The 461,373-nt window shown below is 42.1% G+C and carries 427 protein-coding genes, 9 tRNA genes, 1 other RNA gene, 7 pseudogenes and 1 other annotated feature (2 of these 445 only partly in view); of the genes and pseudogenes, 187 read left to right on the top strand and 257 right to left on the bottom strand.

Translation table 11 applies throughout. The annotated features are described in order from the left end of the window. The 8 genes from IHE35_RS07050 to IHE35_RS07015 all read left to right on the top strand — a co-directional run. On the top strand, positions 1–394 hold the 3' portion of the coding sequence (locus IHE35_RS07050; RefSeq protein WP_242789909.1) for a molybdenum cofactor biosynthesis protein MoaE. The gene continues 179 nt to the left of window position 1, outside the view; only the last 394 of its 573 coding nucleotides appear in the window; its start codon lies off the left edge, out of view; its stop codon occupies positions 392–394. A gap of 45 nt (positions 395–439) precedes the next feature. Next, positions 440–1,363, top strand: a complete 924-nt coding sequence (gene moaCB, locus IHE35_RS07045) for a bifunctional molybdenum cofactor biosynthesis protein MoaC/MoaB (RefSeq protein ID WP_242789908.1) — start codon at positions 440–442, stop codon at positions 1,361–1,363. Beyond that, the gene (locus tag IHE35_RS07040) at positions 1,360–2,607 is read left to right on the top strand and encodes a molybdopterin molybdotransferase MoeA (RefSeq protein WP_242789907.1); all 1,248 of its coding nucleotides are present in this window, start codon (positions 1,360–1,362) and stop codon (positions 2,605–2,607) included. The genes moaCB and IHE35_RS07040 overlap by 4 nt, the downstream gene beginning before the upstream one ends. Before the next feature lie 14 nt (positions 2,608–2,621). Further along, entirely contained in the window at positions 2,622–3,374 is a 753-nt protein-coding gene (gene modA, locus IHE35_RS07035) for a molybdate ABC transporter substrate-binding protein (RefSeq protein ID WP_242789906.1), read from the top strand. 12 nt (positions 3,375–3,386) lie between these two features. Beyond that, complete coding sequence (gene modB, locus IHE35_RS07030) at positions 3,387–4,073, top strand: molybdate ABC transporter permease subunit (protein WP_242789905.1); 687 nt, start codon at positions 3,387–3,389, stop codon at positions 4,071–4,073. After that, complete coding sequence (locus IHE35_RS07025) at positions 4,073–4,720, top strand: ATP-binding cassette domain-containing protein (RefSeq protein ID WP_242789904.1); 648 nt, start codon at positions 4,073–4,075, stop codon at positions 4,718–4,720. Before modB ends, IHE35_RS07025 begins: the two co-directional genes overlap by 1 nt. Before the next feature lie 93 nt (positions 4,721–4,813). Further along, on the top strand, positions 4,814–6,016 hold the full coding sequence (locus IHE35_RS07020; RefSeq protein WP_242789972.1) for an MFS transporter: 1,203 nt from the start codon (positions 4,814–4,816) through the stop codon (positions 6,014–6,016). 319 nt (positions 6,017–6,335) lie between these two features. Continuing rightward, positions 6,336–6,491, top strand: coding sequence for a hypothetical protein (locus tag IHE35_RS07015; protein ID WP_242789903.1), 156 nt, complete (start codon positions 6,336–6,338; stop codon positions 6,489–6,491). Between the two features lie 150 nt (positions 6,492–6,641). On the opposite strand, the gene IHE35_RS07010 is transcribed toward IHE35_RS07015, so the two are convergent. Beyond that, on the bottom strand, positions 6,642–6,980 hold the full coding sequence (locus tag IHE35_RS07010) for a P-II family nitrogen regulator (protein WP_242789902.1): 339 nt from the start codon (positions 6,978–6,980) through the stop codon (positions 6,642–6,644). Between the two features lie 407 nt (positions 6,981–7,387). Between IHE35_RS07010 and IHE35_RS07005 the strand changes: the two genes are divergently transcribed. Both IHE35_RS07005 and IHE35_RS07000 read left to right on the top strand, forming a co-directional pair. After that, on the top strand, positions 7,388–8,401 hold the full coding sequence (locus IHE35_RS07005; protein ID WP_242789901.1) for a M48 family metallopeptidase: 1,014 nt from the start codon (positions 7,388–7,390) through the stop codon (positions 8,399–8,401). A gap of 90 nt (positions 8,402–8,491) precedes the next feature. Beyond that, positions 8,492–8,695, top strand: coding sequence for a hypothetical protein (locus IHE35_RS07000; RefSeq protein WP_004809384.1), 204 nt, complete (start codon positions 8,492–8,494; stop codon positions 8,693–8,695). An 8-nt stretch (positions 8,696–8,703) separates the two neighbouring features. Here IHE35_RS07000 and IHE35_RS06995 read toward each other — a convergent pair whose 3' ends face one another. Together IHE35_RS06995 and IHE35_RS06990 are read right to left on the bottom strand one after the other, a co-directional pair. Beyond that, complete coding sequence (locus tag IHE35_RS06995; protein WP_242789971.1) at positions 8,704–9,312, bottom strand: MarC family protein; 609 nt, start codon at positions 9,310–9,312, stop codon at positions 8,704–8,706. 28 nt (positions 9,313–9,340) lie between these two features. Next, positions 9,341–11,391 (bottom strand): annotated as a pseudogene (locus tag IHE35_RS06990) (choline transporter). 255 nt (positions 11,392–11,646) lie between these two features. Here IHE35_RS06990 and betI point away from each other — a divergent pair. The 10 genes and pseudogenes from betI to IHE35_RS06940 all read left to right on the top strand — a co-directional run bounded on the left by betI (position 11,647) and on the right by IHE35_RS06940 (position 23,630). After that, positions 11,647–12,252, top strand: a complete 606-nt coding sequence (betI, locus tag IHE35_RS06985; RefSeq protein ID WP_005222098.1) for a transcriptional regulator BetI — start codon at positions 11,647–11,649, stop codon at positions 12,250–12,252. Beyond that, positions 12,249–13,724 (top strand): betaine-aldehyde dehydrogenase, encoded by a 1,476-nt coding sequence (gene betB, locus IHE35_RS06980; protein ID WP_242789900.1) that lies wholly within the window; start codon positions 12,249–12,251, stop codon positions 13,722–13,724. The genes betI and betB overlap by 4 nt, the downstream gene beginning before the upstream one ends. 11 nt (positions 13,725–13,735) lie before the next feature. After that, positions 13,736–15,391: a choline dehydrogenase gene (betA, locus tag IHE35_RS06975; protein ID WP_242789899.1), complete on the top strand. Its 1,656-nt coding sequence runs from the start codon at positions 13,736–13,738 to the stop codon at positions 15,389–15,391. Between the two features lie 127 nt (positions 15,392–15,518). Next, positions 15,519–16,289 carry a hypothetical protein gene (locus tag IHE35_RS06970; RefSeq protein WP_242789898.1) on the top strand — a complete coding sequence of 257 codons (771 nt, stop codon included), beginning with the start codon at positions 15,519–15,521 and terminating at the stop codon, positions 16,287–16,289. A 365-nt stretch (positions 16,290–16,654) separates the two neighbouring features. Beyond that, positions 16,655–18,856: an OsmC domain/YcaO domain-containing protein gene (locus tag IHE35_RS06965; RefSeq protein ID WP_242789897.1), complete on the top strand. Its 2,202-nt coding sequence runs from the start codon at positions 16,655–16,657 to the stop codon at positions 18,854–18,856. A gap of 243 nt (positions 18,857–19,099) precedes the next feature. Then, positions 19,100–20,098: an acyl-CoA dehydrogenase gene (locus IHE35_RS06960; RefSeq protein ID WP_242789896.1), complete on the top strand. Its 999-nt coding sequence runs from the start codon at positions 19,100–19,102 to the stop codon at positions 20,096–20,098. Then, positions 20,086–20,882, top strand: a pseudogene (locus tag IHE35_RS06955) (PIG-L family deacetylase). Before IHE35_RS06960 ends, IHE35_RS06955 begins: the two are co-directional and overlap by 13 nt. Continuing rightward, positions 20,863–21,471: a class I SAM-dependent methyltransferase gene (locus IHE35_RS06950; protein ID WP_242789895.1), complete on the top strand. Its 609-nt coding sequence runs from the start codon at positions 20,863–20,865 to the stop codon at positions 21,469–21,471. The pseudogene IHE35_RS06955 and the gene IHE35_RS06950 overlap by 20 nt, the downstream one beginning before the upstream one ends. Then, on the top strand, positions 21,468–22,190 hold the full coding sequence (locus tag IHE35_RS06945) for a glycosyltransferase (protein ID WP_242789894.1): 723 nt from the start codon (positions 21,468–21,470) through the stop codon (positions 22,188–22,190). Before IHE35_RS06950 ends, IHE35_RS06945 begins: the two co-directional genes overlap by 4 nt. 210 nt (positions 22,191–22,400) lie before the next feature. Continuing rightward, positions 22,401–23,630 (top strand): MFS transporter, encoded by a 1,230-nt coding sequence (locus IHE35_RS06940; protein ID WP_242789893.1) that lies wholly within the window; start codon positions 22,401–22,403, stop codon positions 23,628–23,630. 30 nt (positions 23,631–23,660) lie between these two features. Here IHE35_RS06940 and IHE35_RS06935 read toward each other — a convergent pair whose 3' ends face one another. Both IHE35_RS06935 and otsB read right to left on the bottom strand, forming a co-directional pair. After that, positions 23,661–25,091, bottom strand: coding sequence for a trehalose-6-phosphate synthase (locus tag IHE35_RS06935; protein WP_242789892.1), 1,431 nt, complete (start codon positions 25,089–25,091; stop codon positions 23,661–23,663). Next, on the bottom strand, positions 25,058–25,909 hold the full coding sequence (gene otsB, locus IHE35_RS06930; RefSeq protein ID WP_242789891.1) for a trehalose-phosphatase: 852 nt from the start codon (positions 25,907–25,909) through the stop codon (positions 25,058–25,060). Before otsB ends, IHE35_RS06935 begins: the two co-directional genes overlap by 34 nt. Positions 25,910–26,396: 487 nt before the next feature. Here otsB and IHE35_RS06925 point away from each other — a divergent pair, with 487 nt between their 5' ends. Together IHE35_RS06925 and IHE35_RS06920 are read left to right on the top strand one after the other, a co-directional pair. Then, positions 26,397–27,314 (top strand): LysR substrate-binding domain-containing protein, encoded by a 918-nt coding sequence (locus IHE35_RS06925; protein ID WP_242789890.1) that lies wholly within the window; start codon positions 26,397–26,399, stop codon positions 27,312–27,314. A 238-nt stretch (positions 27,315–27,552) separates the two neighbouring features. Then, a complete protein-coding gene (locus tag IHE35_RS06920) occupies positions 27,553–28,236 on the top strand; it encodes a metallophosphoesterase (protein WP_242789889.1) in 684 nt (227 codons plus the stop codon). A gap of 76 nt (positions 28,237–28,312) precedes the next feature. Here the strand turns inward: IHE35_RS06920 and cynS are convergent, their stop codons facing one another. Beyond that, complete coding sequence (gene cynS, locus IHE35_RS06915) at positions 28,313–28,762, bottom strand: cyanase (protein ID WP_099339150.1); 450 nt, start codon at positions 28,760–28,762, stop codon at positions 28,313–28,315. A 286-nt stretch (positions 28,763–29,048) separates the two neighbouring features. Here cynS and IHE35_RS06910 point away from each other — a divergent pair, with 286 nt between their 5' ends. The 3 genes from IHE35_RS06910 (at position 29,049) to IHE35_RS06900 (ending at position 33,150) form a co-directional block, all read left to right on the top strand. Further along, positions 29,049–29,858: a formate/nitrite transporter family protein gene (locus tag IHE35_RS06910; RefSeq protein WP_242789888.1), complete on the top strand. Its 810-nt coding sequence runs from the start codon at positions 29,049–29,051 to the stop codon at positions 29,856–29,858. Between the two features lie 51 nt (positions 29,859–29,909). Next, positions 29,910–31,634, top strand: a complete 1,725-nt coding sequence (locus IHE35_RS06905; RefSeq protein ID WP_242789887.1) for a bifunctional protein-serine/threonine kinase/phosphatase — start codon at positions 29,910–29,912, stop codon at positions 31,632–31,634. 190 nt (positions 31,635–31,824) lie between these two features. Next, a complete protein-coding gene (locus IHE35_RS06900) occupies positions 31,825–33,150 on the top strand; it encodes a sorbosone dehydrogenase family protein (RefSeq protein ID WP_242789886.1) in 1,326 nt (441 codons plus the stop codon). 501 nt (positions 33,151–33,651) lie between these two features. On the opposite strand, the gene IHE35_RS06895 is transcribed toward IHE35_RS06900, so the two are convergent. Then, positions 33,652–34,350 carry a DUF1826 domain-containing protein gene (locus tag IHE35_RS06895; RefSeq protein WP_242789885.1) on the bottom strand — a complete coding sequence of 233 codons (699 nt, stop codon included), beginning with the start codon at positions 34,348–34,350 and terminating at the stop codon, positions 33,652–33,654. Between the two features lie 259 nt (positions 34,351–34,609). Here IHE35_RS06895 and IHE35_RS06890 point away from each other — a divergent pair. From IHE35_RS06890 to IHE35_RS06855, 8 genes and pseudogenes are all read left to right on the top strand, one after another. Further along, positions 34,610–35,508 (top strand): annotated as a pseudogene (locus IHE35_RS06890) (putative oxygenase MesX). 42 nt (positions 35,509–35,550) lie between these two features. Next, positions 35,551–36,594, top strand: a pseudogene (locus tag IHE35_RS06885) (methionine synthase). A 97-nt stretch (positions 36,595–36,691) separates the two neighbouring features. Further along, positions 36,692–37,186, top strand: a complete 495-nt coding sequence (locus IHE35_RS06880; RefSeq protein WP_242789884.1) for a flavin reductase — start codon at positions 36,692–36,694, stop codon at positions 37,184–37,186. Positions 37,187–37,432: 246 nt separating this feature from the next. Beyond that, positions 37,433–38,104 (top strand): annotated as a pseudogene (locus IHE35_RS06875) (DUF1345 domain-containing protein). Between the two features lie 104 nt (positions 38,105–38,208). Continuing rightward, the gene (locus IHE35_RS06870; RefSeq protein WP_242789883.1) at positions 38,209–38,910 is read left to right on the top strand and encodes a VIT family protein; all 702 of its coding nucleotides are present in this window, start codon (positions 38,209–38,211) and stop codon (positions 38,908–38,910) included. A 178-nt stretch (positions 38,911–39,088) separates the two neighbouring features. Continuing rightward, a complete protein-coding gene (locus IHE35_RS06865) occupies positions 39,089–40,774 on the top strand; it encodes a phosphoethanolamine--lipid A transferase (protein ID WP_242789882.1) in 1,686 nt (561 codons plus the stop codon). A gap of 1 nt (position 40,775) precedes the next feature. Next, complete coding sequence (locus IHE35_RS06860; RefSeq protein WP_242789881.1) at positions 40,776–41,447, top strand: response regulator transcription factor; 672 nt, start codon at positions 40,776–40,778, stop codon at positions 41,445–41,447. 5 nt (positions 41,448–41,452) lie between these two features. Then, complete coding sequence (locus IHE35_RS06855; protein WP_242789880.1) at positions 41,453–42,769, top strand: ATP-binding protein; 1,317 nt, start codon at positions 41,453–41,455, stop codon at positions 42,767–42,769. Positions 42,770–42,819: 50 nt separating this feature from the next. Here the strand turns inward: IHE35_RS06855 and IHE35_RS06850 are convergent, their stop codons facing one another. Further along, a complete protein-coding gene (locus IHE35_RS06850; RefSeq protein WP_242789879.1) occupies positions 42,820–43,506 on the bottom strand; it encodes a phosphatase PAP2 family protein in 687 nt (228 codons plus the stop codon). Positions 43,507–43,544: 38 nt separating this feature from the next. After that, entirely contained in the window at positions 43,545–43,931 is a 387-nt protein-coding gene (locus IHE35_RS06845) for a diacylglycerol kinase (RefSeq protein ID WP_242789878.1), read from the bottom strand. Between the two features lie 241 nt (positions 43,932–44,172). On the opposite strand from IHE35_RS06845, the gene IHE35_RS06840 reads away from it, so the two are divergent. Beyond that, positions 44,173–44,982: an SDR family NAD(P)-dependent oxidoreductase gene (locus IHE35_RS06840; protein WP_242789877.1), complete on the top strand. Its 810-nt coding sequence runs from the start codon at positions 44,173–44,175 to the stop codon at positions 44,980–44,982. A 319-nt stretch (positions 44,983–45,301) separates the two neighbouring features. Here IHE35_RS06840 and IHE35_RS06835 read toward each other — a convergent pair whose 3' ends face one another. The 4 genes from IHE35_RS06835 to tatA form a co-directional block, all read right to left on the bottom strand. Further along, positions 45,302–47,620: a PhoX family phosphatase gene (locus tag IHE35_RS06835; RefSeq protein ID WP_242789876.1), complete on the bottom strand. Its 2,319-nt coding sequence runs from the start codon at positions 47,618–47,620 to the stop codon at positions 45,302–45,304. 185 nt (positions 47,621–47,805) lie between these two features. Continuing rightward, positions 47,806–48,582 carry a twin-arginine translocase subunit TatC gene (gene tatC, locus IHE35_RS06830; RefSeq protein WP_242789875.1) on the bottom strand — a complete coding sequence of 259 codons (777 nt, stop codon included), beginning with the start codon at positions 48,580–48,582 and terminating at the stop codon, positions 47,806–47,808. Next, entirely contained in the window at positions 48,579–48,995 is a 417-nt protein-coding gene (gene tatB / locus IHE35_RS06825; protein ID WP_242789874.1) for a Sec-independent protein translocase protein TatB, read from the bottom strand. The genes tatC and tatB overlap by 4 nt, the downstream gene beginning before the upstream one ends. Before the next feature lie 9 nt (positions 48,996–49,004). Further along, the gene (gene tatA, locus IHE35_RS06820; RefSeq protein ID WP_242789873.1) at positions 49,005–49,223 is read right to left on the bottom strand and encodes a Sec-independent protein translocase subunit TatA; all 219 of its coding nucleotides are present in this window, start codon (positions 49,221–49,223) and stop codon (positions 49,005–49,007) included. 504 nt (positions 49,224–49,727) lie between these two features. Here tatA and IHE35_RS06815 point away from each other — a divergent pair. After that, positions 49,728–50,150 (top strand): hypothetical protein, encoded by a 423-nt coding sequence (locus IHE35_RS06815; protein WP_242789872.1) that lies wholly within the window; start codon positions 49,728–49,730, stop codon positions 50,148–50,150. A gap of 560 nt (positions 50,151–50,710) precedes the next feature. Here the strand turns inward: IHE35_RS06815 and IHE35_RS06810 are convergent. The 11 genes from IHE35_RS06810 to IHE35_RS06760 all read right to left on the bottom strand — a co-directional run bounded on the left by IHE35_RS06810 (position 50,711) and on the right by IHE35_RS06760 (position 64,313). Then, positions 50,711–51,487, bottom strand: coding sequence for an OmpA family protein (locus IHE35_RS06810; RefSeq protein WP_242789871.1), 777 nt, complete (start codon positions 51,485–51,487; stop codon positions 50,711–50,713). A gap of 1 nt (position 51,488) precedes the next feature. Beyond that, positions 51,489–52,448, bottom strand: a complete 960-nt coding sequence (gene tagF / locus IHE35_RS06805; RefSeq protein WP_242789870.1) for a type VI secretion system-associated protein TagF — start codon at positions 52,446–52,448, stop codon at positions 51,489–51,491. A 42-nt stretch (positions 52,449–52,490) separates the two neighbouring features. Then, positions 52,491–56,336 carry a type VI secretion system membrane subunit TssM gene (tssM, locus tag IHE35_RS06800; protein ID WP_242789869.1) on the bottom strand — a complete coding sequence of 1,282 codons (3,846 nt, stop codon included), beginning with the start codon at positions 56,334–56,336 and terminating at the stop codon, positions 52,491–52,493. Positions 56,337–56,381: 45 nt separating this feature from the next. Beyond that, positions 56,382–57,812, bottom strand: a complete 1,431-nt coding sequence (locus tag IHE35_RS06795) for a hypothetical protein (RefSeq protein ID WP_242789868.1) — start codon at positions 57,810–57,812, stop codon at positions 56,382–56,384. Beyond that, positions 57,809–58,801: a type VI secretion system baseplate subunit TssG gene (gene tssG / locus IHE35_RS06790; RefSeq protein WP_242789867.1), complete on the bottom strand. Its 993-nt coding sequence runs from the start codon at positions 58,799–58,801 to the stop codon at positions 57,809–57,811. The genes IHE35_RS06795 and tssG overlap by 4 nt, the downstream gene beginning before the upstream one ends. Next, entirely contained in the window at positions 58,765–60,579 is a 1,815-nt protein-coding gene (gene tssF / locus IHE35_RS06785) for a type VI secretion system baseplate subunit TssF (RefSeq protein WP_242789866.1), read from the bottom strand. Before tssF ends, tssG begins: the two co-directional genes overlap by 37 nt. A 5-nt stretch (positions 60,580–60,584) precedes the next feature. Further along, on the bottom strand, positions 60,585–61,061 hold the full coding sequence (tssE, locus tag IHE35_RS06780) for a type VI secretion system baseplate subunit TssE (protein ID WP_242789865.1): 477 nt from the start codon (positions 61,059–61,061) through the stop codon (positions 60,585–60,587). A 75-nt stretch (positions 61,062–61,136) separates the two neighbouring features. Then, the gene (locus tag IHE35_RS06775; RefSeq protein ID WP_242789864.1) at positions 61,137–61,640 is read right to left on the bottom strand and encodes a type VI secretion system tube protein Hcp; all 504 of its coding nucleotides are present in this window, start codon (positions 61,638–61,640) and stop codon (positions 61,137–61,139) included. 49 nt (positions 61,641–61,689) lie between these two features. After that, positions 61,690–63,171 carry a type VI secretion system contractile sheath large subunit gene (tssC, locus tag IHE35_RS06770; RefSeq protein ID WP_242789863.1) on the bottom strand — a complete coding sequence of 494 codons (1,482 nt, stop codon included), beginning with the start codon at positions 63,169–63,171 and terminating at the stop codon, positions 61,690–61,692. Then, positions 63,164–63,667: a type VI secretion system contractile sheath small subunit gene (gene tssB / locus IHE35_RS06765; RefSeq protein WP_242789862.1), complete on the bottom strand. Its 504-nt coding sequence runs from the start codon at positions 63,665–63,667 to the stop codon at positions 63,164–63,166. Before tssB ends, tssC begins: the two co-directional genes overlap by 8 nt. Positions 63,668–63,692: 25 nt before the next feature. After that, a complete protein-coding gene (locus IHE35_RS06760) occupies positions 63,693–64,313 on the bottom strand; it encodes a hypothetical protein (RefSeq protein ID WP_242789861.1) in 621 nt (206 codons plus the stop codon). Between the two features lie 400 nt (positions 64,314–64,713). On the opposite strand from IHE35_RS06760, the gene tssH reads away from it, so the two are divergent. Genes tssH through IHE35_RS06730 form a run of 6 tightly spaced genes read left to right on the top strand, consistent with a single transcriptional unit; the run spans position 64,714 to position 72,347 of the window. Next, positions 64,714–67,380 (top strand): type VI secretion system ATPase TssH, encoded by a 2,667-nt coding sequence (tssH, locus tag IHE35_RS06755; protein ID WP_242789860.1) that lies wholly within the window; start codon positions 64,714–64,716, stop codon positions 67,378–67,380. A 53-nt stretch (positions 67,381–67,433) separates the two neighbouring features. Continuing rightward, entirely contained in the window at positions 67,434–68,540 is a 1,107-nt protein-coding gene (gene tssA, locus IHE35_RS06750) for a type VI secretion system protein TssA (protein WP_242789859.1), read from the top strand. 6 nt (positions 68,541–68,546) lie between these two features. Next, positions 68,547–69,911: a type VI secretion system baseplate subunit TssK gene (tssK, locus tag IHE35_RS06745; protein WP_242789858.1), complete on the top strand. Its 1,365-nt coding sequence runs from the start codon at positions 68,547–68,549 to the stop codon at positions 69,909–69,911. Positions 69,912–69,916: 5 nt separating this feature from the next. Further along, complete coding sequence (gene icmH / locus IHE35_RS06740) at positions 69,917–70,726, top strand: type IVB secretion system protein IcmH/DotU (RefSeq protein WP_242789857.1); 810 nt, start codon at positions 69,917–69,919, stop codon at positions 70,724–70,726. A 14-nt stretch (positions 70,727–70,740) separates the two neighbouring features. Then, a complete protein-coding gene (locus IHE35_RS06735; protein WP_242789856.1) occupies positions 70,741–71,382 on the top strand; it encodes a hypothetical protein in 642 nt (213 codons plus the stop codon). Between the two features lie 5 nt (positions 71,383–71,387). Beyond that, complete coding sequence (locus IHE35_RS06730) at positions 71,388–72,347, top strand: M15 family metallopeptidase (protein WP_242789855.1); 960 nt, start codon at positions 71,388–71,390, stop codon at positions 72,345–72,347. A 21-nt stretch (positions 72,348–72,368) separates the two neighbouring features. Here the strand turns inward: IHE35_RS06730 and IHE35_RS06725 are convergent, their stop codons facing one another. The 38 genes from IHE35_RS06725 to IHE35_RS06540 all read right to left on the bottom strand — a co-directional run bounded on the left by IHE35_RS06725 (position 72,369) and on the right by IHE35_RS06540 (position 107,023). Continuing rightward, positions 72,369–73,139: an alpha/beta fold hydrolase gene (locus IHE35_RS06725; RefSeq protein ID WP_242789854.1), complete on the bottom strand. Its 771-nt coding sequence runs from the start codon at positions 73,137–73,139 to the stop codon at positions 72,369–72,371. 553 nt (positions 73,140–73,692) lie between these two features. Then, the gene (locus IHE35_RS06720; RefSeq protein ID WP_242789853.1) at positions 73,693–74,082 is read right to left on the bottom strand and encodes a hypothetical protein; all 390 of its coding nucleotides are present in this window, start codon (positions 74,080–74,082) and stop codon (positions 73,693–73,695) included. Beyond that, positions 74,079–74,447, bottom strand: a complete 369-nt coding sequence (locus tag IHE35_RS06715) for a hypothetical protein (RefSeq protein WP_242789852.1) — start codon at positions 74,445–74,447, stop codon at positions 74,079–74,081. Before IHE35_RS06715 ends, IHE35_RS06720 begins: the two co-directional genes overlap by 4 nt. A gap of 126 nt (positions 74,448–74,573) precedes the next feature. Next, on the bottom strand, positions 74,574–75,176 hold the full coding sequence (locus tag IHE35_RS06710) for a nitroreductase family protein (protein WP_242789851.1): 603 nt from the start codon (positions 75,174–75,176) through the stop codon (positions 74,574–74,576). 357 nt (positions 75,177–75,533) lie between these two features. Further along, positions 75,534–76,025, bottom strand: a complete 492-nt coding sequence (locus IHE35_RS06705) for a hypothetical protein (protein WP_242789850.1) — start codon at positions 76,023–76,025, stop codon at positions 75,534–75,536. A 197-nt stretch (positions 76,026–76,222) separates the two neighbouring features. Further along, positions 76,223–76,672: a hypothetical protein gene (locus tag IHE35_RS06700; protein WP_242789849.1), complete on the bottom strand. Its 450-nt coding sequence runs from the start codon at positions 76,670–76,672 to the stop codon at positions 76,223–76,225. A gap of 306 nt (positions 76,673–76,978) precedes the next feature. Beyond that, positions 76,979–78,373, bottom strand: a complete 1,395-nt coding sequence (fumC, locus tag IHE35_RS06695; protein ID WP_242789848.1) for a class II fumarate hydratase — start codon at positions 78,371–78,373, stop codon at positions 76,979–76,981. Between the two features lie 108 nt (positions 78,374–78,481). Then, complete coding sequence (locus IHE35_RS06690) at positions 78,482–79,489, bottom strand: SDR family NAD(P)-dependent oxidoreductase (protein ID WP_242789847.1); 1,008 nt, start codon at positions 79,487–79,489, stop codon at positions 78,482–78,484. Between the two features lie 374 nt (positions 79,490–79,863). Continuing rightward, the gene (locus IHE35_RS06685) at positions 79,864–80,235 is read right to left on the bottom strand and encodes a hypothetical protein (protein WP_242789846.1); all 372 of its coding nucleotides are present in this window, start codon (positions 80,233–80,235) and stop codon (positions 79,864–79,866) included. After that, on the bottom strand, positions 80,236–80,739 hold the full coding sequence (locus IHE35_RS06680) for a glycoside hydrolase family protein (protein ID WP_242789845.1): 504 nt from the start codon (positions 80,737–80,739) through the stop codon (positions 80,236–80,238). Positions 80,740–80,779: 40 nt separating this feature from the next. After that, positions 80,780–81,043 carry a holin gene (locus tag IHE35_RS06675; protein ID WP_242789844.1) on the bottom strand — a complete coding sequence of 88 codons (264 nt, stop codon included), beginning with the start codon at positions 81,041–81,043 and terminating at the stop codon, positions 80,780–80,782. A 75-nt stretch (positions 81,044–81,118) separates the two neighbouring features. Further along, positions 81,119–81,988: an ATP-grasp fold amidoligase family protein gene (locus IHE35_RS06670; protein WP_242789843.1), complete on the bottom strand. Its 870-nt coding sequence runs from the start codon at positions 81,986–81,988 to the stop codon at positions 81,119–81,121. Between the two features lie 59 nt (positions 81,989–82,047). Continuing rightward, complete coding sequence (locus tag IHE35_RS06665; protein ID WP_242789842.1) at positions 82,048–84,705, bottom strand: hypothetical protein; 2,658 nt, start codon at positions 84,703–84,705, stop codon at positions 82,048–82,050. An 8-nt stretch (positions 84,706–84,713) separates the two neighbouring features. Then, positions 84,714–86,366, bottom strand: a complete 1,653-nt coding sequence (terL, locus tag IHE35_RS06660; protein WP_242789841.1) for a phage terminase large subunit — start codon at positions 86,364–86,366, stop codon at positions 84,714–84,716. Between the two features lie 3 nt (positions 86,367–86,369). Then, positions 86,370–86,705, bottom strand: a complete 336-nt coding sequence (locus IHE35_RS06655) for a hypothetical protein (protein WP_242789840.1) — start codon at positions 86,703–86,705, stop codon at positions 86,370–86,372. 65 nt (positions 86,706–86,770) lie between these two features. Beyond that, positions 86,771–89,296, bottom strand: a complete 2,526-nt coding sequence (locus IHE35_RS06650) for a hypothetical protein (RefSeq protein WP_242789839.1) — start codon at positions 89,294–89,296, stop codon at positions 86,771–86,773. Positions 89,297–89,360: 64 nt separating this feature from the next. Beyond that, positions 89,361–92,186: a lytic transglycosylase domain-containing protein gene (locus IHE35_RS06645; RefSeq protein WP_242789838.1), complete on the bottom strand. Its 2,826-nt coding sequence runs from the start codon at positions 92,184–92,186 to the stop codon at positions 89,361–89,363. Continuing rightward, positions 92,186–94,222: a methyl-coenzyme M reductase gene (locus tag IHE35_RS06640; RefSeq protein ID WP_242789837.1), complete on the bottom strand. Its 2,037-nt coding sequence runs from the start codon at positions 94,220–94,222 to the stop codon at positions 92,186–92,188. The genes IHE35_RS06645 and IHE35_RS06640 overlap by 1 nt, the downstream gene beginning before the upstream one ends. Next, positions 94,222–94,656 carry a hypothetical protein gene (locus IHE35_RS06635; protein ID WP_242789836.1) on the bottom strand — a complete coding sequence of 145 codons (435 nt, stop codon included), beginning with the start codon at positions 94,654–94,656 and terminating at the stop codon, positions 94,222–94,224. Before IHE35_RS06635 ends, IHE35_RS06640 begins: the two co-directional genes overlap by 1 nt. Next, positions 94,656–95,138 (bottom strand): hypothetical protein, encoded by a 483-nt coding sequence (locus IHE35_RS06630; protein ID WP_064096036.1) that lies wholly within the window; start codon positions 95,136–95,138, stop codon positions 94,656–94,658. Before IHE35_RS06630 ends, IHE35_RS06635 begins: the two co-directional genes overlap by 1 nt. A gap of 2 nt (positions 95,139–95,140) precedes the next feature. Continuing rightward, a complete protein-coding gene (locus IHE35_RS06625; RefSeq protein ID WP_242789835.1) occupies positions 95,141–95,590 on the bottom strand; it encodes a GNAT family N-acetyltransferase in 450 nt (149 codons plus the stop codon). Position 95,591: 1 nt separating this feature from the next. Beyond that, positions 95,592–97,691 (bottom strand): carbohydrate-binding protein, encoded by a 2,100-nt coding sequence (locus IHE35_RS06620; RefSeq protein ID WP_242789834.1) that lies wholly within the window; start codon positions 97,689–97,691, stop codon positions 95,592–95,594. Then, entirely contained in the window at positions 97,691–98,254 is a 564-nt protein-coding gene (locus tag IHE35_RS06615) for a hypothetical protein (RefSeq protein ID WP_242789833.1), read from the bottom strand. Before IHE35_RS06615 ends, IHE35_RS06620 begins: the two co-directional genes overlap by 1 nt. Positions 98,255–98,365: 111 nt before the next feature. Then, entirely contained in the window at positions 98,366–99,268 is a 903-nt protein-coding gene (locus IHE35_RS06610) for a phage capsid protein (RefSeq protein ID WP_242789970.1), read from the bottom strand. Positions 99,269–99,284: 16 nt separating this feature from the next. Continuing rightward, complete coding sequence (locus tag IHE35_RS06605; RefSeq protein WP_242789832.1) at positions 99,285–99,950, bottom strand: hypothetical protein; 666 nt, start codon at positions 99,948–99,950, stop codon at positions 99,285–99,287. After that, positions 99,943–100,377 (bottom strand): hypothetical protein, encoded by a 435-nt coding sequence (locus IHE35_RS06600; protein ID WP_242789831.1) that lies wholly within the window; start codon positions 100,375–100,377, stop codon positions 99,943–99,945. The genes IHE35_RS06605 and IHE35_RS06600 overlap by 8 nt, the downstream gene beginning before the upstream one ends. After that, entirely contained in the window at positions 100,374–102,017 is a 1,644-nt protein-coding gene (locus IHE35_RS06595; protein ID WP_242789830.1) for a portal protein, read from the bottom strand. Before IHE35_RS06595 ends, IHE35_RS06600 begins: the two co-directional genes overlap by 4 nt. Continuing rightward, positions 102,017–102,262: a hypothetical protein gene (locus IHE35_RS06590; protein WP_242789829.1), complete on the bottom strand. Its 246-nt coding sequence runs from the start codon at positions 102,260–102,262 to the stop codon at positions 102,017–102,019. Before IHE35_RS06590 ends, IHE35_RS06595 begins: the two co-directional genes overlap by 1 nt. Positions 102,263–102,264: 2 nt before the next feature. Next, positions 102,265–102,612 (bottom strand): hypothetical protein, encoded by a 348-nt coding sequence (locus tag IHE35_RS06585; protein WP_242789828.1) that lies wholly within the window; start codon positions 102,610–102,612, stop codon positions 102,265–102,267. Positions 102,613–102,684: 72 nt separating this feature from the next. Further along, entirely contained in the window at positions 102,685–103,014 is a 330-nt protein-coding gene (locus IHE35_RS06580) for a hypothetical protein (RefSeq protein WP_242789827.1), read from the bottom strand. Positions 103,015–103,255: 241 nt separating this feature from the next. Then, complete coding sequence (locus tag IHE35_RS06575; protein WP_242789826.1) at positions 103,256–103,708, bottom strand: hypothetical protein; 453 nt, start codon at positions 103,706–103,708, stop codon at positions 103,256–103,258. A 40-nt stretch (positions 103,709–103,748) separates the two neighbouring features. Further along, positions 103,749–104,255, bottom strand: a complete 507-nt coding sequence (locus IHE35_RS06570) for a RusA family crossover junction endodeoxyribonuclease (RefSeq protein ID WP_242789969.1) — start codon at positions 104,253–104,255, stop codon at positions 103,749–103,751. A gap of 2 nt (positions 104,256–104,257) precedes the next feature. Continuing rightward, positions 104,258–104,509 (bottom strand): hypothetical protein, encoded by a 252-nt coding sequence (locus tag IHE35_RS06565; protein WP_242789825.1) that lies wholly within the window; start codon positions 104,507–104,509, stop codon positions 104,258–104,260. A 66-nt stretch (positions 104,510–104,575) separates the two neighbouring features. Continuing rightward, positions 104,576–104,956, bottom strand: coding sequence for a hypothetical protein (locus tag IHE35_RS06560; RefSeq protein WP_242789824.1), 381 nt, complete (start codon positions 104,954–104,956; stop codon positions 104,576–104,578). Continuing rightward, positions 104,953–105,558 (bottom strand): restriction endonuclease, encoded by a 606-nt coding sequence (locus IHE35_RS06555; RefSeq protein ID WP_242789823.1) that lies wholly within the window; start codon positions 105,556–105,558, stop codon positions 104,953–104,955. The genes IHE35_RS06560 and IHE35_RS06555 overlap by 4 nt, the downstream gene beginning before the upstream one ends. Then, the gene (locus tag IHE35_RS06550) at positions 105,555–106,451 is read right to left on the bottom strand and encodes a helix-turn-helix domain-containing protein (RefSeq protein ID WP_242789822.1); all 897 of its coding nucleotides are present in this window, start codon (positions 106,449–106,451) and stop codon (positions 105,555–105,557) included. The genes IHE35_RS06555 and IHE35_RS06550 overlap by 4 nt, the downstream gene beginning before the upstream one ends. A gap of 54 nt (positions 106,452–106,505) precedes the next feature. Continuing rightward, positions 106,506–106,688, bottom strand: a complete 183-nt coding sequence (locus IHE35_RS14705; RefSeq protein WP_346015089.1) for a hypothetical protein — start codon at positions 106,686–106,688, stop codon at positions 106,506–106,508. Between the two features lie 104 nt (positions 106,689–106,792). Next, positions 106,793–107,023, bottom strand: coding sequence for a helix-turn-helix transcriptional regulator (locus IHE35_RS06540; protein ID WP_180030937.1), 231 nt, complete (start codon positions 107,021–107,023; stop codon positions 106,793–106,795). A gap of 130 nt (positions 107,024–107,153) precedes the next feature. On the opposite strand from IHE35_RS06540, the gene IHE35_RS06535 reads away from it, so the two are divergent. The 11 genes from IHE35_RS06535 (at position 107,154) to IHE35_RS06485 (ending at position 113,236) form a co-directional block, all read left to right on the top strand. Beyond that, positions 107,154–107,894: a S24 family peptidase gene (locus tag IHE35_RS06535; protein WP_180030939.1), complete on the top strand. Its 741-nt coding sequence runs from the start codon at positions 107,154–107,156 to the stop codon at positions 107,892–107,894. Between the two features lie 2 nt (positions 107,895–107,896). Beyond that, positions 107,897–108,367, top strand: coding sequence for a hypothetical protein (locus IHE35_RS06530; RefSeq protein WP_180030940.1), 471 nt, complete (start codon positions 107,897–107,899; stop codon positions 108,365–108,367). A gap of 193 nt (positions 108,368–108,560) precedes the next feature. After that, positions 108,561–108,803, top strand: coding sequence for a hypothetical protein (locus tag IHE35_RS06525; protein ID WP_242789820.1), 243 nt, complete (start codon positions 108,561–108,563; stop codon positions 108,801–108,803). After that, positions 108,800–109,087 (top strand): hypothetical protein, encoded by a 288-nt coding sequence (locus tag IHE35_RS06520; RefSeq protein ID WP_242789819.1) that lies wholly within the window; start codon positions 108,800–108,802, stop codon positions 109,085–109,087. The genes IHE35_RS06525 and IHE35_RS06520 overlap by 4 nt, the downstream gene beginning before the upstream one ends. A gap of 4 nt (positions 109,088–109,091) precedes the next feature. Continuing rightward, positions 109,092–109,970, top strand: a complete 879-nt coding sequence (locus IHE35_RS06515) for a PD-(D/E)XK nuclease-like domain-containing protein (RefSeq protein ID WP_242789818.1) — start codon at positions 109,092–109,094, stop codon at positions 109,968–109,970. 23 nt (positions 109,971–109,993) lie between these two features. After that, the gene (locus IHE35_RS06510) at positions 109,994–111,601 is read left to right on the top strand and encodes a recombinase RecT (protein WP_242789817.1); all 1,608 of its coding nucleotides are present in this window, start codon (positions 109,994–109,996) and stop codon (positions 111,599–111,601) included. Positions 111,602–111,734: 133 nt separating this feature from the next. Continuing rightward, positions 111,735–111,959 (top strand): hypothetical protein, encoded by a 225-nt coding sequence (locus tag IHE35_RS06505; protein WP_242789816.1) that lies wholly within the window; start codon positions 111,735–111,737, stop codon positions 111,957–111,959. Beyond that, the gene (locus IHE35_RS06500) at positions 111,959–112,240 is read left to right on the top strand and encodes a hypothetical protein (protein WP_242789815.1); all 282 of its coding nucleotides are present in this window, start codon (positions 111,959–111,961) and stop codon (positions 112,238–112,240) included. The genes IHE35_RS06505 and IHE35_RS06500 overlap by 1 nt, the downstream gene beginning before the upstream one ends. 8 nt (positions 112,241–112,248) lie before the next feature. Further along, positions 112,249–112,605, top strand: coding sequence for a hypothetical protein (locus tag IHE35_RS06495; protein WP_242789814.1), 357 nt, complete (start codon positions 112,249–112,251; stop codon positions 112,603–112,605). Beyond that, entirely contained in the window at positions 112,598–112,957 is a 360-nt protein-coding gene (locus tag IHE35_RS06490) for a hypothetical protein (RefSeq protein WP_242789813.1), read from the top strand. The genes IHE35_RS06495 and IHE35_RS06490 overlap by 8 nt, the downstream gene beginning before the upstream one ends. Next, positions 112,958–113,236 carry a DNA-binding protein gene (locus IHE35_RS06485; RefSeq protein ID WP_242789812.1) on the top strand — a complete coding sequence of 93 codons (279 nt, stop codon included), beginning with the start codon at positions 112,958–112,960 and terminating at the stop codon, positions 113,234–113,236. Here the strand turns inward: IHE35_RS06485 and IHE35_RS06480 are convergent. Further along, positions 113,233–114,252, bottom strand: a complete 1,020-nt coding sequence (locus IHE35_RS06480) for a site-specific integrase (protein WP_242789811.1) — start codon at positions 114,250–114,252, stop codon at positions 113,233–113,235. The genes IHE35_RS06485 and IHE35_RS06480 overlap by 4 nt on opposite strands. 279 nt (positions 114,253–114,531) lie before the next feature. Here IHE35_RS06480 and tusD point away from each other — a divergent pair, with 279 nt between their 5' ends. Genes tusD through IHE35_RS06460 form a run of 4 tightly spaced genes read left to right on the top strand, consistent with a single transcriptional unit; the run spans position 114,532 to position 115,919 of the window. Then, complete coding sequence (tusD, locus tag IHE35_RS06475; RefSeq protein WP_242789810.1) at positions 114,532–114,900, top strand: sulfurtransferase complex subunit TusD; 369 nt, start codon at positions 114,532–114,534, stop codon at positions 114,898–114,900. Positions 114,901–114,944: 44 nt separating this feature from the next. Continuing rightward, positions 114,945–115,295, top strand: a complete 351-nt coding sequence (locus IHE35_RS06470) for a hypothetical protein (RefSeq protein ID WP_242789809.1) — start codon at positions 114,945–114,947, stop codon at positions 115,293–115,295. An 11-nt stretch (positions 115,296–115,306) separates the two neighbouring features. Further along, positions 115,307–115,591, top strand: a complete 285-nt coding sequence (locus tag IHE35_RS06465) for a DsrH/TusB family sulfur relay protein (protein ID WP_242789808.1) — start codon at positions 115,307–115,309, stop codon at positions 115,589–115,591. A 16-nt stretch (positions 115,592–115,607) separates the two neighbouring features. Then, positions 115,608–115,919 carry a TusE/DsrC/DsvC family sulfur relay protein gene (locus IHE35_RS06460; RefSeq protein ID WP_242789807.1) on the top strand — a complete coding sequence of 104 codons (312 nt, stop codon included), beginning with the start codon at positions 115,608–115,610 and terminating at the stop codon, positions 115,917–115,919. A 181-nt stretch (positions 115,920–116,100) separates the two neighbouring features. Here IHE35_RS06460 and IHE35_RS06455 read toward each other — a convergent pair whose 3' ends face one another. Then, positions 116,101–116,625, bottom strand: coding sequence for a hypothetical protein (locus IHE35_RS06455; protein WP_242789806.1), 525 nt, complete (start codon positions 116,623–116,625; stop codon positions 116,101–116,103). Between the two features lie 396 nt (positions 116,626–117,021). Further along, positions 117,022–117,489 carry a Cys-tRNA(Pro) deacylase gene (gene ybaK / locus IHE35_RS06450; protein ID WP_242789805.1) on the bottom strand — a complete coding sequence of 156 codons (468 nt, stop codon included), beginning with the start codon at positions 117,487–117,489 and terminating at the stop codon, positions 117,022–117,024. A gap of 869 nt (positions 117,490–118,358) precedes the next feature. On the opposite strand from ybaK, the gene aroQ reads away from it, so the two are divergent. The 3 genes from aroQ to accC are packed head-to-tail and all read left to right on the top strand — an operon-like array spanning position 118,359 to position 120,633. Beyond that, positions 118,359–118,814 carry a type II 3-dehydroquinate dehydratase gene (aroQ, locus tag IHE35_RS06445; protein ID WP_242789804.1) on the top strand — a complete coding sequence of 152 codons (456 nt, stop codon included), beginning with the start codon at positions 118,359–118,361 and terminating at the stop codon, positions 118,812–118,814. A gap of 16 nt (positions 118,815–118,830) precedes the next feature. Next, positions 118,831–119,247, top strand: a complete 417-nt coding sequence (gene accB / locus IHE35_RS06440) for an acetyl-CoA carboxylase biotin carboxyl carrier protein (RefSeq protein WP_004809213.1) — start codon at positions 118,831–118,833, stop codon at positions 119,245–119,247. A gap of 21 nt (positions 119,248–119,268) precedes the next feature. Next, complete coding sequence (gene accC / locus IHE35_RS06435; protein ID WP_242789803.1) at positions 119,269–120,633, top strand: acetyl-CoA carboxylase biotin carboxylase subunit; 1,365 nt, start codon at positions 119,269–119,271, stop codon at positions 120,631–120,633. A gap of 69 nt (positions 120,634–120,702) precedes the next feature. On the opposite strand, the gene IHE35_RS06430 is transcribed toward accC, so the two are convergent. Further along, on the bottom strand, positions 120,703–121,128 hold the full coding sequence (locus IHE35_RS06430) for a hypothetical protein (protein WP_242789968.1): 426 nt from the start codon (positions 121,126–121,128) through the stop codon (positions 120,703–120,705). 327 nt (positions 121,129–121,455) lie between these two features. Here IHE35_RS06430 and IHE35_RS06425 point away from each other — a divergent pair, with 327 nt between their 5' ends. Next, positions 121,456–122,883, top strand: a complete 1,428-nt coding sequence (locus IHE35_RS06425) for a diguanylate cyclase (protein WP_242789802.1) — start codon at positions 121,456–121,458, stop codon at positions 122,881–122,883. Between the two features lie 36 nt (positions 122,884–122,919). Beyond that, positions 122,920–124,410, top strand: coding sequence for an amidase family protein (locus IHE35_RS06420; RefSeq protein WP_242789801.1), 1,491 nt, complete (start codon positions 122,920–122,922; stop codon positions 124,408–124,410). A gap of 19 nt (positions 124,411–124,429) precedes the next feature. On the opposite strand, the gene IHE35_RS06415 is transcribed toward IHE35_RS06420, so the two are convergent. Next, complete coding sequence (locus tag IHE35_RS06415) at positions 124,430–125,596, bottom strand: MFS transporter (protein ID WP_242789800.1); 1,167 nt, start codon at positions 125,594–125,596, stop codon at positions 124,430–124,432. A gap of 708 nt (positions 125,597–126,304) precedes the next feature. After that, the gene (locus IHE35_RS06410; RefSeq protein WP_242789799.1) at positions 126,305–126,445 is read right to left on the bottom strand and encodes a hypothetical protein; all 141 of its coding nucleotides are present in this window, start codon (positions 126,443–126,445) and stop codon (positions 126,305–126,307) included. Positions 126,446–126,667: 222 nt separating this feature from the next. On the opposite strand from IHE35_RS06410, the pseudogene IHE35_RS06405 reads away from it, so the two are divergent. Both IHE35_RS06405 and IHE35_RS06400 read left to right on the top strand, forming a co-directional pair. Then, positions 126,668–127,920: pseudogene (locus IHE35_RS06405) on the top strand (IS3 family transposase). Next, positions 126,943–127,059: a sequence feature (AL1L pseudoknot), on the top strand. It overlaps the preceding pseudogene by 117 nt. 221 nt (positions 127,921–128,141) lie before the next feature. Next, the gene (locus IHE35_RS06400) at positions 128,142–128,402 is read left to right on the top strand and encodes a WYL domain-containing protein (protein WP_346015088.1); all 261 of its coding nucleotides are present in this window, start codon (positions 128,142–128,144) and stop codon (positions 128,400–128,402) included. 262 nt (positions 128,403–128,664) lie between these two features. Here IHE35_RS06400 and IHE35_RS06395 read toward each other — a convergent pair whose 3' ends face one another. The 3 genes from IHE35_RS06395 to IHE35_RS06385 all read right to left on the bottom strand — a co-directional run bounded on the left by IHE35_RS06395 (position 128,665) and on the right by IHE35_RS06385 (position 130,111). Next, the gene (locus IHE35_RS06395) at positions 128,665–128,949 is read right to left on the bottom strand and encodes a hypothetical protein (protein WP_242789797.1); all 285 of its coding nucleotides are present in this window, start codon (positions 128,947–128,949) and stop codon (positions 128,665–128,667) included. 381 nt (positions 128,950–129,330) lie between these two features. Then, positions 129,331–129,618 (bottom strand): hypothetical protein, encoded by a 288-nt coding sequence (locus tag IHE35_RS06390; RefSeq protein WP_242789796.1) that lies wholly within the window; start codon positions 129,616–129,618, stop codon positions 129,331–129,333. 262 nt (positions 129,619–129,880) lie between these two features. Continuing rightward, the gene (locus tag IHE35_RS06385) at positions 129,881–130,111 is read right to left on the bottom strand and encodes a hypothetical protein (RefSeq protein ID WP_242789795.1); all 231 of its coding nucleotides are present in this window, start codon (positions 130,109–130,111) and stop codon (positions 129,881–129,883) included. 252 nt (positions 130,112–130,363) lie between these two features. Between IHE35_RS06385 and IHE35_RS06380 the strand changes: the two genes are divergently transcribed. Continuing rightward, complete coding sequence (locus IHE35_RS06380) at positions 130,364–130,846, top strand: nicotinamide-nucleotide amidohydrolase family protein (protein ID WP_242789794.1); 483 nt, start codon at positions 130,364–130,366, stop codon at positions 130,844–130,846. Between the two features lie 38 nt (positions 130,847–130,884). Next, a complete protein-coding gene (locus IHE35_RS06375) occupies positions 130,885–131,499 on the top strand; it encodes an aminotransferase (protein WP_242789793.1) in 615 nt (204 codons plus the stop codon). Between the two features lie 96 nt (positions 131,500–131,595). Here IHE35_RS06375 and prpC read toward each other — a convergent pair whose 3' ends face one another. After that, complete coding sequence (prpC, locus tag IHE35_RS06370) at positions 131,596–132,738, bottom strand: 2-methylcitrate synthase (protein WP_242789792.1); 1,143 nt, start codon at positions 132,736–132,738, stop codon at positions 131,596–131,598. A gap of 4 nt (positions 132,739–132,742) precedes the next feature. Beyond that, positions 132,743–133,627 (bottom strand): methylisocitrate lyase, encoded by an 885-nt coding sequence (prpB, locus tag IHE35_RS06365; protein WP_004810717.1) that lies wholly within the window; start codon positions 133,625–133,627, stop codon positions 132,743–132,745. Positions 133,628–133,859: 232 nt separating this feature from the next. Here prpB and IHE35_RS06360 point away from each other — a divergent pair, with 232 nt between their 5' ends. The 3 genes from IHE35_RS06360 to IHE35_RS06350 all read left to right on the top strand — a co-directional run bounded on the left by IHE35_RS06360 (position 133,860) and on the right by IHE35_RS06350 (position 136,115). Beyond that, positions 133,860–134,513 (top strand): TetR/AcrR family transcriptional regulator, encoded by a 654-nt coding sequence (locus IHE35_RS06360; protein WP_242789791.1) that lies wholly within the window; start codon positions 133,860–133,862, stop codon positions 134,511–134,513. Positions 134,514–134,623: 110 nt separating this feature from the next. Continuing rightward, positions 134,624–135,544: an ornithine carbamoyltransferase gene (gene argF, locus IHE35_RS06355; RefSeq protein ID WP_004812788.1), complete on the top strand. Its 921-nt coding sequence runs from the start codon at positions 134,624–134,626 to the stop codon at positions 135,542–135,544. Positions 135,545–135,644: 100 nt separating this feature from the next. Next, the gene (locus IHE35_RS06350) at positions 135,645–136,115 is read left to right on the top strand and encodes a hypothetical protein (protein ID WP_242789790.1); all 471 of its coding nucleotides are present in this window, start codon (positions 135,645–135,647) and stop codon (positions 136,113–136,115) included. 34 nt (positions 136,116–136,149) lie between these two features. On the opposite strand, the gene IHE35_RS06345 is transcribed toward IHE35_RS06350, so the two are convergent. Beyond that, positions 136,150–137,796, bottom strand: coding sequence for a hypothetical protein (locus IHE35_RS06345; RefSeq protein WP_242789789.1), 1,647 nt, complete (start codon positions 137,794–137,796; stop codon positions 136,150–136,152). Between the two features lie 132 nt (positions 137,797–137,928). Here IHE35_RS06345 and IHE35_RS06340 point away from each other — a divergent pair, with 132 nt between their 5' ends. Then, entirely contained in the window at positions 137,929–138,861 is a 933-nt protein-coding gene (locus IHE35_RS06340; RefSeq protein ID WP_242786770.1) for an IS5-like element IS17 family transposase, read from the top strand. Between the two features lie 192 nt (positions 138,862–139,053). Here the strand turns inward: IHE35_RS06340 and IHE35_RS06335 are convergent, their stop codons facing one another. The 10 genes from IHE35_RS06335 to rpiA all read right to left on the bottom strand — a co-directional run bounded on the left by IHE35_RS06335 (position 139,054) and on the right by rpiA (position 149,063). Then, positions 139,054–139,407, bottom strand: a complete 354-nt coding sequence (locus IHE35_RS06335) for a YnfA family protein (RefSeq protein WP_242789788.1) — start codon at positions 139,405–139,407, stop codon at positions 139,054–139,056. A 102-nt stretch (positions 139,408–139,509) separates the two neighbouring features. Continuing rightward, positions 139,510–141,786: an ATP-dependent Clp protease ATP-binding subunit ClpA gene (gene clpA, locus IHE35_RS06330; RefSeq protein ID WP_242789787.1), complete on the bottom strand. Its 2,277-nt coding sequence runs from the start codon at positions 141,784–141,786 to the stop codon at positions 139,510–139,512. 9 nt (positions 141,787–141,795) lie between these two features. Beyond that, positions 141,796–142,209, bottom strand: coding sequence for an ATP-dependent Clp protease adapter ClpS (gene clpS / locus IHE35_RS06325; protein ID WP_242789786.1), 414 nt, complete (start codon positions 142,207–142,209; stop codon positions 141,796–141,798). 19 nt (positions 142,210–142,228) lie between these two features. Beyond that, complete coding sequence (locus tag IHE35_RS06320; RefSeq protein ID WP_242789785.1) at positions 142,229–142,978, bottom strand: DUF6776 family protein; 750 nt, start codon at positions 142,976–142,978, stop codon at positions 142,229–142,231. A gap of 75 nt (positions 142,979–143,053) precedes the next feature. Next, entirely contained in the window at positions 143,054–144,109 is a 1,056-nt protein-coding gene (argC, locus tag IHE35_RS06315) for an N-acetyl-gamma-glutamyl-phosphate reductase (RefSeq protein ID WP_242789967.1), read from the bottom strand. 134 nt (positions 144,110–144,243) lie between these two features. After that, the gene (locus IHE35_RS06310) at positions 144,244–144,612 is read right to left on the bottom strand and encodes a hypothetical protein (RefSeq protein ID WP_242789784.1); all 369 of its coding nucleotides are present in this window, start codon (positions 144,610–144,612) and stop codon (positions 144,244–144,246) included. A 127-nt stretch (positions 144,613–144,739) separates the two neighbouring features. Next, complete coding sequence (locus IHE35_RS06305) at positions 144,740–146,326, bottom strand: rhodanese-like domain-containing protein (RefSeq protein WP_242789783.1); 1,587 nt, start codon at positions 146,324–146,326, stop codon at positions 144,740–144,742. A 72-nt stretch (positions 146,327–146,398) separates the two neighbouring features. Then, the gene (locus IHE35_RS06300) at positions 146,399–147,346 is read right to left on the bottom strand and encodes an aliphatic sulfonate ABC transporter substrate-binding protein (protein WP_242789782.1); all 948 of its coding nucleotides are present in this window, start codon (positions 147,344–147,346) and stop codon (positions 146,399–146,401) included. 257 nt (positions 147,347–147,603) lie between these two features. After that, complete coding sequence (locus IHE35_RS06295; protein WP_242789966.1) at positions 147,604–148,293, bottom strand: SprT family zinc-dependent metalloprotease; 690 nt, start codon at positions 148,291–148,293, stop codon at positions 147,604–147,606. A gap of 98 nt (positions 148,294–148,391) precedes the next feature. Next, complete coding sequence (rpiA, locus tag IHE35_RS06290; protein ID WP_242789781.1) at positions 148,392–149,063, bottom strand: ribose-5-phosphate isomerase RpiA; 672 nt, start codon at positions 149,061–149,063, stop codon at positions 148,392–148,394. A gap of 104 nt (positions 149,064–149,167) precedes the next feature. Here rpiA and ilvA point away from each other — a divergent pair, with 104 nt between their 5' ends. From ilvA to IHE35_RS06275, 3 genes are all read left to right on the top strand, one after another. Next, the gene (gene ilvA, locus IHE35_RS06285) at positions 149,168–150,706 is read left to right on the top strand and encodes a threonine ammonia-lyase, biosynthetic (protein WP_242789780.1); all 1,539 of its coding nucleotides are present in this window, start codon (positions 149,168–149,170) and stop codon (positions 150,704–150,706) included. Positions 150,707–151,211: 505 nt separating this feature from the next. Further along, complete coding sequence (locus tag IHE35_RS06280; protein WP_242789779.1) at positions 151,212–151,868, top strand: TrkA family potassium uptake protein; 657 nt, start codon at positions 151,212–151,214, stop codon at positions 151,866–151,868. Continuing rightward, on the top strand, positions 151,865–153,202 hold the full coding sequence (locus IHE35_RS06275) for a TrkH family potassium uptake protein (protein WP_242789778.1): 1,338 nt from the start codon (positions 151,865–151,867) through the stop codon (positions 153,200–153,202). Before IHE35_RS06280 ends, IHE35_RS06275 begins: the two co-directional genes overlap by 4 nt. A gap of 58 nt (positions 153,203–153,260) precedes the next feature. Here IHE35_RS06275 and IHE35_RS06270 read toward each other — a convergent pair whose 3' ends face one another. From IHE35_RS06270 to IHE35_RS06260, 3 genes are all read right to left on the bottom strand, one after another. Next, positions 153,261–154,409 carry a phospholipase A gene (locus tag IHE35_RS06270; RefSeq protein ID WP_242789777.1) on the bottom strand — a complete coding sequence of 383 codons (1,149 nt, stop codon included), beginning with the start codon at positions 154,407–154,409 and terminating at the stop codon, positions 153,261–153,263. 19 nt (positions 154,410–154,428) lie between these two features. After that, the gene (locus IHE35_RS06265; RefSeq protein WP_242789776.1) at positions 154,429–157,368 is read right to left on the bottom strand and encodes an insulinase family protein; all 2,940 of its coding nucleotides are present in this window, start codon (positions 157,366–157,368) and stop codon (positions 154,429–154,431) included. Between the two features lie 165 nt (positions 157,369–157,533). Further along, complete coding sequence (locus IHE35_RS06260) at positions 157,534–157,983, bottom strand: GNAT family N-acetyltransferase (RefSeq protein ID WP_242789775.1); 450 nt, start codon at positions 157,981–157,983, stop codon at positions 157,534–157,536. Positions 157,984–158,258: 275 nt separating this feature from the next. Between IHE35_RS06260 and IHE35_RS06255 the strand changes: the two genes are divergently transcribed. The 3 genes from IHE35_RS06255 to IHE35_RS06245 are packed head-to-tail and all read left to right on the top strand — an operon-like array spanning position 158,259 to position 160,226. Then, positions 158,259–159,263, top strand: coding sequence for an adenosine kinase (locus tag IHE35_RS06255; RefSeq protein WP_242789774.1), 1,005 nt, complete (start codon positions 158,259–158,261; stop codon positions 159,261–159,263). Positions 159,264–159,277: 14 nt separating this feature from the next. Next, positions 159,278–159,586: a Rieske (2Fe-2S) protein gene (locus tag IHE35_RS06250; RefSeq protein ID WP_242789965.1), complete on the top strand. Its 309-nt coding sequence runs from the start codon at positions 159,278–159,280 to the stop codon at positions 159,584–159,586. A 19-nt stretch (positions 159,587–159,605) separates the two neighbouring features. Next, positions 159,606–160,226: an OB-fold-containig protein gene (locus IHE35_RS06245; RefSeq protein ID WP_242789773.1), complete on the top strand. Its 621-nt coding sequence runs from the start codon at positions 159,606–159,608 to the stop codon at positions 160,224–160,226. 56 nt (positions 160,227–160,282) lie between these two features. Here the strand turns inward: IHE35_RS06245 and IHE35_RS06240 are convergent, their stop codons facing one another. Both IHE35_RS06240 and IHE35_RS06235 read right to left on the bottom strand, forming a co-directional pair. Beyond that, the gene (locus tag IHE35_RS06240) at positions 160,283–160,975 is read right to left on the bottom strand and encodes a YidB family protein (protein ID WP_242789772.1); all 693 of its coding nucleotides are present in this window, start codon (positions 160,973–160,975) and stop codon (positions 160,283–160,285) included. A 102-nt stretch (positions 160,976–161,077) separates the two neighbouring features. Beyond that, complete coding sequence (locus tag IHE35_RS06235) at positions 161,078–161,548, bottom strand: DUF6231 family protein (RefSeq protein WP_242789771.1); 471 nt, start codon at positions 161,546–161,548, stop codon at positions 161,078–161,080. 34 nt (positions 161,549–161,582) lie between these two features. Here IHE35_RS06235 and IHE35_RS06230 point away from each other — a divergent pair, with 34 nt between their 5' ends. After that, positions 161,583–162,455, top strand: coding sequence for a DUF2797 domain-containing protein (locus IHE35_RS06230; RefSeq protein WP_242789770.1), 873 nt, complete (start codon positions 161,583–161,585; stop codon positions 162,453–162,455). 199 nt (positions 162,456–162,654) lie between these two features. Here the strand turns inward: IHE35_RS06230 and IHE35_RS06225 are convergent, their stop codons facing one another. From IHE35_RS06225 to IHE35_RS06215, 3 genes are all read right to left on the bottom strand, one after another. Further along, positions 162,655–164,520 (bottom strand): SurA N-terminal domain-containing protein, encoded by a 1,866-nt coding sequence (locus IHE35_RS06225; RefSeq protein WP_242789769.1) that lies wholly within the window; start codon positions 164,518–164,520, stop codon positions 162,655–162,657. Between the two features lie 131 nt (positions 164,521–164,651). Beyond that, the gene (locus IHE35_RS06220) at positions 164,652–164,924 is read right to left on the bottom strand and encodes an HU family DNA-binding protein (protein WP_004279807.1); all 273 of its coding nucleotides are present in this window, start codon (positions 164,922–164,924) and stop codon (positions 164,652–164,654) included. A gap of 157 nt (positions 164,925–165,081) precedes the next feature. Then, positions 165,082–165,561, bottom strand: a complete 480-nt coding sequence (locus IHE35_RS06215) for a phasin family protein (protein ID WP_242789768.1) — start codon at positions 165,559–165,561, stop codon at positions 165,082–165,084. 203 nt (positions 165,562–165,764) lie between these two features. On the opposite strand from IHE35_RS06215, the gene IHE35_RS06210 reads away from it, so the two are divergent. From IHE35_RS06210 to IHE35_RS06170, 9 genes are all read left to right on the top strand, one after another. Continuing rightward, positions 165,765–166,409 (top strand): hypothetical protein, encoded by a 645-nt coding sequence (locus IHE35_RS06210; RefSeq protein ID WP_242789767.1) that lies wholly within the window; start codon positions 165,765–165,767, stop codon positions 166,407–166,409. Between the two features lie 115 nt (positions 166,410–166,524). Further along, positions 166,525–166,998 carry an Rrf2 family transcriptional regulator gene (locus tag IHE35_RS06205; protein WP_242789766.1) on the top strand — a complete coding sequence of 158 codons (474 nt, stop codon included), beginning with the start codon at positions 166,525–166,527 and terminating at the stop codon, positions 166,996–166,998. Position 166,999: 1 nt separating this feature from the next. Then, positions 167,000–168,217 carry an IscS subfamily cysteine desulfurase gene (locus tag IHE35_RS06200; RefSeq protein WP_242789765.1) on the top strand — a complete coding sequence of 406 codons (1,218 nt, stop codon included), beginning with the start codon at positions 167,000–167,002 and terminating at the stop codon, positions 168,215–168,217. Between the two features lie 103 nt (positions 168,218–168,320). After that, entirely contained in the window at positions 168,321–168,707 is a 387-nt protein-coding gene (gene iscU, locus IHE35_RS06195) for a Fe-S cluster assembly scaffold IscU (RefSeq protein ID WP_004812740.1), read from the top strand. 41 nt (positions 168,708–168,748) lie between these two features. Continuing rightward, positions 168,749–169,069 carry an iron-sulfur cluster assembly protein IscA gene (iscA, locus tag IHE35_RS06190; protein ID WP_004812739.1) on the top strand — a complete coding sequence of 107 codons (321 nt, stop codon included), beginning with the start codon at positions 168,749–168,751 and terminating at the stop codon, positions 169,067–169,069. 114 nt (positions 169,070–169,183) lie between these two features. Beyond that, complete coding sequence (hscB, locus tag IHE35_RS06185; RefSeq protein WP_242789764.1) at positions 169,184–169,699, top strand: Fe-S protein assembly co-chaperone HscB; 516 nt, start codon at positions 169,184–169,186, stop codon at positions 169,697–169,699. A 40-nt stretch (positions 169,700–169,739) separates the two neighbouring features. After that, positions 169,740–171,599, top strand: a complete 1,860-nt coding sequence (gene hscA, locus IHE35_RS06180; protein ID WP_242789763.1) for a Fe-S protein assembly chaperone HscA — start codon at positions 169,740–169,742, stop codon at positions 171,597–171,599. 15 nt (positions 171,600–171,614) lie between these two features. Then, positions 171,615–171,953, top strand: coding sequence for an ISC system 2Fe-2S type ferredoxin (gene fdx, locus IHE35_RS06175; RefSeq protein WP_242789762.1), 339 nt, complete (start codon positions 171,615–171,617; stop codon positions 171,951–171,953). 228 nt (positions 171,954–172,181) lie between these two features. Further along, entirely contained in the window at positions 172,182–173,912 is a 1,731-nt protein-coding gene (locus IHE35_RS06170) for a hypothetical protein (protein WP_242789761.1), read from the top strand. A 92-nt stretch (positions 173,913–174,004) separates the two neighbouring features. Here IHE35_RS06170 and IHE35_RS06165 read toward each other — a convergent pair whose 3' ends face one another. The 5 genes from IHE35_RS06165 to aspA form a co-directional block, all read right to left on the bottom strand. Then, a complete protein-coding gene (locus IHE35_RS06165) occupies positions 174,005–175,477 on the bottom strand; it encodes an adenylate/guanylate cyclase domain-containing protein (protein WP_242789760.1) in 1,473 nt (490 codons plus the stop codon). Between the two features lie 58 nt (positions 175,478–175,535). After that, positions 175,536–175,970: an HIT family protein gene (locus IHE35_RS06160; protein ID WP_004894486.1), complete on the bottom strand. Its 435-nt coding sequence runs from the start codon at positions 175,968–175,970 to the stop codon at positions 175,536–175,538. A gap of 241 nt (positions 175,971–176,211) precedes the next feature. Then, on the bottom strand, positions 176,212–179,670 hold the full coding sequence (gene mfd, locus IHE35_RS06155; RefSeq protein ID WP_242789759.1) for a transcription-repair coupling factor: 3,459 nt from the start codon (positions 179,668–179,670) through the stop codon (positions 176,212–176,214). A gap of 122 nt (positions 179,671–179,792) precedes the next feature. After that, positions 179,793–180,152: a hypothetical protein gene (locus IHE35_RS06150; RefSeq protein WP_242789758.1), complete on the bottom strand. Its 360-nt coding sequence runs from the start codon at positions 180,150–180,152 to the stop codon at positions 179,793–179,795. Positions 180,153–180,282: 130 nt separating this feature from the next. Beyond that, positions 180,283–181,734, bottom strand: a complete 1,452-nt coding sequence (gene aspA / locus IHE35_RS06145) for an aspartate ammonia-lyase (protein ID WP_242789757.1) — start codon at positions 181,732–181,734, stop codon at positions 180,283–180,285. Positions 181,735–182,144: 410 nt separating this feature from the next. Between aspA and putP the strand changes: the two are divergent. Beyond that, positions 182,145–183,659 (top strand): annotated as a pseudogene (gene putP, locus IHE35_RS06140) (sodium/proline symporter PutP). 57 nt (positions 183,660–183,716) lie between these two features. On the opposite strand, the gene IHE35_RS06135 reads toward putP, so the two are convergent. After that, a complete protein-coding gene (locus tag IHE35_RS06135) occupies positions 183,717–184,214 on the bottom strand; it encodes an Lrp/AsnC ligand binding domain-containing protein (protein WP_242789756.1) in 498 nt (165 codons plus the stop codon). A gap of 118 nt (positions 184,215–184,332) precedes the next feature. Here IHE35_RS06135 and putA point away from each other — a divergent pair, with 118 nt between their 5' ends. The 4 genes from putA to IHE35_RS06115 all read left to right on the top strand — a co-directional run bounded on the left by putA (position 184,333) and on the right by IHE35_RS06115 (position 190,682). Beyond that, positions 184,333–188,085 (top strand): trifunctional transcriptional regulator/proline dehydrogenase/L-glutamate gamma-semialdehyde dehydrogenase, encoded by a 3,753-nt coding sequence (putA, locus tag IHE35_RS06130; protein WP_242789755.1) that lies wholly within the window; start codon positions 184,333–184,335, stop codon positions 188,083–188,085. A 178-nt stretch (positions 188,086–188,263) separates the two neighbouring features. After that, on the top strand, positions 188,264–189,352 hold the full coding sequence (trmA, locus tag IHE35_RS06125; RefSeq protein ID WP_242789754.1) for a tRNA (uridine(54)-C5)-methyltransferase TrmA: 1,089 nt from the start codon (positions 188,264–188,266) through the stop codon (positions 189,350–189,352). A gap of 242 nt (positions 189,353–189,594) precedes the next feature. Continuing rightward, positions 189,595–189,819 (top strand): hypothetical protein, encoded by a 225-nt coding sequence (locus IHE35_RS06120; RefSeq protein WP_242789753.1) that lies wholly within the window; start codon positions 189,595–189,597, stop codon positions 189,817–189,819. A 305-nt stretch (positions 189,820–190,124) separates the two neighbouring features. Further along, on the top strand, positions 190,125–190,682 hold the full coding sequence (locus IHE35_RS06115) for a lecithin retinol acyltransferase family protein (protein ID WP_242789752.1): 558 nt from the start codon (positions 190,125–190,127) through the stop codon (positions 190,680–190,682). Between the two features lie 50 nt (positions 190,683–190,732). Here the strand turns inward: IHE35_RS06115 and IHE35_RS06110 are convergent, their stop codons facing one another. Continuing rightward, on the bottom strand, positions 190,733–191,644 hold the full coding sequence (locus IHE35_RS06110) for a bestrophin family protein (protein ID WP_242789751.1): 912 nt from the start codon (positions 191,642–191,644) through the stop codon (positions 190,733–190,735). 150 nt (positions 191,645–191,794) lie between these two features. After that, entirely contained in the window at positions 191,795–193,522 is a 1,728-nt protein-coding gene (locus tag IHE35_RS06105) for a glutamine--tRNA ligase/YqeY domain fusion protein (RefSeq protein WP_242789750.1), read from the bottom strand. Between the two features lie 477 nt (positions 193,523–193,999). On the opposite strand from IHE35_RS06105, the gene IHE35_RS06100 reads away from it, so the two are divergent. Both IHE35_RS06100 and IHE35_RS06095 read left to right on the top strand, forming a co-directional pair. Further along, the gene (locus IHE35_RS06100; RefSeq protein WP_242789749.1) at positions 194,000–194,509 is read left to right on the top strand and encodes a peptidylprolyl isomerase; all 510 of its coding nucleotides are present in this window, start codon (positions 194,000–194,002) and stop codon (positions 194,507–194,509) included. 110 nt (positions 194,510–194,619) lie between these two features. Continuing rightward, complete coding sequence (locus IHE35_RS06095) at positions 194,620–195,336, top strand: UDP-2,3-diacylglucosamine diphosphatase (RefSeq protein ID WP_242789748.1); 717 nt, start codon at positions 194,620–194,622, stop codon at positions 195,334–195,336. 126 nt (positions 195,337–195,462) lie between these two features. Here IHE35_RS06095 and hpaI read toward each other — a convergent pair whose 3' ends face one another. Then, positions 195,463–196,257: a 4-hydroxy-2-oxoheptanedioate aldolase gene (gene hpaI, locus IHE35_RS06090; protein WP_242789964.1), complete on the bottom strand. Its 795-nt coding sequence runs from the start codon at positions 196,255–196,257 to the stop codon at positions 195,463–195,465. A 245-nt stretch (positions 196,258–196,502) separates the two neighbouring features. On the opposite strand from hpaI, the gene nfsB reads away from it, so the two are divergent. Further along, complete coding sequence (nfsB, locus tag IHE35_RS06085; protein ID WP_242789747.1) at positions 196,503–197,156, top strand: oxygen-insensitive NAD(P)H nitroreductase; 654 nt, start codon at positions 196,503–196,505, stop codon at positions 197,154–197,156. Positions 197,157–197,265: 109 nt separating this feature from the next. Continuing rightward, positions 197,266–197,487 (top strand): hypothetical protein, encoded by a 222-nt coding sequence (locus IHE35_RS06080; protein ID WP_242789746.1) that lies wholly within the window; start codon positions 197,266–197,268, stop codon positions 197,485–197,487. Here the strand turns inward: IHE35_RS06080 and IHE35_RS06075 are convergent. The 4 genes from IHE35_RS06075 to IHE35_RS06060 all read right to left on the bottom strand — a co-directional run bounded on the left by IHE35_RS06075 (position 197,456) and on the right by IHE35_RS06060 (position 201,185). Then, complete coding sequence (locus IHE35_RS06075; protein ID WP_242789745.1) at positions 197,456–198,310, bottom strand: DMT family transporter; 855 nt, start codon at positions 198,308–198,310, stop codon at positions 197,456–197,458. The two genes, IHE35_RS06080 and IHE35_RS06075, sit on opposite strands and share 32 nt — an antisense overlap. Before the next feature lie 91 nt (positions 198,311–198,401). Continuing rightward, positions 198,402–199,436 (bottom strand): class II fructose-bisphosphate aldolase, encoded by a 1,035-nt coding sequence (fba, locus tag IHE35_RS06070; RefSeq protein WP_242789744.1) that lies wholly within the window; start codon positions 199,434–199,436, stop codon positions 198,402–198,404. A gap of 120 nt (positions 199,437–199,556) precedes the next feature. Beyond that, the gene (locus tag IHE35_RS06065; RefSeq protein ID WP_242789743.1) at positions 199,557–199,835 is read right to left on the bottom strand and encodes a hypothetical protein; all 279 of its coding nucleotides are present in this window, start codon (positions 199,833–199,835) and stop codon (positions 199,557–199,559) included. Positions 199,836–199,997: 162 nt separating this feature from the next. After that, positions 199,998–201,185, bottom strand: a complete 1,188-nt coding sequence (locus IHE35_RS06060) for a phosphoglycerate kinase (protein ID WP_242789742.1) — start codon at positions 201,183–201,185, stop codon at positions 199,998–200,000. 140 nt (positions 201,186–201,325) lie between these two features. Here IHE35_RS06060 and IHE35_RS06055 point away from each other — a divergent pair, with 140 nt between their 5' ends. Both IHE35_RS06055 and IHE35_RS06050 read left to right on the top strand, forming a co-directional pair. Next, positions 201,326–201,709, top strand: a complete 384-nt coding sequence (locus IHE35_RS06055) for a DUF2237 domain-containing protein (protein WP_005221773.1) — start codon at positions 201,326–201,328, stop codon at positions 201,707–201,709. After that, on the top strand, positions 201,709–202,302 hold the full coding sequence (locus IHE35_RS06050) for a Maf family protein (protein ID WP_242789741.1): 594 nt from the start codon (positions 201,709–201,711) through the stop codon (positions 202,300–202,302). The genes IHE35_RS06055 and IHE35_RS06050 overlap by 1 nt, the downstream gene beginning before the upstream one ends. Before the next feature lie 59 nt (positions 202,303–202,361). Here the strand turns inward: IHE35_RS06050 and IHE35_RS06045 are convergent, their stop codons facing one another. Then, positions 202,362–203,474: a BapA prefix-like domain-containing protein gene (locus IHE35_RS06045; RefSeq protein WP_242789740.1), complete on the bottom strand. Its 1,113-nt coding sequence runs from the start codon at positions 203,472–203,474 to the stop codon at positions 202,362–202,364. A 388-nt stretch (positions 203,475–203,862) separates the two neighbouring features. Here IHE35_RS06045 and IHE35_RS06040 point away from each other — a divergent pair, with 388 nt between their 5' ends. Next, on the top strand, positions 203,863–205,032 hold the full coding sequence (locus IHE35_RS06040; RefSeq protein WP_242789739.1) for a cupin domain-containing protein: 1,170 nt from the start codon (positions 203,863–203,865) through the stop codon (positions 205,030–205,032). A 78-nt stretch (positions 205,033–205,110) separates the two neighbouring features. Here the strand turns inward: IHE35_RS06040 and IHE35_RS06035 are convergent, their stop codons facing one another. From IHE35_RS06035 to IHE35_RS06025, 3 genes are all read right to left on the bottom strand, one after another. Then, entirely contained in the window at positions 205,111–205,890 is a 780-nt protein-coding gene (locus IHE35_RS06035) for a glutathione S-transferase N-terminal domain-containing protein (protein ID WP_242789738.1), read from the bottom strand. Positions 205,891–205,991: 101 nt separating this feature from the next. After that, complete coding sequence (gene rraA, locus IHE35_RS06030; RefSeq protein ID WP_242789737.1) at positions 205,992–206,501, bottom strand: ribonuclease E activity regulator RraA; 510 nt, start codon at positions 206,499–206,501, stop codon at positions 205,992–205,994. 11 nt (positions 206,502–206,512) lie between these two features. Next, entirely contained in the window at positions 206,513–207,178 is a 666-nt protein-coding gene (locus IHE35_RS06025; protein WP_242789736.1) for a nucleoside-diphosphate sugar epimerase, read from the bottom strand. Between the two features lie 214 nt (positions 207,179–207,392). On the opposite strand from IHE35_RS06025, the gene rpsT reads away from it, so the two are divergent. Then, positions 207,393–207,662, top strand: a complete 270-nt coding sequence (rpsT, locus tag IHE35_RS06020; protein WP_004786139.1) for a 30S ribosomal protein S20 — start codon at positions 207,393–207,395, stop codon at positions 207,660–207,662. Positions 207,663–207,804: 142 nt separating this feature from the next. On the opposite strand, the gene IHE35_RS06015 is transcribed toward rpsT, so the two are convergent. Next, positions 207,805–208,737 carry an IS5 family transposase gene (locus IHE35_RS06015; RefSeq protein ID WP_242789735.1) on the bottom strand — a complete coding sequence of 311 codons (933 nt, stop codon included), beginning with the start codon at positions 208,735–208,737 and terminating at the stop codon, positions 207,805–207,807. A gap of 66 nt (positions 208,738–208,803) precedes the next feature. Here IHE35_RS06015 and IHE35_RS06010 point away from each other — a divergent pair, with 66 nt between their 5' ends. Both IHE35_RS06010 and IHE35_RS06005 read left to right on the top strand, forming a co-directional pair. After that, positions 208,804–209,433, top strand: a complete 630-nt coding sequence (locus IHE35_RS06010; protein ID WP_242789734.1) for a hypothetical protein — start codon at positions 208,804–208,806, stop codon at positions 209,431–209,433. A gap of 95 nt (positions 209,434–209,528) precedes the next feature. Next, complete coding sequence (locus tag IHE35_RS06005; protein WP_242789733.1) at positions 209,529–209,969, top strand: hypothetical protein; 441 nt, start codon at positions 209,529–209,531, stop codon at positions 209,967–209,969. Between the two features lie 59 nt (positions 209,970–210,028). Here the strand turns inward: IHE35_RS06005 and IHE35_RS06000 are convergent, their stop codons facing one another. Together IHE35_RS06000 and IHE35_RS05995 are read right to left on the bottom strand one after the other, a co-directional pair. Beyond that, positions 210,029–210,778 carry a phosphoglycerate mutase family protein gene (locus IHE35_RS06000; protein ID WP_242789732.1) on the bottom strand — a complete coding sequence of 250 codons (750 nt, stop codon included), beginning with the start codon at positions 210,776–210,778 and terminating at the stop codon, positions 210,029–210,031. A 60-nt stretch (positions 210,779–210,838) separates the two neighbouring features. Next, entirely contained in the window at positions 210,839–211,690 is an 852-nt protein-coding gene (locus IHE35_RS05995; RefSeq protein ID WP_242789731.1) for a 3'(2'),5'-bisphosphate nucleotidase CysQ, read from the bottom strand. Positions 211,691–211,702: 12 nt separating this feature from the next. On the opposite strand from IHE35_RS05995, the gene IHE35_RS05990 reads away from it, so the two are divergent. The 5 genes from IHE35_RS05990 (at position 211,703) to IHE35_RS05970 (ending at position 215,753) form a co-directional block, all read left to right on the top strand. Then, complete coding sequence (locus tag IHE35_RS05990; RefSeq protein ID WP_242789730.1) at positions 211,703–212,389, top strand: HAD-IA family hydrolase; 687 nt, start codon at positions 211,703–211,705, stop codon at positions 212,387–212,389. Beyond that, a complete protein-coding gene (locus IHE35_RS05985; protein ID WP_242789729.1) occupies positions 212,382–212,822 on the top strand; it encodes a S4 domain-containing protein in 441 nt (146 codons plus the stop codon). Before IHE35_RS05990 ends, IHE35_RS05985 begins: the two co-directional genes overlap by 8 nt. A gap of 145 nt (positions 212,823–212,967) precedes the next feature. After that, on the top strand, positions 212,968–214,008 hold the full coding sequence (gene recA, locus IHE35_RS05980; protein WP_242789728.1) for a recombinase RecA: 1,041 nt from the start codon (positions 212,968–212,970) through the stop codon (positions 214,006–214,008). Between the two features lie 76 nt (positions 214,009–214,084). Continuing rightward, positions 214,085–214,702 carry a regulatory protein RecX gene (locus IHE35_RS05975; RefSeq protein WP_242789727.1) on the top strand — a complete coding sequence of 206 codons (618 nt, stop codon included), beginning with the start codon at positions 214,085–214,087 and terminating at the stop codon, positions 214,700–214,702. Positions 214,703–214,930: 228 nt separating this feature from the next. After that, positions 214,931–215,753, top strand: a protein-coding gene (locus IHE35_RS05970) for an IS5 family transposase (RefSeq protein ID WP_242789726.1) whose coding sequence is annotated in 2 segments (ribosomal slippage) — positions 214,931–215,311 and positions 215,313–215,753 — 822 coding nt in all. Because the reading frame shifts where the segments join, the coding sequence is not laid out codon by codon here. Positions 215,754–215,828: 75 nt separating this feature from the next. Here the strand turns inward: IHE35_RS05970 and IHE35_RS14665 are convergent. Beyond that, positions 215,829–215,951: a hypothetical protein gene (locus IHE35_RS14665; protein ID WP_275975181.1), complete on the bottom strand. Its 123-nt coding sequence runs from the start codon at positions 215,949–215,951 to the stop codon at positions 215,829–215,831. Between the two features lie 478 nt (positions 215,952–216,429). Beyond that, positions 216,430–216,526, bottom strand: an RNA gene (gene ffs, locus IHE35_RS05965) — signal recognition particle sRNA small type. A gap of 293 nt (positions 216,527–216,819) precedes the next feature. On the opposite strand from ffs, the gene IHE35_RS05960 reads away from it, so the two are divergent. Beyond that, positions 216,820–217,641 carry a YbgF trimerization domain-containing protein gene (locus IHE35_RS05960; protein ID WP_242789725.1) on the top strand — a complete coding sequence of 274 codons (822 nt, stop codon included), beginning with the start codon at positions 216,820–216,822 and terminating at the stop codon, positions 217,639–217,641. Between the two features lie 56 nt (positions 217,642–217,697). On the opposite strand, the gene lpxA is transcribed toward IHE35_RS05960, so the two are convergent. The 12 genes from lpxA to rimO all read right to left on the bottom strand — a co-directional run bounded on the left by lpxA (position 217,698) and on the right by rimO (position 230,095). Continuing rightward, entirely contained in the window at positions 217,698–218,486 is a 789-nt protein-coding gene (gene lpxA, locus IHE35_RS05955) for an acyl-ACP--UDP-N-acetylglucosamine O-acyltransferase (RefSeq protein ID WP_004894416.1), read from the bottom strand. Continuing rightward, the gene (gene fabZ / locus IHE35_RS05950) at positions 218,483–218,968 is read right to left on the bottom strand and encodes a 3-hydroxyacyl-ACP dehydratase FabZ (RefSeq protein WP_026056779.1); all 486 of its coding nucleotides are present in this window, start codon (positions 218,966–218,968) and stop codon (positions 218,483–218,485) included. Before fabZ ends, lpxA begins: the two co-directional genes overlap by 4 nt. Positions 218,969–218,973: 5 nt before the next feature. Further along, complete coding sequence (gene lpxD / locus IHE35_RS05945; RefSeq protein WP_242789724.1) at positions 218,974–220,044, bottom strand: UDP-3-O-(3-hydroxymyristoyl)glucosamine N-acyltransferase; 1,071 nt, start codon at positions 220,042–220,044, stop codon at positions 218,974–218,976. A gap of 3 nt (positions 220,045–220,047) precedes the next feature. Beyond that, positions 220,048–220,548 (bottom strand): OmpH family outer membrane protein, encoded by a 501-nt coding sequence (locus IHE35_RS05940; RefSeq protein ID WP_242789723.1) that lies wholly within the window; start codon positions 220,546–220,548, stop codon positions 220,048–220,050. An 89-nt stretch (positions 220,549–220,637) separates the two neighbouring features. Next, positions 220,638–223,166, bottom strand: coding sequence for an outer membrane protein assembly factor BamA (bamA, locus tag IHE35_RS05935; protein ID WP_242789722.1), 2,529 nt, complete (start codon positions 223,164–223,166; stop codon positions 220,638–220,640). A gap of 40 nt (positions 223,167–223,206) precedes the next feature. Next, positions 223,207–224,562 carry an RIP metalloprotease RseP gene (gene rseP / locus IHE35_RS05930; protein WP_242789721.1) on the bottom strand — a complete coding sequence of 452 codons (1,356 nt, stop codon included), beginning with the start codon at positions 224,560–224,562 and terminating at the stop codon, positions 223,207–223,209. A gap of 3 nt (positions 224,563–224,565) precedes the next feature. Beyond that, a complete protein-coding gene (gene ispC / locus IHE35_RS05925) occupies positions 224,566–225,762 on the bottom strand; it encodes a 1-deoxy-D-xylulose-5-phosphate reductoisomerase (protein WP_242789720.1) in 1,197 nt (398 codons plus the stop codon). Continuing rightward, the gene (locus IHE35_RS05920) at positions 225,763–226,587 is read right to left on the bottom strand and encodes a CDP-archaeol synthase (RefSeq protein ID WP_242789719.1); all 825 of its coding nucleotides are present in this window, start codon (positions 226,585–226,587) and stop codon (positions 225,763–225,765) included. Positions 226,588–226,590: 3 nt separating this feature from the next. Beyond that, positions 226,591–227,343, bottom strand: coding sequence for a polyprenyl diphosphate synthase (gene uppS, locus IHE35_RS05915; protein WP_242789718.1), 753 nt, complete (start codon positions 227,341–227,343; stop codon positions 226,591–226,593). A gap of 7 nt (positions 227,344–227,350) precedes the next feature. After that, on the bottom strand, positions 227,351–227,905 hold the full coding sequence (frr, locus tag IHE35_RS05910) for a ribosome recycling factor (protein WP_242789717.1): 555 nt from the start codon (positions 227,903–227,905) through the stop codon (positions 227,351–227,353). Positions 227,906–227,982: 77 nt separating this feature from the next. Further along, a complete protein-coding gene (pyrH, locus tag IHE35_RS05905) occupies positions 227,983–228,711 on the bottom strand; it encodes a UMP kinase (protein ID WP_242789963.1) in 729 nt (242 codons plus the stop codon). 40 nt (positions 228,712–228,751) lie between these two features. Continuing rightward, positions 228,752–230,095 (bottom strand): 30S ribosomal protein S12 methylthiotransferase RimO, encoded by a 1,344-nt coding sequence (gene rimO, locus IHE35_RS05900; protein WP_242789716.1) that lies wholly within the window; start codon positions 230,093–230,095, stop codon positions 228,752–228,754. Positions 230,096–230,446: 351 nt separating this feature from the next. On the opposite strand from rimO, the gene glnL reads away from it, so the two are divergent. Together glnL and glnG are read left to right on the top strand one after the other, a co-directional pair. Continuing rightward, on the top strand, positions 230,447–231,556 hold the full coding sequence (gene glnL / locus IHE35_RS05895) for a nitrogen regulation protein NR(II) (RefSeq protein ID WP_242789715.1): 1,110 nt from the start codon (positions 230,447–230,449) through the stop codon (positions 231,554–231,556). Next, complete coding sequence (gene glnG, locus IHE35_RS05890; protein WP_242789714.1) at positions 231,543–233,015, top strand: nitrogen regulation protein NR(I); 1,473 nt, start codon at positions 231,543–231,545, stop codon at positions 233,013–233,015. Before glnL ends, glnG begins: the two co-directional genes overlap by 14 nt. Positions 233,016–233,057: 42 nt before the next feature. Here glnG and IHE35_RS05885 read toward each other — a convergent pair whose 3' ends face one another. The 3 genes from IHE35_RS05885 to mnmG all read right to left on the bottom strand — a co-directional run bounded on the left by IHE35_RS05885 (position 233,058) and on the right by mnmG (position 236,877). After that, positions 233,058–233,384, bottom strand: a complete 327-nt coding sequence (locus tag IHE35_RS05885; RefSeq protein ID WP_242789713.1) for a hypothetical protein — start codon at positions 233,382–233,384, stop codon at positions 233,058–233,060. A gap of 118 nt (positions 233,385–233,502) precedes the next feature. Continuing rightward, complete coding sequence (gene mhpT / locus IHE35_RS05880; protein ID WP_242789962.1) at positions 233,503–234,699, bottom strand: 3-(3-hydroxy-phenyl)propionate transporter MhpT; 1,197 nt, start codon at positions 234,697–234,699, stop codon at positions 233,503–233,505. 297 nt (positions 234,700–234,996) lie between these two features. Then, entirely contained in the window at positions 234,997–236,877 is a 1,881-nt protein-coding gene (mnmG, locus tag IHE35_RS05875; RefSeq protein ID WP_242789712.1) for a tRNA uridine-5-carboxymethylaminomethyl(34) synthesis enzyme MnmG, read from the bottom strand. A 266-nt stretch (positions 236,878–237,143) separates the two neighbouring features. Between mnmG and IHE35_RS05870 the strand changes: the two genes are divergently transcribed. The 8 genes from IHE35_RS05870 to purD all read left to right on the top strand — a co-directional run bounded on the left by IHE35_RS05870 (position 237,144) and on the right by purD (position 245,160). Further along, positions 237,144–237,488: a hypothetical protein gene (locus IHE35_RS05870; protein WP_242789711.1), complete on the top strand. Its 345-nt coding sequence runs from the start codon at positions 237,144–237,146 to the stop codon at positions 237,486–237,488. Positions 237,489–237,613: 125 nt separating this feature from the next. After that, entirely contained in the window at positions 237,614–238,504 is an 891-nt protein-coding gene (locus IHE35_RS05865; RefSeq protein ID WP_242789710.1) for a bile acid:sodium symporter family protein, read from the top strand. Between the two features lie 81 nt (positions 238,505–238,585). Further along, the gene (locus tag IHE35_RS05860; protein ID WP_242789709.1) at positions 238,586–239,473 is read left to right on the top strand and encodes a bile acid:sodium symporter family protein; all 888 of its coding nucleotides are present in this window, start codon (positions 238,586–238,588) and stop codon (positions 239,471–239,473) included. 133 nt (positions 239,474–239,606) lie between these two features. Then, positions 239,607–240,509 carry a 50S ribosomal protein L11 methyltransferase gene (gene prmA, locus IHE35_RS05855; protein ID WP_242789708.1) on the top strand — a complete coding sequence of 301 codons (903 nt, stop codon included), beginning with the start codon at positions 239,607–239,609 and terminating at the stop codon, positions 240,507–240,509. A 14-nt stretch (positions 240,510–240,523) separates the two neighbouring features. After that, entirely contained in the window at positions 240,524–241,402 is an 879-nt protein-coding gene (locus IHE35_RS05850; protein WP_242789707.1) for a DUF3426 domain-containing protein, read from the top strand. 399 nt (positions 241,403–241,801) lie between these two features. Further along, complete coding sequence (gene fis / locus IHE35_RS05845) at positions 241,802–242,071, top strand: DNA-binding transcriptional regulator Fis (RefSeq protein ID WP_001086304.1); 270 nt, start codon at positions 241,802–241,804, stop codon at positions 242,069–242,071. Positions 242,072–242,161: 90 nt separating this feature from the next. Beyond that, positions 242,162–243,736 carry a bifunctional phosphoribosylaminoimidazolecarboxamide formyltransferase/IMP cyclohydrolase gene (gene purH / locus IHE35_RS05840; RefSeq protein WP_242789706.1) on the top strand — a complete coding sequence of 525 codons (1,575 nt, stop codon included), beginning with the start codon at positions 242,162–242,164 and terminating at the stop codon, positions 243,734–243,736. A gap of 140 nt (positions 243,737–243,876) precedes the next feature. After that, positions 243,877–245,160, top strand: a complete 1,284-nt coding sequence (gene purD, locus IHE35_RS05835; protein ID WP_242789705.1) for a phosphoribosylamine--glycine ligase — start codon at positions 243,877–243,879, stop codon at positions 245,158–245,160. A 112-nt stretch (positions 245,161–245,272) separates the two neighbouring features. Here purD and IHE35_RS05830 read toward each other — a convergent pair whose 3' ends face one another. Beyond that, positions 245,273–246,427 (bottom strand): hypothetical protein, encoded by a 1,155-nt coding sequence (locus IHE35_RS05830; protein ID WP_242789704.1) that lies wholly within the window; start codon positions 246,425–246,427, stop codon positions 245,273–245,275. Between the two features lie 166 nt (positions 246,428–246,593). On the opposite strand from IHE35_RS05830, the gene IHE35_RS05825 reads away from it, so the two are divergent. The 4 genes from IHE35_RS05825 (at position 246,594) to IHE35_RS05810 (ending at position 250,406) form a co-directional block, all read left to right on the top strand. Next, entirely contained in the window at positions 246,594–247,151 is a 558-nt protein-coding gene (locus tag IHE35_RS05825) for a GNAT family N-acetyltransferase (protein ID WP_242789703.1), read from the top strand. Positions 247,152–247,739: 588 nt separating this feature from the next. Further along, positions 247,740–248,615, top strand: coding sequence for a MetQ/NlpA family ABC transporter substrate-binding protein (locus IHE35_RS05820; RefSeq protein WP_242789702.1), 876 nt, complete (start codon positions 247,740–247,742; stop codon positions 248,613–248,615). Positions 248,616–248,688: 73 nt separating this feature from the next. Beyond that, entirely contained in the window at positions 248,689–249,714 is a 1,026-nt protein-coding gene (locus IHE35_RS05815; RefSeq protein WP_242789701.1) for a methionine ABC transporter ATP-binding protein, read from the top strand. Beyond that, entirely contained in the window at positions 249,711–250,406 is a 696-nt protein-coding gene (locus IHE35_RS05810; protein ID WP_242789700.1) for a methionine ABC transporter permease, read from the top strand. Before IHE35_RS05815 ends, IHE35_RS05810 begins: the two co-directional genes overlap by 4 nt. A gap of 67 nt (positions 250,407–250,473) precedes the next feature. Here IHE35_RS05810 and IHE35_RS05805 read toward each other — a convergent pair whose 3' ends face one another. Then, complete coding sequence (locus tag IHE35_RS05805) at positions 250,474–251,037, bottom strand: hypothetical protein (RefSeq protein ID WP_242789699.1); 564 nt, start codon at positions 251,035–251,037, stop codon at positions 250,474–250,476. 191 nt (positions 251,038–251,228) lie between these two features. Between IHE35_RS05805 and dnaE the strand changes: the two genes are divergently transcribed. The 9 genes from dnaE to IHE35_RS05760 all read left to right on the top strand — a co-directional run bounded on the left by dnaE (position 251,229) and on the right by IHE35_RS05760 (position 265,035). Continuing rightward, positions 251,229–254,801 carry a DNA polymerase III subunit alpha gene (gene dnaE, locus IHE35_RS05800; protein WP_242789698.1) on the top strand — a complete coding sequence of 1,191 codons (3,573 nt, stop codon included), beginning with the start codon at positions 251,229–251,231 and terminating at the stop codon, positions 254,799–254,801. Between the two features lie 35 nt (positions 254,802–254,836). Next, the gene (locus IHE35_RS05795) at positions 254,837–255,685 is read left to right on the top strand and encodes an RNA methyltransferase (protein ID WP_242789697.1); all 849 of its coding nucleotides are present in this window, start codon (positions 254,837–254,839) and stop codon (positions 255,683–255,685) included. Beyond that, entirely contained in the window at positions 255,685–256,494 is an 810-nt protein-coding gene (gene cysE, locus IHE35_RS05790) for a serine O-acetyltransferase (RefSeq protein WP_242789696.1), read from the top strand. The genes IHE35_RS05795 and cysE overlap by 1 nt, the downstream gene beginning before the upstream one ends. A 104-nt stretch (positions 256,495–256,598) precedes the next feature. Next, entirely contained in the window at positions 256,599–257,507 is a 909-nt protein-coding gene (locus IHE35_RS05785) for a hypothetical protein (protein WP_242789695.1), read from the top strand. Between the two features lie 117 nt (positions 257,508–257,624). Next, positions 257,625–259,643: an alpha/beta hydrolase gene (locus tag IHE35_RS05780; protein WP_242789694.1), complete on the top strand. Its 2,019-nt coding sequence runs from the start codon at positions 257,625–257,627 to the stop codon at positions 259,641–259,643. 582 nt (positions 259,644–260,225) lie between these two features. Then, positions 260,226–262,859, top strand: coding sequence for a DNA mismatch repair protein MutS (mutS, locus tag IHE35_RS05775; RefSeq protein ID WP_242789693.1), 2,634 nt, complete (start codon positions 260,226–260,228; stop codon positions 262,857–262,859). A gap of 201 nt (positions 262,860–263,060) precedes the next feature. Beyond that, positions 263,061–263,384 carry a ferredoxin FdxA gene (gene fdxA / locus IHE35_RS05770; RefSeq protein WP_004812595.1) on the top strand — a complete coding sequence of 108 codons (324 nt, stop codon included), beginning with the start codon at positions 263,061–263,063 and terminating at the stop codon, positions 263,382–263,384. Positions 263,385–263,523: 139 nt separating this feature from the next. Continuing rightward, on the top strand, positions 263,524–264,237 hold the full coding sequence (locus IHE35_RS05765; protein ID WP_242789692.1) for a D-Ala-D-Ala carboxypeptidase family metallohydrolase: 714 nt from the start codon (positions 263,524–263,526) through the stop codon (positions 264,235–264,237). A 132-nt stretch (positions 264,238–264,369) separates the two neighbouring features. Then, a complete protein-coding gene (locus IHE35_RS05760) occupies positions 264,370–265,035 on the top strand; it encodes an O-methyltransferase (RefSeq protein WP_242789691.1) in 666 nt (221 codons plus the stop codon). A 201-nt stretch (positions 265,036–265,236) separates the two neighbouring features. Here the strand turns inward: IHE35_RS05760 and IHE35_RS05755 are convergent, their stop codons facing one another. From IHE35_RS05755 to IHE35_RS05690, 14 genes are all read right to left on the bottom strand, one after another. Then, the gene (locus IHE35_RS05755; RefSeq protein ID WP_242789690.1) at positions 265,237–266,079 is read right to left on the bottom strand and encodes a universal stress protein; all 843 of its coding nucleotides are present in this window, start codon (positions 266,077–266,079) and stop codon (positions 265,237–265,239) included. A gap of 187 nt (positions 266,080–266,266) precedes the next feature. Continuing rightward, positions 266,267–266,884 (bottom strand): acyltransferase, encoded by a 618-nt coding sequence (locus tag IHE35_RS05750; RefSeq protein ID WP_242789689.1) that lies wholly within the window; start codon positions 266,882–266,884, stop codon positions 266,267–266,269. After that, positions 266,877–267,476 (bottom strand): YigZ family protein, encoded by a 600-nt coding sequence (locus IHE35_RS05745; RefSeq protein ID WP_242789688.1) that lies wholly within the window; start codon positions 267,474–267,476, stop codon positions 266,877–266,879. Before IHE35_RS05745 ends, IHE35_RS05750 begins: the two co-directional genes overlap by 8 nt. Before the next feature lie 108 nt (positions 267,477–267,584). Continuing rightward, complete coding sequence (locus IHE35_RS05740) at positions 267,585–268,772, bottom strand: HlyD family efflux transporter periplasmic adaptor subunit (protein ID WP_242789687.1); 1,188 nt, start codon at positions 268,770–268,772, stop codon at positions 267,585–267,587. Further along, positions 268,769–270,907: a type I secretion system permease/ATPase gene (locus tag IHE35_RS05735; RefSeq protein WP_242789686.1), complete on the bottom strand. Its 2,139-nt coding sequence runs from the start codon at positions 270,905–270,907 to the stop codon at positions 268,769–268,771. Before IHE35_RS05735 ends, IHE35_RS05740 begins: the two co-directional genes overlap by 4 nt. Beyond that, a complete protein-coding gene (locus IHE35_RS05730) occupies positions 270,904–272,451 on the bottom strand; it encodes a TolC family outer membrane protein (RefSeq protein ID WP_242789685.1) in 1,548 nt (515 codons plus the stop codon). The genes IHE35_RS05735 and IHE35_RS05730 overlap by 4 nt, the downstream gene beginning before the upstream one ends. 138 nt (positions 272,452–272,589) lie before the next feature. Further along, a complete protein-coding gene (gene lptB, locus IHE35_RS05725; RefSeq protein ID WP_242789684.1) occupies positions 272,590–273,330 on the bottom strand; it encodes an LPS export ABC transporter ATP-binding protein in 741 nt (246 codons plus the stop codon). After that, positions 273,330–273,896 (bottom strand): lipopolysaccharide transport periplasmic protein LptA, encoded by a 567-nt coding sequence (lptA, locus tag IHE35_RS05720; RefSeq protein ID WP_242789683.1) that lies wholly within the window; start codon positions 273,894–273,896, stop codon positions 273,330–273,332. The genes lptB and lptA overlap by 1 nt, the downstream gene beginning before the upstream one ends. After that, the gene (lptC, locus tag IHE35_RS05715) at positions 273,880–274,428 is read right to left on the bottom strand and encodes an LPS export ABC transporter periplasmic protein LptC (RefSeq protein ID WP_242789682.1); all 549 of its coding nucleotides are present in this window, start codon (positions 274,426–274,428) and stop codon (positions 273,880–273,882) included. Before lptC ends, lptA begins: the two co-directional genes overlap by 17 nt. A gap of 33 nt (positions 274,429–274,461) precedes the next feature. Next, positions 274,462–275,001 carry an HAD-IIIA family hydrolase gene (locus tag IHE35_RS05710; RefSeq protein WP_242789681.1) on the bottom strand — a complete coding sequence of 180 codons (540 nt, stop codon included), beginning with the start codon at positions 274,999–275,001 and terminating at the stop codon, positions 274,462–274,464. A gap of 3 nt (positions 275,002–275,004) precedes the next feature. Then, positions 275,005–275,982, bottom strand: a complete 978-nt coding sequence (locus IHE35_RS05705) for a KpsF/GutQ family sugar-phosphate isomerase (protein WP_242789680.1) — start codon at positions 275,980–275,982, stop codon at positions 275,005–275,007. A gap of 275 nt (positions 275,983–276,257) precedes the next feature. Further along, positions 276,258–276,333, bottom strand: a tRNA-Gly gene (locus IHE35_RS05700). Positions 276,334–276,398: 65 nt separating this feature from the next. Then, a complete protein-coding gene (gene cysS, locus IHE35_RS05695) occupies positions 276,399–277,820 on the bottom strand; it encodes a cysteine--tRNA ligase (protein WP_242789679.1) in 1,422 nt (473 codons plus the stop codon). 149 nt (positions 277,821–277,969) lie between these two features. Then, a complete protein-coding gene (locus IHE35_RS05690) occupies positions 277,970–283,516 on the bottom strand; it encodes a BapA prefix-like domain-containing protein (RefSeq protein WP_242789678.1) in 5,547 nt (1,848 codons plus the stop codon). A gap of 483 nt (positions 283,517–283,999) precedes the next feature. Between IHE35_RS05690 and IHE35_RS05685 the strand changes: the two genes are divergently transcribed. The 3 genes from IHE35_RS05685 to IHE35_RS05675 all read left to right on the top strand — a co-directional run bounded on the left by IHE35_RS05685 (position 284,000) and on the right by IHE35_RS05675 (position 286,152). After that, entirely contained in the window at positions 284,000–284,869 is an 870-nt protein-coding gene (locus IHE35_RS05685) for an SDR family oxidoreductase (protein WP_242789677.1), read from the top strand. Positions 284,870–285,095: 226 nt separating this feature from the next. Then, on the top strand, positions 285,096–285,272 hold the full coding sequence (locus IHE35_RS05680) for a hypothetical protein (RefSeq protein WP_242789676.1): 177 nt from the start codon (positions 285,096–285,098) through the stop codon (positions 285,270–285,272). 202 nt (positions 285,273–285,474) lie between these two features. After that, complete coding sequence (locus tag IHE35_RS05675; protein WP_242789675.1) at positions 285,475–286,152, top strand: type 1 glutamine amidotransferase domain-containing protein; 678 nt, start codon at positions 285,475–285,477, stop codon at positions 286,150–286,152. 110 nt (positions 286,153–286,262) lie between these two features. On the opposite strand, the gene yfcF is transcribed toward IHE35_RS05675, so the two are convergent. After that, the gene (gene yfcF, locus IHE35_RS05670) at positions 286,263–286,928 is read right to left on the bottom strand and encodes a glutathione transferase (protein WP_242789674.1); all 666 of its coding nucleotides are present in this window, start codon (positions 286,926–286,928) and stop codon (positions 286,263–286,265) included. A 233-nt stretch (positions 286,929–287,161) separates the two neighbouring features. Between yfcF and IHE35_RS05665 the strand changes: the two genes are divergently transcribed. Further along, on the top strand, positions 287,162–287,878 hold the full coding sequence (locus tag IHE35_RS05665) for a glutamine amidotransferase (protein ID WP_242789673.1): 717 nt from the start codon (positions 287,162–287,164) through the stop codon (positions 287,876–287,878). Positions 287,879–288,010: 132 nt separating this feature from the next. On the opposite strand, the gene IHE35_RS05660 is transcribed toward IHE35_RS05665, so the two are convergent. Together IHE35_RS05660 and IHE35_RS05655 are read right to left on the bottom strand one after the other, a co-directional pair. After that, positions 288,011–288,598, bottom strand: coding sequence for a YceI family protein (locus IHE35_RS05660; RefSeq protein ID WP_242789672.1), 588 nt, complete (start codon positions 288,596–288,598; stop codon positions 288,011–288,013). A 126-nt stretch (positions 288,599–288,724) separates the two neighbouring features. Next, positions 288,725–289,180: a GNAT family N-acetyltransferase gene (locus IHE35_RS05655; protein WP_242789671.1), complete on the bottom strand. Its 456-nt coding sequence runs from the start codon at positions 289,178–289,180 to the stop codon at positions 288,725–288,727. 239 nt (positions 289,181–289,419) lie between these two features. Here IHE35_RS05655 and IHE35_RS05650 point away from each other — a divergent pair, with 239 nt between their 5' ends. Then, positions 289,420–290,382, top strand: coding sequence for an IS30 family transposase (locus IHE35_RS05650; protein ID WP_242789670.1), 963 nt, complete (start codon positions 289,420–289,422; stop codon positions 290,380–290,382). A 49-nt stretch (positions 290,383–290,431) separates the two neighbouring features. Here IHE35_RS05650 and IHE35_RS05645 read toward each other — a convergent pair whose 3' ends face one another. Together IHE35_RS05645 and tkt are read right to left on the bottom strand one after the other, a co-directional pair. Beyond that, positions 290,432–290,647 (bottom strand): hypothetical protein, encoded by a 216-nt coding sequence (locus IHE35_RS05645; RefSeq protein ID WP_242789669.1) that lies wholly within the window; start codon positions 290,645–290,647, stop codon positions 290,432–290,434. Between the two features lie 113 nt (positions 290,648–290,760). Next, the gene (gene tkt / locus IHE35_RS05640) at positions 290,761–292,749 is read right to left on the bottom strand and encodes a transketolase (RefSeq protein ID WP_242789668.1); all 1,989 of its coding nucleotides are present in this window, start codon (positions 292,747–292,749) and stop codon (positions 290,761–290,763) included. 866 nt (positions 292,750–293,615) lie between these two features. Here tkt and metK point away from each other — a divergent pair. The 4 genes from metK to IHE35_RS05620 all read left to right on the top strand — a co-directional run bounded on the left by metK (position 293,616) and on the right by IHE35_RS05620 (position 297,761). Further along, on the top strand, positions 293,616–294,782 hold the full coding sequence (gene metK, locus IHE35_RS05635; protein ID WP_242789667.1) for a methionine adenosyltransferase: 1,167 nt from the start codon (positions 293,616–293,618) through the stop codon (positions 294,780–294,782). 168 nt (positions 294,783–294,950) lie between these two features. Next, entirely contained in the window at positions 294,951–295,295 is a 345-nt protein-coding gene (locus tag IHE35_RS05630; protein WP_242789666.1) for a hypothetical protein, read from the top strand. A 452-nt stretch (positions 295,296–295,747) separates the two neighbouring features. Next, entirely contained in the window at positions 295,748–296,251 is a 504-nt protein-coding gene (locus tag IHE35_RS05625; RefSeq protein ID WP_242789665.1) for a hypothetical protein, read from the top strand. Positions 296,252–296,549: 298 nt separating this feature from the next. Next, on the top strand, positions 296,550–297,761 hold the full coding sequence (locus IHE35_RS05620) for a YeeE/YedE family protein (RefSeq protein ID WP_242789664.1): 1,212 nt from the start codon (positions 296,550–296,552) through the stop codon (positions 297,759–297,761). Between the two features lie 44 nt (positions 297,762–297,805). On the opposite strand, the gene IHE35_RS05615 is transcribed toward IHE35_RS05620, so the two are convergent. The 3 genes from IHE35_RS05615 to IHE35_RS05605 form a co-directional block, all read right to left on the bottom strand. Beyond that, the gene (locus IHE35_RS05615; RefSeq protein ID WP_242789663.1) at positions 297,806–298,315 is read right to left on the bottom strand and encodes a hypothetical protein; all 510 of its coding nucleotides are present in this window, start codon (positions 298,313–298,315) and stop codon (positions 297,806–297,808) included. A gap of 65 nt (positions 298,316–298,380) precedes the next feature. Beyond that, the gene (locus IHE35_RS05610) at positions 298,381–299,160 is read right to left on the bottom strand and encodes a TIGR03915 family putative DNA repair protein (protein WP_242789662.1); all 780 of its coding nucleotides are present in this window, start codon (positions 299,158–299,160) and stop codon (positions 298,381–298,383) included. Continuing rightward, positions 299,160–300,419 (bottom strand): putative DNA modification/repair radical SAM protein, encoded by a 1,260-nt coding sequence (locus tag IHE35_RS05605; protein WP_242789661.1) that lies wholly within the window; start codon positions 300,417–300,419, stop codon positions 299,160–299,162. Before IHE35_RS05605 ends, IHE35_RS05610 begins: the two co-directional genes overlap by 1 nt. Positions 300,420–300,624: 205 nt before the next feature. Here IHE35_RS05605 and IHE35_RS05600 point away from each other — a divergent pair, with 205 nt between their 5' ends. Then, positions 300,625–301,671 carry a nitronate monooxygenase gene (locus tag IHE35_RS05600; RefSeq protein ID WP_242789660.1) on the top strand — a complete coding sequence of 349 codons (1,047 nt, stop codon included), beginning with the start codon at positions 300,625–300,627 and terminating at the stop codon, positions 301,669–301,671. 66 nt (positions 301,672–301,737) lie between these two features. On the opposite strand, the gene IHE35_RS05595 is transcribed toward IHE35_RS05600, so the two are convergent. The 3 genes from IHE35_RS05595 to dusB all read right to left on the bottom strand — a co-directional run bounded on the left by IHE35_RS05595 (position 301,738) and on the right by dusB (position 304,791). Beyond that, entirely contained in the window at positions 301,738–302,409 is a 672-nt protein-coding gene (locus tag IHE35_RS05595; protein WP_242789659.1) for a hypothetical protein, read from the bottom strand. Between the two features lie 458 nt (positions 302,410–302,867). Next, on the bottom strand, positions 302,868–303,524 hold the full coding sequence (locus IHE35_RS05590; RefSeq protein ID WP_242789658.1) for a hypothetical protein: 657 nt from the start codon (positions 303,522–303,524) through the stop codon (positions 302,868–302,870). Between the two features lie 241 nt (positions 303,525–303,765). After that, complete coding sequence (gene dusB, locus IHE35_RS05585) at positions 303,766–304,791, bottom strand: tRNA dihydrouridine synthase DusB (RefSeq protein WP_242789657.1); 1,026 nt, start codon at positions 304,789–304,791, stop codon at positions 303,766–303,768. Positions 304,792–304,872: 81 nt separating this feature from the next. On the opposite strand from dusB, the gene IHE35_RS05580 reads away from it, so the two are divergent. The 3 genes from IHE35_RS05580 to IHE35_RS05570 all read left to right on the top strand — a co-directional run bounded on the left by IHE35_RS05580 (position 304,873) and on the right by IHE35_RS05570 (position 307,235). Then, entirely contained in the window at positions 304,873–306,078 is a 1,206-nt protein-coding gene (locus tag IHE35_RS05580; protein ID WP_242789961.1) for a DUF1615 family protein, read from the top strand. Next, positions 306,045–306,689 (top strand): HAD family hydrolase, encoded by a 645-nt coding sequence (locus tag IHE35_RS05575; RefSeq protein WP_242789656.1) that lies wholly within the window; start codon positions 306,045–306,047, stop codon positions 306,687–306,689. The genes IHE35_RS05580 and IHE35_RS05575 overlap by 34 nt, the downstream gene beginning before the upstream one ends. A 336-nt stretch (positions 306,690–307,025) precedes the next feature. After that, positions 307,026–307,235 carry a hypothetical protein gene (locus IHE35_RS05570; protein ID WP_242789655.1) on the top strand — a complete coding sequence of 70 codons (210 nt, stop codon included), beginning with the start codon at positions 307,026–307,028 and terminating at the stop codon, positions 307,233–307,235. Positions 307,236–307,297: 62 nt separating this feature from the next. On the opposite strand, the gene IHE35_RS05565 is transcribed toward IHE35_RS05570, so the two are convergent. Beyond that, positions 307,298–308,392 (bottom strand): acyl-CoA desaturase, encoded by a 1,095-nt coding sequence (locus IHE35_RS05565; RefSeq protein ID WP_242789654.1) that lies wholly within the window; start codon positions 308,390–308,392, stop codon positions 307,298–307,300. Between the two features lie 14 nt (positions 308,393–308,406). Then, positions 308,407–309,474: a ferredoxin reductase gene (locus IHE35_RS05560; RefSeq protein WP_242789653.1), complete on the bottom strand. Its 1,068-nt coding sequence runs from the start codon at positions 309,472–309,474 to the stop codon at positions 308,407–308,409. Positions 309,475–309,622: 148 nt separating this feature from the next. On the opposite strand from IHE35_RS05560, the gene fabR reads away from it, so the two are divergent. Next, positions 309,623–310,303: an HTH-type transcriptional repressor FabR gene (gene fabR, locus IHE35_RS05555; RefSeq protein ID WP_242789652.1), complete on the top strand. Its 681-nt coding sequence runs from the start codon at positions 309,623–309,625 to the stop codon at positions 310,301–310,303. A 59-nt stretch (positions 310,304–310,362) separates the two neighbouring features. Here the strand turns inward: fabR and IHE35_RS05550 are convergent, their stop codons facing one another. From IHE35_RS05550 to IHE35_RS05505, 10 genes are all read right to left on the bottom strand, one after another. Beyond that, positions 310,363–311,166: an alpha/beta hydrolase gene (locus tag IHE35_RS05550; RefSeq protein ID WP_242789651.1), complete on the bottom strand. Its 804-nt coding sequence runs from the start codon at positions 311,164–311,166 to the stop codon at positions 310,363–310,365. Positions 311,167–311,290: 124 nt separating this feature from the next. Next, positions 311,291–311,557, bottom strand: coding sequence for a PAAR domain-containing protein (locus IHE35_RS05545; RefSeq protein WP_242789650.1), 267 nt, complete (start codon positions 311,555–311,557; stop codon positions 311,291–311,293). 211 nt (positions 311,558–311,768) lie between these two features. Then, complete coding sequence (gene rapA, locus IHE35_RS05540) at positions 311,769–314,606, bottom strand: RNA polymerase-associated protein RapA (RefSeq protein WP_242789649.1); 2,838 nt, start codon at positions 314,604–314,606, stop codon at positions 311,769–311,771. Between the two features lie 142 nt (positions 314,607–314,748). Continuing rightward, the gene (locus IHE35_RS05535) at positions 314,749–315,393 is read right to left on the bottom strand and encodes an RluA family pseudouridine synthase (RefSeq protein ID WP_242789648.1); all 645 of its coding nucleotides are present in this window, start codon (positions 315,391–315,393) and stop codon (positions 314,749–314,751) included. A 130-nt stretch (positions 315,394–315,523) separates the two neighbouring features. Beyond that, positions 315,524–316,234, bottom strand: a complete 711-nt coding sequence (locus IHE35_RS05530; protein ID WP_242789647.1) for a phosphopantetheine-binding protein — start codon at positions 316,232–316,234, stop codon at positions 315,524–315,526. Between the two features lie 179 nt (positions 316,235–316,413). Continuing rightward, on the bottom strand, positions 316,414–316,755 hold the full coding sequence (locus tag IHE35_RS05525; RefSeq protein WP_242789646.1) for a hypothetical protein: 342 nt from the start codon (positions 316,753–316,755) through the stop codon (positions 316,414–316,416). Between the two features lie 171 nt (positions 316,756–316,926). After that, complete coding sequence (locus IHE35_RS05520) at positions 316,927–317,352, bottom strand: heme-binding protein (RefSeq protein WP_242789645.1); 426 nt, start codon at positions 317,350–317,352, stop codon at positions 316,927–316,929. A 250-nt stretch (positions 317,353–317,602) separates the two neighbouring features. Then, positions 317,603–318,904: a glutamate-1-semialdehyde 2,1-aminomutase gene (hemL, locus tag IHE35_RS05515; protein ID WP_242789644.1), complete on the bottom strand. Its 1,302-nt coding sequence runs from the start codon at positions 318,902–318,904 to the stop codon at positions 317,603–317,605. Positions 318,905–318,949: 45 nt separating this feature from the next. Further along, positions 318,950–319,570: a thiamine phosphate synthase gene (gene thiE / locus IHE35_RS05510; protein ID WP_242789960.1), complete on the bottom strand. Its 621-nt coding sequence runs from the start codon at positions 319,568–319,570 to the stop codon at positions 318,950–318,952. Positions 319,571–320,287: 717 nt separating this feature from the next. Then, a complete protein-coding gene (locus IHE35_RS05505) occupies positions 320,288–320,671 on the bottom strand; it encodes a DUF962 domain-containing protein (protein WP_242789643.1) in 384 nt (127 codons plus the stop codon). Between the two features lie 334 nt (positions 320,672–321,005). Here IHE35_RS05505 and IHE35_RS05500 point away from each other — a divergent pair, with 334 nt between their 5' ends. Further along, a complete protein-coding gene (locus tag IHE35_RS05500) occupies positions 321,006–322,463 on the top strand; it encodes a CYTH domain-containing protein (RefSeq protein WP_242789642.1) in 1,458 nt (485 codons plus the stop codon). Between the two features lie 161 nt (positions 322,464–322,624). Then, positions 322,625–324,082 (top strand): CYTH and CHAD domain-containing protein, encoded by a 1,458-nt coding sequence (locus IHE35_RS05495; protein WP_242789641.1) that lies wholly within the window; start codon positions 322,625–322,627, stop codon positions 324,080–324,082. Positions 324,083–324,250: 168 nt separating this feature from the next. Here the strand turns inward: IHE35_RS05495 and IHE35_RS05490 are convergent, their stop codons facing one another. Beyond that, on the bottom strand, positions 324,251–324,883 hold the full coding sequence (locus IHE35_RS05490) for a hypothetical protein (protein WP_242789640.1): 633 nt from the start codon (positions 324,881–324,883) through the stop codon (positions 324,251–324,253). Between the two features lie 110 nt (positions 324,884–324,993). On the opposite strand from IHE35_RS05490, the gene IHE35_RS05485 reads away from it, so the two are divergent. Both IHE35_RS05485 and IHE35_RS05480 read left to right on the top strand, forming a co-directional pair. Continuing rightward, a complete protein-coding gene (locus tag IHE35_RS05485; protein WP_242789639.1) occupies positions 324,994–325,395 on the top strand; it encodes a DUF3144 domain-containing protein in 402 nt (133 codons plus the stop codon). 122 nt (positions 325,396–325,517) lie between these two features. Further along, entirely contained in the window at positions 325,518–326,579 is a 1,062-nt protein-coding gene (locus IHE35_RS05480) for an amidohydrolase family protein (RefSeq protein ID WP_242789638.1), read from the top strand. Positions 326,580–326,910: 331 nt separating this feature from the next. Here the strand turns inward: IHE35_RS05480 and IHE35_RS05475 are convergent, their stop codons facing one another. Both IHE35_RS05475 and IHE35_RS05470 read right to left on the bottom strand, forming a co-directional pair. After that, entirely contained in the window at positions 326,911–329,697 is a 2,787-nt protein-coding gene (locus tag IHE35_RS05475; protein ID WP_242789637.1) for a pitrilysin family protein, read from the bottom strand. 128 nt (positions 329,698–329,825) lie between these two features. After that, positions 329,826–330,647, bottom strand: coding sequence for a PhzF family phenazine biosynthesis protein (locus tag IHE35_RS05470; RefSeq protein ID WP_242789636.1), 822 nt, complete (start codon positions 330,645–330,647; stop codon positions 329,826–329,828). Between the two features lie 122 nt (positions 330,648–330,769). Between IHE35_RS05470 and IHE35_RS05465 the strand changes: the two genes are divergently transcribed. Together IHE35_RS05465 and gloB are read left to right on the top strand one after the other, a co-directional pair. Continuing rightward, positions 330,770–331,354, top strand: a complete 585-nt coding sequence (locus IHE35_RS05465; protein WP_242789635.1) for a flavin reductase family protein — start codon at positions 330,770–330,772, stop codon at positions 331,352–331,354. A 119-nt stretch (positions 331,355–331,473) separates the two neighbouring features. Continuing rightward, positions 331,474–332,208, top strand: a complete 735-nt coding sequence (gene gloB / locus IHE35_RS05460) for a hydroxyacylglutathione hydrolase (RefSeq protein ID WP_242789634.1) — start codon at positions 331,474–331,476, stop codon at positions 332,206–332,208. Positions 332,209–332,217: 9 nt separating this feature from the next. Here gloB and IHE35_RS05455 read toward each other — a convergent pair whose 3' ends face one another. Beyond that, positions 332,218–332,490, bottom strand: coding sequence for a hypothetical protein (locus IHE35_RS05455; protein WP_242789633.1), 273 nt, complete (start codon positions 332,488–332,490; stop codon positions 332,218–332,220). Between the two features lie 398 nt (positions 332,491–332,888). Between IHE35_RS05455 and IHE35_RS05450 the strand changes: the two genes are divergently transcribed. Continuing rightward, positions 332,889–333,092: a hypothetical protein gene (locus IHE35_RS05450; protein WP_004812366.1), complete on the top strand. Its 204-nt coding sequence runs from the start codon at positions 332,889–332,891 to the stop codon at positions 333,090–333,092. 137 nt (positions 333,093–333,229) lie between these two features. On the opposite strand, the gene IHE35_RS05445 is transcribed toward IHE35_RS05450, so the two are convergent. From IHE35_RS05445 to IHE35_RS05405, 9 genes are all read right to left on the bottom strand, one after another. Beyond that, a tRNA-Leu gene (locus IHE35_RS05445) sits at positions 333,230–333,314 on the bottom strand. A gap of 39 nt (positions 333,315–333,353) precedes the next feature. After that, positions 333,354–333,427, bottom strand: a tRNA-Trp gene (locus tag IHE35_RS05440). A 35-nt stretch (positions 333,428–333,462) separates the two neighbouring features. Then, positions 333,463–333,547 (bottom strand) — tRNA-Leu (locus tag IHE35_RS05435). 327 nt (positions 333,548–333,874) lie between these two features. Continuing rightward, positions 333,875–333,960: transfer RNA gene (locus IHE35_RS05430), tRNA-Leu, on the bottom strand. 476 nt (positions 333,961–334,436) lie between these two features. Beyond that, a tRNA-Leu gene (locus IHE35_RS05425) sits at positions 334,437–334,521 on the bottom strand. Between the two features lie 39 nt (positions 334,522–334,560). After that, positions 334,561–334,634 (bottom strand) — tRNA-Trp (locus tag IHE35_RS05420). 35 nt (positions 334,635–334,669) lie between these two features. Then, positions 334,670–334,754, bottom strand: a tRNA-Leu gene (locus tag IHE35_RS05415). A gap of 107 nt (positions 334,755–334,861) precedes the next feature. Next, a complete protein-coding gene (locus IHE35_RS05410) occupies positions 334,862–335,665 on the bottom strand; it encodes a protein kinase (RefSeq protein WP_242789632.1) in 804 nt (267 codons plus the stop codon). Then, complete coding sequence (locus IHE35_RS05405; RefSeq protein WP_242789631.1) at positions 335,655–337,172, bottom strand: DUF3336 domain-containing protein; 1,518 nt, start codon at positions 337,170–337,172, stop codon at positions 335,655–335,657. The genes IHE35_RS05410 and IHE35_RS05405 overlap by 11 nt, the downstream gene beginning before the upstream one ends. A 190-nt stretch (positions 337,173–337,362) precedes the next feature. Here IHE35_RS05405 and IHE35_RS05400 point away from each other — a divergent pair, with 190 nt between their 5' ends. Further along, entirely contained in the window at positions 337,363–338,235 is an 873-nt protein-coding gene (locus IHE35_RS05400; RefSeq protein ID WP_242789630.1) for an ATP-binding protein, read from the top strand. 192 nt (positions 338,236–338,427) lie between these two features. Then, positions 338,428–338,673 carry an EexN family lipoprotein gene (locus tag IHE35_RS05395; protein WP_242789629.1) on the top strand — a complete coding sequence of 82 codons (246 nt, stop codon included), beginning with the start codon at positions 338,428–338,430 and terminating at the stop codon, positions 338,671–338,673. A gap of 38 nt (positions 338,674–338,711) precedes the next feature. On the opposite strand, the gene tsaD is transcribed toward IHE35_RS05395, so the two are convergent. Further along, a complete protein-coding gene (gene tsaD, locus IHE35_RS05390) occupies positions 338,712–339,728 on the bottom strand; it encodes a tRNA (adenosine(37)-N6)-threonylcarbamoyltransferase complex transferase subunit TsaD (RefSeq protein WP_242789628.1) in 1,017 nt (338 codons plus the stop codon). 146 nt (positions 339,729–339,874) lie between these two features. Here tsaD and rpsU point away from each other — a divergent pair, with 146 nt between their 5' ends. Beyond that, positions 339,875–340,090: a 30S ribosomal protein S21 gene (gene rpsU / locus IHE35_RS05385; protein WP_001136722.1), complete on the top strand. Its 216-nt coding sequence runs from the start codon at positions 339,875–339,877 to the stop codon at positions 340,088–340,090. 34 nt (positions 340,091–340,124) lie between these two features. Beyond that, positions 340,125–340,571, top strand: a complete 447-nt coding sequence (locus tag IHE35_RS05380) for a GatB/YqeY domain-containing protein (RefSeq protein ID WP_184104853.1) — start codon at positions 340,125–340,127, stop codon at positions 340,569–340,571. Positions 340,572–340,662: 91 nt separating this feature from the next. Here the strand turns inward: IHE35_RS05380 and IHE35_RS05375 are convergent, their stop codons facing one another. From IHE35_RS05375 to IHE35_RS05315, 13 genes are all read right to left on the bottom strand, one after another. Continuing rightward, entirely contained in the window at positions 340,663–341,019 is a 357-nt protein-coding gene (locus IHE35_RS05375) for a hypothetical protein (RefSeq protein ID WP_242789627.1), read from the bottom strand. A gap of 114 nt (positions 341,020–341,133) precedes the next feature. Then, entirely contained in the window at positions 341,134–342,576 is a 1,443-nt protein-coding gene (locus IHE35_RS05370; protein ID WP_242789626.1) for a M48 family metalloprotease, read from the bottom strand. Positions 342,577–342,665: 89 nt separating this feature from the next. Continuing rightward, the gene (locus tag IHE35_RS05365) at positions 342,666–343,631 is read right to left on the bottom strand and encodes a D-glycerate dehydrogenase (RefSeq protein WP_242789625.1); all 966 of its coding nucleotides are present in this window, start codon (positions 343,629–343,631) and stop codon (positions 342,666–342,668) included. 6 nt (positions 343,632–343,637) lie between these two features. Next, entirely contained in the window at positions 343,638–344,285 is a 648-nt protein-coding gene (locus tag IHE35_RS05360) for a hypothetical protein (RefSeq protein WP_242789624.1), read from the bottom strand. 188 nt (positions 344,286–344,473) lie between these two features. Continuing rightward, positions 344,474–346,363: a M48 family metalloprotease gene (locus tag IHE35_RS05355; RefSeq protein WP_242789623.1), complete on the bottom strand. Its 1,890-nt coding sequence runs from the start codon at positions 346,361–346,363 to the stop codon at positions 344,474–344,476. 88 nt (positions 346,364–346,451) lie between these two features. Further along, positions 346,452–347,987, bottom strand: coding sequence for an amidophosphoribosyltransferase (gene purF / locus IHE35_RS05350; RefSeq protein ID WP_242789622.1), 1,536 nt, complete (start codon positions 347,985–347,987; stop codon positions 346,452–346,454). Positions 347,988–348,011: 24 nt separating this feature from the next. Next, positions 348,012–348,593, bottom strand: a complete 582-nt coding sequence (locus IHE35_RS05345; RefSeq protein ID WP_242789621.1) for a CvpA family protein — start codon at positions 348,591–348,593, stop codon at positions 348,012–348,014. 5 nt (positions 348,594–348,598) lie between these two features. Further along, on the bottom strand, positions 348,599–349,600 hold the full coding sequence (locus IHE35_RS05340; RefSeq protein ID WP_242789620.1) for a quinone-dependent dihydroorotate dehydrogenase: 1,002 nt from the start codon (positions 349,598–349,600) through the stop codon (positions 348,599–348,601). 91 nt (positions 349,601–349,691) lie between these two features. Next, positions 349,692–350,171 carry a type II secretion system protein GspM gene (gspM, locus tag IHE35_RS05335; protein ID WP_242789619.1) on the bottom strand — a complete coding sequence of 160 codons (480 nt, stop codon included), beginning with the start codon at positions 350,169–350,171 and terminating at the stop codon, positions 349,692–349,694. After that, positions 350,171–351,310 (bottom strand): type II secretion system protein GspL, encoded by a 1,140-nt coding sequence (gene gspL / locus IHE35_RS05330; RefSeq protein WP_242789618.1) that lies wholly within the window; start codon positions 351,308–351,310, stop codon positions 350,171–350,173. The genes gspM and gspL overlap by 1 nt, the downstream gene beginning before the upstream one ends. A 28-nt stretch (positions 351,311–351,338) precedes the next feature. Further along, positions 351,339–351,794: a phosphoglycerate mutase family protein gene (locus tag IHE35_RS05325; RefSeq protein WP_242789617.1), complete on the bottom strand. Its 456-nt coding sequence runs from the start codon at positions 351,792–351,794 to the stop codon at positions 351,339–351,341. Between the two features lie 79 nt (positions 351,795–351,873). Then, positions 351,874–352,947, bottom strand: coding sequence for an NAD(P)H-dependent glycerol-3-phosphate dehydrogenase (locus tag IHE35_RS05320; RefSeq protein WP_242789616.1), 1,074 nt, complete (start codon positions 352,945–352,947; stop codon positions 351,874–351,876). 28 nt (positions 352,948–352,975) lie between these two features. After that, positions 352,976–353,557, bottom strand: coding sequence for a nitroreductase family protein (locus IHE35_RS05315; protein ID WP_242789615.1), 582 nt, complete (start codon positions 353,555–353,557; stop codon positions 352,976–352,978). Positions 353,558–353,815: 258 nt separating this feature from the next. Here IHE35_RS05315 and IHE35_RS05310 point away from each other — a divergent pair, with 258 nt between their 5' ends. Continuing rightward, complete coding sequence (locus tag IHE35_RS05310) at positions 353,816–354,196, top strand: hypothetical protein (protein ID WP_242789614.1); 381 nt, start codon at positions 353,816–353,818, stop codon at positions 354,194–354,196. A 61-nt stretch (positions 354,197–354,257) separates the two neighbouring features. Here IHE35_RS05310 and rhlB read toward each other — a convergent pair whose 3' ends face one another. Both rhlB and IHE35_RS05300 read right to left on the bottom strand, forming a co-directional pair. Continuing rightward, the gene (gene rhlB / locus IHE35_RS05305) at positions 354,258–355,409 is read right to left on the bottom strand and encodes an ATP-dependent RNA helicase RhlB (protein WP_242789613.1); all 1,152 of its coding nucleotides are present in this window, start codon (positions 355,407–355,409) and stop codon (positions 354,258–354,260) included. Between the two features lie 98 nt (positions 355,410–355,507). Next, positions 355,508–355,723, bottom strand: coding sequence for a cold-shock protein (locus tag IHE35_RS05300; protein WP_004280099.1), 216 nt, complete (start codon positions 355,721–355,723; stop codon positions 355,508–355,510). A 383-nt stretch (positions 355,724–356,106) separates the two neighbouring features. Here IHE35_RS05300 and IHE35_RS05295 point away from each other — a divergent pair, with 383 nt between their 5' ends. The 5 genes from IHE35_RS05295 (at position 356,107) to IHE35_RS05275 (ending at position 358,863) form a co-directional block, all read left to right on the top strand. After that, complete coding sequence (locus tag IHE35_RS05295) at positions 356,107–356,340, top strand: sulfurtransferase TusA family protein (protein WP_242789612.1); 234 nt, start codon at positions 356,107–356,109, stop codon at positions 356,338–356,340. 141 nt (positions 356,341–356,481) lie between these two features. Continuing rightward, entirely contained in the window at positions 356,482–357,351 is an 870-nt protein-coding gene (gene rpoH, locus IHE35_RS05290; RefSeq protein WP_242789611.1) for an RNA polymerase sigma factor RpoH, read from the top strand. Between the two features lie 123 nt (positions 357,352–357,474). Further along, complete coding sequence (locus IHE35_RS05285; protein ID WP_242789610.1) at positions 357,475–357,840, top strand: DUF423 domain-containing protein; 366 nt, start codon at positions 357,475–357,477, stop codon at positions 357,838–357,840. Positions 357,841–357,868: 28 nt separating this feature from the next. Next, on the top strand, positions 357,869–358,066 hold the full coding sequence (gene thiS, locus IHE35_RS05280; protein ID WP_004812315.1) for a sulfur carrier protein ThiS: 198 nt from the start codon (positions 357,869–357,871) through the stop codon (positions 358,064–358,066). Positions 358,067–358,080: 14 nt separating this feature from the next. Next, positions 358,081–358,863, top strand: a complete 783-nt coding sequence (locus IHE35_RS05275; RefSeq protein ID WP_242789609.1) for a thiazole synthase — start codon at positions 358,081–358,083, stop codon at positions 358,861–358,863. A gap of 284 nt (positions 358,864–359,147) precedes the next feature. Here the strand turns inward: IHE35_RS05275 and IHE35_RS05270 are convergent, their stop codons facing one another. After that, positions 359,148–359,759 (bottom strand): glutathione binding-like protein, encoded by a 612-nt coding sequence (locus IHE35_RS05270; RefSeq protein WP_242789608.1) that lies wholly within the window; start codon positions 359,757–359,759, stop codon positions 359,148–359,150. A gap of 218 nt (positions 359,760–359,977) precedes the next feature. On the opposite strand from IHE35_RS05270, the gene IHE35_RS05265 reads away from it, so the two are divergent. Beyond that, positions 359,978–361,423, top strand: a complete 1,446-nt coding sequence (locus tag IHE35_RS05265) for a SulP family inorganic anion transporter (RefSeq protein WP_242789607.1) — start codon at positions 359,978–359,980, stop codon at positions 361,421–361,423. 158 nt (positions 361,424–361,581) lie between these two features. Next, complete coding sequence (trmB, locus tag IHE35_RS05260) at positions 361,582–362,298, top strand: tRNA (guanosine(46)-N7)-methyltransferase TrmB (RefSeq protein WP_242789606.1); 717 nt, start codon at positions 361,582–361,584, stop codon at positions 362,296–362,298. A gap of 179 nt (positions 362,299–362,477) precedes the next feature. On the opposite strand, the gene IHE35_RS05255 is transcribed toward trmB, so the two are convergent. From IHE35_RS05255 to IHE35_RS05220, 8 genes are all read right to left on the bottom strand, one after another. Beyond that, a complete protein-coding gene (locus IHE35_RS05255) occupies positions 362,478–363,905 on the bottom strand; it encodes a coniferyl aldehyde dehydrogenase (RefSeq protein WP_242789605.1) in 1,428 nt (475 codons plus the stop codon). 42 nt (positions 363,906–363,947) lie between these two features. Beyond that, complete coding sequence (locus tag IHE35_RS05250; protein ID WP_242789604.1) at positions 363,948–365,558, bottom strand: choline dehydrogenase; 1,611 nt, start codon at positions 365,556–365,558, stop codon at positions 363,948–363,950. 132 nt (positions 365,559–365,690) lie between these two features. After that, the gene (locus tag IHE35_RS05245) at positions 365,691–366,203 is read right to left on the bottom strand and encodes a hypothetical protein (RefSeq protein WP_242789603.1); all 513 of its coding nucleotides are present in this window, start codon (positions 366,201–366,203) and stop codon (positions 365,691–365,693) included. After that, on the bottom strand, positions 366,200–366,979 hold the full coding sequence (locus IHE35_RS05240) for a DUF2520 domain-containing protein (protein WP_242789602.1): 780 nt from the start codon (positions 366,977–366,979) through the stop codon (positions 366,200–366,202). Before IHE35_RS05240 ends, IHE35_RS05245 begins: the two co-directional genes overlap by 4 nt. A gap of 127 nt (positions 366,980–367,106) precedes the next feature. Continuing rightward, positions 367,107–368,600 (bottom strand): OmpA family protein, encoded by a 1,494-nt coding sequence (locus IHE35_RS05235; protein ID WP_242789601.1) that lies wholly within the window; start codon positions 368,598–368,600, stop codon positions 367,107–367,109. A 184-nt stretch (positions 368,601–368,784) separates the two neighbouring features. Continuing rightward, entirely contained in the window at positions 368,785–370,023 is a 1,239-nt protein-coding gene (locus IHE35_RS05230; RefSeq protein WP_242789600.1) for a dihydroorotase, read from the bottom strand. Positions 370,024–370,033: 10 nt separating this feature from the next. Beyond that, complete coding sequence (locus IHE35_RS05225) at positions 370,034–371,050, bottom strand: aspartate carbamoyltransferase catalytic subunit (protein ID WP_242789599.1); 1,017 nt, start codon at positions 371,048–371,050, stop codon at positions 370,034–370,036. A 220-nt stretch (positions 371,051–371,270) separates the two neighbouring features. Continuing rightward, entirely contained in the window at positions 371,271–371,597 is a 327-nt protein-coding gene (locus IHE35_RS05220; protein ID WP_242789598.1) for a hypothetical protein, read from the bottom strand. Positions 371,598–371,846: 249 nt separating this feature from the next. On the opposite strand from IHE35_RS05220, the gene rlmKL reads away from it, so the two are divergent. Next, on the top strand, positions 371,847–374,051 hold the full coding sequence (gene rlmKL / locus IHE35_RS05215) for a bifunctional 23S rRNA (guanine(2069)-N(7))-methyltransferase RlmK/23S rRNA (guanine(2445)-N(2))-methyltransferase RlmL (protein WP_242789597.1): 2,205 nt from the start codon (positions 371,847–371,849) through the stop codon (positions 374,049–374,051). A gap of 65 nt (positions 374,052–374,116) precedes the next feature. Here the strand turns inward: rlmKL and clpB are convergent, their stop codons facing one another. The 3 genes from clpB to crp all read right to left on the bottom strand — a co-directional run bounded on the left by clpB (position 374,117) and on the right by crp (position 378,883). Beyond that, entirely contained in the window at positions 374,117–376,696 is a 2,580-nt protein-coding gene (gene clpB / locus IHE35_RS05210) for an ATP-dependent chaperone ClpB (RefSeq protein ID WP_242789596.1), read from the bottom strand. A 253-nt stretch (positions 376,697–376,949) separates the two neighbouring features. Next, on the bottom strand, positions 376,950–377,999 hold the full coding sequence (locus IHE35_RS05205; protein ID WP_242789595.1) for an NADP(H)-dependent aldo-keto reductase: 1,050 nt from the start codon (positions 377,997–377,999) through the stop codon (positions 376,950–376,952). A gap of 179 nt (positions 378,000–378,178) precedes the next feature. Continuing rightward, on the bottom strand, positions 378,179–378,883 hold the full coding sequence (gene crp / locus IHE35_RS05200; protein ID WP_242789594.1) for a cAMP-activated global transcriptional regulator CRP: 705 nt from the start codon (positions 378,881–378,883) through the stop codon (positions 378,179–378,181). A 148-nt stretch (positions 378,884–379,031) separates the two neighbouring features. Here crp and IHE35_RS05195 point away from each other — a divergent pair, with 148 nt between their 5' ends. After that, entirely contained in the window at positions 379,032–379,454 is a 423-nt protein-coding gene (locus tag IHE35_RS05195) for an OsmC family protein (protein WP_242789593.1), read from the top strand. Positions 379,455–379,532: 78 nt separating this feature from the next. Here the strand turns inward: IHE35_RS05195 and IHE35_RS05190 are convergent, their stop codons facing one another. The 4 genes from IHE35_RS05190 to IHE35_RS05175 form a co-directional block, all read right to left on the bottom strand. Further along, on the bottom strand, positions 379,533–380,576 hold the full coding sequence (locus tag IHE35_RS05190) for a metallophosphoesterase (RefSeq protein WP_242789592.1): 1,044 nt from the start codon (positions 380,574–380,576) through the stop codon (positions 379,533–379,535). A 247-nt stretch (positions 380,577–380,823) separates the two neighbouring features. Further along, complete coding sequence (locus tag IHE35_RS05185; protein WP_242789591.1) at positions 380,824–383,061, bottom strand: NADP-dependent isocitrate dehydrogenase; 2,238 nt, start codon at positions 383,059–383,061, stop codon at positions 380,824–380,826. Between the two features lie 650 nt (positions 383,062–383,711). Continuing rightward, positions 383,712–384,802 (bottom strand): IS4-like element ISAba1 family transposase gene (locus IHE35_RS05180; RefSeq protein ID WP_085940648.1). Its coding sequence is split into 2 segments (ribosomal slippage): positions 383,712–384,262 and positions 384,262–384,802, totalling 1,092 coding nucleotides; the frame shifts between segments, so codons are not numbered across the junction. A gap of 440 nt (positions 384,803–385,242) precedes the next feature. Then, entirely contained in the window at positions 385,243–385,896 is a 654-nt protein-coding gene (locus IHE35_RS05175) for a YitT family protein (RefSeq protein WP_242789590.1), read from the bottom strand. 631 nt (positions 385,897–386,527) lie between these two features. Here IHE35_RS05175 and IHE35_RS05170 point away from each other — a divergent pair. Further along, complete coding sequence (locus IHE35_RS05170) at positions 386,528–386,719, top strand: hypothetical protein (protein WP_242789589.1); 192 nt, start codon at positions 386,528–386,530, stop codon at positions 386,717–386,719. 51 nt (positions 386,720–386,770) lie between these two features. Here the strand turns inward: IHE35_RS05170 and IHE35_RS05165 are convergent, their stop codons facing one another. From IHE35_RS05165 to IHE35_RS05150, 4 genes are all read right to left on the bottom strand, one after another. Then, the gene (locus IHE35_RS05165) at positions 386,771–387,502 is read right to left on the bottom strand and encodes an ABC transporter ATP-binding protein (protein ID WP_242789588.1); all 732 of its coding nucleotides are present in this window, start codon (positions 387,500–387,502) and stop codon (positions 386,771–386,773) included. Further along, on the bottom strand, positions 387,495–388,718 hold the full coding sequence (locus IHE35_RS05160; protein WP_242789587.1) for an FtsX-like permease family protein: 1,224 nt from the start codon (positions 388,716–388,718) through the stop codon (positions 387,495–387,497). Before IHE35_RS05160 ends, IHE35_RS05165 begins: the two co-directional genes overlap by 8 nt. Further along, on the bottom strand, positions 388,715–389,938 hold the full coding sequence (locus IHE35_RS05155; RefSeq protein WP_242789586.1) for an efflux RND transporter periplasmic adaptor subunit: 1,224 nt from the start codon (positions 389,936–389,938) through the stop codon (positions 388,715–388,717). Before IHE35_RS05155 ends, IHE35_RS05160 begins: the two co-directional genes overlap by 4 nt. A 311-nt stretch (positions 389,939–390,249) precedes the next feature. Continuing rightward, positions 390,250–391,977, bottom strand: a complete 1,728-nt coding sequence (locus IHE35_RS05150) for an NAD-dependent malic enzyme (RefSeq protein ID WP_242789585.1) — start codon at positions 391,975–391,977, stop codon at positions 390,250–390,252. A gap of 261 nt (positions 391,978–392,238) precedes the next feature. Between IHE35_RS05150 and IHE35_RS05145 the strand changes: the two genes are divergently transcribed. Then, the gene (locus IHE35_RS05145) at positions 392,239–393,201 is read left to right on the top strand and encodes an IS30 family transposase (protein ID WP_180182461.1); all 963 of its coding nucleotides are present in this window, start codon (positions 392,239–392,241) and stop codon (positions 393,199–393,201) included. A 281-nt stretch (positions 393,202–393,482) separates the two neighbouring features. After that, a protein-coding gene (locus IHE35_RS05140) for an IS5 family transposase (protein ID WP_242786769.1) occupies positions 393,483–394,305 on the top strand; the annotation gives its coding sequence in 2 pieces (ribosomal slippage) (positions 393,483–393,863 and positions 393,865–394,305; 822 coding nt in all). A 314-nt stretch (positions 394,306–394,619) separates the two neighbouring features. Here IHE35_RS05140 and IHE35_RS05135 read toward each other — a convergent pair. The 9 genes from IHE35_RS05135 to efp all read right to left on the bottom strand — a co-directional run bounded on the left by IHE35_RS05135 (position 394,620) and on the right by efp (position 402,688). Further along, positions 394,620–394,696, bottom strand: a tRNA-Val gene (locus IHE35_RS05135). A gap of 32 nt (positions 394,697–394,728) precedes the next feature. Beyond that, entirely contained in the window at positions 394,729–396,738 is a 2,010-nt protein-coding gene (locus IHE35_RS05130) for a DUF3488 and transglutaminase-like domain-containing protein (RefSeq protein WP_242789584.1), read from the bottom strand. Between the two features lie 10 nt (positions 396,739–396,748). Further along, on the bottom strand, positions 396,749–397,654 hold the full coding sequence (locus IHE35_RS05125) for a DUF58 domain-containing protein (RefSeq protein WP_242789583.1): 906 nt from the start codon (positions 397,652–397,654) through the stop codon (positions 396,749–396,751). 10 nt (positions 397,655–397,664) lie between these two features. Next, positions 397,665–398,615: an AAA family ATPase gene (locus IHE35_RS05120; protein ID WP_242789582.1), complete on the bottom strand. Its 951-nt coding sequence runs from the start codon at positions 398,613–398,615 to the stop codon at positions 397,665–397,667. A gap of 107 nt (positions 398,616–398,722) precedes the next feature. Then, a complete protein-coding gene (locus IHE35_RS05115; protein ID WP_242789581.1) occupies positions 398,723–399,094 on the bottom strand; it encodes a hypothetical protein in 372 nt (123 codons plus the stop codon). Continuing rightward, a complete protein-coding gene (locus tag IHE35_RS05110) occupies positions 399,063–399,416 on the bottom strand; it encodes a hypothetical protein (RefSeq protein ID WP_242789580.1) in 354 nt (117 codons plus the stop codon). Before IHE35_RS05110 ends, IHE35_RS05115 begins: the two co-directional genes overlap by 32 nt. A gap of 110 nt (positions 399,417–399,526) precedes the next feature. Further along, on the bottom strand, positions 399,527–399,829 hold the full coding sequence (locus tag IHE35_RS05105) for a YbdD/YjiX family protein (protein WP_242789579.1): 303 nt from the start codon (positions 399,827–399,829) through the stop codon (positions 399,527–399,529). Positions 399,830–399,839: 10 nt separating this feature from the next. After that, positions 399,840–401,939 carry a carbon starvation CstA family protein gene (locus IHE35_RS05100; RefSeq protein ID WP_242789578.1) on the bottom strand — a complete coding sequence of 700 codons (2,100 nt, stop codon included), beginning with the start codon at positions 401,937–401,939 and terminating at the stop codon, positions 399,840–399,842. Positions 401,940–402,118: 179 nt separating this feature from the next. Continuing rightward, positions 402,119–402,688: an elongation factor P gene (gene efp / locus IHE35_RS05095; RefSeq protein ID WP_004810438.1), complete on the bottom strand. Its 570-nt coding sequence runs from the start codon at positions 402,686–402,688 to the stop codon at positions 402,119–402,121. Between the two features lie 379 nt (positions 402,689–403,067). On the opposite strand from efp, the gene epmB reads away from it, so the two are divergent. From epmB to IHE35_RS05080, 3 genes are read left to right on the top strand one after another with little or no spacing between them, the layout of a single operon-like run. Further along, on the top strand, positions 403,068–404,084 hold the full coding sequence (gene epmB / locus IHE35_RS05090) for an EF-P beta-lysylation protein EpmB (protein ID WP_242789577.1): 1,017 nt from the start codon (positions 403,068–403,070) through the stop codon (positions 404,082–404,084). A gap of 12 nt (positions 404,085–404,096) precedes the next feature. Then, on the top strand, positions 404,097–405,842 hold the full coding sequence (locus IHE35_RS05085) for a GTPase (protein WP_242789576.1): 1,746 nt from the start codon (positions 404,097–404,099) through the stop codon (positions 405,840–405,842). Then, entirely contained in the window at positions 405,824–408,001 is a 2,178-nt protein-coding gene (locus IHE35_RS05080) for an EAL domain-containing protein (RefSeq protein WP_242789575.1), read from the top strand. The genes IHE35_RS05085 and IHE35_RS05080 overlap by 19 nt, the downstream gene beginning before the upstream one ends. 85 nt (positions 408,002–408,086) lie before the next feature. On the opposite strand, the gene rpmE is transcribed toward IHE35_RS05080, so the two are convergent. The 4 genes from rpmE to IHE35_RS05060 all read right to left on the bottom strand — a co-directional run bounded on the left by rpmE (position 408,087) and on the right by IHE35_RS05060 (position 412,205). Next, positions 408,087–408,311 carry a 50S ribosomal protein L31 gene (rpmE, locus tag IHE35_RS05075; RefSeq protein WP_004782616.1) on the bottom strand — a complete coding sequence of 75 codons (225 nt, stop codon included), beginning with the start codon at positions 408,309–408,311 and terminating at the stop codon, positions 408,087–408,089. Positions 408,312–408,511: 200 nt separating this feature from the next. Beyond that, a complete protein-coding gene (locus IHE35_RS05070) occupies positions 408,512–409,492 on the bottom strand; it encodes a bile acid:sodium symporter family protein (RefSeq protein ID WP_242789574.1) in 981 nt (326 codons plus the stop codon). Positions 409,493–409,639: 147 nt separating this feature from the next. After that, on the bottom strand, positions 409,640–410,041 hold the full coding sequence (gene gloA, locus IHE35_RS05065; protein ID WP_242789573.1) for a lactoylglutathione lyase: 402 nt from the start codon (positions 410,039–410,041) through the stop codon (positions 409,640–409,642). A 1-nt stretch (position 410,042) separates the two neighbouring features. After that, positions 410,043–412,205, bottom strand: a complete 2,163-nt coding sequence (locus IHE35_RS05060; protein ID WP_242789572.1) for an MFS transporter — start codon at positions 412,203–412,205, stop codon at positions 410,043–410,045. A 196-nt stretch (positions 412,206–412,401) separates the two neighbouring features. Between IHE35_RS05060 and IHE35_RS05055 the strand changes: the two genes are divergently transcribed. Further along, on the top strand, positions 412,402–415,074 hold the full coding sequence (locus IHE35_RS05055; RefSeq protein WP_242789571.1) for an ATP-binding protein: 2,673 nt from the start codon (positions 412,402–412,404) through the stop codon (positions 415,072–415,074). An 89-nt stretch (positions 415,075–415,163) separates the two neighbouring features. Here IHE35_RS05055 and grxD read toward each other — a convergent pair whose 3' ends face one another. Beyond that, on the bottom strand, positions 415,164–415,505 hold the full coding sequence (grxD, locus tag IHE35_RS05050) for a Grx4 family monothiol glutaredoxin (protein ID WP_004810457.1): 342 nt from the start codon (positions 415,503–415,505) through the stop codon (positions 415,164–415,166). Between the two features lie 198 nt (positions 415,506–415,703). Here grxD and IHE35_RS05045 point away from each other — a divergent pair, with 198 nt between their 5' ends. Further along, positions 415,704–416,915 (top strand): aspartate aminotransferase family protein, encoded by a 1,212-nt coding sequence (locus tag IHE35_RS05045; RefSeq protein WP_242789570.1) that lies wholly within the window; start codon positions 415,704–415,706, stop codon positions 416,913–416,915. Between the two features lie 60 nt (positions 416,916–416,975). Here the strand turns inward: IHE35_RS05045 and IHE35_RS05040 are convergent, their stop codons facing one another. The 3 genes from IHE35_RS05040 to surE all read right to left on the bottom strand — a co-directional run bounded on the left by IHE35_RS05040 (position 416,976) and on the right by surE (position 419,709). Further along, positions 416,976–417,905 carry a LysR substrate-binding domain-containing protein gene (locus tag IHE35_RS05040; protein ID WP_242789569.1) on the bottom strand — a complete coding sequence of 310 codons (930 nt, stop codon included), beginning with the start codon at positions 417,903–417,905 and terminating at the stop codon, positions 416,976–416,978. Between the two features lie 92 nt (positions 417,906–417,997). Next, a complete protein-coding gene (locus IHE35_RS05035) occupies positions 417,998–418,825 on the bottom strand; it encodes a peptidoglycan DD-metalloendopeptidase family protein (RefSeq protein ID WP_242789568.1) in 828 nt (275 codons plus the stop codon). Between the two features lie 107 nt (positions 418,826–418,932). Further along, complete coding sequence (gene surE, locus IHE35_RS05030) at positions 418,933–419,709, bottom strand: 5'/3'-nucleotidase SurE (protein ID WP_242789567.1); 777 nt, start codon at positions 419,707–419,709, stop codon at positions 418,933–418,935. A gap of 109 nt (positions 419,710–419,818) precedes the next feature. On the opposite strand from surE, the gene IHE35_RS05025 reads away from it, so the two are divergent. The 5 genes from IHE35_RS05025 (at position 419,819) to IHE35_RS05005 (ending at position 423,501) form a co-directional block, all read left to right on the top strand. After that, complete coding sequence (locus IHE35_RS05025) at positions 419,819–420,193, top strand: hypothetical protein (RefSeq protein WP_242789566.1); 375 nt, start codon at positions 419,819–419,821, stop codon at positions 420,191–420,193. Positions 420,194–420,351: 158 nt separating this feature from the next. Then, complete coding sequence (locus tag IHE35_RS05020) at positions 420,352–420,735, top strand: hypothetical protein (protein WP_242789565.1); 384 nt, start codon at positions 420,352–420,354, stop codon at positions 420,733–420,735. 127 nt (positions 420,736–420,862) lie between these two features. After that, positions 420,863–422,011, top strand: coding sequence for a D-alanyl-D-alanine carboxypeptidase PBP5/6 (gene dacC / locus IHE35_RS05015; RefSeq protein WP_242789564.1), 1,149 nt, complete (start codon positions 420,863–420,865; stop codon positions 422,009–422,011). A gap of 103 nt (positions 422,012–422,114) precedes the next feature. Beyond that, positions 422,115–422,645, top strand: a complete 531-nt coding sequence (locus tag IHE35_RS05010) for a gamma carbonic anhydrase family protein (RefSeq protein ID WP_242789563.1) — start codon at positions 422,115–422,117, stop codon at positions 422,643–422,645. Between the two features lie 76 nt (positions 422,646–422,721). After that, positions 422,722–423,501, top strand: coding sequence for a DUF4262 domain-containing protein (locus IHE35_RS05005; protein ID WP_242789562.1), 780 nt, complete (start codon positions 422,722–422,724; stop codon positions 423,499–423,501). A 142-nt stretch (positions 423,502–423,643) separates the two neighbouring features. On the opposite strand, the gene IHE35_RS05000 is transcribed toward IHE35_RS05005, so the two are convergent. Further along, positions 423,644–424,159, bottom strand: coding sequence for a DUF1543 domain-containing protein (locus IHE35_RS05000; RefSeq protein ID WP_242789561.1), 516 nt, complete (start codon positions 424,157–424,159; stop codon positions 423,644–423,646). Positions 424,160–424,426: 267 nt separating this feature from the next. Between IHE35_RS05000 and IHE35_RS04995 the strand changes: the two genes are divergently transcribed. The 5 genes from IHE35_RS04995 (at position 424,427) to IHE35_RS04975 (ending at position 428,984) form a co-directional block, all read left to right on the top strand. Further along, positions 424,427–424,912, top strand: coding sequence for an NUDIX hydrolase (locus IHE35_RS04995; RefSeq protein ID WP_242789560.1), 486 nt, complete (start codon positions 424,427–424,429; stop codon positions 424,910–424,912). 4 nt (positions 424,913–424,916) lie between these two features. Further along, positions 424,917–426,050 (top strand): tRNA 2-thiouridine(34) synthase MnmA, encoded by a 1,134-nt coding sequence (gene mnmA, locus IHE35_RS04990; RefSeq protein ID WP_242789559.1) that lies wholly within the window; start codon positions 424,917–424,919, stop codon positions 426,048–426,050. A gap of 13 nt (positions 426,051–426,063) precedes the next feature. Then, complete coding sequence (hflD, locus tag IHE35_RS04985; protein ID WP_242789558.1) at positions 426,064–426,795, top strand: high frequency lysogenization protein HflD; 732 nt, start codon at positions 426,064–426,066, stop codon at positions 426,793–426,795. A 56-nt stretch (positions 426,796–426,851) separates the two neighbouring features. Next, positions 426,852–428,240: an adenylosuccinate lyase gene (gene purB / locus IHE35_RS04980; RefSeq protein WP_242789557.1), complete on the top strand. Its 1,389-nt coding sequence runs from the start codon at positions 426,852–426,854 to the stop codon at positions 428,238–428,240. Between the two features lie 90 nt (positions 428,241–428,330). Further along, positions 428,331–428,984: a DUF2238 domain-containing protein gene (locus IHE35_RS04975; RefSeq protein WP_242789556.1), complete on the top strand. Its 654-nt coding sequence runs from the start codon at positions 428,331–428,333 to the stop codon at positions 428,982–428,984. Positions 428,985–429,264: 280 nt separating this feature from the next. On the opposite strand, the gene sohB is transcribed toward IHE35_RS04975, so the two are convergent. From sohB to IHE35_RS04930, 9 genes are all read right to left on the bottom strand, one after another. After that, positions 429,265–430,227, bottom strand: coding sequence for a protease SohB (sohB, locus tag IHE35_RS04970; protein WP_242789555.1), 963 nt, complete (start codon positions 430,225–430,227; stop codon positions 429,265–429,267). 47 nt (positions 430,228–430,274) lie between these two features. Continuing rightward, positions 430,275–430,988 (bottom strand): hypothetical protein, encoded by a 714-nt coding sequence (locus IHE35_RS04965; protein ID WP_242789554.1) that lies wholly within the window; start codon positions 430,986–430,988, stop codon positions 430,275–430,277. 21 nt (positions 430,989–431,009) lie between these two features. Next, the gene (locus IHE35_RS04960) at positions 431,010–431,957 is read right to left on the bottom strand and encodes an IS30 family transposase (protein WP_242789553.1); all 948 of its coding nucleotides are present in this window, start codon (positions 431,955–431,957) and stop codon (positions 431,010–431,012) included. A 182-nt stretch (positions 431,958–432,139) separates the two neighbouring features. Beyond that, positions 432,140–433,054, bottom strand: coding sequence for a phosphate ABC transporter ATP-binding protein PstB (gene pstB, locus IHE35_RS04955; protein ID WP_242789552.1), 915 nt, complete (start codon positions 433,052–433,054; stop codon positions 432,140–432,142). Between the two features lie 10 nt (positions 433,055–433,064). Further along, complete coding sequence (pstA, locus tag IHE35_RS04950; RefSeq protein ID WP_242789551.1) at positions 433,065–434,456, bottom strand: phosphate ABC transporter permease PstA; 1,392 nt, start codon at positions 434,454–434,456, stop codon at positions 433,065–433,067. Further along, entirely contained in the window at positions 434,456–435,835 is a 1,380-nt protein-coding gene (gene pstC, locus IHE35_RS04945; RefSeq protein ID WP_242789550.1) for a phosphate ABC transporter permease subunit PstC, read from the bottom strand. The genes pstA and pstC overlap by 1 nt, the downstream gene beginning before the upstream one ends. 99 nt (positions 435,836–435,934) lie before the next feature. After that, positions 435,935–436,963, bottom strand: coding sequence for a substrate-binding domain-containing protein (locus tag IHE35_RS04940; RefSeq protein WP_242789549.1), 1,029 nt, complete (start codon positions 436,961–436,963; stop codon positions 435,935–435,937). A 182-nt stretch (positions 436,964–437,145) separates the two neighbouring features. Further along, complete coding sequence (locus IHE35_RS04935; protein WP_242789548.1) at positions 437,146–438,528, bottom strand: amino acid permease; 1,383 nt, start codon at positions 438,526–438,528, stop codon at positions 437,146–437,148. 43 nt (positions 438,529–438,571) lie between these two features. After that, complete coding sequence (locus IHE35_RS04930) at positions 438,572–440,287, bottom strand: thiamine pyrophosphate-binding protein (protein WP_242789547.1); 1,716 nt, start codon at positions 440,285–440,287, stop codon at positions 438,572–438,574. A gap of 139 nt (positions 440,288–440,426) precedes the next feature. On the opposite strand from IHE35_RS04930, the gene IHE35_RS04925 reads away from it, so the two are divergent. Beyond that, positions 440,427–440,900 (top strand): Lrp/AsnC family transcriptional regulator, encoded by a 474-nt coding sequence (locus IHE35_RS04925; RefSeq protein ID WP_034170074.1) that lies wholly within the window; start codon positions 440,427–440,429, stop codon positions 440,898–440,900. Between the two features lie 52 nt (positions 440,901–440,952). Here IHE35_RS04925 and IHE35_RS04920 read toward each other — a convergent pair whose 3' ends face one another. Next, a complete protein-coding gene (locus IHE35_RS04920; protein ID WP_242789959.1) occupies positions 440,953–442,332 on the bottom strand; it encodes an aldehyde dehydrogenase family protein in 1,380 nt (459 codons plus the stop codon). A 363-nt stretch (positions 442,333–442,695) separates the two neighbouring features. On the opposite strand from IHE35_RS04920, the gene IHE35_RS04915 reads away from it, so the two are divergent. Next, positions 442,696–443,748 carry a Rieske 2Fe-2S domain-containing protein gene (locus tag IHE35_RS04915; RefSeq protein WP_242789546.1) on the top strand — a complete coding sequence of 351 codons (1,053 nt, stop codon included), beginning with the start codon at positions 442,696–442,698 and terminating at the stop codon, positions 443,746–443,748. Between the two features lie 20 nt (positions 443,749–443,768). Here the strand turns inward: IHE35_RS04915 and IHE35_RS04910 are convergent, their stop codons facing one another. From IHE35_RS04910 to IHE35_RS04900, 3 genes are all read right to left on the bottom strand, one after another. Further along, a complete protein-coding gene (locus tag IHE35_RS04910) occupies positions 443,769–444,731 on the bottom strand; it encodes an IS30 family transposase (protein WP_242787563.1) in 963 nt (320 codons plus the stop codon). Positions 444,732–444,910: 179 nt separating this feature from the next. Continuing rightward, positions 444,911–446,443 carry an aspartate aminotransferase family protein gene (locus tag IHE35_RS04905; RefSeq protein ID WP_242789545.1) on the bottom strand — a complete coding sequence of 511 codons (1,533 nt, stop codon included), beginning with the start codon at positions 446,441–446,443 and terminating at the stop codon, positions 444,911–444,913. 3 nt (positions 446,444–446,446) lie between these two features. Continuing rightward, on the bottom strand, positions 446,447–447,820 hold the full coding sequence (locus IHE35_RS04900; protein WP_242789544.1) for a diaminobutyrate--2-oxoglutarate transaminase: 1,374 nt from the start codon (positions 447,818–447,820) through the stop codon (positions 446,447–446,449). A 474-nt stretch (positions 447,821–448,294) separates the two neighbouring features. Between IHE35_RS04900 and IHE35_RS04895 the strand changes: the two genes are divergently transcribed. Further along, positions 448,295–448,999 carry an SIMPL domain-containing protein gene (locus IHE35_RS04895; protein ID WP_242789543.1) on the top strand — a complete coding sequence of 235 codons (705 nt, stop codon included), beginning with the start codon at positions 448,295–448,297 and terminating at the stop codon, positions 448,997–448,999. A 16-nt stretch (positions 449,000–449,015) separates the two neighbouring features. On the opposite strand, the gene IHE35_RS04890 is transcribed toward IHE35_RS04895, so the two are convergent. From IHE35_RS04890 to cgtA, 3 genes are all read right to left on the bottom strand, one after another. Then, positions 449,016–449,534 (bottom strand): hypothetical protein, encoded by a 519-nt coding sequence (locus IHE35_RS04890; RefSeq protein WP_242789542.1) that lies wholly within the window; start codon positions 449,532–449,534, stop codon positions 449,016–449,018. Positions 449,535–449,597: 63 nt separating this feature from the next. After that, the gene (gene proB, locus IHE35_RS04885; protein WP_242789541.1) at positions 449,598–450,731 is read right to left on the bottom strand and encodes a glutamate 5-kinase; all 1,134 of its coding nucleotides are present in this window, start codon (positions 450,729–450,731) and stop codon (positions 449,598–449,600) included. A gap of 27 nt (positions 450,732–450,758) precedes the next feature. After that, complete coding sequence (cgtA, locus tag IHE35_RS04880; RefSeq protein ID WP_242789540.1) at positions 450,759–451,964, bottom strand: Obg family GTPase CgtA; 1,206 nt, start codon at positions 451,962–451,964, stop codon at positions 450,759–450,761. A 273-nt stretch (positions 451,965–452,237) separates the two neighbouring features. Between cgtA and IHE35_RS04875 the strand changes: the two genes are divergently transcribed. After that, a complete protein-coding gene (locus tag IHE35_RS04875; protein WP_242789539.1) occupies positions 452,238–453,443 on the top strand; it encodes an MFS transporter in 1,206 nt (401 codons plus the stop codon). A 59-nt stretch (positions 453,444–453,502) separates the two neighbouring features. On the opposite strand, the gene IHE35_RS04870 is transcribed toward IHE35_RS04875, so the two are convergent. Continuing rightward, on the bottom strand, positions 453,503–454,201 hold the full coding sequence (locus tag IHE35_RS04870) for an endonuclease/exonuclease/phosphatase family protein (protein WP_346015091.1): 699 nt from the start codon (positions 454,199–454,201) through the stop codon (positions 453,503–453,505). 15 nt (positions 454,202–454,216) lie between these two features. Continuing rightward, positions 454,217–454,594, bottom strand: a complete 378-nt coding sequence (locus IHE35_RS04865; protein WP_242789537.1) for a helix-turn-helix domain-containing protein — start codon at positions 454,592–454,594, stop codon at positions 454,217–454,219. 196 nt (positions 454,595–454,790) lie between these two features. Between IHE35_RS04865 and IHE35_RS04860 the strand changes: the two genes are divergently transcribed. Next, on the top strand, positions 454,791–455,738 hold the full coding sequence (locus tag IHE35_RS04860) for an IS30 family transposase (RefSeq protein WP_242789536.1): 948 nt from the start codon (positions 454,791–454,793) through the stop codon (positions 455,736–455,738). A 97-nt stretch (positions 455,739–455,835) separates the two neighbouring features. On the opposite strand, the gene IHE35_RS04855 is transcribed toward IHE35_RS04860, so the two are convergent. The 4 genes from IHE35_RS04855 to uvrB form a co-directional block, all read right to left on the bottom strand. Further along, positions 455,836–457,293: a glyceraldehyde-3-phosphate dehydrogenase gene (locus tag IHE35_RS04855; RefSeq protein WP_242789535.1), complete on the bottom strand. Its 1,458-nt coding sequence runs from the start codon at positions 457,291–457,293 to the stop codon at positions 455,836–455,838. A gap of 262 nt (positions 457,294–457,555) precedes the next feature. Then, a complete protein-coding gene (gene rarD, locus IHE35_RS04850) occupies positions 457,556–458,494 on the bottom strand; it encodes an EamA family transporter RarD (protein WP_242789534.1) in 939 nt (312 codons plus the stop codon). A 158-nt stretch (positions 458,495–458,652) separates the two neighbouring features. After that, on the bottom strand, positions 458,653–459,240 hold the full coding sequence (locus IHE35_RS04845) for a lipocalin family protein (protein WP_004893989.1): 588 nt from the start codon (positions 459,238–459,240) through the stop codon (positions 458,653–458,655). Between the two features lie 152 nt (positions 459,241–459,392). Further along, positions 459,393–461,373: the 3' portion of an excinuclease ABC subunit UvrB gene (gene uvrB / locus IHE35_RS04840; protein WP_242789533.1), read on the bottom strand. It continues 41 nt past the right edge of the window; the window shows 1,981 of its 2,022 coding nt (coding positions 42–2,022); its start codon lies beyond the right edge, outside the window; its stop codon occupies positions 459,393–459,395.

Raw genomic sequence — 461,373 nt, 5'->3', positions numbered from 1 at the left:
AAAAATGATTCGTCAAATCGAGCATGAGATTCAGAGCAAATATGGCGTTTCCTATGTGCGGGTAGTACATCGCATTGGTTCACTGGATATCGGTGATATCGCCATTATTGCCATAGCCTATGCACCACATCGCCGTGAAGCCTTTCAGGCCTGTGAAGAAGCCGTGGAACGGGTCAAGCATGAAGTGCCGGTCTGGAAAGAAGAATTCTATATGGATGGCAGCAGTCAGTATGTAGAAGGGTGCTGTATCCGGCGTGATCATGATGTAAATGATCAGCATCATAGAGCACATTCACATACGCATAGCCATGCCTGTTGTGACGCCGAGAAATCGAAACAAGTGTTTCCTCATGCAATCCAGCCAGATGTTCCCGCTTATCAATGGCCGCTATAAATTAAAGTTTAAGTAAAAAATTAAGAGATTAAAGAAGGGAAAACCATGAAAGATGTCGGAATGAAGCCGGAAAGTTACCGTACTGCTGTTGCGACTGGAATTCTACATGCGCCGCCACACTGCATTGAACTGCTACGTAATGGCAATACCGACAAAGGTGATGCTCTAAAAACCGCCCGGATCGCGGGTATTTTAGGGGCGAAACGTACGGATGAACTCATTCCTCTGTGTCATCCGCTACCAATTTATAGTGCTGATGTGGAATATGAGCTGGAAGAAGCCCATGTAGTGATTACTGCGGTGGTAGAAACGATTGGTCCAACGGGTGTGGAAATGGAAGCGCTGACAGCAGTCAGTCTGGCAGGCCTAACCCTTTACGATATGCTGAAACCACATTGTGAGCCGGAAGAATTATGTCTAGATCAGGTGAAACTGGAGCAAAAAAAGGGTGGAAAATCACATTTCACTCGTGTTCTGAAAGAACCTTTAGCAGCCTCTGTCATTGTACTTTCTGATAGTGTGGCATCTGGCAAGAAAGCCGACACAGCCGGGCAGAATGTGATGGAAATTCTGGAAGAAGCCAATTTTGGCTATATCCAGTATCAGGTGATTCCGGACAGTCCTGAACAGCTACAAGCTTTAATTGAACAGCAAAAAAATGCTTATCCATTAATTCTGACCGTGGGTGGTACGGGACTTGGACCTAAAGATCTGACAATAGAAACCATTCAACCCTTATTAACCCGTGAAATTCCAGGACTGATGGAAGCTGCGCGCAGTTTTGGTCAACGTCGTACACCTTATGCAGCACTGAGCCGCGGTGTCGCAGGTTATATCGAAAACAGCCTGATCCTTACCTTACCCGGTAGTCGCCAAGGAGCTAAAGAATCTTTAGTGGCGATTTTACCTGCACTTGTGCATCTGTTTGATGTGCAGAAAAATATTCCGCATGCAGGAGGCTATCAATGAATCATGCTGTAAGGACAGCACATTCCACCTGTGGCAGTGAACCGGGACTAATTTCTGTCGATCAAGCTCTGCAAATGGTTCTAGAGCATACTGATCACCTAGGCACTGAAACATTGCTCTTAAGTCAGGCACTGAACCGTTTTGTAGCCGCAGATATTTATTCAGAAATTCAGCTGCCGATATTTTCACAAAGTGCTGTAGACGGTTATGCCATCTGTATGGATGCCGACAGGCCAGCAGAAAGCAGTTTTGAGCTGATTGGTGAAGTTCGTGCTGGACAGGGAGCTGATGTGTTACTTGAGCCGGGGCAGGCAGTACGCATCTTTACTGGCGCGAAAATTCCGTTGCAGACCACAACGGTAGCACGACAGGAAATTGTACAGCTTAAGGACTCGACCATTATCTTAACTCAAGCCTTAGTGCTGGATGCTGATATTCGTCACGCAGGTGAAGAAATTAGCATGGGCCAATGCTTGGCTGCTCAGGGTCAGCAGCTCAGTATCGGGACAATTGCAGCCTTGAGCATGGCCGGTATCCGGGAAATACCAGTATATCGCTATCCCAAAATTGCCGTTGTCATTACTGGAGATGAAGTCGCTGAAACAGTAGAAGATCTGGATTCAGGCAAAATCTTTGACGCTAATACTCCTTTAATTCAAGCCTTGTTTCAGTCCAGAAACCAGCAGGTTGAGATCATGCATGTTGCCGATACGGAACAGGCAGTGAGCGATTTATTTGAACAACTCCGAAATCAATATGATCTGATCCTGACCACCGGTGGTGTATCGGTAGGAGATTATGACTTTGTCCGCCCGGTAGCACTGAAACTTGGGTTCGAACAGTTATTCTGGAAAGTTAAACAAAAACCCGGAAAGCCAATGTTCTTCGCCAAATCTGATCGACCCGATCAAAGTCCATGTTATTTACTCGGCTTACCGGGTAATCCGGGTGCGGTCTATATGGGCATGCAGATCTATGTATCCACCTTAATCAATGCATTACAAGGTCAAAAGCAGTTACCGCAATGGTTTAGTGCCGTAATGAGTCATGACCTGACAGCGGATAGCCGGGAACGTTTTTTGCGTATGGTAGCAAGCTTTGAATCGGGAGTGCTGAAGATTTCCAGTTTGCCAAAACAGCAATCGCACATGTTGAGTAACTTAATGCAGGCCAACTGTATTGTCCGGGTGCCTGCCGCACAAGCGATTCGGACAGGTCAGATCCTGCAAGGCCTGTTTATATAAGGAAGCTATGACAGGTGAAAAAGACTGCTATTTTAATCAGTACATTTTTGATCTCGTCTGCACTACAGGCAGGGACGGTTCGCATCTATGCTGCATCTAGCTTGGGCAATGCGGTGACTGAGATTGTCCGGCAGTATGAAAAACGGCATCCTCAAGTGAAAGTGGTAACAGTATTTGGTGCTTCGTCAGCATTGGCTCGGCAAATTGAGGCAGGAGCACTAGGTGATATTTTCTTCTCTGCTGATCAGGACTGGATGAATTATCTGGTGAAAAAACAAAAAATCGCCAGGTCTCAAGTAAAGCCATTATTAACTAATCAACTGGTACTCATCAGTCCTCTAAATATTTTGCAGAAATTTCAGGCAAGCCCAAAATTTAATTTTGCTCAGTCCTTTCAGGGGCATTTATGTACCGGACAAATGGAGTCGGTACCGGCTGGAAAATACGCCAAGCAGAGTCTTACCAGCCTGAACTGGTTAAAGGGTCTACAAAGACGCATTGTTGGAACAGATGATGTGCGTGCTACCTTGGCTTTTGTGGAGCGTGGCGAGTGTACAGCAGGAATTGTATATAAAACCGATGCACTACAGAGTAAAAAAGTGAAAATTACTGGCATTTTTCCAGCTTATACGCATAGCCTGATTGTCTATCCAATTGCACTGACTCAGCAAGGCAGTAAAAATGCCGATGCAGTCAAATTAATGCGTTTTATGAGTCAGCATACCGAGGCGAAAAATATTTATCAGCACTATGGTTTTAAACTCTAGGATGGTTCCAGTATGCTGACACCGGAGGAACTCAGTGCACTGTATCTGTCGGCCAAAGTCGCCGGTTTTGCCACTGTCATCTGTTTGCCTTTTGCCATCCTGCTGGCCTGGATTCTGGCACGTTATGAGTTTCGACTAAAATATGTAGTGGAAGCACTGTTACAGATGCCGATGGTATTGCCACCGGTGGTATTGGGTTATTTATTGTTAATCGTCTTTGGTGGCAATGGCTGGATTGGACAATGGTTGCAACAGTGGGGCATTCAGCTGGCTTTTAACTGGAAAGGTGCAGTGCTGGCCGCCATGATTGTAGCTTTTCCATTAATGGTTCAACCGATCCGTTTGTCCTTCCAGATGATTAATCCGCAGTTGGAACAGGTAGCAAATTCTTTGGGTGTTCAGCCCTATAAAGTCTTTTGCAGTATCAGTCTGCCGCTGGCTTTGCCCGGTATTTTAATTGGCAGTATTCTCTGTTTTAGCCGTAGTTTGGGCGAGTTTGGTGCCACCATCACCTTTGTAGGCAATATTCCTGACGAAACCCGTACCATTCCGATTGCGATCTATTCGCTACTCCAGCAACCTGATGGTGAACAGATGGCTTTGCGGCTGGTGCTATTGTCTCTAGGTCTGGCTTTTGCAGCATTATTGGCGAATTACTGGATTATGCAAAAATACCAGCAGAAAATTCAGGAGCGCTAATGCTGCAGTGTGAATTTCATTATCAAAAGGACAACTTTAGTTTAGATGCAGCAGTCCAGATGCAGAGTTCTGTATTGGGAATTGTTGGACCTTCTGGAGCAGGCAAAACTACTTTTCTTAAATTACTACTTGGACTCTATCAGCCACAATCTGGCTATATTCATTTAAATAAACAGATTTTGAATGATACAGAGCAGAAAATTCACATCCCAATCCATCAGCGCAAAATAGCGTTGGTGTTTCAGCAGGCGATGCTGTTTCCACATATGAATGTTGAACAGAACCTGCTTTACGCTAAAAAATGGGGCAAATTAGCGCAGGAAAAATTTCATTTAAACGAGATTGCCAAGTTGCTGGAAATTGAACATCTATTGCAGCGTCGGATTCAGCAACTCTCAGGCGGTGAGGCACAGCGTATTTCTATCGGTCGGGCACTGTTATCTAGTCCGGAACTCCTGCTCCTTGATGAACCATTGACTGGCCTGGATACCAAACTTAAGCAGCAGATCCTGCCATTTTTTGCCCGAATTCGGGATGAAATACAAGTGCCGATGATTTATGTGACGCATCATCATGAAGAACTGGAACAGCTGGATGCAGAAATCATTGAATTACAGGAGCAGCAGCTGAGTAATTTGCCGAAATAGTTTATTTAAGAAGATTAAAAAATAGAAAATAAAATAAATTTCAAGTAATTTGGCATGGCGTATAATCTTCATCCATTACCGGATGCTACATGGATGAATATGACGGATATTGCACAGACCGAAGTAACGCGGTCTGCCTCAAAAATGGTTTTACCCATTGTCTTTGCTGTTGCCCTTGCACATTTCTTAAATGACCTGATTCAAGCCTGTTTACCAGCCATCTATCCTTTACTGAAAACCAATTATGACCTGAGTTTTGGCCAGATCGGCTTAATCTCTCTCGTATATCAATTGACGGCGTCTTTATTGCAACCTTGGGTGGGCTTCTATACTGACAAATATCCAAAACCTTATCTATTACCGATCGGTATGGGCTTTACCCTGATTGGGATTCTGCTGTTGGCCTTATCACAGAGTTTTGCAATGTTGCTGCTTTCCGCTGCAGTTATCGGGATTGGCTCTTCAACCTTTCATCCGGAAGCATCGCGTGTGGCACGTATGGCTTCCGGCGGCAAGCTTGGTACTGCACAATCGGCCTTTCAGGTCGGTGGCAATAGTGGCTCTGCGGTAGGGCCTTTACTGGCTGCACTGATTATTATTCCGAATGGACAGGCATCTTCAGCATGGCTGATGCTGTTTGCTGCTTTTGGCATATTTGTACTGTTTAAGGTTAGCCGTTGGACTGTAAACAATAGTCAGGCACAGCTGAAAAAGATAGGTGCTACGGCAGCAAACAAACTGCAGGGCATCACTTTAATCCGTGGGCTTGCTGTCATTGGTATTCTGATGATCGCCAAATTCACCTATACCGTAAGCATCAGTAATTATTTTACTTTTTACCTGATTGATAAATTTGGCATCTCAATCCGAGATGCACAGCTTTATCTATTTGCCTTTTTAGGCGCCGTGGCACTGGGTACTTTCTTTGGTGGACCCATTGGCGACCGGATTGGCCGTAATGCAGTGATCTGGTTTTCCTTTTTAGGTATGGCACCATTTGCCTTACTCATGCCGTATGCCAATTTATTCTGGACCTGTATCTTTTCAATTTTTGCCGGACTGATTCTGTCTTCAGCATTTTCCGCCATGGTCGTCTATGCTCAGGAAGCAGTACCAGGCCGTGTGGGTACGATTGCCGGTTTGATGTTTGGCGTGATGTTTGGTATCAGTGGGATTGCAGCAGTCGGATTGGGTTATGTGGCAGATCATACCAGCATCGCATGGGTGTTCCAGCTATGCTCATACCTGCCATTATTGGGTCTACTAAGTTTCTTCTTGCCTAAAACTCAAAAATAAAAATAGTATTAAGACCTGCTTTAGAATCAGAATAGTGCCTAAATTAAAACCCTAAAGATCCGTCATCTTTAGGGTTTTCTTATTTTTCATCTAAGTTTTATAAAGGGGAGAATAGGTAAAAATATGTGATTGATATTGCATTGCTTTATTTAATAAATAATATGTTAGATTGTAATGGATAAGATATATCTAATTTAATAATTGGAACAGTAATTGCTTGATCTAAAACAAATAAAATCAATTCAGTAGTTACAAATTTGGAGGGTAAGCGATGAAAGTAAGACTAATATCTACTCTCGCATTATTAGGCAGTATTTCCATGTTCACGACCGTTACTATGGCGGGTGAGGGTGGTTTGCATTTTGCAGAAAAAAATATTGCCAAAGCAGCAGAATACCGTGAGAAAAAGAAAGTGACGGTAGCTGATAGCGAAGTTCTACATGCCAAAACTGTCGAAGCTAAAACTCAAAATTAAACATTTAAATTATCCAGAATAAAGCTCATCCATCATGAGATGGATGAGCTTTTCTGCAAGTTAGTTAGAGATCCACTACCGAAATATCATTTATATAGGTTGATAAACAGCACTTCAGTAGAGATAAATGTTTACTCTTACAAGAGATGCTTAAATTGCTGCTACTCCAGTTTCGCTGGTTCTGATTCGCACGACCTGTTCTAACGGAGTGACAAAAATCTTGCCATCACCAATTTTATCGGTACATGCCGCTTTAATAATACCTTCGATGACCTGATCGACCTTTTTATCCGGGACAGCAACTTCTACTTTTACTTTCGGAAGGAATTCTGCACTATACTCAGCGCCACGATACATTTCAGAGTGACCTTTTTGGCGTCCGGCACCTTTTACCTCAGTGACTGTCAAACCATGAACACCCAGATGAGAAAGTTCAGCACGCACATCATCGAGTCTGAAGGGTTTAATAATTGCTGTTATTAATTTCATCTCGATCTCCTTGGTTTATCTTAATTCTTTAAAAATAGAAGCCATTGAAGAGAGATACAATTTAAATATGTATTTACTGTTTCAAATTCACTTCATAGACACGAAATCCGCATGAATGATTTTTCAGATTGCTTTTGTATGAATAAAAGGGAGGATTAAGTTAGAAATGAGTACTGTTACTTTTTTTTAATCTTATTTCTTTGCTTTAATTCTGCTTATCCTGATTTAACCTTAACCAATCCTCATTTTTAATATAAAAATAATTAATTCAGAAGCTTAGTTGAAAAAATTATTTTCTAAGTGATTAGCAATGGAATAGTGACCAAACATTTATTAAATACAGCTTCACAATTCAAAATAATTCCGCTAAAACTACAATCAAATGTTAATAAAATGTAATTTTTTGTATGAAAAATTTATTTTCAGCACTCATTGCTGTTGGGGTTCTAACGGGTTGTATCAATACCACTCATATGGGACACGGAGCTGACCGTAAACAACTCATGTTGTTATCTCAAGATCAGGTCGTTGAGCAGGCAAAACGTAAATTTACCCAAAAAACAGGACTTAGCGAAAAACAATATTTAAGTGAAGCTGAAATACGTTGTGCGAAAATTATGAATAGGATGATTCCTTATACGGATCATTACATTTCAGCAGATCGGACAATTAAATGGGGCGTTCATCTTTATCATTCAGACAAATCCAATGCAGGTGCCTTGGCTAATGGCATGATTTTTATGAGCTACAAGATGGTAAATCGTGCGATGCTGGATGATGAAGCGCTGGCTTACATTCTGGCGCATGAAATGGCACATGTTATTCGTGAGCACCAGCGTGAAACACAGAGCTGGAAATATATTGTAAGTCCACTTTTAGTTGGAACTGCCTGGGCAACAGCAGGAACTTCAGCACTGATTACGGGCATATTACATGATGGGTATGGTAGTACCTATCAGCGCCGCATGGAGAAAGAAGCAGATTTGTTGGGACTCGAACTTATGGCAAGAGCAGGATATAACCCTAAACAGGGAATTGCAGTATTCGCTCAGTTCTATCCGACTTTTCTGAAAGAATACCCGATACAAAGCAAATTACCTGCATTTATGCAACGGCATCCATCTTTAAAGCAGCGTTTAAAATATGCCGAAGAAAATCTGGATAGCCCGATGGCGCTTTATGATAAAAGCACTACGGAACAGTTGAGCTCTAAAAATCTGATTGAAATCAAACAAGATCCGAATACGAGGTTACTGATTAATGGTCAACTGGTACGTAATATTGATATTGAGTCGATCACCAAGGATGCAGAAGGTAAGCTCCATTATGTACTCAAATCGAATGTGCAAACCAGCGTCACCAGTCAAAGTCCAGTGAGTCAACCCAAAGACGCCTTGAGCACAGTGAAAAGGGTGCTATAACTTGATAAACATGGATTTACCAGACTTCAACAGCATATGATTTATAGTGTTTTAAACTGAAATCAATTGTTTGATGATGCGTTGAAATGAATGAGAGTAAATACCAAGAAATTAACCGCTAAATTGCTCACGGCTCACTGGACACGTGAGCAGGACATTATACTGATTGAAAATAATAATTTACCTATTGAACAACTCAGTGAAATGCTGAAATGCAGTCAAGAAGATATTATGGCCCGCCGAAAAGTCTTAGGGCTGGTGACGCGCAACAAGCAGTTAAGACGGCTTTTATAATAATTGAATTAACCCTGCATGATGCCACTGACGCCCGTGACAATCATATCAATCGCAATCGTCCCAATCAGCAGTGCAGCAACACGACCGACAATATCGACATATAAATCGATGTAGTTGGAGTATTTATGCTGTAAATGATCATGTAAATATTTCATTAGAATTAACAGGCTACAGGTCAGAAACAGGGTCGAGAAAATCACCAGAATGGTTTGCATTAAACTGAGCTGTATACCGGTGATTACAGATGCCGAAATGGTGCCCGGACCGATCATAAACGGCATGGCAATCGTGCCTGCCAGATGACTGGGTGCTCCACGCATCACACCAATGGTATCTGCACCTTCAAAGACATAACGATAGCCAATCACCAGAAAGATAATACCGCCAAAAATCTGGAAGGACTCAAACCGTACATGCAAGACTTCATTAAAGAAGGCTTCACCGGTTTTTGCAAAAATGATGAACACAATAAAGCTGATCAGACTGCCCTGAATCAATGCCATATTGAAGACTTTTGCATCGGAATTACGGATAATTCCGAGCATGTAAATACTCATCAGAAAGGGATTGAGCAGGGAGAAAAACAGGGCAAAGGCATTCAAACTTTCTGACATCATTCAGTCCTTCCGTAGTTGAGAGATCCTAGATTTTACGATCCGGAAACAGCGGACGTTTACCTGGGCTGATCCGGTTAATGTGCAGATACATCATATGGCGTTCATATTTATCCAGAATGTCATTGATCACCTGTTCCTTGCTATAACCGACCAGATCATTGCCCTGAGAGCCTTCAAACAGATAACTTTCCAGACGATAGTAATAACGTTTGGTTCGTTTACCACGTGAACTGAAATTTGGCGTGTCATAGCGTACCGGCCATATTTCATAAACAAAGTTTTCTTCTTCATCGAGCTGAATGGTCAGATCCAGGTGATACAGTTCAGGTTCTTCCTCAAGCGATTTTTCCTGAATATTGACTTGAATACCTTTGTCAATTAACTCGGTTGCAACGGCCTCAATGGCTGGTTTGCAAACATTATCCAGCATGGTCCGCGTCTGGGACAGGCTTGGATGCAGCATGACCCGGCTCAGACGCTTCTTCCAGTTCAAGATATCCACATTACCGACCACAGGTGCCGCATTCAGGCTGGTACTGGCCTGACGAAAATCTTCCAGACGCAAGGACTTATAGAGTCCCGCCATCACAAAGAAAATGACGAAACTAAAGGGCAGACCCATAATAATCGTGGTGTTCTGTAAGGCTGTTACGCCATTCGCCATGAGCATTGCCAAAGTAAGTAAACCGATGGAAATGGCCCAGAACACACTGAGCCAGCGCGGTGAATCATGCTCAATATCAGTGAATTTAGTCGTGAAATTTCCCAATACCAATGCCCCTGAATCCGCTGAGGTCACATAGAACAGCAAGCCGGTAATAGTGGCGACACCTGCAGTAAAGGTAAAGCCTGGATACTGCGCCAGCAAATCATAAAAACCATGTGCCGGATTTTCTAAAACTGTCGTAGCAAGTTGAGTATTACCATCAAAAATCACGCTGTATAAAGCACTGTTACCGAAAATAGACAACCAGGTCAGGGTAAATAACAGAGGAATAACCAAAGTCCCGGTGACAAATTCGCGAATGGTACGACCACGGGAAATACGGGCCAAGAACAGACCAACAAAAGGCGACCAGGCGATCCACCATGCCCAGAAGAACAGGGTCCAGCTATTCATCCATTCTTTGGGTTGTTCAAAAGGAAAACTGGTTAAAGAAAGCTTCGGGAACTGGCTGATATAGTCACCAAAATTCTGAATCAAGGCGGCTAATAAAAACTCGGTATTGCCTACAAACAGAATGAATAGCAGCAGCCCAATTGATACATAGATATTAATTTCAGACAGGAACCGGATGCCTTTATTGACACCGGCAGTGACTGAAATAATAGTAATAATCACAGCAACAGCGATGAGTGCAGTTTGAATCCAGATATTTTCCGGTAAATCAAACAACACATGTAGGCCATAATTTAATTGCACAACGCCAATCCCGCAGGTGGTGGCAATCCCGAAAATCGTGCCGAGTACCGCAGCTGTATCAACCGTATGGCCGATCGGACCATTAATTCTTTTTCCAAAGATCGGATAGAGTGCTGACCGAATGGTGAGCGGTAAATTGTAGCGATAGCTGAAATAACCTAGCGCGACCCCAATCAGTGCATACATACTCCAGCCGGTTAAACCATAGTGAAACAGGGTCCACACCATGGACTGGCGCGCAGCTTCAAAAGTTTCGCCTTCGCCTACGGGTGGATTCATATAGTGCGAAAGCGGTTCCGCCACCGAGAAAAACATCAGGTCAATCCCGATCCCGGCAGAAAATAGCATCGCCGACCAACTCAGCAGGCTAAATTCTGGTTTGGAATGTTTAGGGCCGAGTTTAATCTCGCCATAACGGGAACAGGCGATAAAGACGATAAAAACCAGATACAGCGTTGCCGCCAGCAGATAATACCAGCTAAAGGTACGACTGACCCAGTTTAAGATATTGATAATGACTTGATTGGCTTGTTCATTAAATAAAATGGTGATGATAGAAAACAGCAGAATAAGCGTTGCCGAAAAATAAAAGACCACTTTATTCAGACTATCTTGCACCTCTTCGTTTTTCTTTTGCATAAATCCATGACCATCGTTTTGTTGCCGGATGATCTACAGTGCAGTGTGATTTGAAAGCAAGAGCCTGCGGTAAAGCTGCCTTGTTTTTGTGAATTACAAACTTTTGCAAATCCAAAACAAACTGCGCTGTACATCAAGGGTGAGCTAGCACTATAATTTTTATTAATTGAACGTTCAATTAAAAAAGCGTTTATGAATTGTTACATCGTTCCGCTATTGATCTAGCAGAATGGTTTTCTACTGTTATATTCGTTATTCAGGTTAGTCCTATGCCAAAAGTTGGTATGCAGCCGATCCGTCGCCAGCAATTAATCGATGCCACCTTAGCTGCCGTGAATGAATTGGGTTTTGCCGAAAGCTCAATCAGTCAGATTGCCCAGCGCGCCGGAGTATCAACCGGCATCATAAGTCATTATTTTGGCGGTAAAAATGGGCTCATTGAAGCAACGATGCGTTATTTATTGCAGCAATTAGGTAAGTCTGTTGCAGAAATGCAGTCCCAAGTGGATAGCACACCTGAACAACGTTTACTGGCCATTGTGCGAGGCAACTTTGCTGCCCCACAAACAGATAAAGCGGCCATGAAAGTCTGGCTGGCATTTTGGGCCAGCAGTCTGCATCAACCTGATTTACACCGTTTACAGCAAGTCAACCATTACCGGCTGCATTCCAATATCAAGCATGAATTCATGAAAGTGCTGCCTAAGGCACAAGCTGAAAAAGCCGCTCAAGGACTGGCTGCGCTGATTGATGGCTTCTGGTTAAGGGGTGCACTGATCAATGAAGAACTTGACCCTGAAATGCCGATAGAACTTTGTAGTGACTATATCCGACAGCAACTCAAGAATGACTCAACTGCGAGGGAATCCCATTGACACACTTTAATCTGCAACGTCCTTATATCCACGGACAATTTGTCGATGCTACATCCAACAGCACATTTGAAACAATTAATCCGGCGACCGGCGAAGTTCTGGCAGACGTGCAGGTATGTACACAAGATGATATCGATCGCGCTGTTGAATCGGCACAGCAAGGACAAAAAGTCTGGGCAGAAATGACCGCGATTCAACGCTCGCGCATCTTGAACAAGGCAGTCGCCATTTTACGCGAGCGTAACGATGAGCTGGCAAAATTAGAAAGCTTGGACAGCGGTAAAGCCTTTAGTGAAACATCGACTGTTGATATTACGACAGGTGCAGATGTACTCGAATATTATGCGGGAATTCTACCGGTTCTTGAAGGCCAGCAAATTCCACTACGAGAAACATCATTTATTTATACCCGTCGTGAACCTCTGGGTGTGGTGGCCGGAATTGGTGCATGGAATTACCCGATTCAAATTGCCTTATGGAAATCGGCTCCTGCACTGGCAGCAGGCAATGCCATGATCTTTAAAGCCAGTGAAGTAACACCTTTAACTGCGTTAAAACTGGCAGAAATTTATACCGAAGCCGGTGTTCCGCATGGTGTATTTAATGTGGTAACAGGTGGCAGTGAAATTGGTGCTTATCTGACCTCGCATCCCGATATAGCCAAAGTTTCATTTACTGGTGGTGTTGCCACCGGCAAAAAAGTCATGGCCCAAGCTGCGAATTCCAGTCTGAAAGAAGTCACCATGGAACTCGGTGGAAAATCGCCTCTGATTATCTGCGAAGATGCCGATCTGGATCTGGCAGCAGATATTGCCATGATGGCTAACTACTATAGTTCCGGTCAGGTTTGCACCAATGGTACCCGCGTATTTGTACCTTTAGCCTTAAAAGCAGAATTTGAAGAAAAGATTCTGCAGCGTATTCCTTATATTCGTATGGGAGATCCACTCGATCTTGAGACCAATTTTGGTCCAGTGTCCAGCTTCTCTCATATGGAAAAAGTGCTGGATTATATCGAACAGGGCAAAAAAGAGGGTGCTCGTTTACTTTGCGGTGGTGGCCGTGCCGAAGATGAGCAATTTGCCCAAGGCGCTTATGTGCTACCCACGGTATTTACTGATTGCCGTGACGACATGACGATTGTCCGTGATGAAATTTTTGGACCGGTCATGAGCATTCTCAGTTATGACTCGGAAGAAGAAGTGATTCAACGTGCCAATGCCACAGAATATGGTCTGGCTGCTGGTGTAGTCACGCCTAATTTGTCTCGTGCCCATCGGATCATTCATCAGATCGAAGCCGGTATTTGCTGGATCAATACCTGGGGTGAATCACCGGCAGAAATGCCAGTGGGTGGCTATAAACATTCGGGTGTAGGTCGCGAAAACGGTATTGTCACACTACAGCAATATACCCAGACCAAATCAGTTCAGGTGGAATTGAGTCCTTTCCAATCTGTATTTAACGCATAAGGGGAGGATGAATGAATTACGACTATATTATTATTGGTGCAGGTTCTGCGGGTAATGTACTGGCTGCGCGTTTAACGGAAGATCCAGAGATCAAAGTCTTGTTGCTGGAAGCGGGTGGTCCGGATCATCGGCTGGATTTTAGAACCCAGATGCCAGCCGCTTTAGCTTATCCCTTGCAGGGACGCCGTTATAACTGGGCCTACCTGACCGACCCCGAACCACATATGAATAACCGTCGGATGGAATGCGGTCGTGGTAAAGGCTTGGGTGGTTCTTCGTTAATTAACGGCATGTGCTATATCCGTGGTAATGCTATGGATCTGGAACAGTGGGCCAGCCTGAAGGGGCTTGAACACTGGAGCTATGCCGACTGTCTGCCATATTATAAAAAAGCGGAAAGCCGTGATATTGGTGGCAATGATTATCATGGCGATTCTGGACCGGTTTCGGTGGCAACGCCTAAACAGGGCAATAATGAACTGTTTCATGCCATGATCGAAGCGGGTGTACAGGCCGGTTATCCACGTACCGGTGATCTGAACGGTTACCAACAGGAAGGCTTCGGTCCTATGGATCGAACTGTGACGCCGCAAGGCCGTCGTTCCAGTACAGCACGTGGTTATCTCGATATGGCCAAAGGTCGCGACAACCTGACGATTATTACCCATGCCATGACCAATAGAATTTTGTTTAACCAGAAACAGGCGATAGGTGTAGAGTATTTCGAGGGGCAAAATACCTTGCAGCCGATTCAGGTGTTTGCCGATCGTGAAGTATTGTTATGTGCTGGTGCAATTGCATCACCGCAAATCCTGCAACGCTCAGGCGTTGGCCCGGCTGAACTGTTAAAAAGTCTGGATATTCCTGTGGTTCAGGATTTACCGGGTGTGGGTGAAAACCTGCAAGACCATCTGGAAATGTACCTGCAATATAAATGCAAAAAACCGGTTAGCTTATATCCGGCACTCAAGTGGTATAACCAGCCGATGATTGGGGCAGAATGGTTATTTTTGGGTAAGGGCATTGGCGCGAGCAATCAGTTTGAAGCAGGTGGTTTTATTCGCTCTTCAGATGAATTTGAATGGCCGAATATCCAGTATCATTTTTTACCGATTGCGATTAACTACAATGGCACCAACGCCATTCACGAGCATGGTTTTCAAGCTCATGTTGGCTCAATGCGCTCACCGTCGCGTGGCCGTGTTCGTCTGAAATCCAAAGACCCGTTTGAGCATCCAAGTATTCTGTTCAACTATATGAGTACCGAGCAGGACTGGCGTGAATTCCGCGATGCCATCCGCATTACCCGGGAAATCATGCATCAGCCAGCATTGGATCCCTATCGTGGTGAAGAAATCAGTCCGGGAAAACATCTACAAACAGATGCTGAAATTGATGAATTTGTTCGTAATCATGCAGAAACCGCGTATCATCCATCGTGTAGCTGTAAAATGGGTGAGGATGACATGGCGGTTGTCGATGGTTATGGACGCGTACATGAAATGCAAGGTCTGCGTGTGATTGATGCCTCGATTATGCCTTTGATCATTACCGGTAACCTCAATGCAACTACAATTATGATCGCTGAAAAACTGGCAGATCATATTCGTGGCAAGCCTGCTCTTACGCCTTCATCTGCACCTTTCTACAAGGCATCTCACGCTTAACTCATAGCTTAATTTTCTGTTGCCGAATGCAAACAGGAATACAGCAAAATTTACTTTACCTCAAGCTTTATAAGGCCGTCACCGGTTTAGGTCTTATTTAGCTTGTGCTTAATACAATTTATATTTTATGAAAATATTCAATCAAACAGTGCTCTTCGGCTGTACTGCTGTTTCAAGTCTTTACTGTTCTGCTGATGATATAGAAACAAAAAAAATCGAAACGAGTGGAAATATTAGCGTAGTTTCGAAATATGTCTCCCGTGGTTTAACCAATGCACCTGAAAATGACGACCTTGCTGTACAGGCTGCATTGAATTTGGCTTATGGCAATTTTTATATCGGATATTGGGGTTCTACGCTGGGATACTCTTATGCAGAAGTGCAAGGGCGTTCGGGACATCGTTCAGACAAATTCGAGCATGATTTTCTGGTCGGCTATACGCACAGCTCGGAGCATTATGACTGGAATTTCTGGAATGCCACCTACTATTATCCGGGGGGCGAAAACACCACCAGTAATGAACTGGGTTTAAATGTCAGCCGCACGCTGGATGAAAAAACCAGTATTGCAGCGAGTGTATCGACTTATCTTTATGATGTGGTCTATGCCAATCAGGGCGATACCTTTTATACGCTGAATCTGAACCATCAATTGAATGATCGTGTAAATGCCAGTCTGACTGCTGCAGGCAGCTATTTTAATGACGACGGTAAATATGAAGGTGGTGAACTAGGCGATACCCAAAAACAGCATGCTTTCCGTTATGCATCTGCCGGCCTCAGTTATGCCATCTTGCCTCAATTAAGTGTGTCAGGCGAATATCTGCTGGGAGGTTATGATCGCTATGGTGAAAAGCAGCGCAATCTGGCTTTATTTGGTTTAAGTTATGATTTTTAATTAGTTCAGTTGTATGGTCTTGACTGAGGTGTTTTATCCGAAATTTGACCGGATCAAAAATCTCAGCTAAAACTCACCAAAGCAATAGAAGAAACAATGCAGCAAAACAGGTTATAAAAACTGAATATATCCTGTTTTTGTTTGCGTCATTTACGAGAAATATGCCGGAAAAACTCACAAACGTTATCAATTTCATCAAATGACTCTATAATAGCGCCCATCCTTAAAGGGTTCGCCGTAGCAGCATGGCTACGTCATTACCCTGATTCATTTTTAAGTCAAGTTCTCCTGCGTGATTCGGCTTGTACATTCAGATTCAGCATCTTATCTGTCCATGTGGCACATAAGAACATTTAGGTATCCACATGGAAATTAAGGTCAATTATCTCGACAATCTCCGCCAAGAAGCCAAATTTGATGACTTCACGGTAATTGCCGATCAACCGATTCGCTATAAAGGCGATGGTTCCGCTCCCGGCCCATTCGATTATTTTCTGGCCTCATCGGCGCTTTGTGCAGCTTACTTTGTCAAAGTATATTGTGCAGCACGTGATATTCCGACTGATAATATCCGCCTTTCGCAAAATAATATTGTTGATCCTGAAAACCGCTATAAACAGATTTTTAAAATTCAGGTGGAACTGCCGGCTGATATTTCTGAAAAAGATCGCCAAGGGATTTTACGTTCGATTGACCGTTGTACCGTCAAGAAAGTCATTCAAACCGGTCCTGAATTTGTCATTGAAGAAGTGGAAAGCATTGATGCAGATGCTCAAGCCTTATTAATGCCGAGTCTGGCTTCTGAAAACAGTACCTTTATTCCAGGTAAAGACCTTCCACTAGAAGAAACCATTGCCAATATGTCTGCAATTTTGGCAGGCCTTGGCATGAAGATTGAAATCGCGTCTTGGCGTAATATAGTGCCGAATGTGTGGTCACTACATATCCGTGATGCGCAGTCGCCAATGTGTTTTACCAATGGTAAAGGTTCCACCAAGGAAAGTGCGCTGGCATCTGCCTTGGGTGAATTTATTGAACGTCTGAACTGCAACTTCTTCTATAATGATCAGTTCTGGGGTGAAGACATTGCCAATGCCGAATTTGTGCATTATCCAGATGAGAAATGGTTCCAGCCAGGTTCGAATGGCGAATTACCCGCAGAAGTTTTAGATGAACATACCCGTGAAATTTATGATCCTGAAGATGAGTTATTGGGTACCCATCTTTATGATACTAACTCGGGGAACAAGGCTCGTGGCATCTGCTCATTGCCATTTGTACGTCAGTCTGATGGTGAAACCGTTTATTTCCCGTCGAATCTGATTGAGAACCTTTACTTAAGTAACGGGATGAGCGCCGGGAATACGCTGGCTGAAGCTCAAGTACAATGTCTGTCTGAAATTTTCGAACGTGCGGTAAAACGTGAAATTCTGGAAGGTGAACTCACACTTCCGGATGTGCCTGAGCATGTTCTGGCAAAATATCCAAAAATTGTTGAAGGCATTAAAGGTCTGGAAGAACAGGGCTTCCCGGTTCTGGTCAAAGATGCTTCTTTAGGCGGTCAGTTCCCGGTCATGTGTGTCACTCTGATGAACCCACGTACCGGCGGTGTATTTGCCTCATTTGGTGCCCATCCAAACTTTGAAGTGGCATTAGAGCGTAGTTTGACTGAGTTGTTACAAGGCCGTAGTTTTGAAGGTCTGAATGATCTGCCAAAACCAACCTTTAGCAGCAATGCAGTAACTGAACCGAATAACTTTGTTGAGCACTTTATTGACTCTAGTGGTGTGGTGTCTTGGCGTTTCTTCAGCGCGAAATCAGATTATGATTTTGTCGAGTGGGATTTCACTAATAACGGTCAAAACTCGAATGCGGATGAAGCTCAGGAATTATTCACAATTCTGGAAGACATGGGCCATGAAGTTTATATGGCAGTCTACCAGCACCTAGGCGCCACAGCTTGCCGTATTCTGGTACCGGGCTATTCAGAAATTTATCTGGTAGAAGATCTGGTTTGGGACAATACCAACAAGGCACTTTTATACCGTGAAGATATCCTGAATCTGCACCGTCTGGATGATGAACAACTGGAAGCACTGGTTGAGCGTCTGGAAGAAGCAGATGAGGATGACTATACCGAGATCAAAACCTTAATCGGTATTGAGTTCGATGAAAATACTGAATGGGGCCAACTCACTATTCTGGAGCTAAAACTGCTGATTTATGTGGCTTTGCAGCAATTTGAAGAAGCCAAAGATCTGGTTGAGCAGTTCCTGCAGTTCAATACCAATACCGTTGAACGTGGTCTGTTCTACCAGTGCATGAATGTCGTTCTGGAAGTTATTCTGGATGATGACATGGAACTGGAAGATTATGAACACAACTTCCGCCGTATGTTTGGTGATGATCGTATGGACGCCGTTTTAGGTTCAATCGAAGGAACGGTTCGTTTCCATGGCCTGGCCGAAACCAATATGCAGCTAGAAGGGCTGGATCGTCATTTGCGCCTGATCGACAGCTATAAGAAACTACATGCAGCACGCGCCAAGTTTGTGGCTCAACAGTAATCCATAGATAGATGAATCAAAAAAACCGCCTCAAGATAGGCGGTTTTTTTTATCGCTTTCAATACTTAAGATTTACAAAGCAGACAAATTCCTGACAAAAAACTACAGTATCTCATGCCAATACTGGGCATAAAATAATTCATAAAACAGTGATTTACATAATGAATAGTCAAATACTTAATTCGCTATTCAAATTTGACCACCCGATAAAACAATCGTAATGATATTGAATGAGGAAGATGAATGTACCTCAAGCAGCTGATCGAACAATTAAAAGTAGAATTTGATTCTTCTTCGACTGATCCCGAGCAGCAGGTTGATCACGCTATGCATCAGCTGATTCAACACAGTCTTGAGGTGCCTTACCCGGGTGAAGGACAGACCTTAAAACGCTGGCAAATCCTGAGTCAGGTTGCCGCCATAGATCTGAGTCTGGCCAAGCTATATGAATCGCATCTGGATGTACTGGCAATACTCCATGAACTACATGCAGATCCTGAGCAGATTGTTGGATTGACTGCGATCTGGGCAGCAGAGGGCGGTCCTGAACCTTTACAGCTGGAAGATGGTCTGCTTTCAGGAATTAAACCATGGTGTTCAGCCGCCGGTCAGGTGCAGCAGGCTTTATTGACCTATAGGGATGAAGAAGAACGCTCGCAACTGTTGCTGGTAGATATGACCCAGGATGGGATTCAGATCAATACCAGTGCCTGGAACGCCGTGGGAATGCAATATACACGCACGGCTGAGGTTAGCTTCAATCAGGTCAAAGCCAAAATCATCAGCAAGCCAAATTATTATCTGGATCGTCATGGATTCTGGCATGGTGCGGCTGGTGTCGCTGCCTGCTGGTTTGGTGCAACGCTCAAGCTGGCCCGTTTTTTAAAACATGCCATGCAGCATAAAACTAATCCATTTAGAGAAATGTATCTGGGTGAGCTCAGTAGCAAGCTGTATGCAACTCGTGCACTATTTTATGAAACTGCCAAACTGATTGATGCCGCCCCTAGGCACAATCATGAATTGATGATCCGGGCTTTACGTGCCCAAGTCGAAGACACCGCACTAGTAGTACTGGAACTTTGTGGCAAAGCCTTGGGTGCAGCACCTTATTGCCAGCAGGCGGATTTTGCCCGCTGTGCAGCCGATCTGCCGGTATTTATTCGGCAAAGCCATGCAGCATTTGATTTGCAGTGTATAGGTCAACTGACGCTGGAGGATGAACAGGCATGGGCACTTTAAAGCATCAAATCGTTGAAGACCGTATTATTCAGGGTGAAGGAACTGCGCTAGAAGTATGGCAACAGAGTCAGCACCTCCATCATTTAAAAGCGCTTGAACTGAGTAAAACATTTCCTCTCAATAGTCGTATTTGTATTGTCGCACCACATCCAGATGATGAAATTCTTGGCTGTGGCGGACTGATTCAGCAGCTGGACCTAGCAGGTTATGAGATTGTCCTGTTTGCAGTAACGAATGGTACAGCCAGTCATCCTGACTCCAGCCTTTATACACCAGAACAGCTGGATCATATCAGACCTCGGGAAACCATGAATGCTTTGGGCGTTCTCGATCTGAAGCAATCCATACCGCGTATTGCTCTGAATATCCAGGATGGTGAAGTAGCGCAACAACGTGAGCAGTTGGCAGCTGCTTTAAAACCGTATTTGCAAGCCAATGATATGCTGGTAACCACCTTTGAGCATGACGGACATCCTGACCATGAAATTACAGGTCAGGTATGTGTAAACAGCTTGCAGCAATGCTTTCTTTAAAATGTTTACAGGTCTTGATCTGGGCCTGGCATTGGGCCAGTCCTGGGGATGCACGTATCCCTTGGCATAAAGCCCTCAAACTTGAACTTAATCCAAAGCAGTTAGCGCGTAAGACAAAAGCCATGCAAGGTTTTAAAAGCCAGCTTGAGCCTGACCCTAGTACTGGTAAAGCTCCAATCGTATCAAGCAATGCATTAATGCGTCTTTTACAGCCATGGGAGGTCTATATTGATGACGAAGGCCATCTATAACCATGACTACTTCGCTAAACTGTATAGCATGAATAATGGTGATCCCTGGCAGTATGAACAGCGCTGGTATGAGAAGCGTAAACGTGACATGACCTTAGCTGCGCTGCCGTATCAAACATTTAAAAATGGTATTGAAATTGGTTGTAGTAATGGGGTGCTGAGCGCCGAGCTGGCTGAACGATGCGAAGCTTTACTGTGTATGGATGCCAATCCGACTGCCATACAGCTAGCGAATCAGCGCCTGATCCATGATCATGTCAAAGTGGTGCAGGGGATTGTGCCACTGGATTTGCCAATACAGCAGTTTGATCTGATTGTTGCCAGTGAAATACTGTATTACCTTGAAGAAAATATTCTGCTGCAACTGATTGAATGGATGAATACCCATCTCAGCCCACAAGGCTGTATTGTGGCTTGCCACTGGCGGCATGCAATAGAAGGCTTTACTCTGAATGGGGAACAGGTCCATCAGCTGTTAAAACAGCAATTGCATTATTATCACCATACACAGTTACAGGATGCTGACTTTTTTCTGGATGTCTGGACACATGACGCAGATTCGATCGCCGTACAGGAAGGACTATTATGAAAAAAATCGGTGTCGTCATTCCTGCCTGTAACGAAGAAGAAGAAATTGCAAATTGTCTAAGAGCACTGGAACAGGCACGGCAAAAATTTTATCAGGACATGCCGCAAAGTCATGGCATACAAATTCAAATTCTCGTCGTGATGGACAGTTGTACTGATGCTACGGCAGAAAAGTTAAACACTTATAATGTTTTAGCCATAAGTTGTAATTATCGTTGTGTGGGAAAAACCCGTGATCTTGGTATACAGCATTTGATCCAACAAGGCTGTGACTGGATTTGCTGTACGGATGCAGATTCCAGAGTACATGCAGACTGGTTTAAGAGCATGCTGCTGCATCAGCCTACACATGTGATCTGCGGAGTGGTTGAAATTGCGCAATGGGATCACTTAAGTCTAGCTACTCAAACAAATTATCTACACCATTATCAGGATCGTATGGGACATCGGCATATTCATGGTGCCAACCTTTGTTTTAGAGCATCGAGTTATCAGGTTCTCGGAGGCTTTAAGCCTATGCCATGTCATGAAGATGTAGATCTGGTTAAACGCGCGGAGAAAATGGGTCTGCATATTACCTGGTCTAACCAGTTGAGAGTGGCAACCAGCAGTCGCCTGATTTCGCGTGTCCGTGAAGGATTTTCACAGTTTCTATGGAGCATTGAACGACAAAATCAGGATAACAAATCAGCTACAAAATGCCTGAGAAAAATTATTTGAAACTTTTTGAAACTATATTTTTTAACGAATCATAGGCTTAACAATTTGGCCGATTTTTTTGATTAAAACCTATTCCATTTAAAATAAAACTGCCTATAATTCATCCAAATTTAGCCCTGTGTACTAATACATTTCAAGTATAAGTTCACGGGGTTTTTCTATGGATCAACGGTTTGAGATACCGCACCGAATTTTATACTGGTTCTTACTATGTACGCTCCGTTATTACCTGCTTCTCTTCGTGCGCTTCCACGTAGTCATTGGCAACGTATAGCCACTGCACTATGTTTTTTCGCTCTAGGTTTTAGTACTGCTGCCTGGGCACCGTTGATTCCACTGGTGCAACAGCGCCTGAATTTAAGCCATTCAGATTTTGGTGTATTACTGCTTGCAGCTGGTGTAGGTTCAATGATCGCCATGCCATTGGCAGGTCGTATGGCGCATCGTTACGGCTGTCGTTCTGTTATTGCTACGGTACTGGCTGCATTTGTTGTGATTCTGCCTGCATTGGCATTTAGCCCGACTAAATTGCTATTGGCAGCAGCTTTATTCTGCTTCGGTGCTAGCGCTGGCGCACTCGGCGTATCGGTTAATCTTCAGGCAATTAAACTGGAAAGTCAGCAACGTAAAAGCATGATGTCACTGTTCCACGGCGTATGTAGTCTGGGTGGTTTGGCAGGTGTATTAGGTATGACCAGTATGCTGGCATTTGGTCTTGCACTTCCTGTAAGTGTGCTGGTGATCAGTATGAGCATTTTACTGATCATGCTGCTTGCTGTGCCATTCTGTCTAAAAGCAGAAGCTGCAGCTGAAACAGCAGCATCTGAAGATAGTACCCAGAAAGCTGCCCAAAAACCTCGTCCGACATTTGCGATTCTTTGCATGGGCTTGATCTGTTTTATCGCGTTCCTGTCTGAAGGTGCAGCGATGGACTGGAGTGGTATTTACCTGAATACTCAATTTAAAGTTCAAGCATCTCAGGCTGGTTTAGCTTACAGTTGCTTTGCTGCATTGATGGTTGCAGGACGTTTAAGTGGTCACCTGATCATTCGCTTCTTTGGTGAAAAGAACACGATTCTGTACAGTGCAGCTTTGGCTGGTTTGGGTCTTCTGACTGTGGTATTCGCACCGGTGTGGTATGTGGCTTTGATTGGCTATGCGATCCTGGGTTTAGGTAGTGCGAATATCGTGCCATTGATGTTCTCACGTGCCGGTCGTCAAACTGAATTACCAAAACATATTGCTTTATCTTATGTTTCTGTATTTGCTTATACCGGTTCTTTGCTTGGGCCAGCATTGGTGGGATTCGGAAGCGAGATCATGGGTCTAAGCCAGGTATTCTTTATCATTGCAGTTGGCCTGATCAGCATTACTGTACTGAACCAGCTGACTTCTGCTCCCGCAACTGTGGCAGAAGCAGAAAAACAAACACCAGCATAAAGCTGGTGTTTTTGTTTAACTCAAAGCAATTTAATGCTGTAAATAAAGATCATGAGAGGGTGACTTACTCAGTGGCTGGTAAATATACTGGCTACTTACGTGTTTCAGATCTTTTAAGAAACAGTCACGCCAATGCACAATGTCATAATTCATCAGTCCTTTAAATAGCGCCTGATAACGTGCAATACGTTCAGACTTCGGCATTTTCACTGCCAGCTTTAAGGCTTTGATCATGCTGTTGTTATCATAAGGATCGACCAGTAAAGCTTCACGCATCTGCTCAGCAGCACCCGCATATTTGGACAGAATCAAAATGCCCGGATTTTCTGGATCTTGAGCAGCAATATATTCCTTCGCTACCAGATTCATGCCATCACGTACCGAATTGACCCAGCAGATTTCCGACTTGCGATATAAACGCATCAAGGTATGATGGCCTAAAGCATCATAATGACAGTCAAATACAGGCTGATCTGTATTCAAGAAATCCTGATTGAGTTGGTCAACACCTTGTTTTAAATCCCGATACAGATTGGCGTAGGTGGGAACTTCCAGTCGGCAAGGACAGGCAATCTGGAACTGGCGTATCTTTGAAAGCATTTCGGGTGTTTCCTGGAAACACTGACGCAGTACATTTACTTTCTGCAATAAGCCTTTGCTATAGTCAATTCGATCTACTGAAATGATGTGTTTAACATCAGGTGATGAACTAAAATCAAATGGCAGTTCGGTTTCAGTGAGCTGTCCTGCACGACGCTGGATTGCAGTAGGGTGCACACTGATCGGATAAGCCTTTATTTCTACCTGACGCTGTCCATTACACAGAATATTGTTGGTATGTGCAGTTAGAGACAGGGTAGTTTTCAGGAAATTATAACAGTTTCTTTGATCCTGCTGCGTTTGCATGCCAAGCAGGTCGTACTGTGCCAGATGCGCTGCAAGATGCTGGCTGCAGGCTAGATCTTGCCATTTTTGTGTCTCTGGAAATGGAATATGTAGGAAGAAACCGATACGATTGCGCATGCCCAGCTGACGGCAGTAATGTGCAACACTTAAGAAATGATAGTCATGCACCCAGATCATGTCACCCGGTTGGATAATTTTCTGCAACTGACGGGCAAACTTGAAATTGACATCCTGATAGATCCGGTAATCCTGATCTGAGTAATCAATATATTGATTCTGGTCATGCATTAGCGGCCATAGTGCACCATTCGCAAAACCACAGTAAAAACCCTGATATTCAGCTTCAGAGAAACTACAGGTATGATATTCAATCTGCTGATCTTTCAGGACGTCAAAGGAATTCTGCCTATACGCCGTCTTTTTGCCATTCCATCCCATCCAGATGCCGCCTATACCATTCAGGGCATCTTCCAGAGCAACCGCAAGACCACCTGCCTGAGTGGCATTCGGGTTCGGTAATGTTACACGGTTGGATAATACAATGAGTCGGGACACGTTTTTTCTCCTTTCATTTCTTGTTTTAACGCTTTTAATGATGTTAAAAATTCATGTAAGAAAAAACCGACATTTGCCACGTCGTCTAAACGAGCTTTGGCTGCGCTTTCTCCTGGGCCAACTTTGATTGACATACCTCCATAGTCATTAATGATGTGAAAACCAGCTTCATCCGTTAAATCGTCCCCAATGAAAATGGGGTAAAACTGCTCAGCTTCAAGATCCTCTAAAATATGCTGGATTGCCGCACCTTTATTGCAACCGTGGGGAACCAGTTCATAGACACATTTGCCGCTTTTTAATTCAAAACCTGAAAATTGTTTAAGATAATGATCAATAATGGCTTTGGCCTGATCTGCATATTCAGGATGTTCACGGAAATGTAGGGCAACTGAATGGGTTTTGTGTTCTACCCGAATCGGCTGCCATTTATTCTGCTGCTCAAGCACACTAGATTTGAGTTGTTCGAGTTCTTTGTGATTGATATAAACAAGTTTTTGACCTATACCATCTTGCTGTAGCAGCTCTATGCCATGTGACCCGACAATATTCCAGTGATAAGGCTTAATCAGTCGTTGGGCTTGATCAATAGAACGACCAGTAACGAGATATAAGGGTAAAAATTGCTGGATTTGTGCAATATTATTTAGGGTAGAAGAAGGGATAAAACTCTGTTCAGGATCTGGATGAAATTCTGAAAGTGTACCGTCAATGTCTAAAAATAAAATACAGGGTAAGGAATTATATTTAGGTCTCCGATCCAGCTTTTTCGCTATCTCGGTATAAATAGAATCTAGAACAGCATTTGTAGTTTTCATTGTTAGGGTGTAATAAATTACAGTCTCTTGATGCATTGATTATTTTTATAACATGTCAAGATCTGTGATCTGCTTATTCCTATAATGAATAATACATTTCACCTATCTACTGTAACGTTGCAATATCTTGTAAAAATGTCTTGAAAATCACATTTCTATAAAATTTTTTCTCAATCAGAAATTTCTAAAATCTATCAAGATATGAATAAGCATAGTTTTGTATAAGAATTTTTATAATAGACAAGGAGCATTGTCAGTATTTTGGGTTTTCTTGTATTAAGGCAAAGCCTCACCATTAAAAATTCTTATTTCGAAAATCGATCTTTAAAATATAAGTCAGGTTATCTCTGGAAATATTAGTATCCAATAACATAAGTTGAATAAATATCATCATTATCATTTAAAACTGAAAAAAACTAACAGATAAGGATTTTATGCTTTATGATCAGCATATTGAAAATGTTGTATGAAAATTTTGCAGGAATACATGTTAGAACTTCGTCATTTAAAAACTTTAGTTGCTTTACGAGAACATGGTTCATTGGTCGCTGCTGCAGGAGACCTGTGTCTTACGCCTTCCGCTTTATCTCATCAATTACGTGAGATTGATCAATGGTTTGGTATAGAGGTGGTGAATCGTCGTAGTCGGCCTGTAAGCTTTTCCAATGTGGGGCAGCGATTACTTAAACTGGCAGATGAAATATTGCCTCAGGTACAGATTGCCCAAAGTGATATTACCCGCATCGTACATGGACAGACGGGGCGTATTATTTTCTCCTCTGAATGCCATAGCTGTTTTGACTGGCTGATGCCTTTGCTCAATCAGTATCGTATCCAATATCCAGATGTAGATTTAGATTTTGCCTCAGGCTTTGAAGCCAATCCACATGAGCTGTTACAAACTGGCGAATTTGACTTGCTGATTACTGCCGATCCGATTGCCTTAAAAGGGATAGAGTATTTCCCAATTTTTGAATATGAATCACGTTTGGTACTTTCCAATACTCATCCATTAGTACGTGCCAAAGAGATTAGTGTACAGCAACTGGCAGAAGAACCGCTGGTGACGTATCCAGTGGATAAACATCGCCTGGACATCATGTCAGGCCTGTTTATTCCAGCCAATATATTACCGAAACAGATTCGGACGACTGATTTAACCCAGATGTTGATCCAGCTAGTGGCAAGTGGACGCGGCATTGCAGCATTACCAGACTGGGTCGTGAATGAATATGAACAGAAAGGTTGGGTAAGCTCACGCCGTCTGGATTGTGTCGCACCTGAAGGGTTACGCCGTACTTTATTTGCAGGCTATCGCAGTGAAGAAAAACTGAAAGATTATTTTGAAGGATTCCTGAAACAACTAGAGCGGTTCTCCAAGAAAAGAGAGATATATTATGATTAACACTTTTCATCATTGCTCTTAAAGTACGAGTAATTCAAGAAAGACTCTGATCAATTGTCTAAACTCAAAGATTGACAATATTCTAGCCAGGATCAGAGTCTCTTATATTCCAATTCAAGCCGCAAAAACTCTAAACTCATAGACACCTTATAGATGCTATATTAAAAATGATTATGGCGGCAGTTCTATCCCATATTCAAACCAGTAACATCATCGTGATATAGAAGATACAAGTACCATGCCAGCACTTACCAGAACTATTGAAGGGAAAGATTATGCTGCCATCTATGTGGTCGGGGATCTTCATGGCTGCTATAGCCTGCTAACCCAAGAATTAGAAAAAATTAATTTTGATTTTGAACATGATTTGCTGATTTGTACTGGTGATCTGGTTGATCGGGGAAATGAAAACCTGGAATGTGTTTCTTTATTAGATCAGACGTGGTTCTCCAGCGTTCGTGGTAACCATGAAGAAATGTGTATCAAGGGGAGACAGGATGTCTGGATTCAGGAGATGCATGCAAGAAATGGGGGAGAATGGTTTTATCTCTTGTCTACAGAAAAACAGGATGAACTCAGCGAAATTTTCTCTGAGCTTCCATTAGTCATCGAAGTCCAATTAGAAAATAAGAAGATTGGCATTCTACACGCGGATATTGATATTCAGGATTGGGAAATATTTAAGGCAAAAATAGCGAAAGGTGAAAGAAAAATTCCGGGCTTAACTTCAGCTTATACCAATGCTTTATGGGGAAGAGGCCGTATCCGGCATCACTCCCACCGTTATGGAACAGTCAAAAATATTGATGAAATCTATTTAGGGCATAGCATTGTGAAAAGACCTACTCAAATTGATAATTGTCATTATATCGATATCGGTTCGTCCTACACCCATCAGTTATGTATAGTCAAAATTAAATAAGTACAAGAGCAGTGTGGAAGATCTCCTGACAAAGAAATAAAATGCCATCAAATCGATGGCTTTGTTCAGTACTTAATTAATAGGTTTTATAAGGCAAGAACTTGCCAGACAATACGACATTTACACGGTCACCATTTGGATTTTCCTCACGTTGAATATCCATGCTAAAGTCGATCGCACTCATAATCCCATCACCAAATTCTTCATGAATAAGCTCTTTAATCGTCGATCCATATACATTCACAACTTCATACCAACGGTAAATTAAAGGGTCAGTAGGCACACTGGTTGGCAAAGAGCCTTTGTAAGGTACAATTTGCAGCCATGCGACTGCCTCATCACTCAGGTCAAAAATCTGACCAATTTTCTCTGCCTGTTCTTTATTAAATGCCATTTGTCCCAAGCATGCAGCCGTTACCCATTCTTTAGAAAGACCAATTTCCTTGGCGACATCTGCCCATTTAATTGACTTTAAAACTTTCGCTGAAATGATCATGTCAGTTACTTGTTGACGATGGGTAATCATAAAAATCTCCAGATTATTCTTAAAAATACATTTGTGAATTTTCATGTTTGCAGTTTTCATGCCAATCATATTTGTGAAATGAGTTTAAATAGAGAATAAAAAATTGAAGGATTTTTAAATTATTTATGGCACAGGTTTTGCTTTATTTATATCAAACATGGCAATGGCGCCATAACACAAATTACCTGTGCTAATATTTAAGGCAATGACGCCTAAGGTCTTCTAAAAGATCTTAGGCGTTTTTTGTTTGTAAACAGGTCCAGATATTAAAAATGAGGATGACAACATGGCATATCTTGCTCCTGCAGAGTTTGCAAAAAAAGTGGTAGATGCGGGTGAATCCAAACTTCATATGGCAACCCGTGATGTTTTGATTCGCTCCTTTATGGCAGGTGCGATTTTGGCACTGGCAGCGGTCTTTGCCATTACCATAGCCGTGCAAACAGGATCGCCACTGATTGGTGCACTTCTGTTTCCAGTTGGCTTTTGTATGCTGTATTTATTGGGTTATGACTTGCTGACAGGTGTATTTGTGCTTACACCATTGGCATGGCTAGATAAACGTCCAGGAGTGACATGGGCACGTATTCTAAAAAACTGGGGATTGGTTTTTGTAGGGAACTTTACAGGCTGTTTAGTGGTTGCGGTGCTCATGGCAGCAGTTTACACAATGGGGTTTGCAGCAGATCCTAACCCTGTCGGCGTGAAAATTGCGCATATTGGTGAGGAGCGGACATTAGGTTATGCCGAATACGGATTCGCCGGCTGGATGACTATTTTTATCCGTGGCATGCTGTGTAACTGGATGGTGTCTTTAGGTGTCATTGGCGCGATGATGTCTACTACGGTGAGTGGCAAATTTATTGCCATGTGGATGCCAATTATGCTGTTCTTTGCCATGGGCTTTGAACACTCTGTCGTGAATATGTTCCTGTTCCCATTTGCCATGATGATGGGCGGTGACTTCTCGATTGCTGACTACTTCTTATGGAATGAATTGCCAGTAGCTTTGGGTAACTTGGTTGGTGGTTTATCTTTAACTGGTCTAGCGCTCTACACAACCCATGTTCGTACTGGTGCAAAAAAAGAATTTTAAAATTCACCATTTTATAAAGGGATCATTTAGATCCCTTTTTGAGCTTTCAGCATGAAAAAAACATTAAAAGTCACTATTGGGCAATATTCTACTGCGGGTATTAAACAACAAAACCAGGATTTCTATGGGGTATATCTGCCTGAAGAGCATGTACTGAAACAGAAAGGGATTGCCTGCGTTATTGCTGATGGGATCGGTAGCAGTAATGTCAGTCATCTTGCAGCAGAAACCGCCGTTGGCAGTTTTTTATCTGACTATTACTCTACTTCAGATGCGTGGAGCACACAGACTTCAGCAGAACGGGTGATCCGTTCGACCAATTCATGGCTCTATGCACAGACGCAACAAAGTCAGGGACGTTTTGATAGAGACCGAGGTTATGTCTGTACCTTATCTGCACTGGTTTTAAAACAGCAACAAGCCCATATTTTCCATGTGGGTGATAGTCGTATTTACCGCATTCGTGATAATGAAATTGAATTACTGACCCATGATCATCGGGTTTGGTTATCTTCAAGAGAGCATTATCTGAGCCGTGCCTTAGGTGCGGATTATCGTATTGAAATTGATTATCGACATATTGATTTAAAAGAAAAAGATATTTTTTTACTCATGACCGATGGGGTCTATGAATTTGTTACAGACCAACAATTATTAGATTTAACTTTAGCAGATGGGGATTTAAATCAAATTGCCCAAGCATTCGTTGAAAAAGCTTTAAAACAGGGCAGTGATGATAACTTAAGCCTTCAGATACTCCGTATAGAGCAAGTACCTGAACTGGATCAGTTTTATATTCAGCAGGATTATGTATTTCCACAACAGCTCAGTAAAGGTGAAGTTTTTGAAGGCTATGAGATTGATAAAATTTTGCACCAGAATCATCGCAGTTGCCTGTATTTGGCACACGATACTCAGCAGCAGCCTTTGGTCATAAAAACTTTGGGGGTAGATTTACAGCAAGATGAAAATGCCGTAGAGCAGTTTCAACTCGAAGATTGGGTATCAAAACGCCTGAAACATGACAACCTGATGCAGTGTTATGCACATAACAATGAGAAAAAATATTTATTCCAATGTTATGAATATTTGCAGGGTGAAACCCTGGATCAATGGCTGCATCGTCAGGAACAGCCTTTAAAGCTCGATGATATTTTACCGATTGTGCAACAAACGGTCTTGGCCTTAAATGCAATGCATCGACTGGAGATGCTGCATCAGGATATACGACCCAAAAACATTATGGTTTTGAATGCAGAAAATGCCATAAAAATTAAACTGATTGATTATGGTTCAACGGCAGTAAGAGGTCTGGTAGAAATTAACCCCAAAAATGCGAATCGGCCACTCGGTACTTTGGCATTTATGGCACCGGAGTATTTTATTGATCATCAGCCGTCGGTGCATTCAGACCAATTTTCTTTGGCGGTGATGATCTATTATTTACTGACCAAACAATTACCTTATGGTACAGATTTGGCTCGCTGTAAGACCTTAAAGCAACTTAAAAAAGTTCAGTATCATTCCATCAGGAAATATCGGCCTGATTTACCTGTATGGTTAGATAAAATCCTGGCTCAAGCGCTGAGTATCGAACCGACACATCGTTTTGAGGCATTGTCTGAACTCATTCACAATCTCATGCATCCTTCCAAAGAATTATTAAATTCTAAACCACCCGCAATCATTCAACGTGATCCTTTACGTTTTTGGCAAATGAGTTGCGCCATATTAGGGCTCTTATTTTTATTGAGTATTGCCTGGCCATTTATTTGAGCAGGAAAGATCAAACCATAATTAAAAATGTAGAGGTAAATAGATAGGGTTTTTATCTCAAATAGAGCATGAGATTGAATGTCAAAATCACAGTAATCAATTAACAACCAGATAAAACAAGAACCCTATAGTTGTCATTTGAACAGACTTTTAAGATAAGCAGATAACAACAAAAAAGCAGGGAACCCAAATGTCTGCTCAAAATTTACTGTCTATCCTCAGTGCTGCCATGATATTGGTATTCACTGGATGTACGTCATCATCCAAGTCTCCAATTACAGACAGTTATGGTCCTCAACCTGAGCTGCCTGAACCCAAATCCAGTTTGTTCCCTGTCGTTAATATCGCACCAGCCAAAGGTTGGCCAGTAAATACCATGCCTACACCGGCTGCGGGTTTAAAAGTGGAGGCATTTGCCAAAGGTCTTCAGCATCCACGTTGGCTCTATGTTCTGCCGAATGGAGATGTATTGGTGGCGGAAACCGATGCGCCGCCCAAGCCTGAAGATAGTCAGGGGATTAAGGGTAAAATCATGAAAATGTTGATGAAAATGGCAGGATCTTCTCATCCAAGTCCTAACCGTATTAGTCTACTTCGTGATAACAACCATGACGGTGTTGCTGATCAGAAAACAGTATTTTTGCAGAATCTAAACTCACCATTTGGCATGACCCTGGTTGGAAATACACTATATGTAGCGAATACAGATGCTTTAGTAGGTTTTCCTTATCAGCCAGGTATGACTCAAATTAAAGAAAGTGGTCGCAAAGTATTGGCTTTACCGGCAGGTCCCTTAAACCATCATTGGACCAAAAACGTGATTGCCAATCCTGAAGGAACCAAACTCTACATTACAGTTGGCTCCAACAGCAATGTAGCTGAAAATGGCCTAGACCAAGAAAAAGGACGAGCTCTGATCATGGAATTTGATATGGTCAGTTCTAAGGCACGTCCATTTGCAACTGGCTTACGTAATCCTAATGGCATGGATTGGCAGCCTCAAAGTGGAGCATTATGGACTGTAGTCAATGAGCGGGATGAAATCGGGAATGATTTGGTACCTGACTATATGACCTCAGTGAAAGACGGCGCTTTTTATGGCTGGCCTTATAGTTATTATGGTCAGCATGTAGATAAACGGGTAAAGCCGCAAAATCCCGGACTGGTAGCACGGGCGATTAAACCGGATTATGCATTGGGCAACCACACGGCATCATTAGGTTTGAGTTTTTATAAAGCTGAGTTAATGCCTCAATATCGCGGTGGTGCACTAATTGGTCAGCATGGTTCTTGGAACAGAAAACCACATAGTGGCTATAAAGTAATTTTTGTACCATTTAGTAATGGTCAGCCTTCCGGTACCCCACAAGATGTCCTGACAGGCTTTTTAAGCAAAAATGGAGAGGCATTAGGAAGGCCAGTGGGTGTAACAGTAGATTTATCAGGCGCAATATTGGTTGCTGATGATGTAGGAGATACGATTTGGCGTGTGTCACCAGATGAACAGGTCCGTTAATCAGCAAGAAAAGGGATAGAGATATTGATGTTTATATTCAAAAACTTAAATACCAGTATGCTATAGTTTTACTTGGGAAAATATTCAGAAAAATAAAAGCCTTATAGTCTCTCCCAAAACTATAAGGCTTAGCGGCTGTAGTCTCTTCTTTTATCACTTACTATCCCGGTAAGTTCGCTGTCTTATCGACTTTATTATCGTTATAATGCGATTATTATCAGCTTTCCTTGCTGACTCTTTATGTGAAATATGATGTCAAAAATATAGATGACAGGAAATAGGGTAATTGCTCTAATCCATGTAAGCAATTTCCTACAAAAAATAACAATTTTAAACAAAAATAAACATTAAATGAATATTCCTGTAAATCCATGCAAATTTAAGATGCTTAATTAACGGTATATTTATGTTTTTTTTAATAAATACACAATCTAATATTATGTTCTTTCGGTATCATTACCTGAATAAATGGTCATAGTTACCATCCTTTAGGAAGGTAATTTAACAAATTAATAGCAATCTATACTCACCATCGCTTTCAACAGGGGCTCTATGTACACAAGGTAAAGCCTGTTGTGTGGGGTGATCAACAGCAAGTCGCCAAAGATTCCCTAAGCCTAAATTGACAGGTTTTGCATCAGTTTTAGCCTGATAATGCAGATCAAAGAAATATTCTTCCAGAAACCTTTCAAATTCAGTTTCAGGTCCGTCATGTAATTGCTTGAGTTGTTCTCTGATTTCTGGAATCAAGATTTTTTGCTCAACCTGATCATTTGGCAAAATGTCACTTGCGGCACCGTGATAGGTACATAAAAATGTATCTGTTTCGATAGGTGAGCGATCCACATGGTAAGAATAGACATCGGTCGAAATGAAATCAAACTCATCATCCCGTTCATAGCATTTCAGCAAATTCAGGGAAGGAGAAGCGCCGTAGTCAGTCAATAGCTGCATATCCTTTAAGAGGATTTCTCTAGCCAGATGACCTTGTTCAGAAAGCTGCAGTGCCAACAGATCTTCAACAGAAACTTCAGTGATATTTTCTTTTAAATCAAGTTTAGCGACGATTTCTTTAAAATCACCAGGCAAATTTCTAGACCAGCAGAGGGCATTCATCTCACCTTGAAAATTTGCATCTACGAGTTCAGAAAAAGTTGAAACCACCTGAATTTGAGTATTGCCAGAAAAGGTATTCGTCATATGAGAATGAAGTCACTACTTATAAATCGTGCTCAATAATACACTTTGATGTTTAGAAGTGAACAATGATGAATAACATAAATTAAAAACTTAATTTCTCTATTTGATTGTAGCTCATTATGGCTACAGTTAAACTCATAAAATGAATTTAACTCATCTTTTACTGAGTTTATATCGTTTTACTCATGTTTTGATTCACGCTTAAATACAGCCATACAGAAATTTAGCTTTTTATAAAAATTTAGGGCGGCATATCTCCATGAGTACAGCATTTCAATGTTCAATTAAACGTATTCGTTTTGATGAGAACTATGAGCCAGCAAACAATACCCGTTTAACCACCAATTTTGCCAATTTGGCGCGTGGCGCAAGCCGTCATGAGAATCTTCGTCAATTGATATTGAGGGCAATGGTCAAACCTTTCCATTTATTGAAACCTTGAAAAGTACCGTTATCGACCATCATGGCAATGAACGCATTGAAGGCATGATCGGGAATAGCTTTTCGTCTTATGTACGTGATTATGACTTCAGTGTGGTATTGCCATCACTCGGCTGCACGGCCAATGAAAAACCTGACGACTTTGGTGACCTGCACGGCAAGCTGTACCAGCATCTTGTGAATTCAGCAGTCTTTAAAGCTGAATTTAATAAACTGCCTGTGATTTGCCTGAGTGTTTCAACCACGAAAACTTATTACCGTACCGCGAATGTTCATCCGATATTAGGTGTGGAATACACCAATGATGAGTATTCACGTACCGATGAATATTTCAAAAAAATGGGCTTAAGTGTTCGTTACTTTAAACCTGAAAATGGCAATGCACCCTTGGCATTCTATTTTTCGGGTGACTTGCTGCACGATTATACCGATTTTGAACTGATCAGTGCGATCAGCATCATGGAAAGCTTCCAGAAAATCTATCGTCCTGAAATTTACAACACCAATTCACCTGCAGGTGTGGTGTATCAGCCTAGCTTGAGCTATGGCGATTATTCATTGACTCGCATTGTTTATGACCGTGTTGAACGTGGGGAACTGGCAGTCAAACAAGGGAAATGGACAGAGGAAAACTTCATTAAGCCCTATAAAGACATCCTGGATGAATGGGCTGCCAATTTTAAAGTAGCAACAGCTCAGCAAGATAATGCTGCCTGATAGATCACATATTTAAATGAATTTAGAGAAAGAAGATTAGACATGACACTTTTACAACCTGAAAAGTTACTCCCGACCTCTACAGCAGGAAGCTTGCCAAAACCGTCTTGGCTGGCAGAACCTGAAAAGCTTTGGTCAGCTTGGAAACTCGAAGGTGCAGAACTACTAGAAGCAAAACGTGATGCCTTAAAACTCTCTTTGCATGAACAAGTCCATGCCGGCATTGATATTGTCAGTGATGGTGAACAGACTCGTCAGCACTTTGTGACTACGTTTATCGAGCATCTTGAAGGGGTGGATTTTGAATAACGTGAAACTGTACGTATCCGTAACCGCTATGATGCCAGCGTACCTTCAGTAGTCGGTGAAGTTTCCCGTAAAAAAGCAGTGTTTGTGGATGATGCGAAATTCTTGCGTAGCCAAACCACGCAGCCAATTAAATGGGCATTGCCAGGTCCAATGACCATGATTGATACGCTGTACGATGGTCACTACAAGAGCCGTGAAAAACTGGCATGGGAATTTGCCAAAATTCTGAATCAGGAAGCACTTGAATTAGAGGCAGCAGGGGTTGATATCATTCAGTTTGATGAGCCAGCATTCAATGTGTTTTTTGATGAAGTGAATGATTGGGGCGTCGCGACTTTAGAGCGTGCACTTGAAGGTCTGAAATGTGAAACTGCGGTACACATTTGCTATGGTTATGGCATTAAAGCCAATACTGACTGGAAAAAGACTCTAGGCAATGAATGGCGTCAGTACGAAACAGCATTCCCTAAACTGCAACAATCAAAAATTGATATTGTATCGCTTGAGTGTCAAAACTCACGTGTGCCGATGGATCTGATTGAGCTGATTCGAGGTAAAAAAGTCATGGTCGGAGCGATTGATGTTGCAACCAATCAAATCGAAATGCCTGAAGATGTTGCCAATACACTGCGTAAAGCATTGCAATTTGTGGATGCAGATAAACTGTATCCATCAACCAACTGCGGAATGACACCTTTGTCTCGTCAAGTGGCTCGGGGCAAACTCGAAGCGCTTAGCGCAGGGACTGCGATTATTCGTCAGGAGCTGGGTGCTTAAACGAAGCGTGGCTCAACCAGAGTAGGGCAAATGATCCGTAAATCATTTGCCTGCCTTTGAATACAGGCACATCGTATATATAATTGAGATGAAAGAGATGATTGAAGCAAAAGACTTTAGAAATGCAATGTCCCTGCTAACCACGGCGGTGAATGTGATCACGACCCAAGGTGTAGCAGGTATGCATGGCTTTACCGCATCGGCCGTATGCAGTGTGACGGATACACCGCCGACACTTTTGGTCTGTATGAATCAATCCTCTCGTTCACATGAACATTTCATTAAAAATAAAGTACTCTCTGTCAATGTACTCAGCACGCAGCATGAATACATCTCCAATGCATTTGCCTCAAGTAAATTCAGCTCTGAAGATCGCTTCAAGCTCGGTGAATGGAGCACGCTTGAAACAGGTGCGCCGATTTTAGACGATGCATTAGTGAGCTTTGATTGCCAGATTGAAGACATTCAAAATGTTGGCACACACAGCGTTTTCTTATGTCGTGTTGTTGCCATTCAACACAGTCAGCAGGAAGAAAGCCTGGTGTATTTTAACCGGGCGTATCATCAGATCGGTCAATTAGAAACTGCTTAAATGTTCACTGCTTCGATAGTTAAATCTTTGGAAGTGCATCGTCGAGACAAACATCCTCAGCCTGGTTCATAAGAATTGGGCTGATAGCGTTTTAGTCATTTCTTTTGCGATTAGATTTCAAATATCCATTTTATCGTCATCTTAAATCAACATTCGTTTATCTACTAAAAACTCTTATCTGCTGTTGTTTTAATAAAATACTTTATACTGGAAGGTGAAGGCATCCCATGATATGCAGGAAAGCCCATGCGTTTCTTCCAATATATAAAAACAGCGCTGCAGTCCCGACTTTATTTCTTTATTATTTTTCCATCCATACTCATTTGGTATTTCCTTTTACATGCAGTGACTCATTTAACCTGGTCTACCTGCATTTTGATGAGCTGGAACATCACCATTTATGCCTACTTATTTTTCACTATAAAGAAGCTCTGGCATATAGATCATGACCATATCCTGCAACGAGCCATACAACAGGATGCCAGCAAATGGGTCATTCTGGTGCTTGTCATTATCACTTTAGTGATGTGTTTTATTGCCATAATTATTGAAATTAATCATTTACCTAAAGATGCAACAATCCGAACCGGTCATTTGCTGCTATCGATCCTGACGATTATTTCAGCTTGGTTCCTGATGCATACCATTTTTGCGATTCATTATGCTCATGACTTTTATCTAGCCTTGGAAAGGCATAAACATGGCGGACTGGCTTTTCCAAATACGCCAAATCCTACCTATCCGGACTTTTTATATTTTAGCTATATCATGGGCACTTCCGCATAAACGGCTGATGTATCGATTACTCGCCAACCTATGCGAGTTTTAAATACTTTGCATTTACTGCTTGCCTATAGCTTTAATACCACGATTTTGGCTATTGCTATCAATGTAACAGCAACCTTTATTAGTACTTGAGCGCATAGACCTGGGTTCGAGCAAGAGCTTATTAAATAAATAGCTGTTTCTTCGGATAAAATAAAGATAAGATGATGATATTGATAACAAAAAGAGACTATAGCGTGAGTCATTCTTATCATCTTGAAAAACATTATTTTGAACGGGCAGGTTGGTTGCGTGCAGCTGTACTGGGGGCAAATGACGGGATTATTTCTGTTACCAGTCTGGTGGTGGGGATGGCAGCCAGTGGTGCGTCCACAAATACCTTGTTGGTCACTTGTGTAGCCGGATTAATTTCCGGAGCTGCATCAATGGCTGCTGGAGAATATATCTCGGTCAAATCACAGCAGGACATTGAAAAAAATGATCTGGAGATGGAGGCTCGTGAGCTGAAACGTCACCCAGAAAATGAACTGAAAGAGTTGGAAAATATTTATATCAAGCGTGGTTTAGCCCCTGAGGTGGCACAACAAGTTGCCTTGCAGCTCACTGCACACAATGCTTTAGATGCACATGCCCGTGATGAAATTGGTATATCAGAACATACCTCCGCCCAGCCTTTTCGTGCGGCATTTTCTTCCGCCACCGCCTTTACCGTCGGTTCACTGTTTCCGTTAATCTCTATTTTGCTATTACCTGAACAATACCTCGCTAAAGGTGTGATGCTGGTCGGCGTATTAAGTCTTGGGATTATGGGTGCAATGGCAAGTTATACAGGCGGTGTAAGTATCTGGAAAGGTTCGGCTCGAGTCATGCTTTGGGGGATTGTTGCCATGTTATTTAGTGCATGGGTCGGTTCTTTGTTTAATGTTACAGTCGCTTAAATCTACTCAGGAGGTGATTTCTGGTGGACTTTGGTCCTAAGATTACCTCCTTTTTAAAAATCGGTTTAAGAAAGCTGATCAATATTGTTCAAAATTTTATGAAGTTTTAAACATTTTAAGTCATTTTTAAGATTCAGATTCTAGGCTAAAGCATCTTAAAGTCTTTGAGCCACGGATCATGCTGAAGCTGTTTTCCCATTCGTCTTTTTTAAGTCAGCGACCTAAAAAGTCGATCAGTCTTTCAGGCTTCAACATGTTGTTGGCTATTTGGCTGGGATTGATCCTAAACTTTGCTTTCTATCAGAAAATCCATGAATTTACGCCTTATAGCAATCTAAAAGCAGGTCTATTACTGGTCGCCACGGCACTGATCATTATTGCGTTTTACAATCTGGTATTACAGTGGCTGAACTGGACATGGAATGCCAAAATACTGGCCAGTGTCCTAATCATTCTGGGTGGCTTTAGTGCTTATTTTGTCAATAGTCTGGGGGTCGTTATTACGCCTGACCAGATCCAGAATATGCTGCAAACCGATGCCCGTGAAGTTCGAGATCTCTGGTCAATGCGACTGGTTATCTGGACATTGGTATTTGTAATTTTTCCCCTCTGCGTTGTGTGGATACTTCAAATTCAGCCTGCATCGCTTGGACATCAGCTGGTGCATAAGAGTCTGAGCAGTGTGCTCTCAGCTGGCTTGATTCTGGGATTGTTATACTGTTTTTATGTCGATTATGCAGCGATCTTCCGAGAGCATCGCGATCTGAAAGGCATGCTTTCACCACAAAACAGCATTGCATCTACTTTGTCTTATTATAAAAAGAAAGCACCTAAAGCAAATTTACCTTTGGTGGTTTTCGGCGAAGATGCCCATCTGCTACAGCAGGCCCAAATGCAGGAGCATCCTAAATTGATGGTGCTGGTTGTTGGAGAAACTGCACGTGCCGAGAGTTTTGCCTTAAATGGCTATGCGCGCAATACCAATCCTGAACTGAGCAAGTTAGCGGTGATTAATTTCAATCAGGTCAGCTCTTGTGGAACTGCAACAGCCGTTTCAGTCCCTTGTATGTTTTCTGGCATGTCACGTGAAACCTATGATGAACAGCTCGCCAGCCACCGAGAAGGTTTGCTGGATATTGCGCAGCGGGCCGGTTATCAGGTGACCTGGATTGATAATAATTCGGGCTGTAAAGGTGCCTGTGACCGGGTACAGCAATACCAGATTCCGGTACAACTGAAACAGAAGTGGTGTGATGCTGGTGGTGAATGTTTTGATGAAATTCTGGTGGATAGCCTGAAAGATTATCTGGCGCATCTGGATAAAAATAACCCGAAACCACAATTAATTGTACTGCATCAGATGGGCAGTCATGGCCCCGCATATTTCAAGCGTTCCAAAGCGCCATATCAGCCATTTCAACCGACCTGTAAGACCAATGCCATTCAGGGCTGTAGTACAGAAGAATTAAAGAATAGCTATGATAATTCGATTGTATATACAGACCATGTTCTTGCCCAGATCATTGAAACTTTAAAGCAGCAGACTCAATATCAGACCGGTTTCTGGTACCTGTCTGATCATGGAGAATCCACCGGAGAGCATGGTTTATACCTGCACGGTGCACCTTATAGTATGGCACCGACCCAGCAAACCCATGTCCCGATGCTGATGTGGTTTTCCGATACCTGGCAACAGTACAATGCCCGGCAGCTAAGCTGTTTAAAAACACAGACCGGACAGGCACGCAATCACGATCATCTTTTCCCCAGCTTATTAAGTATGCTGGATATAAAAACGCAAGTGACTGAAGCTAAAAATGATATGCTTGCACAATGCTCATCATCATTAAAAAACAGAGCTTAAAATGCATAAAATACTGATTATTGAAGATGACTTTATGATTGCCGAGTCAACTGAAACATTACTCAAGCTGCATCAGTTTGGGGTGTGCTGGGTCAATAATGGGATTGAGGGTTTAAAACAGTTACAGCAGCAGGTCTACGATATTGTCCTGCTTGATTTAGGCTTGCCGATGATGGATGGCATGCTGGTGCTAAAAAATATCCGGCAAAAGTTTCCGAATTTACCGGTACTGATTATCTCCGCCAGGGATCAGTTACAAAACCGGGTAGAGGGGCTGAATCAGGGAGCAGATGATTACTTGATTAAACCCTATGAATTTGACGAGTTGCTGGCCCGTATTCATGCCTTAATACGCCGTAGTGGTTTAAAAACTACCGGGATAGATACGAATAAGAAATTATCACACAGTGGACTGGAACTGGACCTGGAACAGCACATCGCATGCTTTAATGGTGAACCAATTGAGTTGTCTAATCGGGAATGGTCTATTCTCACTGCACTCCTCATGCATCCTAGCAAAATTTTTTCTAAAAACGATTTAGAAGACAAGCTTTATGACTTTGATAGTGATGTCAGCAGTAATACGGTGGAAGTCTATATCCATCATCTGCGAGCAAAACTAGGAAAAGATTTCATCCGTACCATACGTGGGCTAGGGTATCGATTAGGATGAACGCCATGCAAAAACGTTATTCCTTGCAAAAACGTCTGGTTATTTATATTTCATTACTTAGCTTGGTATTAGGCTGTGTGCTGATCTTTGCAGCATACCGGATTGCACTCGAAGAAATTAATGAAGTACTGGATAAACAGATGCAAAGTCTGGCAGAGCGTATTGCAGAAAATCATCCACAGCCCCTGCAAAGTCAAATCGATCTGGCAAAACAATACAGTGAAGAAGATTTATTTGTAGATATCTGGTCCTATACAGATACAGCCACTTCCTTGCATCCACAGGATGTTCTGGTGGCACCGGTCAGGAAAGCAGGTTTCTATAAGCATCAAACGCCGTATGGAACCTGGTTAACTTACATTATTCCTGGTAAGCAATTACAGATTCAGGTGAGCCAGCAGCAAAATGTCCGGCAGGAACTGGCGCTGGAACTGGCAGCCAATATGTTTCTTCCCTATGTGCTTTTTTTACCTTTTGCAGTATTTGGCTTAGGTTGGATGATTCGTAAAAACTTTCAGCCCCTTAATGATTTTAAAACTGAATTGGCCAGTCGCAAGGCACAAGACTTAAAGCCAATTGCAATGAAAGATTATCCCCTAGAGCTGGAACCGACCATTCAGGAAATGAATCACCTGTTCGGTCGAATTTCCCAGGCCCAACAGGAACAACGTCAATTTGTAGCGGATTCTGCACATGAATTACGCACGCCACTGACGGCCTTGAATTTACAGCTACAAATTTTGCTACAGCAGTTCCCTCAGAGTGAGTCTATCCATAATTTGAGTCAAGGCATTTTGCGTATGCAGCATCTGATCAACCAGTTATTAAGTCTGGCCAAACAGGATGTGACCGAAGGTTTAAGCGAACCTGTTCAATTGCTATCACTGAATCAAATGACAGTCACCTGTATCGAAGAGCTGATTCAACTAGCGCTACAAAAAGAGATTGATTTAGGGGTAGAGCAGCAGGAACTGTTGATTCAGGGCCAAGCTTCAGCCTTGCACTCGATTATTTATAATTTAATTGATAATGCGATTAAATATAGTCCGACGGATGGCGTAATTAACGTATCGATTTTCCAGCAAGGCCAGCAGGCAGTTTTACAGATTGAAGACAGCGGGGCAGGGATAGATCCTGCTCAATTCGCTCAGATCCGGCAACGCTTCTACCGGATACATAACCATGCAGAAATTGGCAGCGGTTTGGGTTTATCCATTGTAGATAAAGCTACCGAGCGCTTGAGTGGAACACTGGAATTTTCGCGAAGTATTAATCTGGGCGGCCTGTGTGTACAAGTCAAGTTTCCTTTAGGCGAAGCCTAAGCGAATAGGCTTCGGTTTATTTGGGCGTTGAAGCTGCTTGATTTAATGCACTAAGGAACCACCTTTTCTATCGGCAATTTATGGCTAAACAGCGTATAGCCGATAACATTCAGGCACCAGATAATCCAGCCAGTCCATAAATTATGACTAAGGAAATGTGCTCCACGCATCATTTGTGCCCACCCCATGGCCAACCCTAAGATTACTGCAGCGATCAGAAAAAAATAAGCACGATTGCGGTTAGACATGCGATAAACAAAATAGCCAGCTATCAAGGCAAAACCGCTAGATGCATGTCCTCCAGGAAAACAGTGTCCATCAGTGGCACTAAAATCCCACAAAATCCCGTTATGGGTAGGTATAGTCATATCCCACGGACAGGCATGAGCCGACTGGAATTTTAAAATTCCGATCGAAGCCGTAGTCAGTACCACCATGCTAAAGAAATAGCCAAATTCCCAGCGCCGCATATGCCAGTTCTGCCATTTCAGTGATACCAACCAGCCCAGCAATAAAGTGATATACACCAGAATCAGTATATCTTTCACATAGCGGTGATTAAGCTCTGCCAGCGCCCAGTGTTGTCGCAGGGGGAATTGACCATGGTCATCTATAAAGGGATAGATAAGCTGTAAATCAAGCACTCCTCCAATATCAAAGAAATTCAAAAGAACAAAAAAACTAAATATCAAAAGTAAGGTTTGAGTCAATAAAAACCGGGAACGGTCAGTGATCATTTTTAATGGTCCATTTCAGGCAGTAGCGGGTGCAGTGGTCAAATCGAATGACCAGCCAAAATGATGCCCCAGGTCACGGTTATTAGACTGAGTGCTACAAACTGGGCAGCACTGCCCATGTCCTTGGCATTTTTAGACAGTTCATGCTGCTCCATGGAAATACGGTCTACCACCGCCTCAATCGCCGAGTTAAGTAATTCAACGATTCGCGCCAGCAGGCATACGGCGACCATCAGCGTTTGTTCCAGTCGATTCACTGGCATGACAAAGCTCAGAGGAACCAAAATCAGGTTGATGAGCAGGATTTGCCGGAAGGTCGCTTCATTTTGAAAGGCTGTTTTAAAGCCGGCCACGGAATAACGGGTCGCATTCAGAATACGCTGTATTCCCGAGTTGCCTTTATAGGGTGAACGGTAGGAAGACATAGCTGTCATGAGTCAATAAAAGGAAACTCTAACTTAAGATTGCAGGCTTAAAACTTTCTTAAAAAAACTGGCCTCTATGTGTTTTTTAATAAAAATAATATTTAATTTTTTGTGCAGAATTAAGAATTTTTTAAGTTTGGGCGTTTATCTTAAGTACTAAGTTATTTTTCGTGATGTGATCCACATGACCTGCTGCAGTTTTGATCTCGACTCATCATGTTAAGAAAAAGAGAAAGTATTTATGCGTAATTTAACTGCAACAATTATGGATGCTACTTCTGGTATTGGTCAGGCTATTGCAAAGGTTCTAGGCCAGAATGGGGTCAATCTGGTGCTTGTTGGGCAGAATCAACATATTCTACAAAGAGTACATGACAATTTAGCCCAATGTTACCCACAGCTACAACTGGATTTAATTCATTGTAACTTTGCCGATCTGCAAAGCAGGGAAGAGCTGGTTAAAGCTATTGTTGCGCTAAATAGACCCATTCACTACTACATTAATAACATCAGTATCAGTGATTTCAAGCTCTTTGCACAGCAGCCACCAGAAAGCATGGAACAAATGATGCTAGTCAATGCAGTTTATCCCATGCAACTGATACAAAAGATCCTGCCATTGATGTCTACTCATCCATCTGGCCAGATCATTAATATGGGTTCAACCTTTGGCAGTATCGGCTATCCAGGATATGCAGGTTATTGTGCCAGTCAATTTGCCCTGCGTGGTGCGACCGAAGCATTAGCCCGTGAATACAGCAAAAGCTCGATCAGATTTAGATATTTTTCACTACGGGTGACCGAAACCAATATTCATCATTCAAATGCAATAGAAATGAATATAAGACTGGGAAAAAAGATTGACTGTCCAGAATTCGTTGCGGAAGAACTATATCGGTTTCTACATACTGATTGTCAGTCGTATCAAATAGGCTATCCTGAAAAAATCTCGATAGCTGTTAACCAGATTTTTCCAGACCTACTCTCAGCATCAATTAATAGAGATTTAGCAACGATTTGTGAATGTGCAGAAAAAGTTGCTAGTTTCTAACTGTGATTCACAGACTAAAGAAGCAGGATATTAATATAGTTCCCTTAGAGTGGCAGGTATCAATCCCTCCTTGGATACCTGCTTTTTTTTAGAAAAATACTCAAAACTAAAGCTGCAAATTACAAGTCCTCCAAGTAGAAGATAGCTGAAGCTATGATTAGTTGTATGGGATTTCACTTATATATTGATCCGAAGTCCACTTCATACTTTAATATTTATATCAATTTAACTCTAAACAAAAATATTCTTTTTATTGACCAGTTAACTCTTAAAATTAAAATGCCGGCATTGAGCCAGCATTTTAATTTAAGTGAGCTATTTAACCGGCTATAACGCCGCCATCATTGCGCGTAATCACAACAGTTGCTGAACGTGGACGTGCGGTCTTGTTCGAACGATCTGATTGACTTGCAGGCCAGTTACTGGTTGGAGCATCAAAGGTTTTAGAATCTTCACCCGGATGCTGTACATTGATGAAAATGGCTTTATAGTCCGGTGTCATGGTCACACCTGTAATTTCACACTCTTTTGGACCAGTCAGGAAGCGACGTAAATTTTCATCGGTTACTTGGGCACCCGCAATCGTCGCTTGACCATTAGAAGTTGTTGCTGGACCACCATCACCTACTTGTCCAGGCAGGGCAGCCAGCATCATACAGTTAGTGGTATCTGTATAAGCGCCGTCGTCAGTCTGAATCCAGAGTACGCCACGAGGATCAAACCACATACCATCTGGTGAAGATAGGTCATTATTATCATTTAAACCTGAGAGATTGATATTCGGTGCCATTTTGGCTTCAGCACCGAATAGGTAAATATCCCATTCAAAGTTTTCTGATGCGGTATTTTCTTCCTTAAAGCGAATAATATGGCCATTCACATTACCTTTACCACCTTCAGGATCTGAGTAATTACGTGGGTTGGCAGCATCAACAGGTTGTGCCGCATTATTACCACGATGACTGTTATTGGTCAGGGTGACGTAGACCTCACCATTCTCCGGGTTAACGGCGACCCATTCAGGGCGGTCCATCTTCGTTGCACCAACAGCATCGCCTGCCAAACGTGCAAAAGTTAATACGTCCGCATCAGAGTTAAATGGATATACGGTATTTTGTTCAGTTAAACCATTTTTACCGTGAGCAAGTTCAATCCATTGACCAGTTCCATCTGCATTGAACTTGGCCACATAGAACTTACCTTTATTCATGTATTTGTCACCAGCACGGTAGCCGGTATTGATATCTTTTGGATCCCATTTTGCATCAGAGACAAATTTGTAAATGTATTCACCACGTGAGTCATCGCCCATGTAGAAGGCAAACTGTTCACCTTCAATCGCACGGCTAGCACGACAGTCTTCGTGAGCAAAACGGCCCAGTGCAGTACGTTTTACCGGATTTGCACTGTTATCAAATGGGTCAATTTCAACAATCCAGCCAAAGGTATTTGGTGCATTACGATAGTCTTCACTTGCAGCGGCTTCAGTAACGTTAGCTGACCAGCGGTCATACATATCTTTTGATCCAACTCTAGCCTGAGCAGTTTCCCACCCATAACGTGAAGATTTATCTAAATAAACAATACGGTCTTGTTCATCGCGTTCCGGAATTTTTTCACCGTCAGCATCCTCAACATAAATGATGCTGCCTTTCTCATCACGTTTAACTGTACCATCGACATTTTTTTCAGTTTGATAAGAAATATCTAAGCCTAAGCCATAACGTTTAAGTGCGGTTTTCTCAGCTTCACTACGGTCTGCATATTGGTCTGTACCTGAACGCTGGAAATAACCAATAAAGTTTTCTTCGGCAGTTAAATATGTACCCCATGGTGTATAGCCATTACCACAGTTATTGTGTGTACCACGGGTTTGATGACCGTTAGGAGAGAAAGCCGTGTGGACTAATGTAGAGCTTGTCACCGGCCCAGCAAAATCCATGACTGTTGAAGGAGTAATACGGCGGTTAAATGGTGATGATTTAACGATTTCTACTGCTTGAGTTTCGGTATTTTTCTTAATATGCACAATTGAAACACCATGCGCATTCACTTCACGGATGACTTCATCTTCTGGACGACGACCATCAACTTTTGTTGGTCCTTGAGGATGTAAAAAAGTTTGATTGATATATTCATGGTTCATAACAAGTAAGCCATGTTCCGATGCATTCTCTTCATAACGGCCGGTTTTAGTGCTTAAACCAAAATAACTCATACCATCGTGGCAGTCACCCGCACGGAACTGAAAGCTTAGCCCCGATGGAAACTCGCTATCATTATCATTCCAGTCAGGGTAGGCAGGATGAATCGAATCACCCATGGCGTATAGGACAGTGGCTGTATAGCCTTCTGGAACCGTAACCCAGTCGTCCAGGTTTTTCTTCACTGGGCTAAAACTTAATTTTTCTGGGCGAGCATTGTTGTCTGCTGGAGGGGTTGGCTTGTTCTCATCGTCCCCGTCATCGCTACACGCCGTCAGGCTAGAAGCCAAAGCTAATGCTGCAGCGCCACTTGCTGTTTTTTTAATTAAGCTACGACGAGAAATACACTGTTCTAAAATATCACGAAAGTGCATGTTATTTGAGTTGTTATTATCTAGCTCTTGATCTTCGTGATAGGGTGTCTGGTATGTCATTTTTAGTTCCTAGAAAAAAGGCTTGGTTATAAAGTTATGAACAAAATAGCCTTGAAGTATTACATTCTGGTTAAGCCTGTATTTCAATAAAGTTAAATAAATCATTTATTTATAAAGATAAGAACAGAAGACAGCCAGAGCTGCCTGAGTTAAAGACTATTCTTTTTGTTTTTGATTTGTTGTTATTATTGATTGGTTAAACGCCGTTTTTCGACCAGTTTTCCGGCCAGTAAACCCAGTTCAAACAGTAACCACATCGGGATGGCCAGCATGATCATCGACAGGGCATCCGGTGGGGTCACAAACATGGCCACAAAGAAACAGCCGACAATAATAAAGCGTCTTTTTTCTACCAAGGTCTGTGTACTCACCACACCGATCAAGATCAGTAACAGGGTAATAATCGGAATTTCAAAGGTAAATCCAAACACCAGAAAAAGTTTTAAACAGAAAGTCAGATAACTGTTGATATCGGTCATCGGGGCCACAGTTTCAGGTGAGACACTGATAAAAAAATGCAGGATAGATGGCAAAGCCACCAGATAGGCAAAAGCGATACCCGCATAAAACAGGGCGATGCTGCCAATCAAGAGCGGCAAAGCCAGACTTTTTTCATTTTCATATAAGGCCGGCTTAACGAAGGCCCAAAGTTGATACAAGATAAAAGGCATAGCGATCAGCAAGGCAACAAAAAAATTCAACTTAAACGGCGCCATAAATGTCGCAGTGACATCTGTAGCAATCATGGTAGAACTTGCCGGTAACTGGGCACGTAAGGGCTCGGATAAAAGTTGATATGTATGTGTCGCAAAGGGCAACAGACAGAAAAATAAGCCAATCAATATCCCTACAATCCTGAAAAGATGCTTGCGCAGAATCACTAAGTGTCTGGTAATCGGCATTTCTTCTAGCTGAATGTTCTGTGGATCGTTGCTGGCTTGAGTCTTGGATAAAATACTCATACGGCTACCTTGATATCAGGATATTTTTGTTCTTGCTTGGCGATCTGATTCGGCGGAGTTAAATGAACCGAAGAAACTGGTTGATTGACCAGTTGATAACTTGGCTGATTTTCTATAACTGGCTGTTCTGAATTTTTTGTGACTGACTCAAGTGGGGTATTGAGATCAACCATTTGTGCCTGCATTTTGGCTTCCAGTTCCTGAATACGTTTCAGCTCGGATTGCATTTGCTCACGTAGTTCAGACAGACGCAATTCACGGTCAAGATCATTTTGTATATTGCTGACGGTTCTTTTTATTTTAGTGGACCATTTACCTATAAAACGAACTGCCTCAGGTAGCTTATCTGGTCCAAGCACTAAAAGCGCAATCACCCCAAAGGCCAGAAGCTCAGTCATTCCAATATTGAGCATGACAATACCTTAACTTTTGATTGAACTCTTGCTGGCTTTAACTTCAGCATCAATAGTGCGGGGCTGTTGAAGTTTTGCTGCTTCAGCTTCTTCTTCACGCACAGATTTTTTAAAGTCCTTGATAGCACCACCAACATCTTTGCCCAGATTTTTGAGTTTAGACGTGCCAAACAGTAAAATTACAACGATTGCAAAAATTAGTACGTGCCAAATTGATAATCCTGCCATATTGTCCTCATTGCATCTTTTTTAAATTCACGGTTATCTCAACATGAATAAATGACAAAGCTATGACGTTTTAATGGCAGTTTAGAGACAAGAATCGTCTAAAATAGGGAAGTCCGCAATGAAGTGCTTTAGCTTTTGCGCCTTTAGAGTTTGGAAGTAACTATCGAAAGTGCAATCGAGTCTATTTCTACACACCATTTGAAAGAAAAATGATCTGTATTCGTAGCCATCAAGCGGTAAATCCGTTTTCAGTAAGTATGATCAAACCGAACTCCTTGAGTTTTGATCACCTTGTTGCTTTCTATCGGAATTATTGGCGAAATAATCCTTTTTTTTGACTTTGGTTTGAATGATTAATCAGTAATGACTATTATGAACTTAGATTTGGGTATTTTTATACGAAAAAGCATTGAAATCTAGGGTTAAACCTTAGAAAGCTTTAATTGATTATTCGGAAAATTCAATAACTGGGTAAGGTCGTGTTAAAGCTTAGGAGATATAAAAATGTTAAATTTATTAAAGAATTTTTTTGGATTGGATAAAAAAAGTGTTTTGGTAAACGGTGAGACAGCAAAGAGTTTTTCGTTTTCTAAAAAAAATAATAAAGCATTGGCTTGCAAGGATTTGAGTCACTTGGATGGTAAATTCAATATGCCAACGCATTCAAATTCGCAAGACAATATGAATTTTTCAGCTAATGGTGGTATGGCTTTAAGTCGCAATGATTTATCATTACTGGATGAAAAATTTGAAATTCCTAAATTTATTGAACCTGAGTACCTAAAACAGCTCAACATAGTAGAAGCAACAGCTCGATTTGGTGTATTTAAACCATATGGTAGTCACACAGTTCGTGATGACAAAGTTTTTCATGTAGATCAGAGAATATATGCAACAAACCCGAATGGAATATTTGATGAACCTTAATGTTAGAAATATTAAATTTCCATTAGCTTTCACCAAGGGTAACAATTACTAAAGATAAAAAAACCGCCAAATGGCGGTTTTTTTTATTGATATTTAAGTCTTTTTAAAGTGAAAATCATATAAATGTATCTATATGATTGTTAATTATTATTTCTACCAACTAGGCGTTGGTAGGCTAAATGCACTCAACGCTTGTAGGGCGTTAATAAATTGATTAATCTAGATTTTATAGCATTAGCAGTTATGACATAATTGTTTGTGCGTAGTCTTGTACGCAGGCGATACAAGAAATGATAAGCCCAGTTGAATTCGACTGGACTTTTTCCTTTACATTGATTAAAGCTTATTTTGAAATAAAACTCACTTTGGAATAATTTCAAAATAAGCTTTAATTTCTGCTGAAAATGTCTAAATTAACTTTTATGGACAACAGGTGCGTGAGTAACAGAATTGCATAATATTCTAATTTAACATAATATACATTATACGAAATCAACCTAATATACTTATATAAGTACATTTATCATGTACTTATATCTGTTGCTCAAGCAACGTTTAGTTTAAAGCACCTCAAACTCAATCCTACGATTTTTCTTTCTACCTTCAGCCGTTGTATTATCCGCTACAGGTTTGCTAGATCCCAATCCTTCGGTATTCAGTAAATGTGCCGGAATATTTTTTTCGATTAAATAAGTTTTAACAGCTTCTGCACGTTGCTGACTCAACATGAGATTTTTATTAGCATCGCCTGAACTATCTGTATGGCCAATAATTCGTACCTTTTTGCTACCAACCTTATTTAAGGCACTGACCATTTCATCCAGAATCTGTATCCCTGAAGCTGCCAATACCGCACTGCCAGATTCAAATTCAATGATTCGATTCTTCAATGCTGCATCAATAATCTGCTGCTCTACCTGATTGACTGAAAGCTGTGCATTTAAACGGTAATTTGCTGGTGTAAGTCTCTGAAAATTAGCTTTAGTTCCCTGAATTTGAGCAGTATTTGATACTTTACCCATCAGTTGAATATCAGAACCTTTTACTGTCAATTTGCCTTGTTTTACCTGTTTCAGGTCTTCATTAATCATATTACTGACTGTATTTGACCAGTCAGCTGGTGCGGCAACCTGACGGATCTGGATACGATCTACTACATTTTCCTGCCCATAAATTGTATATAATTTGCTCAATATTTCCTGTTTAGTGTTTTCGTTTGGTACAGCACCTTCGATAATGATTGGTTGTGCATATAGAGAAAAACCCAGAAATAAATATAATAACATATTGATTTTTATAATATTTTTAAATTTTAGAGATTTTATTTTTATATTCATTTTATGATTCTACAAATGTCTGTTTAAATAACCTGACGCCTTGGGTTAGGCTCATCTGACGCTCACTTAAGGACTGTTCCAGGGTTGCCAGGCCTGCATTATTTTCCAGATACTGATCAATCCAGGCTGCATTGATGAGTGATACCCAATGCTGACTATCCAGATTTTCTGTAAAAATATCACTTAAAGCCTGTATATCTGCACCTTTAAAGCCAAACAGCAAGATTGGCTGTTCTTGGTGTAATACGCCAATCAATAGTTCTGTATGATGATGTTCCACAAACTGGCTGATTAAACTGACCCAAAATGCGGCAATTTCATAGCAATAACTGATATTATGAATTGGCAAAATTAACACCTTATTCAAACGACTGGTGCCTTGCTGAATAACCGGTTGCAGCAATAATCCCAATCCAATCAGGCTTTGAGCCAGCTGATAAACACTGAGATTCATCAGTTTGGCAAAGGAATGAATAGTATGATTTTCATAAAATTTCTGTGCCTCTTTATGGCTGGATACAATAATCTGGTCGCTGAGTTTATTCAGTTTATCCAGCAAAATATCGGTATCTCGTATGGAACGCATCGCACGATTTCGCTGATAAAGCTCAACCAGTGCCGACTTATAGCACAAGGGTGAATACACGATATTTTCAAATGGCTGTTCATGCTCAATCAGATGACTGAGCACCATGGGAAATTGCCGACCTGAACTGTCTTCACTGGAAATCAGATTCGCTACTAGAAATAACCTTTCCTTCGGATTGGCAATAAAAAAATCCAGCGATGGTAATTGCGCATAGGCCTGTTTGAACTCTGTTTTTTGCATGGCAAATTCCAAGGCTTCCGTAATCCATTGATCAATCAGCTGAATCAAATGATATTGCCCTCGTGACTTGAGAAAATCACCACGAGCAGGACATTTACCATAATAAAGTGGTGTGGTTTTTAACTCATACATTACTCACCTCCACCATTTTCTTTAGCTTGAATTGATTCCTCATCATGGTACAGCTGCTCCTGTATTGGCTAATGCCGTAGTCGGATTAGCTTGGCCTAAGCTTTGCTGAGGAGATACAGGAACACTTTGTGCAGCTACGACACGCACCGATTTATTGGAAACCACCTGATCCACCAGTTGCAGGTTGGCATAGTTCGGCTGGCCACCAATTGAATTAGCATTGTGGCCGCTGACCAGTCGGAAGTTTACTTTTATTGAAAGTTCCGGGGTTTCCTTACTCGTCCAGATCATCTCAAAGTTATTGCCTTTTTGAGTACGCTGAGCACTTTCAATCAGGCGATTAATCCCATACTCCCCCGGTTCATCAAAAATGGTATGGGTCTTCCCTTCCAGATCCACCACAGTAATACGCGCACCCGGAATCGATCCCGGATTTGGCCAGACAAAGTTCACCCATTGCTGTACCCCATTTTCAAAAAGCATACGCTGCCCATCAATATCAAAGGTATAGGCTAAAAGTTTTGGATTTTCCAAGGGATAGAACTGGAAATTGGACTGGTTTACAGCCGATGCTGTACTCTGCTTCTGATTCAATTCACCTGTTGCTACCCCATGACTAGGCGCTACATAGGTCTGGAAATTCGTTACAAAAGTTGGATTAAGGCTGATCCCCAGATCCTGCCAGGTTTTCGAAGTTAAGATATACCCACGACGAATGACCAAGGGATCCAGATGCTCTTTTACAAAACGTGCAATACTGCCACTTTCACCAAAAATCTGATTAATTTCATTGGAAGTGGCTTGTAAATTCGCCTGACTGCTAAATGGATATTTCTGAGCCAGATTCTGGATAAATGGCTGGTACGACTGCATGGCCCAAAGCTTATTAATTTCTGCTTGTGTTGGAACAATCAGACTTTCAAAAGACTGGGTTAAAGGTGCGATCAGTAATTTTTGGAGTAGTTGCTGATCCAATTCTGTAGTACCAGCCGCCATTTTCTCGGCCACAAATTTATGAGTGGTGTTGAAAATGGAATTCTGCTCATGGATGGTTTGTTTTACCAAGGCCATACTTGCAGGACCAATATCACCGGAGCTTTTCAGATCATTGAATTGACTGCGTATTTTTGAAATCGAATGCATATAGCCATCCAATAGGGATTGATTCTGCAGATCATCCCGCTGACGTACCATCTGGTAGAATACCTGAAATTCACGTGCAATCACGCCATGGCCTAACTGGTTACTCGCCAGTTGTGCCTGTTTTGCTTCATCACGATTGAGCAATTTACGTTTAAACCAGGCTATAAAGCCTTTTTGTGGCACAGCCAGTTCTGCCTGAACCACCGGATTATCCCAGCTGGTTTCTTTGGCCACACGCTGGATCAAAGTCCTGATTGGAGAATTTTCAGGTTCACCCAAGATATCAATCTGTTTGATTTGCTGGTTGAAATCACCTGCCTTGGCATAATGAACCGCATTCAGAAACTTACGCCATTCTGCAATATATTCCTTTTTATACAGCTCAGTCAGCTGGCGACGGATCTGTTCAGGACTACCACTAAAGCTCAAGTCATCAGATTGTGTGGTATTCAGTACCCAGTCTCGGCTATCCGTTGAACTGGTTGCTGCTTGTTCAATCGCTTCCTGTACATAATCTTTCCAGGCCTGATAACTATAAACACCTGGCAAAGCGTAACTGCCCAGCATGATATTCTGATTCGTTTCCCCCAGAATCTGTTTTACTGTAATCGCAGGGAAACGCACCGCAGCACGCATCTTGATTTCGTTATACACGCGATCACGTGCAGAAATGCCTGTAGTAATCGCTGTCAAGATCTGGCGGCTTTGATCAACCAGTACGGCATCAGAATTCAGCTGAGGGAAACTATTACGTCCTGCCAAGGTAATGGCATAGCTCAAAATCTGTTCTGCTTTCTGGATCATTTCCCCACGCGGCATTTCACCACGGTTTTGCTCCAGCCATGAGCGCCAGAAACGCGTTAGCTGATCACTTAAGTGACTGGAATCCACATATTGTCGATTGCTTAGCATTAAATAGGTTTTCAGGGCATTATAAGCATCTTGAGGATTCTGATCAGAAGGTTCAGAAACAATCTGACGTCCTTGTACCGGCTGGTTAATTTTTACCTGAATATGATTTTCTTTTAGAACTGCTTCATTGGCTTTAACCCGTTGCAGGTACTGTGCAAGCTGTTGCTGGGTTGGCTGTAGAACCAGCTGCTCAATGCCTTTCAGATATTCAGTTTCCAGTTTTTCCCGAATCTGATTGCCCTGATACAAACCGAAACTGTATTTCAGTGGTCTGTCTTGATCAAACTGATCCAGTTGCTGCAAATGTCCTTGCAGTATCAGTAAGGCATCTAACTGATGAACCAGTGAACGGTTGGCTTGTGCCTGCATCTGCACTGCTTTATTCAGGTCGGCTTGAACCTCGGCAATCAGCTGCTGGTTATTACGGTAGGACCATAGCCATAAACTAAGAACAATTGATACACCAAGAATCGCTCCAATAAAGGCCATAAACCGCTGGCGTTTTTTTGCTGGATTAATATGCTGACGCACCAAATGTTTGTCTTTTAGGATGACCTCAGAAAACAGGCCTTTCAGGAAGTAACCATGATCCTGAGAAATGGACTGTTTCGGCAGGCCAATTTCACTGTCATCACTGCGAATCAGATGAAAATCATCAGCGATCTGTTCTGTCATCGGACTTTCAATGACGCCGTCCTGCAAGGCACTGGTAAAGTAAAAGCCGCGGAAAATCGGTTTAAACTGGTAAGGATTTCCCTGAAATAGTGTAGAAATAAAGGTTTTTAGAACCGGTTTTAAGCTCTTAAACTCCAGTGGAAACGTCATGACACTTGGAGAAATATGCTGTGAATGGCGACGGCTCAAATGCGTGGTACTGACACTTTTCAGGCCATCGTACAAAATATTGTAATGTTTCTCGAACAGTTCCACCGCCTGCTCACTGGAATTGGCTGCATACGGTAAGGTTGCACCCCAGACCTGATCAAATTCCTGCGCATCATAACAGTCAAAGAATTCAGTAAATCCGGCAATCAGGTCCATTTTAGAAAAGACCAGATATACCGGAGCAAAGACTTCCAGACGTTCGGTTAAATCCTGAATACGGGCACGCAGATTTTTGGCTAATTTTATAGATTTTTCCGGACTCTGACTGACCAGCTCAGCAATACTGACAATGACAATCAGGCCATTCACCGGCGCTTTTGTACGATTCTTCTTGAGAATATTCAGAAAACCGAGCCATTCAGAATGGTCTTCAGCATAGACTGAATAACGCCCTGCAGTATCCAGCAGCACACCTTCAGTTGAGAAAAACCAGTCACAGTTACGAGTCCCGTTTAAGCCGGAAGACACCATCTTCTGGTGATGTTCTTCAAATGGAAAACGCAGTCCCGAATGATAAATGGCAGAACTTTTCCCGGCTGCCGGATTGCCAATCACCATATACCAAGGCAACTCATATAGCGCAGCATTACCCTTACGATCTCCAAGTCTGGATTTACAAATCAGTTGAATTGACTCCTTCATCTGCTGTTGGATTCGTTGTAACTCTTCCTTATTCTTATCTTTGTTCTGTTCAGCTTCAGTGGTACTGGCAATCGCCTCGGAAAGTTCTTCACCTTTTCTGGCATGACGATAATGCTGGATTAATGCATAAATACCCCAGACCACCAGGATCAAGCTATAGGCAGCCACCAGCATCCAGAACACAGGCTCGGATACGGTATTTTTCATGGAAATAATCACCACAGAAAATGACAGTGCCATGATCGCTTTTGGATTGGTCACATACTGCCAGACATATCCCAAGATCGTATAAAATAATGTATTCACTGTAATCTCTTATATTTCTTAATTTTTTATAATTTATTTAAATTTTCAGGCTGCGTTCTGTTCCAGTTGCTCAGTCATAATCACTGGTTCGTAAGCAAAAAATGTTTGGGGATGCTGTACTGAATAAGCCAATGTAATGACATCTTCATTCATTTGCATACACAGCAATATTCCAAATAGTGCTTTCATCCCTGCTGCACCGCCCAAATAAGAATAACAATACAGGCCATGATGCAGGTCTATTCCAGACATCCCCAGATACTGTTGAACTTTCTTTGCGGTACTAATCTGTAACGGATCATCCAGTAAAAGTATAAATGTAGCTTCCTGCTGCAACTGATCAGCAAAATTTGGACTTTGTTTATGTAAATATTCACTTATATTTTTGACATACTTTAAGGCTTTGAATTTTCTATTTTCTATCAAGTCTTTAATTATTAACTCTGGTGAGGCTAAACATACACTGGCTGCATATTCTCCAGGCAGATATTGTTCCGACTGCCATAACTGTTCGTCTAGCCATTCCTGATCAATTTCAGACTGTACTGCAATGATCAGACTGACCTGCTCACCCTGTTGTTCAATATCATTGAGCAAGTTCAACCAGACTGAATAAATATTACTATGATCGACATAATGGAATTCGATATGAATTTGGCTCTGCACAATTTCATATTGCTGTTCTAGCTGTTCAATCAGTTGCTGTTGTGCTGCATCGGGCCAGAGATGAATCAAGGTTGCCGGTAGCAAAATGTGCAAATTCAATTTATTTAATCGTGAAACCTGTTCAACTGCTGTTTCTTCTTCACTTTCTTTATCAAACTGTTCATTGTTCCAGTCCGGATGCATACGGTATTCATACGCCGTTTCAGCATCATAAAACAGTGCAGATTTTCTAAGATGTGTAGCAATGTGATACAGGCTTTCACTATGTTGCTCCATCTGCTGCTGGATCAGTAAATTTATACGCTGCACCCGCATGCTGTGCAGGGTGTCATTCTCTTCTGTGTCGGGTAACAGCTCGTCCAGACTCCGAATGCGATAAGACAGGATGGGCAGTCCATAGTGATTGACCAGTGATTCATCCAGTTCCGGGCTTTTAAACGCCTGCATAGCTTCAATAATCTGCTGATTTTCACCAAAGCTGTGGATTGCAGCAGATGAATAGACTTTTAGAGTCAATTCTTCGATGGGTTTGTCCTTGTTTTTCTCCAATTCACTTTGCTGTTGCTGACGCTTTTCTTCGCTTTCAGCTGCTTCTAACTTTTGTGCTTTACGTGCCTGATAGGCTTTTATCGATTTATAAATCAGCCAGGGTGAATATAATAACAGTGCTACACATAGCGGCAGCAGAATAAAGAACTGCAATATATCCATGCCGGTTGGGTCGTATTGCACATCACGCCAGTAATAGACGACTAACCCGCTTATAATCAGGAACAATGCCAGAATAGTAGAGATAAGAACCTTGATCATGCTGCTCTCCCCATCAGGCTATAACAGGTCTCCTGATTATCAGCAGATGCTGGTGGCATCAGAAAAGTGCCCTGTCCTAGCCCTACACTTTCATTTCCAAGCCGGATTGGAGTGACGTCTTCTTTGTTTAATATCAGCCGGAGATCTACCATCAAGGTTGGGCTGCACCAGGTTGCAATGATCTGCTTGAGTTTTTCACTTTGCTTTTGTTGTGGAAGAAAGCTTAGAAAGTCTTGCCGATTTAATGGGCCAATCACAATTTCAATTTTTTCATCAATCTGAGTCAGTATCTCACCACAGAAACTATTGATTCCTAATAAAGCTGGAGTAGATCCTCCTAATGAAGTTTTTTGAAAACCTTCCAGCTTGAACTGTTCTGGTAAATATTCACTGATCTTCACCTGATGCTTGAACATACAGCTCAACATGGTTTTCAGCACATATACACTATTATTTTGCCCCTGCATTAAACCGGAAAATTCAGCAAAATAATCATCCAGATGATTTTGCTGATGCTGTTCACGCACATAGCCATTTAGTGCATGTAAAATTTCCAGATAATGATTGTCCTGTTCAATTTCATAGCGCAGCGGCAAATGATAGATAATTGAAGCCTCAATATATTTCGCGGTGAGTTTATGATTAAACAACCCTAGAAAATGCAAGGTTTCCTCACGCTGTTGACGCGGACTTTGCTTGATTCGATAAGTATAGGTATAAGGCAATACCCCCTGTATACCGGTCAAACCAATCATCGGGCTGGTGAGCTGAATTTTTTGATCTTTCCATTCCAGACATTCAATCTCGGATTTTGCAAAATTCAGGTTCAGGGAACTGCCAAAACTAAAACTTTTGCTCCAGTCCTTTGATTGATTTTGTTCAGGATAGTGACGTAATAAACGGGTTGCTTGTACCAATTCAAAGCGGGTTGATTGTTGATACAGCTGCTCCACTACAGAAGTTTTTTTCCACCAACGTTCTGCACGCATTGGTATACCTCCTGTTCTGTTACAGCATCAATTACAATCATTTCCACATAACTGTTCATTTGCACTTTCAGGTTAAAAATATGATTAAGCAATTGGGCAAAAACATACAGACTTGACCCGTGAAATACTTCGTTATTCATCCTGACCGTTGCACGTACACCACGGACAAATAGCGGAAAAGGTTTATGATCCAGTAATTTCTGGCTCAATGAAAAATCAATCGATTGGATAGACTCAATTATCAACCGGTTCTCTTTGGACCCTGGCAGGTTATACAGTTCTAATAACTCTTTGAGATGCGTAACTGCATCACCTTTCATCAACGACAGATTATTCAGGGAAAGATGAGAAATAATGCGCCACTGTTCTTTCTGGCTCTGCTTAAATGAATAAGGCAAAGATGGTCGCTTTAGTAACAATCCTCGTCGTGCCAACTGACTGTCATTTAAGCTGAGTGCATTGTGATCCTTGTTATAACTTTCATAAGGCAGATCACGATTACAGCACAACAACTGGGTACTAATAAAATCAGAGGATATGTTCTGTGGTTCCAGGCTTCTGGAAACTAAAGAAAACTTCAGGTCACTCTTTTGTGTACTGGCAGTGTCTGGTTGTAAATGATAATAAAATTGTGCGCCGTTATGTCGATAATGGCTCATGGCAAAAAAAGGCAAAACTTGTTGAGCAACCTGTTCTTTATCAATCTTCTCACGAATCAGGCTCATCTCTGAAACTGAATATACCTGATAATATTCAGGATGATGCGCATCTGAAATCAGTGGATATTCCAGTCGCTGATGATTGATTTTCTGTGGTTCAGCCTGCTTCTCGAATAGGTTCACTACTGGTGTGGCAAATAGCTTGAAATTGGCAAGATTCAGTTCTGAATAATTACGAATCGCTGCCTGATCATTCAGGTTCATTTTAAAATGAATATGTAATTCAAAATTGGATGCATCAGGTTCTGCCTGATTAAGAAAATCCAGATTCAGGTTCAGGAAATTAAACTTATCCGGAAAGCAAAAGTATTCCAGTAATAATCGGTATGCCTGATGGGTATGCTGATCCACTGGCAATAGACTCTCCTCTTCACTAAATCCTAAGAGATTAAAAGGATTAGGAATTTCAATTTCCTGATTATTTATCTTGATTGAAAATTGGGTCTCGGACTTAAAGATCTGATCCAAAACCTGCAAAGGAAAACTGGAGATTGCATCCAGATAAATTGGTAGCTGATGCTGTTGAAGTAATTTCAGCTGTTGATTGAAGATTTCAAAACCTAAAATTAGTGTGGCATTACGGTTTAAGTGAATATGTGCCGAAGGATGAGTTTTAAAATTGACAGATTTCAATGCGACAGGCAGCAAAGTCACATCCTGAACAGTCCGGTATTCACATTGCACGCCACGTACACTTTTAGACTTTAACGATGTATTTTTAGGAATTAGATGTGCACTGTTCAGCTGTTTGATTTTGTTGAAATCTTCAAAACTGACAATCGAGCACGCTGGAAATGGCTTTAAATACTGGGGAAACATCACCTCAAAAATTGATCGCGTGAAAATTTCATAACTGTCATTCAGCTTTTTATCGATACGTGCCGAGATTAGTGAAAATGCCTGAATCAGGCGCTCAATATGCGGATCGTCAATCTGCTCCTGATTTAAGGACAGACGCTGGGCAATTTTTGGGTATTTACTGGCAAATTCACGAGACTGCTGGCTAAATTCCTGCAGCTGTTTTTCGTAATAAGGTAATAATTCTTCAATCGCACTCATTCTAATTATAATCTTGGCAAAATAACGTATTGTTGTGTGGTCGGTTTCAGTAAAGCGTCAAAAACTACAGGCTCATATAAAGGATGGATATTTAAATAAGCCTGAATGCTTAAGCACAAGCTACCCATATTGTTTTCATCCAGTAGCATTTCTACCCGGACCTGCTTAAGCCGTGGTTCATGGGCTGAAATAGATGCTTCAATTGAGCAACATATTTTGTCGCGATCCATTGGATTGGCTGTCGATAATCCGACAAAATCAATAATCCCAAATTGCAGAATGGATTGCTTTATCGAAGTATAGTCATCAATAATATGATCCAGTTTGGCCATGCGGCTATTTAATAGATCTTCCAGATCTACCGCCACGGCTTCACGTAATTGCTGAATGGACATGCCCTGTGTACTGGCTTTATCTTGTGGTAAAAGTCGGTCAAACAAGGTCGAACGGAATCCATAAGGATAAAGCTGATCCAGACTCATGTATTTCAATCATCCATTTGAAATTTAATCATTTAAATAGAGGCCTGCATGTACAAGCCTCTAAATTCAAAAGAATTAAGCAGCGTAAGATGCAGTATTATTCGACAATGACCATTTTTTGGTCACAGCACCTTTCTGCGTTCCGTTAATATCCTGCTGGTTATAAGTCCACTCAACCGCAGCATATTTCAGACCGAACGCTTCAGTTGGTACACCTTCTTCATTCACGCTTGGTGTTACTTGAGAAACCAGAACGTGTTTCAGTTTAATCTGCAGGTATTTAATACGCTTGTCGCCGTTGGCACGGTAAAAGTCAATTTGCACTTCATCAAAGGTATAACCGGCAGAACAGGCTTCCCAAAGTTTAGGGCTTGTTGCATCCAGGTCTTTGACAAAGATCATGTCAGAATACTCTACGCGCTCGGCAGTATGACCACCTACGCTTGAAGAAGTCGCAGATTTTGGCTGGCGAATATTGTGTGACCAGGAATTTACTTCAAGCCAACTTTTATGTTCAGAATCTCGTGATTCACCATCTACTTTATATTTGCCGCGAAATTGGACGTATATATCTTTCATTGTTATTTTTTATCCTGTTTTATTATAAATAATAGAAAATACAACCGGCTTAGTTGCTCGATTGAGGCAATTCAGTGACCAGTCGCAGGGATACAGACAACTCATCAAGCTGAAAATGTGGTCGCAAGAAGACCACTGATTTGTAGTGACCAGGTTCAGCTGGATTTTCTACAACCTTGATTGATGCTTCACGCAATGGATACTGAGCCTTAGATTCCTGAGAAGCGCCATCATCAAGTAATACATATTGTGATAACCAGTCATTCAGGAAGGCTTCGACATTACCAGCTGAGGCAAAGCTACCGACTTTGTCACGCATCATCGCTTTCAAATAATGCGCGATACGCGAAACTGCCATAATGTATTGGATCTGGCTTGATAAAGCAGAGTTGGCATTGGCTGCATCAGTGTCATATTTTTTTGGCTTTTGAGTCGATTGAGCACCAAAGAACGCTGCATAATCGGTATTTTTACAATGTACCAGTGGAATAAAGCCCAAGTCGCTGAGTTCTTTTTCACGACGGTCAGTAATGGCAATTTCAGTTGGACATTTGAATATCACATCACCATCATTGGTCTTAAACGTATGTACAGGTAAGCCTTCTACCAAACCACCACCTTCTACACCACGGATCGCTGCGCACCAGCCATGCATGTCAAATGCATTGGTCAAACGGGTACCGAAGGCATAAGCTGCATTCATCCATAAATATTCATTGTGGTCTTCACCAGAAACATCTTCAACGTAGTTAAAACCTTCAGTTGCCGTACCTTCTTTTGGATGATATGGCAGACGCCCCAATACGCGTGGCATCGCAAGTGCAACATAGCGTGCATCATCACTTTCACGGAAAGAACGCCATTGCACATATTCAGCGGTTTCAAAAATCTTGGACACATCACGTGGACGATCAATATCTGTAAATGATTCAAGACCAAACATGCTTGGACTCGCTGCCGAGATAAGTGGTGCATGTGCTGCTGCTGCCACATGTGAGATCTGTTCCAGCAAATACATGTCTGATGGTGTACGATCAAACTCAAAATCACCAATCAAGGTCGCATAAGGTGCACCACCGAAAGAACCATATTCTTCTTCATAAATCTTTTTGAATAAGGTACTTTGGTCAAAATCTGTCGCACTTTGGAAATCCTTGATTAATTCCTTTTTAGTGGTATTCAACATCCTGATTTTAATCAAGGAATTGGATGGTGTTTCCTGACAGAAGTAATATAAACCACGCCAGGTCGATTCAATTTTCTGAAATTCTTCGTGATGCATGATTTTGCTGAGCTGCGTTGAAATCAGTGCATCGATTTCGGCAATACGTTTATCCAGCGCAAGCGTCATGTTATCAGATACGGTGATCGTCCCTGCCATGACTTCACGTGCCAGTTCACCAATCAGGCTTTTGGCACGATCATGTTCTTCATCAGTACGCGCGATACGGCTACGCTCGACAATAGAATCCAGTAATGAGTATTCTTCTACATTCACATTTTCCGCAGTTGCTGCATTTAAATTACTCATTTTCAGCCTCCACGCTCATCTTGCGAATCTGATCCGTACTTTTCAGCACTTCATCAAGCAGATCTTCCAGACGTTCATTATTGGAAATTTTGTTGCGTAAATCTGTTAAACGTTCACGTGCATTCACCAGTCGACGTAATGGATCAACCTGCTGTACCACCTGTTCTGGCTTAAAGTCATCCATAGAATTGAAGGTCAGATCCACAGACATCCTACCGCCCTCTTCAGTCAGTGTGTTCTCAACCTGAAAGTTGGCACGTGGCGCCAGTGATTCCATGACTTCATCAATATTGTCTAAATCCACATTGATAAATTTCTTGTCTTTTAGTTTAGTTTTTTCCAGTTCAGAGGCTGCTGAAAAATCTCCAAGTACCCCGACCACAAAGGGTAATTCTTTTACTTCACGCGCATCACCGACTTCTACATCGTAAGTCAATTGCACCCGTGGTGGACGAATCCGCTGTAATTTCTTCTGTACACTTTCACGCTTAGCCATATTTTTGATTCCTATAAATTATTTTTTAATTATTGCGAAGTGCGCCAAATGGGTTGGAGGTAGGCGGGACATTACGAGTGACGGCTGGCTCATTTTTCTTGGCGACAACATTACTGGTAGACGTTTCTTTTGCTTTAGTCGGAACACTTTGACGTGTCCTGGTCGAGCTGGATTTTTTGCTCGAACTTGCCACAGTTTGTTTCTTGCTGCTTGAATTTTTCTCTACACGTAGAGGCATTGCAGTAACAGGTTGAGATAGACGCACATTGTCGTTAAAGACCTTAGTAATAACATAGGTGTCTTCAGTCAGTGGGCGGATTTCGGTGCTGCGCATATAGTTCACAGCTTTATTTGAAATGGCCACGCCAGAAAGGAATGTGATATCTGTTAATTGACGTGTTGTATAATTTTCACGATTTAACTGATCTACTGCTTGAAGTGCCTTCAGATGCAGACCTCGATCCAGATAAAGTTGCGCAATATTGGCTTTGATTTCACGCTGCAAATTAAGATCTTTCTGAGCTGGTTTGGCACAAAGCTGCGCATACTGTTGCAGGATTTCCGGGTCAGTCTCTCCTTCAGCCAGTGGATGTGCTTTAAGACATGATTTTTTCAGGGTTGCAGCATGCGCCTGCATCAAACTCATCGTGCAGACAGTCATCATCAGCAAGAGTGTGGAACTCAGATTTTTTTTCAAAATAAGCCTCAAATTTTTCTTTTTCTGGTTGTTTAATTTTTTATTTGAAATGATTTTTCTGTATTTATTATTTAAAAATCATCTTGCGAATTTAACAAAAAATGATCACACTAAGTCAACAACAAAAATTAAATTTTGTGAAATATTTTTTAACAGTCTTTCAAAGAATGTTAAAAATTATATGACTTTGATCATTTTATTCTGTTAAAAAATATGCAACAACAGGATCAAAATAGATCAGTAAAAATGATTGGCTTGCAGTCATGCAAATATATAATAAGAACAGCACAGTGATATTTTTTAATTTTTAAAGACATTGTGCCTTGCAAGAACAAATAATGAGAAATACATGAATAACCTAAAGATTTTAATTACTAAATTATCTGATCATGCACGTTTATGTCTTGAGAAATCCGCCAACACCTGTATCAACCAGCAAAATTACGAAATCGAAATTGAACATTTTTTTCTGGAATTTCTGTCGCATGAGCAGCCGAATGATATCCAGTTGCTGATTAAACACTATAAGCTCTCCAAAGATGACTTATTAGATGACCTGAAAGAGAGTTTAATTCATCTTAACAAAGGAAATTCACGTACTCCTATTTTTGCCAAGTCAATTATCCGTTTACTTGAGCAAGCTTGGCTATTGGCATCTGCTGAAAAAGAGCCTGTCATCCGTAGTGGACACCTGCTGGTAGCTTTATTAACTGCTTCCGATCTGTATCAGATTGCAATGCGTTCATCCTCTATTTTTGAACTGATTCCGATTGATACAATGAAGCATAAGTTTCTGGATTTATGTCAGGACAGTATCGAAAATCCGCCAGCTCAAGCTCATCTTTCCCAGTCAGTAACAGCTGCAAACTCTCAAAATTTAATCAAAAAAACACCAGCACTAGATCAATACACCATCAACCTGACCCAGAAAGCTATCGAGGGAAAAATTGATCCAGTGATTGGACGTGAATTTGAAATTCGCTTAATGCTGGATATTTTAATGCGCCGTCGACAGAATAATCCGATTTTGACGGGTGAACCGGGGGTTGGTAAAACTGCGGTGGTTGAAGGTTTGGCACTAAAAATTGCCCGGCATCAGGTACCTGATGCCCTGAAAAATGTACAATTACATGTACTGGACATGGGACTGTTACAGGCTGGTGCCAGTGTTAAAGGTGAATTTGAAAACCGTCTCAAACAAGTAATTCAGGAAGTACAAAGCTCATCTCATCCAATCATCCTGTTTATCGATGAAGCGCATACCTTAATTGGGGCTGGTGGTCAGGCAGGCCAGAATGATGCTGCCAATTTACTTAAGCCTGCTCTGGCACGTGGAGAACTACGAACTATTGCAGCAACCACCTGGGCTGAATATAAACAGTATTTTGAAAAAGATGCAGCTCTCAGCCGCCGTTTTCAGGTTGTCAAAGTTGAGGAGCCGACTGAAGCGGTCGCGATTTATATGCTGCGTGGCATGATTCCGGTGATGGCCCAACATTTTAATTTACAGATTGATGATGAAGCGATTGTTGCTGCGGTGCATAGTTCGCATCGTTATATCAGTGGACGTCAGTTACCAGATAAAGCGATTAGTGTCCTAGATACTGCAGCCGCTCGGGTTGCCTTGACCCAGAATGCACAACCGGCTCAACTCAATCATCTGCAAGCACAATTGCATAATCTGGAATTGGAACACAAGCTATTAACCCAGGAAAACCAGAATCTGCCAATTCATCATGCAAGACTAAATGATCTTTCTAAAAAAGTTGCAGATTTAAAACAGGACATTCATTATCTAGCTGAACAATGGCAACGAGAATTACAGATTGTTCAGCAGATCCTGGACATTCAGGCACAAGAACATGATGAAAAATCTAGTCTAAAAATTGCAGAATTACGCTTAGAACTGGCTGAGATCCAGCAAAAAAATCCACTGGTGTTTGAACGTGTGAATGCCAGCATCATTCATGAAATCATTTCGGATTGGACAGGTATTCCAGTGGGCAAGATGATCAATGACGAAATCAGGCAGGTATTACAGCTTGAAGACCGTTTGGCCGAGCGCGTAATGGGACAGGATTATGCCCTGCAGCAACTGGTACAAGGTATTAAAACGTCTAAAGCCAAACTGGAAGACCCGAACAAGCCACAAGGTGTTTTCTTATTAGTGGGACCAAGTGGTGTCGGTAAAACTGAAACTGCCCTCGCCCTAGCCAATGAACTGCATGGCGGTGAATCGCATCTGATCACGATTAATATGTCTGAATATCAGGAAGCACATACAGTTTCTTCATTAAAAGGCGCACCTCCAGGTTATGTCGGCTATGGTCAAGGTGGCGTACTGACGGAAGCTGTTCGCCGTAATCCATATAGCGTGGTTCTGCTAGATGAAATTGAAAAAGCACATAGTGATGTACAGGAACTGTTTTATCAGGTCTTTGATAAAGGCATGCTGGAAGATGGCGAAGGTCGTATGATTGATTTTAAAAATACCACAATCTTACTGACTTCAAATGCAGGATCATCTGCGATTATGCAGGCCTGTCTCAATCAGCAAACTGAAAGCTGGCCAAGTGCAAATGAGCTGATTGAACAGCTCAAGCCAAGTTTATATAAGCAGTTTAAGCCGGCATTCTTGGGGCGTATGCAGATCGTACCTTACTTCCCGCTGCATGATGATCTGCTCATCAGAATCATTGAGCATAAACTTGGCAAAATTATCCAACGTGTACAGGCACAATATAAGACTGAAGTGACTTATAGCGATGATCTGCTAGAACTCATCCTAAGCCGTTGTACAGAAGTTGATAGTGGTGCCCGTAATGTGGATCATATTCTTAATGCCAGTATATTGCCTGCTTTAGCCACTGAAATTTTGATGGCGCTCAGTGAAGAAAAAGTTCCTGAGAAAATTCAGATTGATGTGGAAAATGATGAACTTATTTATCTTTTAGATTTACCACAAGCTAAAGCAAAAACTAAACGCAGCCGAAAAATGAAAACGAATGCGGTATAAAGCTATATTTTAAAAGCAAGAATTAAAGAAAAAGAACAAGTTTTAGGTGAAGAATGACTCTAGATATTGAACAACTGCTTGCCCCCATCTCTGATCATCAGCCATGCGGTGAGGATTGCTCATTTTCAAATGACTTTCATGCTATTAAAAAAGCTAAAACTCAGGATGATCCTCTGCTGGATCAAGGCGACTGGATTTCAGAACCACGTCAGGCGGACTGGCATTTTGTACTGAATAAGTCAGTTGAGCTGTTAAGTGATAGAACTAAAGACCTGCGTCTTTATACCTGGTTAGCTGAAGCTTGGGCAAGAACTCACGGATTTGCAGGAATTGCTCGTGGACTGGAACTGAGTCATCGCAGTATTCAGCAATATTGGCAGGACATGCATCCTTTAATTGAGGATGATGACCTGGATCAGCGCCTAGGTTTGCTGCAAGGATTGATCAATCAGATTCCTGTCTTGATGAAACAGGTTCCTCTTGTCAGTCAGGCACCGTTTTATCATTTGGGAAATTATGAGTCTATTTTACATCAGAAAAATGTGCATCTGCGTCAGAATCAGCAGACTGAAGATGATGAGACTTCCACTAGCAATGATGAAATGCAGCACTTTGAACAATTGCTACAGGCAACTTCCCGCTCGGTACGGTTGCAAAACTACCAGCAGGTTTTAGATATTCAACAGCACTGGCAGCAACTCAAAACTACCCTGGATGAATTATTGGGTTTAGATGCACCGAGTTTTTCTTCGATTGATGAACAGATTGATTCGATCATTTCCCAGATTAAACGCCTATATAAAGTGGAACAGTTAGCGAATCAAAATCCTGAAAACTTAATCCCACCGACAGAATCAGGAATTCAGCAAGTTTATACGGATACTTCCTCTTCTGTTGTTCAAACTCAATTCAGGTTACAGCCACAAAATCATCTGGCCAATCGGGAACAGGCATTGAAAGTCTTAAATGAAATTGCTGACTATTTTCAGACCCATGAACCGCATAGCCCGGTGAGTTATATGCTGCAAAAAACTATTCGTTGGAGCCAGATGCCGCTGCATGAATGGCTGGCACAAGTAATAAAAAATGATAATCCCCTGGAACAGGTTCAAGAGTTACTGGGTGTACACGATATGAATAATTCAAATAATGAGTGGTAAGACTGAATGTTTAAAGCAGAAAAAGTTCTTTGGGGTGAAGGCTTATTTTTAAGACCTCAGCATTTTCAGTTACAGGATGCTTATCATGAACAGCGTCTGAACCATATGATTCAGGCGAGCTTGCCTTTTGCCTATGGAATTCAGTCGATTGAATTCGATGAAACCCAGCTCGGCATGAATATATTGGCACTCAGCCAGATTGAAATGGTCTGGCAAGACGGGGAAATTTATCGTGCACCTGCACAGGACCTATTACCGGAACCTATACAACTTGATACCTTGAATCTGCGTACAGAAATGGCAATTTATCTGGCTTTACCGATGATTCAGGCAAGTAAGCAAAACCTTCATGTTCATGATCATTCCCAATCCAGTCGCTATCATTCCCATTTAAGCTCAACCCATGATCTATTTACCAATGCGGCTACAGCAGAAATTACCTTGTTACGCCGTCGTGCGGAATTCAAGATTTTCGAAATAAGTCAGGGGCCTGAACAGGTGTTGGATGGCTATTTTTATCTCCCGATTGGAACAATGAAACGCCAAAGTTCCGGGAATTTCGTACTGGATCACAAGTTTATTCCCCCAATTCTACATATCGAAGCATCAGAAAATCTGTTGAATAATTTGAAGCATACTTTGAATATTATTCGAGCCAAGATCAAAACTATTCAAAACAATAACCGGGAAAATGAACAAAAACTGATTGAATTCCGTTCTGGCGATATTGTGTCTTTCTGGCTGGTCAATGCCTTAAATACTGCACATGCTACCCTAAACCATATCCTGCAATATCCACGTATTCATCCAGAACGTCTATATTCTGAATTATTGCGTTTGACCGGATCCTTACTGACCTTTTCAAATGCCTATGCAGTCGATCATTTACCTCAATATCAGCATCATCATTTACAGGAAAGTTTTGGTCAGCTTGATGTGATTTTACGTGAATTGCTGGATACGATTATTTCAAACCGCTATATCAGTATTGCTCTGAAGGAAACCCGTCCATCCTATTGGGTTGGCAGTCTTGAAACTGACAAAATTTCCCGAGATACCCGTTTGTATCTTGCGGTATCGAGTAGTGTCATGCCAGTCCATGATCTGATTGCCTATGTGCCGATCCGTTTCAAGGTTGGCGGTACTGTCGATGTTGAACAACGCGTGATTTCCGCACTTCCAGCTGTGCCTGTTCAACATCTGATTCAGGTGCCTACCGCCATTCCAGTGCGTTCTGGGGTGAGCTATTTTGAAATCGAACCGAATAATGAACTGTACCAGCGAATGATTGAGTCCGAGACTATTTGTGTCTATATCCCAAGCGGATTCCAGGATCTTTCAATTGAGCTGATTGCCGTGATCAATGGATAAGAATAATGAATAGTATAAATAATGCGCCGTCTTTATTTGACGATGGACAGATTGGTACAGGTTTTCAGACCAATACAAAGATAGATATGCATCGACACGCAGCAACTGCCGGCCTGGTGGATCTATTACATGATGGATTCTATGTCGTTTTCCTGATCCGCAATCAGTATGTACCTTCGAATCTGGAGTCCTTCCGCCAGAAAGTGCTAGATATGCTGTCACGTTTTGAGACTCAGGCGAGAAAACTGCAATTTTCCGCAGAAGATATCAATGATGCAAAATATGCATATTGTGCTTTGTTAGATGAAACGATTGTCACCCAAAAAGATGCCCGTTTTTTTGATTTGCAAAATTTCTGGATGATGAGCCCGTTACAACTCAGCTTATTTGGCTCACAACTGGCTGGTTATCGTTTCTTTGAACATATGGAAGAAATCCGTAATAAAGACAAAGAGCGACTCGCCGTACTTGAAGTCTACCATTACTGTTTATTGCTAGGCTTTCATGGTAAATACCGGATTGAATCGATGAGCCAGCTGAACAGTCTGATCAGTCGTATCGGTGATCAAATTGATTACCTCAAAGGGAAAAAATCATTTTCTCCTTTTGCTGCCATTCCGGATCAGATTAAACATATCATTCACCGTGAATTGCCATTTTTCTGGATTCTGATTTTCTGGCTGTTATTTGCACTGACAAGCTTTATTGGTTTGCACTATGTATTGTCCAAAGACCGTAATACGGCATTTGCCCAATATCAGAATGTAATTAGTGTTCCTGCAGAACAGGCCTATATCACTATCCATTTACCATAAATATGATACCAACTATGGCATACAAAAATAATAAACATATTAATATCTTACAGTCTATAAAACCTATGTCTCGTTCTCCTCAATTTTATCTATTGAGCGGATTTATACTTGGTGCTGTATCAGTAGCTTCTATTTTACTAGGCTATAGTTATTATCAGAATTCTAAGGGATTAACTGGCACACCAATCATTGCAGAAAACCATCAAATAACAGATTCAAATCATGCCGTAGAATCTGAGCAGCTTATTCAAAAGGCCGCTACGCTGTCGAATCAGGAAGATATCCAAAATCCAGAAGATGGTTTTGATCAGAATATTGAAAATATGTTTAAGGTAGCAAAGTCAGAAAGTCATGCTGAACCTGACAAGCATACTTCACCTTTTGAATCTGCGTTTGATGTCCAAGCACAAAAACCTTTAATTCAGGCCAATGATAAAAATAAACCACTTAGACCAGTAATTCACACAATTAAATCACCATCAACAAAGACGAAAGAAATCAAAGAATTTCGATACAATTCTTTAAATGTAAAAGCTAATAGTCAATCAACAATACAAACAGAAAAACCTGTTGAGCTAAAAACGGCAAGTACTTCTTCACAGGAACAGCCACCGGCAGCTACACCACAAGAAAGTGCTGAAGTAGAACCGTCATAAGCAGCATGATCTACTTCATTTTATCCAGTTTTATTTTGCTGAGCTTAGGGATGTTGCTGCTGGTTTCTTATGAATTCAGAATCCGGTTGATAAGCCTGTTTATGCAAATTTTACCGTATGGCAAGAACCGGATTTTAGCAGCCAGACAGGTTATCTGGGAATTTAATCAGGCAGCTTCATCAGAGAAAATCCAGTCACATTGGCATATTCAACAATGGTGGATTTTGCTGGCTGCTTTGGTGTTATTCAGCAGTATCGTAATTTTTACTTTAACCCGGCCCATTACTGCCAGTACTTTTGAAGCCAATTATTTACGTGAAGTCGATCCACAGATCTATACCTTACTGGATGGTCAGGTATTAGCTCCACCACCAGAAGTAGAAGAGTATCTGATTGAAGATGCCTTGCAGGAAGAAGCGAATTACTATACCAATGTTGTTTCTGCTCAAACCATAAATCCATTAGCGAACTCTGTTGAAGATGTACATCTCCCTACAACTCACAATCATACTAATCTCAGCACAGCTGACCGGAAATGGAATAAAATTAATCCCCGTTATAAACAGCGTTTGTTAATGGTCTTCAAAATCATGCGTGAACAGCATGGCTATGAACTGGTTTTATTAGAAGGTTATCGCAGTCCAGAACGTCAAAATTCACTATCTGTAAATCCAAATACCACACGAGCCAAGGGCTATCAAAGTTATCATCAGTTTGGTTTGGCTGCAGATGTGGCTTTTAAACGAAATGGAAAAGTTGTAATTAGCGAACGTGATCCTTGGGCAATGCGTGGTTATGAACTCTATGGACAGGTCGCGGAATCTGTCGGATTAACCTGGGGTGGACGATGGAAATCGATCAAGGATTATGGTCATACTGAATATCGTATGCCGGGTCTGAAAAAGACTGCTGAAATGGCGAATCAATTGATTAATGAAGGTCAGTTACAAGCAGCTGCATACTGACCTTTTAATTTGTATCGAATTTTATTGTTGTGCATCCAGAAATGCTTGGATATGCTCCAGCACCTGTGCTGGCTTTTCACCATGTAGCCAATGACCTGCATCTTCAATGAGCTCAACTTTGGCATGAATAAATTGACGTTCAATGGCAGCGAAATGCTCTGGTTTGGAAATATAAAATGAGTTGCCACCCCTTAAGAAAAGTGCTGGAGTATTCACTGGGGCAAGATCTTCCCAAAGCAGAATATCCGGATAATGGTTATAAAGTGACTCAACATTAAACAGCCACTGCCCTTTGTTAAAAGATTTCAGCAGGAATTGAATCACCATTTCTTCATTCAGATATTCACGCATGATTTTTGTCGCTTCCAATCTAGAACTTGGATTTGCACGCTCAACCGCAAATAAAGCTGTAAAAATTTCTGCATGATGATTTTCATGATATTGGAAGGGAGTTATATCCAGAACTACAAGCTGCTCTACCCGATCACGTGCAATATCTGTCAGCTTCATGGCAACCTTGCCACCTATGGAATGCCCTACTACAACACATTTTGTGATGTTAAGACTATCTAATGTTTCAAGTACATCTTCTGACATCAAGTAGTAATCATGCTCATCGCTATGTCCGGATAAGCCATGGTTGCGCAGATCTAACTGAATGATGGTGCGTTGACTTGCGAAATGTCGTGCCAGCATCCCTAAATTACTCAAGCTGCCGAATAAACCATGAATGAAGACCATCGGTACAAGTTTTGAGTCATCATGAGTGGTGATCTGGTAGTTGAGGATCATTTGAGAATTCCGTGATTTCATTGTTTAGTTAGTGATATTGGAATTTTATTGGAAATTAATCAATTGCCAATGCTTAAAATTATAAATTTTGCTTAGGCTATTTCTGTATAGGAGCATTTTTCTTAGGCTATTTGTTAATATAATTTTAAGTATTTTGATGGGAGAATTTTGTTCTGTCATATTCTAAAGATAATGAAAGAATAGGCTTAAGAAAATAAGAAGAATTGATTAGAGCAAGAAATGTCTGGATGAATGATGCTACGGAATTTTGAGATATCTTCTGCATGTTTTTAGTCTAAGAAAAAGAGGTAGAAAAACCACCTGCTTTATTAACATTCCATCTAAATAATATAAAATTACTTAGGCTATTTTTAGCAATAAAAAAAGAAGTTATAGCTATCTCATTCACACCACTTTCTTATGTTTAATAGTTTTAATTAATCATGAATTTTTCTAGATATATACCCGGTAAAATTTCTCATTCATCTTATTTTTGTGTAGTTTTAATAAATTAATAATCAGAAAATCAACCTAAATCCGGCTTTAATTTATCTTATTCAGCAGGTTGCTCTGCCCTACTTTTACAAAATACACCTGTAGTCATTCCTGAACTATTCATACTTTGATTTTGACGATCCAGATAATTTTGGGCAACCATCGTCATCATAGAAGCCATATTCAACTGGCTGTTTTCCTGTGAGGCTTTCAAAATATTCTGATAGGCCTGTATTCGGTCACACAATGCCTGACGCTCGGTGCTAATGCTCGGTTTACCTGATTCCGTATGCGGCTTATCTAGAATGGCTTTGGTTTCATTTACAATGCTTGTTTGCTCAGCAATATACTGATCATATTGCTCTTGAGTCATTGTCTCGGCCACGGCGTAATTCGTTATGAATACGCCATTGAGTCCAAGTAAAATAGCAGAAGCTAAGCGGTTCATTCCTGACCTTCTTTCCATACATCTTCATAATCATCAGCATCGATCATAAATCGAAAGCCTTGGTCCAGTGCCAGATAAGGAAGAACTTCTGGGGCAACCTCCTGCAATTCACGTACAGTCATAATTTCAAAGTCAGCATCACTTGAAACTTCTTCGCCACCATAGATATACCAGCTGACTTTTGTCGCTGCCTCTGGAGCTTTGCGAATGCCAACAATTGGATCCTGATTCAAGGTATGAACTGCTACCGCAATGACATCATCCCCACTCACCTCTACATATGCAGAGCCAACTTCTTCACATAACAATTTCTGTTCAGCAATGAGCTCTTGAAGGGGTGAAAGTTTCTGGGTGTTCTTTGACATGGCGTCATTTCTCTTAGATTTAATGCGCCCTAAGTGTAGCCTAATTTTTATTATTCGGAATGTGCTTTTATCGCCTATTGCATGACATCTGCCTATAAAAATTCAGGCAGATGTCGGTTTTTCAAATTATTGGAATACTTTGAAACGGTCTTGATCTGCCATAAAGTCTTTGGCACTTGCCTCGCCTTCCACTGAACCAAATACCAGTTGTGCTCTTAGTTTCCAGTTTGCTGGAATGTCCCATTCTGCATGAACCTGTTCATCTACAATCGGGTTGTAATGCTGTAGCGATGCACCTAAACCTTCGGTGTGCAATGCCGTCCAGGTCGCAAACTGTGCGATAGCTGTAGAATGTTCTGCCCAAATCGGGAAGTTTTCTGCATAAGATGGAAACTGCTCTTGTAAACCTTTTACCACATCTTGATCTTCAAAAAATAAAACCGTACCCACACCTGCAGCAAAGCTATCCATTTTCACAGCAGTTTTTGCAGCACTTACTTCATCTTTGGCATAGCTTTTTAGCTTGTCTGCTACAAGGCCCCAGAATTTCTCATGTTCACCATTAAACAGGATCACGGCACGAGAAGATTGTGAGTTAAATGATGAAGGACTTTGTTTAACAGCAGTTTGAATCAAATCAGTTAAGAATTCAGGAGATTGTGCGACATTTTTGCCAATAGCGTAGATCGTACGGCGTTTTGTAATTAAATCTAAAAACTGATTCGACATTAGTGAAAATCCTTGGATATATCTTCGAGAAAATTTGAACCTTCATGTAATTTTATTAAGTTTTACTTATGAAAATAAAAAGCAAAATATAGATTACAAAAAGTCTGTATACCTTATGAAAAAACAGCTTAAATTGCTACGCTATTTTATTGATAACTTTATATATTGTGTAAATAAGCATGTTTATTATTATAGATATTGAGAATATGCAATTAGATTGATTCGATACATATCCATCATCAGGTGTAGAATTTTTAAAGCTCTGCTCTAAAAATGAACTTCAAATGCCAATCTAAGAAATAAAAAAATCCTCCACGAAGGAAGATTTTTTAAGAAATACGTAATTTCTAATAAGCTTTAGAATTTTGCATTCAGCACATTGTTAGAAACTTTGTTTTTCCAAAGGTCACGTAATACTGGCAGATAGAACTTCTCGCCCAGCTCCACCAGTTCAGCATCAATTAGAGCGTGGATATCATGCATAAACAGATAATCCAACTCTACAGTTGTTAGCTTCATGTGATTTTTCTGGTATTCCTTACGCTTTTGCTGTGCCTGTTTAACAAGCTGATCTGCGAATGCTTTGTCCTTGAACTGGGTAATTGCGTTTAAACGCAGCTCGATAATTCCCCAACCAGCCAAGAACATCTGGAAAGTTTCAAAGTCATTGGTGGTTGATTCCCAAGACATTTCTTCAAGGTTTTCGTTCTCAGGAAGAACAGGTAAAAGAAGTTCCATGATAGATGGAAAAATCTTTTTAAAATTCAAAATAAATTTAACAGGATGCTCACCTGGATAATCTTTGAACTGCACCTTTTTTTGAACATCTGTTAAATAAACATCAAGCATTGAAAATTTCCGTAGAGTGGCTGTAAGAAGTCCAAGATACTGACTCGAATCCAACAGCAATTAAAAGCAATAAGTATTTTAACAATTATAGAAAGTTATTCAATGTACCGGATTTTGTAGAATTGATATTTCCATTTTATTTTCATCAAAATCTGATGCATCCATTTCTGTACATATATCTCTTATATCTCCAATATCTAAAACAAAGGGCGATTCTGAATCATCCATAGTTTTAATACTATTCTAAATTCCTTTTGGAATGAAAATTTCTGATGTTTACGAAATGGCACATTATTTTGATCAAAATGCCCATGATGTTGATGATCAAAATAAACAACACTATCCCCTTTATAGTGCTTAATTAAATCAGCGTTTTTTTCAATTTCGGCCTCAACTCTTCTTCTAAATTCTTGTATGTCATGAATCCATATTAATTGATTACCAAAATCTTGAATCATTTGATTTGTAGGTAATATTTGATATGAATTGCCATCAATGTCACTTATGTTTAATTCAGGAGAGTAAAGGCAATAAATTTTGAGTGACCTGTATTCAGGATTTTCAATTGTAATTGCTCCTACCAAACCAGTAATTTTATGATTGACATCACCATGAGATAATACCAACTCTATTTTCTCAGGCTGCAAATAAGAGCTTACGCCTTCTAACCTATCTCCTTTAGTATTGTACTCATCTTCAAGGGCTTTAAAGTAACCTAAGGAAGAGAACCATAACTTTCCATCTAAGAAGCTATTTTAAATTCTTCATTCGAAAATAGTCTTGCAAACAATTTACATTTCATGAAATAAAGGTTCTTTAATCTAAATTATTGAAATATCGAATACTATTAAAGAAAAAATTTTCAATACAATAGTAATAGATTATTCTCTTATTTAGATTAATTTTCAATATCCTCTGACAAGGATACCCCCGCAGTAGCGGAGTTCTGGATATCACTTCACATTCGGTGAAACCATATTTTCAGGCCGAACCACTTCGTCAAACTGTTCTGCTGTTACTAAACCAAGTTCTACCGCAACCTGTTTTAGAGTTTTACCTTCTTTATAAGCAGTTTTCGCCACTTTCGCTGCATTCTCATAACCAATCACCGGGTTCAACGCAGTCACCAGCATTAATGAATCATGTAAAAAGTGCTCAATCTTGTCACGGTTTGGTTCAATACCAACGGCGCAGTTATCATTAAAGCTGTTACAGGCATCGCCAAGCAACTGGATTGACTGTAACAGGTTAAAGGCAATCACAGGCATAAATACATTCAGTTCAAAGTTACCTGATGCACCTGCCACATTAACCGTGGTGTCATTCCCTAAGACTTGCGCTACGACCATGGTCATTGCTTCGCTCTGCGTTGGATTGACCTTACCAGGCATAATGCTTGAACCGGGTTCATTTTCAGGAATACGTAGCTCACCAAAACCACAACGTGGACCACTGGCTAACCAGCGGATGTCATTCGCTATCTTATTTAGGCTTACAGCTAATGTTTTTAATGCGCCAGAAGCAAAGACTGCCGCATCACGACCTGCCAAAGCTTCAAACTTGTTTGGTGCAGTAACAAATGGCAGACCAGTCAGTTTTGCCAAAGTTTGTGCTGCTTTAACCGCATAGTCAGGATGAGCATTTAAGCCTGTACCTACAGCAGTACCACCTAAAGGCAATTCATATAAACCATGCATTGCCTGTTCCAGACGCAATAAACCATGATCGAGTTGCGATACATAACCACTGAACTCCTGACCAAGTGTCAACGGCGTAGCATCCTGTAGATGAGTACGGCCGATTTTAACGATATCTGAGAATTCCTGAGACTTGCTATGCAAGGTATCGCGCAGTTTTTTCACTGCCGGAATTAGTAACTCACTGATTTGCAGACTTGCCGCGACGTGAATTGCTGTTGGGAAAGAGTCATTCGTTGATTGAGCACGATTGACATGGTCATTTGGATGGACTGGTTTTTGCGAACCTAAAGGATTCCCCAGATTTTGATTCGCAATATTGGCAATGACTTCATTACAGTTCATATTGCTCTGTGTACCAGAACCTGTCTGCCAGACCACCAATGGGAATTGACTATCCCATTGCCCTGCAATCACTTCTTCTGCGGCTGCAACGATATAAGCTGAAAGTTCCTGTGGAATCTGATTCAATTCAGCATTGGTCAGCGCTGCGGCCTTTTTCACTAACCCCATAGCACGGATCATTGGACGCGGCAGACGTTCATTGCCAATTTTAAAATTCTGCAAACTACGCTGCGTTTGTGCTCCCCAAAGTGCTTCGCTAGGTACAGCCACTTCACCCATGGTGTCATGTTCAATACGTGTTTGCATATCTAACCTCTTTATAAAATTTTGGTATTTCCTTATTCCATCCTAGGTAAAATGGAACGTTTTGTAAATGATAATTATTATCAATAATTAAGAGAATGCGAATCGGTGCTATTGCCCGCGTAACGTGTTCTGATAGAAACGCCACTCGTCTTCAAGCATTTGCCGAATCGAGCGCTGGGGTTGCCATTTTAAATTATTCCTGGCTTTTTCAGCCTTAGAGCCGACCTGATCCAATTCCGGATTGGTGTAATATAGCGCCTCTTCCGTCTTGATGTTAATTTGTGTCACTTCACCAATTTCGTCGAGCAATTTCTGAATTGAGATCAATTCACCTGCTATATCAAAAGCTTCACAGGCAAAACTTTGTGTACTGAGCCATTGCAGGCTCTTAATAATTGCATCGCAGCAATCTAATACATGCAAAAAACTGCGTTCTACAGTTTTATCTTCAGTATTGGCCTGTTTACGCAGTTCAATACTTTCTCGCTGTAAGGCTCCAACCTGCATAGCTAAAGGCACAATATTTTTCGGTAGTGGCGACACCACTTCACCCAGCACCCCATGCTCAAAAGCACCGGAGATATTGCATAATCTGAGGATCGCAGTTTTCCATTCATTATCGGTTCGTGCAGTATCACGGATGATTTCTTCTACCATCTGCTGAGACTTGATATAGGGATTTGGATAAATGAAATTAAATGGTGTCTCTTCAGTCAGATCAGGACTAGATTGTCCGTAAACAGCAAGACTAGACAAATGCACCAGATGACGAACACCAGTCCGTTGCATGGCACGTAGGAGACTCATAATACAACTGACATTATCATTGTAATATTCCAGCGGTTTTAGCACCGATTCTTCTAATGATTTAAAGCTTGCAGTATGTACTACGGCGTCAATGGAATTCTGTTCAAAGACCTTGTTTAAAGCGGGAGTATTACGGATATCGATTTTGACAAAAGGCACATACATGCCGGAAATGAATTCAAGACGCTCTAGCGTTTGCAGGCTGGCATTGGCCAGATTATCGACCACAATGACCTGTTGCCCTTGTGCGAGCAGACTTAAAGCAATATGAGAGCCTATAAAGCCTAAACCACCGGTCACTAAAATCATTGTTTATTAACTCCATATACAAATCAATTACTTATAATTGTTTGGTGCAAATTTGGTGTTTACAATGACTTATCCACAGACTCTAAAACATAAAAACCGACTCAAAATTTCTTCTGAGCCGGCTAATCTGCTCAATAAGTATAATTCATATTACAGAGTGGATAAACTGCAATTGTTGGTCTTGTGAATAATTAATGTATCCTTAATCTGTCCACTAAATGAAAAGCCCTCACTGGGAGGACTTTTCTACAATCGACACAATCGCTTTATGCCTGTTTTTACAATCTACATACTTTCGTCGATCATCAACCATGACTTGCAGTACTTCTTTTGCTTGGCCAGACTTCAATTCTAACAAATCTGGACAAGGCGTTTTAAGATTGGCCGGTATTACCAGCGGCATTGACTGCTGACACCCCATCGTCATCAAAGCAATTAGTGTGGATATAAACAGGACGTTCCACGATCTTTTGGACTTCACGTGTAATAACTTCGGTTTTGACGCGCTCAACTTCTTTTGATTCTTCATATTCTTCACCCGCTTTGTTGGCCAGCTTCTGTGCTTCCTTTTCAGCATCAAGATATGGCTTTAGCTTTTTATTGATTTTGTCCTGGCATATCGTTTCAGCTTTTCGTAAATCACCGGCTAAACGATTGGCCTGAAATAACTGGCAAAGGATCACGATGCACAACACCACAATCAAGGACCAGCGTTTGTTATTCCAGATCAGCAATAGAAATGGCATCTAGTTCACTCCCATGCATTTGTTATAGCGCTCAACTTGTCGGGTCCACACGCCATAACAATTGTTAGAACGAATACTGCAGTCACGTTTGGCCACATACTTCCATTTCAAAAGTGATTTACACGCCTGGATATATTCACGCGCTTTCAAATGACGAAGCATTGATGACCCAGACCAGGCACCAGTGCCGTACTGGTATGTGAAATCAAGATAAAGATCATATTCAGGCTGTGAAATTGGAATATTCAGAACTGTTTTATTGAAGCGCTGTGCATCTTTATCCATGTGAAGTTTCAGATATTGAAGCGCTGTTTTACGATCAATTGCAGGATCTGTCATCTTGACTCGTACACCATTCGGATAAACCGTAGTGCCGTGGCCAATGGTCGGTACATCGCCTTTGACTGGAATGATGGGTTTAGGTGTGTAACCTTCTTTTACTGCAGTGGCCTGCACCTGCTCTTCACTTGGGCCAGTAATTATTCTCTGACCGCTGATACCCATAGCTAGAACTAAAGAAGAACCGATGACGTAATATTTTGCTTTAGACACGGCACTGCTCCTTTTCTTTTCTTAATTCCTCCAGACGCAGCTGATGGATCTCATCGGCTCGTTTGTTCTCAAGTCGCTTGTAGTACCAGTTCACTGCAAAGCCACCCAGTGCAACAGCAATACCAAGCCAAGCCAGCACATCGATTGATGCAAGGTATGCCACAAAACCAGAAGCAGCCCCTGCATAAGTTGTTTTTGAAGCAGCGGAAGAAACAGTCGCTGCCATTTCCATTACTGCTGATTTCTGATCGGACATGCCGCCACCATTATTTTTGACATTAAAAAACCCTGATCTAATTAAAGATCAGGGTTCATTGAGGTTTATTGGTTTTTATTTAACCCAAAAACCTCCCATTATATTTTCTAGTTCTTCTCCAAATTCTGGATTTTTCCCAGAACCCGGTGTAAATGTCATTTCACCAAAGTAAATATTATCTTCAATGATGTACCAGTCGATACGTACATAATCAAAATCATCCATAAGAGCTTTATTGTATGGAAGAATTTTAACTAACGATTTTTTCTCATTTTCTGAAAGCTGATAATTATCTCCGCCATGATGCCAAACACAATTATCAAAGGAGTTTAAATAATATCCTCGTGATTCTGTGCCGAAACGGCCATCCACTACTTGAAGAACATATTTTATCTCACCATCTTTTTGCTTAAAACAATGGAATTTATAATCCTTCGGAACATAGCCAGCAGGTGTGATTTTTTCCTCAACAACTATCCTTGGTTCAATTGAGGCATAGTGCTGCTCATTATTAACTTTTGAAAAGTCTATAGATAGCCACTTATGAGCCTCCAAAATAATCGCCTTCTTTTCCTTCTCACTTGGCTCATTATCTATAAGTTTTACATAGCTTGCGCCATGATTCGGCTTAATTACTATTCCATTCCATTTATCCATTTTCAGAAGATCTTCTGGATTCTTAGTAGTAAATAGTAAAGGTATTAGAACATGCTCGCCGACTTTATCGGCTATATATTTTCTTACCGCATATTTATCTGATAATTCTGCATATAAAGGATTGTTATCAAAAACTATTCTTTTTGTAACTTTTTCATTAAACGTCTTAGGATGGTTTATATTCGGTAATTTCCCATACTCCATAAAATACCGCCACATTATATTATGTTTGCGCGGTAGTTTTTTTATAACAATAAATGCTATACGTCTGGCAATCTTCTTTAACATATTATCCCTATAATCTTAATAAAATGAAGTACATGATTAGTGTACTTCATTTTAATTATTTAGATTAGTTTTACATTTAAAATACCGGATGAAGAAGGCACCGATTCCGTGCCGATGTTTTTAAATTTAACTCTAACCATGTTTGCTGCACTTACTGCTGCACTGACTTCAATATTTTCGTGATAAATAGAGAATGTTGCTACAACAGCATCTCCTACTTTTGCTCCGGGAATGTTCACAAAAACATTTTCAACACCGTTTGTTTCTAAAATCGGCCTGACGTAATTTTCCTGAACTTGAACTAATTTAGGAAGTACACTAAAAATTGCATCGGCAGTTACACTACCATCAGCAGCTATAACTGCTGATGTCGTACAAACCAAAATCTGATTAATCGTTGTATCAAAGTAATTGAACCCAATTTTTGCTCGTTTAGGTCTTTGTGTTGTTGTTCCTGATGGTCGCATAATCTCCCTTAAGTTTGAAGCATCAGTAATTGATAAATCGTTGTTATGCACAGTAATATTTGAAGATGAGCCAGCAACAACCACATGCGCAATTTGAGATTTACCCAATTTAACATTTTGACCAATTTCAATATCATGAGAGTTGTTGATGTAGATTCCACGGTTAGAGTTTCTAATAAAAGCAAACTTATCAATTTTTAGACCTTTGCTATTTGCAAAGGATAGGACATCACCTGTATTTGCAGACTCTCCATTCATTGGATAATAAATAACATTATTAATCTCTAGTCCATCGACAAAATTATATGATCCTAAATAAATCGGTGATGTATTAGAAAGATAGTCAAAAATTTCTAAACTGTTAATTTTTAAATTTTTGATACCACGATCAACATTATGCGTAACCATGATCGCTGATGCAATTGATGCAGTTGGATCATTTTTAAGCATTAAATGCTTTATCGTTAAGTTCTTTAGACTACCCACTGAAGTTGTTGAATTACCAGCAATGTTTAAAAATTGACCACCTTGATCTGTTGTCTCTAGTTCTGCATGATCGATTACGACACCTGATACATCAATATCAGATAAATCAAGATTAAACATAATTGGTCTTTTAGCTCTTGATTTTAGATACTTAATTTTTGAGCCTTGTACTCCAGTACCTAAATATAACCCTGCATGTGTTTCCCCACCATTAAGATTATTTCTGCCATAAACATCAATTTCAATACGATCGAAACTATTATCTACTCCCATATCAGCAACGGCAGCATCCATATTCCCCTTGGCAATTACAGTACCAATGATGTTATTGTTGGAAGAAAAAGCACCAACTTCCCTTAAAACACCTACAACGGATAGAGAATCCCCTGTTTCTGAAATACCTTCTGCATAATCGAGTTTGACAGAACTACACTGAAGCTTTACTAGACGTTTTCCAAACTCATTACCCGTCACTGTTCCAATATGTAAAGGTATCGGTAGCCCGCCTGTTGCGACATAAATACCTGTTGTGTCCTCGTAAATGATATTTTCAGACAGGTCTATATTGTGAAAATTTACAACTGATACATTATCAATTTTTCCACCCAAAAGATTACTTGAGCCGTAAACATATAATCCGTTCAAAGAACCTGCTGAATCAGTTATAGATCCATTTCCTTTTTTTAAACAATTCTCGAAATATACCCCATCAATATCTAAAAAATTACCTACTGCTGAAACTGATAAAAGCGTTGTTCCACGTGTGGAATCCATGTCTTTGAGGTTTTTGAAAGTTGTGCTTTTTAAGCGAACTGTACCGCAGTTCGAATTATAACGCACAGCAATGAAACAGCCTTTGCCATCAAAATCAAAATTAAGATTCTCAAATTCTAAATGCGAATAAATATCAAATAAAAACACACCAGCAGCAGTGTCCGGCTTAAAGTATGCACCCTGTTCTAATACGATCTTTTTTGGATGGATTGAATTAATCGTAATTTTTCGACTTAGAATATACTCACCTTTTGGCAAATAAATTTCATGCGTAACACTATCATTCAAGTAGTGCTCAAGCTGAGCTGTAGCATCTAAAAACGGAACTATCCCCAATAGTTTAGCATTTACCCGAAAAGCGCTATCGTTTATTTCTTGCTGACTTTTCCCACTCGCATCCGTTACTAGACTAGCAAGCCACCCCTTGTCAGCGGCAATATTTGCTATACCCTGCAGTAGATGTTTGTAGTAACTATCTAGCTGCTGAAGCGACACACCCTGCTGACTAATTAAATTTTCAAAATAAGAAGTTCTATTATTGTCCTGCTGATCAATATAATTCTTCTGTTCATTGTGGATCTGATTTGTGTGATTTCGCAGGTTGTTAATACTTGAAGATAGTTCACCATGCAGCCGATCCACATAGATCTTGAGCAGCATATCTGCTACACCAAGCTCCTGCAATTTCAACCAGACGCGGTCGATATCCTTGTTGATTGTTTCCGGACGAAAAGAGTTGTTATTGCCCTGATAGTTTGTAGTACGTGACATCGCAGTACTACGCTGTAATACAATCTTCTTGCCTGAAGCTGGTGCTGTAGTAAATACAGCGTTATTACCAACTAGACTCCATGCTGCAACTGGTGGCGCTACGTTATCAACCAGTACAATCAAGTCATTTTTTGAGTCACAAATAAAGCCCAGCGCGAAACTGGTTGTGCTCCCATTGGCAGTATATTCTTTATACGGCGTTTGTTCAGGTACAGACATAATGCCCCCTAATTTTCAAAGTCTAGAGTGGCTTCAATCACGCCACTATTCCCTCTCCAATTAGGGCCTTCATTGACCTCATTATTTCTGTGTATTTTGCCTACGCGTTCAGGTGAATCAGTCACTGCACCCGCTAAAGAGTCCAGATCATCATCGGGCTGTTCAGTAATTGCAGGGTTAAACATACGCATATTTTTATACTGTCTTGAGCTATTCTCGCCTTCTTCTGGGGTATCAATTACAGATGTATGCACCCATAGCAGACCAGACATTAAAGGGCCTTCTAATGCTTCAAGAATGTGTTTATTTTTAGCGCCTGAACTATGCTGCTCTTTTACTCCACAACGGATACGGCGTGCCTTCAATGCACCTTTCAAGGCTGCCGGTGCAAAGTTACCAATGCCATTGGTTTCAATCGTTAGGCTTGGCACATTGAATTGCTCAATCAGATCGCAAAGCTGCCATACCTGACCACCGACGATATTTCCTTGTGCATCATGTTTGACTACATCACCAGTAAGAGCAACGGATCTATGCCAGTACTTCACACCAAAGTCATCATGAAGAACTAAAGCAACCGACGAAATATCAGACTTCAGCTTTCCAGACGATGGGTCCCAACGCATGGTAATACCGACAATCTGACGATCACCCAGCATCATGATGTACTGACCGTTGGCACGTCTTAAAACTGGTTCGCAGTCATAAGGAATCATCTTGTCTGGATCTAGACGAACTTCGCCAACTGGCTTGGCATGCATCTGGTACTGTGAATCCCATTCGTTTAATGTCCGGCACTCTCTACGGCGCTCTCCCATGACTTTCGGTGTAAAGCGTTCAGGCCATAGCGATTCACTATACAAGTCGATCAGATAGTGTGTTTCTTTTAGAATAATCTTAAAGGTGTTGCCAATCTTATAAACCGCATAATCTTCGTCACGTGTGAGCAGCTTGGCGGTATGACTGATCCCACTGAACACATAAACCGGATCGAAGTCAGATAAACACTCGCTGATATTCTCAAAGCGCTTTTCTTTTTCAAACATTTTTAGAATCATGCATTTTGCACCCTGTTTTTGTACTTGTGTATAAAGGGAATCATGGGTATGCGGTGTGCCGACAAACAGCTTTTGTCCACCAGGAATAAGAATGTGCGTCTGCTCAGACAGGCGATAGCGCAGCTTTTCACGTGCTTCAGGTGTGCCGATGTTGGCCGGCATTTCAACGTCATCGTTTTGAATCTCATGCGCACGTGCACCAGTCACGTTGGACAATACGCCACGCGCATGTAGTGAGCCATGCCGCACATCTTCCGATCCAGTCACCCACCACTTTTGAAGCTCACCACGTTCTTTAAATACGCCAAACAATTGGCACAACGGATGCTTTTCAATGACTTGCTGAGTACCACGGCTACACTTTGAAGCATCACCATCAGTTGCGCCCTGGTGCAGAATCAACCGATTGCGATCAATGAATAGTTTCCATGCGTTATAGATATCCAGAATCGTAGACTTACCGTGACCACGAGGCATCATTAACAAGCCAAGCGGCCCGTAATCCTCTAAGAAATCACAGACATCTAAATGAAAATCCGGCACTTCCCAATTCATGGCTTCCGCATAAACCAGAAAGAAAGCAGCAAAGCTGACCTTGATCATGTATTAGCTCGGTCGTTGCTTACGTTCTTCCAGTTTTTTGGCCACACTTTCAAGCAATGCAGCCGCCTGTGCTTCTGGTGATACCTTTCGATCACTTCCATCGCCAGCTGACAATTCATCATCCAGCAAGACGCGGTTCAGTTTCTCCATGCAGGTCAGTGCTTCTTTAGCCCCTTTGTATAGCCACACTTTGTCACCACGGCCTTTCTTATCAAAAACGTCCTGACCATAAGCTTCAGTCATTAGGTCGACCGCATCCGTACCGGCCATCTCCATACAGAGTTTTAACTTCTCTACTGTTTCAGGCTTTAGAAAACGTAACTTCTTTACATCCGACATAAAAAATCCCCCGTATATAAGCCATATATACAGGGGGTTTGAATGGGCTTAATTGGGTGTCCTACTTACTCCACGACACGATCAAAATCAGGCATCTGAATATCACCAACATCATCACCCCAGAAGCGCGTACGATCATGATCACGCTCAGCCTTGCGTAGAAGTTTTTCTCTATAACCCGGTGCAATCATGTCCTGCATTTCATCAAAGATCATGCGATTGGTTGCCGCCTTGGTATAGAACAGGTTTTGCGCTGGTATCTTCCCTTTCAAGAATCTAAAGGCTTCATTACCTGCGTTACTTTCTATTCCATTTGCCGCCTGGGTCGCATTACCCACTGTCAGGCTCAATATGGTTTTAAAGTCACCACCAAAAGGACCAGCAATAAAATCACCAGTATCACGGCCACTGGTATCAGTTCCTGCAACCAAAATATCCCCTAGCACCGGTAAGCCACCACCAGCGACAAATGAACGCTTCATGAAGTCAATTGTCTTGTCCGGATCTTCACTATCCCACATCGTAGCCGGATCATTACCGTTGGCCAGCTCTTTAAGCTGCACTACCAAGCCACCTAAAATAGTTGTCATAGCTACCAATGGGATTGCATAAGCAGCCTTTCCTTGCACACCTTGCTGTGCCATTGTCCGACTACCGTGACGCATGAGGAATGATGCTGAGAACGACTTAAATTGCAGCATGGATTTAAATATCTCACCCATGGCTGTTCCCTTTTTTGTACCTGGTGCCATCCATGTACGTTCACGCAATCCGGCTTCAACCACGGCCATTCCCTGTTCATCCAGTAAATGTGCCTGAAACTGTGTGGCTACTTCATCACGTACCTTTTGCGGGTCGCCAAACCTAGTTAAATCACTATCTGGAATTTCATAGATTGAACGTGCTGACATTAACTGATTACCTTTACGATCCACCACCGGATCAGCCAAGCGCATGACTTCCCATGCTCGTTCTTTTAGCCCGGTTTTTTCCATGAGCTCACGATCCATTGCGTCCAGATCAGACCATGCTTTATCGCGAGTCAAAGTACCGTATTTATGCATAAGCATCTTAGTAAAACCGACCTTTGATGCTGCTGTGAGTGCATTTAGGCCAGATATACGCATAACCTGTGAAGCAATACCACTGGATACCCGAGCCAATTTTTGTGACTTGCCATGCACTGAAGTCAATCCGTCATCAGACCAACGTGCGATAGATCCAAGCATTTCTTCTGTGGCCAGACCTAAGCTGTGCGCCAGCTGCCGATCTTCTTTATTTGCCGGATTAAGCTGTGAGATCAGTTCACCAAAAGTTTTACGGTAGGCAATACCATGGATCGATGCAGTCTTGGCAATCATGGCCTGATCGGTAACGGATGAAATTGTGGTACCACCCAGCATGGATGCCACATTCATTGACCGGTACGCTAAACCGAGATTGGCCAGAACTTCGGATTGCGGTGTATTCTGGCCTGAGAACTCGTCAAACATGGTCTGTGCACGTTTACGTGATTTGCCTGTATCGTTTGCATCAATACCCTTTTGCCAGTCCTTTTGCTCTGCTGCGTCCATCAGGATGCGCATGGCATTTTTAGGACTACTGCCAAGATTTTCCACCATAGCAATATCTTTAGATAAGCCATTAATATGTGCTTCCACCAGGTCTACAAACGGCATGCCGCCAAACTCAGACTGGTATTCCATCCACGATTCAGCATCTTTAAAATGCAGCACCCGGCTTTCAGAATGACGGCTGGTGACTTTAGAATTACCACCAAAGGACTGACGGCCAATTTCAGTTTTATTGGCACCGTTGCTGCTCAATGTGTCGAATGAGTATTCAAGTAGTTCGCGGATCTCTTGCTGTGAATAATACGTTCCATCTTCATGCACATATTTTGAAGTGTCGATCAAGCCTTCTGCTTTCTGCACCCATGCCTGTTTCCCAGCCTTAACGATCTTTTCCAAGCTATGCGTCTGAGGTAAACCCCAATCATCCAGCTTTCCAATATCACCGCCGGCACGGTTAAAGCGCTCACGCATGCCTTCAAAGACTTCACCCATCTTGTCCGAAATCTTTTTAGCCAAAGGATCGCCGGTACTGTCATTGAAGCGTTCACGGACAATTTTCTGCACCAGTTCTGCATCAGTAAATACACCTAAACCGCCTTTTATGTTGGTATAGAAGTCCACCAGCTCACCGCGGTTTACTGATGCAATCGCACGCGCTTTAGTATCAATCGATTGAATGCCGGACATATCACCATGAGCTGCAACCATACGATCTACGACTTCACTGGCTGATAATGTCGGATGATCCAGAGCAGCAAGGTTTTTGTTTTGAGTCAGAATGTCACGTGCTGCAATGGCATGCTTTCGTTTTAATTGTGCCTGAATATCCTGTGCCACAAATTCACCAGCCTTCACCAGTTTTTCAGCATCGGATAAATTACGCCAGTTCTGGATATCCTGTTTAGCCAAAGACTTCATCGCGTCCTTAATCCGGTTTTCAATGTCGGTTGCTTCCTGCTGGTTTAAAGTTGCCTTGCCGAGTGCTTTTGCTACGGCGGCCTTGCATTGTTCTTTCATAATAAAAATGCCCAGATAATTTTCATCATCTGAGCATTGTTTTAGATTCTGTTTGTTGGGTAACTTATTCCCCAAACTGTAAAGCACAACTAATGGCTGTTTGTGCGGCCAAAGTATCTTCTTGTGCCTGACGTGCTTCTGCTTCCAACTCATCCAGTCGCTCACGTAAAGACATGGTGATTTCTTCCATTTCCCCATCTGGACGCATACGGCTAACAGAAATCTGCTGATCTGGATTCTGCATGATGATATCTAAAGCGGCTGATTCTTCCGGCCCATCACCAAAGAGCGAACCCTGACGCGGATCACCCATGGCTTCAATCTCATCGATTTTGCCTTGAATGTTCTCACCAATGGCTTTAGCACTACGATTATTCTGGTCAAACACATTCAGGAAATCACGCGCACCAGGTGAAAGCCCATCATCAATAAGCTGACCTTGATTTAAATAATCTGGTACGGTCTGGCCATTGGCTTTCAGATCACGAAGCTTTTGCGCAGCCTGTGCCAGATCCTTTGCAATACTGTTCTGATGCCGCCCACCCTGTTTGACCAAGGCATCCAGCTGGGCCAGCTGCGGCGCTGCACGCAACAAGGCGCTTAATACGGTTTTGCTATCATCATCCAGATTCTCAGCCATACGGCCAATCAGTGATGAATCCTCATAGGTGCGTTGCATCATTGCAGATTCAATACGGCGTTTCCCTTCCTGGCTTAAACGTCCGTCACCGGTAATCACTGTACCCTGTTCTGACTTTGGCAACGACCCCACAAAACCGCGTACAAAGTCCATAGAGCCATCAAGGTTAATTGAGCCATCATTATTGATCTTCAGCAAAGAAGCATCAGGCAGACGATCTGAGTCACTCACAGCACGTTCGGTTGCGGAGTACTGCGCCACATCAGATTCATTGGCCAGTTTTGCGAATTGCGTACGGTCGGTATCGGTTAAACGTGTCCGGACTAAAACAGGATTATTGATACCCGCTATATCAATGCCGCGTTCAGATGCGTACTGTTCCAGAAAGGCCCGATATTCTTCAGCACGGCCCGACTCATAAGCCTTTGCAATGGCCAGTGTGCGTCCGTTGCCAGACTCAACCACATTATCCATGCCGATAATGGGAGCGCCATTAGATAACATGTTTGACTCACCTAACCATTCAGGCTTCAAGTTCTCAGCCATACGTTCGATCTGCTGGCGTGATGCTTCCCGGGTGCGGTCACGCGGTTGTAATTCAGATGGATAAAGCGGATTGACCCCATAGGCTAGATCATTTGATGCAATCAGTTCATCCAGTGATTTGACCTCATAGGCCATGTCATAGCTGCTGCCATCCATACCAATTGCAGTACTGGTACCATTGCCACCATATCGAGCGCTTAGACTGTTCCACTTGTTACGCCATTTGCCAATAGCCTGCCCGACCGTCATGCCTTCCATGGCATTGTTTTTCACAATGTCATTGGCGTTCTTTGGATCGTACTTACGGACTACATCGATCAGCTTTGCATTTGGATCTGCTTTTAATACGGCTGACGCACCACCTGGTCCAAGTAAATGCCCTAAATAATGCTCATGCGGTTGCAGCTCCCGGCCAATACTTTTCTTGATATGGCTTTCTGCCTGCTTCATGTGCTTGAAGCCAATGCGAATCTGCTCATCAATATTAGATCGATCACCACCGCCCAAGTTACTCCACGACTTATCCAGCACCTGAAACAGACCATGTGCGGATGATGTTGGATTCTTGGCTGTATGGCTGAATGAACCGCCGGTTTCAATATGGGCAATGGTTAAAGCTACATTTGGAGGAATCCCGGCTTGCTGTGCTTTACGTGCAATGGTCTTGGCATTGGTTGGTAAGGCCATGGTGTCGTAATTGATTGGCTTCTGCTTGTCCTCACCTTTCACCGGATGCACCACGTTTACCGGTCGACCCATACGGATTGCTTCAGTTGCTGTATCCAAGTTTTTAATATGGTTATTGGCTTGAACTGGATTGGCTGGCTTTACTGGTGCCAGTGTTTCCTCAAACTCCAATTCATTTAAAACCAATGCTGCCTGCTGCTGTTCTGGTGTGACATCGGGATTATTTAAATACTTGCCTGCGCCACGTGCTGCACCAAAAAACAGGGTATTCAGCAAGATATCTGTAGTGACTGATTCGGCTGTGACTTCGTATTTTTTGGCCTGTTTGTCGTAGCCTTCAGACTCAAGAATTGCACCGGATGCAGCTTGACCACCAATGGATAGACCAGATGCACCACCGACGGAAAGCAGGCCATCTTTAATCACGCCACCTGTGCCTTTAAAACCATAAGACATAGGCAAAGCCGTTGATACCGCAGCCACAGCACCATCAGTCAAAGCAACTTTTAAAGCGGTTTCTTCGTCCACGCCATCCCGGGTTAAGTCACCATAGACATAGTTAGTCTCAGATCCACCAGTGACAGCCGCAGCACCGGCAATACCACCAACAGCGCTACCGACCACCGCACGTGTTGCATAGTCGCCTAAACTGAATGCGATATTGCCCACTGTGCCGGTATTTTCTTTGTCTTGCAGATAATCAATCGATTCATAGACCAGGTCGGCACGTGCCTTTTGCTTGTTTTCCTTGTAGGCAGAATATGGCTCGATAAATTCTTCCGTGCCTACATCCTTAAATGCATAGCCCACACGATCTGTCACGGCATCAAAAGGTGCTGCAATCGTATCACCGACTTTGGCAAAGCCTGCCCCCATACCGCGAATCGGTGCAGCAAGACTAAACAGGCCGCTGGAATCTTCCGTTGTTTCGGTTGGCTTGTGTGCCAGTCCTTTGGCGTTGACAGCATCAACCTGTTTCTGTTCTTCAGGTGAATATTCAGATAACCAGTTACTCATTACTTGGTCACTCCATCAGGCATGTTCATGTAAAACAGCGGTGTGCCACGCTCATTAATCAGTGCATAGCGGATCTGGCCTTTAGGGCCATTCTTGCTTTCACGACGTAAACGCAAGTCTTTAAGTTCAGCTTCTGAAGTCTGGTATTTCTGTGCAATCGCCGCATAGCGAGTATCTAAAATACTTTCAAAACGGTCATCATCCATTCCGTATGGCTTGGATACTTTCCATGTCTTCTGATTACCGTATTTCACGCCCTGCTCATATACGCCACCAGTAGCCAGACTTAATGCAGTACTGGTTAGCTCCTTACTAATATCGTCCTTGTCTTTGTGCTGGTAGCCATTGCGCTCAGACAGATGTGCATAGATCGATTTAAATGCCGCAAAAGACATATTCGCCGTGGCACCTGATACGGTACTACCAACATACTTATTGAATTCGGCCTTGAGCAGATCATCCTTAGGCATCACCAGTGCTTTATTTTTTAAAGCCTGCGTACCTGAAACGATAGCAACTGCAACATCTTCACCATCACGTGAACGGTAGTTATTGGCGCGTGCTACACCTGCCATAAGATAGGAAAGATCACCACCGCCTAACTGACCTAGCGCAGCCGACCAGATCTTGTTGCCACTTGGTACACCTTTGCTTTGCTGAATCAGATTGCCGATAAAATCCAGTTTCTGATTTACGCCCATAGCATCAAAAGCCTGTTTCGCTTCTGGAAGATCCTCGGCTGCAATAGGCTTGATCACCAGATTTGGATCTTTCAATGCAACCTGACTGACGGCGTTATCCACCACCTTTTCAGCAAAGCCACCCGGATTGGTTTTCAATTCCATGCCTGTGAGCTGATGTGTCTGCAATCCCGCTTCACGGACTGCCTGATTTGGATTGTCCTTGATGGTTTGTTTCTTTTCATTCAGGATGGATTCATAGACACCTAGAACCTTTTCCTCAGTGACTGCATCCGCTGTCTTGCTGTTGGCCATTTTGGCTTTTTGCTGGTTTACACGCTTTTCCATTTCAGCCGTAGACAATCGCCCAAATGACTGGAAGTTTGTGGACTGTGACTTATAAAAATTGTACTCAGCCTCGTATTCGGTACCTTGAACCGCTGCCCCCATGGTCTGCAGGTAGTCATCATCCAAAGCACGGCCAGTCATCACCTGAGATTTAAACTCAGTCAATGCCTTTCCGGCCAATTGCAGGCGCTTGTTTTCTTCTACTTCAACCTGCTTATTGATTGCATCGATCCGGCTCAGCGCCTGAGCTTTTTTCTGTTGCAGTGTCGGGCCGTCTGTATAACCAAAACCACCGTTATCCATTTCAGTGACAAGCTGCTGCAAGCTGGCCGTGTCCTTGTTTTCAATGGCACTGGTGATACGTCCATCAATATCTTGCAGATCACGTGCGCCTTGGTATTTATAAATCAGCGCCTGTTTTTGTGCTTCTGGGATATTTAAGCTTTGAATGTTGGATTTGACATACTCAGCACCTGCTTCACGATCCATACGTGTACCGATCTCAAGATAACGATCAGCCAGCACTTCACCTTTCTTGTTGTCAGCACTCAGCTGCAATGGCAGAAATGAAGTGGCATTCTTCGCTACATTTTGGGACCAGTAGTTTTGCAGATCCAGACGCGCGTGCATCGGCAGATCATTTTCAAGACCTTTGAAGCGTTCCTGTGACCAGGTCTGTAGATTCTTGTTGGCCACATCTGCGGTCATTGCGCCGTTGGCCACATCGTTTTTTAACAGGGTGATTTGTTCTGACAGTTCAGTGGTCAAAACATCATCCAGTTTGACCTTGCCTTCTTTCTCGGCCATCTGGTTGTTATAGAGTTCCGCATTTTTGGCAGATACATCGGCTTCATCTTCTTTCTGTCTGCGGTCTATTGCTTTGTTTTGAAATACTTGCCCTAAATTACCTACAGCCTGAGCCAATTGGCCTGTGTTACGCTGTGGCATCTGGATACGTTCAACCTGTGGCATTGCATTGCCAAAGTTCCCCATCGGGATTCTAGCCATTATTTCCACCCCTTAGAATTACCATACGCAGATGAGCCTGCGGCAGCCGTATTCAATGCACCGGAAACAATCGCTGTATTGGCATTATTGCGATGCACACTTGCTTCAGCTTTCAAGCGTTGTGAGCTGTTATAGCCAGTAATCTCGGCCATGTTGGCATCATAGTTGCCGTCAAGTTCAATCTGATCATTGATTACAACGGCTGTACCTTCGTGTACATCCAGACCGTTTCCTGCAGCTGCTGCACGTGCACGTGACTGTGCCTTATCTTTTTCCTTACGGATTCGTTCAGCTTCAAGCCGTCCACGTGCCTGTTCAGCTTTTGCATCCGCTTCAGCCTGCTCACCCAAGTGTTTATTGTTTTGATATTTGGTGTATCCCGCATACGCCGTGGATGCCACCGTTGCCACTACTGCTACTGCTGCCCATGACATTATTCAATCTCCTTTAATCGGTTTGGAAGTGACGCAAGAAATTGATCAATCTCATCGTCAGGCACAATCACCTGCTGTTCGATCTTCTCAAGGTCGGTATCGGATGTTGGGTGTATCGTGATCCAGCTGCTGTCCTCGTGGAAATAACCAATGCGTTTGGTGCCTGGCATGGATTTCAATACACACGGTGCAGTCATCAATTGAATGCCGTCCTCGGTGGCCACGGTCAGTGAGCCTTTCAGCAAAATATTCATGTGCTCGGTACGGTGCATCTTGCTGACGACCAGTGTTCCGGCTGCTGCATCCATCTGGCGCATGTACACACCTGGTGCAAAATGATGTTGAACAGGCACATCGATCTGATCCGGACTTTCTGACAGTTGCTGCTGCACATCACGTACCGTGTCGATATAAGCACGCTGCTGAATATCCCCTAGAATATGGGCCAATAGTTCAGTGTTATCGGCTGCAATAATTTCCATGTTTAAAGCTCCAGATCCAAAAGAATGCCGTATTCGTTAAAGCCAAAATGTTTGTATAAACGCACACAGCCGTCCGTATTGATTCCGGTTGTGGTACCGCATTGCACACGACCTGCACCCATCTGGCGTGACCAGTTCAGGAACACATCAATAAGCAGCAATGCCGCACGTGTGCCGCGATATTCAGGCTTGACATAAAAGACCTGCTCAAAGGCAATGAACTGATTGTTAAACCAGTCCTTAGTTGTCAGGCAGACAATACCGCCAGCAATCTCTTGCCCTTGCTCAGCCACAAACACCGCACCCATACCATCAATGACGGCGCTCAGGTTGTCTTTCAGTGCCTGTTCATCCAGTTCACGGCTGGCATAGTTCGGTGCTTCATGAATGAATTGCCGGGCTATTTCAATCAGTGCCGGCACGTCATCCAGTGTGGCTGATCGGACTATCATTTTATTTCTCGTTAATTGATAACTGCATGGTGATAGCTTGCAGGTGAAAAGGTAGCGGTTTGTTGTGTGAGATAACTAAAGGCACTTTGTGCAGATCCTCCCATGTGCCGCCTTCTTCCAGGTGATAGCCGGTATAGGGTTTACGTGGTCCCATCAGGTTGTCATCAAAAGTGAATGTTTCGACCAGCTGGCCATTCAACTGCACACCTAGAGTTTTATTAAAGAAGAATGCTGTCCGATCCACCTTGGCCTTATGCATCATGCTCGACATCGGGCTTTGACTCAGCTCAGGTGGGAATAGTTCCGCTACACATTCAAACAGCTCACCAAAGTACAGCGTTTCATTGATCAGACTTGAATCATCAATGATCAGCTCATCCCCATTGATCCGGTATTCGATTTCAGTCACTGTGTCGTCTTTAACCCAATACGCAGCAATATTTTTCAGGTGATCGAAGCGTGACTTAACAAGAATGCCGGTATTCAGTTTGATACTGGTCTGAGAATCTACCAAAGCATCAAAAGAAATCTGCTCAAGATAGATTTTTCCCTTACGCTCAATCAGCATGTATGCATCATCAGAACCCAACTGAGTCGGCATAGAACAGATGCTTTTCACCGATCCACCAAAGTCATGCTGTGCCCAAGCCATAACTTCTTGATCTCGGTTAAAGGTAATTGATGCCACCTTGCCATCACCCAGCACTAACCAAACAATTGATTCAGGCTCTTGCTGGTATGAAATTTCATTCACACCCTGGTGCAGCTCACCGATATGTGAAGACAATGCACTGATCTCTGGTGAAACAAGACCATCCACCTCATAGCGATAGGTCAATGCCCGGACACGTTCACCACCACGCTGCACGAATAACAGCTCATTCCCGACCCGCTCAGGACGTGTTACGGAATATGCGCCGTATGCGCTGTGCTCTACAATGTTTACTGTGGTCGGTGTCAATCCCCCATCTGAGTCCACCATGAATTCACCACCAGAAGTCAGGCAGATCACCCCGCGCTGTGCTTCTAAAAACAGGATACTGTTAGACAGACCAGACGCTGAAACAATACTGAATGCATCCGCATCCTCTGTGGTTTCTAGAAAGTTTCCGTTATCCCCTACGGCGCTAAACCAGATCTTGTTCGGTGCTTTCTTGGTATTGGCCAGAACAAGGCGCTGTTTGAAATAGGTGCAGCAACGTGGATAGCCATCAGACTCATTGAAAGCATGCGGCTGAATCACCCATGAACGTTCAATTGCTAAAATATCTGCATCCAGTTTTTTAACGATCTCACCGCTAACACTATCGCTGCTGTTGAATTTCGTGATTTTGATCAGACCACCGTTGACCTCAAGATAGCGCCCCACATCCGCTGCAGTAAAACCCGCTCCATTCGCATTTGGCACCCACACCCAATCCCCCGGGTATGCATCAGGTCGTTTTCCTGTACTTTCCGTTGCTGCCTGATAGTAATAAGGCGTAAAGAACCCAGCAGGCAAATAGGCCACCACATCGCCAGTTAAATAGGTTTGCGTTTCATCCCAGACAGATACAACATCAAGAGTGAAATTAACAAATGCACCCAGATCCTTACCTGATGGCTTACCTTTACGGAATGGATAACGTGCACTTTCTGAATCAATTGGTGGATGGGTAAATACAAACTCTGAAATATTCCAGTTGCTAAACAGCTCATCACAACGCAATCGCTGCATCGGCACACCGTTATGCGTCAGAAACATTTCAAAGCGATACTGCACATATTGAATGTCACGGATCTGCGCCGTCGTATAGGGTGAAACAAGCGTGGTAATGACTGTTCTGTTACGTGGGTCATAGACCGTAATGCTCTGATGGTTGAAAATCAGTAAATAAACATTGGCCGAGTTCACAATAAATGGAATCAGGCGAATCGCTCCACCTTCCATCAGTCCACGATTGAATGTTCCGGGACGCTTGCGCACACCACCTTCAACCAGTGGGAATAAGTTTTTAATACGCTTTGCGCCGTTGGAATACTGCTGAATATCTGTCCGGGTGTATAACGCTGGTGCCAGCTCCCCGGCACTAAAGTTATTTTTCATGACAACGGTTTTCATTAGTAGCGCACTCCAATCAGTGAAGATTGATAATCTGCTGCAAAGTCTTGCGCTGGTCGCTCTTGCCCATTGATTGCACGTGCCTGTTTCAGCATGTTTTGTAGCTTCTGCCATGCACTATCCGACTCAGACTGACTGCCTGTAATCGGCTTGGCCAGTTTATGGACCATGTACAGCACCATGCATTCACAAAACAGGGAATCCCACATTTCTTCGTTATCTTCATCAGAAACGTACTGCAGGTTGATCAGATTGGTATTGGCAAGGATATGGCGTGCTTCGATTTCATATTCCTCCACACCTGCACTGATCACGCGCAAGAAATCACGTGGCAACGGGAAAGAGTTCTCATAACCAAAAGTCGGGTGTGTGGTCACTGGGGCAAGCTGCACTCGTTTTTTCGCAAAGGACCATGGATGCATGCGCAATAGTGCCTTGCGTGTGCTGGCATAGATCGAAGCGCAACGGCGTGCATTCTCTGTATTTTCATCAAATGAAATAATGGATTTAGCGCCGATCTGGCTCAGTGCTTCATTGCAGATAGATACTTCTGTAGTAGACATAAAAAAGCCCTCAAGTTTTAGTGATCTTGAAGGCTTTTAAATTGTAGTTTGTTGGGTATAAAAAAGACCCGACACCCCATGCCCAAGATGCCGAGCCAAAGCCCCTACCAGTTAGACAACGAAGTCAATCGCAACGACTTTCTTCTCGTTTGCACGACCTGCAGCAAGAGAATGCACACCACCAACCTGTTTGATGTTTTTCTTGTCTGCACGTGTGGTGATATCGAAGCCAGTGATATCCGCTTCACCAAAGTGAATTGCAGATCCACAGTAAGCAACGGTACGAAGTTCACCCACCGCAGCACCCTGGCTTAGTTTTTCGTATGGAATCCAATTGAAGCCCATCCATTTGCCACCAACACCACCTTCCTGAATCATCTTGCCGGCCATGAAGTCAGCAGATGTCAGTGTGGTATCTCCTAAGATTTCCTCCATCATTGCAGACGTATACAGGATGTATAACTGTTCGCCGTTGTGCTCATCACACTCGTTGGCACGGAAGATGGATTTTGCCTTGATGATCTTGCTTTTCAGGCTACCACTGCCAAAACCTGAAAGGACCAACTGACCCGCTGGTAATGCGGTTGGTGTGGTTGTTGCTGTGCCGTTATCCGCAACACTTTTACGGCTGATAGTACCGATTGCAGCCTGGTAAATGATGTCATCGATTTTGCGGTTTTTCGCGTTATACAGCAGCTTGATATATTTATCGTTTGGATGTGCTTTCAGCTTTGGAATGTCGCGTGATTCGATTGGAATGAACAGGTCAAAGTCATTCATCAAGACGCTACGTGTACCAGCATCAGGAATCGTCCAGTTAGTATCACCGAAACGCGCACCAGAAGCCGCCATTTCAACCTGACCCATATCATTAATGGTGAATGACTCACCTACGATTTTCCCGCGATTCACTACGGTTTTTAATAGACGGCTTTCGTTTTGCTGTGATGCCAACTCATAGTTGTCATGGAACTGCTGAACAAATGCCGCCGTGATTTTGTTTTCATTGACGATAGGCATACATTACCCCTTATTTGTATTGCTTCTGATAGAAGTTTTGGACTTGAGAAAAGACACGCTTATGATCAGGGTGGCTTTCGTTCAAATACGCTTCCGACTTCATTAATGATTCAACATCTACACCACCGCTTTGTTGTGTATTAGAAGGCGGTGTATCTTCCTGCAGCTGCTGACCAAAGTACGCTGCCATCTTCAACACCAGTGGATTGTTACCAAATGACGGATCGTTCACCTCCTCCGCAGTCAGTACGCCGTTGGCAATCAGATTGCCTGCCACTGCTTGGGCATAACCGAAGTTTTGTTCTGCTTCAGCTCCCCATGCTTCAGTCATGGTTTTAACCGTGGTTTCATTGTCCAGTACGGCGTTATTTTCCATGAGTGCCGGAATCAGCTCGTTATATTCCTTGAGCAAGAAGTTCAAGCTGCCGTTATCCAGTCCGGCTTCACGTGCACGTTCCAAGAACTCCTGATTTTCAGGAATGGCCTTAAACTCATCGAAATTGAAGTTTTCCACTTCGACCTGATAACCATCGATTGATTCAGGCGCACCAGTCACAGCCGGTGGATCTACTGGATCGGTCGGCGGCACAGGATCGGTTACCGGTGGAGTCATCACGCTAGGTGCTGGCGCTGGATTGTTTTCTGGGTCTGTAGGGTTGTTTACTGGATCAGTCATTTACTTGTTCCTCTTTATAGTCTGGATCGTTTGCACGGTTAATTTGTTTGTAGATAAAGCCAATCACGTCAGCCTGACCTGCACGGAAACATGACTCGCGCTCTGCATCATGGCCACCGCGCACATAGGTCGATTTATTGGCATACATGGACGTAAGGTGTGCAATCACTCGTTGCCCATTCACATCTAAATCAAAGACATTGCGGTAGGTTTCTGGTGTGGCTGGTCGGCTCATACGTGTTTTGACAAATGTGCCGACTTCATCCGGTTCGCTTTCTTTGTTCGCTTCAGGTAATGGGCGTTCAGAAAGTTCATCCTGGTATTTTTCAATCTGGCTTTTCAGCTCTTGGTTTTTGTTGACCTCATTCCACCAGCCAACGGCTAGGATCAGGCCCGCAACAAGCATCACGGCAAGATAAATAATCACTGCATTACTCCTGTTGCCGGCTCAGAACCGATCTGTTTTTCAATACCTTTGGCCACTGCACCGCCGGCCATTTCCATCATGGCTTGCTGTTGTTGTTGCTGGGCTTGTTCCTCTTGTGCCTTTTGACGCGATTCACGCAACTGCTGAACTTCATCGGCGGTACGCATGATCGATTGAGGAACGCCACGGCCTGTACCTGTAATCGTTGCTACTGCATCAAAATCGATATTGTCCAGAATGGTTGGCTCTACAGCTGCTGCATTCCCCATGCTCGCGATGTACTGCTCAGTGGCATACACTTCTTCCATACGCTGAGAACGTGCCAGTGGTGACACAAACTTGAATGAAAGATTGCGACCCCATAGTTCTTCTGGTGGCTGACCTAAAGCACCAGAACGCAATGCCAGACCAAAACAGCGATCAAGGATAGATTTCAGGTATTCGGTTTGCAGACGACCATACATAGGACCGAGCAGCTGCCGGATCAGCTCAACACGTGTATTAATTTCTGTTGCTGTCATGTTGCTGGTGCCAATCGGTGGCAACTGATCAGCCATAAGACGGCGACGAATCCCGCCTTGCAGGTTGGTCAATAGGTATTCTGAAAGCTGGAAGTTCACGCCATCATCCAGACGCTTCATTGAATCTACACTGTTGGCAATAATCACTTTGCGAGGACCAATACGCACAGTATGCGGATTTAAAACGCCGTCATCCTGAGCAATCCACATGCCGCCAATTTGAAGATCCGCAGAACGTAGCGTGTTCTTCATCAGATCGTTTAATGACTTAGCATCCGGCAAAGCCAAAGTCATCTGTCCATTGCCATACACCGAGTTCGGCAGCTTGCGCAGACGTGGTACCGAACAAGGAAATTCGTGATAACCAGATTCTTTCAGCATATGCTGATTGCTCTGGTCAATATGATAAGAAGCAAACGGCATGGCTTTATTGATCTGGCCAGCACCAACCTGTTTGCGTGGCTGGATCACGTGCAGCATTTTCAGTTTGGTGTCTGGTGACTTCTTGGCAGTATCAACCACCGTGTAATGGCAGTTCTTTTCACCATAAGTATTGATCATGGCTTCGGCTGTCATTTCGTGTTCGCGGTAAATGGTGTCAATCAGGCCGTCAGCACGTGTTGATCCGATAAAACAGCTACCCGTTGGCCACGACTCAAATACATAACCGCCACCTGCCTCACGATCAATATCGACATACATCACACCCCATCCAGCGGTGACAACGTCCGTGATCGTGTCGAAGTTCTCACTGTCAAAGTTTGCGCCGTGGATATTGCGCCACATGAACTGACACACATCCTCAAGCCAGCGCTCACCCTCAGTGACTTCTGACAGGTCATCGATACCGTCCGGCTGTGCCTTAAACCAGATTGCATTTGCAGGTGTAACGCCGTTCATAATCATAGATACCAGCACCTGGACAGAATCGGCAGCGGTTGAGTCGTACAGATCTGCACGCTCAGTCTCACGCTGATTCTTTACATCACTTCCAGCAAAAGACTGCTGACGCTCAGGTGCACCGAACCGATAGCATTCAGCCCAATGCGACTCATACTGTGCACGCGCAGCTTTGAGTTGTCCCAAACGGGTACAGTATTTACGAGCGTCATTATTCATCAGCCACCGCCTAGTTTTGATTTCTTTTCAAAGAGTGCGCCGTACTTAGAGTTAACCAAAGCATTAGCAGTATTACTCAGATTTCGGTCATCACCCTCACCACCCAACACGCTCATTGAACTACCCATCGAGCTACCAGTACGGCGCATTGCTTTTTTGGCATTTGATTCTGCTGTAGCTTTTTCAGCTGCCCGGCGTGCATCACCTTCCGGATCTTGCTGCACGACCTTTGGTTTTGATCCCATGCTTATTCCTCCACTGAATCCCATCCGCGATCAGTCAATACGTTTTGGATACGTTTAACTTCGGTTTGCGATTGAATTGGCTGTGCTGGTGCTGCGGATTTAGTTGAAGCTTTAGATTTTGCTTCCAGCTCTTTGATTTTCGCTTCTGCTTCAGCGAGCTTTTGCGCTACGGCATCAAACTGCTCTACAGGTACGAGAGCCACTTCTGGCGCATTTTCATTAGTGGAAGGGTCAGCACCAGTAATGCTTTCTAACGCTGCATCAGCCTGTTCTGCTGTGGTTGGTTGAGTGACTTCTTTTTCTTCAGGTTTAGGTGTTGCACCTGGTGTATTTACTTTGCGAGCTGCCATAAAAAAACCCTATTCAGTGGTTGATTGAATAGGGTTACTGTGGGGGTATGGGTGTTGGGGTTTGTTGGGTGTTTAATCAATAATGTTTCTATCTCTATCCACCATTGCGCCACACTTAAAACATTGTGCTGTTCCTTTGTGAAACATGGATGTTTCAAAATGAAAACATGCTTCTCTTAAATCTTTTTGGCCTGCTTCATATCCTTTTTTGTGCCATTCTTGAGTGAGTGCGACAAATTCATCCTTAGAGCGCTGACGTTGTGTGTTCCAACCCTGATAAGTCATCTGTACCGGCAGCACTCGATATACATCGCCATCCTTACCAAACAGCTTGTCACCATGGATGAATCGCATGTTTGTGTAGAAGTCTTGATCCTCAAACCACTTTTCAAAATCACTCATCTCTCAATCACCACTGTAGTTGGGCTGATGTGGTTACGGATATCACTTACATAGTCTGTGCGGTCGTGGTCTGCGATGGCTGCGCGGAGATCAGAGATTAAGCAACTTTGCTGACCAGTCATATTTGGGAAGCTCCACATTGAAGTGTGATACTCATTTCGTGTAATCCAGAACACAGCCCACTCAGGCGCCCCATCCACAATCCGCTTACACTTCTCCAATCCCAATTTTTCGATTAAGTTCATAACCCCATCTCCTGATCCAACTCATCAATAACCTGATCACACAGGCCGCCATCTTCAAAAATATCCAGCTGCCCGATCTTGTACTTGTATTCCATCCATTCACCTTCCAGTGGATAACGCATAATTCCTGTCTCCATACGCCATAACTCAATAAATGCTGCGCCGTTGTCGTAGTTTGGAATGCCACCACGTGCCCATTCAGACACAGTGGAAGCACCAGACACAGGCAGAAGGAATGCTATCTTTTCATGCGTCCAACCTAAACGGCTCAGATCCAGGATCATGCGATTGAAGTCTGGACGCTTGTAGTTGCGCATCTTTAACTTGAACTCTTTGACCTTTTTCTGAGTGTTGAGATTGATAAAACGCGCGCGCGCGCGAGGGTCGTTCGTATAAACCCCATTTACTCCACTTCCCCCGACCAGCTGCAGCTCACTTGAACTTCCCATTTGCAACCCCTTCTAATCCCAAACTACGGTTATTAATTTTTTAAAGTTCCCAGACTTTTAAACTGATCATTCCACCTTTGACCACGGCGCCACGTTTCACAATCAATTCATCAAACTGTTCATCGTCTTCACAGAATCCACACTTCACTAAGGAATCGATTGTTGCTTTCAAGTGGTTATCGATGTCCCGCTTCTGGTGAGTAGGAAAATGAAAAATCACTTCCAGTTTTAATCGTGTTGTCAGCCGTAATGCTGGGATCAGGGCAATAACAACGGCATGAAAATCTCTAGCTTTGTCACTTAATCTCATACCCTTCCCGCAACGTTCCCAATAGTGATTAACACTTGGTGGCGTTGTGGCAATTTCACATGACAAAACCAGTTCTTCTTCATAGTCCGTATTTCTCACTGATTTCGCGTCTACGGCGTTTTTCTTTGCCTTCTGTACCTTTGCTTGGTTTTGTTGTTTAGTGCGCTCCTGAGAAGTTTTAGCCCTGCTACGGTGGATTTTTAAGTGTGTTTGTAGATACTCTTCACTCCATCTCAATGTCATCTCTCAATCACCACTGTAGTTGGGCTGATGTGATTACGGATGTCACTACACGTATCAATGCGGTCGTGGTCGGCAATTGCGGTGCGGATGTCGTCGACACAGATAGAATCAATAAACAACTGCGATAAAAAGAAATCGTCTTTCTTTACCGAGTAATATTTAAATTTAGTAAAATGAGTTCCAAGATTGCGATGTTTTTCCACAATCTGCTTACACTTTTCCAATCCCAACTTTTCGATTAAGTTCATGCTGCTGCTCCTTTTTTCTTTTGGTATGCGCTTAGTGCAAAGGCTTTATTGCATGAGAAGCAAGCGTTAGTGCTGGTATAGCGAAGCGTTCCACCACATGACCGACATGCAGTGCCGTGATAATGCCTTGCACCCCCCATCTCTAGCCTTGTTTCGAGCAATAACTCCCGAGTGATTACGTCTTGCGTGTGCAGCTGCTACTGATGCAGCCATTACATTCCGCATTCCCTTTTGAGCATTACCCATAGGACGACCATTGAACTGAGAGAATTCACCTGAATAACCTGTTGGTAGATCTTGAACCTGACCGCCATTTTTCAGGAACGCTTCCACATCATTTTCAAGCTCTGCACGTAATTTTTCTTTATCAACCGGAATCGCTGTTGATTTACGAGCAACGCTTTCAGCTTTTACGAGTTCTAAAAATTCTGCTTTATTGATGTTCATGCTGCACCCCCTGTACGATTAAAAACACCTTTCACTTTTGCCGCCAATTCAGGTGGACATGGCACGCCTTTACGATTCTTCTCGTTATGCTCAATCGCTACTGGTTTTACCGGTGGTACATACATCACTTGAACACGTCCGGATTTTTTAGCTTTGTCCAGGTAATCGCTGTAAATATCTCTGAATGCAAAATGAGCTGCTTTCTGGCCTTCGGTTTTGAGTATGTGGCGTACTTCATCCAGTGCACGTTTGGCCAATGTCGTGATCTTATTGGCCGGATCTGCTTCAAAATTTAAAGCTTTGGCCCATGCTTGTTCAGCCGTCCACCAGTCGCCGTCATGCACACACCAAGAACGAAACTCAGGAAGTGAAGGACACCATTTTTCAGAATTCATACGCTCTAAACCACGGCGTAACTCTGCAGGTTTCAAGCCGTTCAAAACCGTGCAAACAGTGAATTGCAGCTCTGCCGGATTGATATTTCCGTATTTTTTATCGAACATTTCACCGTACAGCGCTTGCATCCGACCTAAGACCTGATCTGCAATCTCAGCTGGAAAATCGACAACGAATGCGTCCTGGAATAATTGAATATTGCTCATGATTCACCTCGTGGAATTACACCTTGGCCATAACGATGGCGTTTTGGTTGTTCAGCCTTAGGTTGTTTCGCTTCAGTCTTCGGTTTTGCAGGCTGGTAATTGCGTAGCCAGTTCAACCAGGTAGTCATCCACTTTTGAGAAATACGTTCAGGTTGACCAACTGACCATTGCGCCAGCTCTTTGAGTTGCTCAAGTACGATGTCTTGTGACAGCTTTGGAAAACTCACAGCTGCTTGCGCCATGAAATCCTGTTTGATTGGGTAGGTCCCGGATAGATCTTTCAGCGAATACAACTTTGAGTCTTCAGAGTGGTAATCAATAAAATTCAAAGCACCACGATCCTGAGGAACAAATTCTGCCGGCGCTTTATTCTTATTATTTTCTAAAGATTCTATAGGTGTATCTATTGTGTGTTTACTAGGTACACTAGTTACTGGTGTACTAGGTGAACCAGTCTGGTTTCCTAAGTGAACTGGTGTACTAGGTAAACTAGTTTCGTTAGTAAACCGATCTTTCAGGGAAATCTCATTCAATCGATAAGACTTCATGCCCTGTTTCCCGTCAGCTAAAACAGTGATAACGCCTAGCTTTATAAGCTCCTTTAAGCCAGTCGATACAGTTCTTCTACTCAATTGACGTGCACCCGGAAGATCTCCACCCTGTAGCTGTGAATAGCTGACAAAATCAGACTCCTTGTTATGTCCGTTAATGCGGTTTTCCAGCTCCGCATAGACGTTACGTGCAGCATCGCTCAGGAATGGCCACACTTCTTTTCGATACAAGCGACTAGACATAACATAGCCCTGATCGAACTTATCGCTATACATGTTCTTTCCAGCCCCTTGTGCTGGTTGTGAAGGCTTCTTAAACGGAATTACTTGTGCAGTATTCATTTCTTCACAACCTCCCCGATATGTGTTAAATTCAACATTGGTTACCAACCTCGTTTACTTGTCTGAGTGAACGGCAAAAATGCTCATCTGGTCGCACAGATGGGCTTTTTTTGTGCCTGTAATTTTTGGAAGTGGCTCTGGTGTGAGCTCAAAAGACGTTTCTACGGTATCTGTGGTCAGACGCATGAGAGATGCGAGATTCTGTAAACGTTCCCGAACTTCCGAGATATTCGCCATGCCTAAACTTCTAGCGTGCTCAGACAACGTTTTGTTTTCAGATCTAGCAATAGCTTCCAAATCACGTTTTTCTTCATATGTGCATTTGAAAGTGATGCTTTCAGTTAATTTTTCAGACATTGCTCGCCCTCATTACTGCCTGATAGCACCTTTTCGTGATGCAGTTTTTTCAAGCCTTCAGCGATTTCATAAGAAATACGCTTCCCCTTCTTTCCAGTTTTCAGATCACTTATGTAGTTCTGGGAACAAGAAACACTCTCAGCGATCTGATGCTGGGTCATATTTGCCTTCGTTTTGTCTTGAAGGTCCTTAATTAGCTGACTCCAATTAGTCATCACTTAACTCCAATTTATCGCTTTCTCGATAATACTATCTTTATTGCGATATTTGTACAACTATTTTTAACGCCATTGCGATTTGTTTTTAAATCACAATAGCGATGTATCGAGACTGGAAATCAAACAAATGACACTAGGTAATAGAATTCGAACACTACGAAAGTCGCATGGCCTGTCACAGCCTGCACTTGCTAAAAAAGCTGGGGTAACACAATCAACAATTTCGGACTTAGAAAACGATAAGAAAAGCACGTCTGCAGATAACCTTATGGCGATTGCCAAGATTTTAAAAACTTCTCAGGAATATCTATTGACTGGGGAGCATCCGGAAAGAATGGATGCTATGGATAAAATCATTGAATTCGAACGTCAGGAAAGAGTTAGAAAAGAAGCGTTAGAAGCGAATAGCCACTTAATAAATCTAGACAGTATTGAGGAAGTTGAAATTAAATATTTTGATGATGTTCATATCTCTTGTGGAACCGGCTCATTTGCAGAAGTGATGGAGCAGCACGCAAAGAAAATCACTGTAAATAAAAATGCACTGACAGATAGAAACATTCTTAGAGAAAACTGTGTTGCCCTTCCAGCTATAGGCGAATCAATGTTCCCGACCATTAAAGACAAGGATATCGTTTACGTGGATTTGGGACGTAAGACGATCAAGGATGGTAAGGTATTCGCCGTATGTCATGGAGGATTGTTTAAATTTAAACGCTTATATCAATTACCACTGGGTGGCGTGCGGATCGTAAGCGACAATGCAGCTGAATATCCTGAGGAAAGATTGACTGCGCAAGAAATTATTGATCAGCAATTTGAAGTCATTGGCTGGGCTTGGTCTTGGCAGTCGATGGAGAGCTGGTAAACATGGACTTTGTTATAGGGGTATTATCCTTAATCGGCCTGATTGTTGTTTCTTGTTTGGGTTGGATAGCTTTTCAAACTTATCGACACGTAAAGCCAAAAGTTTTTGATGATGCACTTGAGCTAGTTAAATTTATAAGAACTGTCTACGAGTGCAAACTAGAAAACAATGTTCCGCTTTATGGTTTTGTTGTTTCAGTTTATCAAGATGATTCACTAGTTGAGGCATGGGTGTCGGATAAACCACATTTAAGTGTGCGCGTTCCACTAATCACTAATGGTGAAAAATTAGAAATAGATGCGGTTTGCAATAATCTTAATGCCGATATTAACAAAGGTGATTTTGTCGCCGTACTCCCCTTGTACAATCAGCGCCACAATCTATGGGCTTATATTTTAATAGCCAAGTTAGAGCCGACTTACTTGGGTAGAAATAAAGGGTTTAAGATTAAGGAAAACTATTTAAGAGACTAAACGTATAACCTTTCAGTCAAACCCATCTTCTAGATGGGTTTTTTATTGCTATAGAAATTATTATCTTTTTTGCGATATTTTTACCCCATCGCTATTGACATATTTATATCGTTAATGCGATATTTATCTCGTACCCAATAAAAAGCCCGCAGGGACTGGAAATCTAGCGGGCTTGCAAATATGCGAGATAAGTATGAAACAAAATCCTATTCAAAGCAACCTGCCAGAGTTCGGCCAATCAAGCCAAACGTCTGAGCGTTTGTACCAGCATCCAGTTAAAACCAACAAGCTGACGAACATTGCAAGCAACATGGCTTCTATCGCACTCATCGTTACCATTCTTGGTGGTCTTGCATTGATGTTTGTGCATCAGGCAGACAAAGAATCTGAGCGTCAGGTGGAAGCCATTAGCACGTCTGTTGGGGGTGCTAAATGATAGATCTACGCGATCAATTCGCCAGTGCAGCATTGCAGGGGCTTTTATCCAATCCACAAAACTGGATGGTTGAAAGTGAAGTGCTTGCATCTGCTTCATATAAACATGCTGACGCAATGATTGCTGAGCGTGAAAGCGGCTCTGTAGACAGTGTGTATAGCACCAAGCAGGAACTCATAAAAGCTATTAAAGAACAGCATGGGCTTGATGTAAGTAATCTTCATTTTTTAACAACTGGTCATCTGATCTTTATTTTAAGAACTGGCCGGATTACTGCGGGGTAACTTCATGAATGCTTATATCGAACTACCAACGGCACAGCTCATTGAGAAAATGAGCAACGATGAATATCACGCACGCCCTGAATTCAGCTCAAGCCAGTTAAAAGACATGCTGCGTTCTGGTGCTCACTTCTATGTGAACAGTATTAGCAAAGAAGCAAAGAAAGAAGCTTCAACCGCTATGAACTTCGGCACATTGGTTCACACCATGTTCTTAGAGCCTGAGCAATTTGAAAATGAATTCGTGATTGCGCCTAAATTCAATCGCCGTACCAAAGACGGAAAAGCAGAAGCGGAAGCATGGGAGCTGGCAAACGCTGGGAAATTGGCTGTCACTGAAGAAGATGTGGAGAATGCAGCTCGCATGGCTACCAACCTTCGTACGTTAAGCAGCTATGCAGACATGCAAAATAACTACGGCATGCCTGAAGCAAGCTTTTTCTTCACCGATCCAACCTATGACTTGCAGCTGCGTATCCGTCCTGACTGGCACATTGCCCCATGTAAGGCATTTCCGTTCGGTCTGATCCTTGACCTTAAAACTACAACCGATGCACGTCCGAATGCCTTCTCTAAAAAATGCGGTGACTTTGGTTATGACCTGTCGGCTGCTATGTACCGCGAAGGCTTCCAAGAGTACTACAGCACTGATGAAAAACCACCGTTTGTTTTCCTTGTGGCTGAAAGCGCATTGCCTTTCAACGTCAAACAGTACAAGGCATCTGACCTGTTTTTAAGTGTAGGTGAAACTCGATACAACAAGTCCAAAGCCCGACTGGCTGAGTCGCTACTCATTGATGAATGGGACGGCTACCCAACCGAAATGGAAGAAATTTATTTACCGTCTTATATGACCAAACAAGCTTTAGAAAACGATTTTAACTAATTTAATTTATAGGAATTTTTATCATGAATGCTCAAATCTCTACTGCTCCACAATCAAACTCTGTTGGCCTTTTAAATCTTGAAGCTTTTGAACTGTCACAACGTGTGGCCAAAATGCTGTCTAGTTCTACCCTGGTACCGGAACAGTATCGCTCTGTGATCAAGGTTAAAGCTGGTAAAGATCAAAGCGGTCAATGGATGTACCGCGATGAAGAAAACCCGAATGGTCTATCTAACTGCATCATTGCATTGAACATGGCGAACCGTATGGGTGCAGATCCGTTAATGATCATGCAAAACCTTTACCTGATCGAAGGTCGTCCATCTTGGTCATCACAGTTCATCATGGCATCAATCAATAGCTGTGGTCGCTTCTCTGCCCTGCGTTTTGATCTGGAAGATCTAGGCGAAAAAGAAGTCGAGTATCAGGAAACTGTCTGGTCTAACCGCCAAAAACAGACAGTGACCAAGAAGATTAAAATTCAAAACTTTGCATGCACAGCCTGGGCGATTGAGCGTGAAACAGGTGAACGTCTGAACTCATCCAAGATCACAATCGAAATGGCCGTGAAGGAAGGCTGGTATCAGAAGAACGGATCTAAATGGCAAACCATGCCTGAACAGATGCTGCGCTATCGTTCTGCTTCATTCTTTGGTCGTGTCTATGCACCAGAGTTATTGATGGGCTTGAAATCTGCAGAAGAAGAACAAGACCAGATCATTGACGTTACACCGGATCAGGAGCTGGTAGTAAAGGCTGATACAGCACAGTTAAAGCGTGAAATCCTTGCCGTTAAATCACCTGCCGAACTGAATGCTTTAGAAGAAAAAGTATTCGATATTGCAGATGACTCGGCACGTAAAGAACTTACAAAGCTGGTGAATGCTCAGGCGCAAAAGTTCCAGCCTAAGGTAGTCGAAGAAGTACCAGCGGAAGACAAGCCAAAGCGTACGACTAAATCAAAAGACGCGAAGCTTATTGAAAAATTTACTGAGAACTTAAAAACGTGCACCAAAGAGTCGGAATTTGCTGATTTACGCATTCAAGTCATCAATGAAGATGGTCTGAATATCGACCAGCAAGAAGATCTTATGAGAAAGATCAATGAACGAGCTCAAGAATATTTGGCTTCAGAAACTGAGTCATCAAATGAGTCGACTGATAACAACCTGAGTGTTGATGAATTGAAGCGCCTTCAACAAGAAGCTGAAGCACTGGTACAGCAAAAGAAACAGCCAAGCTCTGCGGAAATGAAAAAGGAATATGCCAAAGCCTTAAATACGGCGAAATCACTGGCCGATGTTCTGGATATCGAAGAACAGATCGAAAATGACAATGCTTTGACTCAGGCAGACTTCCAGTACCTACAAGCCAACATCGAGCAAGTACGTGCCAAGTTTGAACAACAACAAACCCCAACTGTAGATCCTCTCAAAAGTGGGTCAGTTAAAAGCGGTCTTATCCTACTGATCTCTGATGCCAAGAACGGTGAAGATCTTCGACAAGTTGCCCAGCAAATGAATGCAGCGAAGCCGAACTTGACCAGTGAGCATCAACAGGAATTGCTGCAAGCCTACCAGCAAAAAAAGAAATTGATCGAAGATCAGATGGATATGTTCCCAGGCAACTAAACAGGATATAGCCACACCTTCGGGTGTGGTCCATAAGGATGATGATATGGGATTGAAAGAATTACTTATTGGATTAACGGTGCTAGGCGTGATTGGCATCCTAGTAATAGTAGCTCTGGTGACTGGTGGTTAAATGAAAAATATCCCTTTTACACTTCGTACACCATTTAAAAACTGGTTGGTTAAAAATGGCTATCGTGGTGTGAATCGTGGCGACCACATGACCGCCTGGAAGCCGAAACACAAACAAGTTGAGATTATCGGCTTGCAAATGAACAAGCCCTGTCAGCAAGTATTTAAAGCGTTCCTGAATCAGTATCTGGAACATGGTAAAGAATTTTTAGAGGAATTGGCGTGATGAAAGCTCAAAAAATTGACGTAACCAATGTCCTGCAAGGCACTACAGAAGATATAGCAAACCAGATTTTCAAAATCTTCATTGGTCAAGTGCATGACAAAATGCAAAAAAATGATCCAGCTCAAGCCTTAGATTTTGCTTTTCTGGTTGCTGGTAATGGGATTGCAGGTTTGCTGAATCAGGTTGCAGATCACCAGCTTGATGATATGGCCAAACTGCTTCATGAGATGGTAGACGAAGTAACTGAAAACCTGAAAGCGATGAAAATAAAGAAAAGTTGAGGTGTGGGATGGATATTCAAAATTTTATTGAAGAATTTAAGAAAACATATGTCTATGACATTCTTTCTCAAACACTTTCTGATGAGCAACTGTTTGAGCATGTGGTGGATGGTGATGCGGTGCTTTGGTTTAAAGAGCAAACACGCCAAATGTGGCTAATGTGGGAGAAGGCTCAAGCCCAAGCGGTGCCGGACATGCACACACCGGTTGTTTTAGCCCTTGAGGATATTCAATCCAAAATCGCGCAAGCATCATTTTTAACCATGGATGCCGATAATGAAAATGAAGTTTACGCGGTTGATGCAAATGAGCTTGCTGCATACATCAATGAATTGATCGAAGCTCAGGATCCAGCCAATGACTGAAATTCAACAAAAAATTGCTCTGGCCAATCTCATGATTGATCACCTTTATAAAGATAAGCCTCTTCAGCTGTTCATGAGTGAAAAGCAGTTCGCCATGTTCATTAGTATGGTGGAAAGCTCAGGTATAGATATTGGCTTCTCAGTTAAGAATATTGCTGACCAGGTACGTATCGGCATTGATGAGAAAAATGTTGACCGGATCTATCACGTACTTTCCACTTTTATTGAAAAGCATCAGCAGCCGAAAAACTGCATTGATCAATTCATTGCAAGCGGTGAATTTGATAAGGCTTTTAAAGATGTGTTTGGGTTACCTGAAACGGTAGTAAAAAGCTTAAAGGAGGTATCTTGAATGGCTCGTTACACCATCACTGTTGAAGCCGAAAGACCGCCTCAAATCATGTTGGGTCAGACTATTGGCGGTGCAACGGTGAAGGAGTTAAAGGAAGTTGAAGTCGAATTGGTTTCAGCTTCTCACCTGGCTCAAAAATACAATTTGTCAGTGACCACGATTCGGGAAAAGTTAGCCCCGATTAATCAAGGTACACAAGGCAAGGCACTATACAATCCACGCCTTGCACATGACTTGCTGACCGTGAAAGTTAAAAAAGGCAGACCGAGAGCGAATTAGCTCTCACTGTCGTTGAACATTTCCACCAGATCTTGAGCGTCTGGATTGTAATAAGTATTCACCAGCATCGAAATCGTCTTGTGGCCTGTAATCTTGGCCAACACTTCTACCGGTAATTTCCTCACTTTCACCATTCTTGTAATAGCTTCATGCCGCGAGTCATGGAAGTTGATATGCGGCAGCCCTGCTCTTTTCTTAGCTCTTACCCATGTGGCGCAACATTGATCTTTATCAATTGGCAAAAGTTGATTATTGGTTTTAGGCAGTAATGATAAAAGCCGCTTGGCTTCTTTAGATAATGGAACGTTTCGGGATTCACCATTTTTAGTCATCGGTAAATGTACAAAGCCTTCTTTAATATCCTGTCTTTTCATTGCAAGGATTTCACCCTGACGCATTGCAGTTTCCAAAGCAAACAGGAATGACCAGGCTACATAATGGCGTGATGTTTCGGGTGTCGTGGTTCCATCCCAGCTTAATGCCTTGAGCATTAACGCCTGATCTTCCTCAGTGATACGCTGACTTCTTGATTTTTCTTTGCCTGGCATCGTGACTGAATGCCACACATTGGAATCAATCAGAAATAGCTCTTTCATAGCATAGGTGAACACGGCTGAATAAATCGCATGCTCATTCCTGAGTGTTGCCACTTTTACTTCTTTCTTACGGCTATTTCGCCATTCTGCAATATCGGCAGGCTTAAAGTCATAAATAGACTTGTCTACTAAATTTGGTGCAATTCGATCAAGGTTTTTTATTTTGAAATTAATAGTCCGTGCAGATCGCATGTGCCGACCATGCTCTTGATAGTATTTGGCGCATAGATCCCTAAATGGATAAGCAGGCTTCTCACCTTGTTCGATTGCTTTTTTACCGGAGCGAAGCTCAAGCAATTTGTTATAGGCCCATTGCTCACATTCTTTTTCTGTGTCGCGTGTAGCTGAGTATCGTTTCTTGTCAAAAGTTACAATGATCCGCCAGCTGGAACCCCGCTGGATGGGCTTTGGTATTTTCATATTGTTGGTGCAGATTTGGTGCAGATTACTTTTTATTCTAGCGATAAAGTTAAAAAATAAAAGGAAATAGATAGCATTTTGTGCAGATATGTCAGAGGTTTAGTGATGGTATTTGATTGATACATGGTTTTAAATTATTGTTTTTATTAGTTTAATTTTATTTTTACTTTTAATTTTTGTCTTATTTTTAGAAAAGATCATCTAAAATCATTGTATACTACCTTTTTATTATGTAGCCCAGATCAACTGCTTAGGTTGATCAAGCCTGTAGTGAATTTCATGAGCACCTTAATTCTTATTACCTCCGCCCCGACGTCGATACATGCTTGGCATGCCTTGGGAATTGCCAAAGCATTTCAGCAAAAGCAGGAAGACTTTCGGGTTTTCTTTTACCAGGACGGTGTGTCGGTTGCCAATGCTCTGCAATGGGTACCGGATGACCAGCGTCACCTGACCCGTGAGTGGCAGTCCTTGCAAATACGTCTGCCTGTGTGTGTAAGTGCGGCATTAGCACGTGGTATTACAGATCAGGAGAATGCTCAACGTCACAATATTCAACAGCATAATCTTGCAGATCAGTTTGAATTGGTCGGATTGGGCGAACTCGCTGATGCTGTTCAGTCTGCACATCGTCTGCTTCAATTCTAATCGGTCTATTTTTTGGGATATGTTGCTTTTAAAAGGTATATTGTGTGAAATCTGTACTCGTTATATTAACTCAATCGAATCTGAATTCCTTGCAGGTTCATGAAAGTCTTTCTGCGACCATGGTACTTGCAACCTTTGGTTCAGACGTGAAAGTCTTATTACAAGGTGCAGCTTTAAGCCTATTACGTTCAGATCTGCAATTTGAACAGCTTAAACATGCGTTCAAAATTGCTTCCAACATGGTCGATAGTTTTGAATTTTATGATCTGACCCCAATTCTGGTCGAAAGCAAAAACCAAAATTCGCCTTTTATACAAAATACTGAGCAAGAAATTGAATTTATCCAATTGAATCCAGCCTTTATTCAAGGCTTTGACCATGTATTGTATTGGTAAGGTTGCTCACTATGTCTGATAAAACTCTTTATATGCTTCAAGCCAGCCATGCGGCTACAGCACAGATTATCGAACAACTGTCCCAACTCTATAGCGAAAATGATCAGGTAATTCTGATGGGCGATGCAGTCTTGTCAGTTGAGCATCCATTTATTCAGCAGCTGAAACAGATTTATATTCTGGAAAATGAGGCTGATTTATTGCCTCAACCAGAAGTAAAAAATTTGAAAATTATTAACTATGCCGAATTTGCAGAACTATGCTTAGGCTTTAGTCGCTGTATTTCTATGAAGTAACACATACGGATCTATCATGAATTTAGAGTTAGACCAAGATGGTCATTTAGTTGACTATACCATCTGGAATGAAGACGTCGCACAGGTGCTTGCCGAGAGCTTAGAGTTAAAACTGACCCCTTGGCATTTTAAAGTCTTACAGGCTGTACGTCAGTTTTATCAACAGTTTGGTCATTCTCCAGCGACACGTCCTCTCATCAAATTCCTGATGAAAACTATAGGGCCTGAAATCAACAATGCCGTACTTCAGGAAAAATTTAATACAGGCTTGGTAGCACGCCACCTTAGCCGTTTGGCAGGCATTCCTAAACCGGCGAATTGCCTTTAAGCAGATATATAATCACTACTCATGCAAGTTTAAAAACGATACAGTTTACTTAACTTGCATGAGATAGTTTTTATATCCCGTAACTAAGATTGTAAAGTCTGCAATCATACAGACCTTCATCGCTCAGCTTAATTCTGAAGAAACACTTTAATACATCACACTGATATTGTTCACCTCTAGATCATACCGTGCTTAAACTCATCTCATTAGAAAATATGTTTGTTTCATAATAAGAATAGCGCGTTTTCAATTTTGCCGATGCTCGTGTCAGCTCATGTTGGTACTCAGGCAAGAATGTCTGTAGCAAATTAATATTGGCAAGTGCCTCCTCCTGTTTAAGCGCCTTATTTTCCAATAATGCTTGTTGCCTGTTTAGAAATATTCTCAGCTGCAAATATTCAGGCTTATGTCCATCCTGCATTGCAAATAACATACTGGCAAAATCTGAAACGAACTGAGCACGCTGTTGGTTCAAAGACTGAGATTGATTCCGCACCACTCCCCGACGCTGTACAGCCTGATTCAAACTTTCTGCCTGACGGTCTAGAAGCGGCGTATGGGTATTCATCCCATAAAAAACCAAACCGCTGGTGCGGTTCAACCCCAATTCTTCCCGATGTATTTCATGATGAACCTGATAACCAATCAACCCTAAGATTAAAAATAGAGCTACGGTACTCAGCAGGTAAACGCCTCTTTCATTCATACGCCACCTCCCGGTTGAAACCGTGCAGAAGTGATTCCCCAGATGACAGAAATGGACCAACGGTGTTTAAGTTGAATAACAATATCCATGAGCAATGCTCCAATTTATTTTTCTTTTAATTTCTTATTCTTATAAGCAATTCATGGTTGCCTTTGCATTAAAACAATATACAAATGCAAAAAAAATGTGTAGCTCTTTCCGACCAAAAGAAAACCCGAATTTTACTATTCGGGTTTAATTAAAATACTAATCAATGTCTTTGTAATGGCTTTGTTGCATAAACATTTTGCAAGGCACTGATTTTTAAAGGTTTGTGCAAATTTCAACCTAAGAGTAAATTTAATAAAATCATATTCTTAGGTATTTATGCAACAAAGCCTTTTGTAATACATTAAATTATTCATCAACTAGATCAATAAAAGGTGCATTCAAAACCTTGGCCAAATCACCCGGTTTTAAACCAATATCCAAACCGCGCTTGCCGCCACTGACATAAATTTTAATCAGCTTTTCTGCTGATGCATCAATTACAGTTTTCAGGCGTTTCTTTTGTCCTACTGGACTGATTCCACCCACCAGATATCCAGTTAATCGCTCTGCCTGTTTAGGATCTGCCATCTGCAATTTCTTGCAACCAAATGCAGCAGCTACTTTTTTAAGATTAAGCTGATGATGAACAGGTAATACTGCCACAAAATATTGCTTTTCATCTGTGACTAATAACGTTTTAAAAACCTCTTCAACCGCCAGGCCTAGTTTTTCTGCCGCTTCCAAACCAAAGCTTTTGGCATTGGCATCATGTTCATATTCGTGAATGCTATATTCGATTTTATTGGCTTTTAAAAGTTTGCAAGCTGGAGTCATAATATTGACTATTTTGTTCTAGAGAGCTGCATTATATAAAATTCCAACATCTCGCGAACATGCCTAAACGATCTATAAAATATTTATTGGATAAAGTTTCCGCAAAAAGCGTTATTACAAGATGCTGACTATCATCGAGCTGACCTGCTGTTACCATTTATCAATTTATTAGACGACCTTTTGCCAATTTAAATGCTTTATCTTTTGGCTGAATATTCAGCATTGAATACAATTCTATGAACATTTCAGTCAATCTCACTATTTCGTAGTACAGGAATTAAACATAGGGCGAATCAACAACTTTAACTTACTGCCTGATTCCATTGTTAAGCTCAGGAGATGAATATTTTTCTATGACTACCAGTAAATTCAATTGCTTTAAAATATCAGCTTATTAATATATTTTTATGAATTAACTTAATTAAATTCAATAATTTATACAAAAATAATTCATAAAACTAAAAGGATTATATAAAAAACCAGTATGAGGGCTTTTTAAACAAATCTCTTTTATCATTAAAATTAAAAATGAATAAGCTTTAAACCTTAAATACTGCAAACATCTAGCAGGATCTGATCAAAAATAGTTGACTTCTTTATTGTCTGTCGGCAATGTTACATAAACATTATTAACTATTTTAGCCAATTAGGCTTACAATGTAAAAATCCGACATAACTCCCATAAATGTCATTTTTTAACATTGCCAATTCCTTGCAAAGTTCTCATTATATAGCCCACTATCAGGCAGGCAACTTCTACACCAATTCAGACAAAATTTTTATAAAATGTAGAATTTCATGCCATAATGAAGGAAGTTTGCTGACATCTTGCAAACTTCTTTTGAAACTTTTGAATTGGAGCAAGCTGAATGAGTTCGACCATTTTGGTCATTCATGGACCGAATCTTAATTTGCTGGGAAAGCGTGAACCAGAAGTATATGGTCACTTAACTCTTGATGACATCAATCAGCAGCTCAGCGCTCAGGCTAAAAATGCCACCTTAGAATTAGACACTTTCCAAAGCAACTGGGAAGGTGCCATTGTCGACCGAATTCATCAAGCACAACAAGACGGCGTGCAATACATCATTATTAATCCTGCAGCTTTAACGCATACCTCTGTTGCAGTGCGTGATGCACTTCTTGGCGTTGCCATTCCATTTATTGAAGTCCATTTGTCTAACGTTCATGCACGTGAGGCATTTCGACATAATTCATATCTGTCCGATAAAGCGATCGGCGTGATCTGTGGTCTGGGTGCAAAAGGCTATGCCGCTGCCCTCGATTACATCATTGAAAAAATTCAATCTTCTAAGCAATCTTAATTAGGAATACTGTCTCATGGATATCCGTAAAATCAAGAAACTCATCGACCTGATGATTGAGTCTGACTTACAGGCGATCGAAGTTAAGGAAGGAGATCAATCCATTGCCTTGACTCGTCGCAATCCAGTAGTTGCAGCAGCTGTTCCTGCAATGCCCGCACCTGCAGCTGATGTACCTGCTGCGAAATCTCCACGTGGTGCTGTGGAAAAATCTCCGATGGTTGGTGTGTTCTATGCAGCACCAAGTCCAGGCGAAGCACCATTTGTGAAAGTGGGTCAAACTGTTTCTGCTGGTGAAACACTTGGTATTATTGAAGCCATGAAAATCATGAACCCGATTGAAGCAACTCAGAGCGGTGTGATTGAAGAAATTCTGGTGAAAAATGGTGAAGTGATTCAGTTCGGTCAGCCACTTTTCCGTTACCGCGCTTAATCACCTCGGGGATTCATAATAATGTTGCAAAAAGTTTTAATTGCAAACCGTGGTGAAATTGCCCTGCGCATCACCCGAGCTTGCAAAACTTTAGGAATTAAAACTGTCGGTGTCTATTCAGACGCTGACAAGGACTTGATGCACCTACGTTTCTGCGATGAAGCAGTATGTATCGGTCCTGGCGCAAGCAGTGACAGTTACCTAAATATTCCAGCGATTATTACAGCGGCTGAAATTACTGGTGCGGATGCGATCCACCCGGGTTACGGCTTCCTGTCTGAAAATGCTGAATTTGCTGAAATTGTTGAAAGTTCTGGCTTTATCTTTATTGGTCCACGTCCGGAACATATTCGTCTGATGGGGAATAAGGTTTCTGCGATTATTGCCATGAAAAAAGCCGGCGTACCAACAGTACCAGGCTGTGATCATGCAGTAACCATTCATAATGCCCTCGCTGAAGCCAAAGAAATCGGCTTCCCGCTGATCGTAAAAGCTGCTGCGGGTGGTGGTGGTCGTGGTATGCGTATCGTTGAACGCGTTGACACCCTGCTCGAGTCTGTACAAGCTGCACAGCGTGATGCAGAAATGTGGTTCGGCGATGATACGGTTTATATGGAACGTTTCCTGCAAAAGCCGCGCCATGTTGAAGTACAGATCTTGGGCGATGGTAATGGCCATGCGATCCATCTGTATGACCGTGACTGTTCTTTACAGCGCCGTCACCAGAAAGTACTAGAAGAAGCTCCTGCACCAAACTTGCCTGAACAGGCACGTGCTGACATTCTGGAAGCTTGCGTGAATGCATGTAAGTTAATGCAATACCGCGGTGCGGGTACATTTGAATTCCTGTTTGAAGACGGCGAATTCTTCTTTATTGAAATGAATACCCGTGTTCAGGTAGAACATCCTGTCACTGAAATGGTGACTGGTGTGGACATCATTGAACAACAGCTTCGTGTTGCTGCCGGTCTGGGTCTGGATATTCAGCAAGAAGATGTCGTTGTTAAAGGTCATGCGATTGAATGCCGTATTAATGCGGAAGATCCATCTACCTTTATGCCATCTCCAGGCATGATTGAGACGTTTTATACACCAGGTGGTGCAGGTATCCGTTTAGATTCGCACATCTATCCAGGTTATAGCATTCCACCGTATTATGACTCGATGATTGCCAAACTGATTGCACATGGTAAAGATCGTGAAACGGCGATTGCCCGTATGAAGCAGGCACTGGATGAAATGATTCTGACCGGCATCAAGACCAATATCCCGCTGCATAAAGATCTGATCCTTCAGGATGAGAACTTCTGTGAACAGGCAATGGATATTCACTATCTGGAAAAACATCTGCTTAAGCAACTTGAAGGTGCTGAAGAAAAAGTTTAATCCTTTTTCAGTATCCTCAATAAAAAACCGCTGATCATTCAGCGGTTTTTTATTGTCTGCCATACAACCCTAAGGAAGAATGCGTCTTAACGTCGCAAAACACTGCTCTGCCTTTTCAGTAGCACAGAAGTTAATCGTATGTGGATTCTGCCATTTCACAAAGTACTGTGAGACTTCACCTGACTGGTCTTGCTGATTTCCAGAACAGTCTTTCTGGTTATTGTCATACTTCACCTGGAGAATTAAGGCCGGAACCTGTGCTGTGGTATCTTGCGGTAACTGATAGTCATAAATGCCTGATGACCATTCATCACCACTTTTGATAATTACATTGTTATCACTTTTAAAATTATAGTATTCAACACATTTGCGATTATTCGGGATTTCCATTCCCCATAAGCCCATAATTTCAGGACGTATCACGACACGGAATGTGTTGGCAACAGCCGGAGCTTGTGCTGCTGTTTGGGTATTTTTATTTACATCTGCAGCCATCGCCCAAGTGGTTAAGGTAAGCAGCATAAGGCTTAGACATGTTTTTTTCATATTAAAAGTAGTATTCCTTGGATTGTCCCTAACTTAGCATATTTTTAACATTGGGGAGTATGGCGAAAAGTTATTTCATCTGCTTAGATAAAAATATCAGTTAGATACATAATAGCCATTTCTTTTCCACATTAATTTGTTTATATTTTGTACTTATGCAATTTTAAGTATTGATTAAATTACAAACAATCAAAAACAAGAAGAAAAATCTCAAAGCTTATTTAACTAAAAACAGCATGTGATTTTTCATTGTAAATATACTAAGGTAGCTTTATTTTGCGATTTGCTGATTTTAAAGAAAAACAACTGGATCCGGATAGCTCTGCGTATCTCATTATTGCACTGTTAATTCTTATCTTTAGCTTTATTGGCATTGCAACGCGACCAACAGGTTATTTAGCATTTTTATGGCCCGCCAATGCAGCTCTACTCGCCTTCTTTTTACGCTTTCCACAGCTCAACAATAAAGGCGGCTGGTTAGGGGCATTCAGTGCATATATGTTTGCAGACCTACTCACAGGCAACTTTTTTCTACAAAGCCTTTTCCTGACACTTTCAAATCTGTTAAGTACTATTGTTTCCCTATTCTGTATCCGTTATTTCAAGATTAATTATAAATACTACAACAGCGGGTTTACCTTTATTCACCTGTTTGGTATTTGCGCTTTTGCAGGATGTTTGGTCAGTGCAGCATTTGCTGTGATTACCTTGGTGAATATCCCAGGTTCCTTTATCACCCCTGAAAACATGAAAATTGACTTTTTACTGTGGTGGACGGGGGAAATGGTGAACTATATCATCATTTTACCATTGATACTTGCCTTCCCTACTGCCAAGCAAATTCGTTATTTTGCAAATAACCGTAGAAAAAAAACTTATTCTTTCAGCTATTTCCTACCAATGATTACCGTAGCGGTCTGTGTGGTCTTAACTCATCTTTTTGCCGGGCCTGGTGCGTTAATTTATCCTCTGGCAGCTTTAATCTGGGCAGCACTCACTTACCGTATTTTTACAATTTCGATTATTAATACATTGGTTCTGATTACCACTTACAGCAGCCTGACACAGATCTATCTGGCTGATCAAAGCCTTGCAGATTCTACAACTTTTGTGTCCTTACGTATTGGTCTGTTTATGCTGGCACTGGCACCTCTTATTCTCTGTATCATTAGTCAAAACCGGAATGAGCTATATAAACACGTGCTTTATCTAGCAAATTATGACAGTTTGACACGCACTATGAATCGTCATTACTTCTTTAAAGAAGGCGAAAATTTACTGAAACAGGCTAGAAAATTATCGTTCTCTCTCATTATGCTGGATATTGATTACTTTAAGCGGCTCAACGATCAATATGGCCATCATGTGGGTGACGCAGTTTTAAAACAATTCTCAGAGCTGGTGCGTACCAATCTGCGCAGTAGTGATCTGTTTGCTCGGATTGGTGGTGAAGAGTTTGTCGTCTTAATGTGGGATATAGAACACGATGAAGCCCATTGGGTGGCTGAACGCATCCGTGATCTGGTGCAACAAACGCCGATTTATCTGGAACACGGCAAATCGGTGCATATCACGGTCAGCTTGGGCATTACCCATCAGGAAGCACCACAACAGACAGAATTGCAGGATCTTATTAATATTGCGGATCAGGCGCTTTATCAGGCCAAGCATATGGGGCGTAATCAGGTTGTACTTGCATCTTAAGCTTTTTAACTTTTATTTATTCAAACAAGGAATGTCATGAATTATCAGGAATATCTTAGCTATGATGGTCTGGGACTGGCCGAACTGGTCGCAAAAAAAGAAATCCATGCTTCCGAGTTGTTGCATATTGCTTTAGAACGCAGCAATCAGGTCAATCCTGAATTAAATGCCATCATTATCCCGATGCATGATTATGCCCTAAAACGTACTGAGGCAAATTTATCGGGTCCTTTTGCTGGTGTGCCTTTCCTGGTTAAAGATCTCTTTCAGGAGTATGCCGGTTATCCGACCTCATATGGCTGTACCGGCTTTAAACGTATTGGCTATATTCCGGATACCAATGCTGAAATTGTGAATCGCTGGGAAAAGTCCGGCATTGTAACTTTTGGCCGGACCAATACTCCTGAATTTGGAATCAAAGGCATTACCGAGCCAGATGCCTGGGGTAGCTGTAAAAATCCGTGGAACTTAAGTCATAACAGTGGCGGTTCATCGGGTGGTTCTGCTTCTGCTGTTGCAGGTGGTATCGTGCCGATTGCCGGTGCCGGTGATGGCGGTGGTTCGATTCGAATTCCTGCTTCTTATTGCGGTCTGTTTGGGCTAAAACCAAGCCGGGGACGTATACCTTGGGGGCCACAAATGAGTGAAGCCATGCATGGTGCAGCTATTCAGCATGTTCTGACCAAAACTGTCCGTGACAGTGCGGCAATGCTAGATGCCACGCATGGTGAAGATCACCATTCCATGTTCAAGATCGAACGGCCGCATACACATTATCTTGAGATTATTCAGCAACCACTCAAAAAACTGAAAATTGCTTTTAATTCCAGATCTCCTATTGGCACCAAAATTTCCAAAGATGCAGTTCAGGCCATCGACCAGACAGTGAAACTTTTGGAATCATTAGGTCATGAGGTGATTGAGGATCATCCATCGATTGACGGCATGCAATTGGCCAAGGATTTCATTACCACATGGTTTAGTCAGTTCTCTTATATGCTTGAGGAAATCCGTAGACAGTATCCATCTAAATCAACTGATTTTGAGCTGGACTCTCTAGTGTTATCGGCTTTTGGTGCCAAAACTACCGCGCTTGAATATATTCAGAACCTAAACAACTGGGGTATTTATGTTTCCCAGATGAATCATTTCTTTGACCGCTATGATTTATATCTGACACCTGCAACGGCGTCGGTGGCACCACGCAATGGTGAAGTAAAAACACCCGCTTGGCAAAAACCGATTATAAAAGCATTACTCCGTATGGGTAAGGCACATCTATTGGCTCAGGGTAAACTGGTTGATCAGATCGTCAAAGAGAACCTGAAATGGGTGCCATTTACCCAGTTATCCAATATTACAGGACTACCAGCAATGTCAGTACCTCTGTACTGGAATGAGCAGAATCTTCCGCTAGGATCTCAGTTTATTGCACCTTTTGCGCGTGAAGATCTGTTATTACAGCTGGCTGCACAACTAGAAGAAGCGCAACCCTGGTTTGATCGTTATAAAGATATTCAGATCTAATCATTCAAGAATCATGACTTCAGGTGGACTTTGCAGGCTCCACCTGATTGGGCAAACCAGATAGAAATAGCAAACCTATCAATGTAGCCGCAGCGGCATATATAAAGATAGTCGTACCGCCAAGTTGATCCCAGTACTGACCCGCAAGAATACTACCACTAGCAACACCAATTCCCCACATGGTGCTATATAATGCTTGACCTCGTCCCTGCTGTCCTGCCGAAAAGTTCTGGAAAATCACCCGCATCGCAATCATATGAAACAGGCCAAAACTAAAGGCATGAATACTCTGTGCAATAAACTGTGCCATAAATAGTGAAGGCAGCAGACCTGCAATCAGCCAACGTAATCCTGTCAGCAACAAACAGATAATTACCAGTGTTCGCCACGACCAGCGATTAAAAAATAAAGTCGCATAAGCAAACATGATAATTTCCGCAATAACACCAACCGACCATAGCAGCCCAATCTGACTGGTACTATAGCCATGCTGACTTAGGAAATTACTATAGAAACTATAAAATGGCGCATGGGAAAACAGCATAATCAGTTCAATGATGAAAAAACTGTAAACCACGGGTCGTTTCAAGATCGGCCATAACGGTTCAAGCTGTTTCTGTGCTGAGGGCGCCGTCGAAGGTTCCTTAATGCTAAAGGACCATATAAAAGCGAGAAATGAAATACACAGCAATAATACTGGCAGCATACTGACCGGGATAATTTCAAATATTGCACCAACAGCAAAGACGCCAATAATAAAACCCACTGACCCCCATTTACGTACTTTGCCATATAGCTCAGCACGTTTTTCTCCGAGCCAGAAAAGCGTCACACCTTCAAATTGTGCCAGAATGGCATTTTGGAAAAAGCTAAAAATCAGCATCAGCAATGCCACAGACTGAAAGCTATTCGGAACGATAAAAATCATGAACCAGATACAGGCTTCCATCCATGTAGCTATGCGCACCAGCAGCATGCGTTTACCAGATTTATCTGCAATCCAGCCCCAAATGAGTGGTGCAAAAAAGCGAGTGACAATGGCAATTGAAGATAAAATCCCGATCTCTGAATAGCTGAAACCTTGATCTTCAAGGTACAGGCTCCAAAACGGCATGAATGCCCCAACGATGGCATAATAAAAGAAATAGAAACCGCCGAGCCGTGACTGGATGGGAAGATTGAGCATTGAAAGAGCTTTACCTGAGAATTTATAAACTTAAAATATTTAAAACTAAATCACATTGTATTCGTTTATCTTCATTCCAGTTCAAAAATCGACAGAATTTATTTTTGTGGGTTTTGCAAATCTTATAAATGATTTTTCTAAAATTTTAATCAATTCTTTGTTAATTAAATCATTTTCACATATCAATTGATGTCTCGTGTTTCAGATTAAGAATAACACTACCTTATTTCCTCAAAATTCAACAATTGATTAGAGAAAGATCTAAGCTTAAATATCAGTTAACATCTAATACTGGTTTCTTTTTATGATTGTTTATCAGAGTTTTATATTTATCAGTATTCATATACACCACCCAATAAGTAACCTCCCGAAGGAGGTTTGATTACAATGTATGGGCTAGGACGTAGATGAATGTACTAATAATTACGATAGCCAATAAAGTGATCAAGATTTCAATCTTAGTCATTAAAAGACTCCCCCTGAATTCTTGCTGCTTATATTGTAGCTTATCTTAACATTCAACCCTAGATATAAAGGGTTACTAGAAATTTTCAAATATGTGAATTTCATTAAGAGTGAAAGATACCAATATTCTTTTCAATAAACAGTCTACTTAACCAAAGGATTAATTTAGCTAATATTTGATTATTATTTTTTCTTTTCTAAATAGTTGAAGACCCCACTCATTTGTGAGGTCTTTTAATCCATTTAAACAGTGGTATTTTGCGCCTTAGGATCTGTTTCAGCTTCATGTTGAGAACAATTCTTTGCATTTCCCTTTTTGCATTTGGCCTTCTTATAACAATACCCAGCCAATACACCTGCACCAATCAAAGTTAATAGTTTCATTGTTCACCTCAATGTATCAGAAATCACAACCTATATAGGTATCATTTATATGGAGTGCATTCCAAAGCTATTTAGAAAGTTTTTTTAAATGAAAGGTTAATTTATGTGTATAAAATAAAAAAGCTCACATTTCTGTGAGCTTTCCCCTTAATCATTTTGAACCGTACCGGGTTTGTCGGAGAGTCAATATTCTGAGTGAGAAGCACTGCTTCGCAAGGTTCGATGACAAAATTAAAATATACCCCTGAAATCAGAGAAAGAGCGGTTCAATTATTGATTGAATCTGAAAAAGATTATCCATCGTATTGGGCTGCGATCACCGCTATTGCTCCTAAAATCGGTTGTACTCCTGAAACACTTCGTGCCTGGCATCAAAAGCATTTAGATCAGCAAAATCCTATTAAAGTACAACAGATATCTGATCAAGAAAAAATGAAGCAAATGGAACGTGAAATTAAAGAATTAAAGCGTGCCAATGAGATTCTACGTAAAGCAGCCGCTTTTTTCGCCCAGACGGAGCTCGACCGCCCACACAAATAATGGTGGATTTCATCCATAACAATAAAGATCGATATGGTGTTGATGCGATTTGTAGGATTTTACCGATCGCAGCTTCAACCTATTACCGAACTCTAGATCTCGCTGATGAAAAGCATCGCTTTGCAAGGGAACATCGAGCGAAACGTGCTCTGCATGATTTACATCATGCAGAGCAAATCAAACGTATTTGGAAAGAAAGTTCAGGTCGATACGGTGTGCGTAAGATCTGGCAACAACCAACTGAAACGTGAAGGTTATGTTATCGCACGTTGTACAGTTGCTCGATTGATGCAGAAGCTAGGTATACAAGGTGTTTGGCGTGGTAAGAATAAACAAACTACTCGTAACCGAGATGACCAAAAACGAGCAGATGATTTAGTGAAACGTAATTTTAATGCTGATCATCCTGACCCTTGCGAAGCAGTGCTTCTCAGGTGAGTGACTTTACGTATATTCAAACAAATTCAGGCTGGATCTATACCGCCTTTATTATTGATGTGTTCTCACGAGCAATTGTTGGATGGAAAGTATCTACACGGATGAATACAGATATGGTGCTTGATGCATTAGAGCAAGCATTGCATGATCGAGGCATGCCAAAGAATGTGATTCATCATTCCGACAGAGGTGTTCAATATCTTTCTATTCGCCATACCAATCGTTTAGAAGCAGCAAATTTACGAGCATCAGTCGGTACGACTGGTGATTCATACGATAATGCTTTGGCTGAAACAGTGAATGGCTTATACAAAACAGAGGTGATTGAATATCTAAAAGCAGATTGGCAAGGTTTAGCAGATGTACAACTTGCGACACTAAACTGGGTAGATTGGTTCAATAAAAAGCGTGTACACAGTGCACTGGGTTATGTATCGCCTTTTGAGTTTGAAGCAATGTACTATGATAAGATTAACCCGTTAGGTCAGGTGGCCTAACTTAAATAAAAAAGTTTCCGACAAACCCGGTACGGTTCATATTAAGGATAATCAACCAAGTTATAGCTGATTAAAATAGAAATTGTATTAAGGAATGAATACACAATAAAACCATAACCTTCTAGAGATACTACATCATAAAATTTTGATTGGAATTATTTTTAAAACATCATTTTATCAGTTGTATTTCATGCGACATTTATATTGATATCGAGGTTAATATGAATACTCGGCATATCAAAGAGATAATTTCCTCAGCTGGACGCAACTTGCATACCATTATCATCACTGCCCGTGAAGATGATGGTTCGATTGAAACACGTGAGGCGGAACCCTATAGTTATCGTCGTAAAGGTAAGACTGAGAAATTTTTCTGTTATGACATCCGCAGAGATGGTATCCGAAACTTTCATGTGGATCATATTATTTCCGTTGAAGAAACAGACAATACCTTTTATCCGCGCTGGATTGTAGAGGTATAAACTCAAGGATTATCAAAAGAGTTCTGCAAAAAAAGCCATTATATTGGAATGCAAGCTGAGTTTGAGGAATCTCATAACACCAATGAAACTACAGCTTTTTTCTTATTGATTATAATAATCTTTTATGAAAAATAGTAAGCTTAATTTTTGGATATAGAACTTGTAATTAACTTGCCGATTATAAATTCATTCAGAAGTTATATTGAGTTATAAATACCCAAAAGAAAACCGCCTTATGGCGGTTTTCTTCAGTTTTCAACACTTAACGTTGTTGTCCACGTTGATTTTGTTGATCACGCTGATGAGACTGTTGTGTTGAATCCTGCTGCTGACCTTGTTTATTAGGTTGCTGCTGTTGTTGCAGATCCTGCTGATTCTGTTGATCTTGCTGGTTCTGCTGATTTTGCTGACGTTGATTTGGGTTTTGTTGATTTTGCTGGTTAGGCTGTTGCTGTTGCTGTTGATTTGGATTTTGCCACTGGTCTTGCTGGTTTTGCTGACGCTGTTGCTGATTCTGGTTCGGATTTTGTTGGTTTTGGTTAGCCATTGGAGACGCTCCTTTTTCCTTTATAAGTAAATGAACCGGTCTTTACGAGTTCAGTATTTACTCTACAGCCTTCTGCATAAACTCCAAGTAATAACCTGTTACAGACTAATTCAATGTAAAATAAATTGATTTAACCCATTGATAATCCATTTTTGTACTTACAATATTTACCCAAGCATTGCGTAAATATTAAGAATGACTACTAATATATGCAGATGAAATCAATATCTTTAAAAATGCAAAATTTCAATCTGGTAAAACATAAATATTCTATATATATTTTTTTAAATTATTAATTATGAAATTTAGATTTGATATTTTTTTCAGAAAGTAAAAATCCTGTATAAAGCTTTGAGCTACCTTATACAGGGAAAAGTTAAATCAGTTACATACTAAATTAAAATAAGAACCATTTTTAGGAAGATTAAATACTCGGGTTGAGTATGGTGCAAAAATCCAGTTACCTATCACTCGATTCTGAGTATAGCCCAACCAGTTGGTATAGCTTTCTACCATATTACAATTTTGTACATAAGCAGAATCGCTAACTCCATGTGCTACGACATAATTACCGTAATCTGCCACGACATGAAGATTAACCAAAGCATTCGCTTGTGAAGAAAGACCGAATATAAAAACAAAAGGTACTGCTGCTAAAAGTTTTTTCACGATATGTCCCCTAAAAAATGAAGGACAATTCTATTTTTAATTATTAATATTTACTATATAAAAATGCACAAAAATAAAACAGACTAATGCTTTCAATATTTTAATTGCGGTAATATAAAACACTTTGTTTAAATATAATTTAATAAAGTCTATTTCATTAAATTATATTCATAAAAAACATCTTATAATATCTTGTTATCTAATATTTTATTAAGAAACCTCTACAAGAGAGGTTCATTTCAAATCTGCTTCATAAAATGAATTAAATCGCGACTACTTTTACAATAATCGTTTGGGTGTCTTCTTTTTCATCAGGCAATTGCAGACGTTTTAGTTCCTTGCTTTTCACCTTTAATGTTAAATTCTGGTAATTAATAATCGCAGGGATCTGATCAAAATACTGTGCATCTGCATCAATTTCTTCCTGAAATAAAGGGGTACCCAACTGATAATCCAAACTTTTCAGGACCACATATTTAACTGTAGTTTTCATTGTAACAACCTACTTTCATCAAGCACTTTATTTTTATTTTTACCACTGTTTAAGCTGAGATGATACTGCTAAATGCAAATTTTGTTTAACTCTTGGACGAACAGATTCAGCAGCTGAACTCTGGGCACGTGTATCTAATATTTAGCTCTTAACAGCATATTTTGTATAAATGTATACAATCGTAAGGAGGATTGAAGACTACGCATTTCGTCTATACATTTAGTACATCACCCTCAAATAAAAATGATAGCCATGTTAAAAGACTGTTGTGATTTGCTCGAACAAAAAAAACTGAAAGTTGCTTTTGTAGAAAGTGCAAGCTCAGGTTATTTAAGCAGCCAGTTTTCGATTTACAAAGAATGTGGTGCACAAATCCTGATTGGTGGTCTGGTCTGCTATGATCCGCAATTAAAAATGTCAATTCTTGGTGTACCCGAAGAAACGATTGATAAATATACTGCTGAATCGATGGAAGTTACTCAACTCCTCGCCACTTCAGGAAAAAAACTGTTTAAAGAAGCCGATCTGATTGTGGCTTGTACCGGCCTGCTCAAACCAGGTGGTAGTGAATGTAAAGAAAAGCCGGTAGGAACGTTTTTTATCTCGATTTTCTATGAAGGTCAAACCTATGATTATCGTTATCTGATTGATGGCACACCTGAGCAACGTCTGGATAAATTAACGGAACAAATTGCTGATCAGATGATTGAATTGATTAATCGCAAAGCTGCTTAATTTACTACTTCATAAAAGTTGCTGGAATGAGGATAAGGATGAAAATCAAAATTAGTTTATTTTTGCTTGGTCTTTGTCTCAGCCCATTGAGCCTTGCGACGGTGGGTGGCCCGCAAAACATTGAAGTTTTGGGTTATGAAGTTAAGGACCAAAAACTCTATCTGCTGCGCCATTATCTGGATGGTCGCGGACGTTTGCCCCAACTGTATTATTATAATTTTAAATCCAAGACACCAAACCAACTGGTTCAGGTCAATTCTCTTTATATCAATCCTAAAACTAGGAAAATTGACTATGATCAGGACAGTAAAAAGTTTGATCAGGAAATTGCCAAAATCAAGAAACGTTTAACTCCTGTGATTCCACGTACTCAGCAGAATATCCAGCTCAAGGTATTAAAGACCAGTAAAGGCACTGCATCTGCATGGTATGATCCGCAACAGAGGGTTTCGAAATGGAGCTATCAATATCGGATTGAATCGGGTCGCTATAAGAGCCCGACTCAAAAGGCTGTCAGCTACAAACCTGATTTAAGGCTAAACCAAACCTATAAAATTCCGAAACAGGATAAATTACTGGTCACTGTTAAATATTTAGGCATTCCATTTGAAACCGGGTATCACATTGAAGATCCAGCCCTGCTCAGCCGTTAAACGAAAATTCAATAAAACCAGAACTAAATAAAAATAGTCCATAAAAAATAAGGTCTGACTGGAGACCTTATTTTTTTTATTTACAATATCTGTAACTTAAACTGTTACAGCGCCACGCTCAGCAATCGGAACCACTTTACGTAGTTCCGGACCCGTATAGTCTGCACTTGGACGAATAATACGGTTATCAGCACGCTGTTCCATTACATGTGCTGCCCAACCGGTAACGCGTGACATCACAAAGATCGGCGTAAACAGTTTGGTTGGAATACCCATAAAGTGATAAGCAGATGCATGGAAGAAATCAGCATTACAGAATAATTTTTTCTCACGCCACATGACTTCTTCACAACGGACTGAGACTGGATAAAGTACGGTGTCACCCACATCTTTCGCCAGCTTCTCTGACCACTGCTTGATAATACCGTTACGCGGATCATTGTCTTTGTAGATTGCATGACCGAAGCCCATGATCTTTTCTTTACGTTCCAGCATACCCAGCATTTCACGCTCAGCTTCTTCTGGCGACGTCCAGTTTTCAATCATATCCATCGCGGCTTCATTGGCACCACCATGCAGGGGACCACGTAGTGAGCCAATCGCACCGGTAATACAAGAATGTAGATCAGACAATGTCGATGCACATACACGTGCAGTAAAGGTTGAAGCATTGAATTCATGCTCTGCATACAGAATCAGTGATACGTTCATCACCTGTTCATGCAAGGCATTTGGCTTTTCACCACGCAGTAAATGCAGGAATTGAGCACCGATCGAATCATCATCGGTATTTTCATCAATACGAATGCCGTCATGGCTATAGCGATACCAGTAACAGATAATCGCGGGTAATGTCGCTAGAATACGATCTGCTACATCCTGCTGTTCAGCAAAAGACTTTTCTGTTTCCAGATTACCCAGCATGGAGACACCTGTACGCATCACATCCATCGGATGTGAATCTGCCGGAATACGTTCCAGCACTTCTTTCAGTGCTTGCGGAAGGCGACGTAATGACTTAAGTTTGGCTTTATATGCTGCAAGCTGCTCAGCAGTTGGCAATTCACCAAAGAAAATCAGATAGGCCACTTCTTCAAACTGGCAGTGTTCAGCCAGATCCTGCACATCGTAACCACGATAAGTTAGTCCTGCACCGCTTTTGCCTACTGTTGAAAGTGCCGTTTTCCCTGCCACCTGTCCACGCAATCCTGCGCCAGTGAGTACTTTTCCTTCAGCCATTGTTTTAATTCTCCTGCTTAAACAGTTTATCTAATGTGTCTTCGAAGCTGTGATAATCTAAAAATTCGTAGAGTTCTTTTCGTTGTTGCATTTTGTCCAGTACATTCACCTGAGTACCATTTTGACGGATCGACTGCATCACTTCTAAAGCTGCCTTTTGCATTGCACGGGTAGCAGACAATGGATATAGCACCATACGGATACCTTGCTCGGCAAGCTCCTCTGTCGTGTAATACGGTGTATCACCAAATTCGGTGATATTTGCCAAGACTGGTACACCCACTGCATCGCAGACTGTTCTATACATGGTGATGTCCGTCATTGCCTCAGCAAAGATCGCATCGGCACCCGCTTCGACACAGGCACAAGCACGATCAATCACCGCCTGTAAGCCTTCTTTTTGTAAGGCATCGGTACGTGCCATCACCACAAAATTGGAATCAGTCTTGGCATCCACTGCCGCCTTGATCCGGTCTACCATTTCCTGTTGCGATACGATTTCTTTATTTGGACGGTGGCCGCAACGCTTTTGTGCTACCTGGTCTTCAATATGTACTGCTGCTGCGCCAGCTGCAATCATCTGCTTAATGCTACGAGCAATATTAAATGCACCACCCCAGCCTGTATCAATATCTACCAATAATGGCGTATCCACACGTTCAGTAATACGGCGTACATCTTCAAGGACATTATCAAGACTGGTCATGCCCAGGTCAGGCAATCCATAAGAATAATTGGCCACACCGGCACCAGAGACATAAAGGGCTTTATATCCGACCTGTTTCGCCATCATGGCTGCATAGGCATTTACGGTTCCAATGATTTGTAGTGGTTTCTCAGTTTCTAATGCTTCTCTAAACTTTAAACCTGCAGACATTTGTTGTGTCATCTTCCCTTTCCACAGTGTTGGCTATAATTATTGAAGTTCGAGTATACCTATTCAAAACGCTCAATCCATGGCCTGATAGAATAAAAACTCTAAAACTTTAGTCAAATAATCCAGATAGATTTAGCATAAATCCTAGTCAAAACAATAGATACAACAGTCTCCATGAAATGTGTGCACAACTTTGTTATGATGACAACTGAAATAATCAAAAAGTGCTGATTTAGTCGTCAATATGCAGGATCTTGTTCAACTGGAACCCTTAGCCAAAGATGTACCACCCACCAAACGTGGTCATGAGCGTTGTCTCGCCCTTTTGATCAGTGCGACAGAGCTGTTCCTGGAACATGGTTATGATGCTGTATCTCTTGATGACATTGTCCATCATGCTGGTGGCTCCAAAGCTTCAATTTATAAATACTTTGGCAATAAAGAAGGCCTGTTTAAGGCGATCTGTGATTACCGCCGTACCCAGTTCTTTAAAGATATCTGTCTGCCTTTTTCTTTAGACAGTTCCGAAGACTTTAGAAGCTATCTGATCAAGACTTTACTAAACTTTTACTGGCATATTAAGCAGCCGGAAAATGCTGCATTTATGCGACTAATTGTGGAGCAAAGCGGACGTAATCTGGATATTGCCCGGCATATTCATGAACAGGGTCCAAAACATATCCAGCACTCTATTGCTGAAGTACTGTCACAGGCACATGACAAAGGCCTGCTCAGCTGCCCAAATCCGTTATTTTCTGCGCAATTGTATTTTGGTATTTTAAGAAATATGGAGTGGCGCATTTTAATGGGCTTGCCAAGCGATGAAACTGATCAGGAAACTGTCAAATATGTAAATTATTGTGTTGATCGTTTCCTGGACGGTCATCAAAAAGTCTAGTTTTTTTGCAATTTCCTATTCATATAGTATATTAGCCGATTCCGTATTTTTTTAACTAACCAACAACTAATTGTTGACCTCTTTTTTCAGCAATTATTGTGGAGTAACGAATGGCTCTCCGTCACTTTCTGACTTTACGCGATTTATCGACTTTAGAACTTAACCAGATTCTGCAACGCGCCATTGAGCTCAAGCGCAAACAGCATAACAATGAAGTTTTCCAACCGTTTGTTGGTAAAGTCATGGGGATGATTTTTGAGAAATCCAGTACCCGTACGCGTGTTTCGTTTGAAGCTGGCATGACCCAATTCGGCGGCAGCGCAATTTTCCTTTCTTCACGTGACACTCAATTGGGCCGTGGCGAACCAATCGAAGATTCTGCACGTGTAATTTCAAGCATGCTTGATGTCGTGATGATTCGTACTTTTGGTCATGATATTGTTGAACGTTTTGCTTCTTATTCTAAAGTGCCGGTAATTAATGCCCTGACTGATGACCACCACCCTTGCCAGCTGCTTGCTGACATGCAAACTTACCTGGAACATCGTGGTCCTATCGAAGGTAAAACTGTGGCGTGGATCGGTGATGGCAACAACATGTGTAATTCATATATTGAAGCTGCGCACATGTGGGGCTTTAAGCTAAAAATTGCCGCGCCTAAAGGTTATGAACCACAAGAAAAATTCTTATCTGAATTTGCGCACTGTGTAGAGCTGGTAGACTCAGCTGAAGATGCAGCAGTCAATGCCGACCTGATCGTGACAGACGTTTGGGCAAGTATGGGACAGGAAGAAGAACAGAAAATCCGTGAGAAAGCATTTGCTGATTATCAAGTCAATGAACGTTTGATGGATCTGGCTCACCCGGACTGCTTGTTCATGCATTGCTTGCCTGCGCACCGTGGTGAAGAAATTTCAGAAAATATGTTGGATCACAAAAATGCTGTGGTTTGGGATGAAGCTGAAAACCGCTTACATGCTCAGAAAGCATTGGTTGAATTCCTGATCAATGAAAATCTGAAAAAAGACTAAGTTTTTAGACTTAAGTTTTTTTAAAAAGCACCTTCGGGTGCTTTTTTTATGCTTATAAATTGGTTAATTTAAATCATAAACATTTTAAGTGATTATGATCATGCCATATAAAACAATATTTTTATGTTTAAGTACTTTTCTATTATTCAATACAGCACATGCCAAAGCTACTGAACTTGATCAATATTTTGTTAAAAAGCAAATTCTGGATTCATCTTACGCGATTAAAGACCGTAAAGCCCTGAATGAAATTTTAGATGTCATCAGTGATGAAGATTCACGCACCCTGCCTTTCCAGATCGATCAAAACCTGCTGATGGAAAAATATCAAATGAGTGCGAATGAAGTAAAAATTGAAGGTATTATCACCACTCCTGATTTTACCCAGTTTGCTCAAGATGTGGGAGATAAGGAAGTCAAAAAAATGCTGAGAAAAAATATCCTGAAAAGTTGCAGCTTATTATTTGAAAATGAATTTCAGCGTGTTAATCCATATCAGGTTGACCTAAAACTGTCATCTGAAAGCAAGAACTATGACTTTAAAATTAAGAATAGTGAATGTAGATTCTAATAAATAAAAAGCCCTAAAATTTAGGGCTTTTTATTTAATTTGATATCTTATCAATAATAGTATGTTTTTCTAACTGTTTAATGTGTATCAATAAAAGTTTAGCCTGCACAATAGCTTCCCAATCGGTTTGTGCTGTCAAAAAAAGTCCAGCACAGCTACCACGATCATCTTCGCCCACTACTTCTGCAATATAACCATAATTCAGATCATTTAAGCCTTTTTGCTTTAGTTTGGAAACCACAATTGTTCTTTGCTGGAATGCATTATTGTTTACAGATTTAACAGCTTTCACAAATTTGGAAATTTCTTCATTTTTTCTGACCAAGTTAAAAATTTTCTCAACATAGTCATTGCCATGATGATCATTTCCATTATGTTTAGGCGCGGAATGATTTGACTTAACATTAAAATTTGGATTTGCCAGTAAATAACGCGCAATCCATTTTTTCAAATCCTTCGTCATAAATGTATTTTGTGTCTGCTTTTCCTGAACCAACTCACCCTGTACTATCTTTAGTTTTTCCTGTAGTTGCTTATTTTCGGTTTCTGTCGATTGCAATTTTCTTTCAACTTCATCCATCAGTATTGTAGAAGCATCCAGATCCTCTAACAGTTTAGTGTTGCGTAATGCCAACTCCTGTCTTACCTCTGCAAGAGCTTGTAAATTATGTTCGTAATTATCTATTTTATCTTGACTATCTGTTTTAATTAAACTGATTTCATTCGCATAATATTGATTAATTTCAAGCGTTTTTTCCTGAAGAATATGATCTACATCATTGGCATATTTGCTCTCAGCATCATGCAATGCTTTTAATTTCTCCGCTTTTATTTCCTGAATATGTGCATTCAGTTGCTCTTTTTCCAACTTAATTTTTGCATTTAGCTCAACTAGTGCCGAATCTAACTGCTGTTTTTCCTGAGTCATTGCTAAATGCTGCTTTCCCAGCTCATTTACCGCTGATTCAGCCTGATCCAGCTGTTTGTTTAAAGCATTATTTTGTGATTTTAATTTTAATTTTTCGTTATAGAGCTGTTCAATCACGTCATTCTTAGTCACGATTACCTGTTCTGAACTCTCCCATTTTCGCAGCAATGTTTTAAAATAACCTTTAGCCAAGAGCAGTAATACAATAATCAGAAAGAAATAACATAACGCCGGGCTAGAACGAGGAATTGCAACGAATTGCCAATAATTGGTGAGATTTTTCCAATAACTTTTATCTATTCCATTTTGTGCAGCATATTTCCAGTCCATCACAGAGAAAGTCAAACTACGCATCATACTTTTCAACAGAGGTGGGGTCACCAGTTTTTCATAGCTCACCATATAGAGATGGTCCTTTGCCTGAATTGACTGCTGATAGGTAACGGCAATCCGGTTATCCTTATAGCTTTCCAGGTTTTGTGCATAAAATGGTTCTGCGTTCACACTGAGGGTGATTTTGCCTTTAATGCTGGAATGATCAATAAATGTTTTAATCATTTGAGTACAATTTTCAGCCCTAGATTCACAATTTTGAATCAGTGCCTGCAATTGTGACGCTTCATAACGCATTTCACGTATAGTGGTTTTTTCTTCATTCTTGTAAAAGAAAAAATTGTTAATCGCTACCAATAGACAAACGATAAGCAAAAGGAAAAAAGTATAGATAGCTCTGATTAAGTATATGTTTTTCATGACTATTGGCTCAATATAATTACAATAATTACATTTCATTACAAACCAAAAAACAAATATTTATTAAAGATATAACAGGGCTTTGTTGCACAAACCTATCTGTAAAGGCTTTTTCAGCGATATAATTTTCAAATGAAGAAGCCTACACACAAAATCTACCGCACAACCAATTGGCCCGCATATAACCGAGCACTCATGAGTCGCGGAAATATTGTCATTTGGTTTGATCCTGCTACGCAATGGTATGCTCCATCAAAAGGCAAACAAGGGCGAAATCAAACCTACTCCGACGCAGCTATCCAATGCTGCTTAATGATTAAATCCTTATTCCGTCTATCTTTACGTATGGTCACTGGCTTTGTGCAAAGTCTGATTGAACTTTGCGGATTAAATTGGACCGCACCAGATTACAGTACGCTTTGTAGAAGACAAAAGCATATTGATATTGCAATCAGCTACCAAAAAAGTAGCGATGGGCTGCATCTACTCGTAGACTCTACAGGCATGAAGTTTCTAGGTGAGGGCGAATGGAAACGCAAGAAACATGGAGCTGAATATCGTCGCCAATGGCGTAAACTACATATTGGTATAGATGCCAAAACCCTACAAATACGCGCTATTCAGCTCACAACCAATAATGTCGGTGATTCACAGGTGCTTGGTGATTTACTTAATCAGATTCCACAAGATGAGCAGATTGACTCTGTTTATACCGATGGAGCTTATGACACCAAGCAATGCCGTCAGGTCATTGCAGATCGGCAAGCACATGCGGTGATTCCACCTAGAAAAAATGCGAAACCATGGAAAGATACAAAGATCAGCTCGCTAGAGCGAAATGAATTACTTCGAACAGTTAAACGTTTAGGCAGGACATTATGGAAAAAATGGTCAGGCTATCATCGCCGCAGTTTGGTGGAAACCAAGATGCATTGCATCAAATTATTAGGCGATAAATTAATGGCAAGAAGCTTTCCTAGTCAGGTGAATGAAATTCATGCACGTGTAGCAGTCCTCAACAGATTTACGGAATTAGGTCGACCACTTACCCAAGTTACGCCTTAAATTTGGCTCAATTAGGGGCGCTTTGCATTTCAAATCTTTGTGCAACAAAGCCATATAACAGTATTAAAATTTATTAGACTTATTAAATAATATATCTAGCCAAAATCTCAAACATCCTATTTACATGCTTCTATTTTATTAAATCGGATTAATCTGACTTAATAAATACAATACATTAAGATAATATACTTATTAACGGATTAAACCTTGGGGTTGCATGATAATAATCAGTGCCCCCAAAATAACCACTGCACCACCAAGCAGATCCCATCGAGACAGGCTGATCTGATCCACAAAACGTAACCACATCAGTGCACTAAAAATATAGATACCACCATAGGCTGCATAAATTCGGCCTGAAGCAGCAGGATGCAAAGTAAGTAACCAGACAAAAGCTGCGAGTGCCAATACCGTCGGCACCCAGAACCAGTGACTTTTACCCTGATTCAAAATCAGATAGGGAAAATAACAGCCCAGAATTTCCATCACCGCCGTGACCAGAAACAGACAGAAAGTAGTAATAAGTTTAGTGAACTGAAATTCCATATCTTGTTAAATCTTAACCAGGCGATAAATCTTCATCAGATCATAGCAATAAAGAAATAAAATAACCCGTGCAAGCACGGGTTATTTTACGCTGAGTGGAATTTAGGCGGGTTCAGCAGTCTGATCTTCAAACACTTCAAGTTTCAAGCCCACAGCTTTACCATTTTCCTTCTTCACAGATACAGCAACATTACCACCATTGTCTGCCAGTTCACCAAACAGAATCATTTCCGCTAGTGGTTTTTTCAGGTGTTCCTGAATCAGACGTTGCATTGGACGAGCACCCATTAAACGGTCATAACCGTTTTCAGCCATCCATTCTCGTGCACTCTGATCAACTTCCAGAATAACTTTCTTCTCATCTAGTTGTGCTTGCAGTTCAGTTAAGAACTTGTCGACCACATTTTCAATGATCGTACTTGGTAAGGCCTTGAACTGGATCACGCCGTCGAGACGGTTACGGAATTCAGGTGAGAATGCTTTTTTCATCGCTTCCTGATTATCATTGCTGTTGTCTTGTTCCATGAAACCAATACTGACACGGGAAATACTTTCGGCGCCAATATTGGTGGTCAGTACAAGCACCACATTACGGAAATCTGACTTACGACCGTTGTTATCGGTCAATGAGCCATGATCCATAATTTGCAGCAACAGGTTAAATACATCCGGATGCGCTTTTTCGATTTCATCCATGAGTAATACACAATGCGGATTTTTATGAATCGCATCAGTCAGCAAACCACCCTGATCAAAACCGACATAACCTGGAGGTGCACCGATGAGACGAGACACCGCATGACGTTCCATATATTCAGACATATCGAAACGAACCAGCTCTACTCCCATCAGTTTCGCTAATTGCTTGGTCACTTCAGTTTTGCCGACACCGGTTGGACCTGCAAAAACAAAACTACCGACTGGCTTATCTGGAGATTTCAGACCTGCCCGAGACAGCTTGATTGCAGAACCGAGTGCTTCAATAGCTTCATCCTGACCGAAGACCACACGTTTCAAATCACGCTCAAGATTTTCTAATACAGTCTTGTCATCTTTAGAAACTGTTTTTGGTGGAATACGGGCAATTTTCGAGACGATATCTTCGATATTTTCTACCGTAATCAAGCTGTCATCTTGCTCAGCTTTCAAACGGCGTTGCGCACCTGCTTCATCGATTACATCAATGGCTTTATCTGGCAAGAAACGGTCATTAATAAACTTCGCTGACAGCTCTACTGCTGATACCAAAGCTTGATCTTCATATTGAACATGGTGGAAATCTTCAAATTTAGATTTCAGACCACGCAGAATATCAATAGTTTCAGGAATTGAAGGCTCATTCACATCAATTTTCTGGAAGCGACGCGATAAAGCATGATCTTTTTCAAAAACCTGACGGTATTCCTGGAAGGTGGTCGAACCTATGCAACGCAATGAACCATTCGCCAGTGCTGGCTTAATCAGGTTCGAAGCATCCATGGTACTTCCCATGCTGGAACCTGCACCGATGATCATATGAATTTCATCAATGAACAGCACTGCATCCGGTTTTTTCTTCAAGGCATTGAGAAGTTGTTTCAGACGTTTTTCAAAGTCACCACGATATTTGGTTCCTGCCACCAGTGCACCGATATCCAGACTGTAGATTTCAGCATTTTCCAGTGGTTTTGGTGCTTTACCATTCACAATCAGCCAAGCCAGACCTTCGGCAATCGATGTTTTACCCACACCTGGATCACCGACCAGCAACGGATTATTTTTACGACGGCGACAAAGAATTTGTGCAGCACGCTCAATTTCTTTTTCACGGCCAATCAATGGATCAGTTTTACCTTTTTGTGCCTCGAGATTCAGGTTAGTGGTGTATAGATCTAATGGACCTGAGGCACTCGATGATCCGGTTTCGCCATCCAGCTCTTCAATCTCTTCTTCGTTCTGCACTTCTTCCTTGCGGGTGCCATGCGACAAATATTGAGTCAAGGTTAAACGGTTAATCTGATGACGTTTGAGCAGATAAACTGCAAACGAGTCACGCTCTGAGTACATCGCAACTAGAATGTCCGCACCTTCTACCGTACGGTCTCCACCACTCGACTGTACATGGAAAATGGCACGCTGCAGGATCCGGTCAAAACTTTCAGTTGGATGAGGTGCCTGATCGTTATTTTCGCCGAGTTTTGGGGTGTGTTGTTCTACGTATTCTTCAAGTTCTTTACGCAGCACAATAATGTCTGCACCGCATGCTTTAAGGGCATTTACGGCAGAATCATTGTCGAGTAAAGCCAATAATAAATGTTCTACTGTCAGGAACTCATGTCTCTTCTGACGAGCCATGCTAACAGCCAAACGTAGTGATACTTCTAATTGACGACTGAGCATGCAACCCCCTTAATCTTTAGGCTCTATCTGGCAAAGTAAAGGATGACCTTGTGATCGAGCGTAATTATTGACCTGGTTCGCTTTCGTTTCCGCAATGTCTCTTGGATAGACGCCAGCAACACCTTTTCCTTCATAATGTACAGTTAGCATTACTTGTGTAGCTTGGTCAAGATTCATTGCAAAGTATTGTTGTAAAATTTCAATTACAAACTCCATTGGGGTGTAATCGTCATTCATCAATACCACAGCATACATCGGCGGGCGCTTCAGTTCAGGGGGTGCTGTTTGGACTGCAATATCAGCATCTTCATCATGTAAAGGGTCATTTGCTAAGCGAGGGCTTATGTGCCAGTCGACCACACCAGACTGGTTAAAAGAGTTCTTGATTTCACTTAAACAAATATGACGCTTGTTGCTAGGCATAAGATTTACATTTCACACTTTAGTTTGCATTAGCTTCTGTCTGAGGAATCTCTGACAGGAATGCAGATTGATTTTCAATTGCCTCGCCCTTGCTCCAGCTAAAACGGCGGGTAACAGGCTTGCTTGTACCAGTCAGGCGAACTTCTATAAATTCTGGTACAAAACCTTTCGGCATCGTCCAACGACCCGTCAGACGCTCATAATTTTCGAAATTAAAGTTTTTGTCTGCCAACGGCACGACTAAAATTTCAGTACCCCGAATCAGGCGCAATTCAACCGAACCAGAAACACGCCCCTTGCCTGGACTCACCTGAATCAGATCAAGCTGATACTCAAAGGCATTTTCAGGCAAAGATTTCACTGCCAGATGCTGGACAGATAATGGCATACCGCCACGTTGACGCAGCACTTCACGATATAAGGTCGCTAGATTTTCTGCCTGCGTATGTTCATCACGGGCTTGATTCATCGCAAGATACAGGTCATTGGCATTGCTTACGGCCAGATCACGTTCCTGCGTTGCTGTATTCAGGGTTTTATTCAGTGTTTCCAGACTGGCTTTCTGCTTTTGTACGACTTCAACCAGCTGTTCAGCATCCGCCTCAAAACCTACAACAGTCAGACCTTGACGATGACCTACCGAATAGCCAAGTAGACCACTGCTCAGCACCAGAATGGCAGCACCTATCGCAAGTGGCGTATTCCCTTTAAGAAATGGCATTTTCTTCTTGTCATCTGTGGGCAGATTGTGAGGCTCAGTATTCGGCATTGTCATCTCTTCTATCTTTTTCAAGACACACATTTAAATCGAAATTCAAATGTGTGTGAAGTTCTAATACGTTTTTTATGGTAATAAAGCAATGTTTTCCAAGCCAGCATTTTCAGCGAAGCCAAACATCAGGTTCATATTCTGTACTGCCTGACCTGCTGCACCTTTCACCAGGTTATCTTGTGCGACCAGAATAACCAGTTTCGTCGGTTGAGGCTTGTACAGTGCAATACGTAATTCATTAGCACCACGTACTGAACGGGTTTCTGGTGAACTACCAGCTGGCATTACATCAACAAACTGTTCATTGGCATAGAACTGTTCATAAAGTGCTTGCAGATCTGCTGCCTGGCCTGCTTCAGTCAGGTCGATGTAAATCGTTGACAGCATACCGCGAATCATTGGCACCAGATGTGGTACAAATAAAATATGGTCAAATACACCTTTTTGACCTGAGATATTTTCTAATGCTTCTACAATTTCTGGGTGATGACGATGACCTGCGATGCCATAAGCTTTAAAGTTATCTGCATTTTCAGAATAAATCATACCAAGGCTGGCTTTACGACCTGCACCTGACACCCCTGATTTAGCATCGATAATAATACTTTCAGGTTTCACTAAAGCTTCCGCAGATTTTAATACTGGTGCTAAACCTAACTGCACAGTTGTTGGATAACAACCCGGGTTTCCAATCACACTTGCCTGTTTGATCTTGTCACGGTTCAGTTCAGACAGACCATATACAGAATCTTGCAATACAGATGGACAAACATGTTCCATGCCGTACCATTTTTCAAACTGTTCCAAGTCCTGCAAACGGAAATCTGCTGCCAGGTCTATGACTTTAGTATTTGCAGCCACCAGTTCTTCTGCATGTTTCATCGCAACGCCGTGTGGAGTCGCAAAGAATACAACGTCACATGACTTAAGCAGATCAATGCTCAGGTCAGAAAATTCTAAATCGGTATGACCACGCAGACTTGGGAACATATCGTCTACACGACGACCAGCTTCAGTACGTGAAGTCAGTGCTTTTACATTTACATTTGGATGTCGCAGTAATAGACGTAAAAGTTCAACGCCTGTATAACCTGTACCGCCCACAATACCCACTGAAATCACGACAATTACCTCTAACTAGATGTTTCCATTTATGCTCCGTAGTATGACAGGAACTTGTGGTTTTCTAAACTCTTTCGCTAAGGAATGCTGATTTTTTATATATTTTGAAATGAATCTTTAAAGATAAAATTGAAACATGTTTAAACCTGTTCACTGGTTGCTGGCGTAGACCAACTATAATAACAAAGATAAATTACAAATAAGAAAGCAGGCAATGCCAAAAAGATGATGGTGTCTAATCGAATCATAAATGGAATCAAGCCCAAAATAGCCAATAATATTGCGCTGGCTGAATTTTTTTTGGGTATTGGACGATGCTCAATCCATAAAATAGCCATATAAAATAGCATTCCCCAAGCGAGCACTCCTGTCAGCATAAAAAACTTGACAATTAATGGATAATCCATGGGTAAACTTGGGAAAAAAATACTGTATAAAAATAGTCCGTAAAAGAACAGTGCAGGAAGCGAGAATATAAAAATTAAAATTGTGAGGATTAACCGCATCATGAATACTTCTAATTTATCGTTATCATTGGTTTTATATTATCGAATAAGTATATAAATGCACAGTTAATGCTGCATAAATGCTTCAAATCAATAAAGTCGCCGTGGCGACTTTAATTAGTATAAAAAATTAAATGGTGAAAAATCCATGCGTCCCATCTTTTTTAAGTTGATCGACTAAACCAAACTCCCAATCCAGATAGGCTTGCATCGCTTCATATGAGTTGTCTGTGCCTTCATAAGGGCGTTTATAGCGATCAATTTGCGGTGAAAGCGCTTGTACATTGTCTATGGTTAACGAATAGCCAGCTTGTTCCCAAGCAACATTACCACCTTCAAGCACATATACCTTCTTATGTAATGCTTGTATTTCTTCAGCAGCGTAACTTGCCAAAATTGAACGACTACATGTCACTACAATCGCATCTTTAGCTTGAAATTCCGCTTGTTGAATTAGTTCAACTGCTTCGGTCTTGAGTAGCCATGCAGCATCAGGAATATGCGCTTTCTTATACAGTGCAAAAGGCTGTACATCCCAAATCGCGATATTTTGTGTTGCTTTTAACTCGTGAAGTTGAGTTGGATTTATATATTCCACTGTATCAATGACAGGTAATTTTGGCGACCAAACCCCATCCGCTGTAAATGCTTTAGAAAAATCAGTTTCTAGTACATACACTTCCCAGTTCATTTGCCCTAACCAAGATCCAGTCATGTAGGCACGAATCAGTTGATCATCAACCAGTACAATTCGTGCACCACGAACGGCGGCATTATGGTCCGTTTCTTGAACCAGTTGTCCACCTGCAACCCAACGGGAACCTGCTAGATGCGCTTGAATATATTCTTCTTCATCACGCACATCAAAAACATAAGTCGTGCGATTCGTTTCTGCTCGTAGTGAGTGAAGCTGATCAAGAGAAATGGTTTTTACACCTGCTTTTTGCGCTAGGATTTTCGCATTGACTAAAAGCTGTGGCTGAACTTCAGTCTGCACATCTTTAAATGATCGTGTTTGACCCTGTTCTAAGTTTTGACCTGCAAGTGTCCAACCAATCGTTCCATTTCTGAGCGCATAAACAGGATGCGGGATTTGAGCATTGACCAAGGACTGCGTACCAATAATGCTACGGGTACGTCCTGCACAGTTTACAATAATGGTGGTATTTTCATCTTTCACCAAGTTTGGTGCACGATACACCAATTCAGCACCGGGTACGCTTCGACCCGATGGAATACTCATGGTGTTATATTCATCAAAACGACGTGCATCTAAAATCACAATATTTTCTTTTGCATCTATTTTAGCTTGCACTTCTTCAGCACTTAGCGACGGCGTTTGTTTATAGTTTTCAACCCATTCACCGAAGGCTTTAGTTGCAGAGTTCACATCAATAAATAACTCCCCACCATCTCGTGCCCACGCGTCAATTCCACCCTTCAATACATGAACCTGACGATATCCATAACGAAGTAATTTTTGATAAGCACGTTCTACTCGACCATCAGCAGCATCATAAAGAACAATCGTGGTCTCTAAACGTGGAATTCGATTCAGAATTTCAACCTCTATACGTGAAAGTGAAATATTGGTTGTAAAGAGTGGATGCCCTTGTGCATAAATATGCTCCTCACGTAAATCTACAATTGCGATTTCTTCACGGTTCAGGAGCTTTTCTCGGATTTGAACATAATTTAGTTCTGGGATATTTGACATAAATGACTCAAGTTTGCTTAGGCTATTTTCATAAAGATAAAAAACCCCAACTGAATGTTGAGGCCTTTAGAATTAATGTGCTTTAAAAATGTCAGATGCTTGAGCATCAATGGTATTCGGGATCAGCTTTTCAATGAAAAATGCATCCGCAATTTTTTGCTGTTCCGGCATATCTTCTAAAATCACTGGCTGAACATCGTAAGAACGGTTCGCATTGGCTTTAAGTACGACTTCATGTGGCAAGTCACCCCAAAGTGGTGCCAAAACTTTAGCTGCTTCATCCGGGTTTGCTTTAATCCATGCCGCTTTTTCTTTCAAAATATCAATAATGTCATTCAGCAATGCTGGGTTTTCTTGCGCAAATTTTTGACCCGTTAAGTAGTAGCGTGCGTAGCTTGCTAAACCTTCACCTGAAGCAAGTATTTTTGCATTTTGTACCACTGTGCCACTTGAAACATACGGTTCCCAAGTCACCCATGCATCCACACCACCATGTTCAAAGGCAGCACGACCATCTGCTGGACTTAACCATGCTGGGGTAATGTCTTGAAAACTCAAACCTGCTTGGTTTAAGGCAGCAATCAGTAAGTAATGACTACCCGCTGCTTTGGTTACCGCAATTTTCTTGCCTTTCAAATCTGCAATACTTTGAATGTTTGAATTCTTTGGAATTAAAATCGCTTGTGCATTTGGAGATGCTGTTTCTTTGGCATAGTAAGTGAGTTTTGCCTGCGCTGCTTGAGCAAATACTGGAACTGTATCTGCCACATCCGCAGTGACATCGACACTGCCCACGTTCAATGCTTCAAGCAGTGGCTGACCACTGGTAAATTCATGCCAACTAACTTTGACATTCTTTTCTGCCAGTTTCTTTTCCAGCTCACCCGATTCTTTCAGTAAAGTCATTAATGTTGATGAACGTTGATAACCAATCCGCACATTATCGGCTTTGTAGATCTGATCTTCAGCTTCCTGTGAAGATTGTGAATGATCAGGTTTACTACATGCGCTTAAAAACACACTCAAGATCAGCGAAAAAATAAATAATACCCTGGATTGAACCATCCTAATCTACCCCATGTACTGGAAAATATGCTTCTTTGCTTTATGCCTAAAGCAGCTAGGAAACATTTAATTTTTCAGCATTCTAGAAAAGCAGACTATGGATTAAAAATAATCTATTTTCATAAGTGCAGCAGAAATTATTCAAACTAATTTTTATATAAATTTATGATTTAAATATTATTTTTTGAGGAATTGTGGATTAAATTATTCTTCTATTCATCCTGACTGTTCCACCACCACGGCATTACGGTATTTTTCAAAATTTTGCGATGGTTTGAATAAGCTGGATCATGTTTAGCCACTTCAGCCCAGAAAAGTGGGCTATGATCAAAATGCCGTGTATGTGCCAGTTCATGCACACAGAGATAACGCACGATATTTTCAGGAGACAGGAGAATGCTGCTATTCAGCATAATGTCATGTTTGGCAGAACAACTGCCCCATCGAGTTTTCGGCTGACGGATATTACAGATATTGAAAGACAATCCAGTTTCCCGGCTCACCTGTTTAAGATAAACCGGCAACTTTTCTTTGGCATAGGCAATCACAAAGGCTTTTAAATACGCCTCGGGTTGTCTGTCACTGATCAAAAGGACTTGCGAGGCAGAATCGTATTTATAATTATTTCGTTGTGTTAAATATTGAATCTGGATTGGTTGATTTAGATTAAATAGTTGAAGACTGCTTGGAAGTATCCGATCAATGTGCTGTATTCGACCTTGTTGCTCTTGCCACGTTTTTAAAATCCAGTTTTCAGATTCTTGAATAAAATTCTGGATTTGTTTTTTTGTACAAAACCACGGCGCAGTGACAGAAATTGAAGATACATCGACACGTAAACGAAGTCGCTTAGAACGAATGTTTTTTTTAATTTGAATTTCAGGTAAGTCGGATAATGTCATTTTTTTATATTTAATCATTGTTTTTTAATCCCCCTCAGTCCCCCTTTTATAAAGGGGAAAGTTCCCTCCTTTGAAAAAGGAGGGTTAGGGTGGATTCATTAAACCGCTGTACGCTCTTCAATACCGTTATCTGTAGCAACCACAGCAATATTTGCTTTATTTATTGCAAAGATACCGTTACAAACAACACCTGGAATGTCATTCAAAGTTTTTTCTAACTCTAATGCATTTAAAATGTTTAAGTTATAAACATCCAAAATTACATTGCCATTATCTGTAACTACACCTTCACGGTATACAGGGTCCCCACCTAAAGCAACAATTTTACGTGCTACAGCAGAACGTGCCATTGGAATCACTTCTACAGGAAGCGGGAATTCACGACCTAACTGCTCCACCCATTTAGAGTCATCTACGATACAAACGAATTTTTTCGCAATTGAGGCAACAATTTTTTCACGTGTTAATGCTGCACCGCCACCTTTAATCATATGCATATGGCGGTCAATTTCGTCCGCGCCATCGACATAGGCATCCAGACCACCTACGCTATTCATATCAACAACTTCAATACCTAATTTTTTAAGGCGTTGTGCAGTAGCTTCAGAACTTGCAACCGCTGCTTCCAATTGAAGTTCAGGCAAAAGTTCGATTAAGAAGTTTACAGTACTACCAGTACCGACGCCTAAAATGCCCCCTTTTGGTAAGTGCTTTAACGCTGCTTTGGCTGCAGCTTGCTTTTTCTCATCTTGGGTTGCATATAGACTCATGACATCACTCAACTATTTTGGACTTTCGCAGTATTTTTAAACCGCAAAGCCGCGTGGTTTGTTACAATAAAGGCTTATTTTAAACTGTTAGATGGAAAATTAACATGCTGTCTCGTTTGGTTCGACAAATTTTACAAGCAACTGTATACGATGTTGCAATCGAAACCCCACTCGAAGCAGCGCCACGAATTAGCGAACGCTTAAATAACAACATTCGCTTTAAACGTGAAGATTTACAACCGGTCTTTTCATTTAAACTACGCGGTGCCTATAACCGTATTAGTCAATTACCGAAATCACAACTCGAACGTGGCGTTATCACAGCTTCAGCAGGCAACCATGCACAAGGCGTGGCGCTGTCAGGGAAAAAGTTGGGAATTCGCGCGATTATTGTGATGCCAAAAACCACGCCTGACATCAAGGTACAAGCGGTTAAACGTCTTGGCGGTGAAGTGGTCTTGCATGGTGATTCATTTGATGTCGCAAATAAATATGCGATCCAGCGTGCCCAAGAAGATGGCATGACTTTTATTCCGCCTTATGACGATGAACTGGTCATGGCCGGTCAAGGAACCATTGCCAACGAAATTCTGCGTCAATGGCGTGATGTGGAATATGTTTTTGTTGCCGTGGGTGGTGGTGGCCTGATTGCCGGTGTTGCAGCATACTTGGGTGATGTTGCTCCGCATGTCAAAGTTATTCCTGTGGAATATGACGAATCAGCTTGTTTAAAAGCTGCGTTAGAAGCCAATGAGCGTGTGATTCTTCCATCTGTCGGTTTGTTTGCTGACGGCACTGCAGTTGCACAAATTGGTGAAAAACCTTTTGAGGTCATCCGCCTGCAAAAATCAGATAATTCTGGTCCAATTGTTGAACCTGATGTGGTACTGGTCAATACCGATGAAGTCTGTGCAGCAATTAAAGATACCTATGATGAATGCCGTAGTATTGTAGAACCATCTGGTGCAATGGCGCTGGCAGGGATTAAAAAATACGTGGCCGAACACGGCATTCAAGGCAAAAACATCGTGTCGATTGTCTGTGGTGCCAACATGAACTTCGACCGTTTACGCTATATTGCGGAACGTACTGAACTCGGTGAGCGTAAAGAAGCCATCTTTGCCGTGACCATTCCAGAACAGAAAGGTGCATTCCTGAAATTCTGTCGTGCCCTGCAAGGCCGTAATATCACCGAGTTTAACTACCGTGCCAGCGATGCAACTGCAGCCCAGGTCTTCGTGGGTATTAGCCTGAAAAATGGCGAAAAAGAACGTCAGGAAATTTATGAAAACCTGAAATTCCAATACGATGTTGACGATCTGTCGGATGATGAAGTTGCAAAACTGCACATCCGTTATCTGATTGGTGGTCATGCCGATATTGAAAATGAACGTCTGTTCCGTGTGGAATTCCCGGAGCGTCCAGGTGCCTTGCTGACTTTCTTAGAACGTCTAGGCCCAACCCATAACATTACCCTGTTCCACTACCGTAACCACGGCGCGGCTGAAGGTCGTGTATTGGTTGGCCTAGAAGCTGAAGATGCACAGCAAAATCCAGACGGTTTGATTGAAACCCTGGAAAGCATCACTTATCCGTATGACGAGATTACCAATAACCTGGGTTATCAACGTTTCTTGAAATAAGTCTGGATCTTATTTTTAAATAATAAAAAACCGTCGTTCGAAGTAATGCTGATCAGTTAAGGAGTTTAGAAATAAACTTCTTAATTTTTAGTCATGCATGGCGGAGTCTTATCATTTTAAATCAAATCCTTGCAGCTCATTTGTTACTTTGGTTTCGCCCAAAGTAACCAAAGGCATTTGTCATCCGCAAAACTCGTCAACTACCATCAACTAGAAAATTGGTCGCAGAAACAATCATTTTTTAATGTAGTCCGGTCTCAAACAATTGCGGATGACTTTTCCATATATCAACTACAATCATGAATTTAACAAAGAAAATGCCAGTCAGTTTCTTAACTAACTGGTATTAGTCTTTCGAGGCGGTTTTTTATATAAGCGAATAAGGTTACAGGTCTTTGATAATATTTATGTAAAGCAAATAGCTGAAATATCAATAAAGCACTAAGATAAACCTATAAATTAATTGAATGCGCAGATAGCAGCGCAGCAACTTTAGGAAAAATACATGGCACTGTTTGCTGTGATCGGTTTAGGAAGTTTTGGTGCCACTGTTGCCACGCAATTGATGTCACTTAAACATGAAGTAATCGGCATCGATCTCAATAAAAAATATGTCGAAAGCATTTCTGATGAACTAACCCATGCTGTAATTGCGGATGCTACTGACGAACATGTGCTGGATGAGCTAAATATCCAGAATTGTGAAGCTGTTGTAGTTGCCATTGGTGAGGACATCGAAGCCAGTATCCTCTGCGTGCTCCATCTCAAAAATATGGGGGTTAAAAAAATCTGGGCCAAATCTAAGTCCAAAGCTCATCATATGATTCTGACTCATCTTGGGGTGGATAAGATTATTCATCCTGAAGAAGATATGGGCGTGCGGATCGCTCAATCGTTGAGTTATACAATGGTCAGTCGCTATATGTCACTTGAGGATGATCGCTATCTGGTCAAAATTGAGATTCATGCCGAACAAAGTGGCATAAAACTCAATCAGCTGATGGATCATGTACCCGAAATTAAAACCATTCTGCATAAGCGTGGCCCCGTGGTTCAATATATCCTCGATCCGCATCTTATTCTTAAAGAAGGTGATATTCTGCTTATTGAGGGTTTGCTGGAACCTTTGCGCCGCCTGTCCAAGCATTTTAAAAATCTATGAAAATAACTGCTCATAAAAACCGGACCATTAATCTCAGTCCACCCAGCATTATTGCCTTGGGATTTCTGGTCTTGATTCTTGTTGGTTCAATCTTGTTAATGCTGCCAGTTTCTCATCATGGTGATGTCACCTGGTTTCAGGCTGTTTTTACTGCGACTTCTGCGGTGACCATTACCGGCCTGTCTGTGGTCAATGTCGGAGAAGCTTATACAGTCTTTGGCAAGGTTGTAATCATGATTCTCCTGCAATGCGGCGGACTGGGGTTTATGACCTTTGCCATTCTGGCTGCCATGAGTCTGGCGCCCAAAATGGGACTCAGGCAACAGGTCATGGCTCAGGAGTCCATTGGACAGACCAGCCTGAAGAAGATCAGTACGACCATTAAAGGTGTGTTCCTATATTCCCTGTTTTTTGAAGCAATTGGCACAGTGATTCTGACCATTGCGTGGCTGCAGGATTATAACTTTAATCAGGCATTCTTCTATGCCGCCTTTTATAGTATTTCCGCCTTTAACAATGGTGGCTTCTCCCTATTCCCGAATAGTCTGATGAGCTTTGCCGATCAGTATTTCATTACCTTCACCATCAGTATGCTGTATATCATTGGCGGCATTGGCTTTCTGGTGTTGATGGATGTACGCAAAAATAAACGCTGGCGAAAGCTGAGCACCAACAGCAAGCTGATTTTGAGTACGATTGCTGTGCTGAATCTTTCTGCCTTTATCCTGATCTGGATTCTGGAAGCTTCCAATCCCCAAACCCTAGCCTTGATGAGTGTGGGCGATCAGGCAGTTAATGCCTGGTTCCATGCCACAGTACCGCGCTCTTCAGGTTTTAACAGCCTGCCGATGGATCAGCTGACCAATGCCTCGACCTTAGTGACCATGTTCCTGATGTTTATTGGTGGTGGTTCTTTGAGTACTGCAGGTGGCATCAAGGTTGGAACTTTTATCATTGTAGTGATCAGTGTGATTAGCTTCCTACGGCGTGAAGATGAAATTCGTTTATTCAAACATTCAATTCCAGAGAAAACGACTTTTAAGGCATTGGCAGTAGTCTGTATTACCGCCCTATTGATTGCAACCGGCTTTATGAGTCTGCTTATTTTAGAGCCAGATCAGGACTTTCTGGATCTGCTGTTTGAAACAGTCTCTGCCGCGTGTACTGTAGGATTGTCGCGTGGTGTCACTTCTGAATTACAGCCAGCCAGTCTGTTGATCCTGATGTTATTAATGTTTGCAGGTCGTTTAGGCCCTTTGACCTTGGCCTATTTTATTGCCACACCGAAAAAGAGTCGCCTTAAACATCCGCCTTCGGAAATTCAGGTCGGCTAATTTTAATATGCAATAAAAAATTCACGCCAGAGCGTGAATTTTTTGATGATAATGCTTTTTAGAACCAGTTCATCAACGAAACACCTAAACCGACATAAGTCGCCTTATGATTATAGTCGATCAGGCTTTCACCATAGCCATCAAACAGCTGGAAATGGCCACGCAGGCGACCACTGATCGGGAATGACCAGTCAAATTGTGCTGCACCACGGTTATCATCACCGCCTTTCAAGGTATGACGTAACATTAGCGAAAAGTCATGATCTTTCCAGCGGTAGAATGCCGTTAAATCGCCACGACCGACATAGTCGACGATATCCGGATTATTATCATCCGGCAGATCTTCTTCGAAACGATACCAGGGACGTAACATCAGGGCAAAGTTATTACGTTCAAAGCCCAGATTCAGCATCACCCGGTTCCAGCTACGCGATAGTGGATCCGAACGGCCATTGGACTGATGGTTCAAGGTCAGCCCCAGCATACGCCAGTCCAGACCAAATAAATCATAATTGGTTCGGAATACGATACTGGCTTCCGGTTCGTAGTTAGTTTCACGGAATGGACGTGATTCTTCGGAGTTATAGACCTGCCAGCGTGAAGACTGGGTATAGGCCAGCCAGATATCACCGTTATCACCAAAGATATTTTCTACGGCTTTGGTTTTTAGCGAAAGCTGAAACTTGCCTTCCATGGATTTCAGGTTCTGATCTTCAGTAACCGTATTACGTTCATTCGGACTTTCAGGGAACTCATTTTTCTCAGAGGTCCAAAATCCTGGCAATACATACACCGGCTGATAAGAACGGATATTCCAGGTACCCAGCTTACTTTCAGGTGAAAGTTCCCAACGGCTGTCCAATAAAGACAGGTTCGGTTTCAGTGGCGAGCCTTCACTAACCCTTACCGTAGAAACAGTTTTATCAATTTTAGCTTTCAGGTTATCAGGTTCAGGCGCAATTTCAGCAGCTGCACGACGTTCAGATACCAGTACCGCCCTTTCTGCTTCTGGCACTTTAAACAAAGCATCATAACAAGCCAGACGTTCTGCACTGATTTCTACCGCGGCACAAGCCTCAGCCGTTGCCGGCATCGGACTGCTAGGAATAGTCGTTTGATTTTCTTCTGCATACACCTGCGCCCCTCCCATACAGCCAAGCAAAATACTCAGCTGCAAAGTTGGACGCTTAAACGAATTAAGCGCCATTCAATATTCCTTGTTTATTTTACTGAACTTGTTGAATCACAAATCCGAGCTGTTCCAGTGCTTCACGTTTTGCCACTGGCGCAACCACAGCACGAGACGGCTGTTGTTCTACCAGATATTGTTGAGCCACACGCTTCAGGTCATCCAGTGTCACATTCAGCAGACGTTCACGTAACTGCTTACGGAATGCTGGGGTACGCTGATGCAGGTAAGCATAACAAGCTGTAATTGCCTCACCTGCTGGTGAACCCGGCTTATCCATGCTGGCAATCAGACCCAGAATTGCTTCTTCCAGTTGATGTGGCTGTTGTTCCGCATTTAATAGCCACTGAACACTCGCATCAAAGTCCTTGAAAGTCTCAGCTAAACGTGGATCTCGGTAGCTGTAGAAACGGAATGAACAGGCATTACCGTCATAGCTGGCACCGCCACCATAAGCACCGCCTTTTTCACGGATCGCACTATGCAGGTATCCATTACGCAAATAGCCTGCCAAGACCATCAACGGCGCTGCATCAGGATGTGACACTTCGACTGCCGGATAAGCGGCTGCACAGAACTGAACATTAGCCTGAATCAGCCATGCTTCATCTGCTTCATTCAATACTTTTTCAGTTTGAGCAAGTTGTACCGGATTACGGTCCACAGCAACTTTGTCCCAAACATTCTGAACTTCTTCTACCAGATGATCTGCTTGCGGTTCTTCACATACCAGCAGGAACTGTTTTGGTGCCTGCAACAAAATACGATGAATGCGTTTCAGCTCTTCAATCATGGCATCATAAGCAGCTTCATCCTTCTCAATCTGAGAAACCAGATTCATTAGCCAGTTCAATGCACCAAGACCAGTATTATGATAATCACGCGTTGCTAAAGCGCTGTGCTGACGTGAAGCCACCTGCATTGCATAACTATGGCCTGACCCAGAAATACGTGAATGCCAACGTGTTTTACGCTGTTGCAGTAATTCGATGATACGGCCTTTTTCGTCAAAGCGAAGCTGTTCAAAACCGGTTTTCAGTAACTGAATCGCTTGCAGGTTATTCACCAGAGATTTAGTTGTGAGCGTTAACCAGGCAGAAATTTTATTCTTGTCATCGACTTTCGAGCGCAATGACGCACCCATTCCCAAGCCACCGCTGACTGCAGTCTGGATTTGCTGGAATTCAAGATAATCATATTCGCCTGCACCGACTTCACCGACCAGAATCGACAGCAGGTTAAAGTATGGCGATTGCACTACTTCGTCAGGAATCTGCACCAGAACTTGTTGGTAATAAATACCATTGGTACCGGCATAGTAAAGATTCAGCGGTGTATCGATCCCATTGGAAATCACTTCACGCAGCTGACCTTGTACAATCTGCATTTCAGCAGGTACATCTTCAAGACCCACTTTAGGTAGCAGGTTCAGATCATCCGGCGTATCCTGACGGATTTTTAAAGCTTCAGTCTGCGCAACGATTTCAGCTTTCTGTTCTTCCGTCAGTGTCTTGCCAATTTCAGCCAGACGTGCTTTTTCAGCTTCGGCTTCTTTGGCAGATTTGGTGGCATCTGGAACCAGCGTCAATTGCACACGGTGTGGGTTATCAATCAGATGTTCTTTGATCAGATTAGACAGCCACATTGGATCTTTCAGCTCTTCTTTGACTGCTGTAATCGCAGAATCAACATCCCAAACTTCAACTGGATCACGGTGATGAATCGCACTACCTAAACCATTCAGGATCAGGCTTAAACCATACGGCGTACCATCCCCATTAATTTCACGCTGATGCAGTTCAATCTGATGCAGAATCGCATCGACCGCCTGCTGATCTACCGGTTTCGCAGCAACATCTTCCAGAATTTTGAATACGCCATCTTTAAATTCTTCAGCATGTTCTGGATTTGAGCCTTGTACTGCACAGTAGAAGGTCATTTCAAAGTTAGAATCATCAACCCCCATAAATGGGCCTGTTGCATCTGCATAACCACAGGTTTCCAGATAATGACGCAGTGGAGAGGCCGAATCCTCTAACAGAATGCCTTCTACCAGACGCATACCCAGACGAAGTTTGATTTCACTCGCTTCAGGCAATAACCATGAAATGACATGATAGGTTTTGTCGCGTAGATCATCCGCATCAACTGCATAGGTATCAGTCACGGACACTGGTGCAGACAGACGGGTTTCAGGTGTGGAATATAAAGTCTGACCTTGTTCAAATTTAGACAGTGCCAGAGTTTCGAACTGTTCTTGCAGTTCATAAGCCGACTTGTTACCGAAGGTCATGAATACAGCATTACTTGGATGGTAATGTGATTTATAGAAATCAACTAACTCTTGGTAAGTCAGGTCAGGAATATCTTTAGGATCACCACCTGAATTGTAGTGATAGGTGGTATCCGGGAACAGATAATGCGCCAGCGTATGATATAGCTGATCTGAAGGTGAGCTCATCGCACCTTTCATTTCATTAAACACAACGCCTTTGTAAACCGGTTCACCATTTTCTAGTTCAATACGGATCCCTTCCTGAGCAAAATCCAGCGGATTCAGGTTCGCTGCAAAAGCAGCATCCATATACACTTCTAACAGGTTCTGAAAATCTTTGTCATTCTGGGTTGCAAATGGATAAGCTGTCCAGTCCGCTGCGGTAAAGGCATTCATGAACGTGTTCAGGGAACGGCGAATCATGAGGAAGAATGGATCACGTACCGGGAATTTTTCTGAGCCGCAAAGCGCCGTATGTTCAAGAATATGTGCTTCGCCTTTAGAGTCCATTGGCTGCGTACGGAAAGCCACTAAAAAGACATTTTCATCGTGATTGGTCGCCAGGTGATAATGAATGGCGCCGGTCACATTATGTTTAAATTCAGACACTAAAATGTCTAAAGCTTCAACATGGTGTTGACGTACCAACTGAAACGCAGGATGTACAGTTTGAGAAATGGTTTCAGTGACATCTACAGTCATGCGATCTCCTAATTTTTAGATAAAAAACAACTGATCGCATTATAGCTTTAGTTTTTGTTATTATTCACGCTGAAAACCGATCATTTTGATCGAATTAAGTAAACTTGGTCATTCAGAAAATGAATCACCAAGTCTATGAACCGTGTTGGTGAAATTGAAAATCGACTAGATCAGATATTTAAAGTAGTTGTAATTCGGATGGTTTTCAACAAAGACATAGTTCTGCTTCTGGTAAAAGCTCGCCGCCAGCTTGGTTTCAGTATGCAAACAAAGTGCAGAATAATGCGGACGTGCTAACTGTTCCAGATAAGCCAGTAACTGTTTGCCTACACCATGCTGACGATATTTCGGATGCACATAGAAACGACGCACACGGCCAATACGTTCTTCCACACCATCTGGTCCCCATTGCTGGTTCAAACCACCACAAGCAATCAGCTTGTCTCCATCATAAGCAACAACCAGATATTCATTGTCTTTACTGAATGAGTTTTTTCCTGTGCGATATTCTTCGATTAATTTCTCAATTAAATCATAGCCTTCCTTTTTTGCCAGAGTAGCAAAAGTTTCGATTTGATCTGGTAATTGCCCGGCTTTTACGATTTTAATATCCATATATACACACTGTCAGAAATTGTAGTCTCGGCTCAACCCATATTTGCATGAAGATGCAGCTAGAGTTGATATAACACTTATAAATAAAATCCGCTATTTAAATCAATGGCACGAACGCAGGATTACGAAATTTATCTCCTTTAATTCGACCAAAGTGCGAAATAAATGCCTTACAGCATATTCTAAAACTTTTTGAAAATGATTCAGCACCCTACAGCAAACCTGAGCATTCGTGTAAACTTATGACTTTCGTTTTTTGAATGTGACTCTCTGACATGGCAAATGTTGATCTTTTTGCAATTGGTAATGCGCTAATTGACCAGGAATTTAAAGTATCTGACGACTTTTTAACTGCACACAACCTGCAAAAAGGCACCATGCAACTGACCGATGGTGAAACACAAGCTGCGCTGTATGAAAACCTGAAAGCCACTCAAAACTACAAAGGTCAGGCTTCTGGTGGTTCTGCGGCAAACACAACTGTTGCTTTTGCCGCGCTCGGTGGTTCAGCGTTTTATGCCTGCCGTGTCGGGAATGATGATCTGGGTCAAATCTACCTGGATGGTCTAAATAAAGCAGGCATTAAAACTACCACCCGTTCAATCAGCGAAGGCGTTACAGGTACCTGTATGGTATTAGTAAGTCCAGATTCAGAACGTACCATGCATACTTATTTGGGGATCACGGCTGAACTGACTGACGTTCAAATTGATTTCGCGCCCCTTAAAACTGCAAAATGGCTATATATCGAAGGTTATCTATCGACTTCAGAAACTGCCCGTCATGCCGTAGAACAGGCACGTACCATTGCCCGTGCCAGCGATGCAAAAATCGCCTTAACTTTGTCTGATCCAGCAATGGTGCAATATGCGCGTGCTGGCCTGGACGAAATGATTGCAGATGGCGTAGACCTACTGTTCTGTAATGAACAGGAAGCGTTAATGTATACTGAGACTGAAACAATTGAAGCTGCTTTAGCTAAACTACAAGAATTTAGCCAACACATTGTCATTACATTGTCAGCTAGAGGTGCACTTATCTGCAACGAAGGTCAAAGCTTTACCGTACCGGGTCGTGCTGTAACTGCAGTTGATACCAATGGTGCTGGTGATGCCTTTGCTGGTGCTTTCCTGTATGCACTGAATGCAGGTCTAGGCTGGAAAGTTGCAGCTGAATTGGCCATTCTGGTTTCAAGCCAGGTGGTTTCACAATTTGGTCCACGTCTGGCTATTGCTGACTATGCTGCGTTATTGGAAAACTTCCAAAAGGAATGCGCTTAATGTTTAAAATTTGCATGACCGAAGACATCCCGGAACGTGAAGCACGTTCTTTTGAAACTCCAAATGGCGACATCATTTTCATTACTCAACGTGATGGTATGTTCTACGCTTACCAGAACCTGTGTCCACACTTGCAGGTTGAACTGGAGTTTCTGGAAAACCAGTTTCTGGATCGTGATCAGGAGTTTATTGAGTGTTCAACCCATGGTGCTTTATTCCTGGTTGAAACTGGGGAATGTATTTCCGGCCCTTGCCAAGGTCAAGCACTTGAAAAAGTAGAGATTAACGTGCATTCTGATGGTGGAATTTACCTCACAGAATAATTCGTAACTGGACGCTACCATGCCGGCATTTTTCCTTGACTATAACTTGATGCCTTTTCATCTAAGTTTATTCGCTGTGATTCTGCTGGGCGTGGTAGAAACCTTGGGCTATTTTTTAAAAATTCGCCCGACAAAATTTCTCAAAAAGATTTCCCCGTTTTACTTTCATAATCTTGACCTGCTCAACGTCAAGTTTTCCAAAACCTTAATTGTGTTTTTTCTGCTGATGAATTTCAGTGTTGCTGGTTATGTGCTGCAACTGCTGATCTATTCTCAGGAACAGGAATTTCTACCGGCGTATTACCTGATTATTCCTGCGCTGATTATTGCGATTTTCTTTACAGTATTTATGATTCACTGTCTGGATCAGGTGATTCCACCTAAATACAAAAAACATCATGTCAATCTGATTGGTCGTCTGGCAACCATTTCCAGTGGTAATGCCCGTCCTGGATTTTCAGCACAAGCGCGAGTCCGTGATGAATATGGACAACTGCATTATGTGCAGGTCGAGCCTGAATTTGGTGAACTGGAATTCCAGTCTCTGATCATTTTAATACGTCTACGTAAATCTCATTATATTGCTAAAAAAATCAGTAAATCCAATCGCCTGTTTAGCCTGGATTTGGAACAATCATAAATTATAAAAATATAAAAAGCCCGGCATTTATAGCCGGGCTTTTTTTAGAATTTTAGTCAACGCTTTAAGAAACCTGAAACCATGTTCAGGACATTCTGGATATCGTTATTCGCTTCCTGCTTGCTGGTTTGCTCACCCTGTGGGGTTAATGAATCAATAATCTGCGGCAAAACTTTAGAGATGGCACTATATACATCCTGCTTTGGCGCATGCACCTGTTCAGCCACCTGTTCCACTTCCTGATCATCAAATAACAACTGCAGTTGCTGGTTATCCACGGGCGCATTCTCACCTGGACCTGTAGACACCCAGTCATCGACCTGACTGTTTAAGCCTTGACCTTTCAGCTTATCTAGCGCCCCTTGTAAACCGCCCTGCTTCTGAATCCAGGCGAGTACCAATGGCAATACAGCAATAAGTAAGGTCTTGGTCCCACCAACACCTAATCCTGATGATCGAGGCTGCTGATGAGTCTGTTGATTCGGCTGCTGCTGCGGTTGGCCAGCGCCACCCAGTTGACTCAATACAGAACTTAAAATCCCACCCAAACCACCTTGCTGCGACTGACCAGTTTGCTGCGTATTACCCGAATTTAACTGCCCAAATACAGCCCCAAGAATGCCACCTAAACCACCTTGCGACTGTTGTGACTGGTTCTGGGATTGATGCTGATTGGTATTCTGCTGTTGCTGACTACCGCCCAAGGCCTGCTTGGCAAGCATCTCTACAATATTACTGAGGTTTGTCATACGGCTTATCCAGTTAATCTTTCTTACAGCATACGTGCTGAGCAGAAGGTTGAAATGTATGAAAATGTTAATATTTGCAATGAAATTTAGTAGATTTTTTCCTTACCAACGGAACTTATCCCAGTTTTCTGGATTGGCCCAGAATTTGGAATTAAACCAGTCAGGTACATGCTTATAAGTCAGAATATTAAATTGCCACAAGGCAAAGTCGGCATCATGTGTGGTTTTATCAATAAGTTGGGTTAGTCCTAAAGAACGTAGCAGTTTCTCATCCTGCAAACGGCTTACAACGACCAGACGTTTTGCAAATAAGTCACGCAGCTTGACCAATAGCTGACTGATCAATTGATCTGATAACTCACTCGTTTCAGATGTATCCAACATCACTACTGCCAGGTCATAACGTTGCTGAAAAGGCAGACTTAAAAAGTCAGATACGCTAAAATAATGCCATTGAATGGACTGATTAAACTTAACTTGGGTCAAATCCTGACCAATACAAATCGCAGTTTTTATGGGCTGTTCCTGTGCAAAATCGTCTAGCATCGAAGTGATGACATTCTGTTCAGCCATAACAGCATCCTTATGATTTAAGTGAGTAATTTATATGGAACTTCAAGGCATCTGCCATAAAATGCATGCCGGTCTCAAGAACCTTAGTGTAACTGATCAAGATATACACAGGGCAAATGTTGAATATAAATTCATATTAGATCGTTCAGAAATCGACCTACCATTTAGTCTGGGTCAAGAAATCGAGATCGAATGGACCGGTAATATCTACTGCGTGTCTTGTGGTACCAAAACATCAAAATCATTTTCTCAAGGTCACTGCTTCAAATGCTTTAAAACCAAAGCATCTTGTGACATGTGTATTATGAAACCTGAAAGCTGCCATTATCATTTGGGTACCTGCCGTGAAGACACCTTTGCACACGAAGTATGTTTTCAACCGCATATTGTCTATTTAGCCAACTCCAGTGGACTTAAAGTCGGGATTACCCGTGTCAATCATATGCCAGGACGCTGGCTGGATCAGGGCGCAACACAAGCTTTACCCATCATGAAAGTAGGTTCTCGTCGCCTTTCGGGTCAAATGGAAGTCATGTTTGGCACCCAGGTTGCCGATAAAACCGATTGGCGCAAACTGCTGAAAGGTGAAGCTGAGCCACTTAACCTGATTGATATCCGTGATCAGCTACTAGACGAATTTGAACCGCAAATTACCACTATTCGTGATGAATTCAGTATGAGTCTGGACTTTAATGAAAATGTCGAGATTCTAGAACAAGAGCGCCCCCGCGAGTTCATCTATCCAGTGGAAAGCTATCCTGAAAAGATCAAATCACACAACCTGGATAAAACCCCCGTGATCCGTGGCAAATTACAAGGCATCAAAGGCCAGTATCTGATCCTGGATACCGGTGTCATTAATATCCGTAAATATACCGGCTATGAAATTAAGGTTCGTGCGGAATAAATCGAACTATTTAAAAAAAGCGAGATAAAATATCCCGCTTTTTTATTTACTAATCAGGGAATGTTCTGCAGAAATTTAAAATATGTTTCAGTATTTCAAGGCGTATTTTGCTCTCAAGATAGTTCTTTTATAGAACAAAAACTTAGCCAGAAAATAAAAAAACCGGCTCGAAAGCCGGTTGTTTTAAAAGGAAAATCTGTTATTTGATTTTCGCTTGCGATTTCAGATAACGCGTATAATCATCAAATTCTTGCTGACCACGTAACTGGGCATAAAGTTTTGCCAGCTCAGTACGTTGCTCTTCACTTAACACATCAATCGGATTCTTCTTCACTTCAGATACAGCAACTACGACCAGCTCATTAGGCAAGCTTGCTGTGGTCACGGACCAGAATCCAGCTTTAGGTGCTTTCAGGCTAAATGCTGCACGCTGTACATCACGTTTTAGCAAACCTTCGGCACGGGTATAGACACCCGCATCTTCAAACACCAGAGTGCCTTTTGCTACAGAAGCCGCAGGTTTGGTCTTAAACTCATCCAATGATTTCTGAATCTGGGCTTTTGCAAGAGCTCGCGCTTTTTCTTCAATCAATTCCGCTGTAACACGTGGTTTTGCTTCAGCCAGTGATTGCTCACCTGCTGCATGGTAATCACGCACTTTTACCCAGGCTACATCACCGTTTGCCAACTGTATGCTAGATGATACATTACGGTCACCATTCTTCACATCGTCGTTGAACAGCTTCACTTTCACATTGGCATCGCTGAGCAATGGATCACGTGTAGATAAAGTCACGCCTTTAGCTGATTGTACGCGAACACCTTTAACTTCTTGTGTTACCACATCCAGTGAATCGCTGCTGACCACCATATCATTCAGGCTATTTACAGTATCAGAGAATGCATTTGATTTTTTAGAAGCCAGCACCTCTTCAGTCAGACGCGCTTTTTGTGATTCAAATGATGGCACAGCGACATCAGGTGCCTGTACAGCAATGATGTGATAACCATAATCTGTTTTCACTGGTGCAGAAACCTGACCTGATTGTAATGAAGCAACAGTTTTATCAAAGGCATCACCGAACACACCCATTTCATAAACTGCAATTGCACCACCTTTAGCCTTGGATTCAGGATCTTCTGAATACTGGGCTGCAGCCTGAGCAAATGTTGTACCCGCTTTGATTTTAGCTGCTACATCTGCTGCAAGTTTTTGCGCTTCAGCTTCAGAACGGTTATCCGCAGTGATCAGGATGTGTTTTACTTCTGGCTTAACCGTCGATTTTTGCGCCGCTACAAAACTGTTATAGGCATCTTGTAGTTCTGCATTCGTCACCGTAACAGAAGCAGTATTCATATCAGCGGCCTTTAAAACAACGTAGTCTACATCTACACTCGTTGGCTGCTTGAATACAGTCTTATGCTTTTCATAATAAGCTGCAATTTCCGCATCAGTAACCTTGACGTTTTTCTTGTAGTTCTCAAGATTGACACTGGCAATATGCACATGACGCTGTTCAGTCTGCAAGTCAGCGATCTGCTGAATTTCCAGTTTACTAACCAATGGATAGTCAATAAATGTCGAAGACAGCATTTTAAGCGCGTGGTCAGTGCGCAGGCCTGCAATTAATTGCTGACTGTTCATGCCCACAGAGCGCAAATAGTTTTCATAGAGCGCATTTGAAAACTGACCATTTTGCTGGAAGCTTGGTTGCTGAGCAATCATTTGCTCAATTTGCTGATCACTGAGGCTGATGCCTAGCTCTTCAGCTTGTTGCAGCAAAACTGTACGTCCAACCAGCGTATCCATGGCCTTTTGATCAATGAAGGCCTGATTTAATAATGTTTCATCGCCATTGGCATAACTGAGATATTGTTCTTTGAATGATTTTGTCAGAGATTCCAGTTCTTTTTTAGAGATATCTGTGCCATTTACCGTCTTGGCTGTATCTTTGTTCCCACCACTAAAATATCCTTCAATACCTACAAGCGCTAAAGGGGTCAAAAATAGAACGAGCAAGACCTTGCCCAGCCAACCCTTAATAACTTTACGAAAAGATTCCATAAGTATTCCAATATTTTATTTGCATGGGATTTTACCCGAAAAAACCCACTGAATGAATGTGTTAATCCTGACTATTTAATTAATCAATAAAAAAACGCGCCTAGTGAGGCGCGTTTGATTGCTGTGGGCGATTAAGCTACAGCGTCTTTTAAGCCTTTACCAGCTTTGAAGCTAGGTACTTTGCTTGCTTTAATTTCTAGCGTAGCACCAGTTTGTGGGTTACGGCCAGTACGTGCAGCACGTTCTTTAACGCCGAAAGTACCAAAACCAACGAGAGTAACTGTGTCACCTGATTTAAGCGCTTCAGTAACAGAAGCAATTGTAGCATCTAAAGCTTTACCTGCGTCAGCCTTAGATAATCCCCCTTTCTCTGCAATTGCATCAATTAATTCTGATTTATTCATGAAAATTACGTCCTCTTAATATCGTTTATTTAAGGTCCAAGAATTTGTTTAAATTGCCATAGCGACTTTATAACAATGGTTCAGGTCTAAACGCAATACTCTTCGACCTCTTTTTTTTTAAAAAATAAGCGAAAAAAACATTGAATAATGAATAAAGTCACTTCCGTTGTGATTTTTTAGACAATTCATCCTGTATTTTTCCCTGTTCTTCCATCAACTGATCGACTTTAGCATGTAGCTGCAGGATCAGTTTTTCCAGATGCTGCACGTCCTTCAGTGTCACTAATCCTATACGATTCAAGGAGTGATGAACAGAGTGATCAATTAATTTTTCAACTTTATCTTTGGTATCTGTGACAGACTCTTTGGCCTTTTCTGAGACTTTTTCGACAGTTTGATCGGCAATGTCAGTCGTTTTGGATTCTAGCTCTTCCCCTACCTTGACTAGAGAGTCGAATAATTTGTTGCCTTCTTCTTCAGCGCGAGAGAATGCACCCAGTCCAGCCAACCAGATTTGTTTGGTATATTTTCGAAAGTCGAGGACCGACTTACGCTCTGATCCTGATCTGGACTTGGTTTTTGATGTTTTTTGTTCTGCTTCCGAGATTGCATCCTGTGCCGCTTCAGATTTGTCCATGTGCACGCCTCCTGATTATTTTCTATGCAAATTTTATATAGAAATCTACAAAATGACAGCATATTAGCAAATTTAATACTTGCCAGTTTTGCTAAACTGTTCTACAAAGCAATTTATTTCATGTTTTAAGTTTAATCCCTGAAATATCAATTAGGCAGGATGCTTTATCTTTCAAATTTTTCAGGAAAGGATTGGTTGTATCTATGAGCGAATCGCAGCAAAGTCAAAAGCAGCCACACTTATTGCTGACAATGACTTTAATTGTTTTGGAAACGATTTTCACTTTTATTCTAAAACATGATCGCGTTGTTGCATTACAAGCTAAAAAGTTTATTGATGAAAATATCGCTATTAAGATTAATAGTTATATTCCTTATTTTGACTTTTATGTGCAGTTTACCGATAAGGGCCTACTATTTGACCATAAAGCGCCAAATAAGATCATTGACCTTGATGTGCGTACCAACCTGTCCGATCTGATTAAAATCTTTGTTTTTGGCAATCGTCGCAGCATTAAAGCCATGCGTATTGATGGCAATCAGATCCTGAAAGATGAATTTCGCGATCTACTGACCTTATTTGCCCTGCCAAAACTGCTTGCTGACTGGAAACAGTGGCTGTATGAGCCCACAGACGAATCCGAAGTAGTCACTTCACGTAACCGTCTGGCTCCACTTTTAGACAAAATTGATCAGCAACGTTCTAAGATTAATACCCTTCAGGTAGAAGTTAAGCAGTACAAAAACCGGATTCGACGTATGCAACGTCGTCAGAAGCAAATTAATATAATCTTTAGTCTTATTACTGTAGGTTTAATTACGTTATTAGTATATAATTGGCTCGCTTAATAAAGCGTTCTTTTTAGTATAATTTAGCACCTCATTTTGCATAATAAAAAAACTTGACTATTTTAGTCAGGATTCTTAAAATCGATACATCTAGTCTAACCATGTGTATCGAATCATGCGCTTAACCACTCGCGGTCGCTACGCAGTGACTGCTCTTCTTGATCTAGCTTTGCAGCCAACTGAACAAACGATCACGCTTGCTGAAATTGCAGCTCGTCAAACCATTTCTGTTGCCTATCTTGAGCAGTTATTTGCGAAACTAAAACGTCATGGCTTAGTTTCAAGTGTCCGTGGTGCCAATGGTGGCTATCATCTGGCGCGTAATGCTCAAGACATCACTGTGTTAGAAATCATTGAAGCTGTAAACGAAAGTGTTGACGCTACTCGCTGCGACCATAAAGGCAACTGCCAGAATGGTGCGATGTGCTTGACTCACGATTTATGGCAGGAACTCTCCCACCACATTGCCGATTATCTCGCAAAAATCTCGCTTGCTGACCTAATCGCTCGTGACAACGTGCAAACCGTTTCACTACGCCAAAATTCAGCATCTTTTGATTCAGCTCTTTTATCGGTTACAGGTATTTGACATGAAACGTCCGATTTATCTTGACTATGCAGCAACCACTCCTGTAGACCCTCAAGTTGCAGAACGCATGATGGAATGCTTAACTTTCGAAGGTACCTTCGGTAATGCTGCATCTCGTTCACATGCATACGGCTGGCAAGCGGAAGAAAAAGTTGAATACGCACGTGAACAAGTAGCTAATCTTGTGAAAGCTGACCCACGTGAAATCGTATGGACTTCTGGTGCGACTGAATCTGACAACCTTGCTCTAAAAGGTGTAGCTCAGTTCTATGCATCTAAAGGTAAGCACATCATTACATCTAAAATTGAACATAAAGCAATTTTGGATACATGCCGTGAACTAGAGTCTGAAGGCTTTGAAATTACTTACCTGGAACCACAACCAAAAACTGGTTTAATCACACCAGACATGGTTGAAGCTGCAATTCGTCCAGATACCATTCTTGTCTCCCTGATGATGGTAAACAACGAAATTGGTACCGTAACGGATGTTGCTGCAATTGGTGAAATCACTCGTGCCAAGAAAATTTTCTTCCACGTAGATGCTGCACAGGCTGCAGGTAAAGTTGAAATTGACCTTTCTCAACTGAAAGTCGACCTGATGAGCTTCTCTGCACACAAAATCTATGGTCCTAAAGGCATCGGTGCCCTGTTTGTACGTCGTAGCCCACGTGTACGCCTGAAAGCACAAATGCATGGTGGCGGTCACGAACGTGGCATGCGTTCTGGTACGCTTGCGACTCACCAGATCGTAGGTATGGGTGAAGCATTTGAACTTGCAGGTAAAAACTTGCATTCTGAACAAGCGCGTTTACGTATACTTCGTGACAAACTTTGGAATGGTTTACGTGACCTTGAACAGGTATTCCTGAATGGCCACGAAACTTATAACGTTGCGAACTACCTGAACGTGAGCTTCAACTTTGTTGAAGGTGAATCACTAATGATGGCTCTGAAAGATGCAGCAGTATCTTCAGGTTCAGCATGTACCTCTGCAACACTAGAACCGTCTTATGTTCTACGTGCATTGGGCCTATCAGACGAATTGGCACACAGCTCAATCCGCTTTAGCTTTGGTAAATACACCACTGAAGAAGATATTGATCATGTACTTGAAGTCACTAAAGCTGCTGTTGAGAAGTTACGTGAACTTTCTCCGCTTTGGGATATGTACAAAGAAGGTATCGACCTTTCTACAGTTGAATGGGCTGAACACTAATCTTGTATCGAAGATAACAGCATTTATGTTGTTATCTCATTCATAAAAGTTTTTTAATCCCCATATTTAATATTAGGCTGACCCCGAGGTTTGGAGAAGCAACATGGCTTATAGCGAAAAAGTAATTGACCATTACGAAAACCCACGTAACGTTGGTGTTTTAGACAAAAATGCAGAAAACGTAGGTACAGGCATGGTGGGTGCACCAGCATGTGGCGACGTGATGCGTCTTCAGATTCAAGTGAATGATGAAGGTGTAATTGAAGAAGCACGTTTTAAAACTTATGGCTGTGGTTCAGCAATTGCATCTAGCTCACTGGTAACTGAGTGGCTGAAAGGTAAAACTCTGGACGAAGCTCAAGCGATCAAGAATATTGATATTGCAACTGAACTTGCTCTTCCTCCAGTAAAAGTACACTGCTCTGTACTTGCTGAAGATGCGATTAAAGCTGCTGTAGAAGATTATCGTAGCAAAAAAGTGAAAGCTTAATTGCTGACGTGTATTTTTGAAGAAAGATTAACGGAGTTTTCATGATCCATTTAACTGAAAATGCTGCAACTCATATCAGCAATTACCTGAAAAATCGTGGTAAGGGTGAAGGCATTCGCGTTGGTGTGAAAACTTCAGGCTGTTCTGGTCTGGCTTATGTGCTTGAATTCGTCGATGACGCTGATACACATGATGAAGTATTTGAACAGTTTGGTGTTAAAGTTTTCGTTGACCCGAAAAGCCTGGTTTATCTCGAAGGTATGGAGATGGACTACGTAAAAAATGGTCTGAACGAAGGCTTCGAATTTAACAACCCGAACAAAAAAGGTGAATGTGGCTGCGGTGAATCCTTCACTGTATAAGGCTTAATCAGCGTACATTTATCCTTGTAGCATTAAAACAGTGTCATCTACACTGTTTTAATTGCATTCAGGCAGTAGTTTTTAGTTGCATATTAATCGTGGATCCAATCTCCCATGAATCATTTTGAGTTGTTCAACCTCCCTGTCGCACTTGATATTGATTCAGCTGCTTTAAAAGCTGAATTTTTAAAGTTACAGCAACAATATCACCCAGATAAAGCTGCAGACAAAGACCAGGCCCTGATCAAATCAAGTGAAATCAATCAGGCATATAAGGTTTTGTCGGCTGTGGATAGTCGCGCTGCTTACTTACTTTCATTAAAAAAACAGGATTATCATCTGGATCAGTCCATCAGTGATTTTGAGTTCCTGCAAGATGCGCTTGAAATTCGTGAGCAGCTTGATGATGCAGCTTCAGCAGAAGATTTATCTTCCTTGAAAGTTGAAGTTCAACAGTGGATTGATGGTCTGGTGCGTGAATTCAAAATTGATTATGCAGATGAAGACTGGTCTGAGGCTCGCGACACTGTGCGTAAACTGCGCTTCTTTGTAAAAGTCATGGCAGATATCGATAAAGCGGAAGACCGCTTCCTCGATGATGACAGCTTTGACCTCGATGACGATTTTTAATTTCTCTCTTTAATATTTAACGTGCAAAGGATGTAACACTATGGCTCTCTTGCAGATTGCAGAACCAGGTCAATCAAGTGCACCGCATGAACACCGCATTGCGATTGGTATCGATTTAGGCACCACCCACTCTTTGGTTGCCACGGTTCTTTCAGGTAAAGCCAAAGTACTTAATGATGAACAAGGACGTGTGTTACTTCCTTCTATCGTTCATTATGCAGAGCAAAGCACTCAGTACGGCTATGAAGCTGCACCATTCACGACGACTGATCCAAAGAATACCATCGTTTCTGTAAAGCGTTTCATGGGTCGTTCTCAAGCGGATATTAAATTCCAGCATCCGTACACCTTAGTGGGTGAAGCGAATGAAATGCCAGCCTTTGAAACCGCTCAGGGTCGTAAAACACCCGTCGAAATTTCAGCACAAATCTTAAAACAGCTGAAAGACCGTGCAGAAGCTAGTTTAAAAAATGAGATTAATGGCGCTGTCATCACAGTTCCTGCATATTTTGATGAAGCACAACGTCAGGCAACTCGTGATGCGGCACAATTGGCCGGTTTAAATGTACTTCGTTTACTGAATGAACCTACTGCTGCTGCTGTGGCTTATGGTCTGGATCAAGACACCAACCTGAGTACAGATCGCAACTATGTGATCTATGACTTGGGTGGTGGTACTTTTGACGTATCTATCCTGCGTTTCTCACAAGGTGTATTCGAAGTATTAGCCACTGGTGGCCATACTGCTCTGGGTGGTGATGACCTGGATCGTCTTATTCTGAAATGGGCCAAGAAACAGCTGAACATTGAAACTTTAAATGATGCCGAATACGCACATTTCATTACCGCTGCGCGTAAAGCCAAAGAAGCGCTTTCTGATGCTGAGTCTGTAGAACTGAAACTGCTGGATCATGTCTTAACATTAGACCGCCCAACGTTTGAAGAAATCATTAAAGTTGCACTGGATAAAACCATTAGCGTTTGTAAACGGGTAATGCGTGATGCCAAACTGGAACTGAATGATATTCAAAACGTAGTGCTTGTAGGTGGTTCTACCCGCTCGTATGCAGTACAAAAAGCAGTGCGTGAAGTGTTCAACCAAGAACCGCTTTGCACGATTAACCCGGATGAAGTCGTTGCGATTGGTGCCTCGATTACTGCGAACCAATTGATTGGTAATTCAACCGACGGTTCATTGTTACTAGACGTAACGCCATTGTCTCTGGGTCTAGAAACCATGGGTGGTCTGGTAGAACGCCTGATTTCACGTAATACAGCAATTCCTGTGGCACGCCGTCAAGAATTCACAACCTATCAAGATGGTCAGACCGCGATGTTGATCCATGTAGTTCAGGGTGAACGTGATCTGGTGGAGCATTGCCGTAGCTTAGGTCGCTTCGTGTTGCATGGTATTCCACCGATGACAGCAGGTCAGGCACGTATTGAAGTAACTTTCCAGGTCGATGCTGATGGTTTATTAACCGTATCTGCGCAAGAAACCACATCTGGCGTGAAAGCACAGATCGATATTAAACCATCTTATGGTTTATCTAGCGAAGATACAGAGCGTTTACTGCTTGAAGGTTATAAATTTGCTGAAGAAGATAAAAACCTGCGTCATCTTCAGGAAACCAAAGTTGAAGCACAACGTGAACTTGAAGCGCTGTCTCAAGCCCTGAAAACGGATGCCAAATTATTAAGCGAACAGCAGCTTACTGATCTGCAAGCTGCTCAGACCAAGCTTGAACAAGAGCTCCAAGGCACAGATATCAAAGCGATTGAATCTGCTGTAGAACAGCTTAAAATACATAGTGATGCATTTGCAGCTGTTCGGATGAACCAGCATATCGATGCAGCACTGAAAGGTACTAAACTCGACGACTGGTCAAACTCAAACTAATTTAAGGTAAAGACTATGCCACGTATTAAAGTTCTTCCACATGCGCAAATTTGCCCTGAAGGTGCTGAGTTTGAAGTTGAACAAGATGCCAATTTATGTGAAAGCCTGTTAAATAATGGGATCAAGATTGAACATGCTTGCGATATGTCATGTGCATGTACCACATGTCACGTGATTGTACGTCGTGGCTTTGACAGCCTGGAAGAAATGAATGATGTTGAAGCAGATCTGTTAGACCGTGCATGGGGCCTTGAGCCTGATTCACGTTTGTCTTGTCAGGTCAAAATTGTTGATGAAGATCTGGAAGTTGAAATTCCAAAATACACCATCAACCATGCTTCAGAAAATCATTAAGTTTTTCTCATCTATGAAGTGACAAACTTAAGTCATCATCTGAGTGTGTTGAACTCACCGCTCAGATGATTTGCATAAAAAATAAAACTATATTACTGCTCTCTCATAAAAATATTGTCTAAATAAGTAATAAAAAACAGCTAAGTCACAAACACAAAAATGCAAAAAAATGTTAACATTTTTACATAAATTCTTGATTCTGACTAATTTTCCTTTGAAGAAATTAAAATGAAAGACTACATTCCTTATGAACTTCGCTCTCTAGCGAACCAAATTGATCCTTATCTAGATTTATACTGGAAAGAGAACTACCAAAATTTGTTTTCACAGATTCCAGCACATCAAAAAGAACTGCTGAATACACAAATCTTACAGAAAAAATCTATCTATTGGAACCGTAGTGACAATACCTTTAGACTGAACAAAGAAAGTAATTTTGCTGAATATATTAAAACCATCCACCACAGTGGCATTCGTAATTTAGCAGAAAAACTTTTCGCCTCATGCACACATTTAGAAAAGTATAACGATGCTCATGAGATTGCCAATTTCATTGAAGGTTTAGTCAGCCAGGTAAATAAAATTGATACCGAAGATAATATTTCATTGCAAAAATATAAAAATGAAATTCGCGTACAATTTATTTATTACCTTGCAAAAATAATCAAAGATAAAAATAACTTTGTCATCCCCCCCAATAGTCGAAATCTCGATACCGATACACTTAAAGTATTTATTAATGAAGTCTATTTAAAACAGCAATTACTGAATTTTTGGTTTAAGACCGTTCAATTCCGTGAACTTATAAATCAAAAACGTCCATTATTCTCCCAGTTGATTGTCGAGCAGAAAAGACTCAGACAACTTGAAGTAGTCAAAACCTCTAAATATTTCTTCTGCCTCTCTCAACCTGCGCAAAATAAGGACATTAACACTTACTCAATCCGACGTTTTTTAAATGAAGAAAAAAGTCTCGTTTCCGATATTATCTATTTGAATGGTGTGACACTCAATTTAGCAAAGGTTGATGATTCAACCTATGTTCAGCAATTCCAAGACAATATCGTGAAAATTGTCACTATTGAAAAACAAATTGGTCATGAAGCAATCAACTTTATTGAAAAGATTCGTGAACATAATGCTACAGTCTTACTTCCTTTGCTCTTTAAGCCTTTAGACTCCTCGGGGCTGAATATGGAAAAAGTGATTGAAGAAAGGCTCATTGATTTTGAAAAAGATCTTATTTTAAATATTTTAGAACCAACTGCAAATTTTCTTAAGTTTAAAATCTCACATCAAGATGAATACCACTATATCTATACAAGCTTAAGAGAAATATTTTCGGATATTTTAAGTTATTTCCAAGATTTCCAATCGCAACCTGCTGTCATTTTTGACTACAAAGCTAAGGTCTTCTTTTACCGTTTAGTATCGTGGCTGAATTTACTCGAAAAACGCTATGATGAGATTTTCAAAAAGAGTGATCTCGAACAATGGGAAAAAGCTAGCACAAAAATGCATGAGTCGATTGACAGTTTAATGAATATTATCAAACAATCACTACAAGCGCACAAAGACACTTATTTACAAATCAAAGAAACTGAACGAGACCTCGAAAATAGCGACAGCTTCATGTCGAAATTGTTTAAAACTAAAGATAAGAAGCAACACCTGCTTGAAGAACAAAAATATAAATTACAGCAAATTAAAGTGAATGCTTTCGTAAATATTATTCGTGTGCCTAAAAAATACCCACAGTTTACGGTCTATTTGGAATATGAGTCACAAATTTCAGTAAGTGATAAAGAACGTCATTACGCATTTTCTGTCGGTGATAATGGCATTTCTCGACTACCGGTTATGGTGCAACTGCCTGAAGATCGATCAAAATTCAATCTCCATGAAGTTTATAACAACCTGAGCTTTGATATTAACCTTGCTAACCAAAAATGGGTTTAATGGGCCACAAAAAATCCCCGACCACCATTTTGGTATCGAGGATTTTTACACGAGATAACATAGAGCAATGATAAAAACGCATTAAGACATAATTAATTGCTTTGCTCAGCCTCAATGAGCTCACTTGGGGCTGAGACTTCATCTTCCAAATGTAGACGAACAACACCTTGTGTATTGGTCATCTGCTGCTGGGTTTGAATGCGCTTGATCATATTTTCAAGCACATGGACCAGTTTAGGATATTCGTAGTTTTGTACTTCATCCAGATTAAGTAACAGATGGAAACCTTTATATTCGTAATCAAACCAGCGTTGATAATCAATTTTCTCTGAAGTAAATCGCTCCATTACCTGCCAGGTACGTACTGGCTCTTTAATCCCCTTCAGGAATACTGGTTTTTTCCCTGCACAAAGATAGTCATTCTTGATAAGTGTATGGGTATCTTCAGAAATCAGGATTTCATCTACTTCAGCAGCACATTGTAATCGTGCTGCCAGGTTGGCATCCCGTCCCACAATCGTATAAGCCATACGGTGATTAGCGCCATAATTGCCAACGTGACAATACCCCGTCGAAATACCCATACGAATATGTAGCGGTGGATAGCCCATTTTCACCCAGCGTTCACGCAGGATTTTCATCTGCTGACGCATGGCAATCGCCATATCCAGACAGTTCTTAGCATCCTGCTCAACACCATCAGAATACGGATCACCGAAAAAGATCAGGATCGCATCACCCATGAATTTATCTACCGTGCCTTCATAGTGCTTGGCGATTTCTGTCATGTGACTGAGATAGTCATTCAGCAGGAAGGCTAAATCATCTGGAATCAGCGTTTCAGAGAGTTCCGTGAAACCCTGGATATCGGAAAAAAATACGGTAAGTTTCTTACGTTTATATTCAATCTTGGCTTCAGACTCACCTTTCATAATGGATTGCCACAACTGCAAGGGTGCATAACGGCTCAGCTGATTGGCAAATTCCATATAACGGTTCATCTGATCATAATAATGATTCTTTTTCTGCGCCATATAACGTGCACGCGTGGTTTGATAGTAATTCCCTACACCAAAATAGGTCACCAGACAAAGGAAGCCCAGAACCGTCAACTCATTGCTGGTTGGCTGAAAATATTCACCAAAACCAAAGATAAAAATATTGCAGAAATAAAAAATGGCAATACCGATCAGGCTTGCCAATGAAAACGTCAAAAATGAAATTTTGTTACTGATTGCGGTATACAACAATGCGACCAGTCCCAATAAAGACAGTACCAGACTCATATGCATTGCAGAAAGAATGACTGCAATTACAGCAATGTCGAGCACAAAGAAGACATTACGCTTGATACTAGTATTGTAGCGATAGATGAGCCAGCGCGACAGCTTCGGCAGAGCCAGTATAATCGCAAGAAAGAAAAACGGGATAAAAATCTGGTACTGCGTATCAGGCTCTGTATAGTGAAAAACGACGATGACCAGCGACAGCATGATATATCCCATCAGTCGATGGAAATATTCAAACTGTTTCGGCTCTTTATGTACCCAATCGTCTATTTGCACTCAGTTGCTCCTTGCAGCACTGTATAATTTACAGGCCTGATTGCAGCATGGGATCAGATTAATCCATACGCCAGTCGAATGGCATATCTCCCTGACCACGTAGAGCCAGCATTAACGTCTGACGCATATGAGCAAGAACTTCACTGCTATAAGGAACCGCAGGTGTTCCCCAAACTGGTTTTGGCCAAGCCACATCATTCTGGTAACGAACCACATGATGAAAATGTAGCTGTGGAACCATATTACCTAATGCAGCCACATTCATTTTGTCTGCACGGAATACACGCGCAAGCTGACTAGACAACCAGCTTGATTCACGCAGGAACTGTTCCTGGTCGGCCTGGCTAAGTTCATATAATTCTGTAATGCCCGGCACACGTGGAATCAGGATTAACCACGGAAATTGCATATCATTCATCAAACGACATGTTGATAAAGGAAAGTCGCCTACAAAAAACGTATCTTGAGCAAGTTGAGGATGCAAACTAAACATATCTTTATAAATGATGCAAAATTAGAATGATGGCTAATACTAACATATCCAGTGCTAGCTGAATATTGTGAGCAATGTGTTTAAATACAAATTTGGAGGATTTGTTATGAACTCGGTCACAACTCAGACTTTACCGAATCCCATAAAATAATCAAGCCTTTCTTTCCATTTATATGTGACTTAGCTATCGATTTAAACGAATGGTCAGAATTCCTTTTCTGACCCATTTTTTAAAACCTTTTTAATGCAGCTCTTTCAGCAGGCTATCCAGCAAATCGTTTAAAAACTGAATACGTTTTTGATAGTCTTCCAGCATGACCATGACTTTCAGACGTTGTCCGCCATTCATCCGGAAATAGGTCGGATGTTTCTGCATCATCTGAATGATACTCATGGCCTGCACTGGTGTATCCGGAGCAAATTCAATATGACCACCCTGACCGCCAATGTCGATTTTAGTAATGCCCAGCTGTTCTGCTTTCAGGCGAAGCTGATGCACTGCAAATAGCTGCTTCACTGGCTGTGGCGGAATACCAAAACGGTCAATCAGCTCCATACGGATATTGTCGAGCTTGTCTTGGGTATCGGTGTTACTGATACGCTTATAGAACAGCAGACGCTGATGCACATCACCCAGATAATCATCCGGAATCAGCGCTGGCATATGCAGATTGATTTCTGCCGTCAAAGATAATGGCGCATCAAAGTTCGGGGTTTTCCCTTTCTGGATGGCTTTGGTGGCTTTCTCCAGCATTTCCATATACAGGCTATAACCAATTGCCTGCATCGAACCACTTTGCTGTTCACCCAACAGTTCACCTGCTCCACGGATTTCCAGATCTTCGGTTGCCAGCATAAAACCTGCACCCAGATTTGAAGCCCGCTGAATTGCATCCAGGCGTTTTTCAGCATCGCCTTTTAGACCTTTGATCGACGGGACTAACAGATAAGCATAAGCCTGATGATGGGAGCGGCCAACACGACCACGTAACTGGTGCAACTGAGCCAGACCCAGTTTGTCCGCACGTTCAATAATGATGGTATTGGCACTCGGCACATCAATTCCGGTTTCGATAATGGTCGAACACACCAGAACATTGTATTCCTTGTGATAGAACTGCTGCATCACCTGTTCCAGCTCACGTTCACGCATTTGCCCATGGGCAACAATGACACGTGCTTCTGGGACCAGCTCACGCAAACTTTCTGCAGCGCGGTCAATGGTATCCACTTCATTATGCAGGAAATAAACCTGACCACCACGCAGCAATTCACGCAGAATTGCTTCTTTAATAGTGTCATTGGTCTGCTCTTGGACAAATGTTTTCACTGCCAGACGACGTGCCGGTGGTGTCGCGATGATTGAAAGATCACGCATGCCGCTAAAGGCCATATTCAGAGTACGTGGAATTGGTGTGGCAGTCAGGGTCAGCATATCCACATCGGCACGTAGGGCCTTGATACGTTCTTTGTCCCGCACCCCGAAACGGTGTTCCTCATCAACAATCATCAGTCCGAGATTTTTGAACTGGACATTTTCCTGCAGAATTTTATGTGTACCAATGACAATATCCACTTTGCCTTCTGCCAGGTCTTCAATCGTTTTAGTATGTGCCTTGGAAGAACCGAAACGTGACAGCACTTCAATGCGTACCGGCCAGTCCGCAAAGCGGTCTTTAAAGGATTCATAGTGCTGTTGTGCTAACAAAGTAGTTGGAACCAAAACAGCGACTTGCCGGTTATTCTGCACCGCAACAAAGGCGGCGCGCATTGCGACCTCAGTTTTCCCAAAACCAACATCACCACAGACCAGACGATCCATTGGTTTGGCCTGCTGCATATCATATAAAGTCGCTTCAATGGCATTGGCTTGATCCAGAGTTTCCTCATAAGCAAAGCCACTGGCAAACTGCATATAGAGACTTTGATCCAGCTCAAAACTGATACCCGGCTTGGATGAACGACGTGCCTGTATATCTAGTAATTCAGCTGCTACGTCGTGAATCTGTTCCAGTGCCTTACGTTTGGCTTTGCTCCAGGCATCTGTTCCGAGCTTATGTAGTGGTGCCAGATCAGGATCACCACCACTATAACGGCTGATCAGATGCAGATTGGTGACTGGTACATAAACCTTGGCATCATCAGCATAATCCAGTTGCAGGAATTCATGGTCCTGATCGTCAATACTCAGGGTAATCAGACCGGCATAACGCCCTACACCATAATCAATATGTACGACTGGCGCACCAATGCTCAGCTCGGTCAGACTGCGAATCAGGAATTCTTCGGAGACTTCCTGTTGACACTTGCGACGGCGCTGTACCACCCGATGTTCATAGAGCTGGTTTTCCGAAATCACAGCGATACGATCAGTCAAAACCAGACCACGTTCTAAGGGTGCACTGGTAATGGCAATCGCATGTAATGATGTGACAAAAGCATCAAAATTCTCGACGGTCGGGATATCACCCAGACTTGGACGCAGTGCATCTTTTAGAGTTTCTCGGCGACCTACACTTTCAGCCACGAGTAGAACAGGATGATTAGCTGCATCGATATATTTTTTAACTTCGATGAATGGCTTTTCCCGTTTCGGATCGACCGGCAGTCGTGGCGGTGTCTGAGTATCCAGATTTATCACACCCGCTTTTTCATCAAAAACATCTTGAGAAGCAATAATGCGACCAAACTGGTTCAATTGTTCCAGCACAAGATTAGTCTGGGTAAACAGCATTTCCGGAGGTAGAATTGGCTGATCCACATTATGACGGCGATCCTCATAACGACGTACCACCTCAGCCCAAAACTGGTTTAATGACTCTTCCAGACCGCGATCTGTAATGACAATGCCATTCTTTGGTAAGTATGAAGCCAAAGTGCTGTGAGCTTGCATCGCTTCTGCACTAAAGAAAAGCGGCATGTAAAATTCAATACCGGGCGAAGCAATACCATCCATGACATCTTGATACATCGGGTTTTTCTTGGGATTTGCTGTCGGGAACAGCTCACCATAACGGTCCCGGAAAGTGGCGCGCCCTTCTTTCAGTGGAAATTCTTGTGCTGGTAATACGGTAAATTGTTCTAAAGTTTGCGTAGTGCGCTGGGTTTCCGGATCAAAAAATTTCAGCGTTTCAATTTCATCATCGAACAGGTCAATCCGGATCGGTGCATCCTGACCAGAGGCATAAATGTCCATGATGCTGCCGCGGACTGCAAATTCACCATGGTCATATACCGTATCAACCAGATGGTAACCCGCCTGAATCAGTTTTTTCTTTTGCTGTTCCAAATCAAGCTTTTGCCCGACACGAATATCAAAGTGTTCGCCCAATACCCATGAACTTGGCGCTACACGCTGTGCCAGCGTAGAGGCAGATAACAGCAACACCCCAGTCTGTGGCATATTGGACAGAATGGCCAGACGTTCAGAGACAATGTTCTGATGCGGAGACAGACGGTCATAAGGCAAAATTTCCCAGTCTGGAAATATAGTCGGCTTGATGCCATAGAATTCCAGTTCACTTTCCAGCTGACCAAGGTGCTGATTATTGCGGGCCACAATCACAAACAACTGTTTATGTTGCTTGGCGATTTCTTTCAGTAATAATGCTGTGGATGATCCCTGCAAGTTGCCTAACCAGCGTCGCTCACCAGCCTTGAGTTGTTTTAAATTGAGTTGGGAAATTTCTTGTTGGAACATGTATATAGCTTTAAAGTCTAAACAACATGCCCCTTATACTATCACGATGGTATCTGCGCATTTCGTTATTTTTATGCAGTCTTTGCGAGCAGAAAAATAATGGTTTCTTTTCGTTTCAAATGCTACTTTTTCTCACGTAGAAAATTTCGGTAGTAATCATTCAACTTTTTTACTATTACTTTAAATTGCAGCAAATTTTCTTCAGTATTGCCTAATCTTGAATTAAAACGTTGATGAGCAATTTCCAGATCAATTTTTTCATTCATGATCATGGCTGTAAAATATAATTCTTTCAGATCATTAAAAGTTTTCATGCGTCGGTTAGACAGATATTCCAGACGTTCACCCAGCTCCTGATTCAGATTGATCCCATCTACGATATAGCCGGTTTCTTCGGCATATTGAATATTATTTTCTTCTAGATAAAGCTGTGCAGGAGAAGGTTTATTCGATTTGAATAAAGCGCTGATTTTATCAAACATGCTATGTTCCGGATTCATCGTGGGATTTATCTAGTCTAGATGAAAATACCCCAAATCCACAGACTGGATTTGAGGCAAATGGTTAAAATCAGCACGATCCTATAAATCGTGATTCAAAACCTTAACAACTTCAGGACACTTGTTCTAACTGATTAATCTCGCTAGGTACTTCCGAGACCAGATTTTCAAAGGCAAAGATTTGATCTAACTGAGCCTGACTGAGCAAACCCAGCTCCAGGACGACTTGAGGCACTGTTTTATCTTCACGAATACACTGTTTTCCGATTTCATCGCACATGGCATGCCCGAGCAGCGGTTCCAGTAAAGTGATAATGCCAATGCTGCGCATTACCGCATTTAAACAGTTCTGCTCATTGGCCTGAATTCCGGCAATACATTTTTGCTGTAGCGTCTGCATACCTTGGGTCAGTAATTGAATCGATTCATTTAAAGATACCGCGATGACCGGTTCCATGACATTCAGCTGTAATTGCCCAGCTTCCGCCGCCATGGTCACGGTCAGGTCATTACCAATCACCCGAAACGCAATCTGATTCACTACTTCCGGAATCACTGGATTCACTTTGGCTGGCATAATCGAAGAACCTGCCTGTAATTCTGGCAAACGGATCTCAGCTAAACCGGTACGTGGTCCAGAACTTAGGAGACGTAAGTCATTACAGATTTTGGACAATTTGACTGCCAATCTTTTCAGGCTGCTAGACAGAATAATAAAGACGCCACAATCACTGGTCGCTTCGACATAATCTTCTGCACCTTTTAAAGGCAAACCAGTGATGTGTGCCAAAGTTTCTACAGCACGCTTGGCATAACCCGTTGGTGTATTTACACCAGTTCCAATCGCTGTTGCACCTAGATTAACTTCCAGCAATAACTGACGCATTTGCTCAATCAGCTTAAAATCTTCTTTTAATAAAGTCGCAAAAGCGCGGAATTCCTGCTCCATAGTCATAGGAACAGCATCCTGCAACTGAGTACGACCCATCTTGATCACATACTGAAACTCGGTAGCCTTATTATATAAAGTATCAATCAAAGATTTTTGCACATTGAGTAGTTCATCTAAACGTGTATAAGTTGCAAGGCGCAGTGCCGTGGGATAAACATCATTGGTGGATTGGGAAGTATTCACATGATCATTCGGATGCAGAATGTGGTAATCGCCTTTGCGATGCCCCATCAGTTCCAGTGCACGGTTGGCAATCACCTCATTGGCATTCATATTAATTGAAGTACCCGCTCCGCCTTGATAAGGATCCAGTGGAAAAGCATCCTGCCAGTTTTCCGGATATTTAATCAGCTCATCACAGGCTTGCTGGATAGCTGCACATTGTTGTTCTGAAATTTTCTGAAAATGTAGATTGGTTTGTGCAGACGCTTTTTTAACTTGTGCCAAAGCGCGAATAAAGTGTGATTGCTGTCCTACAGTTAAACCTGATATCTGAAAATTTTCCAGCGCACGTAGGGTATGAATCCCATAATAACTATGCTGTGGAATCTGTTTTTTACCCAATAAATCCTGTTCGATTCTGTTCAAGTCAATTTGAAGCATATTGTCCATGTTTTTTACTCTTGGCGATGATGCACCTTGATGGTGCCCTTTCACTATGCGTGGACCAGCCAGAAACAAATAGAAATCTTTTAAGTGATATTTGCAACAAAATATGTCTAATTCGCACTTGTTGTTAGTTTTGTAACTTTGTGTAAAAAAAATAATAAAAACTTAATAATTTTAACTATTTATTAAAAATTAGCTTCTTTACTCTAAATTAGACTATTCTTGACTTTATCCAGCCATTTTAAATTTCATAGTATTCTGTCTAAGAAATCTAATTTACATAAAACATACATAAAAACTGCTTAACTGTTACAGAGTGTAATTTTTAAACCGTGTTTGAATCACTGCCCTGTGAACGCAGTACAAAAAATCATCCCGGATGATGATGTGCAATATTTAAGGATACTCTACCTATGAGCTCGCTAAACCCGACACTGATTACTTTTCTGTTTTATATCGTAGCCATGATTGGGATTGGTTTATACGCCTATCGTGCGACCTCCAATTTTGATGAATATATTCTGGGTGGGCGAAGTCTGGGCAGTATGGTGACTGCACTTTCGGCAGGTGCCTCCGACATGAGCGGCTGGCTACTGATGGGTCTGCCTGGTGCAATTTACCTGTCTGGCCTGTCTGAAGTCTGGATTGCGATTGGTCTGATTATTGGTGCCTAGCTGAACTGGTTACTGGTGGCTGGCCGCCTGCGTGCTCATACCGAGTATCAGAACAATGCCCTGACCCTACCCGATTATTTCACCAGCCGTTTTTCGGATAAGAAACGGATTTTACGCTTGCTTTCCGCAATCGTGATTCTGGTGTTCTTTGCGATTTACTGTGCTTCCGGCATGGTTGCGGGTGCACGCTTATTCGAAAGCCTGTTTGGCTGGGATTACACCACTGCACTTTGGCTCGGTGCTGTTGCCACGATTCTGTATGTGTGTATCGGTGGATTTTTAGCGATCAGCTGGACCGACACTTTTCAAGCCGGTTTGATGATTTTTGCCTTGTTAATTACACCAATTATTACCTATCTGGCATTGGGTGATAATGCTCAACATGTCGGTACATTGCTTGAAGCTGCTCGTCCACATGCATCCAATATGCTGGAAGGCCTGAGTATGGTCGCGATTATTTCCAGTTTGGCATGGGGCTTAGGCTATTTTGGTCAACCGCATATTTTAGTGCGTTTTATGGCTGCAGATTCGGTAAAAACCATTCCCGCTGCGCGCCGTATCAGCATGACCTGGATGATCCTGTGTTTGGTCGGTGCAATGTCTGCAGGTTATATCGGGATTGCTTATTTTGCTGCAAATCCGGACTTAGCTGCTGCAGCGATCGTGAACCAGAATCCTGAAACAGTTTTTATGGAACTGACCAAAATCCTGCTCAATCCTTGGGTGGCTGGCATCGTTCTGGCTGCCATTCTGGCTGCGATTATGAATACTTTAAGCTGTCAGCTGCTGGTCTGTTCTACGACTCTTACCGAAGATTTATACAAGGGTTTCCTGCGTAAAAATGCTTCGCAAAAAGAGCTGATCTGGGTTGGGCGTGGCATGGTGATTGTGATTTCCCTGATTGCGATTGCACTTGCCATCAATCCAAACAGCAAAGTCCTTGGTCTGGTAGCTTATGCCTGGGCTGGCTTTGGTGCGGCGTTTGGGCCACTAATCATCTTCTCACTATTCTGGAAACGCATGACCCTCAACGGTGCGATTGTCGGGATGGTTGCGGGTGCAGTGACCGTGATTGTCTGGAAAAATTATATGGGCGATACGGGTCTGTACGAGATTATTCCAGGCTTTATCCTGGCAACACTTAGCATTGTGATTGTTAGTCTGCTAGATAAAGCGCCAAGTAATGATGTGGTAGAACGTTTTGAACTAGCGAAAGCTGAATATCAGAAAGAAATGGCAGAGATGAAAAAATAATCTTTCTATTTCAAAAAACTAAAAGGGACTTCGCGTCCCTTTTGTTTTATCAGCATTTTATACTTTGGCTTTGGCAGGTAGTTTTAGCTTGATCTGCTGGGTTTCCTTAATCACTTCCATCACTGGGTAACTGCGGGTTTCCTTTACCCCCGGCAGCTGCCACAAAATATCCCCAGAAATTTTACGGAACTCATCCATATTGGCACAGCGGATTTTTACTACAAAATCAAAGCCACCACTAATCATATGACATTCCACAATATCCGGAATCTGCTGTACTGCCTCAGAAAATTCTTCCAGTACATTTGGCGTAGTTTTATCCAGCAGGATTTCGACGAAAACTACAAAACCATTATTCAGCTTGACCGGATTCAAACGTGCTTCATAACCAAGAATAAATCCTTCCTTGGTCAATTTCTGTACCCGCGCCAGTACCGCTGTTGGCGACAGGTTCACCATTTCTGCCAGTTTGATATTGGAAATTTTCGATTCGGATTGCAACAAATCAAGGATACGAATATCGATTCGGTCAAGACTTACATATGGGCTATTCATTAGAATTATTCTCTAAAAATGATACAAACTATAGTGAGATATTCGTCAATTATTTTGGGATTATAGATTAAAACTCATTCAACTCAAAGAACCGTTTGACGCAGTACAGGAAGTCACTATGTCCACCATCCTACGCCCAAATTCGCACTCGAATGCCATGCAGCAATCGAATTATATTGCTGAATTTAAGGATAAAAAATTATATGAACAGCGCATTAATTCAGCATGGCGACGTGCCGAGTCCGAGTGCGTAGAAACCTTGCTGGAACATAGTGAAATTTCTTCGGAACTGACGGACAAAATCCAGAGCCTGGCTTTTGATCTGGCGCATTCGTTACGTGAACGTAAAGGTTCGGGTGGCAAGGCCGGTATTGTGCAAGGGCTATTACAGGAATTTTCATTGTCTTCCCAGGAAGGTATTGCGCTGATGTGTCTGGCAGAAGCCTTGCTACGTATTCCAGATACGGCGACCCGCGACTTGCTGATTCGTGACAAGATTAATCAGGGCAACTGGAAAGAACATCTTGGTCAAAGCCAGCTGATGTTTGTCAATGCAGCAGCTTGGGGACTGATGCTGACCGGAAAGCTGATGGAAACCCCACAGCAGAAAAGTCTGTCGAGTCTGTTAACTGGTCTTTTGGCACGCAGTGGCCGCAGCATTATCCGCAAGGCGGTTGATGTGGCGATGCGCATGATGGGCGAACAGTTTGTGACTGGCGAAACCATTGATGAAGCGCTAAAAAATGCCGAACGTCTGGAAGAAAAAGGTTTCCAATATTCTTATGACATGCTGGGTGAAGCAGCGTTAACCGATCCAGATGCAGAACGTTATTATCAGGATTATCAAAATGCAATTCATGCTATCGGTCAAGCATCAACAGATAAAGATGTTTATAACGGCCCGGGCATTTCCATTAAACTGTCTGCACTGCACCCACGTTACCAGCGCTCACAGATGGATCGTGTCAATGATGAACTGTATAGCAAAGTCCTAAATCTGGCGGTTCTGGCGAAACAGTACAATATTGGTCTGAATATCGATGCGGAAGAAACCGAGCGTCTGGAAATTTCTCTAGAACTTTTAGAACGCCTGTGTTTTGAATCGGTACTCAATGACTGGAAAGGCATTGGTTTTGTGATTCAGGCCTACCAGAAGCGTTGCTTCTATGTGGTGGATTATATTGTCGATCTAGCCAAACGTAGCCAGAAACGTCTGATGATCCGCCTGGTCAAAGGTGCCTATTGGGACAGCGAAATCAAGAAAGCTCAGATCGAAGGGATGGCGGATTATCCGGTATTTACCCGCAAGGTGCATACTGACCTGTCTTATATTTCCTGCGCACGTAAACTGCTGGCTGAACCGGACTATATCTACCCGCAATTTGCCACTCACAATGCGCAGACGGTTGCCACCATTTACCAACTCGCCGATCCGGAACATTACTATGCCGGTCAATATGAATTCCAGTGCCTGCACGGCATGGGTGAACCGCTATATGAAAATGTGGTCGGTGACAAAGTGGCAGGCAAACTCGGCATTCCATGTCGTATCTATGCCCCAGTCGGTAATCATGAAACCCTGTTGGCCTATCTGGTACGCCGTCTGCTGGAAAATGGTGCCAATACTTCTTTTGTAAATCGGATCGCAGACAAGAGCTTAAAAGTTGAAGATCTGATCGAGAATCCTCGTGAGACAATTTTAAAGACCGCTCAGCATGAAAATATTTTGGGTGGCAAACATCCTCATATTCCCTATCCTCAAGATCTCTATGGCACACGTATCAATTCAGCTGGACTGGATCTGGCCAATGATGCAGAACTCGGTGCTTTAAATGAAGTGGCAGCAAGTCTGGCTAATAGCCAGTTTCAGGCAGCAGCAATGGGCACAGCTTTTTCAGAACCAGATACGAGCAATGCTGTACAGGTGATCAATCCGGCCCAGCATCAGGATGTGGTTGGTACCGTTTACGAAGCAACGACTGAACAGGCAGAAATTGCGCTGACCCAAGCTGTTAATGCACAACATTTCTGGGCCAATCTACCAAAGGATGAACGTGCCGCCTGTCTAAATAAAGCTGCCCAGCTGATGCAGCAACGACTGATGCCTCTGATGGTTCTGCTATCGCGTGAAGCTGGTAAAACCTATGCCAATGCGATTGCTGAAGTACGTGAAGCGATTGACTTCCTGCGTTATTATGCGGGCCAGATATCAGATCTGTCTGACAATGTCCATATCCAGCCTTTGGGTACAGTGCTGTGTATCAGTCCTTGGAACTTCCCGCTGGCGATTTTCACTGGCCAGATTTCTGCAACACTGGTAACGGGTAATACTGTAATTGCTAAACCGGCTGAACAGACCCCACTGATTGCTGCCCAAGCTGTACAGATTCTCTGGGAAGCTGGCATTCCGCAGGATGTATTGCAACTATTACCCGGCCGTGGTGAAACCATTGGTGCACAGCTGAGCCAGGACTCCCGTATTCAGGGCATCATGTTTACTGGTTCTACCGAAGTAGCGAAGATTCTGCAAAAAACTGTGGCAGAACGACTGAATCAATTTGATGAAAGCGTGACTCTGATTGCCGAAACTGGTGGCCAGAATGCCATGATTGTGGATTCATCTGCATTGACCGAACAGGTGGTGCTGGATGTGGTCAACTCTGCTTATGATAGTGCTGGTCAACGTTGTTCTGCCCTGCGTGTACTGTGTGTACAGGAAGACAATCTGGACACTGTACGTCATATGTTGAAAGGTGCCATGCAGCAGTTACGTGTTGGCAATCCAGTTCTGTTGAAAACCGATATTGGCCCGGTGATTGATGCCGAAGCCCAACAGAACATTCAGAAGCATATTGATCAGATGCGCAGTAAAGGTCATAAAGTTCATCAATTGATGTTTAATCAGGATACTTCTGAGCTGGTTCAAGGCACCTTTATTCCGTCTACCTTAATTGAACTGCCAAACCTGAATGATCTGGAACGTGAAGTTTTTGGTCCGGTGCTACATCTGATCAGCTATAAAGCTGGTGAACTGCCACAGCTACTGGATCAGATCAACAGTAAGGGCTATGGCCTGACCATGGGCTTACATACCCGGATCGATGAAACCATGCAGACTGTGATCTCGAAAGCCCATGTCGGCAACCTGTATATTAACCGCAATATTGTCGGTGCAGTCGTGGGGATACAGCCATTTGGTGGTGAAGGTCTATCTGGCACTGGTCCAAAAGCCGGTGGTCCACTCTATATTTACCGTTTAATGCATCAGGTATCCGAGAAAAAACTGGTGCAGCCTTATGCAATGACATCTACACAGGCAACGTCTGAGCATCCATTGCTACAGGAATTTAAGGCTTGGGTAGATAAAACTTTCCCAACGATGTCCTTAACCACTCCGGCCAAAATCACAACTGGGCACAGCTTTAGCCTGCAAGGTCCAACAGGTGAAGAAAATCAGTACATGATCTTGCCACGTGAAAGTGTGTTATCTCTGGCATCGAATGATGCTGATCAGATTCAGCAATTACTGGCGATTTTATCGGTGGGTAGTCGTCCGGCAGTACTGGCAGACAATACTTTCATCCTTAAACATTTACAAAGTATGCCTGCAAAAGTGGTGCAGGCCATTAAGGTAATTAAGGATATTGATTCGGGTGATTTCGAAGCTGTACTGCATCATGGCAATGCCTCTGCACTGCTTGATCTGCAAAAACGTATCGCAGCACGTCAAGGTCCAATTGTAGTTATCACGCATCTAAGTTCCGGAAATTATGAGATTCCGGTGGAACGTTTTGTAATTGAACGTGCCATTAGTATCAATACCGCAGCAGCGGGTGGTAATGCCAGCCTAATGACCATGTCAGGTCTATAAAAACCTCTCCACTTTTTATTAGTTTAATTTTTCCCGCTTAGGGCCAAATCTCTCCCCTTTGTAGATTTGGCCTATTTTTTAGCTGCTTTTCACGCGTGTTTTCCTGAATAGTCTTAGGCAGAACAGTAATTTTTTGCTACCATCTTGGCTTTCAAAATATTTGCGATTTTTACTGCATATGACCTCATCTTATCAGCAACAACTGGATGCCAAAGTTGAACGCATTCGCGCGCAATTTGCCGAATATCAACCACCTGCTTTAGAGGTATTCGAATCACCTGAACAGTACTATCGCATGCGTGCTGAATTCCGGATCTGGCATACTGAAGATGATATGTTTTATGCCATGTTTGAACGTGATGAGAACAATAACAAAAAAATCATCCGTATTGATGAATTTCCGGTTGCTGACCGCAGTATTAATGCTTTAATGCCACGTTTATTAGATGCGCTTAAAGCTGAAACGATTTTATCTCAACGCTTATTTGAAGTGCATTTCCTTGCAACTTTAAAAGGTGAAATGTTGGTTTCCCTCATCTATCGTTGTCCGCTGACAGCTGAATGGGAAACAGCAGCCAAAGTGATTTCTGAACAACTCAATATTAAGATTTTTGGTCGTAGTCGTGGTCAAAAAGTCATTTTAACGGATGACTATGTTGTTGAAGAACTCAAAGTCTTCGATCGCACCTATCAATATAAGCAAATTGAAAGCAGTTTTACGCAACCGAATGCGCAAGTTTGTCAAAAAATGTTGGAGTGGGCTTGTACTGCTGCTGAACAGTCAGACTCAAACAAAGATATGCTTGAGCTGTACTGCGGTAATGGTAACTTTACCCTGCCGCTCTCTACCCGCTTCCGTCGCGTATTAGCAACTGAACTCGCTAAATCTTCAGTCTATGCGGCTGAATGGAATATCGAGCAGAATGGTATCGAAAATATTCAGGTGGCTCGTCTGTCTGCTGAAGAATTCACTCAAGCCTATAACGGTGAACGTGTGTTCCGTCGTCTACAGGAAGCCAATATCGAAATTTCGACTTATGACTTCGATACGGTATTTGTCGATCCGCCACGTGCCGGCATTGATGATGAAACGTTGAAGCTACTGCAACGCTTTGAACGAATCATCTATATTTCTTGCAATCCGGACACATTGCATGACAATTTGAAACAGTTATCTGAGACGCATAAAATCACTAAATTTGCCCTGTTCGATCAGTTCCCCTATACCCACCATGTGGAGTCAGGTGTACTGCTGGAAAAACGTTAAAAATATTGTTTCAATTTATTTTTTTGTTACATAAATGGAGCTTCTAGTGGCTCCATTTTTTATTTTTAAAATAATAGACTTAACTGCAAATTCTACTATTTCAACTGAATAATATCGTTTGAAACACCTTCTACAATCGGAAATTTTGAATACTGTTTGCTGCTTTTATCACATAGGTCCTATTGCTTTATTTATTTAATTGGCTATATTTCAATCTATGTTAGATCATGTATGAAGGCTCTATGAGTTTTTGGCAAAAGTTGTTCACTGCTGAACAACACAATGAACACAAGAATCAAATTGCTTGTGTTGAAAATGACTGCGCTTGCAAGTCAAATGAACAGCTTCTTGAAGCATTGGCAAAAGCAACCGATGAAGACGTCATTGTCGGCATCAAAAAAGTTCTCGCTTCTCGCGGCTATAGTCGTAAGGAACTGAATGAACTGCAGCACTTGCCATTACAATAGTGATCAGGCTTCGTTTAAAAAAGCATTTGTGAAAGCAAATGCTTTTTTATTGGCTGGAATTTTTAGCGAGTAACATTATTCAATCGGCATACCCTGCTCTAGATCATGCCAAAGTCAAGTGATGACCTTAAAGGATGCTTAGGCTATTTCAGGCTTAAGATTTCTGTTTTGATTCTTCCTTCAGGCACTCTTTTTGCAACTGATCAGTTCGATGATTTTCCAGACATAAACATCGATAAAATCACAAAAAACCGTTAAACTTGGTTTCTTGAAACATTTTTACATCAATTGGCATTCAGTGGTATATGCAACAGACTCAACGTTTTCCCTTAGGTGCTCACCTTATGGTCAAACACTTCGGCTATACCCATCATGGTATTTATGCCGGACGAGGTCGTGTGATCCATTATTCCGGCTTTGCGCACTTATTTAAAAAGCATCCGATTGAAATTACCTCGATTGACAAGTTTAGTCATGGCAAACCAATTCAGGTTCAGGAATATGCGCATACCAAATATAAAGGCCGTAAAGTCGTGCGTCGTATGCGTTCACGCATGCATGAAAATAATTATCATCTGATTATCAATAACTGTGAACATCTGTGTACCTGGGCGATTACTGGCGTGGAAAGCAGTCCACAAGTGATACGCATGATGAACCGTCTGACCACCATTGGTTATATCAGTTCGATGATGAGCTTCATGAATAGTCTTTTCTTGACCTTAACCACGACTTGCTTTGCCTTGGCACTGTATATTAAAAAGAAATTACGCGACAAAGCAAAGCTACGTTTACAGCAATATCGTGAGCTACAGGAACAGTTTCAGGAACATACTGATCTCAGCAATCTGAAAAAACGTTAATAAAAAGCCCCAATCAAATGGGGCTTTTTATATGGATGAAAATAACCAGCTTAGCTCAGATGCCCTTTCCAAGCCTGTAAAGGTTCAGGAACTTCTCGTCCTATAGAGCTTAAAGTTTCCCGCTCGACCAGACGCACAATTGAATCAAGCGCCAAATCATTATCCTGTAGTCCAAAAGGTTCTTCCAGCTCAGCACTCAGTTCATCCAGGCCTAAAAACAGATAGGCAATCAATGCCACCAGGACTGGTGTCCATAAACCTAGGTTGGCTTCCAGACTAAATGGCAAAATAAAGCAGAAAGAATACACCGCTCGATGTAACAGTACGGAATAAGAAAATGGCAACGGCGTCGACAGAATCCGGTCGCAACCTGCCTGAATATTTCCGAGCTCTACCGTATGCTGATTCAGGTTGTTATAAATAATATCGGAAATCTGCCCTGCTCGATAACATTGCACCAGCTGCTTCTGCATCTGTTCCAGTACCCATTGCGCAGGATTAACCTGTTGCTTAATCTGATTAAAAGCAATTGGATCAAACTGGGTATCAGACTGGTAATGCGAAATGTTGCTCTCTTGCTGACGCAAACGATCGCGTAATAAATGAGTAAACAACATCATCCGGTATAAAAGCAGTTCCCGGTTTTCGGTATCTAGCACATGTGTATCACGGCTAAAGTGACGCGTGGTTGCAATTAAGGAACCCCAGAGCTTACGCCCTTCCCACCAGCGGTCATAACAGGCCGTATTACGAAAGCTCAGGAAGATCGACAGGATTACCCCGAAGATGGTGAAGCCAATTGCAGGCACTGCAGGCAGGCTAAAAAAATGCTCCCGACTTAAATAAACCAGTACCCCCGAAATCAGAATCACTGAAATAAGCGCAGGCAATACCTTGGGCAAAATGGTGCCATGCCAGGCAAACAGCAGGCTAAAACTATTACTTTTATCACGGACAATCATGTTCTTGTTTTATGCTCCATAGAAATAGCCCAACCGAAGTTGGGCTATCTAAAGGTTGATCAGAACCAAACTGTTTTGACTTTGCGGAAGTCAATTGGCTTCCTTGGCAGAAGATGGTCAATACAATTTAAGTCACTTACCAGAGACAACTTATTTACCTGGCTTAAAGCTGTCTTTCAGATCCAGAATACGGTTAAACACTGGCTTTTCGCTTGAGTGATCGTATTGGTCCGCCACAAAGTAACCTTCACGTTCAAACTGGAAGCGATCTTCCGGTTTTGCTTCTGCAAGTGCTGGCTCAACCACGGCTTGTACCACTTTCAATGACTCAGGGTTCAAGTTCGCCAGGAAGTCATCACCCGTTTCAGGATCAGATTCCGTGAACAGACGCTCATAGATACGAACTTCCGCAGGAACACCTTTGCTTGCAGATACCCAGTGAATTACACCTTTGACCTTACGGCCTTCAGGGTTTTTACCTAAAGTTTCAGGATCGATAGAACATTTCAGTTCAACGACTTCACCATTTTCATCCTTAACCACTTCATCACATTTGATGACATAAGCATGACGAAGACGCACTTCGCCACCTGGAATCAGACGTTTAAAGCCTTTAGGTGGTTCTTCTTCAAAATCTTTACGGTCAATGTAAATTTCAGAAGTCAATGGAATGACACGCTCGCCCATATCCACATTTGGGTGACGAGAATGCGTCAGATCCATATCGGCCGGTAAATTGGTTAAAGTCACTTTAATTGGATCAAGAACTGCCATACCACGTGCTGCAGTATTTTCCAAAGATTGACGGATGCAGTATTCAAGCATTGAAACATCAACAATACTGCCATCAACTTTAGTTACGCCCACACGCTTACAGAAGTCACGCAGACCTTCAGGTGTGAAACCACGACGGCGCATACCCACAACCGTTGGCATACGTGGGTCATCCCAACCATTCACATACCCACCTTCAACCAGTTTACGCAGCTTACGCTTAGAAGTAATGGTGTAGTCGACATTCAGACGGCTTGACTCATACTGACGTGGAACAGCTGGCGATTTAACTTTCTCGATTACCCAGTCATAGAATGGACGATGATCCTGGAATTCCAGTGTACATAAAGAGTGTGTTACACCTTCAATGGCATCCGATAATGGATGCGCATAATCGTACATTGGGTAGATTTTCCATTTATCACCCGTCTGATGGTGCTCAGAATGCAGGATACGATACAGAATCGGATCACGCATATGTACGTTTGGTGAAGTCATGTCAATTTTGGCACGAAGCACAGCCTGACCTTCAGCAAACTCGCCATTGCGCATTTTTTCAAAACGCTCCAGGTTTTCAGCAACAGTGGCTTCACGTTGTGGTGAGTTTTTACCTGGTTCTACAAAGTTACCGCGGTTTAACTTGATTTCTTCTGGAGACTGTAAGTCCACATAGGCATCACCCTGTTCAATCAGTTGAATAGCCCATGTATAAAGCTGATCGAAATAGCTTGATGCATAGCAAGGCTCGCCTTTCCATTCAAAACCAAGCCATTTTACATCGTTTGCAATACCATCAACATATTCTTGTTCTTCAGCATCTGGGTTCGTGTCGTCAAAACGAAGGTTACAGTAACCACCAAACTCTTCAGCAACACCAAAGTTCAGGCAGATCGCTTTTACGTGTCCAATATGCAGGTAACCATTTGGCTCAGGCGGGAAACGTGTTACTACTTGTTGAGTACGCCCTGCTTCTAAATCATCAGTGATAACTTGGCGCACAAAATCTAAGCCAGGTTGTTGTTCCTGCTGCTGCGCTGAATCGACTGCATTCTTGTTTTGGGTCGGGTTCTCGGGCAGAGATGTAACAACATCATTTGGCTTCATGATCAATCATTCACTTCTAAAGTTAAAATTAAGGGTTTTATGTCCTATTACGGGAGGCTTTACGCACACCGTAAAACATAAACTAAAGTCCCCTAGTTTAACTTTAGGTGATCAATCTCTCAACTGCTAACTGTGGCATTTGTTTTCTATTCAAGCATTTTAAAATGACCAGGCTGCATCTGCTGCAAATGCATGCAAATTTGAACGAATGATCATGATTTTTTTTATAAATATGGTCGCATGTCGCTGTTTAAGAAAAGAAACATACTCTGGCAAAAAAATGTGTCATTGTTAATTGGTAAGGCGCAGACAATCATCTGGATTTTCCTGCTAGAACAATGCATAAATAAGATACGATTTTCAGGATTTTATCCGAGAAAAGTATATTTTTACTTGCCTTGTCGATTACAGTTTGCTTATGCTTCTCTCATTCAAAAAAACCCATGACTTCAAAAGTCATGATCAGGAGATTACACAATGAGTTTTCCTCAAGTCGAATTAAACACCAATAAAGGTCGTATTGTTCTTGAATTAAACGCTGAAAAAGCACCTAAAACAGTGGCAAACTTCTTAGAATATGTACGTGACGGTTTTTATGACGGCGTAATTTTCCACCGCGTTATTGATGGTTTCATGATCCAAGGCGGCGGCATGGACGAAAACTTCAAAGAAAAAGCAACTCGTGACGCGATTGAAAACGAAGCTGACAACGGCCTAAGCAATGAAGTTGGTACTATTGCAATGGCGCGTACTCAAGCACCTCACTCTGCTTCGGCTCAATTCTTCATTAACGTGAAAAACAACTCTTTCCTTAACCACACTGGCAAAACTGCACAAGGTTGGGGTTATGCAGTATTTGGTAAAGTCGTTGAAGGTATGGACGTGGTTGATGCAATTAAAGGCGTTCGCACTGGTAACCGTGGCTACCACGCTGACGTTCCACTAGAGAACGTGGTAATCGAATCTGCAAAAATCATTTCTGAATAAAAAACGTCCTCTCTGTTCTTTATGAGTTTTAAAGTATTGCTTTAAAACGGCGTAATGAAAAATCCCTTTTTAAAGGAGGGATTTTCGAGAGGAGATTAAGGAAAAGATTCGTGACCCATCTGTTTATCGCTGATTTACATTTGTCACCTGATCACCCTCGACTCGTTCGGGGGTTTTTAGATTTATTAGATGCCTATAAAGATAAGAATACTCAACTGTATATTCTCGGCGACTGGTTTAATGCCTGGATTGGTGACGACTATACAGCGCCATGGCTGGATGAAATTGTTGAGCATTTAAAACAGTTCACCAAAGCTGGTAATCAGGTTTATTTTCTGGTGGGTAACCGTGATTTCGCTTTGGGCAAAGATTTTCTAAATCAGTTTTCCGGACAGCTTTTACCCGATGTTAAGCTGTTAAATATCGCAGGCAAAAAGATTCGTATAGAACATGGCGATGAGCTCTGCACCGATGACGTCAGCTACCAAAGATTTCGTAAAATTATCCGTAATCCATGGTTAGTCGGCTTTTTAAGAAAAATGCCGTTGTCTTTTCGTGCCCGTCTGGCACAAGGCTTCCGCAAGAAAAGTCATGAAGCGCAGCAATTCAAAAGCTACGAAGTCATGGACGTGAATCAGAATGCAGTAAAAGCTGCTCTGAAAGATATAGATCTACTGATTCATGGTCACACGCATCGTGCCAATATTCATAATATGGATGGCAAGAAGCGAATTGTGTTGGGTGATTGGAAAGAAGATACCGCCCAGATTCTAGAGATTTCCAATGATCCTAAGCAAGAGATTCAGCTTAGGACTTGGCATTATTAAATAGTTCCAAATAAAATCCTGAATTGATTGCTGAAGCAGGTCTAAACCTGAATGATTAAAATTGAGCTAAATAAAAAGGCAACTGTACATTCAGTTGCCTTTTTATTTTGGACACACTGGGTGGAATTAATATCCACCTTCAGATTTCACCACTTCAGTACCCTGCTTATATTTAGACAACAGTTCCCGTAAAGAGTTCATCAATACGCTAGTATCCACACCCACCGCCACAAACTCTGTACCTAAATCTAAATATTTTTGAGTCACTTCATGTTGAGTCGATAAAATACCGGCCGCTTTACCTGATGCTCGAATCCGTTGAATCGCATCAATCACGGCTTTTTGAACTTCAGGATGATTTGGATTGCCTTGATAGCCCATGGTCGCAGACAAATCGACCGCACCAATAAATACACCATCAATCCCCTCAACTTTTAAGATTTCGTCAAGGTTTTGCAAGCCTGTCACTGACTCAATTTGAATAAGCAAACAAATATCTTCATGGGCAGTTTCATAGTAGTTTGGAATACTATTCCAACGGGTTGCACGTGCCAATGCTGCACCCACACCACGAATACCTTCCGGCGGATAACGTACCGCTTTCACCATCAGTTCTGCTTGCTCTACCGTTTCCACCATCGGAATCAGTAAACTTTGTGCACCAATATCCAAAAGCTGCTTGATTAACTGTACGCTGCCAATTGGTGGACGCACTACTGCCTGCGATGGATAAGGTGCAATACTCTGTAATTGCGATAAGGTGGTTCTTAAATCACTAGGTGCATGCTCACCATCAATTAGCAACCAGTCATAACCGGCATTGGCAGCAATTTCTGTACCGTAAGCATCTGCCAGACCGACCCATAATCCGATTTGCTGTTCAGTCTTGAGTTTTCTTTTAAAGTAATTGGTGTATTGCATACGCCTGCTCGCTTGCATGTCATTGCTTATAAGGTTATTAAACGCCTATTGGCTAAAAGTACCAATAGTGAAAAGCTCTTTTATAATTAGCAAAAGTTCTAAGTCCTCACATTATAAATGCTATACATCTACAAAACTTATGCTTTGCCTGAAGAAAATTTATTGTAATAATCCACTTCACTTAGAGTATGATTTCACTGTATTTCACCCAATCCAAGATGAACAAAGACGAATGGAGTCCAGTTATGGATTTACTTAAGGTTTCTGAATCTCGTTACACGACAAAAGCTTATGATCCATCTAAGAAAATTCCACAGGAACAGTTTGATCGTCTGACCGAGATTCTTCGCCTGGCTCCCTCTTCAATTAATATCCAGCCATGGCACTTTTTTATCGCTGACCATGCTGATGCCAAAGCACGTATTGCCAAGGCTTTAGTAGGTACATATGCCTACAATGCACCAAAAGTATTGGATTCTTCGCATACGATTCTTTTCTGCACCAAAGCTGACATTACTGAGCAGCATTTAGATAATCTTCTGGAACGTGATGATGTACTTGGCCGTTTTAAAGATGAAACCGCCAAAGAAGCACAGCGCAATACCCGTACAGGCTATGTTGAATATTACCGTAATGAAAAAGGTGATATTCAGCGTTGGGCTGAAAACCAGACCTTTATTGCACTGGGTCAAATGTTACTTGCTGCAGGGATCGAAGGTGTAGATGCGACACCTATTGGGGGCTTTGATGAGAAGATTCTTACTGAAGAATTGAAACTCAATGAACAAGGCTTGATTCCATCCGTGATCCTGACTTTTGGCTACCGCAGTGAAAATGACTTTAATGCCAAGCTACCAAAATCCCGTCTGAAAGCCGAAGATGTTTTCACCAAACTGTAAACATTTTGTGATATAAAAGGGGCGCAAAGCCCCTTTAGTTGTCATTATGGGCCTAATTTTTGCTTAACTAAAGAACACTTATAATTCAGAATAAAAAATAGAGGTATCCATGTCGGTTCTTCCATCCAGACCTATGAAATTTGAATGCAAACACTGCGACAAGATTTATCTACATCAATCTAAACATGAACAGCATCGTTATCCGCATTGTCCACACTGCCGACAAGCTGGCCTCCTTCTTGGTCTGGCTGAAAAGGAAGATCTGATCCGCTTGTCACTGGATTATGCCAGTAGCTATGTCAAGCAGACATGGCATAGGCTAAGCAAATAACACTGGCAAGACCCAGTAGCAATCCAATACTGCTTGCAGGTTTTAGACGCTCTTTAAAGAAAATCAGGCCTGCAAGCACCCCAAACACAACCACCAGAATATTCATTCCCGCAAAGACAATCGCTGGTGTATCTTTTAGCAACATATGCGCTTTGACATAAAAGGCAATATTGGCGAAGTTTAGCCCTCCTAGAAACAGTCCGGCACCAATATGCTTTAAATCCCCGAGATGATGATATTTTATTAATAGATAGGCAATTGATAAAATAAAGGCACAGATGAACATCAGGTTCAGTGTTACTGCAAACTGCAATCCCAGACTGGTGGTGTATTTCAATAACACATCAATCAATGCATAACCTACCCAGACCAAGCTCAGATATAGCATGCCCCGCGTTCCTGTACCTGCATTATTTCGATTAGATAACAGGATACAAATTACCGCAGTGATCCCAAGACCGATTCCAATGATTTTAAGCTGGCTAAACTGCTCCTGAAAGATGAAATAAGCCGCTGCCAGAGAAAGTACGACTGATAGACGCTGGGCAATTTCTGTCTTTAAGATCCCTGCTGTTTGCAAAGCTCGAGCCAGCAGAAGAAATACACTGGGCAACAAGATGCCTAAGGCAAGGATCAATAACCACGGCGTATGAATGACTGAGACATGTGCCAGATCGGGTTTAAACCAGAAATAACAAAAAACACTTGCTGTAGCATAGTTCCAGGCAATCAGATGGATAGGATTGAGCCCCCTGTTCCTTCCGACCTTGAGTAAAATCGAGACCATGACGCTGCACAGTGCAGCTGCAAATATCAGTTCCATTGCATGCTCATCATTATTTTAAGTGCTTTATTTTAATACAAAAAAGCCCACAAAGTTATTGTGGGCTTTCAAGTTTATTTCAGGCTAGCAATTAGTAGCGAGAAACCATTTTCTCTAGAGAGATCGGGCGAATTTTGTCTGCATTACCTGCAGTACCAAATGCTTCGTAACGATCTACACAGATTTGCTTCATTGCATCAACAGTTGCAGCGAAGAATTTACGTGGGTCGAATTCAGCTGGTTTTTCAGCCATCATACGACGCATAGCACCTGTAGACGCTAAACGTAAGTCTGTATCGATGTTGATTTTACGCACACCGTGTTTGATTGCTTCAACCAGTTGCTCAACAGGAACACCGTAAGTTTCGCCGATGTTACCGCCGTATTGATTGATCACAGCCAACCATTCTTGTGGCACAGAGCTTGAACCGTGCATGACAAGGTGTGTGTTTGGAAGCGCTGCGTGAATCTCTTTAATACGATCAATCGCAAGGATGTCACCTGTAGGTGGACGTGTGAATTTGTACGCGCCGTGTGAAGTGCCCACTGCAATTGCAAGCGCATCAACGTTGGTATCTGCAACGAACTGAGTCGCTTCTTCAACTGAAGTTAAAAGTTGAGAATGGTCAAGAACGCCTTCAGCGCCTACGCCATCTTCTTCACCCGCCATACCTGTTTCAAGGCTACCTAGGCAACCGATTTCACCTTCTACAGAAACGCCACACGCATGCGCCATTTCCACAACACGACGAGTAACGTCTACGTTGTAGTCGTAAGATGTTGGAGTCTTACCATCTGCGCCCAAAGAACCATCCATCATCACTGATGAGAAGCCTAACTGGATAGAACGTTGACATACGTCAGGGCTGGTACCGTGGTCTTGGTGCATTACCACTGGAATGTGTGGCCATTCTTCGATTGCTGCCAAAATCAGATGACGCAAGAACGGTGCACCTGCGTACTTACGTGCACCCGCAGATGCCTGTACGATTACAGGTGAATTTGTTTGGTCTGCTGCCAACATAATGGCACGCATTTGTTCTAAGTTGTTTACGTTAAATGCTGGTACGCCGTAAGCATGTTCGCCGGCGTGATCCAAGAGCTGGCGCAATGAAATAAGAGCCATAATGTCCTCCCAGGTAATGCGACATATTCTACATGCGAACTGTATTCAATTCAGCAAGAAAACACATAAATTGATAAAAAATCCCTGCTTTTGCAGGGACTTTGGACTTGACTTGGATCCTTATTCAGCAACGGCCGATGAAGTGGCCTCATCCGGGCTGTCTGCAGTTGCCTCATCCGCCGGGGCATTCGCTACTTCTGCGGGAACATCTGTATTTTTTTCATCCAGAACTGGTTTGTCGATAGAGTCAATCACGGCTTGCTGTTCAGGAGTGATCTGTTCTGTAACTGTCGCAGCAGAAGCGTCCTGCTCCTGTGGTGCTGGACTGTCTTTTTTGGCACATGCAGTCAAAGCCAAAGAGGCAGCCAATAATACGGTGATAGCAACCTGTTTCATCATGCTATTTTCTCATCATCTATTTGTTTATGGCGAACATGCTATGACAGTTGTATTGCAGTTTTATGACGACTATCTAGACAGATACGAATCCTGAAAAAATGCACAAAAAAAGCCGGTATTAAACCGGCTTTTTCATGGAAGCAAATACTTCGGACGAGACGCTTAAGCGCGCTCTAGCAATACTGCAACAGCAGGAAGTGTTTTACCTTCTACGAATTCAAGGAAAGCACCGCCACCCGTTGAGATATAGCCAATTTTGTCAGCAACTTCATATTTGTCGATTGCAGCCAATGTATCGCCACCACCCGCAATTGAGAAGCCGGTCGATTCAGCAATTGCTAAAGACAATGTTTTCGTACCTTCACCAAATTGATCGACTTCGAATACGCCCACTGGACCATTCCAAAGAATCGTTTTAGATGTTTTCAAGATTTCAGCAAATGCTTTTGCAGTTTCTGGACCTACATCTAGAATCATGTCGTTGTCAGCAACATCTTCTACTTTTTTCACAACCGCTTTAGCAGCAGCCAATGAACCCAGGAAGTCATCAAAGTTGATTTCAGATGCATCAGCAACCACAACGTCCGTTGGAAGCGGAACAGAAACTTTTGCTGCAATTGCTTTCGCTGTGTCGATCAAATCACTTTCACAGAGTGATTTACCTACATTGTAACCAGCAGCTGCAAGGAAAGTATTCGCGATACCACCACCTACGATCAATTGATCACAGATATCAGAAAGTGAAGTCAATACGTCTAATTTAGTTGAAACCTTGGAACCAGCAACGATTGCAACCATTGGTTTTTCAGGAGTTTTCAACGCACGACCCAAAGCATCCAATTCCGCTGCAAGTAAAGGACCTGCTGCCGCCACTTTCGCCAGACGCGCTACACCTTCAGTAGATGCTTCTGCACGGTGAGCCGTACCAAATGCATCCATCACAAATACGTCGCAAAGTGCTGCATATTTCGCGGCAAGTTCAGGGTTATTTTTCTTTTCACCGACGTTGAAGCGGCAGTTCTCAAGTAAAACCACTTGGCCAGGTTGAACTTCAACACCATTCAGGTAGTCAGTGAATAACTTTACTTCCTGACCTAATGCTTCAGTCAAATATGCTGCTACAGGTGCAAGTGACTGTTCAGCTTTAGGCTCACCTTCAACTGGACGACCAAGGTGTGAATACACCATAACCGCTGCACCTTTTTCTACGGCAGCTTTAATAGTTGGCAATGCTGCACGTAAACGCGCATCGCTAGTAATCACGCCATTTTTAACAGGGACGTTTAAATCTTCACGAATAAGAACGCGCTTACCCGCAAGGTCAAGGTCAGTCATACGTTGAAAGTTCATCTAGAGCTCTCTTTATAGATATTAAAAACGAGGCGATTTTAAATGATTATGCAGAAAAAGGTTAGCATCTTTTGCAGAAAAGCTAACGATTGCCAAAGTTTTGTTATGATAGGAAAAAGCATCCATCAGATTCAGTACCCATGTCGATACATCCAGATCCAGATCTAAACCGTTTAAATGTTTTGGGCGAGCCCTTGGCGAGCTGCTGTTTTGACCCGATTACCGGCTATTTCCGTAATGGTTTCTGCCACACTTCTCCTAGTGACTTGGGCCAGCATACCGTTTGTGCACAGATGACTTCAGAGTTTTTAAATTTCTCCCAAAAAGTGGGTAATGATCTGATTACGCCTTTACCAGAAGTGGGTTTTCCCGGGCTTCAGCCGGGTGATTTCTGGTGTATTTGTGTGACCCGCTGGGTAGAAGCTTATGAAGCAGGCCAGGCGCCACCAATCAAGCTGCAAGCCTGCCATAAAGCAGTTCTAGCCTATGTCCCCCTGCATGTTTTAGAAGAATACGCTGTCTAATGAATACCGTAAAGATTATTCTGGCCTCTTCCAGCCAGACCCGTAAAGAACTGATGAATCGCTTACGTCTTGACTACGTAGCGATCGTCCCGGATATCGATGAATCACCGCAAGGTGAAAATCATGCAGATGACTTAGCCAAGCGACTGGCTTTTGAAAAAGCCCGACATGTGGCTGAGCAACACCCAGATGCAATCGTCATTGGCTCTGACCAGGTGGCTTGGCGTGAAGGCGCACCCGATATTTTTATCGGCAAGCCCTTAACTGCTGAAAAAGCAGTTCGCCAGTTACAGGCCAATTCAGACAAGATTGTATATTTCAGTACAGCACTGAGCGTGCAACAGAAATCTAGCGGTTTTGAGCAAACGCTGGTTGAGCACTATAAGGTCAAATTCCGCAAGCTATCTCAAGCTGAAATCGAACGTTATATTGACATTGAACAGCCGCTGCACTGTGCGGGTAGTTTTAAATGTGAAAGCTTAGGCATTAGTCTGTTTGAAGAAATGATTGGTCAGGACCAGACGACGTTGATGGGCATGCCGATGATCAAACTATGCAATATCTTGCGTGAGCTGGATATTCTGGTGCCTTAAAAATTAGTAAGGAAGCAGTTTTAGGACTGCTTTTTAGCAACTATCGATCATCTGAGCACTTAACCAATGATCTGTTGCTGCTCAGATAAAAGCTGTTGCAACATAAGATCAGACTGATTTTCCAACACTAATGAATGGCTAGCTTGCGCCACCTCCTCAGTGTCAGTCTGAATAATCATCTGATGACCTTCACTTTCTACCATAATAATATGGTCTACATTACTAGACTCAGAAAGCAGCTCAGCTAATGAAACTGTATCTGTTCGTATAAAGTCGATATCCATCAAACTACTTTCTTTTTCTGTACCCTCTAACAACAGATTCATCTGATTATTTAAATTTGAAATTGCATCCGCTGTATTTAGTATTTTATAAACTTGCGTATTGCTATCCAAGCCCGAAGAAATAAAATCTATGAGCTGTTTAGCATCAATAATGTCCTTGTTCCCAGCTGATGGCATAACATCATGATTAGTATCAACTGCCACTTGTTGCTCTTCAAAGCTATTCCTCATAAATTCTTGTGATGTTTTGAATCTGCTCATAGCTTCTTGATCAGGAACGGTATATTCATTTTGTTCAACCAGGTTAAGTCGAGCTAGTCGAAGTGTGGGAGTTGCTGGTTCTGGTTGCCCCGGCTCTGGCTCAGGTTCTACTGGCACTTCTGGTTCCGGCTCCGATACTTCCGGCACTTCCGGCTCGGGTTCTGGATCTACCGGCACTTCCGGCTCAGGATCTATTGGCTCTGGCACATTTGGGTCTAACTGTTCATCACGTTCAACTTCGCCACCTTCTGTTGCAGCAAGTCCTCCAATGAGTAAGGTGCCAATCGCTATCCATTCCCAATTTTCTGCAAGAAACGAAGAGGATGGTAATAATTCATCTGTCCTTGAAATCTGCTTATATTGCTTGGACACCTCATCAAACCAATATAAAGTCCCGCTTTCCTCTTCAATCACAAGGCTAGAGCTTAAACGCTCATGATTGTTTGCATAAAAATTCTCAACTACCAATCTTTCGCCACTTCTCAATACTAAAATCAAATTTGTACCGTCTTGAGACATCTGAACAATATCTGATTTGGAAATTTTGATTTTTACAATTGAGCTTTGATCAACTCGAACAGTATCAGCGTTGAGCTGTGTTTTTTCTTTTGATTTTTTATTAAACAATTGAATTTATTTCATTTTATTTTCCAAATTATTTTTATTCTCCTTATAAAAAATTGTGGTATTTTTGCACTTATGTCAATCAAAGCATGCTTTTCACTATTTTATTTACGTAATTAGCATTTTTAATTTGATCTCTCTTCTTTTGGCTCATATTTATATAATTCTTATTTTCAATTCAACATGCCCTTCACTTTGCTCAATTTTCAGAAATACTCAACTCTTTTGGTATATTAATTTTTTAACTAAAATTCCTCTCATTTCTTTTATTAAACTAAAATATTGCTTAGTTTATTTCCCTGTATTTATATAAAACTTATTTGTGGTGATCTCGCTTGCACCATTTAATAACTCAAGGGACAATAAGCAAAATTTATCTGTAGTTAATCCCATGTCCCAACCTTTAGATGTATTAGGCGGAATTACCGCTGAACAGTTCCTTGCTGAATACTGGCAGAAAAAACCTCTCCTTGTACGTAATGCCATGCCTGAAATTGCGGGTCTGCTTGAACCTGATGATGTCATGGAACTGGCTCTGGATGAAAATGTCACTGCACGCCTGATCAAGCAAAAAGACCGCGATCCAAACCAGTGGTCAGTGAAATCTTCACCTTTATTAAAAGCTGATTTTCAGAAGATGCCTAAACTGTGGACGCTATTGGTTCAAGCAGTCGATCACTATTCATTTGATTTGGCTGAAATGTGGAAAAAATTTCCATTTATTCCACAGTGGCGCCGTGATGACATTATGGTGTCTTATGCGCCTCAAGGTGGTTCTGTGGGCAAGCATTTCGACTTCTATGATGTCTTTCTTGTACAAGGTTATGGTCAGCGTCGCTGGCAATTAGGTCAGATGTGTAATGCAGAGACTGAGTTTGTTCCTAGTCAGCCATTAAAATTACTTCCAGAAATGGAGCTAAACTTTGATGAAGTCCTTGCTCCAGGCGACTTACTCTATGTTCCACCTGGGCTTTCACACTACGGCGTCGCTGAAGATGATTGTTTAACTTTCTCTTTCGGTTTCCGTATGCCAAATGTCAGTGACATGATGGACCGTGTTGGAGACAAGTTTGCTGAAAATGAAATTTTACGTAATCCTCTGACTGACATCATTCGTGATCAAATCAGTGCTGCTGGTACAGTCACAGGGAATGAACTTGAATATCTGAAAGGTAAAATCATGGAGCAGCTGCATAACTCCAATGTACTTGAAGATGCCATCATGAGCCTGATGTCTGAACCTAAATACCCAGAAAATATTCCAGAAGCTGAAGAAATTGGTACTGGTGACCTGGAAGAAGCATTAGATCAGGGCTATAGCATTATGCTCGAGCCTGCATCACGCCTGCTTTATACTGAAGAAGATGGTGAAGTACTGTTCTGGGGCAATGGCGAAGGTTTATGTGTCTCGGAATCTTTTGCAGAAAAGCTCAAGTTGATCGCCAATGGCGAGTCTGTGATGCTGGATCAGGACTTTGCTGATGAAGATATGCTGGAAGACCTGGCAGATCTGCTCAATGAATCAATTCTCATGCTGGTTCCGCCTGCTGAAGAAGAATAAAAAACAAAAAAGAGGATCATTTGATCCTCTTTTTTTATTTCTGGTTTCGAAATTCTTTTAATTAAAAAATTACGAAACTTAAGATCCATACTGACGTTTTAGATAATCCACAATATCTTTCGATTCAAACATTTTCACATTGGTATTCGGGTCGACCAGATAAGGTACCTGAATATTATCCCCCATCACTTCTAAGACATGCTCACGTTTACCACCCGGCAAAGGTTCATATTTACCCGGTTTTAGTCGCAGTTTTGCCAGACCCTGATCCTGCCAGCGCTCTTTCGCCACATTATGGTAGATATATGGAATTTCCAGCTCAGACAATACACCACGGACAATACGGGTATATGGGCTGGCTTCAAAACCCCATAGTTCAAGAAGCTGTTCAGGTGCAGGTTTATTTTTCTTTAATGGTTTCGCCATACCACCGCGTAGACCATTGACCATCGTGCCGGCAATCGCGGCAAATGGCACCTTTGGATAATTTGAATATTTCGCTGGGGTTTTACCGGTTTTGCCATAATGCTTAAACAGATGGTGAATAATATCCTGAGATTCGTAAAGCTTATCTCCCGTATTTTCATCCACTAAAAATGGGAACTGGAGTTTACCCCCCTGCTGTTTTACCTCGGGACGAAAGCGTTTACCGCCTCGTGGACATGGATACACTTCATAATCGAGATTGAGTAAAGTCATTACCTCACGGACACGGCGACAGAATGGCGAGCCCTCGTATTCATAAAGCTTTAAGGGCTTTTCAGGCTGGTTTGGAAATGGGGTTCCAGTCGTCCCGCGACCGCCTTCCAGAAATGCAGATGCTAATGCCTGCGCTACCTTAATCTGATGGCCTAACATATCGTCTGTCCTCTTTATTGTTTTAAAGCCGTGAAAGCAGCAATCTAAACTGCCTGACTTTCACGGTATAGCTGATTTTTGTATGTTTTCAATAAACCAGATTAGTCCACCAGCTTTTCTTTAGACAAAACGATGCCATTATTGTCTGCATAGACGTATTCACCTGCTTGAAAGCTTACGCCGCCAAAGTACAGTGGCACATCAACCTCGCCAATACCCTTGCGGTTACTTTTTTGAGGAATCGAAGCTAAGGCATGCACACCAAGATCCAGTTCAGCAATCACATCTACATCACGTACACAGCCGTAGATAATTACACCATTCCAGTGATTCTTCACTGCTGATTCAGCAATCAGGTCTCCCATCAATGCACAGCGCATTGAAGCACCACCATCTACGACTAAAACTTTACCTGTACCATCAGTTGCCAATAATTCTTTGACACGGGAATTATCTTCAAAGCACTTCACCGTGACCATCTGGCCACCAAAGCTTTTACGTGCACCATAGCTTTTAAAAAATTTGCCATCCAGGCAGGGGGTTACGACCTGTAAGTCTTTATCTGGATTGTTATCAAGCAGGTCACAAGTTACAAATGGTACGCTGGACACGATTTTTACCCTCATTTCATTTTTTGTATGGCTAAATTATCATAAATTTCAAATTTCACAGTCTGATTCAGGGCTGCATATACCATAGTATGAGCCACCTGCTCGGCTGTCACTGGCTTGTATTTAAAAGAATCTGGTACCAAATGCGAAAACTTTCCATAGAGTTTCTGTGCAGCATCTTCCAGTAAACGTTGATGACCACGTTCACCCATTAACAAAGATGGCCGGATCAGACTGATGCGCTCCAGCGTTAAAGTCTGGATATAGTCTTCCAGTTCACCTTTGACCCGATTATAGAAAAACCAGGATTCAGCCTTAGCCCCCATGGCACTGATTAACAGATAATGTGCATTCGTCTGTTGAACCAGCTCGGCAAAATGGGCATTGATGGTATAGTCCACATTATAAAAAGCATCTTTGGAACCAGCCTGCTTTAAGGTAGTACCCAGACAACTGAAAGCATGGGTATGTCCGCTGACATCCTGATCATTCAACATCAGGAAATCTTCAAAGACCAGTTGTTTGACTTTGGGCCATTGCTCAAACTCTGGCTGATGCTTGCGTACCACCACACTGATACGCTTGCAGCTTGGCTCATTAACCAGCTGTTGTACCAGGCTCTTACCCACGAGACCCGTGGCACCAATGATGATTGGATATGTTATGGTTTTAGTCATTTTTTGTACGATCTCCCTGCCTGAATACTAATCTAACGTTTTCTTTAGAATTTTTCTGCAACTAAAATGTTGCGAAAGCATGTCAAGACTTGACTTAAGCCCTCAGTTTCCTCAAAATATGGCACTTGTTTACGGGCTGGTGATAGTTCTTCTGATGTTGGTTTTCAGTTGAGTTTCAGCCCGCCCAGACCAATCTATTTCAAGGAGTGCACGAGTGGCAAACTCTGCTCAAGCTAAAAAACGTGCTCGTCAAAACGTTAAAGCACGCAAACACAACGCAAGCTTGCGTTCTATGGTTCGTACCTATCTTAAACGTACAGTAGCTGCTATTGCTGCTGGCGACTATGCTGTTGCTACTGAAGCTTACAAAAAAGCTGTTCCAGTAATCGACCGTATGGCTGACAAAGGTATCATCCATAAAAATAAAGCAGCTCGTCATAAGAGCCGTTTGAACGCGCAAGTTAAAGCATTAGCTTCTAACTAATCGCAAATGAAAAAAGCCCTTTTTAGGGCTTTTTTTGTGCCTATACAAAAGCAAAATGCATCCTAATAGCGCTAATTTATAAATAAACATGGCTTTGTTGCATAAACATTCAAAAGCTGAGTTTTCCCCAAGCCATTCAAATTTAAGTGACAACTTGGGTGTGAGGTCTACCTAATTCCTTAAATCTATTCAGAACTGCCACACGTGCGTGAATTTCATTGACCTGACTTTGAAAGTTCCTTGCATTGAGTTTCTCTCCTAATAATTTGATGCAATGCATCTTGGTTTCCACCAAACTTCGCCGATGATAACCCGACCATTTTTTCCAGATAGCTCTGCCTAATCGTTTAACGGTTTGAAGTAACTCATTTCGTTCTCTTGAACTGATTTTAGAATCTTTCCAGGGCTTGGCATTTTTTCTGGGTGGAATTACCGCATGAGCCTGCCGATCGGCAATCACTTGTCTACATCGTTTTGTATCATAAGCCCCATCCGTATAGACCGAATCAATTCGCTCATCTTCAGGGATCTGATCAAGTAAATCATCCAGTACTTGTGAATCACTGACATTATTCGTAGTCAGCTGAACAGCGCGTATTTGCAGGTTTTCAGCATCTATCCCAATGTGGAGTTTACGCCATTGGCGACGATATTCAGGTCCATGTTTCTTACGCTTCCATTCGCCTTCACCTAAAAATTTTAACCCCGTAGAGTCGACGAGTAGATGTAATCCATGACGACTTTTTTGATAGCGAATTGAAATATCGATATGCTTTTGTCTTCTGCAAAGAGTTGAGTAATCGGGTGCCGTCCAATTCAAACCACAAAGTTTAATGAGGCTTTGAACAAAGCCTTTGACCATACGTAAAGAGAGTCTAAATAAGGACTTAATCATCAAACAACATTGAATGGCGGTATCAGAATATGTTTGATCTCGTCCTTGTTTGCCTTGTGGTGGTGCATACCATTGGGTATTTTCATCAAACCAGATCGAGATATTTCCTCGATTGATTAAAGCTTGGTTGTATGCTTTCCAGTTAGAAGTACGATAGATTTTAGGTGTGGGCTTATTCATCTAGGAATTATATTGCTGAATAAGCCTTTAATGATAGGTTTGTGCAACAAAGCCAATAAACATTAAATGAAAAGTAAAGAAATTATTGAACTTGCTTGGCAACTGTATTCAGAAAAAGTTGCCAGTCAATTATTACACCCACGCAATGAAAAAATGATGCAATTACAACTTGCACAAATTCTACAAACTCTCGCGCCACTGTATGAAACGCAATCGAATGAATCCATTAAGGTGCTTTTAGAACACCCTGCTCAAATTAAAAATGGCACCGCCATTATCGACATTGTGATCGAACATCATCTTGGAGAGCGACTAGAATTTACAACAATTGAATTAAAATGTTTTCGCCGTTATTCAAACAATAGTACGACGAAACAACGTGGTGCTCAAAATTTGGGAATGTATGACTATTGGGCAGATATTGAAAACTGTGAGCAATATTGTCACTTAGAACATTTTCACAGCGCCTATCAGCTCACACTCACCGATGATCCTTACTACGTCACGACCCTACATAAAGGCAAACAAGTCATCGTTTATTCGACCAATATAGATCGAAAGAATGTTTCAGGTATTCTGATGCAACAGATTGCGAATCGAAAAGGCTATCTTGAACTCGAAGGGAACTATGAATTGCCTTGGCAAAAAAAGGGGGATTTTTATTTTATTCAGCAAAAAATAAATTCGACACATTAAATTCAAGTCGCTTTATCAATCCCATAAAAAAAATATGGTATTGTTTTTAGGAACAGATTGAAATAATCCAAAATAAATTTGCTTGGGGAAATCAGATGATTAATAAATTTTTACCCACTTTAGAAAAATTTCAGGAATTAGAGCAACAATATATTGCCTACTTTCAAAGTAAGGGTGAAAAAGATATTTTAGGTCGTGTCATTTCCAACATCAAAGGGACGATTGAACTTCAAGCATCACAAGGGGTTGATGGTTGGTTAGGTTACGGTGTTTATTTACCTGCTGTAGAGCATATCATCGCGAGATATCAAGGTGAAAGCGATGCTTCATTCTACGCACGCACACAATATCCTGAAGATTTAGTCGAAAGCTACAGTATTCCTGAACATGAAATCGCGACCCTGATCGCAGCTGATAAATACAGTCGTATCCATCAGCAAAGTATTGCTCCAAATACTACGGTATGGCCTGTCAATGATGATGGCGTGACAATTGATCTAGAACTCTATCCAAATCGCTTGCGTGCCAACATCTAATCTACAAGACTTAAAACCCATAAACTAAAAAGCTCAACCGTCCTAATTGAGCTTTTAATTTATTTCTTGGTTTGTAATTCCGCATTCTGAAACTGAGAAATATCCAGTTCATACACCTTACCACGCCAGATCCATTTGAGTTTGGATTCTTCAAACACATCGCCCTCAAACCAGACAAACAAACCTTCCATCATTTTCGGCCAGTCTTCCCGGCTAACTTCCTGATGACCTGACATCACTGCAATCATTGCTGCCAGAATCGTATCATGGCTTACTGCCAGACTGAGTCCATACGGCGTTTTCGGATGCGTGTTATAGATTAATTCCAGCACATCGACCACCCCATGAATCGGATGCTTCATGCCCGGCAAGGCATTATTCACAAAGCTATTAATAAAGCCTAATGCACCCTGTTTCTTGAAATATGGCCCTGCTTTCTGAATATCTAGCACAAAACTACCAGGTTCGACCAGTAAACCTTGTTCGATAATTTCAATATTATGGGTATGCGATGCCTTCTTGGTGGCATCTGCCCCCTCAATCATAAGGGCGGCAGTATCGACACAACGCTGAATAGGACTGGAGATACAATGCTGTATATGACGATCAGTTTGATTGACCAGATAAGCTCCCCACTCCTGCGCCAAATCACGCCCTTGTGAAGTCAACTGCAAATCATAGCCTGCCAGTCCCTGACCAGCGACATCTTCACGCAAAGAATGCCGCGTAAACAGAGTCACAGGTGTCTTGGTATCAGGCAATAAATCTATTGCACTGAGCATACTTGGTGGAAGCAGTTTTAATGCCACAATCTTGCCAACTGATCTATCAACGGAATCACCTTCACTATAACATGAACAATATGCAGCTCAATCACCGTCTTGCATGTCAGCAAGTGCATTGAATGCCAATATCTTCATCTCTTTGGTCTTATAGGCAATAAAACCGCCATTTAATAAGGTTTCGCGCTGATTATAGCTAAATGGTCGACCTTTAAAATCTACTAAGCCGCCACCAATACGTTCCAGCAGACATTGCCCGGCACTGGTATCCCATTCACAGGTCGGATGGAAACGTGGGTAAATGTCGACCCGATCTTCCAGAATCATACAAAATTTATAAGCACTGCCCGCCTTAAACTCATCAAAGTCAGTGAACTTAGCCAAGCTTTCCAGATAGGCCGCGTACTTGGGTTTTTTCTGACTACTTTGACTTAAGCCAATATGCACAGTGTCTGTTTGAGGTGCTGGAAAATATTCATGCCAGCGATCTTGCTGAATGTCATATTTCAATGGCATGCCCTGTTCTGGACAGAAATACACCAGTTGCTGCGCAGGAATAGCAAGAATGGCAAAAGTGGTCAGATTGTCTTTAACCAGACTCAGATTAATGGTGAACTCCGGACGCTGATGTAGAAATTCTTTGGTGCCATCAAGAGGATCGAGTAGCCAGAATGCTGACCATGCCTGACGACCATCCTGCTTACCTTCTTCAGAAAGTAAAGGTAAATCAGAAATTTCAGCGAGTGCCTGGCTTAGAAAAGTATTAACCCGATAATCGGCCTGGGTCACCGGTGAATCATCTTTTTTCCTTTCAATGTCAAAAGCAGCACCAGAACAATATTGCTGATATTCTTCTCGCAAAATTTCGCAAGCCTGTGTCAAAATGGGCACGAACTGCAAAATCATCGGATCTTGTGGTGCTGTAGTTGCTTTAAACATAGAAAACCTTATATGCCGAATTGCTCAGAAAAACCGCCCATTATCTTTGATATGGATGGCACCTTACTTGATCTTGCTTATGACGATTTCATCTGGAATGATCTGCTTCCTGTCCGTTATGCTGAAATGCATGGCTGCAGCCTGGAGCAAAGCCGAACAATACTTTATGCATTCTATCAAGAACATAATCATACCTTAAACTGGTACTCATCGCGCTTCTGGACATCTAAAGTCGAAGTTGATGTTTTAGCGATGCAAATCGAGCATAAATCTAAAGTTGCTCTCAGACCACAGGCATTGGAGTTACTGGATTATCTAAAGGCAAATGGCTACCCGATCTGGCTGGCCACCAATGCTGACTGTGCTGGTCTCAGTTTCAAATTGGAACATATGCAATTCAAGGATTATTTTGATGTGATTGTTAGCTCGGAAAGCATTGGTCACGCCAAGGAATTTGTTGAGTTCTGGCAAGGTTTAAACGCTCTACATCCTTTTGATCCTGAGCAGGTCTATTTTATTGATGACACGGAAAAAGTCCTGAATGCTGCCAAAGCTTATGGGATTCAGAACCTGTTTTGCATCCAGCAACCCTCTTCCAGCAAAGTTGCACGCAAGACTTGCAATTACCCGATGCTGCACCAATTAACAGATTTAATCACATATTTAAATCAGGCTGAGGTTAATAAGCAATATGCGTAAATCGTCTTTACCCGAAGATGCGGTAGGCATGCGTATAGACAAATGGCTGTGGGCGGCACGTTTTTTCAAAACCCGCTCCATTGCCAAGAATGCCATTGAAGGCGGTAAGGTGCATATTGGTGGCGAACGTGTCAAAGTCTCTCGCGAAGTCCGTATCGGCATGGAAATCACAGTTCAACAAGGCATCGACAAGAAAACTGTTGTGGTCAAAGAACTATCCGATGTACGTGGTCCTGCTCCAGTAGCACAAAGACTTTATGAAGAAACTGAAGTCAGTATTGCCCGACGGGAATTGATTGCATCACAAAGAAAGTTGCATAATCTTGCTCGTCCGGATCACCGACCAAGTAAAAAAGATCGCCGTGACATTAGTAGATTTAGAGACGAAAATAGTCAGCTATTTGACCAGCATTGGTCATATAATGATGATTAAATTCAAACGTCAGCGTATGTCGTTCATGCACTGACTTTTATAGAATATCAGGGAAAATTCTGTCACTATTAGTCCTGTGGAAAGAGATCTAATTTAAGACATCCACTTGAGTACTAAGTTTGTGACATCGTATTGAGGTTGTAAGATGGATGAGAATAAAAGCAAGGCGCTGAATGCTGCCTTAAGCCAGATTGAAAAACAGTTTGGTAAAAATACAGTAATGCGTCTTGGTGACAATACCGTGCAGGCAGTTGAGGCTGTATCCACAGGTTCTTTAACGCTAGACATCGCGCTCGGTATTGGCGGTTTACCTAAAGGCCGTATTATCGAAATTTATGGTCCTGAATCTTCAGGTAAAACCACAATGACATTACAAGCAATTGCTGAATGTCAAAAAGCTGGTGGTACTTGTGCATTCATCGATGCAGAACACGCACTTGACCCTCAATATGCACGTAAACTCGGTGTAGATATCGACAACCTGCTGGTATCTCAACCAGACCACGGTGAGCAGGCACTTGAAATTGCCGACATGCTGGTACGTTCAGGCGCAATTGACCTGATCGTTGTCGACTCCGTAGCAGCTTTGACCCCTCGTGCCGAGATTGAAGGCGAAATGGGTGATTCTCACATGGGTCTGCAAGCACGTTTGATGAGCCAGGCACTGCGTAAAATTACCGGTAATGCCAAGCGCTCAAACTGTATGGTGATCTTCATTAACCAGATCCGTATGAAGATTGGTGTAATGTTCGGTAGCCCGGAAACTACAACTGGTGGTAATGCACTGAAATTCTATGCCTCTGTACGTCTGGATATCCGTCGTATTGGTCAGGTAAAAGAAGGTGACGAGATTGTTGGTTCTGAAACCAAAGTTAAAGTGGTGAAGAACAAAATGGCGCCTCCATTCAAGGAAGCACTATTCCAGATTCTTTACGGTAAAGGTGTAAACCATCTGGGCGAACTGATTGACCTTGCAGTACAGCAGGAAATCGTACAGAAAGCCGGTGCTTGGTACTCTTATCAAGGCGACAAGATTGGCCAAGGCAAGAACAATACCATCCGTTATCTGGAAGAACACAAAGAGTTGGCGGATACCATTGAGAAACTGATTCGTGAACAGCTTTTAACGACAGGCAATGTGGTTGAAGATAAAGACGAAGAAGAACCAGACTTTCTGGATGCATAATCCTTAAACGTCTTACAGAGCGCCCTACGGGGCGTTTTGTTATTATGGACAGGTAATATAATGAATTGGGTTCACTATGTCTGATGCAAAGTTCACTAAGCTCCTGGATTATGAAACCATCAAGCAGCAGTTTGGCGATGCTAATGATGTGTCACAGCCAGCAGCTTCTACCCACGCTGATGCCCTGCCTGAGTTTGATCCTGAAGAAAGCTTATTTGATAACAAGCAGGAAGATAAAAATAAACCGGGCTTAACTGGCTCTCGTTTGCGCTCTTATGCCTTTGCAGTACTGACCCGTAAAGAATATGCAAAAGCAGAACTGATCGAAAAACTGTGTTTATATGCAGAAAATCGTGATGAAGTACTAGAACTTGTTGATGAGCTTTCACGTGAGAATTACCAAAGTGACCAGCGTGTTGCAGAAACTTTGCTTTCCAGCCAAAAGCGCAAAGGCAAAGGTCCCAATCAAATTAAAATGAAGCTTAAAAGTAAAAAGATTGATACAGCTTTAATTATAGATGAACTGAAAGAAACTGACTGGGTTCAACAAGCGTATGAACTGAAGGTCAAGAAATACGGTACTGAAGTCACAAAAGATCCCAAAATCAAAGCCAAGCAGATTCGTTTTCTTATGTATCGCGGTTTTGAAATGGATGCGATTATGAAAGCCATTAACCGAAAAATTGAGGATTAATTGCTTTTCAGTATTTGAATAAGCAATCTCTATATGTCCCTTGCCAATATTAATTCTGCACTTATCACTTATCTGTTTCGCTTGATCATGCAAAAAAGCACGGCAATATTTTCTAAGGCATTTTGTGTGGATGTTTACAGATCAAAATCATATTTGAATAAGCTTCTACCCATACCAAAAAAATAATAGACCTCTTGCGAAAGTAAAAAATGCCTCAATATAGATTTCATGAGATATGAGAAATTAAACCGTTTTTCAGATTCTGAATTTAAGCGCTTGGTTGGTGTACCTCGACCAGTTTTTACTGAAATGGTCGATGTTTTAAAAAAAGCAGAATCTCTTAAAAAGAAATCAGGTCGTCCTCATACTTTAGCTATAGAGGATCAATTGTTATTAACGCTCAATTACTTACGCAACTACAACACTCAACTAGAATTGGCGGCATACTACCATATCGCTGAAAGTAATGTGAATCGAACCATTAAAAAGGTTGAAGATGCTTTGATGAAATCGAGATGTTTTACTCTGCCAAAACGAAGTATTACCACAGCAGACGAACACTTTAACTGGGTCATTATTGATGCGACAGAATGTTCAATAGAACGCCCGAAAAAAAAATCAGAGTAAGTTCTACAGTGGTAAAAAGAAGAAACATACACTAAAAACCCAAGTGATCTATCATCCGCAGAGCAAACAAATCATAGGGATCGATGTATCAAATGGCAGTCAGCATGATATTAAACTGGCAAGAAAAACGGTTAAGAAGTTTAAACATTGTGAATATGTTCTGACAGATTTAGGGTACTATGGATTAGAACAAGAGGGATTTAAGTTATTGATGCCAATCAAAAAAAAGAAGAATTTACCTTTATTTGATGCTGAGAAAAAGTACAATAAAATGCTTGGAAAAATACGAGTTGTGATCGAACACATCAATAGTCAATTGAAAACATTTAGAATATTAAGTGAACGCTATCGAAATAGACGGAAAAGATTCGGTTTACGCATTAACTTAATCGCTGCACTGATAAACCGAATTAACTTGCAATAACGACTTTCGCAAGAGGTCTATTGCTTTTCTAATTTGCTTTAAAATAAATTATGTAAGCTTTTCAACTCAGCCTAATTAATGCGGAGAATAAGGATAGTGTTCAAACAGAAAGGCACGAAGTTCATCGTAATGATCTAAATACTCATACAGCTTATATTGAGGTCCATGCTGCCCTTTTAGATAAAGGTTAATATGCATAAAACCATTCACAGTACGCTCATTAATTTTTTCAATTTGTGCTAGTGCTATGATCGTAGTTTTAACGCCATGTATGGTTAAACTATTTGCATTCAACTCTATTCGATAATGCCATAATCGAATCACATACAAAAAAGATGAACAGCAAATCACAGCGCACAATAGATCTCTTTCATAAATCAAAAAATGATCGTTATATTCATATTTAAATGGATATTGAAAGTTCCTTCTCCCTCTGGGAGAAGGTTAGGATGAGGGGATTTCCTTTCCAGTGATTCAAAAATGATTCATGAAAGAACCCTAATACAACAATAAAAATTTGAATATTGAGTGATGCAAATTGAATGAGTAATAAGGTAGTTAAAATAGACAGAAATATAATCACCACATAGAAAATACTACGTGTGATTTTAAAATATAGAGTGATAGAACTAACAAAAGAAGGTTGCATAGTTTTTTTATTATAAAATGGTGGCAACCCTACCAGCAAAGCTTCGGCACATCGCAGTTCTACTACCGTTGCTACCTTCCGGTCCTGGCGGGGTTCGCAGAGTGCAATTGCGAAGTAACCGGCAGGGCTACCATTGCAAGAACAGAGTATAGAGATTTTTAATGAACTTGCAAGTGACAATACCAAAAAATCTGGCACAAGCTATCCGTTTGATTATTTTAAAAACAATGTAGGATTAATTCAGGATTTTCTGTAAATCTGAGATACAAATTCCTGCTCGTAAAACCCCTTCAACTTTGTAAAAGCATGTTGCAATTTCCGGCAATGCCGTTTTAAATGTGTGGCATATACATTGAATAATTTATTTGATTGACCGCCTTGAACGTTGGTCCATTCAAAACAATATGGATAAAATAGATGATGTTTAAAAAACATGTCTTATGCACACTCAGCATGCTCTGTACCACTTCACTCTTTGCTGCAGTTCCAATTGAATCACGAGGCTTAAGCCAGGGTAGCAACAGTACCGCACCTACCAGTACCATGCCTGCGATTTCATCAGGGGTAGCGACACCAGTACAAACCAATATGAGCTGGCAATTGCTGCAAAAAAACCAGCAACTGGAAAATGATATCCGTGGCTTACGCGGCAAGATTGAAGAGCAGGACAATGAAATTCAGTCACTAAAAAGTGAACTTGTTAACCGCTATGCTGATCTTGATCAACGTCTTGAGTTGTTACAGCAAAAGATTGATCCTGAACAAGGCACTGAGGAGGATAATCAACAGGATACTGCACCCAGTTCAGGGTCAAGCAACGGCAAGCTAAGCCAAGCTCAGACATCAACAGTTTCAAGTTCTTCTGTTCAGCCCTCTGAGTCAGAAAAAGCTGCATACACGGTCGCTCTGGATGCCTATAAGAATGGCGGTGCAGCGAAAGCGATTGCACCCATGCAGAACTTCATCAAGAACAATCCAAACAGTGTGTATATCAGCAATGCCTATTTCTGGTTAGCAGAGTTTAATCTGTCGATTGATCCACCGAATTTCACTGAAGCGAAGCGAAATTATGCCATTGTGGCAGATCGTTATCCAAACTCGGCAAAAGCTGCTCGTGCTTTGTATCAATTATATAATGTCAGTCAGGAAGTAGAGAAAAACAAGACTCTAGCTGCACAATACAAATCTCGCTTATTGAAAAACTATCCTCAGTCTGAAGAGGCTAAATTCTTTAAATAAGAATTTTCAGAAATAAAAAAGACACCTATTGAGGTGTCTTTTTTATGAACAGCCTGTTAACGCACAATACCACGTTTAGACTGCTCCAAAGAATCAAGTAAGCGCTGTGCTTCAGCCACTTCTGGCAGAATCTCTGCACGAATTTTTTCAATTGCTTCTTGTGTAGTTAAACCTGATTTATAGATCAGTTTAAATGCCTCACGTAAACCATTGATAACATTTTTTGACCAGCCTTTACGACGCATCCCTTCCACATTCATCGCAAATGCATGTGCAGGATTGCCCGAAACCATGACATAAGCAGGCACATCTTTAAGAATAAGTGATGCACCACCGATCATACTATAAGAATCAATCTTACAGAACTGATGGATACCCGAGTTACCGCCAATCACCACATAATCACCTACATGGACGTGACCAGCAACACCCACGTTATTGGCAAAAATGTTGTGATCACCTACCATACAGTCATGTGCAATATGGGTATTTACCATCAGCAGGTTGTGACTGCCGATTTTGGTAATACTATTATCCTGAACTGTACCACGGTGCAGACTGCAATGTTCACGAATCTTGTTATGATCACCAATCTCAAGCCAGGTTTCTTCACCTGCATATTTCAGATCCTGACAAACCTCTCCCACACTCGCAAACTGGAAAATCTCATTGTGTTCGCCAATGCGTGTGTATCCACCCACAACAACGTGTGAATGAAGTTTAGTACCTGCACCAATAGTGACATTTGGTCCGATAATACAATAAGGACCAATTTGAACATCTGAAGCAATTACTGCAGATGAGTCAATAATGGCAGTTGGATGAATAAGGGAGTTATTGCTCATGCCTGCTCGACTTTCTGATGCGAAACCATAATTTCCGCGGTTGTTGCGACTACGCCATCCACTGTGGCTATACAATTATATTTGTAAATGCCACGCTTTTGCATCACTAATTCAGCTTTTAACACCAATTGGTCGCCTGCAACCACTTGTTTTTTAAATCTAACCTTCTCAGCGCCAGCAAAAAGGAACAAAGAACCCTCTGTTGGAGTCTCATTGTTCATGACGAAACCAAGAATACCTGCTACCTGTGCCAGTGCTTCTACAATTAACACACCCGGCATGATTGGGTAATTTGGAAAATGGCCCTGCAAAAACTCTTCATTAATTGAAACGTTCTTATAACCCACGATGCCATTATCAGTAATATCTACCACGCGATCCACAAGCAAGAATGGATAGCGATGAGGCAAATACTCACGAATCTTTTGAATGGTCATTGGCAATTCAGGCTTCGTGAATGTAGGCAAATTCGATTCTGTCATCATAATTATTTACGCAACTTAAATGTTGATTCAATGGACTCAATTTGAGACTGCATATGATCAAGGCGTTTTATCACCTGGGTCAATGGCACATCTGCTAATTGTCTGATGCGAACCACTGTGCGCTTCCACTTCTGATTTTCAAATAACCCGATACCGGAAGAATATTTTCCAGCTTCAGAAATATTATTTGTCACCATTGACATTCCAGTCAAAGTCACATTATCAGCAATATTCAGGTGTCCTGAAATTGCTGTACCCCCACCAATGATACAGTTTTTGCCAATACTGGTACTACCTGCAATTGCTGTTTTCGCTGCAATGGCAGTGTTGGCACCAATTTTAACGTTATGGGCGACTTGCACAAGATTATCAATAATGACACCATCTTCAAGAATAGTATCATCCAGAGCACCACGATCAATACTGCAATTAGAACCAATACGGACATCATGACCAAGGCGTACCGAACCTAATTGTGCAATACGATGCCATTTACCCTGGTAAGGCGCAAAGCCAAAACCTTCACTACCAATGACACTGTTGGCATGAATACGCACCCGGTCACCAATTTTTGTAGTACCGGTCAAGGTTACATGGGCATCAATAAAACAGTCTTTACCAATTTCCACATGGTCATCAATTTGAACATGTGACTGAATGATGGTATTTGACCCAACTACACAGTTTTCACCGATCACCACATAGTGACCAATATAAGCATCATCTGCGATTACAGCTGAAGGATGAATCTGTGCAGTACTTTCTATACCACGTTGGGTCTGCTTTTTCTCAAACACATGTGTCAGCATTGCAAAAGCGAGATAAGGATTTGCCACCACAATAAAGTTCTGATGTGAACTTAGCTGTGCCTTAAGCTCGGTAGTCACAATCAGCGCACCCGCCTGACTTTGAGCTGCCTGTTCCAGATATTTGTCAGCAGTAACAAATGCCAGATCCTGCGATGTTGCATGTTCAAGACTCGCCAAGCCTCTTAACTGCAAATTGGACTGACCTACACACTCACCTTGTACCAAACGAGCGATGTCAGCTAATGGAAGCTGTTGATGATTCATTGATTATTTAATTGCATTAACCTTTTGAATCATTTTATCAGTTAAATCATACTTAGGGTCATAGGCAAGCGCGCTATTTTTATTCAAAACTACATCAAGCTTGTTTTCTTGGCGCAATTGTTCAGCCACTTGCTTCACACGCGCATCAAATACAGTACGAATTTGCTGAATAGAGCTTTGCGCACTAGCCTGTGCAGCTTGCTGTAATTGACCTAACTCTTTAAATTTTGCCTGATATTGCTCTTCTAGCTTTTTCTTATCTGCCGCGCTCATTTTAGGATTCGCCTGAGCACGCTGCTGAATAGCTTCTAGTTCTTTATTAAGCTGCTCAATTTTGGCTGTTTGTGGTTTGAGATTCTGCTGGAATGACGTATTTTGCTGTTTCAGATAGGTACTATTTTCCACCAAACGTTCCAGATCAATGACCCCAACCCCGGCTGCTTGCACCATTGATGTAACACTTGCTAAAGCGATACCCATCGCCACCATCATGATTTTTTTCATCTGTATTTCTCTATCTATAAAAATGGCCTTACAAATAGTAATTTCTTACTATTCACAAGGCCAAATAATATTAACTTTGGTTAATTAAATTAGAAGGTACGACCAATTTCGAATTGAATACTCTTGGTATCATCACCTTTTTTATCATTCAACGGATATGCATAACTGAGTGATAATGGACCAATCATAGTAATCCAGGTAAAACCAGCACCGACGCTATAACGCATGTTATCCAGCTCAAAACCAAAGTTATCTTTACAATATTGCTTTGCATCAGTCTCTATGTTTTGAGGGCCTAAATAAATATTTCCCTTAGGAACATCACAATTTGTATCAAACACCTGTGCACCTTCAGCAAAGATCACTGGACGTACCTGACGTGCCCAATCACCCTTAAATGGTACTGGAAGTGCCAGCTCAGCACCAAACTGGACCAAGGCATTCCCACCCACTTCTTCAGGATCAGAGTCATTTTTTCTATTATTAGTATTAATTACACTCGGGTATTTAGGCCCTAAAGTACTGTTTTCAAAACCACGAACCGAACCAAAACCACCCGCATAGAAGTTTTTGTAGAATGGCAGATCATTCCCATAACCCAACTTACCATAACCACGCGCTACAAAATTCTTGCCTAATGGGAAATAAGCCTGAGCATCATAAGTTAGTTTTTGGTATTCAACATCACTACCAGGTAAAGCGATTTCACCATTGACTCGATGCGACATACCCGTTGTTGGAAAAATTGGGCGGTTTAAGGTGTTATATGACCAGCCCAAATTAAGGTTATACGTTAAGAAATCACCTTTGAATTTATTAGGCACATCTTCAATACTTTGACCATTACACACACGGCCTGTTACACGATCAGGATCTTCTGGATCTCCAAATACTGGATCCCAAACACCAATACATACATCATTTGTACTGGTCGACTTTCCACCATTTGCCAACAGATAATCCCGAACGTATGTTGATACCCATTCACCTGTAGTCACTTCAGTCTGATCAATATTCAGACCAAAACTAACACTCTGATTTTCATCGATTGGATAACCAAAGTTAATCCCACCACCAAAACTATCTGTTACATAGTTGTTGACGTTATAGTCATCATCCAGTTTGGTTTTACGGTAATACAGATTATAACCGCGACGTACACCATCAATGGTAAAGTATGGATCGGTTACACTCAGGTTATAGTAATCTTGAGTTTCAGAACGAGATAGATCAACCGATACACTATTCCCTGTACCCAGGAAGTTAGTTTGACTTAAACCTGCCTGGAAGGTTACACCACCACTTTGCGAGAAACCAACTGCCAAGGTACTTGTACCTGAATGCTGTTCTTCTACTGCCACATTTAAGTCAATCTGGTCTGGTGAACCTGGAATACGCGCTGGCTTAATATCTACAGTTTTAAAGAAACCAGTACGTTCCAGACGGACCTTAGACAGATCAATTTTTTCGTTACTCGCCAGTGCGCTTTCCATCTGACGCATTTCACGACGTAATACTTCATCCGCAGTTTTGGTATTACCAGTGAAATTAATTCGACGTACAGTCACCTGCTGGCCTGGATTGATGTAATAGTTTAAATCAACCAGTTTGGTGTCTTTATTAATTTCTGGAACAACATTCACTTCTGCAAAGTAATAGCCAGCATTACCATATTTACGTAGCAATAACTGTTTAACCGCATTCACTTTTTCTTGTGAATAGATTTCACCATCTTTATATAATTGTAAAACTTTGAGTTCATCAGTTGAATAAAGCGCATCACCCAGGAATTTGGTCTCACCAAATTTGAACTGCTCACCTTCATCTACCGATACTTCAATAAAGACGTTTTTCTTATCTTCACTCAGGTTCAGACTTGAGTTATTGATATTGAAGTTGATATAGCCACGGTTCAGGTACATGGCACGCAAAGCCTCAAGGCTTGCTGCCATTTTCTCACGTGCATAACGGTCATTACGGGAAATAATCGAGTTCCAAGAGCTTTCCTTGATTGCAAAAGCCTGCTTGATCTCATCTTCTTTAAAGACCGTATTCCCAATAATATTAATGTCAAAAACTTTTGCAGCCTTACCTTCCACAAATTCAATCAGAAGATCGACACGGTTATTTGGCTTCGGCGTGGTCTTTACTGTAATGTCTGCATCATAACGACCTTGCTGCATATATTGCTGTTCAAGCTCGGTTTCTACAGTTTGCAGAGCAGATTTTTTTAGAACCTCACCTTCAGCAAGACCCATTTTTTTCAAACCTTCTTCCAAAGCTTCCTTCGGAATCAGCTTGTTGCCTTTTAGTTCGATTTTGGAAATAACTGGGCGCTCAACCACCTGGAATATTAAAGTATTTCCAGCTTGGGTTGCCTTGATATCATCAAACAAGCCTGAGGCGTACAGACTCCGGATCGCATTGGCAATAATTGGATCATTGACACGGTCACCACTGTTGATTGGCACCAGGCCATACACATTTTCGGGAGTGAGACGAACCAGTCCGTCAAATTTTATATCTTGTACTACGAATTCATCTGCTGCATATACTTGTTGTGCAACTGCCATAGCACTAACGAGTGCCAAAGGCATAAATAAATGTGTGTGCTGCATGCCAGTCTTTTCCGCTTGTTAATTTATTCCATCTACGTTGTTATAAACGCATAAAATCATTGAATAGTGCAAGTAGCATCATACTACCTAGCAATACCATACCAATTTTTAAGCCAACCAATTGTATTTGTTCAGAAACAGGTTTACCACGTAATAATTCGATAAAATAGTAAACCAGATGTCCGCCATCAAGCATTGGAATCGGCAGTAAATTTAATATCCCTAAACTTACACTCATTAGCGCCATAAAGGAAATAAAAGTTTGCCAACCCATTTCCGCACTCTGACCTGCAACTTTAGCAATCGTGATTGGACCAGATAAATTATCCAGACCAATCAGGCCACGAACCATTTTCACGATCGAATTTAGAATCATCGAAGACAGTTGCGTCGTTTTGTCAAAAGCCATGACCAGTGCTTCAGTCGGACTGTATTGAATTGTTTGTTTATATTCTGCCGGGATCGTGATTTGGCCTGGGTCACTTTGCACACCCAGCATACCCGTCACTTTACCCATATTGTCACGTTTCGCCTGTGGCATCACCTGTAAATGCACCACCTGGTTATTACGTAACACATCTATTTTTAATAATATTTCTGGTGATGCCTGTACGACCTGTACCACATCAAACCAGTTTTTCATCGCCACACCATCAATGGCAATGATCTTGTCACCTTCCTTTATGCCTTGACGGATTGCAGCCCCATCTTCACTCAGCTTAGATACCACTGCTGGGATTTCTGGACGATACGGGATAAAACCTAAAGTATCTAGTGGAGACTGTGACTGATCTTTCAGAAAATTCTGAATCGGCAATTGGAAACTTTGTATCTGCCCATCACGTTCAGCCTGAATTGTAATCTGGCCAGTTTCACCGACACGATCAACCAAGGCATAATTCAGCTTTTCCCAAGTTGCCACTTCGGTGCCATCTACCGCGGTAATTTTATCACCTTGCTGCATCTGTACAGCAGCGGCAGGTGTATTAGGCAGCACTTGACCTACACGGGTATTTAACTGCTCTTGGGCAGGTAAAAACAAAATCCAGAACAGGATCACTGCAAAGAAAAGATTAATTAAAGGACCAGCCGCAACAATAGCGATGCGCTTCCATGGATGTTGGCGGTTAAATGCTTTAGGTAAATCATCTTCAGGCACGTTACCTTCACGCTCATCCAGCATTTTGACATAGCCGCCAAACGGCAAAGCAGAAAGCTGATACTGAATACCAGACTTTTTTGAAGTCCATTTGATCAGCGTTGGACCAAATCCAATCGAATAAACCAAAACCTTTACGCCAAGTTTTCGAGCTACAAAATAATGTCCAAATTCATGGATCGCAATCAAGGGACCTAATAACAGAATTGCAGCTGCGATAATAAACAAGGCGTTCATGCTTTAACTTCCTTTATTCACAACGTATTGACGGGCGATATCACGCGCCTGTTGGTCAGCCTGAAGAATCACTCCCAGCTGATCTGCTGTCTGATTGTCCATCGAATTCAGCGTATGTTCAACTATCTGAGGTATTTGAGTGAAAGTAATTTTTTCATGCAAAAATGCGGCCACGGCAATTTCATTGGCTGCATTCAGAATAGCTGGCGCAATCCCGCCGTGCTGCATCGCCTGGCGTGCCAGTTTTAATGTAGGGAAACGCTGGGTATCCGGTTGCTGGAAATTCAGTTGTGAATTTACAAATAAATCCAATGGAGAAACATGCGTACTGATCCGCTCTGGCCATGCCAAGGCATGTGCAATCGGGGTACACATATCCGGGTTACCCATTTGTGCCAAAGTTGAACCATCCACATATTGAACCATGGAGTGAATAATACTCTGTGGATGCACCACAACTGTAACAAATTGTTCTTTTACTGCAAATAAATGACAGGCTTCAATCAGTTCCAAACCTTTATTCATCAAGGTTGCTGAATCTACCGAAATTTTCTGCCCCATAGACCAGTTTGGATGCTTGCAAGCTTGTGCTGGTGTGACCGTTTGTAGCTGTTCGAAGCTATGATTTAAAAATGGACCACCAGATGCGGTTAACAGAATCTGCTGTACACCCAGTTTTGGCTGACCGTTGCGCTCAGCATCAAAGTAATTCGCAGGTAAACACTGGAAAATCGCATTGTGCTCTGAGTCCACAGGTAGCAATAAAGCCCCATGATCACGAGCAGCCTGCATCATAATGTCACCGGACATTACCAATGCTTCTTTATTGGCCAGCAGTACCCGTTTTCCTGCTTTAACCGCAGCCAACGTTGGCAAAAGACCAGCTGCACCAACAATCGCTGCCATGACTACATCTACTTCTGGATGTTCGGCAACAGCAATCAAGCCTGCTTCGTCTGATAAAATTTCAATGTCGGATAACTGCTGCTGTTTCAGCAATTGCGCAAGCTCATCTACTTTAGAGGCTGGCACAACAGCAATTTTTGGTCGAAACTGCTTACAGATCTCGACCAGTTCAACAATACGGCTTTGTGCAGTCACAGCATACACGTTGTAGGCTTCAGGATGTCGCTGCAGGATTTTTAAAGTACTTTGACCAATAGAACCTGTAGCACCCAGTATACAAACAGCTTGTGACATTTATAAATCTACGCCAATAAGTTTTAAGACATACATGCCCGCAGCAAAAATCGGTGCCGCAGCAAGGAGAGAATCAATACGGTCCAATACACCACCATGTCCTGGCAGAATACGTCCCGAATCTTTAATACCAGCACGACGTTTGATCATAGATTCAAACAGGTCGCCTAACACAGAGCTGAATACAGTTAATACCGATAAAATCAGGAATAAAAGCAGCTCAGGAATACTGATATCGAGATAAAGTAATGCAACTGTAATGACAATCAACATGGAAGTGATGACACCTCCATACAAACCTTCAACCGATTTGTTTGGGCTGACTTTGGGTGCAAGCTTTTTATTACCAAACTTGCGTCCAACAAAATAGGCACCACTGTCTGCACCCCAAACCAGCAGAAACAGATACATCAACCACCAAGGTGAATTTTCCCACACTGAATAGATTGCAGTGACTGCTGCTGAAATCAGGATCACGCCAATGCCATTTAAAGTGACATTGTACCAGCCGTCATATTCAGGATAGGATTTAACCCAATAGATGCTCAGGATCCAGGTCAAAATCGATGCCGCCCATAGCAGCATGGAAATGTCTGAAAAATAGAGTGCAAGTGCTGAAAGAACTGCGGTGAGTAAGCCATAACCCCAAGCAAATGGCTTAATTACTTTTTTCCCCTGGCGAGGCATGAGCTTAAACCACTCATAACCTGCAACGCCTGCAGCAACGACCATCAACCCAAACATTGGATAATATGAAGTAGTGGCAAACATACAACTGAGTACAACAGCCACCAAAACCAATGCGGTTATAATCCGCTCTAACATGTATTAATTCTCAAGTTTCTCTTGCTGAATTTGCTCTGAGGTCATACCAAACCGACGCTCACGCCCACCAAATACAGCAAAGGCATCGTCAAGTTCTTCGGTGGTAAATTCTGGCCACAAGGTTTCAGTGAAATACAATTCCGCATAAGCAGCCTGCCAGAGCAGAAAATTCGACAGGCGGAAATCCCCACCAGTACGAATCAGCAGATCTACAGCAGGTAAGTCACTTAAACTTACATATTGGCCAAAGACATCAGCATTAATTGCATCAAGTTCTAATTTATTTGTTAAAACATCCGCGGCAATTCGCTTCGCAGCTTGCGCCATATCCCACATACCACCATAACTGATGGCAATTGTGAGTATCATGCTATCGAACTTAGCAGTCCTTTCCTCAGCTTGCAACATTAAAGCTTGCAGTTCAGGAGATAAACGGCTGCGATCACCAATAAAACGCAATGCAATATTGAATTTTTCCATGCGCGGCAGCTGTTCATGGATTGTATCTTCGAGCAATCGCATAAGCAGATCTACTTCAAACTGCGGACGATTCCAGTTTTCACTGGAAAAGGCAAATACAGTTAAAGCCTGGATATTTCTTTTTCTACAGTGTTCTACAATCGGATCAAGGACACTTTTACCTTCACGGTGTCCTTCACCCTTTTGCATCTGATTTTTTTTGGCAAAACGATTGTTGCCATCCATAATGATGGCAACATGTTTTGGAAGACGGGAACTTTCTTCAGAAACGGTCATTGATGAATTAAACCTTCATCAATTCAGCTTCTTTTGCAGCTAAACGTTTGTCAACTTCAGCAACATATTTATCGGTAATTTTCTGGATTTCGTCAGAAGCACGACGTTCTTCATCTTCAGAAATTTCTTTTTCTTTCAATAAAGCTTTGATATCGCCCAATACATCACGACGGATGTTACGGATCGCAACTTTTGCATTTTCAGCTTCGTTACGTGCAACTTTCTGCATGTCTTTACGTGTTTCTTCAGTCAACGCAGCCATCGGCACACGAATTGCATCAGCAGTAATCGGGTTAAGACCCAAATCTGATTCACGAATGGCTTTATCAATTGCAGCCACCATTGAACGTTCAAATGGCTGAACTAGCAATGTACGTGAATCTTCAACACCTACGTTTGCAACCTGGTTCAATGGCACGTCAGAGCCATAGTAAGGAACCATAACACCGTTCAAAATCGATGGATGCGCACGTCCAGTACGAACCTTGGCAAAACCATGCTCCAACGAGTCAAGTGACTTGTTCATACGGTCTTCTGCGTCTTTTTTAAGATCGTTAATCATATGATCTTCCTTACTTAATTCTAAAAAATGTAAAAGCTAAATTTTGACTAGTATAAAGTGCTTCAAGCCTCACGTCATTAATTGGTAACGTGAGTACCTTCTTTTTCACCCATCACAACAGACAACAATGCACCTGACTTGTTCATATCAAACACTTGAAGCGGAACGTTGTGATCACGACATAAACAGATTGCTGTCAAGTCCATCACACCAAGCTTTTCATCAAGCACTTGGTCAAAGGTTAAGGTTTCGTATTTAACAGCATCTTCAAATTTGCTTGGATCTTTATTATAGACACCATCAACCTTGGTTGCTTTCAGAATCAGGTCCGCTTCAATTTCAATACCACGCAAGCAAGCTGCTGTATCAGTGGTAAAGAACGGGTTACCTGTCCCCGCAACAAATACGCAGACTTCACCATTATTTAAATGACGAATAGCATCACGGCTTGAGTAAGATTCTACAACTGTGCCGATTGGCAATGCTGAAAGTAAACGCGTCTTGATGTTACGACGTACCAGCGCATCACGTAATGCCAGACCGTTCATTACAGTTGCCAGCATACCCATCTGGTCACCTGTTACACGACCTACCAGACCGTCTTTTTGTAATTGACTACCACGGTACAAGTTACCGCCACCAACCACGATACCGACCTGTACACCCAGACCCACCAGATGAGCAATCGCTAGAGACATCTGGTCAAGGATTGGCGCATCAATACCCATATCCTTATTACCGGCAAGTGCTTCACCTGAAAGTTTCAGCAAAATACGGCCAAAACGCGGCTTTTTAGAATCCAACATCATCAAACTCCAAATTATTTCATTTAATTTTATCTAAGTATTAAGCTGATTTAATCGAAATCAATTTTGCAAACAGGTCATATTCGTCTGCATCGGTAATTTCGACTTCAAGCAAATCACCTGATTTAATCAGGCTCTTGTCAATATCTTCAACAAATACATTACCATCAATCTCTGGCGCATCTGCATAAGAACGTGCTACAGCAACCGGGAATTCTTCTTCCAGATCATCAACCAGCACTGTCATCTTCTGACCGATACGTTTTTGCAGTTTGGCTGCAGAAATTGCCTGCTGTACCTGCATGAAACGTTCATAGCGTTCTTGCTTGATTTCTTCCGGCACGTGATCTGGCAGATCATTCGCTGCTGCACCTTCAACTGGTGAATAGGTGAAACAACCTACTCGATCCAGCTGAGCCTCTTGCAACCAATCTAACAACATTTGGAAGTCTTCTTCGGTTTCACCCGGGAAGCCCACCACAAATGTTGAGCGGATGACTAGCTCAGGACATTTTTCACGCCATACTTTCAAGCGCTCTAATGTATTTTCACTGTGCGCAGGACGCTTCATCAGCTTTAACACTTTAGGACTTGCGTGCTGGAACGGAATGTCCAGATAAGGCAGGATTTTGCCTTGTGCCATCAGGTCGATCACCGCATCCACATGTGGATAAGGGTAGACATAGTGCAAACGTACCCAGATGCCTAACTGACCCAGTGCTTCACACATATCATAGAATTTGGTCTTAACCGGCTGACCGTTCCAGAAATCCAGCTTGTATTTGGTATCCACGCCGTAAGCAGAAGTATCCTGGGAGATGACGAGTACTTCTTTTACGCCGGCACGTTTTAGCGCTGCAGCTTCTTCAAGTACAGAACCGACTGGACGCGATACCAGATCACCACGCATGCTCGGAATAATACAGAAGGTACAACGGTGATTACAGCCTTCTGAAATTTTCAAATATGCATAGTGTTTGGGAGTAAGGCGGATGCCTTGCTCAGGAACTAAATCAATAAATGGATTATGTTTTGGCGGTTCAGGGACATATTGATGAACTGCATCCATCACTTCTTCATAAGCCGCAGCACCAGTCACTTTCAGGACATTCGGGTGCATTTGGCGAATCTTGTCTTCGTCTTTACCTAGACAGCCCGTCACAATCACGCGACCATTTGCGCTCATCGCTTCACCGATGGCATCTAAAGACTCTTGTACTGCAGATTCAATAAAACCACAGGTGTTTACCACTACTAAATCAGCACCGTCATAATCCGATGCGACATCATAACCTTCAGTCTTTAACTGAGTTAAAATTCGTTCAGAATCTACCAATGCCTTAGGACAACCTAAAGATACAAAACCGACTTTGGGGGACTTCATGAATCTGCGCTCCACTAGAATGCGCGTATTGTATGTCTTTTCGAAACATAAAAACAGTTGAAATGGAGACTGATTACATCAAGCACCAAAATAAAGCCATAAAATATTCAATATAATTACACATGCACCAAAATTGAACATTTATGATTTACATGCTGATTTTTATCAGCTATACCATTAAAGATTCATGCATCTTCATGACTCCACTTCCATTTTATTGCAATAATTTAGGGATTATTTAGAAAGTTGGCGTGCATTTTGCTTAAGATGCATCAAATGAGAACTTAAGACTTTAAATTTTGCTTTATGAAGATGCCATTGCGTTATTTTAACACAGGAAAACCATCGCTAATGGATCAGCCCCTTTCCATCGACTATCGCCTTCTGGTGGACAACCTGACCACTGCTGTCATGCTGATTGATAGCAACCTGAATATCTATTACTTGAATACTGCCTGTGAGGCCATGTTCGATATCAGCTTGTTACGCGCATTTGGCACACCGGTATTAAATATCCTGCAAGCCCCTACAGATGAGTTCAACACTGAAGAGTCACTGTATAACACCCTGCATACTGGACAACCTTATACTCGTCGTGAAGCAACCATTATTGTCAATTTTAAAGACATTCATGTGGATTACACGGTTTCCCTACTAAATGCAGGCAAACCACATCATCCCTTATTGCTGATTGAACTGAATCAGCGTGACCGGATGCTGAAAATCTCGCGTGAAGAAAACTACATTCACCAACATCAGGTGGCACGCCAGTTGATCCGTGGTGTAGCACACGAAATCAAGAATCCGCTTGGGGGTATTCGAGGTGCAACTCAGCTTTTAGCACGTAGCCTGGATGATCCAAAATACAAAGAATTTACAGATATCATCATCAGCGAAGTAGATCGTCTTAGAAATCTGGCGGATAGTATGCTGGGTTCACGTCAATTACCAAGCTATGAAATGGTCAATGTTCATGAGCCTTTAGAACGTGTCCGCTCACTGATTTTCAACCAAACTAAAAAGAAAATTAAAATTATCCGCGACTATGATTTGTCGCTTCCTGAAGTGATGGCTGACCGTGATCAATTGATTCAAGTGATGCTCAACATTTGTGCCAATGCCGTACAAGCCATGACTGAAAATAAAGACTTCTTTGTAGAGCATCAGCCTGAACTTATTTTAAGGACTCGAATCCAACGCCTATTTACCATTAATGGCGTGATTCATCGTTCGGTTATTCGGATTGACATTGAAGATAATGGTCCGGGTGTACCAGACGATATTATTGAGGCTGTTTTCTACCCACTTGTAACCAGCCGTGCCAAAGGAACCGGCCTAGGCCTCAGTATTGCTCAAAATATAATGCACCAACATAACGGAATGATTGAATGCCAGTCAGTTCCAGGAAAAACCGTATTTAGCTTATTTTTACCTTGGGAGTCAGATCATGTCGCGAAATAAAATATGGGTGATTGATGACGATCGTGCCATGCGTTGGGTACTAGAAAAAACATTCAAAGAAGAAGGTTTCGACGTCACCAGTTTTGAAGAAGCCCAGTCAGCACTTGATCAGCTGAGTGTGGATGCACCAGATGTGATCCTGACTGATATCCGTATGCCGGGTATTGATGGTCTGACCTTTTTAGGTAAGGTGAAAAATACCAATCCTGATCTGCCTGTCATTATCATGACGGCACATTCTGATCTGGAATCAGCAGTATCCAGTTACCAAACCGGTGCATTTGAATATCTACCTAAGCCATTTGATATTGATGAAGCTCTGGCTTTGGTGAATCGTGCCATCCTGCATATCACTAAATTACAGCAACAGGAATCTGCAAAGGCGGCGCCAACGATTCAATCGACTGAAATTATCGGCGAATCGCCTGCAATGCAGGAAGTTTTCCGTGCTATTGGTCGTCTATCGCAATCACACATTACCGTACTGATTAATGGCGAGTCAGGTACAGGTAAAGAACTGGTTGCGCATGCTCTGCACCGCCATTCACCACGTAGCAATAAACCGTTTATTGCGCTAAACATGGCTGCAATTCCAAAGGATCTGATCGAGACTGAGTTATTCGGTCATGAGAAAGGTGCATTTACTGGGGCAAATACACAACGTCAAGGCCGTTTTGAACAGGCCAATGGCGGCACGTTGTTCCTGGATGAAATTGGTGATATGCCATTTGAAACCCAAACCCGTTTATTGCGTGTTCTGGCTGATGGCGAGTTCTACCGTGTCGGCGGTCACATTCCAGTTAAAGTTGATGTGCGTATCGTAGCTGCAACACACCAGGATCTGGAAAAACTGGTACATGATGGCCGCTTCCGTGAAGACTTGTATCACCGTCTGAACGTGATTCGTATTCATATTCCGAAACTTGCACATCGTTCTGAAGATATTCCAATGCTGGCACAGCACTTCCTGGCGCGTGCAGGCAAAGAACTCGGTGTGAATCCGAAAATTCTACGTCCTGAAACTCAGGAATATATGCAGAAATTGCCTTGGCAAGGTAACGTGCGTCAGCTGGAAAATACTTGCCGCTGGTTAACTGTCATGATCACAGGTCGTGAAGTTTATCCGGAAGATTTGCCTCCTGAACTGAAACAGATCCCGATCCCGCAGGACAACGGCGCTCCAATTCCGAATCTGAATCAGATTGCACCACATCATTGGGATGAGTTACTGGGTCAATGGGCAATCCAGAAACTCAAGAACGGCGAAATGAAGCTGTTAGATGTTGCTACACCAATGTTTGAACGCACACTGATTAATGCTGCACTTCAACAGACACGTGGTCGTAAACGTCATGCAGCTGAGCTTTTAGGTTGGGGACGTAATACCCTCACTCGTAAACTTAAAGAGCTTGGCATGGACACTGCCGATGATGATGTTGAAGAAGAAATTGAAAGTTAATTTCTAAAAAAAGCACCTTCGGGTGCTTTTTTATGGCTTTGTTTAAACCGTTAAACCAATATAACGAGAATACCCTGCTGCACCTAAATCAGATTTCAGAATTATATAGTTTGGATAAGTACTCGTAGTAATTTCCTCGAACATATTGACGATGTCATCATTGGCATGCAGTTCATCTACAGTTTTTTGCATGGTTTGCTCAAATTCATCGGTGATGTATTCAAAGCCAATATCCATCGCAATAAATAAGGTATGTTCGCACGGTTGCACGTATTGTTCTTCCTGCCAGTTAATAATGTCTTGATGACAATGAGGACAAGTAATGTTGTCGGTGGCTTGAATATCAAGCTCTACAAGTTGATAAGGCATATATTTAGTCAGTTCTCAATTTTTTAATATTCTAGCAAAGCTCGATACCAACACATACTTTTCGCCATCATCATGCATTAAAAAAAAGGAGCTATTGCTCCTTTTTACATCTAACTAATTATTTAGATTTATAGCGAGACAAGGCTGTAACAGCTACCGCAGCTACCACTACCGAAGGCAGCGATGCCATTAAAATACCTGTTGTCCCCAAGCCTAAGGCTAAAATTTTACCTGTCAGCAACGGCCCAGTCATTGCACCTAAACGACCCAATGAAATTGCACTCCCCACACCCGTTACTTTGCCAGCACCTTGATAAAAAATAGGAGAGATTCCATACAAAATAGATTGACCGCCTGTAGAAAATATCCCACCCATGACCCCAGCGATAATCAGCACTGCAACAACATTTGTCGTAAATAAAAGCGACAATGCAATAAACAAGCCTGTATAGATAATGACAGCCATTTGCCATAATTTTAAACGGTCCAACAAATACCCCAAACCAAGCGTACCTACCACAGCACCAACTTGGAACATCAACATCACCATAAATGCCTGCTGACGCTCTAGACCTTGTTGCATCAGCAAGTTTGGTAACCAGCTAATTAAAATATAGTTAATCATCAAGGTGAAAAAGAAGCCCACCCACAGCGGCAAGGTCTTTTTATACTGTGCTTGCTGGAATAAAACCTCGACCATATTCGGCACATTTTCAGCAGATGCATCCCGAACTTGCACTTTTTGCTTGTCTTTTAAAATCACAGCCATCAATGGAATTAACACCAATGGAGTTAATCCACCAATCAAAAATAGCGTTTGCCACGAAATATCTTTAAATAGAATCGCAAGACCTGCAACACAAATTGCCCCAACAGGCAAACCACAATACATCAGACTATTTAATTTACCGCGATTTTCTTCTGTTGCCTCATCACCCACTACTGAAATCATGGTTGGCATTGCAGCGCCTAAGCCCAGACCTGTAAAGAAACGTGCCAAATATAAAGTTTCAACATTCGGTGCGACCGCTGTCAGCGCCATAAATACGCCGAAAATTGCAATCGACAACATCAATACTTTTTTCTGACCCAAATAATCAGCTAAGCGCCCACCAAAGAAAGCACCAAACAACATACCAAACACACCCAAGCTAAATACATAACCCATCTGCACTTGATCTAAAGCATAACTTGCTGCAATGCCTTGTGCTGCAATGCCGGGTACCTGCAAATCAAAACCTTCAAAAAATGCCACCCAAAAGCATAAAAACACAATCAGTGTTTTACGCAGTTTTTCCGAGTTGATCTTGAGCATTCGAATACCATCCATGTAGAGCATCGTAAAAATATGCGCCGATTGTGTTTCTTTTAGGCACAGATAAACACCACGACAATGGTCGGAATTACAGTAAGCAAAAATCCCTTTACACCACCAAACTTATATATAAAACCTTAATTTATGATCTTTATTTTATATAAGTTGTTATTTATTCAATTATTTTAAGTACTTAAATGAATGATATCTGCCATCAATAGTTCAATCGTTATTTTTAATACACCTATTTTCAGATACAAAAAACCCGCATCTCTGCGGGTTTTTTACTTCAAAATCTTATGCAGATTTTTTCGCTTGGGCATTCTTACGAATCGTGATCATCACCAATTGCACCGCTGCAGGTGTGACACCCGGAATACGGTTTGCTTGCGCTAAAGTTTCAGGGCGCACGTCTTTTAACTTCAAAGTAATTTCACGAGATAAACCTGAAACCACATCATAATCAAAATCAGCAGGAATCTTGGTTTCTTCCAAACGCTTCATTTGCGCAACATCTTGATGCTGACGGTTGATATAACCTTCGTATTTCACCGCAATCTCAATCTGATCACCCACTTGCGCAGAGACTTCAGAACCTGTCAGTTCAGCAATTTGAGCAAATGTAATGTTTGGACGTTTCAATAAATCAATCGCAGAACACTCTTTAGAAAGATCAGCACCCGTCATTTCAACGAATTTTTTACCCATTGGGTTGTTTGGTGCAGCCCAAAGGTGTTGCAAGCGACCTGTTTCACGCTCAACTGCTTCCATTTTTTCACAGTAAGCTGCCCAACGCTCGTCATCAACTAGACCCATTTCACGACCGATTGGTGTTAAACGTTGGTCTGCATTATCTTCACGAAGCATCAAACGATATTCTGCACGGGAGGTAAACATGCGGTACGGTTCTTTCGTACCTAGTGTGATCAAGTCATCAACCAATACACCCATGTACGCTTCATCACGCTTTGGCGTCCATTGCTCTTGATCCCATGCACGGCGTGCCGCGTTCAAGCCTGCAAGTAAACCTTGCGCGCCTGCTTCTTCATAACCAGTCGTACCGTTGATTTGACCCGCGAAGTACAAGTTATTGATTGCTTTGGTTTCAAGCGTGAATTTCAAGGCTTGTGGATTAAAGTAATCGTACTCAATCGCATAACCCGGACGAAGAATGTGTGCATTTTCCATACCACGGATTGAACGTACCAATTCAAACTGAACGTCAAATGGTAAAGAGGTTGAAATACCATTTGGATAAAGCTCATGTGTATCCAAACCTTCAGGCTCAAGGAATACTTGATGCGAGTCTTTATCGGCAAAACGGTGAATTTTATCTTCGATTGATGGGCAGTAACGTGGACCTACACCCTCAATCACACCTGTATACATAGGTGAACGATCTAAACCGCCACGAATAATGTCATGGGTTTTTTCATTGGTATGTGTGATCCAACAGTTCACTTGCTCAGGATGCATCGATGCATCACCCATAAATGACATGGTCGGAGATGGGAAATCACCCGGCTGCGGCGTCATTACAGAAAAATCAACTGAACGTGCATCAATACGTGGAGGTGTACCTGTTTTTAAACGACCTACAGGTAGATTGAGTTCACGTAGACGGTGTGCAAGTGAAATTGAAGGTGGATCACCGGCACGACCACCGCTTGATTTTTCTAGACCAACGTGAATCACGCCACCTAAGAATGTACCCGCAGTCAGTACAACAGTTTTCGCATCAAAGCGAATACCCATTTGCGTCACAACACCTTTAACGGTATCGCCTTCAACAATAAGGTCATCAGCTGCTTGCTGGAAAATATCAAGATTCGCTTGGTTTTCTAATGTTTCACGAATCGCAGCTTTATAACGTACACGGTCAGCCTGCGCACGTGTTGCACGAACCGCAGCGCCTTTACGTGAGTTTAAAATTCGGAATTGGATGCCGCCTTTGTCAGCAGCCAGCGCCATTGCACCGCCCAAGGCATCAATTTCACGCACCAAATGCGACTTACCAATACCACCGATGGCTGGGTTACAGCTCATCTGCCCTAAAGTCTCAATATTGTGAGTTAAGAGTAAAGTCTGTCGACCCATACGCGCCGCAGCCAATGCTGCTTCCGTACCTGCGTGACCGCCACCGATCACAATGACATCGTATACTTTAGGATAGTGCATAGTGGTAATTAGAGAGATAAAAAAGAATAGCCGAAGATTATAGCAAACTTCACTCTAAAGTTGACAAATTCAGTGGAATTAATTCATGGTGATTCGACCGCTTTCTTCTAAACACTCTTAATTGTCACTTAATCTTTCATTTTTTAGCAAAACATCGATAAATCAATACATAGAGCTTGTATTTGTTACCTGATATCAATTGTATGCAGCTGTGTATTTTCTAATATGTAAGTTTGACGCCCCACGAAGAAAAAAAGGTGAAATAAATGGATAAGAAAATATTATTTTCAATAATGCTCGGTGCACTATCAATGACAGGTATGGCAACTGCGAATGATAAAGTTGCCAAGATTTATAATCCTGATCTGTATCAGAAAGTCTGTAAAGGTAAATCTGCTGGTGATGCCGTAACTTTTGCTCATCGTGGCATTATCTGGAACGGAACCTGTGAACCACAGTTTTTCTCCAACTCTAAAACAGCCTTAATGGGTGATGAAGCAGAAATTTATAGCGCTTGTCAGGACGCTTCTGGAAATACCACAACAATGATCAACGGTCAGGAAGTCAGTGGCAAATGCGCCTTGGGCTTTACCCCCCCTCGACCTAAATAAATATCTTTAGAGCTAGAGATAATAAATGGGCAAAACTGAGGTTTTGCCCATTTTCTATTGATTATTTAATAATTTAAGTTAAACTGAATTTAAAACTGAAGATCCAATAATAAAAAGGATATTGTATGGATTCGGCATTTTTTGTCTTTTTATTGCCGGTACTGCTGGCAATTTTAATGATGGGGTTAGGACTTGAATTACGCGTCAAGGATTTTATTCGTGTACTAAAGTATCCCAAGGTCATTTTTATTGCCTTATTTATCCAACTGATCTTGTTGACCAGCCTGGCTTTTCTGATCTGTATCGTACTGGATTTACCGCCACTACTGGCTGTGGGTTTAATGTTGCTGGCAGCATCTCCTGGTGGACCAACTGCCAATTTGTTCAGCTATCTATATAAGGGTGATTTAGCGCTCAACTTCACCCTGACCACGATTAATACCTTTATATCGATCTTTACCCTCCCTTTTATTGTTAATTTATCCTTACAGTTCTTCCTAGACAGTGACGACACCATTAGCATGCCAGCCATGAAGATGGTTCAGGTATTTTTTATCATATTGCTTCCCGTTATCTTCGGAATGGCATTACGAGCTAAATTTCCAAGGCTTACGATTACTGTTAACCGTCCAATGCGTGTTTTCGCAATTAGCTTCCTGATTGTATTATTTGTATTTGCAATCGTACGCGAGCGCCATAATCTCATGGAATATTTCCATAGCATCGGAATCGCGACCGTTATTTTCGGCTTTTCCAGCCTGTTTATTGGTTATTGCCTACCTTTACTGATTGGTATTCCAGACCGTCAGGCACGTGCTTGTACCTTCGAGGTGGGCATTCACAATACCGCTGTTGCCATGACCATCGCTATCACTGTATTAGGCAGTAATACCATTGCCATCCCTGCGGGCATCTATACCATTGTGATGTACACTTTTGCGACCCTTTTTGGCTTTATCCTGAGCCGTCAGCGAATCACTTATCAGAAATCCAAGCATCGTTTATCAGATTTGTAAACACACTATATAAAACCATATTTCCTCTGTATGCTGGACTAAAAAATAGATAAAAAAGACCTTTAAATACGGAGCATACAGATGGATTCTGGCTTTATTACCATATTACTGCCACTGGCACTGGCGATCATCATGATGGGGCTTGGACTTGAACTTACCCCGCGTGACTTTACCCGCGTGACCCGACATCCCAAGGCTGTACTGATCGCACTTTTCTGTCAGCTAGTTATTCTAGTTGGAATTGCCTTTGCACTATGTAAACTATTAGCTTTACCGCCACTCTTATCAGTCGGCTTGATGCTCTTGGCCGCTTCCCCAGGCGGTGCCACCGCCAACTTGTTTAGTTATCTTTTTAAGGGTGATCTGGCGCTAAATATCACCCTAACAGCAATCAACTCGGTCATTGCTGCTATTACCTTACCTTTAATTATTAATTTCTCGATCCTGCACTTCATGCAAGATAGCCAGAATATCGGTTTACAGTTTGGCAAAATCTTGCAGGTCTTCGCGATTATTCTGATTCCAGTCGGTATTGGAATGTTGATTCGTCATTATGCACCGGGTCTAACAGCAAAACTGAATCGACCATTACGGATCTTTGCGATTACTTTTCTGGTGCTCATTATTATTGCCACGATTGTGAAAGAACGAGCCAACATCACTGAATATCTGACTCAGGTCGGACTGGCAACTGCCTTGTTCTGTATCCTCAGCCTGGGCATCGGCTATCTGGTTCCACGACTACTTAACATTAATAGTGCTCAAGCCCGCGCCAGTGCCTTTGAAATCGGCATTCATAACAGTACGCTTGCCATGACCATTGCCCTGACCGTAATTGGCAGCTCGGCAGTAGCCATGCCAGCGGCAGTTTATTCTATTTTTATGTATATATTTGCTGCAATTTTTGGCACTTTACTGAATCGGCTTGCACCGATTCAGGTACAAAAACCACTGACCAATATAGATTAGATAAAGTCTAAAACCTATCAAAGGATGTCTCAGGCATCCTTTTTTATTTATACCCGTACAGCAATCTAAACGCACAATCACCAGAACTTCCGTTACAATAGCTTTTTGAAAAGATATACATAAGGTTATTTCTGTGAAGTGGTTACAAATTCATATTACGGTTGATCAGGCTCAAGTTGATTTCACTGAAACATTACTCAGCTCGCTGGGTGCGGTGAGCGTGACTCTGGATGATGCTGAGAATCAGGATTTACTTGAACCACTTCCAGGTGAAACACCGTTGTGGAATAAAGTGATTGTTACTGGTATTTATGCGCAAGAAGAAGGTGAAGAGATCGATGTCGATGCACTCGAGACCTTTATTCGTGCACAAATGCCTGAAGCACCAATCCGTCATGAATTCCTGGAAGATCAGGCTTGGGAACGTACCTGGATGGATGCTTACGAGCCTATTCAGATTTCTGATAAATTCTGGATTGTTCCAGAATGGATGGAGCCACCTGAAGCAGATGCGGTAAATATCAAGCTCGATCCAGGTCTGGCTTTTGGTACAGGCAACCATGCCTCTACTTTCCTTTGCCTGCAATGGCTGGGTAAAACCGATCTTAAAGACAAAATTGTCATCGATTATGGCTGTGGTTCAGGCATTTTGGCTGTTGCCGCCCTGCTACTTGGCGCGAAAAAAGCATATGCCACCGATATCGATCCACAAGCAGTATTGGCCACTCAACAAAATGCTGAACTCAATGATGTGCTTGATCGACTTTATGTCGGCTTACCGGAAGAATTTAACGAAGAATTAGGTGCAATAAAAGCTGACGTTTTTGTGGCCAATATCCTGGCAGGTCCACTGATGATGCTTGAGCCACACTTCGCAGAATTGGTAAAAGCTGAGGGCGAGTTTGCACTTGCCGGTGTTATTGAAGAACAAGTTACTGATGTTACTAGCATTTACTCTAATCATTTTGATATATTAGAAGTGGCGAAGCGTGATGAATACTGGTGTCGAATTTCTGGTAAACGCCATAAAAATTAAATAAGCGTGAATATATGAGTGATAAACGAACCCTCTGCCCGACTTGTTCCACAATCTACAAAGTAACGGTTGCCCAGTTAACCATTGCTCAGGGCATGGTTTGTTGTCCCAAATGCACCACTTCATTTAATGCACTTTCTCATCTGGTGACTGAACCTCAGGCTTCAGCCACCAGCAGCACACCTGAAGCCACTGTTGAATCTCTCAATCCAGCTCAAAGTACATCAAAATTTGATGTAGATTTATATAACAGCAGGATTTCTTCTCGCCTCAACAACCTGCTACATATTTTCGATGAAAAAGTTGAAAACTCGAATATTGACCTGAAGACCTACCTGAATAATCTGAACTATTTTAGTACCGAGCCAATCAATGCCCTTCCAACCATGAACTGGGAAGAAGATACAAATGACAGAAGTCAGCGCTCTGTCTTGCAATATATTGGATGGACAGCAATAAATGTAGTGTTACTCGGCGTATTGGTCTTTCAGTTCTTCTGGTTTAACCCACAGTACTTAAAGAATAGCCATGTAATGGGTACAGCATTTAATGCCGTTTGTGATGTGTTCAATTGTTCTAATATGGAAGAACATTACAACCTGATTAATACCAAGAAAGTTAAAGTCACTGCATCAGGTTTGGAGCAAACCCAATTCACGGGCGAGTTGATCAATTATCACGACCGCAGCCTGGCTATGCCAATATTGCGTCTCGATTTAAAAGACAATGGGGTGATTAAAGCGTCCTATACGCTTTCACCTTCAGAATACCTGATTGAAAGTTTAGCGAGCATCCAACGTATTCCCAAAAATAGTCCTTTCAAATTTGACTTTAAGGTTCCAGTCGAGCGAAAAAGTTTCGATAGTTATACTTTAGAAATAATTCGCCCATAATATTGAAAAAAACTATTAAAAAAACAAAAAAAAGTTAAAAAAAATGCAGTTTTCTTGCTCACTTTTGCTTAGACAATGGTATGATACGCGCCACGAAAGCTATGTGCTGCCAACTCCTCGCGAATTTTTCACTAAAAATACAGTCTTGCCTAATGCGCTTATTTATTAATGCGTATCGAGCAGATTTTTTTGTGTTAATTTTGGGCAGTAACAAAAATTTAACTATTGTTACGCTTATTTTTCGACCAACTCGCAGAGATGTGGCAAGCTACTAGCTCAATGTAATGATTAAGTTTTAGAACTCCACTTTTAGGATCTAAAATGGAGTTCATTCAATTTCTAGACCACTTTTATATATCACTTTACCCAAGTGATATTTGATTTTTCGGATTAATTCGCATGAATAGCAAATCTCCTATTTTTACTGCACAATCTGATGTCGCTCTTCGTATTCACGTAGATCGCGCAGTTCGCCATTACTTTGCACAATTGCAAGGCGAGCAACCTTCTCAGGTGTATGACATGGTGCTAGCAGAAATGGAGAAGCCTCTTCTATCTGTAGTTTTAGAGTATACTCGTGGCAACCAGACTCGCGCTGCTGAGATTCTTGGCTTAAACCGTGGTACTTTACGTAAAAAGTTGAAAGCTCACGGTTTAATGAGTGAATAAATGATAAAATGCTTGCGGCCTCCGCAGGCATTTTTTTTGACCTGCTATTTAGCTTTTTTGATTTAATTCTTGATAACTGTGACGAAGATCATGACTATTAAACGCGCTTTAATCTCTGTTTCTGACAAAACTGGCATTGTCGAATTTGCACAAAACCTTGCTGCTCTTGGGGTAGAAATTTTATCTACTGGCGGTACTTATAAGTTGTTAAAAGACAACAACATCGCGGTAGTTGAAGTTTCAGAGCACACTGGTTTCCCAGAGATGATGGACGGACGTGTAAAAACACTACACCCAAAAATTCATGGTGGTATCCTGGCTCGTCGTGGTCTAGACGAAGCTGTGATGGCTGAACACAACATCGATGCGATCGATCTAGTTGTGGTTAACCTATACCCATTCGCTGCAACTGTTGCTAAACCAAACTGTTCACTTGCTGATGCAATCGAAAATATCGACATCGGTGGTCCAACAATGGTTCGTGCAGCTGCGAAAAACCATGCATCTGTAGGTATCGTTGTAAATGCATCTGACTATGCAACTGTAGTTGCTGAGCTTAAAGCTGAAGGTGCTTTATCTTATGCAACTCGTTTTGACCTAGCAGTTAAAGCGTTTGAACATACTGCTCAATATGACGGTATGATTGCATCTTACTTAGGCGCTCGCGTAGGTAAAGAAGAAGGTCAAGCAGATAAATTTGCTCGTACGTTCAATACTCAATTGAACAAAGCACAAGATTTACGTTACGGTGAAAACCCACATCAATCAGCTGCGTTCTATGTAGAAGAAAATGCAACTGAAGCATCTGTTTCAACTGCTAAACAGTTACAAGGTAAAGAATTATCTTATAACAACATCGCAGATACTGATGCAGCTCTTGAGTGTGTTAAATCATTCGCAAAACCTGCTTGTGTAATCGTGAAACATGCAAACCCATGTGGCGTTGCAGTATCTCTAGACGGTATCCAAGCGGCTTATGATCTTGCATACGCAACTGATCCTGAATCTGCGTTCGGCGGCATCATTGCATTCAACCGTGAATTAGACGTTGCAACTGCGCAAGCAATCGTTGACCGTCAATTCGTTGAAGTGATCATTGCACCAAGCGTTGCTGAAGGCGTGTTAGAAGTAACAGGTGCGAAGAAAAACGTACGTGTACTTGTATGTGGCGAACTTCCTGCAATTGATGCACGTGCTCCGCAAATGGATTACAAACGTGTGAATGGCGGTCTTTTAGTTCAAGATCAAGACTTAGGTATGATCACAAAAGACGACCTTAAAGTTGTGACTAAACGTGCACCAACTGAGCAAGAAATTGATGACATGATCTTTGCTTGGAAAGTTGCGAAATACGTGAAGTCTAACGCAATTGTTTATGCTAAAAACCGTCAAACAATCGGTGTGGGCGCAGGTCAAATGAGCCGTGTAAACTCTGCTCGTATTGCTGCGATCAAAGCTGAACATGCTGGTTTAGTGGTTGAAGGTGCAGTAATGGCATCTGATGCATTCTTCCCATTCCGTGATGGTATTGATAACGCTGCTAAAGCGGGTATCAAATGCATTATCCAACCGGGTGGTTCTATGCGTGATGAAGAAACAATTGCTGCTGCTGACGAAGCTGGTATTGCAATGGTCTTCACAGGTATGCGTCACTTCCGTCATTAATAGACACATGAAGATTCATTTAATTTTTTGAATCCTCCCTAGCCCTCCTTTTCTAAGGAGGGTTTTGTACGTCAAGTACTGCAAAAATGGGGCTCTCCTTTTGGAGATATGGGGATTTCTTTTAAACAGGATTGTAAAAGATGAACGTTTTAGTTTTGGGTAATGGCGGTCGTGAACATGCACTTGCATGGAAAATCGCGCAAGATGACAAAGTCGCAAAAGTATTTGTAGCACCGGGTAATGCAGGTACTGCAACAGAAAATAAATGCGAAAATGTTGCACTTAGCATTTTAGACAACGCTGCTATTATCGACTTTGCAAAAAACAATGCAGTTGATTTAGTGGTTGTTGGTCCTGAAGCACCACTTGTAAATGGTGTAGTCGATGCTTGTCGTGAAGCGGGTGTGAAAATTTGGGGTCCAACTCAATTTGCAGCGCAGCTTGAAGGCTCTAAAGCATTTGCTAAGCATTTCTTAAAACGCCACAACATTCCAACTGCTTTCTATGACGTGTTCACTGAAGTAGATGCGGCAAAAGCGTATGTTGAGAAAAATGGTGCGCCAATCGTAATCAAGGCGGATGGTCTTGCTGCGGGTAAAGGCGTAATCGTTGCAATGACAAATGAAGAAGCATTTGCTGCAATCGACGACATGCTTGCAGGCAACAAATTTGGTGATGCAGGTTCTCGCGTTGTGATCGAAGAGTTCCTTGCTGGTGAAGAAGCATCTTTCATTTGTATGATTGATGGCGACAACATTTTACCAATGGCAACTTCTCAAGACCATAAGCGTATTTTTGAAGGCGACCAAGGTCCTAACACGGGTGGTATGGGTGCTTACTCTCCTGCTCCTGTTGTAACGGCTGACGTGTTTGAAAAAACCATGAATGAAGTGATGCGTCCTACCGTTGAAGGTATGAAAAAAGACGGTCACGTTTATACAGGTTTCTTATATGCGGGCTTGATGATTGACGACAAAGGTCAACCAAAAGTGATCGAGTTTAACTGTCGTTTTGGCGACCCTGAAACACAGCCAATCATGATGCGTTTAAAATCATCATTAGTTGATTTGGTTCAAGCAGGTCTTGAAGGTAATTTACCGAAAGAAGCTGAATGGGATGAGCGTAAAACTGTTGGTATCGTACTGGCATCTAAAGGCTATCCAGAAACGTCTAGCAATGGCGATGTGATTTCAGGTTTAGATACTGAAATGACTGATGCGAAAGTCTTCCATGCAGGTACAAAAGCCAATGAAAATGGTGACATCGTGACTGCAGGTGGTCGTGTACTATGCGTGACTGCACTTGGTAATACCATTGGTGAAGCACAAGCGAAAGCATTAGAACTTTGCGAAAAAGTAACGTTTGAGGGTGTTCAATATCGTAAAGATATTGGTTACCGTGCGATTGCGCGTGAAAATGCTTAATTCTTTCTTGTAAAGTGATTAAGTAAAAACCCCGCGATGTGCGGGGTTTTTTTATAAATATGAAACTCAAATAATGGCTTTTATCATCTATATCATGATTAAAAATACACTTTTATAAAGGTTCTTTAAGATAATTTTTAAGTCGATTTTGTACTAATTTTTCAGTTAAATTATCTTTGTAGCTAAAATAGATAATCTCCACTCCATTTGCTTTACTGAGTTGAAGCTTTTCCTTATCCCTTTGCTTTGTCCGTTTTAAACCTTCTTCGCCACCGAATAGATCGACAGCAAGATAGTGTTGTTGCCCTTGGTACTCAATCGCTAAATTTAGCTCTGGGATATAGACATCGAACCTTTGTCGATTCAACCAACTTGGTGATGCTTCTCTTTGAACCGTGTATTGAGGAAATAGCAGATTGATGTAATTAAACAATAAGGTTTCATTAACCCACCTTTCACCTATACGCGCTACACCTTTTAACTCTCTAATATAGTTTTCCGACTCCCTTTCACTAATACCTTCTTGTATTGAGTGCTTTGTAATATATGCACCATATCTTCCTTTGAATACAGAACCTCCAAATACTAAGTCTGAATTTGTGTTAGTGCAAATGTGACAAATCGATTCTTTAAATGACTGCTTTTCTAATGCATTTTTAAGATGAGCATGTCTTACCATTAAACCATTCTGCTCTCTAAATATTGCATCTTTAAAACATAAGCAAAAGAAGCTTTCACCGGTCACTTTGTTATAGAAAGTCTGCCGCCATTCATAAAAGCCTAATTTTGATGGTAATAAACTTTTTGGGGGCGTCATTCGTGAATTAAGCTTTGTTAACAATGCTTGTGGGAATTCAACGGAAAGAAGCCGTATTGATGTTTTGTTTTTAGTTTTCATTTTTGTATTTTTGATATTGTACTTCCTTGTAACACCTCCTCCATACAGGAAATCACATAATAAAATAAATGAAGGTAGCTTAACGTCCGTGACCTCTAGATCAGTGACCTTATCACTGTGTAGCTCAAATTGAAGATAAGGAATTATCATTTTCCCTTTGTCTATATACTCTTTCAGCGATAAGTGATCGTCATAGTATTCAAATGGGTAGTTATGCTTTATGTCAGTTATTAAGACTGAATCCGGAGTACTAAAAAAGTGAATAAGAGCTTCATATAAATCTTCAAAAACTGTTGTTTTTTCCCGTCCAAGATTCTCTTGGCATAATGCGAGAAATTCATCCTCTGAAAATTTGTATCGCAACTCCATATTTACTCCTTATCAACTAAATATAAGTAAAAGCCTATTAAAATTAGCTTATTAAATTAAATCTTCCAAAAATACTATTCACTTATGTCAATTCCATCCTCATGTACACTATAAAATATTTACTTTAATCTCAGTTAGAAAACCCCCATACAAATTAATATTTAATATGCATATATTCATTCAAACCCCTCGCCTGATCCTCCGACAATGGCAAGACTCCGACACTGCCCCATTTATTCAAATGTGTGCAGATGACAAGGTCATGCGTTATTTCCTGAAAAAACTCAATACAACAGAAGCCACCGCTTTTCTGGAGCGTATCAAATCCGATATTAAAAAGCGCGGTTGGGGCTTATTTGTCGTAGAACTGAAAAGCACAGGCGAATTTATCGGATTTATTGGTTTAAACGTATATCCACCAGAATTAGCATTCGCCGATGCACCTGAAATTAGCTGGCGCTTGCTACCGCAATATTGGAATCAAGGCTATGCAACTGAAGGTGCAAAAGCTGTACTGAAATATGCCTTTAGAACCCTGCGTCTAGAAAAAGTCATTTCTTTTACTGCTCGCATCAACACACCATCAGAACGTGTCATGCAAAATATTGGCTTAGAAAAAGTAGGAGAATTTGACCATCCGCTTGTATCTGCTGATCATATCTTGTGTAGACACGTACTCTATGAAAAACAGCGTTCGGATTATCTACATATCCCCTTCTGTTAAAACATGCTTGCAGTCATGAACTAAGAAAACCAAGATCAGATCCTGCATCGCCTATTGAACATGAAGGAAAGATTTATCTCGTTAAGATAGAATTTCCTTAATTTCCCAAGAATCAGATATTTTTTTATGTTTATCTATATGCATTTTTATGCTTAATATCAGCAAAAATATTATAAAGCTCACTATTTAATCAAATATAATATTCAAATCAATTAAAGTAAAAATAATATATTGTAATTACTAATATTTTTTCAAAACTACTATTCATTTAATCAGATAAGCAGCCACTTTTTATTCACTATATTGAATAAACAATTATTGCTATGATTGCGCCCATTCAGAGTACTAAATTTGACTATATCTTTTATAAAATCTCTATTTACTCTCTCCAAATAGAAAACCGATATAGTGGTTTGGTGAACTCTGACCCGATCGAATTAACGTGAACTGTTGCAGTACATTTGCATTTTCCCTGCCGGAGCCACATGCGACATCGATCCAGGGTCAGATGAAAGTGTAATAAAACTCCACTTCAACATGACCTTAAAATGCATATACTTTAGGCAACACGAGAATTAGGACATCTTTATGAAAAAGCTACTTGGCGTTTTACTCAGTGCATCTGTATTAACACTCACCGCATGCGGAAAACAAGAAGCCCCTGCAACGGATGCAGCACAAAACAAAGATTCAGGTGAACTGCAAACCGTGACGATGGCCTCTACAGGTTCAGATGCTGATATCTGGCGCTACATTGCCACTTTGCCTGAAACCGAGCAAGCTGGCATCAAACTCAATGTGAAAAATTTCACTGACTATGTATCGATGAACACTGCGGTTGCCAATAAAGAAATTGATGTCAACGCATTCCAGTCTTATGCCTATATGGTGGCTTATAACGACGCCAATACACAAAAGATCGCGCCGCTTTCTACGACTTATCTTGAGCCAATGGGGATTTACTCAAGCAAAGTGAAAAAAGTTGAAGAGTTTAAGCAAGGTGCGACAATTGCTATTCCTAACGATGGCGCGAATGAATCACGTGCATTGTTACTTTTACAATCTGCGGGTCTGGTAAAACTTAAACCAAACTTTGACCTGGTAAAAGGTACGCCTGCTGACATCACTGAAAATGCGAAACAGATTGTCATCAAGCCAATTCAAATGGCGACTGCAGTCCGTGTGAAAGATGAAGTAGATGCGATTGTTCTAGGTAATACTTTGGCAATGGAAGGTGGTCTGAACGTATTGAAAGATGCGATCTATTACGAAGCGATTGATCAAAGTACTAAAATGAATGTTAACATTTTAGCTGTCGCTGCTGACCGTCAAAATGATCCTGTACTTCAAAAAGTTGGCCAGTTGTATCATACTCCTGCTGTGAAAGCCTATGTTGATGAACACTTTGGCGGTACAAAAGTTGCGGTAAACAAACCGGTAACTTATTTGACCGAAGCAAAGTAATACAATAATCAATACTCAAAACAGGCAAGGATAACTTGCCTGTTTTTTTATTCGTGATGCAGTATTTGACACTATGATTGAATTTAAAGACATCTCCAAACAGTATGAGCTGAAGGGCCAGACCTTACATGCCCTGAACCAGATCAACCTGCAGATTCCGACTGGCAGTATCTTTGGCATTATTGGCTATAGTGGTGCCGGTAAAAGTACCCTGATCCGCCTAATTAATCTGCTTGAACGCCCTACTTCTGGTCAGGTGATTATCAATGGCACGGACTTTACTGCTTTGGATGCCAAATCATTGCGTCAGGAACGTACCCAGATCGGCATGATTTTCCAGCACTTTAATCTCATGCAGACCAAAACCGTGGCTGCCAATATTGAAATGCCAATGAAACTGCTCGGCTGGAGTAAAGCTGAACGGGAAAAGCGTCTTGAAGAATTGCTGGACTTTATTGACCTGAAACATAAACGTAATGCTTTTCCAGACGAACTCTCTGGCGGTCAGAAGCAGCGTGTCGGAATTGCCCGCGCCTTAGCGAACCATCCGAAGATTTTATTGTGTGATGAAGCAACCTCAGCACTCGATCCGCAAACCACCAAGTCCGTACTGGAACTGCTGAAACGCATTAATCAGGAACAAGGCATTACCATTGTTATGGTCACTCATGAAATGGATGTAATTGAAACTGTATGTGATTATGTCGCAGTCATGGAAAAAGGTGATGTGATTGAAACTGGCTCTACCCTACAGATCTTTAGTCAGCCTCAACATCCGACCACAAAAAACTTTATTCAAACCGTGCTACAGCAAAACTTGCCCGTAAATATTCTGACGAATCTGGAAAATCAGAATCATCACAGTATTTATTGTTTAAAATTCTTGGGCAGCTCAGCTCAGGAAACCGTGATTCAAGGCGTCATTAAACAGTTTGATATCAGCTTGAATATCCTGTTTGCCAATATGACTGAAATTAATGGTTCAGTGATTGGACAGATGTTTATTCAGCTTCTCGGTGATCCCGCACAAATTACAGCGGCAATACAATATCTCAGAGATCATGGCGTACAGGTAGATCAGGCAGGAGTACAGGAATGAGAGACTTAATTGTACAGTGGCTCACTACGATCACTGCCCCATTCTGGAAAAGTTCGCTGTCCATGGATCAGTTCGTGACTGCACTGCAAGAAACCTTCCATATGGTGTTCTTCGCAATGCTGTTTGGCTGTATTTGGGGCTTTATTCAGGCCATCATTTTGCTGGTGACCCGTCCTGACGGCATTCTGCCAAACCGGGTGATTTATCATGGCTTAAACCCGATTGTAAATGCGCTGCGTTCCTTGCCCTTTATTATCCTGCTGATTGCCTTTATTCCACTGACCAAATTACTGGTGGGTACGTCTATTGGTACATGGGCCGCAATTGTGCCACTGACCATTTATATTGGTCCGTATATGGGCCGGTTAATTGAAACTTCATTGCTTGAAGTGAATGAAGGCATTATCGAATCGGCACAAGCGATGGGTGCCTCTCCCCTGCAAATTATTTTCAAGTTTATTTTGCCTGAAGCACGCAGCTCCCTGATTTTAAACCTGACCACAGCCACCATTAGCCTGATTGGTGCAACGGCGATGGCCGGTGCCGTGGGTGCAGGTGGTATTGGTGACCTTGCCATTTCCTATGGTTACCAGCGTTTCGATACCAGTGTGGTCATTTTGACCGTTATTGTGCTTTTATTATTAGTGCAATTTGTGCAGACCTTTGGTGAATGGCTGTCACGTCTGCGATAGCTAATTGTTTTAAATAAATTTAATAAAGTAAAACCTTCAACTTAAAGGTTTTACTTTAAGCAATCTGTCATAAATATTCTAAGTTTCTACAATTATCAGTATTTATTGATATTTCACCCATTTTTTTCATATCAAGACCAAAAAACTTATAAATAAAGTTGGCTCCAGCTTCTAAATACTCAATTGACTCTCTATCATTACAATTTAGTTTTAGCATTTGATTTATATAAGAATCATTCATTATATCCCAACGATTTAAAGGAGTAACTACTGTATAAACCACTGTGAGATCATTTACCTGAGCATCAATAATTGTACTCTTATCTTCATTTTGAATTGGTAAAGTCTTTGAAAAAGCAATAGTTTCAGTATACAGTTTTTGATTAATTGTAGATGTAGATAATGTCTTACTTTCTAACTCTTTTATCTCATGAGGAAGTTCGCTTTCATTGCTTTCAGTTTCATACTTTTCATCACTTTCAGGATGATAAGTTACTGTAACTGGTTTGACTTGCGATAAATCATTCATGAAATCAAAATAATTATTTAAATAACCATATTTGCCTAGTAATAAAATTAAACCCAAACATACCACACCACCCTTTAAAGCTAAAAATTTCTTAAAGTTCATATAAATAAATTATCATAAAATTAATATAATTTTATTTTATTAGTTAAATTTATCAATACTCCGACAACAAAACATATTTTTTCTTTTTGTTCAATTTTCAGCTTTATTTCTGTGAGATATCAAAAAATTTTAGTCTATATATAGCCTACTAGCATGCTAAACTATCCAGTGGTTTTTGCAGGGACTCATTTATGCACTTTGTTCATCTTGGTATTCATACAGAATTTTCGATTACTGAATCCATCGTACGGATACCGGACCTGGTCAAAGCTGCTGCTAATGACGAGATGCCAGCACTCGCGCTGACTGATTTATCTAATCTACATGCCGCAGTCAAATTCTATAAAAAATGCCTGGATAAAGGCATTAAACCGATTCTCGGTTCTGAAATCCGTCTGAATGATGCCGAACATCGTGTCACCCTGCTTTCCATGACCAACAAAGGCTGGCGCAACCTGACCGAACTGGTTTCTGAAGGTTATATTAGTGGCCAGCAGCTCGATATTCCTTGCGTACAGAAAGATTGGATCTTAAAGCAGCACGATGACATGATCATATTGCTGGGTATGCAATCCGATGTCGGCAAAATGCTGATTACCTCAAATCCCGATAAAGCTGAACCTTTACTACAGGAATGGGTAGAAAAATTTGGTAATCGCGTATATTTAGCGCTTACTCGTACAAGTCGTCCGAATGAAGACCTTTTCATTGAAGAAGCGGTCAAACTCGCCAAAAAATATAATATCGGTGTAGTCGCACATAATGACGTGCACTTTATTGCACGTGAAGATTTTGAAGCACACGAAGCACGTGTCTGTATTGCCGATGGTTATGTACTTGGTGATAATCGCCGCCCTAAAACCTATAGTCCTGAACAGTACTTTAAAAGCTCAACAGAAATGGCAGAGCTTTTCTCGGATATTCCAACCGCAATTGAAAACACCTTTCATATCGCAAGACGTTGTAATGTTACCTTGCGACTGGGCTTTAATGACCTGCCGGACTATCCGATTCCAGAAGGTCATACCATTGGCAGTTATTTCACCCATTTGTGTGAAGTCGGTCTGGAAGAACGCCTAGACTTTCTGTATCCACCTGAAAAACGTGGTGAGGACTGGCCGGAAATCCGTCAGCCTTATGATGAACGTCTGGCTTTTGAAATCAAAATTATTCTGGACATGGGCTTCCCGGGTTACTTCCTGATCGTAATGGACTTCATTCAATGGTCCAAAGGTAATGGGGTGCCGGTAGGTCCGGGTCGTGGTTCGGGTGCCGGTTCTCTAGTAGCCTATAGTTTAAAAATTACTGACCTTGATCCACTGCGTTATGACCTGCTATTCGAACGTTTCTTAAACCCGGAACGTGTTTCGATGCCCGACTTTGACGTCGATTTCTGTATTGCCGGTCGTGACCGCGTGATTGATTATGTGGCGCGTACTTATGGCCGGGATGCAGTTTCCCAGATTGCAACCTTCGGTACCATGGCGGCCAAAGGTGCAATTCGTGACGTGGCACGTGTCCTGGGTAAATCCTATGGTCTTGCCGATCGTATTTCCAAACTGATTCCAACCAAGCCTTTGGGCTTAAGCCTGGAAGAATCTCTGGAAGCCGAACCGCAACTAAAAGATGTGGTCACCAATCCATCCAACCCGGATTATGACGATGCTTCTGAAATCTGGGAAATGGCACTGAAGCTTGAAGGTATTACCCGGAATACCGGTAAACATGCCGGTGGCGTGGTGATTGCGCCAACCAAGCTGACCGACTACTCAGCCGTGATGTGTGATGCTGATGGTACAGCACGGGTTGCCCAGTTCGATAAGGACGATGTCGAAGCTGCCGGTTTGGTGAAGTTCGACTTCCTAGGTCTACGTAACCTGACCGTAATTGAAGATGCGGTTAAAAATATCAATAAGCGAATCCAGAGCGATAAACCGCTGGATATTGCTTACATCCCCTTAGATGACAAAGATGCCTATCTGGTCTTTGCTGAAGCCAATACCACAGCGGTCTTCCAGTTTGAATCCGTGGGCATGAAAAAGATGCTGAAAGAGGCACGCCCAAGTAAATTTGAAGAGATTATTGCTTTCGTATCATTATACCGTCCGGGTCCAATGGATCTAATTCCTGACTTTATTCATCGTATGCACGGCGGTGAGTTTGAATATCTGCATCCTCTGCTAGAAGGCGTATTAGAGCCAACTTACGGGATTATGGTCTATCAGGAACAGGTCATGCAGGCTGCGCAGTTCTGTGCCGGCTATACCCTTGGCGGCGCGGACTTGCTGCGTCGTGCGATGGGTAAGAAAAAGCCTGAGGAAATGGTCAAGCAGCGTAAGATCTTCATTGAAGGTGCTGCGAAAAAAGATATTGATGAAGCTACTGCTAACCATATCTTCGACTATATGGAAAAATTCGCTGGTTATGGTTTTAACAAATCGCATGCAGCCGCTTACGCACTTGTTGCCTACCAGACAGCCTGGCTGAAAGCACATTATCCGGCTGAGTTCCTGGCAGCGGTGATGTCTTCGGAAATGCAGAATACAGATAACGTAGTATTCCTGATTGATGACTGCCGCAAGAACAATCTGGAAGTGTTACCACCGTCAGTCAATATGTCGATTTATCAGTTCCATGCTACTGATGAAAAAACCATTGTCTATGGTTTGGGAGCAATCAAAGGCGTGGGTGAAGCGGCCATGCAGTCGGTGATCGAATCACGTCAGAAAGAAGGTCCATATAAAGACCTGTTTGACTTCTGTCACCGTATCGACCTGAAGAAAATCAACAAACGTACGCTCGAAGCCTTGATCCGTGCTGGTGCACTGGATTGCTTGGGCATTGAACGCGCTGATTTAATGGCACAGCTTCCTGAAGCAGTACAGGCTGCAGATCAGGCCCGTCAGAACCGTGAAACCGGGATCATGGATCTATTTGGTGAAGTTGAAGAAGTTCAGCGTAAACCGGCCAAACCGGTGAAACCTTGGTCTGATGAAGTTCGTCTCAAAGGTGAAAAAGATACACTCGGCCTATATCTAACGGGTCACCCAATTGATGTATATCGTAATGAGCTAAAAGCATTCGTACCTTGTCAGATCAATGAATTAACCCCGACCCGTCGTGGTGTAACGACTGTGTTTGCTGGTCTGGTAGTCGATGTCGCTAACTTCCCGAACCGGATGATGGTGACATTAGATGATGGTACGGCACGTATCGAAATCTCCACCAACCATGAACGCTTCCAGCGCTTTAAAGACATCGTTCAGGTGGATAAAGTCGTGGTGATTGAAGGTGAAATTTACGAGCGTGAAGGTTTTGATCGCCCGATGGGACGTTTGACCAAAGCCTTTAGCCTGAACGAAATCCGTCAGAAACGTGCTAACAGCATCAAGATTACCTTGCAAGCTGAACATTACAGCAAAACCCTCAGCCGTGACTTGCAGCAAATTCTGATGCCATATACCAATGTGGATATGAGCACGCATATTCCAGTGATTCTGTATCTGGATTATGGCTATGCCACAGCCGAGCTGCATCTGGGCCTAAACTGGAAAGTTGCGCCGCTAGATGAGCTGCTCGCCAAGTTGCGTGACTATTTTGGTAAAGCTGCCTTGCATATTGAATACCAGGTTAAATCTAAAGCCGCCCGCGCGGTATCTTATGAAGAAGCCAAGCCGGTTGAAGTGCCACCTCCTCCTGCAGATATGAGTATGGATGATGCCATGGCACAGTATGAAGCCGAGTCTCAGCCGCAATATTCATAAATTCTGACCTTTAAAATACTTATATTGGAATCATCATGAGTCAAATTGACAATGCTGCTGTTTCAGCACATCTCTCCCATGTGCGTATTGTCATGGTTAATACCACCCTGCCTGCCAATATTGGTAGTGCCTTACGTGCTATGAAAACCATGGGCCTGTGCAAACTGGTCTTGGTTGCACCAAAAACCTACCCGCATCCAGATATTGATGCGCTGGCTGCAGGTGCGACCGATCTGATCGAACAGATTGAAATCGTCGAGACACTGGAAGACGCGATTAAAGATTGTCAGGTGGTTTTCGGTACCAGCGCGCGTAGCCGTACCATTCCCTGGCCTCTTCTGGATGTGCGTCCTGCGGCTGAAAAAGCGCTGTCTGCGGTCGTGCAAGAGCAACAGGAAATTGCGATTCTGTTTGGTCGTGAAGACCGTGGCCTGACCAATGAAGAACTGGCGATGGCCAATTATCATCTCACTATTCCTGTGAATACTGACTACGGCGTACTCAATGTAGCTCAGGCAATTCAGGTGATCTGCTATGAACTGCGTATGGCTGCATTGGATCAGGTAGAACATCCGCGTGATCCTAAAGCCACCATGCAGGTCATTGATGGCATTGAAATGGAATGGGATGAACCGCTGGTGAATCATGAACAGATGGAACAGTTCTACCCGCATCTGGAAAAAATGCTGGCAGAAATTGAGTTTATGGATCCAAAAAATCCACGATTATTGCCTTTACGCTTGCGTCGCCTATTTGGACGTATACAATTAGATCGTATGGAATATCATTTACTCCGTGGGATTTTCAGTCGGGTTCAAGCCTTGAATAATGGTACCTGGAAGAAATCTTCACACACTACCCAACAGGACAAGGATCAAATCTAATGTTTAAACAGCTCAAAGAGGATATACAGGCTGTCTTCGCGCGCGATCCTGCTGCACGCAACACCCTGGAAGTCTTGACCACATATCCTGGCATTCACGCGCTGATGATGCATCGTGTGGCGCATGAATTGTGGAACAAAGACTGTAAAGGCACGGCACGTGCTTTATCCTCATTCAGCCGTTTTGCGACAGGAATTGAAATCCATCCGGGTGCCAAGATTGGCCGCCGTTTCTTTATTGACCATGGTATGGGTGTGGTGATTGGTGAAACTGCAGAAATTGGTGATGATGTTACCCTCTATCACGGTGTGACCTTGGGTGGTACGACCTGGAATAAAGGCAAGCGTCATCCAACTTTAGAAGATGGCGTTGTCGTAGGTGCCGGGGCAAAAATTCTCGGTCCATTTACCGTAGGTAAAAATGCCAAAGTGGGTTCAAATGCAGTCGTTACCAAAGCTGTTCCAGAAAATACAACTGCTGTCGGTAACCCTGCCCGGTTTATTACCAAAGACCAGCCGAAAGATGAGGCTGAAGCACGTCGACGCGATTATGCAGAAAGTATCGGGTTCCAGCCATATGCGACCACACAAGATCAGTCCGATCCGATTATTGAAGGCATGCGTGTCCTGCTTGATCGTATTCAACAAAATGAAAAACGCATGAATATGCTTTGCAACCGTTTATCTATGCTTGACCCTACTTTCAAGAAAAACCAGTTGAATGAACATCCGCTTAGCGAGGAAGATATGAAGATTCTGGAAGAAGCTCGCCGTGAGTGCGAAGCACAGACTTCTCAGTCTAAGGCCTGATCAAAACGGTAACACGCAGTAACTTGCATGTTTGCTACAGTTTTCTTAGACTGACGAACATGCAAACTCACAATTTTCCAAAATAACATAAATGGATGTATACCATGACATTTAAGCCTTTGGCACTTGCCTGCTTAGCAGCGCTCGCATTGACCGCATGTTCAACTCCATCCCAAAAGCAAAACACACCTAAAAATGCAATGGTGTTCGCTGAGCCGGAACTGACTCCACCATTTTATGCATTAAATCCATTCAATTATAACGAACCACCTCCATTTGAAGTGCACTTGCAAAAAGCTGCTGCTGCACCTGTAACCAAAATGGTGGTGAACCGTGCTGATAATCCATCCGAAAAAATTACCCTTGATGTGAATCGTCTGATCATTCCAACTGTAAACAGCACTACACGTTCTATGCGTTATGCGACTTTAGCTGGGCCGAATGAAATTGATATCACTGAAATTGATGATTTCTTGCAATTAGTTGAAGGTAAAGCACGTCACTACCCACCACGTTTTAGTGACCGTCAGGAACGTAGAGGCTTTGAACTGAAACTGAGACGTGTAACTCAGGAACTCGATACTTTAGCTGCCAACAATAATGCCTCTTTCGACATTTTAATGCGTGCATTTAAAGCCAGCGTCATGGCACGTAACCTAGACCTAGGTTCAGTCTACACCACTAAATCTTTGGCCTATGCACAGCGTATTCTGAAATTGAACCAAGATGATGCTGAAGCAAACTTCTGGTTCGGTTTTGGCCTGTCTGAGGGTGGCGGTCAGCGTGAAGCAATTCCATATCTGGAAAAAGCCATGAAAGCGGGTGTTCAGGAAGCGTATTTATCTGCGGCAAATAACTACATTGCCATGGAAAATAAAAAGAATGCAGTTCAGGTATTGAAAAATTATAAGGTGAAATACCCACAAGAAGCACAAGTAGCAGATCAGTTGATTCAGGAAATTGAGAAGCAAGGTCGCTGGAATGTATGGCAAGTGCTGACACCAAAAAATTAAGGTGAAAATACTCGTGATTCGAGTTACAAAATAGACTGCTTCGGCAGTCTTTTTTTTGATAAAAATGAGTAGAATACAGAATATTATTTCAATATTTAACAGAGCTCTAGATTTCATATGCACTATAAAATGAATAACGCATTCGTCCTCTGTTCACTACTGCTTACCTTGGCTTTGACTGGCTGTCAGGTGGTCAGTGTGAAAGAACAAGCCTTCAATGTCACCATCATTAATGAACGTGACAGCATTTTGACCCGGGATAAACTAAGTGAAGCCAGCCTGAATGTTCTGTCCATGACCGGGCGTGAAGCACGCGTTTGTACTGAACAACCGCAGGAATGTGTAGAGGCGCTCAAGGAAATTCCACAGATTCTGGATGAACAGCTCTTATCTACTGCCAGTGAATTGTATCTGGCCAAATCGCTGCAATTGGGTAAAGGTTCAGAATGCAAAAGCAGCGTTCTGACCAAGACCCAATCTGAAGAAAAAAAGCAGCTACAAAAGCAGAACATCCAGAAATGCCAGGATCAGCAGCTGGTGATGCTGGACCAGAGTATTCGTTATAGCTATGCCTATCTGTTCAAAACCCAGCGTGCGCCACAAGATCGTATCTTTGACAACCGTCAGGTACAGATTCGTGACTTTTATAACCTGGCGATCTCGCATTTGATCCATGTTTATTCCGAGCGTCATCAGGCCAAAGAAGGCAGCCGCAAGATTCAGGTCGGCAACAGCATTTATACAGTAGATTTCGAAAACTATCCTGAAATTAAGAACCAGCCTTTTGAGAAGCTCATGTCGACCTATAACATGAATTTCTCTGGTCTACGTTCAATTACCCGTCGAGACGGTTTTGGTTCGGAATTTGTAGTGGTCCTTCCCGAAGAGAAACGCATTACTCCAAATAACAAATATATTGTCGATCCTTTGAATTTCAAATATGCAGAAGGCAGCAATCCGAATATTCATTCAGCACGTTATCTGGCCACCACCATTACCGCCGTCCCTAAATCTGCGACCAGTGTTGATCAGATTATTAATGGTCCGGAATTTCAGCTCAAACTGCATGACCCCTACAAACATGAAAAAGTAACCGTTGCAGGTAAACAATATGCACTGGCTGCAAATTTCTCGGCACCCTATGGTCTATGGCTGGCTGAAAATAACCTGGGACGTGCTGCCTATCTGGTGCTGATTGACCGGGATGACAACCTGATCATGCCGCATCTTTATATGCTCGAACCCTACAATCCGAAGAAAAAAGTGATTGTCCTGATCCATGGCCTAGCCAGCAGTCCTGAAGCCTGGATCCGTCTAACCAATGACATCATGGGTGATCCGGTACTGCGTGAAAATTTCCAGGTCTGGCAAGTATTCTATTCAACCAATATGCCAATTCTGGAGAGCCGTTATCAGATCAATGCCCTGATTCAGCAAGGTTTCCAACGCATCAATGCACAGGATCCTGCCAAAAAAGATGCCGTACTGGTTGGTCATAGTATGGGTGGCGTGATCGCCCGCCTCTTGGTGAGTGATGCCAATCTGATTCCACGTACGGAAGAACTGATTAATAACCGCCGTATCGAACGTTTCCGCAATAATTCATTATTTAAAGCGCGTCTACAGCTTAAACCGATTCCAAACTTTAGCCGAGGTATTTTTCTGGCTACCCCACATCGCGGGACTGATTATGCAGATCGCTGGTTTACCCTGGCAGCCCGTAAAATTATCCGCTTACCCGGTGCATTTCTGGGCGCATTTGCAGATACTCTACAAGGTGATATTGGGCTGGATGATTTCATCAAGGAAATTGGTCATGACCTGATTCAGAACGGTCCAAGCGATTTATCCAAAAATTCGAAATTCAATGCCCTGACCCGTGATGTCGTGCCATATAAAGGCTTTAAATTCCATAACATCATGGGCAATATGACGGATAGTAACGATAAATCAGTGATGACAGATGATGTGGTTCCCTATCAAAGTGCCGAGCTAAAAGGTGCAATCTCTGAGGAAATTATCAAAGGCGGTCATTCGATTCAGGAAACCCCTGAAGCTGTACTCGAATTACGTCGTATCTTACGCTTGCACCTGACTGAACTAGGTTTATATAAACCACAAAAAGTACTGAAATAAGCGTAAAAAAACCGAAGTTAAAACTTCGGTTTTTTATTTTTCTATCTTCCTGAATAATTAGCAATCCAGATTTATTTAATTTCAGCTAATGAGTGTTCATAGGAGATGATAAAGATAGTCCTACAGTTAAATTAATTTCTTGTGATTTATATGAAATATAAATTTTACGCACATTACAGGGTATTTCTTTAGCAGGATATTTTATCCGTGCTATCAATAGCTTAAAGGTTGAATACAACTTTAAATATTAGCAGTCAGGCGACTGTATTTGCTTAGCAATGGTAGCTTATAAAATAAGATCGCTCCGCGTCACTCTAAAAACAATGTATATATGATTGAAGGCCGATTCATATCCGTATTTTTTCGTATTTAAAACCAGCAATCTTTCAGCCGACTCGACAGAAGTCATCGAATCCATTTCTTTCTAAAAATTAATTTTGCTAGACTTAGCTCAAGACACATTTTGCATGGCTGTTTTGATGGTTTCTGCTTGAGCAAATGAATAGCGACTATATTACTATATTGCTGTCAGACCATCATCAAAAAACAGCCTGCCTATTATTTTTAAAGGATTTCTTCTTAATGACCAGTTCAGAACTCATGACTGATCTTTCTACCTTAACACCTATGATGCAGCAATATATGTCTGTAAAGATGCAGCATCCGCATTCATTGATGTTCTATCGCATGGGTGATTTCTACGAACTGTTCTTTGAAGATGCCCATAAAGCAGCCAAAATTCTTGGCATTACTCTGACCCATCGCGGTAAGGCCAATGGCCAGCCGATTCCAATGGCAGGTGTGCCTTTTCATGCGGCAGAAGGCTATCTGGCCCGTCTGGTGAAAAAAGGCGAAACCGTGGTGATCTGCGAACAGATTGGAGAGGTCACAGGTAAAGGCCCGGTTGAACGTGGCGTGGTACGGATTATTACCCCTGGAACATTAACCGATGATGCCCTGCTGGGTGCACATCAAACCTCTAATCTGGTTGCGCTATGTATTCAGCAAAATAAAATTGGAATTGCCCTGCTAGATCTGAGCGCCGGTATTTTCAAGGTACAGCAAATTGATTATGACCTGAACCAGCTGGCGATTGAGCTGGCACGCCTGATGCCTAGCGAAATTGTCGTTGATGAGAATCTGCAAGAGCAGGATCTGATTGAACATTTAAAACGCCAACTGGATGTACCGGTCAGCAAACGTCCAAATGTCGACTTTAACCTGAACAATGCCCAGAAAACTCTATGTGACCAGTTTGCTGTAAGTACACTGGCAGGTTTTGGGATTGATCATCTGCCACTCGCCAAAGCTGCAGCGGCTGCATTGATTCACTATGCCAAAGAAACCCAGAAAACTGCGCTGCCGCATATTCGTACTATTCAGCTAGAACAAAGTTTTGACTTTATTGCGCTAGATCCAGTGACTCGACGCAACTTAGAGCTGATTGAACCCTTATTTGAACATGGTACTTCGCTGTTTCAGTTGATCAATGATTGCCAGACAGCGATGGGTGGCCGCCTGCTGAGTCGTACCCTGATGCAGCCCTTACGCGATACTGCCATTTTGGATGAGCGCCTGGATGCGACTCAGGTATTATTAGACGGCTTCCATGAATCACCAGTACGTCTGGTCTTAAAAGAAATCAGTGATATTGAACGTGTATTGAGCCGTATTGCACTCGGCAGTGCACGTCCACGTGATCTGGTTCAGCTGCGTCAGGCCTGTGCCCAGATCCCATTCCTGCGTCATGCACTACAACCGATGGTCAACCAGCAGCAGTCCAAATTACTCGTCCAACTGAATGAAGAACTTGGTGATTTCCATGGCCTACATCAACGCTTGATATCAGCCATTGTGGAAAATCCACCTGTTCTGTTACGTGATGGCAATGTTATTGCCGAGGGCTTTGATGCAGAACTGGATGAATTACGCAAAATCCGTGATCATGCTGGGCAGTTCCTGATTGATCTGGAAATAAAGGAGCGTGAGCAAAGCGGCATTCCAACCCTGAAAATTGGCTACAATCGTGTCAGTGGCTACTATATTGAACTGACCCGTGCACAGGCTGAACAGGCACCGGAACATTATATTCGTCGCCAGACATTAAAAAATGCTGAACGTTACATCACGCCAGAGCTGAAAGCTTTTGAAGATAAAGTCCTCTCCAGCGAATCGCGTGCACTGGCGCGTGAAAAATTGTTATTTGAAATGCTGCTGGATGAATTGCGTGAGGACATTGGCAACCTGCAAATGATGAGCAGTGCCATCGCACAGATTGATCTGCTGTGTAACTTTGCGCATCAGGCACGCTTACGTAACTGGTCACGTCCAAAATATAGTCCGGAAATTGGCTTAAAAATCCAGGCAGGTCGTCATCCCGTGGTGGAAGCATTAAGCAAAACTGCCTTTACCCCGAATGATACACAACTGGATTATCAGCACCGGATGGCAATTATCACCGGTCCAAACATGGGTGGTAAATCTACCTTTATGCGTCAGACTGCACTGATTGCCCTCTTGGCCTATTGCGGTAGCTATGTTCCAGCGCAGGCTGTAACTTTAGGTCCAATTGACCGCATCTTTACCCGGATTGGTTCAGCAGATGACCTGTCTACAGGTAAATCCACCTTCATGGTAGAAATGACCGAAACTTCGCAGATTCTGCATCATGCGACAAGTCAATCACTCGTGCTGATGGATGAAGTCGGCCGTGGAACCAGTACCTATGATGGTCTGTCTTTGGCTTGGGCATGCGTACTGGATCTCACCCGTCGTATTCAATGTTTATGTCTGTTTGCTACGCATTATTTTGAGTTGACTGAACTAGCTAGCGAATCAGGTATTGATAACTACCATGTGACTGCCCGTGAAGTGAATGGCAATCTGATCCTGCTACACAAAGTGCAACAAGGTCCAGCCAGCCAGAGTCATGGTCTACAGGTCGCTAAACTTGCCGGTATTCCAGCAAGCGTGATCCGGGAAGCACAAAACCGACTGCGTATTCTGGAAAAGCAGCATCATACCAAGCCTCAAAGTCCACAACCTGATCTGTTTGCGATTGAACAGGTAGAAACAGTCATTGAACGGATTGTAGAGGTGGAAAAACCATCAGCTGCGCTTGAATTGCTGGAAGATATTGATGTCGACAGCCTCAGTCCACGTGAAGCCTTACAGCAGCTTTATGCATTGAAAGACCTGCTGAAACTGCCAGGTTAAAACCCTTAACCGCCTCATTTAATATGAGGCGGTTTTATATAAGGCGGTCATAATCTCTGAATTTGATAGCTGCATAGGTTTTTTGTAAAAATAACAGCCCTATATATAACAAATATCAATAAAAGGAATTGTTAGTTGCTGCAGTTTTTGCCTAAAATACACATTAGTTATTAGAACCATATTTTTTAGGTAGCTGTCGCCATGACCTTCGTTGTCACTGAAAATTGTATTAAATGTAAATATCAAGACTGTGTTGAAGTTTGCCCTGTAGATTGTTTCTATGAAGGTCCGAACTTCCTTGTAATTAACCCGGACGAATGTATCGACTGCGCGTTATGTGAACCAGAATGTCCTGCAAATGCAATTTTCTCTGAAGATGAGTTACCTGAGGGCCAGGAAGTATTCATCGAATTGAATGCTGAGCTGTCTCAAAAATGGCCGAATATCACTCAAATTGGTGATCAGCCAGCTGACCGTGAAGAATGGAACGGTAAGGCAGATAAACTGCAATATCTTGAAAAGTAATTTTCAAACCTCCAAAAAAGATCAGCATAGTCTGGTCTTTTTTTATACCTGATGCACACATTTCATTGCAATTTATCCTGAATTTCTTCGCAAAAGTGGACTAAAATAGCGCTATTTTATAAATACCTGATTTCTAATAATGAAGCATTTTTACAAGGGATTATTGGGTCTCAGCATGATCCCTTTTGTCATGGTGGGCTGTACCACTGCGACAAAAAAACCAATGACCTCACCAGATGGAAAACGGATTTACATTCCTCAGGAACGGGTTAAGGTTGACCGTAAGGTGCTGCCTAAAAGTATTCCTTTTGCCTATACCAACTGGGCAGCCGTAGCAAATAACCTCTCTCGTGTACGTGAGTATGAGGTATTTTTAGAACGCAACGCGGTAGGCAATATTATTCCAAGTTTTGAATTGATGCGTACTGCACGTGATTGGTCACGTTGTGGTGGATCACAATATATGGTGCCAAGCCGTGAGCTATGGAACAATCAGTTACCAACCTTACGTGTATTTAAATATCTGGTTGCAGCGAATATCCTCAATGATTTTGAAGTGACCTCAGTTTACCGTGATCTGCCACTCAATAAATGTGCCGGTGGTGCCAACTCTTCACGTCACCTGTATAACTCTGCCATTGATTTCCGTATTGGACCGGAATTCCCGCAACCAGAAGATTATGCCTATATTGAAAATACCAAGTTCAAACTCTGCCAGTTCTGGATACAGCACGGTCAAAGCCTGAATATGGGCTTAGGTCTATATGCTTCAGGTCAGATCCATATTGATACCCAAGGTTACCGCACTTGGGGACCGGATTTGAGCCGTAGATCTTCAATGTGTAATTACTAAGTCATTCCAACCACAATACAGAATGTGTGAATAATTCTGTATTGTTCATTTTTAATGCAAATATAGAACAATAAATTGCGCTCGACTGTGAAAGGTTTAAAATGCCTGCATCGCAACAAAGGTGCTCAAGTTATGCAACAAATGTGGACAGATCTCGATAATTATATTGAGTCACATTTAATCCCAGATGATCCGATTCTGAAACAAACTCTTGAAAATACAGCTGCGCATGGATTCCCTGATCATCTGGCGGTAGCCGCCAATCAGGGCATGCTGTTACAGATGCTGATTCAGATGAATAGCTGCAAGCGTGTACTTGAACTGGGAACTTTTGCTGCATATAGCACCATGTGGCTGGCTCGTGCCCTGCCTGAAGATGGCTATATCCTGACCATTGAAGGACGTGATACGCATGCCGCGATGGGTCAGGAAAATATCGACCGTGCCAACCTTAAGCAGACAGTCGAACTTAAATGTGGCCGTGCCGCAGATATTCTCAAAGCCCTGCCAGAAGATACTGAACCCTTTGATTTTATATTTATTGATGCGGATAAACAGAGCTATCCTGAATATCTGGAACTCAGTCTAAAACTGTCTCGCTCAGGTACAGTGATCTTTTTAGATAATGTTATTCGTGCTGGGGCAATTATTGATGCGGACAATAATAAGCCAAGTATTGAAGGTATTCGCAGCATGTTTGAAGCGATGCAAAATCACCCGCGTCTACTTTCCAGTACTGCTCTACAGACCGTGGGCAGCAAAGGTCATGATGGTTTTGCACTGGCTATTGTCAAATAACACTCTGCGCGCAAAAAACACCCAATAAAGTATTTTAAATATATAACAATAACTTATACAATGTAACCACAGAGTTATCCACAATATTTGAGGATAACTCTGATTATTTTTAAATCAAACCGTAACAATTTCCAACATCACGCTTTTGACTTTGGTGGAATTGTTATTTTAACTTTATTACGCTTTTTCTAGCATTTTTCCTTATTTGGCCACCAGAAGTGGGACTTTAGAATTGCGGAAGATCGTGGTCGCAATACTGCCCAGGAAGAACTGATGAATCTTACTGTGACTGAAGGCACCGAGCACAATCAACTGAATTCCCTGCTCCTGCTGATAAGACAGGATATTCTCTGCCACGTCGCCATAGCGGTATTCGAAAATAACATCCAGACCAGCTTCTTTCAGATAATTCAGTGGTTCATTCAGGATTTCTGCATGATCTCCGACATAGAGCAAGTGACACTGCAGCTGTTTCAGCAAATCACTTTCCGCAATACGTTTCATCATCTGGATACAGGTTGGTGAATATTCATAGGCAAAGATAAAACGTGTCGGCGGCTTAAAGTTTTCACCCACCGTCATTACCGCACAATTGGCACCACGGATAAAGTTTTCCACATTGGTGCCCATCGGCTTGTTTTTCTCAGCCGAGCGTTCACCCAAACGTCCAATGACGACAATATCATCGGGTCTGAGTAACTGAAAGCTTTGTTCCAGGAAATCCCCTTTTTCCTGAATATGGATGGTGTTGATATTGTGTTTTTCTTTGATCTGGTCAGAAATGTGTCGCAGCAGATTATTGCTATAGTCTAAAGCCAATTCACTTTGTTTCTGTTCAAGTTCGGCCAGTTCTTTCAGCAGCATGGCATTACTTTCAAAACCGATCACGCCGCTGATTTCCCCCAAATGGTAACTTGCAGGGTAATAATCCAAAACTTGTAATAACACCAGCTCACGATGGGTCTGCTTGGCAATCCATGCAGCCGCTTCTGCGAGGGCATTAATGCATGGAGAAGAATCAATGCAGGCAATGACACGTTTCATGTTTAGCCTCTCTCGTTATAATAAAAGTTCTTAGATATTTTTAAGTTAGCATAGCCTTTAGCAAATGTGCAGCGAATTCTGTAGCACAGGATTTGAATTATGTTATTTTTTATGTGATGTGCTAGTGGCTTATACGTTTTTGACCCGTCAAAGCTATCCTCGTATTACCTGCAACGCTAAAAATCTATTAATCCCGGTAGCGAATCAGTTTGGCTGGATTACCTGCAACAATCATGCGTTCACCCACATCTGTGGTCACCATACTGTTCATCCCGACAATGGCCTGATCTGCGATTTTCACCCCGTCTTTAATGCCAACATGAGCACCGAGCCAGACATCACGGCCAATCTCAATACCCCTTGAACGTACCGGCTGTTTATAAATAGGCTGCTCCAGCTCCATCCCATGGTCAAAAGCATACAGGTGACAATAGGCTGCCATACGAACCTGATCATGCAGCTTAATGCCAACCCGTCCACCATCTAAAATACAATGATGATTAATCGCGACTTCATTGCCAATTTCTAATGGTCCATGCAAGGTACAGTCAGCTGCGATAAAGCTATGATCACCAATCACGATTTTTCGGCCCGGTTCAGCGAAAATATGTGCCAGTGGTGAAATAAAGCAGTTCTCCCCAATCTCGACTGTTTCCATGTCACGCAGATAATCCTGATATTCGCGCTGCCACTGCTCTGCCCAAGCCCGATTTTTTGGCTTGAGTGACCAGTATAGCCACGGCATATAATTAAGACGATGCTTATGCTGCTCGCGGTATTTCAGTAAAGGATCCTGCTCAGTCATCTTCGGGCTCATCTATAATCTTTAAGGCTTCACGTCCGCGGCTGATATCCTGAATTTTCAAGGCAAATGGCTCAATCTGATGTTTTTGCATTTGCGCAATAACCTCGACGCCTGCTGCGGTATAATTTTCCTGATAATCAATCTGTTGCTGATTTAGCTCATACTGAAAAATAGCCCATTCACTAAAATTACAACGAAAGGATACTTTTTTCTTTTCAATCAGTTCAATCTTTTCAGCCAAGACTAAGCATTGACCCGCACAGCCTCCATAAGCACGAACCAGACCACCCGTACCCAGCTTGATTCCACCATACCAGCGATTCACCAGCACCAATACATTGGTCAGTTCATTGCCTTCAATGGTTGCTAAAATCGGTCGACCTGCAGTTCCGGAAGGTTCACCATCATCATTAAAACGCACATTATGTCCGATCTTCCATGCCCAGCACTGATGCGTCGTTGTGGCATCACGATAAGCTTCCAGAAAATCCTTTACATCCTGTTCGGATTCCACCGGTGTAGCAAAGGCCTGAAAACGGCTTTTCTTGATCTCTTCTTCAAAACTGACAAGGCTGGCAATGGTAAAAGGCATTGGATTCAAACAATAACATCACTGTGCTGCAGTATAACGTGTTTGCTGGCACAAACAAAAAAAGCCCCTATACATAGAGGCTTGATTTTGCACAACTACAATGCAGAATTAGCGTTCTCGTAATGCTTCTTTGGCTTTGTTAAACGGTTTGACCAAGTAGTCCAGTACCGTTTTTTCACCCGTACGGATATCCACGGTCGCCACCATACCCGGGGTGATATTAAATTCCTGTCCGGCTTTATTGGTCAGCTTGTCATTTTCGGTACGGATATAAACGCGGTAGTAAAACTGGTCCTGCTTGACTTCATCACGCAAGGTATCCGGAGAAATCACGGTGACTTTACCTTTTAAACCACCATAAATCGAATAATCATAAGCGGTGATTTTGACCAGCGCTTCCTGATCTGGACGGATAAAAGCAATATCACGTGGTGAAATACGGGCTTCAACTAGCAGTTTTTCATCAAGTGGTACAATAGTCATCAGCTTGCCATTTTGTGGAATGACACCACCTAAAGTCATGACATCAATTTCTTTCACTACGCCACGTACTGGCGATTTGAAAATAGTCCGGTTCAGCGTATCAGATTTACCACGTACCACCTGTTGCTGGGTTTCCACATCGGTATTGGCTTTAGCCAGTTCCTCACGTGCCTTCACAAAATACTGGTTCCGCACATCATTCATCTGATTTTGCAAATCATTGGCTTCACGCTTTAAACGTAGAACTTCCACTTCACTTGCTGCACCTTTTGCAACCAATGGTTCGGTCATTGCCAGTTCTTGCTGCACCAGCACCAATGCCTGTTTTAAACCTGCCAGAGATTCTTCCAGATTGGCACGGCGCGATTTATACAATGCAGTTTCTTCTGTCACCAGTTTTGGCTCTTTGAGCACTTCAGGTGGGAAAGACAACGGCGCACCGCTGACTTCAGCACGTAAGCGTGCTGCGGTTGCACGCGAAGAAATTAACAGAGAAGCCGATTCACCTACATTGGACTCAAAACGGGTGGGATCAAGCTGAGCCAATACCTGACCCTGCTCGACAATTTCACCTTCTTTGACATTCAGTTTGGTGAGAATACCTCCTTCCAGAGACTGAATAACCTGCTCCTTGGAAGACGGAATAACTTTACCGGTACCTGTCGAAACTTCTTCCAGCTTAAACAGCCATGCCCACGTCAGCAGAATCAGTAAGCCTATACCGATGATCCAGATGATCACACTTGATTTTGGCAAAGGTGGTTCCTGAAAGCTGACTTTAGTTGAACGCTTGATATCTTGTTGTGCACTCATGCGCTTGCTCCCGTAACACGCTTCGCTCCACCTTGTGATTGATTCAGGATCTGGTCGCGAGGACCATCCATCACAATCTTGCCGTCATTCACAACAATGATGCGGTCTACCAGTTCAAGTACCGCGCGACGATGTGTCGCTACCACCATAGTTCGGCCAATCAGATAAGTTTTTAAATTATCAATCAGCTGTTTCTCAGAAACATCATCAATGGCAGCAGTTGGCTCATCCAGCAATAAGATTTGTGGTTGGCGAATCAGTAAACGAGCAAGTAACAAGGCTTGACGCTGACCACCGGAAAAGCCCATACCACCTTCCAGAATGATATGGTCCAGACCTTCTTTCTTTTCCTGAACGAAGCCTAATGCACCTGTGAGTTGCAAAGCTTCAAGGATTTGCTGGTCAGTTGCCAGTGGTGCACCCAGCGTCAGGTTTTCGCGAATGCTGCCGTAAAATAGTTGTGAATTTTGATTCAGTAAGCCGATATCACGACGCACATCTGCCGGATCAATCAGTTCCAGGTCAATTCCATCAAGTTTGACCTTGCCCTGTAACGGCGTTTGCATACCGGATAACAATTGCAACAAGGTTGATTTACCTGCACCGTTACGACCCAAGATCGCAATCTTCTCACCAGGTTTGATTTCCAGTTTGGGAATGACCAAGGTAGGTTTTGGATCATCTTCACCATATTTAAATACCGCACCACTGAGCTCGTACTGACCTTCCAGTAATGGACGATGAATCAGATGAGCATAGTCCGGCTGATCCACCGGCTTTTTCATCAGTTCGTCTAAACCATTTTTCGCGACTTTCGCCTGCTGTAAACGACCGAGGACACCGGTAATTTGGGAAATCGGTGCCAGCATACGTGAAGACAGAATTGAACAGGCAACCAGTGCACCTGTGGTCATTTCACCTTCCATAACAGCAAAACAGCCTACTAAAACAACAATAGCAAATGTCAGACCTTGAATTTTTTGAGTCCAGGCGGTCATCAAACCAACGATTTTACGTTGCTGCATGCTGACATCGGCAGAAACCTCATTCATATGGTTCCACTGGTTCTGGAAACGCGATTCAGCACGCAGTAGCTTGATATCTTCAATTCCTTGTACTGCTTCGACTAACAAAGCGTTCCGGATCGAAGATTCACGCATGCCCATTTGTGCCAGCTCAGCCAGTTTTTTCTGCGCCAGAATGCCAGGCAAGATCATCAGAGGAACTACCAGCAGCATCACCCAGAACAGGTTTCCGCCAATCAGCCAGAAGATTCCAAGGAACAGGAAGAAAAATGGCAGGTCAGCAATCGCAGTAACTGTAGTAGAAGTCACCAGTTCACGGACACCTTCCAGTTCACGAATCTGTGAAATAAAAGTACCGGTAGATTTTGAACGTTCTTTATTTTTAATGCGTAAGGCATGACCAAAGACCCGGTCAGAAATACGTAAATCAGCGCGCTTGCCGATAATATCAGACAGATAGATCCGGGAGACGCGTAAGGTAAATTCGAAGATTGCCGCAATCAATACACCGCCTGCCAGTACCCATAAGGTCGGGATAGACTGTGAAGGAATGACCCGGTCATACACGTTCATGGAAAAGACAATGGTAGCCAGTGCGAGGATGTTCGCGATTAAAGAAGCAAACATCACATCGATATAACGTTTCCAGTCATTCAGGACAATTGACCAGAACCAGTTCTTTTCGAAAGGCTTGATATATTCATCGACCCGGGCATCGGGTACTGAAGACTCAGGACGCAGGATATAAAGGCTTTTAGCGCCCTGCTTCAGATGTTCCAGGTCAAAGACCTGAGACAATCCCTGATCCCCACTGAGCTGCACGCTGGCATTGCCTTCACTATCAATGCGCTCAATCACACCCACTTCGCCATTTTCAAATTCTACCAATATTGGCAGTTTCCATGGACTGAGCAGACTGGCATCAAATTTGTTTTTACGTACATTTAAACCGATCTGACGCGTGACAACTTTGAGCAGTTCATCAATATCATGATGCTGGTTCCAGTCAAGTTGTAGTCGGATTCTTTCCTCAGATGGCTCGATGCGATAATGCTTGGCGATATTAAGTATCGCCTGAAGCCACGGCTGATAATTTATTGTATTACTCATGGCTGTACTTCAAACCCCTGAATAGAAATACGGTTAAGGTCATAAAGATCGCGTGTGCGACCGGTGACCTGAATGTACTGAACAATAGCGGTATAAATATCGTAGCGCGCGGTTTCAATTTCTTGGGCTGCGCTGTGAATTGCCTGCTCTGCATTAAGCAGATCGACTACGGTTCGAGTACCGAGTTTATATTGTTCCTGATACAGCTCTCTGGTGCGCACAGTGGTTGCACGGCGCTGTGCCAGAATGTCCATTTGTCGCTGTTTATTTTCAATCTGTTCGCGAATCAAACGGACCTGATCGACTACATCCAGATAGGCAGTATTGACCTGAGCACGTGCTGCTTCTTCAGCAAAACTGGCTGCACGGGTCTGTGATCTGGTCGCCCCACCTTGATAGAAATTACTGGTGGCTTCAATCATCACAGAGTTATAAAAGCCATCATCTTCATTATTATTCGGATTGCGACCATTAATGGCCTGACTCATACTCCCTTTGATATTAATGGTAGGGTAAGCATTAAGCTTGGCCTGTTCCTTTTGCGAACGTGCGACTTCCACCCCGGCATGCGCCAACATCAAGGTCGGAATACCGGTAAACTCAGGCTCCTGATAAAGTCCGGCCTGTTGAATCAGACTATCCGGAATTTCCCAGTCCACATTGGAAACATCAAAGCCTAATAAAGTGCGCAATTTTTGTTGATATTGACGTAACTGGGTTTGTTGCACAATCAGGTTATTCTCTGCCGCTTCCAGATTAGATTGAGCTTGAATAGGATCGGCCTGACTGCTAATCCCGGCTCTGGCACGTAAATTGGCAATTTCCGCTATTCGTGCAATCCCTTGTTTCTGTTGCTCGGCAATCTTGGTAATTTCCTGATAGCGCTTGATATTGACAATGGCATCTGCCACTTCAAGTGCAATCTGATCCAGACTGACTAAAACCCGTGCCTGTTCTTGGGCAAGCTTGGCTTCTTCAGTGGTCACACTGGATTTCACCTTGCCAAAATCATACAGCATTTGAGTCGCATTCAGGGAAACCACCTGACGACCGCGTTCGCCTTTGGTCAAATCGGCTGTACCCAATCCACCCGAAATCTGCGGATAGTATTGTGCTTTCGCGACATCAATATTGGCAACCTGTGAAGACAACGCAGAGATACTCTGTGAAATTTCAGGACGACGCTGAACTGCTGTCAGTACAGCATCCTTCAGATTGATGCGTCTGGGAATGCCCGTGGCTGGCATATTATTTTGTGTGCGAATCCCACTCTGAAAGCTGCCTACTGGGGGCAATTCCTGAACACGTGAGGTATCCAGCTGATAATTACTCAGATCTCGCAGATCAACCGTATGTGAAGATTTCACAGGTTCAGGGGAAAACAGTTTACTGACTCCTTGTTTAAATCCCTGAAAATATCCGCTTTCTGTATCCGCCGCATAAACTTGAGACATTTGCAAAGGCAATAATAGGACGATAAATAGCCCTTTTTTCCCCTGTAAATTACCCCGAAGTTCATTAATTTTTTTTGCTTGCAATAGCATGATTTGGTGTCGTTTTTAAACTAACTATATACCAAAAATATTTAAAAAATGATGATACTAAAATATTTTTGACGAAAAAATCCCACACAATAACGCAAAGTTGCATGTGTGGGGCTTACTTAAAGCAATAAAGCCGAATTACACTGTAAAGTCATCACCCAGATACACTTTTCTAACAGTTTCATTATTCAGGATTTCTTGCGGTGTACCTTCTGCAATCACTGCCCCTTCACTGACAATATAAGCATGCTCACAGATTGCCAAGGTTTCACGTACATTATGATCGGTAATTAATACGCCAATACCACGATCTTTCAAGGTTGTAATAATGTCTTTAATGTCTCCGACAGAAATCGGATCGACCCCGGCAAAAGGTTCATCGAGTAACATGAATTTTGGATCAGCTGCCAGCGCACGGGCAATTTCCGCACGACGACGCTCACCACCAGAAACACTCATGCCCAGAGAATCTTTGATATGGGTAATCTTAAAGTCTGCCAGTAATGCTGCCAGACGCTGTTGACGCTGGGCTTTGCTCAATTCCTTACGGGTTTCAAGAATCGCCATAATATTTTCAGCAATGGTCAGTTTCCGGAAAATGGAGGCTTCCTGCGGCAGATAACCAATCCCTTTACGGGCACGTTCATGCATGGCCAGATCTGACAGATCCAGATCATCCAGATAAATTTCACCTTTATCCATTCGTACCAGACCAACGACCATATAGAAACTGGTGGTTTTACCGGCACCATTTGGACCAAGCAAACCGACGATTTGACCACTTTCCATGCTGAAGGATACATCCTTCACCACCCAACGTTTACTATAGTTTTTCGCCAGATGTTTAATGGTTAAGGTTTGAACCTGTGATTCAGCCATTAGTCACGTGCTCCTGGGAAGGATTTAGAACTGGATGGTGGAATCACAATCTGGACACGACCTGCAGAGGAACCGGTTTTATTCGGCGTACCAACAGCTTCAATATCACCTTTATTCATGCTATAGCGAAGTGTATTACCACGGATACTGGCACCGTCCTGTTCCAGGAAGGCATTACCTGTCAGGGTAATAATACCGGTATCGGCGTTGTAGACAATCTTCTGTGCCTGACCTTTAGCAATCCCTTTTGCAGCATCAATCTTTTGCTGGAAACGTGCAGGACTACCATTTGCTGTAATCGTACTGATTTGCTTCTTGCTGTTCAGGTTCGCCACAATCGAGTTTGCCTGAAGCTTCATAGTCCCCTGCTCAATAATGACATTACCGGTATAAGTCGTGATACCGGTACGCTCATTGAAGGTGGCACGGTCAGCTACCAGTGAAATAGGCTGCTGGCGGTCTGAGGGAATTGCCCATGCAGCAAACGAGCTAAAGCCGAGCACAGCAGCAAGCGCAGTATGCTTCAGGAAAGTAGTCTTCATTTTAGGTTTAAGAATTTGGTTCATACTTTCCTCGAATATTAAAAAATTCGTATTGACCGTCATTTAGATTCGCTTTCAATCCCTGACTGATAAACTCAGCCTGTGGACTCGTTACTTCTACAGCCTTATCCGTTTCAATTTCCCGTGTTTTCGGGAAACCTGTTAACTCTTCTGTCTTGAATTGAAGCTGACCATCCTGCAGAATCTTGGTGGCGACCACCTGCTGTGAAAGGATCACTTTAGTATTATCTTCATAGCCGTTCACAAGTTTGGCATAAAAAGTAGAATCTACTTTGCCATCCTTGTACATCGAAGCATTCATATTTTCCAGCTTCGAAGTTTTTTTCTGCATATCCTGCTCGACTCGATCGACCTGAGCACGAACAGCTAGCTCGCCTGTTTCATCGGTCTGAGTCAAGTTAATATTTTCAGCCGTGGATTTCATACTGCGTGCAGCATCTACCTGAAGCTTATTTCCACTTCCACTGAAATAATAATAACCACCACTTATCGCTGCGATAATAATCGCAATTACGTATAAAACTTTAGTATCCATAAGCGGTGTACTTAATCCAGAACGTATAATTGATTAATATGGCGCACGAGTAAACTTTTCAAGTAATTCTTGGTAAACACCTTTAGACATTAAAAGCATGTCACAAATCTCGCGCACTGCACCACGGCCGCCCATCGCCTGAGTTACCAGATCGGCACGACGACGTACTTCGACATGACCATTTGGAACCGTCACTTTCATGCCTGCAATCGCAAAGGCTGACAGGTCAGGCCAATCATCACCCATATACAGGCAATCTTCAGGATCAATATTCAACTGGGCACAAGCTTCTTTCAGAGCAACACCTTTGTCTTCACGCCCCTGATAGACCAAATCTACACCTAAATCAGACATGCGTTTCTGTACAATATTACTTTGGCGTCCAGTAATAATAATCACCTTAATTCCAGCTTGCTGAACCAGTTTCATGCCCAGACCGTCACGAATATCAAAAGATTTGATCTCATCGCCGGTATTGGTCAGCGTGACAAAACCGTCACTTAAAATACCATCTACATCAAGCACCAGTGCAGCAATATCACGTGCCTGCTCTAACAATACATAAGATGCCATTTATTAATTTACCCCAGCCTGAATCAGGTCATGCATACTAATTACGCCAATAACTTTATTGGCATCATCAACTACTACAAATTGATTAATTTTACGTTCGTTCATGCGTTCTAGCGCCACTACAGCACGTGCTTCCTGAGAAATCGTCAAAGGATTCTTGGTCATCACTTCCTGAACCGGCAGATTGACATCAAAACCTTGCTGCTTGTCGATCAAGCGGCGCAAGTCACCATCAGTAAAAATACCCAGCAGAACATCATTTTGGTCCACAATTGTGGTTAAACCTAGGCGTTTATTTGAAATTTCGTATAAAACTTGATTCATCGGTGTATCTGGTGAAACTTTTGGCAGCTCTGAAGCAGTGTGCATTAAGTGTTTTACGTGTAGTAGTAAACGCTTACCCAATGCTCCAGCTGGATGTGACAAGGCAAAATCATCAGCGGTAAAGCCACGCGCATCTAGCAGCGCTACAGCCAGAGCATCACCTAGCGCTAAAGTTGCGGTTGTACTAGAAGTCGGAGCCAGACCGAGCGGACAAGCTTCCTGAAGATTGCCTAAGGTTAAAGCCACATCAGCATTTTGTGGCATTGGACCTTTGGCATCGCCGCTGATGGTAATTAGAGGAATTTCCAGACGCTTGATCAAAGGCATCAGCATCATGATTTCATCACTCTTGCCCGAGTTGGAAATGGCAATCAGCACATCTCCCGGCACCAGCATACCGAGATCACCATGCCCTGCTTCGCCTGGATGCATAAAGAATGAAGGCGTACCTGTAGAGGCAAAAGTTGCCGCCATTTTACGGCCAATATGCCCGGATTTCCCCATCCCGGTAATCACCAGACGACCTTTGCACTGCAGGATAATTTCACATGCCTGACTAAAACGCTCATCAATTTGCGTGGCTAAAATCTGTAATGCTTGTTCTTCGATACGCAGTGTTTCAAGTGCAACTTTCTGGAAGTCTATTTGATTTGGCATATTTGGTGGGTTCAAAGTAGGTTTACCTTAACTCTATACAGAGTTGACTCAGTCTAGCAAAAAATAATTTTCGTAATTTTATCATATCTATTCAAATTGCAGGTTTCAAAATGTATGGCTTTTCATAAAACTTACACAGAATCTTTTGAAATTTCTCTTAGAACAGGCCCATCATTATTCAGAGTGTAATCATATAAATCAGTTCTGATTTTCCTTTTTTTATTTTGTGTAGGCAATAAAAAACCCCAATCTTTCGATCAGGGTTTTTTAAATTTTGGAGCGGGAAACGAGACTCGAACTCGCGACCCCAACCTTGGCAAGGTTGTGCTCTACCAACTGAGCTATTCCCGCAATATGGGAGTGAATTATAGAGAGTTTCCTGTAACTGTCAACTCTCTATCGATTCAACTGCTGAATTAATCAGCACGACGCCATACCGTACCTTGACGGGTATCTTCCAAAACCACGCCTTGGTCTAATAAAGACTGGCGGATTTCATCGGCACGAGCAAAGTTTTTCTCTTTCTTGGCATCTTTACGTTGCTGGATCAGGTCTTCAATCTGTGCTTGAGATAAGCCTAAAGCTTCCTGACCTATATCAGACTTCAAGAATTCATCAACATTGTGCTGCACCAGACCTAGAATATTGGTGAGATGACGCAAAGTAGAATAATAAACAGCAGCCTGTTCCTGATTCTGGTCTTTTACCGCACGGTTGAGCTCTTTATTCAGTTCAAACAATACTGCAATGGCTTCTGGGGTATTGAAGTCATCACGCATTGCCGTATTGAAACGTTCAACAAAGCTTTGATCTAGAGTTTCAACAACTAGCTCGCCATATACCGCTTGATAAGCTTTAAAGGAATGATAGAAACGCATCAGCGTATTTTTCGCTTCTTTTAATGCTACATCAGAATAGTTCACTGGGCTGCGATAGTGTGAAGACACGATAAAGTAACGCACCACTTCAGGATGGAATTTTTCAATCACATCACGAATGGTGAAGAAGTTGCCCAAAGACTTCGACATTTTTTCGCCATCGACGTTGATGAAGCCAGCATGCATCCAGTAGTTCACATACTGTTCACCTGTCGCTGCTTCAGATTGTGCAATCTCATTTTCATGATGCGGGAAGCTTAAATCAGCACCACCGCCATGAATATCAAAATGATTACCCAGGCAGCAAGTCGACATGGCTGAACATTCAATATGCCAGCCTGGGCGACCATTGCCCCAAGGAGATGTCCAAGATGGTTCATTTTCTTTAGCATGTTTCCACAGTACAAAGTCAAATGGATGTTTTTTCTCAACTTCTACATCTACACGGTCTGATGCACCCGCTTGCATGTCTTCCAGTTTACGACCAGATAAACGACCGTATTTCGCAAACTTTTCAACTTCAAAATACACGTCGCCATTATTGGCTGGATATGCTGTACCGTTATCCACAAGGGTACCAATCATATTTTGCATTTGATCAATATAGTCAGTGGCTTTTGGTGCAGCATCCGGCGCAAGACAGCCTAATTTGGCAAAGTCTTCATTCATCGCATCAATAAAACGGCTGGTGAGTGATGAAATGCTTTCACCATTTTCATTGGCACGTTTAATAATTTTGTCGTCAATGTCGGTGATATTACGTACGTATTTCACCTGCCAGCCCTGGCTACGCAAGAAACGGATAATATAGTCGAATGCAACCACTGTACGTGCATGTCCAATATGACAATAGTCATAGACCGTCATACCACAAACATACAGATCAATCTGACCTTCTTTACGAGGAACAAATTCTACTTTTTTACGTTGCTCTGAGTTATATAGAACAAATGGTTGCATAGGTCTTCTAGAATGCTTTTACAAATGATGGCTCATCTTAACCTAAGCACTATTTTTCATAAAGTTTTTAGTCACTCTTTTAAAGTGAATGCATAAAAAAATCCCCAACCGATGTCAGGGATTTTTTATTTCATTGAACTAATTTTAGATTAGAAAATGATTTGGTTATTTTCTAACAATTCATCCAATGTTACTGGTTTAGTTTGATTTGTTAAAGTCAGTAACTTCGTACTCTGATAAAGCCCACCAGATGTACCATCACGATCGATTGAAAGTACTGCTTCGCCCTTAGACTCATCATAGTTCACAGAGATAAACTGTTTAATATCACTAACACCTTTCTCAAATCCAACAAGTAATTCTGAAATATTAATACCATCGAGATTATCAACTTTTACGCCGAAATCCGTCCATGTATCGTGACCATTACCACCTGTACCTGAGTTTTCTGCACCCTCAAGAACTTTATAAATCAGTGTATCATGACCACCATTACCAACAATAGTATTTGAATATTCATTACCCATTAGTATGTCATTTCCAGTGCTACCTTTTAACAATGAAAGCGTTTCACTATCTTCATTATTAATGAGTTGGTATGACGATAAATTTATATCTAAGCTTGCTGTAGTTACATCACCATTCGCTGCTTTTATTTGATATTCAAAATGCTCTACTTCACCAAACTCCTGGGCCGTTACATCAGGATTTAAATCATATTGATATTGTCCATTCATCCAGATCGTTAAAGTTCCATATGTACCCTTAAATGTTTGACCAGTATCTTGACCATATACACCTTTAATTTGAACTAGACTATCTTCAGCATTTATAAATAATTTGTATAACACATTATCAAAATTATCATTTTTAAGGATATTTCCTAAAATCTGATTATTTTGATTTTCTTCTGTTTCATAGTTAAATAAATCAGTAGATATTATAGCAATATTTTCAAGTCCAGCCGAAGAACCAGTATTAGTTAATTCAAGCGTATATCCACCTTCGTATAATCCATCCAAAATCAACTGATCGTTCTGGCCTAATGTTCCACGTTGAATCTCAATACCATCTTTTTTAAGTACCCAATCTTGGTTAACTGTAGAGTTTTCTTTCGCATAAAAACTAAAGACTTTACCTTTACCAGTCAAACTAAAACTAAACGTTACTTTATCTGTGATAGAATAAAATTTAAAACTCTCTGTTTTTGGATTAGAAATTTTTTCTAGATCAATTGAAGTACCATCTTTTTTCGTAACCTCTCCTTTAAATCCACTTTTATCTAAAACTTCATTAGTTTGACTTAAGTTAAGATTAACAATGGCTTGATCATCAATAGCTTCAAAGTTTTTAATTGGCTTCGGTTCATCAAAATCTGTTTCAACATCAGGACTCTCAATACCAACATTTAAATTGATATATTTTTCTTGTCCATTTTCAGAATAAACAAACTTAATTGTTTCTTTCTTACCAATAAATGAAATATCTTTTGTTGATGGTTCAAATATATAATCACCTGTGTCTTTGTAGACAGTTAGCACACCATATTGCGTATCTACAACAAATTTGTCGTAATACAATTGGTACGTTTTCGAATCATTTAATGTGATTGAGCTCAATTCCGATGTTGTAATTACATTAGCTTGATCAAAAATATTCCCTTGTTGGCTATAACCTTTCAATCCTAAATCATCATAATCAGAATAATCTTTTACAACCAAATCCGCCATTGTGGAGGTCAAACCACCAAGCAAGCTTAAACTTGCTTCAGATGATGGGCTAGCAATAAGTTTATAGCTTCCTTCTGTCAAATCCATGACATTAACATTGATACTACTAATTGGAATAAATAATGCTGACCCTATTGACCCAGAACCAATTGTTTCAGAAGTCCAAACATACTGACCATTCACCAATTCTTGTTTTAATAAAACAATATCTAGCTTGGTACCAGAAGCCAAACCGTTTAATTTTGCTTCATATGTAAATGATAATGTTTGGTTTGGCTTAACTGTAAAACTTATTCCGTTATATTTTTCTACAACTGATGCATCTAAGACCCCACCCAAACCTAAATCAACTAGACTAACTCCACTAGCTGTAAGTTTTGAAACGACATTTCCATCCTTATCATAAAAATCTGTTGTTTTTGGATTTACCTCAAGTGTGGCATATGTATTAACATCGCCTATTTTTGTTTGAGATGAAATTGAAATCGTATCCAAAACTTTTTGCAGCTCTTGTGCTTCTTCAACAAACTGAGCTTCCGAGGTATAAGATTTTAATTTTAAAGCCTTAGCTTTTTGAATAGCATCTTGAAGTAGTTCTTGATCTTTAGGATTATCTGCTGATAGATTTTCAGCCTTAAAGATAACTGCATCTAATTGTATTTCAGCAGCATCCTCTAAAGCTTCTTGTGCAACAGCTGCGTCAAACCCATTAGTTAAAGTCGTAATAAAATCTGTAATTTCAGTTAAATCATTAGACTCAAAAACTAATGTTTTACCATCTGCAAGCAATACTTTTGCTTCAGCAAGCTCGACACCATCTAAACGATCTAAAATAGGGGTTTTTTCTATAATTAAAGCTTTCAAACGGTCTTTTGCTGCTTCCACTGTCTTTTCATCTGAACTTTCTGTGGCTTCTGATGCTTTAGCATCTTCAACAACTTCTTCTAGTGCATCCTCAGCAGCCTTGTAATCAGCAAGACTAGCGTCTTCATTTGCCAATGCTGCTTCTGCCTCAGCAATCGCCGCTTCAACTTGTGACTTTTCTTCACCAGTCAGTTCGTTCAGGCTTTCTTTCGCATTTTCAATGGCATCAGAAAGGTCTGCTTTAGCATCCGCAAGTTTATCCGCTGCACCTTCTTTATTTTCAAAGATTTGTGCAACTTCTACCACTGCATCTAATTCTGATGCTGCTGCATTAAAGTCATCTGCGGTAGCACCTTCTTTGACCAATTCAGCTTCAGCTGTTGCCAGTGCTTCTTCTACTAATGACTTCTCTGATCCTGTCAGTACTTTGACAGCTTCTTTGGCAGCTGCAATTGAATCAACAAGTGATTGTTTTGCATCAGCATAAGCCTGTGCTTCCGCTTCTGCTACTTCTGCAGCCAAATCGGCTGCATCCTTGAGAGATTGTGCAGCTTCTGCTTTCGCAACAACTTTTTCTAATGCATCCTCAGCAGCCTTGTAATCAGCAATATTAGCGTCTTCTTTTGCCCATACTGCTTCTGCCTCAGCAATCTCTGCTTCAACTTGTGACTTTTCTTTACCAGTCAGTTCGTTCAGGCTATCTTTCGCATTTTCAATAGCATCAGAAAGATCTGCTTTAGCATCCGCAAGTTGATCCGCTGAACCTTCTGTGGCTTCTGATGCTTTAGCATCTTCAACCACTTCTTCTAGTGCATCCTCAGCGGCCTTGTAATCATCAACATTAGCGTCTTCTTTTGCCAATACTGCTTCTGCCTCAGCAATCTCTGCTTCAACTTGTGACTTTTCTTCACCAGTCAGTTCGTTCAGGCTTTCTTTCGCATTTTCAATGGCATCAGAAAGGTCTGCTTTAGCATCCGCAAGTTTATCCGCTGCACCTTCTTTATTTTCAAAGATTTGTGCAACTTCTACCACTGCATCTAATTCTGATGCTGCTGCATTAAAGTCATCTGCGGTAGCACCTTCTTTGACCAATTCAGCTTCAGCTGTTGCCAGTGCTTCTTCTACTAATGACTTCTCTGATCCTGTCAGTACTTTGACAGCTTCTTTGGCAGCTGCAATTGAATCAACAAGTGATTGTTTTGCATCAGCATAAGCCTGTGCTTCCGCTTCTGCTACTTCTGCAGCCAAATCGGCTGCATCCTTGAGAGATTGTGCAGCTTCTGCTTTCGCAACAACTTTTTCTAATGCATCCTCAGCAGCCTTGTAATCAGCAATATTAGCGTCTTCTTTTGCCCATACTGCTTCTGCCTCGTCAATCGCCGCTTTAACTTGTGACTTTTCTTTACCAGTCAGTTCGTTCAGGCTATCTTTCGCATTTTCAATAGCATCAGAAAGATCTGCTTTAGCATCCGCAAGTTGATCCGCTGAACCTTCTGTGGCTTCTGATGCTTTAGCATCTTCAACCACTTCTTCTAGTGCATCCTCAGCGGCCTTGTAATCATCAACATTAGCGTCTTCTTTTGCCAATACTGCTTCTGCCTCAGCAATCTCTGCTTCAACTTGTGACTTTTCTTCACCAGTCAGTTCGTTCAGGCTATCTTTCGCATTTTCAATGGCATCAGAAAGATCTGCTTTAGCATCCGCAAGCTTATCCGCTGCACCTTCTTTATTTTCCAAGATTTGTGCAACTTCTACCACTGCATCTAAGTCTGATGCTGCTGCATTAAAGTCATCTGCGGTAGCACCTTCTTTGACCAATTCAGCTTCAGCTGTTGCCAGTGCTTCTTCTACTAATGACTTCTCTGATCCTGTCAGTACTTTGACAGCTTCTTTGGCAGCTGCAATTGAATCAACAAGTGATTGTTTTGCATCAGCATAAGCCTGTGCTTCCGCTTCTGCTACTTCTGCAGCCAAATCGGCTGCATCCTTGAGAGATTGTGCAGCTTCTGCTTTCGCAACAACTTTTTCTAATGCATCCTCAGCAGCCTTGTAATCAGCAATATTAGCGTCTTCTTTTGCCCATACTGCTTCTGCCTCGTCAATCGCCGCTTCAACTTGTGACTTTTCTTTACCAGTCAGTTCGTTCAGGCTATCTTTCGCATTTTCAATAGCATTAGAAAGATCTGCTTTAGCATCCGCAAGTTGATCCGCTGAACCTTCTGTGGCTTCTGATGCTTTAGCATCTTCAACAACTTTTTCTAGTGCATCCTCAGCGGCCTTGTAATCATCAACATTAGCGTCTTCTTTTGCCAATACTGCTTCTGCCTCAGCAATCTCTGCTTCAACTTGTGACTTTTCTTCACCAGTCAGTTCGTTCAGGCTATCTTTCGCATTTTCAATGGCATCAGAAAGATCTGCTTTAGCATCCGCAAGTTTATCCGCTGCATCTTCTTGATTTTCCAAAATTTGTGCACCAGATACCACTTCATTTAAATCTGTTGCTGCTTTTGTAAAGTCATCTGCTGTAGCACCTTCTTTGACCAATTCAGCTTCAGCTTTTGCCAGCGCTTTTTCTACTGCTGACTTTTCTTCACCCGTAAGAGTCGCCAATGCATCTTTAGCATTTTCAATTGCTTGTTCTAGTAACGCTTTTGCAATTTCTTGTTCAGATAAATTATTATTTCCGTAGTTGCTATTTGAACCACTTGAACCATCAGCAGCTATTGCTAAACCACCGATTACTGCAGCTCCCGCTACCCAAGGCCAAAGCTCTGTGAATAAACCCTTTACACCTTCATTCAGTAAAAGCTCAATATCATTTATTGGATTATATGAAATTGTCTCAAAATCAAATAAGGACATTTCAGATTGTTCATTTCTAAAAACTAATGAACTTTCTTCTATATTAAAGTTATTTATTACTATTTTTTCGCCATTTTTTAAAGTAATTTCTATTTGATTATTTAGATGTTCAATCTTTTCAACATCTTCTACCTTTACATCTACCAAAACAACAGAGCTTTCATTTAATCCTATTTCCTGTGAATACTCTTTTATTAAATTATTAGCACCATTTGACTTTGAAATGACTTGAACCTGCATGGGACCCCTCAAAAAACCAACTAAAATTATCGGGATTAATTAAACGATATTACACAATATTATTCAAGTAATTAGTCACTTTAGTAATTGAAATTTGAGAAGCGAATCACAGTTTATTAGACGTGTATACATATTGAAATAATAATAAATTATGAATATATAATTTATATATAATTGAATAATATTAAATTTTAAAATCTACTATAAGAAGTTTATTCATTTGAAGACCGACTATACTTTAGTCTATGAGATATTAGCCTTATTCTTAAGAAAGCTATCTTTGATCATTTTTTAATCAAATCAAAAGTTTTTCAGCACATAATAAAGTCACTGTAATAACTTTCTCTTGTCTAATATTAAGCCAGTATATGAATACTGCTTCTTAGATGACTTCTGTTATTTAATGTATAACTCACGACCATTCAACAATATTCCTTCTAATATATTTTTTCGCCTAGCCATAATGAATGGAACTGAATAAATATGAATAATTATCCTGAAACCCCGAATTCGACCGAAACGCAAGAACATCAACCCGGTGTTCAAACCGAAATGAATCCCGAGCCAGAGATCATTAAACCCAACTATAAAAGTAGCGAAAAATTAAAAGGTAAAGTTGCCCTTATTACCGGAGGTGATAGTGGGATTGGCCGTTCGGTATCGGTCCTGTTTGCTCGTGAAGGTGCCGATATCGCGCTTTGTTATCTGGACGAAGATCAGGATGCAAGAGTTACCAAGAAACTGGTTGAAGCAGAAGGACGACGCTGTTTGATCATTAAATGTGATCTGCAACAGCTTGATGAAATTCAGGATCTGGTGAAACAGACTATTCAGGAATTCCAAACCATTAATATTCTGATCAATAATGCAGCGGTACAATATCCACAAAAAAGTATTACCGACATCTCTCCTGAGCAGCTCAATAAAACTTTTAATACCAATATTCTGAGTATGTTTCATTTAACTCAGGCCGTTCTGCCACATATGCAGGCAGGCGACAGCATCATTAATACCACCAGTATTACCAGCTATCATGGTCATGATGAATTAATTGACTACTCCAGCACAAAAGGTGCAATTACAACCTTTACCCGCAGTCTCTCCAGCAATTTACTGAAAAACAAGACTGGTATTCGTGTTAATGGTGTTGCACCTGGTCCAATCTGGACTCCTCTCATTCCAAGCAGTTTTGATGAAGAAACTTTAAAAGATTTTGGTAAACAGGCCCCGATGGGCCGCATGGGACAACCAAGTGAAGTTGCTCCAGCCTATTTATTTCTAGCCAGCGAGGAAGCCAGCTATATCTCAGGCCAAGTAATCCATGTAAATGGTGGCAGTATTATTAATGGCTAAGTAAATACCTTAAGATAACGACTTTGAAAGGGTCGTTATCTTATTCAACACTAAGATATTAAAATTAGATTTCATCTTTCGTCCTAAAAATAAGCTAGATATAAATTTTCCAGTTATCTAATTAGCTATAAAACAATTTAAACAAATCCTGACAGAAGCTTACTTTGCAGAAATCAAGTCCTTGTTATAGTCATTTCCACATCAAAGCACATTTGAGGATCAGACTATGCCTAGAGGTGATAAATCTGCCTATACGGAAAAACAAAAACGGCAAGCTAAACACATTGAAGATAGCGAAAAAGCACAAGGTCGTTCTGAGGAAGAGGCTGAACGTATTGCCTGGTCTACCGTAAATAAGCAGGATGGTGGCGGAAAGAAAAAGAAAAGTTCTAATCAATCTTAATGATTATTTTCTAACATACTTCATAAATTGAAGTATTTTAAAATGGCTGTTTTAAAGATCAGTATAAATTACTCAGACAGTGCTGCGCCGTTCAATATTTATTTTCTAGCTAAACGATGGCGATCATTTCCCTTCCAATTTCTATCTCATTCAAATTTTTTACTTATTAAATTTTAAACCCAACATAATTTTAGGTATCCATATGAAAATTTTGATTGTTTTGACTTCACATGATCAACTTGGTGACACGGGCGAAAAGACCGGTTTCTGGCTAGAGGAACTGGCTGCACCCTATTATCGATTCATTGATGCGGGAGCCGAAATCACTTTGGCCTCCCCCCAAGGTGGTCACCCGCTGCTTGATCCTAAAAGCAGTGCTGAAGATGCCCAAACTGAAGCAACCAGACGTTTTGAAGCAGATGAAACTGCCATGCGTGCTTTAGCCAATACCCATAAATTAACTGAAGTAAATCCAGAGGATTTTGATGCCGTATTCTATCCGGGTGGTCACGGTCCATTATGGGATTTAGCCAATGACTACACTTCAATCCATTTAATTGAACAAACCTTGCAATCCAATAAGCCTGTCGCACTGGTCTGTCATGCACCGGGCGTATTGAAAAAGGTAAAAGACAGTGAAGGCCATTCCATCGTTTCAGGCAAATCCGTGACTGGTTTTAGTAATACCGAAGAAGATGGTGTCGGCCTAACGGATATTGTTCCATTCCTGGTCGAAGATGTGCTGAAGGAAAATGGCGGAAACTATTCCAAAGCGGAGGATTGGCAAGTCCATGTGCAGCAGGATGGATTACTGATTACCGGGCAGAATCCTGCATCCTCAGCAGCAACGGCGGATGCCCTGTTAGGTCTATTAAAATAATATCCTGCAGATACTCATTCATAAATAACTCCTGATTTCTGTTCAATTCAGGAGTTATTTAAACAATTAATCATGACTCAAATTCATCAACCTTGAAAGCTTTTGCCAATTTACGGTACATCAAATGGTGATGGATCCCATGTACCTCGTTCCAGTTCTCTTAACTTAAACCAGACATGCACCGATTCGCGCTGAAAATTCCGCATAACATAACTATAGAGTCTTTCAGAAATGGGGACTTTATAACTCAATAATCGACGTAGCATGAAGGCTAAATCAAAATCTGCAATGCTCCATTGTAAGCTTAACCATTGATCACCAATCAAAGCTTCACTTACACGGCTCAATCGATCAATTTCCACTTGAGTATGCCGGTCTGGAATATAGGGTTCTGGTAATGGCTGAAAGATACCCGTTGAAGGCATATTTTTACGGATCAGATCAAAATCAGATTTAACCAATGCCTGAACCGCCCGACATTTAGCACGCGCATGAATATCTGCCGGATACAGCGCCGGATAGTCAGGCGCTGGAAAAAGCTCGTCCAGAAACTCAGTAATTGCCATAGATTCAAAAATTGACCAGCCATCCAAAGATAAGCAGGGAATTTTTCCAGTTTTACAAATTCTTAGATAGGTATCTGATTTATTTTCATCCTTGTCCAGATCGATTTTAATCTGTTTGAACTCGACCTGTTTTTCTCTAAGGGCCACAAAAACCGACATGGCATAGGGACTTAATCTTTTACGATCAATATAAAGGCTTAGACTTTGCATAGCATGGCTCCCCTAATGGAGTTGTTATCAGTATATAAAACTATGGGATTGCATACGGTCATAAAGTTCTAAGTTATACCCAAACTGAAGTGAACAATAGCGGAGTATCTTTACAGAGTTTAAGCAATTGCAACCAGGCAACAACTAAATGGAGGAGCTCACTAAGCTGTATTCAGCTTTCCAAGCCATAAGATTCACGTTAAATTAAATCATCTCTTCGATCAGTCACCACCATGCTTAATTTTGATGAATTTCCAGACACAGTCTATGCTATCCAACATCTTGCCTTTGAAGACCTCGGCGCGTGGGAAGATACTTTCTATCAGCTTGGCCTGCGCGTACGTTATTTTGAAGCAGGTATCGATGACCTAACCCAGGCATTCGAGCATAAAGGTCTGACGGTAATTCTAGGCGGCCCAATCGGCGTCTATGAAAATGAAGACTATCCTTTCTTACAACAGGAAATAGACTTACTAAAAGTTCGTTTGCAGCAGAATTTACCAACTTTAGGAATCTGCCTAGGCGCCCAGCTCATCGCACATGCGTTAGGAGCAAAAGTCTATGCAGGCCCTAGCAAAGAGATTGGTTGGTCCAAGCTTAGCCTGACAGCTATAGAGAATAATCCATTACAAAATCTGGAAAATATTGAAGTGCTGCACTGGCATGGAGATACTTTCGACCTGCCCTCACAGGCTGAACTCCTGGCAAGTTCTGCAGTCTATCCAAATCAGGCTTTCCGGATTGGCAGCAATATTCTGGCATTGCAATTCCATGCTGAAGTGGAAGCTGAGCGTTTGGAGAAATGGCTGATTGGCCATACCTGTGAGCTGCGTCAAGCGAATATCGATATTACCGCCTTACGTGCTGATAATCAGCAATATGCTGCAGCTTTAGAAGCTGCCTCAGTATCCATCCTTCAACAATTTCTTAAGCATATCCAAACCAGCTAAATTTTTATTCTTAAAATTTATTGGATGATAAAAGGCCATTCTTTCAGACTGGTTGCCTACCAATTTTTAACAAGGCTTAATTTTCATCCATAAAAAAGCACCCAATTGGGTGCTTTTTTAATTTGTTCTTTCTTATTTTTTTGCAGCGGGTACAGATGCTTCAGTGGTAATGTTTACAGTAATTTTATCACCGACATTTGGTACATAAGCGCCAACATTGAAAGCTGAACGATTAAATGAGGTAGTCGCGTTGAAACCAATTGTTTGCAGTTTCGTCATTGGATGAACAGCCTGTTTATTTAACACTGCATCCAGTACAACTGGCTTGGTTACGCCTTTGATCGTCAAATTACCGGTGATTTTATATTTGTTTTTACCTAAAGCCTGAACCTTGGTACTTTTAAACGTGATGTTTGGATGTTTCTCTACATCAAAGAATTCCGCTGTTTGAATATGCTCATCCAAGGCCTTAACATTGGTATTAATGCTTGATACCGGAATAGTTACATGCACTGATGAGTTCGCAGGCTTTTCATTATCAACCGTAATCGTGCCCTGAATATCACTAAAATTCGCAGATGGTGTCGAGAAACCAAAGTGACTCCAGTTAAATACGGTCGCAGTATGACCTGGATCAATGGTATACGCTACTGGTTTTGCCATAGAGAATGTTGCTACAGTTGCCAAAGTCAGGCCTAGCGCCAAAGTTTTCAATTTCATGTCATAACTCTCTGTTTTGAATAGGTTCTAATCTAGCTTAATTAGAATTATTTGCACCGCTAAAGATAGAACGATTTGTTGCATGCATGAAACGGTAAAATTGTAAGTATTAAGCTTGAACTGATATCAGGCCATTTTGTATTGAATAAAGCCGGTCTTCTTAGCCACCTGATCATAGAGCTGCTGTGCCTGTTGATTGCTCTCATGGGTTAACCAGTACACTCGATCACATCCACGCTGTTTGGCATCTACATATACTTTCTCAATTAAAGCCCTTGCCACACCCCGCCCTCGAAAATCCGTATGCGTATAAAGATCTTGCAAATAGGCATATGGTGTTAAAGTCCAGCAACTGTCATGCTCAATTACATGCACAATGCCGATGACCTGCTGATTGAGAATAGCTGCGAATCCATACATATTGCCAATTGCAGGATCAGTAAGCCTTTGCCAGGTATGCTGATTTACTTCTTCACTGAGCTGAGTCTGATAAAAAGTCTGGTAATCTCGCCACAATGGTAGCCATTCCTGCTGCTTAATGTTTTCTAAAGGCTTAATTTGAATCTGGTCTTGTATCAGCATTTTTATACGGTTCTTCTATTTTAAAGGGATTGAATTAGCTTAGGCTATTTTATTGACGAAGATAAGATATTTTTTATTCTTAGCCCCATAAATTTATTGAAACATATCTATGGCTTATATAGATAATTATTCTTGTACGCAGATTCAAATACCAAGTGCGACATATTTGTAGTTAGTTGAAAAAGTTAGGTGTATTAAAATCATTAGACTTTTTTCAACTCGCAATTGGAAAGCACCCAATGAAGCAATACACCCAACTTTCTCAAGATGAAAGATACGAAATTTATGCTGCTTTGAAAAGCAAATCTTCAATCTCTACCCTTGTCAGAGAGCTTGGACGTTCTCGATCAACCCTTTATCGTGAGATCAAAAGAAATACTGGAAAACGTGGATATCGAGCTCAACAGGCAGAGAAATTTTCAAGTCTAAGACGATATCGATCCTCTTCACAAATGACGGATTTTGCTCTCGTTTATATTCGTTATCTGATTGGCTTAGATTGGTCTCCTGAGCAAATTTCAGGTGCTTTAACACAACGAGGTTGGCTTGATGTGCCTTCACATGAATGGATTTATCAGTACGTTTATCTAGATAAATCTAAAGGCGGTAAGCTCCACCTTCATTTAAGACATCAAAAGAAATATCGTAAACGAGGCTATAAAAATACAGACCGTAGAGGCCAACTCGTTGATAGAACAAGTATTCACTGTCGCGATGAGGTCGTCGAGAAACGTCAACGCCTAGGTGATTTTGAAGGTGATACCGTGATAGGCAAGAATCACAAGGGGGCATTATTAACTCTGGTTGAGCGCAAAAGCTTGTATGTACATATCGTTCATTTGGGACAAACTAGAACCACAACTAAAACGATCTCGTGTGCTTTAGCATGTTTGCGCAGCAGTCATGCCTACAGTGTAACCTTTGATAATGGTAAGGAGTTCTCCGAGCACCGGCGGATAACGGAAGCAGGGATAGAGACGTACTTTGCAGATCCATACAAGTCGATTCAACGAGCCAGAAATGAAAATACCAATGGTCTGATCAGGCAATATCTGCCAAAATCATCTTCGTTTGATGAACTGTCAAATGAACAAATAGAGCAGATAGAATTTGCTCTCAATCATCGCCCTAGAAAAACACTAGGCTGGTATACGCCTAGTGAAGTTATGGCTGGTTTTTATACTGTTGCACTTGCTGCTTGAATCCGCCGTACAAAAAAAGCCCCATTTGGGGCTATTTAAGTCTTTAACTTTAAAGCTTTTCCACCAGAATACGGTCAATTTGCTTCAAACCTGAAGTTTTTTCACGGTTCTTACGACGTACTTTAATGATTTTATCTTCATCCATATCTTGGAGCAGTAGTTCAACAGCGACCATGGCTTCAAGTGGTAAGTCTTCACCAATCCACTTTTGCTCGCCTGCATCCATTAAAGTAATTTCATCACTGATTTGTTCATACAAGCTCATCTTCATCTCACTTCTATGCATTTATGTGGGGAGAAATGTCTCAGCTAAAACTGAAACAAAAATAAAAGACGCCCCATCACTGGGACGTCTTTTAAGCTGTTTAATCTAAAAGATTAAGCAGTGATTTCTTTGACTGCAGCAACAACCGCTTCAGTCGTAATACCGAAGAACTGGAACAGGTCTTTCGCAGGTGCAGATTCGCCATAAGTGGTCATGCCGATCACACGACCATCAAGACCTACAAATTTCCACCAGTAATCTACATGTGCAGCTTCAACTGCTACACGTGCACGAATCGCTGCAGGAAGAACCGCTTCACGGTAAGCAGCATCTTGCTTCATAAATTCTTCAGCACATGGCATAGACACAACACGCACACCTTCAAGTTGTGCATATGCTTCCATTGCCAATGCAACTTCTGAACCAGTCGCAATGATGATCGCTTTCAATTCGCCTTTTTCTTCAGCCAGTACATAACCACCTTTCGCAGCGTTCTCAATTTGTGCTTGAGTACGGGTCTGGAATGGCAAGTTTTGACGAGAGAAGATCAACGCTGTTGGGCCTTCTGAACGCATTAAAGCAGATTTCCAGGAAATTGCAGCTTCAACGGTGTCACATGGGCGCCATGTATTCAGGTTTGGTGTACCACGTAAAGATGCGATTTGTTCAACTGGTTGGTGTGTTGGACCATCTTCACCCAGACCAATTGAGTCATGCGTATAAACATGAATTACACGTTGTTTCATCAACGCAGACATACGTACTGCATTACGTGCGTATTCCATAAACATCAGGAATGTTGCTACATAAGGAATGAAACCACCGTGTAGTGCTACACCGTTGGCAATCGCAGTCATACCAAATTCACGTACGCCATAGTGTACGTAGTTACCTGCCGGATTATCCTGTACGCCTTGCGCACCTTTCCATAAAGTCAGGTTAGAACCGGCAAGGTCAGCAGAACCGCCAAGCACTTCTGGTAAAGAAGGCACAAGTGCCTGTAAAGCATTTTGGCTTGCTTTACGTGTAGCAATCGTTTCTGCCTTAGCATTTACTTCAGCGATGTAAGCATCCGCTTTTGCTACGAAATCAGCAGGAAGATCACCAGAAAGACGGCGTTTTAATTCAGCTGCTTCAGTTGGATATTTTGCTGCATAAGCGGCGAAAGTTTCATTCCAGGCTGCTTCCGCTTGTGAACCTTTTTCTTTGGCATCCCAAGCTGCATACACATCAGCAGGAATAACGAATGCTTCGTCTGACCAGCCTAAAGCTTCACGAGTCAATACGATTTCATCATTACCTAAAGGCGCACCGTGACAGTCTTCTTTACCCTGTTTGTTTGGTGAACCTAAACCAATCACAGTTTTACACATAATGATGGTTGGTTTATTTGCTTCAGCTTTAGCGTCAACAGTTGCTTGACGGATTGCATCAGCATCATGACCATCAACTTTGATGACTTGCCAGCCGTAAGACTGGAAACGTTGCTCTGTATCGTCAGAGAACCAGCCTTCAACTTCACCGTCGATGGAGATACCGTTATCATCATAGTAAGCGATCAGCTTGCCTAGACCCAAAGTACCCGCTAATGAACATGCTTCGTGAGAAACACCTTCCATCAAGCAGCCATCGCCTAGGAAGCAATACGTGTAGTGATCTACAACTTTAATGTCGTCTTTATTGAATTGTGCAGCAAGCGTTTTTTCAGCCAGTGCAAAACCTACGGCATTGGCAATACCCTGACCTAATGGGCCAGTTGTGGTTTCAATACCAGGTGCATAACCCAATTCCGGGTGGCCTGGAGTTTTAGAATGCAATTGACGGAATGATTTCAAATCTTCGATTGAAAGATCATAGCCCGTTAAATGAAGAAGTGCATATTGCAACATTGAGCCGTGACCGTTAGACAATACAAAACGGTCGCGGTTTGCCCAATTCGGGTTCGTCGGGTTATGGCTTAAAAATTCACGCCAAACCACATCAGCGATATCTGCCATCCCCATTGGAGCACCTGGATGTCCTGAGTTTGCTTTTTGCACAGCATCCATTGCCAATACACGAATTGCGTTTGCAACACGACGTTCATTAAGCGGGGTTGTCATAAATCAGTGTCCAAATAATTCAGAAATAGAAAATGATGAAAAGACTTTCAAAACTGTTGCATATTGTCTTAAAAAAACAGCGAGGGGTAAAGACCAGCCTACAATATTTATCACTTTATTGTTGTTTAGATGGGTCAACGTACATTTAATCTACACTTTTAAGCCCGAACACAAGTCAACACTCAATTTTCATTAAAAGAAAAACCCTAATTTTCTTAGGCCTTAGAAGCGAATTTCCCCTCTCAAATTTTTATTATTCTCTTGACAAGATCAGCCATGCAAATATATATCCATGACTTTTATTGATTCCAATTATTTCTCTCATCAGCAGGGCCAAAAATAGACTCAAACACCCTACTATTTTTACCTTGTGTCCTCACTGATTATGCTTTTACATTTTTGCTAAATTAACTCCTGGCCTGTATATATACATCCAATGAAATTTTATAAATTTTAGCTAAGAGCCTTGATAATCTTTCTATAGATTCTATACGCCGATCAGATGAATAGAGTTTTTAACTCATTAACCTTAGCTTAAATCATCACGATTTATGGAGTGGTTTGCGATAGTAAAATGTATTTTCTAAGCATAAGAATGCCGCTTCTTTTGAAGAATTAATTTAAGACATAAGAAGATTAGCCCTGCTGCTACAAAAAATGACCAAAAAAAGTTGCCAGATTTTTCTTGAGTAAAACATGAGCAAAAGCCCCTGATAAAAGCGGTATATCAGTTTTTCAAATACTGATATTCAAATAAAAACCAATTAAATTGAAACAATTTCAGCCAATTTTACCGTTCAAACCTAGTCCTTCGACGCAACACGATGTAACATATCGGGTCTTTAAATTTAACTGTGATAGGACTTATGCGCGAGTACGCTGTATTTACCTCGGAATCTGTAAGCGAAGGCCATCCAGATAAAATGGCTGACCAAATCAGTGATGCCATTTTGGATGCAATCTTAAAAGAAGACCCATATGCGCGGGTTGCTTGTGAAACGCTTGTAAAAACGGGTGCGGTTGTACTTGCCGGTGAAATCACAACAACTGCAAACGTCGACTTCGAAGCGATCGTACGTCAAACCGTAAATGGCATTGGTTACCACCATTCAGATCTTGGTTTTGACGGTTCAACTTGTGCCGTGATCAACATGATCGGTAAACAGTCTCCTGAAATTGCTCAGGGTGTAGACCGTCAAAAACCAGAAGATCAAGGTGCTGGTGACCAAGGTCTGATGTTTGGTTATGCGAGTCGTGAAACTGATGTTTTGATGCCTGCGCCAATTTCTTATGCGCACCGCTTAATGGAAAAGCAAGCTCAATTACGTCGTAATGGCTCATTACCATGGTTACGCCCAGATGCGAAAAGCCAGGTAACTTTCGCTTATGAAAATGGCATGCCTGTACGATTAGATGCAGTGGTGCTTTCGACTCAGCATGATCCTGAAATTTCACAGGCGAACCTGAAAGAAGCTGTGATTGAAGAAATCGTGAAGAAAATCATTCCAGCTGAAATGTTCCATGCAGACACCAAATTCCACATCAACCCGACCGGTATGTTTGTGATCGGTGGTCCTGTAGGTGACTGTGGTTTGACTGGTCGTAAAATCATTGTAGATACTTACGGTGGTATGGCGCGTCATGGTGGTGGTGCATTCTCTGGTAAAGATCCATCAAAAGTTGACCGTTCTGCTGCTTATGCAGGTCGTTATGTAGCGAAAAACATCGTTGCTGCTGGCCTTGCTGATAAATGTGAAATCCAGGTGTCTTATGCAATTGGTGTTGCTGAGCCAACTTCTATTTCAATCAATACCTTTAATACAGCTAAAGTATCTGACGAATTAATCGTTCAATTGGTTCGTGAGCACTTCGATCTGCGTCCATATGGTATTACCCGTATGCTGAACCTGATCCAGCCAATGTATAAGCAAACAGCGGCTTATGGTCACTTCGGCCGTGAAGGCTCTGATACTGCATTTACCTGGGAAAAAACGGATAAGGTTGAAGCATTACGCGCTTCTGCCGGTCTGTAATTTTTTCATGCTGAAAAGCCTGCCTTCGAGCAGGCTTTTTTGTTTTCAGTATTTTATAAAATGGTTGACAACATTTACACGAACGCCACATTTTGTAGCATTCTGAAGCACGTGATTCCGATAATATTTTTATATCAATGATCTACAACAACAAAAGGAAATAACACAATGAATAAACTTCTTATTGCTTTAGGTTTGGCAACCACTGTGGCACTTGTAGGCTGTAGCAAAGAGAAACAGCCAGAAACTGGCGCAACTACAGGTGAGCATCTGGAGAATGCTGCAGAGCAGGCAGGTCATGATATGGAAGATGCAAGCCGTGAGGCTGCAGCTGAAACTGACCAAGCTCTGGATAATGCAGCCGCAAATACGGCGGAAGCAACAGATAGAGCAGCTGTAAGTGCTGAAGCTGCTGCACAACGTGCTAAAGAAGCAGCCAAAGATGCGACAGCCTCTGTTGCAGGTTCAGTTGAAGAAGGCGCTGCAAAAGTCCGTCAGGAAGCTGAAAATTAATTCTGGTTCAGTGGATTCTTTTTCAGGAATCAAGTGCCTTGAAAAGCCTGCATTTTGCAGGCTTTTTTATCTTCGAGCTTATATTTTTACGCTTAATATCTAGAAGATTCATCTGCATCTTTTATTCAACGTCACCAGCCTGATTTATGGAGCCAGTTCAAAGGCTACCAGATCATCTTACCTTTTCTATAAAAGCATTATTTCCGATGTTTTCAATCTTGCTCAGTCTTGAAGCAATTAAGCTCAACTGCTGCAATGACTGTAGATATGTTTTCAATGGCAATTTTAGGTGTAATTACCAGTTATCTTGCTGAGGTGCATATTCTTGTCTAATTGGACATTTAATAGGGTATCGTACTGAACATAGATTCTTCTTTTAATTGGACACTCTGATTTTCAGACACTCTTTGTATCTAAAAAGAAATTTAAATGAAAAAATTAAATTGATTCCTATGAAAAAAGCATTTATTGCACTGAGTTGCTTAAGTATATTTTTGACGGGCTGTTCCTCGCTTCTTAATCCAAGTATTCAGAATTCACTAAAAGAAGTGAGAACATCGAAGTTCCTAAAAAATGAAGATAAAACAAAAACCATCGGTGGGATTGATGCAAACAGTAATGGTGTGATTGAGGGGTACATAAATCTCAAATATGGAAACAACCCCGAATTTGTTAGCGTATATATGCAGTATGCAAAAGAATTACGAAGAAAGCTAACCTTGGCTAGTGATGATCGTGAAGTCTATCGTAGAGCGTCACACAAAGTTAGTAGGCAAATGGTTTGTGCTTCGAAAATTGACTATGAAGTTGAGCCTGAAAAAATGTATCAGGACACAATGATTATCTATGCTCTGTCGGTGAATACTAAGCAGCGTATGGCTGAAAGTAATCGTATTAGCTCATTGGTGAGTGGCATGACCTTCACATTACCAACTGAGGAACATTGCAAAAATTAACGAATACGTTTATTAAAGTGTCCAAGTTAAAGAAGAATGGGTGTCCAAATACTTATTGATTTTGCACTGAAGGGATAAAGCTAAGAGCCAGTTAACATCTTCCCTTTTTGGATATCGCTGCCATGTTGTTCTCTTACTGGATTATCTCGCTCTTTCATGTCGATCTGATTTAATATCATATGAATTAAACTGATATAAAGAATCAAATATTAGAATGCAAATTCCAGGTTTTAGACTCGCATTGAAACAGCAGGACTGTAGAATGACACACTTTATTTTTTGATATTATATCTCTCCTATGTCAGTGATTGCTGCGTCCTCAAACCGATCTAATATATCGGTTTGGGTATCATTTATTTTACTTGCTTTAGGTACGGTCGGTGCCTATCAAATCGTAGGGCTGAATCAGGCGCTTTTATTCCTGGTCGGCGGTGCTTTAGGCATGACCCTGTACCATGCCTCTTTTGGTTTCACCTCAAGCTGGCGCGTCTTTATTAAACAACGTCGTGGCCGTGGCTTACGTGCACAAATGATCATGTTGGCACTGGCTGTATTGCTATTCTTCCCTGCTTTAGGTGCTGGCGAATTATTTGGCAATGATGTCCGTGGTAACGTGAATCCAATTTCTATGTCTGTTGCGATTGGTGCTTTTATCTTTGGTATTGGCATGCAGTTAGGCGGTGGTTGTGCTTCAGGTACGCTGTATACCGTTGGTGGTGGTAGCTCACGTATGCTCGTGACCTTATTCTTCTTCTGTATCGGCTCAGTGATTGCAACTTCACACGTCGAATGGTGGTTTGCCCTGCCACATTTCCAACCCTTCTCTGTGGTTGAAAACTTTGGTGTGATGCCAGCACTGCTCATGAACTTTGTATTATTTGGTACTATTGCAGCAATTACCGTTTTCTTTGAAAAAAAACGTCACGGTAGTCTGGAAACTGAACCCGCATCTCAACATCAAGGTTGGAAACGTTTTCTCCAAGGACCATGGCCGCTGGTGTGGGGCGGTATTATTTTAACGCTTCTAAACTTTGCAACGCTTGCATTGGCAGGTCGTCCGTGGGGCGTGACATCTGCACTTGCACTCTGGGGTGCTAAAGGCGCAGCTTTAGTCGGTTTCGATGTTGCATCATGGGAATACTGGGAAAAAGCCAGCAATGCAAAAGCATTGGCAAACTCATTATGGTATGACATCACCTCAATGATGAACTTCGGGATCATATTGGGTGCGCTATTGGCTGCAAGCCTTGCAGGTAAATTTGCACCGAATTTCAATATCCCACGTCGTTCACTCCTTGCCGCAATTATCGGTGGGATTATGTTGGGCTACGGTGCACGTTTATCGTATGGCTGTAACATCGGTGCTTACTTCAGTGGTATTGCGTCAGGCAGTTTACACGGTTGGTTATGGTTGATCTTTGCGTTCATTGGTAACATTCTTGGCGTAAAACTTCGTCCATTCTTCTTCCCTGACGAAAAACCTCAACCTGAAAAAGTTACAGGTTGTTAATCAAAAAAAGCCCATCACTTGATGGGCTTTTTTATGTATAGAAGTTAGAGTGCAGCTTTTAAATTACAGCCATAACCCATGGTTTGTTGCACCTGACGGTAGGTCGTATAACGATCCATGATAAAAGCATAAAACTGCTCTGGATTATTGAAATTAACTTTTAAATCTTCTTTTTCAGCCTTTGGCAGTTGAATATCATTCACCAAATTAAGATTGTAATGCCCAAGTCGATACATCTCGGCAAAATAGTCATTCATCATATCGCAATAGGCGACCTTACTGGACTTAAGTGCTGTGCTTGCGAGCAAATGCTGATTCAAGGTTCTTAGGTCATTTACATCCAGCGGGAACTGATGCGCAAAGGCAATACTTTCGACTTTCTTAAACTGGCTAAAGTCAGTTGCCAGTTTTTGATTGAGCGTATCAAAGCGTTGCTGTAATTCCTGAGCATTTTTAACCTGATACTGAGTGGGATCCGCCTCAACCTTTTCGGGTTCTTGCGAACATGCAGTCAACGTCAAGCCTAGCGCCAATGTACTCAGCCATACCTTCATAAACACATCACTCAATCAAAAATAATAGCGCCCTGATTATGCCTGAAAATTCTAAAGCATGTGTTTCAAAGTGCTTTTTCATTCATATAGCGCCAATAGCGTTTAGGTACATATTGAATATGCAGCTTCATATTCTTACGTGCCTGAATATTCACACTATGAAAATAGTCTTTCCAGAGCTGGTCATAGAGTAATTCTTCATCATCCAGCTCGATGCTGAAAGACTGACTGTGCCCAAGCCGGGCTTGAGGATCCATCTGTGCAGCATTCATTTCCACCTGATGCACGTCCTGTAAATCATAGTAGATGCCATAGTTGCGCTGTTCATCATAGATCAACCAGCACTGATCTTGATAACGTTCCTTGAAGTGTTTGGTAATAATCGGCAGCACATTAAAATCTGGCTTGATCAGACTTAAGAACAAACCATCCTGACATTTTTTAAAACGTACAAACGCTTCCATCCGATGCTTTTCGCGCCCAACCTGTTTTGCCCATTGCGACATGCCCAATACCGCAGCATGACCATAATCCTGATCTACCGGACGCTGGCTCTGAAAGACATATATTGCGAAATCAAACAAAACCTGAAAGGCCTGTTCCTGCTCGGACAGAAAGGCATAGTAAAAAGCCCTCAAACTGCCTGAACCGACTTTCTGCTTTAAGCCCTGCCAGACACGTTGACCCTGCGCATCATTTGACGCCACATGAATAAAGTCATCAAACAGACCATTTTGTGCATGTGGATTGGCTGTAATTCTGACCTCAAATTCACGAAATTCAAAAGCACGAAATACACAGCTCAATAGTCCTGTCATGGTGCCATCAAAACAGTAACAGGCCATCAGAAGCCCAACCCCAGTTGAGGTGAAAGTTGCTGCTGATATTTGGAATAACCCGATTGTAAGATCTGCTGCCGAATCTGTTGTGATTGCTGTTCTTTTTTAAATTTTGGTGTATCGGCACAGTAGATAAAATGCTGGGCACGGTTATAAGCCACCCCCATACGTTTCAGCTGATCAATATGAATCTGACCAAAACGGCGTGCCTGAACAATTTTTTTGGCTGAACGTACTCCGATTCCCGGTACTCGCAAAATCATTTTATATTCAGCTCGATTGATATCGACTGGAAAGGCTTCCGGATGACGCAAGGCCCAGCTGAGTTTAGGGTCAATATCCAGTTCCAGATTCGGATGCCGATCATCGACAATTTCTTCAGCATCAAAACCATAAAAACGCATTAACCAGTCAGACTGATACAACCGGTTTTCACGTAGTAATGGTGGTGCTGAACCCACGGCAGGCAGTGCTTTTTCTTCAGCATTAATTGGGATATAACCGGAAAAATACACACGCTTCAGTTTAAATTCCTTGTAATGTCGATCCGCCATCAAAATGACATCACGATCCGTTTCACTATGCGCCCCAACCACCATTTGCGTCGTCTGGCCTGCTGGCACGAATTTCGGTACCGCTTTGATGATTTTACTTTCGTCTTTAATCTGAATCAGACGATCACGCACGATACCTAAATCTTTCTGTACTTCAGCATGAGTTTTCTCTGGCGCAAATTTTCGTAATCCATCTTCTGTCGGCATTTCCAGATTGATACTCATCCGGTCCACATATAGGCCTGCTTCAGTAATAATTTCCTGCGAAGCTCCCGGAATCGTCTTAAGGTGGATATAACCATTAAAGTTTTCCTCCAGCCGCAGTTTCTTCACCACCTGCAGCATGCGCTCCATGGTGTAATCGGCAGACTTGAAGATGCCTGAACTCAAGAACAGCCCTTCAATATAATTCCGACGATAGAAGTTCATGGTCAGATCGACCACTTCCTGCACGGTAAAAGCAGCTCGTTTTACATCATTGGAACGGCGCGACACACAATACGAGCAGTCATAAATACAGACATTGGAAAACAGGATTTTTAGCAAGGAAACACAACGACCGTCTTCGGTATAGCTATGACAGATCCCGTTGCCGGTATTGCCTAGACCTTTATCTTTATTCTTTCGATTGCTGCCGCTAGATGAACAGGACACATCATATTTGGCAGCATCAGCGAGAATCTGGAGTTTTTCACGTATACGATCAGACATGAGTTCAGGAAAATTTAACTAAAACAGCATTATAAAACTGTGGAATTTCACCTACTATGCAATCGATCAGTACAGCGACAATGAATGTCGTAGTAAATGTAATTCCAATGTAACCATAGTCGAATATTTCAAAATAAAATAACCAATATGATTTGCTTAATTTTCAAGGCAAAGGCAAAGTAAAGAGATAACAAGGAGCAAAGCCATGTCTTTATTGGAAAAATTAGGCATTAAACACCCAATTCTGTTAGCACCCATGGCCGGTGTCTCTACACCCGAGCTGGCCGCTGAAGTCTCCAATCAATGTGCTTTGGGTTCATTAGGATTAGGTGCCAGTAGCGTGCAATCTGCGCGTGAGCAGATTCTCAAAACTCAAGAGCTGACCGATCAGCCTTTTCAGGTTAATTTCTTTTGTCATAAAACTGAAGATTTAGATGACGCTGTGGCACAAGCCTGGATTGATCAATTCAAAGATAAATTTGCCCAGTTGGGTATAGAACCGCCCAAAACCTTGAAATGTATTTATCCAAGCTTTAGGGATAATGATGATTTCCTGAATCTGGTGCTGGAAACACGTCCGAAGGCAGTGAGTTTCCACTTCGGTATCCCACATCCACATCAGGTTCAGGCACTCAAAGAGGCTGGAATTATCACCATGGTGTCTGCGACCAATCTGGCTGAAGCACGTGCGATTGAGGCTGCCGGCATTGATGTGGTGATTGCCCAAGGTATTGAAGCGGGTGGTCACCGTGGGATTTTCAGCACCAAATTTGATGCCTCAGTCAAAACATCGAATTTAATCAAGCTGATTAAACAGTATTGTTCCCTGCCGATTGTAGCCGCTGGAGGTATTATGGATGGCTATCAGGCACGACAGATGCTGGAGTTTGGTGCTGAAGCTGTTCAGCTGGGAACTGCATTCGTGCAATGCAAAACTTCCAATGCCAATGAAGCCTATCGTAAGGCGCTGTTGTCTAAACCATTGACCCAAGTGACTGCAAGCATTTCTGGCCGTCCTGCGCGTGGCATTATCAATCACTGGCATACCGATATCGACACCCCGGATCGCCTGGATGTACCAGCCTATCCATATACTTATGATCTGGCCAAGCAATTACATGCAGCAGCCGTTCAACATGGTGATCATGGCTATGGCGCTTTCTGGGCTGGCTCAAACGCCGCACAAACACGTGAAATGGAAGCTTCGGACCTGGTTAACCAGCTGATTCTGGAAATTAAACATCGAAAATAAGCAGTTTTTCTCTCATCAAAATAAAAAACCTCTCGATATCGAGAGGTTTTTTATGCGTGATACAAGTTAGCGAGTCGCTCGATGCCATGCATCTTTCACTGCAAACTTGGCCTCTTCCCAGTTGAGACGGGAGTCACCTTTCACCTGTTCCCATTTGGTACGCAAATCAGGCTCAGCTTCATTAAATTCTTTACCCTCATAATGCGCACGATTTTCATAACCGAGACGGTATGCACCACGATAATCCCGATCATAGTCCAGATCACCATAGACATTACGGCTTTCGCTATAATAAGGGGTCTGATGATGCTGTTCACGCCAGTAGTGATCATCATCCTGTAAATTCTCTGAACCTGAAAGTGCAATACCTTCTGGTGTATCTACCGTAGGTCGTGCTGATTCTGCCATTTCATTTCCGGCAAGACCACCTACTACTCCCCCAACAAGGCCACCGACGACTGCACCGGCAGGACCACCAGCTGCTCCAATCGCCGCACCTGCTGCTGCACCACCCAAAACTCCGGCACTGGTTGCCACAGGATGATCACCCGCTTCATTCATGTCGGGTACACGATGGCTTTCAGTATCTGGTAAATTTAAATCGGGACGAGCACTGTCTGAAGTTGTCGGGCTAGTTTTTAATGCTTCATCATCTCTTAATACATCAGTCCGTTCCTGGGACAAATCACGATGTGATGCTGGGTTAATATCTGAAACTGGTCGATTGGTATTTGTCATTCTAAATCTCCCTTGATCTTTTATAGCCAAGATGGAAATTTCATCTTGTCTTTGATTTTTTATGATAGAGAAAATTCAGGTTAATACTGTCCAAGTCCTGTCCCGTTTCAGTGATTATATACTACGCTATGTACCGATAGACTACGGATGTAACAGCCATGTCTAAATTGCATGAATAAACATCAAATAAGTACAGTTTTTATAACCACGTAATTATACTTTTTTAAAAATCCTCATTTTTTGATTTATTAATGAATCGTTGTTTTAAATACATTATTCACCTCCTCATTTTCAATAATGACTATCAGATGGTTTGGATATAAGAAAGATTAAAAATATATTCCATCTCAATCTGAAAACTAGGACGAGTGCTGTAAAGCAAATATCGGTTAGATTTTTTTTACTGAAAAATAAATAAAGCCTCTCCAAAATAGAGAGGCTTTATTTAAAGGTCTGATTTAACGAGTTGTGCGATCCCATGCATCCTTAACTGCATATTTAGCCTGCTCCCAGGTCAAACGGGATTCACCTTTGAATTGCTCCCATTTACTTCGCAAGTCAGGTTCAGCTTCATTAAATTCTTTACCGCTGTAGTGTTCACGGTTTTCATAACCTAGTTGGTAAGCACCGCGATAATCACGATCATAATCCAACTCACCATGTACATTGCGGCTTTCACCATAATAAGGTCTGCTCTGATGCTGTTCACGCCAGTACTTGTCATGGTCTCCGAATAGGCTCGAATTTTCAATACCATGGTCTGGATGATCTGGTGTTGAAATATCCTTGCCTGCAATTCCACCAAGTACTCCGCCGACGACCCCGCCAATTAAGGAGCCTCCGGGTCCGCCCACCATACCGAGTGTTGCGCCAATGGCCGCTCCACCAATACTCCCGGCACCGGTTGCCAATGCCTGATCTCCAGCTTCAGCCTCTTTCTCATCCGGATTAAGAGGCTTAGTAGTCTCGTCTGTATGTAAATTAGGATCAGCACCTTGGGCGATTGAAGGATCCATTTTCACAACTTCTTCATGTTTGATTGCATTATTGTCCTCAACCAGATCGTTTTGAGTAGTTGGATTAATTTCTGAAACTGGACGATTGGTATTTGTCATTCTGATTCTCCCTTAATTTTATGTAGACAACATTGAAATTCATCTTGCATAGATTATTTATTCTAGAGAAAGTTCAGGTTAATACTGTCCAAGTCCTGTCCGGTTTCCGTGAAGTTAATACTTAACTCTGTACAGCTCTTTCCATCATGTAAACACATTGCTGTATTGCATTACACAGATATAAAAAAGGTACTGTTTATAAACAGTACCTTGAGAAATTTATTTCAGGTCATGTATAAGATCAGGTGGTTTCCAGAAGATTAACCTGCTCGACCTGCACATCACTCATGATCTGACCATACTCGAGCAGATTATTGAAGTAGTCTTCTACTACTTTATATTGATCTGCGGTACTTTCCACCTTATACATATTCTGACGGAACTCATTGCTGGAACGCAGGCCTTTGGTATACCAGGCAATATGCTTACGGGAAATTCGGCAACCAGAATATTCACCGTAAAATTCATACAGTTCAGTCAAATGACCCAGCAATACCTGTTTAACTTCAGTAATACTTGGTGCAGCCAGCTGTTCTCCAGTCTTTAAATAATGTGCGATTTCACGAAAAATCCATGGACGTCCCTGTGCTGCACGTCCAATCATGACCGCATCGGCACCGGTATAATCCAGTACATATTTGGCCTTTTCCGGACTGTCGATATCTCCGTTCGCAATCACGGGAATATTCAACATCCCTTTCACATCTTTAATCAGCGAATAGCGCGCTGTGTTTAAGTACATGTCTTCGCGAGTACGACCATGCAATGCCAGTGCAGCAATACCGGCTTCTTCTGCCCGCTTGGCCACACGCATGATATTTTCCTGACCATTTAAATAGCCCAGACGGGTTTTTAATGTCACGGGAACATCCACTGCTGCAACAACGGCATCCAGAATACGTGCAACCAGATCTTCATCTTGCAGTAATGCCGAACCAGCCAGCTTGTTACAAACTTTTTTGGCTGGACAACCCATATTAATATCAACAATTTGTGCGCCGTTCGCGACCTGATACCGTGCTGCCTCTGCCAGATCACGCGGGTCTGAACCGGCAATTTGTGCCGAAATTGGCGCCAGTTCGCCATCGAAATTAGCACGGTATAAACTTTTCTTGCTCATGCGCAAAGTCTTGTCTGAAGTCATCATTTCACTGACAGCATGACCTGCACCAAAATATTTGCATAGTGTACGAAACGGGCGGTCTGTCACGCCTGCCATAGGAGCAACGATCAAATTGTTTGATAGTTGATACGGACCAATATACATATAAATTCATCACTTTGTTGATGAGCATAGTATACTGCATCTGCCTTGATCACTCATCTGCTGGAATCTGATTTAGACAACATGAACAATACACTTCACCGAATTTTTACTGTTAAATCGTGGTCTGTCCTTGCTTTATCCCTAAGTCTTGCCGGCTGTGGCAATGGTTCCTGGTGGTCTTCTGATGAGCCAACGATGGAAGCTGACCAGATTCGTAAAGCGATTCCATCACGTGTCAGCAATCGTGATTCATGGGCTAAAGATATCTATGATATTACGGAACAACTGGGTATTCCTCAGACTAAACAGAATATCTGCACCATTGTCGCAGTGGTCGATCAGGAGTCTAATTTCCATGCAGATCCGACTGTCGCTGGCCTGGGCGAAAAGGCAGTAAAAGAAGTTCAAGACCGTCTGGAAGAAAAATTTACCGAGAAACTTGGTGAAAGTATCGGTGGAACAGTTGCAGGATATTTCCAGGATGTGCTGAAGAACCATCCTACTCCGGATAGCAACTATCTTAGCCAGATGCGTAAGGTTAAAACTGAACGTGAATTAGATGAGCTTTATCGTGAAATATTTGACTATATGGCCAAACATTATCACGTGAGTGCCCTGACAGGTGCAGCCAAACTCTTTGGTCAAAACATCGGTGAAAAGCTTAACCCGATTACGACTTTAGGTTCAATGCAGGTGCATATCAGCTATGCCAAGGAGCATAAACGTCAAGGTGGCAATATCGCTGAACTGCGTACCGATCTGTATAGCCAGTATGGTGGTCTGTATTATGGTATTCATCGTCTGATGATGTATCCGGCAGATTATGATAAACCGATCTACCGCTTTGCCGACTATAATTCAGGCATGTATTCCAGCCGTAATGCTGCGTTCCAAAGCATGCTCAATGATCTGACTGCAGCCGAACTGGATCTGGATGGCGATCTCTTGCTATATAGCAAGGACGGCGGTATCCGCTCTCAGAAAAGTCAGTCTGAACGTGAACTCATTAATGTATTTGCCAAGCATAATTTCATTATTACTGAACGCCAGATCCGTTCCGATCTGAAGAAGGAAAAGGATAAAGATTTTGAAGACACCATGACCTATCGTGGTGTAGCGAAACTATATCAGGAACAAACGGGTAAAGAACCTTTCTATGCCATTATGCCTGAAGTGGTGATTTCTGGACCGAAATTGAGTCGTGACTACAATACCAACTGGTTTGCTAGCCGTGTAGATGGTCGTTATCAAACATGTATGCGCAAAATCAAAAATCTCAAGCTCTAGCCCTCTTTGATTTTGATGGAACCCTGTATCCGCATGACAGCTTTACAGGGTTTATTTTTTATGTCCTGAAAAAACGACATATTATTTGGCGTGGTCTGAAAATTCTGCCGTGGATTACAGCTTATTATCTCAAACTCTATCCTGCACATCGTATGCGCCCGAAGCTTTACTCAGCTATGTTTAAAGATGTTGATATAGAGATAATTCAGCCTTTGGCATTGCAATATGCGAATAAGGTTTTAGAGAATCTTGACCCTACCCTGTTTGAGCAGCTAAAAATACATCAACAGTTAGGACATAAAGTCATATTGGTTTCGGCAACGATTGATCTATATCTGGAAATTATTGCCAAGGCTTTAAATGTTGAATTGATCTGTTCTCAAGTAGAAATCAAAAGCGGAAAATTGACAGGGAAATATTTAACACCCGACTGTAGCTGTCTGCAAAAAAAGTTACGGGTTTTGGAAGCGATCAATCTTGCAGATTACGAGATGATTTATGCTTATGGCAATAGTGAGGAAGATGAGGAAATGTTGAGTTTAGCACAGCAGACGTATATGGCAGTTCAGGATAAGGAATTACCCATGTTAGATAAAATAAAAATATCTTAAAAATTCTAAAATTAATATTTTTAAATAAGAAATTTATTTTTAAGCTGAAATTATAATTAAATATTTGTACCGATTAAATCAATATTAATATTTTTACCCAAATTATCAAAACCATACCTCTCCTAATCTCATAAACTCTTAATTATAATTAAATTAGTGAGCCAAGATTAAGTAGTTTTTTAAATAAATAGGGCTATATAATTATTTTTCATATTTATATAAATTAAATCTTATTATTATAACTTTAGTCTATAAATACCTTAAAAAATTAATTATTATGATACATTTCACATAAAAACCAATGCGGTGATTTTATTTCATTAAGGCAATATAACTATGAATCAGTTTAATCCGCCCAAATACATAAGAAATCTATATATCAAATACGGTGAAAATCCCTTTATTTTACTTTCAAAATTTATTTGTGCTGCCCGTAGGCATAAATGGAAAAAAGAAGAAATCGATCGTGTCATTTCTGCTGCAAAGCAAGGAAACTATATCAATCTCATTCGGATTTTACGTAGTCATATTCATACTCAAGATTGAAAATTTCTGACGGAATAAAAAACCACTTCAATTGAAGTGGTTTTTTATTAGCTTATATAAACTTATTTTTTAAACGGGAAAGCATACTTCACAATACGTTTGATCACACTGCCATACTGTTTCACTAGACTGGCATTGTTATAATTCAGACCATATTTTTCACAGACTGCCTGTACTTTTGGCCCCATCTGGCGATAGCGACGTGCTGGTACATCAGGATATAAATGGTGTTCAATTTGATGACTCAAGTGCCCAGTCAGAATATGAAATGCTTCAGAACCGGTAAGATTTGATGAACCACGGATCTGGCGCATATACCAGTGGCCGCGGCTTTCATTTTCTAGCACTGATTTCGGAAATACTTCAACATCTTTAGTGAAGTGACCACAGAAAATGATACTGAAAGTCCAAATGTTACGAATACCATTCGCCACCATGTTGCCAGCGAACACTGGCAATGCAGCTGGACCTGCAATCAATGGGAAGAAGACGTAGTCTTTAAACAGCTGCTTGGTAATTTTGCGCTGCATTGGTTTCCATTCTTTTTTGGTCTGCTCTGCGCTTTTACGACCCTTGAAGTATTTACCAATTTCAAGGTTTTGAATCGCAACACCCCATTGGAACAATAGGCAGAATGGAATACTGTAAATCGGTTGCAATAAATAACCTGGCTTCCAGCGTTGCTCCGGGAACAGACGAACCAGACCATAACCGATATCATCATCCATGCCTTTAATATTGGTATAAGTATGATGTTTAAAGTTATGGGTTTGACGCCAGTTATCAGAAGTACCGACAATATCCCATTCGTAGGTCTGACCATTCATTTTAGGGTCATTCATCCAGTCATACTGACCGTGCATAACATTATGACCCAGCTCCATATTTTCCATGATCTTGGCAAAACCCAACAGACCTGTACCTAGAATCCATGCTGGTGGGAACCAGCCTGCGAACAATAACGCACGGCCTGCAATAGAAGAATAACGAATCGCAGAATAGACACGACGGATATATTTCGCATCTTTCTCGCCCAAGTCATCTAGCACTTCCTGCTTGATCGCATCGAGTTCGCGCGCAAGTTCGTCCAATTCAGTCTGTGTCAGTTCACGGTTTTTGGGATTTTTAAAATACTGAAATTTTACTGGCATATTCATAGGAATCAACTCGCTTATAGGTCGATGACAAGGTCAGTCTGCGCTGAATTCACACAAATTTTCAGGAGATTTCCTGGTTCTTTATTTTGTGCGCCATTGACTAAATTTTTGGTAGAACCTTCAACTTTATTGCAGGCACATTTATTACAAATACCCATTCGACAGCCGTGGTTCGGTTTAATATTTTGTTGTTCAAGACTTGCCAGAATTGACTGGCCTTTTGGAATACTGACTACTTTATTAGATTGCGTCAGCGTTACATTCACAAAGCCTGTTTCAGTATGATCACCGAGGCTCATACTAAAAGCTTCAGATTTAAATACTTTGGCATCAGCAAACAGTGTTTCGGCCTGAGCTACAAAGCCTGATGGACCACAAGCATAGACCGTCGCCTGTTCGATATTTTGAATATCAGCCAGATGACTTTGATTTAAACGTTCTGCTGCAGGCTGTTCCTGAGTTGCGAAGACTTTAAAACTAAATTTTGGATGCTGCGCAGCAAATTCTTCAAAACGTGATTTGAATGCCACATCTTGATAATGCTTGACCCAGTACAGAAGCTGTACAGGCTGTTGACTCAACTTGCCAGTCTCGCTCAATGCTTCGAGCAAACTCAGCATAGGTGTGATACCACTACCCGCTGCCAACAACAGCATTGATGTTGCTTCAACAGCTAAAGTCATGTCACCAAATGGCAAACCAAATTCGATAATGTCGCCAACTTGAGCGGTATTTGCAGCCCAATTACTTACCTTGCCACCCTCAACTTTCTTGATGGTCAGTAACACATGTTGCTGATCCAGCTGAGTCAGACTATAGCTACGCTCGTAACGAATACCATTTACCACAACATAAACTGGGTGATGCTGACCCGCTTCGCCAAATTTAAACAGGCGATTGACCTGAATTTTCAGGCTAACCATATCCTGGGCAGCATTTTCTTTATGCACAATTTTGCCCAATGGCTGGTTAAGAGACCAGAGTGGGTTAAGCTTCTGCATCCAGAAATTAATCGCATGCTGATCAATAACGCTTTCTTTAAAGAAATCAATCGGTGATTTACGTTTTGCGAGTGCCTGCATCTTCATATAATCATGTTGGGTTTTGAATTATTATACACATGTATATATATTTGTATATACACCTGTATTGTTTCTATTCATTTCACAAGTTTGCTGTGCTTCGCTATAATAGTGGAATGCCTCATATCCAATACATGACGAGTTTTCAATGAAAATAAGCAGTGACGCTTCCCTACTCGAGTCAAACAGCATTGATGAACCGATCATTGTACGCAGTGTGGGTCGGAAGGCGACGATTACCAAAGAAGAACTGTTTCAGGCAGCACTGAATCTGATTGGTCCGCAAAAAAGTATTGCATCATTAAGTTTGCGTGAAGTAGCACGCGAAGCCGGTATTGCACCCAATAGCTTTTATCGTCACTTTAAGGATATTGATGAACTCGCAATTGAACTGATCGACCGCGCCGGTCTGGTATTGCGTAAGATTCTGAATGAATCACGTTTAAAGGCATCTAAACAGAATAGTATTATCCGTAGTTCGGTAGAAGTATTTATCGCACAGCTCGATGCCGATGAGGGCAATCTGAGTTTGCTACTACGCGAAGGCTATACCGGTTCACAATCATATAAACAGGCCGTAGAACGCCAACTTCAGTATTTCCAGCAGGAGCTGCAAGAAGATCTGGAGCGCCTGGAAAGACTAAATAAAAGCCGCCTGCTCTATCCGGATATTGCTGCCAAAGCGATTACCCAGCTGGTATTTAACATGGGTGCCAAAGTGATTGATATGCCAGTTGATGAACGTCAGGAAATTGCTGAACAGACTATGATCATGATCCGCATGATTTTGGAAGGTGCTCGACATCTGGATCAGTCACAGATCCGCTAATCTTGATGATTTCAAGCTAAATAAAAAAGAGATGCTGGTCATCTCTTTTTTATTGGATGTTATCCTAGTGTTTGCAGCTTGGCTTTAATGAATTCAGCCACTATTTCCGGCTGTTCCAGTGGAAACATATGACCACCTGCTAAGACTGAATAATCAATGTGATAAATTTTCTTTAAGCCTTGCGGCAGCCCTTGTTGATAGAACTGGCTCTGTTCTGCAGTGATGAGATGAATGGGAACTTGCGGTGCTTTACGCGGGGTACGCCACCACCAGGCCGGAACTGTCCGGAAGATTTCTGCTTCAAGCTGTTTTGGAATTTTTAAAGTTACACCACCGCGCTGTTGATCTTCAACAATCCCACTGTCGATATAGTCCTGAAAACACTGTTCATCAAAATGCTTAAACAGACGATTCGATCTCAACGCTTCAACAGCGTCCAGCTGAGATGCCCAGTGGTCTTTACGCTTTAAAGTAATACCTGCCGGAGTAAAGCGATCAATACTTTTTAAATTGAGCTTTTTCACCAGTTCAAATAACGCACTGTTTTTCCCAATCACAAAAGGTGGATCCATAATGATCAGCTTAGAAAATAAAGCTGGCTTTTTATAAGCCGCCATCATCGTGACCAAACCACCAAAAGAGTGTCCAAGCCCGATCACTGACTGTCCTGAAAATTGCTGTTCTATATCGGCAATCACCTCATCCACCAAATAACGCCAGTCTCTAGTAATTGGATAATCTGGATTCATGCCAATCAAAGGAATACTTTTAACCGTATATTCATCCTGAAAACAGTTTAGGAACTTGCGATAGGTCGCTGATGGAATGCCATTGGCATGGGTAAAATGTAAGGCTGGCTTCATGCGGTGATATAGTTTTCAATCCATAATGTCTGCAAGCTTAACCTTAAAGATGAATAAAAATGAGCACATATTCTTCCTAAGCATGACCTTGAAGTCACTGAATGAAGGATAAAGAGCAGCTGGATTATTTTTGTGAAACTGTCAGATGCTGATTTGCCAGAAACTGGGCACCACAGCTGGCTTTATCACCTGCGACAATTACAGCCCGTCCTAAAACAGTGATGGATTGATCTTTGGCAATGGCGGTCACCATGCTATTGCACTTGGGACAGTAATGCTTCATGCCTTGTAAATGCACAGCGATGCCATGAATTAATACAGATTTTTCCGCTTCGACAACCACACCCCCATGTGAAGTTTGCGAGCCTAAAGTAATAAACGCTTGAGACATTATTTTAATTTCTTGTTATGGTTTTTTACCATTTTAACCGAAGATGATTTTTAACCACAACCATTTACTGATAGCTCATATCTTCAAGTATCTATCCTTAGCTTATGAAATAGTTTTAATCAGGTAGTGACTGATGATAGCTGTCCAAATTTCTTATAGAAAAATAACCATAAAAAAAGCAGCCCGAAGACTGCCTTTCCCTAGATGATTGTTATGGCTTAACCACTACCATCACCTGAATCGCTTCTGGTGTCACAGACAGACCTTCCAATAAGCTTAAACCTTCTTTCTGCAGTTTTTGCAGACGCGTGATTTCATCTTCACGGATGCTTGGGTTGAACTGTTTCAGGTAAGTCAGACGGTCAATTTCATATTGCCATTTGCTACCATACACTTCCTTCGCTTGTTCCTTGAATTGCGGCAAAGCAGCACGCGCCAGTTCTAGCGCTTGCTTATAACGTGCTTCAATCACATCACGGCGTGCTTTCACCACTTGGCGGCAGCTGTTGCCATCTAGATGATGTAAATACGGTTTTAAAATATCACGTGCAATTTTTTGCGATAGATCCTGACCTTTTTCACTCAGTAACACACGAACCAATTGTTGCGGCAAGCTTGCAGGCAAGTTCAATGCTTTTGGTGCAACCACATCGACCTTAAACCACACTTCTAGCAATACTGAACCTTGTGGTAAAGCAGCAGATTTTAAAACGGCAACGTTGGTACTACCAAAACCTTGGGTATTGATCATTTCCATTACAGATTCTGTAAATGGATGCTCAAGGGTTAAATACTGTGCATCTTCACGGATTTGGGCTTGATCACGATAGAACGTTGCCGTCATACCTTCTTCATCAAGCGTCAAACCTTGCACTTGCATTTGATCGGTTGGCTTAATGATCACTGTACCGTTACTTTGCTCATCAAAATCAATGTTGGTTGACGCCATAAAGCGCTTCATAAACATTGGCAACGTGGTGTTGTCATCATAGTCTTCAAGTGCAGTCACAATTTCTTGTGCCACAATTGGACGGCAAGAGTTGTACTCAAGCAAACGGTCACGACCCGCTTGTAGCTCAGCTTCTAAGGCTTCACGTTGTACGCTCACAGCTTCCAGCAATTCTTCAAAAGCCTGACCTTTGTCTGCTAATAAACAGTCTTTAAGATCAACAATGAAGTTTTCTTGTAAGGTTTGCGCCGTTGGTGAAATATTGCTGAAAATATTTAATGCTTCGTTATACCAACGGAACATGCGCTCTTGTGCAGTCCCGACAAGGTAAGGCACATGAATTTGAATGCGGTTTTCTTGACCAATACGGTCTAAACGACCAATACGTTGCTCGAGTACATCTGGGTTTGCCGGCAAGTCGAATAACACGAGGTCTGATGCAAACTGGAAGTTACGACCTTCAGAACCAATTTCAGAACACAACAAAATCTGCGCGCCATACGAATCTTCAGCAAAATATGCAGCTGCTTGGTCACGTTCAAGTAAGCTCATGCCTTCATGGAACATCGCAGTACGAATGCCTGCATGTAGACGCAGTGCATTTTCAAGCGCTTCAACCACTGGACCACTACGCGCAATCAATAACACTTTTTTGTGTTTTAACTCAGTACGCAGTTTTTCCATCAGCCACATCACACGTGGATCAGTTTCCATCCACGAGCCATCAAGCTGCATTTCTTCTGGCCACATTTGCTCACGCAATTTACCATCCATTGACCAGTTTTCAGGTGCTGGCAATGGTGCTGGCTGGCAGTCACGTCCCGGGAAGCCCTGAATGGCTTCACGGGTATTACGGAACAGAATACGGCCAGTACCATGACGGTCTAACAATTCATGAATCGCACGGAAACGCTGCTCAGGAGTATCTTCAATACGATGACCCAGCAGGCCTTCAAGTGCTGCCAGATGCCCTTCTTCAAGTGGCATATCCGACATCAGCACTTCTGCAATTTTTGCAGTCTGCTGATATTGTGCTTCTTCATCCAGGAAACGGTCTAATGAACTGAAACGTTGTGGATCCAGTAAACGTAAACGCGCAAAGTGCGATTCCACACCCAGCTGTTCAGGTGTTGCAGTTAACAGTAATACGCCCGGTGTTTTTTCAGATAGTTCTTCAACCAGATCGTAACGGTCGTTACCACCCTCTTCTTCACTCCACATCAGATGATGCGCTTCATCGACAACCAGCAGATCGAAACCAGCTTCAAGTGCCTGCTCACGCAGGTCTTCGTGGTCAATCATCAGGTCAACCGAAGCAATAATGCGTTGTTCAGTCAGGAATGGGTTCAGATCAGGATCGTGTTCTTTGATTGATGCAGTACGGGTCAGATCAAACAGTGAAAATTCCAGATTGAAACGACGGCGCATTTCAATCATCCACTGATATTGTAGTGAATCTGGCACCAGAATCAGAATACGTTCAGAACGGCCAGTTTTCAGCTGTTGGTGAATAATCAAGCCAGCTTCAATGGTTTTACCCAAACCCACTTCATCGGCAAGCAATACACGCGGTGCAAAACGTTTACCGACTTCGTGTGCGATATACAACTGATGCGGAATCAGACCAACACGTGAACCGACCAGACCACGTAGCGGGCTGCTTTGCATATTGGCTTGCATGAGCATAGCTTCAATACGCAAGTCATACCATTCTTTATAATCAATCTGGCTAGCCAGCAAACGGTCTAATGGCTTAGACAACTGAATGGTTGCACCGACACGGGTTTCATTCAGGGCTTTACGCTCTTCTGTACCATCACTTAAAGTACGTACCACCTGATAACGCACCACGCCGTTGCGATCTTCAAAAGATTCAACCGTCCAGGTATTGCCTTCCTGGTCTTGCAGTTCATCATTTATATTAAAAATGATGCGAGACAAAGGGGCATTGCTACGTGCATAGACACGGGTTTCATCACTTTTCGGGAATAAAATGCTGACCGATCGCTCATCAACATCAATGAGAACCCCCAGACCGAGTTCTGTTTCAGTATCTGATAACCAACGTTGACCAATAGCAAACTGCTGCAATTTTTCCACCTTTATCTTAAGTACAAGACTGCAAAGATTATGCTCAAAAATAACTTATCATTTGAGCAAAATTTCACACCTTTAAGCAATATATTTTGACATAAAGCCCACCAAAAGTGGGCATGAATAACGACGATTAAACAAGTATTTTCTAGAATGGCGCCGGGCAATGAAACTCGACTTTCTCTGCATTTTTAGGATGCACAAAACTGAGCTGCTCTGCATGCAGGCACAGGCGCGGCATCAGCTGTTGCTGTTGCGCTGTAGCATATAAGGTATCACCAATAATTGGATGACCGAGATACTGCATATGTACACGGAGCTGGTGTGAACGGCCGGTTATTGGTGTGAGTTTGACACGAGTAACCGGCTGTCCCTGAATTTCAAAATGCTCGATAGCCTGCCAATGGGTCAATGCTGGCTTATTATGGTTTGGTTCAGCAATATGTAGTGGCGGATGGCTTGGATCATAGATCACTGGCACATCGACAGTACCCTCTCCTTCTAATGTGCCGGCCACAATGGCTTGATAGGTTTTATCGGTTTGGCGTTCCTGAAACTGGCGCGAAATAGATTTTTGTCCTTCACGGCTCAGGCCAAATACCAGAATGCCAGAAGTGTCCCGATCGAGACGATGAATGAGCAGTGTTTTAGGTTCTAATTCTACTAATCTGTGAATGAGGCAATCTTGCAAATCTTCTGTTTTACCGGGAACCGTGAGTAAACCTGCTGGTTTATGAATGACCATAAAATCGTCATCACGATGTATCAGATGTTCGGTTAGAAAATTACTCAAGGTTCAATCCCTGGCTGATCGCGAAAAACAAGGCGGCAATGATAAAAAGCTTGGCACAGAATTACAATGTCGTTTTCTGTAATTGCCGATGAAATTTCCAATTATATTGAGAAAATTGCCCAATTAATGATTATCTGTGTGCTGATTGCAGAACAAAGCTAACCAGCTCCTCTAATGAAGGATGTTCATAAACATCTTCATAACGCACATTGGCACCGTTAGCACGCCATACACCAACCAGACTCACCACAGCGACTGAATCTAATCCGTATTGTCTTAAATCTACATGTGGATCAATTTCTAGTGCATCCATATCCAGCTGTTCTGCTACTGCTAACATAATGCCCTTAGTCGACAATACATATTCTGTTGGCGCACTCAGATTCCATAATCGGGTCAGGCTATAGCTATTCATATGATGCAAACCTTGTGCTGAAATATTATCAATCCACTGAATATGCTGTTCCTGATTTGACAACAGTATCGCATCATCAATCACGCAAATTTGCTCAGTCACACTCTGCAAGTGTGGCAAAATCTGTTTCAGCATCGGTGTGATCTGTCCGGCAAAAATCAGTTGCGGATGTGTTGAGGCATATTCACCAAGTTGTTGCATGCCTTGAATCAGGTCATCTCCATACAGGTCAACAATGGGAATATCCAGTGCCTTAGCCTTATTGCTGATCTGAATCAGATGGGTCATGAGGTCGCTGTCTTGTATGCCTGCCATCATCCTTAGGTTTTGCAGGCCTACCAGTACCAAAACAGATTGGGTTGAGGACAGCTGCCATTTGGCTTGGGAAGGAGCAAACTGGATTTTTTTGGGCATGGGGTAAAGCATGGGAGAATATTCATCAAATAATGTGTACAAATTACCCTTATGCTAACTTAGATGTAGAAAAATGATAAGTGTTAGCCTCTGCACTTTCGCATTACAGGAATACACCTACCACTTTTCCCGAGTGAAAATGTTTATTTGAAACCGAGCTCATATCGAATCAAAGCATCGTATTGCAATACTTAAATTTCAATCAGAATTGATTCACCTGTAGAACAATCACCATTACGCCATTGCCACTTTTCGATTAACTGAATTTTCCCATTGGCTTGCCTTCCAATCTCAGTCTGGCATTCACCTATACGCAACTCATTCATCTCATTAATATGATGATATGCCATCCTAAAGGTGTTCTTGGATGTCATAAAACCGAGCAAGTGCCCATACTGAATGCTACCACCTGAGTAAGTCGCCTCTATACGCTCTCCCACTTGAGAATAGTTAAAAACCGTCTCACCAGTCACTTCACCATTTGATGTATTTTTCGCATTTACAAATTTTTTGTTGTTGAGATTTAAGTACATTTCTACGCTTTAATTGACCGAAAATGGACATAACACCTTATCCGAAATGATCTTTTTGAGTCAAAATTTATTCATACCTAATATAAAAAAACCCAAATCATGTGATTCGGGCTTTGAAGCGGAACATTGATGTCGTCCATTTAGACTTTAAAAGTGATGTATGAGTAAGACTTATACTGATCCATTCACCTGTGCCAAAAACGTCTCAATCGCCTTTTGCGCAACCTCAGCATCTTGGAGTGATCTCACACCGGAAACACCCATTGCACCGACCAATTGCCCTTCATACATAATCGGTTCACCGCCTTCTAACATGCCTGAAAATGTATCCATGGTCAGAAAACCCATCTGACCGCCTTTAATAATATCTTCAAACAGTTTAGATGGACGGCGGCTAATCGCAGAACATTTTGCTTTTTCCAGACATAAGTTAGCCGTCATAGGCGAAGCACCATCCATACGCTTCATTGCAAGCAAATTACCAGTTTCATCTACGACCGCAATGCTGACATTAAAGTTATTCTGAATCGCATATTGGTGTGCTTCATTTAATAGAAATTCAGCATCGCTTAAAGTCAAATAGTGTTTGGTTTGCATCTTTAATTTTCTCTATTTTAAATTTAAATTTCCCCTAACCCTGAGCCATATAGGGCGCAAGAATACAGTAAGAAGTCTTTAAATTTTCATTTCTATTCGATAGATGAAAGCCCTCTCCTTTAGGAGATGAGTAGCACTGCTACGCAAGGGAGAGGGAAAACTATTTCAAATATGTTAGAAATTCTCTCTTGCACTAGAATTAGAAAAATCCATTTTAAGTCGTACAAGAGAGGATTTAAAAAATGATGAATTAAGCCTTCATCTCAGCAAAAGTTTCTTTAGCCGCTTGAATCGTGAATTCGATATCTTCATCACTATGTGCAGCTGAAATAAATCCTGCTTCAAATGCCGATGGAGCCAGGTTAACACCACGACTTAACATGCCATGGAAGAATTTTTTGAAGGCTTCTACATCACACTTCAGCATTGAATCGAAGCTGGTGATATCCTCCTGATTCGTAAAGTACAGGCCAAACATACCACCGACTTGTTGCGTCTTGAATGGAATGCCTGCTTCATCCGCAGCCGCTTGTAAACCAACCAGCAGTTTCTCAAGTTGCGCAGTTAATTTCTCATAGAAACCTTCTTGACGCAGATGTTTAAACATCTCAATGCCAGCACGCATTGCCAGTGGGTTACCTGATAAAGTACCTGCTTGATACACCTTGCCAAGCGGTGCGATGCATTCCATTACTTCACGTTTGCCTCCGAATGCACCCACTGGCAGACCTGCACCGATGATTTTACCTAAAGTGGTCAAATCAGGAGTTACGCCGTAATGTGCCTGAGCACCGCCAAGACCGACACGGAAACCTGTCATCACTTCATCAATAATGAAAACTGAACCATGCTCATCACATACATCACGAATGGCTTGAAGAAACCCGTCAATCGGTTTCACCAGGTTCATGTTACCTGCCACAGGCTCAACAATCACACCCGCAATTTCAGAACCGAACTTGGCAAAGCATTCTTTTAAGGTAGCGATGTCATTATATGGAAGTGTTAAGGTATGTTTGGCAAAGTCCGCTGGTACGCCCGCAGAAGTCGCTTCGCCCTCGCCTTTGGTCAAAAGCCCTGAACCTGCTTTTACAAGAAGTGAATCCGAGTGACCGTGGTAACAACCTTCAAACTTCACTATCTTATCACGGCCAGTATAACCACGTGCCAGACGGATCGCAGTCATCGTTGCTTCAGTACCTGAGTTGGTCATACGAACCAGTTCAATTGATGGCATGATATCGCAAATGATATCCGCCAAAGTCGTTTCATGAACCGTCGGTGCACCAAAGCTTAAGCCATCTACCGCAGCATCCTGAACAGCTTTAATAATCGCTGGATGCGCATGACCCAAAATCATTGGGCCCCATGAACCAACATAGTCCACATAACGTTTACCATCAACATCGTATAGATAAGCACCTTGTGCCTTTTCGATAAAGACTGGCGTACCGCCTACACCGTTAAAAGCACGTACAGGTGAGTTTACGCCACCTGGAATATGTTTATTGGCTTGTTTAAATAGTTGTTCTTGCTTTGGAGATAAACTCATGAGAATCACTCAACTCAAAAAAAATAAGATAAGAAATAAAAAAAATTAAACTTGTTCAGCAAATAGTTCTGACCAGTCATACACACGTTGACCAACAGTAGACATTGAACGACCTAAAACATCGCTAATAACCGCACAAAGATCCGCACCTGCCTCAATCACCTCTTTCGAGTTTTCAACAGTTAAGCCACCAATTGCACAGATGGGTACGTTCAATTGTGCTTTGGCTTGTTTTAAAGTGTCTAAACCAATATTGCCTGCTTCTGGCTTGGTGTCAGTCGCATAGATCGCACCAAACGCCACATAATTTGCACCATCAGCAATGGCTTGTTCGGCAAGCTCAAGCGAGTTGTTACAACTACGACCAATCAACACGTTTTTAGGCAAACGTTCAACAGCTTCCTGAATTGAGCCATCACCCTGACCCAAATGTACACCTACGCCATATTTCACCGCAGTTTCTAAATCATCATTAATCACAAATGGAACTTTATATTGTTCGCACATTTGTTTCATATATTCGATTTCATAAGCCTGATTTTCTTTCGCCACTTTTTTACGACGATACTGAAGTACTGCAACTTCATAAGTTGCCATCGCACCTTCAAGTTTCGCGAGAAGAAGTTCAATTGGATCATCATTGGTAATTAAATACAAACCGCGCATGACTGCCGCCATTCAAAATACATAAGCTATTATAGGCATAATCAGGAGCTTGATAACACCATACATGCCTATCTAAGGCTATATTTCAGTAGGGTTCTTTCATAAATCATTTTTAAATCACTGCAAAGGAAATTCCCTCTCCTTGTAGGAGACTTGCGGAGCATGCTCCTCAGGGAGAGGTTTTTTCTAAGAAATCCCCTCATCCTCTTGCGAAGTAACACTTCTCATCCCAGAGGGAGAAGGAACTTTCAATATCCATTTAAATATGGATATACCGATCATTTTTTGATTTATGAAAGAGATCTAGTAATCAAATACAAAGAATGCAGTATGAAAATAACCAGTTCATTTAATGGGTAAAATTAATAATTTCAGGGATAACTCATATCAGATATTTGAACTTCAATAAATCAAATAAAAATAATCATCAGTGGTGAATCTCTCATTTGACATCCTGATTTTATACACCCAACTTTTAGGAAAATTGCAGAATGTCAGCTAATTCTTCATTTCATATTATCGAATTTCAGACATAAAAAAAGCCCGGAGAAGGTCACTCCAGGCATGGAAAACTGTGTAATTCTGGCTGTTATATCCTTTGGTAAAAGATTACCATCAAACAACGCATTAATTATTAGAACATTAGCTCTAAGCTTGCAAGCGTTTTCATGTAATTTTGATGACCCGTCGATAAATTTTTTTATTTTTTAACCTGTTTTAACTGGGAATCTTGTCCTTATCACGGCTAATCAGGCTGATATTGCCACGCAGAACATCAGCAAACATACGCCAATCCGAGATAAAACTATATAACGGCTGCTTAAAGCTGGCAGGCTTGTTTTTCTCAAAAATAAAATGTCCGATCCAAGCACAGGCATAACCGGAGGCCAGTCCATAGAGAAAATATTTAGGTTTACGCTGTATGATCGCCTTACCAAAGAAACACAGCCCGATGCTACTCCCTGCCACATGCAGACGACGACTCATCATATTGCGGTGTTCAGTCAGATAAAAACGATAAAATTCATGATAATCACGGATCGGCATTGGCTGGCTAACTGCTAGCGTCAAATTCGCTTTAGGTTCTACTTGTGCATTCATGGCATCATCCTGATATTTTTAATTTCACATTAGCGCATTATTTAAACATTTAAAAGTGCGATTTCATGCAGCGAGATTTCTCAGCTATGTTTAATTTTCCTTGAATCTAGCATGCTTTCAACTGCTTAGGTATGAATAAATTCTATCAATTTAAACAGGTTCATGATTTTTCTAGCCCGGTCAAGTCTTACTAAAAAAATGATTTTGGTTACAATCTTCGACTTAAAAATTAAAAACATGATTGCTGCGTGCATGCGCTCAATTTCACAACATATGCAAAGCATCATCAGCTCTGTCTATCACCTTTATGGACAGCACAAACAGGACATTTATCATGGTTGAAGTTGAACTTAAATTTCAGATTCCTGCAGCGCGTCGCAATGCGCTGTTAAAGGCACTTGATCCAAAGAAATCCGAACAGATTCAACTGCAAGCCAAATACTATGATACCGAAGACCGTCTGCTCTCGAGAAATGGCGTAGCCCTGCGTCAGCGCCTGGAAGGCACACGCTGGGTACAAACCCTAAAAGCCGCAGGTAAAAGCCATATTGAACGTTTTGAACATAATCATGACTTAGGTGAACTGGAACGGACACCTGAACTGGATCTGGATATTTATGCCGCTGCACCAGAAGCACAGAAGATTTTAAATCACGCACTGGGTGATCAGGTCAACCAGCTCAAGCTACAGTTTGAAACAGATATTGCCCGTACCTTGCGTGTGATTGAATATGAAGGCACTGAAATTGAGGTTGCGCTCGATGTCGGCGCCATCCGGACCTTGGAAGCCGAACAGGAAGTGCATGAGGTTGAATTTGAACTAAAAAGCGGTTCAGTTGAACAGTTATTGGCTTTCAGCTTTGAATGGGTCAAGAAATATCAACTATGGCTCGATGTCCGCAGCAAGGCAGAAATCGGTAACCTGCTTGCAACTCAGCAAAAAGTCAGCCCGGCAGTCCAAGCCAAAGAATTCCAGCTCAGCAAAAAAGATAGTGCAGCCAAAGCTTTATGCAGCCTGATTGCCCAGCAGATGCAGCATTTACTGCCAAATATCGCAGCAATCTCGGCACAGGTAGCAAAACAGGAGCATATCGATCAGGCTCAGCAGGCACTCGAGCATTTGTATCTAAGCGTTCTTTTATTTAAAAACTGGCATTCTGGCATTTCAGACAAATGGGCACATCAGCTGGAAGCGTTTAAAAAGCAGTTTGAACATTTGCAGCATTTACAGCATATGCAAAGCACCTTAGCCGCCTTTTTACAGAATCCGACCACAGCAGAAAACCTAAATAAAGACATTTTATATGCCAAGGAAAAACTGGGTAATCTGGTGAAGTCGACACAAAATGTGCATCACTATCTGGAACTGCTGATCTTTAGCCTGACAGAAGATATCAAAAATACGCAGGATTTAAGGACTGTCGCGCAGGCAACTTTGCAACAGCAATATAAAGCTTTACAAGAGCAGATGAACCAGACTGAAATCCATGATTTTGAACAACTGGATCTGCTTGCGGTGCGTATTCAGGAGCTGAAGTTCAGCTTTCCAATTCTGACTTCTATTTATGATGTGAAAAATCTTCAAAAATACAGCAAGGCGCTGAATGATGCGCAGCTAGCAGCAGCCGAATACCAAATCCTGGCCTCCTCTGCAGTATATATTCAACAGACCGAGCTTGAAGCCAGTGACTGGTTTGTCCTGGGCTGGCTGACTGCCAAACAGGAAGTTTATGCACAAAAACTGCTAGAAGCCACAGAACAGTTCCTGGTGAGCCGCAAGTTTTTAAAATAAAGTCGCTTTAGCAAATTTTATTAGAGTTGTAGAAAATCTATCCTAAAGCACTTCTGCCACAGAGGTGCTTTTTTGTTGCATTTGTAGCTTATCTTTTCCCATCTCTTTGGGCTATATTCACTATTATAAGTATTAAAAGCCGTATCGAGGAGAAGCACCCGATGGCAGAAATCGAACTCAAATTCCAAGTCCCTTCTCACATGCACGCACAGCTGCAACAAGACTTTGCCAGTTTAACGCTAGTGCGTAATAATCTCTGGGCTCGTTATTTTGATACGGCTGATTTACAACTGCGCGAACATGCGATTGCTTTACGGCAGCGCCTGGAAAATGAAATCTGGCTACAGACTCTTAAAGCTCCCGGGAAACAGCCTTTTGAGCGTCTGGAAGTGGAATTTGAGTTAGGAAAAGAACAGCCAGAACAATGTGAGCTCAAACACTATAAAAGTTATCCTGAAGTCAGTGAACTGCTCAAAGAAGCATTAGGCTCATTAAAAACTCCTTTAATTCTGCAATTTGAAACCGAAGTGCAGCGTTCTATTCATGTAGAAAACTATAAAAACAGCGTGATTGAAATTGCGTTTGATCAAGGTGAAATCCGGCATGGTACAGAATTTATTGCCATCTATGAGCTGGAATTTGAACTAAAACAGGGACAACTTAGTGAACTGATCGAATTTGTACAGCCCTGGATCCAGCGTTATGATTTATGGCTGGACAGCCGCAGCAAGTCAGATCGTGGCTATGCCTTGATTGAAGGCAGCAGTATTACACCTGCTCAACATCAAATGCCACTTGAGTTAAGCAAGAATGATAGCCTACATGGCATGTTGCAGAAAATTATTAGAAATACCTTGCAACACCTACTTCCTAATGCGACGGCGCTGTCTACTGAACATTATGACAGTGAACATATTCATCAAGCTCGGGTCGCTATCCGTCGTCTGCGCAGTGCCTTACGCTTTTTTAATGTCGATGAGCTAGAAATTCCTCTAATTTGGGTGGAACAACTGACTGAGATTTTTCAGCAACTCGGTGCAGCACGCGATCGGGATGCCCTGGCAGAAAGTTTATTGCCACAACTTGAAGCTGCCGGATCACCAGTCCTGACCTTACCACCGGCAACAGAAGAAAATATTCAAGTAGAACAGGTGTTCCGAGAGCCAGAAACCAATTATCTGATACTGGACTTACTCCGTTATAGTGAGGCTGAACCTAAACAGATCAGTACAGATATTCGTGTGCTGTATAAGCGTCTAAGCAAATTACATCAGCAAATCTGCGCCGATGCCGAACAGTTTTGTGAGCTCGCAATTGAAGATCAGCATCGTACCCGTAAGCGGGTAAAGCGTTTACGCTATAACACCGAATTTCTGCATAACCTGTTTCCGGCCAAACAGGTGAAAAACTATATCAAGGCTTTAAAACCGTTACAGGAAAGTCTAGGGCAATTTAATGACCTGCATGTTGCAGAAAGCCTGTATCAGCCTTATGCGAAACGAAAACCTAAAGCCTGGTTTGTGCTTGGCTGGTTATATGCGGAGCAACAGCGACTGCAAAAGGAAATTCAGGTAGAGTTACAGCAATTTGCTCAAGTACAGCCTTTCTGGAAAAAATAGATCAATAGATATCTTTCATAAATTAAGAAATGATCGTTATATTCATATTTAAATGGATATTGAAAGTTCCTTCTACCTCTGGGATGAGAAGTGTTACTTCGCAAGAGGATGAGGGAATTTCCATTACAGTGATTCAAAAATGATTTATGAAAGAACCCTAATAAACACTTAACGATATTTACCGTACACTTTCCAGGTATTGTTATCGGCAAGCGGATCGTTATAACTGTCACTGCGCTGTTTACGTGGCTTATCTCGTGCATCTACCAGTTCGAAATGCTGCTCTACGCTCAGGACAATACCATTCACATAGAATCGAGTCCGAGTATATTCACTTTGCCCGTGTTGAAACACATAAGTGCGCAAATCAACAAATTCACGATGTGCCACCAATGCTGCTGTCTCATCACTGTCTAACCAGCGTTGCATTGCCTGAATCTGCGCCGGCTCAAATTGACCGCATTTTTCTATCAGACTGGCAATGCCACGAAAAGTTTTTGATTCTTTGGCACGGGTTTTATTGATCCGGATACGATCGACATGAAAATAGAATAATGGCAGATTTAGGTGGCTCGGCAAATGAACCGCATCCAGCACTTCATCTTCCATAAAGGGCTGAAACAGATCCTGTGCCCTTTCAATCAGACCAGTCCACTGACGATAATATTCTTCCACCTGTGACTTGCTGCCATAGTAAATTGGCAGCCCTTCGACATTGGCCAGATTTACCGGAGGCCAGATATTTTGGCGTAATAAGGCAATGTCACTTTTCAGGCTTTGTACAGCAATTGCATCTTGCATGGGAATCACATTTTTATGCTTAGGCTATTTTTAGATTAAGGCAAAGGTTTAGTTTCTGCAAGGCTTTGCCTATAATGAGTCGATTAAGATTTTAGTGTCAGGAAAAATTCATGGTTCAAAAGATTGAAGCGACCGATGTAACCGAAGAAGAAGCGTTAAATGCTGCATTCTTTGAACGTGCTGATGAATTTATCAAGCAAGCCAACGAGTTCAGCCGCGTAGAAAAAGGCTCACAGGAAAGCCCGAGTGAAAAACGCGGTCAGGTCAGCGCTTCGATGCTGTTTGCGACTGCCCGTTTTAATACCTGGGTGGCAGCCAACAATTTCAAAGATGGCAATGAAATGCGTGATGCCAAAGATCAGGTGATGTCTTACGTTCTTCAGCAGTTCCAGATGATGCTGGAAGACAATTATGACGAGTACTGCGAGCAGTTTGAAAACTACTTACGTTTCCGTCATAACGAAGAATTCCATGCCAATAAGCATAAACATGATCATGACCACGATCATTAATGCTTAGCCCTTCGGGGCTTTTTTTATGCCTGGCAATTTTAGATTAACTTTCTGCATTGACGCCTGTATTATTTTACTTCTATATAGCGATAAGAATTATTCCAATAACAACAAGGAAAGTCATGCAGCTCAATTTCCCTATCATCGACCCACATATCCATCAATGGGATCCATATCACACCCCTCATGCAGCAGCACTGGCAGTCAAACTGTTTGGTAAGTATCCCCGCCTGCTGGACCGTATGGTGCGCCTCCTGAATCCAAAACCGATTATTGAGACGATAGGTCTGACTGAACACATTACCGCACCTTATCTGCCTGCCCATTACAAACAGGATATTGGTCATTATCAGGTCGAACAGGTGGTACATATTGAAGCTGGCTGGCATGAACACAAAGGCACAGGTGTCGTCAATGAAACCCGATTTATAGCCGGCTTGCCTTTTCAGGCACATGATCTGGCACTGGGTGCAATTGTGGCTACGGCGGATCCACGAAGGAAAGACTTTAAAAAGTTACTGCAACTCCATCAGGAAGCTTCGCCTAAATTTCGTGGGATCCGTAAAATGGCTTCCGTGCATCCGGATAAAGGCGTACATGCCTGGGCTGATGAACCGCACCTGTATCTCAATAAAAAATTCCTGAAAGGATTTGAACATCTGGCTAAAGCCGGACTGAGTTTTGATGCCTGGGTCTATTCCACCCAGATTTCTGATGTGATTCATCTTGCCAAAAACTTCCCTGAAACACCGATTGTGCTGGATCATCTCGGTACGCCAGTTGGTCTCTTTGGTAAAGTCGGTAAAGGTACTGGAAAAACTGCGCAGGAAAGGCAAAGGATTTTAGAAAACTGGCAGGCAGATCTGGCAAAACTGGCAGAGTGTCCGAATGTCATGACCAAAGTCTCTGCACTATTTATGCCAGTGCTGGGTCATCAATTTCATCAACAGCGACGATTAGCCTCCAAAGCGGAGCTGATTGAACATGCCGCACCTCTGATTCAGCATGCCCTAAAATGCTTTGGAACGGATCGCACCATGTTTGCTTCTAATTTCCCTATGGACCGGGTGAGTGCCAATCTAGTTGATATCATTGGTGCCTTTAGCGATATCGTGCATCACTATGATGAAAATGCTTTAAAATCTGTCTTTTATGATAATGCAAAAACCTTTTATCGATTGTAGTGACGAGTTGCTCAATGCTTGAGATTAATCATGTCAGTTTCGGTCAAAAAACTGGGTGTGTGGTTTTGATAGTATGTGTGAGTTGGATCAGCTCTTACTACTATCAATAACTCATCAAACATCCGCTTAATTATGATATTGCCATTGGATCGATTTTGATGGGTGGCGGTGTCTATATATTCTTATTTCTCATCTATGGATGGCAGCCTCAACTCGCGGTGCTTGCTGGCATCATCGGTGGTCTTGGTTTTAGCTATCGAGCAACTTAAATAATTATTTTCAAATAAAAAACCCTTCATAAATGGAGGGTTTTTTTATCGAATTTACAGGTTTAGTTTTGGGTTAATGTCACCTGATTTACTGGCTGCCCATATTGATCTGACATTACTTCGACCAGCTGATCTGCATTTAAATATTTCTGAATCACTGCATCGATATCTGCTTTGGTTAATGCTGCCACCGCGCGGTCGCGTTTCTGACGATAGTTCAGGTCACGGTTACGTTCCAGCTGAGGCACCAGCATGCTATGAATACGGCGATCATCTTCCAGTGCAGTGACACGTTTTTTCAGAATACTGGCTTTTGCAGCTTCGACTTCTTGTGCAGTGACACCTTTACTACGTAACTCAGCAATCACCTTACGTATTGAATCCGATACTTGACCAGATCGTCCTGCGGTATAGTTCGCACCAAAGGCCAAGGCACCGGCGTTGTCCCATTCAGCGAAATCCACATTGGCACTAAAGCCATAGACCAAGGCATTCTTTTCACGTAATTCCTGTGCCAAGCGTGAAGACAGTTGCGAATCACCCAAAATGTGTCTTAACACCAGTAATGCTGGTACATCTGGATGATCTGAACCCACCGGAATTGAAATGGCGGCGACATAGCTGCCAAACTCGCGCTGTTCCGATAATGCATGTACCTTTTCAGCAGTACGTGCCACATATTCAGACTCGAGGCGTGCATAAGGCTCATTGCTATTCCAATCTTCAAATTCCTGCTTGATCAGTGTCTGCATCGCTTTAGGTTTAAAGTCACCGGTCACTGCGACACGAGCATGATGAGTTTTGAAGAAACGTTGATATAACTGCTGAACCTGTTCACGCGTCGCTGCCTGGATCTGCTGTTTAGACAAATCAGGTTCAAAGTGATAACGCAAATCTCCCGGCTCATAACGCTCAAGCAGACGCGCAAAAGTCAGACTGGTCACTGTATTCGGTTCTGTATAAGGACGATCCAGACTAGACAAGGACTGAGACTTGATCAGGTCAAACTGACCCTGCTCAAAAGTTGGATTCTTCAACACGTCCAGAATATATTTAAAATATTCCTCAAAATGTTCTTTCTTGGCTGAAATCGAAATATTCAGGCCATTACCTGAAGCACTGACATTGGCCGAGCCACTCACTTCAATGGTCTTGTCTGAAATCTGTTGCAAGCTCTGAGTTTCAGAGGCACGCATGATTAAGTAAGCCATCAGATCCAGCAATTCACCCTTATGCTTGAGTGTTTCAGCTGTACCGAAATCCAAGGCAATCGTTGAATAGACTTTGTCATCACGGGTTTGGGTGGGGAACAAAGCATACTGAATGCCATTTTGCAGTTTGCCACGCTGGATCTGCTTTTCTTTACTTGTAAGTAGCTTTTTTGACTCCTTCACATACTGCTTCACTTCAGCCTGATAAACCGAAACATCTTTTAATGGTTCTTCAGTGACAGGCTGTTGGTCCAGAGTTGGTTTGGCTTCTGCTAGCTGTTCCTGCTGTTTGGCTTTTTTCTGATCTTCAGGTGTAGGCACAATATTACCCTGGATACGGTATTCCGCTTTAAAGAAATCTTTATAAATGGTGTTAGCATCCGCCACAGTCAGGTTTTGAATCGCATTCAGATCTTTAAAATATTTTGCCCAGTCCCCATTGGAAGACGCAATATAATCACTCAGGCGTGAACCTAGCGCTGCTGCATTATTTTTAATATTTTCAGCTGCATTGCGGCTCATATTTTTGACCCGGTTCAGTTCAGTTTCATTAAAACCTTTACCCTGTTCGACACCGTTCTGCAAAGCCTGTTCGACCTTTGTTGCATCATGATTCGGGGCATAGACTGCGCCCATGAAGACCATATTGAAGTCTTTATCTAACCAGGTGGCCGACTGTACAGCTGTCGCCGTTCCCTGCTCGACCACACCCTGATACAGATGCCCGCTCGGCTGCAAGGTATACAGCGTTGGTGTGACCGATAATGCGTTCTGCTTAGCTACTTCTGAGCGGTTCAGATAGATATTGAATTTAGCATAATCACTGCCTTTAGCCACAGTAAACTGACGCTGTTTAATCTGTTCAGGACGTAACTCCGGCACTTTTGGCTGTTCTGGTACAGGACGCGCCTGGATTGGACTAAAATGCTGATCAATATATTTCAGTACCTGTTTCTTATCAAATTTGCCTGAAATCACCATATACGCATTATTTGGTGCATACCAAGTCCGGTAAAATTGATTCAGTTCCTGCATATTGATTGATTGCAGCTCATTTAAATCACCAATTGGCAGACGACCGAGATGCTGGTTGCCATAAGCAGATTTAAAGATCTGATCCATCAATACAGAAAATGGCTGATCCAGACGGATTTCACGTTCACGTTTAACGATATCAATTTCAGTCGGCACATATTTTTCTTGCAAGACCAGTTTGTCCATGCGTTCAGCTTCAAGCTGAATCACCGCAGCCAGTGCCGTGCTTTCAGGACGAACCAGATTGGTATATTTGGTGGAATAATAATCCGTACTGGCATTGGAGGAGAGTGTGTACTGATCCAGACGGCGCTGGAATTCATCGCCTTTAATATTTTCAGTGCCCTTAAAGGCTAAATGTTCTAAGAGATGTGCCAGACCACCCTTACCCTGCGGATCGTTCAATGAACCGGTGAAATAAACCGTATTCATAAACGTTTTATTTTCTTTATCATTCGGTGCAAGGACAATTCTTAAACCATTATCCAGTTTATATTCTTCAATATTCTGTTCTGTTTTTACCAATACCGGTTGAGCAAAACTGAGCGTCGCCGCGCCCATTAAAAACATGGAAAGTGTTAATTTTTTAAAACGTAGTGACATTCTTGATCCAGCAAATTTAAACATGAACTTTCTTATTCAGTGAACATAATAGAGAATGATTCTCATTTTTGATAGTTGTATTTTTATAAAAGCTACTGAGAACAGCAGCTTTTGGACATATTATCTAATTAAAGCAGAATTTCAGCCTTCATATATAGCTTGCCATAACCTGAAATTTCAATCCGATCATGATCCTGCATCTCACAATACAGCACACCACCCCGGCTTGACCCCTGATAAGCGACCAACTGCTGCTTTCCTAATTTTTCCGCCCAGATCGGCACGATCCCGGTATGAATTGAACCCGTCACTGGATCTTCATTAATACCATTACTTGGCGCGAAATAACGCGATATACAGTCATACTGTTCTGCACCCGCCGTTAAGGCGACATCCAGTAGTGGGCCTGTTGCGGTAATCGCGGTACGACGGTCATTGACCTGTTTTAGCAATTCGAAATCTGGCGTTTCATCTAGCACATCCTGTACAGACTCATATTCGATAATATAAGCCTGTTCATTCAGATAGACATTCTTAAAAGATTTGGTCAAGGCTCCACGCAGGATAGCAGGATATTCATCGACCAAAGTTGCTCGACGAACTGGGAAGTTCATCCGGATCTTGCCATCTTCATCCTGACTCACTGTAAAAATACCAAGATTTTTTACATGAAATCGGATGGTTTTATATGAAGTATAATCCAGAAATAACACAAAGCTGCTGGCTAAGGTTGCATGCCCACAGAAATCAACTTCTCTGGTTGGCGTAAACCAGCGAATTTCATAATTCTCTGCATCCATAGCCTTCACAAAGGCGGTTTCAGATAAATTATTTTCCAGCGCAATGTTTTGCATCAGGTTTTCATCCAGCCACTCATCCTGCACAATCACCGCAGCAGGATTACCCTTGAACAGCTCCGTAGTGAACGCATCCACTTGATACATTTTCATTGCTTAAGCTCCTTTTGTTTAGCGCTTTAGTTTAAAAGCTTTTTTCGCCAAAAAAATTTATATATGTTAATAAGCCGATAAGCGCATAATTTTTAGCAAATACATTTATTTTAAGGTCTTCAATGTCTAACTCCCATCTCAAAGCTGTACCCCTGGAAAAATCCTATCGTTTGCTCAATCACGGCCCAACAGTACTGGTCTCTGCCAGGGATCAGGAAAATGCGGATGTTATGGCCGCAGCCTGGGCCTGTGCACTGGAATTCCAGCCAGCCAAAGTCACTGTAGTTTTAGATAAGAGTACTAAAACCCGCAAGATTGTTGAAAATTCCGGTTACTTTGCCTTACAAGTCCCAACGCTTAAGCAGCTGAACATGGTGCAAGACGTTGGAACGATCAGCATGCATGATCAACCAAATAAGTTAAAACAATGTGGTGTGGAACTATTCCAGTTTGACCAGTCGGATATTCCTGTTGTGAGCGGTTGTGCTGCCTGGCTGCTGTGTGAACTGATTCCAGAACCGCATAATCAGCAAACGCATGATCTGTTTATTGGCAAGGTCATTGCGGCTTATGCTGACGAACGCGTGTTCCGTGATGGACACTGGTATTATCAGGACGTGGAACGTGAATGGCGTAGCATCCACCATATTGCAGGTGGGCATTTCTATACCATCGGCGATCCGGTTTCAGCAGATGATCTAGACTGATCACTCCCTATACATTCTTAAAATCAGATACACCAATCATCAATAAACATAGACCCAGCATCTGCATATGCCAGGTAATTGTGCTAATTTACTAAATAACTTCAAACGGTTTGATTGAAATGATGCCTTTTAAAATTCACTGTATAGACGTCAAAAATAGCTTACAGAATTATATCTGGCTGCTGGAACATACAGACTCCAAACAAGTCGTGGCTGTTGATCCTACAGAAGCTGGGCTGGTACAGGAATATTGCCAGCAGCATGGACTCGAACTGGCACAGATCTGGTTAACCCACTGGCATAAAGACCATATTGGCGGTGTACCTGAACTGATTCAGGATAAAAATATTCCGGTATATGGTCCTCGTGAGGAACTGAGTAAAATTCCATTTATCAGCCATCCTCTGGAGCATGAAGATAAATTCGATTTTCATGGGATCAATGTCAGCATCATCAGTGTACCGGGACACACTTTAGGCCATATTGTTTACTTTATCGATGCGCTAGATGTGCTGTTCTGCGGTGATACCCTGTTTGCGATGGGCTGTGGTCGGGTATTTGAAGGCACTTTTGACCAGATGTATCACTCCCTCTCCCGTCTGGCTGCATTACCTCCGCGCACCAAGGTGTACTGCACACACGAATACACACTTTCCAATGCCCAGTTTGCACTACATGCAGAACCGGATAATCTGGAAATCCAGAAACGCCATGAACAGGTCGAACGTCTGAGAATGCTAGGCCAATGCACCTTACCAAGCACGATTGAAATTGAACTTAAAACCAATCCTTTCTTGCGTGCAGACAGCGTTGAAGAGTTCGCCCGCTTAAGAACCTTGAAAGATAATTTCTAATTCGGGTTTTTATAGAATCTGATTGCTTTGCGCGTAGGCATCCAGCTCTGCTTGGGTCACAACGCGTAAAGCATGCATTTCATCCACCCGAACCAGTAATAAACCACCCAGTGCTGGCTGATAACGTCTTGCACTCCCGAATGGCGTATATGCCACTTGAGACTGTACGGTAAATTCGATCCAGTCTTCATGTCCTAACATGACAGCAACCGGTGTCTGACCCTCTTGCTGCATACGTTCAATACAGTCCTTTACATACTGCTCAATATTTACTTGTGTCATATTCAGGCTCACTATTTTTTGCCAGTATAAATTATTCTATGCATTGATCGAGGATCACTTATTTCAAAAAATGATCGACTAGATGACTGCTGCAATCTCTACCCGAATTGAAAGGAATATCACCTCAACCAGCTGTAGATTGTTCCTGACTGCAATCTGCTCAAAACTTCATAATGATTAAAATACAATCACTCAGGGATAAATATCTAATATTTAGTTACAACATTCAAAAGCATTCATAAATCATAAATTTAGCTATTTATTGATGAATTTTCACTCAATTATTTGTCTATAAAAAAGGCATTTTCAGGAAATTTAAAGAATTTTTAAAATTTCTCCCTTTAAAAAATTTTAATTCACCCTAATTTATTAAGGAATAGTGATGAAGGAGTTATCTCGTGAAAAAAGTGGTGAAAGCAAAAAATCTTCTGGCATTTCGTTTATGGCTTGAAAAATTGGGGTATTCGGTACGTACCTTGGCAGACAACCGTGGTTTTACCTTCAGTTTTAAAAAAGAATATGGTCTGGTGACCTGTGATCTCTCTGGCAATACCCTTGCGATGCAATTAGGTGAAGAATTCGAAGACCATTTGAAAGCTTAATTTGCGTCACTTTTAACGCGAAAGATCAATTCAAACATCTTAAGCTAAGGTCAAGCTAGCCCATTTCGATGGGCTTTTTTTATGGCTATAAAATTTCAGGCAAAAAAAAACAAGGCATCAACCTTGTCTCTTTTGAGTGGTGGGGACGGAGAGACTCGAACTCTCACACCTCGCGGCGCTGGAACCTAAATCCAGTGCGTCTACCAATTTCGCCACGTCCCCATCGGGTACCAACTTATCGTTGGATTTCTCAAACTTTAATGGCAGAGGATCAAGGATTCGAACCTTGACGAACGGTTTTGGAGACCGTCATGCTACCATTACACCAATCCTCTACTCGGCCATCTCTACTCATTCTCATAAGTAAATTTGGTGGGGACGGAGAGACTCGAACTCTCACACCTCGCGGCGCTGGAACCTAAATCCAGTGCGTCTACCAATTTCGCCACGTCCCCGATGGCTGTGTATATTATAGAGATCATTTCCCTTTGACAAGCCATTTTGCAAGCAATTAAAGCCTAATCTGCTATAAATTAAGCGGTTAAATGTATTTTTTTATTTTTCATCAAATTAATACAGAAAATTGAGCCCTTTTTATTCTTTTTCTATCAATTAAATCATTGAGATCATTCGTCTGCCTTGCCCGCTCGTTCACTTCTATAAATAGCAAGTCAAAAGTTTCTTTATAATTCAAATTATCTGGTCTAACACGGGCCTATTCATCTACCCTGTCAAATTTCAGGCAAAAAAAAACAAGGCATCAAACCTTGTTTCTTTAAATTTGGTGGGGATAGAGAGACTCGAACTCTCACGCCCAGAAGGCGCTGCGACCTGAACACAGTGCGTCTACCAATTCCGCCATATCCCCGCTGAACTGTATATTATAGAGATCAGACTTTATTGACAAGCGCTTAAATAAGCAATAAAGCCTTATTTAATCAAAAATTAAGCAATTAATTCATCTAGGCATTTTGATGATCAGATTTTAAAAAATAACAGCAATTTCAACCAAGAATTGTTATTCATTCACATTTTGTAGATCGTCTTTTTTAAATGCTCTTTCATAAGCAGTAATGCGATGACAAATCACTGTCAATTTAAAATGACTCAATAAAGCTTAACTGTTTTTATAAACCCGATTTATTATACAAACCAGCTAACAGCTCCTCTTTTCTAATCTCAAAGTGAGCAAAAGCAATATCTTAAACTCTTTATAGTTTTTCTTTGAATGATTCCTATAGAATGAAGAAGAACAGTATTCTCTTAAAGACTGAATTAGAGAGGAAAGCTTGCCATCAAATTTCAGGCAAAAAAAAACAAGGCATCAACCTTGTCTCTTTTGAGTGGTGGGGACGGAGAGACTCGAACTCTCACACCTCGCGGCGCTGGAACCTAAATCCAGTGCGTCTACCAATTTCGCCACGTCCCCATCGGGTTCCAACTTATCGTTGGATTTCTCAAACTTTAATGGCAGAGGATCAAGGATTCGAACCTTGACGAACGGTTTTGGAGACCGTCATGCTACCATTACACCAATCCTCTACTCGGCCATCTCTACTCATTCTCATAAGTAAATTTGGTGGGGACGGAGAGACTCGAACTCTCACACCTCGCGGCGCTGGAACCTAAATCCAGTGCGTCTACCAATTTCGCCACGTCCCCGATGGCTGTGTATATTATAGAGATCATTTTGGCCTGACAAGAACTTTTTCATAAAACGCTTGTCGTTTGATTAAATAAAAAACAAAGTGTTGATTTTTGTATTTTTATCAGTCGATTACAGTTAATAAAGCAGCTTTGATCTGTTTAAAATCAGAAAATCGGGCCGACTTATGCTTACTAAGCATGCCTTCCAATAAGCTTTCAAAAAAATTAAATTTGTCTGGCAGCTTAATTTCCAACCGCTGACAGTGCAAATAAGCCCAGTCCTCATAATTTCCAGCACTGAGTCGTGACTGAGTTAACCATTCCAGCCAGATAATTCCCAAGGCATAAATATCCGATTGAATCGTTTTTGCTTCGGCGTGAAATAATTCTGGCGCCATATAACGTGGTGTTGCATCCAAGGTTCGAGGCGCTTCATCTGATAAGCGACGTACCTGTTCAAAATCGATCAGACAGACTCGACCATCGAACTGGACAAAATGTTCTGCTTTTAAGTCATGATGCAGATAGCCGCATTGAGATAGTTGTATCACAGCATTTAAGGCTGCAAGCAAATGTGTCTTAATCTCGAAAGGGCTCAAATCAGCCGGATGAATCGAAAAATGAGAAGGACAATCCTGTAGCAAGATCCCCTGCTGAAAAGTTTCACCACTAATAGCGATCTCTGAATTAATCAGTAGATGCGGCACCAGAAATTTGGTTTGTGAATAATGAGATAAATCCTGATAAAAACCGAATTCATTTTCAAAACCATGCTGACTATGTACAGTTGAATTTTGCGCTTGCACCTTAAGCCAGTATATTTCTCCACCCAAGCTGCCTTTATAGAGTCGACGGCCAAAAGCCAGACTTCGCGGCTTGGTGTTTAAATCAAACTGTATCTGGTTTAGATCACGACTAGATATCAACTGGAATATATTCTTCTTGCTGCTGTTCAGGTGCATGTTGATAGGTTAAAAGTTCCAGACAATGCTGGATGGTTTTCCCTACCCGCTCCTGAGTTTCAATCATGGAAATTTTCGGCCAGGTGGCACGCTCGCCTTCACGTTGCAGGATTTTAAACAGGTGTGGCCGCGGATTTTGCAACATATAAGTATAATGACGCAGGCCATATTTGCCGACAATATTCACATCACCATAATAACGCTGATCGACTACGCCATAACCATGATCCAGCAAACGGCGTACAGGTGGTACACTCCCCACACGCTCACGGGTAAAGTCCATCATGCCTTTGGCAAACACCTTACCTTGACGTCGTGCAATTCTCTGCGGCCAGCTCAGCATATCTTTACGGAATCGGGCTGCATCATCCTGCATGAAAGGCACAATATGCGGGTTCACCTGACTGGCGATGGTATAGTTAATATTATACAACCGTGCCATTTTCTCCTGTGGAAAATCACTGCGTACACTACCATCGACCCAACGCGTTGAAGACATATAGGGCGTGAATTTGCCATCATTCCGTTTACTGGTCAGACGCACCGGTGGAAATAGAATCGGTACAGCACAGGATGCGAGTACTGCACTCCAGACCAATAGATCCGGTGCAGTATAAGCATTCATAATCCGCGCATCTTGAGTCGCATCATAAGGTGCAACGGCTACATTAATATGTAGACCTGATTTTTTGAGTGCTTCATCAAAAGTGAGATTACCTAAATTCTCGATCAGGAATTTTTTTAGATATTTCACATCTGCAAGACCGCCATTACCCTTCATCAGCTCACGGAAATTTCGAAAATGAAAGGCCTCATTAAAGAAATTATGTCCTAGAAGAATACCGGGATATTCAGAGGGCTTAGATACCCCGAGCATGGCCGTCATGATGGCACCAGCGCTTGAACCGGATACCACTTTCGGCATCAAATCCTGTTCCATGAGTGCCTTACACACACCGGTATGAAAGAGTCCCAGCGTTGAACCGCCAGAAAACATCAGCGCTGGCTGACCATACGCACGCTGGCAACGTTCGAAATATTCTATTTTTTCTTCAAGCGTCAGACACTCACATTCTTGCGAAGCGATATAAGCCAGTCCTTTACTGACTTCCTCAACATAATCTTCAATAATTTTTTTAGTGCCAACATACGTTTCTATAAACAGTAAAGGATGAGCAATATTGGCAATGTCATAACTGAGCCCTTCACGCAATATATGCATCAAATCACGGGTACGCTTTTGCATGCGATAGCGGCGCAACTTGCCAAGACGGTGAGAGATCACTTCTGCATCAAAATAATCGGAAGAGTTGTCAAGTTTCCATTCTTGCGCACCCGATTCTTCATCCAGTTTTAACGCAATGAATTCCCACTCCTCATAAGTTTCCGCAGTCTGCAATTGTTGCTTTAATTTTTTGATGCGATAAGCCTGATGAGGGTTCATCTGATGAGTAAAATCTTTTAACAACATGCTATGCGTGATCCTTATGTTTATTTTTGACGCCACAAGATCTGTAACATATTTAAATTAAACAGATCATATGTACGGGACAATAGCGAAAATCTCCTTTCTTTGGCAAATTATCACATTTTTCTAGCTTTGACTGCGTTTTTTACAGTGGTAGTATCATGAGCATAATTTAAATACCTAATCTGAGATCATGGCCACAATTGATTTACCTGACAATATTTTAAATGCCCTTTCCACTGTTCTTCAGCAGCTTCAGCAAAGCCTGCCGGAAGTTAAAACCGTACCGGATTTCTCTGCTTATGCCTATAAATGGCAAGATGGTCAACTCAAGCCAATTCATAAGCTTAGAGCGATCCAGCTGACTGATTTGAAAGGTATTGAAAAACAAAAAGAGAAAGTGATTCAGAATACCTTGCAATTTCTAAATGACCTGCCTGCCAATGATGTCCTGCTCACCGGTTCGCGTGGTACAGGTAAATCTTCTATTGTCCGTGCCCTACTGACTGAATATGCAGATCAAGGCTTACGTCTGATTGAAATTGAACGTGATGATTTATCAGATTTGCCAGAAATCCAGAAACTGATAGCTGATCGTCCAGAGAAATTCATCGTCTATTGTGATGACCTGGCCTTTAATGCTGAAGATGAAAACTACCGTAGCTTAAAAAGCGTATTAGATGGTTCACTACAATCTGGTTCCAGCAATTTTGTGATTTATGCAACAAGTAACCGTCGTCATTTACTACCTGAGTTTATGCATGAAAATACGCCCGTTACTAAAGTAGATGTTCCGCAATATACTGAATTACATCCTCAAGAAGCGATTGAAGAAAAAATCTCTTTATCAGACCGTTTTGGTATGTGGTTATCTTTCTATCCGATGGATCAAAACTTATATCTTGAAATTGTGGAACATTATCTAGAACAGGCAGGCATGGAACTCAACACAGAAACTCGCGCTGAAGCTTTGCGTTGGTGCCAAGGTCGAGGTCAACGTTCAGGTCGTGCAGCCTATCAGTTCTCTAAACACTGGATTGGTTCGCAGCAACTTAAATCTCTATAATTCCTTGCATAAGCCATCATACTAAAATGATGGCTACTTTTGATATTGAATAAAATATAGAGCGATATTTCATCCTTCGCCTTTGATTATTAAGCATAATTTAAAAAGTTAGACTTTAGCTAAATTTGTAGATTTTATACACCCCAGCCCATAAAATCCTTTATTCAATTTATTTTATAACGGTTTATCTTCATGAAAATTAAAACATTTATCCTAACATCTTGTTTAGCACTCGCATTGACAGGTTGTACCAAGGTCAAAACTCAAGAATATTATGCAGAAAACCTGGATGAAGCAAAAGAAGTCCTAGAAAAATGTGAAACAGAAATCAATAAAGGTAAAGAAGTCAACGAGAAATTCAAAGCAAACTGCAACAATGCGGGCATGGCTGTGATGAATGGCATGTTGAATGACTTAACCAAAGGTTTACTCAATTAAAAAAAGAGGCTTTTGCCTCTTTTTATATCCACTGAAAATTAAGCTTCCGTTGGATTGCTCAATTCTGTCATCGGCCAACGTGGTGTCGTTGTCACTGCAAGCCCATCTTGTTGCCCTGCTTTCAGACGTTGATAACCGGCAAAGGCGATCATGGCACCATTATCGGTACAGAGTGCTGGTTCTGCATAATAAACAGTCGCTTTGATTTTCGCTAAATCTATTTCTAAACGTTCACGCAAGCGTTTATTGGCACTCACACCACCGGCTATCACCAGACGCTTCAAGCCAGTTTGCTTTAATGCTTTTACTGATTTTTTTACCAGTGTATCGACAATCGCTTCTTGGAAACTTGCAGCGATATCCGCATCACGTTTTTCTTCACCCAATTTCTTCATCTGCACAGAAACCGCAGTTTTTAAACCACTAAATGAAAATTCCAACCCTTGATGCAGCATTGGGCGCGGGAAAGCAAAAGCATTTGGATCACCCTGTTCAGCCAGTTTGGAAATATTCGGACCACCCGGATATGGCAAACCCATCATCTTCGCGACTTTGTCAAAAGCTTCACCAGCCGCATCATCAATCGACTCACCGAGTAATTCATATTGACCAATACCATAAGCCGCCATCAACTGCGAGTGACCACCTGACACTAAAAGTGCCACGAACGGAAATTCCGGTGGCGTTGCCGAAAGTAATGGTGCCAGCATATGACCTTCCATATGATGTACCCCAATGGCTGGTTTATTCAGTGCAAAGGCTAAAGTACGACCAAACAAAGCCCCCGTCATTAATGCACCCATCAGACCCGGCCCACGGGTATATGCCACTGCATCAATTTCAGATTTTTGAACGCCGCTTTGTTCAAGCAATTCATTCATAAGCGGAATCAGCTTGCGCACATGGTCACGCGAGGCAAGCTCAGGAACTACACCACCATACTCGGCATGCAGTTTAATCTGGCTGTACAGAACCTGGCCGCGTAAACCCAGTTCGCTGTCATAAAGCGCGAGTCCTGTTTCATCACACGATGTTTCTAAGCCTAAAACGATCATTAAACTGCCTATAACCTGTATCAAATCAATTGCGACAACTATTATAGACTTGTGATATGAGATGTAAATGAGTAAAATACTGACCTTCACTTGTGATCAAGGGCAATTCGGCCCTGATCTTATCCATAACTTAATGAGGATTCTTCATGCCACAAGTTAAATTGAAAGAAGGCGAACCAGTAGACGTAGCTATCCGTCGTTTCAAACGTTCATGCGAAAAAGCGGGCGTTCTTGCTGACGTTCGTAAACGTGAATTCTACGAAAAACCAACTCAAGAACGTAAACGTAAAAAAGCTGCTGCTGTTAAACGCTACCAGAAGAAACTGGCTCGCGAATCAGTACGTACTACTCGCCTTTACTAAGATTAATTTGTGATTGACTGCCTGGACTAAATAAATGACTACTTTAAAAAACCAAATAACTGAAGTTTTGAAAGCAACAATGCGTGCTAAAGAAATGTCTAAGTTAACGGTAATACGTAGTCTTCAGGCAGCAATTAAGCAAATCGAAGTCGATGAGCGCAAAGAACTTGACGACGCTCAGGTTCTTGCGGTCATTGAAAAGCAAATTAAACAACGTAAAGAATCGATCAAAGCCTTCGAAGGTGCTGGTCGAGAAGATTTAGCTAGTAAGGAACAAGCCGAAGTTGAGGTTTTATCTCAATTTCTACCAGAAGCTATGACTGAGGAAGAACTTGATTCCATCATTGCGCAAGCGATTACAGCGCAAGAAGCTACTAGCATGAAAGATATGGGTAAGGTGATGAATTCTCTGCGTCCGCTCATAGCCGGGCGCGCCGATCCTGCACAAGTTTCAGCTAAAATTAAAGCTAAACTGGCATAATCCCCCGCTTTAAATCTCTATTTGCGTTGAACTGACTTAATTCCTAGCCAGTTCTTAGCAACTCGAATATCTATTTTTCAATTTCAATAAATCACAAATTACAATTCACATTTTTACTTTGCAATAATTGCATCATTTTTGAAGATTTCACCTGATCCACAATATCCTGACGCGTCATTTTCTGCAGCTGAAAGTCTAGTGCATCACGATTTTTATCGGTTGCCTGATAAAGCTGATCTACATAGCGCCCTACGATCCCACAAAATTCCACCTGTTGTACCGCGGTTAAATTCTGTTGCTGCGGATTTAAACTGCGCAGAAAATTTCTTGATTGCTGGTGATATTCATCGCTGATACGCTCGACCGCTCGCACATAATCCTTGGTACTTGCTGCATAGCCATGTGACATTCCCCAAGCCAAAAACAGACACAACACTATTCTTTTCATTCATGCTTTCTCATGTGCTTTCATTTGCAACTCAGCATAGTCTATGCCAAGGTCGAAATAAAGCAGTGAAATTGATCCAGATCACAGCTTTAGCAAGTAATTTTTATTAGATGATTAAATCTTGTATTTTCGTTCCTGCTGCATCTGCCTTAAACGCTGGGTAATACCTGCAGACAGTGATTGATTCCCCTTACTGACTCGCTGTGCATGTAGTAAGGATTTAATGGCCGCTTCTTCATTTCCTGTCCAATACTGCACTTCAGCACGGTAACGCAGCACATTAATCGTTTTAATCTCAGATGCTGGCTCGGTATTGGTTGCTGACAGCATTAAGCGCCAGGCACTTAAATCGCGTGGATTGGCGTTCAGGAAACGCTGCACAATCATCTTGGCTTGATCGGTTTGCTTCATACGGATCAGGACTTCTGCATATTTATAATTAAGTGCCCGATTTTCCGGCATGATAGATGCTGCAGAACGCACACTACGCAAAGCTGGTTCTAACTGGTTTCTTCCGAGATAAATATCTGTTTGAAAGAGCACCAGCAAAGGATGAATCTGATTATGCTTTTCTGCCTGATCTAATGCCTGTTGTGCATTACCCTCATCACCCTGTTGCAGATAGTAAGCAGTAAGCGCTAATTGCCCTGCAAAACTGTTTTGTCCTGCTAAAATCTTTAACTGCTGCTCAGTCGTCTGGCGAGACAGTACTTTGCTATACCAACGAATAATTTCAAAATTCTGGTCAATCAGTTTTGGTTTAACTTTTGGCATCTGATTGGCGCGTAAACGCGCCTCACTCATACGCTCAGTGGTTAAGGGATGAGTAAACCAGAAATCTGGCAAGAAGCTTAAACGGCTGGTGGAACGATGCATCACCTCAAAGAAATCAGCCATGCTTTGCGGGTTATAGCCCGAGGCATACATATACTGCATGCCGATCCGGTCTGCTTCACGTTCCTGATTACGACTATAAGAAAGCTGCTGATCCATCAAGGCTGCTTGTGAACCCATCATTACGGCTGCACCCGCATCGCCATCTGCTTGCGATGCCACTAAGGCTCCGACCAAGATTCCCGCAAGTGCCAATAATCCCTGTCCTTTAAATGCTTCTTGGGATCGACTGTAATGACGTTGTGTGACATGTGCAATTTCATGCGCCATCACACCGGCCACTTCATCCATATTCCGCGCTGAATTGAGTAATCCCATATTTAAGGCAAATAAGCCACCAGGCACAGCAAAGGCATTAATCTGAGGATCATTAACCACCACCAGCCCGATTGGCTGTTGCAATTGCGTCTGACTGAGAATATGTGAAAACACTGAAAATAACTGGTCTTCCATCCAGGGATTTTGCACCACAGGTAACTGTTTCTGTACCTGACGATAAACCTTTTCACCAATCATGCGCTCTTTTTGCTGATCTATCAGCCCCACACCTGCTCCAATTTCTGGAACAGTAAACTGACTAGACTGAATGTTAAAAGTATCGGAAGCGGTATGCCCTATTGCCATACATGCGCTTAATCCACAAGCCAAAACCAAACGTTTCAATGAATAAATCTCTAAGCCTGATTACGAAACCTGCTTGAATATACCATTGAAAAAAGGGCATAAACGCAAGGAAATGTTATTTAATATTATTAAAACTGCGGGTTAACCACATAGCGTGGTACACGTCCTTGCAAAGCATCCATCAGGTTTTGATATGCCAGTTCTGCCATACGCTGACGTGTTTGCGCAGTTGCCGAACCCACATGCGGCAAGGTAATCACATTATCAAGTTTAAACAGCTCTGATTCTTGCAATGGCTCTTTTTGATAGACATCCAGCCCTGCGGCAAAAATCTGACGATTTTTTAAAGCCTGAATCAGTGCCTGCTCATCAACAACCGAGCCGCGCGAAATATTCACAAAGACCGCATGCCGCTGCATCAATGCCAGTTCTTCTGCACCAACGAGTGCTTTGGAATCCACATTCAAGTCAACCGCTACTACTACAAAGTCAGAACGCTGTAATAAGGATTTTAAATCACAATATTCTGCATTTAAGCCTTGCGCCAGATCCAGCTTTTCACGACGGTTATGATAAAGCACATTCATATTAAAGCCATGAAAGCCACGTCGCGCGATCGCTGCGCCAATATGACCTAATCCAATAATTCCTAAAGTCTTGCCAAAAATATCCACCCCGAACTGTGTTTCGCTGGCGGTACGCTGCCACTGTCCTTGCTTGGTCCATTGATTTAAATAAGTTACTTTACGCGCTGCGGCCATGAGTAAAGTAAATGCCAGATCAGCTGTAGTTTCAGTCAGCACATGCGGGGTATGCGTGAGATAAGTTTTCTTTTCGTTTAAATATTCAAGGTCATAATTGTCATAACCCACACTGACACTGGAGATGATTTTTAGTTTAGCCGCAGTTTGCAGATTATTTCGATTGAGCAGTCGTCCTGCACCAATCATGCCATCTGCATCTTGTACATGCTGCAAAATCTGTTGATTGACATTACCCAGTTTAGGCTGGATATACACCACATTATATTGTTGTTCAAGTTTGGCTTGAATCTCTGGATGAATTTGACTAAATACAACAATTTTTTGCTTCATGCTTATTTATTCCATACTGACAGGCCTACTTTGCATAAACTGCCAGAGTCGCTTTTTAAGGATTGGCCGATCCAGCATCTCCTGCAGGGAGGCCAACTGGGTAATTTTACTATTTGAAAGATGAGGAACAGCACCAAGGAAAATAATATTGTTATCTTGACTCATGCCATCCAGAAAGCCCTGGATATAAGATTCTACACCACGTCCATCCTGTACATTATCCCAAGGGAATGGCCAGTTCAGTTCTGCAAACTCACATAACACCGCACGTTGGATATTGGCCCAGAGCAATTGCTGATCTTCAGTCAAGGTGGTGGCATCAATGACAAGGGTACAGTGTGCAAGACTTAATGCCTGCAGACTAAAAGGTGCGATCTCAACAATTTCACGAAGCTCAAGCACCTGTTCTGGCTGCGGCTGTATTTCCATTGTTGGCGTTGCAACAATCTGTGCAGGTACTTCTTCTAGTGGAACTACTGAACGCTCAATAACTGATTTTTCAGCTTTCAGCTCAGGCAGGATAATTTCACTCAGGACTTCAGGTTGTGACTGATCACGCCACAGCGCCGGCTGATGCGATTGACACAGCTCCGCCCGAGGAATCCAGATATCAATTCCCAGTGTCGCCAATATGTCACGCTGATGCCCTATCATCTTGTCTTCATCACCTATTTCAGGCTGAATATTTTAGCGGGATTCCACTTCCTTTGCCGAACTTTTTCGGTTTTTTCACTACACATTACAATTGATTTGTAGCGAATCTGATGTAAGTAATTCTCTATATGCAAGTTCAAACACTATTTAAGATCATGCGTAAGTTGATCAACTCTTTCAAGTCTGGATTAAATAATCATGATGCTGTTTTTTTTCTGCATCTGATCCACAATTTCATCCACCTCGAAACCCAGACGCCAGTACAATAATTCCATCACGTCAAATTCATCCTGAGTGATGATCCGGTCATTCCAGAGACAGATTTCTGCAATTCCCAATATACTTAGTCGATCACGTAAGAGCAGCCCTGAAATATCATTTAAGATTTCAGCCAGATCAATTGGCTCATCTGAAATCTCAGTATACATTTCCAGTTCTTTTTGAGTCAGGATACGTTTTAAAATCCGTTCACGCACGTCCAGCTGATTATCACTATTGATCTGTTGTACATGCAGCAATGCATCTATCAGGCGCACAATTTGCGGTTTAACTTCTTCCAGTGCAGTCGGGGTATGTGCTGGGAGTAAGTTCAGTTCATATTTCACACATTCAAGCAACAAGGCATCTAACAGGCCAATTTCACCATCTTCCTGAATAATCCGTGCTAGCTTCATCACGAATTGTCTCGCCACCGTGGTCGGCATGCCACCAATATTTTTGCAGGCTTGCTGAAAAATCGAGATATGCACACGCCCGTCCAGGTTTAACAATGAATCTACAATCGCCCGGCTGACTTCAGCATCGGTGGGAATAAATTCCCGATATTGCCGGATCATCAGGATTGCAACCATAACCTCTCGCGACCCAGTTGCAGTTTGTAATGCACGTTCAACTAGTTCTGGTCGTGGCGTATTGGCACGATTCTCCGGATTCAGCGGCTTAACGGCATCCTTAATCGCAAAGCTGATCGGAGATAGACGTAGTAAAGGCAATGGCTGCGGCGAACTCCAGGCAGCTGCGCTTGTGACCGCCATTTCTTCAAGTGATCGAAATAGGCTAAATAAAGGCTGATTTTGCAGTTTTTTCAGGTTTTCAAGCTGCAGATCCTGAATTAAGGATGGGTTCAATTCATAGATTCGCTGCTCAATACTTGGATGGATATTGAGCCAGTTCTGCTGACTGAGTGAGTTAGCAAAACACATATGTGAAATCGACTCGGCATATTCGCTATGAATCTGTGAACCGGAGTGATGCACATAAATCCGCAGCAAGGTCTGTATATTGGCATCATTCTGAATCAGGCGACGGGTCTTCTGATCATTCTTGAAAGTTCTGCCACCGAGCGAAATATATTTAATGAAACGGGTAATCAGCACGCCCAGGCTACCAACCAGCCAGATCACCGCACCAATACCAACAAACAGAGTCTCAAACTTGTTTTCTGCCGGCATGCCATTTCGATAGAATCCCCGTTTGGCAATCTTACTGCCCCACTGACTAAAAGTGGTCAGGCTACTATAGAGAATCTTGAGACGGGTATTTTCTGCCGTTTCACCAGAAAGAATCTTATTAAACTCATGGCTCAATAAACCATATAATTCAATTTCATCCAGATTCTGCAATGCACCCCAAGTCAGAATAATGGCAGTATTGCCCGGGTTAAAACCAGCCGTCAGTGCATTAACCCCGACCTCATCAGGCAAAACATACACCCCAGGAGGCTCAATAAGAAAAGTATCTGCCAATTGTTCAGCAATCTTCAGCGCGATGCTTTCTTCCGGTACGCTTTCAATCAGACTCAGGCGACGTGCACCCATCTGCCGTGCCAAAGAATAACCACCAGCACGAAAGACATAAAATTCATAGAGTACAGACATCACCATGATCGAACTAACCAAAGCGATTAAATAAGGACTCAGCACATGCCAATAAATAGATTGAGCAGGATCAAAATAATAGACCAATAAACCGACAACAATATTAATAATTGCTATCGTCAATAGCACAGCAATCAGACAGACACTGGCTGGCCATAGCATATTCTTATTCTTGATAAACGCATATCCTACGCTTTTCAATGCTTCACCCTGATCACATTGTTCTAGCTTTGCCCAATCATAAATGAAAAAAGCGGGAAATTCCCGCTTTTTTCATGATTTTAAAGACTTAGACTTCGCGCACGCCCGTCAGGTCTACTGATGCTGCATCGATATTCACATCAATAAACTTATCCCCTTTTTTGGCGCCATCATTACGCTTTCGCTGTAACTGGTCAAGGTATGCTTCATCAATACCGCCAGCCACATATACGCCGTCAAATACAGAACAGTCGAATTCACGCAGATTCGGTACAATTTTGGTGCGTACCGCATCTTTCAAATCTTCCAGATCCTGGAAAATCAGACGGTCAGCGCCAATAATTTCACGAATTTCTTCAACACTACGTTCAGACGCGATCAGCTCAGATTTGGCTGGCATATCGATACCATACACGTTCGGATATTTCACCATTGGTGCAGCAGACGCAAAGAATACTTTTTTCGCACCAGCATCACGTGCCATCTGAATGATTTCATTACAGGTAGTACCACGAACAATTGAGTCATCGACCAATAGAACGTTTTTACCCTGGAATTCCAGCTCAACCGGATTCAGCTTCTGACGTACTGATTTTTTACGCAGTTGCTGACCTGGCATAATGAAGGTACGACCGATATAACGGTTTTTCATGAAGCCTTCACGGAATTTCACGCCCAGCGTATTTGCCAGTTCAAGCGCAGAAGTACGTGATGTATCCGGAATTGGAATGACTACATCGATATCATGTTCATCACTCCACTCGCGCAAGATTTTATGCGCCAGCTTCTCACCCATTTTCAGACGGGCTTTATACACTGAAATGCCGTCAATGGTGGCATCTGGGCGCGCGAAATACACATATTCAAAGATACATGGGCGATATTCAGGATTCTCTGCACATTGCTTGGTGAAGAAGTTGCCTTGTTCATCAATAAATACGGCTTCACCTGGCTCAATATCACGCTCAACTTTAAAGCCTAATGCTGTAATCGCTACAGATTCAGAAGCGATGATATATTCCATACCTTCTTCAGTTTCGCGTGAACCGTAAATCAGTGGACGAATACCATTTGGATCACGGAAGCCCACAAGACCTTGGCCTGTGATCATTGCAACCACAGCATAACCACCTTTACAGCGCTCATGCACACGTGTCACAGCATGAAATACATCTTCTGCACTTACTTGCAGGTGACCTTGCTTTTGCAATTCATGTGCCATCACGTTCAGCAAAACTTCTGAGTCTGAATCGGTATTCATGTGACGTAAGTCAGTTTTGAATAAGTCATCATGGATTTCTTCAGCGTTGGTTAAGTTACCGTTATGCGCCAAGGTAATCCCATAAGGTGAGTTCACATAAAATGGCTGTGCTTCTGCACTACTTGACGTTCCTGCTGTTGGGTAACGCACATGACCAATACCATAGTTACCGCGTAAAGCACGCATATGACGTGTATGGAACACATCACGTACCATACCTACATCTTTACGAAGGAACAGGCGGCCTTCGTGACAAGTTACAATCCCAGCTGCATCCTGTCCACGATGTTGTAACATCGTTAATGCATCAAACAACATTTGGTTAACAGCTGATTTACCAGCAATACCAACCACTCCACACATAGCAACCTCGCAGACAAGCTAGGATTAATAAAAAGGATTATTCGTAGACTCAGCTGATGACTGACTTTTTGCAGCAGGTTCAGCTGATAGATCTGAAGATTTTCTGGAATCTTCAGACTTGATATGTTGTAGGGCTTCGTTTGCAGCATCTTTGGACATCTGGGTCGCCCATGGTGCATAAGGAAGCAAAGTCTGAATGACTTTGGATTGTTTCCAGTGCGGTGAGCTTTCTACCCATGGACCAATGCCCTGCATGGTAATCAGGACAATCAGCAGGCCTTTCAGGCTGCCAAATACCCCACCCGCAAGACGGTTTAATGGTCCCAGTTTCAGGGTTTTCATCACACGGTTGAGCAGGAAAGTTACAATCCAGGTCAGAACCACAATCATCAGGACGATGAAAGCGAATGCTGCAATTTTTTGTACCACTGGATCTGTACTGAGAGCAGTCATGGAAGGCGCAAGTAGTGTTGAATATTTCGCAGCTATAATCAGCGCAAAAATCCATCCAGCTAAGTTCGCAAAGGCTTTAATAAATCCTTGACGCAAACCGTTTAGCCCTCCAATGAGCAGTATAAACAGTAAAAAGATGTCAATGGCAGTCATAGAATTCAGAATACGTTAACACAGTCTTTTACAAGTTTCGGTCCTGTATATATGAGGCCACTATAAACTTGTACAAGGCTGGCACCAGCTTGCTTTTTGGCAACGGCATCGGCACCCGAAAGAATACCACCCACGCCAATCAATGGAATCTGTCCCTGCAGCACATCTGCAAAGGCTTTTAAACATGCCGTACTTTTCTCAAAGACCGGCGCACCAGACAAACCACCTGCTTCTTCAGCATGCTCCAGACCTTCAACACCCTCACGAGATAAGGTCGTATTGGTTACAATCAAACCATCAATCTTGAATTGCAACAATTGCTGCGCAATAAATGCAATATCTTCAGCTTCAAGGTCTGGTGCAACTTTCAGCACCAGAGGTACATAATGCTGGTTTTCTTGAGCAAGCTCAAGCTGACGGTTTTTTAGCGTTTCCAGCAGCTCGGTGAGCGCATCACCACTTTGCAGGCTACGCAGGTTTTTTGTATTGGGAGAGGAAATATTAACAGTAATGTAGGAAGCGTAATTATATACCTTTTCCAGACAGATTAAATAATCATCAACTGCATTTTCAACCGGAGTTGCCGCATTCTTGCCGATATTAATCCCAAGAACGCCTTTGAATTTTGCAGCTTTAACATTTTCAATCAGTTTGTCCACGCCTTCATTATTAAAACCCATACGGTTAATAATGGCTTTCGCTTTTGGCAGACGGAACAGTCGAGGTTCCGGATTACCAGACTGAGGACGCGGGGTAATAGTACCGATTTCAATAAAACCAAAGCCTTGACTTGCAAGGGCATCGATATAGGCACCATTTTTGTCCAAACCTGCCGCCAGACCTACCGGATTCGGAAATTCGATTCCCATACAGGTAACTGGTTTAGAAGCAACGTTTTGACGCATCATCCCCATGGCATGGGAGGATTTCAACAGTGATAGTGTCAGCTCATGTGCACGCTCTGGTGCTAAAGAAAACAACAAAGGGCGGGCTAGAGAATACAACATATCCAGAAAAGTCTACTTGCTTTTTGAGTCGGCATATTATAGTCACAGCCCGGTGAAAAAACCATGCCTTGCAAATCTTTATTTTTACCGTTTATACGACAGTCGCTGTTAATTTAATCTGTCCGGCATCACTGATAAGTTCCATTTTTTCAATAGTTAAACCGCTCTGCGCAAGCTGGGTCAGGAAATTTGCCAGTACAGCATAATTTTCATGGCTGACATTGAGTAAAATTTTACCTTCCTGCTGCTGGGATGAAACCGACAATCCCTGCTGCTGGGCAGCACGCTGCACTTTTTCTGAGGCATCTAATTGCAGATCACCTGCTGGCTTCATGGTAGCAGCATTGCTCTGCATCCACACCACAGTATCTTTTAAGGTATTTAAGCGCTTTTGCTGGCTATCCGCGGCTTGATGCATATAGAACAATGCCGAACCGACTGCAGCTACGATGACAAAAATCGTGGTGAAAATCACCATGTAGCGTTCACGGGTACTCAGGCTATCCAGATAATCCGTAATACGCTCCATACGCTGATCCAGCCGGGTTTGAATATTATCGAGCATTTTCATTATTGTATTCTCAACGATCCGATCGCACCTGCACCATTGGCCTGTACATTACCCAGTTCAACCTTAAAACCCTGCTGTGTCAGCTGACGAGTCAAAGTACTTAATGCATCAGAAGAGTTCGCCTGCAGATCCATATTCAGGCTTGAAGTATCATAACTAACCCGCTGCGCAATAATCTGGTTTTGCATTAACACCGGCCCCACCCGACTGATCAGATCAAAAGCTTGAGTATTCGCCACCTGACTTAAACGCATCTGCCCTTCAAACTGGCTCTTGATATTCTGCTCGTTTACCGGGTAGTTCTGACCAAACCAGTATTTAAACTGGTCAATCGCTTGAGCAGCCGTTTGATTGGCAATCTTTTTATGCTGATACCAGCGCACAGCATCATAGCTAAACTGCAATACCAGAATACCCAGGAATACGGCCATACAGGCTTTCCAGTAACCGGAAACTGACGTATCTGACTTGGCTTTGGGCAAGACATTAAAAGGATGCTGCTTGGCTTTTTTTAGCTGGGGAATACTGTACTGGAACGACTCCACCTGATCATGCGTGACAAAGGCATCCAGACTACGCAGCTGAGCATTATTCAGGTTACTCACCTTGTAATTCACATCTTTAGGCTGATAATCCAGATAAAGACTCAGGTCATCCACCGAATGACCCACATATTCCGATTCACGAACCAGCAGTCGCCCAGCAATATCCGCCAATACGCGTTGATTTTCTTCAGGAACAGGCAAGACCAGAAAATCTGGCAATAATGCCGTGACCTTGACCGGTAACAGATGCAATGCATGCTGCATGGTTTCTACGGTTGAATTGGCAATTCCCAGTACGCTGAGCTGATCCGGTTGCTGGAAATGATGGAGCACCTTCATCGCATCAACCGGCAGAATGACATATTCCTCCAGCAGATATTTGATTGCCTCCTGCCCCATTTTCTTATATTGGGCTTTGGACATGCTCTGCTGCAAAATCTGCACATGACGACTCGGGAAAAAGACCGTTGCCTCCGCCCCATTCTGCCCCTGGATCTCCTGAATCAGCTGCTCAAGTGTATCTGCACTTTTCCAGAATTCCCCATCTGACCATTGCCAAACCCCATTGGCTTCTGGCATCCATAAATACAACATCGATTGTGTTCTGCCGTTTTAATAGTTTTTATACTGTTGGAATAAAGCTTTTTAACTGTGTCGATAAACCTGCCGCAATCACTGCCTGATCATAAATACGTGCTTCTGACAAATGGAAAGGATGGAAAGATTCCTCTGTCAGAATAGAAGCAATATGTGCCACCACATTCATATGGCAGACCACGACAATTGATTCATACGGTAACTGAGACAACCATTCCACAGCTACTTTGGCATCATCATCCGGCTTAATGGTATTACAGATTACCACTGGCACATCTTTATAAAAAGCCTGCAAATGTGCCAGGGTTTCCTGAGCACGAAGCAACGGACTCACTACAAAGACTTCAGGTTTGATCACGTCTTTCAAGTATTGAGCGGTCTGTTCTGCCTGTAAATGTCCACGCTCGGTCAAAGGACGCTTGGTGTCGTTGCCATTTACCGGTGGAGCTGCTTCGCCATGACGCACGAGTGTCAGTTGCATACCATTTCCCTATTCGTTCATTCAAGCTGATGATCAGATCATAAGATAAGCCTGATCATACAGTTCCATCACTTATAAATCAGACTTGATGATGTGGCAAGACAAATTCCACATCACTGCGATGACCATTTTTCATTAAAGACACTGCAATACTCATCGGCGGTGCACCTTCAAAGATTACGGCATACAAGGCACAAGTAATTGGCATGTATACATCCAGCTCTTCAGAACGTGCTTTCACCTGTACAATGGTATTAATCCCTTCTGCCGTCTGACCTAGTTCAGTGGTTGCCTGTTCCAGGGTTTTGCCTTTACCGAGCGCATAGCCAACCTGATAGTTACGACTTAACGGACTATTACAGGTAGCGAATAAATCGCCCACACCAGACAGCCCGAGGAAGGTCAATGGGTTCGCACCAAGCTTCACCGCAAAACGGCTCATTTCTGCCAAGGCACGGGTCAGAATCATACTCTTGGTATTTTCACCGACGTTATAGGCGGCTGCCATACCCATGGCGACTGCGTAAATGTTCTTCAGTGCACCACCCAGCTCTACACCATGCACATCATCGCTGGCAAAGACACGGAATAAAGCACTATGTAAAGCCTGCTGTACTGCATAACGCACCAGTTCAGAATCACTGGCAATAACAGTCCCTGCTGGCTGCCCTGCCACAATTTCTTTCGCCAGGTTCGGCCCTGAAAGTACGCCATACGGTACTTCAGGTAATTCCTCACGAATAATATCGCTCATAAAACTAAAGGTTTTCGCTTCAATACCTTTAGTTAGTGAAATTATGGCTTGAGAGCTAATAAAAGGCTTGATCTGTTTCAGTACATCACGGAAGGAATGACTTGGAATTGCCACCAGAATAATGTCACGATCACGTACCGCTTTTTCCAAGTCTGAAACTGCCAATAATGCAGGCTCAAGCTGAAAATCTGGCAGATAACGCTTGTTGATATGCGTGGCATTAATATCCGCAGCCGTGGCTTCATCACGAATCCAGATCATGGTGTCACAGCCATTACGCACTGCGGTATTGGCCATTGCTGTACCAAAACTGCCACCACCCAATACTGTAATCCGTAACGCAGTCTTACGATCAATTTCTACAGGTTCAACCAGATCTGAAAATTTTAATTCTGACATGTATTTCTAATATCCTTATCCAGCCAAATTAATGTGATGAATTCCACTGGCTGACAAATGTTTCTGTATAGATTTCTGCACGTGGTGCAATTGTTTTTGCCGCGGTTCCAATATAAATAATGCCTGAAACCAGGTCATTACCTGAAATTCCTAAAGCCTGCTTAAAGTATAGCGATTCCACTACCGCTCCACTACGCCACATGGTCGAAAAACCTTGAGCTTGTAAGGACAATAAAAAATTCTGAATTGCAGCACCAGAACTCAGGATCTGTTCAAAATGCGGCACTTTGGGATGATCTTTGAAACGGGTTAAAGCCAGAACCAGTAAAGGCGCTCGAAAAGGATGATGTTTAACCCGCTCAATCTGAGCAGCTTCAGTTTGACCCAGATCAATTAATGCCTGAGACAATAACTCACCAAAAGCTTCGCGCTTATCATCTGGAATAACTACAAATTCAGTGGGTTTTAAACGATGGTGATCTGGCGCAGTGAGTGCAGCCTGAAAAGCCATTTCCAGCTGTGCAGCATTGGGGGCTGGGGCAATCAGCTGACCAATAGATTGACGTTGATGAATATTCTGATGAACGATTTCGATCGTTGATTCGGTCATTGCCTGGTATTTCTATACTTAAAAACTGTATTCAAGATTAGCATATTCATCTCGGGATTCTCTATATCCTGCATTTTTATTCTGTCTGCTCATCCAGATTTGCTCACTATTGCTCGTTTCTGATAAAAACTATTAAACAGCATTTATGATAATGACATGGCTAATACTGAAAATTGCCAAACTTATACATGCTCTACAAATTATCAAGATTATTATGTGATTAATTATACGATTATCTGATCTTGACGAGTTTTAGACATGACAAAAATATTAACAATGGGTGCAGCTATTGCCACTGCACTTGCTCTTACCGCGTGTAGTTCTAATCCAACCAACACCACTGCAATCCGTAAAGAGAATAATCAATTTGAAGTCACCGGATTAGGTAAGACCCAGATCATTGCCAAAAATAATGCCGTGAACGCTGCTTCTAAAACGTGTGGTTCACGATCTTCAGCTATTATTATAGATGAACAATCCACTTATGACGGCGCACTGAAAGGCGTTGTAGATGAGCAAACCGGACAGATCATTCAGGCTGCTGCCACAGTACTTGGCAATATTGCAGGTACAGGCAATAACATCAATTCAGATGATGACTACCAGACTACTCTGACTTTCCGTTGCCAGTCTAACTAAAGCTTTTTTAGCTAGCCATAAAAAAAACCGCTCATTGAGCGGTTTTTTTACGGACTGGGAATTAGCAATATCCTTCCAGGCGAGTCAGCGGTAATTTCTGACCAATGGCTTTTTCAATTTCTGGAAGATAGAATGCATCGTCTTCAGACAGGAAACTGATACTGACACCACGCGTCCCGGCACGTCCAGTACGACCAATACGGTGTACATAGTCATCGGATTGCTCTGGCAAGGTAAAGTTCACCACATGCGATACGCCATCCACATGGATACCACGACCCGCTACATCAGTTGCGATCATGATATTGTGTTTACCATTTTTAAACTGGTCCAGCATTTTTAGACGCTTATCTTGTGCGATTTCACCAGACAGCATCACCACTTTATAGTTGTCACGCTTTAGATGATCATAGAGTTTACGCACCTGATCACGACGGTTAGCAAAGATCATGACTTTTTCAATCGGCTCATCACGCAGAATGTCTTGTAGCAGTTTATATTTATCTGCCTTGGCAACCATATACACGCGTTGTTCAACGTCCGCATTGGTTTTCTTCTCCGGCTCAATTTCAACAGTGACCGGTTCAAATAACCATTGTTGTGCCAGATTCAGCACGTCATAACTAAAAGTCGCCGAGAACATTAAAGTCTGACGCTGTTCCTTACGTGGCGAAAAACGTACAATACGTTTCACTGAAGGAATAAAGCCCATATCCAGCAGGCGGTCTGCTTCATCAATCACTAGGAATTCAATCTGATCCAGCCAGACTTCTTTCTGTTCAACAAAGTCAATTAAACGACCTGGTGTTGCCACCATAATATCGACCGGCGCTTTGTCTAACTGTGCTTTTTGCTTATCAAAATCCACGCCACCAAGCAGCGTCACTACATTCAGGTTACTAAACTTGGTCAGCTCATGTGCATCATTTTCGATTTGTAGTGCAAGCTCACGGGTCGGTGCCAGAATCAATGCACGTGGCTCACCACGGTAGCGCTGCCCTTGCACAGGATTATTCAATAGGTCATTGATGATACTCACCAGGAAGGCCGCTGTTTTGCCCGTACCCGTTTGAGCACGACCAATTGCATCGTGACCTGCCAATGTGAATTTTAAAACCTTCTCCTGAATAGGCGTCATAGAAGAAAAGCCTAAAGCGTCAATTGCTTGTTTTAGATTAGGATGTAAATTTAAGGTTTCAAAACCAGATGACATAAAGCGGTGCTCTAAATAGATAATCACTAAGATACAGACAGTATAAACAAAAAACGCCCCAATTTATATTGGAGCGTTTTATTAGCTTAATCCGAAGATTAGTCTAATGGTTGAACTTCTTCAGCTTGGAAGCCTTTTTGGCCTTTTACAACACTGAATTCAACACGTTGGCCATCACGAAGTGAACGGTGACCGTCACCTTGGATTGCACGGAAATGAACGAATACGTCATCACCACCGTTGCGTTGAATAAAGCCGAAGCCTTTAGTATCGTTAAACCACTTAACTACGCCTTGTTCGCGAGCAGCTGTCATAAGTCAATCCTCATTGTACCTAAAAGAAGGACCACCCGGTGTTGCAAACAGCAGAGCAAACAAGTTTGAAAATATTATTTTTAAGCTTGTAATCATTCTGTAAAACTATTAACAAAATCCCGGTTACATCCATTTATTCGCAGGACGAAAAACAATCAATTTGCTTATCTAAAATCCCACTAACTCTTCGAGCTTAACATGGGTTTATAACAATTAATAGCCTTTTTTTAGGTTTGTTCTAATTGATTTCGCTATTTTTTTCAGAAATTTGCATAAGGTTTTTTTAGTCATTATTTCGTTTATATTTTTTTAAAAAAGTTGGGGTTTGGCATCCTATTTGCTAATATTTAAACCCTTTTTTAAGTCGAATGAATATTACGGAAATGAGTGATAACGCAGATCAGATCCGCACCATCAATGCCATGGGCAAACCCTGCCCTATGCCTCTATTGATGTTAAAGCGCGCACTGAAAAGCCATCCAGGTGAAACCTTTCTGCTGAAATCATCAGATCCGCATAGCCAGATTGATGTTTCGCGTTACTGTGAGTTAAATCAGCTGAAATATGATATGCGACAAATTTCCGACGTGGAGTTTCATTACGTAATTGAATCCTAAAAATTTTCAATTAAACTATTTGTCTTCACATTCGTATAAAAGTTTACATATCTCTACCCAAATATCCATCATTTGACTGGAGATTGGATTAACATAAATCTTAGATTTGGGAATGATCCCGTTATTCCTCAAGGAGAACACATGAGTGACAGCCGCAATCAATTGATGCCCCTGTCATTATCGGCGCCAGGTGTCAATCTCGGTGCTTATATTAGTACTGTCAATCAGATTCCTATCTTAACTGCCGAACAAGAAAAAGAGTTGGCAGACCGATATTTCTATGACCAGGATTTGGATGCAGCAAAAATGCTGGTGATGTCCCACCTGCGTTTTGTGGTACATATTGCACGTAGTTATGCAGGTTATGGCCTGCCTCAAGGTGATCTGATTCAAGAAGGCAACCTTGGTTTAATGAAAGCGGTAAAACGCTTTGACCCGAATATGGGTGTCCGTCTTGTTTCCTTTGCTGTGCACTGGATTAAGGCTGAAATCCACGAATATGTGATTCGTAACTGGCGTATTGTCAAAATTGCGACCACCAAAGCCCAGCGTAAACTGTTCTTTAATCTGCGTAGTCTGAAAAAATCATCTAAAAAACTGACCTTAGATGAGGCTCGATCAATTGCCAATGACCTGAATGTGACCCCTGAACAGGTTCTGGAAATGGAAGGTCGATTGACCGCCTATGATGCAGCATTTGAAGCCACAGGCGATGATGACGATGAAGGCTCAAGCCATGTTGCTCCAGCATTATATCTGGAAGATAACCGTTACGATCCGGCACGTCTGATTGAAAATGAAGACTATGAAGAGCAAAGTACTGCTGCCCTGCACGATGCCATGGAACAACTCGATGACCGTTCACGTAATATCTTGCAGCGTCGCTGGCTGGATGATGAAAAATCTACCCTGCATGAGCTGGCTGCAGAATACAATGTTTCTGCCGAGCGTATCCGTCAGCTTGAAAAGAACGCCATGGAAAAAATTAAAGTTGCGATGTCTTCCAACTAATTTTCATGTTTTGTATATAAAAAAGCCTTCAGATCTGAAGGCTTTTTTGTCTTTTAATGCAGTGTTTCAGCCTGTGCTTTTATGCTAAGGTTAAGCGCAAAATTTTCAGGAAGATCAGTTCAGATGTGGATTGCGATTTCAGCGATTAATCTGGCCCTTGCAGTACTGCTTGGGGCTTTTGGTGCACATGGTTTGAAAACCCGTGCAACTGAAGCACAGCTTGGCTGGTGGCAGACTGCAACCGATTACTTTTTCTATCATGCGCTGGGCTTGTTGCTGTTAGGCATTCTGGCAAAAGTGATTCCACAGTTGCCAATTAAACCAAGTTTTATTTTGATTCAATTGGGCATTTTACTGTTCAGTGGTTCACTTTATATTATGGCACTTGGTTTACCGCGTGGTTTGGGTGCAATTACTCCGATCGGAGGTGCACTGATGATCGCAGGCTGGCTTACTCTGGCCTGGAATGCATTCAAACACATCAAGTAAGAACTGATCACACTCAGAGGGTGCCGAAATGAACATCTATATCAATGGCGAACAACAACAGACCGACTGCACGACCTTAATGGAACTGGTCCAGCATCTTGCGCTTGAAGGTAAGCGCTATGCCGTTGAAGTCAATGAAATGATCGTTCCCAAAAGTAGACTGGCCGCAACGCCAATCTGTGAGGCAGACAAAATCGAAATCATTCACGCTGTCGGTGGCGGCTAAGGTTCGGAAATACTATGCAAGATTTACTTCAAATTGGCTCACGCCAGTTCCAGTCACGTCTGTTGGTTGGTACAGGAAAATATAAAGATTTACAGGAAACAGATCTGGCGATTCAGGCGAGTGGTGCTGAAATCGTGACTGTTGCAATCCGTCGCGTGAATATCGGCCAGCATCCAGACCAGCCAAACCTGCTATCCGTAGTTCCACCGGAAAAATATACCATTCTGCCAAATACTGCGGGCTGTTTTGATGCCAACAGTGCGGTACGTACCTGCATGCTGGCACGTGAACTGCTAGATGGTCATAACCTGGTGAAACTGGAAGTTCTGGGTGATGAAAAAACCTTATATCCAAATATCACTGAAACTTTAAAAGCGGCACGCACCCTGATTGATGATGGTTTTGAAATTATGGTGTATACCTCAGATGATCCAATCGTAGCGCAGGAACTGGAAAGCATGGGCTGTGTAGCGATCATGCCTTTAGGTAGTCTGATCGGCTCAGGTCTGGGAATTCTGAATCCACATACCATTTCCATCATTAAGGAAAATGCCAAAGTTCCTGTTTTGGTCGATGCAGGTGTCGGTACAGCCAGTGATGCAGCGATTGCCATGGAACTGGGTTGCGACGGCGTATTGATGAATACAGCGATTGCGGCTGCACAAAATCCGGTATTGATGGCATCTGCTATGCGTAAAGCGGTAGAAGCTGGTCGTGAAGCATTCCTCGCTGGTCGTATGCCGCGTAAGCGTATGGCTAATGCAAGTTCGCCTGAGACAGGTTATTTCTTTAAATAATAGGGTTCTTTCATAAATCATTTTTGAATCACTGCAAAGCAAATTCCCTCTCCTTGTAGGAGACTTGCGGAGCACATGCTCCTCAGGGAGAGGTTTTGTCTAAGAAATCCCCTCATCCTCTTGCGAAGTAACACTTCTCATCCCAGAGGGAGAAGGAACTTTCAATATCCATTTAAATATGAATATAACGATCATTTTTTGATTTATGAAAGAGATCTAATGTGCTCATAAAAAGTCAGGTACAAAAAAGGACTCAATCGAGTCCTTTTTTGTACTAAGGCATATTAAGGAATCAGCCCTTCATCACGCATAGCAATCTGTACTGATTGACGCTCTGCGACTTTATTACGTATATGAATAATATTTTGATATGGGCTGAGGTCATGCTCAATATGGTTCGACCAGTTGGTAAGTACAAACAGATAAGCATCTGCTGGCCCAAAGTTATCATCCACCAGATAATCATTGTCTGATTCACCAATGGCTTTATCAATGTAGCTTAACAAACGGTCAATTTCTGCATAAGCCTTTTTCTTGGCTTCCTCATTCATTGGTGCACCAAAGAATACAGAATATGCATCATGCAGTTCTGAGTTCAGATAACCTAACCATTCCAGAACTTTGGCACGCCCCATACCTGATGGCGGAATTAAATCTTGTTTTGGATCGTGTTGTGCCAGAAATGGAAGAATCGCAACGTTCTCAGTCAGAATCAGGCCCGGGTTAATTTCCAGTGCTGGAACATAGCCTTTTGGATTGATCTCGTAATAATCTGTGCCTTTCTCGGTTTTATGTGTTTTTAAATCAACACGTTCCAAATCAAAATCAACATTAATTTCATTTAAAATAATATGTGCTGCCAACGAGCATGCACCAGGTGCATAATAAAGCTTCATTTCTGATCCTTGTTATCTACTTCTCAATGTTTTAAATCGCTTCTAACAAACTTTCAAGTGATCAAACCTGTAAATTGCAAAAAAGCGTAACTGCCGCCAAAAGACATTTACTTCTTCAATATTGAGTATATTCCGGACATTTTCAAGTCATTCTTGTGTGGATTTTTAAACCGGGACGATTAAGATACGCGAGGTTCAAAGTGAAATGATGAAATTCTGTGATAAGTCTGAAAAAAGAAGAATGGTTTTCCAATATCCGTACTGATGTCCTGGCAGGATTGGTGGTCGGTTTGGCACTCATTCCGGAATCAATTGCGTTTTCTGCCATTGCTGGCGTCGACCCTCAAGTCGGTCTGTATGCATCCTTCTGTATCGCAGTATCTATTGCTTTCTTTGGTGGTCGCCCAGCCATGATCTCGGCAGCAACTGGTGCGATGGCGCTACTCATGATTACTTTGGTTAAGGAACATGGTTTGCAGTATTTACTGGCTGCCACGGTCCTGACCGGGATTATTCAGGTCATTGCGGGATCATTTAAAGTTGCCAAATTGATGCGCTTTGTTTCGCAATCTGTGGTTTATGGCTTCTTGAATGCTTTAGCGATTCTGATTTTTATTGCACAGATCCCGGAAATGCAAAAAATGGATACTACCGGCTATCTGTTTGTTGCGATGGGTTTGGCGATAATCTATTTATTTCCTTATCTTCCGAAAATTGGCAAAGCCATTCCCTCACCGCTGATTTGTATTATCGTCCTCAGCGGATTGGCTCTTTTACTCGGATCAGATATGCGTACTGTGAGTGACCTTGGCCATTTTCCAGATACCTTACCAATTTTCTTGATTCCAGAAATTCCCCTGAATTTTGAAACACTGCAAATCATTTTTCCTTATTCAGTGACTTTGGCCACTGTCGGTTTGCTTGAAACCATGATGACCACCACTGTAGTGGATGAAGTCACCGATTCTGAAAGTGACCGCCATCAGGAATGCCGTGGTCAGGGTATGGCCAATATTGTCAGCGGTTTTATGGGCGGGATGGCCGGTTGTGCCATGATTGGGCAGTCAATTATCAATGTTTCTTCAGGCGCACGTACCCGTCTGTCTACGCTTGTGGCGGGCGTGTTCTTACTTTGCCTAGTGGTATTTCTGAAAGACTGGCTGGCTTATATCCCGATGGCAGCACTGGTAGCCATTATGATCATGGTGTCATTTACTACATTCCAGTGGGGTGCCATCAAGCAGTTTAACAAGCATCCTCTTGCCTTTAATGTGGTAATGATTGCTGTGGTGCTGGTGGTATTGGCAACGCATAATCTGGCATTAGGCGTGTTAATTGGTGTGGTACTGTCTGCCCTGTTCTTTATCAACAAGCTTGAGAATACAGTTCACGTATATACACATTTGCTAGATGAGCGTTCTCGTCGTTATGTGATTTCCGGACAGATCTTTTTTAGCAGTTCAGACCGTTTCTATCAGTTCTTTGACTTTAAGGAAAATCTAGCAGTTGTTGAGCTGGATCTGACCCATGCCCATATTTGGGATGTCACTTCTGTGAATATGTTGAATAACGTCGTACAGAAATTTAAAGCACAAGGAATTGATGTTCAGGTGATTGGACTGAATGAAGCCAGCAGTACTTTAGTTGACCGTTATCAGACCTGATCACGATTCATATCATTTAAAAGGGTCAATTGGCCCTTTTATTTTCTTGAGAAATAAACTCGATTCCAGTTTTTAGTAGCGAATTCCCGAGAAAAGTTTGACTTGCACCGCTCAGGACTTAAAATACCGCATTCTGAATTTTTAGATTTGCCAAAATTATGTCGAACGATCAATTAGACCAGCAAGTCGTGGAGCTGGACAATTTAAGCGAGCACCGTGAAATTGTGACGTTTATGCGCCGCTCAGCACCGCTGAATACCTCTCAACGTACTGCGCTTGAACAATATGGTCACTTAATTTTGGAATATCCGGTTGGTGATTTACGCCAGCATTTTGAGCACCCTGAACGTCCACTGACTGTAGAAATCGGTTTCGGTATGGGCCGTTCACTGGTATTGATGGCTAAAGCCAATCCTGAACGTAATTTTGTTGGTATTGAAGTGCACGTACCGGGCATAGCACAGTGTGTGTACGAAGCAGGTATGGCAGGCGTAAGCAACTTGCGTGTTCTAGATGCTGATGCGATTCAAGTCCTACGTGAAATGCCGGATAATAGTATCAATACAGTGCAATTATACTTCCCGGATCCATGGCAGAAAAAACGTCACTTCAAGCGCCGTTTCGTATCACATGACCGCATGCCATTGGTTGAGCAAAAGTTAGAACTTGGCGGTACCTTCCACGCTGCAACTGACTGGGAACCGTATGCTGAATGGATGCTGGAAGTTCTTGAAGAGCGTCCACGTTTAGAAAACTTGGCAGGTAAAGGCAATAGCTACCCTCGTCCTGAATGGCGTCCGCAAACCAAGTTCGAGCGTCGCGGTATTGAAGCAGGTCACAAGATTAATGATTTTATCTTTAAGAAAATTTCTTAAGAGCAATCATAAAAAAAGCGCTGAAGTTTCAGCGCTTTTTTTATGAGAACAAATTGGCGAGCCACTTATATATAACAACAAATGCACCCGAAATAGTGCTTAAGAAGAAAAATAAATTTTCATCCTTATACCATTTATAGCCATGCGGATTTTTGCGCTTCTTTCTCGCCATCTGTCACTTAACGCAAAAAGATACGATAAATCAGTTTCAAGATCGAACTGCCATAAGGTGGATAAATCAGCTTCATCAAACTGAATTTCGGACGGCTAAATACCGACTTGGCATGACTAAAGGTCTTAAAGCCTTCATGTCCGTGATAATGCCCCATTCCAGAGGGTCCAATCCCGCCAAACGGCATATCTTCCATACCGGCAGTCATCAGGGTTTCATTCAGACATACTCCACCGCTATGGGTTGCATGCAGGACTTTTTGTTGCTCAGCTTTGTTATAGCCAAAATAATACAGTGCCAGTGGTCGGTCATGCTGGTTGATATATTCAATGACTTCATCCATCTGCTCATAGCCAATGACGGGTAGAAGCGGTCCAAAGATTTCATTCTGCATGATCAGCATATCGTCATGGACATTGGTCAGGACCAGGTGCGGCAAACGGCGTCCATCTACACCTTGCTCAATCTGATGCAGTTCAGCACCTTTGGCTTGAGCATCCTCAATATAGTGTTTTAAACGGGTAAACTGCCGCTCATTGATGATGGTTGTATAATCCGGATTGCTCAAAATACTGTTTGGGTAGAATTGTCGAATGGCATTGAAATAAGCTTCGATAAAGGATTGGATTTGTGACTGATGTACAAATGCATAGTCTGGTGCCACACAGGTCTGTCCGGCATTCATGGTCTTGCCAAAAGCCAGACGGCGTGCGCTTTCCTGTAAATCCGCATCCTTCGCAACGATAACAGGTGACTTGCCCCCAAGCTCCAAAGTCACTGGTGTCAGATTCTCTGCTGCTGCATGCATCACATGACGTGCAATTGAGGTCGCGCCAGTAAAAAGCAAATGATCAAATGGCAAAGTAGTAAATTGCTGAGCAACCTGCGCATCTCCCGTGACTACCGTAATCTGGTCAGCTGGAAAATAACGGACAATCAGCTGTTGAAACAGGCTGGAAAATTCCGGGGTATATTCACTCATTTTCAGCATGACCCGGTTACCCGCAGCCAATGCCTGACCCAAAGGACCAATGGCAAGGAACAACGGATAATTCCACGGCACCACAATACCGACCACACCTAGCGGCTGATACATCACATAACCTGTGGCTGGCTGGAATAAAATACCAACCTGCCGCTTACTCGGCTTCATCCATTTTTTCAGATGTTTTAAGCTGTGTTTCAGTCCATTCAAACTGGTCAGTACTTCAAACAGCTTGGTTTCATCCAGACTCCGATTGGAGAAATCCCGACTAATGGCGGCAGCCATCTCATCCTGATGTTTCACCACCATTTGATATAGCATTTTGAGTTGCTGTTGACGCTGCTCATAGCCTGGATATGCTGCTTGCATACACGCCTGACGCTGGTGCTGAAAAATATCCTGCATGTGTTTGGCACTATCCAGATTCGTACCTTGTTCCCATGACGTCATATGCTGTCCCTATTTATTCGGTAAAATGAAATTCTCATATTCTTAAGCAACTTTTGGCGCCCGCTGTCTTGCCTGGATCAAATCCACAGCTTTTTCTGCAATCATCATCGTTGGTGCATTGGTGTTGCCATTCACGACCGATGGCATGACCGAAGCATCAATCACCCGCAGATTTTGAATACCATAGACGCATAGTTCAGGATCGACCACAGACATATCATCAACGCCCATCTTACAGCTACCAACCGGGTGATACACCGTATCTACCCGATTACGCAGAACTTCCCGGATATCCTCATCATTTTTCACATGAGCCGTAAATAAATCCTGCTTATACAAACTGGAAAGCGATGGTGACTGCATCAATTTTTGTGTCAGTTTAAAGCCTTGAACCAGATCCTCCAAATCGCGTTCATCGTTCAAGAAATTTGGATCAATAAGTAATGGATCATGAATATTTGGTCCGCTCAGTTTAATCGAACCACGGCTGCGTGGATTTAATAAACACACATGACAGGAAATGCCGTGACTGCTACGGAATTTACGTGCATGATCATCTACTAATGCCACCACGAAATGCAATTGCAGATTGGGAATTTTCAGTTCTGGCGAACTTTTGATGAAACCGCCACATTCAGCAAAATTGGATGCAATCATGCCGCGGCGTTCACTGCGATATCGCCCAATCTGCTTAAACATATCCAGTGAACCTGACATGGAGACCCCGAAGGTTCCAGCAAATTCCTTGACGCTGTAGCCAAAAATAAAATCGGGATGATCATGAAAATTCTTTCCGACGCCAGGCAAGTGATGTTTGAGTTCGATGCCATGTTGTTTTAGTTCTTCAGCATCCCCAATACCCGAAAGCATCAGGATGTGTGGAGATTGCATGGCACCTGCCGAGAGCAAGACTTCCTGCCGTGCTCGTAACGTTTTTAACTGCCCGGCATGTTGCACTTGGACACCAACTGCGGCTTTTTGTTCGATTATAATTTTATGCGTGGTGGCTTTAGTCCATATGGTTAAATTCGGACGATTCAAATGTGGAAACAGATAAGCTCGAGCTGCGCTACAGCGCTCACCATTGTCATGAGTCACCTGATAAACGCCTAATCCTTCCTGCTCTGCAGCATTAAAATCATCCAGCACTGGATAGCCCTGCTCACGTGCTGCCTGTAAATACCGCTCATGGAAAATACTGTCTGTTTGCACATCTGATACATGCAAAGGACCTGCATTGCCATGATATTCATTCTGAATACGGTGGTTATTCTCAGATCGGATGAAATATGGCAATACTTCATCATAAGACCAGCCGGTACAACCTTGCGCTGCCCAATCATCATAGTCGGCACGATTGCCACGGATATAAATCATGGCATTAATGGCCGATGAACCACCTAAACATTTCCCTCTGGGCTGATAGCCTTTACGTCCATTCAATCCTTTTTGAGGAACGGTTTCAAAAGCCCAGTTGTTAATTTTGGTGGGTAAACTCATGACACAGGCTGCCGGAATATTTACCGTCCAGGCATTGCCATGCCCCCCTGCTTCTAAAAGACATACAGAAATATTGGGATCTTCACTGAGACGGCTGGCCAATACGCATCCTGCACTCCCTCCACCAATAATGATGTAGTCAAATTCCTGCATTTTTAGTTATCCATGTTTTATTTCTTATAAGAACAACTTATGCCATTTTTCTTCCAAGAACAATGGATAGGCAGAATGTATCAGTGAAAATTCATGATTATACAATCAGGGCTTTATTTGCCCTCAAAAAACTCAACGTATGAGACTCTGACAACGCACCAATGTTAGCTCGATCTCATCCTTAAACTTCAGCATTGGCCCCCACCAAAAGCCTTTTTTCGTTTCAACCCGCAGATCTTTAAAACTGCGTTGAATACCTTGATCCAGTAGCGTAGAACCTGAGCTTTTTAAAAGTTTAATACCCCAAACGGTATAATTAGAATTGACCAAAACTTCGATCGGCAATTTCATTTGCTCTGGTTTTTGCTCATCCTTTTGATACCACACCGTGATTTGTGGCACTTGCAAATAGAAAAAATCCATCTGTTTGATTCGATCATATTCATCCGTCCATTGTTGCTGTGATTGATAAATTTTTGAATCAAATGAATAGTGACAAATGTCTACTTTAGATTCATATTGCATTTTCGCACTTGCAATCCTTGGCTGTGCTTGAACAGTACTGAATGAGCTCATACTCCACATCAGTACTGCGAGAATCATCACGATTTTAACATTCAACTGTTTCAACAAAACTTGACTCACTGCGTTTGATGGCGTGCCAGTAACTGGTCACTTAGTACGGTATAGACCTCAGCCAAATCTGATCGCTTCATCTCGCTTAACATGGCTTGATGCATCATCAAGATATTCTGATCCCCTCGCATGGCTGGACCTGTCTGCATCTGACGTGGCTCATTCTGCGTCGCTTTATTCGTTGTTTCCAAGATCAATGGATAAAGCAGACTAAAATCCACTTGCTGTGCTTCTACGACCTGTTTGGCCATGTCATAACAGTAATTACTAAAATTACAGGCAAAGACTGCAGCTAAATGCAGGCTCAAGCGTTGCTCTGAGCTATAGAGGTAGACTCTATTGCTTAGGCTATTTGCTAAATGCTGAAGAGTTTTCTGGTCTTCGGAATCATGCGCTTCGATAAATAAAGGCGTATTTTCCCAATTAACCTCACGTTCCAGACTAAAGGTTTGTAAGGGATAAAATACTCCCGCACGTGCATGGATCTGTTTCAACACATCTACATGGGTACTACCAGACGTATGTACGATCAAGTTGTGCTGCAAATGTGGATGAATCTGTTCGATGACGCTAGCAATAGACTGGTCACTCACTGCAATAATGATCAGATCCACACGATTATCCAACTGCTCAGGTCTCTCAATTGCCTGCGCCTGAAATTGATCTGCCAATTGCTGTGCCTTTTCTAAAGTCCGGCTATAGATCTGCACAATCTCATGTTGTACTGACAATACGCGGGCAAGATGATAGGCCACTCGCCCTGCCCCAATAATGCTAATCCGCATCTGTTACTCATCCTGATCAATTGTACACAGCATGCCAATAAAAAAAGAACGAAGCAATTCGTCCTTTTTATTTTGGTCAATTTATTTAAATACGTTATCTAAATAAACCGTTCTTTCAGTCTTAGATTTATACTTTCTGTTTTACACCCTGGTCATCGACTGCACGTACAGTTCCGGTATTAGTATTCATAACTTCAAACGCAATACGACGATTCTTATAACGGTCAACGTCTTTAGCATTTCCCGCATTTGGCTGAGCTGGCCCCATGCCTACCGCACTTAACTGTGAAGGATCAACCCCCTGTTCCACCATATAGGTCACAATTGCCTGCGCACGCTGTAAGGACAACTGTTTATTGAGCTCTTCATCGCCTTGAGCATCTGTATGCCCAATCACTTGCAAATTCACATGTGGTGCACGTTTAATTAAAGCTGCAGCCTGATTCAGAATTGACTGATTGGTTGCCGGGATTTCAGTTGAGCCTGGAGCAAAGTTGATTGCTTGCAGATTTAAAGCGGTCGCAACATCTAAAGCCCGGATTTGTTCTATGGGCATACTTGCCAACACTTTTTCAGCTTCATTGCTCGGCGTATTAACTGCCTGTGCAGTGCTAATTGGCTTTTGCGTCATGACGGTCATATTTTTTGCCAGCTGGCGAATTTCACCTGCGATACGTTCAGCATCGGCTGAATTACCGGCTTGCACAGAAACCTGATTTCCCTCCCAATGCAAGCTGGCATTTGGCACACCCTGCATTGCTTTTAATACAGATGGAATCGTATCCTGATCGATGAATTCAGAATGGTAATTATCATTATTTTCTGAACCACAGCCGATATTGTAATTAAAAATCTGTTTGATCTCATTTTGTAGAATTTCCATATATTGAGGATCATTAATCTGTACCTGACAGCTCGTGATCTGCCCTTCACTTCCCGTACTTAATTTTAGAAATGCAGTTTCAGTTGCCACTGCTTTAGAGGCATTTTGCATATCCCGGATATCATCCGGATCATCATCACGTGTGCAGCCCCGGAAGAAGAACATAATTAAAGCAGCCACGATGATAAAGGCAATGACCGGAATTAAAAAACGTGATCTTCTTTCTTTTTGAATCGCCGGTTCAACAGGTTCAGGATCAATTCCGGGTACAGGCGTTGGATGATGATCGACCAGTGGTGATGCACCTAGGGCAAGTAAAAGCGGCGATGCCCAAGTCGGCAGTGCTTTTTGAATTGCATCATTATTGGTTTCAATTACATAATTAATTGCATCAGGATGAGAGGCATCTGCTTCTGTTTTTAGATACTCAATGGTTGGTTTAGTCGAACGATTTAAGGTCTGTTCAAGTTGTTCTTGTGACACGCCATCTGACAGGCTCGCCAGATGATCAAGCAGACGCTGTTTGATTTCTGGTTTTTCTGTGAATAATTCACTGATCTTTGGATTTAATTGCTGACTGAGGTTTTCTACCTGTTCCGGATGCACACGCAATATGCTCAGGAAAATAGGATAAAATTGAGCCAGTGCCTGCTCTTTGGCAGCGACATACTCCGTTTCGCCTTGCAGCACAGTCGGAGTGACATTACGTTTTAATCGTTGAATCAGGTTGTCATTCATAAAGTCACCATTCTTTTGATTTTTTAATGATTAATATTTATTCAGTTTAAGGCCCGATCTTTTTAGAAAATGTAAATAGTTGTATGGAAATCATAACGTTTCACTAGTGCTAGTTAATGATATGTTTACCAAAATAAAAAAAGTCAGCCGAAGCTGACTTTAATTAAAACAATCATTAACTGATTTATGCAGACACAAAGCTTTGTAAAACTTTTCCTTTAACCTTTTGATTGATCAATGGCGTATTTTTACCTTGTGACACAATACTCTCTTTCGTTAGAGTCCATTCCAGTTCCGGATCAACCAGTACCCAACCTGATTCATTCATCCAGCGCTCTTGCATTTTAGCGACCTGAGCAGGTGCAAATGTCACTTTCTCTACCCATTCTAATGGACTGAACAAACCTTCATTAATCAGTTGCAAACCAAATGGAACGAAGGTATCAAATGCAGTAAAGCCAGGCTGCGTTTCTGCAAACGGCGCCATTTTCGCTGAACTGCTGAGTGGTTCATGATGCGTACAGATTGCATCAATCACACCAGACTTCACACCTTGGCGTAATAGTTCTTTATCTGATTCAGAACGCAATGGCGGACGAACATGAGCCAGCGAGTTGAAGCCGTCAATCAGTGCATCGGTCAAATGCAATTGATGCATCGCTACATCACAAGTCACAGGTAGACCTTTTTCTTTAGCAATACGAATCAGTTCTACTGAGGCGCCGCAAGACAATAAACCAAAGTGTGCACGGACTTTAGTCGCTTCAATCATCAGCAAGTATTTAGCAATCGCGACTGTCTCTGCCAGTGCTGGAATCATTGGTAAACCTTGACGCGATGCCACGAAGCCTTCGTGTACACAACCATCTTTAGCAATTTGTGGTTCTTCTGCATAGAACACCACAGTCATGTCTAGACCCGCTGCATATTCAAGCGTACGAAGCACAACATCATCGTTGGCAAAAGGTGCATTTGCGTTTGAAACCGCGCTACAACCACCTTTTTTCAAGCCCGCCATATTTGCAGGTTGATTGCCTTGTAAGCCTTGGGTTTGTGCACCAATCACTTGTAGATAAATACCACCATCCAGCATGGCTTTTTCAACCAGACCGTGAATTAAGGCGCCATTATCCTGCACGATTGGCTTTGAATCTGGTGGCGTAAACACATGCAGAATACCGTTTTCACGCGCTGCTTTGCCTTCAGATTTTAAGGTACCATGCTGTTGCTGACCTGGCTCACGCAGACGTGCGCACAGATCGACCATCGTAGGCATCAGCCATTTACCTTGACCATTAATGGTTTCTGACAAATTTGCAGTTTCAGCAATACGTTTACCATTTTCCAGGTAAACTGTTTGTACGCTGTCAGTTTTTTCGATTGGGTCTAGAACTCGAACATTCTCAATTTTAACAATAGACATGACTTATTCCTTATACCGCAATCGCTTCAATCAAACCCTGTTCCTGGAGCTGGCCCTGCATTGAAAGTGCCAACACCGCCATACGTACTGCAATCCCGTTGGTTACCTGATTCAGAATCACTGACTGTGGACCATCTGCAATACTGGAATCAATCTCCACACCACGGTTCATTGGACCTGGGTGCATGACGATGCAATCCGGTTTTGCCAGTGCCAGACGTTCTTTATTCAGACCATACATTTTGTAGAATTCAGCTTGTGAAGACAGCGCCGGTGAATCAATACGTTCGTTCTGAATACGTAAAGTAATAATCACGTCGCAGTCTTTGATGCCATCTTCCATATTATTGAACAGACGAACTTCTGGACCGTAATCATCGAAGCCATAAGGAAGTAAAGTATTCGGCGCAATAACACGGATATCTTTACAGCCCAAGGTTTGCAAGGCTGCGACATCAGAACGTGCTACGCGTGAATGCTTGATGTCACCAATGATGGCAATTGAAATATCTTCAAAGTTCTTTTTGGTCTCACGGCGAATGGTGAGCATATCTAGCATGGCTTGGGTTGGATGGGCATGACGGCCATCACCCGCATTAATAATTGCCAGATTTGGACAGACATCTTTGGCAATAAAATGCGCTGCACCAGAAGATGAATGACGTACTACGAAAATGTCCGCTGCCATTGCTTCAAGGTTCCACAAGGTATCGCGCAGCGTTTCACCTTTAGAGGTACTTGAACGTGCGATATCGATATTAAGAACGTTAGCAGAAAGGCGCTTCGCAGCTGCTTCAAAAGTGGTACGAGTACGGGTAGAGTTTTCAAAGAAAAGGTTCATTACCGTTCGCCCTTCGAGCAAATTATTGGTAATGAGCTGATTTTGGTCATTAAAAAAGGACGCCGCGGTGTCCAGTATTTTTGTAAGAGTTTCTTTAGAAAGACCTTCGATAGTCAAGAAGTGTTTTAGATTGCCTTCTTTATTGAGTTGAATCTGGCTCGGTGTATGCAATGCAGCCAAGTGCATGAGAGATTCCTTATACGTTAAGTCAACGTATTATACAGAGATTCACTCCTGTTCGCACTTGGGAAATCGGCTACTTGTACAAAAACCGACTTGATAATAAAAATTGATTTTAAAATTCCTATGTATTTTTTCAATAAGATAATTTAACCTTTTTCAGGTTGCTGTTTTTGCATGCAAAAAATGAGTGCTTCAGTCTGGAGCATCCGCACTCATAACCAGCTTAGCGCAATGCGCCAATATAACGGTGTGCAACCTGGGCGCGATAAATATCTTCTTCTGTAGGTTCTACGACAATCAAGTCATCTTGAACATGCTGGGTTGTATCCATTAAAGATTCATTCTGATCCATAGAAAGATCGAAAACCTGTCTTAATTTTTCTACCAGTCGCGATAACTCCTCATCTTGAGTTGCTATAGCCAGCTCAATCACATGCTTTGCATAGTCTTTATTTTCAGACAGGTAAATTGCATCAATCACACGACCTGAAACACGTCTTAAACGCGCATAAATTAAAGTTGCAATTGAAAAGCTATCCCCATTCACCATTTTAAACCCCCAATTATTTTAATAAATGAGACTGTAACCCCTCCCCAGTGGCCACAGTCTCATATCGTATAAGGAGCAATTTTCATACCAATTTAGTTCACTTATCATGTATTTAATATTTATTTCATGGTAGCGGGTTTGTTCAGGTGAAATTTCAAAGCCAATCGAAACAATTTCAAAAGCTTTAAAAGGCAAAATACGGTAAACTGAGCGCAGTTTTTTATTTATTTTTTCCGGTCTCTCTATTTTATGAATACCTCTTCACGTTTAAGCAATTATTGGGTCACCTGTGCCGATGGTCTGGAAACCTTATTAGAAGAAGAAATCAAAGGTTTAGGTGTTCAGGATATTGAACGTTTCCCGGGTCGTCTGACCTTTAAAGGTACACTGGAAAATGCCTACCGCATCTGTATGTGGTCTCGTCTGGCTTCTCGTGTCCTGATGCCCATCCACACGCATGAAATTGAATTCTCCCATGATGCGCGTGATGTGGCTGAAGAGCTTTATGAAGGTGCGATCAGCTTTGACTGGTCACTGATTTTTGCACCACAAAGTACCTTCGCGATTCGTCTGCATGTCGAACGTGAGATTAAGGTGAATACCCAGTTTGCCACTTTGCGTGCGAAAGATGGTGTCGTGGATTCCTTTATGGAAGCCGTGGGTAAACGTCCAAGTATCGATACCAAACAGCCAGAAATCACCATGTATATTCTGGCTGGTAAAAAAGCCCATACCTACTGCCTAGACCTTTCTGGTGATTCGCTGCATAAACGTGGCTATCGTCGCTTTATGACTGAAGCACCAATCAAGGAAAACCTGGCAGCGGCGATCCTGCAAAAAGGCGGCCTGAAAGACATCAACCCGGATATCGTGGTTGATCCAATGTGTGGTTCAGGGACCTTTATTATTGAATCTTTAATGATTCTGACTGATCGTGCACCAGGTCTGGTACGTCGTTTCGGCTTTAACGGCTGGAATGGTCATAATCATGAATTGTGGATGGAAATCAAAGCCGAAGCTGCTGAACGTCATAAAGCTGCGCTGGAAAATCCACTACCAAAATTCTATGCCTTCGATGCAGACTGGGAAGCAGTAAAAGCGACCAAGCAAAATATCATTGCGGCAGGTTTTGAATCGGCACTCGACCAGATCATGATCGAAGAACGTACTTTAAATGACTGGCCTGATTTTCAGGCTGAAGGCAAGAAAGTCTTCTTCGTGACTAACCCACCTTATGGTGAGCGTTTAGGTGACAAGGCTTCTAACCGTGCATTGTACTTGGGTCTGTCTAATCTGTTGCAAAAGAATTTCCCGAATCAAAAAGCAGCCGTCATTGCCTCACAAGTTGAACAGGCAGATGTCTTGGCGCTCAATGATCCACAAATTCTACGTCTGATGAACGGTAAATTACCAATTTATATCCGTTTCGGTACAGTTAAACCGGCTGCAGTGGTACGTCCATTCCTGGAAAGCTGGCAGCCGCAGCAATTCGAGCCAATCGAAGGTGCCATGGAATTTGCCAACCGTCTGACCAAGAATATGCAAACCCTGAAAAAATGGGCGGTGAAAGAAAATATTCACTGTCTACGTTTGTATGATGCAGACTTGCCTGACTTTAATGTGGCGGTAGACCTGTATGGGGAGCGTCTGCATGTTCAGGAATATGCACCACCGAAAAAAATTGACCCTGAAAAAGCCAAAAAACGTTTTAACCTGGCTTTACAGGCGATTCGTGCTGTGACTGGTTTGGGCCGTGATGCAATCTTTATCAAGACTCGTGCCCGTCAGGAAGGTAAAAACCAGTACACCAAACAAAGTACTGCATCTAAGCGTTTTATCGTGCAGGAAAGCCAAGCCAAAATTCTGGTCAACCTGACCGATTATCTGGATACTGGCCTGTTCCTGGATCACCGTCAGATGCGTCTACGCATTGCTAAAGAAGCCAAAGGCAAACACTTCCTGAATCTGTATAGCTACACCTCTACAGCCAGCTTACATGCAGCCCTAGGCGGTGCAGCAAGTACCACCAGCGTGGATTTATCTAATACCTATCTAAACTGGTCGAAAGAAAACTTTGTTCTAAACGGTTTAACTGTAGATCACGCTGATGAGCAACATCAGTTCTTTGCATCTGACTGTTTCGAATGGCTGAAAGAAGGTCATGAGCAATATGAGCTGATCTTTATCGATCCACCGACATTCTCGAACTCGAAGAAATTCTACGGAACCTTTGATGTACAGCGTGACCATGTTTCGCTACTCAAGCGTGCCATGAACCGTTTAACCACGGATGGTACTTTGTATTTCTCAAATAACTATCGTGGTTTCGAAATGGATGAAATGATTGAAGGTTTATATGACGTAGAAGAAATCACCCATGAAACCATCGGTCCTGATTTCAAGCGTAACCAGAAGATTCACCGTGCATGGAAAGTCACCCATCCAAAAATGTAATACGTGAATATGAGATAAAGAAAAACCCAGCCTAGGCTGGGTTTTTCTTTTCTGAGAATACCGAATTAATTAAGTTTCATCTTATCAAAGACCAATTCACCATTTTCGGCGCTCACCACAATGGTATCGCCTGGGTTGAATTTGCCTTCAAGGATGTTTTGCGCCAGACCATTTTCAATGCGTTGCTGGATCGCACGTTTCAGTGGACGCGCACCATATAAAGGATCGAAGCCCACATCAATTAACTGATCAAAAGCACTATCTTCCACAGATAAGCGCAAGTCGCGTTCTGCCAGACGTTGACGTAGACGATTCAACTGGATATCGGCAATACCACGGATCTGTGCTTTTTCCAGTGAATGGAACACGACCAGTTCATCAATACGGTTAATGAATTCTGGACGGAAATGTTCCGATACCGCATTCATTACCACGCTACGCACTTCATCTCGGGTCGCACCGCTGCCCAGCTCACGTACATCGCTTGAACCCAGGTTAGAGGTCATTACGATGACGGTATTCTTGAAGTCCACCACACGACCTTGTGAGTCAGTCAGGCGGCCATCATCCAGCACTTGCAACAAGATGTTAAATACATCCGGATGCGCTTTCTCTACTTCATCGAACAACACCACGCTATATGGTTTACGACGTACTGCTTCAGTCAGCACACCACCCTCTTCATAACCGATATAGCCCGGAGGGGCACCAACCAGACGACTGACAGAATGTTTTTCCATAAATTCCGACATGTCGATACGGATCATTGCATCGTCACTGTCAAACAGGAAGTTCGCCAAGGCTTTGGTCAACTCGGTCTTACCCACCCCGGTTGGACCCAGGAACAGGAATGAACCACTTGGACGGTTTGGATCAGACAATCCAGCACGTGAACGCCGGACTGCATTCGACACTGCCACGACAGCTTCATCCTGACCGACCACACGTTTATGCAGGAATTCTTCCATATGCAACAGTTTTTCGCGTTCACCTTGCAGCATTTTTGCCACTGGAATACCAGTTGCAGCACTTACCACTTCTGCAATTTCATTGTCAGTGACTTTGTCACGCAGCAGTTTTGGCGCTTCGCTTTCTTCAGCTGCTTCAATACGTTCCAGCTGCTTCTGCAACTCAGGAATCACGCCATACTGATAACGTGCCGCTTCTGCCAGATCACCTTCACGTTGGGCTTTTTCTAGTGCAATACGGGCTTGATCCAGTTTCACCTGAATGTCTTTATTGCCCGCAACCAGCGCCTTGTCTGCACGCCAAATTTCTTCCAGCTCGCTGTACTCTTTCTCAACGGTTGCAATCTGATCTTCCAGATATTTCACTTCAGATTTTGCACCCGAATCTTCATCTTTTTTCACTGCTTCCAGCTGCATTTTTAGCTGAATCAAACGGCGTTCAAGTTTATCCAGCGCTTCTGGCTTAGAATCCAGCTCCATTTTAATACGTGAAGCTGCCTCATCAATCAGGTCAATCGCTTTGTCCGGCAACTGACGGTCAGTGATGTAACGATGTGACATTTTCGCTGCAGCAATAATTGCAGAATCCAGAATCTGCACCCCGTGGTGGGTCGCATAGCGATCTTTTAGACCACGCAGGATTGCAATGGTATCTTCTACACTCGGCTCATCCACCAATACTTTCTGGAAACGACGCTCTAAAGCCGCATCTTTTTCAATGTACTGACGGTATTCATCCAAAGTTGTCGCACCGACACAGCGCAGTTCACCACGTGCCAATGCTGGTTTCAGCATGTTACCGGCATCCATGGCACCATCACCCTTACCTGCACCCACCAGCGTATGCAGCTCGTCGATGAACAGGATGATTTCACCTTCGTGTTTCGCCAAGTCTTTCAGGACAGCTTTTAGACGCTCCTCAAACTCACCACGATATTTGGCACCAGCGAGTAATGAACCCAAGTCCAGAGATAAAACACGTTTACCTTTCAGACCTTCTGGAACTTCACCATTGACGATACGTTGTGCCAGACCTTCTACGATGGCAGTTTTACCTACACCGGGCTCCCCGATGAGAACCGGGTTATTTTTGGTACGGCGCGACAGGACCTGAATGGTACGGCGAATTTCATCATCACGACCAATCACTGGATCCAGCTTGCCCTGTCGTGCACGCTCAGTCAGGTCAATAGTGTATTTATTTAAAGAGTCACGCTGATCTTCATGATTATTGCTCATGACTTTTTCATTGCCTCGAATTTGATGAATGACTTGCTTTAAGGTCTCGGCTTTAACCCCTACCTCACTTAAAAGTGATTTGGTTTTGCCTGTTTCCGCTAGTGCTAACAATACCCAGTCGGTAGAAAGAAATTCATCCCCTGCCTTTTGGGCAAAACTGTCTGCCAGATGCAAAACTTTCGCTGCTTCAGGACTCAGGTTAATATCACCGGTGGACTGGCTTAAAGTCGGCGCATTACTCAGGGCAGTTTGCAGCTTGGTCTGCAAATCACGTAAGTTAGCACCTGCCTGTTGCAGCAGACTGACATTGGATGATTCATCTAACAAAGTTGCCAGAATGTGAATACCGTCAATAGAAGCATGATCTTTACCCATTGCCAAAGATTGTGCATCTGAAAGGGTTTGCTGCAGGCGATTTGTAAATTTCTCAAAGCGCATTATTGTTATTCCTCACAACAAATTTTTAACTTAATTTATATATGGGAGCATGCACACAAATTTCAAATAAATTTTTATATATTTTTCAAAAACTTAATATAAATATTAGGCAGTCTTCAATAATAATATTGGTGTAGTCCAATCATATTTCAAGTGAGGTCAGCAGAATTTTTCATGAAGCCATCAACTTAATTCAATGAAATAGAAAAAGCCTTTATTAATAAAGGCTTTTTACAAAATGAGATTATAAAAATTATGGTGCCGGATTCGGCTGTTGACGGTGAATTGCCTCAATACCTTTCAGTACTTCCTCAGACAGGTCTACTTCAAAAGCCTGAATATTTTCTTTTAGCTGATCCAGGCTGGTTGCGCCAATAATTGTACTGGTCACAAAGAACTGTTGCTTAATAAATGCCAGTGCCAATTGGGTCAGGCTCAAACCATGCTGCTCCGCCAATTGTGCATATTGCTCCACTGCCCATTCACTTTCCGGATTGCTATAACGGCTAAAGCGTGAGAATAAAGTCACACGGGCATTGGCAGGGCGCGCACCATGGCGGAATTTACCCGTCAGATAACCAAAGGCCAGTGGTGAATATGCCAGCAAGCCAACACCTTCATATTTGGCAATTTCTGACATCCCAATTTCATAGCTACGATTAAGCAAGTTATATGGATTTTGTACGCTGACAAATTTGGATAACCCCAGTTTCTCTGCCAGATGCAGAAACTTCATGGTGCCCCATGGGGTTTCATTGGATAGACCAATATAACGAATACGACCTTGCTTGATTTCATTATGTAAAGCAGTCAGTGTTTCTTCCAGATCCGTTACTGTACGATCCTCTGCTGCTTCAGCATTGCCATAGCCGAGCTTGCCAAAGAAATTGGCTGGGCGTTGTGGCCAATGCAGCTGATACAGGTCAATATAATCAGTTTGCAAACGTGCAAGCGAATGATCAATCGCAGCAGAAATCTCTGAAGCCACAAACTTGGTTTGACCCTCACGAATATGACTACCGCCCTGAGATGGTCCGGCAATTTTAGAGGCTAAAAACAGTTTGTCACGACCTCCACGTGATGCAATCCAGTTCCCGATAATACGCTCTGTGGCACCTTGGGTTTCCGGTTTGGGTGGTACTGGATACATTTCTGCGGTATCCCAAAAATATAGTCCTTGATCCAGCGCATAATCGAGCTGTTCAAAAGCTTCTTGTTGGGTATTTTGCTCACCAAAAGTCATGGTGCCTAAACAGATTTCTGGAAGTAAAATGCCGGTATCTGCAAGTGGTTTGAATTGCATGAATAATCCCTGTCTATTCTAGATTCGACTTATCGTAATAAAGTGCATCTAGAGTATAGAAGGAAAGCAACAGGCTGAAATCATCTTTTCTGAGAAGTTTGTTCTGATTTGTGATGTTGCATTTTCTGCAGGCATAAAAAAGCAAACCCTGAGGTTTGCCCTTTTATCAAAATCCTAGCTTAATCTTCAGACTCATCTTCAGCTGGTACTTCGTTCTGTTCCAGTGATGCATCAAAGATCAGAATCGCTTTACCCTCAGTTTCGATCATGCCTTGCTCTTCAAGCGTTTTCAGCACACGACCCACCATTTCACGGGAACAACCCACGATACGGCCGATTTCCTGACGGGTGATACGGATCTGACGACCATTTGGCAGAATCATCGCTTCAGGCTGAGCTGAAAGATCGATCAGGCAACGCGCAATACGACCAGAAACATCAATAAATGCCAGGTCAGTTACTTTACGCGTCGTATTCTTCAGACGGCGAACCAGCTGGGCAAATACCGCATAACTCAAGTCAGGATATTGCTTGCTGAGTTCATGAAAGTTTTCGTAGCTAATCTCTGCAATTTCACAAACATCACGCGTACGAACTTCTGCAGTACGTTGTGGATTTGCTTCGAAAAGACCCATTTCCCCAAAGAAGTCTCCCGCATTTAAATAAGCTACCACAATCTCACGCTCATCATCTTCACGAAGAATGATAGACACAGACCCCTTCAGAATTAAATACAGAGATTTAGATTCTGTTCCTGCATCAACGATCGTTGTACGTTTTGGGTAACGGTTGATATATGCACGTTTTAATAATGCCTTCACGGATTCTGGTAATTGCCCCGGAGAAAGTGCATCTGTGCTTAATTGTGAAAAGTTTGAAGTCATGCTTAACAGTTCCAAATAAGGATAATTTTTAGATCGCACAAGACCTAATGTGAACTTGTCACACAGTGGGAATGAAATTCCTTATCAACCCAATTTATGTTAGTGTACAGTTACTTCGTAAATTTATAGCTTTTTTTAGGTAGTTGCAATGCAAACAAGTGTACATTGGCTAGAGAATGTTGCTTTTGAAGCAAAAACTCAAAGTGGTCATACTGTGATTATGGATGGCTCACCAGAATACGGTGGTGAGAACCGTGGTCCTCGCCCAATGGAACTTCTATTAACCGGGTTGGGTGGTTGTGCTTCGTTTGATATTGTCACCATTTTAAAGAAAGCACGTCAGGACATTACCGATGTTCGCTGTGAATTGAATGCAGAACGTGCCGATGCCATTCCTGCGGTATTTACGAAGATTCACCTGCATTTTGTGGTGACCGGTAAAGGTATTAAAGAAAAGCAAGTCGCTAAAGCAGTCGAACTGTCTGCCGAGAAATACTGCTCAGCCAGCAAAATGCTGTCTGATGGTGGCGTAGAAATCACTCACGATTTTGAAATTATTGAAGCTGAATAATCTAGTTGATGTAATTATAAAAGCGGTCCTGGTGACCGCTTTTTCTTTGACTATCATTAGATGTTTGGACAACACCATTTAAGTCGATGTGGAAGTCAAATAAGTTGAACCATCTTCAAAAATTAACTGCTTTTCAGGCAGTCTTAAAGCCCCAAGATGATGAGCATACTCAGCTTGTTGCTGTCGGTCACGATAACGCCTGCCCACTGAATAGTCGACACAGAATACATTCTGCTGCTGTCCAAACCATTGCAGGGCATCAATGTGCTTAAACAGACCGGATTTTTCTTCGGTGGTTTTAAAGTTTCGCCAATAATGGCCAATCACGACAGGTATCGTATCTGTATAACACTCCCACCATGGCAAACGATCAATCATGCGCCAGCGTCCCCCTGCATAGACTGGACGTTGCGCAATTTTCTCTGCACCTGAGCTTAAGGTACGAATCGGATTTTGCATCTGGTCGCGTAACTCTTTCTCAGCGATATATTTTAATAAGGGAATGCTAGCTGCTGGATCCTTGAATTGTCCCTGATATTGCTGCTGTTTGCTCTGGATATATTCATCAAAGCCCAAAGTCTGCAACTCAAGTTCATTTTTCAGGACAAAATGGTCATAAGCCTGTCTAATTGAATTAAAAGGAACAGATTTCAGTTGTTGAATTGCTTGTGTATCCCAGCAAGCATGCACAATTCTTAAATGGGGTGCATCTAGAGCCAAAGGCAGGCTGTTTAGAAATTCTAGAATCCATGCACGATCCTGAATTGAAGCCTGAACTGAATCAAAAGTTTTGAGATCATCCTGATGCGGTGAACCAAAAAACCAGCCATTGCCTTCCCGTAGCGTATCGGTTAACAAGTTGATTTCATGATTACCCAGAATGCATTGCGCATTGCCATTTTCTATCAAGGTTTTAACCTGCCTGATGACAGCGATACTGTCTGGTCCACGATCACACAGATCTCCGACAAAAATCAGTTTACGCTGTTCAGGATGATAGCCCTCTAGATCGTAGCCCAATACTTGTAATAATTGTTGTAGCGCATCGATCTCACCATGAATATCGCCAACAATATCCACCGGACCATCAAAAGTCTGCTGTATGAATATCTGATTACTCATGGCTCTACCCTACCCAGGTCAATAAAACCTTTTTTTAATATAGCGCTTATACTTTAAATCAATATAACAAGTTCAGAATTATTTTTTAATCATTTCGATTATTCAATCAAATGACGATAGATCAGAAACTTAACTGAAATCTCATTTCTTCATTTCTTATCTAAATGTATATCTAAAAACAATAAAAAACCGGCGCCTAAGCACCGGTTTTATTCACTTTACGAGCTTTAAAGCTAGTACAGCCTGATTAAGCGTTTAGTGATTCAACGATCTGATTCAATGTAGCACTTGGACGCATTACTGCATTTACTTTCGCAGGATCAACCGCGTAGTAACCACCGATATCTACAGTCTTACCTTGAACTTCGTTCAATTCAGCAACGATTTTCTCTTCATTTTCAGCAAGAGCTTGAGCAATCGGAGCAAATTTTGCTTTCAATTCTGCATCTTCGTCTTGCGCAGCAAGCTCTTCAGCCCAGAATTTAGCCAGGTAGAAGTGGCTACCACGGTTGTCAAGTTCACCAGTACGGCGTGAAGGTGACTTACCGTTGTCTAGAAGTAGACCTGTTGCTTGGTCAAGTGTTTTCGCAAGAAGTTTCGCACGAGCGTTGTCTTCTTTAATGCCAAGCTCTTCTAGAGATACAGCAAGCGCCAGGAATTCACCTAAAGAATCCCAACGTAAGTGGTTTTCTTCAACAAGCTGTTGTACGTGCTTAGGAGCAGAACCGCCTGCGCCAGTTTCGTACATACCACCGCCCGCCATTAACGGAACGATAGAAAGCATTTTCGCAGAAGTACCTAATTCCATAATTGGGAACAAGTCAGTCAGGTAGTCACGCAGGATGTTACCAGTTACTGAAATAGTATCTAGGCCACGAGCAACACGCTCAAGTGTATAACGCATCGCACGTACTTGAGACATGATCTGGATGTCTAGACCGTCTGTGTCGTGATCTTTCAAGTATTTTTCAACTTTCTTGATCAATTCATTTTCGTGTGGACGGTACGGGTCTAACCAGAAGATTGCTGGCATACCAGAGTTACGTGCACGTGTTACAGCAAGTTTTACCCAGTCGCGGATCGGTGCGTCTTTCACCTGACACATACGCCAGATATCGCCTTCTTCCACGTTTTGAGACATCAACACTTCACCAGTTTCAATGTCAGTGATGTTCGCAACACCAGCTTGAGCAATTTCGAAAGTCTTGTCGTGTGAACCGTATTCTTCAGCTTTTTGAGCCATCAAACCAACGTTAGGTACAGTACCCATTGTACGTGGGTCGAAGTTACCGTTCCACTTACAGAAGTTGATCATTTCCTGGTAAATACGCGCGAATGTAGATTCAGGCATTACTGCTTTACAGTCATAAGGCTTTCCGTCAGCACCCCACATTTTACCGCCACCACGGATCATTGCAGGCATAGAAGCATCTACAATTACGTCGTTTGGTGAGTGGAAGTTGGTGATGCCTTTCGCAGAATCAACCATTGCCAAAGCAGGACGGTGTTCTTGACATGCGTGTAGGTCTTCGATGATTTCTTCACGTAAAGAAGTTGGAAGTGTTTCGATCTTCTCGTAAAGACCCGCCATACCGTTGTTTACGTTAATGCCGAGTTCGTCGAATAATTTACCGTGTTTTTCAAACGCTTCTTTGTAGTAAATTTTCACACAGTGACCGAATACGATCGGGTGTGAAACTTTCATCATGGTCGCTTTAACGTGTAAAGAGAACAGGATGCCAGCTTCTTTACAATCTTCTAATTCTTTTTCATAGAAGTCACAAAGCGCTTTTTTGCTCATGAACATCGAGTCGATGATTTCACCGTCTTGAAGCGCAACTTTTGGCTTAAGAACAATGGTTTCACCAGATGCAGTAACCAATTCCATTTTCACGTTACGCGCGCGGTCTAAAGTCATAGACTTTTCACCGTGGTAGAAGTCACCTTCGTCCATATGTGAAACGTGAGTTTGTGACCACTGTTTCCACTCGCTCATAGAGTGCGGATGTTTTTTCGCGTAGTTTTTAACTGCAGTTGGGGCACGACGGTCAGAGTTACCTTCACGTAATACCGGGTTTACAGCAGAACCTAGGCATTTTCCGAAACGTGCTTTAAGTGCTTTTTCTTCTTCAGTAGTTGGGTTTTCTGGGTAATCAGGAATTGCATAGCCCTTAGACTGAAGCTCTTTAACACATGCTGTTAACTGAGCTACAGAAGCACTGATATTAGGAAGTTTAATAATATTTGTGCTTGGATCTTGTGTAAGACGGCCTAGCTCAGCAAGGTTGTCAGCTACTTTCTGTTCTTCAGTCAGGTAGTCTGAGAATTCTGCGAGCACGCGTGCTGCAACAGAGATGTCAGTTTTGACAATCTCAACGCCAGCAGGCTTAGTAAAGGTCTCAATGATCGGCAGTAGCGAGTAGGTCGCCAACAATGGCGCCTCGTCGGTCAGTGTGTAAATGATTGTTGACTTTCCACCAGCCATATATAGCCCCTTGCGTTTGATAGAGTTTTGAGGATCAAGCTTTTGACTCAGACCCTGTGAACCGATATGTTTGCATTAAACCTTGAGAGTATCGTATCTCCTTGCTTTACAGTCAACGAAATATCATTTCAAGTTGTGATTTTGCTGAAAAATTATACAATTTGTTGCAATTTTCTATTGATTATAATCCAATCAATTTCCTCATCTTTCATATACAAAAAATCTATTATTCTTATTCTGCTTATTTTTAAAGAATATTTAGCAGTTTTTTTAATATATAGTTTTTTTAGAGCTGATAAGTTCTAATGAATCCTTAGGTTTACTCAGGGTATTCACCGTATAGAAAATAGCTTTTTTATGAGTACCTTTACTTTAAAAAGCTAAATAGACTATTCATCATTATCATTTTTAGCACTATTTCAGGGTAATCAAAGTTTTTAACTATTAAAAGAGACAAAAAAACGATGAATGGTTTTATTCAGTGTTGGACTTAATGACAGACTACTTGAAACATCTTGGTCAATTTAAACAAAATCTGAATATGTTAGCGAAAATGATGATTTTACTGTTTTTAATTTTATTCTGATTATAGTGTTTTAGATGAATAAATCGGCAAATTTAAGCTAAAAAATCTCTGTACACGACAAATTTCACAGAACCCTTATCCTATCAGGATTCTGCTTTCTTAAAATTGCCAAAATTTCCTTAAACTCTTCTTTTTTCCCAAAACCAATTAAACGCTGAATCGCCATTTGAACATAGTCTAAACCATAGCGAAATAAACTCATTGAGAGTCGTCCATGCTTCTTTATTTTTATCGCTTTTTTTTGATTATGTTGCCATTCACCCGTTAAGTAACACCAACAGAAGCTTATAGCTAACACCGCAATCAATTTTTTCACTCGTCTAGGGTCTGTCAAGCGCGTATTTTCAAGATTAAACCCGCGTCCTTTGAGACAACTGAATAAGGTTTCAATTTCCCAGCGTAATGCATAATCCTGAATAGCATTGGCATTAAACTGAGGAGAAACGACGAGTAAAAGCTCTCCATTTTCTAACTGTAGTGCACTTATATATAGTTTCACCCGACCAACCAAAATCCGTCGTTTACGACATTCAATTTGACCAACTTTAAGATGGCGAAATAAATCACTAATTTTATGATTCTTTCCTAAATGATTGGTGACAATGAAGTTTTTTTAACACGAATGCAGAAGTTGATGTCTTGTTCAATTAACCATGTAAACCACTGCTCACCGATAAACTCTCTGTCTGCGAACACATTCACAATACGGTCTTTACCAAAAATGGCTATAAAGCGTTGAATCAAAGCAATACGCTCTTTCGTATCTGAATTTCCACGTTTATTAAGCAATGTCCAAAGGATAGGTATCGCTATTCCACGATAAACGATTGCGAGCATCAGGATATTAATATTTCGTTTTCCCCATTTCCAATTGGTTCTATCTAAAGTCAGTTGCACTTGGTCGAATGAAAACATATTGAAAATCAACTGAGAAATTTGACGATAATCAAAATACTGACCTGCAAAGAAGCGCTGCATACGTCGATAAAATGATTGTGGTAAACACTTGATGGGCAAGGCTTTAGATGCAGAAGAAAGATTACATGTTTGCTTTAAAATAATCACAAGCATGATGAGCGCAAAGCACTTTAAATGTGACTTGTTCCATTTTAGAGATTTGTTTAAGATAAGATATAACTCATTGAGATGTGTCATAGTATTCGTCGTTAGAAAACAATTATTGTGACATTATTTCAATGAGTTATCTATTTTTGTCGTGTACAGAGCTAAAAAATATACTTTTTTATTTATTAGTAATCTACTCCAGGATTGTAATTTTGAGATGTTCATAAGGGGTGTTGCTCTACTTTTAACACAATAAATTATTGTAGATATTTGTTATAAAAAAGCCTTCAGCTATGAATAGTGAAGGCTATAAAAAATCATGTTTATAAAAACCACTTGAAAGGCGAGTTAGAACAATTCAAGCAAATTAAAAATAGTGTTAGCTATCAATCCACATCCTAGCGCTCACGTTCTGATGGAGGTAGATTGATTTAATATTAAAGGAGCAATAAGTCTTGTGTTCATTGCTCTTTTCCATATTTATGAATCAGCGTTAATGCTTAGGCTATTTTCCCGATTATATCTTTTATTCACTGACCTCTGTAGCGTCCAGGTCGATGATTAATCGCCAGAAAACTTCCCATAATCACTGCTGCCAGAATTGACCAGAGCACTTTATCAAATGGGACAATCCAGAGCGCAAGTAGCACCACAATACAGTCAATCACCATCTGCACATTGCCTGCTTTCATGCCCCACTTTTCCTGCGCATACAGGGAAATAATGGTTGCGCCACCAAGGCTGGATTTATGTCGAGCCAAGAATAGCACGCCGGTTCCCATCAGAAAGCCACCTGCAATCGCGGCAAAAGCTGGATGCAGATAATCAATCTGCAAATACTGAGGGGCAATAAAGGTAATCAGCGATAGTAAAGCGACAGAAATAAAAGTCTTAAATGTAAATTCCCTTCCGATATATTTCCAGGCAAACCAGTAAAAAGGAATATTGATCACAAAATAGATCAGACTGAAAGACCAGCCTGTAGCGTAATGCAGCACAAAGGCAAGCCCAGCGGTACTTCCTGTCAATAAACCCGCCTGAGCAAACATGGTCATACAGATACTGACAAACAGAGAGCCTGAAAATAAGGCTTGTAGGTCTTCAAACACAGTATGTTTTCTGGTCTCCTGCGGTGCAGGATGATGCGTCGGGTAAATCACCCGAGGATTAGATTGAATTGCCATATGCGCTAACCTTTAAAACTCTTTTCCGCTTGTGGCGAAGCCGAGGGTTTAATTTAGGCTCTGCACTTCTGGCACAGAACCCGACAGTATATTGTTATTGCAATTTGTTTGCCAGCAATAGGTACTAAAACTGATTTTTATATAAAATTTATCATTCTCTATGTCATCAGATGCTTAATGCACTCGACTTAGATTAATACATTGATCTATACAGAAGAAAAATAAATTGTGAACCAATGCTTCTAAACAAACATTAATAGATCTCTTTCATAAATCAAAAAATGATCGTTATATTCATATTTAAATGGATATTGAAAGTTCCTTCTCCCTTTGGGAGAAGGTTAGGATGAGGAGGGATTTCTTGAAAAAAACCTCTCCCTGAGGAGCATGTGCTCCGCAAGTCTCCTACAAGGAGAGGGAATTTCCTTTGCAGTAATTCAAAAATGATTAATGAAAGAACCCTAATCTTTATAAAACTCTTAATTAGAATCTGTTATGTATTATCTCCACTACTTACATCAGCAACAATTTTTAAAATTAGCCGAGCTATAAATACAACAGACTGATCATGTTCAGTTTATACAATAAAAGGAATACCCAATAATGTGATTCATGCAGCAGGTAAACTCTTATGGCACATCCAGATGAAAACAAAGAACTCGAGGAAGCATTGAATGAAGAATTTCCAGAAGAGGAATTAGATCCGCAAGAAAAACAGGATCGGGAAATTCAACGTGGTCAATTAGGTGTAGATAAAGATCCTCAAATCAAACGAGATCAGATCCGTCAGAGACATGAGGATGAAGAAGATGAGAATCTATAGTCTTAGAAAGAGCTACATCATCACATCAGAATATAATAATCAGTTATTGATTCATTCCTGTGGTGCTTCCTCAACCTTCTGCTCTCTGGTATCACTTTGAATCAGGCCGTCAATCAGATTGATGGTACGATCACAGGTGGCGGATAAACGCGGATCATGAGTCACCAAAAGTACAGCGCAATCCCGTTCCTGATGCACCTTACGAAATAGCGCAAACATTTCTTCTGCAGTTTGCGTATCCAGATTTCCGGTTGGTTCATCAGCCAGTAATAAAGCCGGATTGGTAATTAATGCACGGGCAATTGCAACGCGCTGCTGCTGTCCACCAGATAGCTCATTCGGTTTACGATCAGCAAATTTTTCCAGTCCAACTGCTGCCAGTAATTCACGTGCCCTGTCAATCGCCTGTTGATCCGGTCGACCGTGAGTCAACATTAACGGCATTAAAATATTATTAAGTGCAGTAAATGCCTGAATCAGGTGGTGAAACTGGAAAACAAAGCCAATACTGTTGCCTCGTAGTGCAGTCCGTTCCGTATCTGTCATTTTACTGGTCGGTTGACCGAGCAGATATAATTCACCACTACTAGGTTGATCCAGTAAGCCCAGAATGTTCAATAAGGTACTTTTTCCGGAACCTGAAGGCCCAATCAGCGCAGCAAAATCCTGACGTTCAATACACAGGTCAATGCCGTGCAAAACTTCCACTTCATTTGGCTGACCAATGTTATAAGATTTTCGCAACGCCTCTAAACGTAAAACTTCCTGAAACTGCTCAGACATGGCGAATTGCCTCCACTGGATCCAAGGCCGCTGCACGACGTGCTGGTATCGCGGCTGCCAGCACACCGGTCAAAGTTGCCAATAACAGCGCTAAAAATACCAGTTCAATAGGTACAGGAATATAAAACAGGCCTGGCCCAAAATTATTAAATATCCATACCAAGCCATAGCTGGCAGAACTTCCGATTGCGGAACCAATAAGCCCAAAAATCGCACCCTGAAATAGGAATACTCTTAAAATTTGTATTTGGGTCGCACCGGTCGCACGTAGAATCCCAATTTCCCGGGTTCGTTGCACCACGTTAACCGACATGACGCTGGCAATGCCAAACGCGACTGAAACAGCGACGAAAATAATAATCATATTGGTCGAGAGACTCTGTGAGGAAATCGCATTCATCAACTGGGCATTGCTTTCAATCCAGCTTTCAGCCTGCAAGGACGTCAGGCGCCCGACCTGATCCGCAATCTGGTCTGCCTGAAACAGGTCCGTTACGCGTAGATCAATCACTGTCACCCCACCCGGAAGTAGCAACAAAGACTGCGCCTGTTTCAAATCCAGATAGACATAGCGTGCATCCAGTTCACGTACCCCTAGCTCAAAAATCCCGGCAATATTTACCAAAGTACTTTCTTGCTGGCCGGTATCCAGTCGTAATTTACTCCCTACCTGAACGCCAAGATCCTTGGCCAACTCGCTACCAATGACGACATCATCAGCACCGATCCGTAACTGACCACTCTGCAAGTATTCTTTTAAAGGAATAATCTGCTGATAACGCTCCAGATCAATTCCAACCAGCGCAACAGATTCGATCGCATCGCCACGCTGTACCAGAGCCGGCCCAGAAACAACAGGTGATACTGCGGTCAGAACGGGCAATTGATCCAGTGTGGTCACAATTTGCTGCCAGTTATTGATGGAGCGTAAGCGTTGCGCACGTTTATCTTCCAATACAAGCTGGATGATGCCTTCTTTGGTCGGTACGACCTGATTGACTTCATCTGGAGACAATAAACGGATATGTGCTTGCGTCCCTAAAGTCCGGTCAATCAGATTGGATTGCAGACCTTGAATCAATGCCGTAATAAATACGATCACAGCCACGCCCACTGCCACCCCGACAGTGATCATGATGGATTGTGAGCGGCCTTCGCGTAAGAAACTGACCGCAATTGTCCATTCGGTCCATAGCCGTCCGAAAAAGTTTTTCAATCGAGTTTCACCGGTATTTCATTTTTAGTACTGCTCGGGTTGGCAGGATTTTGGATTAAGATATTTTGCGGTTTTATCCGCACTCGTGTGTCATCTTCTAAAGAAGCATCCGGATTAGCCAGTACCTGATCGCCTTCTTTCAAACCTGAAGTTACTTCAGCCCGATCCAGACCACGCAAGCCTAAAGTCACTTGTTGACGTTGAACCTTGCCATTGCGTACCAGTAGTACCGTAGCTTTATCTCCTTTGAGACCGGTTAGCGCATCATTGGGTATGGCTAAAGCTCGCTCGCGGCGACCCGTTTCTACATTGACTGACACCGTCATATCCTGACGTAGGAAATCAGGTACCGGGTCTACAGTAAGTTTCAGCTCAACTGTTCCACGTTGCGGATCGATACTTGGGGCAATAAAGTTAATCCATGCAGGGAATGTCTGCTCCGGATAGGCATCAGCAATCACCGTTGCTTTTTGCTGTAACGCCAGTCTTGATAAATTACGTTCATCGAGTGGCACGCGAATTTCGGTATTGCCATTAATTGCAATCGTAAATAAGGTCTGTCCCGGCTGAACCAGATCACCCGGCTCTACATCGCGAGTCAGTACTGTGCCTGCGACCGTTGCACGAATTCTGGTTTTGTCCAGTTGAGCCTGAGCTACTGCAAGCTGCTCACGCAATGAAGCTTCTTCAACCTGTCCCTGTGCCAGTGCAGCTGCCTTGAGTCGTGCTGTTTCAAAGTTATTGCGTGCGACCCTTTCTGCTTCGACTGCCTGCTCAATTTCTTCAGCCGAAAGAATTCCTGGCTCGGCATTACGTCGACGGTTGGCTTCACGGCTGGCCTGCTCAAGTTGAGCTTTGGCCGAGGCTAATTCTGCTGTGGCCTGTGGACGTCGGCTTGTGGCTAATTCGATCAGTGCAACTTCTGCCTGACGTACTTGGACAGTCAATTCATCTGATTTTAGTACCACCAGCAGGTCGCCCGGTTTAACTTGATCACCTTCCTGAACGCGTCGTTCTAATACTATACCAGCAATCTCACTGCCAATTTCAGCACGGGATACTGTCGCTACACGTCCTGTTGCTACTACGTTTTGTACTAGAGGCATCGCCTTTAAGGTATAACTCGGTAATTCCGGTCCTTTCCACCAGCGAAAAAGTACAAACCCCACTATCAGAATCAGTAATATAACAATCAAAATTTTATAGCGAGCTATACGCACATGGACATCTCCGAGGATTTTTAACTGCATATTCAATTAAAAAGGTGTAGAAGTATTTAGTTTTTTTCGTAATATTTAATTTATAACAAGTTTTTATGATGATTTCATATGCCTTTGTACTCAAAATAGTCTACTTATAATGAAAGATAAAATTATTCTATGTAAATCTGTCTCGATTCATTTTGTGTAGCAAACATTATCAATCAAGAAAATATTGCTCATGAAGATATTTGTCTTGTCTACTCAAAAAAGGGTTTATAAGCATATTACTTATAAACCCTTGCGCCTAGATCCTGTGATCTGATCACCTATTAAAATGTAACCCGCTCATATCGACGATATTCAGGCTTCCAGAAATTCGCTTCAATTGCTTCTTTCAACGTTTCTATAGTTGCCTGAGGAGCCACCCCATCTTGTATTGCCGCTTGCGCAACTCTTAATGCAATCACCTTGGAAATCTGCTGAATCTGATCCAATTCAGGCAACAAATCTGCTTTCGGATCTTTCAATTTCGGTGAGCATTCAGCTAATGCATTGCTTGAGGCCATTAACATATTATTGGTCACTCGCTTCGCTCCAGATGCAATTACACCCAATCCAATCCCAGGGAAAATATAGGAATTATTACATTGCGAAATGTTATAAATCTCCCCCTGATAATTGACGGGTGTAAATGGACTACCTGTGGCAATTAATGCTTTCCCATCTGTCCACTGGATAATATCTGAAGGAACCGCTTCCACTTTGGAAGTTGGATTAGACAATGGGAAAATAATCGGATGCTCACAGTGCTCAGCCATCGCTGTAATGACATCTTTACTGAATAAGCCCGGCTGTCCAGATACACCAATAAGAACGGTAGGTTTCGCAAATTTCACTACATCAAGTAATGAAATCGTACTTTCCGCATCTGCCCATTTGACGATATTTTTTGGATCCTGAGCTAATTTTCGCTGGAAATCTAAAAGATTTGGCTGATTTTCTGTAATCAGACCAAAACGATCCACCATGAAAACACGTTTACGTGCCTGAGCATCCGTTAATCCTTCTGCTACCATCTGGGCAACAATCTGCTCCGCAATACCACATCCTGCAGAACCCGCTCCAAGGAAAGCCACGGTTTGGTCTTTCAGTTGCTTATTAGATGCATGTGATGCTGCAATCAGACTACCTACTGCAACTGCAGCCGTCCCTTGAATATCATCATTAAAACAGCATGCCTGATCACGATATTTCTCTAATAGTGGCATCGCATGATGTTGGGCAAAATCCTCGAATTGAATCAGAACATTTGGCCATCTTTTCTGAATGGCTTGAATGACCTGATCAACAAAATCAAAATATTCATCGCCACTAATACGTAGTTGACGCCAGCCCATATAGATCGGGTCATTTAATAGCTGTTGATTATTGGTTCCGACATCTATCGTAATCGGCAATGTATAAGCCGGACTAATACCACCGCATGCGGTATATAAGGCTAATTTTCCAATCGGAATGCCCATTCCCCCAATCCCTTGGTCACCCAAGCCTAAAATTCGCTCACCATCTGTAATCACCACAACTTTGACATTTCTACGATTGACGTTATGTAAGATCTGATCAATACCATCACGGTCAGCATAGGAAATAAATATCCCACGATGTCGGCGATAGATATCTGAAAAGCGCTGACAAGCCTCACCTACTGTTGGCGTATAAATAATTGGCATCATTTCACTTAGATGATTTTCAATTAAATGATAAAACAACGTTTCGTTGGTATCCTGAATGTTACGCAGATAAATGTGCTTATTAATATCATCATTAAAAGAACAGTATTGCTGATAAGAGCGCTGACTTTGTTCTTCAATAGACTCAATCACATGAGGGAGAAGCCCATGTAAATTAAAACTCTTTCGTTCTTCTTCAGTAAAAGCAGAACCTTTATTTAGAAGAGGCAGCTCAAGTAACGTATATCCTGCGTATGGAACATAAAGAGGACGTTTCTCTATCTGGCTTTTAGTCACTTTGTTTGACTCACTTCTGGAATTTGACATAAATCTCTGAAAATATCTTAATAAGTTATATATTTTTATCTTATCGCCACTTCTGATATTTTAGCTATTTTAATAATTAATACTAATAAAACGAGTATTTAGTAAATTAATGTCTTACAAAAAAACTTCATAAAATTGATCATTTCTTTCCAAAGATCTCGCAGATTCAAATACCAAGTGCGACATATTTGTAGTTAGTTGAAAAAGTTAGGTGTATTAAAATCATTAGACTTTTTTCAACTCGCAATTGGAAAGCACCCAATGAAGCAATACACCCAACTTTCTCAAGATGAAAGATACGAAATTTATGCTGCTTTGAAAAGCAAATCTTCAATCTCTACCCTTGCCAGGGAGCTTGGACGTTCTCGATCAACCCTTTATCGTGAGATCAAAAGAAATACTGGAAAACGTGGATATCGAGCTCAACAGGCAGAGAAATTTTCAAGTCAAAGACGATATCGATCCTCTTCACAAATGACAGATTTTGCTCTCGTTTATATTCGTTATCTGATTGGCTTAGATTGGTCTCCTGAGCAAATTTCAGGTGCTTTAACACAACGAGGTTGGCTTGATGTGCCTTCACATGAATGGATTTATCAGTATGTTTATCTAGATAAATCTAAAGGTGGTAAGCTCCACCTTCATTTAAGGCATCAAAAGAAATATCGTAAACGAGGTTATAAAAATACAGACCGTAGAGGCCAACTCGTTGATAGAACAAGTATTCACTGTCGCGATGAGGTCGTCGAGAAACGTCAACGCCTAGGTGATTTTGAAGGTGATACCGTGATAGGCAAGAATCACAAGGGGGCATTATTAACTCTGGTTGAGCGCAAAAGCTTGTATGTACATATCGTTCATTTGGGACAAACTAGAACCACAACTAAAACGATTTCGTGTGCTTTAGCATGTTTGCGCAGCAGTCATGCCTACAGTGTAACCTTTGATAATGGTAAGGAGTTCTCCGAGCACCGGCGGATAACGGAAGCAGGGATAGAGACGTACTTTGCAGATCCATACAAGTCGATTCAACGAGCCAGAAATGAAAATACCAATGGTCTGATCAGGCAATATCTGCCAAAATCATCTTCGTTTGATGAAGTGTCAAATGAACAAATAGAGCAGATAGAATTTGCTCTCAATCATCGCCCTAGAAAAACACTAGGCTGGTATACGCCTAGTGAAGTTATGGCTGGTTTTTATACTGTTGCACTTGCTGCTTGAATCCGCCTCTTAAAAAAATTTATAATTTTCATTTTTAAAACAGTAAACACCAAATAAGAAAAAAAGATCAAAATTCATTAAAATCAAATATATAAATAAAATAAACAAGATGAAAAATATTTAAATTAAATAGAAATTTCACACTTATGATCACATATTAACCAAGCGTACTTTTAATGTATTATTTTGTTAAATTTTATATATGCTTCTTATATTTTAAATTATTACTTTAAAGTTATTAGATCTCTTGCGAAAGTAAAAACCATCCCCATATAGATTTCATGAGATATCAGAACTTAAACCGTTTTTCAGATTCTGAATTCAAGCGCTTGGTTGGCGTACCTCGAGCAGTTTTTACCGAAATGGTCGAGGTTTTAGAAAAAGCAGAATCACTCAAAAAGAAATCAGGCCGTCCTCATACTTTAGCTATAGAGGATCAATTGTTATTAACACTCAATTACTTACGAAATTATAGCACTCAATTGGAGTTAGCAGCACACTATCATATCGCTGAAAGTAATGTGAACCGAACCATTAAAAAGGTTGAAGATGCCTTAATGAGATCAAGACGTTTTACTCTGCCAAAACGAAGCCTTACCACAACAGACGAACGCTTTAACTGGGTCATTATTGATGCGACAGAATGTTCAATAGAACGCCCGAAAAAAAAATCAGAGTAAGTTCTATAGTGGTAAAAAGAAGAAACATACGCTTAAAGCCCAAGTGATCTACCATCCTAAGAGTAAACAAATCATAGGATTAGATATATCGTATGGCAGTCAGCATGACATTAAATTGGCAAGGAAAACGGTTAAGAAATTCAAACATTGTGAATATGTTATGACTGATTTAGGGTACTACGGATTAGAGCAAGATGGCTTTAAATTATTGATGCCCATTAAGAAAAAGAAGAATTTTCCTTTATTTGAAGTTGAGAAAAAGTACAATAAAATGATTGGAAAAATACGCGTTGTGATCGAACACATTAATAGTCAATTGAAAACATTTAGAATCTTAAGTGAACGCTATCGAAATAGACGGAAAAGATTCGGTTTACGCATGAACTTAATTGCTGCACTGGTAAACCGAATCAACTTGCAATAACAACTTTCGCAAGAGGTCTATTAATTTACCTTGAATTAAATAGATAAAAACAATTAAATTTTAAGAAAAACTTAAAAAACATGAAATTATACACAAGGATAAAATAAATCATCGCTCCTAATAAGTAAGGCTTTAATAATATTTTATAATTTGGTGAAGGTTTCATCCCCAAAATGATCTATAGCAAAACTTAATGCCTAGATAGGAGCAGCAAGATTAGAATAATAAAATGAAAATTTCTATATGAGTAAATTAGATGATACAAAAAGGCTTAAAATAAAAAATATTATAATATTTAGAAGGTTTTAAAATCTTGGTAGGTATATCCAGACTCGAACTGGAGACCTCTACGATGTCAACGTAGCGCTCTAACCAACTGAGCTATACACCTAGAATGCTACGCATATTATAAATTTTTAAATCCTAAGACAAGTTTTTTCCTTTATTTTTCAGTGTATATGCACATTTTTTAAGCAAGTACTTGAATTTATTAATATCCTTTTCATCAGACCCATAAGCTGAAAATTGATTTTTCTCATAAAGTTTTATGGCTTCATCAAAAGGCATCACCTGATCTGAACTCAAAGTATCTGATATACGTATCATCCACTGTTTAAATGTTTCTGCAGGTTGCTTACGCATCTGAACAAGTAGCGAACGATTCAGTTGGTCTATAGCTTGTTCAAATGGTGAATTCTGTTTTCGCTTTTGAATATAAATCCATAAGAAATAAGATACGATCAGAAATGCAATACCTATGATAAGTATCCACACGGCTGCATAAGTAGATTTCAAACCAAGTTTAGACATCCAGCTGCGTTGTGAATCTGCATCATAGCCTACTACCTTACTTTGCCACTGATAACTGGCATAGTCACTCCAGATCCGCAATTTGGTCATCCACTGATATTGCTGCGCTGTCCATGCTCTACCTTCACCTAAAACTGTGGCATTTTCAGACATCAAGTTTTGCATACCGTTATCGATGCGTTGTGGGGCAATAATTGCTGTCGGATCAATCCGCTGCCATTGTTGATTTACCCAGACTTCTGTCCAGGCATGCGCATCCATCTGGCGTACCTCCCAACTCTTACCATCTGGCGCCAAGGAACCACCTTGATACCCTGTGACTACACGTGCCGGTATTCCTGCATAACGCATCAGCATGACAAAACTGGATGCGTAATGCTCACAGAAACCGCGGCGCGTATTAAATAGAAATTCATCCACCCGGTTTTGGCCTAAAGTTCCTGGGGTTAAGGTATAAACAAAATTATTCTGTCGATACCAGTTCAATACATTCTGAATATAGCGCTGAGGGCTATTATTACTCTGTTTAACTAAACTTGCTGCCAGTGCCTGAGTTTGAGAATCATACTGAGCAGGCGTTCGGGTATTCATATATTGCAGATAGTTAGCATTTAAATTGGGCTGCTCTACTTCTGTTCCAATCCAGCGTAGCTGAATGGGTTCCACTCGCTGGGTCAGACGGCGTGGCACAATCCCCCAATCATAACGGTTATAATAACGACGCTCTAAAGGGACTGATTTCTCCAATCCCATCACCCAGAGTACGGACGGATCTGAAGCCAGATACTGATAATCCCAACCCGCTGCTAATGGGACCTGATCACTCTGTTGGCGGAGTTGTGGCTGTTGATTGACTGCACTACTGGTCCAGGTTTGACCATCATATTCATCCAATACCAAGGCACGCCAGTATAATTCTGCACGCGGAGGTAGTTTACTTATATCACCTATAATTCGAAATGCTAATGCGCTGGACTGCGATAACTCGGCAATATCCCCCGGAGACATAGTGTCACTAATCCCGGTGACCCCTTTGTTTTCAGGAATGGGAATATGCCACATCGGCGGCAAACGTGGAAAGAAGATAAATAACAAGACAAAAAATGGCAGAGCATAGAATATAAATTTGCCAACATGTTTGGCATCTTGTCTTAATGCCCTCTCTTGAGCTTGAACATCCTGTTCAAATTCACTTACCTGAATACGATATAGGCCAATGAGACAGCTTAGTAAGCACAGCAGAATTCCAAAAGCCATAATAAAAGACTGGCTATACAGGAAAGTACTCGCCGCCACAAACAGGGAAAAATTAAATAAAATAATCAGGTCACGTTTAGTACGGGTTTCAAAAGCTTTGGCAAATAAGAACGTGGATAGCACAGCAACACCGGCATCCACGCCCAAAAAGCTTTGATGGGTAAAATAAATAACAGCAAGAGCTACGACTGTCAGCAACAGGGTCCATTTTTTAGGAAAAGTATTTTGCTTTCTAAGATTCAACCAGAGCAATACCAGCATCAGGGCAAAGATGATGCTGAGTCCTGCAGGCAGATAACTTACCTGTACAGCCAGAATCAAACTGAGACTGAGCAAAATGGCGGTGCGGATATTTGCATGTATCATGTTTATCCCCTTAAGCCTTTGCCAGTAAAAATTTGGCTTGCTGCATCTGTTCAGCTCCGTATCCTGAAGCCAGTTCCGTATGGGGCAAATGCAGGCTATACGCCAATTGCTGCTGCTCACATTGTTCGACCAGCCCCATCATCCATTCCAGCTTTTCTTCATGCGATGGGCTTGGCATATGTGCATAATGAATCTCGATACTGTGCTGGTTCTGATACTGTTCAAAGACTTTAATATACAAGCCCTGCCCACGCGCCACCTGTTTCCAGGAAACGGCTTGTAGTGATTCTCCTGCCTGGTAACTTCGTAGTTCTCGAAACTCATCCATTTCCGGGTCAAAACTTGGCAAATGCTGCTTATTTTCAGCAGTTGAATACTGGGCTTTCGGAGCCACCCATGCAAAGCGCTGGTGATAAAGATAGGTCCAGGCTCTCACCAATCCAAAGGGATAGACTGAATAAATCTGGATTGCCGGATAAACAAATTTTCCACGCTGTTCAGCATAAAAGGAAAGACTGAATTTTTGCTTGGTCTGATTGACTAACACCTTATAAAGCTGCTCATCTACCTGAATATACAGGTATCGTGATTGTGCGACCGGTTGCTGAAAATGAAAATGCAGATTCAGATCATGTCCCACCTGCCCGACTTCATCTGTCAGTAATTCGATACTTAAGCCATGCAGCTGTTTGAAGGTCAGATAAAAACTGATACACAGAACAGCACTGATTAGAAAACAAAACCCTAGAATCAGGTTATTGGCATAATTTACACCTGCAATAAAGGTGATAAAAATAAGGACCAGATACAGATAACCCTGCTGATAGATAAAGACCAGCACATCACGTTGTGAAAGCTGTTTTTGCTGTACAAACTGAAAGCGTTTACTTAGCCAGTTCTGCCAAAACTTCCCCAAGATCTGGCTCCTAGCTTATCGCCACTTGCTGCATAACATGTAAGGTTTCTGCCTCACTCAATCCTAAACGATGCGAAGCAACTGCCACAAACACAGCCTGCACATCATCCGGTGTAACAAAAGCACGATTCTCAATCAAGGCATGTGCCTGAGCGGCACGTTTTAATGCCAATAAGCCGCGCGTTGATAATCCATAACGGTTTTTTCGGGTTTCTTCAGCCAGATCCAGCAAATATTCCTGTATAGGTTCACTGATATAAATCTGATTAACCAGTCGCTGCAGTTCTAAAATCTGTTCTTCACGGAACACATGTATCAAGGTCGCAATCAGGGCAAAGCGGGATTCTTGCTGTAACAACAGTTTTTCTGCATGGCGTGATGGATAGCCTAAAGACAAACGCATTAAGAAGCGGTCCAATTGAGACTCAGGCAAAGCATAGGTTCCGCTCTGGAATAACGGATTTTGCGTTGCAATCACCCAGAATGGTTTAGGTAATGCATAGCGAATACCATCAACGGTGGCAAACCCTTCTTCCATGGCTTCCAGCAAAGCACTTTGCGTTTTTGGACTACAACGGTTAATTTCATCAGCCAGAAGAATCTGGGTAAAAATTGGACCCTGCTTAAACTCAAACTGATGTTCTTTCTGATTAAACATGTTGATGCCAATCACATCGCTGGCCAGCATGTCATTGGTAAACTGAATCCGTTGAAACTTTAAACCGGCAAGATGAGACAGACTGCTTGCCAATGTGGTCTTACCTAAACCAGGTAAATCCTCAAACAGAACGTGTCCACCGGCAATCAGGCAACACAGTGCCAGTCGAGTTTGTGCATGTTTATCCAAGACAATGGCATTTATTTCTTTAAGAAATTTTTCAATATTGGGAGCATAGCTGGCAATCTGCTGTTCAAGCTGAGTATTTATGTGCGATCGATCCTTGTTTTGTTCTTTTTTCATGCCCCAAATCACAGTTCCACCCTTATAAAAAACAGTGTACCCTTAACATACACTGATTTGCTTATTTTCTGAATATTTCAATTTTTTTAGCTTAAATATTACTAAGTCTACGCCGCTTGATTATTCTCAACGATCTCAATTTTCTCATTTTCATTGGCTTCCAATTGACAAAACAATGCAGCAAACTCAGGTTTAAGACTTTGATACAAACAAAAAACCCCTAATATAAAAAATGCAATAAACATGAAAGTTGCATCCATATAAAAACTCATACTGAGCTCAAGTTTTTGCCTAAATAACTTCGCAATACCTATCAAAATAAAGGGACTTGCGCCAAACAATGTAAGCCCAATATAAAATACAAGTCCTGCATAACTATTCAATTTTATACGCCAACTTTCCATCTGCTTAATCGGGACAATTCTTCCATCCTTTACCTCAATATCATTATCTATTCGATGATATAGTGCTGAGTGCACGACTAATATTTTTCCTTGTCAAAATATATTGAGCCATCTCTTTAGAACAATACTGACAACCGACTATCGCTTGTAATTGTTGCTCTTCACACAATCTTGAATAATCATCTTTGAATGCTCGAGATAAATAATTCTTTTCTTGTAATTGATGATTTTCCTCAAACTTTTGCATTAATCTTTTTTTGTTTAAATCTTTAATATCTAAGAAAAATTGCAACAACACCCTAGACTTATAAATCATCGCAATAAAGCCTATTGTGATCAAAATCGCTGGTGAAGGATTAGATATCACTGTATTTACAAGACTAATTAGTTCACTCATTTTTCACTTCTAGTTTTTTGTTACTTTAAATCATATTTCGTCTTGCAATTTAAAATCAAATATTAAATAAAAAAAGCGCCCCGAAAGGCGCTTTTTTTATTAATTCAAACTTAGCAAGGACATTTCTTCATGCCGCCACCAGCAGAGGGATAACGTGAATCCACACAGTGACGATAGAAGGCTTTGGCATCCATCGCTTCCAAATCTGGATGATGTTTTTTCATATGCTCCAGATAAGTCTGATAATCCGGCACTCCAACCATCAGACGGAAACTCTGCTGTAAACGTTGCCACAAGGTTGCAATCCGTGACCAGTTTTTCGGGTTCAGGATTAAATCCTTTTGCGACATCACGGTCATTTTAATGATCTTGTAGATCACTGCTTTTCCGCCTTTGGCAAATTTTAGATTCATAGCAGTCTCCTTAGTGATGTGCTGTCGGCTTGATCTCAGCAGGATCACGATAGATTGCTTCAGCTTCATGCACTGTTGGTTCCGGATTTGCAAGGGCACGGCGAATTACACCAATGGCAGCGAACAACATGACAAAAGCTACAATCATAAAGAAAGCACAAAGACCAGCATTGATCTGGTTTGCCATCGCTACCGTCTGCATTTCAGCCATGGTTTTTGCTGGTGCCAGAATTTCATTATTGGCAATTGCATTGTTAAAACGATCTGCCTGCGCCAGGAAACCAATTTTCGGATTTTCATGGAAAATCTTTTGCCAGCCTGCAGTCATCGAGGTAATAAACAGAAATACTGTCGGAATAATGGTGACCCAAACGTATTTCTGTTTCTTCATCTTGAATAGAATGACAGTACCCAAAATCAATGCCATCGCAGCCAGAATCTGGTTACCGATACCAAACAGCGGCCATAAGCTGTTAATACCGCCCAATGGATCTACCACGCCTTGATAAACGAAGAAGCCCCAACCCGCAACAGCGACAGCTGTACCTAACAAGTTCCCGAAAAAGTTATGCGATTGTTTTACTGCAGGAATCACGATACCCACGGTATCCTGAACCATGAAACGGCAGGCACGAGTACCAGCATCTACAGCAGTCAGGATGAATAATGCTTCAAACAGAATCGCAAAGTGATACCAGAACGCCATCATTTCACGGCTATTGAAAATTTCCGTAATGATATGTGCCATACCGATTGCAAAGGTTGGCGCACCACCGGTTCGTGACAGAATCGAGTTTTCACCCACTTCTTGTGCCAGCAAAGTCAAGGCTTCAGGGGTTACCACGAAACCAAGGGTACGCACCGCTTCTGCGGCACTTTCTGCCGTAGTTCCGAGTAATGCAGCTGGCGAGTTAATAGCAAAGTAAATTCCTGGATCCAGAATTGCAGCACAGATCAAGGCCATGATCGCCACAAAAGATTCCATCAACATGCCACCATAACCGATCATGCGGATATCGCGTTCATTGTTGACCAGTTTCGGTGTTGTGCCTGAAGAGACCAGCGCGTGGAAACCAGAAATTGCACCACAGGCAATGGTAATAAACAGGAATGGGAACAAAGAGCCTGCGAATACAGGACCTGTACCATCAACGAATTTGGTAATGGCAGGTAACTTCATTTCTGGCATTGCAAACAGAATACCAATCGCCAAACCCGCAATCACGCCAATTTTCAGGAAGGTAGATAAGTAGTCACGCGGTGCCAGCAGCAACCATACCGGCAGTACAGAAGCAATGAAACCGTAGATAATCAATGCCCAAGTCAGTTCAGTCCCTGAAAGAGTAAAGAATGAACCCCAGTAAGGATGTTGAGCAATGTTTTCACCATAGATAATGCCGAGCATCATCAGTACGAAACCAATAATAGAAACTTCTGCGATTCGACCTGGACGGATGAAACGCATATAAATACCCATAAAGATCGCGATTGGAATCGTTGCCGCAATACTGAATACACCCCATGGGCTATTCGTCAGTGCTTTCACAACAACTAATGCTAATACCGCCAGGATGATGATCATTACACCCAGCGCACCGAGCATTACAACAATACCAGCAAAAGTACCGAGTTCCTGCTTAGCCATCTCACCGAGTGAACGACCGTCACGACGAGTCGAGATAAACAGCACCAGGAAGTCCTGTACTGCACCCGCCAAAACCACACCCACTAAAAGCCAGATTGTTCCTGGCAGATAACCCATCTGTGCTGCCAGAATTGGACCCACCAGTGGACCTGCACCGGCAATCGCGGCGAAGTGATGACCGAAAAGCACTCCTTTATTGGTTGGTACATAGTCCAGACCATCAGCCAGACGATGCGCTGGCGTTAAACGGCGTTCATTGAGTTCAAAAACTTTATTGGCAATAAATAAACTGTAAAAACGGTAAGCGATGCTGTATACACAGGCAGCTGCCAGCACCAACCAGACCGCATTAACATGCTCTCCTCGGCTGAGTGCGAGAATCCCAAAGGATACTGCCCCGACAATGGCTACAATGAGCCACATAATTTTCGAAGTCATACTCGACTTCTGTTGTAAAGTTTCCATTCAATCCCTCATATCTGTTGCATTTAAATCAGCGTGATTCTTTTTGTTAGAGGTACTGCTGTTTTCCCTTGCGACTTTACGCCTGTTCTTTTTTATTGCCTCTAAGACTTTGGCATAAAAGGCATTAAAAAAGGGATGATTTTCATCATCCCCTTTGATAATAGTCTATTTTCAGACCATTATGCACGTTCCAGGTATTCACCTGTACGCGTATCAACACGAACTTTATCTTCTTGTTGAACAAATAATGGAACACGTACTACCGCACCTGTTTCCAGTTTCGCTGGCTTACCGCCACCGCCAGAAGTATCACCACGTACACCTGGATCAGTCTCAACGATTTGCAATACCACAAAGTTTGGTGCATTCACTGTTAAAGGAACGCCATTCCAAAGCATGATTGTACATTTTTCGTTAGAGTCGTCTTTTAACCATTTTGCTGCATCGCCCATCGCGATTTTGTCTGCAGCAATCTGTTCAAAAGATACTGGATCCATGAAGTTCCACATTTCGCCATCGTTGTACAAGTATTCCATTTCTACTTCTACGATGTCAGCAGCTTCTAGTGAGTCACCAGATTTAAATGTTTTTTCTAACACTTTACCTGATTTAAGGTTACGTAATTTTACGCGGTTGAAGGCTTGGCCTTTACCTGGTTTTACGTATTCGTTTTCCATGATTGAACATGGGTTACCATCAAGCATAACCTTAAGGCCTGACTTGAAATCATTCGTAGAATAATAGGCCATGACTGGCGCACTCCAAACTTACTAACTTTAATCTATTGATGCTATGGGCTGTTGCAATGTCATTTAGCAAGTCTGACACGAACATGTAATTGCCACATGCACATTCATTTGATGTTGCGTATTCTAAATGACCAATACACCATGCCGCAACGAAAAATTCCTATTTAACAGACCTTCACTGACTAAGTTACAGTCAGACATACCAATGAAAACCGTATTTAGTCTGCGCCATAGGATGCTTGTTAAGACAAAGCTTTGTATAATCCGCTCCCCTAATACGTCAAACTTTATCCAATATAGGCACATGCATACTATATACAAACTGTTAAACTAATCGCTTCTGCGTCATCGCTTCCACTGTTACTTTTATTCTTCCCCCATGACAGACTTTCTTTATCAGGAACAAAACTGGCAGTCACAACTGAGTGACTTGATCACAAATCCGCAGGAATTATTACAACAACTAAAACTCTCACCTGAGCAGCTACTTTCTGGCGCAATTCTGGCATCAGAACAATTCAAGTTGCGGGTACCTCGCGCCTTTGTCAGTAAAATGCAGGCCGGTAATCCACTTGATCCGCTGTTACTGCAAGTACTGCCCCATCATTTAGAACTGGAAGAGCATCCAGATTTTGTTACTGATCCTTTGGGTGAAGAACAGGCCAACCAGCAACCAGGTGTATTACATAAATATAAGTCGCGTTTTCTGCTCACCCTGACTGGGGCCTGTGCCGTACATTGCCGATATTGCTTTAGACGTCACTTTCCTTATCAAGAAAATTTACCCAAGAATGAAGACTGGGAAAATATTAAAAGCTATCTGCAAAGCCAGCCGGATATTAATGAAGTGATCCTGAGTGGTGGTGACCCACTGACTTTATCCAACCGGAAATTACAGCTCTGGATCGAGCGGCTCGAATCTCTACCACAGCTCAATTTTCTAAGAATACATTCACGCGTTCCGATTGTGATCCCAAACCGGATCGATGAAGAGCTGACAAGCATGTTAAAAAACAGTAGGCTACGCATTATTCTGGTGGTACACTCAAATCATGCATCTGAGCTGGATGATTATACCTGTAGCAAACTGAATCAGTTGGTTCAGCAACAGATCACCGTGCTCAATCAGGCAGTATTACTCAAAGGGGTGAATGATACTGCAGCGGTTTTGGTCGATTTAAGCTATCGCTTGTTCGACGCCGGAGTGATGCCGTATTATTTACATGTACTTGATAAAGTAAAAGGGGCGCATCATTTTGATTTGTCACCTCAGCATATAAACGAGATTTATACAGAAGTTTTAGCGAACTTACCGGGGTATTTGGTACCTAAACTTGTTCGGGAAATTGCGGGCGAAAAAAATAAGACACCGCTTTTTGGGGTTTCAACATTTTGAGTTAAATAATAAATGAGTAAACATAATTCAGATATTTTTCAAACGCCGACGGAACTCAAACTGGATCAACTGAGTTTTTGTCCAGCCAATGTAAAAGCCTTGCAGGAATGGGTTGCAGGAATTTCGATCCTGCAACTGGGGACATCCTCCAAGTCACTGTTCAGTGCCCTACTGGAAATATCTGAACTGAAGTGTTCTGAAACACTGCGCTTTGACCTGATTCAGGTACTGCATCCGACTCTTGAAAATGTACTGACCAGCCTGGAAAAGCACTTTGTCAATCAAGGCCTGATTACTACTGACCGTAATGACCAGATTATTGAACTGGCGATGCTGCTGCGTAGCCATTTTGCCAAGGCCTATATTGATATTGCCAAACGTTGTAATCATGAGCTGAATCACAGCAGTTTTTCTTTATTTAAACTAGGTAAAAAGAAAAGTCTGACCACAGCACGTATGGTTTCGATTTACTATGCCTTGCAACAGCTTAGCCTGTTGCTGTATCAGCAGCATATGCTCTACGGTAAGCCAGTAATGGGTCAATGGCTTGCAGCTCATCAGCTGCTTGAAATTGCAATGCAAAACAATTTCCATCACAGCAATATCAATCAGATCTTGGGTACTCAGCATGAACTACAGAATATTTCGAATGCGTATGCTCAGCTGATCCTACTGGACATCTTTAATACCCATCAAATCCGACCAGCAGAAATTCAGGGACTGTATCTTTGCAGTTTTGACTGGGCCAAACTGGTTCAGATTTTACCTAAAGAAACCACTCTGTCCCGCTATGTAGTCGATAGCAGCAAAGACTTGCCACCGGTATATAACTCACGTCTGAATGATCATTTCAAGCCGAACATATTTATTGCCACCCAGAACCTGATGGAACATCTGGCGGGTACACAGACCAAAAATGCCCAGTATCTGTCGCGTAATGAAAAATTGTTCCTAACGCCGGCTTTACATTTCCATATCTATAACCTGTTGACGACGACCATGGAACGTCGTCATGAGCGTTATGAATACTCGGCGCATATCAATATCTGTTTTGGTTTATCCGTTGCGCATTTCTATCTGTCTCAGGGCAAGAATTTCCATGAGACCTTAGATGTTGAAGGCAGCTATAACTTCCAGAGCGAAAGCAACTTTGTCAGTGCATCAGAAAATACCGTACCGGCTTCATTTAGTCATATTAAAGCACTGGATCGTGAAGCCAAGCAGATTCATCATGCCGAAGTGCTAGACATCAGTGTCAATGGTTACCGGATTAAGTGGACCGGCTTTACCCCGTCTAATCTGAAAACTGGCGAATTTATTCTGGTTCAGGAAAATACCCAAAGCCAATGGCGTGGTGGTGTGATCCGCTGGATCAAACAGTCGACAGAAAAAAGTCTGGAACTGGGCTTAGAGATGCTGGCGCAAGACCTGTTCCCATGCGCAGTCTATGCACGGACCGACCGTAATCTGAAAAACTATCAGCCAGCTTTACTGGTACAGACGACTCAACTAGATCAGATCTCGAATAGTATCATTGTGTCAGGTGTACAGATGTTCAGGGAAAAACAGACGATTCACTTGCGTGTGGATGGTCATGAACTAAAAATTTATCTGACCAAAGCACAGCTGATTACACAAAGCTTTATTCGGTTTGACTATGAATTATTGAATGATCAGGAAGAACAGATTATTAAAGGCTTTATTCACAAGCAATTGAATGAAATCAATAATCACGACTTATGGGAAGCATTGAAGTGAGAAATCCATTATTGTCTAAAAAGTTAAAACGTACGGAAACACGTTTACTGATTATTGATGATAATCAAATTAGATTTAACCAGATTCGTGATCTGTTGACTGCCAATGAATATCAGGTAGATGCAGTTCTATTGGATGACCTGCAAAACTTTGAAAAGCAGTTGAATTTCAACTGGGATCTAATCATTTTTGGCCGTGCTTATGACCTGAAGTATGAACAGGCACTCAGTCTGGTACGCTTGTCAAAACAGCCAAATTTGCCAATTCTACTGCTTAAACCTGACGACTATCAGGCTGACCAATATACCGGTTATATCCAGAAAGGTGTTTACGACATTTTGAATCTGGAATATCCAGAGCGTTTTTACCTCGGTCTGGTGCGTGCCCTGTCTTTCAGCCGCCTGACCCAATCTCAGCAGCACTTAATCGAAGAACTGGAAACAGCACAAACTCAGGCACAATCACTGGTTGAGGATAGTAACAAAGCGGTAGCCACCATTCAGGAAGGCATTCACATTCAGGCCAATGAAGATTACCTGAAACTGTTTGGTCTCAATTCTGAAGATGACATTATCGGTTTGCCTTTACTGGATCTGTTACAGCCACAAGATCTGAACGAATTTAAGACCCGTTTTAAAAAGATTTCCCAAGGTCAGTTCGAGCTAGGTGGTTTTGAAATTCATTCAACTAATCCAGGTATTGCTTCAGCCAACCCACTCAAGCTTGAGTTCCTGGCATCCAGCAGTGAAGAAGATGCACTCCAACTGACAATTGATACTGCCAAAACTCAAGCCAGTACAACGACTGAAAAAGTAGCAGCCAAGCCAAGTACCTTACAATTACTAAAACGTGAGCTGAGCCGCGAGCCTGCCAATGCCAATGCACTGATCACCTTCTCTTTTTCTGCTTATGAGCCTCAAATCCTCAATGCAGACTGGGCGACCTACATGGGTTATTTCGATGAAATTAAAAAATTTCTGAAAGAACAGGTTCGTGTATCGCTGTTTAAACTGGAACATGATGTGCTGATCGGTATCATTCAGGCCGATTCTCAAGAAATTCTGGAATCAAAACTGATCGGGTTAGCTGCATTAACCAAACCGCAGCTAATTACGATCAATCAGCAGAGCTATGCACTGAACTTACGCATCGGTTATACCAAGCTCGACGGTGAACCAAATGATGAGGCACAGCTGGATCAGTATATTGCTCGTGCCTTCTCTACACCATTACCTCAAGCACAACAGTCTTCTGAATTTGTGCTGGATATTCCATCAGATATGCATGCTCCTGCAGCAGCTATTCCAAGTCTGGAATTCAGCATTGCCGAATCAGCTGCACCAGCAGCTTCTAGTCCAGCACCTGCACCAGCTCCAACTGCAGCGCCTGTTACAGCATCTGTGGCGATGCCAGGTTCAATCCTGCATGCGCTACGTCAGTGTCTGGAGCGCGGCGAAATTCATCTGAAATATCAGCAGCTGTATGACAAAGAAGATAGCAACCTGTATACCTATGAGGTAACGAGCGGTTTCATCTTTGAAAATAAATGGCAGGATATTTCCACATTGCTGGAACTGCGTGAAGATGATGAACTTTCCATCAAGCTGGATCGCTGGATTCTGGTCGAGTCTTGCAAGCAATTGCATAACTTTATCACCCAGCATCCTGAAGCCCGCTTGATCGTAAACCTGAACCGTGCGGTGCTGTTCAAGGATCGTAGTTTCCCTGAGTTTATCTCCAAGCTGATTACGATTATTCGCAGTAAATTAAAGCATCCTTTAACTTTACAATTTGCTGAAGAAGATCTGATCCTGAACCGCGAGGACGCGCAGAAATATATCCGTATTCTGCGTGACCATGGTGCAGAGATTTCAATTCGTGAATTCGGCAATTCGATGTATAGTGAAACCTTACTCCGTGAGATGGATGTCAATGCCTTAACGATCCATCCACAACTCACTGCGCAATTGAATTCCAATAGCGAGGAACTACAGGAAAAAATCACTGGCTATCTGGAAATTAAACCGGTGTATATCCTGTTACGTGAACTGAATGATATGACTTCCTTTGCCAATGCCTGGAATGTCGATGCACGTTTCATTCAGGGTGATTACTTCCAGAAAAAACTGGATCATCTGATTGATGTACAGGAGCGCTAAGCTCCTGTACAAAGCCTGAATATTGCGAATCCATAAATTTCAGGCATAAAAAAACGGGCAAATTGCCCGTTTTTCATTTTGGGTATTAACGTTTAACAGAACGTGACATACCAGCAAAACGTTGTTTGAACTTGTCGATACGACCGCCAGTGTCAACGTTCTTTTGCTTACCAGTGTAGAATGGGTGGCAAGCTGAACATACGTCCAGGTAAAGAGTTTCTTTACCAACAGCTGAACGAGTTTCAATTACGTTACCACATGAACAAGTAGCAACTAGTTTTTCGTATTTTGGGTGAATATCGGCGCGCATGGTCGATTCTCCATAAAGATCAAGAAGGTTTTGCTGTCATCGCAATTGATCACTCTCAGAAACTGAGGAAAGGCCAGAATCAAATTCAGGCAGATCAACACCATAACAGACCATTCTTTTGGCCCACCGAGACGGATACCGTCAGAGCTAAGCACAACAAGTTGGGCAATATTATACGTGAAACAAAATCAATAAGCGAATTATTCTTCGGTTTTGATTTCAATCTGTTTGGACCACATATTGGCAATAATGCCGCACACCATCAGCTGGATCTGATGAAAAATCATGATCGGTAATACAATCATGCCGAGTGGCTGACCAATAAACAGGATTTGCGCCATCGGCACGCCACTGGCTAAAGTTTTCTTGGAACCACAGAAAAAAATAGTTTTTTGATCCGCTTTATCAAAACCAATCCAGCGCGGCACAAACAGGGCCAGCAGCATCACCACAGTCAGCAAGACTGAACAGGCAATAATAAGCAGTAATAAGGTCGTTAAGCTTACCTGATGCCACAGTCCTGCCACGACGGCGCTACTAAATGCGCCATACACTACCATCAGAATCGAGCCCTGATCAAAAAACTTAACGATTTTTGGCATTTTCTTCATTTGTGGAAATACCCAAGGACGCAGAATTTGTCCCAGAATAAATGGCACGAGAAGTAATAAAGTAATCTGAATAATGGATGAAGTCGGATCAAAACCATGTTGTGACTGACCCAAGATAAAAAAGGCCACTAATACCGGGGTAATAAACATGCCGATAATATTGGAAAATGAGGCACTGCACACTGCACCGGCGACATTCCCCTGTGCCACAGAAGTAAAGGCAATCGAAGACTGTACTGTTGATGGCAGGAAACACATAAACAGGAAGCCCCAGTACAGTTCCTGACCCAATAAAGGCACCAGCACTGGCTTGGCCAACAGACCAATGATAGGGAACAGTGCAAAAGTGAATGCGAACACCAATGTATGCAGTTTCCAGTGCATCAACCCTTCGACGACCGCCTCACGTGATAACTTGGCACCATGCAGAAAGAATAAGATAGCAATGGCAATCGTGGTAATAGATGAAAAGACTTCAGCCGCCTGTCCTGATACCGGAACAAAACTGGCAAGTATCACCATTATAAAAAGCAGTATAGTAAAACGGTCCAATGCCAATAACTTAAGCATATCCCTTCATCCCTTAAATTTTATTGTTTGATATAAAAATGCCCGGCTATCTTAACAGATGCCGGGCCCAGGTTATGCACTCAGATTGATGTAATCTTTTCATCTATACCTGAATGCATTTCATATATCACGCTACATAACTAACACTTAGTTATTACGTGCGTTATGGTCCTGCTGGATCAATTCAATTTTATAGCCGTCCGGATCTTCAACAAAAGCAATCACAGTCACGCCACCTTTCATTGGGCCAGCTTCACGAACCACCTTGCCACCACGTGCCTTAATTTCTTCACAGGCTTTATAAGCATCGTCTACTGCAATCGCAATATGGCCATAAGCATTGCCAAGTTCATAGCTTTCTGTGTCCCAGTTATGAGTCAGCTCAAGTACTGTATGGTTTTCCTCATCACCATAACCTACAAATGCCAGAGTGAAACGACCTTCTTCATAATCACGCTTACGAAGTAAAGTCATACCAAGCACTTCAGTATAGAATTTTAATGATTGTTCCAGATTGCCTACACGTAACATGGTGTGCAGCATGCGCATATTATTCATCCTTATTGCCAAATTGTTGTTGGTGTTCACCGAGTAATTTTCCAACCCAGACCACTAAAATGAGAATCGGAATCCCGATCAATGTAGTCATCAGGAAGAAGTTCGGATAACCGATATTGGTGACTATAGTACCTGAATATCCCCCTAAAATCTTAGGGGTTAGTGTCATTAATGAGCTAAAAATCGCATACTGGACTGCAGTGAAAGATACGCTGGTCAGACTAGATAAAAAGGCAATAAATGCTGCACCTGCCAGACCGGCTGCCAGATTATCGACGATAATGGCAAAATATAGCCAGGCATCACTATATGGCTTAATCACCTTGCCTGTCACTTCAATATCAGTATTACTATTCACATCAACCGGAACCAATGGCTGAATATCGACATCAAGCGTCTTGGTATTTTTAGCCTCGGTACTTGTCTGGTAGACATGTGTCACTTGCTGAACAGCTCGCTCACCATCCATCAGTACTGCACTGATTAAATGCGCTGGTGCAGATTTCAGTTTTTCTGCAGGAATAGCTGCACTAAACACACCCTGTTCTTCCAGCTTGGCTTCAAAACGCTCATCATTCAGTTCATAAATGATCTTCTGATGGTCTTGTAATGCTTCACCGACATATTGACCACGAACCACAATGCTTCCCTCTTCATTTGCATGAAGGGTATTGTCGCTGGTAATTGGTAACACCTGCAGCTGTGCATTACCAGAAGTCTGCAGCAAATATGGCATAGACAGGCTGACGGTACTATCAGTCACATCAGCATTGGCATAAGCCGCCTGAACCTGGATCTGTTTGGCATCAGCGAGTACTTGGGCGGGTACCTTCACTTTCCAGTAACCGACTTCATCCGTGTCTGCCTGATAGCGTTGCTGGCCTACCTGAATATCTACCGGATTCAGCTGTTGGCCCGATTTAACCAGACCAATAAAGATCAGGTTGGTAGAACAAGCCAAAATCGCACCGACAAACATCAGCTTCATGATGTTCATCTTCTGGGCTAAGAGGCCACCGAGGAAACCACCCAAGAGGGAAAAGATTACCCCGTAGACTTTTACCGCTTCAGCAATCTGTTCCTTGCTAAAGTTCATGTCCTGATAGAACACATTGGAAATCACACCGGCAATAATGTCTGAAACCCGATAAAAACCAATCAGCAACAACAATACGAGAGCAAGTTTTAATCCATAGCGTTTAAAGAAATCCTCGACCGGGTTGACCCAGGTTTCATAGGCCATTTCCCGGTTGACTGCACCCATTTTCACCAAAGCAGTGCCTACGCCAAATGCGACTGCACCGGAGCCAATAAAACGCAAAGATTCAAAAGCGAATAATGCAAAGGTATCCTGAATGGCAAACTGTTCAGTCAACATGCTCACCAGGTTACCTGAATATACATAGCTCAGCACGAAGCTAATAACTGCAACAAAGAACACCCCAACCAGACGAAAATAATCACTACGCACATAAGTTTTGCGTATACGATCAACCTGCGGTTCGCGGATCGACAAGGTCGTGATAATCCCCACCAGCATTACAGCCGCCATCGCCAGATAGGTCCACTTCCAGGCATCATAAATATAGTTACCTTTTGCAGTACCTAAATAAGCGGCAAGGAACAATGCGCCTGCACCAGCAACAATCATCCCAATACGATAGCCTGCGTTATAGGTAGAAGCCAGCACTGTCTGCATCTGTGTTTCTGCCAGTTCAATACGGTAGGCATCAATCACAATATCCTGAGTTGCTGCGGAAAAACCAAGCAAAACCGCACCAAGCGCCATCTGCTGAAGATGCGTTTGCCCTAAAGCTGGGTCTGAAAAAGCCATAATACAGATCGCACAAACAATCAGGATCTGGGCAATCAGCAACCAGGCACGACGTCGACCTAAAGCCTTGGTCAGAAAGGGAACCGGGAGCTCATCAATCAGTGGTGCCCAGACAAACTTAAAAGAATAACCTAAGGCTGCCCAGCTAAAAAAAGTCACGGCACTTTTACTAATACCCGCTTCACCGAGCCAGAGAGATAGACTTGAAAAGATCAGGAGAATCGGCACACCGGCTGAAAAACCCAGGAACAGCATGATCAGCGCACGCCGATCCAAGAAGGCTGTAAAGGCGGATTTCCAACCCGTCGTTTGTGTTGTCATTGCTTTATTATTTTCCGCAAAAAACCAGTAGTTGCTATTCAATCCTTTAATACGGGATCTTTCAACAAGATTTACCATTTTCTCTGCATAGATCATTTTATTTTTTTACGTCAAAAGCGACATGTTGGCTTGAATTTTTCAGCTAATTCTGTATACCTTAAATCATTAATGCACTATTTCGTTTTGGACATCAACAGTGACCCAGAGACTCGATCAAATTCATTCTTCAATAACCGCCAATACGATTAACACCACGACAACTCAAGAACAAAACCATGCTGAACTGCTTAAGTCAGCATTTGAACAAAGCGAAATACAACCTACTCTTGAAAAAACCCGCTTGCAGCCTACACAACTGACGCATATTCCAAAACTGGATAAGATTCCGGCGTCAACCAAGCGCATCAAACCACTAAATAATTTTCTTGGTCAGGATCGTGCACGTGCCTCGGTGGAAGCCGGGATAGCCCTGCCATACTCCGGCTATAACATTTTTGCCGTGGGTACTGCAGGTCTCGGCAAGCGCACCATGGTCAAACGCCTGTTACAGCAGCATGCCAAAACAGTCGCAACGCCAAATGACTGGGTTTATGTGAATAATTTCCAGAATTCCCGTCAGCCGATTGCATTGCAGTTTCCTGCAGGTCAAGGTCCTAAATTCCAAAGCATGCTACATCAGAGCTGGCAAACGATTCTTAAACAGCTAGAACGTCGTTTTACTGCGGAAACCTATTACAACCGTATTGAAATGATCCGTCAGCAAACCGGTGATGAACAGCAGCAAGCGCTGATTGAACTGACCCGTGAAGGTGAAGAATTCGATCTGAAGTTGATCTCTCGTAATGATGAGCACTGCTTCGTACCGGTTCATCTTAAAGATGACAAGTTGCAGGAAATGACGCAAGACGATCTGAATGCGTTGAGCAATAAAGATCGTGCTGAAATTGCCTCCAACATGCGTTATATGGATAAAAAACTGGAACGCCTGGGTCTGCACCTCGGTGATCTGGAAGATGATGCCCGTGACCGTGTACAAGTGCTGAACCGTGATATTGCCAAACAGGTGGTTGTACCGCGTGTTGAACAGATGCTGGCTAAATTCAAAAATGTGGAAGGTCTGGATAAATATCTGAAGTTCTATGCGGAAGACATTATTAATAATGTCGAGATTGTGCTAGAACAGGAAGAAGATGACTTTAGCCCTGGCCTGTTCAGTCGTGTACCGTCCCGTTATCAGGCCAATGTCATCGTAACGTATAAGCCGAATAGTGGTGCGCCAGTGATCTTTGAAGATTTCCCGACGCATTACAATCTGCTCGGTCATGTGGAACAGTTGACTCAAAATGGTACGATTACCACTGACTTTACCTTGATTCGTCCGGGTTCTATGCATCGAGCCAATGGCGGCTTCCTGATGATTGAAGCCGAGCAACTGTTAGAACAGCCTTATGCATGGCAAGGTCTAAAACGTGCATTGAAATCAGGTCAGCTTAAGCTGTCTTCTTTAGAACATATGCTGACGCTAACTGGCAGTATTTCTATTGAACCAGCAGCGATTCCACTCGATATCAAGATCGTGTTATTAGCTGAACCAGAGATCTATTATGAAATTCTGGAACTTGAACCTGAGCTAGGCAGTATCTTTAAAATCCGTGCTGACTTTACAGATACCTTACAACGTAATGACGAAAATGAGCAGGCCTATATGCAGCTGATTGCAGATTACGTTCAGGCAGACAAGTTGTTGCCTTTCGACCGTTCTGCCTTGGCTGCTTTATTGACTGACTCAAGCCGTCAGGCTGAAGACCAAAGCTCCTTGTCATTACATGCTCTCACGTTGGGTGACCTGATTCGTGAAGCTCATCATCATGCTTTTAAAGCTGATGACAAAATGGTTTCAGAAAAACATATCAACACCGCCCTGGATCACCGTAAATATCGCTTAGGCTATTTGCGTGAGCTCTATTGGCAGGATCTGTCTCGCGGTACCCAGCTCATTGAAACACGTGGTCATCGTCTTGGTCAGATCAATGCCCTGTCCGTCATTCACTATGCGGATGTGGAATTCGGTTTGCCATCACGACTGACTGCATCGGTCTATCAAGGTGGCGGTGACATTCTGGATATCGAGCGCAGTGTAGAGCTGGGTGGTTCACTACATGCCAAAGGTGTGTTGCTGATGGCATCTTTCTTAAAAGCGCATTTTGGTCGTGAACAAACCCTGCACTTCTCTGCAGCTTTGGCATTTGAACAAAGCTATGGCCAGGTCGATGGTGACAGTGCCACTGTGGCAGAACTGTCCGCACTGATCTCTGCGATTAGCCAGTTGCCAATTGACCAGTCCTGGGCAATTACCGGCTCAATGAACCAGCTCGGTCAGGTACAGCCAATTGGTGGGGTAAATGCCAAGATCGAAGGTTTCTTCGATGCCTGTAAACTGCAAGGTTTGACTGGCAAGCAAGGTGTGATTATTCCACGTCAGAACATGCAGCATCTAATGCTGCGTAAAGATGTAATTGCTGCTGTTGAAGCAGGTCAGTTCCATATCCATGCGATTGATACCATTGATCAGGCACTGGAAATTCTGATGGCACGCCCAGTCGGCACTCTGGACAAGAAAGGCCGTTACAGCAAGCATTCGATTTATGCTGCGGTGATGGAACAGCTGGATTACTGGCAAGCCATTGAAGATGGTGCCGAGCTTGAGGAAGAAGAGCCGAAGAAAAAGAAAAAAAAGAAGAAAAAGAAAAAAGATAAAGCGCCAGTAAAAGACCTTCAGGCGGATTCAGATGCCCTGGCAGAAGCACTTGCGGCTGAGTCAAAAGAACTGGAAAACACTAAAGCCTCTGAGAAGAAAGCAGAAGACTAATTCTGCCCTTCTATTGTCTTAAGTTTCAGTCATAAAAAAAAGCGCTTCTCAGGAAGCGCTTTTTAACATCTGTAAGTCTAATAAATATATTAAGCTTCAGGTGCTGGACTGTATTGTTCAACTAAAGACTTTAATTCGCCTTTCTGGAACATATCAAGCATGATATCGCTACCACCGATTAACTCGCCATTGATCCACAATTGCGGGAAAGTCGGCCAGTTTGCAATTACTGGAAGAGTTGCGCGAATATCTGGATTTTCCAGAATATTCACATAAGCGAATGGACGACCAATTTGACTGAGTGCTTCAACTGCACGAGCAGAAAAACCACATTGTGGGAATTGTGGTGTGCCTTTCATATAAAGAAGTACTGCGTGTTTGGCAATTTGGTCACGAATTAACGCTTCTGTATCGCGTGCTTGTTCAGTCATTGATATATCCTCAATAAATCTGCTTCGCATTATACTCAAAATGAACTAAAACAGCATGTATAAAACAATATTTCATGTTTTATTTACAATTCAGCTTTTATTCTGTTTGAGATTTTGCTTATATAGGTTCTGTCGTTGTGTCTATATATGGCATCTTTGACTTCAATTTTCAATCCACCTAACAGATAAGAGTTAGTCATGAAGAACATTACCCTTGCTCCTGTGCAAACTGATCAACCTTCACACTTGATGCCGGTATTTGGCCGTCAGCCGATCAGTTTTGTCCGAGGACAAGGTGCTTATCTTTATACTGAAGATGGTACTAAGTATTTCGATGCTCTGACCGGTATTGCAGTATGTGGCCTGGGTCATGCCCACCCTGTACTTGCTGAAGCAATTGCAGAACAGGCTGCAACCCTGATTCACACCAGCAACCTGTTTGAAGTGCCATGGCAGACTGCTGCTGCACAAAAACTGGCTGAAGTTTCAGGTATGGAAGAAATTTTCTTCTCGAATAGCGGTGCAGAATCCAATGAAGGTGCAATCAAGATTGCACGTAAATTTGGTCATATGCAAGGCATCGCTACGCCAAAAATCATTGTTGCTGATCGCTCGTTCCACGGTCGTACCATGGCTACCCTTTCAGCAACAGGTAACAAAAAAGTTCAGGAAGGTTTTGGACCATTGGTTGAAGGCTTTATTCGCGTACCTTTTGGTGATATTGAAGCTATCGAAGAAGCTGCGATCAATCATCCAGATATCGTCGCTATTCTGGTTGAACCGATTCAGGGTGAAGGTGGTGTCAATACTGCACCGCAAGGCTTTAGCTACCTAGAAGAAATCCATCAGATATGTAATCAGCACAACTGGTTGATGATGCTGGATGAAGTACAAACAGGTAATGGCCGTACCGGTAAATATTTTGCTTATCAGCACACCAGTATTGTGCCGGATGTACTGACCACAGCTAAAGGTCTGGGCAATGGCTTCCCGATTGGTGCTGTGATGACTCAAGGTCGTGGTGTCGGTGTTTTGACTGCGGGCAACCACGGTTCGACTTATAGCGGTACTGCATTGGGTTCACGCGTGGTTTATACCATTATCGATATTATGCAAAAAGAAAATATCGTGGTGAATGCAGCTGAAAAAGGTGCTTATATCGTTGAGCAACTCCGCAGCCAGCTTGGTGATCAGAATGTCACAGTTCGTGGTTTTGGTTTGATGATCGGTATTGAATTGCCAAAAGCGTGTGGCGAACTGGTGGATATTGCGCGTGATGAATATAAAACCATTATCAACGTAACTGCCGGCAATGTGGTACGTCTGCTACCTACCCTGAACATTACTCAGGAACAGGCCGATCAACTGATCGATCGTCTGGTTAAAATGATCAAAGCATATCTGGCCTAATTTCTTAGACGCCAGATACACAAAAAGCCGCATCAAGCGGCTTTTTTAATTCTTTGCAGTTTATGATGCGATTTGCAACAAACGTCCGCCAGAAAGCTGGCCAAAATATTGTTTCAAGGTATCAAGACAACGGAGAATTTTTGTAGGTTGTTGTTCACGTTTTGGCATAACTGCATAAAGCCTAAATGGTTGTAATTTCCACTCAGGCAGGACTTCAATCAAAGAGCCGTTTATTAAATCTTTTTGTACATCCAGATATGACATGCGGGCAATGGTATTGCCATGCAGACACATCGACTTCGCCACAATACTGTTATTGGTGTTTAGTCGTGAGCTCAGTTCAAGTTCAACTTTTTGGGCTGTATTGACATGCTGGAAATAAAATTGTTGATGATTTTTCAAATGACTGAGTGACAAAATGTCGTGTTGCTTCAGATCATCCGGCTGTGTAATTAAAACAGATTGATTGATGTAGCTGGGTGCTGTTACCAGAATCTGTTCAATCTGAATAAGTGGAACGACTTCAACATTGCTATCGTCGATGAATTGATCAAGGCGCAGTTCAATATCAACACGACCATCCTTCAGGTCAAGCGGCTGATCTTGTGTTTCAAACTGTACTGTCAAACCACGGTGCGCAGACATCCAATGTGACAAGGCCGGAATCACATGCATTGAACATAGTTCTGCAGTTGCGACGATACACAGGTCACCGACCAGATCATCACGTAGCTCATTGATACGGACTTTGCCACGTTCAGCAGCGGATAACATTTCCTGACAGCTATAGAAAAAAGCCTGGCCGACTTCAGTCAAACTCAATTTTCGTGTGGAACGGTTCAGGAGAATCACTTCCATGTCCTGCTCCAGCGATCGAATCTGCTGGCTTACGGCACTGGTGGTAATACCCAGTTCACGTGCAGCACCGCTAAACGAGTTTTTCTCTACAACACAAGCAAATACGCCCATTGCCCGAAGTTGATCTAACATAAATTCCCCTCTAAACTTATGAGATGCTTCATCTTTTGATAAAAGCAACTCATTGTATTATACGGTGAAATTTTGCATTTGCACCTTTTTATTCAACTATTCGGTAAAACAGATACAGGATTTACTGGTTTTCCATCCAGACGCACCTGGAATTCAAGCATGGTGCGGGTTGTACCACTTGAACCCATTTCTGCAATCTTCTGGCCTGCCGTTACATTTTGACCACTTTTCACGTTAAGTTTACTATTATGTGCATAAGCAGTGATGTAGCCATTAATATGTTTGACCAGCACCAGATTACCGTATTCTTTTAGGCCGTCAGCAGCATAAACCACCTGACCATCAGCAGCAGCAAATACCGGATCACCGACATTACCCGCGTAACGTATACCCTTAATATTTGAAGCCAGATTATATTGCTGCAATACTGCACCATTCGATGGTTTTACCCAACGTAATCCCGATGACGGTACAGTCGTCACCGGTGCAGGTGTAGTAACTTTTGGTGTTACTGATGGTGTCGTTTTCACTGTGGTCTGCGGCGTTACCGGCGTTGGAACCGCAACAGTTTTACGCTGAATAGGTGCTGAAGCGTCAACGCCTTGAGTGGTGGTACTGCGTTTGGTGTTTTTCAAACGGATCGACTGACCGACATAGATACGATATGGCTCAGGAATATCATTCATTTCCGCAACACTGATATAGCTCAGGCCATAGCGTGCTGCAATACCACTGAGGGTGTCACCTGAACGAACCGTATAGAAATCAGGTGCTGCAGCATAACGTGCAGAATTATTAACATAAGGTTTGGTTGCACACCCAGTTACAATAACTGCTGAAACCACTGCTGTTGTGAGTACTAAAGTTTTTATCAGGCCTGTAGGCAAAGCAATAAAGCGTTTCGGTGACACCAGGAACATTATCTTCCTCTCTAACATCTATACGGTTTAAAAACTCGATTAGATTAGCAAAAAAACACAGCAAATAAGGTTGCAATGTCCATCTATTCACAAAGTTATAACATTAGTTAGATTTTAGTTAAAATCTGCCCTTGCAATTCATGAAGTACATCATAGTTTGTGGCATCCATCTGGATAGGTGTCACACTTACATACCCATTGGCGATAGCAAAAAAGTCTGATTCGATTTCAGTTCCTTTATGCTTTGGCATTGCAACTGCTTCACCAGATAGACCAATCCAGTAAACCTGACGGCCACGTGGATCAACATGACTGGTAATTGGTTTAGACTGGCTACGGCGACCCTGGAAGGTCACTTTGGTTCCTTTTAGCTCAGCGAGATCCGGAATATTTACATTAAAGATCTGACGTTCAGGCAATGCTGGCAAACCTGCTGCAATAAAGTCATGTACCCATTGCGCTGCAACACGATAATCTTCTGGTGAGGTATAAGCACGCACGTTTTGCCCACACAGAGAAATAGCCAGCGCAGGATGTTTTGCTAGACGACCTTCAAATGCCGCACCCACTGTGCCTGAATACAATACATCATCACCCAGATTAGCACCGCTATTAATGCCACTGACCACAAGATCGAATTCGACATCAAACAAGCCATTCATAGCCAGATAGACACAGTCTGCCGGCGTACCATTTACTGCCCAGACATCTGGAGCAATCTGAATCGGTCGCAGTGGACGGTCCAGGGTCAATGCACTGGAAAATCCACTGCGTTCACTTTCAGGGGCGACAATCACGACACGGCCTAACGGTTTTAAGCTCTGCGCCAGTGCCTGTATGCCCGGAGCGAACACGCCATCATCATTGGATATCAATATATTCACTGCAAAATCCCGTTCGTCCCAAAAAATGACTGGTTGGGACATTTGTTTGTATTAGCCACGGAATTATATATATTTATCGTTCAACATCCATCTTTAATATGTGTGGTTCATGATGATTAAAAATACGGTTACCGTAACCGCAATGATCTTTGCTCTAACTGCTGGTCTGTGCTCTCCTGCTTTTTCAGCTGAAAATTTATCTGCTGAGGTTGATTTGACTATTAAGGAGGACCTTGCTTCAGTTCAAGTGCTCACTGAAGTTTGTCCGGGGATTGTGGGTAAAAATGCCAAGCTTGAGCAAAACACGCAACAGCTGATCAAACAATATTTAGCCGACTATTCTGATAAGTCGATGACTTATGACAAGATCCAGCAAGACAAAGAATATCAGTCAGCACTTCAAGAAGCACGTCAGGAAGCCAAGCAAACCGCTAAAGATGAACATCAGGCAGTGTGTGATGACCTGATCGCTCAAGAAATCTAACTCAGACTTTCTGTCAGGATGCTGCAGCGCCATCATCCTGTTTATATAACGATTTTCTCCATCATTTTACTGCTTCCTTACATTTTTAATCTTTTCATTCCTTCAAAATTAGTTAATCTAAGCCCATCTATGTTTCTAATTTGAGCTTTTGATTTTCAATGAAAAATTCATTTATTAAAGCCTTTGGCATTTTTACTCTTTCAACTTTCAGCATTTTGACTACACAAAGTTTTGCAGCCGATACCAATATTGAAGTCACTCCGATTCAAAAAGTGACTCAGCATGAGCTTGCAGCTATTTATGTACTTTCAGAAATCTGCCCAAGTATGGTGAAAGACCAGAATAAATTTAACGCGGGTTATAACCAGCTGGTAAGTGAATATATGCCAGGTCAAAAGAACCCGGTAGAAGCTTTAAATCAGCTTAGCAAGAACGCCAAATTCCAGCCGATCCTGAAAGAAGCACAGCAGGATGCACAGAAAGCAGGTCAGCAGAAAAATCAAGCGATTTGTACAGAACTCACGACTTATAGCAAATCCTGATTTTTTTCTGCCACACTACTTACAATACTTTTGAAATAAGCTACTGCAAACCGTAGAAGTCCGCCTAGCTTTGTCCTAAAATGCTAGGCTCTTCGTGCTTACATCAAGATATTGGAACCTACTAGAAATGACCCAAAAAACTGTTCTTGCTGCATTATTATTAATTCCTAGTTTTAGCTTTGCAGCAACTGTCTTATCTGCACCACCAGAATTGAATAATAAATCTTATGTGCTAATGGACTACGAAACAGGGCAAATTCTCGCTTCTAAAAATGAAAATGAAAAACTAGCCCCTGCTTCAATGACTAAAATGATGACCAGCTACATCATTGAACAGAAATTATTAAGCGGTGAACTGACTGAAGATGAACAGGTTCGTATGAACGAATCGGCATGGTGCCGCGGCAGTAGCTCTGAATCATGTATGTATGTTCCGCTAAATGGTACGGCCTCAGCACTTGAGATGCTACGTGGTATCATTATCCAGTCAGGTAACGATGCGTCTAAGGCAATGGCAGAACATATTGCAGGTAACGAAGGTACCTTCGCACATATGATGAACCAGGAAGCAAAACGTATCGGCATGAGTAATACCAGCTTTGTAAACTCAACCGGTATGCCTGCGGAAGGTCACTATTCAACTGCCAAAGATATGGCTATGCTGGCACAGCACATCATTAAAGACAGTTCGAAGTACTACCCGATTTATTCTGAAAAAGAGTTTACTTTTAACGGAATCAAGCAAGGGAACCGTAATGCCCTGCTGTATACAGATCCAAGTGTGGATGGTTTAAAAACAGGTCATACCAATGAAGCGGGTTACTGCTTAACGACTTCTGCAAAACGTGGTCCAATGCGTTTGATCTCTGTGATCTTCGGTGCGCCATCTATGCAGGATCGTGCAACACATACGCGTGAACTTTTGGCATGGGGTTTTGCAAACTACGAAACCAAAAATGTTCAAGCTGGTAAACAAGTTTTAGCCAAATCTAAGGTCTGGTTCGGTAAGGAAAATGAAGTTCAAATCGGCCTTGCTGAAAACTTCAACGTGACTATGCCAAAAGGCAAAGCGAATGAGATTAAAACGCAAATCGTCGTTCAACCTAAATTGACTGCGCCTTTAAAACAAGGTCAAGTGGTAGGTAAATACGTTGCTTCTCTTGATGGTAAAGTCATTGCTGAAAAACCGCTTGTTGCACTGAAAGCAGTTGAAGAAGCTGGTTTCTTTGCTCGTATGCTTGATCACATCAAACAGTTCTTTAGCAACCTGTTCTAATATTTATTGATAAATATCAGTTTAGACTAAAGCCAAAGCACACATTTTCGAATGTGTGCTTTTTTATTTTATAATGGACATAAATTTTCAAGATGATATTTATATGAGCCAGAACATTCGCTCTTACCTGGACACCTATCCGCAAATTGCAGATTCCTGTTATATCGATCCGATGGCGATCGTTGTTGGCGATGTGGTCTTGGGTGAAAATGTATCCGTCTGGCCTTTTGCCGTGATTCGTGGCGATGTTAATCATATCCGTATTGGCAAGAACTCCAATGTTCAAGATCATGCCATGCTGCATGTCAGCCATAAGAAAGCCGACAAGCCTGAAGGTTCCCCCCTGATCATTGGTGAGGATGTCACCATTGGCCATCATGTGACCCTGCATGGCTGTACTATTGGCAACCGTGTCCTGATCGGCATTAACAGCATTATTCTAGATGACGTGGTAATTCCGGATGATGTCATGATCGGTGCAGGTACGTTAGTACCACCGGGTAAAGTCCTGGAAAGCGGCTGGTTATATATGGGCAGTCCTGCCAAAAAAGCACGTCCGCTGACCGAGAAAGAAATGGCTTTCTTACCGTATTCGGCGCAAAACTATGTCAAAGTTTCAGGCAACTATAAATAAACTTTAGACAATTTCATTTGTCGAAAGCTTAAATCTTCTGTATGTTCATTTAAAAATAATTCAAAGAATAAAAACCATGCAACATACAGAAGATCATCATTGCCCTGATCGCAATGAACTATTAAATCAGATCAGAATTAATATTCGACAATATGGCGTGCAAATTATTTCGATCAGCCATACCGACTATTCCCCGCCTTTTAGCTATAGCATTGGCTTGTATGAAAGATTCCAGCATCCAGAAATTATCTGTTTTGGACTTACTGCTAAACTCAGTCAGACTATTCTGAATCATGTGACTGAGGTAATTCGGAATGGTCAACGCATCCAGCTGAATAACACGTATCCAAATGTCTTTTTTCAAGAAAGCCGCTGCAAGTTTTTGAAAGTCGATCGCAGAAATATCAGTGACTATTTTGGGATTGCGCAAAGCTATTACCAAGATGAAGTGTTTCCAGCCTTACAATTAGTCTGGACCGATCGGAATGATAAATTTCCCTGGGAAGATGGCTTCGAGGAAGTTTTTGAATTTGATCAACCTTTGCTGGATCGCAATGCCGAGTTTAAATTCCGTGAAGCTAGAAATTTAGGCATTTATACGACAAGGCAATGGCTGGAACTGGAGCAGCCAATTATGACCGTATTGCATGAACGCGATGGTGACTGGCAATTTTTAACAGCAGAACCATTGGCTGAGGATGACTATATCTTGGTTGGCCTAGAGCATATGATCCAACGCGATCCGACTTTAAATGAAGTATTCGACCTGCAATATGGACAGGCAGCTGACCGGCAATTTATCGGGGATGAATGGGTAATTACAGAACTAGAGGAGGATGATCAGCTCGCTGGTTAAAATAGGGAGTTTAAGATGATATTTAACTCTCTTTAACAACTTAATATTTCATTTTAAACGAATTAAATACCGGGCGTCTTATAGCAATATCACTTTATGAATATCAAAATGGCTACCTCATTTCAGGTTGCCATTTTTTCAATTAAGGAATAATCAGATAATCATTCTTAAAGCTGTTCGCTTCAAAATCCCCTTCGATCAAATGTATAAATTTCTGATCAATTCGCTTCAACTCTAAACAGTCATCAACATCAATCACTGCATCGGTATGTGGTTTATACCAGTCTTTTTCAATTGCCAGTTTGCCCTGTGCCTTGGCTTCTGTCTTTTCTTTGGCAGCCACCACCAGATATTTATGCACTTCGCCAAACTGATCCGGAAGATATGCACCCAGATTAATCAAGAACAGTTTTAAGTCGGTATTTCCTGGCGCATCTGCAATTTGAACCTGATAATTTATCCCTTGATAACTCACTCCATTAATTTTCATCCAGCCATCGACATGCAATCCTTTTTGCAGGCCAAACCATTGATGTTTTAAATATGGGAATGCTGATTCGATGTCTGAACTAATGACTGGTACCACATCATGCACTTCTACATTGGCTTTTTCATGTTTACCACCCAGTAAGGTGATGTAGAGGTGCAGTTCAGACATAGGAGATTCCTTTAAATAATAGAAAAATAAAGTAAAGAGACATAGTTTAAATTAATTCGATTTCATTGATTGTGAAGGAAGAATATTTTTTTATTCTAACCCGAATCCTGCTTAAGCCAATGATTTCATAATTTGAATTGTTGGCTTAAGCAGGATTCGGGTTATTAATAGTTAATAAATGTCGAGTAGCTAAAGAAATTCCCTCCCCACATAGCCACCGCCCCCTAAATTTTGTAGAATACAGTTTTTATTCCATGGTGCTACTCTATGACCGCTTGGACTGCTCACGTCACTGTCGCAACTGTCGTCGAAAAAAATGGAAAATTCCTGTTTGTTGAAGAACATACTGAAGGTGTAACCCATACTGTATTCAATCAGCCTGCAGGCCATGTTGAGGCAGGTGAAACCATCGTCGAAGCAGCCATTCGTGAAACCATGGAAGAAACCGGTTATCAGGTCAATGTGACTGATCTCATTGGCATTTATACCTATACTCCACCGATGTTCCCGGATCGTACCTATTACCGCTTCTGTCTGAAAGCTGAAGTCATCAGCCATGATGAAAATGCAGAACTGGATACGGGTATTATCGGTCCAGCGTGGATGACTTTAGATGAGCTGCTTGAAACTGCTCGCGCTCGCAGCCCACTAGTGACCAAGGCTGTACAAGATGCCCTTTCCGGTCAAAAATATCCTTTATCGCTCATTTACGAGCACCAAAATTCTCCCTTAATTTCAAATTTGGATGCCTAATCCTATGCAACAACGTGTCATCGTCGGTATGTCTGGTGGTGTAGATTCATCTGTGTCTGCTGCACTTCTACTTCAACAGGGTTATCAGGTTGAAGGTCTTTTCATGAAGAACTGGGAAGAAGATGACGGCACAGAATACTGCACGGCAATGGAAGATCTTGCCGATGCACAAGCCGTTTGCGACAAGATCGGGATTAAACTACATACTGCCAACTTCGCAATGGAATACTGGGATCGTGTCTTCGAGCATTTCCTGGCGGAGTACGCTGCCGGCCGTACGCCTAACCCGGATATTCTTTGTAATAAAGAAATTAAATTCCGTGCTTTCCTGGATCATGCGATCAACCTGGGGGCAGACTTTATTGCGACGGGTCACTATTGTCGTCGTGGTGAAACCATGACTAATTCTAAAGGTGATCAATATGCACCTTTATTGCGTGGCGTAGACAATAATAAAGACCAGACTTACTTCCTGCATGCTGTTCATGGTCGTGAAATTAACAAGACCCTGTTCCCGGTGGGTGAAATTGAAAAGCCGCAAGTACGTAAAATTGCAGAAGAATTAGATCTTGCTACGGCGAAGAAAAAAGACTCAACTGGCATCTGTTTTATTGGTGAACGCCGCTTTAATGACTTCTTGAAGCAATATTTACCAGCTCAACCCGGAAAAATCGTGCTGGAAGACGGTAAAGAGGTTGGTGAACATCACGGCTTAATGTACTATACGCTCGGTCAACGCGGCGGGATCGGCATTGGCGGTATGAAAGGCGCTGAAGAAGGTGCGTGGTTTGTACTGCATAAAGATATCGAAGGTAACCGTCTCGTGATTGGTCAGGGGCATGAGCATCCACTGATGCAAAGTACCATGCTTTGGAGTGAAGCGATTGACTGGGTGGCTGGTGAGCAGGATATTCCTGAATCAGGTTTCCGCTGTACGGCAAAAACCCGCTATCGTCAGTCTGATCAAGCGTGTACTATTTATAAGGATCCAGAAACACCTCAAGGTGTTCGTGTAGAATTCGATGAGCCACAACGTGCTGTGACTCCAGGTCAAAGTGTGGTGTTCTACTCAGGTGAAGTATGTTTAGGTGGGGGTGTGATTCATCATACCAATGCACCTAAACCTGATTTTATATAAGGATGAGGTCGGCATGACGGAATTACCTTTTCAACAGGCCACAGCGTTGAATGTTCGTCAAAACCGTGCTTTGGCGTTAGCGGGTGTGTTTCAGGCCACCCAGCTAACCCATATGACTGCCTTAACTGGTCAGCAAAGTATTGGGGACAGCGGTAATTTCTATTTTGAACAGCTGATTAAAGCCAGTTTAAATATCCGACCAAGTGGTTCGCTCAATGTCCAGACACTGGATTTCTTTAATCAGCTGGCCGATATTTCTCTCGGATTAAAGACATTAGAAAGCTCCATTACCCAACCCTTCGATACCAGTCCAAAATCCAGACTTCCAAAACTTTCATCGACCAAACTTCCAATGTCTTATGCCATGGCACTTCTTCAGTTAGAAAAGAAGGTCTATAGCAATCCTAAATTTGTTGAAATCATTGAACAATCCCAGCAAAAAATTTTAAGACAGCTCTCCTTTTTTGATAATAACTACATGCACCCCAGCATCATTGCCAATCTTGCACAAACTTATGTAGATACTGCCGGACAGATTAATCCGCGTATTATGGTGCGTGGCAATGCTGAAGCCTTTAAAGATTCCGGTCACACCAACCGTATCCGTGCTTCATTGTTTACTGGCCTGCAGATGGCGCACTTATGGCGTCAACTCGGTGGCAGTTCTTGGGGCATGGTTTTTGGCAAGCGCAAGCTGCTACAGGATATCCAAAATCTCGCGCGCTTACAGTTTCAGGTAATTTAACTGATGTTGTACGCGTATCTCGTTTTTCGTTTAATTCCAAAATTTAAGGAATCAATATGAACGCTTTAACTGCACTTTCTCCATTAGATGGACGCTACGCTAGCAAATGTGATGCGCTACGTCCTTTTCTTTCTGAGTTTGGTCTAATCCATGCTCGTGTGACTGTTGAAGTGCGTTGGTTACAAGCGCTTGCTAACCGCCCAGAAATTACTGAAGTTCCAGCATTTTCTGCAGCAACTAACGCAGCACTTGATGCAATCGTAGCTGACTTCTCTGAAGATGATGCAAACCGCATTAAAGAGATTGAACGCACAACGAATCATGACGTAAAAGCGGTTGAATATTTCCTGAAAGAAAAAATTGCAGGCATTGAAGAACTGAAAAATGCGGGTGAATTCATTCACTTTGCATGTACTTCTGAAGACATCAACAACCTGTCTCATGCTTTAATGCTAAAAAGCGGTCGTGACGTACTGGTTGAGTCTATGCAGCAAATCATCGATTCAATCGTTGCATTGGCTGAAAAACACGCTGACCAACCAATGTTGTCTCGTACACACGGTCAAACTGCCAGCCCAACAACTTTGGGTAAAGAAATGGCAAACGTGGCTTACCGTCTTGCTCGTCAAATCAAACAGTTCAAACAAGTTGAACTTCTAGGTAAAATTAACGGTGCAGTAGGTAACTACAACGCTCACCTTTCTGCTTACCCAGACATCAACTGGCCTGCGCATTCACAAGCATTCGTTGAATCTTTAGGTTTAACGTTCAACCCGTACACAACTCAAATCGAGCCACATGACTACATGGCTGAATTGTTTGACGCGCTTCGTCGTTTCAACACAATCCTGATCGATTTCAACCGTGACGTTTGGGGCTATATCTCACTTGGCTTCTTCAAACAAAAATTGAAAGAAGGCGAAGTGGGTTCTTCAACCATGCCGCACAAAGTAAACCCGATTGACTTCGAAAACTCTGAAGGTAACTTGGGTATTGCAAATGCAGTGCTTGCTCACCTTGGCGAAAAACTTCCTGTTTCTCGCTGGCAGCGTGACTTAACTGACTCTACTGTTCTTCGTAACATGGGTGTTGGTTTTGCACAAAGCTTAATCGCATTTGAAGCATGCTTAAAAGGTGTAGGAAAACTTGAATTAAATGCTGCACGTATCAATGAAGACTTAGACAATGCTCAAGAAGTATTGGCTGAACCAATTCAAACCGTTATGCGTCGTTACAACGTTGAAAAACCTTACGAAAAATTGAAAGCCCTTACTCGTGGTCAAGCAATGACTCGCGACATGATGGTTGATTTCGTAAACGGTAATGAGCTTGAAGCTGTTCCTGCTGCAGATCGTGCGCGTCTTGCGGAAATGACACCTGCGACTTACACAGGTAATGCTGCTGATCAGGCAAAACAAGTTAAGGACTTAATCTCTAAAATCTGATTTAGAAAATTAAGACCAAAAGCGAAGCTCCGGCTTCGCTTTTTTATTTATAATCATGTTTAACTTTAAAACAAGATGATATAGAAATAGATGCTGGATCATCGATTAAGCAGCAAACATTTTGTCAGTTTAGGGATTTTGGCACTGGCGATTATCTTTGCCAGTATTCAGCCTTTAGAAATGGAATCTTATCTGCTCCATCAGACAGGTACAGTTTTTATGATCGCTATGCTGATCTTGTGCCTGTATAAAATCGGACTGAGCTTTTCCAGTTTTAACCTGTATCTGGTTTTCCTGCTAATTCATGTAGTTGCTGCACATTATCTGTATTCTTATGTACCTTATAATGAATGGATGCAGACAATATCTGGCTTTGACCTGAATGCTGCCATGGGTTGGTCACGCAATATGTTTGACCGTTTTGCACACCTGGCTTTTGGCCTTCTACTCTACCCGGTATTTTACCGACTGTTTCAGGTCTGGCTGCCGCAGCAAAAACCATTCACTATTTTCTTGTTAGTCATTCAATTTGTCATGGCCACCAGTCTGATTTATGAATGGATCGAATGGCTGATTGCGATTGGCTTATCACCGGAACAAGCAGAAAGTTATAACGGTCAGCAAGGTGATATATGGGATGCGCATAAAGATATGCTATTGGCGACAGTTGGGGCGATGTTTACAGGTGGATTGATGTTGATTTCAAATGCTAATCCAAGAAATAAAAAAAGCCCACTAAAGTGAGCTTTTTTTATTATCATGAATTAAAGCTTTGAATCACATCTTTAATGATTTTCATATTTTTCAATTATGGAAGTGGGCAATATCGATTCCAATCATCTTTCATTTTTTGCAATTCATTACCCGTCAATATCTCGCTGTAATAAATAAAATAGGTGGCATCAGGGTATTGAATCTCATGGCGGATATTTTATCTGATTAGTTTCAGTGATGGTTTGCATTTTATTCGGTTCAATCCAAAGCCCACCTAAGTGAGCTTTTTAATTCATAACTAAATAATGAATTAAAATTTCGGATCGCGCATCTGAACTAGGTTTGAATTGGCCTTGGTCAGTGTATCAACCACTTTATTCATTACTGCAGGAATCAGGGAGTCTGCAATTTGTGCTGCCTGTAAACCCAGTTTTTCACCCAAAGTTGGTTTCTTACGAGTATTGATCGTATACACATCATGCTGAGGCAATAAACCTAACAAGTACTCATCCGATGTTTGCAGCTTATCCACCAGATTCCGATCCAGCGCATCCTGACCATACCAGTGCTCACCTGTTGCCACTTTTTCAACATTGAGTTGCGGACGATACTTTTCTACAAAGTGTTTGAACAGCGCATGCGTTTGCTGAATTTCTTCTTCAAACTTGGCTTTACCTTCTTCAGTATTTTCACCAAACATGGTCACGGTACGCTTGTACTCACCTGCCGTAAACAGTTCAAAATCGATTTTGTTGTCCTTTAACAGACGATTAAAGTTAGGTACCTGAGCAACCACACCAATAGAACCCACAATCGCAAACGGTGCAGAAATAATTTCACTGGCAATACATGCCATCATATAACCACCGCTGGCAGCGACTTTATCAACACAAATAGTCAAATGGAAACCTGCATCACGTAAACGTACCAGCTGAGCAGCTGCCAGACCATAGCCATGTACCATACCGCCAGGGCTTTCCAAACGTACGATGACACGGTCGCGTCCAGCTTTTGCTGTTGCCAGAATCAGGGTGATTTCTTCGCGTAACTGTTCAACTGCAGAAGCAGCGGTATCACCTTTAAAATCGAGCACGTAGATTTTTTCATTGGTTTTTTTACGGGCACGTGCTTCTTTCGCCAGTTGCTGACTTAACTGCAACAGCTCCAGTTTAGAGGCAGTTGTTTGCGCAATTTTTTTTCGTTGTTCATTAATACGCGCATTCAGGTGACTGATACGGATTTCAGCCGGTAGTTTCGGAGTGTGAAATAACATATAAAATCTATTCTCAGTTTAATTCGATATATAAACCTTAGATTAGGTCAATTTGGTATTTTTTCAACCATATTATTGACTGAATTCTTTCGCACTGCTCTTAGTTGCAAAATACCATATTGTTCTTGTATTTTTGCAATTGATAACCACCGTAGCATTAACGGAAACTGGATATAGTAATGTATCCCAATAATAACAGCATTAATCGGCCACCACGTGAGAATCCAAAAGCTCGAGCCTCTGCTACCCGTGAATGGCGTGACCCAAATATACATTGCGATACAACCATAAATCACCATACCAATCAGTAGATATTGAAACCATGGATGTTTCAAAATATGCCGAGTCATTGAGTCGCTTAACTTTTGCTGACTAGACTTGTCATCATCTACACTTTCTACCACTTGTTTTAATTTAAACTGATACTGTGCATAAGCTCGAATGTATGCATTCCATTTTCTTTGGAAAGCGACAGAGCCTTTGAGTTGCCTAAAACGCAGATAGATTAGAGGTATAATGAATATGGAAACCGTCACATAAACATCATATAACCAACGATGATAATTGCTCATACCTCGACTTTGTGAAGTAGGAAACCACCCCTCATGCAGAACTAAAGTCGCCATAAAAAGACTAATACCAACCAAAAAGATGCTTAGATTTCTTGGAAAATTCACTGAGCCAAATAATGCTCTATAGAGCGCTTGCTGTGTTTCAGCAACGACTTTGCCTTCTTTTTTGGTCAAATTATAATTACGCATCTCAATTTAATTTTATAATTCTTAGATTAGCATTTGAAGTGCAACACCATGTTGTTGCCATAATACTTGGCTCGGACTTTTAAAGCCGAGTCTTTTTCTTGGGCGATGATTCAATCGTTGAGTGATTTCTGCAATATAAGCATCTGTATACCTAGTCAAATCACTTCCATTCTTAATATATTGCCTAATTAAACCATTTGTATTTTCATTCGTACCTCTTTGCCAAGCACTATAAGGATCAGCGAAATACCAGTCTATTTCTAATGCTTGAGCAGCATACTCATGCAAACTGAACTCTTTACCATTATCTGCGGTAATTGTTTTGAGTTGATCTTTAATCGGCTTGAGTAGGCTGATGGTCGTTTGGCAAATTTCTTCTGCTTTACGTGTTTGGCATTTCTTGAGCCATAAATAACCAGTTTTACGGTCAACGATAGAAACTAATGATTGCTGATGGTTTTTACCTACAATCGTATCTATTTCTAAATCACCAAAGCGAGTACGTTGTTCAATTTGAATCGGCCTGTCATGAATACTCTTACGATTGCTCAGTTGACCTCGAGTTTCGGGAGTACCATATTTCCTCTTTCTGTGATTTCTAAAACGTAGATTGAGAAACAGCTTTCCACCTTTGTTTTTATCTTGTCGTATGAAACGATAAATTGAATGCAAACTGACAGGAACATGAGAAGCAATCTGTTCAGGACTCCATTGAAGATGAAGATAAGCAATAATTTGTACCCACATTTCACAGGAAATCTTTTTAGGGTTAGAGCATTGACGTCTTTGGGCTATTTTATTGGCATGTTTAGCGAAATAACCGTTTCTGGCTCGATTACGATTGATTTCCCTAGAAATGGTTGAAGGTGAACGATTCAGTCTACAAGCAATATGACGCTTAGAAAAACCTTCACGTAACAAGGCATAAATCTGATATCTTTCTTCTAGAGTGAGATGAGTATAGTTCATGAATGCAACTTTGACTTTGGTCGGTCGGAAGCAAAATGCTAGTCATCTTGCTTCTTTCCAATAATTTAATCTCTGTTGCACTTCATTTGAGAATCTAAGATTTTAAAAAAATCACATACAGCATAACAAAAAAAACAGAATCCTAAGATTCTGTTTTTTTTAACTTAAAAATTTTAAATCAGTTAACCAAAACGCCCTGTAATATACGCCTCGGTTAATTGATGATCCGGCTGGCTAAAGACTTTTTCTGTCGAATTCACTTCAATTAAATCACCTAGATGGAAGTAAGCGGTACGGTCAGAAACACGCGCCGCCTGCTGCATTGAGTGAGTCACAATCGCAATCGTATATTGGGTAGCAAGTTCGGAAATCAGCTCTTCCACTTTTGCCGTGGCAATCGGATCTAGCGCTGAACACGGTTCATCCATCAGGATCACATCTGGACTTACCGCAATGGTTCGAGCAATACAGAGACGCTGCTGCTGACCACCAGACAAGGCTGTTCCCGGCTGATTCAGTCGATCCTTTACTTCATTCCATAATCCAGCCTTACGTAGACTGCTCTCGACAATTTCTTCCAGATCATATCTATTGCGAGCCAGACCATGCAGTTTTGGACCATAGGCAACATTGTCAAAAATAGATTTTGGAAATGGGTTTGGTTTCTGGAATACCATGCCTACCTGTGCACGCAACAATACTGCATCCAGATTGGGATCATAAATATCTTGATGATCCAGCATAACTTTACCTGTGATACGGCAAGCATCAATGGTGTCGTTCATCCGGTTGAGGGTTCGCAGGAAAGTGGATTTACCACAGCCAGAGGGACCAATAAAGGCAATTACTTCATTTTCGTAAATGTTCAGATCAATACCTTTGATCGCTTCCAGTTCACCATAGTACACATGCACATCCTGTGTACTCAGCTTGATATTACCCGTCTTGTCTTTTTTCTTACTTTCAGTTTGGATGTCGAACTGAGAGTTATATGAAATCAGGGGTTTCGTTGCAGCGGCATCTGCAATAAATTTATTTTCTTGTAGGTTCATTGAGAGATCCTTTTTTAAATTATTTAAAATATGAGTTGTTGTCATTATTTTCTCCCTACCAACGGACTTCAAACTTCTTGCGTAGCCAGATAGCTAAGCTGTTTAAGCCAATCATCATGACAAGGAGAACAATAATGGCGGCAGCGGTACGACCTTCAAAGAAGTTACGCAATTCATTACCCTGCCACAGGAAAATCTGTACGGGTAATGCAGTAGATTGATCCAGCGGCGTTGCCGGTACGCTAGCAACAAAGGCGCTCATTCCGATTAATAACAGTGGTGCAGTTTCACCGAGTGCCTGTGCGACACCAATAATCGCCCCTGTCAAAATACCCGGTAGTGCGAGCGGTAAAATATGGTGAAATACAGTTTGTAAACGTGATGCACCTAAGCCTAAGGCTGCCTGACGAATTGATGGTGGCACGGCTTTTAAAGAAGCCCGTGTGGTAATAATTACGGTTGGTAAAGTCATCAGACTAAGTACCAGACCACCTACTAATGGCGCTGAAAGTGGTAAATGCATCCAGCCAATGAAGATCGCCGCACCAAGCAGACCGAAAACAATAGACGGAACGGCAGCCAGGTTATTGATGTTGACTTCAATGACATCAGTGATCCAGTTTTTTGGTGCAAACTCTTCCAGATATATTGCTGAAGCCACACCGATTGGAATCGAGATAAAGATCACGATCAACATCATGAACAGTGAGCCCATGAATGCACCTGCCAAACCAGAGGTTGCAGGCGAACTACGCGAGTCCGGATTGGTAAAGATATTGGTATTAAAGCTGTTTTCGATCACGCCTGAAGCTTTCATCTCATCAACAAGCTGGCGGACTTCAGGACTGAGCTGTTGCTGCTCATCTGGCAGGTCACGGTCAATATTACCTGCAAGCCATACATCAACATTGGCGTCAGCTAAAATTTTAATTTCCTGGGTTTTCCCGACCAGACTCGGGTCGTTCAGCACCATGTCACGCAGACGGTAGGCTTCTGAACTGGTATATAAATAACCCAGTTCATCACGCTGGTTTTCCAGCTTGCTGTCTTTGGCAATCATGCCATTAATGATCAGGGCATCCCAGTCGACCATACCAGCCTGCATCTGCCAATCCAGCATACGCTGTTCGAACTGTGCTGGAGACTCCCCGGCTGTCTGTTTTGGTTGTGAATCGATATTGACAATTGCCGGATCGAAATGGATAGGCAGGCTCATACTGCTTTGCCAGAATGCCGGCAAGCCTTTGGCCAAAATACTACCGAACAGCAATACAACAAAGAACAGACCCGCCAATACCGCAGAGAAACCAAACATACGGAAGGTCTTTTCCTTGCGATGGCGCCGTGCAAGAGAGCTTTGAATGGTCTTTTTACGCTCTTCACGCAGCTCAGCATTAACAGCTGGATCAATACGCTGATCTAAAGGTGTGGTATTTGAAGTACTCATTAGTCGTATTGCTCACGATATTTACGCACGATGTACAGTGCGATAATGTTCAAACCTAAGGTAATAACAAAAAGAGTCAGACCCAATGCAAAGGCAACCAGTGCCTGTGGACTGGCAAAGTCAGTATCGCCAGTTAACTGGTTCACGATAGTAATGGTTACAGTCGATACAGCTTCAAGTGGATTGGCATGTAGCAGCGGGCTATTACCTGCTGCCAGTACCACAATCATGGTCTCACCAATGGCACGGGATGCTGCAAGCAGGAAAGCGCCGATAATGCCCGGTAATGCGGCTGGCAGTATCACCTGACGGATCGTTTCTGATTTGGTCGCCCCTAGACCTAATGAACCGTCACGTAAGGCACGTGGTACCTGGGTAATAATGTCATCTGACAAGGAAGATACAAATGGAATGATCATGATGCCCATGACAAAACCAGCAGTTAAGGCACTGGTCGCATTAATATCAATACCGACCATAGCACCGAGCGTTTTGATAAATGGACCCAGAATCATCAAGGCAAACACACCGTAAACGATGGTTGGAATACCGGCCAGAACTTCAATAGTCGGTTTTGCCCATGAACGGAATTTTGGTGAAGCATATTCAGACAGATAGATTGCAATCATCAGACCTAGTGGTACCGCTACTAATAGTGCGATTCCGCTGACCATCAAGGTGCCCCACAATAAAGGCAGCAGACCATAACTCCCTTCAGCACTGCCTGAGGTACTAAAACCAGGGTTCCATTGTGTGCCAAAGAAAAAATCAATTGGACTGACGAAGCTAAAGAAACGCATCGCTTCGCCAAACATCGACATCACGATGCCGAGTGTGGTCAGGATGGCAACACCTGAACAGAGTGCCAAGCTGATATTGATGACTTTTTCGACCTGATGACGTGCACGCAACTGATTACTGATACGTCTTTTGGCCCAAACCAGTCCGGCAACGGCAACAGAAATGACTACCACCAGCTTGGTATAGCTGCTGATGCTCATGATACGTGCCACCTGCTCTGCTGCAGCTAGTTCATAGGCCTGTGGTGTATCACTAACACCAAACCCGGAAGCCAGTGCCTGCACCCGATCCACCATCACCCTCAGACTTGCAGAATCCATTCCTGCGACTATCTGTTGCGGCAGGTGTTTCAATACCAGCTGTTCCAGGATCACAGGTTCAACTAGATTCCAAATCATGAATATTAAAAATGCAGGAATACCACACCATAAAGCCACCATGACACCATAGTAGCCAGGACGCGAATTCAGCATTGCTGTGTTCTTGCCCTGACCTGCCAGTTGCTGGCTTCGACTTAATCCGATCTGATAGGCAACAGCGATAATCGCCAGTAACACACCCAGGAGTAGCAGATTCATGTATGCTCCACTGTTTTTTCAATCTTCATGTTTTTTAAAAACCTATCTATACGCAAAAGCCGGTGACCGTTTCCAGTCACCAGCTATTTCAATATTTGCTTACTTCACTACAACCACTTTAGCTGCCTTAAAGTTGGCAAGTACTGCTGCACGTTCTTTATCAGACATTGAAATCAAGCCTGCTTTTTCCAATTTAGAACCCTTACCTGAAACACGCTTGCTTAGGAAGTATTCTGTGAATTGCTGTAAACCTTTGATTGATTTCAGGTGCTCGCCTTTCACATAGAAGAACAATGGACGAGATACCGGGTAAGAACCATTCAGGATAGTCTGCTCAGATGGTGCGACATTGTTCACTGTTGCAACGCGTAGGCGGTCACGGTTTTGGTCATAGAAGCCTAGACCGAATACACCAACTGCGCTTGGAGACGTTTTTAAACGTGCCAATGTTTCTGTGTAGTCGCCCGCGATTTCAATGACACGACCGTCTTTACGGAATGTTGTACATGCTTTCTTTTTGGCATCTTTATCTAAAGACTTAATTGCAGCGTAAGTTTCACAACCTGCATCCACCATCTTCTCCTGGAAGACTTCGCGTGTTCCATGATTAGAAGCAGGAATCACCAGTGTGATCGGTTCATTAGGAAGTGATTTGTCAATCTGGTTCCAGCGTGTATATGGGTTAGCCACCATTTTGCCATTGGCTGGCAACTGTGCTGCTAGTGCTGCAAAAACATGTTGTGGACGAAGTTTGTAAGCTGCTTTTTTAGAATTCGATGCAAATACAATACCGTCATAACCCACTTTAATTTCTAATACCTGGTTCACGCCATTTTTCTTACACTCTGCAAGTTCAGAGCCTTTAATTTGACGAGAAGAGTTTGCGATATCGATGGTGTTGTCACCAACGCCATTACAGAACTGTTTCAAACCACCTGAAGAACCACCAGAACCCACGACTGGAGTTTTAAATTGTGGGAAAGTGTTGCCAAATTCTTCAGCGACAATACTGGCATAAGGTAAAACAGTTGAAGAACCTGCAATCTGGATGGTGTCACGTGCTGCATTCGCTGTTGTAGATGCTGCGATCCCCGCTGCAATTAAGATTGCTATATTTGTAAAGCGCATTCTGTATCTCTCATTTATATTGGATACGCGTTTTATTGGGCGCGTTCCTGGTTTCGATACAAGTATTTTGATTTTTGAATATGACAGCCGGGTTACAGCTTTATGACGGTTTTATGATAATTAATTCGTTACCTGCTCAAGACAATATAATAGAAAAAAGACCCTTTTCAGGGCCTTTTCATTTAAGTGGTGGGTTCAGTAGATTCAGGCAAGAGCACAGGTTTCCTGCGATATTTCATCACATACATCACCGTCAAAAACAGCAACCAGACCGGCACCAATGCAACGGCAATCTGCATTTCTTTGGTAAAGCTCATGATCATTAAAATCATGATGATAAATGAAATTGTCAGGTAATTACTCCAGCGGCCAAACAGGCTTGGGAATGCGGTCGTCTGCTGCTGTTCCTGCATGGCTTTTCTGAATTTCAAATGGGTCAGTGAAATCATCAGCCAGTTAATGACCAAAGCAGAAACCACCAGTAGCATCAGAATACCGAAAGCTTCACCCGGCATGAGGTAATTCATTAATACACAGATACCGGAGACTGCTGCCGAGAATAAAACAGCATTCACCGGAATACCACGGCGGTTAATTTTCTTTAAAAATGCCGGTGCATTACCCTGTTGAGCCAGACCCAACAACATACGGGTATTACAGTAAATACAGCTGTTATAGACCGAAAGTGCAGCGACCAGAACTACAAAATTAAGAACATTCGCCACACCATGACTATTCAATGACTGGAAAATCATTACGAACGGACTACCGCCCTGCGCCACCAGATTCCATGGATACAGACATAGCAACACGCCAATGGCACCAATATAGAAAATCAGTACACGGTAGACAATCTGATTCACTGCTTTTGGAATGGTCTTTTCTGGATTTTTGGTTTCACTGGCGGCAATACCAATCAGCTCCAGCCCACCAAATGCAAACATAATCACAGCAAGTGCCATCATAAAACCTGACCAGCCCTCAGGGAAAAATCCGCCATGCTGCCACAAGTTTGTCACACTGGCCTGACTGCCAGCAGAACCGCTAAACAGCAGATAGATCCCGAATCCGATCATGCTTAAAATGGCAATGATCTTGACCATGGAAAATATAAATTCACTCTCACCGAAGAATTTGACATTGACCAGATTGATCCCATTCATGAGCAGGAAGAATGCCAGTGCCGTGAGCCAGGTCGGAATCTCCGGCCACCAGAACTGAACGAAAGTACCGATTGCACTCAACTCAGCCATACTCACTAAGACATAGAGCACCCAATAGTTCCAGCCTGAAATAAAGCCTGCTTTTTTGCCCCAGTATTTATTGGCAAAATAACTGAATGAACCACTAACCGGTTCATGCACCACCATCTCACCCAATTGGCGCATGATCAGAAATGCAATGATGCCAGCAATGGCATAGCCTAAAAGTACTGATGGACCTGCCAGCTGAATCGTATGTGATAAACCTAAAAATAATCCTGTACCGATGGCTCCGCCTAAGGCGATTAACTGGATATGCCGGTTGGAAAGCTGTTTTTTTAATTGATGATCTTCAACATCCATATTGTCACTCCTTGTGAACAATTTTTTTAATTTCTACATTTTGCTAGATTGCCTTTTTGTAGGGAGGTGTATTCTGCTCGACCAGCTGGTTATAACCATATTCACCATAGTCATAGCGTGCCACGACTTCAGCAAACTGTTTTAAGCGTTGTGGCGCATCCATACGTGGAAGTTGCAGTTCAATCAGACATAACTCCTCAGCCTGATGAACCTGTGCGAGTGTACGCTTTAATTCTGCCGGGGTTTTGACTATATGAGCCTGATGCGGGGTATCTGCAGAAAAGACTTGGGCAAACTGGCTGTATTGCCAGTTCTGAATATCGTTGTACTTGGCATTTTCACCCATAATCAAACGTTCAATGGTATAGCCGCCATTATTTAAAATAAAAATTACAGGTTTTAAGCCTTCTCTTAATAAGGTAGAAAGCTCCTGAATGGTCAGCTGAATCGAACCATCCCCAATAAATAACAGATGACGGCGCTTTGGTGCAGCAAGCATACTACCAAGCAAGGCAGGCAAGGTATAACCAATCGAGCCCCAGATCGGTTGAACCAGATACTTAGCAGTCACAGGTAAAGTCAATCCTGATAAACCTGCATTGGCAGTGCCCACTTCTGCCACAATCACATCATCTTCCTGTAAGAACTCAGAAATTTGCTGCCAGAGTGCAGTTTGGCTAAGCGCAGTATTTTCTTCGATCTGTTGAGTTTGTAACGATGGTTTCGGTGCAGGATTAAAAGTACGTGGTTGATCATCTAAAGTCTGTTTTGAGATGGCTTGGATCAATTGAACTAAATCCAGTCCACTGATCATCTGCCCATCCAAGCAAAGACAGGAATCCGCCAGATACAGCATATTTTGTGCGGATACACGATGTGAGAAAAATGCTGTGGCAACATCGGTAAAACGTGGCCCAATGGCAATCAGGCAATCTGACTGCTCTACCAACTGACAAGTCGATGCTGCGCTTGCTGCACCTGCATAAACGCCCGCATATAAGGGGTGACTTTCATTCATGATATTTTTGGCAGTAGACAGACAGGTATAGGGAATCTGCATGCGCTCAGCCCAATTTTGCAGCATATCGGTAAGCTGGAAAATTTCTGCTTCATTGTCAATGAGCAGGACTGGCTGACGTGCCTGTTTGATGCGTTTGGCTATCCGTGCCGCAGTTTCTTGCAGAAGTTTTGGATCACTCTGTGGACGGCTCAGATCCAGAGGCTGCTTAGGTACTTTAATCTGAAGATGAGTAATATCCGATGGAAGCTGAATATGAACCGGTCGACGCATCAATATACATTGCTTCAATACCCGGTCAATTTCACTCACTGCATTGGCTGGAGTCAAACGCGTCTGTGCTACGGTAAATTCGCGCATGCAGTTCATGATATTGTCATAATCGCCATCGATCAGAGTATGGTGTAACAAAGCACCCTGTTCTACGGCATGTAAAGGCGGAATACCAGAAATATGCACCATGGCAACCTGCTCGGCATATGCACCTGCAATGCCGTTAATCGCGCTCAGGTCACCCACACCATAAGTAGTGAGCAAAGCACCAACACCATGCAGACGTGCATAACCATCTGCTGCATAGGCTGCATTTAGCTCATTACAGTTACCGATAAATTCCAGTTTTGGATCAATTTCGATCTGTTCTAAATAGGAGAGATTAAAGTCACCTGGCACACCAAAAATATGCTGAATTCCTAGTTCTTGCAGGCGCTGATTAAGGTACTGACCAATTTCCATAAACATTATTATTTTCCCTATCACATATCATGCTTCAATTACAGAATATTGCATTTCATTTTCTGATTTCGTGCATAATGCAAGTCACAATGATTCAAAAACACATAAAACGTGTATCGGATAAGGATTCAATGCAATGGATGCAATGGATAAATTTGACTGGAAAATCATCCAGGCTTTGCAAAAAAATGGGCGCCTGACGAATCAGGAAATCGGGGATTTAATCGGTCTGTCAGCCTCTCAATGTTCTAGACGGCGTCAGCTGCTGGAGCAAAAAGGAATTATTTTGGGTTATAGCGCCTGCATTCATCCTGAAGCTTTGGGAATTGCAGTTTTGGCTATGGTTCAGGTCAATCTCAAAACACATGACGCAGCAGCCAAGATCGCTTTTCAACAATTGATTGAAGAAGAAGAAGCCATTCAGGAAGCTTTTTCTTTAAGTGGTGATGCAGATTTCATGTTAAAAGTAGGGGCCAAAAATCTGGAAATGCTGGCAAATTTTGTGACTGAAAAATTGCTGAGCTGTAATTTTATTGGTCATATCAAATCTTATATTGTCTTAGATAAATTCAAGCAATTACATTTTGATTTTCAGGCTGCCCGCCCTTTATTACGTTAATATGTCTTAAAGCAGAAGAAAAAAGCTCAAGTCAAACTTGAGCTTTTTTGATTTAATTTTTATTGATATGAACAACCTGCTGAATCGTATTTTCGAGCAGGCCACTCAGTCCGAACTGGGCACCGATACCTGAATGCTTCCATCCGCCAAAAGGTACATGCGGGAAAATCTCACCATGCGTATTGATCCATGCCGTACCACAACTCAGCCGTTGAGCAAACTGCTGCGCCTGTTCCAGATCGGATGACCAGATTGAGCCACCTAAACCAAAATCCGTATTGTTGGCTTCAGTCAGTACTTCTTCAATATCGTGATAACGGATCAAAGGTAATACCGGACCAAACTGCTCTTCCTGCACCAGACGGCTATCTGGGCTTACATTGGTCACAATCGTCGGTGCAATAAAATAGCCTGTATCTGGTAAATTTTGCTCGGATGTCATGACTATTGCCCCTTCATCCTGGGCTTCCTGAATCATGGCCTGAACTTTTTGGTAGTGCTTGATGTTCTGCACTGGACCAAAAGTAGTCGTCTCGGCTAAACCATCTCCCAGAGACTGTTGCTGTGCGACTTTTACTAATTCCTGTGCCAGTGCATCATACTGACTGTCATGTACATACAGGCGTTTCAATGCTGCACAGGTCTGGCCCATGTTGATAAAGGCTCCATGAAAGATTCGGGTTGCCATCGCCTGAATGTCGGTATCTGGCAAAACAATGCCTGCATCATTGCCACCAAGTTCCAGTGTCAGATGCTTGAAAGTCGCTGCTGCGCTCTGCATGATTCTTTGACCAGTTGCGGTCGAACCGGTAAATACCACTTTGGCAATTGCAGAGTGACTGGTCAGCTTGGCACCGACCTCACCGCCTCCAGTAAGTATAGATACCACTCCAGGTGCAACTTCTTCCTGAATCAACTCACCCAATCGAAGGGTCGACAATGGGGTAAATTCTGAAGGTTTATTGATGACCACATTGCCAGCGCGAATTGCCGGCATGATATGCCAGACAGCAATCATTAAAGGCCAGTTCCATGGAGTGACCGATGCCACAATCCCTAAAGGCCGATGATGCAGTTCGATCCGTTTATTGGCATCATCCTGTAAGATTTCAGTTTCAATCTTGAGTTCTGCCTGATAGCGGGTCCAGGCAATGGCCCCACCGACTTCAAATTCAGCCAGCGCATAAGGTTTGCCCTGCTCCTGCACCACCAAACGCGCTAACTCTTCCCGATGTTCTTCAATACGATCCGCAATACGATGCAAGATTGACTGTCGCGTGGCATCATCCGTATTTTTCGATTGATGAAAAGCCTGCTCGGCACTACGGATAGCGTCTTCAATTTGTGCTTCCGAGGGAGAGGAACATAGGGCCAATACCTGCTCATCAGCAGGATTGATCACCACAAAACTTTCGGCAGCGCCTTGTACCATTTTTCCTTGAATAATACAGCCAACGGGTTGGGATACATGCAAATTAGTCATCTCTTCATCCTGAATCAGATATTTTTGTTGTTCCCTGACATTAGCTGATTTTGTCTGAATGGAGCTTGCATATCACATTAGGTATAAAGCCCTGAATACACATTTTGTGCATGGAAAATAGAAGAAGTATCTTTCGGTATACCTTTTTTAGCGCTTTAAATATCGCTTTCTTTAATTACTAGAATTACTAGCCTATAGCACATTCTTCATTATCTCCTGTTCTAATTTATGCAACAGGATGTCCTGATCTTTGAAATTTCGTAGAACATCACATTGGCCTATATTGAAATAAAGAATTACAGTGATAGCACCATGAACAGCACCACCATTCCAGTTTTCAATCCCGATTTACCGATTCACATGACATTTGAAGAACATGACTGGCATCTCTTGGCTCAATATTGGTATCCAGTGGCCTTAGCCCGTGATATTTCCGAACAGCCGTTAGGGACAATGTTGCTAGATATGCCACTGGTCATTTACAAGATGCAGGATGAACTGATCGTGGCCAAAGATGCCTGCCCGCATCGTGGTGTGCTTTTAAGTCTGGGAAAAAATGATGGCCAAGGCATCGTCTATCCTTATCATGGTTTGCGTTTTGGTACACAAGGTAAATGCAACCGTATCCCTGCACATCCACAGCATAAAATTTCAGATCGGTTTCATTTACGGACCTATGCCGCGGTTGAACGTTATGGTCTGATCTGGTGTTCACTGACAGCTGACAAAAACGCTGAACCCAATATTCCAGTAATGCCTTATTGGAATGATGCAGATTATCAGCAATTGGTTTGCCTACAAGTCGACATCAAATGTTTTGCTGGCAGACAGCTAGAAGGCTTTATTGATGTAGCCCATTTTGCCTGGGTACATCCGGATACCTTTGGCGATCCAGATGATGTCGAAGTCTCAAATTACACCACAACAGAAACTGAATATGGTTTCAGTGCCGACTATATCAGCAGTGTCGGCCGTTATCCGATTGGGTTAGATCAGCGCGGTCAGGAAGATTTTAAATGGCTACGACATTTTGAAATTAGCCTGCCCTTTACCGCGACCCTGACCATCCATTTCCCTAATGATGCTAAACAGGTGATTATGAATGCTGCTTCACCGATGACCACCCGTCAGACCCGGCTGTTTGATCTTATCTGTCGTAATTATGATAAAGACTTACCCGTCGAAGAAGCCTATGATTTTAATCTGAAGATTTTTGAAGAAGATCGCCTGATTGTCGAAAATCAGAAGCCTGAGTTTTTACCGCTAGACTTATCTCTGGAAGCACATTTCCCGGCAGATCGAAGCTCCAGCATGTATCGCAAACTGTTAAGAAAAAAAGGCTTTAGTCCTTTATTTGCAGCTTAATTTTATTTAAAAAGGCGGATTCAAGCAGCAAGTGCAACAGTATAAAAACCAGCCATAACTTCACTAGGCGTATACCAGCCTAGTGTTTTTCTAGGGCGATGATTGAGAGCAAATTCTATCTGCTCTATTTGTTCATTTGACAGTTCATCAAACGAAGATGATTTTGGCAGATATTGCCTGATCAGACCATTGGTATTTTCATTTCTGGCTCGTTGAATCGACTTGTATGGATCTGCAAAGTACGTCTCTATCCCTGCTTCCGTTATCCGCCGGTGCTCGGAGAACTCCTTACCATTATCAAAGGTTACACTGTAGGCATGACTGCTGCGCAAACATGCTAAAGCACACGAAATCGTTTTAGTTGTGGTTCTAGTTTGTCCCAAATGAACGATATGTACATACAAGCTTTTGCGCTCAACCAGAGTTAATAATGCCCCCTTGTGATTCTTGCCTATCACGGTATCACCTTCAAAATCACCTAGGCGTTGACGTTTCTCGACGACCTCATCGCGACAGTGAATACTTGTTCTATCAACGAGTTGGCCTCTACGGTCTGTATTTTTATAACCTCGTTTACGATATTTCTTTTGATGCCTTAAATGAAGGTGGAGCTTACCACCTTTAGATTTATCTAGATAAACATACTGATAAATCCATTCATGTGAAGGCACATCAAGCCAACCTCGTTGTGTTAAAGCACCTGAAATTTGCTCAGGAGACCAATCTAAGCCAATCAGATAACGAATATAAACGAGAGCAAAATCTGTCATTTGTGAAGAGGATCGATATCGTCTTTGACTTGAAAATTTCTCTGCCTGTTGAGCTCGATATCCACGTTTTCCAGTATTTCTTTTGATCTCACGATAAAGGGTTGATCGAGAACGTCCAAGCTCCCTGGCAAGGGTAGAGATTGAAGATTTGCTTTTCAAAGCAGCATAAATTTCGTATCTTTCATCTTGAGAAAGTTGGGTGTATTGCTTCATTGGGTGCTTTCCAATTGCGAGTTGAAAAAAGTCTAATGATTTTAATACACCTAACTTTTTCAACTAACTACAAATATGTCGCACTTGGTATTTGAATCTGCGAAATTATTATTTATGTGTCAGCCAAATTCCAATAAAAAAGGAGATCTTAACGATCTCCTTTTTTCACCTGCAACCGCTTATACGATTGGCGGTGTATAAGTACCGTTAGCGATGGAATCCTTGATACGATCCGCTTCTGCAAGCACCAATGCCAGCAAATTCTTCACGTTATCTAGGGTTGCAACTGGGCTTAAAGTTGTCATTTTCAGAGATTGAACCTGACCCACTTTAGTTACACCAATGTTCGCTTCACCACGTGCGAATAATTCATCCGCAACGTTCTGGTTCAAGGCATCCACAAATTCAGCTGGATAATCTGTTGGAACCACACGGAACAGTACCGATGCAAATTGTGGCTCAACCAGAAGTTCCAGACCATCAGTTGCCTTGATGTAGTCTGCTACTTCACGGGTTAATTTCACGCCATGATCGATCATTGAACCATAAAGCTCTTCACCAAGTGCTTCAACAGTCATCCACAATTTCAACGCATCAAAACGACGTGTTGTTTGTAGCGATTTTGACACAAGGTTTGGTACGCCATGCTCTTCATCATAAGCAGAGTTTAGATACTCAGCTTCATAATGCATGAAACGATAGTTCGCTTCGTCTTTGAGCAAGAATGCGCCACAAGAAATCGTTTGGAAATAATGCTTATGGAAGTCAAGCGTGATCGAATCAGAAAGCTCGATACCATCTAACATATCTCGATGATCGTTAGAAAGAATTAAAGCCCCCCCCCATGCCGCATCAATGTGCATCCACGCGCCATATTTGTTGGTGATTTCACGTACTTTCTTCAGTGGATCAATTGCGCCAGCATCGGTTGTACCCGCAGTTGCCACCACACATGCCACGATTTTACCTTCAGATTGAAGGTGAGTCATGGTTTTCTCAAGTGCGTCCATGTCCATGCGAGCATTTTCGTCAACAGGAACAGTCACAACAGACTGGAAGCCCATACCCATCATCGCCATGTTCTTTTGCACAGAGAAGTGTGCATTTTCAGAACAAATGACTTTAACATTACGCATTGCGTCCGCAGGCACGCCATCACGCTGTACAGACCACGGATTACCGTTTTCGTCTTTCCAGTTTTTCGCGATGCATGCATCACGCGCAAGAAGCACACCCATCAAGTTCGACTGTGTACCACCTGAAGTAAACACACCTGCTTGACCTGCGCCATAGCCGACTTTTTGACGTAGCCAATTGATCAACTGAACTTCCATCAATGAACCAGCAGGGCTTTGATCCCAAGAGTCCATTGACTGGTTGGTTGCATTAATCAACACTTCCGCGATTTGGCTGGTCACCATGGTCGGGCAGTGTAAATGTGCTAAAGAATGTGGGTGATGTACCTTTAAGCTTTTGTTAAGGAATAACTCAACCATACGCTCCAAAGATTTCTCTACACCCAAACCTTCTTTAGAAGGATTGAACGCAATTGCACTGCGTAGCTCTTTGATGCTACCACCAGTGTACATTTTGTCGTTTTGTAACCATGCTGCAACCGCTTTGGTCGCTTGCTCCATTGCTGACGAATAGTCAGCAATAGATGCAGCATCATTACAGAGCAACGCTTTACGATGTTCTGCAAAATCTACCATAAATTATGCGCCTCGAACTGCAACTAATGCTTCAGCAACCGCTTTCTTAAAGCGAACAATCACTTCTTCACATTCTGCTTGAGTGATGATCAATGGGCAAAGTAGACGAATCACTGTACCGTTACGACCGCCTTTTTCTAACAACAATTTGTTGTTGAAACAAGCTGTTTGAATTGCTGCTGCCAATTGACCATCAGCTGGAAGTGAACCCATATGATCTGCAGGTTTACGCTCGTCAACGATTTCAACACCAATCATCAAACCACGACCACGTACGTTACCGATACATGGGAACTCAACCGCTAATTTCTTCAATTCAGCTTGCAAGAAATCACCGCGCTCTTGCGCATTTTGTGCCAAGTTTTGTTCTTTAATGGTTTTGATGGTTGCAAGACCAGTACCCATTGCCAACTGGTTACCACGGAAAGTACCCGTGTGACCAGCAGGCTGCCAAGCATCAAACTTACGCTTAATACCAAGTACCGCAAGTGGCAAGCTACCACCTACTGCTTTAGACATCACGACAACATCTGGCTCAATACCAGCATGTTCGAATGCGAACATCTTACCTGAACGCGCAAAGCCTGCTTGAACTTCGTCAAGAATCAACACAATATTGTGTTTTTCAGTCACTTCGCGGATTTTTTGCAACCATTTTACAGGTGCCGTCACCACACCGCCTTCACCTTGAATCGCTTCAAGAATAACAGCTGCTGGTTTCGTTACACCGCTTTCAACATCTTCGATGAAGTTTTCAAAGAAGTAAGTCAATGCATCTACACCTGCTTCACCGCCAAGACCTAATGGGCAACGGTATTCGTGTGGATATGGCATAAACTGAACGCCTGGCATTAAGCCATTCACTGCATTCTTCGCAGACAGGTTACCTGTCATTGCCAAAGAACCGTGAGTCATACCGTGATAGCCACCTGAGAAGCTAATCACTGAACTACGACCAGTAAATGTTTTTGCAAGTTTAATTGCTGCTTCTGTCGCATCTGCACCAGATGGGCCACAGAACTGTAGACAATACTCTTCCTTACCACCTGGTAATTGTTCAAGTAGTGCTTCAGTGAAAGCATCTTTTAAAGGTGTTGTTAAATCCAAAGTATGCAATGGGAGTCCACTTGCAAGTGTGTCTTGGATACTTTGAATGACCGCAGGGTGATTATGGCCTAAAGCCAATGTCCCTGCCCCAGCTAAACAATCCAGGTACTCTGTACCTTCAACATCGGTAACCCAGCAACCTTGTGCTTTCGCTATCGCTAACGGTAATTTACGTGGATAACTACGCACATTCGATTCCATCTGACTTTGGCGAGTCAAGTAGTATTCGTTTGTGGAATTGGTGGCAGGATTTACAGAAGAAACGCTCATATCGAATTACCATCTCTGATATGGGTTGAAAGAAATAAGTCTGGTGACTTGCGGTCCTTTGACTCGGTGCTTTATATAATCTAGTTAGACAATTTCTATTCAGTAACTAGGAGAGGCGGATGATACAGTTTTTTTCAAGAAAATAAACAACTTTTAGTATCAATTTGCCTCTTGGGTTATTGAAAAAATATATCAAGTAATGTTGCTGTCTAAATTATCAACTGAACGTATAACAATGACAAGGAAACCTGACTATTTTATGCAATTTTGTTGTCATGAATACAACAGTGTAATTATCAAGCAATTATATTGGTAAGTATATAATTATAATAATATTTAATTTAAATGAATTCTCAAAAAATAAAATATATTTTAACAATCTAACGACAATAATTGCTGAATCTCAACACATTTACATCTTAGTATTTTATGATCAGTACAAGGCCAACAATTCCACTAAAACAGGACAACATAATGCGTCTTTCTTCTTTTTCCGCGCTTGCTTTGCTAGGCGCATTATCTTCCGCCGCTTTCGCAGCCCCTGAAGAAACCTTGAATTATAATGTCGTCAATCTATCGGCAGAAGCCAGCCGTGATATTTCCAATGATTTGATGCATGCCAATTTATATGTAGAAAAATCAAATAAGCAGCCGGCTGAGCTTGCAGCACAAATTAATCAACTCATGAACCAGGCCATCAATGCAGCAAAGAAATATCCGAGTGTGAAAATTGAAACCGGTTCACAGCATACCTATCCAGTGTATGACAATGACAATCGAAAACTCAGAGAATGGCGTGCTCGCGCTCAGGTACGTATTGAATCGACTGACTTTAAAGCCGCTTCTCAGTTGATTGCTGAATTACAGCAGAACTTCCAGACTGAATCGATTAACTTTACAGTATCTGAAGCAAAACGTAAGAAAGTTGAAAATGAGCTCATGCTGGAAGCATCCAAAAACTTCCAGCAACGTGCACAAAGCCTGACTCAAGCCTGGAACAAATCTAGCTACCAACTGGTAAATATGAATATCAATACCAATAATTCAGGTTACCCACTGGTTCCACGCATGGCGATGGCCAAGGCAGCATATGCTGAAAATGCTATAGCTGACCAGGAAATGGCTGCTGGTGAATCTAAAATGACCGTGAGTGCCAATGGTTCGATTCAGTTCAAATAATCTCGCTTCACACGCTCTATTTGGTATTTTCCATCGTTGCCGAATAGAGCTGAATATCATGGACATAGGGGTCAACAGACCATTTTGGTTGATGTGAGTAACGGATGCAAAGTGCAGTTCCTTGCTGAATATTCACGCTTTGATATAACCTGGATTTAAAACAAATTTCTTGTTTTTCATTTGTTAAGCGAAACCCTTTTTTCGTTTTGTATCCCCCAGAGTGAATCAAACCCACTTTGCCGCACATGGTTTTTTCTGTGGCTGTACGATTGATGAAAGAAGCAATCCCCTGCAAACTCAACACAACCCCTAAGGTTACTGAAACAATCGACGCAATTAAGCTTAAAGAATTCCACTCAGGTTGTTTTCGCCATTTGCTAACAATGATTAACCAAACAATACCAAGTAAAATACACATGCAAATAAAAAAATAGGATTGCAAAAGCAAACCTAGAGTTGACATTGCAAAGCTTAAATAAGCCCCATGTTTTAAGTGATCCGGACGAAAATAGTCCTGTGTATCGTATTCTTTCATTTTTATTCATTTTGAATCAAAAAAAAACAGCCCCAAAGGACTGTTTTCTTTATACATCAATGTTTAATAGATCGCCATATGATTGCGATGAATCATCTCAAGTGAACGTGCTTCACCTAACACCTGATGTACTTTATCTGAGGCTAAACCACGAACAATATCTGCCGAACGTGAACTAAAATTCACACGACCTACCGCAATGCGATGGCCTTGTGTATCTACACATTCCACCACATCACCACGCTCGAAATGACCTTCAACTGCTTTAACACCTACCGGCAACAAGCTGCGATGGTTTTCTTTAATGGCTTTTACCGCACCATCATCAATCACCAAGCGACCTGCAGTTTGCAAATGAGCAGCTAACCATTGCTGATGCGCAGTCACACGGTCATCATCAGTGATAAATAGCGTACCCAGCATTTCACCTGTCATGAGACGTGATAAAACATTGTCACTATCACCACTGGCAATCAGTGTTGGACATCCAGACTTCGCAGCCAAACGTGCAGCACGGACTTTGGTCAGCATACCGCCACGACCAAATTTACCGCCGCCACCTGCCATATCAAACAGGCTTTCATCCATCGCACGTACTGTATGGAACAGTTTGGCTTCCGGATTTGAACGCGGATCTGAGTCAAACATACCTTCCTGATCGGTCAGGATAATCAGCAGGTCAGCATGCACCTGACCAGCTACCATGGCAGCCAAGGTATCGTTATCACCAAAACGGATTTCATCAGTCGAAACGGTATCATTTTCATTAATCACCGGAATCACGCGCCATTCAATCAGGTTTTGCAAGGCATCACATGAGTTGAGATAGCGGCGACGGTCTGCCAGGTCATCATGAGTTAACAATACCTGAGCGGTCTGGATCTTGTGTTTATCCAGTACGCTTGACCAGGTATGAATAAGGCCCATCTGACCAATAGCAGCACAAGCCTGAAGACTGGGTAGATCGGTGGGTCGATTCTCAAGTTTCATTCGAACCATACCTTCAGCCACAGCACCTGATGACACAAGAATGATCTCGTGTCCGGCATCGTGTAGATCTGCGATTTGTCCCGCCCAATGCGAGATGGCATCCAAATCTAAACCTTGCCCGTTTGCTGTGAGTAAAGATGATCCGATTTTAACAACGATTCGTTTACAACCCTTGAGCTGACGTTGCCCATCTACCACTTCTATCATCTTGTCCTCAGACTTTTCTCTTAGAGATTAACGTACGTAATACACTTCTACATCGCTGTCGTCATCATCTTCATCATCAAAGTCATCGCCGCCCAGACGTTGAGCACGACGCATTTCACGATAAGCTTCTTTCGCAGCAAGTGTTTGTTCACGTGTTTCAGCTTCTAACTGATCACGGAATGCTTTGATCTCTGCAGCATATTCAGGATCTTCAACTTCGCGTTCGCGTTGTTGTTCAATCTGATCCATGAGGTAGTACACTACATCTTTAGTTCCTTCTGCCGTTAAGCCAGAAGTTTTAAAGACAGGACCTTTCCACTGTAATTCTTCAAGAATGTGGTTACACCATTCGTCACGTGTTTCTGCTGCCAACTGATCCACTTTGTTCAGTACCAAGACCACAGGCAATTTAGACAGCGTTGGCGAGAATTTCTCAAGCTCTGCTGCAATAGCCTTGGCATTGTAAGCAGGATCTGAACCATCAATCGGCTGTACATCTACAATGTGTAGCAAGATACGAGTACGTGCCAGGTGTTTCAGGAAGCGAATACCCAGACCCGCACCTTCAGCAGCACCTTCGATCAGACCCGGAATATCGGCCATCACAAATGAACGATAACGGTCCGCATCAACCACGCCTAAGTTAGGCATCATAGTGGTAAATGGATAATCTGCCACTTTTGGTTTTGCAGCCGATACTGCACGGATAAAGGTTGACTTACCTGCGTTTGGCATACCCAGCAAGCCCACATCTGCAAGCACTTTCAGCTCCAGACGGATTTCTCGGAATTCACCTTTAGAACCATGCGTACATTTACGCGGAGAACGGTTAGTCGATGATTTGAAGTGAGTATTACCCAAACCACCCTGACCACCTTGAGCAACCAATACTTGTTGACCGTCTTCGACCAGGTCACCAATAATGTCGCCAGATTCAGAATCTACAATGGTTGTTCCAACTGGAACTTTTAAAATAACTGATTCGCCACCACGACCAGCACAGTTTGCGCCAGCACCGTTTTTACCACGTTCAGCGCGAAATTTACGGGTATAACGATAATCTACAAGGGTACTCGTGTCGTCGTCAGCCTGAATATAAATGCTGCCGCCACGACCACCATCACCACCATCTGGACCACCAAATGGTACGAACTTTTCACGGCGAAAACTGGCTACGCCATTGCCACCGTCGCCAGCCTCTACGGTAATGACTGCTTCATCAACAAAGCGCATAATGCCAATCCTCTAAAAACTTTAAAAACCGCCTATTCTGCCATATTTTAAAGCATTTCTCGACTACATTTATGCACTATTCCATGAAGATCGCTCATTTCAAGTGTAATTTCATTCAGCTCATCTCAAAATATAAAACCGTCTGAAAAATATTCAGGTAGTTAAAATTCAAGATATAGTTTTTAAGGATTAATTGATCGTTTTTTATTATTTCTGATTTAACATCGCGCTGCCTATAGTGCTCAGCATCGAAAAAGAATCCATGGTATGCCTATGACCACAGAAAAGAGTTCTGTCAGCCCATTGTCATCACAATTTGTATTACTCATGGCAATGGCATGTGGTCTATGTGCCGGATCGGCTTATTTTAATCAGCCTTTGATTTATTCTATTGAGGACAGTTTAGGAATCAGTACCAGTCAGGCTGGCTTTGCAGTGGTCATTGCCCAGATTGGTTATGTACTCGGCTTAATGCTGTTGGTCCCTTTGGGTGATTTCCTCAATAAACGCAAGCTGGTCGTCAGCCTGATGGTATTTGCCGCAACTTCTCAGATTCTTCTCTCGATGAGTACTACGCTGAGTACATTATATTTATTTACCTTGTTTGCCACCTTTGGTGCTATTTCAGCGCAAGTCCTGATTCCTTTTGCTTCAACCATTAGCCCGCCTGAATCTAGTGCTGCCACCGTAGGCAAGCTCATGAGTGGCTTAGTCATGGGGATCATTCTATCGCGTACTTTTGCTGGATTTGTTTCGACTTACTGGTCTTGGGAAGGTGTGTATCTATCGAGTGGCATTATTACCCTACTGTTTGCAATCTTAATGTGGAAAAAACTACCCAATACTCAACCTCAAGCTGGTTTAACCATTGGCGGCATTTACCGTTCCCTGTTCGTTATCGCTAAACAGAATCCACATCTGATTCGTCGAGCTTGTGCCGGTGCCTTGGCTTTTGGCATTTTATCCATGATTTTTACCTCTATGACTTTCGTCTTAGGCAATGCCCCATATTATTTTACTGACTTTGAAATTGGCCTATTTGGCTTACTTGGTGTGATTGGGATTTATTCATCGAGCTGGTCAGGTCGGACTGTCGGTGCAGGTAGGGAAAATCTGGTCGCTGTGCTTTGCATTAGCTTAATGCTGCTTTCTTGTATTCCGTTATATTTTGCTCAGCAAAATATCTTGGTGTATGCGGTTGGTGTATTGATGGCATATTTTGGTTTGACGGCATTTCACGTACTCAATCAGAATTTGGTATATCGGATTGATCTCAAATCACGTTCACGGATTAATGCGGTATATATGACGATTTACTTTAGTGGTGCAGCTTTAGGCTCACTTGGTGCAGTCTATGCCTGGGAGCACTTTGAATGGATTGGCTGTGTAGTACTAGGTTTAATTTTCTCGATTGGAATTTTGCTGATTGACCGGTTGGATTTTAGGAAAATGCGCAACCAAGTCAGCTCTTCTGAATGACCTCCCCCTAACCCTCTCCTATGAGGAGAGGGAATATTTTCACATAATAATTAAACAAATTATTCGTTATTTAATTCAAATAAAATTGGCAGATGATCACTGTAATGTAGCCAGTGTGTTTTATCAAAAATGTTGACTTTAGAGCACGACTTATCAAACAGTTCTCGAGAGCTGAATAAATAATCGATATGGTAAGGCTTGTATAAATTACGCTGCATATAGAACGTTGGCTGAGTTTCTTCACCTTGTGTCTCATTTTGAATTTGGTGATAAACGCTCACCATATTCCAAGCTTCTAATATCTTAACCACATCTGAATGATTCCACCAACGATCCCACACATCCCAACGAGCATTACTATTCCAATCACCACAGATCATACTCGGCGCATACGCTAGCTTTTCACCATGTAATTGCAAATACTTCCACAACTGACCGATATATTGAAAAGTCGGTGAATTAGCATGCTTTGTCCATACAGCAAGCAAATGTAAGTTATTGATTTTGATTGGCAGAAACAGCTCCAAGTCTTGATCATCCCAATCTAAAGGCGTCAAGGTGATAGATTCTTTAACAAATACAGCTAAACCCTTATTCTTATTTTCACCCTTCCACAGATAACGTGGCATCCAAGATTGATAAATGTTTTGTGCTAAAACCGAGTGCTCACATTCTTGAATGATATAAACATCTGCATCTATATCTTGCAACAGATGTATTTTATTACGAAAACTACCACCACAGTTCCAAGTAAGTATTTTTATTTGCAGACATTAGGTTATTGATATATTTACTTTATTCTCCAAAATCTCAGGCAAACTTTTTTCAATCCAACCAATTAAATAATTTATTTTTTCAGCCGCTTGCGAACCAGTAATCGTCAGTTGATATTCCACTTTCGGTGGCACTACTGGATAGACCGTTCTTAGAATAAAGCCATCCTGCTCTAGCATTTTTAAGGTCTGAGCCAGCATTTTTTCACTGACACCTTCGATTCGCTGTTTCAGCTCACTAAAACGATGCACGCCATCACTTAAACAACGCAACACCAGAATCGACCATTTATTCGCAAGGTGTTCCAGAATTTCACGTGAAGGACATTGTGTGGATAAAACCTGACCCAGTAATTTACTGGTTTCATAAGCAGACATAATTTTTCTCTAAAGTTATAAACTTACTTTTTCGCATGTACTTTCATTTAGAAAGTTACCAGATCAAGAATTTATCAGCAAGCTAGTTTTTTAAATCTTAGATTCTCAAATGAAGTGCAACAGAGATTAGCTTTTTGGAAGGAAGTAAGATGAGTTAGCATTTTGCTTCCGACCGACCAAAGTCAAAGTTGCATTCATGAACTATACTCATCTCACCCTAGAAGAAAGATATCAGATTTATGCCTTGTTACGTGAAGGTTTTTCTAAGCGTCATATTGCTTGTAGACTGAATCGTTCACCTTCAACCATTTCTAGGGAAATTAAGCGGAATAAAGCAAGAAATGGCTACTTCGCTAAGCATGCAAATAAACTTGCTCAAGCAAGGCACTGCCCAAATCCAAAGATCATCCCCTCAGATATTTGGCTACATGTGATTACTTATCTCAATCTTCAGTGGAGCCCTGAACAAATTGCCTCTCAGATCCCCATTAGTTTACATTCCATTTATAGGTTTATACGACAGGATAAAAGCAAGGGTGGTTTACTCTTTCATAACTTAAAATTCAGAAATCAAAGAAAGAAAAAGTACGGCTCTGCTGAAACACGCGGTCAACTGAATAATCGTAGAAGTATTCATGATAGACCAATAGAAATTGAACAGCGATCTCGCTTTGGTGATCTTGAAATCGATACAATTGTAGGCAAGAACCATCAGCAATCCTTGGTTTCAATTGTGGATCGAAAGACAGGCTATCTTTGGTTAAGAACGTGCAATACACGTAAGGCAGATGCAATATCTAAAGCTACAATTAGTTTACTCGCACCGCTCAAGGATCAGCTCAAAACAATCACTGCAGATAATGGCAAAGAGTTCAGCCTCCATAAACATATTGCTCAGGAGCTGAATTTAGATTGGTATTTTGCAGATCCTTATAGTGCTTGGCAACGAGGTAGCAATGAAAATACCAATGGCTTAATCAGGCAATATATTCGTAAAGGGAGTGATTTGAATGATTACACAGATGAATATATTTCAGAAATTACTGAGCGTTTGAATCAACGTCCAAGAAAAAGACTCGGCTTTAAAAGTCCGAGTCAGGTATTATGCCAACAACACGGTGTTGCACTTCAAATGCCAATCTAAGAATTAACATTCTAATAAAATCCAAAACTCAAATTTAACTGCCCATCAAATAAAAAAAGAGCCTCCAATGAGACTCTTTTTTTCAGCTAGATACTAATTAAGCATTAGTTTCAGCAGGAACTTTTGGATAGCTTACGCCGCCCATTTGTTCAGCAATACGCAATACCTGGCAGCTATAACCTACTTCGTTATCGTACCAAACATAAGCAGTTAAGCGGTTGCCAGCAGTGATTGTTGCTTGCGCATCAAATACACCTGCAGTGCGTGAACCGATAAAGTCAGATGATACAACTTCAGTTGAGTTTGTAAAACCGATTTGACCTTGAAGGTTCGAGTTGATTGAGATTTGACGTAGGTATTCGTTTACTTCGTCACGCTCAACATCTTGACCCAAAGTAAGGTTCAAAATCGCAAGAGATACGTTTAGAGTTGGAACACGTACAGAGTTACCAGTCAACTTACCTTTAAGTGCTGGAAGTGCTTTCGCAACTGCTTTAGCAGCACCAGTTTCAGTAATAACCATGTTCAATGTTGCAGCACGACCACGACGATCCGCTTTGTGGTAGTTGTCGATTAAGTTCTGGTCGTTAGTGAACGAGTGAACTGTTTCAACGTGACCGCCAAGAACGGTATATTTGTCATGTAACACTTTAAGTGTTGGTGTGATTGCGTTTGTTGTACAGCTTGCAGCAGAGATGATTGTATCTTCATCAAGGATGTCTGCTTGGTTCACACCAAATACAACGTTCTTCATGTCACCTTTACCAGGTGCAGTTAAAATTACGCGTGCAGCGCCTGGGCATTGAAGGTGTTGTGCAAGACCTTCAGCATCACGCCATTTACCTGTGTTGTCGATTACAAGTGCATTTTCGATACCATAAGCAGTGTAATCCACTTCAGATGGATTCGATGCATAGATCACTTTGATGAATTGACCGTTTGCAATGATTGCTTCGTTTTCTTCATCTACAGAAATCGTGCCAGCGAATGGACCGTGGATTGAGTCACGACGTAATAAAGACGCACGTTTTTCCAGGTCACCGTCAGATGATTTACGAACCACGATCGCTTTTAAGTTCAAGCCACGGCCTAGACCTGACTGGCTGATCATCAAACGCGCAAGGATACGACCGATACGACCGAAACCGTAAAGAACCACGTCTTTGCCTTCAACTGAAGTTGCATTGCCTTCAAGAGATTTCACAGCGTCAGCAACGAATGCGTTAACATCACCACCTTTTGCTTTGAATTCAACAGCAAGTTTGCCTAGATCAATTTCAGCAGTACCGATGTTGTCGATTTTCGCCAATGCTTCAAGAATTGGGAAAGTGTCTACAACAGAAAGCTCAACGTCCAATACACGAGTACGACGATGCGCTTTAAGTATCTGGATTACAGAACGGTTAATTAAAGAGCGACCGTAAACTGTAGCTACGATATTTTTTTCACGATATAACTGACCCACTAGGGCAATCATACGCTCCGCAAGTTCTTCACGGTTTTTCCAGCGACCTTGGTGCTCTGCATGTAGGGCAACGATAGTGTCTTTGCTCACAGATACGTCCTCTAATTAGTTGTAAATCTAGGCATAAATTTCAAAACCCCATAATTGTAATGGAATTGGCAGCAAGTTTGAATCAAAAGCTGCCGAAGTCCTGATGAAAAAGGCCCATATTCGCTATAAATTTTAAAAATAGTTGTAATTAGTCAGATGATTTTGCATTTAAAAATCGAAAAATAACGTTTTTAAAGATCTGAATCAGATTTTTGTTAAATGTTGTTTATTCAGACAAGTTAAGTTTTCTCGAAATAAATAGTTAATCTGTTGAATCAAGACGGTCTTGATAGTGTTTTATATTTTGCTTAAGCAGCTGTCGTTGTTGGCGCTGATTCAATAGGTGTAATACACCCTCTATCACCAGCAAAACCACCGCCAACCAAATCGGAATATAAGTCAGCCACTCTCCTGACTCCACCCGCTCCCCGAGTGCCATCGAGGCAAAAGCCAGTAACACTGGTTCCAGATAACTGAGCAGACCAAAAATCACAAAAGGCAGATAACGGCTTGCCAGAATATAGCTCCCTAAGCCCAAAGCACTTAAGAAACCCAAGCCCAATACGGCGAAGATGAGATGAGGAAAATTAACAATCAGGTTGAAAGAATCGCTATGTACGAAGCCCAGATAGAAAGCCACTGGCAGAATTAAACACAAGTCCCACCAGAATCCCCCTAAATGATCCGTACCAAAGCGACGGCGCAGGAAAAAATAAAGTGGATAAGCCAAAGCCACATAGACCGTTTCCCAGGCAATGCTACCAATGCGCCAGATTTCATGTCCCACACCCAGTACCGCACAAGCCACCGCCGCCATCTGCCAGGCAGACAATTTTTCTTTATAGAGCACACAGCCAACTAGGACCATCACCAGAGGCAACAGGAAATAGCCCAGCGACACTTGCAGGCCACGACCATTAATCGGTCCCCACAGGAATAACCAGAGTTGGGTCGTACAAAGTAAAGAGCTGATAATGAGCCAGATCAGAAACGTCGGCTGCTTTAGAATTCGCTTAAAAATACTGCTGATATGATTGAGATCACCTGACCACCACATAAAGGCAGTCAAAAATGGGAGAGTCGCCAACATCCGCCATGCAAAGGTTTGCTCACTGTCCAGCGGCTGCAAGAAAGGCGTGAAAATATAAAGCACACCAAAAACTACCGATGCCAGTACTGACAGCGCGATACCTTTATACATTCACTACCCCCAAAATCTCTTTGAGCGCATTATATCGGGATGTCTTATAGAATACTTATCTCCATTCTTTGATCGAATGATAAATTTTTAATATATAGCTTCTGATTTTTTAAATATAAAAAAACCATGCCGAAGCATGGTTTGAGGATAAACTGAGTTTAGCGTGCAGTTTGTTTGGTATGAATCACATCACTCAGGTCATAACCGACTGACTGTGCGTATTGTAAATATTCATTCACTACATTTTTATCCAACTGCGGATCACGTGAGAGTATCCACATATATTTACGTTTAGGCTCACCGACCAGAACAGTTTGATAGTTTTCATCTAGTTTCAAAACCCAATAATCGCCACGTCCAACAGGAATCCAGCGAATAAAGTCTGGCAAGAAACTGACTTTTAATTTGGTATTTTGAGGTGGATTTTGCACAAATGCCTCACCCACTGACTGGGTTTGTTCACCATCTTTTTTAATACAGCGGTTATCAACCACGATATTGCCATTTTCATTCAAAGTATACGTTGCTGTAACATCACGGTCACACTTATTCTGAAAATATAAAGGCTTACGCGCCACTTCGTACCATGTACCCAAATAACGGTCCAGTTCAACTTTTTCCACGGTCGGTAATGATTCTTTTTGCGCATATGCCATGGTCGTAGCGCCCAAACCCAGAAGAACAGCACTACCAACCGCAATTTTGGCAATTTTTAGACTTGCCTGAGAAAAATTCTTAGTTGTCATAAAGTATCCTTTCATTCACACAGATGAGTGAACCACATGTTTTTGTAAAATTTTATCTGTAACAACAATAACGTCATCGTGTGAATGATTGTGTATCGATATGTAAGATTTATGATTAGTTTTGCACAACTAATCATAGGCAGATCAGTTGCTTAACTCAGCATCTGAGCCTTCAAGCGTAGAATTTCATCACGCAAACGCGCTGCCTGTTCAAACTGCAGTTCTTTAGAAGCTTTCAGCATCTCTTTTTCAAGCTTAGTCATATGCTTTGCAAACAGTTTTGGATCTGCCAGCAGATGCCGCTCATCAGCACTTAAGGCTTTAGCCTGATCTGAAATACGTGCATCAATTTGATCATCATCAAGCACCTCACCAGTATCGATTTCCTTGATCACCTGACGTACTGCACTGCGTGGGATAATGCCATGCTCTTCATTAAACTGAATCTGTTTGGCACGACGGCGTTCGGTTTCGTCTATTGCCTTCTGCATGGAGTCGGTGATCCGGTCGGCATAAAGAATCGCTCGACCTTTCAGATTACGCGCAGCACGACCAATGGTCTGAATCAATGAACGTTCAGAACGCAGGAAGCCTTCTTTATCTGCATCCAGAATCGCCACTAACGATACTTCTGGCATATCCAGACCTTCACGTAACAGGTTAATCCCGACCAGCACATCATAAATACCGGTACGTAATTCATGAATAATTTTCACTCGCTCTACGGTGTCGATATCTGAGTGCAAGTAAGCTACCTTTACGCCATATTCTTTCAAATATGAAGTCAGGTCTTCTGCCATACGCTTGGTTAATGTCGTCACCAGTACACGTTCATTCAGATCTTTGCGGATATTAATTTCGGACAATACATCATCGACCTGAGTCAGCACCGGACGGATTTCAATTTCAGGATCGACCAACCCTGTCGGACGCACCACCTGCTCTACAATCTGTTCTGACTTTTCCAGTTCATATTGTGCTGGCGTTGCACTGACATAAACTGTGGTTGGAACAATACGTTCCCATTCCTCAAATTTCATTGGGCGGTTATCCAATGCACTTGGTAAACGGAAACCATAGTTCACCAGATTTTCCTTACGTGAACGGTCGCCCTTATACATCGCACCAATCTGTGGAACGGTTACATGTGATTCGTCAATAATCAGCAAGGCATCATCAGGTACATAATCAAACAATGTCGGTGGTGCTTCACCTGACGGACGGCCAGATAAATGACGTGAATAGTTTTCAATGCCGTTGGTATAACCCAGTTGTTGCATCATCTCTAAATCATAACGGGTACGCTGTTCAATGCGCTGCGCTTCCAGCAATTTGTCTTCCGCTCTAAAGAAAGCCAAGCGTTCTTTCAATTCTTCTTTAATGGTCTCAATCGCACGCGTTAGATTGTCTTTAGGTGTAACGTAGTGACTTTTTGGATAAATTGTCACACGTGGTACTTTACGGATCATTTTGCCTGTCAGTGGATCAAACCAGCGGATTGAATCCACCTCATCATCAAACAGTTCAATACGAATCGCATTTTGATCTGATTCCGCAGGGAAAATATCAATAATTTCGCCGCGAATACGATAAGTACCACGTAGGAACTCTAATTCATTGCGGGTATATTGCATCTCAACCAGACGGCGAATAATGTCATCACGACTGATACGATCCCCTTCAACCACATGCAGCAACATGCTCATATAGGCATTCGGATCACCCAAACCATAGATAGCGGATACAGAAGCAACAATAATGGCATCACGGCGTTCTAATAAAGCACGGGTTGCAGACAAACGCATCTGGTCAATATGATCATTAATTGCTGAATCTTTCTCGATAAAAGTATCGGAAGATGGCACATAGGCTTCTGGCTGATAATAATCATAATAACTGACAAAATACTCGACGGCATTATTCGGGAAGAATGCCTTAAATTCGCCATAGAGCTGTGCTGCCAGGGTTTTGTTATGCGCCATCACAATGGTCGGACGTTGTGTGCGTGCAATCACATTCGCCATGGTGTAAGTCTTACCCGAGCCTGTCACGCCTAGTAACAACTGATTCTTATAGCCCTGTTCAATTCCCTGAACCAGTTTTTCAATGGCTTGTGGCTGATCGCCAGCAGGT

Source organism: Acinetobacter sp. ASP199 (genome assembly GCF_022700675.1).
In the GTDB taxonomy this organism is placed as follows: Bacteria; Pseudomonadota; Gammaproteobacteria; order Pseudomonadales; family Moraxellaceae; genus Acinetobacter.
The sequence above is the reverse complement of the archived record's forward strand: the minus strand, read 5'-3'. Positions and strand labels throughout refer to the sequence as shown.

What these genes read in the sequence shown, in the direction of transcription:
- IHE35_RS06150 (WP_242789758.1), bottom strand. Translation starts at nt 180,152, where the DNA reads ATGTTTGATAAAATCAGCGCTTTATTCAAATCGAATAAACCTTCTCCT.
- IHE35_RS06455 (WP_242789806.1), bottom strand. Translation starts at nt 116,625, where the DNA reads ATGAATGAAAGAGGCGTTTACCTGCTGAGTACCGTAGCTCTATTTTTA.
- IHE35_RS04935 (WP_242789548.1), bottom strand. Translation starts at nt 438,528, where the DNA reads ATGGATGTTGAAGATCATCAATTAAAAAAACAGCTTTCCAACCGGCAT.
- IHE35_RS05365 (WP_242789625.1), bottom strand. Translation starts at nt 343,631, where the DNA reads ATGAAGCAAAAAATTGTTGTATTTAGTCAAATTCATCCAGAGATTCAA.
- IHE35_RS05600 (WP_242789660.1), top strand. Translation starts at nt 300,625, where the DNA reads ATGTCTTTATTGGAAAAATTAGGCATTAAACACCCAATTCTGTTAGCA.
- clpB (WP_242789596.1), bottom strand. Translation starts at nt 376,696, where the DNA reads ATGCGCTTTGAGAAATTTACAAATCGCCTGCAGCAAACCCTTTCAGAT.
- IHE35_RS06640 (WP_242789837.1), bottom strand. Translation starts at nt 94,222, where the DNA reads ATGGCTAGAATCCCGATGGGGAACTTTGGCAATGCAATGCCACAGGTT.
- nfsB (WP_242789747.1), top strand. Translation starts at nt 196,503, where the DNA reads ATGGATTTACTTAAGGTTTCTGAATCTCGTTACACGACAAAAGCTTAT.
- IHE35_RS06735 (WP_242789856.1), top strand. Translation starts at nt 70,741, where the DNA reads ATGGCATACAAAAATAATAAACATATTAATATCTTACAGTCTATAAAA.
- IHE35_RS06250 (WP_242789965.1), top strand. Translation starts at nt 159,278, where the DNA reads ATGACCGAAGACATCCCGGAACGTGAAGCACGTTCTTTTGAAACTCCA.
- IHE35_RS05345 (WP_242789621.1), bottom strand. Translation starts at nt 348,593, where the DNA reads ATGACTGCCATTGACATCTTTTTACTGTTTATACTGCTCATTGGAGGG.
- tatA (WP_242789873.1), bottom strand. Translation starts at nt 49,223, where the DNA reads ATGGCAGGATTATCAATTTGGCACGTACTAATTTTTGCAATCGTTGTA.
- IHE35_RS06255 (WP_242789774.1), top strand. Translation starts at nt 158,259, where the DNA reads ATGGCAAATGTTGATCTTTTTGCAATTGGTAATGCGCTAATTGACCAG.
- IHE35_RS06575 (WP_242789826.1), bottom strand. Translation starts at nt 103,708, where the DNA reads ATGGGAAGTTCAAGTGAGCTGCAGCTGGTCGGGGGAAGTGGAGTAAAT.
- grxD (WP_004810457.1), bottom strand. Translation starts at nt 415,505, where the DNA reads ATGACTGAACAAGCACGCGATACAGAAGCGTTAATTCGTGACCAAATT.
- IHE35_RS05735 (WP_242789686.1), bottom strand. Translation starts at nt 270,907, where the DNA reads ATGAGTAATACAATAAATTATCAGCCGTGGCTTCAGGCGATACTTAAT.
- rlmKL (WP_242789597.1), top strand. Translation starts at nt 371,847, where the DNA reads ATGAATACCTCTTCACGTTTAAGCAATTATTGGGTCACCTGTGCCGAT.
- IHE35_RS05080 (WP_242789575.1), top strand. Translation starts at nt 405,824, where the DNA reads ATGGGAAGCATTGAAGTGAGAAATCCATTATTGTCTAAAAAGTTAAAA.
- IHE35_RS06120 (WP_242789753.1), top strand. Translation starts at nt 189,595, where the DNA reads ATGAGTTTTTGGCAAAAGTTGTTCACTGCTGAACAACACAATGAACAC.
- otsB (WP_242789891.1), bottom strand. Translation starts at nt 25,909, where the DNA reads ATGAAAACTACAAATGCTGTTCTAGATTCTATTTATACCGAGATAGCG.
- IHE35_RS06100 (WP_242789749.1), top strand. Translation starts at nt 194,000, where the DNA reads ATGAGTTTTCCTCAAGTCGAATTAAACACCAATAAAGGTCGTATTGTT.
- moaCB (WP_242789908.1), top strand. Translation starts at nt 440, where the DNA reads ATGAAAGATGTCGGAATGAAGCCGGAAAGTTACCGTACTGCTGTTGCG.
- IHE35_RS07000 (WP_004809384.1), top strand. Translation starts at nt 8,492, where the DNA reads ATGAGAGTAAATACCAAGAAATTAACCGCTAAATTGCTCACGGCTCAC.
- pstC (WP_242789550.1), bottom strand. Translation starts at nt 435,835, where the DNA reads ATGAATCTGCTACTCCTGGGTGTGTTACTGGCGATTATCGCTGTTGCC.
- IHE35_RS05340 (WP_242789620.1), bottom strand. Translation starts at nt 349,600, where the DNA reads ATGTTGTATTCTCTAGCCCGCCCTTTGTTGTTTTCTTTAGCACCAGAG.
- IHE35_RS05395 (WP_242789629.1), top strand. Translation starts at nt 338,428, where the DNA reads ATGAAAATTAAAACATTTATCCTAACATCTTGTTTAGCACTCGCATTG.
- IHE35_RS05480 (WP_242789638.1), top strand. Translation starts at nt 325,518, where the DNA reads ATGCAGCTCAATTTCCCTATCATCGACCCACATATCCATCAATGGGAT.
- IHE35_RS05975 (WP_242789727.1), top strand. Translation starts at nt 214,085, where the DNA reads ATGTCTGATGCAAAGTTCACTAAGCTCCTGGATTATGAAACCATCAAG.
- IHE35_RS06865 (WP_242789882.1), top strand. Translation starts at nt 39,089, where the DNA reads ATGCTGAAGCTGTTTTCCCATTCGTCTTTTTTAAGTCAGCGACCTAAA.
- prpB (WP_004810717.1), bottom strand. Translation starts at nt 133,627, where the DNA reads ATGACACAACAAATGTCTGCAGGTTTAAAGTTTAGAGAAGCATTAGAA.
- IHE35_RS06835 (WP_242789876.1), bottom strand. Translation starts at nt 47,620, where the DNA reads ATGACATACCAGACACCCTATCACGAAGATCAAGAGCTAGATAATAAC.
- IHE35_RS06645 (WP_242789838.1), bottom strand. Translation starts at nt 92,186, where the DNA reads ATGAGTAACTGGTTATCTGAATATTCACCTGAAGAACAGAAACAGGTT.
- hpaI (WP_242789964.1), bottom strand. Translation starts at nt 196,257, where the DNA reads ATGCAATACACCAATTACTTTAAAAGAAAACTCAAGACTGAACAGCAA.
- IHE35_RS05000 (WP_242789561.1), bottom strand. Translation starts at nt 424,159, where the DNA reads ATGTCTGAACTGCACCTCTACATCACCTTACTGGGTGGTAAACATGAA.
- IHE35_RS06960 (WP_242789896.1), top strand. Translation starts at nt 19,100, where the DNA reads ATGTACCTCAAGCAGCTGATCGAACAATTAAAAGTAGAATTTGATTCT.
- IHE35_RS06460 (WP_242789807.1), top strand. Translation starts at nt 115,608, where the DNA reads ATGAATTTAGAGTTAGACCAAGATGGTCATTTAGTTGACTATACCATC.
- IHE35_RS06860 (WP_242789881.1), top strand. Translation starts at nt 40,776, where the DNA reads ATGCATAAAATACTGATTATTGAAGATGACTTTATGATTGCCGAGTCA.
- IHE35_RS05495 (WP_242789641.1), top strand. Translation starts at nt 322,625, where the DNA reads ATGGCAGAAATCGAACTCAAATTCCAAGTCCCTTCTCACATGCACGCA.
- IHE35_RS05205 (WP_242789595.1), bottom strand. Translation starts at nt 377,999, where the DNA reads ATGCAATTCAAACCACTTGCAGATACCGGCATTTTACTTCCAGAAATC.
- tssG (WP_242789867.1), bottom strand. Translation starts at nt 58,801, where the DNA reads ATGCGTGCAGAACGTTGGTGGAAAAAAACTTCTGTAGTGGAGCAGCTG.
- rpsU (WP_001136722.1), top strand. Translation starts at nt 339,875, where the DNA reads ATGCCACAAGTTAAATTGAAAGAAGGCGAACCAGTAGACGTAGCTATC.
- epmB (WP_242789577.1), top strand. Translation starts at nt 403,068, where the DNA reads ATGACAGACTTTCTTTATCAGGAACAAAACTGGCAGTCACAACTGAGT.
- IHE35_RS04895 (WP_242789543.1), top strand. Translation starts at nt 448,295, where the DNA reads ATGCGTCTTTCTTCTTTTTCCGCGCTTGCTTTGCTAGGCGCATTATCT.
- IHE35_RS06215 (WP_242789768.1), bottom strand. Translation starts at nt 165,561, where the DNA reads ATGGACAAATCTGAAGCGGCACAGGATGCAATCTCGGAAGCAGAACAA.
- rpoH (WP_242789611.1), top strand. Translation starts at nt 356,482, where the DNA reads ATGAGTGACAGCCGCAATCAATTGATGCCCCTGTCATTATCGGCGCCA.
- IHE35_RS05045 (WP_242789570.1), top strand. Translation starts at nt 415,704, where the DNA reads ATGAAGAACATTACCCTTGCTCCTGTGCAAACTGATCAACCTTCACAC.
- IHE35_RS06015 (WP_242789735.1), bottom strand. Translation starts at nt 208,737, where the DNA reads ATGAATAAGCCCACACCTAAAATCTATCGTACTTCTAACTGGAAAGCA.
- IHE35_RS06055 (WP_005221773.1), top strand. Translation starts at nt 201,326, where the DNA reads ATGTCGATACATCCAGATCCAGATCTAAACCGTTTAAATGTTTTGGGC.
- trmA (WP_242789754.1), top strand. Translation starts at nt 188,264, where the DNA reads ATGACCTCATCTTATCAGCAACAACTGGATGCCAAAGTTGAACGCATT.
- cysS (WP_242789679.1), bottom strand. Translation starts at nt 277,820, where the DNA reads ATGCAACCATTTGTTCTATATAACTCAGAGCAACGTAAAAAAGTAGAA.
- IHE35_RS05990 (WP_242789730.1), top strand. Translation starts at nt 211,703, where the DNA reads ATGCCGAATTGCTCAGAAAAACCGCCCATTATCTTTGATATGGATGGC.
- IHE35_RS06235 (WP_242789771.1), bottom strand. Translation starts at nt 161,548, where the DNA reads ATGGCTGAACAGAATGTCATCACTTCGATGCTAGACGATTTTGCACAG.
- gspL (WP_242789618.1), bottom strand. Translation starts at nt 351,310, where the DNA reads ATGTTGTATTTATGGATGCCAGAAGCCAATGGGGTTTGGCAATGGTCA.
- IHE35_RS05320 (WP_242789616.1), bottom strand. Translation starts at nt 352,947, where the DNA reads ATGTCAGAATTAAAATTTTCAGATCTGGTTGAACCTGTAGAAATTGAT.
- IHE35_RS05870 (WP_242789711.1), top strand. Translation starts at nt 237,144, where the DNA reads ATGGATAAGAAAATATTATTTTCAATAATGCTCGGTGCACTATCAATG.
- IHE35_RS04905 (WP_242789545.1), bottom strand. Translation starts at nt 446,443, where the DNA reads ATGGTAGATTTTGCAGAACATCGTAAAGCGTTGCTCTGTAATGATGCT.
- fba (WP_242789744.1), bottom strand. Translation starts at nt 199,436, where the DNA reads ATGGCTCTTATTTCATTGCGCCAGCTCTTGGATCACGCCGGCGAACAT.
- IHE35_RS05685 (WP_242789677.1), top strand. Translation starts at nt 284,000, where the DNA reads ATGAATAATTATCCTGAAACCCCGAATTCGACCGAAACGCAAGAACAT.
- IHE35_RS06675 (WP_242789844.1), bottom strand. Translation starts at nt 81,043, where the DNA reads ATGTCCGATCAGAAATCAGCAGTAATGGAAATGGCAGCGACTGTTTCT.
- IHE35_RS07020 (WP_242789972.1), top strand. Translation starts at nt 4,814, where the DNA reads ATGAATATGACGGATATTGCACAGACCGAAGTAACGCGGTCTGCCTCA.
- IHE35_RS06810 (WP_242789871.1), bottom strand. Translation starts at nt 51,487, where the DNA reads ATGAATATAAAAATAAAATCTCTAAAATTTAAAAATATTATAAAAATC.
- IHE35_RS06730 (WP_242789855.1), top strand. Translation starts at nt 71,388, where the DNA reads ATGATCTACTTCATTTTATCCAGTTTTATTTTGCTGAGCTTAGGGATG.
- IHE35_RS06940 (WP_242789893.1), top strand. Translation starts at nt 22,401, where the DNA reads ATGTACGCTCCGTTATTACCTGCTTCTCTTCGTGCGCTTCCACGTAGT.
- mutS (WP_242789693.1), top strand. Translation starts at nt 260,226, where the DNA reads ATGACCAGTTCAGAACTCATGACTGATCTTTCTACCTTAACACCTATG.
- IHE35_RS05375 (WP_242789627.1), bottom strand. Translation starts at nt 341,019, where the DNA reads ATGAAAAGAATAGTGTTGTGTCTGTTTTTGGCTTGGGGAATGTCACAT.
- IHE35_RS04900 (WP_242789544.1), bottom strand. Translation starts at nt 447,820, where the DNA reads ATGAGCGTTTCTTCTGTAAATCCTGCCACCAATTCCACAAACGAATAC.
- IHE35_RS06305 (WP_242789783.1), bottom strand. Translation starts at nt 146,326, where the DNA reads ATGTCAAATATCCCAGAACTAAATTATGTTCAAATCCGAGAAAAGCTC.
- cysE (WP_242789696.1), top strand. Translation starts at nt 255,685, where the DNA reads ATGTTTAAACAGCTCAAAGAGGATATACAGGCTGTCTTCGCGCGCGAT.
- IHE35_RS05475 (WP_242789637.1), bottom strand. Translation starts at nt 329,697, where the DNA reads ATGTCACTACGTTTTAAAAAATTAACACTTTCCATGTTTTTAATGGGC.
- accB (WP_004809213.1), top strand. Translation starts at nt 118,831, where the DNA reads ATGGATATCCGTAAAATCAAGAAACTCATCGACCTGATGATTGAGTCT.
- IHE35_RS05190 (WP_242789592.1), bottom strand. Translation starts at nt 380,576, where the DNA reads ATGAGTAATCAGATATTCATACAGCAGACTTTTGATGGTCCGGTGGAT.
- rarD (WP_242789534.1), bottom strand. Translation starts at nt 458,494, where the DNA reads ATGTATAAAGGTATCGCGCTGTCAGTACTGGCATCGGTAGTTTTTGGT.
- IHE35_RS05315 (WP_242789615.1), bottom strand. Translation starts at nt 353,557, where the DNA reads ATGACCGAATCAACGATCGAAATCGTTCATCAGAATATTCATCAACGT.
- IHE35_RS05545 (WP_242789650.1), bottom strand. Translation starts at nt 311,557, where the DNA reads ATGTCTCAAGCGTTTATTACTTTAGGCTCGCAAACTTCACATGGGGGT.
- IHE35_RS06500 (WP_242789815.1), top strand. Translation starts at nt 111,959, where the DNA reads ATGAAAGCTCAAAAAATTGACGTAACCAATGTCCTGCAAGGCACTACA.
- gloB (WP_242789634.1), top strand. Translation starts at nt 331,474, where the DNA reads ATGATGCCTTTTAAAATTCACTGTATAGACGTCAAAAATAGCTTACAG.
- IHE35_RS05620 (WP_242789664.1), top strand. Translation starts at nt 296,550, where the DNA reads ATGTCAGTGATTGCTGCGTCCTCAAACCGATCTAATATATCGGTTTGG.
- IHE35_RS06845 (WP_242789878.1), bottom strand. Translation starts at nt 43,931, where the DNA reads ATGTCTTCCTACCGTTCACCCTATAAAGGCAACTCGGGAATACAGCGT.
- bamA (WP_242789722.1), bottom strand. Translation starts at nt 223,166, where the DNA reads ATGCAGCACACACATTTATTTATGCCTTTGGCACTCGTTAGTGCTATG.
- tkt (WP_242789668.1), bottom strand. Translation starts at nt 292,749, where the DNA reads ATGACAACCCCGCTTAATGAACGTCGTGTTGCAAACGCAATTCGTGTA.
- IHE35_RS06065 (WP_242789743.1), bottom strand. Translation starts at nt 199,835, where the DNA reads ATGATGAAACAGGTTGCTATCACCGTATTATTGGCTGCCTCTTTGGCT.
- IHE35_RS06615 (WP_242789833.1), bottom strand. Translation starts at nt 98,254, where the DNA reads ATGTCTACTACAGAAGTATCTATCTGCAATGAAGCACTGAGCCAGATC.
- IHE35_RS06380 (WP_242789794.1), top strand. Translation starts at nt 130,364, where the DNA reads ATGTTAAAAGACTGTTGTGATTTGCTCGAACAAAAAAAACTGAAAGTT.
- betI (WP_005222098.1), top strand. Translation starts at nt 11,647, where the DNA reads ATGCCAAAAGTTGGTATGCAGCCGATCCGTCGCCAGCAATTAATCGAT.
- IHE35_RS05235 (WP_242789601.1), bottom strand. Translation starts at nt 368,600, where the DNA reads ATGAATGACAACCTGATTCAACGATTAAAACGTAATGTCACTCCGACT.
- IHE35_RS05230 (WP_242789600.1), bottom strand. Translation starts at nt 370,023, where the DNA reads ATGTCTATTGTTAAAATTGAGAATGTTCGAGTTCTAGACCCAATCGAA.
- IHE35_RS05240 (WP_242789602.1), bottom strand. Translation starts at nt 366,979, where the DNA reads ATGCGGATTAGCATTATTGGGGCAGGGCGAGTGGCCTATCATCTTGCC.
- IHE35_RS05795 (WP_242789697.1), top strand. Translation starts at nt 254,837, where the DNA reads ATGAGTCAAATTGACAATGCTGCTGTTTCAGCACATCTCTCCCATGTG.
- IHE35_RS06080 (WP_242789746.1), top strand. Translation starts at nt 197,266, where the DNA reads ATGTCGGTTCTTCCATCCAGACCTATGAAATTTGAATGCAAACACTGC.
- IHE35_RS05560 (WP_242789653.1), bottom strand. Translation starts at nt 309,474, where the DNA reads ATGCAGGCACTCGCAAAACGTAAATCACCGATTGATTTCTTTAAAGAA.
- IHE35_RS06495 (WP_242789814.1), top strand. Translation starts at nt 112,249, where the DNA reads ATGGATATTCAAAATTTTATTGAAGAATTTAAGAAAACATATGTCTAT.
- IHE35_RS06230 (WP_242789770.1), top strand. Translation starts at nt 161,583, where the DNA reads ATGGAACTTCAAGGCATCTGCCATAAAATGCATGCCGGTCTCAAGAAC.
- IHE35_RS06170 (WP_242789761.1), top strand. Translation starts at nt 172,182, where the DNA reads ATGAAAGACTACATTCCTTATGAACTTCGCTCTCTAGCGAACCAAATT.
- IHE35_RS05225 (WP_242789599.1), bottom strand. Translation starts at nt 371,050, where the DNA reads ATGCACTTGGCTGCATTGCATACACCGAGCCAGATTCAACTCAATAAA.
- IHE35_RS05920 (WP_242789719.1), bottom strand. Translation starts at nt 226,587, where the DNA reads ATGTTAGAGCGGATTATAACCGCATTGGTTTTGGTGGCTGTTGTACTC.
- mnmA (WP_242789559.1), top strand. Translation starts at nt 424,917, where the DNA reads ATGCAACAACGTGTCATCGTCGGTATGTCTGGTGGTGTAGATTCATCT.
- ispC (WP_242789720.1), bottom strand. Translation starts at nt 225,762, where the DNA reads ATGTCACAAGCTGTTTGTATACTGGGTGCTACAGGTTCTATTGGTCAA.
- IHE35_RS05035 (WP_242789568.1), bottom strand. Translation starts at nt 418,825, where the DNA reads ATGTTCCTGGTGTCACCGAAACGCTTTATTGCTTTGCCTACAGGCCTG.
- IHE35_RS06595 (WP_242789830.1), bottom strand. Translation starts at nt 102,017, where the DNA reads ATGAATAATGACGCTCGTAAATACTGTACCCGTTTGGGACAACTCAAA.
- fdxA (WP_004812595.1), top strand. Translation starts at nt 263,061, where the DNA reads ATGACCTTCGTTGTCACTGAAAATTGTATTAAATGTAAATATCAAGAC.
- IHE35_RS06270 (WP_242789777.1), bottom strand. Translation starts at nt 154,409, where the DNA reads ATGGCGCTTAATTCGTTTAAGCGTCCAACTTTGCAGCTGAGTATTTTG.
- IHE35_RS05485 (WP_242789639.1), top strand. Translation starts at nt 324,994, where the DNA reads ATGGTTCAAAAGATTGAAGCGACCGATGTAACCGAAGAAGAAGCGTTA.
- IHE35_RS06670 (WP_242789843.1), bottom strand. Translation starts at nt 81,988, where the DNA reads ATGTTAAAGAAGATTGCCAGACGTATAGCATTTATTGTTATAAAAAAA.
- IHE35_RS06295 (WP_242789966.1), bottom strand. Translation starts at nt 148,293, where the DNA reads ATGACATTATCCGACTTACCTGAAATTCAAATTAAAAAAAACATTCGT.
- IHE35_RS06710 (WP_242789851.1), bottom strand. Translation starts at nt 75,176, where the DNA reads ATGTCGAATCAGTTTTTAGATTTAATTACAAAACGCCGTACGATCTAC.
- IHE35_RS06775 (WP_242789864.1), bottom strand. Translation starts at nt 61,640, where the DNA reads ATGAAAGATATATACGTCCAATTTCGCGGCAAATATAAAGTAGATGGT.
- tssB (WP_242789862.1), bottom strand. Translation starts at nt 63,667, where the DNA reads ATGGCTAAGCGTGAAAGTGTACAGAAGAAATTACAGCGGATTCGTCCA.
- IHE35_RS05520 (WP_242789645.1), bottom strand. Translation starts at nt 317,352, where the DNA reads ATGCAAACCAAACACTATTTGACTTTAAGCGATGCTGAATTTCTATTA.
- icmH (WP_242789857.1), top strand. Translation starts at nt 69,917, where the DNA reads ATGAATAGTATAAATAATGCGCCGTCTTTATTTGACGATGGACAGATT.
- dnaE (WP_242789698.1), top strand. Translation starts at nt 251,229, where the DNA reads ATGCACTTTGTTCATCTTGGTATTCATACAGAATTTTCGATTACTGAA.
- IHE35_RS06040 (WP_242789739.1), top strand. Translation starts at nt 203,863, where the DNA reads ATGTCCCAACCTTTAGATGTATTAGGCGGAATTACCGCTGAACAGTTC.
- trmB (WP_242789606.1), top strand. Translation starts at nt 361,582, where the DNA reads ATGTCGAACGATCAATTAGACCAGCAAGTCGTGGAGCTGGACAATTTA.
- hscB (WP_242789764.1), top strand. Translation starts at nt 169,184, where the DNA reads ATGAATCATTTTGAGTTGTTCAACCTCCCTGTCGCACTTGATATTGAT.
- IHE35_RS06970 (WP_242789898.1), top strand. Translation starts at nt 15,519, where the DNA reads ATGAAAATATTCAATCAAACAGTGCTCTTCGGCTGTACTGCTGTTTCA.
- IHE35_RS05040 (WP_242789569.1), bottom strand. Translation starts at nt 417,905, where the DNA reads ATGTTAGATCAACTTCGGGCAATGGGCGTATTTGCTTGTGTTGTAGAG.
- IHE35_RS14665 (WP_275975181.1), bottom strand. Translation starts at nt 215,951, where the DNA reads ATGCATATTAACCTTTATCTAAAAGGGCAGCATGGACCTCAATATAAG.
- yfcF (WP_242789674.1), bottom strand. Translation starts at nt 286,928, where the DNA reads ATGCAAAGTCTAAGCCTTTATATTGATCGTAAAAGATTAAGTCCCTAT.
- IHE35_RS05275 (WP_242789609.1), top strand. Translation starts at nt 358,081, where the DNA reads ATGCAAGATTTACTTCAAATTGGCTCACGCCAGTTCCAGTCACGTCTG.
- IHE35_RS05405 (WP_242789631.1), bottom strand. Translation starts at nt 337,172, where the DNA reads ATGTTGTTAAAAGATTTTACTCATCAGATGAACCCTCATCAGGCTTAT.
- IHE35_RS05165 (WP_242789588.1), bottom strand. Translation starts at nt 387,502, where the DNA reads ATGTCTGAGCAGTTTCAGGAAGTTTTACGTTTAGAGGCGTTGCGAAAA.
- pstA (WP_242789551.1), bottom strand. Translation starts at nt 434,456, where the DNA reads ATGAGTACTTCAAATACCACACCTTTAGATCAGCGTATTGATCCAGCT.
- IHE35_RS05680 (WP_242789676.1), top strand. Translation starts at nt 285,096, where the DNA reads ATGCCTAGAGGTGATAAATCTGCCTATACGGAAAAACAAAAACGGCAA.
- tagF (WP_242789870.1), bottom strand. Translation starts at nt 52,448, where the DNA reads ATGTATGAGTTAAAAACCACACCACTTTATTATGGTAAATGTCCTGCT.
- IHE35_RS04890 (WP_242789542.1), bottom strand. Translation starts at nt 449,534, where the DNA reads ATGAAAGAATACGATACACAGGACTATTTTCGTCCGGATCACTTAAAA.
- IHE35_RS05655 (WP_242789671.1), bottom strand. Translation starts at nt 289,180, where the DNA reads ATGCTGATACAAGACCAGATTCAAATTAAGCCTTTAGAAAACATTAAG.
- IHE35_RS06690 (WP_242789847.1), bottom strand. Translation starts at nt 79,489, where the DNA reads ATGATTTTAGTGACCGGTGGTTTAGGCTTTATAGGCTCTCATATTGCT.
- IHE35_RS05310 (WP_242789614.1), top strand. Translation starts at nt 353,816, where the DNA reads ATGACAAAAATATTAACAATGGGTGCAGCTATTGCCACTGCACTTGCT.
- IHE35_RS05005 (WP_242789562.1), top strand. Translation starts at nt 422,722, where the DNA reads ATGCAACATACAGAAGATCATCATTGCCCTGATCGCAATGAACTATTA.
- IHE35_RS05630 (WP_242789666.1), top strand. Translation starts at nt 294,951, where the DNA reads ATGAATAAACTTCTTATTGCTTTAGGTTTGGCAACCACTGTGGCACTT.
- IHE35_RS06035 (WP_242789738.1), bottom strand. Translation starts at nt 205,890, where the DNA reads ATGTTAGGCCATCAGATTAAGGTAGCGCAGGCATTAGCATCTGCATTT.
- argF (WP_004812788.1), top strand. Translation starts at nt 134,624, where the DNA reads ATGGCTCTCCGTCACTTTCTGACTTTACGCGATTTATCGACTTTAGAA.
- IHE35_RS06760 (WP_242789861.1), bottom strand. Translation starts at nt 64,313, where the DNA reads ATGAGTTTGATGCAGGCGCATGCTGCAACCCTGAAAAAATCATGTCTT.
- IHE35_RS06895 (WP_242789885.1), bottom strand. Translation starts at nt 34,350, where the DNA reads ATGACGAATACCTTTTCTGGCAATACTCAAATTCAGGTGGTTTCAACT.
- IHE35_RS05960 (WP_242789725.1), top strand. Translation starts at nt 216,820, where the DNA reads ATGATGTTTAAAAAACATGTCTTATGCACACTCAGCATGCTCTGTACC.
- IHE35_RS05085 (WP_242789576.1), top strand. Translation starts at nt 404,097, where the DNA reads ATGAGTAAACATAATTCAGATATTTTTCAAACGCCGACGGAACTCAAA.
- IHE35_RS06075 (WP_242789745.1), bottom strand. Translation starts at nt 198,310, where the DNA reads ATGGAACTGATATTTGCAGCTGCACTGTGCAGCGTCATGGTCTCGATT.
- IHE35_RS06920 (WP_242789889.1), top strand. Translation starts at nt 27,553, where the DNA reads ATGCCAGCACTTACCAGAACTATTGAAGGGAAAGATTATGCTGCCATC.
- IHE35_RS07025 (WP_242789904.1), top strand. Translation starts at nt 4,073, where the DNA reads ATGCTGCAGTGTGAATTTCATTATCAAAAGGACAACTTTAGTTTAGAT.
- lptB (WP_242789684.1), bottom strand. Translation starts at nt 273,330, where the DNA reads ATGGCTGAATCACAGGTTCAAACCTTAACCATTAAACATCTGGCGAAA.
- tssH (WP_242789860.1), top strand. Translation starts at nt 64,714, where the DNA reads ATGAATAACCTAAAGATTTTAATTACTAAATTATCTGATCATGCACGT.
- IHE35_RS05740 (WP_242789687.1), bottom strand. Translation starts at nt 268,772, where the DNA reads ATGAGTGCACAACAAGATATCAAGCGTTCAACTAAAGTCAGCTTTCAG.
- IHE35_RS06910 (WP_242789888.1), top strand. Translation starts at nt 29,049, where the DNA reads ATGGCATATCTTGCTCCTGCAGAGTTTGCAAAAAAAGTGGTAGATGCG.
- IHE35_RS06585 (WP_242789828.1), bottom strand. Translation starts at nt 102,612, where the DNA reads ATGGCAGCTCGCAAAGTAAATACACCAGGTGCAACACCTAAACCTGAA.
- IHE35_RS05150 (WP_242789585.1), bottom strand. Translation starts at nt 391,977, where the DNA reads ATGTCAAATTCCAGAAGTGAGTCAAACAAAGTGACTAAAAGCCAGATA.
- IHE35_RS06220 (WP_004279807.1), bottom strand. Translation starts at nt 164,924, where the DNA reads ATGAATAAATCAGAATTAATTGATGCAATTGCAGAGAAAGGGGGATTA.
- gspM (WP_242789619.1), bottom strand. Translation starts at nt 350,171, where the DNA reads ATGAAAATGCTCGATAATATTCAAACCCGGCTGGATCAGCGTATGGAG.
- IHE35_RS06340 (WP_242786770.1), top strand. Translation starts at nt 137,929, where the DNA reads ATGAAGAAGCCTACACACAAAATCTACCGCACAACCAATTGGCCCGCA.
- IHE35_RS05285 (WP_242789610.1), top strand. Translation starts at nt 357,475, where the DNA reads ATGTGGATTGCGATTTCAGCGATTAATCTGGCCCTTGCAGTACTGCTT.
- IHE35_RS06360 (WP_242789791.1), top strand. Translation starts at nt 133,860, where the DNA reads ATGCAGGATCTTGTTCAACTGGAACCCTTAGCCAAAGATGTACCACCC.
- IHE35_RS07015 (WP_242789903.1), top strand. Translation starts at nt 6,336, where the DNA reads ATGTTCACGACCGTTACTATGGCGGGTGAGGGTGGTTTGCATTTTGCA.
- IHE35_RS04920 (WP_242789959.1), bottom strand. Translation starts at nt 442,332, where the DNA reads ATGGTACAAGGCGCTGCCGAAAGTTTTGTGGTGATCAATCCTGCTGAT.
- IHE35_RS06550 (WP_242789822.1), bottom strand. Translation starts at nt 106,451, where the DNA reads ATGAATACTGCACAAGTAATTCCGTTTAAGAAGCCTTCACAACCAGCA.
- IHE35_RS05595 (WP_242789659.1), bottom strand. Translation starts at nt 302,409, where the DNA reads ATGACAAATACCAATCGACCAGTTTCAGATATTAACCCAGCATCACAT.
- IHE35_RS06280 (WP_242789779.1), top strand. Translation starts at nt 151,212, where the DNA reads ATGGCACTGTTTGCTGTGATCGGTTTAGGAAGTTTTGGTGCCACTGTT.
- terL (WP_242789841.1), bottom strand. Translation starts at nt 86,366, where the DNA reads ATGATCAAGGTCAGCTTTGCTGCTTTCTTTCTGGTTTATGCGGAAGCC.
- pyrH (WP_242789963.1), bottom strand. Translation starts at nt 228,711, where the DNA reads ATGTTGGATTCTAAAAAGCCGCGTTTTGGCCGTATTTTGCTGAAACTT.
- IHE35_RS06855 (WP_242789880.1), top strand. Translation starts at nt 41,453, where the DNA reads ATGCAAAAACGTTATTCCTTGCAAAAACGTCTGGTTATTTATATTTCA.
- IHE35_RS05825 (WP_242789703.1), top strand. Translation starts at nt 246,594, where the DNA reads ATGCATATATTCATTCAAACCCCTCGCCTGATCCTCCGACAATGGCAA.
- IHE35_RS06395 (WP_242789797.1), bottom strand. Translation starts at nt 128,949, where the DNA reads ATGGCTAACCAAAACCAACAAAATCCGAACCAGAATCAGCAACAGCGT.
- IHE35_RS05360 (WP_242789624.1), bottom strand. Translation starts at nt 344,285, where the DNA reads ATGATAGGGCATCAGCGTGACATATTGGCGACACTGGGAATTGATATC.
- IHE35_RS05110 (WP_242789580.1), bottom strand. Translation starts at nt 399,416, where the DNA reads ATGAGTGAACTAATTAGTCTTGTAAATACAGTGATATCTAATCCTTCA.
- ybaK (WP_242789805.1), bottom strand. Translation starts at nt 117,489, where the DNA reads ATGACTCCAGCTTGCAAACTTTTAAAAGCCAATAAAATCGAATATAGC.
- fdx (WP_242789762.1), top strand. Translation starts at nt 171,615, where the DNA reads ATGCCACGTATTAAAGTTCTTCCACATGCGCAAATTTGCCCTGAAGGT.
- purD (WP_242789705.1), top strand. Translation starts at nt 243,877, where the DNA reads ATGAACGTTTTAGTTTTGGGTAATGGCGGTCGTGAACATGCACTTGCA.
- IHE35_RS05755 (WP_242789690.1), bottom strand. Translation starts at nt 266,079, where the DNA reads ATGAAACGTGTCATTGCCTGCATTGATTCTTCTCCATGCATTAATGCC.
- IHE35_RS06415 (WP_242789800.1), bottom strand. Translation starts at nt 125,596, where the DNA reads ATGCTCAATCTTCCCATCCAGTCACGGCTCGGCGGTTTCTATTTCTTT.
- iscU (WP_004812740.1), top strand. Translation starts at nt 168,321, where the DNA reads ATGGCTTATAGCGAAAAAGTAATTGACCATTACGAAAACCCACGTAAC.
- IHE35_RS05830 (WP_242789704.1), bottom strand. Translation starts at nt 246,427, where the DNA reads ATGGAGTTGCGATACAAATTTTCAGAGGATGAATTTCTCGCATTATGC.
- IHE35_RS04845 (WP_004893989.1), bottom strand. Translation starts at nt 459,240, where the DNA reads ATGACAACTAAGAATTTTTCTCAGGCAAGTCTAAAAATTGCCAAAATT.
- IHE35_RS05255 (WP_242789605.1), bottom strand. Translation starts at nt 363,905, where the DNA reads ATGACGTCATGGGAACAAGGTACGAATCTGGATAGTGCCAAACACATG.
- IHE35_RS06625 (WP_242789835.1), bottom strand. Translation starts at nt 95,590, where the DNA reads ATGATAGTCCGATCAGCCACACTGGATGACGTGCCGGCACTGATTGAA.
- IHE35_RS07040 (WP_242789907.1), top strand. Translation starts at nt 1,360, where the DNA reads ATGAATCATGCTGTAAGGACAGCACATTCCACCTGTGGCAGTGAACCG.
- IHE35_RS06060 (WP_242789742.1), bottom strand. Translation starts at nt 201,185, where the DNA reads ATGAACTTTCAACGTATGACTGACCTTGACCTTGCGGGTAAGCGCGTT.
- IHE35_RS14705 (WP_346015089.1), bottom strand. Translation starts at nt 106,688, where the DNA reads ATGGCGAATATCTCGGAAGTTCGGGAACGTTTACAGAATCTCGCATCT.
- proB (WP_242789541.1), bottom strand. Translation starts at nt 450,731, where the DNA reads ATGATAGAAGTGGTAGATGGGCAACGTCAGCTCAAGGGTTGTAAACGA.
- purF (WP_242789622.1), bottom strand. Translation starts at nt 347,987, where the DNA reads ATGTGTGGAGTGGTTGGTATTGCTGGTAAATCAGCTGTTAACCAAATG.
- tusD (WP_242789810.1), top strand. Translation starts at nt 114,532, where the DNA reads ATGAGCACCTTAATTCTTATTACCTCCGCCCCGACGTCGATACATGCT.
- mfd (WP_242789759.1), bottom strand. Translation starts at nt 179,670, where the DNA reads ATGTTCCAACAAGAAATTTCCCAACTCAATTTAAAACAACTCAAGGCT.
- IHE35_RS06010 (WP_242789734.1), top strand. Translation starts at nt 208,804, where the DNA reads ATGAAAAGTAAAGAAATTATTGAACTTGCTTGGCAACTGTATTCAGAA.
- IHE35_RS05750 (WP_242789689.1), bottom strand. Translation starts at nt 266,884, where the DNA reads ATGACTGAGCAGGATCCTTTACTGAAATACCGCGAGCAGCATAAGCAT.
- IHE35_RS06135 (WP_242789756.1), bottom strand. Translation starts at nt 184,214, where the DNA reads ATGAATAGCCCATATGTAAGTCTTGACCGAATCGATATTCGTATCCTT.
- IHE35_RS05010 (WP_242789563.1), top strand. Translation starts at nt 422,115, where the DNA reads ATGAGCCAGAACATTCGCTCTTACCTGGACACCTATCCGCAAATTGCA.
- IHE35_RS05705 (WP_242789680.1), bottom strand. Translation starts at nt 275,982, where the DNA reads ATGCCAAATCAAATAGACTTCCAGAAAGTTGCACTTGAAACACTGCGT.
- IHE35_RS05505 (WP_242789643.1), bottom strand. Translation starts at nt 320,671, where the DNA reads ATGAATGCACAAGTAGAACCTAAAGCGAATTTGACGCTAGCAGTTAGC.
- IHE35_RS06520 (WP_242789819.1), top strand. Translation starts at nt 108,800, where the DNA reads ATGATAGATCTACGCGATCAATTCGCCAGTGCAGCATTGCAGGGGCTT.
- clpS (WP_242789786.1), bottom strand. Translation starts at nt 142,209, where the DNA reads ATGCCTAGCAACAAGCGTCATATTTGTTTAAGTGAAATCAAGAACTCT.
- IHE35_RS06050 (WP_242789741.1), top strand. Translation starts at nt 201,709, where the DNA reads ATGAATACCGTAAAGATTATTCTGGCCTCTTCCAGCCAGACCCGTAAA.
- IHE35_RS05615 (WP_242789663.1), bottom strand. Translation starts at nt 298,315, where the DNA reads ATGAAGGTATGGCTGAGTACATTGGCGCTAGGCTTGACGTTGACTGCA.
- IHE35_RS05810 (WP_242789700.1), top strand. Translation starts at nt 249,711, where the DNA reads ATGAGAGACTTAATTGTACAGTGGCTCACTACGATCACTGCCCCATTC.
- IHE35_RS05060 (WP_242789572.1), bottom strand. Translation starts at nt 412,205, where the DNA reads ATGACAACACAAACGACGGGTTGGAAATCCGCCTTTACAGCCTTCTTG.
- IHE35_RS06590 (WP_242789829.1), bottom strand. Translation starts at nt 102,262, where the DNA reads ATGGGATCAAAACCAAAGGTCGTGCAGCAAGATCCGGAAGGTGATGCA.
- IHE35_RS05530 (WP_242789647.1), bottom strand. Translation starts at nt 316,234, where the DNA reads ATGCTTTACCCCATGCCCAAAAAAATCCAGTTTGCTCCTTCCCAAGCC.
- IHE35_RS06635 (WP_242789836.1), bottom strand. Translation starts at nt 94,656, where the DNA reads ATGTCATGGGCAGCAGTAGCAGTAGTGGCAACGGTGGCATCCACGGCG.
- IHE35_RS06850 (WP_242789879.1), bottom strand. Translation starts at nt 43,506, where the DNA reads ATGATCACTGACCGTTCCCGGTTTTTATTGACTCAAACCTTACTTTTG.
- tssA (WP_242789859.1), top strand. Translation starts at nt 67,434, where the DNA reads ATGACTCTAGATATTGAACAACTGCTTGCCCCCATCTCTGATCATCAG.
- IHE35_RS06310 (WP_242789784.1), bottom strand. Translation starts at nt 144,612, where the DNA reads ATGATGCGGTTAATCCTCACAATTTTAATTTTTATATTCTCGCTTCCT.
- IHE35_RS05710 (WP_242789681.1), bottom strand. Translation starts at nt 275,001, where the DNA reads ATGGCATCTTATGTATTGTTAGAGCAGGCACGTGATATTGCTGCACTG.
- IHE35_RS04940 (WP_242789549.1), bottom strand. Translation starts at nt 436,963, where the DNA reads ATGCGCTTTACAAATATAGCAATCTTAATTGCAGCGGGGATCGCAGCA.
- IHE35_RS05145 (WP_180182461.1), top strand. Translation starts at nt 392,239, where the DNA reads ATGAAGCAATACACCCAACTTTCTCAAGATGAAAGATACGAAATTTAT.
- IHE35_RS05805 (WP_242789699.1), bottom strand. Translation starts at nt 251,037, where the DNA reads ATGAACTTTAAGAAATTTTTAGCTTTAAAGGGTGGTGTGGTATGTTTG.
- IHE35_RS06510 (WP_242789817.1), top strand. Translation starts at nt 109,994, where the DNA reads ATGAATGCTCAAATCTCTACTGCTCCACAATCAAACTCTGTTGGCCTT.
- IHE35_RS06680 (WP_242789845.1), bottom strand. Translation starts at nt 80,739, where the DNA reads ATGGGTATCAGCGGTCAGAGAATAATTACTGGCCCAAGTGAAGAGCAG.
- IHE35_RS05185 (WP_242789591.1), bottom strand. Translation starts at nt 383,061, where the DNA reads ATGGCTGGTGGAAAGTCAACAATCATTTACACACTGACCGACGAGGCG.
- IHE35_RS06200 (WP_242789765.1), top strand. Translation starts at nt 167,000, where the DNA reads ATGAAACGTCCGATTTATCTTGACTATGCAGCAACCACTCCTGTAGAC.
- IHE35_RS05490 (WP_242789640.1), bottom strand. Translation starts at nt 324,883, where the DNA reads ATGCAAGATGCAATTGCTGTACAAAGCCTGAAAAGTGACATTGCCTTA.
- IHE35_RS06525 (WP_242789820.1), top strand. Translation starts at nt 108,561, where the DNA reads ATGAAACAAAATCCTATTCAAAGCAACCTGCCAGAGTTCGGCCAATCA.
- IHE35_RS05865 (WP_242789710.1), top strand. Translation starts at nt 237,614, where the DNA reads ATGGATTCGGCATTTTTTGTCTTTTTATTGCCGGTACTGCTGGCAATT.
- IHE35_RS06620 (WP_242789834.1), bottom strand. Translation starts at nt 97,691, where the DNA reads ATGAAAACCGTTGTCATGAAAAATAACTTTAGTGCCGGGGAGCTGGCA.
- prpC (WP_242789792.1), bottom strand. Translation starts at nt 132,738, where the DNA reads ATGGCTGAAGGAAAAGTACTCACTGGCGCAGGATTGCGTGGACAGGTG.
- rimO (WP_242789716.1), bottom strand. Translation starts at nt 230,095, where the DNA reads ATGAAGTCCCCCAAAGTCGGTTTTGTATCTTTAGGTTGTCCTAAGGCA.
- IHE35_RS05570 (WP_242789655.1), top strand. Translation starts at nt 307,026, where the DNA reads ATGAATCAGTTTAATCCGCCCAAATACATAAGAAATCTATATATCAAA.
- IHE35_RS05470 (WP_242789636.1), bottom strand. Translation starts at nt 330,647, where the DNA reads ATGAAAATGTATCAAGTGGATGCGTTCACTACGGAGCTGTTCAAGGGT.
- thiS (WP_004812315.1), top strand. Translation starts at nt 357,869, where the DNA reads ATGAACATCTATATCAATGGCGAACAACAACAGACCGACTGCACGACC.
- IHE35_RS05565 (WP_242789654.1), bottom strand. Translation starts at nt 308,392, where the DNA reads ATGAATATGCCAGTAAAATTTCAGTATTTTAAAAATCCCAAAAACCGT.
- betA (WP_242789899.1), top strand. Translation starts at nt 13,736, where the DNA reads ATGAATTACGACTATATTATTATTGGTGCAGGTTCTGCGGGTAATGTA.
- IHE35_RS05730 (WP_242789685.1), bottom strand. Translation starts at nt 272,451, where the DNA reads ATGCTATTGCAAGCAAAAAAAATTAATGAACTTCGGGGTAATTTACAG.
- IHE35_RS05885 (WP_242789713.1), bottom strand. Translation starts at nt 233,384, where the DNA reads ATGCCTTATCAACTTGTAGAGCTTGATATTCAAGCCACCGACAACATT.
- IHE35_RS05785 (WP_242789695.1), top strand. Translation starts at nt 256,599, where the DNA reads ATGACATTTAAGCCTTTGGCACTTGCCTGCTTAGCAGCGCTCGCATTG.
- IHE35_RS05745 (WP_242789688.1), bottom strand. Translation starts at nt 267,476, where the DNA reads ATGCCTTTTACCATTGCCAGCCTTGTCAGTTTTGAAGAAGAGATCAAG.
- purB (WP_242789557.1), top strand. Translation starts at nt 426,852, where the DNA reads ATGAACGCTTTAACTGCACTTTCTCCATTAGATGGACGCTACGCTAGC.
- IHE35_RS06515 (WP_242789818.1), top strand. Translation starts at nt 109,092, where the DNA reads ATGAATGCTTATATCGAACTACCAACGGCACAGCTCATTGAGAAAATG.
- IHE35_RS06900 (WP_242789886.1), top strand. Translation starts at nt 31,825, where the DNA reads ATGTCTGCTCAAAATTTACTGTCTATCCTCAGTGCTGCCATGATATTG.
- IHE35_RS06840 (WP_242789877.1), top strand. Translation starts at nt 44,173, where the DNA reads ATGCGTAATTTAACTGCAACAATTATGGATGCTACTTCTGGTATTGGT.
- IHE35_RS05325 (WP_242789617.1), bottom strand. Translation starts at nt 351,794, where the DNA reads ATGCAACTGACACTCGTGCGTCATGGCGAAGCAGCTCCACCGGTAAAT.
- rhlB (WP_242789613.1), bottom strand. Translation starts at nt 355,409, where the DNA reads ATGTCATCTGGTTTTGAAACCTTAAATTTACATCCTAATCTAAAACAA.
- IHE35_RS06385 (WP_242789795.1), bottom strand. Translation starts at nt 130,111, where the DNA reads ATGAAAACTACAGTTAAATATGTGGTCCTGAAAAGTTTGGATTATCAG.
- purH (WP_242789706.1), top strand. Translation starts at nt 242,162, where the DNA reads ATGACTATTAAACGCGCTTTAATCTCTGTTTCTGACAAAACTGGCATT.
- IHE35_RS04995 (WP_242789560.1), top strand. Translation starts at nt 424,427, where the DNA reads ATGACCGCTTGGACTGCTCACGTCACTGTCGCAACTGTCGTCGAAAAA.
- IHE35_RS05760 (WP_242789691.1), top strand. Translation starts at nt 264,370, where the DNA reads ATGCAACAAATGTGGACAGATCTCGATAATTATATTGAGTCACATTTA.
- IHE35_RS06375 (WP_242789793.1), top strand. Translation starts at nt 130,885, where the DNA reads ATGAAAATCAAAATTAGTTTATTTTTGCTTGGTCTTTGTCTCAGCCCA.
- pstB (WP_242789552.1), bottom strand. Translation starts at nt 433,054, where the DNA reads ATGACAACAACTCATATTTTAAATAATTTAAAAAAGGATCTCTCAATG.
- IHE35_RS05270 (WP_242789608.1), bottom strand. Translation starts at nt 359,759, where the DNA reads ATGAAGCTTTATTATGCACCTGGTGCATGCTCGTTGGCAGCACATATT.
- IHE35_RS06530 (WP_180030940.1), top strand. Translation starts at nt 107,897, where the DNA reads ATGGACTTTGTTATAGGGGTATTATCCTTAATCGGCCTGATTGTTGTT.
- IHE35_RS06905 (WP_242789887.1), top strand. Translation starts at nt 29,910, where the DNA reads ATGAAAAAAACATTAAAAGTCACTATTGGGCAATATTCTACTGCGGGT.
- IHE35_RS05105 (WP_242789579.1), bottom strand. Translation starts at nt 399,829, where the DNA reads ATGAATCTAAAATTTGCCAAAGGCGGAAAAGCAGTGATCTACAAGATC.
- IHE35_RS06025 (WP_242789736.1), bottom strand. Translation starts at nt 207,178, where the DNA reads ATGACTAAAACCATAACATATCCAATCATCATTGGTGCCACGGGTCTC.
- gloA (WP_242789573.1), bottom strand. Translation starts at nt 410,041, where the DNA reads ATGCGCATGCTGCACACCATGTTACGTGTAGGCAATCTGGAACAATCA.
- IHE35_RS06880 (WP_242789884.1), top strand. Translation starts at nt 36,692, where the DNA reads ATGATTGAAGCAAAAGACTTTAGAAATGCAATGTCCCTGCTAACCACG.
- fumC (WP_242789848.1), bottom strand. Translation starts at nt 78,373, where the DNA reads ATGCAAACACGTATTGAACATGACACCATGGGTGAAGTGGCTGTACCT.
- IHE35_RS05765 (WP_242789692.1), top strand. Translation starts at nt 263,524, where the DNA reads ATGAAGCATTTTTACAAGGGATTATTGGGTCTCAGCATGATCCCTTTT.
- lpxA (WP_004894416.1), bottom strand. Translation starts at nt 218,486, where the DNA reads ATGAGCAATAACTCCCTTATTCATCCAACTGCCATTATTGACTCATCT.
- IHE35_RS05650 (WP_242789670.1), top strand. Translation starts at nt 289,420, where the DNA reads ATGAAGCAATACACCCAACTTTCTCAAGATGAAAGATACGAAATTTAT.
- cgtA (WP_242789540.1), bottom strand. Translation starts at nt 451,964, where the DNA reads ATGCGCTTTGTTGATGAAGCAGTCATTACCGTAGAGGCTGGCGACGGT.
- IHE35_RS05645 (WP_242789669.1), bottom strand. Translation starts at nt 290,647, where the DNA reads ATGAGCTTGTATGAACAAATCAGTGATGAAATTACTTTAATGGATGCA.
- IHE35_RS06160 (WP_004894486.1), bottom strand. Translation starts at nt 175,970, where the DNA reads ATGTTTAGTTTGCATCCTCAACTTGCTCAAGATACGTTTTTTGTAGGC.
- accC (WP_242789803.1), top strand. Translation starts at nt 119,269, where the DNA reads ATGTTGCAAAAAGTTTTAATTGCAAACCGTGGTGAAATTGCCCTGCGC.
- IHE35_RS06420 (WP_242789801.1), top strand. Translation starts at nt 122,920, where the DNA reads ATGAATTATCAGGAATATCTTAGCTATGATGGTCTGGGACTGGCCGAA.
- dacC (WP_242789564.1), top strand. Translation starts at nt 420,863, where the DNA reads ATGACCCAAAAAACTGTTCTTGCTGCATTATTATTAATTCCTAGTTTT.
- IHE35_RS05295 (WP_242789612.1), top strand. Translation starts at nt 356,107, where the DNA reads ATGAGTGATAACGCAGATCAGATCCGCACCATCAATGCCATGGGCAAA.
- IHE35_RS06655 (WP_242789840.1), bottom strand. Translation starts at nt 86,705, where the DNA reads ATGTCGGATGTAAAGAAGTTACGTTTTCTAAAGCCTGAAACAGTAGAG.
- IHE35_RS05120 (WP_242789582.1), bottom strand. Translation starts at nt 398,615, where the DNA reads ATGAAAAAAGAACAAAACAAGGATCGATCGCACATAAATACTCAGCTT.
- IHE35_RS04860 (WP_242789536.1), top strand. Translation starts at nt 454,791, where the DNA reads ATGAACTATACTCATCTCACCCTAGAAGAAAGATATCAGATTTATGCC.
- crp (WP_242789594.1), bottom strand. Translation starts at nt 378,883, where the DNA reads ATGACTTCAAACTTTTCACAATTAAGCACAGATGCACTTTCTCCGGGG.
- ilvA (WP_242789780.1), top strand. Translation starts at nt 149,168, where the DNA reads ATGCTGTCTCGTTTGGTTCGACAAATTTTACAAGCAACTGTATACGAT.
- IHE35_RS06965 (WP_242789897.1), top strand. Translation starts at nt 16,655, where the DNA reads ATGGAAATTAAGGTCAATTATCTCGACAATCTCCGCCAAGAAGCCAAA.
- tssC (WP_242789863.1), bottom strand. Translation starts at nt 63,171, where the DNA reads ATGAGTAATTTAAATGCAGCAACTGCGGAAAATGTGAATGTAGAAGAA.
- IHE35_RS05940 (WP_242789723.1), bottom strand. Translation starts at nt 220,548, where the DNA reads ATGAAAAAAATCATGATGGTGGCGATGGGTATCGCTTTAGCAAGTGTT.
- IHE35_RS06715 (WP_242789852.1), bottom strand. Translation starts at nt 74,447, where the DNA reads ATGTCAAAGAACACCCAGAAACTTTCACCCCTTCAAGAGCTCATTGCT.
- IHE35_RS05605 (WP_242789661.1), bottom strand. Translation starts at nt 300,419, where the DNA reads ATGTCTGATCGTATACGTGAAAAACTCCAGATTCTCGCTGATGCTGCC.
- rpiA (WP_242789781.1), bottom strand. Translation starts at nt 149,063, where the DNA reads ATGAGTCTATATGCAACCCAAGATGAGAAAAAGCAAGCTGCAGCCAAA.
- hscA (WP_242789763.1), top strand. Translation starts at nt 169,740, where the DNA reads ATGGCTCTCTTGCAGATTGCAGAACCAGGTCAATCAAGTGCACCGCAT.
- cynS (WP_099339150.1), bottom strand. Translation starts at nt 28,762, where the DNA reads ATGATTACCCATCGTCAACAAGTAACTGACATGATCATTTCAGCGAAA.
- IHE35_RS06605 (WP_242789832.1), bottom strand. Translation starts at nt 99,950, where the DNA reads ATGACTGATCCAGTAAACAACCCTACAGACCCAGAAAACAATCCAGCG.
- IHE35_RS05860 (WP_242789709.1), top strand. Translation starts at nt 238,586, where the DNA reads ATGGATTCTGGCTTTATTACCATATTACTGCCACTGGCACTGGCGATC.
- IHE35_RS06560 (WP_242789824.1), bottom strand. Translation starts at nt 104,956, where the DNA reads ATGAACATCAATAAAGCAGAATTTTTAGAACTCGTAAAAGCTGAAAGC.
- IHE35_RS06650 (WP_242789839.1), bottom strand. Translation starts at nt 89,296, where the DNA reads ATGAAAGAACAATGCAAGGCCGCCGTAGCAAAAGCACTCGGCAAGGCA.
- tsaD (WP_242789628.1), bottom strand. Translation starts at nt 339,728, where the DNA reads ATGATCGTTTTAGGCTTAGAAACATCGTGTGATGAAACAGGACTCGCG.
- IHE35_RS05250 (WP_242789604.1), bottom strand. Translation starts at nt 365,558, where the DNA reads ATGCAGGAATTTGACTACATCATTATTGGTGGAGGGAGTGCAGGATGC.
- mnmG (WP_242789712.1), bottom strand. Translation starts at nt 236,877, where the DNA reads ATGCACTATCCTAAAGTATACGATGTCATTGTGATCGGTGGCGGTCAC.
- IHE35_RS06565 (WP_242789825.1), bottom strand. Translation starts at nt 104,509, where the DNA reads ATGAACTTAATCGAAAAGTTGGGATTGGAAAAGTGTAAGCAGATTGTG.
- IHE35_RS06540 (WP_180030937.1), bottom strand. Translation starts at nt 107,023, where the DNA reads ATGACTAATTGGAGTCAGCTAATTAAGGACCTTCAAGACAAAACGAAG.
- IHE35_RS06630 (WP_064096036.1), bottom strand. Translation starts at nt 95,138, where the DNA reads ATGGAAATTATTGCAGCCGATAACACTGAACTATTGGCCCATATTCTA.
- IHE35_RS05175 (WP_242789590.1), bottom strand. Translation starts at nt 385,896, where the DNA reads ATGGCAATTCAATCTAATCCTCGGGTGATTTACCCGACGCATCATCCT.
- IHE35_RS06705 (WP_242789850.1), bottom strand. Translation starts at nt 76,025, where the DNA reads ATGCTTGATGTTTATTTAACAGATGTTCAAAAAAAGGTGCAGTTCAAA.
- rseP (WP_242789721.1), bottom strand. Translation starts at nt 224,562, where the DNA reads ATGAACGCCTTGTTTATTATCGCAGCTGCAATTCTGTTATTAGGTCCC.
- hflD (WP_242789558.1), top strand. Translation starts at nt 426,064, where the DNA reads ATGACGGAATTACCTTTTCAACAGGCCACAGCGTTGAATGTTCGTCAA.
- IHE35_RS06720 (WP_242789853.1), bottom strand. Translation starts at nt 74,082, where the DNA reads ATGAACCGCTTAGCTTCTGCTATTTTACTTGGACTCAATGGCGTATTC.
- uppS (WP_242789718.1), bottom strand. Translation starts at nt 227,343, where the DNA reads ATGACCGTTTCTGAAGAAAGTTCCCGTCTTCCAAAACATGTTGCCATC.
- IHE35_RS06115 (WP_242789752.1), top strand. Translation starts at nt 190,125, where the DNA reads ATGCAACAGACTCAACGTTTTCCCTTAGGTGCTCACCTTATGGTCAAA.
- IHE35_RS05815 (WP_242789701.1), top strand. Translation starts at nt 248,689, where the DNA reads ATGATTGAATTTAAAGACATCTCCAAACAGTATGAGCTGAAGGGCCAG.
- IHE35_RS06205 (WP_242789766.1), top strand. Translation starts at nt 166,525, where the DNA reads ATGCGCTTAACCACTCGCGGTCGCTACGCAGTGACTGCTCTTCTTGAT.
- tssE (WP_242789865.1), bottom strand. Translation starts at nt 61,061, where the DNA reads ATGAGTCTGGATCAGCTTTATCCTTATGGATTCCGTTCGACCTTGTTT.
- IHE35_RS06225 (WP_242789769.1), bottom strand. Translation starts at nt 164,520, where the DNA reads ATGGAATCTTTTCGTAAAGTTATTAAGGGTTGGCTGGGCAAGGTCTTG.
- IHE35_RS04930 (WP_242789547.1), bottom strand. Translation starts at nt 440,287, where the DNA reads ATGTTTATGGAAATTGGTCAGTACCTTAATCAGCGCCTGCAAGAACTA.
- IHE35_RS06465 (WP_242789808.1), top strand. Translation starts at nt 115,307, where the DNA reads ATGTCTGATAAAACTCTTTATATGCTTCAAGCCAGCCATGCGGCTACA.
- IHE35_RS06400 (WP_346015088.1), top strand. Translation starts at nt 128,142, where the DNA reads ATGAATACTCGGCATATCAAAGAGATAATTTCCTCAGCTGGACGCAAC.
- IHE35_RS05100 (WP_242789578.1), bottom strand. Translation starts at nt 401,939, where the DNA reads ATGGAAACTTTACAACAGAAGTCGAGTATGACTTCGAAAATTATGTGG.
- IHE35_RS05195 (WP_242789593.1), top strand. Translation starts at nt 379,032, where the DNA reads ATGCAAACAAGTGTACATTGGCTAGAGAATGTTGCTTTTGAAGCAAAA.
- iscA (WP_004812739.1), top strand. Translation starts at nt 168,749, where the DNA reads ATGATCCATTTAACTGAAAATGCTGCAACTCATATCAGCAATTACCTG.
- IHE35_RS05610 (WP_242789662.1), bottom strand. Translation starts at nt 299,160, where the DNA reads ATGGCCTGTTACTGTTTTGATGGCACCATGACAGGACTATTGAGCTGT.
- IHE35_RS06350 (WP_242789790.1), top strand. Translation starts at nt 135,645, where the DNA reads ATGCCATATAAAACAATATTTTTATGTTTAAGTACTTTTCTATTATTC.
- IHE35_RS04915 (WP_242789546.1), top strand. Translation starts at nt 442,696, where the DNA reads ATGAACAGCACCACCATTCCAGTTTTCAATCCCGATTTACCGATTCAC.
- lptC (WP_242789682.1), bottom strand. Translation starts at nt 274,428, where the DNA reads ATGGATACTAAAGTTTTATACGTAATTGCGATTATTATCGCAGCGATA.
- IHE35_RS06275 (WP_242789778.1), top strand. Translation starts at nt 151,865, where the DNA reads ATGAAAATAACTGCTCATAAAAACCGGACCATTAATCTCAGTCCACCC.
- IHE35_RS06505 (WP_242789816.1), top strand. Translation starts at nt 111,735, where the DNA reads ATGAAAAATATCCCTTTTACACTTCGTACACCATTTAAAAACTGGTTG.
- IHE35_RS06580 (WP_242789827.1), bottom strand. Translation starts at nt 103,014, where the DNA reads ATGAGTGATTTTGAAAAGTGGTTTGAGGATCAAGACTTCTACACAAAC.
- IHE35_RS06110 (WP_242789751.1), bottom strand. Translation starts at nt 191,644, where the DNA reads ATGATTGTCCGTGATAAAAGTAATAGTTTTAGCCTGCTGTTTGCCTGG.
- IHE35_RS06485 (WP_242789812.1), top strand. Translation starts at nt 112,958, where the DNA reads ATGGCTCGTTACACCATCACTGTTGAAGCCGAAAGACCGCCTCAAATC.
- recA (WP_242789728.1), top strand. Translation starts at nt 212,968, where the DNA reads ATGGATGAGAATAAAAGCAAGGCGCTGAATGCTGCCTTAAGCCAGATT.
- IHE35_RS05455 (WP_242789633.1), bottom strand. Translation starts at nt 332,490, where the DNA reads ATGACACAAGTAAATATTGAGCAGTATGTAAAGGACTGTATTGAACGT.
- IHE35_RS05020 (WP_242789565.1), top strand. Translation starts at nt 420,352, where the DNA reads ATGAAAAATTCATTTATTAAAGCCTTTGGCATTTTTACTCTTTCAACT.
- IHE35_RS05220 (WP_242789598.1), bottom strand. Translation starts at nt 371,597, where the DNA reads ATGGTGAATGGGGATAGCTTTTCAATTGCAACTTTAATTTATGCGCGT.
- aroQ (WP_242789804.1), top strand. Translation starts at nt 118,359, where the DNA reads ATGAGTTCGACCATTTTGGTCATTCATGGACCGAATCTTAATTTGCTG.
- IHE35_RS06480 (WP_242789811.1), bottom strand. Translation starts at nt 114,252, where the DNA reads ATGAAAATACCAAAGCCCATCCAGCGGGGTTCCAGCTGGCGGATCATT.
- IHE35_RS05665 (WP_242789673.1), top strand. Translation starts at nt 287,162, where the DNA reads ATGCTTAATTTTGATGAATTTCCAGACACAGTCTATGCTATCCAACAT.
- fis (WP_001086304.1), top strand. Translation starts at nt 241,802, where the DNA reads ATGAATAGCAAATCTCCTATTTTTACTGCACAATCTGATGTCGCTCTT.
- hemL (WP_242789644.1), bottom strand. Translation starts at nt 318,904, where the DNA reads ATGAGTTTATCTCCAAAGCAAGAACAACTATTTAAACAAGCCAATAAA.
- metK (WP_242789667.1), top strand. Translation starts at nt 293,616, where the DNA reads ATGCGCGAGTACGCTGTATTTACCTCGGAATCTGTAAGCGAAGGCCAT.
- IHE35_RS07010 (WP_242789902.1), bottom strand. Translation starts at nt 6,980, where the DNA reads ATGAAATTAATAACAGCAATTATTAAACCCTTCAGACTCGATGATGTG.
- IHE35_RS05300 (WP_004280099.1), bottom strand. Translation starts at nt 355,723, where the DNA reads ATGACAGCTGCTCGCGAACAAGGCGTAGTTAAGTGGTTTAACGATACT.
- fabR (WP_242789652.1), top strand. Translation starts at nt 309,623, where the DNA reads ATGAAAATAAGCAGTGACGCTTCCCTACTCGAGTCAAACAGCATTGAT.
- IHE35_RS06795 (WP_242789868.1), bottom strand. Translation starts at nt 57,812, where the DNA reads ATGATCAAGGTTCTTATCTCTACTATTCTGGCATTGTTCCTGATTATA.
- IHE35_RS06665 (WP_242789842.1), bottom strand. Translation starts at nt 84,705, where the DNA reads ATGTCTGTACCTGAACAAACGCCGTATAAAGAATATACTGCCAATGGG.
- IHE35_RS05550 (WP_242789651.1), bottom strand. Translation starts at nt 311,166, where the DNA reads ATGAAGCCAGCCTTACATTTTACCCATGCCAATGGCATTCCATCAGCG.
- IHE35_RS05465 (WP_242789635.1), top strand. Translation starts at nt 330,770, where the DNA reads ATGTCTAACTCCCATCTCAAAGCTGTACCCCTGGAAAAATCCTATCGT.
- IHE35_RS04965 (WP_242789554.1), bottom strand. Translation starts at nt 430,988, where the DNA reads ATGCGTAATTATAATTTGACCAAAAAAGAAGGCAAAGTCGTTGCTGAA.
- rpmE (WP_004782616.1), bottom strand. Translation starts at nt 408,311, where the DNA reads ATGCGCGCCGATATTCACCCAAAATACGAAAAACTAGTTGCTACTTGT.
- IHE35_RS06410 (WP_242789799.1), bottom strand. Translation starts at nt 126,445, where the DNA reads ATGAAACTATTAACTTTGATTGGTGCAGGTGTATTGGCTGGGTATTGT.
- efp (WP_004810438.1), bottom strand. Translation starts at nt 402,688, where the DNA reads ATGGCCTATTATTCTACGAATGATTTCAAGTCAGGCCTTAAGGTTATG.
- IHE35_RS05590 (WP_242789658.1), bottom strand. Translation starts at nt 303,524, where the DNA reads ATGACAAATACCAATCGTCCAGTTTCAGAAATTAATCCAACTACTCAA.
- IHE35_RS06945 (WP_242789894.1), top strand. Translation starts at nt 21,468, where the DNA reads ATGAAAAAAATCGGTGTCGTCATTCCTGCCTGTAACGAAGAAGAAGAA.
- frr (WP_242789717.1), bottom strand. Translation starts at nt 227,905, where the DNA reads ATGATTAACGATCTTAAAAAAGACGCAGAAGACCGTATGAACAAGTCA.
- glnL (WP_242789715.1), top strand. Translation starts at nt 230,447, where the DNA reads ATGGATCAGCCCCTTTCCATCGACTATCGCCTTCTGGTGGACAACCTG.
- IHE35_RS06105 (WP_242789750.1), bottom strand. Translation starts at nt 193,522, where the DNA reads ATGAAGCCAAATGATGTTGTTACATCTCTGCCCGAGAACCCGACCCAA.
- IHE35_RS05690 (WP_242789678.1), bottom strand. Translation starts at nt 283,516, where the DNA reads ATGCAGGTTCAAGTCATTTCAAAGTCAAATGGTGCTAATAATTTAATA.
- IHE35_RS04925 (WP_034170074.1), top strand. Translation starts at nt 440,427, where the DNA reads ATGGATAAATTTGACTGGAAAATCATCCAGGCTTTGCAAAAAAATGGG.
- IHE35_RS05400 (WP_242789630.1), top strand. Translation starts at nt 337,363, where the DNA reads ATGGCCACAATTGATTTACCTGACAATATTTTAAATGCCCTTTCCACT.
- IHE35_RS05070 (WP_242789574.1), bottom strand. Translation starts at nt 409,492, where the DNA reads ATGCTTAAGTTATTGGCATTGGACCGTTTTACTATACTGCTTTTTATA.
- IHE35_RS06995 (WP_242789971.1), bottom strand. Translation starts at nt 9,312, where the DNA reads ATGTCAGAAAGTTTGAATGCCTTTGCCCTGTTTTTCTCCCTGCTCAAT.
- IHE35_RS06245 (WP_242789773.1), top strand. Translation starts at nt 159,606, where the DNA reads ATGCCGGCATTTTTCCTTGACTATAACTTGATGCCTTTTCATCTAAGT.
- IHE35_RS06265 (WP_242789776.1), bottom strand. Translation starts at nt 157,368, where the DNA reads ATGACTGTAGATGTCACTGAAACCATTTCTCAAACTGTACATCCTGCG.
- IHE35_RS05500 (WP_242789642.1), top strand. Translation starts at nt 321,006, where the DNA reads ATGGTTGAAGTTGAACTTAAATTTCAGATTCCTGCAGCGCGTCGCAAT.
- IHE35_RS06260 (WP_242789775.1), bottom strand. Translation starts at nt 157,983, where the DNA reads ATGGATATTAAAATCGTAAAAGCCGGGCAATTACCAGATCAAATCGAA.
- IHE35_RS06430 (WP_242789968.1), bottom strand. Translation starts at nt 121,128, where the DNA reads ATGGCTGCAGATGTAAATAAAAATACCCAAACAGCAGCACAAGCTCCG.
- glnG (WP_242789714.1), top strand. Translation starts at nt 231,543, where the DNA reads ATGTCGCGAAATAAAATATGGGTGATTGATGACGATCGTGCCATGCGT.
- IHE35_RS04975 (WP_242789556.1), top strand. Translation starts at nt 428,331, where the DNA reads ATGCTGGATCATCGATTAAGCAGCAAACATTTTGTCAGTTTAGGGATT.
- tatC (WP_242789875.1), bottom strand. Translation starts at nt 48,582, where the DNA reads ATGAGTATTTTATCCAAGACTCAAGCCAGCAACGATCCACAGAACATT.
- dusB (WP_242789657.1), bottom strand. Translation starts at nt 304,791, where the DNA reads ATGTATATTGGTCCGTATCAACTATCAAACAATTTGATCGTTGCTCCT.
- IHE35_RS06685 (WP_242789846.1), bottom strand. Translation starts at nt 80,235, where the DNA reads ATGCCATTTCTATTGCTGATCTGGAATAACAAACGCTGGTCCTTGATT.
- mhpT (WP_242789962.1), bottom strand. Translation starts at nt 234,699, where the DNA reads ATGCTCAAGATCAACTCGGAAAAACTGCGTAAAACACTGATTGTGTTT.
- IHE35_RS05380 (WP_184104853.1), top strand. Translation starts at nt 340,125, where the DNA reads ATGACTACTTTAAAAAACCAAATAACTGAAGTTTTGAAAGCAACAATG.
- IHE35_RS04865 (WP_242789537.1), bottom strand. Translation starts at nt 454,594, where the DNA reads ATGTCTGCTTATGAAACCAGTAAATTACTGGGTCAGGTTTTATCCACA.
- modB (WP_242789905.1), top strand. Translation starts at nt 3,387, where the DNA reads ATGCTGACACCGGAGGAACTCAGTGCACTGTATCTGTCGGCCAAAGTC.
- tssF (WP_242789866.1), bottom strand. Translation starts at nt 60,579, where the DNA reads ATGAGTGCGATTGAAGAATTATTACCTTATTACGAAAAACAGCTGCAG.
- IHE35_RS05985 (WP_242789729.1), top strand. Translation starts at nt 212,382, where the DNA reads ATGCGTAAATCGTCTTTACCCGAAGATGCGGTAGGCATGCGTATAGAC.
- IHE35_RS06005 (WP_242789733.1), top strand. Translation starts at nt 209,529, where the DNA reads ATGATTAATAAATTTTTACCCACTTTAGAAAAATTTCAGGAATTAGAG.
- IHE35_RS06725 (WP_242789854.1), bottom strand. Translation starts at nt 73,139, where the DNA reads ATGATCCTCAACTACCAGATCACCACTCATGATGACTCAAAACTTGTA.
- IHE35_RS05780 (WP_242789694.1), top strand. Translation starts at nt 257,625, where the DNA reads ATGCACTATAAAATGAATAACGCATTCGTCCTCTGTTCACTACTGCTT.
- IHE35_RS05820 (WP_242789702.1), top strand. Translation starts at nt 247,740, where the DNA reads ATGAAAAAGCTACTTGGCGTTTTACTCAGTGCATCTGTATTAACACTC.
- IHE35_RS05660 (WP_242789672.1), bottom strand. Translation starts at nt 288,598, where the DNA reads ATGAAATTGAAAACTTTGGCGCTAGGCCTGACTTTGGCAACTGTAGCA.
- IHE35_RS05850 (WP_242789707.1), top strand. Translation starts at nt 240,524, where the DNA reads ATGAGTGATAAACGAACCCTCTGCCCGACTTGTTCCACAATCTACAAA.
- IHE35_RS05025 (WP_242789566.1), top strand. Translation starts at nt 419,819, where the DNA reads ATGATGATTAAAAATACGGTTACCGTAACCGCAATGATCTTTGCTCTA.
- IHE35_RS06210 (WP_242789767.1), top strand. Translation starts at nt 165,765, where the DNA reads ATGAGCGAATCGCAGCAAAGTCAAAAGCAGCCACACTTATTGCTGACA.
- clpA (WP_242789787.1), bottom strand. Translation starts at nt 141,786, where the DNA reads ATGCTCAGTCGTCAATTAGAAGTATCACTACGTTTGGCTGTTAGCATG.
- aspA (WP_242789757.1), bottom strand. Translation starts at nt 181,734, where the DNA reads ATGGACAATATGCTTCAAATTGACTTGAACAGAATCGAACAGGATTTA.
- sohB (WP_242789555.1), bottom strand. Translation starts at nt 430,227, where the DNA reads ATGTTATTTCACACTCCGAAACTACCGGCTGAAATCCGTATCAGTCAC.
- IHE35_RS06555 (WP_242789823.1), bottom strand. Translation starts at nt 105,558, where the DNA reads ATGAGCAATATTCAATTATTCCAGGACGCATTCGTTGTCGATTTTCCA.
- IHE35_RS05580 (WP_242789961.1), top strand. Translation starts at nt 304,873, where the DNA reads ATGAACAATACACTTCACCGAATTTTTACTGTTAAATCGTGGTCTGTC.
- lptA (WP_242789683.1), bottom strand. Translation starts at nt 273,896, where the DNA reads ATGAACCAAATTCTTAAACCTAAAATGAAGACTACTTTCCTGAAGCAT.
- IHE35_RS06240 (WP_242789772.1), bottom strand. Translation starts at nt 160,975, where the DNA reads ATGACAAACCTCAGTAATATTGTAGAGATGCTTGCCAAGCAGGCCTTG.
- IHE35_RS04875 (WP_242789539.1), top strand. Translation starts at nt 452,238, where the DNA reads ATGACCACAGAAAAGAGTTCTGTCAGCCCATTGTCATCACAATTTGTA.
- IHE35_RS05170 (WP_242789589.1), top strand. Translation starts at nt 386,528, where the DNA reads ATGGCACATCCAGATGAAAACAAAGAACTCGAGGAAGCATTGAATGAA.
- IHE35_RS05625 (WP_242789665.1), top strand. Translation starts at nt 295,748, where the DNA reads ATGAAAAAAGCATTTATTGCACTGAGTTGCTTAAGTATATTTTTGACG.
- IHE35_RS06535 (WP_180030939.1), top strand. Translation starts at nt 107,154, where the DNA reads ATGACACTAGGTAATAGAATTCGAACACTACGAAAGTCGCATGGCCTG.
- IHE35_RS06345 (WP_242789789.1), bottom strand. Translation starts at nt 137,796, where the DNA reads ATGAAAAACATATACTTAATCAGAGCTATCTATACTTTTTTCCTTTTG.
- IHE35_RS06950 (WP_242789895.1), top strand. Translation starts at nt 20,863, where the DNA reads ATGACGAAGGCCATCTATAACCATGACTACTTCGCTAAACTGTATAGC.
- IHE35_RS06490 (WP_242789813.1), top strand. Translation starts at nt 112,598, where the DNA reads ATGACTGAAATTCAACAAAAAATTGCTCTGGCCAATCTCATGATTGAT.
- tatB (WP_242789874.1), bottom strand. Translation starts at nt 48,995, where the DNA reads ATGCTCAATATTGGAATGACTGAGCTTCTGGCCTTTGGGGTGATTGCG.
- IHE35_RS05525 (WP_242789646.1), bottom strand. Translation starts at nt 316,755, where the DNA reads ATGTACTTAAATCTCAACAACAAAAAATTTGTAAATGCGAAAAATACA.
- IHE35_RS06815 (WP_242789872.1), top strand. Translation starts at nt 49,728, where the DNA reads ATGTTAAATTTATTAAAGAATTTTTTTGGATTGGATAAAAAAAGTGTT.
- IHE35_RS05130 (WP_242789584.1), bottom strand. Translation starts at nt 396,738, where the DNA reads ATGATACATGCAAATATCCGCACCGCCATTTTGCTCAGTCTCAGTTTG.
- IHE35_RS04910 (WP_242787563.1), bottom strand. Translation starts at nt 444,731, where the DNA reads ATGAAGCAATACACCCAACTTTCTCAAGATGAAAGATACGAAATTTAT.
- IHE35_RS05575 (WP_242789656.1), top strand. Translation starts at nt 306,045, where the DNA reads ATGTATGCGCAAAATCAAAAATCTCAAGCTCTAGCCCTCTTTGATTTT.
- IHE35_RS05995 (WP_242789731.1), bottom strand. Translation starts at nt 211,690, where the DNA reads ATGTTTAAAGCAACTACAGCACCACAAGATCCGATGATTTTGCAGTTC.
- IHE35_RS06925 (WP_242789890.1), top strand. Translation starts at nt 26,397, where the DNA reads ATGTTAGAACTTCGTCATTTAAAAACTTTAGTTGCTTTACGAGAACAT.
- IHE35_RS06320 (WP_242789785.1), bottom strand. Translation starts at nt 142,978, where the DNA reads ATGCCGAATACTGAGCCTCACAATCTGCCCACAGATGACAAGAAGAAA.
- fabZ (WP_026056779.1), bottom strand. Translation starts at nt 218,968, where the DNA reads ATGACAGAATCGAATTTGCCTACATTCACGAAGCCTGAATTGCCAATG.
- lpxD (WP_242789724.1), bottom strand. Translation starts at nt 220,044, where the DNA reads ATGAATCATCAACAGCTTCCATTAGCTGACATCGCTCGTTTGGTACAA.
- putA (WP_242789755.1), top strand. Translation starts at nt 184,333, where the DNA reads ATGTCCACCATCCTACGCCCAAATTCGCACTCGAATGCCATGCAGCAA.
- IHE35_RS05675 (WP_242789675.1), top strand. Translation starts at nt 285,475, where the DNA reads ATGAAAATTTTGATTGTTTTGACTTCACATGATCAACTTGGTGACACG.
- thiE (WP_242789960.1), bottom strand. Translation starts at nt 319,570, where the DNA reads ATGCGCGGTTTGTATTTAATTACCAATGATGATCCAATTGAACTTCTT.
- IHE35_RS04960 (WP_242789553.1), bottom strand. Translation starts at nt 431,957, where the DNA reads ATGAACTATACTCATCTCACTCTAGAAGAAAGATATCAGATTTATGCC.
- tssK (WP_242789858.1), top strand. Translation starts at nt 68,547, where the DNA reads ATGTTTAAAGCAGAAAAAGTTCTTTGGGGTGAAGGCTTATTTTTAAGA.
- IHE35_RS06335 (WP_242789788.1), bottom strand. Translation starts at nt 139,407, where the DNA reads ATGGAATTTCAGTTCACTAAACTTATTACTACTTTCTGTCTGTTTCTG.
- IHE35_RS07005 (WP_242789901.1), top strand. Translation starts at nt 7,388, where the DNA reads ATGAAAAATTTATTTTCAGCACTCATTGCTGTTGGGGTTCTAACGGGT.